Annotated in this window: 440 protein-coding genes, 15 tRNA genes, 1 other RNA gene, 3 pseudogenes and 2 riboswitches (1 of these 461 only partly in view); of the genes and pseudogenes, 199 read left to right on the top strand and 260 right to left on the bottom strand. The window is 46.0% G+C overall.

Annotated elements, in window-relative coordinates; translation table 11 throughout:
• Positions 1-43, top strand: partial view of a hypothetical protein gene (locus ICN16_RS02275; RefSeq protein ID WP_216133504.1) — the 3' portion only. The gene continues 143 nt to the left of window position 1, outside the view; only the last 43 of its 186 coding nucleotides appear in the window; its start codon lies beyond the left edge, outside the window; the stop codon is at positions 41-43.
• A 252-nt stretch (positions 44-295) separates the two neighbouring features.
• Here the strand turns inward: ICN16_RS02275 and ffs are convergent.
• An RNA gene (gene ffs / locus ICN16_RS02270) (signal recognition particle sRNA small type) lies at positions 296-393 on the bottom strand.
• 32 nt (positions 394-425) lie between these two features.
• Here ffs and dnaX point away from each other — a divergent pair.
• From dnaX to rlmD, 12 genes and pseudogenes are all read left to right on the top strand, one after another.
• The gene (gene dnaX / locus ICN16_RS02265) at positions 426-2,102 is read left to right on the top strand and encodes a DNA polymerase III subunit gamma/tau (protein ID WP_216133502.1); all 1,677 of its coding nucleotides are present in this window, start codon (positions 426-428) and stop codon (positions 2,100-2,102) included.
• A gap of 40 nt (positions 2,103-2,142) precedes the next feature.
• Positions 2,143-2,466 (top strand): YbaB/EbfC family nucleoid-associated protein, encoded by a 324-nt coding sequence (locus tag ICN16_RS02260; RefSeq protein WP_046330302.1) that lies wholly within the window; start codon positions 2,143-2,145, stop codon positions 2,464-2,466.
• A gap of 25 nt (positions 2,467-2,491) precedes the next feature.
• Entirely contained in the window at positions 2,492-3,115 is a 624-nt protein-coding gene (recR, locus tag ICN16_RS02255) for a recombination mediator RecR (protein ID WP_216133499.1), read from the top strand.
• Between the two features lie 178 nt (positions 3,116-3,293).
• Positions 3,294-4,712: a carbohydrate porin gene (locus ICN16_RS02250; RefSeq protein ID WP_216133488.1), complete on the top strand. Its 1,419-nt coding sequence runs from the start codon at positions 3,294-3,296 to the stop codon at positions 4,710-4,712.
• A gap of 104 nt (positions 4,713-4,816) precedes the next feature.
• Positions 4,817-6,403: a TolC family protein gene (locus ICN16_RS02245; RefSeq protein WP_255533562.1), complete on the top strand. Its 1,587-nt coding sequence runs from the start codon at positions 4,817-4,819 to the stop codon at positions 6,401-6,403.
• 21 nt (positions 6,404-6,424) lie between these two features.
• Positions 6,425-7,684: an efflux RND transporter periplasmic adaptor subunit gene (locus ICN16_RS02240; RefSeq protein WP_216133486.1), complete on the top strand. Its 1,260-nt coding sequence runs from the start codon at positions 6,425-6,427 to the stop codon at positions 7,682-7,684.
• A complete protein-coding gene (locus tag ICN16_RS02235) occupies positions 7,685-10,771 on the top strand; it encodes a CusA/CzcA family heavy metal efflux RND transporter (RefSeq protein WP_216133484.1) in 3,087 nt (1,028 codons plus the stop codon).
• A 27-nt stretch (positions 10,772-10,798) separates the two neighbouring features.
• Positions 10,799-11,593 (top strand): 5'/3'-nucleotidase SurE, encoded by a 795-nt coding sequence (gene surE / locus ICN16_RS02230; protein ID WP_216133482.1) that lies wholly within the window; start codon positions 10,799-10,801, stop codon positions 11,591-11,593.
• 29 nt (positions 11,594-11,622) lie between these two features.
• Positions 11,623-12,246, top strand: a pseudogene (locus ICN16_RS02225) (protein-L-isoaspartate(D-aspartate) O-methyltransferase); the annotation flags it as partial.
• 8 nt (positions 12,247-12,254) lie between these two features.
• A complete protein-coding gene (locus tag ICN16_RS02220) occupies positions 12,255-13,007 on the top strand; it encodes a peptidoglycan DD-metalloendopeptidase family protein (protein WP_255533561.1) in 753 nt (250 codons plus the stop codon).
• 31 nt (positions 13,008-13,038) lie between these two features.
• Positions 13,039-13,860 (top strand): 3'-5' exonuclease, encoded by an 822-nt coding sequence (locus tag ICN16_RS02215; RefSeq protein WP_216133470.1) that lies wholly within the window; start codon positions 13,039-13,041, stop codon positions 13,858-13,860.
• Positions 13,853-15,280 (top strand): 23S rRNA (uracil(1939)-C(5))-methyltransferase RlmD, encoded by a 1,428-nt coding sequence (gene rlmD / locus ICN16_RS02210; protein ID WP_216135604.1) that lies wholly within the window; start codon positions 13,853-13,855, stop codon positions 15,278-15,280. Before ICN16_RS02215 ends, rlmD begins: the two co-directional genes overlap by 8 nt.
• A 92-nt stretch (positions 15,281-15,372) precedes the next feature.
• Here rlmD and ICN16_RS02205 read toward each other — a convergent pair whose 3' ends face one another.
• Positions 15,373-16,074 (bottom strand): Bax inhibitor-1 family protein, encoded by a 702-nt coding sequence (locus ICN16_RS02205; RefSeq protein ID WP_216133468.1) that lies wholly within the window; start codon positions 16,072-16,074, stop codon positions 15,373-15,375.
• A 294-nt stretch (positions 16,075-16,368) separates the two neighbouring features.
• Between ICN16_RS02205 and ndk the strand changes: the two genes are divergently transcribed.
• The 15 genes from ndk (at position 16,369) to ICN16_RS02130 (ending at position 33,474) form a co-directional block, all read left to right on the top strand.
• Positions 16,369-16,794, top strand: a complete 426-nt coding sequence (gene ndk / locus ICN16_RS02200; protein WP_046330292.1) for a nucleoside-diphosphate kinase — start codon at positions 16,369-16,371, stop codon at positions 16,792-16,794.
• 91 nt (positions 16,795-16,885) lie between these two features.
• Positions 16,886-18,082 carry a 23S rRNA (adenine(2503)-C(2))-methyltransferase RlmN gene (gene rlmN, locus ICN16_RS02195; RefSeq protein WP_370625596.1) on the top strand — a complete coding sequence of 399 codons (1,197 nt, stop codon included), beginning with the start codon at positions 16,886-16,888 and terminating at the stop codon, positions 18,080-18,082.
• An 18-nt stretch (positions 18,083-18,100) separates the two neighbouring features.
• Positions 18,101-19,369, top strand: a complete 1,269-nt coding sequence (gene ispG, locus ICN16_RS02190) for a flavodoxin-dependent (E)-4-hydroxy-3-methylbut-2-enyl-diphosphate synthase (RefSeq protein ID WP_216133464.1) — start codon at positions 18,101-18,103, stop codon at positions 19,367-19,369.
• Positions 19,370-19,421: 52 nt separating this feature from the next.
• Positions 19,422-20,759 (top strand): histidine--tRNA ligase, encoded by a 1,338-nt coding sequence (gene hisS, locus ICN16_RS02185; RefSeq protein ID WP_216133461.1) that lies wholly within the window; start codon positions 19,422-19,424, stop codon positions 20,757-20,759.
• Positions 20,760-20,806: 47 nt separating this feature from the next.
• Complete coding sequence (locus tag ICN16_RS02180) at positions 20,807-21,466, top strand: tetratricopeptide repeat protein (RefSeq protein WP_216133459.1); 660 nt, start codon at positions 20,807-20,809, stop codon at positions 21,464-21,466.
• Complete coding sequence (gene bamB, locus ICN16_RS02175; protein WP_216133457.1) at positions 21,466-22,620, top strand: outer membrane protein assembly factor BamB; 1,155 nt, start codon at positions 21,466-21,468, stop codon at positions 22,618-22,620. Before ICN16_RS02180 ends, bamB begins: the two co-directional genes overlap by 1 nt.
• A complete protein-coding gene (der, locus tag ICN16_RS02170; RefSeq protein ID WP_216133455.1) occupies positions 22,617-23,981 on the top strand; it encodes a ribosome biogenesis GTPase Der in 1,365 nt (454 codons plus the stop codon). Before bamB ends, der begins: the two co-directional genes overlap by 4 nt.
• 171 nt (positions 23,982-24,152) lie before the next feature.
• A complete protein-coding gene (gene hfq / locus ICN16_RS02165; protein ID WP_114653200.1) occupies positions 24,153-24,395 on the top strand; it encodes an RNA chaperone Hfq in 243 nt (80 codons plus the stop codon).
• A gap of 70 nt (positions 24,396-24,465) precedes the next feature.
• A complete protein-coding gene (gene hflX / locus ICN16_RS02160) occupies positions 24,466-25,629 on the top strand; it encodes a GTPase HflX (RefSeq protein WP_370625611.1) in 1,164 nt (387 codons plus the stop codon).
• Entirely contained in the window at positions 25,622-27,148 is a 1,527-nt protein-coding gene (gene hflK, locus ICN16_RS02155) for an FtsH protease activity modulator HflK (protein ID WP_216133446.1), read from the top strand. Before hflX ends, hflK begins: the two co-directional genes overlap by 8 nt.
• The gene (gene hflC / locus ICN16_RS02150) at positions 27,148-28,020 is read left to right on the top strand and encodes a protease modulator HflC (RefSeq protein ID WP_216133444.1); all 873 of its coding nucleotides are present in this window, start codon (positions 27,148-27,150) and stop codon (positions 28,018-28,020) included. Before hflK ends, hflC begins: the two co-directional genes overlap by 1 nt.
• Positions 28,021-28,038: 18 nt before the next feature.
• Positions 28,039-29,202, top strand: a complete 1,164-nt coding sequence (locus ICN16_RS02145) for an ATP phosphoribosyltransferase regulatory subunit (RefSeq protein ID WP_216133442.1) — start codon at positions 28,039-28,041, stop codon at positions 29,200-29,202.
• Between the two features lie 50 nt (positions 29,203-29,252).
• A complete protein-coding gene (locus ICN16_RS02140) occupies positions 29,253-30,593 on the top strand; it encodes an adenylosuccinate synthase (protein ID WP_216133439.1) in 1,341 nt (446 codons plus the stop codon).
• Positions 30,594-30,651: 58 nt separating this feature from the next.
• Positions 30,652-32,865 (top strand): malate synthase G, encoded by a 2,214-nt coding sequence (locus tag ICN16_RS02135; protein WP_216133437.1) that lies wholly within the window; start codon positions 30,652-30,654, stop codon positions 32,863-32,865.
• Positions 32,866-32,961: 96 nt separating this feature from the next.
• Positions 32,962-33,474, top strand: coding sequence for a hypothetical protein (locus ICN16_RS02130; protein ID WP_216133435.1), 513 nt, complete (start codon positions 32,962-32,964; stop codon positions 33,472-33,474).
• Positions 33,475-33,557: 83 nt separating this feature from the next.
• Here ICN16_RS02130 and ICN16_RS02125 read toward each other — a convergent pair whose 3' ends face one another.
• Together ICN16_RS02125 and ICN16_RS02120 are read right to left on the bottom strand one after the other, a co-directional pair.
• Positions 33,558-33,713, bottom strand: coding sequence for a hypothetical protein (locus tag ICN16_RS02125; protein WP_216133433.1), 156 nt, complete (start codon positions 33,711-33,713; stop codon positions 33,558-33,560).
• A 72-nt stretch (positions 33,714-33,785) separates the two neighbouring features.
• A complete protein-coding gene (locus ICN16_RS02120) occupies positions 33,786-34,280 on the bottom strand; it encodes a hypothetical protein (protein ID WP_216133431.1) in 495 nt (164 codons plus the stop codon).
• A 79-nt stretch (positions 34,281-34,359) separates the two neighbouring features.
• On the opposite strand from ICN16_RS02120, the gene ICN16_RS02115 reads away from it, so the two are divergent.
• From ICN16_RS02115 to ICN16_RS02105, 3 genes are read left to right on the top strand one after another with little or no spacing between them, the layout of a single operon-like run.
• Positions 34,360-35,589 (top strand): MFS transporter, encoded by a 1,230-nt coding sequence (locus tag ICN16_RS02115; RefSeq protein WP_255533560.1) that lies wholly within the window; start codon positions 34,360-34,362, stop codon positions 35,587-35,589.
• 27 nt (positions 35,590-35,616) lie between these two features.
• A complete protein-coding gene (locus ICN16_RS02110) occupies positions 35,617-36,303 on the top strand; it encodes a dienelactone hydrolase family protein (protein ID WP_216133429.1) in 687 nt (228 codons plus the stop codon).
• Positions 36,304-36,357: 54 nt separating this feature from the next.
• The gene (locus tag ICN16_RS02105) at positions 36,358-36,855 is read left to right on the top strand and encodes a hypothetical protein (RefSeq protein WP_216133421.1); all 498 of its coding nucleotides are present in this window, start codon (positions 36,358-36,360) and stop codon (positions 36,853-36,855) included.
• 53 nt (positions 36,856-36,908) lie between these two features.
• On the opposite strand, the gene ICN16_RS02100 is transcribed toward ICN16_RS02105, so the two are convergent.
• Positions 36,909-36,995, bottom strand: a tRNA-Leu gene (locus ICN16_RS02100).
• Positions 36,996-37,138: 143 nt separating this feature from the next.
• Between ICN16_RS02100 and rnr the strand changes: the two genes are divergently transcribed.
• From rnr to ICN16_RS02085, 3 genes are read left to right on the top strand one after another with little or no spacing between them, the layout of a single operon-like run.
• Positions 37,139-39,550, top strand: a complete 2,412-nt coding sequence (rnr, locus tag ICN16_RS02095; RefSeq protein WP_216133419.1) for a ribonuclease R — start codon at positions 37,139-37,141, stop codon at positions 39,548-39,550.
• Positions 39,551-39,579: 29 nt separating this feature from the next.
• Positions 39,580-40,335, top strand: a complete 756-nt coding sequence (rlmB, locus tag ICN16_RS02090; RefSeq protein ID WP_216133404.1) for a 23S rRNA (guanosine(2251)-2'-O)-methyltransferase RlmB — start codon at positions 39,580-39,582, stop codon at positions 40,333-40,335.
• A gap of 32 nt (positions 40,336-40,367) precedes the next feature.
• A complete protein-coding gene (locus ICN16_RS02085) occupies positions 40,368-40,553 on the top strand; it encodes a DUF2892 domain-containing protein (RefSeq protein ID WP_215392435.1) in 186 nt (61 codons plus the stop codon).
• Positions 40,554-40,564: 11 nt separating this feature from the next.
• On the opposite strand, the gene trxC is transcribed toward ICN16_RS02085, so the two are convergent.
• Together trxC and tal are read right to left on the bottom strand one after the other, a co-directional pair.
• Entirely contained in the window at positions 40,565-40,987 is a 423-nt protein-coding gene (gene trxC, locus ICN16_RS02080) for a thioredoxin TrxC (protein WP_216861860.1), read from the bottom strand.
• Between the two features lie 33 nt (positions 40,988-41,020).
• The gene (tal, locus tag ICN16_RS02075; protein WP_216133402.1) at positions 41,021-41,989 is read right to left on the bottom strand and encodes a transaldolase; all 969 of its coding nucleotides are present in this window, start codon (positions 41,987-41,989) and stop codon (positions 41,021-41,023) included.
• Positions 41,990-42,098: 109 nt separating this feature from the next.
• On the opposite strand from tal, the gene rpiA reads away from it, so the two are divergent.
• Entirely contained in the window at positions 42,099-42,809 is a 711-nt protein-coding gene (gene rpiA / locus ICN16_RS02070; protein WP_216133400.1) for a ribose-5-phosphate isomerase RpiA, read from the top strand.
• A 222-nt stretch (positions 42,810-43,031) separates the two neighbouring features.
• Here rpiA and ICN16_RS02065 read toward each other — a convergent pair whose 3' ends face one another.
• Together ICN16_RS02065 and argA are read right to left on the bottom strand one after the other, a co-directional pair.
• Positions 43,032-43,304 (bottom strand): oxidative damage protection protein, encoded by a 273-nt coding sequence (locus ICN16_RS02065; protein ID WP_062308940.1) that lies wholly within the window; start codon positions 43,302-43,304, stop codon positions 43,032-43,034.
• Positions 43,305-43,363: 59 nt separating this feature from the next.
• Positions 43,364-44,728, bottom strand: coding sequence for an amino-acid N-acetyltransferase (gene argA / locus ICN16_RS02060; protein ID WP_216133398.1), 1,365 nt, complete (start codon positions 44,726-44,728; stop codon positions 43,364-43,366).
• 17 nt (positions 44,729-44,745) lie between these two features.
• Here argA and hrpA point away from each other — a divergent pair, with 17 nt between their 5' ends.
• From hrpA to xth, 10 genes are all read left to right on the top strand, one after another.
• On the top strand, positions 44,746-48,828 hold the full coding sequence (gene hrpA / locus ICN16_RS02055; protein ID WP_370625595.1) for an ATP-dependent RNA helicase HrpA: 4,083 nt from the start codon (positions 44,746-44,748) through the stop codon (positions 48,826-48,828).
• Between the two features lie 60 nt (positions 48,829-48,888).
• On the top strand, positions 48,889-49,917 hold the full coding sequence (locus tag ICN16_RS02050) for a cytochrome D1 domain-containing protein (RefSeq protein WP_255533559.1): 1,029 nt from the start codon (positions 48,889-48,891) through the stop codon (positions 49,915-49,917).
• A gap of 8 nt (positions 49,918-49,925) precedes the next feature.
• A complete protein-coding gene (locus ICN16_RS02045; RefSeq protein ID WP_216133396.1) occupies positions 49,926-50,696 on the top strand; it encodes a polysaccharide deacetylase family protein in 771 nt (256 codons plus the stop codon).
• Between the two features lie 15 nt (positions 50,697-50,711).
• Positions 50,712-51,689 carry a sterol desaturase family protein gene (locus ICN16_RS02040; protein ID WP_216133394.1) on the top strand — a complete coding sequence of 326 codons (978 nt, stop codon included), beginning with the start codon at positions 50,712-50,714 and terminating at the stop codon, positions 51,687-51,689.
• 30 nt (positions 51,690-51,719) lie between these two features.
• Positions 51,720-52,589, top strand: a complete 870-nt coding sequence (locus ICN16_RS02035) for an EI24 domain-containing protein (RefSeq protein ID WP_216133392.1) — start codon at positions 51,720-51,722, stop codon at positions 52,587-52,589.
• Positions 52,582-53,445: a molybdopterin-binding protein gene (locus tag ICN16_RS02030; protein WP_216133390.1), complete on the top strand. Its 864-nt coding sequence runs from the start codon at positions 52,582-52,584 to the stop codon at positions 53,443-53,445. The genes ICN16_RS02035 and ICN16_RS02030 overlap by 8 nt, the downstream gene beginning before the upstream one ends.
• Positions 53,446-53,642: 197 nt before the next feature.
• A complete protein-coding gene (gene glnA / locus ICN16_RS02025) occupies positions 53,643-55,058 on the top strand; it encodes a type I glutamate--ammonia ligase (RefSeq protein ID WP_216133388.1) in 1,416 nt (471 codons plus the stop codon).
• An 11-nt stretch (positions 55,059-55,069) separates the two neighbouring features.
• A complete protein-coding gene (gene glnL, locus ICN16_RS02020) occupies positions 55,070-56,206 on the top strand; it encodes a nitrogen regulation protein NR(II) (protein ID WP_216133386.1) in 1,137 nt (378 codons plus the stop codon).
• The gene (gene ntrC, locus ICN16_RS02015) at positions 56,203-57,654 is read left to right on the top strand and encodes a nitrogen regulation protein NR(I) (protein WP_216133384.1); all 1,452 of its coding nucleotides are present in this window, start codon (positions 56,203-56,205) and stop codon (positions 57,652-57,654) included. Before glnL ends, ntrC begins: the two co-directional genes overlap by 4 nt.
• Complete coding sequence (gene xth / locus ICN16_RS02010; RefSeq protein WP_216133381.1) at positions 57,647-58,492, top strand: exodeoxyribonuclease III; 846 nt, start codon at positions 57,647-57,649, stop codon at positions 58,490-58,492. The genes ntrC and xth overlap by 8 nt, the downstream gene beginning before the upstream one ends.
• Before the next feature lie 9 nt (positions 58,493-58,501).
• Here xth and ICN16_RS02005 read toward each other — a convergent pair whose 3' ends face one another.
• The 4 genes from ICN16_RS02005 to ICN16_RS01990 form a co-directional block, all read right to left on the bottom strand.
• Positions 58,502-60,634, bottom strand: a complete 2,133-nt coding sequence (locus ICN16_RS02005; RefSeq protein ID WP_216133379.1) for a M3 family metallopeptidase — start codon at positions 60,632-60,634, stop codon at positions 58,502-58,504.
• Between the two features lie 68 nt (positions 60,635-60,702).
• Positions 60,703-61,563: a bifunctional methylenetetrahydrofolate dehydrogenase/methenyltetrahydrofolate cyclohydrolase FolD gene (folD, locus tag ICN16_RS02000; protein WP_015421211.1), complete on the bottom strand. Its 861-nt coding sequence runs from the start codon at positions 61,561-61,563 to the stop codon at positions 60,703-60,705.
• A gap of 6 nt (positions 61,564-61,569) precedes the next feature.
• The gene (locus ICN16_RS01995; protein ID WP_216133377.1) at positions 61,570-62,217 is read right to left on the bottom strand and encodes a response regulator transcription factor; all 648 of its coding nucleotides are present in this window, start codon (positions 62,215-62,217) and stop codon (positions 61,570-61,572) included.
• 36 nt (positions 62,218-62,253) lie between these two features.
• Positions 62,254-64,764 (bottom strand): PAS domain-containing sensor histidine kinase, encoded by a 2,511-nt coding sequence (locus tag ICN16_RS01990; RefSeq protein WP_216133375.1) that lies wholly within the window; start codon positions 64,762-64,764, stop codon positions 62,254-62,256.
• Positions 64,765-64,967: 203 nt separating this feature from the next.
• Between ICN16_RS01990 and aceE the strand changes: the two genes are divergently transcribed.
• The 3 genes from aceE to lpdA (ICN16_RS01975) are packed head-to-tail and all read left to right on the top strand — an operon-like array spanning position 64,968 to position 70,791.
• A complete protein-coding gene (aceE, locus tag ICN16_RS01985) occupies positions 64,968-67,664 on the top strand; it encodes a pyruvate dehydrogenase (acetyl-transferring), homodimeric type (protein WP_216133367.1) in 2,697 nt (898 codons plus the stop codon).
• Between the two features lie 13 nt (positions 67,665-67,677).
• A complete protein-coding gene (gene aceF, locus ICN16_RS01980; protein ID WP_216133365.1) occupies positions 67,678-68,991 on the top strand; it encodes a dihydrolipoyllysine-residue acetyltransferase in 1,314 nt (437 codons plus the stop codon).
• Between the two features lie 9 nt (positions 68,992-69,000).
• Entirely contained in the window at positions 69,001-70,791 is a 1,791-nt protein-coding gene (gene lpdA / locus ICN16_RS01975) for a dihydrolipoyl dehydrogenase (RefSeq protein ID WP_216133363.1), read from the top strand.
• A 98-nt stretch (positions 70,792-70,889) separates the two neighbouring features.
• On the opposite strand, the gene phaP is transcribed toward lpdA (ICN16_RS01975), so the two are convergent.
• The gene (phaP, locus tag ICN16_RS01970; RefSeq protein WP_216133360.1) at positions 70,890-71,456 is read right to left on the bottom strand and encodes a phasin family protein; all 567 of its coding nucleotides are present in this window, start codon (positions 71,454-71,456) and stop codon (positions 70,890-70,892) included.
• 203 nt (positions 71,457-71,659) lie between these two features.
• On the opposite strand from phaP, the gene ICN16_RS01965 reads away from it, so the two are divergent.
• Both ICN16_RS01965 and ICN16_RS01960 read left to right on the top strand, forming a co-directional pair.
• Positions 71,660-72,547 (top strand): DMT family transporter, encoded by an 888-nt coding sequence (locus ICN16_RS01965; protein WP_216133359.1) that lies wholly within the window; start codon positions 71,660-71,662, stop codon positions 72,545-72,547.
• Between the two features lie 102 nt (positions 72,548-72,649).
• Positions 72,650-73,690 (top strand): serine hydrolase, encoded by a 1,041-nt coding sequence (locus ICN16_RS01960; RefSeq protein ID WP_216133358.1) that lies wholly within the window; start codon positions 72,650-72,652, stop codon positions 73,688-73,690.
• Positions 73,691-73,705: 15 nt separating this feature from the next.
• Here ICN16_RS01960 and ICN16_RS01955 read toward each other — a convergent pair whose 3' ends face one another.
• From ICN16_RS01955 to ICN16_RS01895, 13 genes are all read right to left on the bottom strand, one after another.
• Positions 73,706-74,524 (bottom strand): IclR family transcriptional regulator, encoded by an 819-nt coding sequence (locus ICN16_RS01955; RefSeq protein WP_216861859.1) that lies wholly within the window; start codon positions 74,522-74,524, stop codon positions 73,706-73,708.
• Between the two features lie 81 nt (positions 74,525-74,605).
• Positions 74,606-75,640, bottom strand: coding sequence for a quinone-dependent dihydroorotate dehydrogenase (locus ICN16_RS01950; protein WP_216133357.1), 1,035 nt, complete (start codon positions 75,638-75,640; stop codon positions 74,606-74,608).
• 9 nt (positions 75,641-75,649) lie between these two features.
• Positions 75,650-76,396 carry an arginyltransferase gene (locus ICN16_RS01945; protein WP_216133356.1) on the bottom strand — a complete coding sequence of 249 codons (747 nt, stop codon included), beginning with the start codon at positions 76,394-76,396 and terminating at the stop codon, positions 75,650-75,652.
• Positions 76,393-77,130: a leucyl/phenylalanyl-tRNA--protein transferase gene (gene aat / locus ICN16_RS01940; RefSeq protein ID WP_216135589.1), complete on the bottom strand. Its 738-nt coding sequence runs from the start codon at positions 77,128-77,130 to the stop codon at positions 76,393-76,395. Before aat ends, ICN16_RS01945 begins: the two co-directional genes overlap by 4 nt.
• A 13-nt stretch (positions 77,131-77,143) precedes the next feature.
• The gene (locus tag ICN16_RS01935; RefSeq protein ID WP_216133355.1) at positions 77,144-77,704 is read right to left on the bottom strand and encodes an NUDIX hydrolase; all 561 of its coding nucleotides are present in this window, start codon (positions 77,702-77,704) and stop codon (positions 77,144-77,146) included.
• Positions 77,705-77,713: 9 nt separating this feature from the next.
• Positions 77,714-79,540 carry a bifunctional chorismate-binding protein/class IV aminotransferase gene (locus ICN16_RS01930; RefSeq protein WP_216133354.1) on the bottom strand — a complete coding sequence of 609 codons (1,827 nt, stop codon included), beginning with the start codon at positions 79,538-79,540 and terminating at the stop codon, positions 77,714-77,716.
• A gap of 36 nt (positions 79,541-79,576) precedes the next feature.
• Positions 79,577-80,152, bottom strand: coding sequence for a peptidylprolyl isomerase (locus ICN16_RS01925; protein ID WP_216133353.1), 576 nt, complete (start codon positions 80,150-80,152; stop codon positions 79,577-79,579).
• A 52-nt stretch (positions 80,153-80,204) separates the two neighbouring features.
• Entirely contained in the window at positions 80,205-80,846 is a 642-nt protein-coding gene (locus ICN16_RS01920) for a 2-hydroxychromene-2-carboxylate isomerase (RefSeq protein WP_255533557.1), read from the bottom strand.
• Positions 80,843-82,156, bottom strand: coding sequence for a replication-associated recombination protein A (locus ICN16_RS01915; protein WP_216133352.1), 1,314 nt, complete (start codon positions 82,154-82,156; stop codon positions 80,843-80,845). The genes ICN16_RS01920 and ICN16_RS01915 overlap by 4 nt, the downstream gene beginning before the upstream one ends.
• Before the next feature lie 11 nt (positions 82,157-82,167).
• A complete protein-coding gene (locus ICN16_RS01910) occupies positions 82,168-82,647 on the bottom strand; it encodes a DUF3429 domain-containing protein (RefSeq protein WP_370625594.1) in 480 nt (159 codons plus the stop codon).
• Positions 82,648-82,689: 42 nt separating this feature from the next.
• Positions 82,690-83,544: a 3-hydroxybutyryl-CoA dehydrogenase gene (locus ICN16_RS01905; RefSeq protein WP_216133351.1), complete on the bottom strand. Its 855-nt coding sequence runs from the start codon at positions 83,542-83,544 to the stop codon at positions 82,690-82,692.
• Between the two features lies 1 nt (position 83,545).
• On the bottom strand, positions 83,546-84,253 hold the full coding sequence (locus ICN16_RS01900) for a glutathione binding-like protein (protein WP_216135583.1): 708 nt from the start codon (positions 84,251-84,253) through the stop codon (positions 83,546-83,548).
• Positions 84,254-84,291: 38 nt separating this feature from the next.
• Positions 84,292-85,494, bottom strand: a complete 1,203-nt coding sequence (locus ICN16_RS01895) for a methionine aminotransferase (protein ID WP_216133350.1) — start codon at positions 85,492-85,494, stop codon at positions 84,292-84,294.
• Between the two features lie 68 nt (positions 85,495-85,562).
• Here ICN16_RS01895 and yaaA point away from each other — a divergent pair, with 68 nt between their 5' ends.
• Both yaaA and ICN16_RS01885 read left to right on the top strand, forming a co-directional pair.
• Entirely contained in the window at positions 85,563-86,339 is a 777-nt protein-coding gene (gene yaaA / locus ICN16_RS01890; protein WP_216133349.1) for a peroxide stress protein YaaA, read from the top strand.
• Between the two features lie 11 nt (positions 86,340-86,350).
• Complete coding sequence (locus tag ICN16_RS01885) at positions 86,351-87,562, top strand: DUF2863 family protein (RefSeq protein WP_216133348.1); 1,212 nt, start codon at positions 86,351-86,353, stop codon at positions 87,560-87,562.
• An 82-nt stretch (positions 87,563-87,644) separates the two neighbouring features.
• Here the strand turns inward: ICN16_RS01885 and ICN16_RS01880 are convergent, their stop codons facing one another.
• Together ICN16_RS01880 and ICN16_RS01875 are read right to left on the bottom strand one after the other, a co-directional pair.
• Positions 87,645-88,019 (bottom strand): hypothetical protein, encoded by a 375-nt coding sequence (locus ICN16_RS01880; protein ID WP_216133347.1) that lies wholly within the window; start codon positions 88,017-88,019, stop codon positions 87,645-87,647.
• 12 nt (positions 88,020-88,031) lie between these two features.
• Positions 88,032-89,021, bottom strand: coding sequence for a malate dehydrogenase (locus ICN16_RS01875; protein ID WP_216133346.1), 990 nt, complete (start codon positions 89,019-89,021; stop codon positions 88,032-88,034).
• Positions 89,022-89,172: 151 nt separating this feature from the next.
• Here ICN16_RS01875 and ICN16_RS01870 point away from each other — a divergent pair, with 151 nt between their 5' ends.
• The 25 genes from ICN16_RS01870 to ICN16_RS01750 all read left to right on the top strand — a co-directional run bounded on the left by ICN16_RS01870 (position 89,173) and on the right by ICN16_RS01750 (position 112,466).
• The gene (locus tag ICN16_RS01870; protein ID WP_216133345.1) at positions 89,173-89,910 is read left to right on the top strand and encodes a GntR family transcriptional regulator; all 738 of its coding nucleotides are present in this window, start codon (positions 89,173-89,175) and stop codon (positions 89,908-89,910) included.
• 143 nt (positions 89,911-90,053) lie between these two features.
• Positions 90,054-90,473, top strand: coding sequence for a succinate dehydrogenase, cytochrome b556 subunit (sdhC, locus tag ICN16_RS01865; RefSeq protein ID WP_216133344.1), 420 nt, complete (start codon positions 90,054-90,056; stop codon positions 90,471-90,473).
• A 24-nt stretch (positions 90,474-90,497) separates the two neighbouring features.
• Positions 90,498-90,863: a succinate dehydrogenase, hydrophobic membrane anchor protein gene (gene sdhD / locus ICN16_RS01860; RefSeq protein ID WP_215374285.1), complete on the top strand. Its 366-nt coding sequence runs from the start codon at positions 90,498-90,500 to the stop codon at positions 90,861-90,863.
• 4 nt (positions 90,864-90,867) lie between these two features.
• Positions 90,868-92,646: a succinate dehydrogenase flavoprotein subunit gene (sdhA, locus tag ICN16_RS01855; protein WP_216133343.1), complete on the top strand. Its 1,779-nt coding sequence runs from the start codon at positions 90,868-90,870 to the stop codon at positions 92,644-92,646.
• 17 nt (positions 92,647-92,663) lie between these two features.
• Complete coding sequence (locus tag ICN16_RS01850; protein WP_216133342.1) at positions 92,664-93,368, top strand: succinate dehydrogenase iron-sulfur subunit; 705 nt, start codon at positions 92,664-92,666, stop codon at positions 93,366-93,368.
• Positions 93,365-93,634, top strand: a complete 270-nt coding sequence (locus tag ICN16_RS01845; protein WP_216133341.1) for a succinate dehydrogenase assembly factor 2 — start codon at positions 93,365-93,367, stop codon at positions 93,632-93,634. Before ICN16_RS01850 ends, ICN16_RS01845 begins: the two co-directional genes overlap by 4 nt.
• 83 nt (positions 93,635-93,717) lie before the next feature.
• Entirely contained in the window at positions 93,718-95,031 is a 1,314-nt protein-coding gene (gltA, locus tag ICN16_RS01840; RefSeq protein ID WP_216133340.1) for a citrate synthase, read from the top strand.
• 18 nt (positions 95,032-95,049) lie between these two features.
• The gene (gene leuC, locus ICN16_RS01835; RefSeq protein ID WP_216133339.1) at positions 95,050-96,459 is read left to right on the top strand and encodes a 3-isopropylmalate dehydratase large subunit; all 1,410 of its coding nucleotides are present in this window, start codon (positions 95,050-95,052) and stop codon (positions 96,457-96,459) included.
• A gap of 9 nt (positions 96,460-96,468) precedes the next feature.
• A complete protein-coding gene (locus ICN16_RS01830; protein ID WP_216133338.1) occupies positions 96,469-96,675 on the top strand; it encodes a hypothetical protein in 207 nt (68 codons plus the stop codon).
• Between the two features lie 27 nt (positions 96,676-96,702).
• The gene (gene leuD / locus ICN16_RS01825; RefSeq protein ID WP_216133337.1) at positions 96,703-97,350 is read left to right on the top strand and encodes a 3-isopropylmalate dehydratase small subunit; all 648 of its coding nucleotides are present in this window, start codon (positions 96,703-96,705) and stop codon (positions 97,348-97,350) included.
• 23 nt (positions 97,351-97,373) lie between these two features.
• On the top strand, positions 97,374-98,447 hold the full coding sequence (leuB, locus tag ICN16_RS01820) for a 3-isopropylmalate dehydrogenase (protein ID WP_216133336.1): 1,074 nt from the start codon (positions 97,374-97,376) through the stop codon (positions 98,445-98,447).
• A gap of 51 nt (positions 98,448-98,498) precedes the next feature.
• Positions 98,499-99,656 carry an aspartate-semialdehyde dehydrogenase gene (gene asd / locus ICN16_RS01815; RefSeq protein ID WP_216133335.1) on the top strand — a complete coding sequence of 386 codons (1,158 nt, stop codon included), beginning with the start codon at positions 98,499-98,501 and terminating at the stop codon, positions 99,654-99,656.
• The gene (locus ICN16_RS01810) at positions 99,656-101,041 is read left to right on the top strand and encodes a FimV/HubP family polar landmark protein (RefSeq protein WP_216133334.1); all 1,386 of its coding nucleotides are present in this window, start codon (positions 99,656-99,658) and stop codon (positions 101,039-101,041) included. Before asd ends, ICN16_RS01810 begins: the two co-directional genes overlap by 1 nt.
• Positions 101,042-101,049: 8 nt before the next feature.
• Positions 101,050-101,877: a tRNA pseudouridine(38-40) synthase TruA gene (gene truA, locus ICN16_RS01805; RefSeq protein ID WP_216133333.1), complete on the top strand. Its 828-nt coding sequence runs from the start codon at positions 101,050-101,052 to the stop codon at positions 101,875-101,877.
• 38 nt (positions 101,878-101,915) lie between these two features.
• The gene (locus ICN16_RS01800; RefSeq protein ID WP_216133332.1) at positions 101,916-102,590 is read left to right on the top strand and encodes a phosphoribosylanthranilate isomerase; all 675 of its coding nucleotides are present in this window, start codon (positions 101,916-101,918) and stop codon (positions 102,588-102,590) included.
• Between the two features lie 32 nt (positions 102,591-102,622).
• Positions 102,623-103,816, top strand: coding sequence for a tryptophan synthase subunit beta (trpB, locus tag ICN16_RS01795; protein ID WP_015421170.1), 1,194 nt, complete (start codon positions 102,623-102,625; stop codon positions 103,814-103,816).
• A gap of 48 nt (positions 103,817-103,864) precedes the next feature.
• Entirely contained in the window at positions 103,865-104,662 is a 798-nt protein-coding gene (gene trpA, locus ICN16_RS01790; RefSeq protein WP_216133331.1) for a tryptophan synthase subunit alpha, read from the top strand.
• Between the two features lie 21 nt (positions 104,663-104,683).
• Positions 104,684-105,571, top strand: a complete 888-nt coding sequence (accD, locus tag ICN16_RS01785) for an acetyl-CoA carboxylase, carboxyltransferase subunit beta (RefSeq protein ID WP_216133330.1) — start codon at positions 104,684-104,686, stop codon at positions 105,569-105,571.
• Positions 105,572-105,576: 5 nt separating this feature from the next.
• Positions 105,577-106,902: a bifunctional tetrahydrofolate synthase/dihydrofolate synthase gene (gene folC / locus ICN16_RS01780; RefSeq protein WP_216133329.1), complete on the top strand. Its 1,326-nt coding sequence runs from the start codon at positions 105,577-105,579 to the stop codon at positions 106,900-106,902.
• 3 nt (positions 106,903-106,905) lie between these two features.
• Entirely contained in the window at positions 106,906-107,712 is an 807-nt protein-coding gene (locus ICN16_RS01775) for an SPOR domain-containing protein (RefSeq protein ID WP_216133328.1), read from the top strand.
• Entirely contained in the window at positions 107,712-108,278 is a 567-nt protein-coding gene (locus ICN16_RS01770) for a CvpA family protein (RefSeq protein ID WP_216133327.1), read from the top strand. Before ICN16_RS01775 ends, ICN16_RS01770 begins: the two co-directional genes overlap by 1 nt.
• Positions 108,279-108,282: 4 nt before the next feature.
• The gene (gene purF / locus ICN16_RS01765) at positions 108,283-109,821 is read left to right on the top strand and encodes an amidophosphoribosyltransferase (protein ID WP_216133326.1); all 1,539 of its coding nucleotides are present in this window, start codon (positions 108,283-108,285) and stop codon (positions 109,819-109,821) included.
• Positions 109,822-109,890: 69 nt separating this feature from the next.
• The gene (locus ICN16_RS01760; protein ID WP_216133325.1) at positions 109,891-111,099 is read left to right on the top strand and encodes an O-succinylhomoserine sulfhydrylase; all 1,209 of its coding nucleotides are present in this window, start codon (positions 109,891-109,893) and stop codon (positions 111,097-111,099) included.
• Between the two features lie 30 nt (positions 111,100-111,129).
• Positions 111,130-111,753: a class I SAM-dependent methyltransferase gene (locus tag ICN16_RS01755; protein ID WP_216133324.1), complete on the top strand. Its 624-nt coding sequence runs from the start codon at positions 111,130-111,132 to the stop codon at positions 111,751-111,753.
• A complete protein-coding gene (locus tag ICN16_RS01750) occupies positions 111,750-112,466 on the top strand; it encodes a Crp/Fnr family transcriptional regulator (protein ID WP_216133323.1) in 717 nt (238 codons plus the stop codon). The genes ICN16_RS01755 and ICN16_RS01750 overlap by 4 nt, the downstream gene beginning before the upstream one ends.
• Positions 112,467-112,531: 65 nt before the next feature.
• On the opposite strand, the gene ICN16_RS01745 is transcribed toward ICN16_RS01750, so the two are convergent.
• Positions 112,532-112,840 (bottom strand): high-potential iron-sulfur protein, encoded by a 309-nt coding sequence (locus ICN16_RS01745; protein WP_216133322.1) that lies wholly within the window; start codon positions 112,838-112,840, stop codon positions 112,532-112,534.
• Between the two features lie 201 nt (positions 112,841-113,041).
• On the opposite strand from ICN16_RS01745, the gene ICN16_RS01740 reads away from it, so the two are divergent.
• The 7 genes from ICN16_RS01740 (at position 113,042) to ICN16_RS01710 (ending at position 116,997) form a co-directional block, all read left to right on the top strand.
• Entirely contained in the window at positions 113,042-113,626 is a 585-nt protein-coding gene (locus tag ICN16_RS01740; protein ID WP_216133321.1) for a rhodanese-like domain-containing protein, read from the top strand.
• 152 nt (positions 113,627-113,778) lie between these two features.
• Positions 113,779-114,303 (top strand): YeeE/YedE thiosulfate transporter family protein, encoded by a 525-nt coding sequence (locus ICN16_RS01735; RefSeq protein WP_216133320.1) that lies wholly within the window; start codon positions 113,779-113,781, stop codon positions 114,301-114,303.
• 1 nt (position 114,304) lies between these two features.
• Positions 114,305-114,874 carry a YeeE/YedE thiosulfate transporter family protein gene (locus ICN16_RS01730; RefSeq protein WP_216133319.1) on the top strand — a complete coding sequence of 190 codons (570 nt, stop codon included), beginning with the start codon at positions 114,305-114,307 and terminating at the stop codon, positions 114,872-114,874.
• Positions 114,875-114,893: 19 nt separating this feature from the next.
• Positions 114,894-115,127, top strand: coding sequence for a hypothetical protein (locus ICN16_RS01725; protein ID WP_216133318.1), 234 nt, complete (start codon positions 114,894-114,896; stop codon positions 115,125-115,127).
• Positions 115,128-115,160: 33 nt separating this feature from the next.
• Entirely contained in the window at positions 115,161-115,760 is a 600-nt protein-coding gene (locus ICN16_RS01720) for a hypothetical protein (protein WP_216133317.1), read from the top strand.
• Between the two features lie 13 nt (positions 115,761-115,773).
• Positions 115,774-116,751: a sulfurtransferase gene (locus ICN16_RS01715; protein WP_216133316.1), complete on the top strand. Its 978-nt coding sequence runs from the start codon at positions 115,774-115,776 to the stop codon at positions 116,749-116,751.
• A 30-nt stretch (positions 116,752-116,781) separates the two neighbouring features.
• Positions 116,782-116,997, top strand: coding sequence for a DUF2892 domain-containing protein (locus ICN16_RS01710; protein ID WP_216133315.1), 216 nt, complete (start codon positions 116,782-116,784; stop codon positions 116,995-116,997).
• 63 nt (positions 116,998-117,060) lie between these two features.
• On the opposite strand, the gene ICN16_RS01705 is transcribed toward ICN16_RS01710, so the two are convergent.
• The gene (locus ICN16_RS01705; RefSeq protein WP_216133314.1) at positions 117,061-118,170 is read right to left on the bottom strand and encodes an ABC transporter ATP-binding protein; all 1,110 of its coding nucleotides are present in this window, start codon (positions 118,168-118,170) and stop codon (positions 117,061-117,063) included.
• Positions 118,170-118,820, bottom strand: a complete 651-nt coding sequence (modB, locus tag ICN16_RS01700) for a molybdate ABC transporter permease subunit (protein ID WP_216133313.1) — start codon at positions 118,818-118,820, stop codon at positions 118,170-118,172. Before modB ends, ICN16_RS01705 begins: the two co-directional genes overlap by 1 nt.
• 102 nt (positions 118,821-118,922) lie before the next feature.
• On the opposite strand from modB, the gene ICN16_RS01695 reads away from it, so the two are divergent.
• From ICN16_RS01695 to mnmH, 17 genes are all read left to right on the top strand, one after another.
• The gene (locus ICN16_RS01695) at positions 118,923-119,264 is read left to right on the top strand and encodes a metalloregulator ArsR/SmtB family transcription factor (RefSeq protein WP_216133312.1); all 342 of its coding nucleotides are present in this window, start codon (positions 118,923-118,925) and stop codon (positions 119,262-119,264) included.
• Between the two features lie 80 nt (positions 119,265-119,344).
• Positions 119,345-120,700 carry a sulfite dehydrogenase gene (soxC, locus tag ICN16_RS01690; RefSeq protein WP_370625610.1) on the top strand — a complete coding sequence of 452 codons (1,356 nt, stop codon included), beginning with the start codon at positions 119,345-119,347 and terminating at the stop codon, positions 120,698-120,700.
• Positions 120,684-121,763 (top strand): c-type cytochrome, encoded by a 1,080-nt coding sequence (locus ICN16_RS01685; RefSeq protein WP_216133310.1) that lies wholly within the window; start codon positions 120,684-120,686, stop codon positions 121,761-121,763. Before soxC ends, ICN16_RS01685 begins: the two co-directional genes overlap by 17 nt.
• Before the next feature lie 86 nt (positions 121,764-121,849).
• Entirely contained in the window at positions 121,850-122,302 is a 453-nt protein-coding gene (soxY, locus tag ICN16_RS01680) for a thiosulfate oxidation carrier protein SoxY (protein WP_216133309.1), read from the top strand.
• A gap of 58 nt (positions 122,303-122,360) precedes the next feature.
• Entirely contained in the window at positions 122,361-122,669 is a 309-nt protein-coding gene (gene soxZ / locus ICN16_RS01675) for a thiosulfate oxidation carrier complex protein SoxZ (RefSeq protein ID WP_015421154.1), read from the top strand.
• Positions 122,670-122,724: 55 nt separating this feature from the next.
• Positions 122,725-123,540 (top strand): sulfur oxidation c-type cytochrome SoxA, encoded by an 816-nt coding sequence (gene soxA, locus ICN16_RS01670; protein ID WP_216133308.1) that lies wholly within the window; start codon positions 122,725-122,727, stop codon positions 123,538-123,540.
• 19 nt (positions 123,541-123,559) lie between these two features.
• Positions 123,560-124,198: a sulfur oxidation c-type cytochrome SoxX gene (soxX, locus tag ICN16_RS01665; RefSeq protein WP_216133307.1), complete on the top strand. Its 639-nt coding sequence runs from the start codon at positions 123,560-123,562 to the stop codon at positions 124,196-124,198.
• Between the two features lie 44 nt (positions 124,199-124,242).
• Positions 124,243-125,973 (top strand): thiosulfohydrolase SoxB, encoded by a 1,731-nt coding sequence (gene soxB / locus ICN16_RS01660; RefSeq protein ID WP_216133306.1) that lies wholly within the window; start codon positions 124,243-124,245, stop codon positions 125,971-125,973.
• Positions 125,974-125,996: 23 nt separating this feature from the next.
• Entirely contained in the window at positions 125,997-126,422 is a 426-nt protein-coding gene (locus ICN16_RS01655; RefSeq protein WP_216133305.1) for a DsrE family protein, read from the top strand.
• A gap of 24 nt (positions 126,423-126,446) precedes the next feature.
• Positions 126,447-127,379, top strand: a complete 933-nt coding sequence (locus tag ICN16_RS01650) for an MBL fold metallo-hydrolase (RefSeq protein WP_216133304.1) — start codon at positions 126,447-126,449, stop codon at positions 127,377-127,379.
• 60 nt (positions 127,380-127,439) lie between these two features.
• Positions 127,440-127,754, top strand: a complete 315-nt coding sequence (locus ICN16_RS01645) for a hypothetical protein (RefSeq protein WP_255533132.1) — start codon at positions 127,440-127,442, stop codon at positions 127,752-127,754.
• A 21-nt stretch (positions 127,755-127,775) separates the two neighbouring features.
• Positions 127,776-128,897: a YeeE/YedE family protein gene (locus ICN16_RS01640; RefSeq protein WP_216133303.1), complete on the top strand. Its 1,122-nt coding sequence runs from the start codon at positions 127,776-127,778 to the stop codon at positions 128,895-128,897.
• A gap of 24 nt (positions 128,898-128,921) precedes the next feature.
• The gene (locus ICN16_RS01635; protein WP_216133302.1) at positions 128,922-129,359 is read left to right on the top strand and encodes a YeeE/YedE family protein; all 438 of its coding nucleotides are present in this window, start codon (positions 128,922-128,924) and stop codon (positions 129,357-129,359) included.
• A gap of 3 nt (positions 129,360-129,362) precedes the next feature.
• Entirely contained in the window at positions 129,363-129,794 is a 432-nt protein-coding gene (locus ICN16_RS01630; RefSeq protein WP_216133301.1) for a DUF6691 family protein, read from the top strand.
• Positions 129,795-129,853: 59 nt separating this feature from the next.
• Complete coding sequence (locus tag ICN16_RS01625) at positions 129,854-130,198, top strand: TIGR01244 family sulfur transferase (protein ID WP_216133300.1); 345 nt, start codon at positions 129,854-129,856, stop codon at positions 130,196-130,198.
• Between the two features lie 17 nt (positions 130,199-130,215).
• Positions 130,216-130,635, top strand: a complete 420-nt coding sequence (locus ICN16_RS01620; protein WP_216133299.1) for a thioesterase family protein — start codon at positions 130,216-130,218, stop codon at positions 130,633-130,635.
• A gap of 8 nt (positions 130,636-130,643) precedes the next feature.
• A complete protein-coding gene (gene mnmH, locus ICN16_RS01615) occupies positions 130,644-131,717 on the top strand; it encodes a tRNA 2-selenouridine(34) synthase MnmH (RefSeq protein WP_216133298.1) in 1,074 nt (357 codons plus the stop codon).
• Here the strand turns inward: mnmH and ICN16_RS01610 are convergent.
• A complete protein-coding gene (locus ICN16_RS01610; protein WP_215374147.1) occupies positions 131,714-132,892 on the bottom strand; it encodes an acyl-CoA dehydrogenase in 1,179 nt (392 codons plus the stop codon). The two genes, mnmH and ICN16_RS01610, sit on opposite strands and share 4 nt — an antisense overlap.
• Positions 132,893-132,988: 96 nt before the next feature.
• Between ICN16_RS01610 and ICN16_RS01605 the strand changes: the two genes are divergently transcribed.
• Positions 132,989-133,699 carry a queuosine precursor transporter gene (locus ICN16_RS01605; RefSeq protein WP_216133297.1) on the top strand — a complete coding sequence of 237 codons (711 nt, stop codon included), beginning with the start codon at positions 132,989-132,991 and terminating at the stop codon, positions 133,697-133,699.
• Between the two features lie 101 nt (positions 133,700-133,800).
• Positions 133,801-135,408 (top strand): ABC-F family ATPase, encoded by a 1,608-nt coding sequence (locus tag ICN16_RS01600; RefSeq protein ID WP_216133296.1) that lies wholly within the window; start codon positions 133,801-133,803, stop codon positions 135,406-135,408.
• On the opposite strand, the gene ICN16_RS01595 is transcribed toward ICN16_RS01600, so the two are convergent.
• The 8 genes from ICN16_RS01595 to ICN16_RS01560 all read right to left on the bottom strand — a co-directional run bounded on the left by ICN16_RS01595 (position 135,405) and on the right by ICN16_RS01560 (position 140,914).
• Positions 135,405-135,659 (bottom strand): DUF1289 domain-containing protein, encoded by a 255-nt coding sequence (locus ICN16_RS01595; protein WP_216133295.1) that lies wholly within the window; start codon positions 135,657-135,659, stop codon positions 135,405-135,407. The genes ICN16_RS01600 and ICN16_RS01595 overlap by 4 nt on opposite strands.
• A complete protein-coding gene (locus ICN16_RS01590) occupies positions 135,656-136,828 on the bottom strand; it encodes a GNAT family N-acetyltransferase (RefSeq protein ID WP_216133294.1) in 1,173 nt (390 codons plus the stop codon). The genes ICN16_RS01595 and ICN16_RS01590 overlap by 4 nt, the downstream gene beginning before the upstream one ends.
• Before the next feature lie 14 nt (positions 136,829-136,842).
• Positions 136,843-137,229 (bottom strand): lactoylglutathione lyase, encoded by a 387-nt coding sequence (gene gloA, locus ICN16_RS01585; RefSeq protein ID WP_216133293.1) that lies wholly within the window; start codon positions 137,227-137,229, stop codon positions 136,843-136,845.
• A 90-nt stretch (positions 137,230-137,319) separates the two neighbouring features.
• Complete coding sequence (locus tag ICN16_RS01580; protein ID WP_216133292.1) at positions 137,320-138,111, bottom strand: peptidylprolyl isomerase; 792 nt, start codon at positions 138,109-138,111, stop codon at positions 137,320-137,322.
• A gap of 50 nt (positions 138,112-138,161) precedes the next feature.
• Positions 138,162-138,446: a BolA family transcriptional regulator gene (locus ICN16_RS01575; protein WP_216133291.1), complete on the bottom strand. Its 285-nt coding sequence runs from the start codon at positions 138,444-138,446 to the stop codon at positions 138,162-138,164.
• Entirely contained in the window at positions 138,443-138,991 is a 549-nt protein-coding gene (locus tag ICN16_RS01570) for a septation protein A (RefSeq protein ID WP_216133290.1), read from the bottom strand. The genes ICN16_RS01575 and ICN16_RS01570 overlap by 4 nt, the downstream gene beginning before the upstream one ends.
• A 27-nt stretch (positions 138,992-139,018) precedes the next feature.
• A complete protein-coding gene (gene msrB / locus ICN16_RS01565) occupies positions 139,019-139,429 on the bottom strand; it encodes a peptide-methionine (R)-S-oxide reductase MsrB (protein ID WP_216133289.1) in 411 nt (136 codons plus the stop codon).
• Positions 139,430-139,447: 18 nt separating this feature from the next.
• Positions 139,448-140,914 carry a YdiU family protein gene (locus ICN16_RS01560; protein ID WP_216133288.1) on the bottom strand — a complete coding sequence of 489 codons (1,467 nt, stop codon included), beginning with the start codon at positions 140,912-140,914 and terminating at the stop codon, positions 139,448-139,450.
• 55 nt (positions 140,915-140,969) lie between these two features.
• Here ICN16_RS01560 and ICN16_RS01555 point away from each other — a divergent pair, with 55 nt between their 5' ends.
• On the top strand, positions 140,970-141,452 hold the full coding sequence (locus ICN16_RS01555; RefSeq protein WP_216133287.1) for a PaaI family thioesterase: 483 nt from the start codon (positions 140,970-140,972) through the stop codon (positions 141,450-141,452).
• A gap of 22 nt (positions 141,453-141,474) precedes the next feature.
• On the opposite strand, the gene ICN16_RS01550 is transcribed toward ICN16_RS01555, so the two are convergent.
• Entirely contained in the window at positions 141,475-142,332 is an 858-nt protein-coding gene (locus ICN16_RS01550) for an NRDE family protein (RefSeq protein WP_216133286.1), read from the bottom strand.
• A gap of 27 nt (positions 142,333-142,359) precedes the next feature.
• Entirely contained in the window at positions 142,360-143,367 is a 1,008-nt protein-coding gene (locus ICN16_RS01545; RefSeq protein ID WP_216133285.1) for a folate-binding protein YgfZ, read from the bottom strand.
• Positions 143,368-143,386: 19 nt separating this feature from the next.
• On the opposite strand from ICN16_RS01545, the gene mltG reads away from it, so the two are divergent.
• The 6 genes from mltG (at position 143,387) to ICN16_RS01515 (ending at position 148,372) form a co-directional block, all read left to right on the top strand.
• Positions 143,387-144,463, top strand: coding sequence for an endolytic transglycosylase MltG (gene mltG, locus ICN16_RS01540; protein ID WP_216133284.1), 1,077 nt, complete (start codon positions 143,387-143,389; stop codon positions 144,461-144,463).
• 5 nt (positions 144,464-144,468) lie between these two features.
• A complete protein-coding gene (gene tmk, locus ICN16_RS01535; RefSeq protein WP_216133283.1) occupies positions 144,469-145,107 on the top strand; it encodes a dTMP kinase in 639 nt (212 codons plus the stop codon).
• On the top strand, positions 145,108-146,253 hold the full coding sequence (locus tag ICN16_RS01530) for a DNA polymerase III subunit delta' (RefSeq protein ID WP_255533556.1): 1,146 nt from the start codon (positions 145,108-145,110) through the stop codon (positions 146,251-146,253).
• A gap of 11 nt (positions 146,254-146,264) precedes the next feature.
• Positions 146,265-147,053 carry a TatD family hydrolase gene (locus tag ICN16_RS01525; protein ID WP_216133282.1) on the top strand — a complete coding sequence of 263 codons (789 nt, stop codon included), beginning with the start codon at positions 146,265-146,267 and terminating at the stop codon, positions 147,051-147,053.
• A complete protein-coding gene (locus ICN16_RS01520) occupies positions 147,050-147,751 on the top strand; it encodes an ankyrin repeat domain-containing protein (RefSeq protein ID WP_216133281.1) in 702 nt (233 codons plus the stop codon). Before ICN16_RS01525 ends, ICN16_RS01520 begins: the two co-directional genes overlap by 4 nt.
• An 81-nt stretch (positions 147,752-147,832) precedes the next feature.
• The gene (locus tag ICN16_RS01515) at positions 147,833-148,372 is read left to right on the top strand and encodes an ion channel (protein ID WP_216133280.1); all 540 of its coding nucleotides are present in this window, start codon (positions 147,833-147,835) and stop codon (positions 148,370-148,372) included.
• 22 nt (positions 148,373-148,394) lie between these two features.
• Here the strand turns inward: ICN16_RS01515 and ICN16_RS01510 are convergent, their stop codons facing one another.
• Genes ICN16_RS01510 through hyi form a run of 4 tightly spaced genes read right to left on the bottom strand, consistent with a single transcriptional unit; the run spans position 148,395 to position 151,685 of the window.
• Positions 148,395-149,390 carry a DUF3108 domain-containing protein gene (locus ICN16_RS01510; protein WP_255533555.1) on the bottom strand — a complete coding sequence of 332 codons (996 nt, stop codon included), beginning with the start codon at positions 149,388-149,390 and terminating at the stop codon, positions 148,395-148,397.
• A gap of 4 nt (positions 149,391-149,394) precedes the next feature.
• A complete protein-coding gene (locus ICN16_RS01505; protein WP_216133279.1) occupies positions 149,395-149,982 on the bottom strand; it encodes a YqiA/YcfP family alpha/beta fold hydrolase in 588 nt (195 codons plus the stop codon).
• A gap of 9 nt (positions 149,983-149,991) precedes the next feature.
• On the bottom strand, positions 149,992-150,888 hold the full coding sequence (locus ICN16_RS01500; RefSeq protein WP_216133278.1) for a 2-hydroxy-3-oxopropionate reductase: 897 nt from the start codon (positions 150,886-150,888) through the stop codon (positions 149,992-149,994).
• 14 nt (positions 150,889-150,902) lie between these two features.
• The gene (gene hyi, locus ICN16_RS01495) at positions 150,903-151,685 is read right to left on the bottom strand and encodes a hydroxypyruvate isomerase (RefSeq protein ID WP_216133277.1); all 783 of its coding nucleotides are present in this window, start codon (positions 151,683-151,685) and stop codon (positions 150,903-150,905) included.
• Between the two features lie 152 nt (positions 151,686-151,837).
• Here hyi and ICN16_RS01490 point away from each other — a divergent pair, with 152 nt between their 5' ends.
• Positions 151,838-152,437 (top strand): hypothetical protein, encoded by a 600-nt coding sequence (locus ICN16_RS01490; protein WP_216133276.1) that lies wholly within the window; start codon positions 151,838-151,840, stop codon positions 152,435-152,437.
• A gap of 37 nt (positions 152,438-152,474) precedes the next feature.
• Positions 152,475-153,302 (top strand): M48 family metallopeptidase, encoded by an 828-nt coding sequence (locus ICN16_RS01485; protein ID WP_255533554.1) that lies wholly within the window; start codon positions 152,475-152,477, stop codon positions 153,300-153,302.
• Positions 153,303-153,313: 11 nt separating this feature from the next.
• Here ICN16_RS01485 and ICN16_RS01480 read toward each other — a convergent pair whose 3' ends face one another.
• The 5 genes from ICN16_RS01480 to gltX all read right to left on the bottom strand — a co-directional run bounded on the left by ICN16_RS01480 (position 153,314) and on the right by gltX (position 156,592).
• Positions 153,314-154,678 (bottom strand): KUP/HAK/KT family potassium transporter, encoded by a 1,365-nt coding sequence (locus ICN16_RS01480; RefSeq protein WP_216133274.1) that lies wholly within the window; start codon positions 154,676-154,678, stop codon positions 153,314-153,316.
• Between the two features lie 104 nt (positions 154,679-154,782).
• Positions 154,783-154,859: transfer RNA gene (locus tag ICN16_RS01475), tRNA-Asp, on the bottom strand.
• Positions 154,860-154,914: 55 nt separating this feature from the next.
• A tRNA-Glu gene (locus tag ICN16_RS01470) sits at positions 154,915-154,990 on the bottom strand.
• A 41-nt stretch (positions 154,991-155,031) separates the two neighbouring features.
• Positions 155,032-155,107, bottom strand: a tRNA-Ala gene (locus ICN16_RS01465).
• A gap of 81 nt (positions 155,108-155,188) precedes the next feature.
• Positions 155,189-156,592 carry a glutamate--tRNA ligase gene (gene gltX, locus ICN16_RS01460; RefSeq protein ID WP_216133273.1) on the bottom strand — a complete coding sequence of 468 codons (1,404 nt, stop codon included), beginning with the start codon at positions 156,590-156,592 and terminating at the stop codon, positions 155,189-155,191.
• 68 nt (positions 156,593-156,660) lie between these two features.
• Here gltX and ICN16_RS01455 point away from each other — a divergent pair, with 68 nt between their 5' ends.
• Complete coding sequence (locus ICN16_RS01455; protein WP_216133272.1) at positions 156,661-157,626, top strand: Hsp33 family molecular chaperone HslO; 966 nt, start codon at positions 156,661-156,663, stop codon at positions 157,624-157,626.
• Positions 157,627-157,633: 7 nt separating this feature from the next.
• Here ICN16_RS01455 and ftsB read toward each other — a convergent pair whose 3' ends face one another.
• Genes ftsB through ICN16_RS01435 form a run of 4 tightly spaced genes read right to left on the bottom strand, consistent with a single transcriptional unit; the run spans position 157,634 to position 161,833 of the window.
• The gene (gene ftsB, locus ICN16_RS01450; protein ID WP_216133271.1) at positions 157,634-157,960 is read right to left on the bottom strand and encodes a cell division protein FtsB; all 327 of its coding nucleotides are present in this window, start codon (positions 157,958-157,960) and stop codon (positions 157,634-157,636) included.
• Positions 157,961-157,978: 18 nt separating this feature from the next.
• Positions 157,979-159,265: a phosphopyruvate hydratase gene (gene eno, locus ICN16_RS01445; RefSeq protein ID WP_216133270.1), complete on the bottom strand. Its 1,287-nt coding sequence runs from the start codon at positions 159,263-159,265 to the stop codon at positions 157,979-157,981.
• A 33-nt stretch (positions 159,266-159,298) separates the two neighbouring features.
• The gene (gene kdsA / locus ICN16_RS01440; protein WP_216133269.1) at positions 159,299-160,162 is read right to left on the bottom strand and encodes a 3-deoxy-8-phosphooctulonate synthase; all 864 of its coding nucleotides are present in this window, start codon (positions 160,160-160,162) and stop codon (positions 159,299-159,301) included.
• A 9-nt stretch (positions 160,163-160,171) separates the two neighbouring features.
• Positions 160,172-161,833: a CTP synthase gene (locus ICN16_RS01435; protein WP_216133268.1), complete on the bottom strand. Its 1,662-nt coding sequence runs from the start codon at positions 161,831-161,833 to the stop codon at positions 160,172-160,174.
• Between the two features lie 388 nt (positions 161,834-162,221).
• Here ICN16_RS01435 and ICN16_RS01430 point away from each other — a divergent pair, with 388 nt between their 5' ends.
• Entirely contained in the window at positions 162,222-164,807 is a 2,586-nt protein-coding gene (locus tag ICN16_RS01430; protein WP_216133267.1) for a bifunctional aconitate hydratase 2/2-methylisocitrate dehydratase, read from the top strand.
• Positions 164,808-164,881: 74 nt separating this feature from the next.
• Here the strand turns inward: ICN16_RS01430 and ICN16_RS01425 are convergent, their stop codons facing one another.
• The 3 genes from ICN16_RS01425 to ICN16_RS01415 are packed head-to-tail and all read right to left on the bottom strand — an operon-like array spanning position 164,882 to position 170,396.
• The gene (locus tag ICN16_RS01425) at positions 164,882-165,658 is read right to left on the bottom strand and encodes a spermidine synthase (RefSeq protein WP_255533553.1); all 777 of its coding nucleotides are present in this window, start codon (positions 165,656-165,658) and stop codon (positions 164,882-164,884) included.
• Between the two features lie 4 nt (positions 165,659-165,662).
• Positions 165,663-169,694: a phosphoribosylformylglycinamidine synthase gene (gene purL / locus ICN16_RS01420; RefSeq protein ID WP_216133266.1), complete on the bottom strand. Its 4,032-nt coding sequence runs from the start codon at positions 169,692-169,694 to the stop codon at positions 165,663-165,665.
• A gap of 21 nt (positions 169,695-169,715) precedes the next feature.
• Positions 169,716-170,396: an ABC transporter ATP-binding protein gene (locus tag ICN16_RS01415; RefSeq protein ID WP_216133265.1), complete on the bottom strand. Its 681-nt coding sequence runs from the start codon at positions 170,394-170,396 to the stop codon at positions 169,716-169,718.
• Between the two features lie 81 nt (positions 170,397-170,477).
• Between ICN16_RS01415 and ICN16_RS01410 the strand changes: the two genes are divergently transcribed.
• Positions 170,478-171,071, top strand: coding sequence for an arylesterase (locus ICN16_RS01410; RefSeq protein WP_255533552.1), 594 nt, complete (start codon positions 170,478-170,480; stop codon positions 171,069-171,071).
• A gap of 2 nt (positions 171,072-171,073) precedes the next feature.
• Here the strand turns inward: ICN16_RS01410 and ICN16_RS01405 are convergent, their stop codons facing one another.
• The 9 genes from ICN16_RS01405 to ispD form a co-directional block, all read right to left on the bottom strand.
• Positions 171,074-172,540, bottom strand: coding sequence for a peptidylprolyl isomerase (locus ICN16_RS01405; protein ID WP_216133263.1), 1,467 nt, complete (start codon positions 172,538-172,540; stop codon positions 171,074-171,076).
• A 105-nt stretch (positions 172,541-172,645) separates the two neighbouring features.
• Positions 172,646-172,721: transfer RNA gene (locus ICN16_RS01400), tRNA-Val, on the bottom strand.
• A gap of 117 nt (positions 172,722-172,838) precedes the next feature.
• The gene (gene lon, locus ICN16_RS01395; RefSeq protein WP_216133262.1) at positions 172,839-175,271 is read right to left on the bottom strand and encodes an endopeptidase La; all 2,433 of its coding nucleotides are present in this window, start codon (positions 175,269-175,271) and stop codon (positions 172,839-172,841) included.
• A 178-nt stretch (positions 175,272-175,449) separates the two neighbouring features.
• A complete protein-coding gene (gene clpX / locus ICN16_RS01390; protein WP_216133261.1) occupies positions 175,450-176,811 on the bottom strand; it encodes an ATP-dependent Clp protease ATP-binding subunit ClpX in 1,362 nt (453 codons plus the stop codon).
• Between the two features lie 27 nt (positions 176,812-176,838).
• Positions 176,839-177,468 (bottom strand): ATP-dependent Clp endopeptidase proteolytic subunit ClpP, encoded by a 630-nt coding sequence (clpP, locus tag ICN16_RS01385; protein ID WP_015421102.1) that lies wholly within the window; start codon positions 177,466-177,468, stop codon positions 176,839-176,841.
• 26 nt (positions 177,469-177,494) lie between these two features.
• Entirely contained in the window at positions 177,495-178,832 is a 1,338-nt protein-coding gene (gene tig / locus ICN16_RS01380; protein ID WP_216133260.1) for a trigger factor, read from the bottom strand.
• A gap of 56 nt (positions 178,833-178,888) precedes the next feature.
• A tRNA-Leu gene (locus ICN16_RS01375) sits at positions 178,889-178,975 on the bottom strand.
• Positions 178,976-179,056: 81 nt separating this feature from the next.
• The gene (ispF, locus tag ICN16_RS01370; RefSeq protein ID WP_216133259.1) at positions 179,057-179,560 is read right to left on the bottom strand and encodes a 2-C-methyl-D-erythritol 2,4-cyclodiphosphate synthase; all 504 of its coding nucleotides are present in this window, start codon (positions 179,558-179,560) and stop codon (positions 179,057-179,059) included.
• Between the two features lie 27 nt (positions 179,561-179,587).
• Complete coding sequence (gene ispD, locus ICN16_RS01365) at positions 179,588-180,337, bottom strand: 2-C-methyl-D-erythritol 4-phosphate cytidylyltransferase (RefSeq protein ID WP_216133258.1); 750 nt, start codon at positions 180,335-180,337, stop codon at positions 179,588-179,590.
• 23 nt (positions 180,338-180,360) lie between these two features.
• On the opposite strand from ispD, the gene mfd reads away from it, so the two are divergent.
• Together mfd and serB are read left to right on the top strand one after the other, a co-directional pair.
• Complete coding sequence (mfd, locus tag ICN16_RS01360) at positions 180,361-183,915, top strand: transcription-repair coupling factor (RefSeq protein WP_216133257.1); 3,555 nt, start codon at positions 180,361-180,363, stop codon at positions 183,913-183,915.
• Positions 183,916-183,935: 20 nt separating this feature from the next.
• Positions 183,936-184,826, top strand: a complete 891-nt coding sequence (serB, locus tag ICN16_RS01355) for a phosphoserine phosphatase SerB (RefSeq protein ID WP_216133256.1) — start codon at positions 183,936-183,938, stop codon at positions 184,824-184,826.
• 39 nt (positions 184,827-184,865) lie between these two features.
• Here the strand turns inward: serB and ICN16_RS01350 are convergent, their stop codons facing one another.
• The 7 genes from ICN16_RS01350 to ICN16_RS01320 all read right to left on the bottom strand — a co-directional run bounded on the left by ICN16_RS01350 (position 184,866) and on the right by ICN16_RS01320 (position 192,467).
• A complete protein-coding gene (locus ICN16_RS01350) occupies positions 184,866-186,050 on the bottom strand; it encodes an acetyl-CoA C-acyltransferase family protein (RefSeq protein WP_216133255.1) in 1,185 nt (394 codons plus the stop codon).
• A gap of 79 nt (positions 186,051-186,129) precedes the next feature.
• Positions 186,130-187,488: a 30S ribosomal protein S12 methylthiotransferase RimO gene (rimO, locus tag ICN16_RS01345; RefSeq protein WP_216133254.1), complete on the bottom strand. Its 1,359-nt coding sequence runs from the start codon at positions 187,486-187,488 to the stop codon at positions 186,130-186,132.
• 2 nt (positions 187,489-187,490) lie between these two features.
• On the bottom strand, positions 187,491-188,051 hold the full coding sequence (gene phaR, locus ICN16_RS01340) for a polyhydroxyalkanoate synthesis repressor PhaR (protein ID WP_216133253.1): 561 nt from the start codon (positions 188,049-188,051) through the stop codon (positions 187,491-187,493).
• Positions 188,052-188,165: 114 nt separating this feature from the next.
• Entirely contained in the window at positions 188,166-188,906 is a 741-nt protein-coding gene (locus tag ICN16_RS01335) for a 3-ketoacyl-ACP reductase (protein WP_216133252.1), read from the bottom strand.
• A 21-nt stretch (positions 188,907-188,927) separates the two neighbouring features.
• Positions 188,928-190,562, bottom strand: a complete 1,635-nt coding sequence (gene phaC / locus ICN16_RS01330) for a class I poly(R)-hydroxyalkanoic acid synthase (protein WP_216133251.1) — start codon at positions 190,560-190,562, stop codon at positions 188,928-188,930.
• Positions 190,563-190,663: 101 nt separating this feature from the next.
• Positions 190,664-191,443 (bottom strand): peptidoglycan editing factor PgeF, encoded by a 780-nt coding sequence (pgeF, locus tag ICN16_RS01325; RefSeq protein ID WP_216133250.1) that lies wholly within the window; start codon positions 191,441-191,443, stop codon positions 190,664-190,666.
• Positions 191,427-192,467 (bottom strand): RluA family pseudouridine synthase, encoded by a 1,041-nt coding sequence (locus ICN16_RS01320; RefSeq protein WP_216133249.1) that lies wholly within the window; start codon positions 192,465-192,467, stop codon positions 191,427-191,429. The genes pgeF and ICN16_RS01320 overlap by 17 nt, the downstream gene beginning before the upstream one ends.
• 65 nt (positions 192,468-192,532) lie before the next feature.
• Between ICN16_RS01320 and ICN16_RS01315 the strand changes: the two genes are divergently transcribed.
• A complete protein-coding gene (locus tag ICN16_RS01315; RefSeq protein WP_370625593.1) occupies positions 192,533-193,360 on the top strand; it encodes an outer membrane protein assembly factor BamD in 828 nt (275 codons plus the stop codon).
• Positions 193,361-193,389: 29 nt separating this feature from the next.
• Here the strand turns inward: ICN16_RS01315 and alr are convergent, their stop codons facing one another.
• Entirely contained in the window at positions 193,390-194,514 is a 1,125-nt protein-coding gene (gene alr / locus ICN16_RS01310; protein ID WP_216861857.1) for an alanine racemase, read from the bottom strand.
• 50 nt (positions 194,515-194,564) lie between these two features.
• On the opposite strand from alr, the gene lplT reads away from it, so the two are divergent.
• A complete protein-coding gene (lplT, locus tag ICN16_RS01305) occupies positions 194,565-195,884 on the top strand; it encodes a lysophospholipid transporter LplT (RefSeq protein ID WP_216133247.1) in 1,320 nt (439 codons plus the stop codon).
• Between the two features lie 9 nt (positions 195,885-195,893).
• Here lplT and ICN16_RS01300 read toward each other — a convergent pair whose 3' ends face one another.
• From ICN16_RS01300 to scpA, 8 genes are read right to left on the bottom strand one after another with little or no spacing between them, the layout of a single operon-like run.
• Positions 195,894-196,448, bottom strand: a complete 555-nt coding sequence (locus ICN16_RS01300) for a hypothetical protein (protein ID WP_216133246.1) — start codon at positions 196,446-196,448, stop codon at positions 195,894-195,896.
• Between the two features lie 2 nt (positions 196,449-196,450).
• A complete protein-coding gene (gene rimI / locus ICN16_RS01295; protein ID WP_216133245.1) occupies positions 196,451-196,996 on the bottom strand; it encodes a ribosomal protein S18-alanine N-acetyltransferase in 546 nt (181 codons plus the stop codon).
• On the bottom strand, positions 196,989-197,711 hold the full coding sequence (gene tsaB, locus ICN16_RS01290; protein WP_255533551.1) for a tRNA (adenosine(37)-N6)-threonylcarbamoyltransferase complex dimerization subunit type 1 TsaB: 723 nt from the start codon (positions 197,709-197,711) through the stop codon (positions 196,989-196,991). The genes rimI and tsaB overlap by 8 nt, the downstream gene beginning before the upstream one ends.
• A gap of 18 nt (positions 197,712-197,729) precedes the next feature.
• A complete protein-coding gene (locus tag ICN16_RS01285; protein WP_216133244.1) occupies positions 197,730-198,194 on the bottom strand; it encodes a VOC family protein in 465 nt (154 codons plus the stop codon).
• Between the two features lie 8 nt (positions 198,195-198,202).
• Positions 198,203-200,227: an acetyl-CoA carboxylase biotin carboxylase subunit gene (accC, locus tag ICN16_RS01280; protein ID WP_216133243.1), complete on the bottom strand. Its 2,025-nt coding sequence runs from the start codon at positions 200,225-200,227 to the stop codon at positions 198,203-198,205.
• Between the two features lie 26 nt (positions 200,228-200,253).
• Positions 200,254-201,786, bottom strand: a complete 1,533-nt coding sequence (locus tag ICN16_RS01275) for an acyl-CoA carboxylase subunit beta (RefSeq protein ID WP_216133242.1) — start codon at positions 201,784-201,786, stop codon at positions 200,254-200,256.
• A 9-nt stretch (positions 201,787-201,795) separates the two neighbouring features.
• A complete protein-coding gene (gene meaB, locus ICN16_RS01270; protein ID WP_216133241.1) occupies positions 201,796-202,821 on the bottom strand; it encodes a methylmalonyl Co-A mutase-associated GTPase MeaB in 1,026 nt (341 codons plus the stop codon).
• A 22-nt stretch (positions 202,822-202,843) separates the two neighbouring features.
• On the bottom strand, positions 202,844-205,039 hold the full coding sequence (scpA, locus tag ICN16_RS01265) for a methylmalonyl-CoA mutase (protein WP_216861856.1): 2,196 nt from the start codon (positions 205,037-205,039) through the stop codon (positions 202,844-202,846).
• Positions 205,040-205,135: 96 nt separating this feature from the next.
• Here scpA and ICN16_RS01260 point away from each other — a divergent pair, with 96 nt between their 5' ends.
• On the top strand, positions 205,136-205,774 hold the full coding sequence (locus tag ICN16_RS01260; protein WP_216133240.1) for a GntR family transcriptional regulator: 639 nt from the start codon (positions 205,136-205,138) through the stop codon (positions 205,772-205,774).
• 85 nt (positions 205,775-205,859) lie between these two features.
• Here the strand turns inward: ICN16_RS01260 and ICN16_RS01255 are convergent, their stop codons facing one another.
• The gene (locus ICN16_RS01255; RefSeq protein ID WP_216133239.1) at positions 205,860-206,204 is read right to left on the bottom strand and encodes a cytochrome c; all 345 of its coding nucleotides are present in this window, start codon (positions 206,202-206,204) and stop codon (positions 205,860-205,862) included.
• 17 nt (positions 206,205-206,221) lie between these two features.
• Positions 206,222-206,587 carry a cytochrome c gene (locus ICN16_RS01250; protein ID WP_216135560.1) on the bottom strand — a complete coding sequence of 122 codons (366 nt, stop codon included), beginning with the start codon at positions 206,585-206,587 and terminating at the stop codon, positions 206,222-206,224.
• A gap of 164 nt (positions 206,588-206,751) precedes the next feature.
• Here ICN16_RS01250 and ICN16_RS01245 point away from each other — a divergent pair, with 164 nt between their 5' ends.
• From ICN16_RS01245 to ICN16_RS01235, 3 genes are read left to right on the top strand one after another with little or no spacing between them, the layout of a single operon-like run.
• On the top strand, positions 206,752-207,609 hold the full coding sequence (locus ICN16_RS01245; RefSeq protein WP_216133238.1) for a MoxR family ATPase: 858 nt from the start codon (positions 206,752-206,754) through the stop codon (positions 207,607-207,609).
• Between the two features lie 25 nt (positions 207,610-207,634).
• Positions 207,635-208,810: a VWA domain-containing protein gene (locus ICN16_RS01240; RefSeq protein ID WP_216133237.1), complete on the top strand. Its 1,176-nt coding sequence runs from the start codon at positions 207,635-207,637 to the stop codon at positions 208,808-208,810.
• 56 nt (positions 208,811-208,866) lie between these two features.
• Positions 208,867-209,325, top strand: coding sequence for a RidA family protein (locus tag ICN16_RS01235; protein WP_216133236.1), 459 nt, complete (start codon positions 208,867-208,869; stop codon positions 209,323-209,325).
• A 91-nt stretch (positions 209,326-209,416) separates the two neighbouring features.
• Here the strand turns inward: ICN16_RS01235 and parC are convergent, their stop codons facing one another.
• Both parC and ICN16_RS01225 read right to left on the bottom strand, forming a co-directional pair.
• Positions 209,417-211,789, bottom strand: a complete 2,373-nt coding sequence (gene parC, locus ICN16_RS01230) for a DNA topoisomerase IV subunit A (protein WP_216861878.1) — start codon at positions 211,787-211,789, stop codon at positions 209,417-209,419.
• Between the two features lie 74 nt (positions 211,790-211,863).
• Positions 211,864-213,852 (bottom strand): DNA topoisomerase IV subunit B, encoded by a 1,989-nt coding sequence (locus tag ICN16_RS01225; RefSeq protein WP_216133235.1) that lies wholly within the window; start codon positions 213,850-213,852, stop codon positions 211,864-211,866.
• A 78-nt stretch (positions 213,853-213,930) separates the two neighbouring features.
• Here ICN16_RS01225 and ICN16_RS01220 point away from each other — a divergent pair, with 78 nt between their 5' ends.
• The 9 genes from ICN16_RS01220 to ICN16_RS01180 all read left to right on the top strand — a co-directional run bounded on the left by ICN16_RS01220 (position 213,931) and on the right by ICN16_RS01180 (position 223,028).
• Positions 213,931-215,151 (top strand): CaiB/BaiF CoA-transferase family protein, encoded by a 1,221-nt coding sequence (locus ICN16_RS01220; RefSeq protein ID WP_216133234.1) that lies wholly within the window; start codon positions 213,931-213,933, stop codon positions 215,149-215,151.
• A gap of 68 nt (positions 215,152-215,219) precedes the next feature.
• Positions 215,220-216,389: an MFS transporter gene (locus ICN16_RS01215; RefSeq protein ID WP_370625592.1), complete on the top strand. Its 1,170-nt coding sequence runs from the start codon at positions 215,220-215,222 to the stop codon at positions 216,387-216,389.
• 204 nt (positions 216,390-216,593) lie between these two features.
• Positions 216,594-216,668: transfer RNA gene (locus tag ICN16_RS01210), tRNA-Arg, on the top strand.
• Between the two features lie 211 nt (positions 216,669-216,879).
• Complete coding sequence (locus ICN16_RS01205; RefSeq protein WP_216133232.1) at positions 216,880-217,719, top strand: NUDIX hydrolase family protein; 840 nt, start codon at positions 216,880-216,882, stop codon at positions 217,717-217,719.
• Between the two features lie 85 nt (positions 217,720-217,804).
• Positions 217,805-217,911, top strand: a riboswitch (TPP riboswitch).
• Positions 217,912-217,951: 40 nt separating this feature from the next.
• Positions 217,952-219,889 carry a phosphomethylpyrimidine synthase ThiC gene (gene thiC / locus ICN16_RS01200; RefSeq protein ID WP_255533550.1) on the top strand — a complete coding sequence of 646 codons (1,938 nt, stop codon included), beginning with the start codon at positions 217,952-217,954 and terminating at the stop codon, positions 219,887-219,889.
• Positions 219,890-221,041: an FAD-dependent oxidoreductase gene (locus ICN16_RS01195; RefSeq protein ID WP_216133231.1), complete on the top strand. Its 1,152-nt coding sequence runs from the start codon at positions 219,890-219,892 to the stop codon at positions 221,039-221,041. It begins immediately after the preceding gene.
• The gene (gene thiS / locus ICN16_RS01190) at positions 221,032-221,229 is read left to right on the top strand and encodes a sulfur carrier protein ThiS (RefSeq protein WP_216133230.1); all 198 of its coding nucleotides are present in this window, start codon (positions 221,032-221,034) and stop codon (positions 221,227-221,229) included. Before ICN16_RS01195 ends, thiS begins: the two co-directional genes overlap by 10 nt.
• Positions 221,230-221,270: 41 nt before the next feature.
• Entirely contained in the window at positions 221,271-222,089 is an 819-nt protein-coding gene (locus ICN16_RS01185) for a thiazole synthase (RefSeq protein ID WP_216133229.1), read from the top strand.
• 12 nt (positions 222,090-222,101) lie between these two features.
• A complete protein-coding gene (locus tag ICN16_RS01180) occupies positions 222,102-223,028 on the top strand; it encodes a thiamine phosphate synthase (RefSeq protein WP_216133228.1) in 927 nt (308 codons plus the stop codon).
• 21 nt (positions 223,029-223,049) lie between these two features.
• Here ICN16_RS01180 and thiD read toward each other — a convergent pair whose 3' ends face one another.
• Positions 223,050-223,934 carry a bifunctional hydroxymethylpyrimidine kinase/phosphomethylpyrimidine kinase gene (thiD, locus tag ICN16_RS01175; protein WP_216133227.1) on the bottom strand — a complete coding sequence of 295 codons (885 nt, stop codon included), beginning with the start codon at positions 223,932-223,934 and terminating at the stop codon, positions 223,050-223,052.
• A 21-nt stretch (positions 223,935-223,955) separates the two neighbouring features.
• Between thiD and ICN16_RS01170 the strand changes: the two genes are divergently transcribed.
• Positions 223,956-224,031 (top strand) — tRNA-Asn (locus ICN16_RS01170).
• A gap of 121 nt (positions 224,032-224,152) precedes the next feature.
• Here ICN16_RS01170 and ICN16_RS01165 read toward each other — a convergent pair.
• Positions 224,153-224,860: an outer membrane protein gene (locus tag ICN16_RS01165; protein ID WP_216133226.1), complete on the bottom strand. Its 708-nt coding sequence runs from the start codon at positions 224,858-224,860 to the stop codon at positions 224,153-224,155.
• 169 nt (positions 224,861-225,029) lie between these two features.
• Positions 225,030-225,614, bottom strand: a complete 585-nt coding sequence (locus ICN16_RS01160) for a hypothetical protein (RefSeq protein WP_216133225.1) — start codon at positions 225,612-225,614, stop codon at positions 225,030-225,032.
• A 222-nt stretch (positions 225,615-225,836) separates the two neighbouring features.
• On the opposite strand from ICN16_RS01160, the gene ICN16_RS01155 reads away from it, so the two are divergent.
• Genes ICN16_RS01155 through ICN16_RS01145 form a run of 3 tightly spaced genes read left to right on the top strand, consistent with a single transcriptional unit; the run spans position 225,837 to position 228,630 of the window.
• The gene (locus tag ICN16_RS01155; protein ID WP_216133224.1) at positions 225,837-227,138 is read left to right on the top strand and encodes a U32 family peptidase; all 1,302 of its coding nucleotides are present in this window, start codon (positions 225,837-225,839) and stop codon (positions 227,136-227,138) included.
• Positions 227,139-227,160: 22 nt separating this feature from the next.
• The gene (locus ICN16_RS01150) at positions 227,161-227,700 is read left to right on the top strand and encodes a hypothetical protein (protein ID WP_216133223.1); all 540 of its coding nucleotides are present in this window, start codon (positions 227,161-227,163) and stop codon (positions 227,698-227,700) included.
• 21 nt (positions 227,701-227,721) lie between these two features.
• On the top strand, positions 227,722-228,630 hold the full coding sequence (locus tag ICN16_RS01145) for a transporter (protein ID WP_216133222.1): 909 nt from the start codon (positions 227,722-227,724) through the stop codon (positions 228,628-228,630).
• Positions 228,631-228,634: 4 nt separating this feature from the next.
• Here the strand turns inward: ICN16_RS01145 and ICN16_RS01140 are convergent, their stop codons facing one another.
• Positions 228,635-230,305, bottom strand: coding sequence for an AMP-binding protein (locus ICN16_RS01140; RefSeq protein WP_216133221.1), 1,671 nt, complete (start codon positions 230,303-230,305; stop codon positions 228,635-228,637).
• Positions 230,306-230,341: 36 nt separating this feature from the next.
• Positions 230,342-230,905: a 5'-methylthioadenosine nucleosidase gene (locus ICN16_RS01135; RefSeq protein WP_216133220.1), complete on the bottom strand. Its 564-nt coding sequence runs from the start codon at positions 230,903-230,905 to the stop codon at positions 230,342-230,344.
• A gap of 11 nt (positions 230,906-230,916) precedes the next feature.
• On the opposite strand from ICN16_RS01135, the gene ICN16_RS01130 reads away from it, so the two are divergent.
• Entirely contained in the window at positions 230,917-231,435 is a 519-nt protein-coding gene (locus ICN16_RS01130) for an adenine phosphoribosyltransferase (RefSeq protein ID WP_216133219.1), read from the top strand.
• Here ICN16_RS01130 and ICN16_RS01125 read toward each other — a convergent pair.
• The 11 genes and pseudogenes from ICN16_RS01125 to cysS all read right to left on the bottom strand — a co-directional run bounded on the left by ICN16_RS01125 (position 231,432) and on the right by cysS (position 239,560).
• Positions 231,432-231,713: a YqjK-like family protein gene (locus ICN16_RS01125; RefSeq protein WP_216133218.1), complete on the bottom strand. Its 282-nt coding sequence runs from the start codon at positions 231,711-231,713 to the stop codon at positions 231,432-231,434. The genes ICN16_RS01130 and ICN16_RS01125 overlap by 4 nt on opposite strands.
• The gene (locus ICN16_RS01120; protein WP_216133217.1) at positions 231,710-232,081 is read right to left on the bottom strand and encodes a phage holin family protein; all 372 of its coding nucleotides are present in this window, start codon (positions 232,079-232,081) and stop codon (positions 231,710-231,712) included. Before ICN16_RS01120 ends, ICN16_RS01125 begins: the two co-directional genes overlap by 4 nt.
• Positions 232,082-232,087: 6 nt before the next feature.
• Complete coding sequence (locus ICN16_RS01115) at positions 232,088-232,423, bottom strand: YqjD family protein (protein ID WP_216133216.1); 336 nt, start codon at positions 232,421-232,423, stop codon at positions 232,088-232,090.
• Positions 232,424-232,489: 66 nt separating this feature from the next.
• Positions 232,490-232,930 carry a Smr/MutS family protein gene (locus ICN16_RS01110; protein ID WP_216133215.1) on the bottom strand — a complete coding sequence of 147 codons (441 nt, stop codon included), beginning with the start codon at positions 232,928-232,930 and terminating at the stop codon, positions 232,490-232,492.
• Positions 232,931-232,976: 46 nt separating this feature from the next.
• The gene (locus ICN16_RS01105) at positions 232,977-233,273 is read right to left on the bottom strand and encodes a hypothetical protein (protein ID WP_216133214.1); all 297 of its coding nucleotides are present in this window, start codon (positions 233,271-233,273) and stop codon (positions 232,977-232,979) included.
• Between the two features lie 408 nt (positions 233,274-233,681).
• Positions 233,682-233,776 (bottom strand) — tRNA-Ser (locus ICN16_RS01100).
• Between the two features lie 90 nt (positions 233,777-233,866).
• A complete protein-coding gene (locus ICN16_RS01095; protein WP_216133213.1) occupies positions 233,867-235,117 on the bottom strand; it encodes an aspartate kinase in 1,251 nt (416 codons plus the stop codon).
• A gap of 79 nt (positions 235,118-235,196) precedes the next feature.
• Positions 235,197-236,519 carry a tRNA lysidine(34) synthetase TilS gene (gene tilS / locus ICN16_RS01090; RefSeq protein WP_216133212.1) on the bottom strand — a complete coding sequence of 441 codons (1,323 nt, stop codon included), beginning with the start codon at positions 236,517-236,519 and terminating at the stop codon, positions 235,197-235,199.
• Positions 236,485-237,456 (bottom strand): acetyl-CoA carboxylase carboxyltransferase subunit alpha, encoded by a 972-nt coding sequence (locus ICN16_RS01085; protein ID WP_216133211.1) that lies wholly within the window; start codon positions 237,454-237,456, stop codon positions 236,485-236,487. Before ICN16_RS01085 ends, tilS begins: the two co-directional genes overlap by 35 nt.
• Positions 237,457-237,465: 9 nt before the next feature.
• Positions 237,466-238,080: pseudogene (locus ICN16_RS01080) on the bottom strand (DNA-3-methyladenine glycosylase); the annotation flags it as partial.
• 58 nt (positions 238,081-238,138) lie between these two features.
• Positions 238,139-239,560, bottom strand: a complete 1,422-nt coding sequence (gene cysS, locus ICN16_RS01075) for a cysteine--tRNA ligase (RefSeq protein ID WP_216133210.1) — start codon at positions 239,558-239,560, stop codon at positions 238,139-238,141.
• Between the two features lie 87 nt (positions 239,561-239,647).
• Here cysS and ICN16_RS01070 point away from each other — a divergent pair, with 87 nt between their 5' ends.
• From ICN16_RS01070 to ICN16_RS01060, 3 genes are read left to right on the top strand one after another with little or no spacing between them, the layout of a single operon-like run.
• Positions 239,648-240,460, top strand: coding sequence for a tetratricopeptide repeat protein (locus tag ICN16_RS01070; protein WP_255533549.1), 813 nt, complete (start codon positions 239,648-239,650; stop codon positions 240,458-240,460).
• Positions 240,461-240,505: 45 nt separating this feature from the next.
• A complete protein-coding gene (locus tag ICN16_RS01065) occupies positions 240,506-241,009 on the top strand; it encodes a peptidylprolyl isomerase (RefSeq protein WP_216133208.1) in 504 nt (167 codons plus the stop codon).
• Positions 241,006-241,791, top strand: a complete 786-nt coding sequence (locus ICN16_RS01060; protein WP_216133207.1) for a UDP-2,3-diacylglucosamine diphosphatase — start codon at positions 241,006-241,008, stop codon at positions 241,789-241,791. Before ICN16_RS01065 ends, ICN16_RS01060 begins: the two co-directional genes overlap by 4 nt.
• Positions 241,792-241,812: 21 nt before the next feature.
• Here ICN16_RS01060 and ICN16_RS01055 read toward each other — a convergent pair whose 3' ends face one another.
• On the bottom strand, positions 241,813-242,601 hold the full coding sequence (locus ICN16_RS01055) for an inositol monophosphatase family protein (RefSeq protein WP_216133206.1): 789 nt from the start codon (positions 242,599-242,601) through the stop codon (positions 241,813-241,815).
• Positions 242,602-242,731: 130 nt separating this feature from the next.
• On the opposite strand from ICN16_RS01055, the gene ICN16_RS01050 reads away from it, so the two are divergent.
• Both ICN16_RS01050 and cysE read left to right on the top strand, forming a co-directional pair.
• The gene (locus tag ICN16_RS01050) at positions 242,732-243,481 is read left to right on the top strand and encodes an RNA methyltransferase (protein ID WP_216133205.1); all 750 of its coding nucleotides are present in this window, start codon (positions 242,732-242,734) and stop codon (positions 243,479-243,481) included.
• A gap of 29 nt (positions 243,482-243,510) precedes the next feature.
• A complete protein-coding gene (gene cysE, locus ICN16_RS01045; protein WP_216133204.1) occupies positions 243,511-244,278 on the top strand; it encodes a serine O-acetyltransferase in 768 nt (255 codons plus the stop codon).
• A gap of 8 nt (positions 244,279-244,286) precedes the next feature.
• Here the strand turns inward: cysE and ICN16_RS01040 are convergent, their stop codons facing one another.
• On the bottom strand, positions 244,287-244,877 hold the full coding sequence (locus tag ICN16_RS01040; RefSeq protein ID WP_216133203.1) for a peptidylprolyl isomerase: 591 nt from the start codon (positions 244,875-244,877) through the stop codon (positions 244,287-244,289).
• A 44-nt stretch (positions 244,878-244,921) separates the two neighbouring features.
• On the opposite strand from ICN16_RS01040, the gene ICN16_RS01035 reads away from it, so the two are divergent.
• Together ICN16_RS01035 and ICN16_RS01030 are read left to right on the top strand one after the other, a co-directional pair.
• Positions 244,922-246,148 carry a cupin domain-containing protein gene (locus ICN16_RS01035; RefSeq protein ID WP_216133202.1) on the top strand — a complete coding sequence of 409 codons (1,227 nt, stop codon included), beginning with the start codon at positions 244,922-244,924 and terminating at the stop codon, positions 246,146-246,148.
• 115 nt (positions 246,149-246,263) lie between these two features.
• The gene (locus ICN16_RS01030) at positions 246,264-246,443 is read left to right on the top strand and encodes a hypothetical protein (RefSeq protein WP_062308574.1); all 180 of its coding nucleotides are present in this window, start codon (positions 246,264-246,266) and stop codon (positions 246,441-246,443) included.
• Between the two features lie 70 nt (positions 246,444-246,513).
• On the opposite strand, the gene bamC is transcribed toward ICN16_RS01030, so the two are convergent.
• From bamC to ICN16_RS00985, 9 genes are all read right to left on the bottom strand, one after another.
• Positions 246,514-247,659, bottom strand: coding sequence for an outer membrane protein assembly factor BamC (gene bamC / locus ICN16_RS01025; protein WP_216135549.1), 1,146 nt, complete (start codon positions 247,657-247,659; stop codon positions 246,514-246,516).
• The gene (gene dapA, locus ICN16_RS01020) at positions 247,659-248,531 is read right to left on the bottom strand and encodes a 4-hydroxy-tetrahydrodipicolinate synthase (protein ID WP_216135546.1); all 873 of its coding nucleotides are present in this window, start codon (positions 248,529-248,531) and stop codon (positions 247,659-247,661) included. The genes bamC and dapA overlap by 1 nt, the downstream gene beginning before the upstream one ends.
• Positions 248,532-248,607: 76 nt before the next feature.
• Positions 248,608-249,171 (bottom strand): bifunctional 2-polyprenyl-6-hydroxyphenol methylase/3-demethylubiquinol 3-O-methyltransferase UbiG, encoded by a 564-nt coding sequence (locus ICN16_RS01015; protein WP_255533548.1) that lies wholly within the window; start codon positions 249,169-249,171, stop codon positions 248,608-248,610.
• 9 nt (positions 249,172-249,180) lie between these two features.
• Complete coding sequence (locus ICN16_RS01010; RefSeq protein WP_216133201.1) at positions 249,181-250,383, bottom strand: tryptophan--tRNA ligase; 1,203 nt, start codon at positions 250,381-250,383, stop codon at positions 249,181-249,183.
• A gap of 56 nt (positions 250,384-250,439) precedes the next feature.
• Positions 250,440-251,288 carry a 3',5'-nucleoside bisphosphate phosphatase gene (locus ICN16_RS01005; protein ID WP_216133200.1) on the bottom strand — a complete coding sequence of 283 codons (849 nt, stop codon included), beginning with the start codon at positions 251,286-251,288 and terminating at the stop codon, positions 250,440-250,442.
• A 9-nt stretch (positions 251,289-251,297) separates the two neighbouring features.
• The gene (gene zapE / locus ICN16_RS01000; RefSeq protein WP_216133199.1) at positions 251,298-252,401 is read right to left on the bottom strand and encodes a cell division protein ZapE; all 1,104 of its coding nucleotides are present in this window, start codon (positions 252,399-252,401) and stop codon (positions 251,298-251,300) included.
• Positions 252,402-253,838, bottom strand: a complete 1,437-nt coding sequence (lpdA, locus tag ICN16_RS00995) for a dihydrolipoyl dehydrogenase (RefSeq protein ID WP_216133198.1) — start codon at positions 253,836-253,838, stop codon at positions 252,402-252,404.
• An 11-nt stretch (positions 253,839-253,849) separates the two neighbouring features.
• A complete protein-coding gene (odhB, locus tag ICN16_RS00990; RefSeq protein ID WP_216133197.1) occupies positions 253,850-255,061 on the bottom strand; it encodes a 2-oxoglutarate dehydrogenase complex dihydrolipoyllysine-residue succinyltransferase in 1,212 nt (403 codons plus the stop codon).
• 43 nt (positions 255,062-255,104) lie between these two features.
• Positions 255,105-257,963: a 2-oxoglutarate dehydrogenase E1 component gene (locus tag ICN16_RS00985; RefSeq protein WP_216133196.1), complete on the bottom strand. Its 2,859-nt coding sequence runs from the start codon at positions 257,961-257,963 to the stop codon at positions 255,105-255,107.
• Positions 257,964-258,260: 297 nt separating this feature from the next.
• On the opposite strand from ICN16_RS00985, the gene ICN16_RS00980 reads away from it, so the two are divergent.
• Complete coding sequence (locus ICN16_RS00980; protein ID WP_216133195.1) at positions 258,261-258,962, top strand: excisionase family DNA-binding protein; 702 nt, start codon at positions 258,261-258,263, stop codon at positions 258,960-258,962.
• An 83-nt stretch (positions 258,963-259,045) separates the two neighbouring features.
• Here the strand turns inward: ICN16_RS00980 and ICN16_RS00975 are convergent, their stop codons facing one another.
• The 16 genes from ICN16_RS00975 to ICN16_RS00900 form a co-directional block, all read right to left on the bottom strand.
• The gene (locus ICN16_RS00975) at positions 259,046-259,330 is read right to left on the bottom strand and encodes an H-NS family nucleoid-associated regulatory protein (RefSeq protein WP_216133194.1); all 285 of its coding nucleotides are present in this window, start codon (positions 259,328-259,330) and stop codon (positions 259,046-259,048) included.
• 201 nt (positions 259,331-259,531) lie between these two features.
• A complete protein-coding gene (locus ICN16_RS00970) occupies positions 259,532-259,933 on the bottom strand; it encodes a PaaI family thioesterase (RefSeq protein WP_216133193.1) in 402 nt (133 codons plus the stop codon).
• 22 nt (positions 259,934-259,955) lie between these two features.
• A tRNA-Pro gene (locus tag ICN16_RS00965) sits at positions 259,956-260,032 on the bottom strand.
• 25 nt (positions 260,033-260,057) lie between these two features.
• Positions 260,058-260,408, bottom strand: coding sequence for a MerR family transcriptional regulator (locus ICN16_RS00960; RefSeq protein ID WP_015421015.1), 351 nt, complete (start codon positions 260,406-260,408; stop codon positions 260,058-260,060).
• Entirely contained in the window at positions 260,386-260,709 is a 324-nt protein-coding gene (locus tag ICN16_RS00955) for an integration host factor subunit alpha (protein ID WP_216133192.1), read from the bottom strand. Before ICN16_RS00955 ends, ICN16_RS00960 begins: the two co-directional genes overlap by 23 nt.
• Positions 260,710-260,750: 41 nt before the next feature.
• The gene (gene pheT, locus ICN16_RS00950; protein WP_216133191.1) at positions 260,751-263,207 is read right to left on the bottom strand and encodes a phenylalanine--tRNA ligase subunit beta; all 2,457 of its coding nucleotides are present in this window, start codon (positions 263,205-263,207) and stop codon (positions 260,751-260,753) included.
• A gap of 31 nt (positions 263,208-263,238) precedes the next feature.
• Positions 263,239-264,285: a phenylalanine--tRNA ligase subunit alpha gene (gene pheS, locus ICN16_RS00945; protein ID WP_216133190.1), complete on the bottom strand. Its 1,047-nt coding sequence runs from the start codon at positions 264,283-264,285 to the stop codon at positions 263,239-263,241.
• A 29-nt stretch (positions 264,286-264,314) separates the two neighbouring features.
• Complete coding sequence (rplT, locus tag ICN16_RS00940) at positions 264,315-264,680, bottom strand: 50S ribosomal protein L20 (protein WP_015421011.1); 366 nt, start codon at positions 264,678-264,680, stop codon at positions 264,315-264,317.
• Positions 264,681-264,705: 25 nt separating this feature from the next.
• Positions 264,706-264,903 carry a 50S ribosomal protein L35 gene (gene rpmI / locus ICN16_RS00935; protein WP_011902674.1) on the bottom strand — a complete coding sequence of 66 codons (198 nt, stop codon included), beginning with the start codon at positions 264,901-264,903 and terminating at the stop codon, positions 264,706-264,708.
• Between the two features lie 139 nt (positions 264,904-265,042).
• Complete coding sequence (gene infC, locus ICN16_RS00930) at positions 265,043-265,567, bottom strand: translation initiation factor IF-3 (protein WP_215387895.1); 525 nt, start codon at positions 265,565-265,567, stop codon at positions 265,043-265,045.
• 42 nt (positions 265,568-265,609) lie between these two features.
• Positions 265,610-267,532, bottom strand: coding sequence for a threonine--tRNA ligase (gene thrS / locus ICN16_RS00925; RefSeq protein ID WP_216133189.1), 1,923 nt, complete (start codon positions 267,530-267,532; stop codon positions 265,610-265,612).
• A gap of 113 nt (positions 267,533-267,645) precedes the next feature.
• A tRNA-Val gene (locus ICN16_RS00920) sits at positions 267,646-267,722 on the bottom strand.
• 18 nt (positions 267,723-267,740) lie between these two features.
• Positions 267,741-269,777, bottom strand: coding sequence for a bifunctional (p)ppGpp synthetase/guanosine-3',5'-bis(diphosphate) 3'-pyrophosphohydrolase (locus ICN16_RS00915; protein WP_216133188.1), 2,037 nt, complete (start codon positions 269,775-269,777; stop codon positions 267,741-267,743).
• A 15-nt stretch (positions 269,778-269,792) separates the two neighbouring features.
• On the bottom strand, positions 269,793-271,613 hold the full coding sequence (locus tag ICN16_RS09920) for an alpha/beta fold hydrolase (RefSeq protein WP_216133187.1): 1,821 nt from the start codon (positions 271,611-271,613) through the stop codon (positions 269,793-269,795).
• A 65-nt stretch (positions 271,614-271,678) separates the two neighbouring features.
• Positions 271,679-272,329, bottom strand: coding sequence for a CoA transferase subunit B (locus ICN16_RS00905; RefSeq protein WP_216133186.1), 651 nt, complete (start codon positions 272,327-272,329; stop codon positions 271,679-271,681).
• A gap of 49 nt (positions 272,330-272,378) precedes the next feature.
• Positions 272,379-273,077 carry a CoA transferase subunit A gene (locus ICN16_RS00900; protein ID WP_216133185.1) on the bottom strand — a complete coding sequence of 233 codons (699 nt, stop codon included), beginning with the start codon at positions 273,075-273,077 and terminating at the stop codon, positions 272,379-272,381.
• 206 nt (positions 273,078-273,283) lie between these two features.
• On the opposite strand from ICN16_RS00900, the gene ICN16_RS00895 reads away from it, so the two are divergent.
• Entirely contained in the window at positions 273,284-274,954 is a 1,671-nt protein-coding gene (locus ICN16_RS00895) for an electron transfer flavoprotein-ubiquinone oxidoreductase (protein ID WP_216133184.1), read from the top strand.
• A gap of 15 nt (positions 274,955-274,969) precedes the next feature.
• Here ICN16_RS00895 and ICN16_RS00890 read toward each other — a convergent pair whose 3' ends face one another.
• The 4 genes from ICN16_RS00890 to ICN16_RS00875 form a co-directional block, all read right to left on the bottom strand.
• On the bottom strand, positions 274,970-276,127 hold the full coding sequence (locus tag ICN16_RS00890) for an MFS transporter (RefSeq protein WP_216133183.1): 1,158 nt from the start codon (positions 276,125-276,127) through the stop codon (positions 274,970-274,972).
• Between the two features lie 15 nt (positions 276,128-276,142).
• Positions 276,143-277,258, bottom strand: coding sequence for a chorismate synthase (gene aroC / locus ICN16_RS00885; protein WP_216133182.1), 1,116 nt, complete (start codon positions 277,256-277,258; stop codon positions 276,143-276,145).
• Between the two features lie 42 nt (positions 277,259-277,300).
• A complete protein-coding gene (locus ICN16_RS00880; RefSeq protein WP_216133181.1) occupies positions 277,301-277,756 on the bottom strand; it encodes a CBS domain-containing protein in 456 nt (151 codons plus the stop codon).
• A 77-nt stretch (positions 277,757-277,833) separates the two neighbouring features.
• Positions 277,834-278,682 (bottom strand): YhjD/YihY/BrkB family envelope integrity protein, encoded by an 849-nt coding sequence (locus ICN16_RS00875; protein ID WP_216133180.1) that lies wholly within the window; start codon positions 278,680-278,682, stop codon positions 277,834-277,836.
• Between the two features lie 30 nt (positions 278,683-278,712).
• Between ICN16_RS00875 and wrbA the strand changes: the two genes are divergently transcribed.
• The 3 genes from wrbA (at position 278,713) to ICN16_RS00860 (ending at position 280,015) form a co-directional block, all read left to right on the top strand.
• A complete protein-coding gene (wrbA, locus tag ICN16_RS00870) occupies positions 278,713-279,309 on the top strand; it encodes an NAD(P)H:quinone oxidoreductase (protein WP_216133179.1) in 597 nt (198 codons plus the stop codon).
• A gap of 8 nt (positions 279,310-279,317) precedes the next feature.
• Positions 279,318-279,716, top strand: coding sequence for a DUF2069 domain-containing protein (locus ICN16_RS00865; protein WP_216133178.1), 399 nt, complete (start codon positions 279,318-279,320; stop codon positions 279,714-279,716).
• Between the two features lie 113 nt (positions 279,717-279,829).
• Positions 279,830-280,015 (top strand): hypothetical protein, encoded by a 186-nt coding sequence (locus ICN16_RS00860; RefSeq protein WP_216133177.1) that lies wholly within the window; start codon positions 279,830-279,832, stop codon positions 280,013-280,015.
• 25 nt (positions 280,016-280,040) lie between these two features.
• Here ICN16_RS00860 and ICN16_RS00855 read toward each other — a convergent pair whose 3' ends face one another.
• Positions 280,041-281,243, bottom strand: coding sequence for an MFS transporter (locus ICN16_RS00855; protein ID WP_216133176.1), 1,203 nt, complete (start codon positions 281,241-281,243; stop codon positions 280,041-280,043).
• A gap of 145 nt (positions 281,244-281,388) precedes the next feature.
• Here ICN16_RS00855 and ICN16_RS00850 point away from each other — a divergent pair, with 145 nt between their 5' ends.
• Complete coding sequence (locus ICN16_RS00850) at positions 281,389-281,679, top strand: serine/threonine protein kinase (protein ID WP_216133175.1); 291 nt, start codon at positions 281,389-281,391, stop codon at positions 281,677-281,679.
• Positions 281,680-281,706: 27 nt separating this feature from the next.
• Positions 281,707-282,480 carry a polyphosphate kinase 2 gene (ppk2, locus tag ICN16_RS00845; protein ID WP_370625591.1) on the top strand — a complete coding sequence of 258 codons (774 nt, stop codon included), beginning with the start codon at positions 281,707-281,709 and terminating at the stop codon, positions 282,478-282,480.
• 1 nt (position 282,481) lies between these two features.
• Here the strand turns inward: ppk2 (ICN16_RS00845) and ICN16_RS00840 are convergent, their stop codons facing one another.
• The 3 genes from ICN16_RS00840 to ICN16_RS00830 all read right to left on the bottom strand — a co-directional run bounded on the left by ICN16_RS00840 (position 282,482) and on the right by ICN16_RS00830 (position 283,905).
• Positions 282,482-282,745 carry a hypothetical protein gene (locus tag ICN16_RS00840; RefSeq protein WP_216133174.1) on the bottom strand — a complete coding sequence of 88 codons (264 nt, stop codon included), beginning with the start codon at positions 282,743-282,745 and terminating at the stop codon, positions 282,482-282,484.
• A gap of 9 nt (positions 282,746-282,754) precedes the next feature.
• Positions 282,755-283,441, bottom strand: coding sequence for a DUF3313 domain-containing protein (locus ICN16_RS00835; protein ID WP_216133173.1), 687 nt, complete (start codon positions 283,439-283,441; stop codon positions 282,755-282,757).
• Positions 283,442-283,533: 92 nt separating this feature from the next.
• A complete protein-coding gene (locus tag ICN16_RS00830; protein ID WP_216133172.1) occupies positions 283,534-283,905 on the bottom strand; it encodes a hypothetical protein in 372 nt (123 codons plus the stop codon).
• An 86-nt stretch (positions 283,906-283,991) separates the two neighbouring features.
• Here ICN16_RS00830 and pcaC point away from each other — a divergent pair, with 86 nt between their 5' ends.
• A complete protein-coding gene (gene pcaC, locus ICN16_RS00825) occupies positions 283,992-284,369 on the top strand; it encodes a 4-carboxymuconolactone decarboxylase (RefSeq protein ID WP_216133171.1) in 378 nt (125 codons plus the stop codon).
• Positions 284,370-284,547: 178 nt separating this feature from the next.
• Here the strand turns inward: pcaC and ICN16_RS00820 are convergent, their stop codons facing one another.
• The 4 genes from ICN16_RS00820 to ICN16_RS09830 form a co-directional block, all read right to left on the bottom strand.
• A complete protein-coding gene (locus ICN16_RS00820; protein WP_216133170.1) occupies positions 284,548-285,315 on the bottom strand; it encodes a sulfite exporter TauE/SafE family protein in 768 nt (255 codons plus the stop codon).
• Between the two features lie 89 nt (positions 285,316-285,404).
• Positions 285,405-285,481 (bottom strand) — tRNA-Arg (locus ICN16_RS00815).
• A gap of 38 nt (positions 285,482-285,519) precedes the next feature.
• A tRNA-Pro gene (locus ICN16_RS00810) sits at positions 285,520-285,596 on the bottom strand.
• A gap of 135 nt (positions 285,597-285,731) precedes the next feature.
• The gene (locus tag ICN16_RS09830) at positions 285,732-285,857 is read right to left on the bottom strand and encodes a hypothetical protein (protein WP_255533547.1); all 126 of its coding nucleotides are present in this window, start codon (positions 285,855-285,857) and stop codon (positions 285,732-285,734) included.
• A gap of 254 nt (positions 285,858-286,111) precedes the next feature.
• Here ICN16_RS09830 and ICN16_RS00805 point away from each other — a divergent pair, with 254 nt between their 5' ends.
• Positions 286,112-288,214 (top strand): TonB-dependent receptor, encoded by a 2,103-nt coding sequence (locus ICN16_RS00805; RefSeq protein WP_216133169.1) that lies wholly within the window; start codon positions 286,112-286,114, stop codon positions 288,212-288,214.
• A gap of 8 nt (positions 288,215-288,222) precedes the next feature.
• Here the strand turns inward: ICN16_RS00805 and ICN16_RS00800 are convergent, their stop codons facing one another.
• From ICN16_RS00800 to ICN16_RS00780, 5 genes are all read right to left on the bottom strand, one after another.
• On the bottom strand, positions 288,223-288,750 hold the full coding sequence (locus tag ICN16_RS00800; RefSeq protein ID WP_216133168.1) for a chromate transporter: 528 nt from the start codon (positions 288,748-288,750) through the stop codon (positions 288,223-288,225).
• Entirely contained in the window at positions 288,747-289,319 is a 573-nt protein-coding gene (locus ICN16_RS00795) for a chromate transporter (protein WP_216133167.1), read from the bottom strand. The genes ICN16_RS00800 and ICN16_RS00795 overlap by 4 nt, the downstream gene beginning before the upstream one ends.
• Positions 289,316-289,915: a hypothetical protein gene (locus ICN16_RS00790; RefSeq protein WP_216133166.1), complete on the bottom strand. Its 600-nt coding sequence runs from the start codon at positions 289,913-289,915 to the stop codon at positions 289,316-289,318. Before ICN16_RS00790 ends, ICN16_RS00795 begins: the two co-directional genes overlap by 4 nt.
• Before the next feature lie 278 nt (positions 289,916-290,193).
• Entirely contained in the window at positions 290,194-291,099 is a 906-nt protein-coding gene (ppk2, locus tag ICN16_RS00785; protein WP_216133165.1) for a polyphosphate kinase 2, read from the bottom strand.
• A 65-nt stretch (positions 291,100-291,164) separates the two neighbouring features.
• Positions 291,165-291,941, bottom strand: a complete 777-nt coding sequence (locus ICN16_RS00780) for a 1-acyl-sn-glycerol-3-phosphate acyltransferase (RefSeq protein ID WP_216133164.1) — start codon at positions 291,939-291,941, stop codon at positions 291,165-291,167.
• A gap of 85 nt (positions 291,942-292,026) precedes the next feature.
• Between ICN16_RS00780 and ICN16_RS00775 the strand changes: the two genes are divergently transcribed.
• Genes ICN16_RS00775 through ICN16_RS00760 form a run of 4 tightly spaced genes read left to right on the top strand, consistent with a single transcriptional unit; the run spans position 292,027 to position 295,255 of the window.
• Positions 292,027-292,836, top strand: a complete 810-nt coding sequence (locus ICN16_RS00775; protein ID WP_216133163.1) for a UDP-2,3-diacylglucosamine diphosphatase — start codon at positions 292,027-292,029, stop codon at positions 292,834-292,836.
• On the top strand, positions 292,833-293,861 hold the full coding sequence (locus ICN16_RS00770; RefSeq protein WP_216133162.1) for a glycosyltransferase family 1 protein: 1,029 nt from the start codon (positions 292,833-292,835) through the stop codon (positions 293,859-293,861). The genes ICN16_RS00775 and ICN16_RS00770 overlap by 4 nt, the downstream gene beginning before the upstream one ends.
• Before the next feature lie 9 nt (positions 293,862-293,870).
• Positions 293,871-294,275, top strand: a complete 405-nt coding sequence (locus tag ICN16_RS00765; RefSeq protein ID WP_216133161.1) for a diacylglycerol kinase — start codon at positions 293,871-293,873, stop codon at positions 294,273-294,275.
• 41 nt (positions 294,276-294,316) lie between these two features.
• The gene (locus ICN16_RS00760; RefSeq protein WP_255533546.1) at positions 294,317-295,255 is read left to right on the top strand and encodes a GNAT family N-acetyltransferase; all 939 of its coding nucleotides are present in this window, start codon (positions 294,317-294,319) and stop codon (positions 295,253-295,255) included.
• A gap of 3 nt (positions 295,256-295,258) precedes the next feature.
• Here ICN16_RS00760 and ppx read toward each other — a convergent pair whose 3' ends face one another.
• Together ppx and ICN16_RS09900 are read right to left on the bottom strand one after the other, a co-directional pair.
• Positions 295,259-296,770 carry an exopolyphosphatase gene (gene ppx / locus ICN16_RS00755; RefSeq protein WP_216135537.1) on the bottom strand — a complete coding sequence of 504 codons (1,512 nt, stop codon included), beginning with the start codon at positions 296,768-296,770 and terminating at the stop codon, positions 295,259-295,261.
• Positions 296,771-296,896: 126 nt separating this feature from the next.
• The gene (locus ICN16_RS09900) at positions 296,897-297,109 is read right to left on the bottom strand and encodes a GDCCVxC domain-containing (seleno)protein (protein ID WP_304608897.1); all 213 of its coding nucleotides are present in this window, start codon (positions 297,107-297,109) and stop codon (positions 296,897-296,899) included.
• Positions 297,110-297,258: 149 nt separating this feature from the next.
• Here ICN16_RS09900 and ICN16_RS00750 point away from each other — a divergent pair, with 149 nt between their 5' ends.
• Together ICN16_RS00750 and ICN16_RS00745 are read left to right on the top strand one after the other, a co-directional pair.
• On the top strand, positions 297,259-297,678 hold the full coding sequence (locus ICN16_RS00750) for a hypothetical protein (protein ID WP_216133160.1): 420 nt from the start codon (positions 297,259-297,261) through the stop codon (positions 297,676-297,678).
• Complete coding sequence (locus tag ICN16_RS00745) at positions 297,653-298,672, top strand: hypothetical protein (RefSeq protein WP_216133159.1); 1,020 nt, start codon at positions 297,653-297,655, stop codon at positions 298,670-298,672. The genes ICN16_RS00750 and ICN16_RS00745 overlap by 26 nt, the downstream gene beginning before the upstream one ends.
• On the opposite strand, the gene ICN16_RS00740 is transcribed toward ICN16_RS00745, so the two are convergent.
• The 4 genes from ICN16_RS00740 to ICN16_RS00725 all read right to left on the bottom strand — a co-directional run bounded on the left by ICN16_RS00740 (position 298,656) and on the right by ICN16_RS00725 (position 302,957).
• On the bottom strand, positions 298,656-299,660 hold the full coding sequence (locus ICN16_RS00740; protein ID WP_216133158.1) for an alpha/beta fold hydrolase: 1,005 nt from the start codon (positions 299,658-299,660) through the stop codon (positions 298,656-298,658). The two genes, ICN16_RS00745 and ICN16_RS00740, sit on opposite strands and share 17 nt — an antisense overlap.
• Before the next feature lie 194 nt (positions 299,661-299,854).
• On the bottom strand, positions 299,855-300,571 hold the full coding sequence (locus ICN16_RS00735) for an MgtC/SapB family protein (protein WP_216133157.1): 717 nt from the start codon (positions 300,569-300,571) through the stop codon (positions 299,855-299,857).
• Between the two features lie 14 nt (positions 300,572-300,585).
• A complete protein-coding gene (locus tag ICN16_RS00730; protein WP_216133156.1) occupies positions 300,586-302,337 on the bottom strand; it encodes an alkaline phosphatase in 1,752 nt (583 codons plus the stop codon).
• A 122-nt stretch (positions 302,338-302,459) separates the two neighbouring features.
• A complete protein-coding gene (locus ICN16_RS00725) occupies positions 302,460-302,957 on the bottom strand; it encodes an arsenate reductase ArsC (protein ID WP_216133155.1) in 498 nt (165 codons plus the stop codon).
• A gap of 349 nt (positions 302,958-303,306) precedes the next feature.
• Between ICN16_RS00725 and ICN16_RS00720 the strand changes: the two genes are divergently transcribed.
• The 3 genes from ICN16_RS00720 to ICN16_RS00710 all read left to right on the top strand — a co-directional run bounded on the left by ICN16_RS00720 (position 303,307) and on the right by ICN16_RS00710 (position 305,814).
• A complete protein-coding gene (locus ICN16_RS00720) occupies positions 303,307-304,137 on the top strand; it encodes a hypothetical protein (RefSeq protein ID WP_216133154.1) in 831 nt (276 codons plus the stop codon).
• A 208-nt stretch (positions 304,138-304,345) separates the two neighbouring features.
• Entirely contained in the window at positions 304,346-305,356 is a 1,011-nt protein-coding gene (locus ICN16_RS00715) for a CorA family divalent cation transporter (protein WP_216133153.1), read from the top strand.
• A gap of 233 nt (positions 305,357-305,589) precedes the next feature.
• A complete protein-coding gene (locus ICN16_RS00710) occupies positions 305,590-305,814 on the top strand; it encodes a hypothetical protein (RefSeq protein WP_216133152.1) in 225 nt (74 codons plus the stop codon).
• Between the two features lie 15 nt (positions 305,815-305,829).
• Here the strand turns inward: ICN16_RS00710 and phoR are convergent, their stop codons facing one another.
• The 11 genes from phoR to ICN16_RS00655 form a co-directional block, all read right to left on the bottom strand.
• Positions 305,830-307,128 (bottom strand): phosphate regulon sensor histidine kinase PhoR, encoded by a 1,299-nt coding sequence (gene phoR, locus ICN16_RS00705; protein ID WP_216133151.1) that lies wholly within the window; start codon positions 307,126-307,128, stop codon positions 305,830-305,832.
• Between the two features lie 62 nt (positions 307,129-307,190).
• Entirely contained in the window at positions 307,191-307,904 is a 714-nt protein-coding gene (phoB, locus tag ICN16_RS00700) for a phosphate regulon transcriptional regulator PhoB (RefSeq protein WP_216133150.1), read from the bottom strand.
• Between the two features lie 21 nt (positions 307,905-307,925).
• Complete coding sequence (phoU, locus tag ICN16_RS00695; RefSeq protein WP_216133149.1) at positions 307,926-308,633, bottom strand: phosphate signaling complex protein PhoU; 708 nt, start codon at positions 308,631-308,633, stop codon at positions 307,926-307,928.
• Positions 308,634-308,645: 12 nt separating this feature from the next.
• The gene (gene pstB / locus ICN16_RS00690; RefSeq protein ID WP_216133148.1) at positions 308,646-309,437 is read right to left on the bottom strand and encodes a phosphate ABC transporter ATP-binding protein PstB; all 792 of its coding nucleotides are present in this window, start codon (positions 309,435-309,437) and stop codon (positions 308,646-308,648) included.
• A 56-nt stretch (positions 309,438-309,493) separates the two neighbouring features.
• Positions 309,494-310,360, bottom strand: a complete 867-nt coding sequence (gene pstA, locus ICN16_RS00685) for a phosphate ABC transporter permease PstA (RefSeq protein WP_216133147.1) — start codon at positions 310,358-310,360, stop codon at positions 309,494-309,496.
• The gene (gene pstC / locus ICN16_RS00680; RefSeq protein WP_216133146.1) at positions 310,357-311,340 is read right to left on the bottom strand and encodes a phosphate ABC transporter permease subunit PstC; all 984 of its coding nucleotides are present in this window, start codon (positions 311,338-311,340) and stop codon (positions 310,357-310,359) included. The genes pstA and pstC overlap by 4 nt, the downstream gene beginning before the upstream one ends.
• Before the next feature lie 83 nt (positions 311,341-311,423).
• The gene (pstS, locus tag ICN16_RS00675; protein ID WP_216133145.1) at positions 311,424-312,446 is read right to left on the bottom strand and encodes a phosphate ABC transporter substrate-binding protein PstS; all 1,023 of its coding nucleotides are present in this window, start codon (positions 312,444-312,446) and stop codon (positions 311,424-311,426) included.
• Positions 312,447-312,561: 115 nt separating this feature from the next.
• On the bottom strand, positions 312,562-313,905 hold the full coding sequence (gene glmM / locus ICN16_RS00670) for a phosphoglucosamine mutase (RefSeq protein WP_216133144.1): 1,344 nt from the start codon (positions 313,903-313,905) through the stop codon (positions 312,562-312,564).
• Between the two features lie 52 nt (positions 313,906-313,957).
• Positions 313,958-314,830 (bottom strand): dihydropteroate synthase, encoded by an 873-nt coding sequence (gene folP / locus ICN16_RS00665; RefSeq protein WP_216133143.1) that lies wholly within the window; start codon positions 314,828-314,830, stop codon positions 313,958-313,960.
• A 10-nt stretch (positions 314,831-314,840) separates the two neighbouring features.
• Positions 314,841-316,718, bottom strand: a complete 1,878-nt coding sequence (ftsH, locus tag ICN16_RS00660) for an ATP-dependent zinc metalloprotease FtsH (protein ID WP_216133142.1) — start codon at positions 316,716-316,718, stop codon at positions 314,841-314,843.
• Positions 316,719-316,846: 128 nt separating this feature from the next.
• Entirely contained in the window at positions 316,847-317,521 is a 675-nt protein-coding gene (locus ICN16_RS00655; RefSeq protein WP_216133141.1) for an RlmE family RNA methyltransferase, read from the bottom strand.
• A gap of 138 nt (positions 317,522-317,659) precedes the next feature.
• Between ICN16_RS00655 and ICN16_RS00650 the strand changes: the two genes are divergently transcribed.
• A complete protein-coding gene (locus tag ICN16_RS00650; protein WP_216133140.1) occupies positions 317,660-318,286 on the top strand; it encodes a YhbY family RNA-binding protein in 627 nt (208 codons plus the stop codon).
• 83 nt (positions 318,287-318,369) lie between these two features.
• Here ICN16_RS00650 and ICN16_RS00645 read toward each other — a convergent pair whose 3' ends face one another.
• The 7 genes from ICN16_RS00645 to gloB all read right to left on the bottom strand — a co-directional run bounded on the left by ICN16_RS00645 (position 318,370) and on the right by gloB (position 328,205).
• On the bottom strand, positions 318,370-318,855 hold the full coding sequence (locus tag ICN16_RS00645) for a DUF4149 domain-containing protein (protein WP_216133139.1): 486 nt from the start codon (positions 318,853-318,855) through the stop codon (positions 318,370-318,372).
• 17 nt (positions 318,856-318,872) lie between these two features.
• Entirely contained in the window at positions 318,873-319,349 is a 477-nt protein-coding gene (gene greA, locus ICN16_RS00640; RefSeq protein ID WP_216133138.1) for a transcription elongation factor GreA, read from the bottom strand.
• 19 nt (positions 319,350-319,368) lie between these two features.
• Positions 319,369-322,632 carry a carbamoyl-phosphate synthase large subunit gene (gene carB, locus ICN16_RS00635; protein ID WP_216133137.1) on the bottom strand — a complete coding sequence of 1,088 codons (3,264 nt, stop codon included), beginning with the start codon at positions 322,630-322,632 and terminating at the stop codon, positions 319,369-319,371.
• Positions 322,632-323,825 carry a glutamine-hydrolyzing carbamoyl-phosphate synthase small subunit gene (carA, locus tag ICN16_RS00630; RefSeq protein WP_216133136.1) on the bottom strand — a complete coding sequence of 398 codons (1,194 nt, stop codon included), beginning with the start codon at positions 323,823-323,825 and terminating at the stop codon, positions 322,632-322,634. The genes carB and carA overlap by 1 nt, the downstream gene beginning before the upstream one ends.
• Positions 323,826-324,070: 245 nt before the next feature.
• On the bottom strand, positions 324,071-325,954 hold the full coding sequence (locus tag ICN16_RS00625) for a propionate--CoA ligase (RefSeq protein ID WP_216133135.1): 1,884 nt from the start codon (positions 325,952-325,954) through the stop codon (positions 324,071-324,073).
• Positions 325,955-325,989: 35 nt separating this feature from the next.
• Entirely contained in the window at positions 325,990-327,399 is a 1,410-nt protein-coding gene (locus tag ICN16_RS00620) for a transglycosylase SLT domain-containing protein (RefSeq protein ID WP_216133134.1), read from the bottom strand.
• A complete protein-coding gene (gene gloB, locus ICN16_RS00615) occupies positions 327,399-328,205 on the bottom strand; it encodes a hydroxyacylglutathione hydrolase (protein ID WP_216133133.1) in 807 nt (268 codons plus the stop codon). Before gloB ends, ICN16_RS00620 begins: the two co-directional genes overlap by 1 nt.
• A 6-nt stretch (positions 328,206-328,211) precedes the next feature.
• Between gloB and ICN16_RS00610 the strand changes: the two genes are divergently transcribed.
• From ICN16_RS00610 to dnaQ, 5 genes are all read left to right on the top strand, one after another.
• Complete coding sequence (locus ICN16_RS00610; protein ID WP_216133132.1) at positions 328,212-329,027, top strand: class I SAM-dependent methyltransferase; 816 nt, start codon at positions 328,212-328,214, stop codon at positions 329,025-329,027.
• A gap of 4 nt (positions 329,028-329,031) precedes the next feature.
• Complete coding sequence (rnhA, locus tag ICN16_RS00605) at positions 329,032-329,487, top strand: ribonuclease HI (RefSeq protein ID WP_216133131.1); 456 nt, start codon at positions 329,032-329,034, stop codon at positions 329,485-329,487.
• A 116-nt stretch (positions 329,488-329,603) separates the two neighbouring features.
• Positions 329,604-330,914, top strand: coding sequence for an efflux RND transporter periplasmic adaptor subunit (locus ICN16_RS00600; RefSeq protein ID WP_216133130.1), 1,311 nt, complete (start codon positions 329,604-329,606; stop codon positions 330,912-330,914).
• The gene (locus ICN16_RS00595; RefSeq protein WP_216133129.1) at positions 330,911-334,009 is read left to right on the top strand and encodes an efflux RND transporter permease subunit; all 3,099 of its coding nucleotides are present in this window, start codon (positions 330,911-330,913) and stop codon (positions 334,007-334,009) included. Before ICN16_RS00600 ends, ICN16_RS00595 begins: the two co-directional genes overlap by 4 nt.
• Entirely contained in the window at positions 334,009-334,719 is a 711-nt protein-coding gene (gene dnaQ, locus ICN16_RS00590) for a DNA polymerase III subunit epsilon (RefSeq protein WP_216133128.1), read from the top strand. The genes ICN16_RS00595 and dnaQ overlap by 1 nt, the downstream gene beginning before the upstream one ends.
• 20 nt (positions 334,720-334,739) lie before the next feature.
• On the opposite strand, the gene ICN16_RS00585 is transcribed toward dnaQ, so the two are convergent.
• Genes ICN16_RS00585 through ICN16_RS00575 form a run of 3 tightly spaced genes read right to left on the bottom strand, consistent with a single transcriptional unit; the run spans position 334,740 to position 337,695 of the window.
• Positions 334,740-335,807 carry a tartrate dehydrogenase gene (locus ICN16_RS00585; protein WP_370625609.1) on the bottom strand — a complete coding sequence of 356 codons (1,068 nt, stop codon included), beginning with the start codon at positions 335,805-335,807 and terminating at the stop codon, positions 334,740-334,742.
• Positions 335,808-335,859: 52 nt separating this feature from the next.
• The gene (locus ICN16_RS00580) at positions 335,860-336,519 is read right to left on the bottom strand and encodes a SprT family zinc-dependent metalloprotease (RefSeq protein WP_216133126.1); all 660 of its coding nucleotides are present in this window, start codon (positions 336,517-336,519) and stop codon (positions 335,860-335,862) included.
• A 54-nt stretch (positions 336,520-336,573) separates the two neighbouring features.
• Positions 336,574-337,695 carry an NADH:flavin oxidoreductase/NADH oxidase gene (locus ICN16_RS00575; RefSeq protein ID WP_216133125.1) on the bottom strand — a complete coding sequence of 374 codons (1,122 nt, stop codon included), beginning with the start codon at positions 337,693-337,695 and terminating at the stop codon, positions 336,574-336,576.
• Positions 337,696-337,844: 149 nt separating this feature from the next.
• Here ICN16_RS00575 and ICN16_RS00570 point away from each other — a divergent pair, with 149 nt between their 5' ends.
• Entirely contained in the window at positions 337,845-339,365 is a 1,521-nt protein-coding gene (locus tag ICN16_RS00570) for a CoA-acylating methylmalonate-semialdehyde dehydrogenase (RefSeq protein ID WP_216133124.1), read from the top strand.
• Between the two features lie 88 nt (positions 339,366-339,453).
• Here the strand turns inward: ICN16_RS00570 and ICN16_RS00565 are convergent, their stop codons facing one another.
• The 32 genes from ICN16_RS00565 to ICN16_RS00410 form a co-directional block, all read right to left on the bottom strand.
• Positions 339,454-340,119 (bottom strand): amino acid ABC transporter permease, encoded by a 666-nt coding sequence (locus ICN16_RS00565; RefSeq protein WP_216133123.1) that lies wholly within the window; start codon positions 340,117-340,119, stop codon positions 339,454-339,456.
• Positions 340,119-340,850 carry an amino acid ABC transporter ATP-binding protein gene (locus ICN16_RS00560; protein ID WP_216133122.1) on the bottom strand — a complete coding sequence of 244 codons (732 nt, stop codon included), beginning with the start codon at positions 340,848-340,850 and terminating at the stop codon, positions 340,119-340,121. Before ICN16_RS00560 ends, ICN16_RS00565 begins: the two co-directional genes overlap by 1 nt.
• A gap of 34 nt (positions 340,851-340,884) precedes the next feature.
• Positions 340,885-341,538, bottom strand: a complete 654-nt coding sequence (locus ICN16_RS00555; protein WP_216133121.1) for an amino acid ABC transporter permease — start codon at positions 341,536-341,538, stop codon at positions 340,885-340,887.
• Positions 341,539-341,582: 44 nt separating this feature from the next.
• Positions 341,583-342,335: a transporter substrate-binding domain-containing protein gene (locus ICN16_RS00550; RefSeq protein WP_216133119.1), complete on the bottom strand. Its 753-nt coding sequence runs from the start codon at positions 342,333-342,335 to the stop codon at positions 341,583-341,585.
• An 81-nt stretch (positions 342,336-342,416) separates the two neighbouring features.
• Positions 342,417-342,944 (bottom strand): DUF1178 family protein, encoded by a 528-nt coding sequence (locus ICN16_RS00545; protein WP_216133118.1) that lies wholly within the window; start codon positions 342,942-342,944, stop codon positions 342,417-342,419.
• Positions 342,945-343,005: 61 nt separating this feature from the next.
• Entirely contained in the window at positions 343,006-343,608 is a 603-nt protein-coding gene (locus ICN16_RS00540; RefSeq protein WP_216133117.1) for an NUDIX domain-containing protein, read from the bottom strand.
• Between the two features lie 104 nt (positions 343,609-343,712).
• Positions 343,713-345,218, bottom strand: a complete 1,506-nt coding sequence (gene nuoN / locus ICN16_RS00535) for an NADH-quinone oxidoreductase subunit NuoN (RefSeq protein ID WP_216133115.1) — start codon at positions 345,216-345,218, stop codon at positions 343,713-343,715.
• Positions 345,219-345,228: 10 nt separating this feature from the next.
• On the bottom strand, positions 345,229-346,695 hold the full coding sequence (locus ICN16_RS00530) for an NADH-quinone oxidoreductase subunit M (RefSeq protein ID WP_216133114.1): 1,467 nt from the start codon (positions 346,693-346,695) through the stop codon (positions 345,229-345,231).
• 24 nt (positions 346,696-346,719) lie between these two features.
• The gene (nuoL, locus tag ICN16_RS00525) at positions 346,720-348,780 is read right to left on the bottom strand and encodes an NADH-quinone oxidoreductase subunit L (RefSeq protein WP_216133112.1); all 2,061 of its coding nucleotides are present in this window, start codon (positions 348,778-348,780) and stop codon (positions 346,720-346,722) included.
• A 2-nt stretch (positions 348,781-348,782) separates the two neighbouring features.
• Entirely contained in the window at positions 348,783-349,091 is a 309-nt protein-coding gene (nuoK, locus tag ICN16_RS00520; protein WP_062308407.1) for an NADH-quinone oxidoreductase subunit NuoK, read from the bottom strand.
• Positions 349,088-349,735 (bottom strand): NADH-quinone oxidoreductase subunit J, encoded by a 648-nt coding sequence (locus ICN16_RS00515; RefSeq protein WP_216133111.1) that lies wholly within the window; start codon positions 349,733-349,735, stop codon positions 349,088-349,090. The genes nuoK and ICN16_RS00515 overlap by 4 nt, the downstream gene beginning before the upstream one ends.
• A gap of 21 nt (positions 349,736-349,756) precedes the next feature.
• On the bottom strand, positions 349,757-350,248 hold the full coding sequence (gene nuoI / locus ICN16_RS00510; protein ID WP_216133110.1) for an NADH-quinone oxidoreductase subunit NuoI: 492 nt from the start codon (positions 350,246-350,248) through the stop codon (positions 349,757-349,759).
• 11 nt (positions 350,249-350,259) lie between these two features.
• Entirely contained in the window at positions 350,260-351,333 is a 1,074-nt protein-coding gene (gene nuoH / locus ICN16_RS00505; protein WP_216133109.1) for an NADH-quinone oxidoreductase subunit NuoH, read from the bottom strand.
• An 8-nt stretch (positions 351,334-351,341) separates the two neighbouring features.
• The gene (gene nuoG / locus ICN16_RS00500; protein ID WP_216133107.1) at positions 351,342-353,657 is read right to left on the bottom strand and encodes an NADH-quinone oxidoreductase subunit NuoG; all 2,316 of its coding nucleotides are present in this window, start codon (positions 353,655-353,657) and stop codon (positions 351,342-351,344) included.
• A gap of 31 nt (positions 353,658-353,688) precedes the next feature.
• On the bottom strand, positions 353,689-354,987 hold the full coding sequence (gene nuoF / locus ICN16_RS00495; RefSeq protein ID WP_216133104.1) for an NADH-quinone oxidoreductase subunit NuoF: 1,299 nt from the start codon (positions 354,985-354,987) through the stop codon (positions 353,689-353,691).
• Complete coding sequence (gene nuoE, locus ICN16_RS00490; RefSeq protein ID WP_216133102.1) at positions 354,984-355,490, bottom strand: NADH-quinone oxidoreductase subunit NuoE; 507 nt, start codon at positions 355,488-355,490, stop codon at positions 354,984-354,986. Before nuoE ends, nuoF begins: the two co-directional genes overlap by 4 nt.
• 23 nt (positions 355,491-355,513) lie before the next feature.
• Positions 355,514-356,767, bottom strand: coding sequence for an NADH-quinone oxidoreductase subunit D (locus ICN16_RS00485; RefSeq protein WP_216133100.1), 1,254 nt, complete (start codon positions 356,765-356,767; stop codon positions 355,514-355,516).
• Positions 356,768-356,770: 3 nt separating this feature from the next.
• On the bottom strand, positions 356,771-357,370 hold the full coding sequence (locus tag ICN16_RS00480; RefSeq protein ID WP_216133098.1) for an NADH-quinone oxidoreductase subunit C: 600 nt from the start codon (positions 357,368-357,370) through the stop codon (positions 356,771-356,773).
• Positions 357,371-357,373: 3 nt separating this feature from the next.
• Complete coding sequence (locus tag ICN16_RS00475; RefSeq protein ID WP_011902891.1) at positions 357,374-357,856, bottom strand: NADH-quinone oxidoreductase subunit B family protein; 483 nt, start codon at positions 357,854-357,856, stop codon at positions 357,374-357,376.
• A 5-nt stretch (positions 357,857-357,861) separates the two neighbouring features.
• Positions 357,862-358,221 carry an NADH-quinone oxidoreductase subunit A gene (locus ICN16_RS00470; RefSeq protein ID WP_011902892.1) on the bottom strand — a complete coding sequence of 120 codons (360 nt, stop codon included), beginning with the start codon at positions 358,219-358,221 and terminating at the stop codon, positions 357,862-357,864.
• A 109-nt stretch (positions 358,222-358,330) separates the two neighbouring features.
• A tRNA-Leu gene (locus tag ICN16_RS00465) sits at positions 358,331-358,415 on the bottom strand.
• Between the two features lie 86 nt (positions 358,416-358,501).
• Complete coding sequence (gene secG, locus ICN16_RS00460) at positions 358,502-358,849, bottom strand: preprotein translocase subunit SecG (RefSeq protein ID WP_216133096.1); 348 nt, start codon at positions 358,847-358,849, stop codon at positions 358,502-358,504.
• A 22-nt stretch (positions 358,850-358,871) separates the two neighbouring features.
• Positions 358,872-359,630 carry a triose-phosphate isomerase gene (tpiA, locus tag ICN16_RS00455; RefSeq protein WP_216133094.1) on the bottom strand — a complete coding sequence of 253 codons (759 nt, stop codon included), beginning with the start codon at positions 359,628-359,630 and terminating at the stop codon, positions 358,872-358,874.
• A gap of 17 nt (positions 359,631-359,647) precedes the next feature.
• A complete protein-coding gene (locus ICN16_RS00450; protein WP_216133092.1) occupies positions 359,648-360,646 on the bottom strand; it encodes an NAD(P)H-quinone oxidoreductase in 999 nt (332 codons plus the stop codon).
• Between the two features lie 25 nt (positions 360,647-360,671).
• Positions 360,672-362,840 carry a polyribonucleotide nucleotidyltransferase gene (gene pnp, locus ICN16_RS00445; RefSeq protein ID WP_216133090.1) on the bottom strand — a complete coding sequence of 723 codons (2,169 nt, stop codon included), beginning with the start codon at positions 362,838-362,840 and terminating at the stop codon, positions 360,672-360,674.
• Between the two features lie 271 nt (positions 362,841-363,111).
• Positions 363,112-363,381: a 30S ribosomal protein S15 gene (rpsO, locus tag ICN16_RS00440; protein ID WP_015420915.1), complete on the bottom strand. Its 270-nt coding sequence runs from the start codon at positions 363,379-363,381 to the stop codon at positions 363,112-363,114.
• 213 nt (positions 363,382-363,594) lie between these two features.
• Complete coding sequence (locus ICN16_RS00435) at positions 363,595-365,142, bottom strand: 2-isopropylmalate synthase (protein ID WP_216133088.1); 1,548 nt, start codon at positions 365,140-365,142, stop codon at positions 363,595-363,597.
• Positions 365,143-365,369: 227 nt separating this feature from the next.
• Positions 365,370-366,233: a CDP-diacylglycerol--serine O-phosphatidyltransferase gene (gene pssA, locus ICN16_RS00430; RefSeq protein WP_216133086.1), complete on the bottom strand. Its 864-nt coding sequence runs from the start codon at positions 366,231-366,233 to the stop codon at positions 365,370-365,372.
• Positions 366,234-366,260: 27 nt separating this feature from the next.
• Complete coding sequence (locus ICN16_RS00425) at positions 366,261-366,908, bottom strand: phosphatidylserine decarboxylase (RefSeq protein ID WP_215387640.1); 648 nt, start codon at positions 366,906-366,908, stop codon at positions 366,261-366,263.
• Positions 366,909-366,971: 63 nt separating this feature from the next.
• A complete protein-coding gene (gene ilvC / locus ICN16_RS00420; protein ID WP_216133084.1) occupies positions 366,972-367,988 on the bottom strand; it encodes a ketol-acid reductoisomerase in 1,017 nt (338 codons plus the stop codon).
• A 51-nt stretch (positions 367,989-368,039) separates the two neighbouring features.
• Positions 368,040-368,531 carry an acetolactate synthase small subunit gene (gene ilvN / locus ICN16_RS00415; RefSeq protein ID WP_015420909.1) on the bottom strand — a complete coding sequence of 164 codons (492 nt, stop codon included), beginning with the start codon at positions 368,529-368,531 and terminating at the stop codon, positions 368,040-368,042.
• Complete coding sequence (locus tag ICN16_RS00410; RefSeq protein WP_216133083.1) at positions 368,531-370,318, bottom strand: acetolactate synthase 3 catalytic subunit; 1,788 nt, start codon at positions 370,316-370,318, stop codon at positions 368,531-368,533. The genes ilvN and ICN16_RS00410 overlap by 1 nt, the downstream gene beginning before the upstream one ends.
• Positions 370,319-370,511: 193 nt before the next feature.
• Between ICN16_RS00410 and ICN16_RS00405 the strand changes: the two genes are divergently transcribed.
• From ICN16_RS00405 to ICN16_RS00390, 4 genes are read left to right on the top strand one after another with little or no spacing between them, the layout of a single operon-like run.
• Positions 370,512-371,081, top strand: a complete 570-nt coding sequence (locus ICN16_RS00405) for an RNA polymerase sigma factor (RefSeq protein WP_215326823.1) — start codon at positions 370,512-370,514, stop codon at positions 371,079-371,081.
• The gene (locus tag ICN16_RS00400) at positions 371,078-371,542 is read left to right on the top strand and encodes a DUF3619 family protein (protein ID WP_216133082.1); all 465 of its coding nucleotides are present in this window, start codon (positions 371,078-371,080) and stop codon (positions 371,540-371,542) included. The genes ICN16_RS00405 and ICN16_RS00400 overlap by 4 nt, the downstream gene beginning before the upstream one ends.
• A 25-nt stretch (positions 371,543-371,567) precedes the next feature.
• Positions 371,568-372,197, top strand: a complete 630-nt coding sequence (locus ICN16_RS00395) for a DUF3106 domain-containing protein (RefSeq protein WP_216133081.1) — start codon at positions 371,568-371,570, stop codon at positions 372,195-372,197.
• Between the two features lie 13 nt (positions 372,198-372,210).
• Positions 372,211-372,750: an RDD family protein gene (locus ICN16_RS00390; protein WP_370625590.1), complete on the top strand. Its 540-nt coding sequence runs from the start codon at positions 372,211-372,213 to the stop codon at positions 372,748-372,750.
• A gap of 24 nt (positions 372,751-372,774) precedes the next feature.
• Here ICN16_RS00390 and ICN16_RS00385 read toward each other — a convergent pair whose 3' ends face one another.
• The 7 genes from ICN16_RS00385 to ICN16_RS00355 all read right to left on the bottom strand — a co-directional run bounded on the left by ICN16_RS00385 (position 372,775) and on the right by ICN16_RS00355 (position 379,763).
• Positions 372,775-375,246 carry an ABC transporter permease gene (locus ICN16_RS00385; protein WP_216133079.1) on the bottom strand — a complete coding sequence of 824 codons (2,472 nt, stop codon included), beginning with the start codon at positions 375,244-375,246 and terminating at the stop codon, positions 372,775-372,777.
• 11 nt (positions 375,247-375,257) lie between these two features.
• Positions 375,258-376,043 (bottom strand): SDR family oxidoreductase, encoded by a 786-nt coding sequence (locus ICN16_RS00380; RefSeq protein ID WP_216133078.1) that lies wholly within the window; start codon positions 376,041-376,043, stop codon positions 375,258-375,260.
• Between the two features lie 41 nt (positions 376,044-376,084).
• A complete protein-coding gene (locus ICN16_RS00375; RefSeq protein WP_255533544.1) occupies positions 376,085-376,750 on the bottom strand; it encodes an ABC-type transport auxiliary lipoprotein family protein in 666 nt (221 codons plus the stop codon).
• A complete protein-coding gene (locus ICN16_RS00370) occupies positions 376,747-377,661 on the bottom strand; it encodes an MlaD family protein (protein WP_216133076.1) in 915 nt (304 codons plus the stop codon). Before ICN16_RS00370 ends, ICN16_RS00375 begins: the two co-directional genes overlap by 4 nt.
• A complete protein-coding gene (locus ICN16_RS00365; protein WP_216133073.1) occupies positions 377,658-378,425 on the bottom strand; it encodes an ABC transporter ATP-binding protein in 768 nt (255 codons plus the stop codon). Before ICN16_RS00365 ends, ICN16_RS00370 begins: the two co-directional genes overlap by 4 nt.
• Positions 378,425-379,597 (bottom strand): ABC transporter permease, encoded by a 1,173-nt coding sequence (locus ICN16_RS00360; RefSeq protein WP_216133072.1) that lies wholly within the window; start codon positions 379,595-379,597, stop codon positions 378,425-378,427. The genes ICN16_RS00365 and ICN16_RS00360 overlap by 1 nt, the downstream gene beginning before the upstream one ends.
• Before the next feature lie 89 nt (positions 379,598-379,686).
• Positions 379,687-379,763: transfer RNA gene (locus tag ICN16_RS00355), tRNA-Arg, on the bottom strand.
• A gap of 18 nt (positions 379,764-379,781) precedes the next feature.
• Here ICN16_RS00355 and greB point away from each other — a divergent pair.
• The gene (greB, locus tag ICN16_RS00350; RefSeq protein WP_216133071.1) at positions 379,782-380,282 is read left to right on the top strand and encodes a transcription elongation factor GreB; all 501 of its coding nucleotides are present in this window, start codon (positions 379,782-379,784) and stop codon (positions 380,280-380,282) included.
• A gap of 16 nt (positions 380,283-380,298) precedes the next feature.
• Here the strand turns inward: greB and ICN16_RS00345 are convergent, their stop codons facing one another.
• The 4 genes from ICN16_RS00345 to ICN16_RS00330 are packed head-to-tail and all read right to left on the bottom strand — an operon-like array spanning position 380,299 to position 384,522.
• The gene (locus tag ICN16_RS00345; protein ID WP_370625589.1) at positions 380,299-382,644 is read right to left on the bottom strand and encodes a bifunctional (p)ppGpp synthetase/guanosine-3',5'-bis(diphosphate) 3'-pyrophosphohydrolase; all 2,346 of its coding nucleotides are present in this window, start codon (positions 382,642-382,644) and stop codon (positions 380,299-380,301) included.
• Positions 382,645-382,659: 15 nt separating this feature from the next.
• Complete coding sequence (gene rpoZ, locus ICN16_RS00340) at positions 382,660-382,863, bottom strand: DNA-directed RNA polymerase subunit omega (RefSeq protein WP_011902918.1); 204 nt, start codon at positions 382,861-382,863, stop codon at positions 382,660-382,662.
• A gap of 45 nt (positions 382,864-382,908) precedes the next feature.
• On the bottom strand, positions 382,909-383,559 hold the full coding sequence (gene gmk / locus ICN16_RS00335) for a guanylate kinase (RefSeq protein WP_216133070.1): 651 nt from the start codon (positions 383,557-383,559) through the stop codon (positions 382,909-382,911).
• A gap of 21 nt (positions 383,560-383,580) precedes the next feature.
• Positions 383,581-384,522 carry a YicC/YloC family endoribonuclease gene (locus ICN16_RS00330; RefSeq protein ID WP_216133069.1) on the bottom strand — a complete coding sequence of 314 codons (942 nt, stop codon included), beginning with the start codon at positions 384,520-384,522 and terminating at the stop codon, positions 383,581-383,583.
• Between the two features lie 32 nt (positions 384,523-384,554).
• Between ICN16_RS00330 and rph the strand changes: the two genes are divergently transcribed.
• Genes rph through hemW form a run of 3 tightly spaced genes read left to right on the top strand, consistent with a single transcriptional unit; the run spans position 384,555 to position 387,095 of the window.
• Positions 384,555-385,286: a ribonuclease PH gene (gene rph, locus ICN16_RS00325; protein WP_216133068.1), complete on the top strand. Its 732-nt coding sequence runs from the start codon at positions 384,555-384,557 to the stop codon at positions 385,284-385,286.
• A gap of 17 nt (positions 385,287-385,303) precedes the next feature.
• Positions 385,304-385,894: an RdgB/HAM1 family non-canonical purine NTP pyrophosphatase gene (rdgB, locus tag ICN16_RS00320; RefSeq protein ID WP_216135527.1), complete on the top strand. Its 591-nt coding sequence runs from the start codon at positions 385,304-385,306 to the stop codon at positions 385,892-385,894.
• Positions 385,887-387,095, top strand: a complete 1,209-nt coding sequence (hemW, locus tag ICN16_RS00315) for a radical SAM family heme chaperone HemW (RefSeq protein WP_370625588.1) — start codon at positions 385,887-385,889, stop codon at positions 387,093-387,095. Before rdgB ends, hemW begins: the two co-directional genes overlap by 8 nt.
• A 28-nt stretch (positions 387,096-387,123) precedes the next feature.
• Here the strand turns inward: hemW and ICN16_RS00310 are convergent, their stop codons facing one another.
• The gene (locus ICN16_RS00310; protein ID WP_216133067.1) at positions 387,124-387,927 is read right to left on the bottom strand and encodes an enoyl-CoA hydratase/isomerase family protein; all 804 of its coding nucleotides are present in this window, start codon (positions 387,925-387,927) and stop codon (positions 387,124-387,126) included.
• A 113-nt stretch (positions 387,928-388,040) separates the two neighbouring features.
• Here ICN16_RS00310 and ICN16_RS00305 point away from each other — a divergent pair, with 113 nt between their 5' ends.
• The gene (locus ICN16_RS00305) at positions 388,041-389,255 is read left to right on the top strand and encodes a CaiB/BaiF CoA-transferase family protein (protein WP_216133066.1); all 1,215 of its coding nucleotides are present in this window, start codon (positions 388,041-388,043) and stop codon (positions 389,253-389,255) included.
• 88 nt (positions 389,256-389,343) lie between these two features.
• On the opposite strand, the gene ICN16_RS00300 is transcribed toward ICN16_RS00305, so the two are convergent.
• The 5 genes from ICN16_RS00300 to ICN16_RS00280 all read right to left on the bottom strand — a co-directional run bounded on the left by ICN16_RS00300 (position 389,344) and on the right by ICN16_RS00280 (position 394,583).
• Positions 389,344-391,446: an alkyl/aryl-sulfatase gene (locus ICN16_RS00300; RefSeq protein WP_216133065.1), complete on the bottom strand. Its 2,103-nt coding sequence runs from the start codon at positions 391,444-391,446 to the stop codon at positions 389,344-389,346.
• A 95-nt stretch (positions 391,447-391,541) separates the two neighbouring features.
• Positions 391,542-392,984, bottom strand: a complete 1,443-nt coding sequence (locus tag ICN16_RS00295; RefSeq protein ID WP_216133064.1) for a sensor histidine kinase — start codon at positions 392,982-392,984, stop codon at positions 391,542-391,544.
• Between the two features lie 59 nt (positions 392,985-393,043).
• Entirely contained in the window at positions 393,044-393,718 is a 675-nt protein-coding gene (locus ICN16_RS00290; protein ID WP_216133063.1) for a cytochrome b/b6 domain-containing protein, read from the bottom strand.
• An 8-nt stretch (positions 393,719-393,726) separates the two neighbouring features.
• Complete coding sequence (locus ICN16_RS00285; RefSeq protein ID WP_255533543.1) at positions 393,727-394,188, bottom strand: diheme cytochrome c; 462 nt, start codon at positions 394,186-394,188, stop codon at positions 393,727-393,729.
• A gap of 11 nt (positions 394,189-394,199) precedes the next feature.
• Positions 394,200-394,583, bottom strand: a complete 384-nt coding sequence (locus tag ICN16_RS00280) for a DUF1924 domain-containing protein (RefSeq protein WP_216133062.1) — start codon at positions 394,581-394,583, stop codon at positions 394,200-394,202.
• 264 nt (positions 394,584-394,847) lie between these two features.
• Between ICN16_RS00280 and ICN16_RS00275 the strand changes: the two genes are divergently transcribed.
• Positions 394,848-395,429, top strand: a complete 582-nt coding sequence (locus tag ICN16_RS00275) for a hypothetical protein (RefSeq protein WP_216133061.1) — start codon at positions 394,848-394,850, stop codon at positions 395,427-395,429.
• Positions 395,430-395,670: 241 nt separating this feature from the next.
• Positions 395,671-396,960: a site-specific integrase gene (locus ICN16_RS00270; RefSeq protein ID WP_216133060.1), complete on the top strand. Its 1,290-nt coding sequence runs from the start codon at positions 395,671-395,673 to the stop codon at positions 396,958-396,960.
• Here ICN16_RS00270 and ICN16_RS00265 read toward each other — a convergent pair.
• The 5 genes from ICN16_RS00265 to ICN16_RS00245 all read right to left on the bottom strand — a co-directional run bounded on the left by ICN16_RS00265 (position 396,917) and on the right by ICN16_RS00245 (position 401,986).
• The gene (locus ICN16_RS00265; RefSeq protein ID WP_216133059.1) at positions 396,917-399,418 is read right to left on the bottom strand and encodes a DEAD/DEAH box helicase; all 2,502 of its coding nucleotides are present in this window, start codon (positions 399,416-399,418) and stop codon (positions 396,917-396,919) included. The genes ICN16_RS00270 and ICN16_RS00265 overlap by 44 nt on opposite strands.
• A 29-nt stretch (positions 399,419-399,447) precedes the next feature.
• The gene (locus tag ICN16_RS09915; RefSeq protein WP_216133058.1) at positions 399,448-399,795 is read right to left on the bottom strand and encodes a M15 family metallopeptidase; all 348 of its coding nucleotides are present in this window, start codon (positions 399,793-399,795) and stop codon (positions 399,448-399,450) included.
• 8 nt (positions 399,796-399,803) lie between these two features.
• Positions 399,804-400,340: a hypothetical protein gene (locus ICN16_RS00255; RefSeq protein ID WP_216133057.1), complete on the bottom strand. Its 537-nt coding sequence runs from the start codon at positions 400,338-400,340 to the stop codon at positions 399,804-399,806.
• A gap of 193 nt (positions 400,341-400,533) precedes the next feature.
• Positions 400,534-400,929 carry a hypothetical protein gene (locus ICN16_RS00250; RefSeq protein ID WP_216133056.1) on the bottom strand — a complete coding sequence of 132 codons (396 nt, stop codon included), beginning with the start codon at positions 400,927-400,929 and terminating at the stop codon, positions 400,534-400,536.
• Between the two features lie 10 nt (positions 400,930-400,939).
• Positions 400,940-401,986 (bottom strand): phage major capsid protein, encoded by a 1,047-nt coding sequence (locus ICN16_RS00245; RefSeq protein ID WP_216133055.1) that lies wholly within the window; start codon positions 401,984-401,986, stop codon positions 400,940-400,942.
• A gap of 476 nt (positions 401,987-402,462) precedes the next feature.
• Here ICN16_RS00245 and ICN16_RS00240 point away from each other — a divergent pair, with 476 nt between their 5' ends.
• Positions 402,463-402,873, top strand: a complete 411-nt coding sequence (locus ICN16_RS00240) for a DUF6088 family protein (RefSeq protein ID WP_173960798.1) — start codon at positions 402,463-402,465, stop codon at positions 402,871-402,873.
• Entirely contained in the window at positions 402,860-403,837 is a 978-nt protein-coding gene (locus ICN16_RS00235; protein WP_216133054.1) for a nucleotidyl transferase AbiEii/AbiGii toxin family protein, read from the top strand. Before ICN16_RS00240 ends, ICN16_RS00235 begins: the two co-directional genes overlap by 14 nt.
• Positions 403,838-403,841: 4 nt before the next feature.
• Here the strand turns inward: ICN16_RS00235 and ICN16_RS00230 are convergent, their stop codons facing one another.
• Together ICN16_RS00230 and ICN16_RS00225 are read right to left on the bottom strand one after the other, a co-directional pair.
• The gene (locus tag ICN16_RS00230) at positions 403,842-405,239 is read right to left on the bottom strand and encodes a hypothetical protein (RefSeq protein ID WP_216133053.1); all 1,398 of its coding nucleotides are present in this window, start codon (positions 405,237-405,239) and stop codon (positions 403,842-403,844) included.
• Positions 405,217-407,166 (bottom strand): hypothetical protein, encoded by a 1,950-nt coding sequence (locus tag ICN16_RS00225; protein ID WP_216133052.1) that lies wholly within the window; start codon positions 407,164-407,166, stop codon positions 405,217-405,219. Before ICN16_RS00225 ends, ICN16_RS00230 begins: the two co-directional genes overlap by 23 nt.
• 344 nt (positions 407,167-407,510) lie before the next feature.
• Positions 407,511-407,713, top strand: a riboswitch (cobalamin riboswitch).
• 130 nt (positions 407,714-407,843) lie between these two features.
• Between ICN16_RS00225 and ICN16_RS00220 the strand changes: the two genes are divergently transcribed.
• Together ICN16_RS00220 and ICN16_RS00215 are read left to right on the top strand one after the other, a co-directional pair.
• Positions 407,844-408,611, top strand: a complete 768-nt coding sequence (locus ICN16_RS00220) for an acyl-CoA thioesterase (RefSeq protein WP_255533542.1) — start codon at positions 407,844-407,846, stop codon at positions 408,609-408,611.
• Entirely contained in the window at positions 408,592-409,104 is a 513-nt protein-coding gene (locus ICN16_RS00215) for a GNAT family N-acetyltransferase (RefSeq protein ID WP_216133051.1), read from the top strand. Before ICN16_RS00220 ends, ICN16_RS00215 begins: the two co-directional genes overlap by 20 nt.
• On the opposite strand, the gene metE is transcribed toward ICN16_RS00215, so the two are convergent.
• On the bottom strand, positions 409,101-411,392 hold the full coding sequence (metE, locus tag ICN16_RS00210; protein ID WP_216133050.1) for a 5-methyltetrahydropteroyltriglutamate--homocysteine S-methyltransferase: 2,292 nt from the start codon (positions 411,390-411,392) through the stop codon (positions 409,101-409,103). The genes ICN16_RS00215 and metE overlap by 4 nt on opposite strands.
• 102 nt (positions 411,393-411,494) lie before the next feature.
• On the opposite strand from metE, the gene ICN16_RS00205 reads away from it, so the two are divergent.
• Complete coding sequence (locus tag ICN16_RS00205; protein WP_216133049.1) at positions 411,495-412,409, top strand: LysR family transcriptional regulator; 915 nt, start codon at positions 411,495-411,497, stop codon at positions 412,407-412,409.
• A gap of 251 nt (positions 412,410-412,660) precedes the next feature.
• On the opposite strand, the gene ICN16_RS00200 is transcribed toward ICN16_RS00205, so the two are convergent.
• The 3 genes from ICN16_RS00200 to ICN16_RS00190 form a co-directional block, all read right to left on the bottom strand.
• Positions 412,661-413,107, bottom strand: coding sequence for a cupin domain-containing protein (locus tag ICN16_RS00200; protein ID WP_216133048.1), 447 nt, complete (start codon positions 413,105-413,107; stop codon positions 412,661-412,663).
• Between the two features lie 136 nt (positions 413,108-413,243).
• Positions 413,244-413,741, bottom strand: a complete 498-nt coding sequence (locus ICN16_RS00195; protein ID WP_216133047.1) for a DUF2165 family protein — start codon at positions 413,739-413,741, stop codon at positions 413,244-413,246.
• Between the two features lie 111 nt (positions 413,742-413,852).
• On the bottom strand, positions 413,853-414,710 hold the full coding sequence (locus ICN16_RS00190; RefSeq protein ID WP_216133046.1) for an MFS transporter: 858 nt from the start codon (positions 414,708-414,710) through the stop codon (positions 413,853-413,855).
• A gap of 119 nt (positions 414,711-414,829) precedes the next feature.
• Between ICN16_RS00190 and sodC the strand changes: the two genes are divergently transcribed.
• Positions 414,830-415,447 carry a superoxide dismutase family protein gene (sodC, locus tag ICN16_RS00185; RefSeq protein WP_216133045.1) on the top strand — a complete coding sequence of 206 codons (618 nt, stop codon included), beginning with the start codon at positions 414,830-414,832 and terminating at the stop codon, positions 415,445-415,447.
• Between the two features lie 463 nt (positions 415,448-415,910).
• Here sodC and ICN16_RS00180 read toward each other — a convergent pair whose 3' ends face one another.
• Positions 415,911-416,438, bottom strand: a complete 528-nt coding sequence (locus ICN16_RS00180; protein ID WP_216133044.1) for a DUF6680 family protein — start codon at positions 416,436-416,438, stop codon at positions 415,911-415,913.
• A gap of 2,102 nt (positions 416,439-418,540) precedes the next feature.
• Between ICN16_RS00180 and ICN16_RS00175 the strand changes: the two genes are divergently transcribed.
• A complete protein-coding gene (locus ICN16_RS00175) occupies positions 418,541-418,744 on the top strand; it encodes a hypothetical protein (RefSeq protein ID WP_216133043.1) in 204 nt (67 codons plus the stop codon).
• Positions 418,745-418,908: 164 nt separating this feature from the next.
• Here the strand turns inward: ICN16_RS00175 and ICN16_RS00170 are convergent, their stop codons facing one another.
• From ICN16_RS00170 to ICN16_RS00140, 7 genes are all read right to left on the bottom strand, one after another.
• Positions 418,909-419,400, bottom strand: a complete 492-nt coding sequence (locus ICN16_RS00170) for a hypothetical protein (RefSeq protein WP_216133042.1) — start codon at positions 419,398-419,400, stop codon at positions 418,909-418,911.
• A 531-nt stretch (positions 419,401-419,931) separates the two neighbouring features.
• Entirely contained in the window at positions 419,932-421,290 is a 1,359-nt protein-coding gene (locus ICN16_RS00165; protein WP_216133041.1) for a TAXI family TRAP transporter solute-binding subunit, read from the bottom strand.
• Between the two features lie 381 nt (positions 421,291-421,671).
• Positions 421,672-422,385: a tripartite tricarboxylate transporter substrate binding protein gene (locus ICN16_RS00160; RefSeq protein ID WP_255533541.1), complete on the bottom strand. Its 714-nt coding sequence runs from the start codon at positions 422,383-422,385 to the stop codon at positions 421,672-421,674.
• Between the two features lie 47 nt (positions 422,386-422,432).
• Positions 422,433-422,765, bottom strand: coding sequence for a LacI family DNA-binding transcriptional regulator (locus ICN16_RS00155; RefSeq protein ID WP_370625587.1), 333 nt, complete (start codon positions 422,763-422,765; stop codon positions 422,433-422,435).
• Between the two features lie 201 nt (positions 422,766-422,966).
• Entirely contained in the window at positions 422,967-424,226 is a 1,260-nt protein-coding gene (locus tag ICN16_RS00150; RefSeq protein WP_216133039.1) for a metal ABC transporter permease, read from the bottom strand.
• On the bottom strand, positions 424,223-425,164 hold the full coding sequence (locus ICN16_RS00145; RefSeq protein WP_216133038.1) for a metal ABC transporter substrate-binding protein: 942 nt from the start codon (positions 425,162-425,164) through the stop codon (positions 424,223-424,225). The genes ICN16_RS00150 and ICN16_RS00145 overlap by 4 nt, the downstream gene beginning before the upstream one ends.
• Positions 425,161-426,453: an acetamidase/formamidase family protein gene (locus ICN16_RS00140; RefSeq protein ID WP_216133037.1), complete on the bottom strand. Its 1,293-nt coding sequence runs from the start codon at positions 426,451-426,453 to the stop codon at positions 425,161-425,163. Before ICN16_RS00140 ends, ICN16_RS00145 begins: the two co-directional genes overlap by 4 nt.
• Before the next feature lie 707 nt (positions 426,454-427,160).
• On the opposite strand from ICN16_RS00140, the gene ICN16_RS00135 reads away from it, so the two are divergent.
• From ICN16_RS00135 to ICN16_RS00125, 4 genes are read left to right on the top strand one after another with little or no spacing between them, the layout of a single operon-like run.
• On the top strand, positions 427,161-427,718 hold the full coding sequence (locus tag ICN16_RS00135; protein ID WP_216135523.1) for a sigma-70 family RNA polymerase sigma factor: 558 nt from the start codon (positions 427,161-427,163) through the stop codon (positions 427,716-427,718).
• Positions 427,682-427,918: a zf-HC2 domain-containing protein gene (locus ICN16_RS09910; RefSeq protein WP_370625586.1), complete on the top strand. Its 237-nt coding sequence runs from the start codon at positions 427,682-427,684 to the stop codon at positions 427,916-427,918. Before ICN16_RS00135 ends, ICN16_RS09910 begins: the two co-directional genes overlap by 37 nt.
• A gap of 60 nt (positions 427,919-427,978) precedes the next feature.
• Positions 427,979-428,359 carry a thioredoxin family protein gene (locus ICN16_RS00130; RefSeq protein ID WP_216133036.1) on the top strand — a complete coding sequence of 127 codons (381 nt, stop codon included), beginning with the start codon at positions 427,979-427,981 and terminating at the stop codon, positions 428,357-428,359.
• Complete coding sequence (locus ICN16_RS00125; protein ID WP_216133035.1) at positions 428,359-429,087, top strand: cytochrome c biogenesis CcdA family protein; 729 nt, start codon at positions 428,359-428,361, stop codon at positions 429,085-429,087. Before ICN16_RS00130 ends, ICN16_RS00125 begins: the two co-directional genes overlap by 1 nt.
• 85 nt (positions 429,088-429,172) lie before the next feature.
• Here ICN16_RS00125 and ICN16_RS00120 read toward each other — a convergent pair whose 3' ends face one another.
• The 6 genes from ICN16_RS00120 to ICN16_RS00095 form a co-directional block, all read right to left on the bottom strand.
• Positions 429,173-436,219 carry a YDG domain-containing protein gene (locus ICN16_RS00120; RefSeq protein WP_216133034.1) on the bottom strand — a complete coding sequence of 2,349 codons (7,047 nt, stop codon included), beginning with the start codon at positions 436,217-436,219 and terminating at the stop codon, positions 429,173-429,175.
• A gap of 156 nt (positions 436,220-436,375) precedes the next feature.
• Positions 436,376-438,112 (bottom strand): ShlB/FhaC/HecB family hemolysin secretion/activation protein, encoded by a 1,737-nt coding sequence (locus ICN16_RS00115; RefSeq protein ID WP_216133033.1) that lies wholly within the window; start codon positions 438,110-438,112, stop codon positions 436,376-436,378.
• Positions 438,113-438,120: 8 nt separating this feature from the next.
• Entirely contained in the window at positions 438,121-438,747 is a 627-nt protein-coding gene (locus tag ICN16_RS00110) for a response regulator transcription factor (RefSeq protein ID WP_216133032.1), read from the bottom strand.
• An 85-nt stretch (positions 438,748-438,832) separates the two neighbouring features.
• On the bottom strand, positions 438,833-440,305 hold the full coding sequence (locus tag ICN16_RS00105; protein WP_216133031.1) for a sensor histidine kinase: 1,473 nt from the start codon (positions 440,303-440,305) through the stop codon (positions 438,833-438,835).
• A 481-nt stretch (positions 440,306-440,786) separates the two neighbouring features.
• Positions 440,787-440,999, bottom strand: coding sequence for a tautomerase family protein (locus ICN16_RS00100; protein ID WP_216135521.1), 213 nt, complete (start codon positions 440,997-440,999; stop codon positions 440,787-440,789).
• Positions 441,000-441,400: 401 nt separating this feature from the next.
• Positions 441,401-442,258 (bottom strand): DUF535 family protein, encoded by an 858-nt coding sequence (locus tag ICN16_RS00095; RefSeq protein ID WP_216133030.1) that lies wholly within the window; start codon positions 442,256-442,258, stop codon positions 441,401-441,403.
• A gap of 233 nt (positions 442,259-442,491) precedes the next feature.
• Between ICN16_RS00095 and ICN16_RS00090 the strand changes: the two genes are divergently transcribed.
• From ICN16_RS00090 to ICN16_RS00070, 5 genes are all read left to right on the top strand, one after another.
• Complete coding sequence (locus ICN16_RS00090; protein ID WP_216133029.1) at positions 442,492-443,586, top strand: alkene reductase; 1,095 nt, start codon at positions 442,492-442,494, stop codon at positions 443,584-443,586.
• Positions 443,587-443,613: 27 nt separating this feature from the next.
• Positions 443,614-444,267, top strand: a complete 654-nt coding sequence (gene nfsB / locus ICN16_RS00085; RefSeq protein ID WP_216133028.1) for an oxygen-insensitive NAD(P)H nitroreductase — start codon at positions 443,614-443,616, stop codon at positions 444,265-444,267.
• 1,070 nt (positions 444,268-445,337) lie between these two features.
• On the top strand, positions 445,338-445,523 hold the full coding sequence (locus ICN16_RS00080) for a hypothetical protein (RefSeq protein ID WP_216133027.1): 186 nt from the start codon (positions 445,338-445,340) through the stop codon (positions 445,521-445,523).
• Positions 445,513-445,800, top strand: a complete 288-nt coding sequence (locus ICN16_RS00075; protein WP_216133026.1) for a hypothetical protein — start codon at positions 445,513-445,515, stop codon at positions 445,798-445,800. Before ICN16_RS00080 ends, ICN16_RS00075 begins: the two co-directional genes overlap by 11 nt.
• Positions 445,801-447,153: 1,353 nt before the next feature.
• Entirely contained in the window at positions 447,154-447,771 is a 618-nt protein-coding gene (locus ICN16_RS00070; protein ID WP_216133025.1) for a ClpP family protease, read from the top strand.
• A gap of 366 nt (positions 447,772-448,137) precedes the next feature.
• Here the strand turns inward: ICN16_RS00070 and ICN16_RS09820 are convergent, their stop codons facing one another.
• Positions 448,138-448,263, bottom strand: a complete 126-nt coding sequence (locus tag ICN16_RS09820; protein WP_255533540.1) for a hypothetical protein — start codon at positions 448,261-448,263, stop codon at positions 448,138-448,140.
• Positions 448,264-448,517: 254 nt separating this feature from the next.
• Between ICN16_RS09820 and ICN16_RS00065 the strand changes: the two genes are divergently transcribed.
• The gene (locus ICN16_RS00065; RefSeq protein WP_216133024.1) at positions 448,518-450,620 is read left to right on the top strand and encodes a TonB-dependent receptor; all 2,103 of its coding nucleotides are present in this window, start codon (positions 448,518-448,520) and stop codon (positions 450,618-450,620) included.
• A 438-nt stretch (positions 450,621-451,058) separates the two neighbouring features.
• Here ICN16_RS00065 and ICN16_RS00060 read toward each other — a convergent pair whose 3' ends face one another.
• The 9 genes from ICN16_RS00060 to ICN16_RS00020 form a co-directional block, all read right to left on the bottom strand.
• The gene (locus ICN16_RS00060) at positions 451,059-451,508 is read right to left on the bottom strand and encodes a bacterioferritin (RefSeq protein ID WP_216133023.1); all 450 of its coding nucleotides are present in this window, start codon (positions 451,506-451,508) and stop codon (positions 451,059-451,061) included.
• Between the two features lie 589 nt (positions 451,509-452,097).
• A complete protein-coding gene (locus ICN16_RS00055; protein WP_216133022.1) occupies positions 452,098-452,781 on the bottom strand; it encodes a Fe2+-dependent dioxygenase in 684 nt (227 codons plus the stop codon).
• Between the two features lie 17 nt (positions 452,782-452,798).
• Complete coding sequence (locus tag ICN16_RS00050; RefSeq protein ID WP_216133021.1) at positions 452,799-455,000, bottom strand: TonB-dependent siderophore receptor; 2,202 nt, start codon at positions 454,998-455,000, stop codon at positions 452,799-452,801.
• A 105-nt stretch (positions 455,001-455,105) separates the two neighbouring features.
• Positions 455,106-455,318, bottom strand: coding sequence for a hypothetical protein (locus ICN16_RS00045; protein ID WP_216133020.1), 213 nt, complete (start codon positions 455,316-455,318; stop codon positions 455,106-455,108).
• 7 nt (positions 455,319-455,325) lie between these two features.
• Positions 455,326-455,529 carry a hemin uptake protein HemP gene (hemP, locus tag ICN16_RS00040; protein WP_216133019.1) on the bottom strand — a complete coding sequence of 68 codons (204 nt, stop codon included), beginning with the start codon at positions 455,527-455,529 and terminating at the stop codon, positions 455,326-455,328.
• Positions 455,529-455,942, bottom strand: a complete 414-nt coding sequence (locus ICN16_RS00035) for a biopolymer transporter ExbD (protein ID WP_216133018.1) — start codon at positions 455,940-455,942, stop codon at positions 455,529-455,531. Before ICN16_RS00035 ends, hemP begins: the two co-directional genes overlap by 1 nt.
• A 15-nt stretch (positions 455,943-455,957) precedes the next feature.
• Positions 455,958-456,662: a MotA/TolQ/ExbB proton channel family protein gene (locus ICN16_RS00030; protein WP_216133017.1), complete on the bottom strand. Its 705-nt coding sequence runs from the start codon at positions 456,660-456,662 to the stop codon at positions 455,958-455,960.
• A gap of 4 nt (positions 456,663-456,666) precedes the next feature.
• The gene (locus ICN16_RS00025) at positions 456,667-457,242 is read right to left on the bottom strand and encodes an energy transducer TonB (RefSeq protein ID WP_216133016.1); all 576 of its coding nucleotides are present in this window, start codon (positions 457,240-457,242) and stop codon (positions 456,667-456,669) included.
• 8 nt (positions 457,243-457,250) lie between these two features.
• Complete coding sequence (locus tag ICN16_RS00020; RefSeq protein WP_216133015.1) at positions 457,251-458,297, bottom strand: extracellular solute-binding protein; 1,047 nt, start codon at positions 458,295-458,297, stop codon at positions 457,251-457,253.
• Between the two features lie 132 nt (positions 458,298-458,429).
• Here ICN16_RS00020 and ICN16_RS00015 point away from each other — a divergent pair, with 132 nt between their 5' ends.
• Positions 458,430-458,582: a hypothetical protein gene (locus tag ICN16_RS00015; RefSeq protein WP_216133014.1), complete on the top strand. Its 153-nt coding sequence runs from the start codon at positions 458,430-458,432 to the stop codon at positions 458,580-458,582.
• Between the two features lie 335 nt (positions 458,583-458,917).
• Here ICN16_RS00015 and ICN16_RS00010 read toward each other — a convergent pair whose 3' ends face one another.
• Positions 458,918-459,889 (bottom strand): tripartite tricarboxylate transporter substrate binding protein, encoded by a 972-nt coding sequence (locus tag ICN16_RS00010; RefSeq protein WP_216133013.1) that lies wholly within the window; start codon positions 459,887-459,889, stop codon positions 458,918-458,920.
• A 1,117-nt stretch (positions 459,890-461,006) separates the two neighbouring features.
• Here ICN16_RS00010 and ICN16_RS00005 point away from each other — a divergent pair.
• A pseudogene (locus ICN16_RS00005) lies at positions 461,007-461,373 on the top strand (catalase-peroxidase); the annotation flags it as partial.

Below are 461,373 nucleotides of genomic sequence, written 5' to 3'. Positions count from 1 at the left end.
TTTGGTCGCTAATATGTCCAATCAATACTTGCTGAGGCAATGACTCGTCCTATTCCTACACTGAAATCATCCCCAATCCCTGTCATTTGGCATTGCTAAGCTCTACGCTGAATCTTTCTGACTACCGGGGGATTGGGAATGCACCTAGCTATTGAATGTAGACATAAGCAACAACGATTGTTTAGATTGGTAATGGATTCCCGGGTAGTCCTGGTTTTGCTGATTATTTGGATGATTTGGGGAATCATTAGGGTCTTAAAGATCCTGTAATTGAGCTAAATCTAGCTTGGGGGAGGTGGACGAGCCCGACCCCCGGCACTGACAGAATTGGGTTTGGCTGCTTCGTTCCCGACCTGACCAGGTTATCCAAACCGCCATGCGGGGAGGCCCGTCCAATTCCATTTTAGCTTGTTAGAATGTAATACATGACAGCATTGGCTTTAGCCCGTTCGTGGCGCCCTAAAACTTTCTCCCAATTGGTAGGACAAGACCATGTGGTTAAGGCATTGACCCATGCCTTAGACCAGGGTCGACTACACCACGCTTGGCTATTTACAGGCACTCGTGGGGTCGGAAAGACCACAATTGCCCGAATTATGGCCAAAGCCCTCAATTGCACTGGGGAAGACGGTCAAGGTCGCATGACCTCAGAGCCCTGTGGAAAATGCCCCGCTTGCCTAGAAATTGATGCCGGTCGCTTTGTTGACTATATCGAGATGGATGCTGCGAGTAATCGCGGGGTAGACGATATTGCCGCTCTATTAGAGAAGGCAGCCTACGCTCCTAGTAATGCGCGTTACAAGGTCTACATGATTGACGAGGTGCACATGCTCACCAATCATGCCTTTAATGCCATGCTCAAGACTCTCGAAGAACCGCCTGAACATGTGAAGTTCATACTTGCAACTACTGATCCGCAAAAGATTCCAGTAACTATTCTGTCCCGCTGCTTGCAGTTCAATCTCAAGCAAATGCCGGTGCCGCTCATCGTTGAGCATTTAGAAAAAGTACTCGCTGCAGAAAACGTCGATTGCGAAACTAATGCACTCCGTGTTTTAGCAAAAGCAGCACAAGGCTCGATGCGTGATGCCTTATCACTGACCGATCAAGCCATTGCATATGCTGCTGGCAAAGTTTCGGAAGAAGCAGTACGTGGCATGCTCGGCACATTGGATGATGCTTATCTCATTCGCATTCTGGATGCCCTGATTGCAAAAGATGGAGCGACATTGCTAGCCATCTCTAATGAGATGGGCGAGCGCAGTATGTCTTTCTCATTAGCGCTTGCAGATTTATCCAGTCTCATTCAGAAAATCGCTGCTGCACAAATCGTTCCAGAATCTGTTTTGGAAGATTGGCCTGAAGCAGCAGAGATTCGTCGCTTAGCCAGCGCGTTGACAAAAGAAGAAGCGCAACTCTTTTATCAAATTAGCATTACGAGTCGTCCAGATTTATCGCTTGCTCCAGATGAACAAACTGGCTTTGCCATGACGCTTCTGCGTATGCTGGCCTTTCGTCCCGGAAATGAAACTCCAGGCAGAGCAGGGAACTCCGCACCACCAGTAGCAAGTGCTCCAAGACCAGCAGCCCCAGCAAATCAAACAGCCGCTCCAGTTAGATCTTCAGCGCATGCAGCATCTGCTCCAGCACCTATGGCAGCTAAGCCTGCCGCTTCTGCTCCTCCAGCTTCTGCACCAGCAGTCACTGCATCTGCGGCCAATCGCCCAGACTGGCATGCCTTGATGCGCCAATTGCCGGTTAAAGGTTTGGTGCAGCAGTTAGCATTTCAGACAGAGTTGCAAGATTGGGAAGACTCGCCAGCAGGCGTGCGCGCTACGGTTGTAACGCCGATGCCGCAGCTGGCTTCTGAAGCTTCTGTTGGTCGTCTGGCTGATGCATTAAGTGCACACTTCGGCAAGCCGATCAAAGTATTAATAGAGAAGGGTGAAGTTGAAGGCAAGACAGTAGCTAAAGTCGATGCTCAGATTCATCAAGAGAAAAGACAAAACGCAGAGCAGATGATTGCTCAAGATCCATTTATTCAGCAATTAGAAAAAGAGTTTGGAGCCAAAGTAGTTGGTGGTTCTGTTAAGCCTCTTTGATTGCCAGATTTAACAATATTAGATACAAGGAAATAAAGCGATGATGAAAGGTGGCCTTGCTGGTTTGATGAAACAAGCCCAGCAGATGCAAGAGAAGATGAAAGTAGCGCAAGAGCAATTAGCTGCGCTAGAAGTCACTGGCCAAGCAGCCGGTGGTTTGGTTAAAGTCACCATCTCTGGCAAACACGAAATGAAGCGTGTACAGATTGATCCAGGCGCAATGGATGATCGCGAAATGCTCGAAGACTTATTAGTCACTGCCTACACAGAAGCATTCAAACAAGTAGAAGCTGCTAGCTCACAAGTGATGTCTGGTGCTACTGCTGGCATGCCGATGCCTCCTGGCTTCAAGTTGCCTTTTTAATCATTAATAAAAAACTGTTTATTTAATGGCACGTCAAGAAGCTCCACAAGATGCCCTCGGTCGATTGATCGAGGCATTGCGTGTATTGCCTGGAGTAGGACCAAAGTCAGCGCAACGCATGGCTTTTTATCTACTGCAGCATGATCGCAATGGTGCAGCTGTACTTGCCCAATCATTAGGTGAAGCTGTAGAGACGGTAGGGCACTGCGCCCGTTGCAATACTTTCTCAGAAACCCAAATCTGCGCAACTTGTAATGATGATCGTCGTGATCCATCATTACTGTGCATTGTGGAAACACCTGCTGACCAAGTGATGGTCGAGCAGACATTGAGTTTCAAAGGTAATTACTTTGTATTGATGGGCCGCATCTCACCACTCGATGGCATGGGCCCAAATGAAATCCATTTCGATCGATTGCTTAATCGTATTGAATCTCCGGATACTGGAGTGCCAGTCAGAGAAGTAGTGCTGGCAACGAATTTCACGAGTGAAGGTGAGGCCACAGCCCACTACATTGGTGAAGTGCTTAAATCCAAAGGCATCAAAGTCACCAGAATCGCCAGAGGGATTCCGGTGGGGGGTGAGCTGGAGTATGTGGATGCAGGCACATTAGCCAGAGCGCTGATGGATCGCCGTACCGTTGGCTAAGTGTCACTAAATCGACATAAATTCTAGGTAAATTGCCTCTTTTTGGAGATAATTTGGCCTGCACCCCTGTTGAGCTTCAGTCTCACGCCGTGCCTATCCGAGTTGTCTTGTTTTTACCCCGGTAGATCTGGCCCTTAATTTTCATTGGCCATTGATGCTAAGCATTGTGAAATTGTGAATGACCCACAAATCCTATCTTCTCCTGCCTTGCTTGCTTGCTGCAATTTGCAGCATGAGTGTGCACGCCCAGAAGGCAGGATCCGGTTCGGATCAGATCGCCAGCTTTGCATCTCCAATTCAGGATGTGCCTACAGAAGGTGAGTTGTTTGGGTTACCTGTAAACATTCACGGTCAAACAACGTATATCAATCAGCGTTACAACAATTTCACATCCTCCTACTCTGGTCAGAATAGTTTGAATGCAGAGAAGTCGATGAGTTACACCTGGTCGGGAACTTTATTCTTTGGTGCGCGCATTGCGCCAAATACTGATGTCTACTTCAATCCAGAAGTAATCTCTGGAGTGCCGTTCTCTGATCTTTCTGGTTTAGGTGGTTTCACCAACGGAGAGGGTAGTAAAGCGACTGGGACTCAGGCCAAGTTTTACTCTGCTCGTGCGTTTGTGCGTCAAACCATTAATCAAGAGGGTGACAAAGTCGTTCTTGAGAATGAAGCTAATCAAATTACCCAAACGGTGAGTAGCAATCGTGTAGTTCTAACTGGCGGTCAGTTCTCCACACTCGATATTTTTGATGACAGTCGTTACGCCAAAGACCCCCGTATTCAGTTTATGAACTGGGGCAATATGACCTATCTAGCCTATGACTACGCAGCAGATGCGCGCGGATACAGCTGGGGCTTAGCAGGCGAGTGGTATCTGGATAACTGGGTGATGCGCGCCTCGCGGATGCTTGCTCCTAAGTCTCCCAATGGCCGTGACCTCAATTGGCAAATTTTTAATACCTATGGCGATCAGGTCGAGGTAGAGCGTCAGCACAATATTGCAGATCTTCCCGGCAAGGTGAGCGTCTTGGCTTATCGCAACAAAATGATGTTGGCTAGGTTCTCAGACGCTACTAATTACATTGATCAGGACCCGAGCGCTCGCCAAGGCACTCAAGCAATTAATAATGTCCGAAATAATATGCAGATCAAAACAGGTATTGGTATACATGGGGAGCAGGCCTTAACCAAGGACTTGGGTATCTATGGTCGTGCCTTTACGTCTGATGGTCATACTGAGACGATGTCATTTACTGAAGCAGACAATTCCATCTCCATTGGTATGGGTATGAATGGCAGTAGCTGGAGTCGTCCAAAGGACAGCATTGGTATCTCAGCCATGCAAAACGGTTTATCAAGTTATCGCCGTAGTTACTTGCAAGCAGGGGGCGTGTCTTATTTCATTGGTGACTACGCTAACCCAAGCCAGACAATTTCATATTCACCAGAGCGTATCGGTGAGGTGTACTACAACGCCACCGTGATCAAGAACGTTCTAGCTGGCCTTAACTTTCAGCACATCATCAATCCTGCCTATAACTCTGCCCGCGGACCGGTAAACATCCTCTCTTTTAGGGTTCATGCTGAATTCTAGGCGCTGCAAGCACCTCTGATTAATTATTGTCTTTAGAATCAATAAGATAAGAATTTGCATTTCATAGACATTTACCTCTAGCCCCCTATAATTGCTAAAACCACTTGGAATGTAGGGAAATCTACACTCAAGGCTATAAAAACAGTGTTAGTACCAATTTAGAGGCAGCCGATTTGATTTACGGCCACAAGATAACAGGCGATATTGCTGCACGAGCATTCAATCCTATCAATAGGATTGTTTTTGCCTTTGCCTCTGCTTTGCTGATTAGTTCTGCATCTGCGCAAATAAATTCGTCCAGTGTCACTGTGCAAACGAATGAATCAAAAGATTCTTTGTCGGCGCCACCATTAGTTAGTAACGAAGCCATAAATCCTGCTAACGCTGCATCATTATTCTCTCCAGTAACTCAAAGCAATACACCGAAGATCTATACCAAGGGTACGCCATCGGGACCTGCAGAGATGGATTTGCGTCAACTCTGGAACGAACTCAAATTAAACAACCCGCAATTGTCTTCATTACGTGAGTCTTACTTATCCGCAAAAGCAACCGTTCCGCAGATCAATGCTCCAGCGAATCCACAAGTAGGATTGGTATGGTCGGGGATGCCAGCAAATTCACCTTTGGGTTTGGGTGGAGCTAATGCACCATCTCCGCAGTACCCTAACGGCATTAGTAGTAATAACGCCATCTCTATTGCACAGCCGTTTCAGTTTCCTGGCAAGAAGAGTTTGGCATCCGATATTGCCAATACCAATGCCGAAGCACTCTTAGCGCAAAGTGAGTCCACTTACTTGCAGTTGGGTGCACAACTATCCACCTTGTATTACAGTGCGCTGGCATCGCAAAAGCAGTTGCAGGTTCTGAAAGAGTCTGTAATGCGTTTAGAGATGATTAAGAACGTCGCTAAAGCGCGCTACTCCAATAATGCCGCAGCGTATGTGGAATATCTGAACGCGCAAGTAGCCCAAAGTTCAGCACAAGCCGATCAATTTAATGTTGAGCGACAACTATCGGTTGCCTTAAATAACATCAATACTTTAGTGGGTCGTCACTCGAGAGAAAAGTTGGTCTTGCGCGGTGATGTACGTCGCGCCATGAGCAGTGTTCCAACCTTAGTTGAGCTCGAAGACTATGCAGAAACCAGTCATCCTTCTTTGAAGAGCTCGGCATTACAGCTAGAGGCTGCACGCAAGGGTGTTGATTTAGCAAAGAAGGCTTACTTGCCAGACTTTCAGGTGGTTGGTTCTTCATTTACGCCACGGGGTCCGTTCTCAGCTAACAACGGCACGATGTTCTATCAGCTTGAGTTGGATCTCATCATTCCGCTGTATTTCTTTACTAAGGAAAAGTATGGGGTAGAGCAGGCACAGCGCAGCCAGGCGGCGGCTGAAGCGGGCAATATTTCCAATCGCCAGCAAATTGTATTGGCGGTCAATAGTGCTTATGCCACATATGAGCAAGCCAAAAGTCAGGCGCAATTTTTAAAAGAGCGCCAAGTACCTCAAGCCGATGCTGCATATAAAGTTGGCTTAACTCAGTACTCCAATAATGGACAGGGGTTTAATGATTTACTGACAGCACAAACTCAGTTGCGTAGCCTCGAAGTTCAATTAGCGCTAGCTGAAAGTAATTTATTGCAAGCGCAAGCAGTATTGCTAGTGACATCTGGCAAAGAACCTTTTTAAGGAGCAGTGTTGAAAGACAAAATGCTTTCTTTTCTAAACAAGCTTGCTGTTAGGGCAAAACCTGTTGTTGATAAGGTCTTACATTTTGGCGGCCATCGACTGCAGGTTGCGCTTGCAAGCGTAGGTGCTTTGTATTGGAATCTCAGTCCACAAAATCGTTATCGGATGCGCTTGGCAGCATTTGCCTTTGCGATTCTATCGATGGGTATCGTTTTAGGCCGCATTACTAATGTCAATCGCAATGTAAAGATTGAAGCCTCTGATAAGGCTCTCAAAGTGGAGAAGAGCGGTGTCTTGGAGTTAAAACTTCCTGGGGTCCGGTTGAATCCAGATATTTATATCTTCCAAACGGCAGAAAAAGTGCAGGTACCAGTAGACATTAAGGTCCCCGGACGTTTAGCGTTTAATGCAGAGAAATCTAAAGTACTCGCTGCTCGTGCACCGGGAAGAGTGGAGCGTATCTATGCTTTTGATGGCGCTGAAGTCAATGTCGGCTCCCCAGTAGTAGAGCTCTATAGCCCAGAATTTCTGTCTGCTCAGCAAGAATATTTACTCTCCTCGAAAACGGCGAAGGTATTGGAGGGTAACAAAACGATGAGTGATTTGCTGGGTGATGCGCGTATTACTCAGCAGGCTGCTGCCAATCGCATCCGTAATTTGGGTGCTGGTGAGGGGGATATTAAGGCTCTCGAGACTACTGGAAAGACTCAGGCAAATCTGATCATGCGCTCTCCAATTAAAGGGGTTGTTGTTAAGCGCAATGTGGAGCCTGGTGCTGCCGTGAGTTCCGGCGATGTCATTGCTACCCTAGCTGATCCAAAACAATTGTGGTTTATGGGTAATGTCTTTGAGCAAGATTTACGGCTGATTAAGCAGGGCCAAAAAATGGTCTTACATGTCGAGGCATATCCAGATAAAGAGTTTGTTGCCTACGCCAATTACATTGCCCCCACTATTGATTCGCAAACGCGCGCATTGCTTATTCGTGCGGAGATTGAGAATAATGACGATCTTTTGCGACCAGATATGTATGCCTCAGCTAGATTAACTACGGGGATGGCTGATGCCATTGTTGTACCGCAAACAGCGGTGGTACGTATACGTGAGATGCGGTATGTCATCGTGAAGGTGGGTGACGAGGCTTATCGTCGTCTGCCCGTCAGGGGATATGACCTCAATAGCAAGACCTTTGCGATTACCGAAGGTGTAGAACCGGGTTCACGTATCTTGGCTGAGGGTGCTGTATTGCTCAACGATCGATTTGCTAAGCAGGAAGACTAAGTGAGCGCATTTACCTCCTTCATTCGAGGTGTTGTTGAGAAGCGGGTGCTTGTCATCATTGCTTCCATTGTGCTTTTGGGTTTGGGGATGTTTAGTCTCTCTAAATTACCTATTCAGCCATACCCAGGCGTAGCGCCCTTAACAATTCAGGCGATTTCCCAATGGCCGGGGAGAAGTACTACTGAGGTTGAGCAGCAAGTAACCATACCGGTAGAAAATGCCTTGGCTGGTATTCCAGGTCTGCAGGCTTTCCGCTCCGTTTCTTTATTTGGTTTGTCTGTTGTTACTCTGAAATTTAATGATGCTACTGATCCATTTCAAGCGCGCCAACGTTTTATTACAAGCTTGTCAAATGTTAGCCTCCCGCCAGGAGTGACATCAAGTATTAGCCCTGACTCTGATGCTACTGGCGAGATCATGCGTTATGAGGTGAAGTCTGACTATGCTTCTTCCAGTCACTTGAAGACCCTGCAAAACTATGAGATCTATAAAGAGCTCAAGCAAACCCCTGGAGTTGCTGATGTTTCTTCGTTTGGCGGCAAGGTACGTCAATATCAAGTGATTGTTAGCCCAGAAAGTCTCCAAGCTAAAGGTGTCACCGTTACTGAGCTCATTACCGCCTTGACTAATGCCAATAGCAATACCGGTGGAGGGCTGTTACCTAGTGGAGAGCAGCAATTTGTAGTACGCGGTGTAGGCCTACTTAAAAACATTGATGACATTAAGCGAGTGGTGGTTTCTATTCATAACGGCGTGCCAATTCGAATAGGGGATGTGGCGCGCGTAGAGATTGGTAATGCGCCACGTTTAGGCATGTTCCAGTTCAATGAGAACCCAGACTCAGTTGAAGGTATTGTTTATTTACGCCGCGGTGAGAATGCTACCGAGGTATTAGCGCGTGTGCGCAACACGGTTGAGAATATTAATAAGCAAGTGCTACCACCCGGTATTGAAGTGGTGCCATTTTATGATCGTCAAGTACTTCTAGACATTACCATTGGCACTGTGAAGCACACCTTATTTTTCGGTATTTCATTGGTGCTTGCAGTTCTGTTTTTCTTCTTGGGTAATTTGCGTGCCGCAGCAGTCGTAGCGGCAGTTATTCCTCTGGCCTTATGTGTATCGTTTATTCAGATGCATCTATGGAGTGTGCCGGCAAACCTGATCTCTCTTGGTGCGATCGACTTTGGCGTCATTGTCGACTCGGCGGTGATTCTGACTGAGAACGTTATGCGTCACTTGGAGGAGGGTGGTAAGCGCCTAAACCAAAGCATCATCTTGGCAACAAGCGAAGTGCAGCGCGCCATGATTTACTCCACCGGCATCATTATTGTTGCCTACTCCCCATTGTTCTTCATGGGTGGCGTAGAAGGAATTATCTTTAAGCCAATGGCATTCACCATGGGCTTTGCTTTGATTGCCGCCATGATTCTTAGTTTGACTTTCTTGCCGGCAATGATTTCTTTAGTCTTTGGTGAGAATCTGCATCACAAACCCCCTGGATTTATTACTAAGTTATTGAATGGCTATAAGCCTTTACTAAGAAGGTGGATGGATCGTCCGCTAACAGTCGTCTCTGTGGCGGTATTTGTATTGGGGTTGACCTTACTAAGTGTGACACGCTTAGGAACGGCATTCTTACCCACTTTAGAAGAAAATAATATTTGGTTGCGAGTTACCTTGCCCAATACGGTTGATCTAGACTATTCAGTGAAAGTCGCCAACCAGTTACGCGAGACTTTTTTAAAGCAACCAGAAATTGAAAAAGTTGCAGCCCAAATTGGTCGACCTGATGATGGCACGGATTCCACCGGCGTCTTTAACCAGGAGTACGGACTGTATTTAAAGAGTCCTGACAAGATGCCAGGTGGCTCGAATAAGAAAGCACTGATTGCTCATTTGGAGGAAGAGCTCAATAAGATCCCGGGCGTCACCTATAGCTTTTCTCAGTACATTCAGGATAACGTTAACGAGGCACTTTCTGGGGTGAAAGGTGAAAACTCCGTCAAGATCTACGGAACCGATCTTGAGGTTCTGGATCAAAAGGCCCATGAGGTAATCGATTTGCTGAAGAAGGTTCGTGGCGTTGCTGATGAAGGCATCTTAAAAGAGCTTGGACAACCAACGCTGAATATTCAGATTGATCGAGAGCGTGCAGCTCGCTATGGCATCAATGTGAATGATATTCAAACAGTCGTGGCCAATGCGATTGGTGGGGCTGCAGTCACCAATCTCCTAGAGGATGAAAAAACCTTTGGCATTGCTGTGCGCTTAAACGAAGGTAGTCGCAATGACATTGCCGATATTGGCCACCTCTTGGTAGATTCGTCTAACGGACCCTCCATTCCTTTGTCGATGGTGGCCACGGTTCAACTCTCGGATGGTCCTTTCTTCATCTATCGCGAAGCCGGTAAGCGCTATATTGCGATTAAGTTCAGTGTGCGTGGTCGTGACTTGGGTAGCGCGGTCGAGGATGCGCAATTCCTGGTTGAGAAAAATATTACCTTGCCCCCAAATTACTCGATTAGCTGGGATGGTCAGTTCAATCAAATGAAACAAGCGCAAAAGAAACTCATGTTGATCGTGCCATTAGCGCTCCTAGGAATTTTCTTATTGCTTGTTAGTGCTTTTGGTAATTTCCGGGATGCCGTGATTGTGATGATTAACGTGCCATTTGCAGCTATTGGCGGTGTTATTGCCTTGCATCTCGCAGGCGAGACTTTGAGCATTTCTGCTTTCTTTGGCTTCTTATCTCTCTTTGGTATTGCCATTCAGGATGGTGTGATTCTGATCTCCTTTATCAATAAGACCGCTGCTACCGAGCATGGGGAAATGAAAGACGTGATGGTAGAGGGCGCTTCCTTACGAGTCCGCCCGGTATTGATGACGGCAGCCTTGTCTGGTCTAGGCCTCTTACCGGCCGCCTTATCGCACTCTATTGGCTCTGAAGCCCAGCGCCCCTTGGCCCTTGTCATTGTTGGCGGCATGGTCACGACCACAATTTTGACCCTGTTGGTATTGCCAGTAATATATGGATGGTTTAGAGGTCGCAGCTTAAGTCAGGCCTCCAAAGCATCTGCAGCATAAAGAAGTGCTAATAAGGTATTTACATTCATGAGTGAAAACGCAAAACAGCCGCATATTCTGATTTCGAACGATGACGGATATTTGGCTCCTGGTCTCCTGGCTTTGGTTAATGCTATTCGTCCACTAGGGCGGGTAACAGTTATTGCCCCAGAGCAAAATCACAGTGGCGCCTCAAACTCTTTAACACTCTCACGACCACTATCGATTCATCGAGTGGCTGGCGGTGAGCGTGATGGTTTCTTATTTATCAACGGTACGCCAACCGATTGCGTACATATTGCGATGACAGGTTTTTTAGATGAAAAACCTGACCTGGTAGTTTCTGGAATTAATCAGGGCGAGAACATGGGTGAAGATACTCTTTACTCCGGTACTGTTGCTGCTGCGGTTGAAGGTGTGATGTTTGGTGTTCCTGGTATTGCCTTCTCACAAATTGATAAAGGCTGGAACCGTATTGAGGACGCCGCTAAAGCAGCCCACGATATCGTGGCACAGATGCTGGTATCTAAGTTGGCTCACACCGAAGGTGCGGCCACTTTACTAAACGTGAACATCCCCAATCGTCCTTATGCCGACCTCTATCGTTGGCGCGTCACTCGCTTGGGTAATCGCCACCATTCTCAGCCAGTGGTTGTGCAAAAAAGTCCGCGTGGTGACGATATCTATTGGATTGGTGCAGCAGGTCATGCGAAAGACAACTCTGAAGGTACAGACTTTCATGCAATTGATGGGGGATGTATCTCGATCACCCCAATGCAGTTGGATCTAACCCATCATGCTCGCTTAGCTGCGATGCGTGCAAGCGGATGGGATCGCGGTTGAAGTCTGCGGCAGAGCGTAACTCTGGTCACCGGCATGCTTTAGCGGCTAAAGTTTTAGCTGCTGGCGTAAAGCACGGTAAAACTTTGGAGGCAATCGCAACCGTTCCTCGCCATGCCTTCATGGATGCAGGAATGTATCCTCAGGCCTATGAAGATACTGCCTTGCCAATTGGCCATTCGCAAACGATTTCTAAGCCATCGGTGGTGGCTCGCATGATCGAGCTTTTGCATAAGCCCAAGCAGCCATTAGGAAAAGTATTAGAAATTGGTACTGGGTGCGGATATCAAGCAGCAGTACTCAGCTTGTTATCTGAAGAGGTTTATTCAATCGAGCGTATTCGTCCATTGCACGATATGGCTAGAGAGAAGCTGCGTCCATTTCGGATTAAAAACTTGCGCCTCATTTACGGGGATGGCATCTTGGGCCTGCCACAAGCGGCCCCATTTGATGGCATCATCCTTGCTGCTGCTGGTTTGGGCATTCCAGACGCCTTATTGGATCAGCTGGCTATTGGTGGCCGTCTAGTGGCTCCAGTTGCCAAGAATGAGAAAGAACAGCAATTGATCATGGTTGAGCGGATGAGCTCCCAGCGCTACCAAAGAACAGTTCTGGACGAGGTCTTTTTTGTCCCCTTACAATCAGGGGTAGTATGAGATACCCCATGAATTTAATGACTAAATACCTTCTGTTGCTGCTCGCTGCGGCCTCATTGATCCTTAATGCAGGTTGTTCGACAACCCCTCGTGCAAAACCCGCTAATGTGGTTGATCGCAGTGGTGGTGGCAATGAGCCAGCTCCCCCAGGCTACTACCGCGTAAAGCGCGGCGATACCTTAGCCCGTATTGCTTTAGATAATGGCCAATCCCCGCGGGATTTAGCGCAGTGGAATAATTTATCAAACCCAAACTTAATTGAAGTGGGTGATTTGGTGTTGGTGAGACCTCCCGCAGGTTCACGATCTGCAGTGAAACCAGTACCGAAGACCTCAGTCAACACAGATGTAACAAAAGTAGATACTCCGAAAGCGGAGCCTGCAAAAGAAATGGTTGCTGAGCCTGGAATTCGTTTGTCATGGCCAGCTAAAGGCAAGGTCAGTGAAGATTTCAGTGAAAAGACCAAGGGTATTGATATTGCCGGCAAGTTAGGTGAACCTGTGACAGCCGCCTCTGACGGTAAAGTTGTATACGCTGGCAATAGCTTGCGTGGCTATGGCAATCTCGTCATCATCAAGCATGACAATACCTACCTCACAGCCTATGCCCATAACCGCACACTCTTAGTAAAAGAGGGTGATACGGTGAAGAAGGGGCAAAAGATTGCTGAGATGGGTGATACCGATGCTACTTCGGTAAAGCTCCACTTCGAACTACGCGTGAATGGCAAGCCAGTAAATCCAACGCCATACTTGCAGTAATTGTTCTTGATCAATTGCTAGCGATTTAAGTATGGCAACGGTTCTCGTTTTCGATATTGAAACTATTCCAGATGTAGCTGGGCTGCGTCGTCTAAATGACTATCCCGATACGCTATCTGATAGTGAAGTTGCTGCCAAAGCTATGGCCGAGCGTGCCGAGAAGACGGGCAGTGAGTTTTTGCCGCTCTACCTGCAACGCATCTGCGCCATCTCCTGTGTTATTCGCAGAACAACCAAGGATGGCTCACCTCAAATAAAGGTAGGAACCTTAGGCACTGCGCAAGATGATGAGAAGGTATTGATTCAGACCTTCTTTGAACTCGTTGAGAAATATACCCCTCAGTTAGTGTCTTGGAATGGCAGTGGTTTTGACCTGCCAGTACTGCATTACCGCGCATTAGCAAACCATGTGCAAGCGCCGCGCTATTGGGAGATGGGTGAGAGCCAAGAAAACGATAGCCGTGAATTCAAATGGAATAACTACATCAGTCGATATCACATGCGCCATCTCGACTTGATGGATCTCTTAGCTAAATTTAATGGTCGCGCTAATGCACCACTAGACGGACTCGCCAAACTGTGTGGTTTCCCGGGCAAGATGGGTATGGATGGTAGCCAGGTATGGCCTGCTTATCAAGAAGGTAGGATCGATGAGATTCGTCGCTACTGTGAAACCGACGTCGTCAATACCTATCTGATGTACTGCCGCTTTCAACTGCTGCGTGGCGGCTTCTCATTAGACGAATACAAAGAAGAAATTACTTTTGTTAAAGCCTATTTAGAAAAAGAATCTAAAGAGCCGCATGGCGAGCAGTGGCAAGAATATCTCTTGGATTTTGCTCCCGATGCGTAGAGGAGAAAAGCCAGTCCATATCGTTGTGACTGAGCCAGTACGAGTTGACTCCCTTGACTTAGACGCTCAAGGAATTGCGCGCTTGGCACCCAATGAGGAAGAGGCTGCAGAGGGTCAAAGCGGCAAGGTCATTTTTATTCAGGGGGCACTGCCAACTGAGCTTGTTACTTATGTCATTACACGTGATAAAGCTCGCTTTAGCAAAGCCAAGGTCCTCGACATCCTTAAGCCTGCGGTGTTTAGAGCGGAACCCAAATGTAAAGCCTTTGGCATATGTGGTGGTTGCACTATGCAGCACTTGGATATTCGGGCGCAGGTTGCGATGAAGCAGCGCGTACTCGAGGATGATCTAAAGCATATTGCTAAAGTCGCTCCAGAAGAAATTCTTCGTCCAATGGGTGGCCCAGCTTGGGAGTATCGCCATCGCGCGCGCTTAAGCGCGGTAAATCGATCCATCAAAAAAGGTACAGTCCTAATTGGTTTTCATGAAGGGAAGAGCGGCTATGTCGCCGACATGACTGCCTGTGAGATTCTGCCTAGACACGTTTCTGATCTGCTGCCAGAAATGCGTAAATTGGTCATGGGCTTATCCATTGTCGATCGCATGCCCCAAATTGAAATTGCGGTTGGTGAGCCCGAAGATCCTAATTCAGATGACCCCAAAAAAGCAAAGCCAGTCACTGCATTGGTTTTTAGAAATCTTCTGCCTTTAACGCCAGCCGATGAACAGTTACTTAGAGACTTTGCGGATACTCATCAAGTGTGGATTTGGTTGCAACCCAAAGGTATTGAAACCGTTGCACCGTTCTATCCATTAACAGGCAAGCTTTGTTATCGCCTACCTGAGTTTGAAATCGAGATGCCATTTAAGCCGGCGGATTTCACGCAAGTGAACCACATGATGAACCGGGCTTTAGTTAGTAGGGCGATTCGCTTGCTGGAAGTTAAGCCAGGTGATCGTGTACTCGATTTGTTCTGTGGCATTGGTAATTTCACATTGCCGCTCGCAAGACGAGCGAGCCAGGTCTTGGGTATTGAAGGTTTAGAAAGCCTGACTACTCGAGCCAAAGCCAATGCAGAACACAATCAACTCGCCGATAGAGTTAGCTTCATGCAAAGCAATTTGTTTGAAGTGACAACAGAAACCATTGCCTCATGGGGTAGGGCTGAGCGCTGGCTAATGGATCCTCCCCGTGAAGGCGCTATGAAGATCTGCCAAGCCTTAGCTCAACTACATGAGCAGGGCAGCGATCTCCCGCCCCAACGCATTGTTTACGTCTCTTGCAATCCAAAGACTTTAGCTAGAGATACAGAGATTCTGTGTCATCAAGCTGGCTATGTTCTCAAAAGTGCGGGCATTGTCAATATGTTCCCTCACACATCGCATGTGGAGTCGATGGCGGTATTCGAAAGACCCTGACAGCGAACAGTTCAATTGAGCAGCAAATCAGAATATCGAGATAAAGAAAAAGGCACCCATGGGTGCCTTTTCTATTGAAGCTTTAGTAATGCTTAGTCTCTATTGCCGCCCACAATGCCCAAAAGTGCGAGCAAGTTGGTAAAGACGTTATAGACATCTAGGTAGATTGCTAAGGTAGCCATGATGTAGTTAGTCTCGCCACCGCTGATGATGCGCTGTACATCAACCAAGATGAAGGCAGAGAAAATGGCAATTGCCAACACCATCACAGTCAACATCAAAGCAGGCAACTGCAACCAGATGTTTGCCAATGAGGCTACGATCAAGAGCAGTACGCCAACCATCAACCATTTGCCCATGCCGGAGAAATCACTCTTACTCACGGTAGCGATGGTTGCCATCACAGCAAAAATCGATGCGGTGCCACCAAAGGCCAGCATGATCAAGGTAGCGCCATTGCTGTAGCTATTGAGTGTGAAGCCCACTAGGCCGGACATCATGATGCCCATAAAGAAGGTGAAGCCTAGCAACAGCAGAACACCGACTCCGGTGTCTTTGTTTTTCTCAATTGCCCAGAAAAAGCCAAAGGCGATTGCCATAAAGACGATGAAACCCATAAAAGGGTTGCTCGCCATAAAGTTGAACCCAAAAGCAACGCCAAGCCATGCGCCAATGACAGTAGGGACCATTGAGAGCGCCAAAAGGGCGTAGGTATTGCGTAGTACGCGGTTGCGTATCTGTGGGGTGCTAATCGAGCCTGTTTGCCCAAAGCCGTAAGAGTTCAGATCACTCATATTGACTCCTTTTTCATAGTTAATACACGAGCCCACCAGGGGCTGTTGACAGTAAGTATAGACAAAATAGGGTAATTTCAAGCCCCCCATGAAAAAGACTACAAATCGAAGGGTTATGCCCTGTAAATTCAATGGTTTAGCTATGCTTAGATCAGGGTAAATACGGTCAGCCGATGTATAATTCGGGGGTCGCTGAATTCCTGGCGCGTTGTAGGAAATAGGGTAGAAGTTCGCCCTGGGTCCAAATTGGCGCTAATTTCAGCAAAATCTTTGAAATCACTATTGGAGTTTTACATGGCTATCGAACGCACCCTTTCAATTATCAAACCTGATGCTGTTGCAAAAAACGTAATCGGCAAGATCTATGACCGTTTCGAATCTGCTGGTTTGAAGATTGTTGCGTCCAGAATGGCGCATTTGTCGCAAGCTGAAGCTGAGCAGTTCTACGCTGTGCACGCTGCACGTCCTTTCTTTAAAGATTTAGTGAGCTTCATGATTTCTGGTCCTGTAATGATTCAGGTATTAGAAGGCGAAGGCGCTATTGCTAAGAACCGTGACTTGATGGGTGCTACTGATCCTAAGAAGGCAGACAAAGGCACTATCCGTGCTGATTTTGCTGACAGCATTGATGCAAACGCTGTTCATGGCTCTGATGCTCCTGAAACTGCTGCTGTCGAAGTTGCATTCTTCTTCGCTGGCATGAACGTTTTCAATCGTTAATTCACGATTGCTTACGAACAACCTATTTAATACATAAGTAGGCGCATTGACCTCCCCGCGCGTAAATCTCTTAGATTTTGACGCTGACCAAATGGCAGCGTATGTCGCGGGGTTGAATGAAAAGCCCTTTAGGGCGAAGCAGCTCATGCAGTGGATACACCAACGCGGTGTTTCTGACATCAATGACATGAGTGACTTAGCAAAAAGCTTTAGAGCAACATTGCTCGATAAAGCAGAAGTCCTTTCTCTCCCGGTAATTAAAGATGAGCATGCAGCAGACGGCACTCGCAAGTGGTTGCTAGACGTTGGTGCTGGCAATGCTGTGGAGTCGGTATTTATTCCTGAGGATGATCGTGGCACTCTGTGCATCTCCTCTCAGGCTGGTTGCGCAGTCAATTGCCGTTTTTGCTCAACCGGACATCAAGGCTTCTCGCGCAATCTCACCGCTGGTGAAATCATTGGCCAGCTCTGGTTTGCAGAACATTTGCTCCGCACTGATCCGAATGCCGTTCGCCGTATTGAGAAATACCCAACACCAGGCTGGGAGCATACCGGTCGTGTGATTTCAAATGTAGTGCTGATGGGGATGGGTGAGCCGCTGCTCAACTATGACAATGTTGTCACCGCTTTACGTTTAATGCTTGATGACCGGGCCTATGGTTTATCGCGACGTCGTGTGACGGTATCTACGTCTGGTGTAGTGCCAATGATTGATCGCTTGGCTCAAGATTGCCCAGTGGCATTGGCGGTGTCATTGCATGCGCCGAATGACAAGCTGCGTGATCAACTTGTTCCGCTAAATCAAAAATATCCATTAAGAGAATTGCTTGCTGCGTGCGAACGGTATTTACCTTTTGCCCCGAGGGATTTCTTAACCTTTGAATACTGCATGCTCGATGGTGTGAATGATTCTGATATTCAGGCAAAAGAGTTGGTACGCTTATTGGCGAACATCAAGTGCAAGATCAATCTCATTCCATTTAATCCATTCCCTGAGTCTGGATTAAAGCGTTCATCAGCCCAGCGTGTCCATGCATTTGCTAGCATTTTGCTGGATGCAGGCATGGTAGCTACAGTTCGTAAAACTCGTGGTGATGATATTGCTGCGGCTTGTGGACAGTTAGCAGGTGATGTAGTCGATCGCACCCGAGTGCGTGAGCGCGCCGTGCATGACAAGCAGATTAATCTCGATCAAGATGATGATGTTGAAGGTCTGGATGATGAAGAAGACGAGCAAGAGTATCAGCCCGAGCACTCAGTGCAATGGCTCAAACGATTAGACGACTGATTTCACAATACAAGTCCAATGAGTAACTCATCCAACAATCTTCCAAAGCTTCCTTTAGGCCCGTCGCCTAAGAGGGCTACACGTCAAGCAACAGTCGCCTGGAAAACCAACATCATTACGGTTGGTGGTGATGCGCCGGTGCGCGTCCAGTCTATGACCAACACGGATACGGCCGATGCTGTCGCTACCGCTATTCAGGTAAAAGAGTTAGCTCGCGCTGGCTCAGAGATGGTACGTATTACTGTAGACACGCCAGCTGCTGCTGAAGCAGTGCCTTACATTCGCGAGCAGTTAGACAAGATGGATGTTTTGGTTCCATTGATTGGTGACTTCCACTACAACGGCCATACTTTATTGAATGACTATCCAGAGTGTGCCAAAGCGTTATCTAAGTACCGCATTAATCCCGGTAACGTAGGTAAGGGCGCAAAACGCGATCCGCAATTTGCACAAATGATCGAAGCCGCTTGTAAATATGACAAGCCGATTCGCATTGGCGTGAACTGGGGTAGTTTGGATCAAGACTTGCTTGCCAGCATCATGGATGCGAATGCGGCGCTGCCAATTCCAAAGACTGCACAAGAGGTGATGATTGAGGCATTGATTCAGTCCGCATTACAGTCTGCCGAAAAGGCTGTGGAGTTCGGCATGAACCCCAATCAAATTTTGCTGTCTTGCAAGGTGAGTAATGTGCAAGATTTAGTAGCTGTGTACCGTGATCTCTCTAGACGATCTGATTACCCATTGCATTTGGGCCTCACAGAAGCGGGCATGGGTAGCAAAGGCATTGTGTCTTCAACTGCTGCCATGGGTATCTTGTTGCAAGAGGGTATTGGTGACACCATTCGGGTTTCATTAACACCTGATCCAGGCGCGCCACGTGAGAATGAAATTATTGTGGCCCAAGAGATTTTGCAAACCATGGGATTGCGTAATTTCACACCGATGGTGATTGCTTGCCCTGGCTGCGGTAGAACAACCAGCACCACCTTCCAAGAGTTGGCTGCGAACATTCAGTCATACCTGCGTCAGCAAATGCCAGTGTGGAAAAAAACTCATCCCGGTGTTGAGGCAATGAACGTAGCCGTCATGGGTTGTATCGTCAATGGCCCCGGTGAAAGTAAACACGCTAATATCGGTATCTCATTGCCTGGCACCGGAGAAACCCCTGCGGCCCCCGTCTTTGTGGATGGTGTGAAAGTAAAAACTTTGCGTGGTGAGAACATTGCCCAAGAATTTCAGGCAATTGTGGATGAGTACGTGAATCAGAATTACGCACCCAAGTAAATTAAGTACAAAAAATAAATAAGAACAACAAAGAAGAACTGAAGCGCACACCATGACTGACCAGGCGAACCAAGCTAATCCAGCTAAAACACAAAAGATCCAAAAAATTAATGGCGTTCGCGGCATGAATGATCTCTTGCCTGCTGATGCTGCGCAGTGGACACATTTAGAGCATGTCTTACGTGATCTGACTCGTGCTTATGGTTACGAGTTCTTGCGAACTCCGATTGTGGAGGCGACTGCAGTATTTCAGCGTGGCATTGGTGAAGTAACCGATATCGTTGAAAAAGAGATGTATTCCTTTGAGGACCGTTTGAATGGTGAGCAACTCACATTGCGCCCAGAGGGTACTGCTGCCGTAGTTCGTGCCGTAGTTGAAAACAATTTGCTGTACGAAGGACCAAAGCGTCTTTGGTATACCGGCCCAATGTTCCGCCATGAGCGCCCACAACGGGGTCGCTATCGCCAATTCCATCAATTTGGTATTGAGGCGATGGGATTCGCTGGCCCTGATATTGATGCGGAAATCATTTTGATGGGGCAGCGTCTTTGGGATGAGCTGGGTCTCAAAGGTGTGCGTCTAGAGATTAATTCTTTAGGGCAGGCTCCAGAGCGTGCTGAGCATCGCGCTGCCTTGGTAACGTACTTCGAGAAAAATAAAGCGCAGTTGGATGAAGATTCGCAACGTCGTTTATTAACGAATCCATTGCGCATCTTAGATTCTAAGAATCCAGCAATGCAGGATTTGATTGAAGGCGCACCAAAATTACTCGATTTCTTGGGAGAGGAGTCGCTCAAGCATTTCGATGCAGTTCAGGCTCTATTGAAAGCGAACAACATCCCCTGCAAAATCAATCCCCGTTTAGTGCGTGGCTTGGATTACTACAACCTGACTGTCTTTGAGTGGATTACCGAAGAGTTAGGCGCTCAAGGCACGATTGCTGGCGGTGGTCGTTATGACCCCTTAATTGAGCGCATGGGCGGTAAAGCAGCTCCAGCCTGTGGTTGGGCAATGGGAATGGAACGCGTTTTGGAGCTGATGAAGGTTTCTGGCTCTTTGCCAGAGCCGCAAGCTCAATGTGATGCTTTTGTCATTCACCAGGGTGGCGAGACCTTGACTGCCGCCATGATTATTGCTGAACGTCTGCGTAATGCTGGCATCGATGTCATCCTGTTTTGCCCTCCAGATGGCCAAACCGCTAGCTTTAAGTCCCAAATGAAGAAGGCGGATGCCAGTGGGGCTGCTCATGCCGTCATTATCGGCCCGGATGAATTGGCTAAGAATGAGGCTCAACTCAAGGATTTACGGGGTACTGGTGAGCAGAAGGCAGTAGCTTTGGATAGTGTTGTGGAAGCCGTAATTGATGCCATAGTTGGCTCCACCGAATAGAATTAAGACATTAATTATTAATACCGCATTTATTAGCTTGGATTGACATGCCTTTAGACCTAGAAGAACAAGAACAATTAGATCAACTTAAAGCATTTTGGCAAAAGTATCGCAACCTCATTACTGGTGTAGTGACGGCGGCTTTATTTGTCTATGCAGCCTATAGCGGCTACCAATGGTGGCGTACTAGCCAAGCCGCCGCTGCTTCACAGTTGTATGAAACGATGGTCACTGCAATTAATAAGGGTGATAAAGATCAAACTTTACGCGCTGCTGATGATTTACAAAAACAGTTCTCAGGTACGCCTTACGCTGCGATGTCTAGTTTGGTAGCAGCGAAGATTGCTTCTGATGCAGGTGATTCAGCTAAGGCCATGGAGTATTTGCGCTGGGCTGCTAAGAATTCATCTGACAAGGGTTATCTGGCTATAGCTAAGTTACGCTTAACAGCTCAATTAATCGAGCTTGGTACTGAAAAGGATTTTGCTGAGGCAGATGCAATCCTTAAAGAAAAGCCTGTCGCAGGCTTTGAGGCTCTCTGGTTAGAGCGTCGCGGCGATTGGTATTTGGCTCAAAAGAATACCGCTGATGCGCGCAAAAGTTACGAAGCTGCATGGAAGCAGTTGAACGATGTAAAAGAATTCCCTGAAGAGGCGCGTCGTCTCTTGAAGGTTAAATTGGATGCCGTCGGAGGAGTAGCACAGTGATGATGGATTGCAAACGCGTAGCAAAACTAGCAAGCACAGTCTTAGTGCTGGGCTCGGTAGTAGTGGCCTTGACAGCATGCTCTGGTAACTCACGTGTTCGCAAGCCTGCTGAGTTAGTCCCAGTCACTAATCAATTTGATTTGGCTGCCGTATGGTCAACCAGTGTCGGTTCGTCCGAGTCATTCAACTTTCATCCTGCAGTAGCAGGGGATGCTGTTTATGCTGCATCTCATCGTGGCAACTTAGCCAAGATTGACTTGAGGACTGGTAATAAATTATGGGAAGCCTCCGTACCGGATCGCCTATCTATTGGCCCTGGGTCTGATGGGCGAACTACAGCTGTCGTAACTACTAAGGGCACTGTCTATGCTTATGACGATACTGGCAAGCCTATCTGGAATTTCAGTGTCGGCAGCGAAGTATTGTCTGAGCCAGTCGTAGCTGGTGGTGTGGTCATCATCCGCACATTAGATAGTCGATTTGTTGGTTTAGATGCGCAAACTGGCGTTCGCAAATGGACCTATCAACGCCAACAGGCTGCACTATCTTTGCGCGTAGGTTACGGCATGCTAGCTATTGGTAATGAGGTGATTGTGACTGGGTTTTCTGGTGGTCGCTTTGGCATGATTGCAATTGCAAACGGCGGCCTAGTTTGGGAGACTCCAGTTTCATTTCCAAAAGGTTTTTCAGAAATTGAGCGCCTGAATGATGTGACTGCTAAGCCAAGCATGGAGGGCGAAATTATTTGCGCCGTTTCCTATCAAGGTCGCGTAGGTTGTGCTCAAGCACGTACGGGTAGTTTGTTGTGGTTTAAGGATTACTCCAGTTTTACCGGCACAGCCCAAAGCCCTAGTTTGGTATTTTCTTCAAATGAAAAATCCTATGTCACTGCCTTTGCAGTGAAGGACGGCTCGCAAGTTTGGGAAAACACCAAACTGTTGTTTAGAGATGTGGGTGAGCCTACGGCAGTCGGCAAGGTATTACTCGTAGGTGATGCGCAAGGTTATGTGCATGCACTTTCACAAGAGAATGGTGAAATGCTGGCACGCATTCGTCATGATAGTAGTCCAATCACAGCCGCACCGATTGCGGTGAATGGCCTCATCTTGATTCAATCTCAAGGTGGCAAACTAGCGGCGTATAGTCCAAAATGAATCCAGTAATCACCATTGTCGGTCGTCCTAACGTCGGTAAATCGACACTCTTTAACCGCTTAACGCGTTCACGCGATGCTTTAGTTGCTGACTTCTCGGGTCTAACCCGTGACCGTCACTACGGTAAAGGCCGTATCGGCGAGCGTGCATTTATTTGCGTAGATACCGGAGGTTTCGAGCCGGTAGCCAAGACCGGCATCGTTGCCGAGATGGCCAAGCAAACCAAACAAGCCGTTGCCGAATCTGACATCATTATTTTCTTAGTGGATGGCCGTTTAGGTATGGCGCCGCAAGACCGCGTGATCGCCGATTTCTTGCGCAAAACCGGCAGACCAGTCATTCTGGCAGTGAATAAAACAGAAGGCATGCAAGCTGGCGTTGTCACTGCTGACTTCCATGAATTGGGTCTTGGCGAACCGTTCCCAATTTCATCTGCACACGGCGATGGTGTGCGCGGTTTGATCGATGATGCTTTGGATTCTTTAGGGATTCCAGAGCCAGAACCAGAAGAATTAGAAAACGATCCAAATCGACCAATGAAGATTGCGGTAGTGGGCCGTCCTAACGTTGGTAAGTCAACCTTGATCAATAAATTGATCGGTGAAGAACGTGTTATCGCATTTGATATGCCAGGTACAACACGGGATGCAATTGAAGTTCCATTTGAGCGCAACGGTAAGCCTTATATCTTGATTGATACTGCGGGTCTGCGTCGTCGTGGCAAAGTCTTTGAAGCAATTGAGAAGTTCTCAGTTGTTAAAACATTGCAAGCGATTGCCGATTGCAATGTGGTGATCTTGATGCTCGATGCCCAGCAGGATATTTCTGAGCAGGATGCACATATCGCTGGCTTTATTGTGGAAGCAGGGCGTGCATTGGTTGTGGCTGTGAACAAGTGGGATGGTTTGGATGCTTACGTTAAAGAGCGTGCGCGTTTAGAAATTGCGCAAAAACTGCGCTTCCTCGATTTTGCAAATGTACATCCGATTTCTGCGAAAAAAGGTACTGGCCTTAAAGAGCTATTTAAAGACGTTGATCTCGCTTATGCTGCAGCGATGGCAAAATTGCCGACGCCAAAATTGACCCGCATTCTGCAAGAGGCAATCGAGCATCAACAGCCTAAGCGTGTTGGTATGGGGCGTCCAAAATTACGCTATGCCCACCAAGGTGGTATGAACCCTCCAATTGTGGTGATTCATGGCACATCCTTGAGTGGCGTGACTGATAGCTATAAGCGTTATTTAGAAGGTCGTTTTAGAGAAGTCTTTAAATTACGCGGCACGCCATTGCGCATTCAGATGAATACAGCCAAAAACCCCTATGTTGATGCGGACAAAGGAAAAAAAGGCAAAAAGAAGTAAAAAGTTAAAAATAGCGGTACAGTTTTAGAAGTGTTTTAGTAAGGGGCTTGATTTTTGAATATCAGACCCCTTATGTTGGAGGTAGACAGTAGTAGTGCGCAGTAGAGAATTGAATAAAAAAAGCAAGACTCCCAAAATAGAAGCAGCTTATAAAAAACAATAAGGAGCAGTATGAACAACAGCAAAATCCAATTACTACAGGATCCTTTCCTCAATGCTTTGCGCAAAGAGCATGTTCCTGTCTCAATTTATCTTGTCAACGGCATCAAGCTGCAGGGCAATATTGAATCGTTTGATCAATATGTTGTGCTCTTGCGTAACACCGTGACGCAGATGGTTTATAAACACGCCATTTCCACGATCGTTCCTGCTCGTGCAGTGGAGTTCCGTACGGAAGAAGTTAGCTCTGTATAAAACAGGTGTAGATGCGGCACGTGCCGTTCTGGTTGGAGTTGATACCGGCCGCGAAGATTTTGCGGACAGCATGGCTGAGCTCAGCCTTTTGGCTGACAGTGCCGGCTCTATACCTATCGCTAGCGTAATTGCGCGTAAGGGCAAAACTGATCCAGCCTTATTTATTGGTTCGGGTAAAGCTAACGAAGTCAAAAAAGTGATGGAAGAGCAAGGTGCTGAATTAGTCATCTTTAACCATCCCTTATCCCCAACGCAGCAACGCAACCTTGAGCGCCATATTGGTTTTCATGTCATGGACCGAACGGGCCTGATTTTGGATATCTTTAGTCAGAGAGCGCAAAGCCATATCGGTAAGACTCAGGTTGAACTAGCTCAAGTGCGTTATCGCATGTCTCGTTTAGTGCGCGCTTGGAGTCACTTAGAACGTCAACGCGGTGGTATTGGTGTGCGAGGCGGCCCTGGCGAAACCCAGATGGAGCTTGACCGACGGATGCTAGCAACCAAAGCTAAGCGTTTGGAAACCGAGTTGGAGAAGCTCCAGCGCCAACAAAGAACCCAAAGAAGGGCCCGTAATCGCAAAGATGTCTTTTCTGTATCTTTGGTTGGATATACCAATGCGGGTAAATCTACGCTATTTAATGCCCTTACAAAAGCAGGGACATATGCAGCAGATCAGCTGTTTGCGACCCTTGATACCACTTCCCGCAAAGTACATTTAGAGGGAGTGGGGTCCATTGTGGTCTCCGATACGGTCGGTTTTATCCGTGAATTACCGCACCAACTGGTGGAGGCCTTTAGGGCCACTTTGGATGAAACCATCCATGCAGACCTGATTTTGCACGTCATTGATGCGTGTAGCCCCGTTGCCAGGGAGCAAAAGGCCGAAGTAGAGGCTGTTTTACGGGAAATTGGGGCTGACGACATCCCTCGAATCGAGGTAATGAATAAGATTGACCAGATGCCTCAGACCTTTACCGAGGGGGCAGCCTTGATTCGGGATTCTGAGGGAATTCCGAGCCAGATTTTCCTTTCCGCCAAGACGGGCCTGGGGCTAGATTTATTGCGTTCAGCCCTCGCCGAATGCTCTCAAATGACTGATAGAATAAGGGTCGAGCAGAATCGCGCCAAAGTCCAAATGGACCCAGATGAGTTTTTAGCTCCTTTACCCGAACGACCAGAGACTTCTGAATTTAACCCGATTCCTAACCGAAAATATTCACCAAACGATGCGTAAATTTCTCGAGCTGTTCTCGGTCAACGACCCAGGTTGGGGCAATAGCCACTCAGGCGCTGGATCTAAAGATGCCAAAAGTGGGCAGGGTAGTGAGCAATCCCCTCAAGCTGAACCTGGTAATTCCGAAACTGAAAAGCCAGTAGAGACTCAGCCAAGCACCCCAAGACCAACGAATCAACCCGCTAAACCAGATGGCCCTCCTGATTTGGATGAGCTTTGGCGTGATTTCAATGATCGCATCAGCGGTATTTTTGGCGGCAAGAAAAAGCCGGGTGGATCAGTAGGTAAGCCTGCAAATAAACCAAGCAGTACCGATATACCTCCGCCATCTCAGCGCGGAAATGGTGGTGGTAACAACGGTGGTAATGGTGGCGGCATGAGTGCGCCCAACTTTAACTTCACAAATCCTTTTGGTTCTAAAGCGACGGTGATCCTGGCCGCTGGTGGCGTAGCATTGGTTTGGATTCTGAGTGGTTTTTACATCATTCAAGAGGGTCAGTCAGGCGTAGTGACTACCTTTGGTAAATACTCTTATACGGCTGGTCCTGGTATTAACTGGCGTATGCCTTGGCCGGTGCAGGCTGAGCAAACCGTCAATGTATCGGGTGTACGTTCTGTAGAGGTTGGTCGCTCAATCTTGATTAAAGCAACCAATCAAAAAGATACTTCGATGTTGACCGAAGATGAAAACATTATTGATGTGCGCTTTGCCGTTCAGTACCGCTTAAAAGATCCAACGGATTATTTATTTAACAATCGTGATCCTGATACGACTGTTGTTCAGGCTGCAGAAACTGCAGTTCGTGAAATTGTGGCACGCAGCAAGATGGATACTGTTTTGTACGAAGGTCGTGAAAAGATTGCAATTGACTTGGCGGCTTCGATTCAGAAAATTCTAGATAGCTACAAAACGGGTATCTATGTTACGAGTGTGACTGTGCAAAACGTTCAGCCACCAGAGCAGGTGCAAGCGGCGTTTGATGATGCTGTAAAAGCGGGTCAAGACCAGGAGCGTTTGAAGAGTGAAGGTCAGGCATATGCTAATGACATCATTCCACGTGCAAAAGGTACGGCCGATCGACTGATTCAAGAGGCTGAAGGTTATAAAGCTAGAGTTGTTGCAACAGCAGAAGGTGATGCAAATCGCTTCAAGCAAGTTTTAACTGAGTATGCAAAAGCGCCTGGCGTGACTCGTGATCGTATGTACATTGATAGCATGCGTGAGATGTACAACAATGTGTCTAAGGTGTTGGTTGATACCACGAAGAGCAATAGCATGCTCTATTTGCCTTTAGATAAGATCATTGCTCAAGTAAGCGCAGAAAGTGCGCAAGTTGCCGCTAGTCAGACACAGACATCTACACCTACTGGATCTGTGACGGTAGGGGGTGCAACAGGTAACCCAGCCGCCCCATTTAGCAACAATGCAACAAGCCCCAGCCCGAGCAATACTCCTAGTGCTGGCGCTTCCGATAAACGCGACGGCTTGAGAAGCCGTGATAGAGGGGATGCAAGATAATGAACGCAAATCGTCTCTTAGCTGCCATCGCCGGTCTGATTGCTCTGGTCTATATCTTGGCCTCAAGTATTTTTGTAGTGGATCAGCGTAACTTTGCTGTGGTGTTTTCATTTGGGCAAATTGTGCGCGTGATTGAGCAACCTGGTTTGCAGGTGAAGTTACCGGCTCCTTTTGAAAACGTCCGCTTCTTTGATCGTCGTATTTTGACAATCGATACTCCTGAGGCAGAACGCTTTATTACATCCGAGAAGAAAAATCTCTTGGTTGATTCTTACGTTAAATGGCGCATTGTTGATCCTCGTAAGTTCTTTGTGAGCTTTAAGGGTGATGAGCGTTTAGCGCAAGACCGCCTTACTCAACTAGTTCGTTCAGCGCTGAATGAAGAATTTACTAAGCGCACAGTGAGAGAAATCATCTCCGATCAACGCGAACAGGTGATGCAAGGTATTCGTAAAAAGGTTGCAGATGATGCATCTGACATTGGCGTTGAAATTGTTGATGTTCGTCTAAAGCGCGTCGATCTCTTGGCTGAAATCAGTGACTCTGTGTATAGGCGTATGGAAGCAGAGCGTAAGCGGGTTGCTAATGAGTTGCGATCTACCGGCGCTGCAGAGTCCGACAAGATTCGAGCAAATGCTGAGCGTCAGCGTGACACGATCCTAGCTGAAGCTTATCGTGAAGCGCAAAAGATCAAAGGTTCTGGTGATGCAAGAGCTACAGCCTTATACGCTGAAGCATTTGGTCGCGATCCTCAGTTCGCGCAGTTTTACCAAAGTCTTCAGGCCTACCGTAGCTCCTTTAAAGATAAGAAGGATGTCATGGTGGTTGAGCCTAATGGCGAGTTCTTCAAGTTCTTGCACAAAAAAAATTGAGAGTGAATATTTCAGATCATGAATCGTTGGTTACTACCTGAAGATATTGCTGATGTTCTGCCAGCAGAGGCTCGCAAAGTAGAGACTCTGCGTCGGGCTATTCTGGATTTGTATCAATCCTATGGTTACGAGCTGGTGGCACCTCCGATTTTAGAATTCTTAGATTCATTGCTAACAGGTACTGGATCAGACCTCAATCTACAAACATTTAAGTTGGTCGATCAATTATCCGGTCGTACCTTAGGGCTGCGTGCGGACATGACTCCTCAGGTTGCTCGGATTGATGCGCATTTACTTAACCGCAAAGGCGTGACTCGTCTTTGTTATGCAGGCTCTATTGCGCATGCTCGCACTCCAGTTGGCAGCTCTGCGCGTGAGGAATTGCAGCTTGGCGCTGAAATTTATGGCTGCGCAAGCTGGGAGGCCGATTTTGAGGCGGTCTCTTTGCTGTTGCAGACTTTAAGTGTGGCTGGTCTCAATAAGGTTTACCTAGATTTTTCTCATGCAGGTGTGCTCGAAGGAATTCTTGATGGGCAAAGTCTTCAGAAGGGTGAGATTGAAACGCTGTACGGCTTATTACAAAGTAAGGATCGCCCACGTTTGGCAATCTGGGCTCAATCACTGCCCGCAAAATCAGCCGAAGCCTTAATGGCGCTGACAGAGTTGAATGGACCTTGTGCACAAGTATTGATTAGCGCTAAAAAATCTTTGCCAAAACACAAATTGATTGATGATGCCTTGGAGCAATTAGAAAAGCTTGCTTCTGCAACTGCTGCATTGCCTCATGATGTTGAGCTCAGTATTGATCTAGCAGATTTGCGTGGTTATCAATATCACAGCGGTGTGATGTTCGCGGCTTATGTTGATAAGTTGCCACAACCGATTGCTCGTGGTGGTAGATATGATCATGTGGGTCAAGCATTTGGACGTCCTCGTCCTGCTACCGGCTTTTCAATGGATTTATTGACCTTGGCTCATTTGGCCCCTGTAGTGCAAAGAAAGTCTGCCATCCTAGCGCCATGGATTATGGATGCGAGCTTGACCACCAAGATTGCTGAGTTACGCGGTGCTGGTGAAGTGGTTATTCAAGCGATGAGTGGTGATCTTGTAGAAGCCGCTGAATATATTTGTGATCGTGAGCTAGTGCAGCAGGGCAGCTCATGGGAAGTAAGAAAGAAGTAAAAGTCATATCAATAACGTACTAATTCTGTAATTACCTTTTGGATTTCATTATGTCTTCAAAGCAACAAGATCATGGTCGTAACGTCGTAGTCATTGGCACTCAGTGGGGTGACGAGGGCAAGGGCAAAGTAGTTGATTGGTTAACTGACCATGCTCAAGCAGTTGTGCGCTTTCAGGGTGGACACAATGCTGGCCATACTCTTATTATCGGCGACAAGAAGACGATTCTACGTTTGATCCCATCTGGGATCATGCATAAGAATGTGATTTGCTACATTGGTAATGGTGTCGTGCTTTCTCCAGAGGCGCTCTTTAAAGAAATCGGTGAGTTAGAATCCGCAGGATTAGATGTTCAGTCTCGTTTGAAGATTTCTGAAGCAACTACCCTAATTCTTCCGTACCACGTAGCAATCGACCATGCGCGTGAGAAGAAGCGTGGAAATGCCAAGATCGGCACTACTGGCCGCGGTATTGGACCGGCATATGAAGATAAGGTCGCACGTCGTGCCTTACGTGTACAAGATTTGTTTTATCCAGAAAAGTTTGCGGCGCAATTGCGCGAGAACTTGGAATATCACAACTTCATGCTCACAAATTACTATGGCGCTGAGCCAGTTGATTTCCAAAAGACATTAGAAGAAGCGATGTCTTATGCGGAGCGTATTAAGCCAATGGTAGTTGATGTCTCTAGCGCTTTATATGCAGCAGAGCAGGCCGGTCAAAATTTATTATTCGAAGGCGCACAAGGCACTTTGCTCGATATCGATCATGGTACCTATCCTTATGTCACTTCCAGCAACTGCGTAGCAGGTAATGCAGCCGCTGGATCTGGCGTTGGTCCGGATTCTTTGCAATACATCTTGGGTATTACTAAAGCCTATTGCACACGTGTTGGTGCAGGCCCATTCCCAAGCGAGTTATATGATTTTGATAATCCAGCCAAGCAAGATCCAGTTGGTATCCGTTTGGCTGAAGTGGGCAAAGAGTTTGGTTCCGTTACTGGTCGCCCACGTCGCACAGGTTGGCTTGATGCCGCAGCATTAAAGCGCTCTATTCAGATTAATGGCTTGTCAGGCCTTTGCATTACTAAGCTAGATGTCTTGGATGGCTTCGAGACAATTCGTCTTTGTGTCGGCTATAACCTTGACGGTCAAAAATTAGATGTATTACCACGTGGCGCTGAAGCTGTTGCGCGCTGTGAACCAATTTATGAGGATTTCCCAGGCTGGAAGGGAACTACTTTTGGTATTCGTGAATGGGACAAACTCCCAATAGAGGCACAGAAGTTCCTGCGTCGTATCGAAGAAGTTGCAGGAAAGCCGATCGCTATGGTCTCAACAGGACCTGAACGTGATGAAACGATTCTTCTGCAACATCCATTCAAGGGTTAATAGAATTTCTTATTAGCCTTTGTATATTTAATCTACATATTAGTTTTGGGGTTTTTAGATGACTGCACGTACACAATGTAATAGCCTACAAGTGGCTACACCGCTTTATCGCTTTATTGAAGAACAAGTTTTACCTGGAACAGGTATTAAAAGCGCTGACTTTTGGAAGGGTTTTGACGAGATCGTTAAGGATCTGAGTCCAAAAAATGAAGCATTGCTAGCAAAACGCGATCGCCTGCAATTGGATTTAGATAAGTGGCATCAAGCTAACCCTGGCCCAATCAAGGACATGCCTGCTTATCGTAAGCACCTTAAGGAAATTGGTTATTTAGATGAAGTCCCAGGGAAAGTTCTAGGCACTACCAAGAATGTTGATGATGAGCTGGCTCTCCAAGCTGGCCCTCAGTTGGTGGTTCCAGTTCTGAATGCACGCTATGCATTAAATGCTGCTAATGCACGTTGGGGTTCTTTGTACGATGCCCTCTATGGTACTGACGTTATCTCTGAAGAAGATGGCGCGACTAAAGCTGGTGGCTACAACCCAATTCGTGGCGCTAAGGTTGTTGCCTTTGCTCGCAAATTCTTGGATCAAGCTGCACCGCTGGCTAAAGGTTCGCACGCAGATGCTACCGCTTACACAGTGGACGGCAATAAGTTGCTTGTTAGTCTCAAGGATGGCAGTAAAACAGGTCTTGCTGATGAGAAGCAATTTGTAGGTTATCAAGGTAACGCTTCTGCACCTTCTTCAGTGCTGTTGCGCAACAACGGCGTTCATATTGATATCGAAATTGATAAGAGCAAAACGATTGGCGCTAGCGATGCTGCTGGTGTAAACGATGTTGTGCTCGAGGCTGCTCTTTCAACAATTTTAGATTTGGAAGATTCGATTGCGGCTGTTGATGGCGATGACAAAGTCGTTGCTTATGAAAACTGGCTAGGTATTTTGAAGGGCACCTTGGTTGAAGAGGTGAGCAAGGGTGGGAAAACCTTTACTCGTACATTAAATCCAGATCGTAAATACACTGCCGGTATTGGTGCTGTAGATGCTAAAGATGGTGTTGTGACTTTGCATGGCCGCTCTTTGTTGTTCCTCCGTAACGTTGGTCACTTGATGACTAATCCAGCGATCATCACTGGCGACGGTAAAGAAATTTACGAAGGTATTTTGGATGCAGTAGTGACTGTATTGATTGCTCTGTACGATATTAATCGTCCCGCAACTCAAGCAATTGGTAATACCCGTAAAGGCTCGGTCTATATCGTTAAGCCAAAAATGCACAGCCCTGAAGAAGTTGCCTTTGCTGGCGAGCTCTTTGGTCGTGTTGAGAAACTGCTAGGCTTGCCTGCTGACACTGTGAAGCTTGGCATCATGGATGAAGAACGTCGCATGAGTGCAAACATCAAAGCTGCTATTGCTGCTGCTGGTGCTCGTGTAGCCTTTATTAATACTGGCTTCCTTGACCGCACTGGCGATGAGATGCATACAGCAATGCACGCAGGTCCGATGATGCGTAAAGGCGATATGAAGACCAGCAAGTGGCTGTCTGCTTATGAACGTCGCAACGTTTTGGCTGGATTGGATTGCGGTCTGCGTGGCCGCGCTCAAATCGGCAAGGGAATGTGGGCAATGCCTGATTTGATGAAGGCTATGGTTGAGCAAAAGATTGTTCATCCTAAGGCAGGTGCTAATACTGCTTGGGTTCCATCGCCAACGGCTGCAACATTGCATGCCTTGCACTACCATCAAGTTAACGTAGCGCAACTTCAAAAAGAGATGGAGCAGTTAGATACTGCTGCTGAAGCTGAAGCCTTAATTAATGATTTGCTAACTATTCCGGTTGTTGAAAAAGCTAACTGGTCTAAAGAAGAAATTCAGCAAGAGTTGGATAACAATTGCCAAGGTATCTTAGGTTATGTGGTTCGCTGGATTGATCAAGGCGTTGGTTGCTCCAAGGTGCCGGATATTCATAACGTTGGCTTGATGGAAGACCGTGCAACATTGCGTATCTCTAGTCAGCATATTGCTAACTGGCTATTGCACGGTATCGTGACTGAGGCTCAAGTTAATGAGACCTTGCAGCGCATGGCTAAAGTGGTTGACGGCCAAAATGCTGGCGATCCTTTATACAAGCCAATGATGCCGAATTTCAAAGACTCTTTTGCTTATAAAGCAGCGAGTGATTTGATTTTTAAAGGTCTAGAGCAGCCAAACGGCTATACCGAGCCTTTGCTTCATGCATGGCGCTTGGAAGTGAAGAAGGCTCACGCTTAATCTTTCAACTCTTTGCGCTGAAGATGAAATGGATTTGTCGAAAGGCAAATCCATTTTTTCTTTTTCCCGCAACACACTTAAGCCATCAGTCATTCCATGTTTAGCTTTTTAAATCCCTTTGCCAAACTGGCTACCGCTCACGGGCAAGCACTCGGGTTTCAGCTCAATGATGGGGGCAGGGAGGCCGCCGGCTTTAAAGGCGGTGCTGGAGATTGTGTAGTTCGGGCAATCGCAATCGCGGCTGAGTTGCCATATATGCAGGTCTATGAAGATCTTCGTGCCGCAAATGCAGCCTATGCAGAACAGCGTAATGACAAGCTGGCTAGAAGGCTTAATGCGAAAGGCGCCTCACCACGTAACGGCAATCACCGCAATGTCTTTCATGACTACATACTTGGCCATGGTTTTGATTGGGTGCCCACCATGAAGATTGGCGCTGGTTGCCAAGTCCATTTGCTTGCTAATGAGCTCCCCTCAGGCAGGCTAATAGTGAAAGTTTCTAAGCACTTATCGGCGGTAATTAATGGGGTAATTCAAGATACGCACAACCCTGCTCGGGGTGGATCCCGCTGCGTCTATGGCTATTACATCAAACGCGAGAAGGTATAAAAGAAAAAGCCTCTAAAAAGTTAGAGGCTTATTTCTTAAAACTGACCAAAAATGGCCTAAAACAGGGCTAAATCAGCAATAAATTACCAATTTCCGCTAGTTTTACGTGATTTCTGTTCCATTACTTTAGCTTCGCTAAAAGCGGCTACTAGTAAAGCAAAGAAGTCTTTAATTGCAAATAAAGGCTTAAAGCTAAAGGCTGGTGCCTGGTGAAACTGTACTGAGTTTGAATGTGCCATGGTGAGCTCCTTAAGGGTTAACCCTAATGATACACCCAATCATCCCGTATTGCAGCAATTTAGTGAAATTGCCTAATAGACGCTGGTGTGGCGGTACTTTTCATCCCAGGCGTTTTTATAGGCGGTAGTCATGCCGATCATGATTGACGTGGTCCATGCTAGGGAGAAGAGGCCGCTAAATGAGATGAAAAAGGCGAAGGATTTCCAGCCAGTTAGCAGGGTATCAGACTCAAAACCCACGGTTGTATAGCAACTTCCAGCAAAAAGAATGGCGGCAACTGGGGTGCTCATAATGCCTAAGCCAATAATAAAGACGGCCCAGATGAGGATCTCAATCAAGTGAAACATAGCCAAAAATACGAAGGTGGCATAAAAATGAAAGAAGACGCGGTTGTATTGATGGATTGCTAGATTTTGGCGGGTGAGGCGCTCAAAGCGCATGTAGACATGGTTAATAGCGCTGCCATGAAATACCAAAATAATAATTAGGCAAATAATTCCCCAGGCGCTATCTCGTATCAGCGAAAGAAAAGGGAAGTCATAGAAAGCGGTAATGATGTTATTCATGGGGTGTGCAAGGAAGCTTGGGCATTGGATTCTAGGTGGGTTGATAATGGCACATCTCTAATTTCATGTAAAGAAACCCTTGACCGAGCATCACATGCCAGGCGGAAAGAGCAAAGAACGTTTTTTCTTATTCTCTCTGGCCGGAATTCAGTTCACACACATCCTGGACTTCATGATCATGATGCCCTTGGGTCCCGAATTTATTCGAGAGCTCAACATCAATACGCATGAGTTTGGCTTGCTACTCTCTTCCTATACTTTTGCCGCAGCCATTGCCGGTGTCTTTGCTACCTACTTTGTTGATCGCTTTGAGAGAAGGGTGCTTCTACTCAGTCTTTATGCCTGCTTCATTATTGCTACCTTAGTTTGTGGTTTAGCCCCCGATTACCATTCGCTATTTATTGCTCGCGCATTTGCAGGCGCATTTGGTGGCATCTTGGGTTCATTAGTTCAAACCATCATTGCAGATTCAATACCGTTCGAACGCAGAGGCAAGGCCTTGGGTACGGTAATGTCGGCATTCTCTGTATCGACAGTAGCCGGAGTTCCCTTAAGTTTATTTCTGGCCAATAACATTCCATCCTTAGGATGGCGTGCACCATTCATCTTTATCGCTTTGATATCAAGCCTCATCTTGTATTTAGGCTATCGCAATATCCCTAAGATTTCTGGGCACTTGGGACATACCCACGAGGGTAGTCGCCTCCGTCAAATCTGGAATATCTTTTTTGCTCATCAGCATCTGCGTGCATTTATCTTTATGGCGCTAATTATGTTGACCGGATTTTCCGTGATTCCCTATATCGCCCTCTATCTGACATCCAATGTGGGAATTGATAACTCCTATATTTCTTTAATCTATCTTTGCGGTGGTATAGCCACACTCATGAGTTCCCGCATCATTGGTCATATGGCCGATCGTTACGGCAAGGTCAAAGTATTTAGAGTGCTTGCGGTGATTAGTCTTGCTCCTTTACTGGTGACAACCAATCTGATGCCGGTGCCGCTTTGGGTGGTATTGATTAATTCCACCGCATTTTTTGTCTTGGTTTCTGGCCGCATGATTCCGGCGATGGCCATTGTGAGTCAAGTGGTAGAGGCCAAAATACGGGGAACCTTTATGAGTCTCGTAGGTTCTGTGCAGATGCTGGCATCCGGTCTGGCCTCTGTGATTGCTGGAGTGGTCGTGACTATTGGCAGTGATGGCAAGATGGAGCACTACAACCTGGTTGGCTATGGAGCGGCTTTATGTGGCTTGCTTACATTCTGGTTGGTGGGCTATATTCACACTGACAAACAAGCGAAGTAAACCCATTTTTTTTAAAGAAAGATTGTGATGATCACATTTCAAAGACCTGATGGTAAATCTAGCAGCGCGTATTTGGTTGAGCCGGTAGATGCAAAAAATGCTCCTGGCATAGTTGTGATTCAAGAATGGTGGGGCCTGGATGATGAGATTAAAAATGTTGCCAATCGTTTGGCGGATGCAGGCTATCGCGCCTTGGTTCCAGATCTTTATCGTGGCAAACTTGCTCTAGAGGCAAATGAAGCCGAACATCTAATGAATGATCTTAATTTTGCAGATGCTGCTAGCCAAGATATCCGAGGTGCTGTTCAGTATCTCAAGCAAACTCGTAGTAATAAGGTTGCTGTCACGGGTTTTTGTATGGGTGGTGCGCTTACGGTCTTATCTGCTGGACTTGTTCCTGAGTCTGATGGAACAGTGGTTTGGTATGGCTACCCTCCATTGGAGTATGTTGATGCTGCGGCCATTAAAAAACCAATGTTGGCCCATTGGGCTCTTCATGATGAATTTTTCTCTATCGCTGGTGTTGATCAACTTGAGGAAAAGCTCAAGGCAGCCGGCGTCTCATATGACTTCCAGCGCTATGATGCTAAGCATGCATTTGCTAATCCTAAGTCAGATTCGAGAGGCCTGCCTCCATTACAGTACAACCCAGCTGCCGCACAATTAGCCTGGGAACGTACTATGACTTTTCTAAAGAATGCACTCAGTAATTAAGGGCTACTAAATACTCTTACTGAATAATTTCCCCCACTTTTTTCATTGCTTATCATGCATCTCTTTGCCGAAAACCTAGCTGTTGAACTCTCTTCTTATTACCGTAATCTTGCTTTAGGGCATGGTGTGATTCCGAAGGTATTTACTTTGGTTAATGGGAGTGGTGATCAATACCTCTTTTTCATTGATGATCTGCGCATGGATAAGGATGAGGAAGATCAGTTCTTGGTCTATATCGTCCAGGAACATGAGGCGGTTTGCTACGCGCGAGGGACCTTGGTCATCCTTGAGAAATCCCAGCAGTTGATTGAGTTTGCAGTAATCGATCAAGATGACGCTGAGGCGATTGTGTGTTCAGCTCAATTAACTCGGGATATTGACGATAAGCCGATTGGACTTACTGAGTTTGAAAAGACCTTGGCGCCCAAAAAGACTATCTTCTTTAGCGGCCTCTTTGAGCCTATTAAGCTATCGGAGGATAGGGCGGAGGAGTTTGAAAGTCTCTGGGATGAAATGAAACCCAAGATCTTGCATCGAACGATGGGAATTTAAGCGTCTATTGAAAAGGGGCTATTTAGTCCCCATATAGGTTTTGTAGGTGTATTTGGTGCCCAGGAAGGGACTCGAACCCCCACAACCTTACGATCGCCAGCACCTGAAGCTGGTGCGTCTACCAATTTCGCCACCTGGGCATGCCGTTATTATAAAGGTATGCGCCTTTTGGCCCACTTTCTAACCTCTTTTGGCTTTTTCCCTTCAGACCGAGTGGTTTGATACAGTAGCCTAAGCAAGAATAATCATTGATATATAAGGCATGTATTGCCGAAGGAATTAAATGCGTAAAGCAAAAAACTTGGTGCCACGAGAGGCTGACCGCTTAGGGACAGTCCAAGGCCACCGAGATGGATTTGGATTTGTGATCCCGGATGACGGTGGTGAAGATATTTTTCTATCTGAAAGAGAAATGTCCCGCGTCATGCACGGAGATAGGGTCAATGTCAGAGTATTAGGAACAGATCGTCGTGGTCGACCAGAGGGTCAGATCGTTGACGTGATTTTGCACGCCAATAAAGTCGTTATTGGTCGCCTCTTAAATGAGAATGGTGTTTTGATTGTTGCGCCGGAAGACAAGCGTATCGGTCACGATATTTTGATTCCACCAAAAGGTCAGGGCAATGCCAAATTAGGTCAAGTGGTGAGTGTCGAGATCATCGACTATCCAGATAGCTATCGTCAGGCTGTAGGCCGTGTTGTTGAGGTCTTGGGTGAAATTGATGACCCCGGCATGGAAATTGAAATCGCCGTCCGTAAATATGGTGTTCCCCATGAGTTTTCAGCTGCAGTAAAAAAAGAGGCAGATGCATTGCCAGATACTGTTCAGCAATCCGATCTTGAAGGTCGCGTGGATTTGCGTGACGTTCCTTTGGTCACCATTGATGGTGCCGATGCTCGTGACTTTGATGATGCGGTGTACTGCGAGCCAGTCATGTACGGCAAGAGCAAAGCTTGGCGTCTGATTGTGGCGATTGCCGACGTATCTCATTATGTAAAGCCTGGCCAGCCTTTGGATGATGAGGGTCTTCTACGAGCAACTTCAGTGTATTTCCCAAGACGGGTGATACCAATGTTGCCAGAGAAGATCTCCAATGGTCTTTGCTCTTTAAACCCTGGAGTTGATCGTCTGTGTATGGTGTGTGACTCTGTTGTGGACAACAATGGAGTAGTGCTTGCGTATCAGTTCTATCCAGCAGTAATGCATTCTGCTCAACGTTTTACGTACGATACGGTATGGGAGATTCTTTCGAATAGCAAAGGTCCTGAAGCAACGCGTTTTGCTGAGTTCAGGCCATTGCTGACTAATCTCTACTCCTTATACAAAATTCTATTGGACGCACGCCAAAAACGTGGAGCTATCGAATTTGAAACTACTGAAACCCAAATTATCAGTAATGAGCTGGGTAAGATTCTGCGTATTGAGCCGCGCTTACGTAATGATGCACATCGCTTGATCGAAGAGTGCATGTTGACAGCCAACGTTTGTGCTGCCGACTTTATTGATAAGAACAAGCATCTCAGCTTGTATCGTGTCCACGCTGAACCCTCTGAAGAAAAATTAGTTACTTTGCGTCAAGTCTTACGCACCTCTGGCCTGTCCTTGGGTGGTGGTGAAAAGCCAAAACCAAAAGACTACGCCAAGCTCATGCGCGAAATCAAAGAGCGTCCTGATGCCAATATGCTTCAGTCCGTTGTTTTACGTTCTATGCAACAGGCGATGTATCAACCGGATAACGAAGGTCACTTTGGTCTTGCCTATCCTGCTTATTCGCATTTCACAAGCCCGATTCGACGCTATCCAGATCTGTTGACACACCGAGTGATTAAGGCGATTTTGGCTAAAAAGCCCTATACGCCTGTTCTGCCACCCAAAGTGCCACTGAATCTCACGCTGCCGCGTAAAGGTAAAGGTCGTGAGAATGCGGTAAATGCTAAAAAATCTCACAACGATGCCAAAGAGGCTGCAGCTAACGGTACACGTTTACCTAAACTGCCGAAGGGGGCAAATGCTTCCTTGCCAATTTGGGGTCAATTAGGGGTTCATTGTTCATCTAATGAGCGTCGTGCTGATGAAGCATCCCGTGATGTTGAAGCATGGCTCAAGTGCTACTACATGCGTGATCATTTAGGTCAGGAATATGCCGGCACAGTTACTGGTGTCGCGTCTTTCGGTTTATTTATTCAGCTAGAAAATCTCTTTGTTGAGGGTATGGTTCATGTCACCGAATTGGGTGGTGATTACTTCCAATATGACGAAGCTCGTCAAGAACTTCGTGGTGAGAGAACGGGCATTCGTTATCGCTTAGGTGATCGCGTGCATGTTCTAGTAAGCCGCGTTGATTTGGATGCTCGTAAGATTGAATTTAGTCTTGTCAAGTCCGTCGGCCTGGAGCCAGGTGGAACTACGAATCGCCGTCAAATTATTTTGGCTAGCGACACTGGTAGGCCTAATAAAAAGGCTGCCCCTAAAAAAGGTCGCCCTGGCAGCAAAGAGCCGCAGAAGCACTCTGGCATCAACGTCAATGCCGCTAAGTCTGCTGGTAATCTTGGTGCCAATCAGTCGAAGAATCAAGCTGGACGAACAGCAAGTAAAGTCGCTAAGTCTGGTAAGCCCGGAAAGCCTTCAAGGCCTACCGGCAAACCGGCTGGTACAAAGCCACCCGTTCGCAGTACTAAAGCGCGCCGTAAATAATTAGCAATACAGAATCGAGATAAGCAAAGATGAAGCAAATATTGGTTGGTTTTCATGCAGTACAAGCGCGCTTACGGGTGGATGCTGCGAGTTTAAAGGCGGTTTATTTTGATCCGAGTCGTCGTGATCGTCGAATGGGTGATTTTCTCAAGCAGGCCGAAGAGATCTTGGGCGAAAGATTGCATGCCGCTGATTCTGAGCGCCTCCATAAGCTAGCAGGACATGATCGCCATCAAGGTGTAGTTGCTCTGGCTGAGAAGATGACGATTGCACGCACCATTACCGAAGTGGTAGAGGATGCCGAAAGCAATCAAAGCAAAGTGATGTTCTTGGTATTGGATGGTGTAACTGATCCCCATAATTTCGGTGCATGCTTGCGTGTGGCTGACGGTGCTGGTGTTGATGCAGTAGTGATTCCTAAGGATCGTTCGGCTTCCATTAACGCTACTGTAAGCAAGGTATCGAGCGGCGCTTCTGAGGTCATGCCAGTAATTACAGTCACCAACTTGGTTCGCAGCATGAAAGAGATGCAAGAAGCTGGTGTTTGGCTCATTGGCACTGATGACGAAGCTGAAAAATCGATTTACGATCTCGATCTCACCGGTCCAATTGGTATTGTCATGGGTGCAGAGGGTGAGGGCATGCGCCGCTTAACCCGCGAAACTTGTGATGAGTTGGTGCGCATTCCAATGAAGGGTGTAGTCGAGAGTTTGAATGTTTCTGTGGCGAGTGGCGTATGCTTGTATGAAGCACTAAGACAGCGTTTTGCTAAAGAAGCTAAATAATACGTATTACTCTATCCATTCAAGAGGCTACTATGAAATGCAATATCGGACACACTGACCGCGTTCTACGAATGACTGTTGGCGTTACCTTGATGGGCCTTGCAGGTTTTGGAATTACTGGCCCTTGGGCTTGGATCGGCATCATCCCACTGCTTACTGGAATGATTGGCAATTGCCCAGCCTATAGCATTTTAGGTATCAATACTGCTAAGAAGTAAGCAGCAATACCTTAAGCAAATAGTTGCTGCACAAATTGCTCTAATTGAGCTGGCGGTAGTGCACCGCTAATACGGTGAACTTCTTTGCCATTCTTGAATCCCGCTAGCGTTGGTATTGAGCGGATATTCCACTGCGATCCCAGTTGTTGCTCTGCCTCGGTATTCACCTTTACAAATAGCACTTGATTGGCGTGAGCAATAGCGCTTGCCTCAAAGGTTGGCCCAAACATCTTGCATGGACCACACCATGGTGCCCAGAAATCCACTATCACCGGCATTACAGATTGAGTTACTAGCTCGCTGAAATTTGTAGCTGTTGCGTTGATGGGTAGAGATAGCAGCTCTTGCTTGCAAGCCCCGCAGATAGGAGTCTGATTTAGCTTTTTAGCAGGAACTCGATTGCCTTTGCTGCAATGCGGACAATGAATAATCATCTTTATACCTCGGTGTATTGATCCAAAAAAACCTTAAGAACCTAAAAGCGCCTCTAATTTTTCAGTATCGACGCAGAAATTACGTATTCCTTCGGCCAATTTTTCAGTGGCCATTGCATCATTATTTAACTGCAATCTAAAGTTGGATTCATCTAACTTGAGAGGGGTGATATTTTCAATGGCTAGTGCGCTCGCTGCATTGCTGGCATTGAGTTTTTTATCGACCGCTACCGTACTGTTTTGAAGATCGCCCAGCAACTCTGGGCTGATAGTCAGCAAGTCACACCCAGCCAGCTCTAGAATTTGGCTGGTATTACGGAAGCTGGCGCCCATGATTTCAGTAGCAATGCCGAAATGCTTGTAGTAGTGGAAGATGCGTTTGACTGATGTAACGCCAGGGTCATTTGCGCCACCATTATTGAGATCATTCCAGTTGCTACCGAGTTTGGCCTTGTACCAATCTGTAATACGACCCACAAATGGTGAAATCAATTTCGCATTGACTGCGCCACAGGCCGCAGCTTGCACTAAAGAGAAAAGCAATGTCATATTGCAATGAATACCTTCAGCCTCTAAAGCTTTTGCTGCCTGTATGCCTTCCCAAGTGCCGGCTAATTTAATCAAGACGCGTTTGCGATCAATGCCATGGGACTCATACAGGGCGATGAGGTGTTTTGCTTTGATAATGGTTGCCTGAGTATCAAAAGAAAGGCGTGCATCAACCTCGGTCGATACCCTTCCAGGAACAGTCTTCAAAATTTCCAGACCAAACGCTGCCAGGATGTAGTCAACTAAATCGACTGGTTTCATACCTGGATGAGCTGATTTAACTTGGTTTACCAATGCCTGATAGTTGGCTTGCTGGGCAGCCTTGAGGATCAGGGATGGGTTGGTTGTAGCATCCTGCGGTTGGTATTCCCGCATACGCTCAAAGTCGCCGGTATCGGCCACCACGGTAGTCAGTTGTTTGAGTTGGCTCAGTGCGGTAGCGTGGGAAGTCATCGGGACCTTGAATGCTCTTATTTAATTAATCAGTAAAACAGATTGAATATCATATGATAGATGCATAAATAAGACTGTTCCAGTTCAGATAAGGATATCGAGCAAGATCATGAATCAAGATCAATTAAAGCAATTGGTAGGAGAAGCGGCACGGGATGAGGTATTAAAGCTGCCTGCTGGCCAGATCCTAGGTATTGGAACGGGGTCTACAGCCAACTGCTTTATTGACGCCTTGGCCCCCCATAAGGCACATTTCTTGGGAACAGTATCCAGTTCTAATGCCACGACCGAGCGACTGCTAAAACATGGCTTTAAGGTCTTAGATCCCAATGAGGTAAATCAGTTACCGGCTTATGTTGACGGTGCCGATGAAATTGATCCTGCCGGTCACATGATTAAGGGTGGTGGTGGTGCCCTGACTCGGGAAAAGATTATTGCCTCGATGGCAAAGCAATTTATCTGTATTTGCGATTCCTCTAAGCAGGTGCCGATCTTGGGTAACTTCGCTTTGCCGGTGGAGATTATTCCTTTATCTAAAGGGGTTGTGACTCAAGAGCTGGCTAAGTTGGGCGGTACAGTAACCCTGAGAATGGCTAAAGAAACTCGTCCAGATTTAGGGCAGACACCAAGTCAGCCTTTTGTAACAGATAACGGCGGATGGATTCTGGATGTAGCCGGGTTGAAGATTACAGATCCAATTGCACTTGAGGTGAAAATCAATCAAATTGCTGGCGTAATTACTGTTGGCCTATTTGCAAAAGAGAAAGCCAATATCCTGTTAGTTAGCAATGCGTCTGGCGTGAGCAGAATTAATTTCTAAATTAAAAAACCCGACGGTGCAGAAAGCTGATCCATCGGGTTTGTTTGCCATGATTCTTCATGGCGCAGGCAAGGGGAAGAGATTTAGTTCCCAATGCCCATAAGCACATAGATATGCTTACGAGTAATGGCTTTCGCCAATGTGGCCAATCACAGGATCTGACTGACTACGATTCAATCCTATTCCTCTGGATTTAACTCGTCAAGCGATACTCAAAAATAATTATTCAGCTGGCGGTACATAGCCCTGAGCCATGTCTGCGCCGCCCTCAAAGAAGTACTTCTCAACCTGCTTGAGTAGGTACTGGCGAGCGCGAGGGTCAGCCATATTGAGGCGATTCTCATTAATCAACATCGTTTGCTGCTTCAACCAAGCTGCCCAAGCCTCTTTAGAAACTTGATTCCAAATCTTCTTGCCTAGCTCGCCTGGCAGTGGAGCAAAGTCCATGCCTTCTGCTTCTTTATTGAGTTTGATGCATTGAACCATGCGTGCCATTTGTAATGCCTTTCAAATACGGTGTACTAAATAAACAATGAAAAAATAACTATTGAAACTTAGAGGTCTTTGGTGAGAACCATGGATTTACGATCCCAGTTATAGATCTGCTTTCTTTCTTCAGGCAGATCATCTACAGAGGCACGCTTAAAGCCACGCTTTAAAAACCAATGCTCTGTCCTCGTTGTTAAAACGAAAAGCTTTTTAATGCCCTCACGTTTCGCACGCATTTCTACGCGCTTGAGTAAGCGCTCCCCGTCACCGGAGCCTTGAACATCAGGGTCAACCGCGAGGCAAGCAAGCTCGCCCACGCCATTGGGGAATGGGAATAGGGCAGCACAGCCGAAGAGAACGCGATCATGCTCAATAACAGAGAAACGCTGAATGTCACGCTCAATCACGTCTTGACCGCGGGCAGCCAAAATACCTTCTTCTTCAAGCGGGCTAGTCAACTGCAGAATGCCGCCGACATCATCTTGATTTGCTTCACGTAAATTTTCAATATCAGATGAAGCTAGCATCATGCCGATACCATCATGGGTAAAGAGCTCCTCCAAGAGGGCGCCATCTTGATTGCAAGGCAAGAAATGTACGCGGCTCACGCCAGCACGAATGGCTCTGCCAGAAATATTCAGCAAACTCTTCATTCCAAGATCGAGCTCAGGATGTTGGGCTACGTATTCTTGTAGTTGTGGCATTGATAGCTCGGTAATGTAATCGCCTTCTTCATCCTTCAGGCCAGCATATGGGCTTAAGAAAATCAACTTATCCGCTTTAAGCGCAGCAGCAGTGGATGCGGCCACATCTTCAAATGCCAGATTAAATGCTTGACCAGTAGGCGAGAAGCCTAAGGGTGAGAGCAACACAATCTTATTACTATCCAATGAGAGCTTGATAGAAGTCGAGTCTACTTTGCGTACCAAGCCGGTGTGAATGTAATCAATTCCCTCGACTACGCCCACAGGCATAGCGGTAATAAAGTTGCCCGAGATCACTGAGATGCGTGAGCCCGCCATCGGAGTATTCGGTAATCCACGGCTAAACGCTGCTTCGATATCGAGGCGCAATTCACCGGCAGCTTCTTTGACGCATTCCAGGGCTGCAGCATCAGTAATACGGTAGCTGTGCATGGAGCTCTTGCCGAACTGACTTTTAATATTGCGGAGCGTTAACTGTTCTTCGATCTGAGGGCGGATACCGTGAACCAAAACAATGCGCATACCCATGGCATGCAACATGGCAATATCTTCAATCAGATTCTCAAGGCCAATTTCTTGAGCCAACTCACCAGCAAAAGCGATAACAAAGGTCTTTTCGCGAAAGCTATGAATATAGGGCGCAACATCACGCAGCCATCCTACAAAAGGAAAGTTGGAGCTTGATTCTTCGGCGTTTGAGCCGGGGTTTGGTGCATTTGTTGGCATAGTGAGAAAATTATAGGGTGCAAGAGCCTATAAACCAACAAAAACCCAAAGCAAGCCCTGCGACTGTGCCTGCTTCCAACACCTCACGAAGGCTAGAAATTCGCTTTCCGGAGGAGTTGCCGGTTTCAGGCCAGCGCCAAATCATTAAAGATGCCTTGAGCTCACATCAGGTGGTGATCGTCTGTGGTGAGACCGGGTCAGGCAAAACAACCCAATTACCGAAGATCTGTTTGGACCTTGGCAGAGGCACCATCAACGGCGGCCGGCTGATTGGGCATACACAGCCTCGCCGAATCGCTGCAACGGCCACAGCGAAGCGCATAGCCCAGGAGCTGGGTACACCCATTGGCCAGGATGTGGGTTATCAAGTGCGCTTTGCCGATAAGACTAGTCAAGGCGCCTCTATCAAGTTAATGACTGATGGAATCCTGCTAGCCGAGACCCAGAGGGATCCTCAGCTTCGTGCCTATGACACCCTCATCATCGATGAGGCTCATGAGCGTAGTCTTAATATTGATTTTCTATTGGGTTATCTGCGCCAGTTGTTGCCTAAGCGCCCCGATCTCAAGCTAATCATCACCTCGGCAACTATCGACGCTAAGCGTTTCTCAGATCATTTCACCTTGAATGGTAAATCTGCACCCGTTATTGAGGTGAGTGGTCGACTTTTCCCGGTGGAGCAGCGTTATGAGCCACTAGAGCCCGATGCTAAGCCAGATGGAAAGAAAGAGTCCAAAGAAGCTAAAGAAATTCCGGATGCAGTGGCAGAGGCCATTGCCAATGTCTGGCGAGAGGGTGCTTCAGGCGCTGGCGATGTCTTGGTATTCCTACCGGGCGAGCGAGAGATCAGAGATTGTGCTGAAGCGTTACGCAAAGATCACGTCCTTCAGCAACGTTTTCATCCTGAGATATTAAGTCTGTTTGCTCGCCAATCTGTTGCAGAGCAAGAGCGTGTATTCAATCCCGGTAACGGTCGACGCATTATTTTGACTACCAACGTTGCGGAGACCTCATTAACCGTTCCTAATATTCGTTATGTAGTCGATAGTGGTTTAGCGCGCGTGAAACGCTATTCCTATCGCAATAAAGTAGAGCAACTTCAAATTGAGCCGATATCTCAGGCGGCAGCCAATCAAAGGGCGGGTCGTTGCGGTCGTGTATCGGATGGCATCTGTATTCGTCTTTATAGCGAGCAAGATTATTTAAATCGACCCAAATTTACTGATCCAGAAATTCTGCGTAGCTCGTTAGCGGCAGTATTACTTCGTATGAGTTCTTTGCGCTTACCCCGCATTCAAGAATTCCCGTTCATTGATAAACCTCTGGGCCGAGCAATTGCCGATGGTGTGCAATTGCTAGATGAGCTGGGTGCCATTGTTTATGACGAAGATTCTGCAGGCGATAGCAAAGATATCAATAGCAGCTTCAAGCTAACCCCTACGGGTAAGCAATTGGCGGATCTTCCGCTAGACCCCCGAATTGGACGCATGCTCTTGGCTGCCAAAGAGCAAAACGCGCTTCGTGAAGTCACCATTATTGCCTCTGCTTTAGCTACACAAGATCCGCGCGATCGACCCATGGATCAGGCTGCCGCCGCCGATCAAGCTCATTTGCAGTTTGCGGATGAGCGTTCTGAGTTCCTCAGTTTCGTCAAGCTCTGGGATTGGTATCAAGATGCCTTACAGCACAAGCACAGCAACCGCCAATTAGAAAATTTGTGCCGTAGTAAATTTTTATCTCCAAGACGTTTACGAGAATGGCGCGATGTTCATGGGCAGCTACATACGATGCTGGGCGAAAAGGGCTGGAAAGAAAACCCCTCGGCGGCTACTTATGAGCAAGTTCACCTCTCTTTACTGACCGGATTATTAGGTTATGTTGCCAAAAAAGAGGAGGATGAAAAATCCCAAGAGCGAGGAAGTAAGACGGGTGGCTATATTGGCGCTCGCGGAATTCGTCCATTTATTTGGCCTGGCTCAACCATTGGTAAGAAGGCTGGTGCTTGGATTTTGGCAGGCGAACTTCAAGAGACCAATCGCATGTATGCCCGTACGATTGCCAAGATTGAGCCACAGTGGGTTGAGAAGGTAGCAGCTCACCGACTCATTAAATCTCTGAGCGATCCTTTTTGGGATAGTCGTCAAGGCGAGGTGATGGCCTTTGAGCGCGGCACCTTGTATGGTTTGCCGATCTATCACGGCCGTCGAGTGCGTTATGAGGCTCATAACCCAGAAGAGGCTCGCGAGTTATTTATTCGGCAAGCCTTGGTTCAAGAAGAAATGTTTGGGCGCATGGATACCCCAGCATTAATGCGCGAGACCGAAGCCGATGCTAGAAAGAAATACCCGGGTAGTTTTGAATTTTTCTGGCATAACCACAGGCTGATTAAAGAGATCGAGGCTTTAGAGCATCGCTCACGTCGCCCAGATGTCTTAGTCGATGACGATCTATTGTTTGCCTTTTATGATTCGCGCATTCCAAAGGATGTTCTCAGTCGAGAGGGAATGCAAGCCTGGCTAAAAAAGACGGCCAAGAGTGATGTTACTGACGAAGAGGTTGCCGACAAGCTCTTGCGCTTAGCTAAAGCAGACTTAATGCGTCATGAAGCTGCCGGTATTACGGTTGATCGTTATCCCAAAAAGATGATTGTTGGGGGAACTGAGCTCAGTTTGACGTATCACTTTGAACCAGGCAGCCCTAAAGATGGAGTCACTCTTGTTGTTCCCTTGACGCTATTGAATCAGGTAGATGGCCGCCGTTGTGAGTGGCTGGTACCAGGCATGTGCGAAGAAAAAATACACCTGCTGCTTAAATCACTTCCACAGAAGTTACGTCGTCACTGTGTTCCGTTGCCTGAGTATGCAAAATCATTTCTGGAGCGCATGCTTGCAGAAAAGCAGTTTGGTGTAGGTGACTTCTTAGATAGCTTGATTACAGATATTCGTAAAGAGCGTGGTTTGGAAATTAAGCGTACGGATTTCAGACCAGAATCGCTGCCTTTACATTCCACTATGAATTTCCGCTTGGTGGATGAGCATGGACGCCAACTTGAGTTGGAGCGTAATTTATCTCGATTGCGTTCTGAATACGGAGAAACAGCTCGAACAGCATTTCAGGCGATTGCCCAGCAAGCGGTTAAAGAAGAGCTTGGTGCCGATGCATCAGTAAGCACTCAAAATACAAGCGCTAAAACAAGTCAGACTGCTAATACCTCTGCAATAAAAAATGTCGACCAGGGCGGTTACCGGAGCTGGGACTTTGGTGAGTTACCTGAAACGCTGGAGATTCAAAAGGGGAATCGCACCTTATTTGGTTACCCTGCATTGGTGGATCGAACTGAGTCATGTGATCTCAAGGTTTTTGATGATTTACTCGAGGCTAGGAAATATCACTGGCAAGGATTGCGAAGACTTTTCGCTTTATCGAATAAAGACACACTTAAAGCACTACAAAAACAACTCCCTGGAATTCGGGAGCTTGGTCTACTGTTTATTAACGTAGGTTCGGTAGATGGTTTGATTGAGCAAATCCTCAATCTTGCTTTGGAGCGAGCTTTTATGAACGATCCACTGCCCGTCAATGCGGAGCAATTTGCTGAGCGCTTGCAAGCCGGTAAGCCACGCTTGGCGCTGATTGCCCAGGAGATTTCAAAACATGCCTTGGCGGCTTTACAGGCCCATGCAGACCTTCAAAAGAAGTTGGCTCAGGCAAAGGCTGCCTCGGCCAATGCTTACACAGATATTCAGACGCAAGTTCAAGGCTTGATATTCGCTAAGTTTGTTTCGGATACCCCATACAGTCAGTTAGTGCATTTTCCGCGCTATCTCAAGGCTATTGCCATGAGAATTGATAAATTGCGCGCTAACCCCGCCCGAGATGCCCAGTGTCAAAAAGACTGGGAGTCCGTTGCGCGCCCATGGCAAAAGTTGGTTCAAGGCAGCCGGGGATCTGCGACTTACGCGATGGCGGATGATCAGGCGCTAGTGGATTTCCGTTGGCAGCTTGAAGAGTTGAGGGTGGCTTTATATGCCCAAGAACTGAAGACCCCAACCCCAATGTCTCTAAAGCGCCTAGAAAAGGTATTGGCCAGCTTGCGCTAGGTCAAATGCTGCAAACGTCAAGGGCTTGGCTTGAAGCATCAAATGCTTACAATGTCAGCTATGCATACCAATATTACTAAAGCCAAATTCGGCACTTTTTCAGCTTTAACTGTTTTTGTTGTTATGGGCCTTCAGACTATTGCCTGCGCCCAAACTTCAGCAGCTTCTGACCCCAAGGGTGAGCCTAAATTGGCTGTAGTGCTGAACTCTGGTGAAGCAACCGTTAGTTTGATCGATATGCCTACTCGGAAAGTGATTAAGACTGTCCCGGTTGGTAAGGAACCTCATCACTTGATGATGACTCCAGATCAGAAGACGCTCTTGATTGCAAATGCGGCCGGCAATGATGTTGTCTTGATGAACCCCACCACGGGTGAATTGACTGGAAAAATTCCTGACATTATTGATCCATACCAAATTGGCTATTCGCCCAATCACAAATGGTTTGTTGCAAATGGCAATCGATTGGACAGGGTGGATGTCTATCACGCTCAAGGTGCGGATCTGAAGTTGGCTAAGTCCATTAAGTTGGGTAAGACACCAAGTCACGTTGCTTTTACGGCGGACAGCAAAATCGCATTTATTACCTTGCAAGATTCTAATGAGTTAGCTGCAATTGATTTGGATACTCAGACTGTCATTTGGAAAATGACCACAGGCAAAGTTCCTGCTGGCGTCTGGATGACGCCTGGTGATCAATACCTGTTGATTGGCATTACTGGTGAAGATAATGTTCAAGTCATTGATTGGAAAAATCGCAAAGAGGTAAAGCGAATTATTACCGGAAAGGGCGCTCACAACTTCCGCCCCTTGGGTGATAAAAAGCATGTCTTTGTAAGCAATCGTATTGCGTCAACAATCAGCTTGATCAATATGCAGACCCTGGAAAAGGTGGGAGATATTACTGGCTTGCCTGCGGGCCCAGATGATATGGAAATTACCCCCGATGGAAAAACACTGTGGGTTACATTCCGCTTTTCTAAGAAGGCTGGGGTGATTGATATTCCATCAATGAAGCTGATGACTGTAATCCCGGTTGGAAAATCTCCACACGGTGTTTTCTTTACCCCACGCGCTGGTTGGGAATAATTTAGGTAATGGCACTGAAAGCTTCATTTACAAGGCTTACTATATTCCTGGCCTTAGCGATATCTTCATCGCTTGGCTTTGCGCAGGACTCCCATTGCAAAAAAACGGTTTACTTAACTTTTGATACCGGCAACATGTCGGTTGCACAGACTGTTGCGGATATTTTGAATCGTCAAAAAATCAAAGCTACCTTTTTCCTGGCCAATGAAAAGACCAGCCGAGGCGATTTCTCTTTGGACGATTCTTGGAAATCCTATTGGCAAGATCGTGTCCGAGAGGGCCATCATTTTGGTAGCCATACGTACGACCATTTGTACTTTGTCAAAGACGGTCCCAGCGGGGAAATATATGCCAAGCCACAGTTTGGTAGTAAGGCGGGTGTACTGAGCCTCTATACCGAAGCAAGTTACTGTCGCGAGATCAGGCGCGTAGATGAGCGTTTTAATGAGCTTACCGGAGTCAATATTCAAAAAATCTGGCGCGCTCCCGGTGGAAAAACTTCACCCCGTTCTATTAGGATGGGGACTCAATGCGGTTATCAGCATATCGGCTGGAGTCCTGCGGGATTTCTGGGGGATGAGCTGAGCTCGCGGACCCATCCCAATCAAATGCTTTTAGATAAAGCAAGCAGCCAACTTCAGGATGGCGACATCACCATGGCTCATTTGGGTATTTGGTCTCGCAAGGATCCCTGGGCACCAGCTGTTTTAGAGCAGTTGATTATTAATTTAAAGGGGCGTGGCTTTTGTTTTGCAACTCTGCCAAAACAAGATAAATAAGTCACAATTGAGGATATGGATTCCAGTCCTTTGACATCCGCCATCTCCGCAGCCTACGCTAGCACTCAAGAGTTCTTGTTTGCCCATGTGGCCGGCCCCATTCTCTATCAGTTTGATTTAATGGCTTTGGCTGAAGATGTCTTTGACGGTATTGATTGGTTCCTGTTTGGGTGCATTCAAATATTACTCATCGTGATTGTGCTGCGCACATGGGAAAGGTTAGCTCCTGCAGAACCTCAAGATCAGTTTGCGCAATCAAGCAAAGCCGATGTGTTTTACACACTTTTTCATCGCCTAGGCATTTTTCACGGCCTAATCTTTATTGCACTCTCCGGATTCTTTTTTGAGATTGATTCAGTTCTTCATGACTTTCGTTTCGCAAGAATGAATGTGGAATCTTGGTGGCCCCCAATTACGGCTATCCCATTGGTTAGCTTCTTTATCTACTTTGTCTTGCTGGATTTTGTGGAGTATTTATATCACCGCGCTTCACATACGATTCATTGGTGGTGGCAACTCCATGCTTTGCATCACAGTCAAACCGTAATGACGGCTTGGTCAGACGATCGCAATCATATTCTTGATGACATCATGCATGCTGTAGTTTTTGCTTTCTTCGCCTTATTGTTTGGCGTTTCGCCTAGCCAATTTATTTTGCTGGTCGTCTTTAGTCAATTAATACAGAGCTGGCAACATGCCAACATCAAAGTCAACCTAGGACCATTTAAGTATGTATTAGTCTCGCCGATGTATCACCGCATGCATCATGCAGTAGGCTATGGTCATGAAGCAAAAGGTAAGCCAGGGGTATTGGGCGGCTGCAATTTTGGTGTACTGTTTCCCTGGTGGGATATGTTATTCAATACAGCTATTTTCCCAAAAGATGTTTATCCAACTGGGGTGAGGGGCTTAACTGTTTCTCATAATGTATTTGTTCAGCAATGGCAAACCTTGAAGCACGCTCTTGTAGAGTTATTGCCCAAGTCCAAATGACTTTTTTTGCGGAATTATCAATAAGGATATATGGATAGCATCCAGCAGTTATTCAAGTCTTTTGGCTTGGCAATCGTTGGCACCATGCATCCCAAAATGTTGTGGCTTAGTCTTCGACCATTTTTAATTGTCTCGGTGCTATGGGGTTGCTTAATTTGGTTAACGTGGACTCCAGCGTTAGAGATGCTCAGTATTTTTCTGACAACATCCATCTTTACGAGCTGGATTCAGGATGGTTTGATTTGGGCTGGCTTTGAAAACGCGCGTGCGTGGATTGCGCCACTCTTTTTTGTAATGCTCCTGATCCCCTTAATCTCTATCAGTTTATTAGTGTTCATTGCTTTCACAACAGTGCCCGCGATTGTTCGCCGCGTATCCCGCCAGCGGGCCTATCAAAGTCTCGATAGGAAGAAGGGCGGCAGTGTTTTCGGTAGTGTCATCTATACGCTTTGGTCCGCTTTAATTTGTTTGGCGCTGGTCATGTTGACTTTGCCGGTCTGGTGGATTCCTCCGCTTGTGGCGGTGCTGCCACCTTTGATCTGGGGTTGGCTTACTATGCGCTTGATGTCTTATGATGTGTTGGCTCAGCATGCTAGTCCTGAAGAGCGAGATCTATTGCTACAACGGTATCGTTGGCCTTTGTTTGCCATGGGAATTGTTTCCGGAATGCTCGGTGCTGTTCCCACTTTCTTTTGGGCGACTTCTGCATTGGCTTTAGTTTTATTTCCGATTGTAAGTTTTGTTGCTCTTTGGATTTATTCTTTAATCTTTGTATTTGCTGCCTTGTGGTTTACCCATTTTCTTCTTGAGGCGCTCAAGGATTTGCGACAAACTGAATTGGATAAAACTTTGAACATAGAGGCGCGTGTAATTGATATGGAGCTCCCGTACCATGGTTGATGCATCAAAACAGGTTTGCATTGATGCGCCCGAAGTAAAGGCGCGTCGCTTTGGTTTAATTGTGATTGGCGATGAAATTTTGTCTGGACGTCGTCAAGATAAGCACATGAGTAAATTGATTGAGCTTCTCAATGAAAGAGGCTTGAGCTTATCTTGGGCTAAGTATGTAGCCGATGACCCTGAGCAGATTACAGCCACCCTAAAAGATAGCTTTGCCAGCGGTGATGTCGTTTTTAGTACCGGTGGAATTGGTGCCACTCCAGATGACCACACAAGGCAGTGTGCAGCTTTGGCATTGGGTACCAAAACGGAATTGCATCCAACAGCTCATGAATTGATTGCGGGGCGTATTCAGTCGATGGCGGAGGGTGATCCCATTAAAGCGGATCTCAACACCCCAGAGAATCAACATCGCTTCAAGATGGGGGAGTTCCCGCTTGGTAGTGACATTATTCCGAACCCCTATAACCAGATTCCTGGGTTTTCTATTCGTGAACACTATTTTGTTCCTGGCTTTCCGGTGATGGCCGCTCCCATGATGGCTTGGTGCCTCGATACCTATTATCAAAACCTATTTCATCGTGAAAACTGGGCTGAGCAGAGCTTTATCGTGCCCAAGGGTATCGAGTCGACCCTTACCCCCTTAATGGAGCGTATTGAGGCTTCTTTTCCTGGGGTAAAGGTTTTCAGTCTTCCTTCTGTTGGTGACTCATCTAAGGGTGGCGTTTACGCTGAGCGCCATATCGAATTGGGTATCAAAGGCAATGCAACCCTGCTGGAAAGTGCTTGGATTGCTTTGCGAGCTGGCACTCAGGCTCTGGGTTACGCGATTCACGATATTTCAATATCTAAATAAGCACTAATTTGGTGCAAATACACTATTTTTTCAGGTTTTAAGGCGTATTTGAGCACTTAATTAGTGCAATAATGATCGTTCCCGTTTGTTTGCTTCAGTAAATTAGATACATCCCAAGGGCATGTTTGATGCCTGGAATGAACAAGGGTGTACACCTTAAGTTTGTATTCCGAATTTAGTTAATAGAGGAGATTTGCATGACGAAGACCGTCGCTGATGTGATGAAGTTAGTTAAAGAGAAAGAATGTACTTTCGTTGATTTCCGCTTTGTAGACACAAAGGGTAAAGAGCAGCACACAACAGTACCTATTTCCCATTTTGACGAAGACAAATTTGAGAGCGGTCATGCATTTGACGGTTCATCTATTGCTGGTTGGAAAGGTATTGAAGCATCTGACATGTTATTGATGCCAGATCCAACAGCTTGCTATATCGACCCATTCTATGAAGAGCCAACATTGGTGATCACATGTGATGTGATCGAGCCTTCAGATGGTAAAGGCTACGACCGTGACCCACGTTCGATTGCAAAGCGTGCTGAGTCATATTTGAAAAGCACTGGCTTAGGTGATACAGCTTACTTTGGTCCAGAGCCAGAGTTCTTTATTTTTGACGGCGTCCGTTGGGGTGCTGATATGCAAGGTTGTTTCGTTAAGGTAGATTCTGAAGAGGCTCCATGGTCTTCAGCTGCTGAAATCGAAGGTGGTAACACTGGTCACCGTCCAGGCAAAAAAGGCGGCTACTTCCCAGTTGCTCCAGTAGACACATTCCAAGACATGCGTTCTGAAATGTGTTTAATTCTTGAATCTTTAGGCATTCCTGTCGAAGTTCATCACCATGAAGTTGCCGGTCAAGGCCAAAACGAATTGGGTACCAAGTTCAGCACATTAGTAGAGCGTGCTGACTGGACTATCTGGCAAAAGTATGTAATTCAAAACGTTGCACACGCCTACGGCAAAACAGCAACATTTATGCCTAAGCCTATCGTTGGTGACAACGGTTCTGGTATGCACGTTCACCAATCTATTTGGAAGAACGGCGAGAACTTGTTTGCTGGTAACGGCTATGCAGGTTTGTCAGAGTTCGCATTGTTCTACATCGGCGGCATCATTAAGCATGCTAAAGCATTGAATGCGATTACCAATCCAGGTACAAACTCATACAAGCGTTTGGTTCCAGGCTTTGAGGCTCCAGTGAAGTTGGCTTACTCTGCACGTAACCGTTCTGCTTCGATTCGTATTCCACACGTTTCCAGCCCTAAAGGTCGTCGTATTGAGACTCGCTTCCCTGATCCATTGGCTAACCCATACCTCTGCTTCTCAGCATTGATGATGGCAGGTTTAGATGGTGTTCAGAACAAGATTCATCCAGGTGAAGCTGCTGACAAGAACTTGTATGACTTGCCACCAGAAGAAGATGCAAAGATCCCAACCGTTTGTGCAAGCTTGGAAGAAGCATTAGAAGCTTTGAACAAAGACCGTGAGTTCTTGACTCGTGGTGGTGTCTTTACAGACTCTATGATCGACGCATATATCGCTTTGAAGATGGAAGATGTCACACGTTTCCGTATGACTACTCATCCTATCGAATTCGATATGTACTACTCCCTGTAAGCGAAGGAGAAATGTTGAGCGCAGGTCTGTTGCGCAATTCGTTCAAAGGGGCAGCTTCGGCTGCTCCTTTTTTTCCGACATTGCTTGATCAGATGCCAAATGCCATCGTGGTATTTGAGGCTGAGAACCAACAATTGGTTTACGTGAACCCCGCAGCAGAGTCTGCGCTAGATCTGTCGCGAAAATCGCTTGAGGGTCAGTCTGTGCACAACCTCTTTGGAGACAACGTCTCCATTAAGCGCATGATCGAAGAAGTTAAAGCGGGGCATGTATCCGCTCAACGCCAAGAGATGGTCTTGCACTCCTTGCCTGGTAGCATTCATCAGGAGTCGATTCCTGCCCACGTAGTCGTGGCTAGCCTTGAAGATCCGACTCTGATCATGATGGAATGGTTTCCAATTGATCAACAGTTACGAAGTGAGCGCGATGAACGCGTCACTCAGCAAGTGGAAGCAAATAAGCAGTTAATGCGGAACTTAGCGCATGAAATTAAGAATCCTTTGGGTGGCATTCGAGGTGCCGCTCAGTTGCTGGAGTTTGAACTTCCAGACAAAGGCTTGCGTGAATACACTCAAGTCATCATCAAAGAATCAGATCGTCTGCAGAACTTAGTTGATCGATTGTTGGCTCCACACCGCAAGGCACACGCCATGGAGTCGTTTAATGTCCACGAGGCATTAGAGCGCGTTCGTAGCCTAGTTTTGGCTGAGTTTCCAAAAGGATTGCGGATTATTCGTAATTACGACACCAGTCTTCCTGAGGTTCTAGGTGATCGTGAGCAGTTGATTCAGGCGGTATTGAATATTGCCCATAACGCTGCTCAAGCGCTTTCAGAAGAAATACAGCAGGGCATTGCCCAAATTGAATTAAAGACAAGGGTTGCCCGCTCGGTCACCATCTCTAAGCAGCGCTACAAAATGGCGATGGATCTGCACGTGATTGATAATGGCCCGGGCATTCCGGAAGACATCCGTGAGCGCATTTTCTTTCCATTAGTTTCTGGCAGAGATGGTGGTAGTGGCCTTGGCCTTACTTTGGCGCAAACATTTGTACAGCAACATCAAGGCTTTATTGCCTGTGACAGTCGTCCCGGACGGACTGACTTTCATATTCAAATTCCTTATCGTAGGCAGGAGAAAGCATTATGAAACCCGTTTGGATCGTGGACGATGATCAATCTATTCGTTGGGTGCTAGAAAAAGCCCTGACTCGCGAGAATATCCCGCATAAGAGCTTCTCTAATCCGAACGATGTGCTCGATGCACTGGAGAAAGAATCCCCTCAAGTATTAATCTCTGATATTCGTATGCCACGCGGTAATGGTTTGGATCTTCTGCAAAGCGTCAAAGAAAGTCACCCCATGTTGCCGGTCATCATCATGACTGCATACTCTGATTTAGATTCGGCGGTTTCGTCTTTTCAAGGTGGTGCATTTGAGTACCTCACCAAACCATTCGATATCGATAAGGCTGTTGAGTTGATTCGTCGTGCAATCGAACAGAGCGAGCGTAATCAATCTGGCAATAAAGAGATGAATGGTTGGAGACAGGATTCCACCGAGATTATTGGCCAGGCGCCAGCAATGCAGGAAGTTTTTAGAGCAATTGGAAGATTAGCTCAGTCTCATTCAACGGTCTTGATTACTGGTGAATCAGGAACCGGTAAAGAGCTGGTTGCGCAAGCCCTGCACAAGCATAGCCCCCGTGCTAAAGGCCCATTTATTGCCTTTAGCACTGCTGCAGTTCCGAAGGATTTATTGGAGTCTGAGTTATTCGGTCATGAGCGTGGTGCTTTCCCTGGAGCCTTGACTCTGCGTCGCGGCCGTTTTGAGCAGGCTGATGGTGGCACTTTATTCTTAGATGAGATTGGCGATATTCCTTTTGATCTGCAAACTCGTTTATTGCGCGCATTAACCGATGGGCACTTCTATCGAGTTGGTGGGCAGGACCCCATTAAGGCTAATGTACGAATCATTGCATCAACCCATCAGAATTTAGAAGCGCGGGTTGCAGCTGGGGCTTTCCGTGAAGATTTATTGCATCGTTTAAATGTTATTCGCTTAAGGATGCCAGCATTGCGCGAGCGGGCTGAAGATATTCCGGTGCTGGCGAGACATTTTATGATGTCATGCGCAAAGTCTTTGGGGGTTGAAGTAAAAAAACTATCTGACGAAGTTTTAAAGGATATTAGCGTGATGCCATTTCCTGGCAACGTACGCCAATTAGAAAATCTCTGCCACTGGTTAACTGTAATGACGCCTTCCAATGTTATTGGAGTAAGTGATTTACCTGCTGATATTTTGGCGGAAGCGGGTGAGCAGCCAGTCGTATTACAGGGTGAATCGAATCCTTCGGCGCAAGTTGCTGCTAGGGTTGGTTCTGCGGATTGGGAGGGTGGCTTAGGTCGTCTGGCAGTAAAAATGTTGCAGGATGGAGATTCAGAGGTATACGATGTACTGTGCTCTAAGTTTGAGAAGGCGGTACTCCAAGCTGCGTTAGAAGTTACACGTGGACGACGCGTTGAAGCAGCTCAGCGTCTTGGAATCGGTCGTAATACGATCACGCGTAAATTGCAGGAGCTTGGTATTGATGGCTGAGTCAGTCAGAATAGCTGCTTGGAACGTCAATTCACTGAAAGTGCGTTTACCTCAAGTATTGAAGTGGTTGCAGAATCAGGAGAAGGCGAAGAAGCCTATTGACGCACTATGTCTTCAGGAGCTTAAACTCACCGATGATAAGTATCCGCATCAAGAGCTTGAAGAGGCGGGATACCTCAGTATTGCTGCTGGTCAAAAAACGTATAACGGTGTTGCCATCATCGTTCGTAAAGCTGCCTTGGCATCGATCGCTACGGATTATGAAACTACCTTTCTAAAGCCTATTAGAAATATTCCCGGGAATGTGGATGAGCAACAGCGTATTTTGGCTGCTACAGTTTGTTTCAAAGGAATGCAACCCATTCGCCTGGTATCGGCCTATTTCCCCAATGGGCAATCGCCTGATAGCGATAAGTTTGTTTACAAATTAGCCTGGCTTAATGCTTTAGAAAATTGGCTAAGCGAAGAGCTAACCCAGAATAGTCGCTTGGCACTCTTAGGCGATTTCAATATTGCACCTACAGATGATGATGTCCATGATCCCTCTAAATGGATTGGTCAGAACCTCGTGTCTCCAGCCGAAAGAGAGGCATTTCAGCGACTATTGAACTTGGGCCTCACGGACTCATTCAGAATGTTTGAACACGCACCTAAATCATTTAGTTGGTGGGATTACCGCATGATGGGCTTTAGACGAAATGCTGGAATGCGCATAGATCACATTCTATTAAGCGAAGCCCTTAAGGATAAATGCACAGAAAGCATCATCGATAAAGAGCCTCGCACCTGGGAGCAGCCATCTGATCACGCCCCCGTCATTGCTGAAATTACAGTCTAGGCCTCTGCTTTATTGAGTGACTAGGCCGCCGTGGCGAAGTAGGGCGTCAATACTTGGCTCTCTACCTCTAAAGGCCTTAAAGGACTCGGCTGCCGGACGACTGCCGCCCACCTCTAAGATTTCTTCGCGATAACGAGCCCCAGTTTTTTCATCCAGCACACTTCCCGTCAGCTTTGCCGCTTCTTCAAATGCGGAGTAAACATCGGCAGAAAGTACTTCAGCCCATTTATAGCTGTAGTAACCTGCTGCGTAACCTCCTGCAAAGATATGACTAAAGGTATTGATCCATCGGGAGATGGCTGGTTGAGGAATGACATTGAATTGATCTGCAATACTTCTGGACAGATCCAGTACAGCCTGTCCTTTTGCTTTAGCCGCATCAAAATTAGCGTGCAGACGCCAATCGGTTAATGACATCACAACCTGACGTAGTGTCATGTAGCCATTTTGGAAATTCTTTGCAGCGAGCATTTTGTTAAATAACTCCTTCGGGAGAGGCTTGCCAGTTTCAGCGTGGGCGGTCATCTTTTCTAAAACCTCCCATTCCCAGCAGAAGTTTTCCATAAACTGGCTTGGCAATTCGACGGCATCCCATTCCACGCCATTGATGCCAGATACGCCTAAAGCGCTTACTTGCGTTAAGAGATGATGTAAGCCATGACCACTCTCGTGGAAGAGGGTAATGACATCATCATGCGTAATGGTTGGCTGCCGTAATACGCCATCAACTTTTACTGGTGGAGCAAAATTGCACACTAAATACGCCACCGGAATCTGAATCTCTCCATTGGGCAATTCTCGTCGGCCACGCGCATCATCCATCCAAGCGCCTCCGCGTTTACCAGGGCGAGCATATGGGTCGAGGTAGAAGTAGGCCACAATCTGGTTATTGGTATTTTTAACCGAAAAAGATTGAACGTCTGTATGCCATGTTGGCAAATCAGCTTGCTCAATCTTCACGCCAAATAGAGTTTGGATAACCTGAAAGAGGCCGCCCAGTACTTGAGGTAGTGGGAAGTATTGCTTGAGTTCATTCTCGGAGAATGAGTAGCGCTCTTGCTTTAGTCTTTCAGAAGCAAAGGCAATATCCCATGGCTCCAATCCATCATTAATGGCTAATTCAGTTTTGGCAAACTCAGAAAGTTCCCGCCAATCTTTCAGGGCAAAAGGTTTCGCCTTTTGAGCAAAATTAGTTAAGAAGAAGTCAACCTCCTCAACTTTGCTAGCCATTTTGGGAGCTAAGCTTAGAGCTGCATAGTTTTTAAAACCGAGCATTTGCGCTTCTTCATCACGCAGTTTGAGTTGCGCAAGCATATTTTCGGTGTTATCCCAATCTAATTTACCTTTAGAAAACTGGGGCGCTAATTCAGAAGCTCGTGTAACGTAAGCTTCATACATCAGCCGGCGCAGTGGTCGATTCTCGGAATACTGCATCACTGGGTAGTAAGAGGGGAAGTGTAAGGTAAAGGCCCAACCCTCAAGACCTTTCTGCTGAGCAGTATCTGCGGCTGCAGCAACGGCATCATCTGGTAGGCCAACTAACTCTGCCTTATCGGTAATGACATGAACAAAGCTATCGGTTGCATCTAAAACATGATCAGAGAAGGCTTTGCCTAACAAAGCTTGTTCATCCTGAATTTGAGCAAATCTAGGTTTGTCGCCATCACTCAGCTCTGCGCCACCAAGACGAAAATCCCTTAAAGAGTTTTCAATCACTTTTTTCTGTGCAGCGGAAAGTGCTTCATACCCAGGACTTTCTTTAAGTTCTTTGAACTTATCAAACAGTGCTAGATTTTGCCCCAAGCTTGAGAAGAATGCAGTTACCTTAGGCATCATTTCGCCATAAGCTGCTCTCAGCTCAGGAGTATCTGCAACGCTATTCAGGTGAGAGATAACCCCCCAAGATCTACTGAGAGATTCTGTTGCGTCCTCGAGTGGTTCAAGCAGTTCATTCCAACTTGCTGGAGTTCTTGGATCGACTGCACGAGTCACGGATTTCTCCGCGCGTGCTAGCAGAAAATCAATTGCAGGCGCAATGTCTGCAGGCTTCACTGCGGAATAGGAGCAAATGCCTCTTCCGAATGAAATTAATGGATTGTTTTGCAGCTCAGCAGATGGCTTTAAAGGTGTTGATGTAGTCATCCCTATAGCTTACTGGACGACGCCAACTTTTGCTATTGAGATATCAATAGCCGCCAAGTTGTAAAGGGCTAGTTAGACGGCTTTGCTGCTTTTTCTGCCGCCTCAAGTGTGTTCATGAGGAGCATAGTGATGGTCATAGGGCCTACGCCACCGGGAACGGGAGTTATCCAGCCGGCAACATATTGAGCGGCATCAAAATCGACATCACCGCAAAGCTTGCCATCAGGCATACGATTAATGCCTACATCGATCACAACAGCGCCATTCTTCACCATGTCGCCAGTAATCATTTTGGGTTTGCCGGTAGCAACCACCAAAATATCTGCATCTTTGGTATGGTGCGCTAAGTCGCGAGTCTTGCTGTTGCAAATAGTAACTGTGGCGCCTGCTTGCAGTAATAGCATTGCCATTGGCTTACCAACAATATTGGATGCGCCTACGATAACTGCGCGTGCGCCTCGGATGGGGTACTCAATACTCTCTAGGATCTTCATGCAGCCATAGGGCGTGCATGGCTTGAATTCTGGCTGACCAACCATGAGAGCGCCAGCATTGGCTACGTGAAAGCCATCAACATCCTTTTCTGGGGCGATTGCTTCTAATACACGTTCAGCCGCAATGTGCTCAGGCAAGGGGAGTTGCACCAAGATTCCATGAATGGCAGGGTCGGCGTTTAGGGTGGCAATGCGCGCAAGCAATTCCTCTTCACCTAACTCTGCTGAGTAGCGTTCGAGTACAGAGTGGAAGCCAACATCTTCGCAGGCTTTTACCTTATTTCTGACATAAACCTGGCTCGCGGGATTTTCACCAACAACAATTACCGCTAAACCGGGTCTAACACCTTTGGCGGTAACGATTGCACCGCGTGCAGCAATTTCAGTACGTAGTTTTTTGGATAGGGCAACGCCGTCGAGTAACTGTGCAGGCATAAGAAATTAATTGGGTTGTTGATCTGAGAGTGCTAGACGGAGTAAATCAGCAACAGTATTTACATTGAGCTTCTCCATAATATTGGCGCGGTGCGCTTCTACCGTTTTGATGGAGATGCTAAGGTCATCTGCAATCTGTTTGTTCAGTCGTCCTGCCACAATGCGCTCAAGAACTTGGCGCTCGCGACCAGTAAGTTTGCTCAGAAGGCTTTGGGTAATTTTGCGTTGACTTGCTTGAGAATAATCAATGCGCGCTTTTGCAAGCATGCGATCGACTAAACCGCAGAGATCATTTTCTTTAAAAGGCTTTTCAATGAAATCGACTGCTCCGCGTTTCATGGTTGACACTGCCATCGAGACATCGCCGTGACCAGTAATAAAGGCAACTGGCATTGGCAGGTTTTCACTAATCAAGCGCTCTTGTAATTCAAGACCAGACATCCCTGACATTCGGACATCTAAGATGGCGCAGGAGATGGTTGATTTATCGGTGCTTTGAAGTGACTGCAAGAATCGCTCAGCGCTGGCGTGACAGCGAACAACATAGCCATTACTTTCTAGTAGCCAAGTGAGTGAGTCGCGAACTGCTTCGTCGTCGTCTACAACATAAACTACTTCGGCTTGATTGGGTTTGGTGGCGGCACTGATGTTCATATTAGCTCTCGCAGATAAATCTAAAAAATGCATAAATTAACCATTGGCCATTGAGCTTGTAGGCTCTAGGGGTAATAGTATTGTAAAGGTGCAGCCCGATAGCTTGGTATGTTCTGCGTCCATCTGATTTTTAGCCCAAAGGCGGCCCTGATGGGATTCGATCACAGATCGGCAAATATTCAGCCCCATGCCCATACCATCGTTTTTGGTGCTAAAAAAGGGCTCAAACATGCGCTCAATGACAGTTTCTGCGATTCCGGCACCCGTATCTGTCACTTGGATGCGTAGCATTGCGGGAAAGATGCTTGTATCTAGATCGGCTGAAATGCGCACTGGAGGGGCAGACCAGCGTGAAGAAAGGGGGTAAACCTCTCTCATACTATCCAGGGAATTCTTGAGGAGGTTGACCAGGACCTGCAGAATCAAGACCGGATCAACATCGACTGTTGGTAGGTTGTCTGCAATTTCAGTAGAGATGCTTAACCGGTGTCGATGTGCTTCGATTTCCACTAAACCAACCGCATCATTAATAATTTCAGTGATGTCGCAAGATTTTCTTTGAGGCTCACTGCGCTTAACAAAACCTTTAATGCGTTGAATAATGGTGCCAGCTCTATGTGCTTGCTCGGAGGCTTTTTCTAATGCAGGCAGAATATCTTTCTGCATGACGGGGTCTAAGTGAGTTTGCAGGCGTTTTGCAACACCCATGCAGTAGTTGGAAATCGCTGCGAGCGGTTGGTTTAATTCGTGCGCCAACGAAGATGCCATTTCACCCATCGTAGTGAGTCGACTAGAAAATTGCATGCGTTCTTCTTGCTGGCGAGCTAAATCTTCCGCTTCAATACGAATCGTAATATCGGTGGCAATGAGTAGTTGCGCTAAATGACCATCTACCCAAGGCACAAAACGTCTGCGGACTTCGTACCATTTTGTGGTCCCGGTAGACTCATCAAGCAGTTGAATTTCTTCAGACTCTGTTTCCTGGTAAAGGGAGGAGGGTGGAGCTCCCTCAGCAAGAGCTTGGATCGTGTTTTGTTTGCTATCACTACCAGCTAAATCAAAATGGCCTTTAGCAGAACTGCCAAAGCGCTCTCGATAAAAGCGATTGGCAAACAGTAATTCGCTTGTTTCGTTGGAGACTACTGAAACTGCAGCATCCAAACCTTCTAGAACAGTAACGAAGCGTTCTTGTGAAGCGGCTAGCTCCTCGCGAATCTTTTTTGGTTCAGAGATATCAATTAAGGAGGTTACCCAACCTGTTTGCTTACCCTTTTCATTGATCAGGGGTGAAATAAAAGTTCGAGTCTGAATAATGGATCCATTGCGGTGCAGGATGGAACCCTCAACCCCAATCTTTTTATCTTGGTTCAGTGCGAGCTTGAGAGCCTGATTCATTTTCTCTGTGAGCTCGCCCTTTTGATCCTCAGGCCAAAAGGCAAATGGGGGGCTGAGCCCAATGAGCTCTTGGGCTGACCAGCCTGTCATTTCGCAGAAGGCAGGGTTAACGTAGGTAATCGTTTTATTCATATCGTGCGCACGTATGCCGACCGGAGTCGAGTTTTCCATTGCGCTACGAAAATTGGTCTCTGCTCGAAGATTCGCTTCGGCTTCTTGCCGAACTTGCATCTGCTTCAGTACCGACCATAGACTCCAAATAACGAATGCACTCAAACCTAGAACAACGCCAATGAGCATTCGGAAGGTTAAGTTGGTGGGCGGAGGATAGGTGTCGATACGCAGACTTAGATTCGGACTGAGCACTCCAATATCAAGACTGGTTTGATTGCTAAATGCGCGCTTTGGCGTATTTTTGTCTGAAGAAATTGCCAATACCTTATCGTCATCAGTGATTAATGTGAATCGATACTGACCTTTGAGTTCACCTGGGATCATTTCCAGTAAGCCCTGGGTTGTATAGAGTACAGCGACCATGCCTTTAATTTCAGTGCCAGAAATTTGAGGTACGGCCTGCCAAAACACATTGCGAATCTCTTTTGAGATCACCTCATCATTCGGTACTTCAAGTGAAATGAATTGGCTAAAGGCTGGTCTATTGGTTGCAGCGCTGAGCTCTAATGTTTTTCTCAGCGCTTGATTGATTGCGCCTGCATTATTAACTTTATTAAACCAATCCGTCTTTAGGTTATCCGGCGGAATTTTCCATTGCCGCTGGTATGTTTCATTGATCCATACGATTTGTGCAATTTCATGATTGCTTTGCAGAAGATTTTCAGCCTGAATAATGACATTCTCTTTTAACTTCGCAGAGTCTCCTGCACCGAGATAGTCTCGCCCAATGGATTGCAGTACATCGGTGTTATTTGCAAAACGCAATTGGATGCGTTGTTTTGCGAATGAGAGCTCTCTAAATAGAGCAGCTTCTTGTTGACTCTTTTCCTGCAGCTGCAGGGTGCCCATGATGACGCCCATCACTACAGTAAACAGCACGATTGCTATTAATGGTGTGTAGACAAGCTTAAATCCCCGTATTCGACGGAGCCACTGCACAGGCTTAAGTTGTCGGATGTAATGCGCGGTTTTTTTCATGTAATCAGGCTATTTTGCCTGATAGAAGGGTTTATCTAGGTGTTTTGACTGGTTGCTCGCTTTCGATTGCGATGCAACAAAATACCACATAGTGAGAAATACTATCATTATGTGGAAAATTGCTTGTTTACACCCATAGACCTTCCTAGAATATTGCCTATAGAGTGAATAAATAAGACCGATGTGACTAATGGAGGCAGTTTATGGCAGCAGTTCCAGATCAAATTTTGGGTAGCGCAGGTAAGCAGGATGCGGATCCGGGTGAAACCCAAGAGTGGTTGCAGGCGCTAGACGGCGTCATTCGGAATGAGGGTCCTGAGCGTGCCGCTTATCTTATTGACCAACAAATTTCACACGCGCGAGTCAATGGAGTCAATCAACCATTCCATGCTGAAACTCCCTATATCAATACGATTCCAGTAGAGCAGCAAGCGCGTCTACCTGGCGATCAAAACGTTGAACATCGAATTCGTTCATATACCCGTTGGAATGCTATGGCTATGGTCTTGCGGGCTAATAAAGATACCAACGTTGGTGGCCACATATCTTCGTTTCAATCTGCAGCTACTTTATATGATGTAGGCTTCAACCATTTTTGGCGTGCGCCATCCCCAGAGCATGGTGGTGATCTGATCTTTGTTCAGGGTCACTCAGCTCCAGGTGTCTACGCCCGTGCTTATATGCTTGGTCGCCTGTCCGAGGATCAGTTGAATAATTTCCGTCAAGAAGTTGGCGGCAAAGGAATCTCCAGCTACCCGCATCCATGGTTGATGCCAGATTTCTGGCAATTCCCAACGGTATCTATGGGCCTTGGCCCAATCATGGCTATTTATCAAGCTCGATTCATGCGCTACATGCAAGATCGCGGATTCATTAAGGCTGAAGGACGTAAAGTCTGGGCCTTCCTCGGCGACGGTGAAACTGATGAGCCAGAATCACTTGGCGCTATTGGCATGGCCGGCCGTGAAAAATTAGACAACCTGATTTTTGTAGTGAACTGTAACTTGCAGCGCCTTGATGGTCCTGTGCGCGGTAATGGCAAGATCATTCAGGAGCTCGAGAGTGAGTTCCGCGGTGCTGGTTGGAATGTTATTAAAGTTGTTTGGGGTGGTCATTGGGATGCTTTGTTTGCTCGCGATAAAAAAGGCATCTTGATGCAGCGTCTAGGCGAAATCGTGGATGGCGAGTACCAAACCATGAAAGCTAAGAATGGCGCTTACGTTCGCGAGATCGTATTCAATACCCCTGAATTAAAGTCGCTGGTAAGCGATTGGAGTGATGAAGAAATTTGGCAGCTCAATCGTGGCGGTCATGATCCCCATAAAGTGTTTGCAGCGTTTCATTCGGCGGTAAATCACAAGAATCAACCAACTGTTATTTTGGCCCACACTATTAAGGGTTACGGTATGGGTGGTTCAGGCGAGGCGATGAACATTGCCCACCAAGCCAAGAAAATGAATGCCGATGACGTGCGTCGCTTCCGCGATCGTTTCGAGATCCCAGTAAAAGATGAGCAACTGGATGAAATGCCTTTGGTGAAATTTGCCGATGGAAGCCCAGAGCTGGATTACATGAAAGCCCGTCGCCAAGAGCTGGGTGGTTACTTACCGCAGCGCCGAATGAAGGCTGAGAGTTTGCCTGTTCCTGCGCTGGATGTATTTGCACCATTATTGGAAGCAACTTCAGAGGGTCGTGAAATCTCTACCACCATGGCTTTTGTTCGTATGCTCAATACGATTGTGCGCGACAAAGTTTTGGGTAAGAGGGTAGTTCCGATTGTTCCTGATGAGTCCCGTACATTTGGTATGGAAGGCATGTTCCGCCAGCTCGGCATTTGGAATCAATTGGGTCAGCTCTACACCCCAGAAGATCATGATCAACTGATGTTCTATAAAGAGGATAAGACTGGTCAGATTTTGCAGGAAGGTATTAATGAAGCGGGCGGTATGTGCGATTGGATCGCTGCTGCAACTTCTTACTCTACTCATGGCGTACCGATGTTGCCTTTCTACATCTTCTATTCCATGTTTGGCTTCCAACGTATTGGTGACCTCTGTTGGGCAGCCGGCGATATGCGTAGCCGCGGTTTCTTATTGGGTGGCACTGCCGGTAGAACTACTCTGAACGGTGAAGGTCTGCAGCACGAAGATGGCCATAGTCAAGTGTGGAGTGCGGCTATTCCAAATTGCATCAGCTATGACCCTTCATTCTCATTTGAAGTGGCCGTAGTGATTCAGGATGGTATGCGTCGCATGCTAGCTGAACAGGAAGATGTCTATTACTACATCACTTTGATGAATGAGAACTACGCTCATCCAGCAATGCCAAAGGGTGCGGAACAAGACATCATCAAGGGTATGTATAAGTTGAAGTCGGTTGGCGATGCCAATGCGAAATTACGCGTACAGCTCTTAGGTTCAGGCACGATTTTCCGTGAAGTGATTGAAGCAGCTGAAATCTTGCATAAAGATTGGGGTATTGCTTCTGATCTGTGGGGTTGCCCAAGCTTTACTGAGTTAGGTCGAGATTGGAATGCGGTTCATCGTAATAACTTGCTTAACCCAACTGCGGCGCCAACCCTGTCTCATGTCGAAAAGTGTCTTAAAGATACATCAGGACCGGTGATTGCTGCTACTGACTATGTACGTTTGTTTGCCGAGCAAATTCGTCCAGCAATCCAGCATATGGGTCGTCGTTTTGAAGTATTGGGTACCGATGGTTTTGGTCGTTCTGATACTCGCGAAAAATTACGTGATTTCTTTGAGGTAGATCGTCGCTGGGTCGTGCTGACAGCTTTGCGTTCTCTGGTAGATGCTGGCCAGCTTGATCGTCAGAAGTTAGCAGAAGCGATTAAGAAATATGAAATCGATATCACTAAACCAAACCCAATGACGGTTTGATAAGAGACAGACTATGAGCCAACTAATTGATATTAAAGTCCCGGATATTGGGGATTACAAAGATGTACCTGTCATCGAGGTTTTGGTAAAAGCCGGTGATCGCGTTGAAAAAGAACAATCCATTGTTGTCCTGGAATCAGACAAGGCAACGATGGATGTTCCTTCATCACACTCAGGTGTGGTGAAAGAGGTCAAGGTTAAAGTAGGTGACTCTATCTCTGAGGGTGCGATTGTTTTGGTTCTTGAGGAGAGTGGTGAGGCGGCTGTTCCATCTGCTGCGCAAACTACCGCTGCCCCAGCAGCAGTTAAAACTGACCCCGCTGCAGCCCCAGCTCCAAAAGTAGAGCCGCCAATTGTGCGTGCCCCAGCACCGCCACCTATCAGCAATACTCCGGTAGAGATTGATCCAACAGCAAGTCATGCGAGTCCCTCCGTGCGTAAATTTGCACGTGAGCTTGGTGTTGCAGTTCATCAAGTTAAAGGCTCTGGTCCCAAAGGCAGAATTACTCAGGAAGATGTGCAGGCCTTTGTAAAGGCCGCTATGAGTGGTGGAGCTGGTAGTGGATCGAATGCTTCTGGCGGCAGCTTAGGCGGCCTGAACTTAATTCCTTGGCCAAAAGTAGATTTCTCTAAATTTGGTGAGACGGAACGTCAACCATTAAATCGTATTAAGAAGTTGACTGCTGCCAACCTAGGTCGTAACTGGGTGATGATTCCTGCTGTGACATATCACGAAGATGCAGACATTACTGATCTTGAGGCATTTAGAGTTCTCACAAATAAAGAAAATGAAAAGCAGGGCCTCAAAATTACGATGTTGGCTTTTTTAATGAAGGCTGCTGTTGCTGCGCTTAAGAAATTCCCTGAATTCAATAGCTCTATTGATGGCGACGACTTGGTATTGAAGAAATACTTCAATATTGCTTTTGCTGCTGATACACCAAATGGCTTGGTAGTTCCGGTGATTCGTGATGCAGATAAAAAAGGTATCTTTGAGCTTGCTCGCGAAACTTCAGAGTTAGCTGCATTAGCGCGTGATGGCAAGTTAAAGCCTGAGCAAATGCAGGGCGCTAGTTTTACGATCTCCTCTTTAGGTGGTATTGGCGGTACCTATTTCTCACCCATTGTGAATGCGCCGGAGGTGGCAATCTTGGGTGTAAGCAAGGCTGCGATGAAGCCTGTTTGGGATGGAAAGCAATTTGTCCCACGCTTAATTTGCCCATTGTCTTTAAGTGCCGACCATCGTGTCATTGATGGTGCTTTGGCAACTCGTTTCAATGTCTATATCGCTCAGCTGATGTCCGACTTCCGTCGCGCAGCGCTATAAGGAGAAGATATGGCTAAGCAAATTATTCTCGTACCAGATATTGGCGACTATTCAGATGTGCCAGTGATTGAGGTACTCATCAAGGTAGGCGATGTTATTGAAAAAGAGCAGCCCTTACTCGTTCTGGAATCTGACAAAGCAACCATGGAGGTTCCAGCTGATGCTGCTGGAACTATCCTGAGTATTTCCGTTAAAGCCGGAGATAAAGTCGGCAAGGGTAGTGTAGTTGCTGAAATTGAAACAGGGGCAGCTGCTGCATCTCAAGCATCAGCACCTACGGCAATACCATCTCCAGCGCCAGCCCCAGTGGCGCCGCCGGTAATGAATGCGCCGATTGCCGGCCAATACAGCGGCAAAGTTGATCACGATTGCGAAGTGCTCGTATTAGGCGCTGGTCCTGGAGGCTATAGTGCCGCATTCCGAAGTGCTGATCTCGGTATGAATACTATTTTGGTAGAGCGTTATTCGACATTAGGCGGAGTTTGTTTAAATGTCGGTTGCATTCCATCAAAGGCTTTGCTTCATACAACTTCAGTGATGGATGAGGTGAAGACAATGTCTAAACATGGCATTAGTTATGGCGCTCCAAAAATTGAAATTGATCAACTACGTGGTTACAAAGATTCTGTTATTGCCAAGTTGACAGGTGGATTGGCTGGCATGGCCAAGGCACGTAAAGTGACCGTGGTACGTGGACTGGGTCGTTTCTTAGATGCGAATCATGTTGAAGTTGAGATCACCAAAGGTGATGGCCAAGATCTAGCCGGTCAGAAGGAAGTAGTGCGTTTTCAGAAGGCAATCATTGCAGCCGGAAGTCAACCGGTCAAATTACCATTCTTGCCAGAAGATCCACGTATTGTGGACAGTACCGGGGCTTTATTACTCAAGAGCATTCCAAAGCGCATGTTAGTGATTGGCGGCGGCATTATTGGTCTTGAGATGGCTACCGTTTACAGCACCTTAGGCTCTCGTATTGATATTGCTGAAATGATGGATGGCCTCATGGCCGGGGCAGATCGTGATTTAGAAAAGGTTTGGGAGAAATTTAATGCTGGTCGTTTTGAAAAGATCATGCTTAAGACTCGCGCATCTAAAGCTGAAGTAAGAGCCGATGGCATCCAGGTTAGCTTTGAAGGTGAAAATGCGCCATCAGAGCCGCAGACTTATGACTTGGTATTGGTTGCAGTAGGGCGCACACCCAACGGCAAGAAGATTGATGCATCTGCTGCAGGGGTGATCGTCGATGAGCGTGGCTTTATCCCGGTCGACAATCAAATGCGCACCAATGTGAATAACATCTTTGCTATTGGCGATATCGTTGGTCAACCTATGCTTGCTCATAAGGCAGTGCATGAAGGTCACGTTGCAGCTGAAGTTGCCGCTGGTGAAAAATCTTACTTTGATGCTAAGCAGATTCCATCTGTCGCATACACCGATCCAGAGGTGGCATGGGCTGGCTTAACGGAAGAGCAGTGCAAGGCCAAAGGAATCGCCTATGAAAAGGGATTATTTCCTTGGGCTGCCAGCGGCAGGGCGATTGCTAACGGTCGTGACGAAGGCTTCACTAAACTTATTTTCGATGCCACAACAAAGCGCATTATTGGCGGCGGTATTGTAGGCACTCATGCTGGCGATTTAATTGGTGAAGTGTGTCTTGCGATTGAGATGGGTGCTGATGCCGTAGATATTGGTAAAACAATTCATCCACATCCAACCTTGGGTGAGTCAGTTGGCTTAGCTGCTGAGGCTGCCCATGGTCACTGTACTGATTTACCGCCGGTCAAAAAGAAGGCGCACTAAAAAGTAGCCTGTGAAATTGCTTGATAAGAAAAAGCCCCGAGAGATCGGGGCTTTTTATTTCTACTGTTACAAAAAAATAATAGACTGTCGAAAAGAGTTTACTTTTTCTTGCCAGTTTTACTTGCAGGCTTACTGCTTGATTTGATTGTTTTCTCAACTGAGCTAGTAGCGTTGTTCAAATTAGATTGAGCCACTTCAACAGCATGTTTGACCGCCTTTTGGCTAGTTTCAAACACGTTGGTTGCAGAAGCAATTGCCTGTTTCATTGCATTCACTGCAGCATCTGATCCAGCTGGAGCATTCTTTGTCCAATCCTCTACTAAGGAATTAATCTTCTTTTGTCCCGCCTGAAATTCTTTTTCAGCGGATTTGGTGAAGCTAGCTTGAGTTTCATGGGCCAACTCATAGAGATGACGGCTGTAAGCCATGATTTTTTCTGCCATTGGCTGAACAGCTTCAGCTTGATGGGCGAGTAGTTGCTGAATGTCTTTTACTTCTAAGGCTTTTTTTGCGCTGCTCATGCTTTCACCCAGGCTTTGCTTAGCGATATGCATGTTGAGTTCTACTAACTTCTCAATACTTTGCAGCGCCTGATTGGTTAGTCCACTCAGAGTTTCTAAATTGGCCTTTTGCGCTGCTGCAATTTGTTCTGGCGTTAAGTTCATTTCAATCCCTTTCTGATGGACCCGATGTCATTGCTCACTATGAGCTTTATCTTGTCGATGTCAATTTATTTAGGATCGATTTTACAGTATTTATGGTGCGGTGCAACATAAATACTGTTCATCTTCCCAATGGGGTGGAGCGGAATAAAAAAGGCCTAAAATCAAGAAGTAACAAAAAACTCCATATTTTCAATAAGTTATCCATGAGATTGAAGCTAGACAGCCTAATTGCACCGCTATTTGTATTGATCTGGAGTACGGGCTTTGTCATTGCACGTCTAGCCATGCCTTATGTCGAGCCTGCCACATTCTTGTTTTGGCGTTTTGCGGGGGTCTTGATGGCCATGGCATGTCTGAGTCTCATCTGGAAGATCAGCTGGCCAAGCTGGGCTCAAATGAAGCATATTGCTGTAGCGGGGATATTGCTCCAGTTTGGTTACTTACTGGGAGTTTGGTTTGCTGTTCGACTGGGAATGACTGCTGGCTTGGTCGCGATTATTGTAGGCCTGCAGCCAATTTTGACCGCCTGGTTTGCAGCATGGGTTTCTGAAAAGGTAACTGGTCGCCAATGGATTGGCTTGGGCTTTGGTTTTGCTGGTGTGGCATTGGTGGTGGCAGAGAAAATCGGCTTCGCACACATTCCGCTATTTAGCTATGTACTGGCTTTTGCAGCATTACTCTCCATTACATTTGGAACGCTCTATCAGAAGAAATTCTGCCCAGTGTTCGATCTTCGTGCAGGATCATCAATTCAGTTCGGTGTCTCCGCTGTCCTTTGTTTTATTTGCATGTATTACTTTGAGTCTGGAGTCATGGTGTGGAATGCCTCTGTTATCGGCGCCTTACTCTGGGCAATTTTTCCACTCTCGATTGGATCAATCAGCTTGCTCTTTATGATGATTCGTAAAGGGGCTGCAACTAAAGTAACGAGCCTTTTGTACCTAACCCCGCCAACTACTGCAGTGATGGCGTGGTTTTTATTTGATGAGCCTTTTACCTTGATGATGGCAGGGGGCTTATTACTAACAATGACTGGTGTGATACTGGTCAATCGGGGTCAGACAAGGGTTGTTGCTACGATTGCTGAATAAGGCATCACTATCGCTAGCTTGCTTGTGCGGACAATAATTGGCGCATAAGATCAAAAGTTATTTATCATTCGGTATGTTTACAGTTTTGGAAGGTATTTGGGGATGCATTTGAATCGATTTTGGCTTATTGTGCTAGTTGGCCTCATGTCAGTTGGCGTAGCCACTTCTGCTCAAGCAAGTTCAAGCAATAAAGACCCCAAAACTACGAAGTCATCTAAATCTTCGACTAAGACTGCTGCCAAGGTAGAGGTAAAGAAGGCGGCTAAATCTCCCAAGAAATCTAAAGCAGTGCGAACCACAGTCACCCGCACAAGCGAGCCTGTTGTAGCAGCAAGACCTTCATTCGCTACTGCGTTGGGATTGCGCGGCCAGCATGACGACCTTAGTTTGAAATCTAGCGTAGCCATGGTTGTGAATCAAGATACCAAAGAAGTATATTTTGAGAAAAACTCTTCAGTCAGTTTGCCGATTGCATCCATCACCAAGCTCATGACGGCGATGGTGGTGCTTGACTCTAAATTACCTCTTGATGAAACGATTGTTATTAATCCTGAAGACGTCAATATTTATAGGACCTCTCGCCTTGCAGGTGGAACGGTCTTAACGAGAGAAGAGGCTTTGTTATTGGCCTTAATGTCCTCAGAGAATCGTGCGGCGTATACCCTTGGACGAAATTATCCTGGCGGCATTCCAGCCTTTATCGATGCCATGAATCGCAAGGCAAAAGAGATTGGTATGACGCATTCTCACTTCGCTGACCCCACTGGTTTAAAGAGTGAAAATGTGGCTTCAGCTGAAGATCTTGCTCGCATGCTAAGTGCTGCTTATCAGTACAAAATGATTCGTGAATTTTCGACTTGGCCAGATTTAACGATGGTGATTGCAAAACGCCCTCAGAAATTTCTCAATACCAATCGCTTAGTCCGCGCCGGTGATATGAATATCGGCCTACAAAAAACAGGCTTTATCAATGCGGCTGGTAAGTGTTTGGTTATGCAGGCTAGAGTAAACAACACGCCTTTGTTGTTGGTTTTTCTTGACTCGGTAGGCACGCAATCGCGTTTCGCTGATGCGGTTAGGGTGCGAGATTGGTATGAGCGCATGCCCTCAGGCGAGCCTCATGCAATTCGTCGCTTAATGTAATTGCGGCTTCAGCCGCTAGGAATTATTTTCGCTAGCTTTGGGTTTGTAGCCCATTCCCTTGGAAATCTGTATGGCGGTATCTTGTAAGAGCTTCAACCAATCCGCTTGAATGCGGTCGGTTGGAGAGCTTAGTGAAAGTCCTGCAACTAGCTTTCCGCTGTCATCAAAAATCTCTGCAGCAACACAACTTACCCCTAGTTCTAATTCTTCATTGTCACGCGCGTGACCTAATTTGCGTACCTGACTGAGTTCTGAATCTAGTTTCCCTAGATCCGTAATACTATTTCTAGTGTGTCCAGCCAAACCAGTACGTGTGACATAAGCACGGACCTGACTGGGATCATCACTTGCTAAAAAAAGCTTACCCACTGATGTGAGGTGTAGGGGTGCACGTCCACCAATAGCACGAACCACTTGCATACCAGAGCGCTCGCTATAAGCCCGATCAATGTAGACAATCTCGTCACCTTGCCTAACGGATAAGTTGATTGTTTCACCTGTTAACTTATGTAGAGCGCGCATTGGTGCTTGGGCAGCCTCGCGCACTGATAGGCGAGCCTTGACTAAATTTCCAAGCTCAAGGAGCTTGAGGCCTAGTCTATAGGTGCCACCATCGCCACGTTCAACTAAGCGGCAGGCAACTAAATCATTGAGAATGCGGTGGGCTGTAGAGGGGTGTAAATCTGTCTCTTCAGCAAGATTTTTAAGGCTGGCAGACTCTTCGTGAGTGGCCAATGCGTCAAGTAAGTTCATCATGCGCTCAACCACCTGGATGGCGGTTTTGCCAGCCTCACCAGGTACTTTTGCCACTTTTTCAGGTTTACTTGTGCTCATGAGGTCAATTGTAGCGATTTTTGCCGAAATTGCACAATATGAAATACAGCTTCAATGCCAAAAGGTGCTGCTGAGGTCTAGTTAGCTAGCCTTTAGCGCACTCGCACACTCAGCGATCAATTTTGGGCCACGATAAATTAGACCGCTATACAGCTGGACAAGGCTTGCCCCAGCAGCGACTTTCTCCTGAGCGTCCAAGCCGGAAAGAATGCCGCCTACGCCAATAATCGGAATTGTGTCGCCTAAAAACTGTTTAAGACTCTTCACTACTTCAGTGGAAGTCATGCGAACAGGAGCGCCAGATAAGCCACCGGCTTCTTGTCCAAACTCGAGCCCTTGAACGGCGTCGCGAGCAATCGTTGTATTGGTTGCGATGATTGCATCAATCTTAAATTCAAGTAAGAGATCTGCAATGAGTTTGATATCGTTTTGATCCAGGTCGGGCGCTATTTTTAAAAAGAGGGGCTTACGAACACCGTACCGATCACTGAGTGCTTCACGGGCTAAATGTAGAGAGCCAAGCAAAGATCGCAGCATATCTTCGCCTTGAAGAGCGCGCAAATTCTGGGTATTCGGGGAGGAGATGTTTACGGTGATATATGAGGCCACCTCGTATACCGCTTCCATAGCCGCAACGTAGTCGCTAGCAGCATTTTCGATTGGGGTGCTCGCGTTCTTACCGATATTTAAACCAACAACGCCACCATTTTGCCAATAAGCGGAATTTCGAACGCGCTTGACGCATGCGTCGACGCCGTCGTTATTAAATCCCATGCGATTGATGATGGCCTGTGCTTGAGGTAAACGAAACATGCGGGGTTTTGGATTGCCGGGTTGAGGTTTCGGGGTGACAGTACCAATTTCTAAGAAACCAAAACCAAGCGCGCCTAGTGCATCAATATGTCGGCCATCTTTATCAAGGCCTGCAGCAAGACCAACAGGGTTTGGGAAAGTGATGCCGCATAAGTGTCGTGGATCAGCGGCTGGCTGCTCAACTAGGTGGCGTAATAAACCCCAGCGCTCAGCGCGATCTAGATTGCTCAGGGTGAGATTATGGGCTTGTTCTGGGTCTAAGGAAAACAACCAGGGGCGCAGAAGAGGGTAACTATCAATCATGGGTAGATATTATGGCCCAACGATGGGCTGCCAATGATCATCTATTAATCCTTCAATGGGCTGAAACTTGGCTTTATAGGCCATTTTTTCACTATCCTGAATGTAGTAGCCAAGATAGAGGAAGGGAAGATCCAGTTCCAGGGCCTGCTGAATTTGCCAGAGGATGCTAAAGCTACCGTAGCTTGCGGAGGCATTACTGGTATCAAAGAAGGTGTAAACAGAGGAGATGCCTTGTTCTAGGATGTCAATCATGCTCACCATCCGCAAGCGCCCAGGGTGAGTGTCATGCGGACCATCACGAAATTCAACGATTCTAGAGTTCACTCGACTTTGCAATAGAAACTGCATGTATTGGTCTTGGCCATCTTGATCCTTATCTCCACCAGCATGGCGCTCATTTTGGTAGTGTTGGTAAAGTTCGAAGTGTTCTTCTTGATAGCCAAGATTTAGTACGCGAGCTTCTAGGCCAGCATGTTTTTTCCAGGACCGTTTCTGACTACGATTTGGTGCAAAGTCTTTTACGGGAATGCGGGTAGCAGTACAGGCATTACATTCATTGCAATAAGGTCTATACGTATATAAACCGCTGCGACGAAAGCCTGCGTTGACTAATTCACCATATAGATCTGCATGAATGAGGTGTGAGGGCGTTGCTACCTGAGAGCGTGCGGTTCGGCCTGGTAAATAGCTGCAAGGATAAGGCGCTGTTGCGTAGAACTGAAGCTCAGTTATAGGAAGTTCTTTAAGTTGGGTCATAACCAGTGACGCAGAATTGCTTTATCAAATTTCCAAGGAATCTCTATATTAGTTTGCTTCAGCACAATTTGCAGACGTGCTAAAAATTCATCACGAGCAATTGGCGCCGCCCCCAAAGAATCCAGGTGTGCGGTCTCTTGTTGGCAGTCGATCATCTCTACTTGATGTTCATTGCACCAGGCAGCCAGTGCAGCTAAGGCAATCTTGGATGCATCGGATTGGTGGCTAAACATGGATTCTCCAAAAACCATCCCACCAAAAGCTACGCAGTAGAGGCCACCCACCAGGCGACCATTGTCGATTATTGCAATGCTGTGAGCATGACCTTGTTCATGTAGTTGTGTGTAAGCATCTACGATTTCATGCGTGATCCAAGTACCGTCCTGATCTTTCCGTCTAGCCGTTGCGCATGAGCGAACCACCGCTCCAAAATCAGCATCAACGCAGATGTATTTTTGTGGATCTGTTACAAATTGACGAATCGTTTTCTTGAGTGAGTCATGGCATTTAAAGTGAGTAGGCTTCAACACCATTCGGGGGTTGGGTGACCACCAAAGCACCGGTTGATTATCTGAGTACCATGGAAATATTCCCATCTGGTAGGCTCGTGCAAGTTGCCCTGGATAAATCCGTTCACTCACTGCAATTAAGCCCGGCACACTCGGATCAGGGTCTGGAGAATCTATTGGATTGGGAAATTCATCCTGTGAGCCAAGCCAGTTGATATTGCTCATGAACTTTTGACGACTAAATTTTTTCTGTGGGCAGAATATCTCTACTGCGGACACCAAACTCATGGCCAGAATCAAATATGCCTGCAGCGCGATCGGCAAAGAACCACTCTAGAGTTTGTTTAACCGTTGGAAAAGCTATCTCTTTCCATGGAATATCTTGCTCATTAAATAGTGCAACCTCTAGACTTTCTTCTCCAGCATGAAAGTCTGGTGAAGTCATCGTGGCAAGATAGAAAAGATGCACTTGCTCTGCATGAGGAACATTGAGTAGCGAATACAGTGGGCCAATTTGAACAATGGCACCCGCTTCCTCTTGAGTTTCACGAGCTGCTCCAGTACTGGTGCTCTCTCCAAGCTCCATAAATCCAGCCGGCAGAGTCCAATAACCATGTCTTGGTTCTATGGCGCGACGACACAATAAGACTTGGTCGCCAAAGACGGGAATACTGCCAACTACATTCCGTGGATTGAAATAATGAATAACTCCACAGGAGTCGCATACGTGGCGTTCCCGCGAATCATCCGCAGGAATCTTGATGCTAATAGGTGCAGCGCACTGCGAGCAAAACTTCATGCGGGCTTTCTAAAAATGGGCAGGGATGATGCCACGTAATGCATTGCTAAGCATAATCTCTTTCGCATTTTGAACATCATCAATAGTAATGTTAGTCTCATGGGCATTCCATTGCGGATCATTCAAGATAATAGATCGCATAACTCCCGGTAGCAGGCCGGCGGAAACGGGTGGCGTAAGCCAGCGATCCCCAGATTTAATAAAAATACTACTTCTTCCGCCCTCGGTAACATAGCCTTGCTCATTAATAAATAGGGCATCAAAACCACCGCGATCTTCTGCAAGTCTCCATGCCTGATCGTAGAGGTGTCGACTACTGACTTTATGTCTTAGTAATACATTTCCGGAGTAAAGAGTTGCCTTACTCGGATGCGGAAGAATGTCACTTGCCCAAAAAATCTGTACTGATGCAGGCAATGGATTAATTGGTGATGTTTGGTAGCTGGGATTACCTGAATGATCTACATCCAATCGCAAGCGGTAGTCGATATCGCTAGAGACATTTTCGCAAGCATTTTCAATAGCCTTGCTTATATCAATCATAGAGTGGGGGATGCCCAGTGCTAGAGCTGATTCGCCAATACGAGTTAAGTGGAGCTGTAGGTTTTGAGCTTTACCGTGCCGAACTAAAATCGTTTCAAATAATCCTACCTCGCTAGGCATCTTACTTAAGAAGGCCGCCTTGATTTCACATTCTTCCCACTCTTGACTGGCCTCAGAATCAATCGTAATTCCAGCACCGATTCCTAGTGTAAATGGGGTGGCATGGGTCTTCATGTTGCGATCAATTTCCAGGGTACGAATGGGAACACTAAACGCAAAATCTCCATTGGGATCCAACCATCCCAGCGCACCACAATAGTAGCCACGCTCTTGGGACTCTAATTCTTGGATGATCTCCATGCTGCGCTTCTTTGGGGCGCCAGTTACCGACCCGCAGGGAAAGACGGCATTAAGTACATCACGCAGGTCAATCCCAGGCCTGATCTTGGCCTGCACTGTGGATGTCATTTGCAGCACATCGCCATATTGAGCAACCTCAAAAAGTTGAGGGACTGTCACAGTTCCTGGTAATGCGAGTCGACTGAGATCGTTGCGCAATAAATCAACAATCATGACATTCTCAGCTTGATTCTTGGCATCTGCTGATAAGTGTTCTGCTGAATCAATTAATGCACTAGCAGTACCTTTCATCGGCATCGCTTTCAAAGTGCCGCCTTGTTTCTGAATAAATAATTCAGGTGATTGCGACAAGATACAACTTGAGTCTTCAGAAATGTATGCCCCAAATCGCCCTGGTTGTCTACTTCTTAATCTTGCGTAGAGTGAAAGTGGGTCGCCGTAGCTTTCGCCCGTAATCCTAAAGGTGTGATTAATTTGATATGTGTCGCCACTCCGAATGTACTCTTGGATGGTGTCAATATCAGAGGTGAACTGCTGTTTATTAATGGAAAGATGAAGGTTTGCAACTCCCGCAACTTTCGAATCAGAGTTTAGAGTGTTAATGCGATTCTGAATAAGAGCATCTACATCTTCTTTGCTTAGGCTCTCATACGATTTGAAAGACCAAGCCTGTATTAATGGATGAGATTTACTTTCAGGGCGTACATGCCGTTTAATTCGATGAATGTAGAGACCTAATTCATAAGCAAATGTAGCGACAACATATTCTCCGTTGGCGAGGGCCTCATTGATGCTGTGAAGGCATTGATCTACTTGAGCAATAGTCTCCAAATCGCTAGGCTGCGGGTAGGCGGCCCAACTCTGAAGCACTTTCTCATAGAGGCGGCTGCTGGGCTTAGCCTGAGTGCTTTGAGCATCATCTAACAAGATCATGCTATTGACCGTCAGAGTTTAAATAGGCTTTTGGGATTACTTGAGGACAGTAGCAGATTCAATCGTGACTGTCTTGCTAGGAACATCTGTCATGCGCCCCATTTTTGGTGCTGAAGCAACCATGGTGGGAATTTTTCGAATGGCATCAATCGTTTGAGTTCCAGAAATTACTTTACCGAATACCGTATATCCATTGCCCATGGCGTTAGGATAATTTAAGCCTTCATTGTCTTTAACGTTGATAAAGAACTGGGCTGTCGCTGAATCAGGATCTGAAGTACGTGCCATAGCAATCGTATAAGTTTGATTCTTCAGGCCATTTTGAGCTTCTGAAGCAACCGGTGCATTAGTGGGTTTTTGTACTAGGTCAGGAGTAAAGCCTCCACCCTGGATCATGAAACCGTCAATTACTCGGTGAAAAATGGTGCCATTATAAAAACCACTATTTACATAGTTTAAAAAGTTGGCAGTGGTTTTTGGTGCCTTGATGGAATCTAACTCCACAACAAAACTACCCATCGTGGTTTTAAATTCCACCTTAGGTCCGGCAAAGCTATTGGCGCTAGCAATCAAGCTAGTGATTAGGAATAGGGATGCAATGATTTTGCGCATGACGAGGGTCCTTAAAAAACTAGTAAAAGTAGGGGATATCTGATTGTATTGCTCAAAGGCCCGATGGCACTTGACCCGCATACTGATAGGCCGCCTCATGAAACATCTTTGGCCTATCTAGATAATCCAGAGCCCAATCTATCGTATCAAGCCCCCAAAATGCATGGGAATTAATCACTAGGGTGGGCACACCAAATGCACCGTCAGCTTTCGCCTTCTCTGTATTGCTGATGAGTCTTGCTTTGATCTCTGGACCATCCGGCTTTGGAGTATTTGCTGACAAGCCAAGGTATTGACAGAAGTCTGGCCAAGATAAGTTGGGGTCTTTACCTTCTACCCAGACATATTCAAAGGCTCGCTCAACCATTTCCCATTGGGCATCTTCCTGAACAAGCAGACGCTGCGCTGCCACCGTAAGAAAAGGGTGATGCTCTGGAAAGCGAAATGGCAGTCCTAACTTCTCAGCGAGCCATACACAGTATTGGTAGGTATGAGGGCGCTTAGCTTCAATCTCGCCAGGTCCACGGTTATCGGTTGCTCTAAATAGGCCGCCGAGCAAGATCGGAACCGGCTGTATATCAACGCGGCTATCAATTCGATGACGTTGCTTGATATAGAAATACGAGAACGGAGAAATGATGTCGTAATAGAGCGTACCTTTTATTGGCTTAGCGCTGATTTGATCCAACATCATTTTTTATTAGACTCCTCATCTAGTTTGCGTAAAAAGACCATTTTTTCTGCGATCTGGCTTTCTAGCCCGCGATCAACGGGCTCATACCAATGCGGCTCCGCCATTCCTTCTGGCAGGTAGGACTCTCCAGCGGCATAGCCATGAGGCTCATCGTGTGCATAGCGGTACTCTTTGCCGTGACCTAGTTCTTTCATTAGCTTGGTTGGAGCATTACGCAAATGATTGGGTACTGGCTTACTTTGGTCATTGGCAACATAGGCTCTTGCTGCGTTATATGCTTTGTAGCTTGCATTGCTTTTAGCTGCAATCGCCAAATAAACAACCGCTTGTCCAAGCGCCAATTCACCTTCGGGCGAACCTAGCCGCTCAAAAGTTTGTGCCGCATCATTTGCTAACTGCATGGCTCTTGGATCGGCAAGACCAACGTCTTCCCAGGCCATGCGGATGATCCTTCGAGCGAGATAGCGGGGGTCAGCACCACCATCAAGCATTCGGCAAAACCAATACAAGGCCGCATCTGGATTAGAGCCTCGTACAGATTTATGCAGTGCAGAAATTTGATCATAAAAATGATCGCCGCCTTTATCAAAGCGACGAGCCTGAACTGTCAAAGCATTCTCTATGAACTGCTGATCAACATTCTTCATGTTGGAGTTTGGGGTGGTAACCGCATTGCGTACTTGCTCTACCAAATTGAGCAGTCGTCTGGCATCGCCATCAGCATAGGAGATTAGGTTGTCAATAGCAGCTGCTTCAAACGTAACATCCGGCATTGCATATTCGCGCGCACGATCAAATAATTGCTTAAGCTCTATGACGCTTAATGATTTAAGTACATAGACTTGTGCACGTGAGAGTAGGGCGGAGTTCACCTCAAATGAGGGGTTTTCTGTTGTCGCGCCAATAAATGTAAATAATCCAGACTCAACATGTGGCAACAAGGCATCTTGTTGGCTTTTGTTGAAGCGGTGAATCTCATCTACAAACAAAATTGTTTGCCTGCCGTATTGAGACATACTCTGCTGAGCCCGCTCAATTGCCTCGCGAATTTCTTTAACACCTGCTAGAACAGCTGATATTGCAATGAACTCTCTATCAAAAGCCTTTGCTGAAAGTCTTGCCAGTGTGGTCTTACCAACGCCTGGTGGACCCCACAAAATCATTGAGTGCGGTTTACCAGAGGCAAAAGCAAGATTGAGTGGCTTGCCGCTAGTTAATAGATGCGTTTGCCCAATGACTTCTTCAATGGTCTTTGGGCGCAAGGCTTCGGCCAAGGGTGGCGGAGGCGCTTGATCAAATAGATTGCCCATATAAAGACTGATTAGTTTTGCACAAACAAGATGACTAGAGCTGCCCAAACCAAGCAGCCCGAAGAAACTAGCGTCAGTCGATTGCGTAAAGTGATGAATGCAGAACAAGCCTCTTCACTTGAAAAATAGTGCTGATAAGTTTCTTTATCGATATTGCGTTGGATAACCAAAGCGGAGGCCAAGATCACTAGGCCAACAGGAATATAAATATGTAGTGCAACCCAGGCCACCAATGCGGGTATTACACCCCAAATCCAGGCGTTCCGATCTTCCCAACGATCGCCCGGAGGTGATTTACCTAAGGTGTGCAAATTGGCGCCCCAATGGAGTGCGCCCATGAACGCAGTAATAACTGCGCCGTAACCAGCCAGCGACTCCGCGCTTAAATAATTCAAGGGTGTTGGTGCCAACTGCACCATTAAAGCAAGACCGACAAATGGAATTAAGCCAGCGTAGGCTAATTTACGAACTAGAGGGGGCAATGGGTTCACAAAAACTTCTTTATTTGGGTTAATTGATGGTGAGTTAAATGATTACTGATCGTAGGTATAGACGCCACGCCCAGTCTTACGACCAAGGTAGCCAGCAGCAACCATCTCGCGAAGCAGTGGGCAAGGGCGATATTTTGAATCGCTGAAGTTTTCAAAATAGACTTCCATCACTGCAAGGCAGGTATCCAAACCAATCAAGTCGGCTAAAGCAAGCGGTCCGATAGGTTGATTGCAACCTAATTTCATGCCGGCATCAATGTCCTCAGGGCTGGCTAAGCCTTCGTATAGAACGAAGAAGGCTTCGTTAATCATTGGCAACAAAATGCGGTTCACAACAAATCCAGGGGAGTTCTTAACGGTGATCGGCTCTTTGCCAATACGCTTGGCCATTTCGATAATGGCTGAGTGCGTTGCATCTGAAGTTTGCAATCCCCGAATGACTTCCACTAATGCCATCATCGGCGGCGGGTTAAAAAAGTGCATGCCAATGAAACGGCTTGGGTCGGAGTCTAAAGCTGCAAGCTTGGTGATAGAAAGTGAAGATGTATTTGTGGCAATAATAGTTTCTTTGCCGACGATCTCATCTACTTGCTTCAAAATTTTTTCTTTAATAGCCTGGTTTTCAGTTGCAGCTTCAATCACTAATTGCAGACCCTTAAAGTCAGCGTATGAAGTGCTGCCCTTGATGCGTTTTAATGCCGCATCTTTAGCTTCGGTTGTGAGGGTTTCTTTTTTAACCAAACGATCTAAGCTCTTGCTAATTTGACTCAAGCCACGTTCAACCGCAGCATCGCTAATATCAACCATCACGACATCGAGACCTGCAACTGCGCAGACTTGTGCAATTCCATTGCCCATAGTTCCTGCGCCAATGACTCCGACTGATTGAATCTTCATGCTATTTCCTTTTTTGATACTGTGATGAACCAAATAATTGCTCTCTTGCTTTGTCATCATGCAAGGGCTTACGTAATGCGGTTAACACTTCAATGCCACGCTTCACAGCTGGGCGCTCACCAATCATTTCAAACCAACGCTTGAAATGCGGATACTCATTGATATCAATCCCTTGGTTCTTCCAATTGCGTGTCCATGGAAATATGGCGATATCAGCGATGGAGTAAGTTTTTCCAGCAATATAGGGATTATCTTTCAGTTGATGATCTATTACCCCATATAGTCGCTTAGCCTCATTAGTGTAGCGAGTGATTGCATAGTCAATTTTTTCGGGTGCATAAATGCGAAAGTGGTGGTTTTGACCCAAAAGAGGGCCTAAGCCACCCATCTGGAACATAAGCCATTGCAGGACTTCATATTTGGCTCGGGTTGATTTGGGTAAAAACTTACCTGTTTTTGCGGCTAAGTAGAGCAAGATGGCGCCAGACTCAAAGAGGTGGATGGGTTTGCCATCCGGACCATTTGGATCTGTAATCGCAGGTATCTTGTTATTGGGACTCATTGCCAAGAAATCCGGCTTGAACTGATCGCCAGCCCCAATATCAATTGGATGGGCAATCCAGTCTTTGCCTAATTTGTAGCCGCACTCCTCGAGCATGATGTGGATCTTGTGGCCATTTGGAGTAGGCCAACTGTAAACATCAATGATGCCTTTATTGGATTTGCTTGTACTCATAATCAATACCTTTACAGGGTTTGTAAGCGCTCAAGTGCTGCAGAAAGCGTCTCTTCTTTTTTGGCAAAACAAAAACGAATGACGCCTGACTCAATCGGTTTGGCGTAGAAAGCGGAAACAGGAATTGCTGCTACACCAATCTTAGTCGTCAACCATGAGCAAAAATCAGCCTCATTCATCTTAGCTTGAGGGATATTGAGTTTGCTGTAATTGACACACTGAAAATAAGTTGCTGATGCAGGTAGCAAGTTAAAACCAGTTTTATTCAAGCCCCTTCTGAAGTAATCTCGCTTAGCTTGATAAAAATCTGATAGCCCTAAGTAATGATCTGCATTTTTGAGGTATTGCGCTAAGCCGTATTGCATAGGCGTGTTCACAGTAAATACGTTGAACTGGTGTACCTTTCGAAATTCTTTCATCATGGCTGCTGGTGCCGCTACATAGCCAACTTTCCAGCCTGTGACGTGAAAAGTTTTACCAAAGCTTGATATGAGAAAACTGCGTGCTGCTAATTCAGGGTGACTAGAAGCGCTGATATGACCTTGCCCCTCAAAAACCATATGCTCGTAGACCTCATCACTCAGGACTAGTGCATTGGTATTTCTTACCAAGTTAGCTAAGCGATCAAGATCAGACATTTGCCACACCATGCCAGTTGGGTTGTGCGGGGTGTTAATGATGACGAGTCGCGTTTTAGGATTAATTGCTCGGGTTAAATCATCCCAGGGAATTGAATAGGAAATGACGCTACCATGGTCATCGCGATTGGCGGTCAAAGATACGGCGACAGTTTTTCCACCAGCCAATTCAATTGATGGGCGATAGCTATCGTAGGCAGGTTCAATAATGACAACTTCATCGCCTGGACTGACGCAAGACAAGACTGCCGTCATGATCCCCTGTGTGCCGCCGGCAGTAATGGTGATCTCTGTGTCGGAGTCGTAGATGTAACCATACAAATTAGCAATTTTCTGAGCCACAATCTCCCGCAGCTCTGCAACCCCAGCCATTGGGGGATATTGATTGTGATTGGCAAGCATTGCCGTATTGACATCGGAGATGAGTTCTCGATCACAATTGAAATCCGGGAAGCCTTGACCCAGGTTAATGGCTTCATGCTTTGCAGCAAGGGCAGACATCACTGTAAAGACTGTTATCCCCGCATCGGGTAGGCGACTGGGAAAGGCGGGGGTCGGAGGTGGGTTTTGGTCCATGCAGTCGGTTTAGGGCAAATAAGGTAGGTAGTCGCTAGAATGGTAGAAATTCATATTCAAATTGTGCCATGTTGATCGTACTTTCACCCGCTAAATCCTTAGATTACAAAACGCCTGTCAAGGTTAAGACTGCGACTTTGCCGGAGTTCGCCTCGGAATCGGCAAAGCTTATTGCTGATCTGAAGCAGCTTTCCCCTCAGGAGGTTGCTAATCTGATGGGCTTGTCGGATCAATTGGCAGCCCTGAACGTCGGGCGCTATCGAGATTGGTCGAAGAAGTTTACGGAGGAAAATAGCAAGCCGGCGATTTATGCCTTTAATGGCGATGTCTACGATGGATTTGATGTTAAGACCCTAAAGGCCAAGTCTATTGATTTTGCACAGGACCATGTCCGTATTCTCTCTGGCTTATATGGTGCATTGCGCCCACTTGATTTAATGCAGCCCTACCGACTAGAGATGGGTACGTCTTTCAAAAATGTCCGAGGCAAAGATCTCTACGCATTCTGGGGTGAGCGTGTGACAGATTCTCTAAAGAAGGTGCTTGAGAAGCAAAAGAAGCCCTTCCTGCTTAATCTGGCCTCTGAAGAGTATTTCAAGGTATTGCAAGCAAAGAACCTGGATTGCCCAGTGATTTCTCCTGTATTCCAGGATGGCAAAGATGGGAAATACAAAATTATTTCTTTCTATGCCAAGCGGGCTAGGGGCTTAATGGCTCGCTATGTAGTAGAAAATCGTATCACTGATCCTGCTGATATAAAGAGCTTCAATTTAGATGGTTACAAATATGTAGCCTCTGAATCGAAACCAGAAAAACCATTATTTAGACGTCCAGAGAGAAAGTAGGAGGGTGCACTATGGCTGTTCATCGCACTAAATCCTCACAACGCGCTTCTCCAGATGTGGAGCGCTTAGTAGCTGACGCAATTTCTTTAGCCGCCTCTGGAAGTCAGATTGAAGATCGTTTTTGGGAAGAGCGTTTAAATGTTCGCCTCATGCGATTGCTTAAAAGTCAAAATCAGAATGTGATTGATGCGGCCCTGGATCAAACATTCCGAATCAATACCGTAGCCTTTGAAGTTCTGGCCGATTCCGCGGAGACGCTAGCTGAATCGCTCACTATGGAGCATGAGGGTCAAGCTTGGGATGTTCTTTTATTGGCTTTGCCAATTGTGGCCCACACCCGCTATCAGATTCCTTCCGGTTCGCTACCAGTCAATGTTATTGAATCTATTGCTACTGCATTGCATGGTTCAATTGCTTCCACGGATGCGCGCCTAGCTATTGTTCCCTGGCTCTACAGCATCGATCAAATGCCACATTCGCATTGCCAAACTCGCCTACTAACCGAGGCTTTGGCTACAGCAGCTATTAGCGCTAGCGAGGTGAAGTTAGAGCTACGAGAGATGTCAGAAACAATTGCGGTATTGGCTGATCCACGCTTCATCATTGCAGCTGTTGCTGCACCCTCTGGCTCGCCGCTATTCCGATGGCAAGCTGAAGCGCCAACACGTCAAGAGCGTGGCGTTAGTTTGATAGGCTGGCAAAACGCAATGCAAGAACCTATTGCCGCACTTTTACCGGGTTGTGAGTTTGAGCTCTTGCTACCAGAAGCCTACTTTACAAACTGCCGTTTGGCTGACAAACAAGTGCGCCCATTGAGTATTCGTGCTGGCGTGAATTTTCTTGAGAGCACGCTGGGAGTTTTACCAGCCGGATTGTCTTGTGTGGTGGGCGCATTTGGAGAGGAGCAGGCGGATGAATACCGCATTTCATTTAGCTTGAAGGGTTCATCGGAGGTAGTTTATGGCGTAATCTGGCCGCTCTATGATCGTGAGAGTGTTGCCAATGATGCTCTAAATGATTTATCTGACGATGAGAGTCCGATGAAGCGAATTGCAGATGCACTTCGTGATGCTGGGGTTGAAGATGTGTTCCGTCATGCAATGCTATTTGATCCTGAGCTTTGTGATGATTGCGGAGCACCGTTATTTCCAGATCGATCGGGTGATGCTGTGCATGCAGAATTGCCGGATGATGCGCCTACACAGCAGCCACTGTTTCATTAATCAAATATAAGTCTCTTAAAAAAGATAGCCACAAAAAAAGCCGAGAATTTCTCGGCTTTTTTATTTTTTGAAGAAATGACTTCTAGTTCTGTGTAAATGGCTCTGAGTTAGCAAACAAGTGCGGAAGCTTACCTGTTTTCATTTCTGCGGTTTGGCAGAAATCAGCAAGGCGTGTTCCAGACTTAATGTTAAATAACATGGCCTTATTACCTAACACGACAAGGTCGTGACCAGTATTGGTGTTTTTGTAACGCAAGCTTCCTGGAAGGGAGTTTTCGCGTTTCAAATCAAACGTTTTAGATTCCCAAGTCAGGCGAACCGTTTCCGTTGTTCCTGAAGTCTTGAATTGCTTACTTTCGCTGCAAGTCCAAGTGGATACTTCTTCGTTGGCGATCGCTGATGCTGAACCTAGGAGTCCGGCTGTTGCTAGGCTAACGATGAGAAGAGATTTCTTCATGTGTAGTAATCCTTATGAGAGCAGGTGCTTAACACCAGCTTGTTCTTCAAGTAACTCGTTGAGGGTGTGGTTCATGCGCTCACGTGAGAACTCATCGATTTCCAAGCCTTCAACCATTTTGTATTCGCCGTTTTCGCAAATTACTGGATAGCCGTAAATTACTTCAGCAGGAATACCATATTCACCTTTGGATGGAATGCCCATAGTCACCCACTTGCCATTTGTGCCGAGAACCCAGTCACGAATGTGATCGATTGCTGCGTTAGCTGCAGATGCGGCAGAAGATAAGCCACGTGCTTCAATAATCGCTGCCCCACGTTTGCCAACTGTAGGAATGAAAGTATCTTTATTCCATGCTGCATCGTTGATACTGTCTTTTACAGATTTGCCATCAATGGTTGCAAAGCGATAGTCTGGATACATTGTTGGGCTGTGGTTACCCCAAACAACCAATTTCTCAATATCAGCAACAGGCTTATTTAACTTGTTAGCCAATTGTGAAAGCGCGCGATTGTGATCCAAGCGCAACATTGCAGTGAAATTCTTCGCAGGAATATCTGGTGCGGACTTCATGGCGATGTAAGCATTGGTATTTGCTGGGTTACCAACAACCAATACCTTCACAGTTTTCTTAGCAACTGCATTCAATGCCTTACCTTGGGCAGTGAAAATCTGGGCATTAGCGGAGAGTAAATCTTTGCGTTCCATGCCAGGACCGCGTGGACGTGCGCCAACCAACAGAGCAACGTCGATATCTTTGAATGCTGTCATTGGGTCAGAATGCGCTGTCATACCAGCTAGCAATGGGAATGCGCAGTCCTCTAATTCCATCATCACGCCAGCAAGTGCTTTTTGAGCTTTTTCATCTGGAATTTCGAGCAACTGGAGGATTACTGGCTGATCTTTCCCTAACAAGTCGCCGTTGGCGATGCGAAAGAGGAGGGAATATCCGATTTGACCGGCTGCACCGGTGACTGCAACACGCATTGGGGCTTTTGCCATTACTAATAACTCCAGTTGAGGTTAATTAATTGAAATCTTTTCTATTATCCATTCAAGTGTAGGGACTTTCCATTTACACTGTCAATCATGTCTTATATAAGATATGAGATAAGCTTGAATTTTATCCAATAGAAGCTGCCCTGGAGTTAATTTGTCATCGATATCTGAACCCATAGCCTCATTTAGTCCGCTTTATGAGCAAATCAAAGCCATGATTTTGGCTAGTTTGCAGGCCTCAGAATGGTTGCCAGGCGATGCCATCCCCAGTGAAATGGAGCTTGCGGCGCGCTATGCCGTCAGCCAGGGGACTGTTCGTAAGGCAATAGATGAGTTGGCAGCCCAAAATTTACTAGTGCGCCGTCAAGGTAAGGGTACTTTTGTGGCCACTCATCAAGAAGAAGATTTTCAGTACCGTTTTTTACGTTTAGAGCCTGATTCTGGTGAGAAGTTGCACCTAAAAAACCAGTTTTTAGCCTGTGAAAACACTCAATCTGATGCATATATCGCTAAGTTGCTTAAATTAAAGGCAGGTGACCCTGTTATTCGGATAGATCGAGTCCAAAGCTCATCCGGTCGCCCAATCGTTTTTGAGGAGATTTGGCTGCCAGAGGGGCGCTTTAAGGGGCTTACTTTGGATGCGCTCAATGCCTGGCCTGGTCCAATGTACGCTTTTTATGAAAGTGAGTACGCCACACATATGGTGAGGGCGGAAGAAAAAATTAAGGCTGTTCTAGCAAATTCAGAGCTTTCCAGGTACTTGGAGGTTCCAGAAGGTTCCGCCTTGTTATCCGTTGAGCGCGTAGCTTTTACCTACGGGAATAAACCAGTAGAAATTCGTCGCGCTAGGTATGACACTTCTGATCAGCATTACGACAATAAATTGAACTAAGTAGTACACTCAAAAATCAGTAAAAACCACTATTTAACCCCTTTAAACGCTAAAAAGTCCCCACCACCCCCAAGGTTTCCAATAGAATATGTTGCAACACAACAAAACCACACTGAACCTCCACCGAAAGATTGAGATTGCCCATGGTTGATGCACAGCAAAACGCAAAAAAAGATAGACCGGTTTACCGAAATATTGGTCTTGCCCAGTTAATCAAGTACCGCCTTCCTTGGGCTGGAAAAGTTTCTATTCTTCATCGCATTAGTGGGGCGGCATTGTTTTTAATGTTGCCTTTCTTGCTCTATCTTTTTGATCAGAGCCTTGCTTCGGAGATGAGCTACCAAAAATTCCAGGCAATTACTGGCCACGTGCTGGTAAAAATTATTCTTCTGGGATTGATTTGGTCTTTCTTACACCATTTCTGCGCTGGTATCCGCTATCTGTTGTTGGATTTAGAGATTGGTGTTGAAAAGGCTGATGCCAACCGCTCAGCGATCTTTGTATTTTTCTTAGGTCTCGCTTTGACTGCGATTGTTGGTCTCAAACTATTCGGCTTGTACTAAGCACTTCTTCATTAAGGAAATCTAATGCCTATTTATCAAATCGGACCGAAGCGCTTAGTTGTGGGCGCGCACTACGGCCTTAAAGAATGGATCATTCAACGCGTGACTGCCATTGTGATGGTAGTTTTTACGATCGTATTGTTAGTTGACTATTGCATTACTGGTAGCGCAACTTATGAAGGTTGGGCTGGATTGTTTAGCAATCAGTTCATGAAGCTATTGACGCTTTTATTCTTCATCAGTTTGTTCTATCACGCTTGGATTGGTATCCGTGATATCTGGATGGATTACATCAAGCCTGTCAGCATTCGTTTAACACTGCAAGTGTTAACTGTTTTGTATCTCGTAGCCTGTGCGGCTTATGCCGTACAAATTTTGTGGAAAGTGTAATTCAATGACCGCGATTAAAAAAGCATTGCCACGCCGCCGTTTCGACGCGGTAATTATTGGTGCAGGTGGTTCAGGTATGCGCGCTTCTTTGCAATTAGCAGAAGCTGGCTTGAACGTAGCGGTGTTAACTAAAGTTTTCCCAACTCGCTCACACACTGTTGCTGCACAAGGTGGTATTGGTGCCTCACTGGGCAACATGAGTGAAGATAACTGGCACTATCACTTCTATGACACCATCAAAGGTTCTGATTGGTTAGGTGACCAAGACGTCATCGAGTTTATGTGTCGTGAGGCTCCTAAAGTCGTTTATGAGCTAGAGCATTTTGGTATGCCTTTTGACCGCAATCCAGATGGCACGATTTATCAGCGTCCATTTGGTGGACATACTGCTAATTACGGTGAGAAGGCTGTTCAGCGCGCTTGCGCAGCTGCTGACCGTACTGGTCACGCAATGTTGCACACTTTGTATCAGCGCAACGTGCGCGCAAAGACCAATTTCTTTGTTGAGTGGTTAGCCTTGGATTTGATTCGTGACGACGCAGGTGATGTTGTTGGTGTTACTGCGCTTGAAATGGAAACCGGCCAGGTTTACATCCTTGAAACTAAAGTGGTCATGATGGCTACTGGTGGTGCAGGTCGTATTTGGGATGCATCGACAAACGCATTTATTAATACCGGCGACGGTATGGGTCTGGCAGCACGCGCAGGCATTCCATTGGAAGACATGGAGTTCTGGCAATTCCACCCAACTGGCGTAGCTGGTGCAGGCGTATTGTTGACAGAAGGTTGCCGTGGTGAAGGCGGCATCTTGCGTAATAAAGATGGCGAGCGCTTTATGGAGCGTTACGCTCCAACCTATAAAGACTTAGCGCCACGCGATTTCGTTTCTCGCTGCATGGACCAGGAGATCAAAGAAGGGCGCGGTTGCGGTCCTAACGGTGATTATGTTGTTCTCGACTTAACCCACATCGGCGCCGAGACCATCATGAAGCGCTTGCCTTCTGTTTATGAAATCGGCATTAACTTTGCTAACGTTGACGTTACTAAAGAACCAATTCCAGTCGTACCAACAATTCACTATCAGATGGGTGGTATTCCTACCAACATTAACGGCCAAGTTGTTGTGCCAGCCAATGGCAAACATAACGAAATCGTTAATGGTCTCTATGCCATCGGTGAGTGTTCTTGCGTATCCGTTCACGGCGCAAACCGCTTAGGCACAAACTCATTACTCGACTTGCTCGTGTTTGGTCGCGCTGCTGGTAATCATATTGTTGCAATGGATCTCAAGAATCGTGAGTTCAAACCATTACCTGCAAATGCTGGCGAACAAACAATGGCTCGTATTGCCGTTCTTGATAATTCAACTTCTGGTGAATATGCGCAAGATGTTGCAAACGACATTCGTAAAACTATGCAGAAATATGCTGGCGTATTCCGTAATCAAGAATTGATGGATGAAGGTGTTCGTCAAATGGCCAAGCTCACTGAACGTGCTAAACATTTGTGGCTCAAAGACAAGTCTGAAATTTTCAATACCGCTCGTATCGAGGCTTTGGAAGTTGCCAACTTGATCGAAGCTGCAAATGCAACCATGATCTCAGCAGCTGCTCGTACTGAAAGTCGCGGTGCACACTCTCATGATGATCATCAAGAGCGTGATGATGACAACTGGATGAAGCACACGCTTTGGTATAGCGAAGGCAACCGTTTAGATTACAAGCCGGTTGTTCTGAAGCCATTGACAGTTGAGTCTTTCCCTCCTAAAGAACGTACTTTCTAAGCGAAGAGAATTTAAAAATGAGTGATATTCGTATATTTGAAATTTACCGCTACGATCCAGATGTCGACGCAGCTCCTCGCATGGAGCGTTATGAGCTTGAGTTAACTGGCGAGCGTATGTTGTTAGATGCCTTGATTTCTTTGAAGAAACAAGATGAATCAATTTCCTATCGTCGTTCATGTCGCGAAGGTGTTTGTGGCTCTGACGCAATGAACATCAACGGTAAGAACGGCTTGGCTTGCTTAACTAATATGTTGACCTTGCCTAAAGTAATTACATTGCGCCCATTGCCTGGTTTACCAGTTGTGCGCGATTTGATTGTGGATATGACCTTGTTCTTTAAGCAATACTTGTCCATTAAGCCTTACTTAGTTAACGACAATCCAGCTCCTGAAAAAGAGCGTCTCCAAAGCCCTGAAGAGCGTGAAGAATTAAATGGTTTGTATGAGTGCATCTTGTGCGCATCATGCTCAACCTCATGCCCATCTTTCTGGTGGAATCCTGATAAGTTCGTTGGACCAGCAGGTTTGTTGCAGGCCTATCGCTTTATCGCTGATAGTCGTGATGAAGATACTGCACAGCGTTTAGACAACCTGGAAGATCCATACCGTTTATTCCGCTGCCATACCATCATGAACTGCGTGGATGTATGTCCTAAGCATTTGAATCCAACCAAGGCAATTGGAAAGATCAAGGAATTAATGGTTCGCAGGGCAGTATGACCCTAAGTAATGCAGAGTTATATCGCTTAAAGAGTGATGCCCGCAGGGGTTTGCTTGAAAACGATTTAATTCTGCAGCGTTTTTTTGAGCGTTACGGCGCTCAACTCAATGCAGAAGATGGCAAAGTATTAACCCAGTTGTTAGCTTTAGAAGACAATGACTTGATGGATTTATTAATCGGTCGAAAAGATTCTGTTGCTGCGCTGGAAAATGAATCTCAAGAAGCTGCCTTTAAGGCGGTTTTACAAAAACTGAGACAGAAATAACTCAGCTTTTTGGATGCAGCAGCAGTACAGACGCATGATCAAATAGTGTATTAATCATCAATTTGAATGACTAAGGATTAGAAATGATTGAATCGGACATCAAGGCAAAATTATCGTTTTCGGACGGCACACCAGATATCGACTTGCCAATTTACAAAGGCACGATTGGTCCTGATGTAATTGATATTCGCAAACTTTACGGTCAAACCGGTAAGTTCACCTACGATTCAGGATTTCTGTCTACCGCTTCATGCAATAGCAAAATTACTTACATCGACGGCGATAAAGGTGAGCTGCTTTACCGTGGATACCCAATTGAAGATCTCGCACACAACTGCGACTTCTTGGAAGTTTGCTACCTGTTGTTGAATGGCGAGTTGCCAAACGCTAAACAGAAAAAAGATTTTGAAGAAATGGTTATGCACCACACAATGGTTCATGAACAAATGCAATTCTTCTTGCGCGGCTTCCGTCGTGATGCGCATCCAATGTCAGTTTTGACTGGTTTGGTTGGTGCAATGGCTGCCTTCTATCATGATGAGATTGATTACAGTCAGCCTAAGGCTCGTGAAGTTGCTCAAATTCGCTTGATTGCTAAGATGCCAACATTGGTTGCAATGGCTTACAAATATTCTGTAGGTCAACCATTCATCTATCCTGACAACTCCTTGTCTTACACTGCAAACTTCATGCGCATGATGTTTGCAACGCCCTGCGAAGAGTACAAAGTTAATCCAGTATTGGTTCGCGCCTTAGATCGCATCTTTACATTGCATGCTGATCATGAGCAAAATGCTTCTACATCAACAGTGCGTTTGTGTGGTTCTTCTGGCACTAATCCATTTGCTGCTATCTCTGCAGGTATTGCTTGCCTTTGGGGTCCTGCTCACGGTGGTGCCAACGAAGCCTGCTTACAGATGTTGAATGAGATTCAAGCTAATGGTGGCGTAGATACGATTGGTGACTTCATTGCGCAAGTTAAGGACAAGAACTCTAGCGTTCGTCTGATGGGTTTTGGCCATCGCGTTTATAAAAACTTCGATCCACGTGCTAAGTTAATGCGCGAAACATGCCATGAAGTGCTAAAGGAAATGGGTCTTGAGAATGATCCATTGTTCAAGTTAGCCATGACGCTTGAGAAGATTGCCTTGGAAGACGAATACTTCGTAAGTCGCAAGCTTTATCCAAACGTTGATTTTTACTCTGGAATTGTTCAGCGTGCACTAGGCGTCCCAACAGAAATGTTCACCTGTATTTTTGCCTTAGCAAGAACAGTAGGTTGGATTGCTCAGTGGGAAGAAATGATTACTGATCCTGAGTACAAGATTGGCCGTCCACGTCAGTTATATGTTGGGGAAACTTCACGTAAGGTTCCTAACATTACTGTGCGTAAATAAAAGCTTTAGAGGGTTTACATGTCACGTACGCTTTACGACAAATTGTGGGATGACCATGTCGTCTATTCCGAAGAGGACGGCACGGCCACAATTTATATAGATCGTCAGTTATTGCACGAGGTGACAAGTCCTCAAGCTTTTGAGGGGTTAAATCTTGCAGGCCGACCAGTGTGGCGCATCTCTGCCAATCTGGCGGTTTCAGATCACAATGTTCCAACGACAGATCGCTCCGAAGGAATCGCCGATCCGATTTCTAAGTTGCAAGTAGATACGTTGGATCAAAACTGTGATGCCTTTGGTATTACTCAATACAAAATGAACGATCTCCGTCAAGGAATTGTTCATGTCATTGGGCCAGAGCAGGGTGCCACATTGCCGGGTATGACTGTTGTCTGCGGTGATTCTCACACTAGTACTCATGGCGCTTTTGGCGCACTGGCATTTGGTATCGGTACCTCAGAGGTGGAACATGTATTGGCCACCCAAACCTTGCTCATGAAAAAGAGCAAGAATATGTTGGTTAAGGTGGATGGACGCCTACAACCAGGTTCCACTGCAAAAGATATCGTGCTTGCCGTGATTGGCAAGATTGGTACTGCGGGCGGCACTGGTTACACCATTGAGTTTGCAGGCGAAGCAATTCGTAATCTGTCTATGGAAGGTCGCATGACCCTCTGCAATATGGCAATTGAGGCCGGTGCTCGCGCTGGACTAGTGGCTGTAGATGAAACCACTATCGAATATATTCAAGGTAGACCTTACGCGCCTAAGGGTGAGGCTTTGCGCCACGCTTTGCAATACTGGCGCACTTTGCATTCAGATCCAGATGCACACTTTGATGCCGTGGTCGAGTTGCGAGCTGAAGAGATTGCACCACAAGTGACTTGGGGCACTTCACCGGAAATGGTTCTCGCTATCAGTGACCGCGTTCCAGATCCGGAGAAAGAGCGTGATCCTAATAAGCGTTCCGCGATGGAGCGTGCACTTGAGTACATGAATCTCGTTCCGAATACTCCTTTAAGTAACATCGCTATCGATAAGGTATTCATCGGATCTTGCACTAATAGCCGCATTGAAGATATTCGTGCTGCCGCGAAGGTGGTTGATCGCCTCGGCAAGAAAGTTGCAGCTAATGTCAAATTGGCTATGGTCGTTCCTGGATCTGGCTTGGTAAAAGCTCAGGCTGAACGTGAAGGTTTGGATCGCGTATTCAAGGCTGCTGGCTTTGAGTGGCGTGAACCTGGCTGTTCTATGTGTTTGGCAATGAATGCAGATCGCCTTGAACCTGGTGAGCGTTGCGCATCTACCTCAAATCGTAATTTTGAAGGTCGTCAAGGTAATGGTGGAAGAACGCATTTAGTTAGCCCAGCAATGGCTGCAGCAGCTGCTATTGAAGGTCATTTTGTTGATGTTCGTAAGATTTCCTAGGGAATACTGATGTCTAAATTATCTTCATTCACCATTATTAAAAAATTATCCATCGTTGCTGTTATCGGCATCATCCTCTCAGCCTGCGCCAATACTATGGAAGGTGTTGGAAAAGATCTTCAGACCATGGGTAATTCAATGGGTGGTAGCGGCAACACCAGTAACAACCAATCCCAAACTAAAGGGAAAGATGTTGTTGTTACTCCCGTTAAGTAAGCTCTAGGAATTCAGCAGAAGATCATTATGGAAAAATTTACGGTATACAAAGGTTTGGTTGCTCCGCTTAATCGCGAGAACGTAGATACCGATGCCATCATTCCAAAGCAATTCTTAAAATCCATTAAAAAAACTGGTTTTGGTCAGAATTTGTTCGATGAGTGGCGCTATTTAGATCATGGTGAGCCAGGTCAAGATTGCAGTACCCGACCAATTAACCCAGACTTTGTATTAAATCAGCCGCGTTATAAGGATGCGGGTATTTTGCTGGCGCGTAAGAACTTTGGCTGCGGTAGCTCTCGTGAGCATGCTCCATGGGCGCTAGATCAATATGGCTTTAGGGCTGTAATTGCCCCAAGTTTTGCTGATATTTTTTACAATAATTGCTTTAAAAATGGCCTCTTACCAATTGTTCTCTCTGAGCTGCAGGTAGACCATTTATTTAATGAAACCTTGGCTTTTAGCGGTTACCAGCTTACGGTGGACCTACAAGCTCAGCAAGTGATCACCCCCGATGGCACAGCCTATAGCTTCGATGTAGCACCATTTAGAAAGCACTGCCTGCTCAATGGCTTGGACGATATTGGCTTAACCCTGCAACATGCAGATAAAATCAAGGCTTACGAAGCTGAGCGCATCCTCAAGATGCCTTGGCTTGCGACACAACTGCCGTAGTTTTATAGAGTTAAAGGCCTTTCATGAAAATTGCAGTCCTACCGGGCGATGGTATCGGCCCGGAAATCGTTGCTGAAGCCGTTAAGGTATTAAACGCGCTCGGCCCTAAATTTGATCTTGAGACTGCCCCAGTTGGCGGTGCCGCCTATGATGTGGCAGGTCATCCATTACCACCTGCAACATTAGAGCTTGCTAAAAAAGCAGATGCCATTTTGTTCGGTGCTGTAGGTGACTGGAAATATGACACCTTAGCTCGTGAACTTCGCCCTGAGCAGGCCATCTTAGGTTTGCGTAAGCATTTGGAATTGTTTGCCAATTTTAGGCCTGCAATTTGTTATGACGAATTAACTGCTGCTTCTAGCCTGAAGCCAGAAATCGTTAGTGGTTTAGATATATTGATTATTCGCGAGCTCAACGGCGATATTTACTTTGGTCAACCACGTGGTATTCGAACTTCAGAACTCCCGTTATTTAAGGGTGCGCGTGAAGGCTACGACATGATGCATTACAGCGAGCCAGAAGTAGAGCGTATTGGTCGCGTTGCTTTTGAGGCGGCACGTAAGCGCGGCAAAAAAGTTTGTAGCGTTGATAAGGCAAATGTATTGGAGACCTCACAGCTCTGGCGTGATGTCATGATCCGCGTAGGTAAAGATTACCCAGACGTTGAGTTATCGCATATGTATGTTGATAACGCAGCAATGCAATTGGTGAAAGCACCAAAGGCGTTTGATGTAGTCGTGACCGGGAACTTGTTTGGTGATATTCTTTCTGATGAAGCCTCAATGTTGACTGGTTCTATTGGCATGCTGCCGTCAGCTTCATTGGATAAAAACAATAAAGGGCTCTATGAGCCAAGTCACGGTTCTGCTCCGGATATTGCTGGCAAGGGTATTGCCAATCCATTGGCAACTATTCTTTCGGCTGCCATGATGTTGCGTTACTCATTAGGCCTGCCTGCTGAAGCGGACCGCATTGAGGCAGCGGTTCAAAAGGTCTTGTCTCAGGGTCTGCGCACAGCTGATATCTATACAGAAGGCACGAAAAAAGTTTCCACTGTTGAGATGGGTGATGCTGTAGTAGCCGCTCTCTCAAACTAAGAGTCTTATATATTTAAATCATTCATCACACTCAATAGATAGTTGATCATCATGGCAAATACAAAAACACCATTAGTAGGCTTAGTCGGCTGGCGCGGTATGGTTGGTAGCGTTCTTATGGAGAGAATGCTGGCAGAAAAAGACTTTGATCTTATTGAGCCAGTATTTTTCAGCACTAGCCAAGCTGGCGGTGAAGTGCCACTCTTGAATGGTCAGAAGGTTACTAAGAGCGAAAATACTTTGCTTGATGCGAACGACATCAAAGCACTCTCTCGTTGCGACATTATTTTGACTTGTCAGGGCGGCGACTATACCAACGAGATTTTCCCTAAGCTACGCGCTGCTGGTTGGCAAGGTCATTGGATTGATGCAGCTAGTGCATTGCGCATGAAGGAAGACGCTGTTTTAGTTTTGGATCCAGTAAATCGTCCGGTGATTGATAAGGCATTGGCTGCCGGTGGAAAGAACTGGATTGGTAGCAACTGTACAGTTAGCTTAATGATGATGGCGATGGGCGGCTTAGTTAAGGCCGACATGGTTGAGTGGATCAGCGCCATGACATATCAGGCTGCTTCTGGGGCTGGCGCACAGAATATGCGCGAACTACTTTTGCAAATGGGTGCGTTGCGTGACAGCGTAGCTACAGAGTTGGCTGATCCATCCTCCTGGATTTTAGATATCGACCGTAAGATTACTGAAACTTTGCGCTCACCTGATTTTCCAAAGAAAAATTTCCGCAATACCCCATTAGCAGGTAGCTTAATTCCTTGGATTGATGTTCCTGTTGAGAATGGTCAAACTAAAGAAGAGTGGAAAGGCGGCGCAGAGTTTAATAAGATCTTGGGCCGTCCAGCATTTAGAACTCCTGGAAGCATTCCAATTGACGGCTTGTGCGTTCGCGTTGGCGCGATGCGTTGCCACTCACAAGGCCTCACAGTCAAACTCAAAAAAGATATTCCACTAAAGGAAATCGAAGCTATTTTGGCTAACGACAATCAGTGGGTTAAGGTCATTCCAAATGATCGCGAGACTACTGAGCGTGAGTTGTCCCCAGCTGCAATTAGTGGCACTTTGACAGTGCCTATTGGCCGCCTCCATAAGATGGCTATGGGTCCAGAATACCTCGGTGCCTTTACTGTTGGTGATCAACTCTTATGGGGTGCTGCGGAGCCATTACGTCGTATGCTTCGTATCTTGTTAGAGCACTAATGTTCAGATTTAGCCAGATTCAGTTTGCAAGAGCGCTTTGCTTAGTTTGGCTAAGTTGGTCCTGTGCAGCGGCGGCCATTTCTCTTGGCTCCCCAAAACTTTTTTCAAGACCCGGTGAACCACTAAAGGTAGAGTTACCAATTCGAGTTGGTGCTGATGAGCAATCTGCTCTTTCCAGCTTAAATGTCAGCATCGCCAATAAAACTGCCTACGATCGACTGGGGATTTCTCAAAGAATACTTGCTCTGAATCCTCAGGCAATGGTTTATCGCAATCAGCAAGAGCAGTTGATGGTCTTGTTAGAGACGGTTGAGTCAGTGCCAATGACAGAAGATCCATTCTTGGATGTTTTGCTGACACTGAATTGGTCTGCAGGTAGCCTTACTAAAACCTATACATTGCTATTGGGTGATGCCCAAAAAATTCAAGTCAAGCCTGGTCAAACCCTTTCTGAAATTGCTGCGCAATTAGCGCCTCAATTGCAGGGTGCGACCCTTGATCAAACTATGATGGCTTTATTTAAGGCCAATCCTGATGCATTTGCTAGCGGCAGTATTAACCGTCTTGAGGCTGGTGCCGAGCTGAATCAACCAAATCAAGCCTTATTGCGATCAATCAGTCCAGCAGAAGCTCAACAGTTTGTAGCCGAGTCATATGCCCAATGGTTATCTGAGCGTGATGCGAAGAGTGGATCACAAAGTACAGGCTCTATAAAAAATAATGCAGATACAGCACCAAAAGATCGACTCAAAATTGGATCAAGTGCTGAAGCTGGATCAGAAGAGCGCCGCTATACGGAAGACCTAGTAGCTCAAGAAAAAGCTCTTGAGCAAACACGGGTTCGCATTGCTGAACTTGAAAAGAATATTGCCGATTTGCAGCGTTTGCTTGATCAGGCTAAGGGTAAATCGTCAGACGCCACAAAGATTGACGGCACTTTTGGCCTCGGTGGTTTTGCTCCAGCAATTTTTGCCTTGGTGTTAATGGGGCTTACTGGTTTATTGCTTTGGTTATTGGCAAAAAATGCGCGTCGTTCGGAAGCTCGTAATTTTGCAGGCAGCGTTCCTAAAGAAGTCACGACACCCAAGGAGCATCATTCATCTCATGGGGTAATGCCTGATCGTGCCAAAGCTTTATTTGCAGGAATTGATTTGGATTTAACTCCAAACAAAAAATCTACTCCAACTTTAGTCGCCGATGTAAATCCTCTGGCAGATGCACTACGGGTAAAGTTGAATTTAGCTCGAGCCTACATCACTATTGAAGACTTTGCGGCAGCCAAGAAATCGCTTCAAGAAATTGTTCATATTGGTAGCTCAATTGACCCGGCAATTACAGTTGAGGCGCAAGGCTTGCTGACCGAGTTGTCGCAGAGAGATTCTTAAGTGTCACTATGCGCATCGCTCTAGGCCTTCAGTATGATGGCAGCCCCTATTCAGGATGGCAGTCCCAGGTAAATCAGAATACGATTCAAGACGAATTAGAGAAAGCGATTTCTGCATTCGTTGGAGTAGATGGAGTTAAATCTAATCCCATTCGAGTAATCACGGCGGGTAGAACTGATACCGGTGTTCATGCCTTAGGCCAGGTAGTTCATTTTGATGTCGAAGTTGAGAGAGATAACTGGTCTTGGGTTAGAGGAGTTAATACTTTTTTGCCTGAATCGATTGTGATTAACTGGGCTCAAGCTGTACCGGCAGAATTTAGTGCTCGATATTCTGCTCATGAGCGCACTTATATTTACGCGCTACATGCTGGACCATGCCGCTCTCCCATGGCCGCAGACCGTGCAGGTTATGTGATGCTTCCAGCAGATCGCTGGTTTGATGTTGATGCCATGAGAGAGGCTGCCAATTGTTTGATTGGTGAGCATGATTTCACCTCTTTTCGATCTTCAGAGTGTCAAAGTAAGACGCCAGTAAAGACAATGTATTCCATCGAGATTTTCTCGGATGAGCCTTGGTTGTATTTCAAGATCAAGGGGAATGCTTTCTTGCACCACATGGTACGCAATCTAGTTGGCAGTTTTATTCAAATCGGCGTTGGCAAGCAAAAAGCAGGATGGATGGCAGAGGTTCTGGCAGCTAAAGACCGCAGTATTGCAGCACCTACGTTTTCTCCGGCTGGTCTCTATTTGGCGCTAATTGCCTACCCAGATGAATTTCAGATCCCCAAGCCTTGGTTGGCTAATTCTTGGTTACCTAAGGCGGTTTACGCCTAAGCAGGTCTTTATTTGCTTAAGGCCTTATCATTTCCCATATGGGCTTACTTACCAACTCTCCTGGCCGAACTAGGGTCAAAATCTGCGGCCTGAAGACGCCTGCAGATGTTGATGCTGCTGTTGCCGCTGGTGTAGACGCGGTTGGTTTTGTTTTTTATCCCCCTAGTCCAAGAGCCGTAACCCCTAATATTGCTGCTGCATTGATTTCTAGGCTCCCAGCCGGGGTCGATGCCGTCGGCTTGGTTGTAAATGCCTCTGACGCTGAATTTGAGGCCATTAGGGCAGCTGCCCCGATCACTTTGTGGCAGTTTCATGGGGACGAATCCCCAGGGGGATGTGAACGCTTAGCGGCAGGGCAACCATGGATGAAGGCTGCACGCGTTGGACCCGGCTTCGCGTTTAATGATTTTTCCCTACAATATAGGCATGCAAACGCCTTTTTGCTAGATGCTCTTGTTGAGGGCTTCGGTGGAGGGGGCGTTCCTTTTGATTGGTCAGGAATTCCACAAGCATGGATAAGCGCAAACGCGCCTCAGGTCGTTTTGAGTGGTGGATTGAACGTTCACAACGTGGGCGAAGCTATTGCTCGTCTTCATCCTTGCGCGGTTGACGTCTCAAGCGGCGTAGAAATCAGCAAGGGTGTAAAAGATCACGCTTTGATGAAGCAGTTCATCGAGGCAGTGCGAGCGGCAGACGCAAGCACATCATCTTAATTATTTGCTGCAACTAATCAAAAGAGGTATTTATGTACGATAAGCCAGATGCACGAGGGCACTTCGGTCCTTATGGTGGCGTATTTGTTTCTGAAACACTCATGTTCGCTTTGGATGAACTCAAAGCAGCTTACGCAAAATACCAATACGATCCAGAATTCCTAGAAGAGTTTCATTACGAGCTCAAACATTTCGTAGGTCGTCCATCACCGGTTTATCATGCTAAGCGTTGGAGTGAGATGCTGGGTGGTGCGCAAATCTATCTCAAGCGCGAAGATTTAAATCACACAGGCGCACACAAAATTAATAACGTCATTGGTCAAGCGATGCTGGCCAAGCGCATGGGTAAGCCGCGCATTATTGCTGAAACTGGAGCAGGGCAGCATGGCGTAGCTACTGCAACAATTTGTGCACGCTTTGGTTTGGATTGCACTGTGTATCAAGGATCTGTCGACGTTGCGCGTCAAGCTCAAAACGTATTTCGTATGAAATTGCTTGGTGCAAAAGTAGTGCCTGTTGAATCCGGAACGAAAACCCTCAAAGATGCACTCAATGAGGCAATGCGTGATTGGGTTACCAACGTAGAAGACACTTTCTACATCATTGGTACTGTTGCAGGTCCTCACCCATATCCAATGATGGTCCGAGATTTTCAGAGTGTGATCGGTGAAGAGTGCAAAGTGCAGATGCCTGAAATGACTGGGCGTCAGCCTGACTATGTCATGGCCTGTGTTGGTGGTGGCTCTAATGCCATGGGTATTTTCTACCCCTATATTGATTACCCAGAAGTGAAATTGGTTGGTGTTGAAGCGGCAGGCCATGGCTTAAATAGCGGCCTTCACTCCGCAGCACTTTGCGTTGGTAAGCCCGGCGTGTTGCACGGAAACCGTACCTACTTATTGCAAGATGAGAATGGTCAGATTTCTGAAACCCACTCTGTTTCTGCTGGCATGGATTATCCGGGCGTTGGACCTGAGCATGCCTGGTTAAAAGATTCGGGTCGCGCTGACTATGTTGCGGTAACTGATGAAGAGGCCCTTAAGGCATTCCATGATTGCTGTCGCATCGAAGGCATCATTCCTGCTTTAGAGTCTTCACATGCAATTGCATACGCTTGCAAATTAGCGCCAACACTTTCTAAAGATAAGACGATCTTGGTGAACCTGTCTGGTCGCGGTGATAAAGATATGCATACCGTCGCACAAGCTACTGGCTCCGAAGGTTAAGTCGAAGTCGTTTACGAACTCACATAAAAATAATAATTTCGAATTGCCATGTCAAAAATTACTGCACTCTTTAATGAACTAAAAGCTTCAGGCAAGAAGGGGCTTATTCCTTTTATCACTGCGGGCGACCCAGATCCAACACTCACTGTTGAGTTAATGCATGCATTAGTTCGCGGTGGTGCGAATGTGATTGAACTTGGAGTTCCCTTTTCTGATCCGATGGCAGATGGTCCGGTGATTCAGCGATCATCTGAAAGAGCGCTCTCTCAGGGCGTTACTTTGCACGGCTGCTTGGATATGGTGAAAGAATTTCGTAAAACTGATGCGGATACGCCAGTTGTATTGATGGGCTATGCCAATCCTGTTGAGCAAATGGGGGCAGAGCGCTTTGCAACTGAAGCTAAAGCTGCCGGCGTTGATGGTGTGCTTGTCGTGGATTACCCGCCAGAGGAGTGTGAGGACTTTGCAGCTCGTATGAAGATTGCCGGAGTTGACCCAATTTTTCTATTGGCACCCACTTCATCACCAGAACGCATAAAGGATGCAGCCAAAATAGCTTCTGGTTATATCTATTACGTCTCTATGAGAGGGGTGACTGGCGCCTCTCACCTAAATACTCAGGATGTGGCTAGCATCATCCCCAAAATCCGTGAAGCCACCCCAATCCCGATTGCAGTGGGATTTGGGATTAATGATGCCGAAAGTGCCCGTGCAGTATCAAAAACAGCAGATGCAGTGGTAATTGGTAGTCGAATTATTCGACTTTTGGAGGATTCTGCCCCTGGCCAGGCGGTACAATCACTTGAAACCTTCATACGTGAAATTCGCGTCGCTTTAGATAGTTAATGCACTGGATAGTTAAAACTGATGAGCTGGATCGATAAATTACTACCCCCACAAATCCAACATACGGATCCTGCTAACCGCAAATCTGTACCTGAGGGACTGTGGGTTAAGTGCCCCAGCTGCGAAACTGTTCTTTACAGCACTGATATTGAAGCTAATTTATCGGTTTGTCCTAAATGCAGTCACCATATGCGCATCGGTGCGCGTTTGCGTTTGGACAGCTTGTTGGATGAAAAAGGTCGCTACGAGATCGGTGCTGACATCTATCCAACTGACCCACTGAAATTTAAAGATTCCAAGAAATACCCAGACCGCATTAAGGAGGCGAATGATGCCTCTGGTGAGTCTGAAGCCTTAATCGTTCTTGGTGGCAAGATTGAAAGTATCCCCGTAGTAGCTGCCTGTTTCGAGTTCCAATACATGGGCGGCTCCATGGGTTCCGTTGTTGGCGAGCGCTTTGCTCGAGGCGTTCAAGAGGCTATTGCCAAGAAGTGTGCTTTTATCTGTATCACCGCAACTGGTGGTGCGCGTATGCAAGAAAGTTTGCTCTCCTTATTTCAGATGGCTAAGACGAACTCCATGTTGACCTTGCTGTCTAAAAAAGGTTTGCCATACATCAGTGTCTTAACCGATCCAACGATGGGTGGAATTTCTGCCAGCTTCGCCTTTATGGGTGACGTGGTGATGGCTGAGCCCAAGGCTTTGATTGGTTTTGCTGGACCACGCGTTATCGAGCAAACCGTTCGTGAAAAATTGCCAGAAGGTTTTCAGCGCTCTGAGTTTTTGATGCAAAAGGGTGGCATTGACATGATTGTTGATCGTCGCCAGATGCGCGGTGAAATTGCCCGGCTGTTGGCATTACTCCAGCAGCTTCCTGAGCCTGCGATTGCGGGTAGCGCAGCTGTATAAAGCGCTTGAGCTCCGCACACCAAACCCCCATTCTTTTCTCTAGCCTAGCGGCTTGGCTTAGTCACCTCGAGACAGCTCACCCTGTCGGTATCGACATGGGTCTTGACCGTATCAATCGTGTCAAAGCAGCTTTAGGGCTTCATTTCGAATGTCCTGTCATTACAGTGGCTGGCACCAATGGCAAGGGCTCTACTTGCGCTTATCTCGAAAGTATTTTGTTAGCATCTGGCTATAAGGTGGGTTGCCATATGTCCCCACACTTGCTCAACTTTAACGAGCGCGCTCGCGTCAATGGTGAAGAGGTCAAAGATGATCTCTTACTAGAACATTTTGCTGTCGTTGAAAAGGCCCGAGTAAGCCTAGTAGATGCTCCGACCTTAACGTATTTTGAATTTACTACCTTGGCGATCATGCATTTATTTTCGAAAGCGAATTTAGATGCCGTTGTCCTTGAGGTTGGTATGGGCGGCCGCCTTGATGCCGTCAATATTGTGGATGCGGATTGCGCGATAGTAACCAGCATTGATATTGACCATGCTGATTTTCTGGGTGGTACTCGCGAAGCTATTGGACGGGAAAAGGCTGGCATTTTTCGTGCTGGGGCTATTGCGGTTTGCGGCGACCCTGTGCCGCCGCAATCTCTTATTGATTACGCTGAAAAGCTGGGCTGTGATTTATGGCTGCAAGGCCGTGACTACAACTTTCAGGGTGATAAGCAGCAGTGGGGTTGGGCAGGGCGACAAAAACGCTTTAGCGGCCTTGGTTATCCGGCTTTGCGAGGCGCCAACCAAATCCTGAATGCCTCTGCCGTGATTGCGGCTCTCATGGCATTGCATCAGCGCCTCCCAGTCAGCGCTCAAGATATTCGCAATGGATTCGCATTAGTAGAGTTGCCTGGCCGCTTTCAGGTGCTTCCTGGTCAACCTACCGTCGTTCTGGATGTCGCGCATAACCCCCATGCAGCTGCTACGCTAGGACAAGGTCTCGAGAAAATGGGTTACCACCCCTATACCTATGCCATTTTTGGTGCAATGGCGGATAAGGATATAGCCGGAGTTATTAAGCCATTATTGGATAGCGTTGATTTTTGGTTTTGTACGGATTTGCCAACACCTCGTGCTGCCAGTGCTGAAGTTTTAGCCGAGAAGCTGGTGGGGCTGGGGGTAAGCACTAAAAATGGTGAGGATGGCGGAATTGAATGTTTCCCAGACCCTGCTGCAGCCTATCAAAAAGCGCTTTCTAAGGCAGGTGAGGGTGATAGAATTGTCATCTTCGGATCCTTCTATACCGTTGCCGGCGTAATGGCATATCGAAACAACCAGGCCCATTGATCCATGATTCGTTTACCGAAGCTTTTTAAGCGAAACTCTGAGACTGAAGACCTTGACCGAGGTTCAGTCAGGGGTCGTCGTACCGTAAATAAATTAGCCCCTCGTAGCTTTCAGCGCGCTCAAGAAAGTGAAGAGCTTGCGCTTACCGAAGATCCAGAGCAACAACGTGCTCGACATCGCCTGATTGGCGCCGCTGTATTGGTTTTAATTGCAGTGGTCGGCTTGCCGCGCATTCTGGATAACAAGCCTAAATCCGTAAATAATGATATTGCTGTGAACATCGTTACCAGCCTGCCAGCGCCTAATGCTTCAATGCCTGCAAGTGATGAAAAGACTAAGCCTGCTGCTGTAGTTGAGACGCCTGCAAAAGAAAAAGAAGCCGCACAAATAAAAGAAGTTGTAGTTGCACCAACTCCTGAAGCGAAACCTGAAGTCAAGGCTGATGCCAAAACAGCTCCCGCGCCAAGTAAAGCAAACTCGATTGGTTTGGCTGCAGGTGAGGAAGTAATTGCCGCGCCAAATGCGCTCGCTAAATCCAAAACTGAAGAGCTTCCCAAAAAAGCTGGCCCTGGTAAGTACGTCATTCAGATTGGTGCCTTTGCTTCTGAAGATCGTGCAAAGGGTTGGATTGCTAAGATGAAGGATCAAAAGATCCCTAACTACGTAATTAATAAAACTGGTGCTGATGGCGTCAAGCTTTATGTATTGAGAGCAGGTCCATTTGCCGACAAGGATGCAGCCGAGGCAGCTGAGAAAAAAGTTAAGGCTATGGGCTTATCTCCAAGGCTGGTTGAGGTTGGAGCTCCCTAATGGAGTATTTATCCACCTTGAAGTTAACTACGGTGGATTACTTCACCCTGGTAGTACTATTGGTTTCAGCTTTGGTGGGAATTTCTCGGGGTCTATTCAAAGAAGTGCTGGCGCTGGCCTCTTGGTTTATTGCAGCCTGGATTGCATACCACTACACCAACTATCTTTCTGTTGAATGGTTGTCTACATTCCACATGGATGAGTTATTAAGTTTGGGCGTAAGTTTTCTGATTTTATTTATCTTGACTTTGATTGTTTGTGGTTTGATCGGCAATGTAATTCAAAAAATTATTCTATCTGCTGGCTTGAGTATGACGGATCGTTTTTTGGGTTTGGTTTTTGGCCTAGCTCGTGGCGGTTTAGTAGTGGTCGTGATGGCCACGTTAGCGGCTCTCACGCCAATACCTCAAAGTGCAGCATGGCAAAAAGCAATTACTCGTCCAGCAATTGATATGGCAACTGGCTTAATTAAAACTTGGTTGCCAGCAGATTGGGCAAAACAATTAGGTGATGCAATGCCTAAAATTACTCCTACCGTAACACCTTCATTAACCATAGGGATCTAGGCATATGTGCGGCGTCGTTGGAACAGTTTCCCACTCCCCAGTTAATCAACTGATATATGACGCTTTGTTGCTCTTGCAACATCGCGGGCAAGATGCTGCCGGTATGGCAACGATGAATGGCAACTCATTCACGATGCATAAGGCAAATGGTTTGGTGCGAGATGTATTTAGAACTCGCAATATGCGCAGTTTGATTGGCAATGCTGGTATTGGCCAAGTGCGTTATCCAACTGCAGGCTCAGCTAGTAGCGAAGAGGAGGCTCAGCCTTTTTATGTTAGCGCGCCATATGGAATTATTTTGGCGCACAACGGCAATCTTACTAATGCGGCTAGCCTGCGTGTTGAGATGGCTTATCGCGATCGTCGACATATCAACACCAGTTCGGATACTGAAGTTCTATTAAATGTATTGGCAGATGAGCTACAAAAAGAAACCAATAGTGCTGCATTAGACGAGAGTGCGATGTTTAAGGCGGTTACTGAGGTAACCAAGCGTGTTAAGGGTTCATATGCTGTCGTCTCTTTGATAGCTGGTTATGGTTTATTAGCGTTCCGTGATCCATTCGGCATTCGTCCTCTTTGTATTGGACGTATTGATACACCTAAGGGTCCAGAGTGGATGATTGCCTCTGAGTCTGTTGCGCTTGATGGTCTTGGCTTTACTTTTGTGCGTGATGTTAATCCTGGTGAGGCAATCTATATTGATTTGGATGGTAATTTCTCCTCGCGTCAATGTGTGGCTGATGCAGTTCTAACACCTTGTATTTTTGAGTACGTATATATGGCTCGTCCAGACTCAACAATTGATGGAGTAACGGTCTACAACGTACGTATGCGTATGGGTGATTACCTTGCAGAGAAGATTCGTAAAGAAACGATTCCGGGTGAGATTGATGTTGTGATGCCGATTCCGGATTCGAGTCGTCCGGCTGCGATGCAAGTCGCAAAGCGCCTGGGTGTTGATTACCGTGAAGGCTTCTTTAAGAATCGCTATATTGGTAGAACCTTCATCATGCCAGGGCAAGCAGTTCGCAAAAAATCAGTACGCCAGAAACTCAATGCCATGCGTATTGAATTCAAAGATAAGACTGTGTTGATTGTGGATGACTCCATTGTTCGCGGCACAACTTCATTTGAGATCGTGCAGATGGCACGTGAGTCCGGTGCTAAGAAAGTTATTTTTGCTTCTGCAGCTCCTCCAGTACGCTTCCCAAATGTCTACGGCATTGATATGCCAACTCGTAGCGAATTAGTGGCTTACGGTCGCACCGATGAAGAGATTAACAAGATGATTGGTGCTGATCAGCTGATTTATCAAAGCGTTGAAGATATGAAGCAGGCTGTGAAGGACATTAATCCCAATATCCAGCACTTTGAAGCCTCCTGTTTCGATGGTCATTACATTACTGGCGATATCAACGAATCCTACTTGGATGCTTTAGAAGCGGCTCGCAATACTTCTGAAGCCAAAGCTGATCGTCAACGGGATTCTAGTGACTTTGCCCGCTCACAATTGCACTTGCATCTAGCTACAGAAGACTAAAAACAACGATCGAGTTCCTCAGACCTGCGTGTCTGAGGCAATTCTTCATTTCGGTGTCAAAATAGCATCATGAAGAGTAAAACTACCCGTAAAAAACCAGACTTCTCCAAGCTTGCGCTCGAAACCTTAGCGGTTCGTGCTGGAACTCGTCGCACCGCTGAATATCAAGAGCATTCAGAGGCAATGTTCCTAACTTCCAGCTTTTGCTTTGATAGCGCTGAGTTAGCTGCCGATGGATTTGCTCATGCAGACCAAGGTTTTATTTATTCCCGTTTTACCAACCCAACAGTAAGCATGTTTCAAGATCGCCTTGCTGCACTAGAGGGTGGTGAGGCTTGCATTGCAACATCTTCCGGTATGGCTGCCATCTTGACAATGGCTATGTCTCATCTACAAGCGGGAGATCACGTAGTTTGCTCTCGCTCTGTATTTGGAGCAACCATCCAGTTGTTTAGCAATATTTTGGGACGCTTTGGTATCACAACAACATATGTTGATTTAGCTGATACCAAGGCTTGGCAGAATGCCGTCCAAGAAAATACCAAGTTGTTTTATTTGGAAACGCCTTCTAATCCATTAACTGAAATTGCAGACATCAAAGCTATTTCTAAGATTGCAAAAAAGGCAAAAGCTCTGTTTGCGGTCGATAACTGCTTCTGCACACCAGCTTTGCAAAGACCTTTAGCATTAGGGGCTGATGTAGTCATTCATTCGGCAACCAAGTATTTAGACGGTCAGGGCAGAGTGGTTGGCGGTGCTATTGTGGGCAGCAATGACTTCATCATGGGCAAAGTATTTCCCTACGTAAGAACAGCTGGACCAACACTTTCAGCGTTTAATGCTTGGGTATTCTTGAAAGGTTTGGAAACTCTCGAGTTGCGCATGAAGCAGCAGAGTCAGAACGCCTTAGAAATTGCTCAGTGGTTAGAAAAGCAGCCAGGGGTTGAGCGTGTCTATCATCCTAGTCTGAAGTCACATCCCCAGCATGCTCTGGCTAAGCGCCAACAAAAAGCTGGTGGTGCCATCTTGTCTTTCACTCTAAAAGGCGGCAAGAAGGCTGCATTCAAGCTCATCAATCAAACCAAGCTTTGCTCAATCACCGCAAATTTGGGCGACACCCGCACAACCATTACGCATCCTGCAACTACGACTCACTGCCGCGTTACTCCAGAAGCGCGTAAGGCTGCAGGCATCACTGATGGCCTCGTTCGCATTGCTGTTGGCTTGGAGAATGTCATTGATTTAAAGAATGACCTCATCGGTGGATTGAAGAAGTAAAGCTTTTATCTCTCTAAGATCAAATAATCCATGAGCTTTGCAGATTCCACCCAGTTCTGGAATGAACGTTTCAATAAAGAAGAGTTCATCTTTGGCAAGGAGCCAAATGAATATCTTGTTGAGCAAGCATCTCAATATCTAAAGCCTAATGCTTCCGTTCTTTGCATTGCAGATGGAGAAGGGCGTAATGGAGTCTGGCTTGCCAAGCAGGGAATGCATGTTACGGGCTTTGATGTTTCAGATATTGCTCTAGCTAAGGCCAATCAGTTTGCTCGTGAAAACCACGTCAATATCCAATATAGCCTCTGCGATACAGATGGTTTTGATTGGCGGGAGAATGCTTATGATGCGGTTATTGGCATCTTCATCCAATTTGCTGATCCTGAAATGCGCGCCAGGATTTTCAAGCAAGTACACCAGGCTTTGAAACCTGGTGGCATATTTATTCTTCAAGGCTACACCCCAAAGCAACTGGAATACAAAACAGGTGGCCCATCACTGTTAGAGCATCTTTATACGGAAGAAATGATTCGTGAGCTCAGCCAAGGATTTGAAATTCTTGATCTAGAGTGCTACGAAAAGATGCTGACAGAGGGTGCTAGACATACTGGCATGTCAGCCTTACTCGGTATGGTTGCTAAAAAAAGCGCATGAAGACCATCGAAATAAAAAGTGCTTGGCAAGGTAATAGCGATTGCAATGCTTGCTCGATACGAAGCTCGGTACTTTTTGCTGAGCTCAATGAAGAGGACTTTTCTAAGATCCATGAGCCGATTGATGATTTAAGATTTGAGGCTAACTCCGGAATTTATACCCAAGGCGATACGGCTGAATATGTTTATACCCTAAGGGATGGGTATATCAAATTGCTTCACATTAATTCCGATGGCTCTGGAAGAATTGTCCGTCTAGTCGTCCCTGGCGATCTATTTGGGATGGAAGCATTGTTGGGCGATTCATACACCCATTCAGCTGCAGCACTGTCTAATATTCATCTCTGCCGCATTCCCAAGAAAATTATTTCCTCTTTGGGTGAGGAGTCTCCCCGTCTGCATCGCCAGATTGTTAAAAAATGGGGTGAGGCGCTTGCTCAATCGGAATCTTGGTTTTCTGAAATCAATACAGGGCGAATTGAAGTCCGGCTTGCACGCTTCTTTTTAAGGGTGGCAAAAATTTCTGGTGATATGGCTGTTGCACCTTTATTTAAGCGTGAAGATATGGGTCTCATGATGGATGTGAAATTTGAGACTATTAGCAGGGCTTTAGCTTCTATGGCTGACCAGGGAATCATTTCAAATGTTTCACGCCTGAGCATTCAAATACCCAGTATTGAGAAGCTAAAAGCGTTCTCACAAGCTAGCGCATAAAGTGTTAGGCGATAAAAAAGCTGCCGAAGCAGCTTTTTTTATTCAATACCAAAGCTAATTTGGCATTAAGCCTTTTTAGCATAAGCAGAGCACCAGCCTTTGCCAGCAACTTTCTTAGTGCCAAACAAAGAGCAGCCGCCGGTCGCATCACCAACTTTGCCTTGGAACAAAGCGCAGTTATCGCACTCTTGACCAGCTGCGTATTTTGCATACTTTGCTTTATCAACTGATGTGGCAACAGCTTTGTAACCCAAAGCAGCGGCTTGTGGATCGGTTTCAGAAACCATTGCTTGAGCTTGAACTTTACCGTTCAAAGCCAATGTACAAGCACCAGCAGCAGACAAAATCATGAATTGGCGACGACTATTTTTCATTGAAACTCCATTATTTAAGGGATCTTGGGTAGCAATAATTGCTAACTTCCAGGCATGATAATACTGCTATAAAGGCCATCAATAGGGGTTTCTCTGTATTAAGTTATGCCAATTGAAGGGCGAAACTGGAACTCTATGCATTAATGCGTATATAAGCATTTAAAACGCTATTTTTGCCTCCAATCAATCAGATGAGGTTTTATGAAAAAGTTACTATTTTTTAGTCTAAGCTTGTTTTCGGCACTTATTTTTGCTCAATCAACCCCTCAATCAAACCCTGAATTGCTTCAAATTATTGATAAATCAACTAAGTTTGTAGTGAGCACACCCAAGGGTCCAGTTGAAATTACCCGCGTAATGACCTCGTGTGCCAAGAATAAGGGTTGGTTACAGCCATTAATTCCAATTAAGGGGGTTGTGCCGGTAGATGAGATTGATGTCTTGAATGCACTGAATGACAAGGGATCGATTGTTGTAGATATGCGCGTCATTGATGATCGCGTTAAAGGTACTATTCCAGGATCTGTCGGTATTCCTTATACCGAAGTTGCTATGCGCATGGATGAGCTGGGGTGCAAGAAGCCAGCTGCCGGATCCACAAAATGGGATTGTTCTAAAGCGATGAAGGTATATGCCTTCTGTAATGGCCCGGTTTGTCCACAAAGTCCAATGGCAATAGCTGCTATGGTTCGTGATGGCTTTCCCGCTACTAAGATTTACTACTACCGTGGCCGCATGCTCGATTGGGATGCTCTAGGCTTAACTACAGTCAAGGGTGAATTCTAGGATCCAGCTTTCTTATTAAAGATTTGGGGCTTATAGCCCCATTTTTTTGATCTACATCAAATATTCCGCTTTATCTATCTTGACTTGGAAATTGCTCAGTAATAATATATAATTAAATATATTATTAATACCTTAAATGAGGCTATTGGAAGATGAATCAAAAAGTTCAAAATTGTCCAGCTCCATACTGGAATCCGCTGATTGCTGGAATTCTGCTTGGTATTGTGCTTTTATCAACATTTGTTATTACCGGTCATGGCTTGGGTGCGACCGGATTCACGACACGCCTAACAGCATGGTTTGGAATGTATTTATTGCCAGCAGCCACAAATGCCAATGACTATTTGGGTGGCATGGTTGAAGAGGGTAGACCACTGGATGCATGGATTAGCTGGCAAGTTATAGGTGTTGCCCTGGGCGCATTACTTTCAGCATTTCTTGCGGGACGAATCGCGGTGAAGTTGGATGGTAAGCGTTTCTTAGGCGGATCCAAGCGCCCATTAACGGCTTTATTTGGTGGATTGTTGGCTGGCTTTGGTGCGCGTATTGCTGCGGGCTGCACCAGTGGCTTAGGCCTTTCAGGCGCAGCCGTGCTTAGCCTTGCTGGGTTCACATTTTTAGGTGCGTTCTTTGCAGTTGGTTTATTGGCTAGTCGCTTTATGAAAGAGGAGAAATAAGATGGAAGCTATTCTTTCGGGTTTATTACTTGGTGGAGCCTTTGGTTTTGTGCTCGAGCGTGCTGGTTTTGGCAACCCTAATAAATTAACAGGCCAATTTCGTTTGACAGATTGGTCTGTATTTAAAGTCATGTTTACTGCAATCGTATTTGCTGCAGTCGGACTTCTCATTTTAGAAAAAGCTGGATTTGTAGAGGGTGGTAGCCTTTTTGTTCCGCCATCATTTTTAGGGGCTGCTGCCTTAGGTGGTGCCTTTGTTGGAGCAGGCTTTGCTATCGGTGGTTATTGCCCTGGGACTTCAGTGGTTGGCCTCATGTCCGGTCGTATTGACGCCGGCATCTTCTTAATCGGATTACTGCTTGGGACAGTTATATTCGCTGGTATTTATCCAAGCATTGAATCGCTCACCACTCTTGGGGAAATTGCGAATGCCGATTCATTGCCAGAACTCTTGAGCGTTTCCACTTTATCTATTGATGTCGCCATGGTAGTTGCGGCGGTTGGTGTATTCGCTTTGGGTTCTTGGATGGAAAAGAAATCACGTGGCCCAGTTAGCTCACAAGAAATTTAATACTTCAAAAGGAAAAATAATGTCTAAAAAATCAACTGTAGTTGCATTAGCGTTAGCATTGGCAGGATTAGCATCAGCCCCAATGGCTAATGCAGCAGATGCTCCGACAACACCAGCTGGTGCCGAGCAAAAGAATCCTTGCGGCCCTAAAAAAGACTCAAACAACCCATGTGGTCCCGCTAAAAAGAAGGCGGCTAATCCTTGTGGCCCATCAAACCCATGCGGCCCTAAAAAGCGTAAATCAGCTGAATAATTCATTAACGTGTTGATCCAATCCACCCTCTGTTTGGCTGCTCAAGAAATTGCCAGTATCCAAACGCGCTACGCGAAGAAGGGTTTAACTCTTAGTGAGGTAGCGTTGTGTGGCTCCAAAGAGTTTATTGAGTGGAATCATTACCCAGCAAATGACTTGGTTGATGAAGTAAGCGGTTATGAATTTTATTACCACGCTCACTCGGCAGATGAGATGCTGGATGGAGAGCATGGTCATTTCCACTTATTTAAGAGATGTGGACATGATTTCCATCACCTCATTGGGATTGCGTTAAATCAGCAAGGTTTGCCAGTTCGCCTATTCACCACCAATCAATGGGTTACTGGTGAAAAGTTTGTATCAGCAAAATCGGTAGTCGCTGAGCTACGTAATTTTGATATGGCGACAAAGGGCAGAATGGGGCCGATTGCACGCTGGATCAGTGCATTAACAAAACTATATTTTATAGAAATGGAAATGTTAATCCTGGGCAGAGACCAAAAAATTGGTGAGCTCAAGATTGAGCTTGGCGATTTAAATATGGCTTTAGATTCGAAGAGTCATCACGTTTTAACAGAAAGCAAGATTGATTTATTAGATCGGCTTTCACAGCATTTATTACTTTCAAATTAACCTAGGAGTTCATATGAAAAAGATGCAATTAGGGCTGGCTATTGCCATCGCAAGCTTTATAGGAATTGTTCAGGCTGTGACATTGCCTGGTCCGGTGGTTAGCGCAGAGTGGTTGGCGGCTAACCAATCAGAAGTTCAGATACTTGAAGTTCGCGGCGATGTTGCTAGCTATACGCGTGCCCCTGAATTTGAAGTCGATAAAAAGACTGGCAAGAAATTTTTGGTTGAGGTAGGCGGGCATATTCAGGACTCAACGTTATTGGATTTCAAAAAAGTCAGAGCCGACAGAATGATTGACGGAAAAAAGATCAAATATCTTATCCCTGAAAAAGCAGACTTTGAAAAAATTATTCAGTCAGTAGGCATTAATTCTGATAAGCCAATTGTTCTGGTTCCGGTTGGCCTGGATATATCTGACATTGATGAGGCATTGCGTGCTTATTGGCAATTTAAAGTTTACGGCGAGGACAATATTGCCGTATTGGATGGCGGTATGGCAGGCTGGCTTTCTGAAGGCCGCGATTATTCTGTTGCGCCATCCGTTAAATCAAATGGAACTTGGCTCGGTAAAGCAGAGCGCAAAGAGTTGATTGCCAATTCAGAGCAAGTGGCATTGGCTTCAAAAACAGGTAAATCTACCCTGATTGATGCTCGTCAACCCGTTCAGTATTTTGGTCTTAGCAAGCGTGATTATGTGGGTGCTTATGGCCATATCGCTGGAGCGAAAGAATTGGCTCCTGAGCTGTTAGCAAAGCCAGCAAAAGGAGCCTTGTATTTCTGGGATAAGAATACCTATAACTCCTTATTTGCTGCTAACGGTATTAATCCCAAGGCACCTGCAATTAGCTATTGCAATAGCGGTCACTTGGCTGCTGGTGGTTGGTTTGTGATGTCTGAGTTGATTGGTAATAAATCTACCAAACTCTATGATGGGTCTTTATACCTTTGGACTTTAGAAGGTCGTCCATTGGTAGGTGTATCTCTGAACTAATCTGTACATAATTTTAAAAAGGATGTTGATATGAAATGCAATGTTGGCGGTATTGACCGCATGTTACGAATTGTCGTTGGACTAGTGCTAATTGGTTTGGCTATTACAGGAACGACTGGTGTTTGGGCTTGGATTGGCATTGTTCCTTTGGCAACAGGACTGTTTAGATTCTGCCCAGCCTATCCATTATTAGGAATCAATACTAGTGGTAGCGGTTCTTGTGGCGGCGGCGGTTGCTCTAAGTAATTCCGCCTATATTGATGCGCTTGCTTGGATGGGAATCTAGTAAGCGCATTTTGCATCTGATTTCTATTGATCAACAAAGCGACGTGGATCATTAATGGGTCGCAAAGGCATGATATGAATTTGATTTCCATCGAGCTCGAGATGCATTGGTGCTCCAGTCTGCATCTGTAATCTGTTGACTTCGGCTGCAGAGGCCTCCCATTCAACGGTATTTTCACTGTCTTGAATTCGCAACTGAATAACAGCTATCTGACCAAGCGCGCTCATCTTCTCAACAAGTGCAGGCACGCTGGTCTGAGTCGGTTTGTTATGGACACTTAAGCCACTCTGAGGAATAACCCAGGCAACACGTGCTTTGGGAGGAATCTTTCCTTTATCTGCAACACTAAAAACCGTGTTGCACCCATCCCAACTCAAGCTACCAGAGTCAAATACGCCCTGAAACATATTGCTAATGCCAACTAATTCTGCGACTCGGGAATTCCTCGGCCTTTCAAATAAAACTCTTGGCGCGGCAGTTTGCAAACTAATGCCCTGATCTATGACGGTAATCCGGTCAGCCAATAAATCAGCCTCACGTAAGTCATGCGTTACCAAGATCATGGGAATATTTAAGTCTGTTCGAAGCTGTGCCAAGGTCTTATAAAGGCCTTGACGTGTTGGAGCGTCAATTGCTGAAAATGGCTCATCCAATAGTAAGACTTTGGGTTGTCTGGCCAGGGCTCTAGCGAGGGCAACACGTTGCTGCTGTCCGCCAGACAGCTGGTGTGGCAACCTATCTGCAAGATCAGCTATACCCATGCGATCCAGTAGATCTAAGCTGACTTTCTTGCGTTCAAATGTATTGAGACCAGAATTTTGCAAAGGAATTGCCACATTACCTAATGCGTTGAGATGTGGAAAGAGTGCGTACTGCTGGAATAAGAATCCACATGAGCGTTCCGCAGGCGAAAGCTGCCGGACCTTGCCACCAAGATCATCCGTCTCAAACCAGACCTCTCCATTGCATTCAATTTTTCCTCTAGATGGTGCATTTAAGCCGGCAATAGTTCTAAGAGCCGTAGTTTTGCCGCTACCCGAGGGGCCGACTAAAGCATGTAGGTCGCCTGGCGCGCATTCCAGGCTGATCTGAAGTGGACTTGGGGTGTTTTGACTAATCTTTACCTTAAGCATTAGCTGATGCCTCTGCGACGGTTAGGGTTGCGCCCAAAGATTCCATAGGAGAGCGCAATGCACACAAGGGATGTGCCTAAGAGAACGAGTGCGATAGTTCCAGCACCCGAGGTATCAAAACTCTGCACCTTGTCATAAATGGCGATGGACGCCGTTTTTGTTTCACCTGGAATAGCGCCACCAACCATCAGGACAACACCGAACTCGCCAAGCGTATGTGCAAAGGTAAGGGCGGCTGCTCCAGTAATGCCTCGCCAAGAGAGTGGTAGCTCTATCAAGCGGAAGATTTGCCAATTGCTTAGACCGCTTACCTGGGCAGCCTCACGAATTTCAGGGTTGATAGCCTCAAACGCCCTTTGGATGGGTTGGATGGCAAATGGGATGTTCACAATCAACGAGGCGAGAAGGATGCCCGTAAATGAAAATACAAGGGGAAAACCGAAAATGCTGGCATTTCCAAATGAAACTAGAAAGTAGTAGCCCAAAACAGTGGGTGGGAGCACTAATGGAAGTGCTAGAGCAGCCTCAAACCAGGGTTTGCTTTTGTTGAGTTTAATTAGCTTGTGGGCAGACCATACCCCAAATGGCAGCATCAGAGCCATCGTCCAAAAAGCGAGCTTTAAGGACAGCAGAATTGCATCAATATCCATTTTTTTGATTGTATTGCCTTTAGGGGCTAGGGTATCCCACTATATAAGTGTTCGCAGCATCGGTGTCCAATATGCATATACACGCATATATAATTCAAACCTGTGAATATCAAAGCAAAAGTCAAAAAGGCTACCAATAAGCTTTCCCCGGAATCAATGGAGAAGGTTTTCTCTCGCGTTGCTGATTATTTCAGCGTTCTTTCAGAGCCATCACGTCTGCGCATCATGTATGCAGTATGTAGTGGTGAAAAGTCAGTCTCTGAAGTTGTTGAGTTGTGCGGCTCCAGTCAGGCAAACGTTTCTCGTCATCTTGCTGCGCTACATAAGGCGGGAATTTTGCTGAGGCGCAAAGAGGGTACGACTGTTTTTTACTCCATCGCGGATAACGCTACGGTGGAAATGTGCCAAACGGTGTGCGCAAAAATTGCCGAAGGTTTGCATTAATTTTTTAAGTATCTATTCATCAAAGTAGAGATCACATGACCAAAAAACAAATAGAGATTAGTGCGCAGGATATCGGCGCTATCGAAAAGCCAGCCAATCAGGCGCGCCTTGTTAAGGCGCCTGAGCATTTTATTTCTCAAGAGCTTATTGCCGACATCAATGCCAATGGTTTGGATGAGAATCGTAGAGGCTTCTTGCGTAAGGGCTTTATGTCTGCTCTAGGCGGTGCAGCGGCTGGCTTAACAGCCCCCCTAGCTATGGCTGCAGGCGAGGGCGATCCTGCGATCTTGGAAAAGCAAGAGTGGCAAACGACTCTTGGTAAGAATGTGGCGACTATGCCTTATGGAGTTCCATCCATTTATGAATCAAACCTGATTCGCCGCGAGTCTCCAGGCTTAACTCGAGTCTCTGCTGCCTCCGTTGCCTTTACCCCATTGCAGGGATTGTTTGGAACAATCACTCCAAATGGTTTGCATTTTGAGCGTCATCATCAAGGTTGGTACAACCTCAATCCTGAAACCCATCGCTTAATGGTGAATGGTTTAGTTAAAAACCCGCGTGTTTTCACAATGAATGATTTGATGCGCCTGCCGTCCGTTTCTCGCACACACTTTATTGAGTGTGGTGCAAACACTGGATTGGAGTGGGGCAACGTTGCTGTTCCAACGGTTCAGTACACTCACGGCATGCTTTCTTGCTGCGAGTTCACTGGTGTTCCTTTAAAAGTATTGTTGGAAGAGTGCGGTGCCGATCTCAAAAAAGGGAAGTTCATGCTTGCTGAGGGTGGTGACGGTTCAGGCATGACTCGTACCATCAATCTTGAGAGCTGCTTGAATGACACCATCGTGGCTTGGGCTATGAACGGTGAGATGTTGCGTCCTGAAAATGGGTTTCCGTTGCGCTTAGTTGTCCCTGGAGTGCAAGGTGTTAGCTGGGTTAAATGGTTGCGTCGCCTGGAAGTGGGCGATATGCCATGGAATGCAAAAGATGAGGCTGTTCACTATATTGAGCTTATGCCGGACGGAACACACCGTCAGTACGCATCGATTCAGGAATGTAAATCAGTTATCACCACTCCATCAGGTGGTCAGCAGTTGCTAGATAAAGGTTTCTATAACGTAAGCGGTATGGCTTGGTCAGGCCGCGGAAAAATTACACGTGTTGATGTTTCATTTGATGGCGGCAATAACTGGCGTACTGCACGTCTAGAGACTCCAGTCCTTACGAAGTCAATTACACGCTTCAATATTGATTGGGTTTGGGATGGTTCTCCCGCGATTCTGCAATCACGCGCAATGGATGACACTGGTTACATTCAACCCTCGATCAAGACTCTGCGCAATGTTCGCGGGACTCGATCGATTTATCACAACAATGCAATTCAATCATGGAAATTGGATTCAAACGGCGAGGTGAGCAATGTTCAAGTTGGATAAATTTAGTGTTGGTCTAGGGGTTGCGGCGCTCATCGCAATTACTGCGCAACAAGCACTAGCACAGTCGGGTTCAGCCAAATTTCCTGGTATTGGTAGAGTCGCTACCCCTGCAGAAGTTGCCGCTTGGGACATTGACGTTCGCCCTGACTTTAAGGGTTTGCCAAAAGGGTCTGGCTCTGTCGAAAAAGGTCAGGTCATTTGGGAGGCTAAGTGTGCGAGCTGTCATGGCACATTTGGAGAGTCCAATGAGATCTTTACTCCAATTGCTGGCGGCACCACTAAAGATGATGTCAAGACGGGTAAGGTGGCTTCATTAAAGGATATGAAGCAGCCGCAACGTACAACCCTCATGAAGGTGCCTACGGTATCTACATTGTGGGATTACATTTATCGTGCGATGCCATGGAATGCGCCAAGATCACTAACTCCTGACGATACTTATGCCGTTGTTGCATTTATTTTGAGTCTAGGCGAGATAGTTCCTGATGATTTTGTGCTGAGCGATAAAAATATCGCTGAGGTCAAAATGCCGAATCGTAATGGCATGACCACAAAGCATGGCTTCTGGAATGTGAAGGACAAGCCGGACGTTAATGGAAGTTCTTGCATGCATAACTGCGTACCATTTGTCCAAATTGGCTCAACATTGCCTGACTTTGCTCGAAATGCACATGACAATATTGCAGAGCAAAACCGCATGTATGGCCCATACCGTGGCGCAGATTCAACAAAGCCACCGTTAAAGGCATTGCCTGGCGCAGCGGGCGAGGGCTTAGCTCATGCTAAGGATACGCATTCAGCCGCTAAAAAAGGTCCAGCAGCTTTGTTCCAAAGCGAGAATTGCTCTGCTTGTCATGCGCCCAATGCAAAATTGGTTGGCCCGTCAATTACTGATATTGCCAAGAAATATGATGGTCAAAGCGGGGCGTTGGATAAGCTAATGGCAAAGGTGAAATCAGGAGGGGCTGGTGTATGGGGCTCCATTCCAATGCCACCACAAGCCCAGCTTTCGGATGAGGATCGCAAGACTTTAGTAACGTGGATGCTATCTGGTGGCAAATAAAAATAGCCAACTAAGTAGTAACCACCATGTTTTAATGCAAAATAGGTAATAAATTGATAGAAGTAAAGATTAATAAAGGAGTTTTTATGAATCAGCAGCGTCGTAGTTTATTGAAGTATTCAGCAGTATTTGGCTTGATGGCTTCAGCAGGTCTTATTAGCACTGCTCAAGCTCAAGAGTGGAATAAAGCCGCTTTTGAAGGTAAGGGTATTGATGATGTATTTAAGATCTTGGGCGCTGGTAGTCCAGATAAATCATCTGCAGTCACTTTGAACGCTCCAGATATCGCTGAAAACGGTGCGGTGGTTCCAGTTGGAATTACTTCTACAGTGAAGGCTGAGCAGATGGCCATCTTGGTTGAAAAGAACCCAAGTTCATTGGCAGCTCAATTCTTTATCCCAGCTGGTACAGATTCATTTGTAACAACCCGTATCAAAATGGGTCAAACATCCAATGTATACGGCTTGGTAAAAGCTGATGGCAAGTGGTTAATGACTGTTAAAGAAGTCAAGGTAACCCTTGGTGGTTGCGGCGGTTAATACCGAAGCAAGTAGATAAATACGATTCACTTATATATAGATTAAAAGAGGAACCAAAATGGCTGATCCAATGCGCGTAAGAGCTGCTGAAAACGGCGGTACTGTAGATGTAAAAATTTTGATGAAACATGATATGGAATCTGGCCAGCGTAAAGACGCTTCTGGCAAAACTATTCCAGCATGGTTTATCAGCACAATCAACGTAAAAGCCAATGGCAAAGATGTATTTAATGGTCAATTTGGTCCAGCAGTTTCCAAGGATCCATTCTTGAACTTTAAATACAAGGGTGCTAAAGGTGACAAGATTGTTGTAACTTGGAACGATAGCAAGGGTGACAAGCGCACGGACGAAGCAACCGCTTCTTAATTGCTTTTTGCTTTAATAAATCATCACCGCCTCCGTGGTTCTGAAAGGGTAGGAAATGCAGCGTAAATTGACCTTAGGGTTAGCTACTGGTTTAGTGGCAACTTTACTAACAATGACATCTTCGGTATCAGCACAAAAAAGTGCTACTGACGATATTGCTAAATATCGAGAGATGATTGCCGATGGAAATCCTTCAGAGCTTTACGAGGCGGCGGGCGAAGATTTATGGAAAAAGCCAGCTGGTCCCAAGAACGCTACGCTTGAAAAATGTAATCTAGGTTTAGGTCCTGGCGTAGTTAAAGGCGCTGCAGCACAACTACCGCGCTACTTTAAAGATACCAACAAGGTTCAGGATCTTGAATCCCGCTTGATGACCTGTATGCAAGTTTTACAAGGTCGCGATCCGCAAGAGATGATTGATGCACCATTCCAAAAGGGTCCAAAGAAGGACATGGAGGCAATTGTTGCTTACGTTGTAACCCAGTCTAAGGGTGACAAGATCAAGGTAAGCACTGCCCATCCAAAAGAAAAAGAAATGTATGACCTCGGCAAGCGTGCCTTTTTCTTCCAGGGCGGACCGATGGACTTCTCATGCGCATCTTGCCACTCCGAAAATGGAAAGCGTATTCGTTTGCAAGATTTACCAAATATCACGGAACAAAAGGGTGCTGCTTTAGGTTGGGGTTACTGGCCTGCATACCGTGTTTCTAGCGGTCAGTTTTGGACAATGCAGCAACGTTTAAATGATTGCTATCGTCAACAACGTTTCCCTTTCCCAATCTATGGCTCTGATGTCACCATGGCTTTGTCAATGTATATGGCAAAGAACGCTAATGGCGGCACAGTTGAAACACCTGGCTTGAAGCGTTAATAGATAAGAGACGACGAAAATGAAAATGACACACTTAAAACAACTCTTAGCTATTTCTGGATTTATTTTTGCTGCTGGCTTGGTGCAGACACCTGCTCTTGCTCAGCAAAAAAATGACCCTAAATTCAATAAGATGATGCAAGACAGCTTTAGGGCTCAAGGCATTGCCGGTTTGGATCGTATTGATCAAGATGCGACACAGAAATTCTGTTCAGATCCTCAATTTGCTAATAGCAAGCAGGGCGAGGCTATGCGTGAAAAAATTCAGAAAATGAATATGGACACGATTCAACAGCCGTCAGATGGCAAGTACATCGGCGACTGGAAGAATGGCGAAAAAATTGCCCAAAGCGGTCGCGGCGCAACCTGGTCTGATAAGGCTGATACTGTGATCGGTGGAGGCTGCTATAACTGTCACCAAATCGATCCAAAAGAAATCTCCTATGGAACGATTGGCCCTTCATTATCCGGTTACGGAAAAATGCGTGGCTACTCACCTGAGGTCATTACTTACACTTGGAACCGCATTAATAATGCAAAGGCTTACAACGCATGCAGCAATATGCCGCGTATCGCCCACTTCAAGCTCTTAAATGAGAAACAAATTCAGGATGTCATGGCTTTATTACTTGACCCAGAATCACCTGTAAACAAATAACAGATCTAAACAGGCCGAAAGGCCTGTTTTCTTAAGGAAATACTATGTCTTTAAATCGTCGTGAGTTTTTACAAGCGCTAGCTATCGCATCCGCTGGTGGCATGAGTTTGCAATCCAATTTTGCTAGCGCACAAACTACTGCGCAAAAATTTTATGACTTGCCGAAATTCGGTAATGTCCACTTTCTGCATTTCACGGATTGCCATGCGCAACTCCTGCCAATCTATTTCCGCGAACCTAACGTTAACTTGGGTATTGGCGCGCAAGAAGGTAAGACGCCGCACTTGGTTGGCGAGTACTTCCTCAAGGCTAACGGTATTGCTGCAGGCACACGTGATGCGCATGCATTCACTTATTTAGATTATGTGGCTGCAGCACAGAATTACGGCAAGATGGGCGGCTTCGCCCATATGGCAACCTTAATTAAGCAAATTAAATCCAGCCGTCCAGGCGCATTGCTATTAGATGGTGGTGATACTTGGCAGGGCTCCGGTACAGCGCTTTGGACTAATGGCCAGGACATGGTTGATGCAGCCTTGCTGTTGGGTGTTGATGTCATGACTCCTCACTGGGAGATGACTCTTGGTGAGAAGCGCGTAATGGAAATCGTCAATGGCGATTTTAAGGGCAAGGTTTCTTTTGTTGCCCAAAATATTAAGACCGCAGACTTTGGTGATTCTGTATTTAATCCCTACGTAATGAAAGTGCAAAACGGGATTCAAGTGGCCATCATTGGTCAAGCATTCCCGTACACGCCAATTGCCAACCCACGTTACTTCACTCCTGACTGGACATTTGGTATTCAGGAAGAGAATCTTCAAAAGACAATTAATGAAGTGAAGGCCAAGGGGGCAAAGGTTGTCGTATTGCTTTCGCATAACGGTATGGACGTTGATTTGAAGATGGCATCACGTGTAAGTGGTCTTGATGCAATCATGGGTGGACATACGCATGACGGCGTACCAATTCCAGTCAAGGTGAAGAATTCAGGTGGCATTACTTTGGTTACCAATGCAGGCTCAAATAGCAAGTTCTTGGGCGTGCTGGATTTTGATGTGAAGGGTGGCAAGCCAGTAGATTTCCGCTACAAACTCTTCCCAATCTTCTCCAATATGATTTCGGCTGATCCGGCTATGAATAAGTTGATCGCTAAAGTTCGCGCTCCATACGAGACAAAGTTGAATGAGAAGTTAGCTACTACAGATGGTCTTTTGTATCGTCGCGGCAACTTCAATGGCAGCTTCGACCAGTTAATTTTGGACGGACTGATGGCTCAAAAGAACGCAGAAATTGCATTCTCTCCAGGCTTCCGCTGGGGCACAAGCTTATTGCCAGGTCAGGCCATCACCCGTGAGAATCTATTGGATCAAACTGCAATTACCTATCCATACACAACAGTTACCAATATGACTGGTGAGACTATCAAGACCATTCTTGAGGACGTTGCTGATAACTTGTTTAACCCTGATCCGTATTACCAGCAGGGCGGCGATATGGTTCGTGTCGGTGGTATGCAATACACCATCGACCCTGCAGCCTCTGCAGGTAAACGCATTAGCGATATGCGTTTAAATGGTAAGGACATTGACCCAAGCAAGACTTATAAAGTTGCTGGTTGGGCGCCGGTTAGTGAAGAGGCTAGAAATGCTGGTGGTGAGCCGATCTGGGATGTAATCGAGCGTCATTTGCGCGATGTGAAGGTTGTAAAGGCTGTGAAGCTAAACGAGCCAATCATCAAAGGCGTAAAAAATAATCCTGGAATGGTTTCCCTCTAATACTTATTACTCGGAGATACGCAATGAAAAAATTACTTCAGTGCCTCGCAGCCTCTTTTGCATTTTTTGCTTTAGCTACTCATGCTGCCGGTCCCACTGAAGTGGTTTATCACATTGATGATGCAGAGACTCAGGGCATTAAAGGCCTGCGTAATATCCGCAATCATTTGGATGTATCTCCACAAACCAAGATCATTGTTGTTACCCATGCCAATGGGGTAGACATCATGATGGAAGGTGCAAAAGATAAGAAGAATGGAATTGAATATGCACCCCTAGTTGGCGCATTGAAGTCACGGGGAGTGCGTTTCGAGGTCTGCGAGATTACCTTAAAGAATCGCAATCTTAAGAAGGATCAATTTATTCTCGATACTGACTTCACACCGTCCGGGGTTGTTCGTGTTGCTGACCTTCAGTACCAAAATCATTTCGCTTATATAAAGCCTTAATTTTTTGCTTTGATAGCCATTCGGATGCGATCGTTTCTTCTTGCTGCTTTCTCGATTTTCTTATCTCTAACTACGGTTTATGCCTCAGATGATTTAATTCTTAAGCCTATCCAGGTGGCGCCACATACCTATTTTGTGCAAGGCCTTGCTGAAATGGGTAGCAGCAAGAATCAGAATTTCATTTCTAATGCAGGGTTTGTTATTACGCCTAAGGGTGTAGTAGTTGTTGACGCATTAGGTTCGCCGGTTCTCGCAAAGAAACTGATTGCTGAAATCAAAAAGATCACGCCTCAGAAAGTAGTCGCAGTCATTGTGACTCACTACCATGCTGATCATGTCTATGGTCTGCAAGAGTTCAGGAAAATTGGAGCAAAAATTTATGCTCAAGGCGAGGGTAGAAATTACATTTCCTCAGAAACCGCTAAGCAGCGACTAATTGCTTCCCGTGTTGATTTCGCCCCCTGGGTGAATGCCTCGACTAAGCTAATGGGGGCTGATGTATGGATAGATCAAAGCTATACGCTAACAGTCGGCGGAATTGAATTCAAGATTGGGAGGGTAGGCCCCGCCCATGCTCCGGAAGACTTGATTATTTACGTTCCATCAGAGAAGGTGCTTTTTGCTGGAGATTTAGTTTTCCGTGGCCGCATTCCTTTTGTGGGTAATGCAGATAGCAGGGGGTGGCTGCATGCTTTGGATGAAATTCAGGGGCTTAACCCCAGTACCGTGATTCCTGGTCATGGCGCTTATTCAAGCAATCCAACTGAAGATATCCGCTTTACAAGAGAATATTTGAAGTATTTACGTGAATCGATGACCAAATCGGCTATAAATATGGATCCTTTCGAGGAGGCCTATCAGCAGGCTGATTGGTCAGAATACGAAGGAATGCCCTTATTTAGGGCTGCAAACCGCATGAATGCCTATAACGTTTACCTCTCAATTCAGGCGGAATAGGGCAGATTTGTCGTCTGGGCTTTAAAATAGTCGTTTACTTCGCTAAATGACTGATTTCAAATGAAATTACCACTGATAAAGCTCGGCATTGCCATTTTTGCATCCCTTGGACTGCATTTATCTGCCTTCGCAACGCCAGATCTGGCAAATGGCAAAAAAATTGATCAGCAGAAATGCTACGCTTGCCATGCCAAGAAATCTGGTTTTGGTAATGGCGACATGATCTACACGCGTAGCGATAGCAAGGTTAAAAATCTCCAGAATTTAAAGTCGATGGTTGCAATGTGCAATACAGAGCTCCGTCTCGATCTTTTCCCTGAGGATGAGGCTGATGTGACAGCGTTTCTCAATAAACAGTTTTATAAATTTAAATAATTTCAGTAAAGACTTTTGATTATGGATGCGGTAGATATTTCCTCGCTTAGCAAATCCGTTTTGCTTGCTACCTTTGCAATTACTTTTTTGCTTGGTGCGGTTATGCAGAAAACTGGGTTTTGCAGCATGGGTGCAGTTTCAGATATTTTTATTATGTCTAGCTGGGGTCGCTTGAAGCAATGGTTCTTGGCCATTGGAGTTGCTATTGTTGGTTTTGCGCTGATGTCATATTTTGGTTTGATTGATCCATTAAAGAGCATGTATACCGGCAGCAAGTTCTTATGGCTATCTACTATTGTGGGTAGCACACTATTTGGTTTTGGTATGGTGCTAGCTTCGGGTTGCGGGAGCAAAACACTGGTTCGCATCGGCGGTGGAAATCTGAAGTCCATTGTTGTGTTTATGGTTCTCGGCCTATCCGCCTATATGACTATGAAGGGCTTTCTTGGCGTCATTCGCATCAATACATTGGATTCTGTTTTCGTAGCACTTAATACGCCACAAGATTTGCCAAGTATTTTGAGTCCAATCACTGGCATTGCTCGAGCTAACTTACATTTAGCTCTCGGGTTAATAATTGGTTTTGCTTTTATTGCATACGCTTTAGCAAGCAAGGCCTTTTGGACGGCAGAAAATTTGTTTGCAGGCATATTTGTTGGTCTCGCCATTTGTGCCGTATGGTGGGTATCCGGGAACCTGGGTTATGTTGCCGAGGATCCAAATACCCTAGCAGAGGTCTTCTTAGTCACCAACTCCGGTCGAATGGAGAGTCTTTCTTTCGTTGCGCCTTATGCCTACTCCTTGGATTGGCTAATGATGTACAGCGATACTTCCAAGGTCATCACCGTTGGTATTGCCGCAGTGATTGGGATGATTTTAGGTTCAGCATGTATTTCTATATTTACTAAGTCTTTTCGCTGGGAGAGCTTTCGTAATACAGAAGACACTGCCAATCACTTGATTGGAGCTACGCTGATGGGCTTTGGCGGCGTGACAGCACTCGGTTGCACCGTAGGCCAGGGCTTGAGTGGTATCTCTACGTTAGCGATCGGCTCAATACTTGCCTTACCAGGATTTATCTTTGGCGCATATTTGGCTCTACGTTATCTGGAGTCACGCAATGCTCCCAATCCCTGCAGTTAACCCTTTTATATTAAGAAAAATCAGATGCAGATAGATTGGTTGGCTTTTACACCTGGCCCCGCATTTCTCGGTGGAATGCTATTGGGTATTGCTGCGGCCTTATATGTGATTCTGCATGGTCGCATCCTTGGGATCAGCGGAATCGTTTCTGGTCTGCTTACGCCTAAAGAGGGCGATGTTAATTGGCGCTTAAGTCTTATATTAGGTTTACTAAGCGCACCGTTTTGGGCAAGCTTGTTGCTTGACCTGCACACCACAACAGTAATTGATGCGGATTGGGTGGCCATCATACTTGCCGGCCTTCTAGTCGGCTTTGGCGCCCACTATGGTTCTGGCTGCACTAGTGGGCATGGTGTTTGTGGTTTATCCCGTTTATCTCCAAGATCTTTGGTGGCCACCATTTCTTTCATGAGCGCTGGATTTTTCACGGTCTTCGTCGTTCGCCATGTGTTGGGTCTGTAAATCATGAGAAGACATTTCAATTTCTATAGTCAATATTTGATTGGCGTTTTATTTGGTATCGGCCTGATCATTTCCGGCATGAGCAATCCCCAAAAGATTCTCAATTTTCTTGATCTTGCTGGTAACTGGGATCCATCCTTAATGTTTGTGATGGCCGGCGCAATTCTGGTTGGTTTAGGCGGCTTTTATTTGGTCTCTAAGCGTACGGAGGCTTTTTTTGGTGGCGCTCTCCACATCCCCACCAGAAGAGATATTTCCAAGCCTCTCATCATTGGTAGTCTGATTTTTGGTGCAGGGTGGGGTATCGCTGGTTTTTGTCCTGGCCCCGCAATTGTTGCCTTGGGAGCTGGTCACATCAAGGCTCTAGTCTTCATATTGGCGATGCTGGCTGGCATGGCTATTTGCAACCGCTTCTTTACGGGCCATAAAAAGTAAGTCTGATTTAGAATCTAAGTTATTAGTTTTTAAATACTTTTTTACTTTTTGAGGTCTAAATGAGTCTTCCTATTGCTTGCCATACCGATCAATTCGGTACGCTCGGTCAAATCGACCCAAGCCACTTAGCTGAGATCGTTAAACAGGGTTACAAAAGCGTAATCAATAATCGCCCCGATTTTGAAGGCGGTCCAGATCAGCCTACTAATGCGCAAATTCAAGCGCAAGCAGAAGCACTAGGCTTGAACTACGCTTATTTGCCAGTTATTCCCGGTGCATTTACACAAGATCAAGTTGTTGAGATGGCGCGTTTGTTAAAAACAATGCCTGGTCCCATATTGGCCTTTTGCCGTTCAGGTGCCCGCTCTACTAATTTGTATCAAATGGCTCTACAAGTTCGCTAATCTTTCATTAAGAACTTATGCGCATTGAGATCCCAGAAGAGAAAAAGTTTGTTCATCAAATGAACATGCCAATTCGTTGGGGTGACATGGATGCATTTGGTCACGTCAACAATACGGTGTACTTTCGTTACATGGAGCAGGCCAGGGTGGAGTGGATCACTTCCCTTGGTTATAGCGTTGCCCCTGGCGATGAATCTATGTTGATGATGAATGGTTTTTGTAATTTTCATCAACAGCTTTCTTATCCTGGCGAGCTGATACTAAAGACGTATATCGGCAATATTGGACGCTCAAGCTTAGATGTGTTCACAACTATGGCTTTAACTACCGAGCCCGATTCGATGGCTGCGGTTGGTGGAGCTACTATGGTGTGGGTGGATCTGAAGTCAGGTAAATCGTCACCTTGGCCAGATCACGTGATCAATAAGCTGCGCTAGGACATTATTTGCAAGCTAGTAATCCCCATATTCTCGATATTGAAAAGCTGACTTCCTCGTTGACTGAGTTTGATGCCATTATTGACGTTCGCTCACCAGCTGAATTTGCCTTAGATCATATTCCTGGTGCTATTAATCTTCCGGTTTTGAGTAACGAAGAGCGGATCGAGATTGGCACACTATATAAGCAGGTATCGCCATTTGCTGCGAAGAAATTAGGCGCAGCTTATGTCTCTCGCAATATTGCTAACCACTTAGAGGACTCCCTGATCGATTTTCCAAGAGAGTGGCGCCCCTTGATTTACTGTTGGCGTGGTGGTGAGCGTAGCGGTGCCTTTACGCATATTCTCAATCGTATCGGCTGGAAAGCCATGCAGCTACAAAGTGGTTATCAAGGCTTTCGTCGTGTTGTGATTGATGGCCTCGATCAGGCCGCTAAAGATTTTTCTTTTCAAGTAATTGCCGGAATGACTGGCAGCGGCAAGACTCGTATTCTCCAGGAGATTGGTTCGCTTGGGCAGCAAATATTAGATCTCGAGGGTTTAGCTATTCACCGCGGCTCAGTCCTGGGTAATGAGCCAAATATTGAGCAGCCTTCACAAAAAGGTTTTGAAACCAAGCTGTGGAATGCGTTGAATAAATTAGACTCCAACAAGATTGTCTTTGTGGAGTCTGAAAGTAAAAAGGTAGGGGGCTTACATATTCCGGATCCATTAATGGAGCGAATTCGTGAAGGTCAATGCATAGAACTTCGTTCAAGTACCGCTACACGAGTTTCATGGCTTCTTCGTGAGTACCGACATTTTTTAGCTAATCCTGACAGCTTTAAGCAAAAGCTTGGCTTGTTAACATCGCGTTACGGCAAGGTTCAAATTGCCAAATGGCATGATGCAATTGATGCAGGGGATTTTGAGAGTTTGGTTGAAGAGTTATTGGTAATGCATTACGACCCATCGTACCAATCTTCAATCGTTCGTAATTTTCCGAGCTATCGCGAAGATCACTTCGTTCAACTGGATAATGATAGTGATGAAGCTTTTGCAAAAACGGCAAAAGACCTCATCACCAAGCTTGGACTTTAACTAAAAGCCTGAATTCCAGTTTGTGCACGGCCCAAGATGAGGGCGTGAATATCATGCGTACCTTCATAGGTATTGACGACCTCTAGATTGAGCATATGACGTACTACGCCATATTCGTCCGAGATGCCGTTTCCGCCATGCATGTCTCTTGCTAAGCGAGCTACATCTAAAGATTTTCCGCAAGAGTTTCGCTTCATCATGGAAGTAATTTCTGGGGCAGCAATTCCTTCATCTTTCATGCGACCTAAACGTAAGCAGCCCTGAAGAGCAAGCGTAATCTCAGTCTGCATATCAGCCAATTTCTTTTGAATAAGCTGATTGGCCGCGAGTGGACGGTCAAATTGCTTGCGATCCATGGTGTATTGGCGTGCAGCATACCAACACCACTCAGCAGCACCAAGCGTGCCCCAGGCAATACCGTAACGCGCTGAGTTTAAGCAGGTGAATGGACCTTTGAGGCCAGTAATTTCTGGGAATTCATTTTCAGCCGGAACAAATACATCATCCATCACGATTTCACCGGTAATGGAGGCGCGTAAACCCATTTTTCCGGTAATTTTCGGAGCTGATAAACCCTTCATGCCTTTTTCAAGGATGAAGCCCCTAATCAATCCCTCATCATTTTTTGCCCAGACAACAAAAACATCTGCAATGGGGGAGTTTGAAATCCACATTTTGGAGCCGGTTAGTGAGAAGCCGCCTGGTACCTTCTTAGCTCTAGTGATCATGCCTCCGGCATCAGAGCCAAAGTTTGGTTCAGTCAAGCCGAAGCAGCCAATCCATTCGCCAGTAGCCAACTTAGGTAGATATTTTTGCTTTTGCGCTTCACTGCCAAATTCATTAATAGGCACCATGACTAAAGAGGACTGCACGCTCATCATGGAGCGGTAGCCAGAATCAACGCGTTCAATTTCACGGGCGATGAGTCCATAAGAAACGTAATTGAGATTGGCGCCACCATATTCTTCGGGAATGGTGATACCTAAAAGGCCGAGTTCACCCATCTCACGGAAGATCGCTGGATCAGTAGTTTCATTACGATATGCGTCATGAATACGCGGCATCAAACGACCTTGGGCATATTCAGCGGCTGCATCGCGCACCATGCGCTCTTCTTCAGTTAATTGCGTATCGAGGAGGAGGGGGTCCGCCCAATTAAAACTAGCTTTGCTCATGGTTCTTAGTCGTCCTATCTTAGTTTTTAATCCGTATCCTGTGAAATTTTATGAATGCAGATATTCTCTCTCCATTATCCATTTTTTTCTTGTTTGATGGACGCACCCAGACGCCACCACCGCTACTACGATCTTATATTGACGGCCTTTGTCGTAGTTCTGCTGTGTTCCAACTTTATTGGCGCCGGTAAGGCTGCGACTTTGGATTTGCCCTTTTTTGGCAATGTGACCTTTGGGGCTGGAATCCTCTTTTTCCCGATTGCTTACTTTTTTGGCGATATCCTTACTGAGGTCTATGGCTATGCCTATGATCGCCGGGCGGTGTGGGCGGGTTTTGCGGCCTTGGCTTTTGCCGCAATCATGGCTCAAGCAGTCATTGCTTTGCCGGTGGCTTCTGGGTCCTATATGGCTAATTACCAGCAGGGCATGGAAACAGTATTTGGCAACTCGTGGAGAGTTGCTATGGCCTCTATGATTGCGTTTTGGTGCGGCAGTTTTGTAAACAGCTATACGCTAGCCAAAATGAAGATCTTGACCCAAGGGCGCTTTCTTTGGATGCGGACTATCGGATCAACAGCCAGCGGGGAATTAGTGGATTCATCCTTGTTCTATATGCTGGCGTTTTACGGCCTGTGGCCACTAAATGAGGTCTTGGCTGTAGCAGCCTCCCAATACGTCCTGAAGACCTCCTGGGAGGTTCTGGCAACCCCTTTAACGTATTGGGTGGTGGGCTTCCTGAAACGCAAGGAAGACCAAGATCACTACGATATTCACACTAATTTCACGCCATTTAAGCTCAAAGTCTAATTTACGGCTTTTTTGCGCGCAAGCCGTTAAAATAACGGTCTTTGATGCAAAACCTGCATCCGAACCCTAGTATTGACCTATCAGAAAGTAAGAACACATCCGTGCTGTCCGCATCTAATATCACTATGCAGTTTGGGGCAAAACCCCTGTTTGAAAACATCTCCGTTAAGTTTGGTGGCGGTAACCGCTACGGCCTGATCGGCGCCAACGGTTGCGGCAAATCTACCTTTATGAAGATTTTGGGTGGCGAGCTAGAGCCTACCAGTGGAAATGTGAGTTTGGATCCTGGTATTCGCTTGGGTAAATTACGCCAAGATCAGTTTGCGTATGAAGATGTGCGCGTACTTGACGTAGTGATGATGGGTCACGAAGAGATGTGGAAAGCTGCAGCTGAGCGTGATGCTATCTACGCCAACCCAGATGCTACTGATGAAGATTACATGAAGGCTGCTGAGCTAGAGGGTAAGTATGCTGAGTACGGTGGCTATACCGCAGAAGCTAAAGCAGGGGAGTTGTTGTTAGGCATTGGAATTCCAATCGAGCAACACAATGGCCCAATGAGTGCTGTGGCTCCAGGCTGGAAGTTACGCGTTCTGTTGGCCCAAGCTTTGTTCTCTGACCCAGATGTACTCCTCTTGGATGAGCCAACCAATAACTTGGATATTCACTCCATTCATTGGCTCGAAGATATTCTGAATCAAATTAAGAGCACGATTGTCATTATTTCTCATGATCGCCACTTTTTAAATGAGGTGTGCACTCATATGGCGGATATGGACTATGGAACACTCAAGGTATATCCAGGCAATTATGACTCGTACATGTTGGCATCCGTTCAGGCAAGATCGCAACAGCTGAGCAACAACGTTAAAGCTAAAGAAAAAATTGCTGAATTGGCTGCTTTCGTAGCGCGATTTTCTGCAAATGCATCTAAGGCACGTCAGGCTACTTCTCGTCAAAAGCAGTTAGAGAAAATTGAGATTGTTGAAGTCAAGCCATCTTCGCGTCAGAACCCATTTATTCGTTTTGATTCTGAGAAGAAGTTGCACAACATGGCTGTTGAATGCAATGCATTAACTAAAGCCTATGACCGCACCATCTTCAAAAACTTTAAGCTAGGTGTTCGTGCGGGTGAAAAGATTGCAATCATCGGGCAAAACGGCGCTGGTAAGACAACTCTGCTTAAAACAATCCTAAGTAAACGTTTCGATGGAATTGCCGCTGATAGTGGCGATGTTAAGTGGGCAGAAAATGCTTATGTGGGCGTGATGCCTCAGGACAATACCGAGATGTTCGCAAAAGACGAATTGCTCATGGATTGGATGAATAACTGGCGCAATACCGGCGACGATGATCAAGTGATTCGTGGCACATTGGGTCGCTTATTATTCTCCGGTGATGATATTGGCAAGTCCGTCAAAGTGTTATCTGGCGGTGAGAAGGGCAGAATGATTTGGGGCAAATTGATGCTTCAAAAATATAACGTCCTTGCAATGGACGAGCCAACTAATCACATGGATATGGAATCTATTGAGAGCTTGCAGATCGCTCTTGAGAAATATGAAGGCACTTTAATTTTCGTATCCCATGACCGCGAGTTCGTTTCAGCTTTGGCTAACCGCATCTTGGAAGTCAAGATGGATGGTACCGTAGTGGATTATTCCGGAACATACGAAGAGTATCTCCGTAGCCAAGCTTTAGCAGGCTAAGTATTTTCTTTTGCTTGACGTTGGAATCGCATTGCAGTGCCATCGGCACGGATGCGTTTCCAGACAGAATCTTTTTCTTCCTGACTAAAAAACACCCAGTTGCTGACCTCGCCTAGAGTGCGGCCACAGCCCTGACAGATTTCGTCATAAAGGGTAGTGCAAACGCCAATGCAGGGTGAGTCAGAAGCATCATCACCGACCGCTAAAGAATTAGCTCCGGCTTGCTCTAGTGGGTTGCTCGAAGAGTTCATGACAACACTTTAGACGATTTCAAGGGAATGTGTTGCTCGAGCTCATCAACATATGCCGCCATGCCTTCATGTTCGCGCTCTAAGAAGCGCTTCACTGCATTGGCAAAAACAGTATCCTGGATCCAATGTGCGGACTGTAGGGTGGTTGGTAAAAATCCCCTGGCCATCTTGTGCTCACCCTGGGCGCCACCTTCAAATATCTCAATACCTTCCTTGATGCAATATTCAATAGCTTGGTAGTAGGCCAATTCAAAGTGTAGGCAAGGAATATGCTCTATAGCGCCCCAGTAGCGTCCGTATGCCTTTTTAGCCTGCTGATCAACGACGAGTAAGGAGGAGGCAATCGGCTTTCCATCTTGTTCGGCAATAATTAGATGTAGATTCTCGGGCATAGTCACCCCAAGTAGCTGAATACATTCCTCGGTTAAGTACGGAGAAGAGCGATGTTCTATGTAGGTGTTTTCATAGCAGCGATAGAAGAAGGCCCAATCATCAGGTGTTGTAATCGATCCGAGAATATGACGATAGGTAATTTGATGATTTTCTACGGAAGCACGTTCTCGCCGAATATTCTTACGGCGCTTCATCGTTAAGTCAGCAAGAAATTGCTCAAAATTTTGGTAGCCGTTGTTATGCCAATGGAACTGTACAGAATCACGGAGCATGAATCCTTGCTTTTTGAGTTCATCTTGCTCATCCATCCCTGGGAAAAGGACATGTGCAGAGGAGAGTGCATTTTGTATTACTAGCGTTTTCAAGCCCGAGACTATGATCTTTTGAATGGCGCTTTTATCCGCATTTGACGACATAAGAATTCTTGGCCCGCGAACGGGTGTAAATGGGATTGCAGATAGTGCCTTAGGGTAATAAGCCATCCCGTTCTGTTCATAAGCCTGGGCCCATGCCCAATCAAAAACAAATTCACCATAGGAGTGTTGCTTGAGGTAGAGGGGCATTGCCCCGAGAAGTCTTGAGTTTGAGTCCTCGACTAAAAGGTGGGCTACCTGCCAGCCGGTATTGCCACCTACACAACCAGTTAGCTCTAAAGCATTTAGGAATGCATGCTTTAGGAATGGTCCTGCATCAGGCGGAAGTAGCGCATTCCAGTCGGCCTCAGTAATTTCTGAAAGGCTTTGAATTACCCGAAGTTGGATGGCATTTTGATTCAACGGAAGCGAAGAAATCAGTCCTGAATTATCTCAATCTTGTAACCATCTGGGTCAGTAACGAATGCGATGATGGTATCCCCACCCATTACTGGACCAGCTTCGCGAGTCACATTGCCGCCTGAGGCCTTGATCTTCTCGCAAGCAGCATAAGCATCAGGAACGCTGATTGCAATGTGACCATAAGCAGTGCCCAAATCATAGCTATCAACACCATGGTTATAGGTGAGCTCAATCTCAGATTGTCCATCGGCATTTCCTTTGCCAAAGCCTACAAATGCCAAAGAATATTTCTGCTCTGGACGCTCAGTAGTTCGCAGCAGGTTCATGCCTAAAACTTTGGTATAGAAATCAATCGAGCGAGTCATATTGCCGACTCTAAGCATGGTGTGTAGGATCATCATTCTTCAAATATAAAGGTAAACGTAGTTTCTCGTTGGATATGAAAAAACCCAGGGGGAAGCCTGGGTTTGTGGGCTTAAGGCAGTATTGGTTTACTGAATCTTTGCCTTAGCGCGAAGCTTTTGCATTAATTCAGAGAATTTGGCTTTTTGCCAATTTTGGTCTGCAGTGATCATCTGCTTTAGCTGGTCTTTGATTTCTTCCATGCTAGGCGCCTTCAAGTCGCGAACATCATCCAATTTAATAATATGCCAGCCATATTGAGTTTTGACTGGCTTGTCAGTAACTTGACCTTTTTTGAGCTGGACCATCGCCTTTGAAAATTCAGGCACGAGTGCTTTGTCGCTTACCCAGCCAAGATCGCCACCATTAGGAGCAGATCCTGGATCTTTGGATTTTTCTTTTGCGATTTGTTCAAAGTTACCGCCAGCCTTAATTTGGGCTGTGATGGCTTTAGCATCAGCTTCTTTTTCTACCAAGATATGCTCTACGTGATATTCCTTGCCAGTGTACTGACCTTTAACTTGTTCATAAGCAGCCTTCAAGTCAGCCTCAGCAACACCTTCCTTTTCTACATAATCTTCAAAAACTGCGGCAATCAAAATACCCATTTTGGATTGTTCAAGCTGCTCACGTACCGACTCTTTTTGCATTACGCCACGATTATTCGCTTCTTGCAGAATGAGTTCACGGGTAACGAGCATTTCTCTGGCTTGATCTCGCACTTGAGGGTTATCAGGTTGATTAGATTTTTGAACCAGCTTATCAAGCTGCGCCTTGGGAATTGCTTTGCCATTAACAATGGCAGCATTTTGCGCGTAAACAGCTGATGAAAGAAGTGCAGCACTAAAAGCGCTAATAGTCAGAATGTGGCGAGTGTTCATAAGCTATAAATATTAATAAGGGGAAAGGGGAATCTTAAAGCAATCTGCGTTTAATTAGTGCTTTCACTAGGGGTGAATGCAAGAATAGTGAGGGCGTGAATTGCTGCTGGAAAGTGCTTATTGAGGGCTGCATAAACAGCCCGATGACGGGCTACCTTGGATACCCCCTCGAATTCTGGAGTAACGATGGTCAGCTTAAAGTGGCCGCCACCGGTAGCTGCTCCAGCATGGCCTGCGTGTAGATGGCTTTCATCCTCAATCTGCAAGTGTGTAAGCTGGAATGTTGACCTTAGATCCCTCTCAAACAAAGCTATGCGCTCTTGATTGGCACTCATTCTGGGGGATGCTCCATATGACGACTTAGCCAGACCCCTTGAAGAATAACAAAGCAAACTAGCAAGCCTGTGCTGCCAAATAATTTGAAATTGACCCAGGCTTCTTCTGAGTACTCAAAGGCAATATACAGATTGAGGGCGCCCATAAAGAAAAAGAATAGCGCCCAGGCCATATTGACCTGGTGCCAAACGGATTTAGAGCTGTGCTCTTTAAGAGTAATCTGCTTGCCCATCAAGACCTGAATCCAATTCTTTTGGAAGAACTGCGCACTAATAAATAGGGCGCCAGCAAAAAGCCAGTAAAGAGCAGTTGGCTTCAATTGAATAAAGGTTTTGTCATGCAAGAAAATTGTCAGACTGCCAAATACAATAATCATGACAAGACTTACCCATTGCATAGCGTCGATTTTTCGGTGACGGTAGTACACCCACAAAATCTGGCCAATGGTAGCAACCATAGCAACGATAGTAGCAGTGTAAATATCGCCAAATTTAAAGGCGATAAAAAAGAGGATGATGGGGAAAAGGTCAAATAGAAATTTCATACACGGATTATCCAGCTATTTACAGGGTTATTCAGTTTTGCTGGGTGCAGCGTTTTCAGAGGGCTCAAACTTCAAGGAGGCTGAGTTGATGCAATAGCGTAGCCCAGTAGGCTGTGGGCCATCATCAAAGACATGACCCAGATGTGCATCACATTCAGTACAGCGCACTTCGGTGCGGATCATTCCATGAGAAACGTCTCGAATCTCGGTTATGGCTACATTATTTTCTGGTGCGTTGTAGCTAGGCCAACCACAACCAGCATCAAACTTAGTAGAGGATTGAAACAATGGCGTATTGCAACATATGCAGCGATATTGGCCATTAGCCCAGTGATCCCAAAATTCTCCAGAAAAAGGTCGTTCTGTCGCGGCCTCACGGGTTACGCGATATTGAATCTCGGTCAACGATTTTTTATATTCTTGATCTGTTTTCTTCATTATGGCAAATATGTTGGTTTATGAGGAGCAGCTAACTGAAATTCGCTCCATATCGTTGGGCGGTGGATTTGAGTATGCTTCAAATGTCTCCTGCTCATCGAATGGTTTGCTGAGTATCTGTTGCAATATCGAAATTTCAGAAAAATCATCTTGCTGAGCCTTTTCAATTGCGGCTTGAGCTAAATGATTTCTCAGAATGTATTTTGGATTGATCTGGTTCATTAATTCCCTGCGGGAATCATCACTACTGACTTCAGATTGAAGTCTCTTGAGATAATCGGCAAACCATTGATCGATATTATCCCGATCGATAAATAGATTTCTTTGGCTTACCTCTTCTGGATTGGAATCTTTGCTGACAGTGCTCAGGCTGCGAAAGAAGCTAGTGAAATCAACCCTAGATTGATGCATTGCTTGCAGGAGACGTTCAATCAATAAGGTATCGCCGTCTATCTGCGACTGGAGTCCCAGTTTGAGGCCAAATGCATGCTGCCATTCCTTGGCATAGATCTCAGGAAATTCCTCTAAAGCCGACCGCAATAGCTCTTGTGATGCTTCGGATGAATGCTTTAGTTCAAGCAAGGGGAGCATTGCGCTAGCCAGACAGGCCATATTCCAATGCATGATTTGTGGTTGGCGGTGATATGCATATCGGCCGCCATGATCGCTATGATTGCAGATGTGATCGATTTCAAAATGATCTAAAAATCCAAAAGGGCCGTAATCAATGGTTAAGCCTAGGGCGCTGATGTTGTCAGTATTGAGAACGCCATGACAGAAACCAACTGCCTGCCACTGTGCCACTAACTTGGCGTTGCGAGAACTTATCTCTTTGAAAAGTTCTAGATAGGGATCCTTTTTGTCTACGCATCCTGGATAAAACTCAGCAATGAGAAGGTCTGCTAATTCTTGCAGGCGGTCAATATATTGTAGTGATGCGAAGTGTTCAAGGTGGCCAACACGAATAAAGCTTGGCGCTAAGCGAGAACAGACTGCTGCAGTTTCCATGGTTTCTCGTCTAACCGCCTGTTTTGATCCAACCACTGAAAGAGCTCGGCTAGTTGGTATGCCAAGCGCATGCATTGCTTCGCTGCATAGAAACTCGCGGATAGATGATCTTAAAACTGCTCTGCCATCCCCCATTCTGGAATAGTGCGTCCTACCGGCACCCTTTAACTGGAGCTCTTGATGATTGATGTCGCCAAGCAGAATAGCGCGCCCATCACCGAGTTGTCCCGCCCATGATCCAAACTGATGTCCGCTATAAGCTGTTGCGATAGGGTTTGAAAACGTGAATTGACCAACATGCAATTCGTTTCCCGCCAATACTTCGAGCCACTGAGGGTCGCTTGGCAGGCCGTTGGCTCCGCGCTCAATATGTATTAGCTCACCAGCATCTGCAGAAAAAGCGACCCAATAGGGGTCATCTAGTGGGGTGGGTGGAGTAGGCTGACAAACATCATCGCCGCGCAGGGTAAAGGACATATTTTGTATTCTATGGGTAATTCACAAGCGTCGCAGAAGTCTCTAAAATGACCCTATGACAAATAAAGTACAACTGAATGCGGCAACTCAGCTTGCCAATCTGGGCGAGGAGCTCAATGTTCCTTTTTTGAAGCTTCTTGGAGTTCGACTGATCACCGCCGAAATGGGCAAAGGCGAGATCCTTCTAGCTCTAAGGCCTGAGCACACCAATACCTGGAATGTTGCCCATGGTGGAGTTTTGCTCACGCTCATGGATGTAGCCATGGCAGTGGCTGCTCGTTCTGGAGATCCCGGTGATCGTAGTGTAGTTACTGTGGAGATGAAAAATAATTTTATGCAAGCTGCAAATGGCATCTTGCGTGTAAAGGCTGACACGGTGCGACGTACTGCCACGATGGCGTTTTGTGAGGCTAAGCTTTACAACGATCAAGGTGAAGTCTGCTGCATGGCAACCGGGACATTTCAATTTCTAAAACGACTGGCTACCAAGGATGCGAATGGTGAGCGAGTAGTGAATGAAGACTCGCGTCAGAAATAAATTCTTTAAATTTCGCAGCTGACTAAACGGAGAGGTTGGATCCCGGAGCGGCACTAAGCTCTCCGGTAACGACATCATGGCCAACTGTACCGTTAGCATCAAATCGTCTTTCTACCATCTCAAACTGACCATCTTTGCGAACGCGCAGAATTGTGCTTGATCGAGTCCCATAAGATGGCGTTTTAATAAAAGCAGCAGATAAGGCTTTTTCCCACTGTGGATTAACTCCGGTATTAGGCAGCTCTTGTGGACTTGCTTCGTGTGTATCTGCTAATACACGCAAATAGTGATCTGCGTTTTTGAGTTGGCCACTATCCATTGCTAAGGTTTGAGCAAATGCAGCTACACGGTGATTTACTTTGGGCCACGGGGTATCTAGCATCGCATTGGATAGACCATAAACCCCGGGGCTGAGTGCTTGCTCTGGAAATATTTTTCTTGGGCGAATATTTTGGCCCATCATAAGGCGATTGCTAACCCAGTGCATCTCAGCATTCTCTGGATCGCTAAGATCTGCCATTAGTAAATTAAAGCCGTTATATTGCTCAAACCGCTTAGCATTTTCTTGGATGTAATCGTGCGGCTTATGATGACCCGTCAAATAGTGCAAGCTAAGTTCGCCACGTGTTCTGGCATCAGGCTTCTTTTCGCTCGGAGCTCTAACATTGGTCAGTGCAGCAAAACGACCGGTCTTGGTAAAGCCCAGCCAAGTTCCTGGGCTACCAAGCACATCCGCCCGATCTTTGCCTGCTAAAAGATGGGGGTGATCTGACCACCAGCCCATGGGATCTGTATCACGCTCGTAAAACTCATCTCGATTTGCTGCTACCACCAATGGGTAGTCTGGATGTGATTTCCAGGCAAAAAGAATTAGGCACATATTGAAATAATTAGGGTCGTCGTGAGATTAAATCTCTAATAATGGGTAGGGCAGTTGGTCTATTTTTAACACAGGCCCCTCGCTCATGCCTAGATGAATTGCACCTGACTCTAGTGCATCTAACTTGCATTCAATCTGAAGGTCAATACGATTTCCATCTTCTGAGTTAAGTGCTGCTAGCACCACCATTCCGCAGGGCTGGCTAGCATCACTATCGTGAAACAGCTCCACACCAGGTTTAGCGTAATTTAGGCTGGATACACTTGCATCTGTATGCGCCAATTGAAGTCGCCGCTTTACAGCGCCACGGTATTGACTACGAGCAACAATTTCTTGCCCTGGGTAACAACCCTTTTTAAAATCTACGCCCGCAACTGATTCAAAGTTAATCATCTGCGGAACAAACTGCTCCTGAGTTGCCAGCACAATGCGTGGAATTGCACTTAATACCTCCAGAGAATTCCACTGGTCGAGGGCGAGCTCATCAATTAACGATACATTGGCCTCTGATTTTCTTTGTGCAATGAGAGTACGCTGAAAGCATTGCTCGTGAATGACCACATCTGGTATGCGTAATGCGATAGATCCCTCAGTTAGAGGTTTAGGCTGTTCATCGTGATCGTTTTGATAGGAGCCATAAACATCCCAGTCGATTGAAGCGTCAATTACTTTGACTTTTGAGCGCAGAACGTACATCGATAGGCGCTTAGCAGTGCTGGCTGCAATATCTTTGGAAAGAAACAGGGCAAAACGATCATCGGAATCCTGGGATTCAGGAAATAAGCCAAGCCAAGCGCTTGCCAAAAGGCGACCCTTGGGATTGCAGTAGCCAACTAGGCGAATGGCCCCTGGACCCTGGGCTATTTCACCTGAAAGGGTGCGCTTGAGGCTTAAAACGGAGTTGCTCAATTGACTCTGAAGGAGGGTTGCTGCATCTGGACCTTCAACCAGAATCACCCCCCAATTGGTAAGAGTGGTAAATCCGCGATTCAGGCTAGTGGCTGGCATTGTGATGTTTTCTGGGTTCCGGGTCATGTGCTTTTATCATAGCTCGATGAGCAGAAAATTTCAGAGAAGAACTCTATTTATAAAGCATTCGAATGGCGGGGCATGGAAATCCTATGCCCTCTACCTATTAGCCTTTCTAATTCTTTTGTATGGAGCCATCTTTTTATGGCCTGTTGTACCAGCCCAATCAAATATCGCAGATGGTTCAGCCTATAAAGTGAAGATTGCCCCTCAGTCTGGGTTATCAGCCATATCAAGCCAACTATCAGAGCAGGGGATATCCTCAAATGTTGTTGCTTTCCAGATTGCGGCGAGAGTACTTTTTGTTGGTTCCAAGCTCAAGCCGGGCACTTACCTCGTAACGACTCGCGCTAGTCTAGGCAATGTTTTGCTTCAATTCGCGCGGGGAGATCGCGTTCGAGAGAGTGTGACCATCATTCCTGGCGTGACTATATGGCAACTCAGGAGCCTTATTGATAATCACCCAGCCCTGATTCATCAAACCAAGGGAATGAGCTCCAAAGAGCTGCTAAAAGCTTTAGACCTTTCTTATCCGAGCGATGAGGGGCTTTTCTATCCTGATACTTACATTTTCGATCCAGAGGATTCTGATATTTCAATTTATCGAAGAGCCTCAAAGGCAATGCAGAAGCATCTGACTGCGGCTTGGGATCAAAGAGATGCCACTTCCCCATTAAAAACCCCCTACGATCTCCTGATTTTAGGTTCAATAGTTGAAAAGGAGACAGGCCGCCCTAGTGACCGAGCGCTGGTGTCTGCAGTATTTGTAAATCGCCTTCGGATCAATATGCCTTTACAGACCGATCCAACTGTAATTTATGGCATTGGGCCTAAATTTGATGGGAATCTTCGAAAAGCAGATTTGCGGAAAGACAGTCCCTACAATACTTATATGCGTAAAGGTTTGCCACCAACCCCGATAGCCATGCCAAGCAAGGAGTCTCTCCAGGCTGTGATTCATCCAGCAATGAGTGATGCAATTTATTTTGTAGCGCGTGGTGATGGCAGCAGCCATTTTTCCAAAACATTAAAAGAGCATGAGAATGCCGTTGATCAATATCAACGTAAACGAAATGCAGCCACTAAACCGACTTCACAGTAAGAGCTATGACAACTCATTTACCAGGTTATTTCATTAGTTTTGAGGGCATCGATGGTGCTGGAAAGAGCACGCATATTGATGCCTTTGGACAACTTTTGAAAGATCGATATCCAGACCGTGATGTTGTCATGACTAGGGAACCGGGCGGCACTCCATTGGGCGAACAACTGCGCGCATTATTGCTTGATGCTCCGATGAACTTGGAGACTGAAGCGCTACTGATGTTTGCTGCTCGTCGAGAACATATTGCTCAGGTGATAGAGCCAGCATTAAGTGCCGGGAAGATTGTTATCTCCGATCGCTTTACAGATGCAAGCTTTGCTTATCAAGGTGGTGGACGTGGCTTAAGCCTTGAAAAATTAGATCATTTAGAGCGCTGGGTGCAAGGTCGTTCGGATGGCTCATTACTGAAACCCGACCTGACATTCTTGTTTGATTTGCCTGGATCCATTGCTGAAGCCAGAAGATCAAAGGTTAGGGCGCCAGACAAGTTCGAGCAAATGGATTTAAATTTTTTTGAGAAAGTCCGGCAAGAATATCTACGCAGGGCGAAGGCGGATCCTAGTCGCTTTTATTTAGTGGACGCCACTAGAACCCCTGAAGTAATTTGGGGTGATCTACAGTCCTTGGAGATTCAGCTGTAAATGAGTGAACTGATGTTTCCGCAAGCTTCAACCAAAAAAATAGCACCTTGGCTTGAGCCCATTTGGGATGGCCTGGACTTGGCGGCGCTTCCCAATGCTGTTTTGATTCATGGTCAATCAGGCATTGGTAAGTTTGAATTTTCTATCCAATTGGCTAAAGCACTTTTATGTGAGGCATCAGCAGCTGTAAAGCCTTGCAGTCATTGCGAAGCATGTAGGTGGTTTGACTCCGGCAATCACCCAGACTTCATAGCCCTCGTTCCCGAGACACATCGCAAGCTCTTGCCTCACGGTGATTTTGATTCTGACTCTGAATTACCCAAAAAATCTAAAGCCAGTCAGTCTGATGGCGATAGTGATGCACCGGAAAAAAAGGAAAAGAAAAGCATCTCGATTGAGGATGCGCGTACTGCAATTGAAGGTCTTTCGATTGGCTCGCACCGTGGCGGCAATCGTGTCATTTTGGTTTATCCATTAGAAATGCTGAGATCAGACTCTGCAAATACCTTGCTAAAGTCATTAGAAGAGCCGCCAAAAAATACAATATTCATCTTGCTTGCAGATCGACTTGATCGCGTTTTACCAACCATTCGTTCCCGTTGTCGTTTGCTATCCGCGCCAAGACCAGATCGCATAAGTGGGCTCAATTGGTTGCGCAATCAACTCAACACTATTCCTGATCTAAAAATAAGCGATACCGACATTGAATCAATATACGATGAGCAGGGCGGGGCGCCCTATGCGGTCTTAGATTCCTTAATTGCGCGTCATCACAAGGATGAAAAAGATGAGCTCACTATTGCTATTCAAGCATCCCGTTATTTATTACAGGCGATGTCACAGGGTGCTCGAATTAATTGGTTAGATGCTGCTGACAAGACGCAAAAAGCACGTTACTCGGTTTTGTTAGCCACGATGCAACGCTGGGTCTCAGACTTACAAAGTTGCGCTCAAATGGGTTCGCCTCGCTATTACCCGAAACATGAAGCGGCGATTAAGGCTCTTGCTCAACAAGCTCGCCTTCCCAAGCTACTTCGTTTCTGGAAGTCCTTAATACAAGCCCGCCGCCATGAAAATCACCCTCTGGCCACCCGCATTCAGCTCGAAGCCTTGCTTTCTCAATACCAACAGGTATTTGAAGACTAAAATGGCGAGTCATGTTTATAGACTCCCATTGCCACCTCGATTTCCCAGAATTTCAAACGCGCTTGCCTGAGGTTTTTGCCAATATGGCCGCCTGCAAGGTGAGCCATGCACTTTGCGTATCAGTTGATATTCCTGATTTTCCTAATGTAAAAAAGCTTGCTCAAGATCATGCTCATTTGTATGCCTCCGTTGGAGTCCATCCTGATTACGAAGATACGCCAGAGCCTAGCTTTGATTTCTTGGTTGAAGAGGCAAAGCATCCCAAAATCGTTGCCATTGGCGAAACCGGGCTTGATTACTATCGAATGGGTGATCGTAGCTATGAATCCATGGAATGGCAAAGAGAACGCTTCAGGACCCATATCAGGGCGGCTATTGCATCTAAAAAGCCCCTCATCATTCATACGCGCTCATCTTCAGCCGATACGCTCCGAATCCTAAAAGAAGAGGGTGCTGATCAAATTGGTGGTGTGATGCACTGCTTTACAGAATCTACCGAGGTTGCCAAGGCGGCCATGGAAATGGGCTTTTACATCTCTTTTTCAGGCATTGTGACGTTTAAAAGCGCTAAGGATCTTCAGGAAACCTGCAGGCAAGTACCTTTAGATCGCATGTTGATTGAGACGGATTCGCCGTATTTGGCGCCAATTCCTTATCGCGGCAAGACAAATGAGCCAGCCTGGGTGTCTAAAGTAGGTGAATTTGTTGCTGAATTAAAGGGCGTTTCTGTTGATTCGCTAGCGCAACAGACCTCTAATAACTTTTTTCAATGTTTTCAAATAGATAGAGAAATCTCATGAGAATTTCAATTAAATTATATTGCGCGCTACATGCTGCTTTATTGTGCTTTCCTAACTTTGCATTTTCTCAAACAGAGGATCAGGTTACTGATTTCACTAAAGCGGCTAAGTTTGACGATGTTTCAGAGGTTAAATCACTTTTAAAGGCTGGTGTTAGCCCGAATACCCTTGATCCCAAGGGTAACCCTATGCTGATCGTTGCGGTGCGCGAGAAGTCCCTTAAGGTCACAGACTTGCTTCTTTCTATTCCAGCTACTGATGTTAATTTAGCCAATAAAAGTGGTGAAAATCCGCTGATGATGGCAGCTTTTGATGGTGACTTTCCGACTGTCAAGGTTCTGGTGCTTGAGAAAAAGGCTTCTGTAAATAAACCAGGATGGGCCCCGATTCATTACGCCGCTACAAATGGCCACCTGCAGATTGTTGAGTTTCTGATGGCCAATGGAGCCAAGGTTAACGCCTTAAGTCCTAGTGAGACGACGCCATTAATGATGGCCATTGGATCTGGCAATGATCAGCTCATCAAATACTTGCTTGATAACGGCGCTGATTTAAGCATGCGAAATCACGAAGGTTATACAGCGATAGATGTCGCACAGCTTTTCGGTAAAGACGATATCCGTGATGGCTTAATGTCACGCTGGCTAAAGCTTTATAAACAGCCATATCCAGGTGGCCCAAAGAAGTCTCCTACATAATTGCCTTATCTGCTATTTGCGTATAATCATTATTATGTCAAATAAGAAATAGAGCCAATCCAGTAGATCTATAAATAAGTTATGTACATACTCGACCACATTATCAATCTCCCCGGCTTTCATAAATTACCGAGTTTCAGCACGCTTTTCTCTGAAATCAACACAGATATGGGTAATAGTGAAATCTGGTTTGTATTGGTATTGGCATGCTTAATGCTCACATTCCATGGCGTCGCTGTCTTAATGATTGCAGGAGCTTTTCACTGGATAGACCAAAAGCTAGAAAATAAGCGTGTCTACGGTGCCAATTTCTTGTCATATTTCATTGCCATTTTGTTAATTATTGCGAGTCATCTAGTTGAAATTGTCGCCTGGGCCTATATTTGCGTGGCATTACAAGTTTTCCCAACCAATCCCCAGACCTTTTATTTCGCCGGCGAAATGTATACAACGGTAGGATTTGGAACCTACACCTTGTCTGAGCAATGGAGAATCCTTCCAATCATCATTTCATTCTCTGGGATCTTTGCTGTCTCAATGTCGGGTGCGGCCTTGTATTCAATGATGGGCGCCTTGTTGAATAGAGGCAATCAAGATCCAAAATCAGGATCGGGATTCTAAAAAATTACCTAGTGCTCTGCCACTAATTAATCAGTTTTGATTTATCAATTGGTGCTTTTTGCTTAAAAACAAGCTCTAAAACGCGTCCATTGGCCTCCAGAGAACGCATTCTGCCCGGGAGCCAATCCAGATCCCTCGCTAGCCAAATATCAACCTGACGCTTGTATGGATCGTTTTCACGTTGCATGAGTGCGTAACGGCGATTCACTGATTTGCCCAAACTGGGTATATCTTCAGATTCGACCTCGCCATAACTTTTAAACTGCCACATTTCTAGCGTGTTGTAGTCAACAACAGGTAGAGCACGAATGGTCCCAGCATCATCAATTTTGTCGCTGCCGTTTAAAAGGGAGGCAAATTGAAACATGAGGCTAAAGCGATCTTGGGTTCCAGGAAGTAAATCCGGAGTGAACTCAGGCTTTTCTGAGAAGTACATCTTCCCTGCTCCATTCTGATCACGATCAAAGCGAGAATATCGAGGCGGTTTTGTGCCGCGCTGCGTCCAATAGATGGATGGAGCTATTCCATAAGCATCGACAGTGCCGCGAGATTCAAAAACAAAAGGGCCAACAACCGCATAAGGAATATTGATGTAGAGGCGGTAATTATTACCCTCCGTAATCCAGTCTAACTGTGCAGTTTGGTATAGCTGCCCATCGACATAAGCATCAAAATAATAGGTTCCTGAATCGGGAAGGCTAAATGCCTGTCCGGATTGATTGCCTGTGGCACCCTGACCTTTACCTTCTAAAGGATCGGCAGACACAGCATTGGCTTGCTTGGGTGAAGATTTTTTCTTTGGCGTGCTTGCCATCTGAATTTTTTTTGGGGGCTCTACGCGAAGATCTGTTTTGATAATCAGATCTTCAGATATTGGCGGAGCACTTCCGAGTGAAATAAATGGAAGGCCAAAAAATAAAATTAGATGCCCAAAGACCGAAACAAAAATTGCAGCAAGCAGAATCCATAATGATTTTCTGCGTACGGATTGCAATAAATTGCCGAATGAATCAGTCAAGACATTAATGCTCGATAAATTGGATCACTGCTGGCAGATGAGTGGCGTAGTCAGCAATTCCATGATCACTTCCTTCAAGAATAAGCTGTTTTGCACCTGGGTAAAAAGCAGCCATTTCTTTCCAATCGAGAAGTTCGTCACCTTTTGCAGCAATTAAGAAATAACGCTCTGGATTGGTAATTTTTTCGATCTGTAATGCGCGTAATTCATCGATGTACTCCGCCTTGAAATCAAATGGCTCCTCACTATCGTAAGAAGTCATCATGCCAACATGAGGTTCCAATTCTCTAGCTGCATACACAGCGGGATTAAGCGCAATGCCTTTGCACTGATATTTCTCGGCAAGGTAGTTTGTATAGAAGCCACCCAATGAAGATCCGATAATAACTATGCGATCCACTTTAGATTGGTCGATATGTTTAACCACCATATCGATACTTTCCTTTGGAGATGCTAACAATTGTGGGCAATACCATTCATAAACATGTGCGGCAGATGAAAGCGACCTCACCGCCTCACCAGTCATTACTGCCTTAGTTGAATTTGGTGATGAACGAAAGCCATGAAGATAAACAAGTAAGGTTGTTTTCATGATCGTGACTTAAGCTTTTTGACCAATTTCAAAGTTGGCCATCTTTTCAAGAGCCTTAACCATCGCCGAATGGTCCCAAGCTTTCCCACCATAGGCGGTGCATGAATTTAATAATTCCTGTGCATTTGCAGTGTTTGGTAAAGATACACCTAATGCTTTGGCACTACTTAGTGCAAGGTTCAAATCTTTTTGATGAAGTTCAATCCTAAAGCCGGGATCAAATGTACGCTTGATCATTCTCTCGCCGTGAACTTCTAATATTTTAGAGCTAGCAAAACCACCCATCAAAGCCTCACGAACTTTTGCAGGATCTGCGCCAGCCTTAGAGGCAAATAACAAGGCCTCAGCAACAGCTTCAATATTTAAGGCCACAATAATTTGATTGGCAACTTTTGTGATTTGACCTGCACCATTTTCTCCAACCAAGGTAATGTTCTTGCCCATCAATTCAAATACTGGCTTGACCTTTGAAAAGCATGCTGCACTGCCGCCGACCATAATAGTCAGCGTCGCACCTTTGGCGCCCAGCTGACCGCCAGAAACAGGTGCATCCAGATACTCGCAGCCAAGGGTGTTAATCTTTTGAGCAAACTCCTTTGTAGAGATTGGTGAGATCGAGCTCATATCTACAACAATCTTTCCCTTACTCAATCCAGAAGCAATACCGTTTTCTCCAAATAAAACTTTTTCGACATCCGGAGTATCTGGCACCATTGTGATGATGATGTCTGCCTTGCTGGCCACCTCGGCAGGAGTAGAGCAAGTAATCGCAGAGCTATTAGCCAATTCTTCCGGAATCTTGCTACGTGTATTGATGAATACTTCATGGCCTGCGGCAACTAAGTGACCTGCCATAGGGGCACCCATAATTCCAAGACCAACAAAACCTAGCTTTAATTTACTCATGATTGAATCCTTTTTTATTCTTGTTCGTATTGGCCCATCCACCCAAGACCAACTTCAGTGGTTTTGAGGGGTTTATATTCGCAGCCGATGTAGCCACTGTATCCAAGGCGATCCAGCAAATCAAAAAGGTATTCGTAATTAATTTCACCGGTACCTGGCTCATTGCGGCCCGGGTTATCGGCTATCTGAATATGTGCTATTCGGCTGAAATACTTTTGAATGGTGTTGGCTAGCTCACCCTCCATGCGTTGTGCATGGTAGATGTCGTATTGCAAGAAAGCATTATCAGCTCCCACTGCATCCAAGATTGCTATGCCCTGCTCCGTCTTGGAAAGATAAAAACCTGGTATATCAAATGTGTTGATTGGCTCAATCAGCAACTTTAACCCGACCTTCTTGAGTTCGCCTGCTGCATATTGAAGATTGGACACAAAAGTGTCGTGCAGTAATTTTGGATCAACCCCTGAAGGGACCTTGCCAGCAAGGCAATTTAATTGAGGAGCCCCAAGAGCGGTAGCGTACTCAATGGCCTTACCGACCCCAGAGCGAAACTCCGCCACCCTATCCGGCAGACAGGCAATCCCTCGCTCTCCTGCATTCCAATCGCCGGCTGGGAGATTGTGAAGTGATAACTTTAGGGCATTATTTTCTAGGGCGGACTTAATCGCATGAACATCAAACTCATAGGGGAAGAGAAATTCAACGGCTTTGAACCCGCCAGTTTTGGCAAGTGCAAAACGCTCTAAGAATGGCACTTCATTAAAAAGCATCGTAAGGTTGGCGGCAAAACGGGGCATCTCATTCCTTTTAATTTAGGAGCTGCAAAAGGATTGATGTTATCAAAGAAGCCCATAAATTTCCTTAAGGCCTGGAAGATGGTGTTTTAGGTTAAATTCGGCATAAAAATACGCTAATATCACAATAGAAGCACTTAATATTAAGGAAAATTATGAAAATTAAATTCGCACCAATTACCCTTGTAGCCGCAGCCCTACTTTCAGGCCCAGCACTTGTCATGGCTCAAACACCAACAGCCGCTAATGCAGTGGTAGTTGATGCTGCCGTTACTGACAATATTTTTCAGCTTTATGAAGGTACTGTTACTAAAATTGATAAGAAAACACGTACGATTTTCTTTAAAAACAATGAAGGTGAGTCTAAATTTGTTGCGGGTCCTGAGATCAAAAATTTTGACCAAATCAAAAAAGGCGATCGCCTCAGTGTGACGTATGAATTGGCTGTTGCAATCGAATTGATTAAGACTAAGAGTGATGGTATTCGCAGCAAAGTAGAAACTTCATCTGAAGTGGCTTCAAAGCCAGGAGAAAAGCCAACTCGTACCATTACAAACACGACAACCATTATTGCTGACATTGTTGCGGTTGATCGCCCTAAGAAGCTTGTTTCAGTTAAGGGGCCTAGCGGCAAAGTTACCGTAGTTACAGTAAAGAATCCACAACTGTTAGCCGATGTGAATGTGGGTGAGCAAGTAAAGGTAATTTACTTTGATGCAATGGCCGCTTCAATTACAACGCCTAAAAAGAAGTAAGTAGCTAAGTAATACGCTGTAAATGCAAGGATCTCATTTGAATATTCGCATCCTTTGGATCCTTGCAGTTGTAACCCTATTATCAGCTTGTGCCAACACTACAAAACCTGGTGCCGTTGGCGTAAGTCGCTCCCAGTTCATGATGGCCTCTTCCGAAGAGGTGAATCGTATTTCTGCAGCAAGCTATAACGAGCAGAATCAAAAAGCAAAAGAAAAAAATATATTGGTCACATCAGGGCCCACTTACGATCGCCTGAAGTTTATTGCGAACAGACTGATCCTCCAGACCGAGGCCTTTCGTGATGACACTAAACAGTGGGATTGGCATCTGACTCTGATAGACGCCCCCGTGCTGAATGCAACCTGCGCACCTGGAGGAAAGATTACTTTCTACACTGGAATTGTTGAGCAACTCAATCTCAATGATGATGAGATTGCAGCGATTATGGGTCATGAAATCGCCCATGCATTAAGAGAGCATGGCAGAGAGCGAGTTTCTCAAGCGGTAGCCCAAAACATATTGGTCAATATCGCTTCGGCATTAGCTGGCCCCTATGGGTCTGCAGTAAGTGCAGCTAATCAGGTGGCCCACTATGCAATTGTCTTGCCCAACTCCAGGGAGAATGAGTCCGAGGCGGATGCTATTGGATTAGAGCTTGCTGCAAGGGCCGGCTATAACCCTATGGGTGCAATTAGCGTTTGGCAAAAGATGGTGAAGGCAACTCAAGATAAAGGGCCTCCAGAATTCTTATCCACTCACCCTTCTGGTGAAACTCGTATTGAGCAATTAACTGCTCTCATGCCTGCAGTGGAGCCCCTTTACAAGGCGGCGCCCAAGCCCACAGCGACAAGAAAAAAGATTTGAGTCGAATAGACTTAAATCTCTTTAGTTTTGCTAGATTTCCAAAATACGATAGCCATCACCACAATCAGCACAATACTCATTCCGAGCGGAAACCATCCGCCATCCATAAATTTTAGGGAGTTGGAGCTGAAAAAAGCTAAGTCCATCAAAATAAAGAAGAGCCCACCAGCCATCGCTGCAATTGGGTGCCAACGCCAAACGACAATTGCTACAGAAATGCCAAGAAAATCCGTTAAAAGCATCGTGCCAGTTACGGCAATCCCATAAGCACCTGCTAGTGCAGTTGATGATTTGAATAGTAGGACGGCTACTACAACCATCACGAGCAACATCAGATTGATAGCTGGAACGTAAATCTGCCCGGCATCATGCTGAGAAGTTTGAATAATGCGCATCTTGGGAAGAAATCCTAGCTCTACGGCCTGCTTAGTGATTGAGAAAGCGCCAGATATAACAGCCTGGGAGGCGATGACAGTAGCAAAAGTAGCAAAAACTACAAAGGCAACATGAAATGATGCTGGAGCCATCAGGTAGAAAAGGTTATTCAGCGACTCCGGCGACTTTAATAGCAATGCGCCTTGACCAAAATAATTAAGTAACAAGGCGGGCAGCACAAACCCAATCCATGCAAGCTTAATTGGCCTAGGCCCAAAGTGCCCCATATCCGCATATAAAGCCTCTGCCCCAGTGACGCAGAGAACAACCGCACCAAGAGCAAAAAACGGAAGGAGTCCATTATTGGAAATAAATTCTTGCGCATAGATTGGCCTCATGGCGAGCAAGACATGTGGGTTTTCTGCAATGTTTAACAAACCAAGTAACGCCAATACGGCAAACCAAATCACCATTGCAGGTCCAAATAAAATGCCAATTTTTCCGGTGCCAAATCGTTGACCCCAAAATAATCCAACCAGAATAGTCAATGCGACTGGTATGACGTATGGCTGCAATGCAGGAGAAACTACTTCCATGCCTTCGACGGCAGAAAGGACTGAGATTGCTGGGGTAATCACACCGTCTCCGTAAAAGAAAGCCGCCCCAACCAAGCCAGAAAATATCAATAGGCCTCTAATAAATGGCTTGCCTTGTGATCTCTCAAGCAGTATCCGCATTAAAGCAATGATCCCACCCTCACCCGCATGATTTGCCCGCATCACAATAGCCACATACTTCACAGTAACCACCATTACAAGGCACCAAAAGAAGAGCGACAAGACCCCAAGAATGTTGGCTTCAGATGTTGGAACTGAATGAAAGCCGTTGTTGAATACTTGCTCAAATGCATAAAGAGGGCTTGTCCCTATGTCACCATAAACAATGCCTAATGCAGCTAACGCTAAGGAATAGATTTTTTGATTAGATAGTTGAGCATGCATATAAGGATTGATCTCGATATTGATCGATCTGGCTAGAGAACTTAAATATTAACGAAACTGAGGACTGCAAAAAAAAAGGGCCAAAGGCCCTTAATTAATGTAATTGGCGGAGCGGACGGGACTCGAACCCGCGACCCTCGGCGTGACAGGCCGATATTCTAACCAACTGAACTACCGCTCCAATACAGCGATTGCTACTTGTGTCACTTCTTACTACCCACAACTAGCCAAAAATTTGGCGTCCCCAGGGGGATTCGAACCCCCGTACTCACCGTGAAAGGGTGATGTCCTAGGCCTCTAGACGATGGGGACCTGGACTACTACTAAAAACCGGTATTGCTATTCTAAATGCTTGGTGGAGATAAGCGGGATCGAACCGCTGACCTCTTGCATGCCATGCAAGCGCTCTCCCAGCTGAGCTATACCCCCGTAATCTCGCTAAAAATCTACAAGACACTCAAAACAATCCAAGATTTTATCCTATTTTTGTAGGAGGACGCAAATTCTGCTCTAGACGACCTTGGAGAGCCTTTCTACAGCTTCATCCTTACCCAAAACAACCAAGACAGAATCAATGGCTGGAGTCTGTGTTGTGGCAAATAAGGCGTAACGGACAGGCATTGCTAATGCTGGCATTTTGATTTGATGCTTAGCCAAAACTTCTTTAAAAACTGCCCCATAGGCCGCTTTAGTATGCTCTGCAGACTTAACTGCCTCAATCAAATCCTTCAATGCTGGAATGATTTCAGCTGGGATATTGGCGGTAATTTGCTCGGCAGTATGAGATGGTGCCGGTAGGTAAAACAACTTGGCACCCTCTGCTATTTCAATCAGCGTATTTGCACGATCTTTTAGAAGCGCAACTACTTGCACAAAATCTGGGCCCTTTTCTGTATCAATACCCAACTCATGAGCAAATGGTTTGCTTGCTTCTGCTAAGACCGCCGGATCAGCATTCTGAATATATTGATGGTTTAACCATAGCAATTTTTCAGGGTTATGCTGCGCTGGCGATCTACCAAGGCTATCTAAGTCAAACCAGTTAACAAATTGCTCTTTAGTAAAAATCTCTGCGTCACCATGTGACCATCCCAGTCTTGCTAGGTAATTCAGAATGGCTTCAGGCAAGTACCCTGCTTTTTGATAATCACGCACACTCATAGCGCCATTACGCTTACTCATCTTTTCACCAGAGTCATTTAAGACCGTTGGTAAATGGGCATATACCGGCGGTGTACCTCCGAGCGCCTTCATGATATTGATTTGGCGAGGCGTGTTATTCACATGATCATCACCACGAATGACGTGGGTAATATTCATATCAAGGTCGTCCACCACAACACAAAAGTTATAGGTTGGAGTACCGTCAGGACGAGCAATCACTAAATCATCTAACTCATCATTGCTAATTTCAATCTTGCCTTTAACGGCATCGTCCCAAACGACAGATCCGCCAATAGGATTCTTAAAGCGAATCACAGGCAGAACACCTTCTGGAATTTCTGGCAGAGTTTTGCCAGCTTCAGGGCGCCATTGGCCGTTATAGCGCGGTTTCTCTTTGTTGGCCATCTGTTGATCACGCAGCTTGTTCAGCTCTTCCTCGCTCATATAGCACGGGTAAGCAAGCCCAGCATCCAACATCTGCTTAACGACTTCACGATAACGATCGATCCGCTGCATTTGGTAAATTGGACCTTCATCCAAATCCAGGCCTAACCAAGCCATGCCTTCAATGATGACGTCAACAGCCTCCTGGGTAGAGCGCTCTACATCGGTATCCTCGATGCGCAAAATAAAATCACCTTTGTTATGACGGGCAAAGGCCCATGGATACAAAGCGCTGCGAAGGTTGCCCAAGTGAATAAAGCCCGTTGGACTAGGGGCGAATCGTGTACGTATATGCATAAGTAACATTATCTCAGGTTGGCCTTGAATTTCACTATTTAGTACCCCCACCCACAAAAAAGTGGATACTTTCACCTATGAACGAATTACTTGTATTTATGTGCGATGGCGCCCCGGTCCGCGGGGAAATTGTTTCCATTAGCAGCGCTTGGCAGGCTGTTTTAGAGCGACGTAACGATCCTCCGGTAGTACGCCGCATACTCGGTGATTTTGTGGGTGCTGCAACCCTCTTGAGCGCTAGCCTCAAATTTGATGGAACTTTGATTATTCAAGCCCAAAGTAAAGGTCCTATCCAGCTTCTGGTGGTCGAGTGCAAATCTGACCTGACGATGAGGGCAACAGTAAAACTGTCTGTAAATGCTGACAGCATAGATCCCAATGCCACTTTAGGAGAATTGCTGGATGCGGACAATACTGGTCGCCTTGTAATCACTTTAGACCCATCCGACCGCCAGCCTGGCCAACCTCCTTATCAAGGTATTGTTGCTCTCCAAGAACACCGCGGTACTGTGATTAAACCTGTTACCAGCGCCGCTGAGGCTATTGCACTGTATATGCAAAATTCGGAGCAATTAGATACCCGCATTTGGCTGACATCTAACGATACTCATGTAGGTGGATTGCTTTTGCAACGCTTACCTGATTCAGGCGGACACGCCCATCTAGATCCACAACTAGCCGCTGAAGGCTGGACGAGAATTCAGACTCTTGGTGAAACGATTACCAATGAAGAGTTGCTAACCCTTCCACCAGAAACTATTCTGCGACGCCTCTTTTTGGAGGAGTCGACGGAGAGTGGTGTACGTAGCTTTCCGCCCCGCCCCGTTCGGTTCGGATGTCGCTGCTCCCGAGCTAAGGTAGCCGATGTCCTTAGAATGCTCGGCGAAGAAGAAGTAGAAAGCATTCTTGCCGAACAAGGCGCTGTAGAAACTGAGTGTGATTTCTGTGCGAAAGCTTATCGCTTTGATGCAGTTGATTGCAGACAGGTGTTTAAAACCGATTTATTGGCAGATGCTACGAGACCGCCTTCTAGCGGACATTAAACGACGGCTATTGTTTGGTAGTTGTTTGCTTTACGCCATCTGCAGCATTAGCGGCAGATTTTTCAGTTGGCAGAATTTGAATAAAGAACTCGCCTTCTTTAATCATGCCATGCTCAACGCGAGCTCTCTCTTCAATCGCTCGGGTGCCATCTTTTAAATCCTTAACATCACCGGTGAGTTTGGCATTACGCAAGCTGAGCAGGCTATTCTTAGCCTGCTGCAACTCGAGCTGCCTCTCCATTTCATAAACCTTTAGCCATCCACCCTTACCCAACCAAAGCGGGAACTGTATTGCAATCAGCAATAGCAGCATAGAGTAGATGACAATACGCATAAGTTAGAAACTAATGGCTTATCGTTTGAGGTTATAGAAAACGGATTTGCCTGGGTAGGTAGCTACATCGCCCAAGTCTTCCTCAATACGCAATAACTGGTTGTACTTAGCAATGCGATCAGAGCGCGACAAAGAACCAGTCTTAATCTGGCCAGCATTTGTGCCAACAGCAATATCCGCAATAGTACTGTCTTCCGTTTCACCAGAGCGGTGAGAAATCACTGCAGTGTAATTGGCACGCTTAGCCATTTCAATTGCAGCAAAGGTCTCCGTCAATGTGCCAATTTGGTTAATCTTGATCAGAATAGAGTTGGCGATACCCTTCTCGATACCTTCTTTAAGAATGCGCGTGTTGGTAACAAAGAGGTCATCCCCAACTAATTGGATTTTTTTACCTAATTTTTGAGTAATGTCAGCCCACCCATCCCAGTCGCTCTCATGCATACCATCCTCAATCGATACGATCGGGAATTGATCGGCTAAGTTGCCAAGGTAATCTGAGAATTCGCTAGAAGTCAGTTGCAAGCCTTCGCCTGATAAGTGGTACTTGCCATCTTTATAGAACTCACTAGCAGCACAGTCCAAGGCCAATAAGACGTCTTCACCAGCTTGGTATCCAGCACCTTCAATTGCCTTCATGATGGTCTGCAAGCACTCTTGATTACTCTTGAAGTTCGGGGCAAAGCCACCCTCATCCCCAACAGTAGTTGGCATACCTTGCGCACCTAAAATTTTCTTCAATTCGTGGAAGATTTCCGCGCCACATCGCAAGGCTTCACGGAAGCTTTGAGCGCCGACCGGCATCACCATAAATTCTTGAATATCCAAGCTGTTATTGGCGTGCGCGCCACCATTAACGATGTTCATCATTGGCACTGGCAATTGCATGCCGCCAGATCCGCCAAAATAGCGATACAAAGGCAAGCCAGCCTCTTCTGCAGCAGCACGCGCCACAGCCATAGAGACAGCTAAAGTAGCGTTAGCACCTAAGCGAGCTTTGTTATGAGTTCCATCTAATTCGATCAGAGTGTGATCAAGAAAAGCTTGCTCGCTAGCATCAAGACCCAAGATCGATTCAGCAATCTCGATATTGATATTTTGAACCGCCTTTAGAACGCCTTTACCTAGGTAACGCGATTTATCTCCATCACGGAGCTCAATAGCTTCGCGCGAACCAGTTGAAGCGCCTGATGGCACTGCAGCACGTCCCATAACGCCAGACTCAAGCAATACATCGCACTCAACCGTTGGGTTGCCGCGTGAATCTAAAACTTCTCTACCGATGATGTCAACAATGGCGCTCATGCACCTTCTCCTAAGTAAAAATGAATTTGGGTATTACTTAAAACTATCTTCTAAAAATGAACCGGGCTTCTTAACAACGGAATCAATCGCTACCAAAGACTCGAGCAGCTCCTTTATGCGGTTTAATGGCACTGCATTAGGACCATCAGAAAGTGCTTTAGCAGGGTCTGGATGCGTCTCCATAAATAAGCCACTAATACCTACTGCAACTGCAGCACGAGCCAATACAGGAACAAATTCTCGTTGCCCGCCACTCGCATTACCTTGACCGCCAGGAAGCTGAACTGAATGGGTCGCATCAAAAACAACAGGCGCTTTTGCTTCACGCAAAATTGCCAAGCTGCGCATATCTGAAACCAAATTGTTATAACCAAATGAGGCGCCACGCTCGCAAACCATAAATTGATCTGGAAGATTTGCTTCAGCGGCGGCTGCACGCGCTTTATCAATCACGTTTAACATTTCATGAGGGGATAAAAACTGCCCCTTCTTGAAGTTAACCGGCTTCCCACTTTGAGCACAAGCGCGAATGAAATCAGTCTGCCTGCACAAGAAGGCTGGAGTCTGAAGAACATCGACTACTTTTGATACTGGAGCAATTTCGCTGATGTCATGGATATCAGTCAAAACTGGTACGCCAATTTCACGCTTTACACGCGCTAAGATCTCGAGACCCTTCTCCATACCTAAACCACGGAAGGAGGTGCCGGATGAGCGATTGGCTTTATCAAAAGAAGACTTATAGATAAATGGAATGCCCAGCGAAGAAGTAATTTCCTTGAGCTCACCAGCGATATCTAAAGCAGATTGTTCGGACTCAATAACGCAAGGACCTGCAATGAGAAAAAAGCGATGATCCAAGCCTACATCGAAACCACATAACTTAAATGCACTCATGGTGATCTCCTAGGCTGCTTGCTTTTGGGAAGCGGCTTGATGAATCAATGACGCCTTAATAAAAGCAGAGAACAATGGATGGCCATCACGTGGAGTTGATGTGAACTCCGGGTGGAACTGCACACCAAAGAACCATGGGTGCATTCCGCTAGGCAATTCCATCATCTCAGGCAAGGACTCATTTGGAGTTCTGGCAGAAATAATCAAGCCAGACTTCTCAAGGCGGGGAACATAAACATTATTGACCTCATAGCGATGGCGGTGACGCTCATTCACTTCAGGGCCATAGATTTCATGGGCCAAAGTACCTGCTTTTACTGGGCAACGCTGTGAACCTAATCGCATGGTTCCACCAAGATCTGAATCGTTGGTGCGCTTCTCAACACGACCTTCACGATCGACCCACTCAGTAATCAAAGCAACCACTGGACTCTCTGTTTCAGGATCAAACTCAGTACTGTTTGCCTGAGCAATATTGGCAACATGACGCGCAAACTCAATCACGGCTAACTGCATACCTAAACAAATACCTAGGTAAGGAACATTGTTTTCACGGGCATAACGAATGGCGGCAATCTTACCTTCGGTGCCACGCTTACCAAAGCCACCGGGAACTAAGATCGCATCTAGATTCTGAAGACAGTCAACACCGTCTTTTTCAATCACTTCAGAATCAATGTAATTGATATTGACGCGAGTGTGATTATGAATACCTGCATGACGCAAAGCTTCGATCAATGACTTGTAGGATTCGGTTAACTCAACATACTTACCCACCATACCGATGGTGACTTCATGCTGCGGATTAGCCAATTCATAAACCAAGTTTGCCCAAACAGATAAATCTGCAGGCTTAGCCTCGATATCTAATTCACGACAAATCAAATCATCCATACCCTGAGCTTGAAGCATCTCAGGAATCTTGTAGATGGTGTCAACATCCCAAACTGAAATCACAGCCTCTTCACGTACGTTAGAGAACAGGGAAATCTTCGAGCGCTCATCTTCTGGAATTGGGCGATCTGCACGACACAAGAGTACGGTTGGCATGATGCCGATTTCGCGTAACTTTTGTACTGAGTGTTGAGTAGGCTTGGTTTTTAACTCGCCTGCACTTGCAATGTAAGGGACCAAAGTCAGATGCACAAAGGCACAGCTGTGTTTTGGTAGGCGAATACTCATTTGGCGAGCCGCCTCAAGGAATGGCAGGGATTCAATATCACCCACTGTTCCACCGATTTCACAAATAGCAATATCAGCCTTGCCGTCGTGACTTGCTTTCGCACCACGCTCTACAAATGCTTGAATCTCATTCGTAATATGGGGAATAACTTGAACTGTCTTACCCAGATATTCACCGCGTCGCTCTTTGCTGATGACGGATTCATAAATCTGACCAGTTGTGAAGTTATTGCTCTTACGCATTTTTGCAGAGACAAAGCGTTCATAGTGACCAAGATCAAGGTCAGTTTCTGCGCCGTCTTCAGTAACAAAGACTTCGCCATGTTGAAGCGGGCTCATTGTCCCAGGGTCAACGTTGATATAAGGGTCTAATTTTAGGAGGGTGACTTTCAGGCCGCGGGATTCAAGAATCGCGGCAAGCGAGGCAGCTGCGATTCCTTTCCCTAAAGAAGAAACCACACCACCAGTGACAAAAACGTATTTGGTCATCGCTTAAGCTCTGTTGGAAAAAGTAATTATAACGATAGCGAATCTGTAGGGATAAATTCTTAGGCCATCCAATAACTCTCGGCCTACCAGAGAGCTCAACATAAAAATTGCCTGTTTTATAGGCAATTTTTACAGCCTAGGATTCTTTCGCCAACTCCATATTCACCATCACCCTAGTTCTAATACCCCTTCTGCAATAGTGTTGAATTACTGAGAGATATTGATTTATCCCAATTAACCCCTATTTGACCCTTAATTGAGGCATTTTTTGAGAACTTTTAACAATTAAGTCTTATATAAGACATGAATTAGCAATTACAATAGACTAGATAGGGAATAAAGCCCTGCTGAGCCTTAAGTTGATAACTCTTACCCGATAGGAAATACGATGCTAGAAGCCTACAACGCCCAAGTTGCCGAACGCGCAGCCCTTGGAATTCCAGCCCTCCCCCTGACTAAAGATCAAACTGCCGAACTGGTTAGTTTGCTCAAAAATCCTCCAAAGGGTAAAGAAGCAGAGTTACTTGAACTCATCACAAACCGCGTACCCGCTGGTGTTGATGAAGCAGCTAAAGTTAAAGCGGAATTTTTGGATGCCGTTGCCAAAGGAGCTGAGAAGTCCCCTTTGATTTCACGCATTAAAGCTACTGAGCTTTTGGGCACTATGCTCGGGGGCTACAACATTAAGCCTTTGGTTGAATTACTCTCTGATTCAGAGTGCGCAGCTACTGCTGCTGCCGCTTTGAAAAAGACCTTGTTGATGTTTGACTATTTCCATGATGTACAAGAATTAGCTGAAAAAGGGAATGCAGAGGCCAAGGGTGTTCTGCAAAGCTGGGCTGATGCCGAGTGGTTTACAAGCCGCGCCGCTGTTCCAGAAAGCATGAAGCTCACAGTATTTAAAGTCACCGGTGAAACTAATACCGACGACCTGTCACCTGCTCCTGACGCATGGAGTCGCCCAGATATTCCATTGCACGCAACGATCATGCTGAAGAATCCACGTCCAGGCATTGAGCCAGATGAGGCTGGTGTTCGTGGCCCAATGAAGCAAATTGAAGCCCTCCAAAAGAAAGGCAATCAAATTGCCTACGTTGGTGACGTTGTTGGAACAGGATCTTCACGTAAATCTGCAACTAACTCTGTGTTGTGGTGGACTGGTCAAGATATTCCATTTGTTCCGAACAAGCGCTTTGGTGGTGTTTGCTTGGGCACAAAGATTGCCCCAATCTTCTTTAACACGATGGAAGATGCTGGCGCATTACCAATCGAGTTAGACGTTTCTGATATGAATATGGGCGACGAAATTGAACTGCGTCCATACGAAGGTAAGGCATTTAAGAACGGTAAAGAAATTGCCGCTTTCTCACTCAAGTCACCAGTAATTTTGGATGAAGTTCGTGCGGGCGGTCGTATTCCTTTGATCGTCGGTCGTGGCCTCACAGCTAAAGCACGTGCTGCACTTGGCTTGCCAGCTTCTACAGAATTCCGCATCCCTGTTAGCCCACCTGATAACAAAAAAGGTTTCAGCTTGGCGCAAAAGATGGTTGGCCGCGCTTGTGGATTGCCAGAAGGTCAAGGCGTACGCCCAGACACTTATTGCGAGCCACACATGACTACAGTCGGATCACAAGACACCACTGGTCCAATGACCCGTGATGAATTGAAAGACTTGGCTTGCTTAGGCTTCTCTGCAGATTTGGTAATGCAATCTTTCTGCCATACATCCGCATATCCAAAGCCAGTAGATATTCGTACTCACCATGAATTACCAGCGTTTATGACTAACCGTGGCGGCGTTGCATTGCGTCCAGGTGATGGTGTGATCCATAGCTGGTTGAACCGTTTGCTCTTGCCAGATACCTGCGGTACTGGTGGCGATAGTCATACCCGTTTCCCAATCGGCATCTCCTTCCCTGCGGGCTCTGGCTTAGTTGCCTTTGCTGCTGCCACTGGTGTAATGCCTTTGGATATGCCCGAGTCCGTATTAGTTCGCTTCAAAGGAAAAATGCAGCCTGGCATCACTTTGCGTGACTTGGTGAATGCAATTCCTTTGTACGCCATCAAGAAAGGCTTGTTGACTGTAGAAAAACAAAACAAGAAGAACGTATTCTCTGGTCGCATCTTAGAAATCGAAGGTTTGCCTGATCTCAAAGTTGAACAAGCATTTGAGTTGTCCGATGCTTCAGCAGAACGTTCAGCTGCAGGCTGTGCAATTGCCCTCAGCAAAGAGCCGATCATTGAATACATGCGCTCTAACATCACTTTGATGAAGTGGATGATTGCAAATGGCTATGAAGATAAGCGCACTTTAGGTCGTCGCATCAAAGCAATGGAAGCGTGGATTGCGAAACCTGATTTGCTCAAGGCTGATGCAAACGCAGACTACGCTGAAGTAATCGAAATCGATATGAGCGAGATTAAAGAACCAATCTTGGCTTGCCCTAATGATCCAGACGATGTGAAGTTCTTGTCTGAAGTTTCTGGCGAGAAAATCGATGAAGTATTTATCGGCTCTTGCATGACGAACATCGGACACTTCCGCGCAGCAGGTCAAGTTCTTCAGGGCAAGAAGGATATGCCAACTCGCTTATGGGTAGCCCCTCCAACCAAGATGGATCAGATGATTTTGACCGAAGAAGGCTATTACGGCATTCTGGGTGCTACAGGTGCCCGTATGGAAACTCCAGGTTGCTCACTCTGCATGGGTAACCAGGCTCAGATCCGTAAAGGCTCTACAGCAGTCTCCACATCAACACGTAACTTCCCAAATCGTTTAGGTATTGATACTCGTGTGTACCTCGCTTCTGCTGAGCTTTCAGCGGTTGCAGCTCTCTTAGGTCGCCTACCAACGCCGCAGGAATATTTCGAGCAAGTTGAGTCCTTGAATGCCAAATCTGGTGAAGTTTATAAGTACATGAACTTTGACAAGATTAAGTCATTCAGCGATGTTGCTGACACAGTAACAATTTAAGCATTAATAGCCCTGAATTTTGGGGCAACAAAAAAGGCGATCAGTTGATCGCCTTTTTTGTTATCTAAATTTGACTAGATGCTGAGTTTATTTTCTTGACGGGCATTTTCACGGTTTAAGCCTGATGCCCATGTATTTGTAGGTAAACCAGTTTTTTCCATGATCAATTTAGCGCGCTTCGATACTTCTTTCCACTCCACTTCCAACTGAGGGCCTTTGAACGCAATTGCTACCACGTTGCAGTCATGCGACTCCGGAAATAGTAGAACCCGGTTATCAAATGCTTCACAGATATTGTTTAAATTGATATCAAAGCTCTTATGGCGAGAAAACAAATTCACCGTTAGTACACCAGGTGACTTGAGAATATCGTAGCAACCTTTGTAGAACTCTAAAGAGCTCGCAGCTGGACCATCACAAATTGCGTCATACAAGTCAACTTGAACTGCATCGAAGTGATCACGATACTTTGCGGCCCCAACAAAAGCCTTGGCATCGGTTTGTAAGGTTTCTAGGCGACGATCATCATCTGGCGTGAAGAACATACTGCGAGCAGAAACAATCACAGCAGGATTGAGCTCAACAACCGTCGTTTTTACAGCTGGGCAATAACGATGAGCAAACTTGGTCAGAGCGCCAGTTCCTAAGCCAAGTTGAGCAATACGCATGCCCGGCTTAGTCTCCAAAAACAATAGCCAAGCCATCATTTGCTGGTTGTATTCCAGATAAATCTCATCTGGATCTCGAATGCGCATTGCCCCCTGAATTAACTCGCTCCCAAAGTGCAAATAGCGCACTCCACCACTTTCAGAAAACGTAACCGGCTCCATCGCCATTGATGAATCTGGCATTAGATTACTTTGCCCAGACTCTAGCGTTACGGAATAAGCGCATCCAAGGACTAGCACCATCGGGAGTATCTAACCATTCCTTTGGTGCCCAGCTCATCTGCACAGCCCTAAAGACGCGCTCAGGATGCGGCATCATGACTGTGAAGCGTCCGTCTGGAGTTGTAACACCAGTTAAGCCACCAGGCGAACCATTTGGGTTCATTGGGTAGGTTTCAGTTGGATTACCTTGGTGATCCACAAAACGTAGAGCAGCTAGCCCTTGTTTCTGAAGTGCCTCCAAATTGCCTTGTTGGCTAAAGTTAGCAAAGCCCTCGCCATGCGCAATAGCGATAGGTAGCTGACTTCCTGTCATACCCTGTGTGAAGATAGAAGGTGATGCCATCACTTCAGCCATCACTAATCGTGCCTCGTATTGCTCAGATTGATTGCGGGTAAATTTAGGCCAAGCTTCAGCGCCAGGAATGATTCCTGCTAGATTGCTCATCATTTGGCAACCATTACAGACGCCTAATGCAAAGCTATCTTGGCGATTAAAGAATGAGGAGAATTGATCACGTAATTGAGCATTAAACAGAATAGTTTTCGCCCAACCCTCACCCGCTCCCAATACGTCTCCATAGCTAAATCCACCGCAGGCAACCAGGCCACGGAAATCTTCTAACTTGGATTTACCAGAAAGCAGATCTGACATATGAACATCATAGCTATCAAAGCCAGCCCAATTCATGGCATAAGCCATCTCTACATGAGAGTTAACGCCCTGCTCGCGCAAAATGGCAACCTTAGGCCTAGCATTCTTGTTGATGAATGGTGCGGCAATATCGTCAGCAACATTAAATGTCAGCTTTGGTGACATTCCACTATCGGCAACGTTATCAAGAAGTGCAAACTCACTATCAGCGCAATCTGGGTTATCGCGCAAGCGAGCGATCTGATAACTCGTGTTAGCCCACATCTTTTGCAGGACTTCACGTGGCTCGGCAAAGATATTTTTCGCATCACGCCAAATTTCAATTCGGCCATTGGTATTTGGTTTTGCAATAACGTGACTGTAAGCGCTTAGGTTCAATTTACGCAACACAGCAAATACTGCGTCGCGATCTGCTTTACGAATCTGAATTACCGCACCAAGTTCTTCATTAAATAAAGCACGCATGGTTTGCTCATGACGTCGACCGGACACTTGTTGCGCCCAGTTTTTAGCATCACCCCAATCAGCCTCTTGGCCAATATCAACGGCAATCATGTCGACATTCATTGAAATGCCGGTATGCGATGCAAATGCCATCTCTGCAATACAGGCGAACAAGCCGCCGTCAGAACGGTCATGGTAAGCCAGCAACTGATCTGCTTTGCGCAGCTCAATGATGGCAGTAGCAAGTGCCTTCAGATCTTCTGGGTGATCTACATTCGGGGCTGATTTACCAGATTGATTGAGTACTTGAGCAAGAATGCTTCCCGCCATGCGGTTTTTACCGCGACCTAAATCAATCAAGATCAACTCAGTTTCTAATGCTGCGTCAGTTTCATCTTTGAGTTTAAGCAAAGGTGTTGTAGTTTTACGAACGTCCTGGACTGCAGCAAAAGCAGAAATAATTAAGGAGACTGGAGAAACCACTTTCTTGGCTTGATCGCCCTCTTGCCATGCAGTAGCCATCGATAAAGAATCTTTACCTACTGGAATAGAAATTCCAAGGGCTGGGCACAACTCCATACCGATCGCTTTAACTGAGTCATACAATTTGGCATCCTCACCGGGTGCACCGCAGGCAGCCATCCAGTTAGCTGACAACTTAACATCCTCTAGGCGACGAATATCCGCAGCCAATAGATTGGTAATGGCTTCACCAACTGCCATCTTGGCAGCGGCTGGTGCATCAATCACGGCCAATGGAGTACGCTCGCCCATGGTCATAACTTCACCACGGTAGCCCTTGTAATCCATCAAGGTAACTGCACAGTCCGCAACAGGAACTTGCCATGGCCCAACAAATGGATCACGAGCATTGAGACCACCAACGGTACGATCGCCAATAGTAATCAAGAAGGATTTGCTGGCAACTGTTGGTTGTTGCAGAACCCAAGCAATGCATTGGGCAAGATCAGCGTCAGTGACATTTAATTCATCAAACTGTTGAGCAACGCGCTTCACGTCACGATGCATACGTGGTGGCTTACCTAACAATACTTCCATTGGCATATCAATGGGCATTGCAGCATCAGTACCAGCAACTGCTTTGTTATCACCCAACTGGAGCTGTCGTTCGGTAGTTGCTTCGCCGACCACAGCAAATGGGCATCGCTCACGTTCACAGAGTGACTTAAACAGCTCTAGATCTTTAGCTTCGATAGCCAATACATAACGTTCTTGAGATTCATTACACCAAATCTCCGCGGGACTCATGCCACTTTCCTCTAGTGGAACATTGCGCAATTGAAATTGCGCACCTAGACCGGCGCCATCAGCAAGCTCTGGGAATGCATTGGAAATACCGCCTGCACCAACATCATGAATTGAAACGATTGGATTATTTTGACCCATGGCAATACAAGAGTTGATTACCTCTTGTGCACGGCGTTCCATTTCAGGGTTGCCGCGTTGGACTGAATCAAAATCTAAATCTGCAGTATTAGTTCCAGTTGCAACAGAACTTCCAGTTGCACCACCCATGCCGATTCGCATACCAGGGCCACCCAATTGAATAAACAAATGACCCGCTTTAATTTCTTTCTTAGCGGTGTGGATTGAATCAATACTTCCAATACCGCCGGCAATCATGATTGGCTTGTGATAACCGCGACGCACACCTTCTAAAGTTTGCTCAAATACACGGAAATAACCACCTAGAATCGGGCGACCAAATTCATTATTAAATGCTGCGCCACCTAATGGCCCTTCAATCATGATCTGAAGTGGTGTGGCGATTCTCTCTGGTTTGCCATACTTTTCAGACTCCCAAGGCAAATCAGTACCAGGGATATTAAGGTTTGAAACAGAGAAGCCAGTAAGACCTGCTTTAGGACGCCCACCAACACCAGTGGCACCTTCATCACGAATCTCGCCGCCAGCACCAGTAGAGGCTCCTGGGAATGGTGCGATCGCCGTCGGGTGATTGTGGGTCTCCACCTTCATTAGGGTGTGAATAAGACGGGTATCTTTTTCGTAACGACGACCCTCACCTTTAGAGGACCAAGTTTCGGACTCGGCTCCCACCATCACTGCTGAGTTATCAGAATAGGCAACGATCGTACCTTCTGGCTGCAGTTGATGCGTATTGCGAATCATCGCAAATAGAGATTTCTCTTGATCGTCACCATCGATCGTCCAGCTTGAATTGAAAATCTTATGGCGGCAATGTTCGCTATTCGCTTGCGCAAACATAATTAATTCAACATCACTTGGATTTCGCTCAAGGCGAATGAAATTCTCAACCAGATAAATCACTTCATCTTCCGATAAGGCAAGGCCAAGTTCTTGGTTTGCTTTATCCAAAGCAGCCCTACCCTCAGTTATTACCGGGATACGGACAAATGGGCGATCAGGCAGGGATTGATACAAAGCACTAGCTTCGTTGACATCTGAGATAACAGCCTCGGTCATCCGATCATGCAAAGCGCCTAACACTAACTGCTGTTGTTCTGTGCTGAGTGATTTTTTACTCTGCCATGCATACTGAACACCACGCTCAATACGCAGGACCTGAAGTCCACATTGGCGAGCAATATCAGTTGCCTTACTAGCCCATGGGGAAACAGTCCCAAAGCGAGGAATAGCAATCGCAGATTGTTTATCAGCGGCTTTAGTAAATAAGGAGCCACCCTTCAATTGAGGTACAAAAGGTTGGCCGTAAGTCAGAAGACTCTCGAGCACCTCTTTGTCTTTGGCATTGAGCTCTGGCTCAGACCAAACGAAATGAAGGTATTGAGCCTCTATGGACTCAAGAAGAATTCCTTGGGCTGCGAGCGAGGCTAAAAGTCGCTGTTGGCGGAAGGCTGAAAGGGCATTTGCCCCGGGCAAGCAACAGAATGATGACATGCGAAGATTATAAGGTTTTGCTTAAACCAGGCGGCCGCCCTGAAGACTTAATTGACGTCCGCACCGAGCAGCCAAGGCTGGATCATGGGTCACCAGAACCAAGGTTGAGGAATTCTCATGATTTAGCTCAAAAAGCAGCTCGATCACCCTATTTCCGCTAGCCTCATCCAGGCTCCCGGTTGGCTCATCTGCAAAGAGAATGGCAGGCTTATTAATGAAAGCTCGGGCCAGTGCCACGCGTTGCTGCTCGCCCCCGGAGAGGGTCTTTGGAAAGTGATTGGCGCGAGACCCTAAACCGACCTTTTCCAGACAATCAAGGGCTGCCTGTTTTGCATCCGACTGTGATACGCCAGCCATTTCTAATGGAAGCATGACGTTCTCTAAGGCCGTTAGGTGTGGCAATAGCTGAAATGATTGAAAAACAAAGCCAACATACTGGCCGCGCAATCTAGCCCTACCATCCTCATCGAGCAGATTAAGGGGTTGCCCCATTAGGTCAATCTGACCAGTACTTGGCAGATCTAAGCCAGCCAGTAGACTTAACAAGGTGCTCTTTCCAGAGCCAGAGGCTCCAACAATGGCCACGCTTTCACCCTGCGTAATTTGAAAGCTCAAATCTTGCAAAATACTGAGGTTGCCGTCAGCCGTATTTACCAGCTTGCCAACACGATCGGCAACAATGGAATTAGACTGTTTGTTCATGTAGAAATTTTCTAGAATGGAAAAATGCGGAATAAGCTTGTTAGTGCCAATAAATTGATTACAGGGCTATTTTGCCTCTTAATGAGCATTTCTTCCTGGGCTCAAGTTAGGCCAGTCATCCTGGTATTAGGAGATAGTCTTTCAGCTGAGTATGGCCTGCCACGAGGAACGGGCTGGGTTAGCCTGCTTGAAGAGCAATTATCCGTGGAGAAGAGCCCTTGGACGGTATTCAATGCCAGCATTAGTGGAGAGACAAGTTCAGGAGGTCTAAGTCGTCTTCCTACACTCCTAAATCAAAAGAAGCCGGGGATCGTTCTGATTGAGTTGGGGGCAAACGATGCTTTACGAGGATTGCCTGTAAATCAGACTGAAGCCAATCTTCGGAAGATGATTCAGATGAGCAAAAAATCAGGCACCAAGGTATTACTTTGCGGTATTCAGATTCCCTCTAATTATGGTCAAGCGTACACCACACAATTTAAGAAGCTCTACCCGCAGATTGCAAATCAAGAGCATGTCGAGTTGCTGCCATTCTTTTTAGAAGGTGTCGCCACAAGGCCTGAATTATTTCAGGCGGATCGCCTACATCCCAATGTAGCGGCTCAGAGCATTATCTTTAAAAACGTATGGGGCTCAATGGCCCCATACAGTAACTTGCTGAAAAAAATACCTTAGCCTTAGCTACCCGCACTACCCGAGCTAGCTTGTTTGAGTGGGTTAATAAGCTTAACGACAGCGCTATTGCGCCAATATCCCATAAAACCTGCAAATTCAGATTGCGCGGCCAATGATTGAATTTGCTGCGCCTGTGCTTTGTGTACTTTTGCATCTACTGAGGCCGGTTGTCGAACTTGATCAACGCGATAAATCGTGGTGCCCACACCTGGATTCGCAACCGAAACCACCGCTGGTAATTTATTTGCGTCAATGGACATCACCTCATCCATTGATGGGCCAACCAAACTGCCGGGCTTGTTACGTGAAATCCAGTTTGCGCTTCCAAAGCCGGCGGTATTCTTCGGATCTTTTTCCAGGGTAGCGAGTTTCTCGCTAGCGGCGGCAATAGCCAACTTCTCTGCAGCACGTTGGCTGACTTGGCGCTTCACTTCCGCTGCAACATCTTGGTAAGGCAAGATTTGAGCTGGATGCAAAGTCACTACTCGAGCAGATACGAATACGCCTGGGGCTGTCTGAACTGCTTCTGTATTGCGCTTGTTCTTCAGAGCCTCATCACCATAAAGTGACTGAATCACTTTAGGATTGGCTAAGGGGTGATCCTTAGATACGCCAGGTGCTCCAGCACGAGTTACACCCTTCTGGGATTGAATGTTGAGCTTTAATTTATCAGCAGCAGGCTTCAAGCTATCCGACTGATCGTAAGTCATATTTGCAAACTGATCGGCCTTTTCGTTAAATACTTTGGAATCTTCTTTTGGATCCGCCTTGAGAACAATATATTCAACATCAATATATTCAGGACGCTCAAATAATTTGGAATTCGCTTCATAAAAAGCTTTTAACTCATCAGCACTCGGATTTACTTTTGATAAATAATCTTTGGCGTTGAACTGTATGGTCTGAACTTGTCTTTCTGTCTCGTACAAAGATAAAACAATTTCGGATAGTTTTGGGCTAGCCAGTTCCGTACGGGCAACCGAGTTCAATAACTGTTGAATTTTTAAGTCAAAGCTTTGACCAGCATAAAACTGCTCTTCGTTCATGCCATTGCTTGCGAGCAACTGTTTGAAACGAACATCATCGAATGTGCCATCTTGACGATATAAAGCACGAATCTGAGGGATCTTCTGCAGACTGTTTACAAGCTCTTGTTTCCCCACTTGCAAGCGTAGGTCACTCACTGCAAATCCGAGGATGCGCTGTTGTAGCAACTCATTCAAAATAGCCTGACGAAATGGCAAGCTTTGTGCAATCTGAACATTTCCGCCAACACGCTCCGCTTGACGCTTTGCAGCCATGTCAACTTCTTGGGCGGTAATTGGCCTTCCATTTACCTTCACGATATCGGTTTCTTTGTCCATGAACTCGGAATAACTAGATATTCCGAATAAGGCAAAAGAAGGGACGATAAATAGCATCAATACAAACTGCAGAATTTTTTGGTGCTTACGTACGGAATCAAACATGAATTAATCGCTCGAAAATAAAGTCAATGATGCGAGTGTACTAGGCGGAAGGTCTAGAGGAACTAGAAAGCCTATAAGAGGACAAACAAATGCGATCTGGGAAACTGGTGGGCGCTGACGGGATCGAACCGCCGACATTCTGCGTGTAAGGCAGACGCTCTACCATCTGAGCTAAGCGCCCCAAATTAATACAGACGAGATTGTAACCCAGTGTGGAAACAAAAGAGAGATTCTTCATCAAAAAGCATCTAAATAAAGTGCACAATCTGACTCAAAATCCCTCAATCATCCCCAGCCATCAATGCTTTAAGGCCTCTCCAGAAGAAATCTTTTCATTGGCCTTACTTGCTTCAGCAGCCTTTTTAGCAAGCTCCTCAGGCGTTGGATCGGGCAAGGCAACGGGTTTGCGTTCCAAAGCCAATTCTAGGACCTTATCAATCCATCGGACAGGTACGATCTCAATCGCATTCTTGACGTTATCGGGAATATCGATCAGATCCTTGACGTTTTCCTCGGGAATTAAAGCCAGTTTGATACCACCGCGATGCGCTGCCAATAGCTTCTCTTTAAGACCGCCAATTGGCAATACTTCGCCACGCAAAGTAATCTCACCAGTCATCGCTACATCAGAGCGAATCGGGATACCCGTAAACACCGATACCAAGGCCGTTGTGATCGCAATACCGGCTGATGGACCATCTTTTGGCGTAGCACCATCTGGGAAGTGGATATGAATATCTTTCTTTTCAAATGCCTCATCCGCAATTCCAAGTGCTCTCGCCCTTGAACGGACCACAGTTTTGGCTGCCTCAACTGATTCCTTCATGACGTCTCCAATGGAGCCAGTACGGGTAATAACACCCTTACCAGGCATCACCGCCGCCTCAATGGTCAATAGATCACCGCCAACCTCGGTCCAAGCTAAACCAGTTACTTGGCCAACTTGATTCTCTTTTGCAGCAAGTCCAAAGTCATACATCTTCACAGACAGGAACTTCTCAAGATTGTCAGAATTTACAGTGACTGGTGCAGCCTCTTTCTTAAGGAGAAGCAGCTTCACCACCTTACGGCAGATCTTGCTGATTTCACGCTCTAAAGAACGAACACCAGCTTCACGTGTGTAATAACGAATCATGCTGCGAACTGCTGACTCTTCAATCTTTAATTCGTCTTTCTTGAGACCATTATTTTTAATCTGTTTAGGGATCAAATAATTGGTAGCAATACTGGTTTTCTCGTCTTCGGTATAGCCTGCAAGGCGGATGATTTCCAGTCGATCCAATAAAGGACCGGGAATGTTCAAGGAGTTTGATGTAGCAACAAACATCACATCAGATAGATCAAAATCAACCTCAACATAGTGATCCTGGAATGTGTGATTTTGCTCTGGATCTAAAACCTCAAGCAATGCGCTCGCAGGATCGCCACGGAAATCCATACCCATCTTGTCAACTTCGTCCAAGAGGAACAAGGGGTTGCGAACACCCACTTTAGTTAAGCTAGTAAGGATCTTTCCAGGCATGGAGCCGATATAAGTACGGCGATGGCCGCGGATCTCAGACTCATCACGCACGCCACCCAAAGCCATACGCACAAACTTACGATTAGTTGCGCGGGCAATCGATTGTCCTAGAGAAGTTTTACCAACGCCAGGAGGGCCAACTAAACAGAGGATCGGAGCCTTGACGCGGTCAACACGTTGTTGGACAGCGAGATACTCCAAGATGCGCTCTTTCACTTTATCCAATCCATAGTGATCCTCATCCAACACTTTTTCAGCGTTGGCTAAGTCATTATTAATCTTGGTCTTTTTCTTCCAGGGAAGATTAACCAGGGTATCAATGAAATTGCGTATCACCGTTGCTTCAGCAGACATTGGTGACATGAGTTTGAGTTTCTTCAACTCAGACTCTGCCTTCTTCAGCGCTTCCTTAGGCATACGAGCGGCTTTGATACGCTTCTCGAGTTCCTCGAGATCTGCGCCCTCTTCACCCTCACCCAATTCTTTTTGAATAGCTTTTACTTGTTCGTTCAGGTAATACTCGCGCTGGCTCTTTTCCATCTGACGCTTTACGCGTCCACGAATACGCTTCTCGACTTGCAAGATATCGATCTCACTTTCGAGATCAGCCAAGAGGCTTTCTAAGCGCTGCACCACATCGGTCATTTCCAACAAACGTTGCTTCTGTTCTAGCTTCACTGGTAAATGCGCGCAAATGGTATCCGCCAAACGGCTTGGATCATCGATGCCGCCTAATGAGGACAGAATTTCTTGAGGAACTTTTTTGTTTAGTTTTACGTACTGATCAAACTGGGCCATGATGGCACGACGCAATGCTTCAGTTTCATGCGCATCTAATGCTGTCATTGAAGTGGGCGTAGCTTCGCAACAGAAGTAACCTTGACTATCTTCAACTTGACTCACTTCAGCGCGCTGGACACCTTCAACTAATACTTTTACGGTACCGTCAGGCAGTTTGAGCATTTGCAGAATATTGGCGATACAGCCGACCTCATAGAGGTCCTCTACGCCAGGCTCGTCCTTAGCAGCTGTCTTTTGTGCCACTAAAAGCACATTTTTGCCAGTTTCCATGGCGGCTTCTAGTGCTTTGATTGATTTTGGGCGACCCACGAACAAGGGGATGACCATATGTGGAAACACCACAACATCCCTTAAAGGGAGAAGCGGTAGTTGAATAGGTTCAGAGGGTAGTAATAAGTGGCCAGGCATGGGGCAATTCCTCCAAAATAGTCATTCCGTAAAAATCTCTAAAAATGCCGCACCACTACATACGGACATAATTTAGGAATAGGATACTACCTATATGGGTGCCACCAAGCGAAAAACAAGGGGTAAATAGGTCAAAAGCGATCAAAAACCCTCGGAAAACAGCAAAAAAGACTAAAAATTAGGCTTTTTTACTCATTTCTGTAGATTCTTCACCTTGCTTGTAGACCAGAATGGGCTTTCCGCCCTCAGCAATGGTACTTTCATCGATTACTACCTTCTGAACATTCTTCAAAGAAGGCAAGTCGTACATCACATCCATGAGGGAGCCCTCAAGAATAGAACGGAGTCCGCGAGCACCAGTCTTGCGTGCAATCGCCTTCTTGGCAATGGCTGACAGCGCTGCTGGACGAACCTCAAGCTCAGAGCCTTCCATTGTTAATAGCGCCTGATATTGCTTTACCAAGGCATTCTTAGGCTCAGTCAGAATCTGAATTAAGGCGGTTTCATCTAACTGCGCCAAAGTTGCTACAACCGGCAAACGTCCAATTAACTCAGGAATGAGGCCAAACTTAATTAGATCTTCTGGCTCCACTTCGATTAAGAGATCACTAACACCACGATCATCTTTACCTGGAACCGTGGCATTAAATCCAATACCCGTCTTCGCAGTGCGCTGTTGAATGACCTTCTCAAGGCCATCAAATGCGCCGCCGCAGATAAATAGGATATTAGTTGTATCAACTTGCAAGAAATCTTGGTTCGGATGCTTGCGTCCACCTTGAGGTGGTACAGAAGCCATTGTGCCCTCGACGAGTTTTAGCAATGCTTGCTGAACGCCCTCACCTGATACATCACGAGTAATAGATGGGTTATCAGACTTACGGGAGATCTTGTCAATCTCATCAATGTAAACAATTCCACGCTGCGCTTTTTCTACGTTGTAATCGCAAGCTTGTAACAACTTTTGAATAATGTTTTCTACGTCTTCACCGACATAACCAGCTTCAGTCAATGTCGTTGCATCCGCCATCACAAATGGAACGTCCAACATGCGCGCTAAGGTTTGCGCTAGTAATGTTTTACCGGAGCCGGTCGGGCCAATCAACAAAATATTGCTCTTCGCCAATTCAACGCCATCTACCATTGCTTTAGCAGGAACTTTAGATTCTTTCTTATCAGCAACCTCAACAGGTTTGCCATCCTTATCTAACTTCTCTTTTTTAGGCTTAGGCAAATACTGCAAGCGCTTGTAATGGTTGTAGACAGCTACAGCTAAAGTCTTCTTCGCATGATCTTGACCAATCACGTACTGATCTAAATTCTCACGGATCTGGTGTGGCGTTGGTAAAGCATCATCGCCCTCAGTCTTAGGAAGCTTAGCGAGTTCTTCTTGAATGACGTCGGTGCATAGGTCAATACACTCATCGCAAATAAATACAGAAGGTCCGGCAATCAGTTTCTTTACTTCATGCTGACTCTTACCGCAGAAAGAGCAATACAGAACTTTATCTGCGCTATTGGTAGTATTTTTATCGCTCAAGGTGGATATCTAAAGAATAAATTGGTATTAAGGACGCTTATCGATTACTTTATCGATCAAGCCATACTCCTGAGCCTGATCAGCAGACATGAAGTTATCGCGATCAGTGTCCTTAGCAATCGTTTCAATTGATTGACCAGTGCGATCCGCCAAAATCTTGTTCAAGCGTTCACGTAAGTAAAGAATCTCACGAGCTTGGATTTCAATATCAGAAGCTTGGCCACGTGCACCACCTAATGGCTGATGAATCATCACGCGTGAATTAGGCAATGCATAACGCTTGCCCTTCTCACCAGCACACAACAAGAATGCACCCATACTCGCAGCCATACCCATACACAAAGTGCTGACGTGTGGCTTGATGAATTGCATGGTGTCGTAGATTGCTAAACCAGCAGAAACAGAGCCGCCAGGAGAGTTGATGTACAGAGAAATTTCTTTGTCTGGGTTTTCACTCTCCAGGAATAACAACTGGGCAATCACTAAGTTTGCGGTTTGATCATTTACTTCGCCAACCAAGAAAACAACACGCTCTCTCAATAAGCGGGAGTAAATGTCATAGGCTCTCTCACCTCGACCAGAGGTTTCAATCACCATTGGAACCAAACCCAAACCTTTGGGTTCTAAATTCTCAGACTGGAAATGATTCTGGTTCATGTGATCAGGCCTTTATTAATGAATACTTAGTTGAGCTTGCTGAGTTCTTCGAAAGTAACTGCTTTATCGATTACCTTAGCTTGCGAAGTGAAATACTTAATCACGTTGTCTTCCAGCACCAAGTTCTCAATATCCTTGAGGCGGCTTGGATTGCTATAGAACCAACGCACTACTTCTTTAGGATCTTCGTACGTAGCAGCTTGTTCATCAATTTCAGCTTTGATTTGATCTGCAGTTGCAGCCAAGTTTTGCTGCTTAACCAAATCGCTCAAAATTAAACCGAGGCGAACACGTTTGAGAGCTTGCTCAGCAAACATTTCCGCAGGGATTGGTGCATCTTTGGCATTAGGAATGCCACGCTGCATCAAGTCTTGACGTGCAGACTCAACTAAACGCTCTTGCTCTTGAGCAACCAAAGATTTTGGTGCGTCGAGTTCGCAAAGGCTATTGAGCTTCTCCATTACCTCACCCTTTAACAAGGAAGTAATGCGACGTTTTGTTTCACGATCTAAATTCTCTTTTACTTCTTCACGCATTTTGGCAACACCACCTTCAGTAACGCCTAAAGACAATGCAAATGCATCATCAATTGCTGGCAGGTGCGCCCAATTTACTGACTTAACAGTGATGGTGAAATCTGCAGTCTTACCAGCAACATCTTTACCGTGGTAATCCGCTGGGAAGCTCAATGGGAAAGTCTTGCTCTCGCCTGCTTTGAGGCCCAATGTAGCAGCTTCAAATTCAGGGAGCATGCGGCCTTCACCAAGAACGTATTCAAAGTTTTCAGCTTTACTGCCAGCAAATTCAACGCCATCGATCTTGCCAACAAAGTCAATGACAACTTGGTCGCCAGCTTGAGCCGCTGTGTTTGAGCCGCCATCACCATGCGCACCAGCTTCGCCGCGTGGATGGTAATGAACTTGCTGCTTACGCAATACATCCAATGCGCGATCAATCTCTGCGTCGGAAATATCCGTTGTGTATTTAGTTACTTCTGCTTTGCTGAAGTCGCCAATCTTTACTTCTGGCAAGACTTCAAAGTAAGCATCAAACACAATTTTGTCTGCGTCTAATTCTGATTTCGGATCGAGACGGGGCTGACCAGCTAATAGAATTTTTTCTTTTTGCGCTAAGTCATAGAAGAGCTCTTGAGCTTTATCGAACTGGAGTTCGAAGTCAACTTGCATGCCGTATTGCTTTTCAACCATGCTCTTAGGAACTTTGCCTGGACGGAAGCCTGGGGCCTTCATGGTTTTACCCAATTTAGCCAAACGGTCTTCTCTTGCCTTTGCCAAATCGGCACGAGCGAACTCTAAGGTCACTTTGCGGTCTAACTGACCTAAATTTTCTATCTGCACAGCCATTCTCGTCTCTTAATTGAAAATCGGATATGTGAAGCCCAAGCCAAGTAGCTATCTTGTGGTGCGAGGAGGGGGACTCGAACCCCCACACCATTGCTGGCGTCAGGACCTAAACCTGGTGCGTCTACCAATTTCGCCATCCTCGCGCGAATTCCGCAAACACTACCGAGCTGAAGCTTCACTCTAAAGACCGTAATTCTACAATGCTTAGCGGTTTTGGAGGATATTTAGGCCTTGTAGAGCAAAGCCACCGCATGGACTGCAATGCCCTCACCTCTGCCTAAGTGCCCAAGGGATTCATTGGTTTTGGCCTTCAGGTTGACATGGCTTGGCGTGACAGCCAAATCTGCTGCGATATTGCGAGCCATATCGGGCAAAAAAGTGGCTAATTTGGGCTTTTGGCAAATAATAGTAGCGTCGACGTTACCCACCTGAAACCCAGCAGCTTGAACCTTTTGAAGTGCAGCTCTGAGCAAAATTCGGCTATCCATATCCTTAAACTGGGGATCGGTATCTGGAAATAGCTGGCCAATATCATTCAATCCAGCGGCGCCTAGCAAGGCATCCGTCAAGGCATGCAATAAGGCATCTGCATCAGAATGGCCCAGTAAGCCCTTTTCATTGGGAATATGGACGCCACCCAATATCAACTTGCGATCTGCTACCAAAGCATGAACGTCATAACCTTGTCCGATACGAAATTGAGGGATGTGCGGAGCGCTTGAAGTCATTATTTTGTCGTTATGGGTACTAAGGTCTTATTTAGAGGTGGCCTGCAGAATAGTTTGCATCAAATCCCAATCTGCTGGATGGGTTACTTTGAAGTTACGAGTAGCGCCCTCTATCAATAAAGGGCTTGAGCCTGAAAGCTCCATTGCACTTGCCTCATCAGTAATATCAGCTTCTAGTCGTATACCCTCTTCAATTGCATCATGCAGGCGTTTTAAACCAAACATCTGAGGGGTTTGAGCCTGCCAAAGATGATCTCGAGAAATCGTCTTCATCGCCCTATTAGGATTGCCGGCAATTGCGGAGTTGGCATCAGCCATTTTTAAGGTATCTGCTAACGGCATTGCCAAGAGACCGCCCTCACCAGCCAGCGTGACTGCGCTAATGAGTTTTTGAATCAGCTCGGAAGAAATCCCAGGTCGGGCGGCATCATGAACTAAGACCCAGTCTGTTTCCGGAACGCCGGCCTTGAGCATAGCTGCCAGAGTATTTCTGACGGTTTCTTGGCGAGTTGGGCCACCGCTCGGAAGAAATTGAATAAAGGCAGATTTGGCGGAAAGTGAACTCAAGATCGGGTTGTCAATAAATCCGGGGCTAACACCAACCCAAATCGAAGCAATCTCTGGTGCCTTAGAAAATGCCTCTAATGCATAGGCCAGCATTGGCTTGCCCGCCAATTCCTGAAACTGCTTTGGTAAAGCTCCACCAAGCCTAGATCCCGTTCCAGCCGTAGGTAACAAGGCGTGACATTGGGGTGAAGATTGATTTGCTGGGTGCATACCTGATTCTATAATGAGCGGAGATGTCTGATGCATTAAAACTAGCACCCCCCATACCCGCACCCCGGGCTGGGCAGCGCTTTACCTTTTCAGGGCTAGTTGGCTCATCAGATGCCGCATTAATAGCCCAATCCGCACTGCGGTATCGATCTGAATTCTCAGTCATGGTTATTTTCTGTGCGCAGGCGCAGGAAGCCCAGCGTCTCCTGGAAGAAATTCCAGCATTTGCTCCACAACTCAAAACACGCCTACTGCCCGATTGGGAAATTCTGCCGTATGACCATTTCTCACCACATCAGGATTTGGTCTCAGAACGCTTAGCAACGCTCTATGAATTACTCAACGGCAGTTGCGACATTGTCTTGGTGCCTATCACCACGGCTTTACAGCGACTCGGGCCGCCAAACTTTTTATCTGGCCACACTTTCTTTTTTAGACAAGGTGACAAGCTCAATGAGGCGGCACTAAAACTTCAGTTGCAGCAAGCCGGTTATGACCCCGTCAGTTCAGTCATGCGTCCGGGTGAATACAGCATTCGTGGCGGCTTGATTGATTTATTTCCGATGGGCTCGAGTCTGCCTTATCGCCTCGATCTCTTTGGTGATGAGATTGAGCAAATTCGGGCTTTTGATCCCGATACACAGCGCAGCCTCTACCCAGTTAAAGGGGTTCGCCTTTTACCCGGACATGAATTTCCCTTTGATGATGCTTCACGTACCGCCTTCCGCGGCAGATGGCGAGAAGTATTTGAAGGCGATCCAACGCGTTGCTCAATTTATAAAGATGCCAACCTGGGAATCCCTAGCGCTGGTATCGAATCGTATTTACCCCTCTTCTTTGAAGAATCATCGACAGTCTTTGATTACTTCCCCCGCTCAGGCGATCCCGTCTGGCTAGTAAGCATCGGTGATGTTGAAGAATCTATTAAAGGCTTTTGGAAGGACACGCTTTCTAGATATGAATTCTTAAAGCATGATCTTGATCGCCCTATTCTTCCGCCGGCAGAGTTATTCCTAGATGTTGATCAATTCTTTACTGCAGCTAAACCCAATGCGCGTTTGGCATTGGATAAAGAGGTGGATAAAGAATCGAAAGCCGTCCCACAATTTTTAGCTGTTCCTGATTTAGCAGTCCATCGTCGTGATGCTGATCCGATGAATCGCTTGCGCGCTTTGGTCTCCCAAGAAAAAGTGCGCGTACTTATTTGTAGCGATAGTAATGGCCGTAAAGAATCGATTCGCCAACTCTTTGAAGAAAGCAATTCAGTTGCTGGTCAGAATGGCAAACCACTCTACCCATTAAAGCCAGAAGGCTTTGAAGGTGTTGCTGACTTTATTAAGAGTGATGCGCTATTTGGCTTGGTCACAGCGCAACTCTTTAACGGTTTTACTTGGCCAGCTGAAAACCTCATCGTCGTTACCGAGGCTGAGCTCTTTACCACCACTGCACGTCAACGTCGCAAGGGTAAAGAAAGTGAGAGCGCCGATCCGGATATGCTCTTTAAGGATTTATCCGAGCTTAAGATTGGTGACCCCGTTGTTCACTCAGATCATGGCATTGGTCGCTATCAAGGTTTAGTGCTACTCAATTTAGCGCCGCCCAAAGAAGAGCCTATTTTTGAAGAGTTCCTGCACTTGGTTTACGCCAAAGATGCGACTCTTTATGTACCAGTACAACAGTTACAAATGGTGACGCGTTACGCAGGCTCCGATCCTGACTCAGCACCGTTGCATCAATTGGGCTCTGGTCAGTGGGATAAGGCAAGACGTAAAGCTGCACAACAAATTCGCGATACCGCTGCTGAGCTATTAAGCCTCTATGCAGCAAGAGCGATTCGCAAAGGTCATGCCTTCGAATTTTCAGCTCATGACTATGCAGCATTTGCAGAAAGCTTTGGCTTTGAAGAAACACCAGACCAAGCAAATGCGATTGCCGCAGTTATTGGTGATATGACCAGCGGCACACCTATGGATCGACTTGTATGTGGCGATGTAGGTTTTGGTAAGACCGAGGTTGCATTGCGCGCTAGCTTTGTTGCAGTAATGGGTGGCAAGCAAGTAGCCATCTTGGCGCCAACCACCCTGCTCGCAGAACAACATGTTGCAACCTGGAAGGATCGATTTGCAGATTGGCCTGTGCGCATTGTTGAGCTCTCACGCTTTAAAACTACCAAAGAAATTAATGCCGCATTAGAAGCAATCGCTAAAGGTGAAGCTGACATCATTATTGGTACACATAAGCTACTGTCAAAAGAAACTCAGTTTGCTAACTTAGGCTTGGTGATCGTGGATGAGGAGCATCGCTTTGGTGTGCGCCAGAAAGATGCCCTCAAAGCATTACGTGCTGAAGTGGATATCCTGACCCTGACAGCAACGCCTATTCCGAGAACACTTGGCATGGCTATGGAGGGTTTACGTGAGTTCTCGATCATTGCGACGGCACCCCAAAAACGCTTGGCCATCAAAACATTTGTACGTCGTGAAGGTGATGGCGTTATTCGTGAGGCCGTGCTTCGGGAGATTAAGCGTGGTGGCCAGGTTTACTTCCTCCACAATGAAGTGGAAACCATTCAAAATCGCAAGCATGCCCTGCAAGAACTAATTCCAGAGGCGCGTATTAGTGTTGCCCACGGTCAAATGCATGAGCGTGAATTGGAATCAGTCATGCGTGAGTTTGTGACTCAACGTACGAATATCTTGTTATGTACCACCATTATTGAAACGGGTATTGACGTTCCGACTGCTAACACCATCATCATGCATCGCGCAGATAAGTTTGGTTTAGCCCAGTTACATCAATTACGTGGTCGCGTTGGACGCTCACATCACCAGGCGTATGCCTATTTACTAGTACCGGATCCCGAAGCCCTCAGTAAGCAAGCGCAGCTACGTTTAAATGCGATTCAAGCTATGGAAGAATTAGGGTCTGGTTTCTATTTGGCGATGCATGATTTAGAAATCCGAGGAGCGGGCGAAGTCTTGGGCGATAAGCAATCCGGTGAAATTCATGAAATTGGATTTCAGCTATATACCGAGATGCTCAATCGCGCAGTGAAATCCCTGCGCAGTGGCAAAGAGCCGGATTTGCTCTCACCACTTCAGGCGACTACCGATGTCAATCTCGGTGTACCCGCCCTCTTCCCAAATGACTATTGCCCCGATGTCCATGAGCGGCTTTCTATGTATAAGCGCTTCGCCGGCACCAATGACTTCTCTGAGCTTATGGGTTTGCGTGAAGAGCTGGTGGATCGTTATGGTGATTTGCCTGACCAAGCTAAATCACTTTATGAAACGCATCGCTTACGTTTGGAGATGAGTGGGTTTGGAATCAAAAAGATTGATGCCAGCCCGAGCTCGATTCAGATTCAGTTCATACCCAATCCTCCGATCGACCCAATGAAGATCATTCAGTTGATACAGTCTTCAAAGTACATCCAACTCAATGGGCAAGATAAATTAAAAATTCTTCCCCAAAAAGAGAAGGATTTTGAGAAACTAGAGCAACGACTAGACCATATCCGGAAAATTCTCAGAAGCCTCAATGAGTCCGCAATGCTCAATACCGTTAAAGCTAACTAATTTTTTATAACCCAAGATCTATGACAAGCCACCTCACTCTTGTAGCACTTGCCAACACTCCAATCCCTCAAGAGTTGAATTCAGCCTTGATTGAGCATGCAAAGGTCCTGGGGGTAAAGATCACTAAGCTTGATAAAGAAACTTCACATTCAAAATACTTCAGCGCTCGTTGGACTACTGGCCATGCTTTAGCACCTGAAGCAAGAGTTGCTATGCGTGATATCGCTGCTGCACACAACACCGATTTTGCCTTTCTTTCACCAGGATTTAAACCTGACGCAGTAAAGGTATTGGCCATGGATATGGACTCCACTCTGATTAATATTGAGTGCATTGATGAGATTGCAGATTTCACAGGCAAGAAGGCCGCTGTTTCAGAAATTACTGAGGCGACTATGCGCGGTGAAATTAAGGACTTTAAAGAAAGCTTGCGCAGACGCGTGACCCTTCTAGAAGGCGTATCTGCGGATGTATTGGATTCAGTCTATCGCGAACGCTTGCGACCTAATCCTGGTGCCGCTGAATTACTTTCTGGAGCAAATGCCCGAGGACTTTACACACTACTCGTCTCCGGTGGCTTTACCTTCTTCACAGAAAAACTTCAGCAAGAGTTGGGCTTCAAGCAAACCCAAGCAAATACCTTAGAAATCATAGACGGCAAGCTCACCGGTAAAGTCATTGGCGATATCGTTGATGGCGCAGCGAAGAATGCTTATCTTGAGCAAGCCTGCACTCTCATGAATTGCAAAAAGGGTAACTCCATCACCATGGGTGATGGCTCAAACGACCTACCAATGATGCATGGCTCTGGAATTAGTGTTGCCTACAAAGCAAAACCAATCGTCAAAGAAAAAGCCGACGCGGCTTTTGACCGAGTCGGCTTGGATGCAGCTTTACTGTTCATTGACTAGCTCAACAAGAGATAGCCATGGGTAGTAAATGAACGTTGATTACATACGCTCAAAAATAGTTGCGATACCCTGACCACCACCAATACACATTGTGACCAAAGCATATTTACCTTGAACGCGATGCAGTTCATGGATTGCTTTGGTAGCAATAGCAGCACCAGAGCAACCAATTGGGTGACCCAATGCAATCGCTCCACCGTTAACGTTAGTCTTGGCTGGATCAAGACCCAAGCCTTTAGTCACTGCCAAAGCTTGCGCAGCAAACGCCTCATTGGATTCGATCACATCGATTTGATCCAATTTCAGGCCAGCACGCTCAAGGGCAATCTTGGTTGCTGGAATTGGGCCTTCACCCATGATGTGATTCGGTACGCCAGCTACAGCATATGACACTAAGCGAGCGATTGGCTTATGACCAGCCTTCTTAGCCGCTTCAGCTTCAGCCAGAACAAAGAATGCTGCGCCATCATTGATACCAGATGCATTACCCGCAGTAACACTGCCACCCTCTTTTTTGAAGACTGCCTTCATCTTCGCCAAAGTTTCCATGGTGGTATCTGGCTTGCAATGTTCATCAGTATCAAACACCACATCACCTTTACGTGTTTTGATAGTGATCGGAACGATTTGTGATTTAAAGCGACCTTCTTTAATTGCATGCGCTGCACGACGATGTGACTCCACTGCGAGAGCATCTTGCTCTTCACGTGTCAGCTTCCATTTTTCAACGAGGTTCTCTGCAGTAACACCCATATGACCAACGCCAAATGGATCTGTCAATACAGAAACCATCAAGTCGATCATTTTGGTGTCACCCATGCGAGCACCGCTGCGCATTGCTGGTGAACCGTACATACCGCGTGACATCACTTCAACACCACCACCGATACCGTAATCGCAGTCACCCAACATAATTTGTTGGGCAGTCGTCACAATCGCTTGCAAACCTGAGCTGCATAAACGATTTAGGGCCATGGCAACCGATTCCATTGGCAGACCAGCTTGGATAGAAGCTACACGAGCTACATAGGCATAACGGTTATCTGTAGGAATAGTATTTCCAACAGTAATGTAATTAATTAAAGCTGGATCTACGCCAGAGCGGGCAACTGCCTCTTTCATCACGATGCCGCCGAGCTCACTTGGCTCCAGGCTGCTGAGTGATCCATTGAATGTACCAATAGCAGAACGTACAGCACTTAAAACGACGACATCACGACTCATATCAATCCCCTTAACGGTGCCTAATTAGGCAAAATATTGGCCTCAATAAAAGACCAAAACACTATTTTTATTCCAATAGTCAAGTTTCGGCTATTAGGTCATGCCCTTGGGAGCTAATAACCGTTACTTTGATGATTTCACCAGTGCGATAGCGTTTTGAAGGCTTGCTAGGGGGCAAAACCCGCACCAAACCATCAATTTCAGGGGCATCCCCGATGGTTCGACCGATTCCACCCGATTCGTCTACGCGATCAATAATGACCTGAATGCGCTTGCCTATTTTTTTAGCAAGGCGTTTTATGGAGATTTCTTCAGCCTTAGCCATAAAACGAGCGCGACGATCTTCCCGCAAAGAATCCGGAACTGGATTATCCAAGGCATTGGCAGTAGCACCATCAACGGGTGAGTAAGCAAAGCATCCAGCACGATCAATTTGAGCCTCATCCAAGAAATTCAGAAGATAGTCAAACTCCTCTTCTGTCTCGCCTGGAAAGCCAGCAATAAAGGTGCTGCGAATTACCAAATCGGGACATGCAGCACGCCACGCTTGTATACGCTCTAAATTCTTTTCTCCGCTCGCAGGCCGCTTCATGCGCTTCAGTACATCTGGATGGGCGTGCTGCAAAGGAATATCTAAATAAGGAAGTACGCCATAGCCATGATCAGAAAACTCGGCCATTAAAGGCAAAACATCATCAACATGAGGATAAGGGTAAACATAATGCAGGCGAACCCAGGCTTGATGTTCTCTTGCGATTTGATTTAAGGCGTTTACTAAATCAAACATCCGCGTCTTAACTGGCTTGCCATCCCAAAAGCCAGTGCGATATTGAATATCAACTCCATAGGCGCTCGTGTCTTGAGAAACCACCAACAGCTCTTTAACGCCTGACTCAAATAATTTTTTTGCCTCAAGCAATACTTCACCAATCGGACGTGAAACCAGATCGCCACGCAAACTTGGAATGATGCAAAAAGTACAGCGGTGATTACATCCCTCGGAAATTTTTAAATACGCATAATGCTTAGGAGTGAGCTTGACGCCAATCGGAGGCAGTAAATCGGTAAAAGGATCATGTGGCTTTGGAAGATGTAGGTGAATGGCCTGCATCACCTCTTGCGTGGCATGTGGGCCCGTTACTGCAAGGACCTTAGGATGAATGCTTTGAATAAGATCACTGCCATCAGCGTTTTTACGTGCACCTAAGCAGCCGGTCACAATCACTTTGCCATTTTCAGACAAGGCCTCACCAATGGCTGCGAGACTTTCCTCTACGGCAGAATCAATAAAGCCACAGGTATTCACGACAACGAGATCAGCGCCAGAATAATCCTTGGCCGTCTCATAACCCTCAGCACTTAATTGCGTGAGGATGAGTTCAGAATCAACCAGCGCCTTGGGGCACCCCAAGGAAACAAAACCTACTTTACCCGCCACAACTATTCTTTTTCTGTTGGGTTAGGCTGCCCCGGAAATGGGAAACCTTTAAATATTGTTGGGGAGTTTTGCATTTGCTCTTGCATCTTCACAAACAGATCTTTACTTTGCTCCATATAGTTACCCATGAGACCCTGCATCATCGGGTTTTGCAAATTCATCATCTTGGCCCAAGCTTCAGGCGTGCTGCCAGCACCTAAGCCCTGAGTTTGATCACCCAGTTTATTGTGAATATCCACAAATGATTGCATCGTCTTTTCAAGGTAGCTACCCATCAACCCTTGCATGGAGTTGCCATAGAAGCGGATGATTTGAGAAAGCATCTGCGTAGAAAAAACCGGCGCACCGCCTGCTTCTTCCTCCAAAATAATTTGCAGCAAAATATTGCGCGTTAAATCATCTTCTGTTTTCGCATCCACAACGCTAAAAGCATCGCCAGCCATCACTAAACTTTTGATATCAGCCAGCGTGACATAGGTGCTGGTTTGGGTGTCATATAAACGACGATTGGGGTACTTCTTGATCAAGCGGCTATCGCCGGCTTTTTTGGAACGTGTGGCCATGTGTTTTTCCTAACTCTCGATACTGCAATGCAACATCGGCATAGTTTATCTCTAGTTTGATCTAAAGGTAAATATGCCGATGAGCACACTACTAAAACTGCATTTTTGAGGGGTTTAACCTGTATGCAGGCCACCATTCAGAGAGAAGTCAGCGCCAGTCGCATAACCGCCATCATTAGAGGCAATCCAGCAGCAAATCGAAGCGATCTCTTCTGGGGTGCCCAAACGCTTAACAGGAACGCCGGCAACAATCTTCTCAAGGACATCTTCACGAATAGCTTTAACCATATCCGTACCGATGTACCCAGGAGAAACTGTATTTACGGTTACACCCTTTGAGGCCAACTCCTGTGACAAAGCCATCGTAAATCCATGCAAGCCTGCTTTTGCCGTGGAATAGTTAGATTGACCAAACTGACCCTTCTGACCATTTACGGAGGAAATATTGATAATTCGACCCCAACCGTTATCAGCCATGCCATCTACAACTTGCTTAGTTACATTAAACAAAGAATTGAGGTTGGTATCAATTACTGCCTTCCACTGATCCGGAGTCATTTTGCGGAATACGCTATCTTTAGTAATTCCAGCGTTATTTACCAGCACATCGACACGCCCTACTTCAGCCTTCACTTTATCGAAAGCAGCAACTGTACTATCCCAGTCGGAAACGTTGCCCTCTGAAGCGATGAAGTCATAACCTAAAGCTTTTTGTTCGCCAATCCAGCGATCCTTACGCGGGGAATTCGGGCCGCAACCAGCGATGACCTTGAAGCCATCTTTGGCGAGACGCTGACAAATAGCAGTGCCAATGCCGCCCATACCACCGGTTACGTATGCAATTTTTTGAGACATGTATTTCCCCTTTTGAAATTATTATTGAGCAGCTGCGGATACTTTTTCTTTCACGTACTTACCAGGCGCCGCTTCTAGTTTTTTGTACTGTGCATTACCAAACGACTTGCTAGCCTTAATTTTCTTGCCACCAAATTGTTCTAACCATTGAGCGTAGTTGGGCCACCAACTACCCTTGATATCTTTTGCTACAGCTAACCACTCATCTGCTGTCTTAGCTAACTTATTATTTTCAAAATAATGACGTTTATTTTTTGCTGGTGGATTAATTACCCCGGCAATATGGCCTGATGCGCCCAAGACAAATCGATTCTTGCCCTTCAGAATATGGGTAGATTCATAAGCCGATTTCCAGGGCACGATGTGATCATCATGTGATGCATAAATATAGGCTGGCACAGTGATTTTGCCTAAGTCGACCTTTTCACCGCAAACGGTGAGCTTGCCTGGTTTAATCAATTCGTTTTGTAGATAGGTATGACGTAGATACCAGCAATACATTGGACCAGGCAAATTGGTGGAGTCACCATTCCAATAGAGCAAATCAAATGGCGGCGGTGAATTACCTTTCAAATAATTCTCGACAACATAGTTCCACACCAAATCATTTGGGCGCAGAAAGGAGAATGTATTGCCGAGATCTAAACCAGACATCATCCCGAAATGACCACCCTCACCACCAATGGTGCTCTCGCGCAACTTCACCATACCTTCATCAATGAAGACATCGAGAATGCCGGTATCACTGAAGTCCAATAAGGTAGTCAGCAAGGTTAAGCTAGCAACATAATCTTTCTTACGCGCGGCCAAGACGGCTAAAGCGGTAGAAGTTAAAGTTCCGCCTACGCAAAAGCCAAGTACGTTAATTTGATCTGTACCACCGATATCCTTGACCACCTCAATAGCCTTAATCACGCCTTCACCAACGTAGTCATCCCACGTCACTTTCGACATCGAGGCATCGGGATTCTTCCAGGAAACCAAGAAAACAGTGTGGCCCTGCTCCACCATGTAACGCACTACAGAATTGTCTGGCTGCAAATCCAAAATGTAATACTTGTTAATGCAAGGCGGCACCATTAAGTATGGGCGCTCATAGACAGTATCAGTCAGTGGCTTGTATTGAATTAACTCAAATAGATCATTGCGAAATACCACCTGACCTTCAGTGGTTGCAATATTCTTACCAACCTCAAAGGCACTTTCATCCGTCAGTGAAACTTTGCCTTTTTTTAAATCACCCAGCAAGTTCACTATTCCATTCTGAATCGACTGACCTTGAGAGCTAATAATATTTTCAAGAACTTCGGGATTGGTTGCAATAAAGTTTGAGGGGGACAAAGCATCGATCATTTGTTCTGTTGTGAACAAAATTTTGGCCTTAGTCTTTTCATCCGCATCAACTGCTTTTGCAAGCGCTAATAAATGCTTGGAGTTCAGCAAGTAAGTTGCGGCAATCATCTTGCTCCAAGAAGAGTGCCAGGCTTTGCCAGAGAAGCGACGATCTTTTACTTCAATAGCTTCGGGATTAGTTGCAAGATGAGCGAACTCTGAGAAGTACTCTTTTTGAATTTCCGCCAAACTTTCCGGGGGAATTAATGCCATGTGGTGCGGAGCCAAGGATGGCGCAACACCCGTATTCATACCTGCAAACATAATGATCTCGTATAGTTATTGAGACCATTCTGCATCTATAAGGCATCTAGGGTTATACGCACTAACCCTAGCCCTAGGGCTAAGCTAGTAATAACCCCAATTTAGATATCACTAGAGATCCAAATCAAGGAGGCAAAGCGACCGGTTTCTTTATCCCTACGATAAGAAAAGAAATTTTTAGGATCATTAAAGGTACAAAAATCTCCACCAGAGATTTGCTCAATGCCGGCTAATTGCAATCTCTCCCTGGCAAGCAAATATAGATTTGCCAAATACTTTCCAGGTCTTTCGAGAATTGGCGTAAATGCTTTCGAGAGTGGGGACTGATCCTGACCGGAAAAAGCCTTCAGAACATCTTCACCAACTTCAAATGCTGTTGGACCAATCGCTGGACCCATCCACGCAACAATCTCTTTTGGGCTCAGGCCAGGAGACAAAGCGATCATCTCTTGAATAGTGCGTTCTAGAACTCCACCACTGAGGCCACGCCAGCCAGCATGAGCAGCACCAATTACAACGCCACTCTTACTGGCAAACAATACAGGCATGCAATCAGCCGTCAGAATTGCCAAAACCTCATTTGGGATATTGGTTACCGCAGCATCAGCTTCAAATGGCCCATCGACTTGAAGCCCTCTTGTCGCCGGAGTGCTAACAGCAATGCCATGAATCTGCTTAAGCCAAATTGGCTCATTTGGGAGATTTGATCTGAGGATGCTGCGATTTTGCAGAACAGTTTCTGAATCATCGCCTGCATTAAGCCCTAGATTGAGGCTGGCAAATGGAGTCTTACTAACTCCGCCTAACCTAGTGGTGCAGAAGGCCTGGATTTGTTCATGCACAACCCAGCTTGGTTTGATCTTATTAATTGCGCTGATCATTTTTGATTGAGGCCATCAAGGCCTCTTCTTTTGGCAAGTCTGCTTCACTCATCCCCACCAATGGCAATAATTCGATTAAATCTTGCGGAGGCAATCTAAACCAGGTCATTACTTCTTGTGTTCTTGGATGCTGCAAACTCAGAGCATAAGCATGCAGAGCTTGACGGGCAAAAGGCAAGGATTTAGCGGCTCCTGGAGTCCTTTTTCGGTAGACTGGATCCCCCAGAAGTGGAAAACCTAAGGATTCCAGATGAACACGAATCTGATGCGTACGGCCAGTCTCCAGACGGCACTCCAATAAGGCAAGAGCGCTTTCAGCAAAAGTACCTTTGGCCAAGCGTCGAAATAAGGTAGCTGCAGGCTTACCCTGAGCAGAACCAGCCGCCATTTTGAGGCGATCGCGCTGATCACGACCAACAGTTGCTAGCACCTTACCCTGCGATGGGGCATCGCCCCATACCCAGGAGAGATAGCGTCGACCTACAGTACGCTCCTGCAGTTGTCTGACTAAGGAAGTCTGAGCAATATCTGTACGGGCAACCACCATCAGCCCAGAAGTATCTTTATCCAAGCGATGGACAATGCCCGCTCTAGGTAAATGCTTTAACTCTGGAAAATGGTGCAAGAGTCCATTTAATAGGGTTCCGGTCCAATTACCAGCAGCCGGATGAACTACCAATCCCGCTGGTTTATTGACCACAATAATGGAGTCATCCTCATAAACTATGTCCAAGGGGATATCTTCTGGTGAAAATGCAAATTGTTCAGGCATTTCTTGTGGAAAGACCCTAATACTCTCGCCCCCACGGAGTAAATGACGAACTTTAGTGGCTTTTCCATCAACCGTAACCGCCCCAGCCTCAACCCAGGCCTGAAGGCGATTCCGGGAATAATCTGGCAAAGCGCCACCGAGGAACTTGTCCAAACGCTCCCCAGTTACCTCAAAGGGAACTTCTAGAGCTATGAAATCCTCATCATCGATATAATCAATGGGATTCGAATCGGGAGTATGCGGCAATGCCACGCTTAAAGAGCCTTTTAGTTATGTCGGACGTTATTACAGACGCCAGTTTAAGGCTTGCTGCCACTATGGGGTCATCTTCCAAAAAATCCCTTATTTCTTTATTCGTTGGAGCTAGCGCAGCCTGCCTCATCCTCAGTGGATGTGCTGGTAGCGATGGCCAAAAGGACGATACCGATATTTGGTCTGAGACGAAGCTCTATTCCGAAGCAACTGAGAAGCTAAAAGATGCTGATTACGCAAAGTGCGGCAAGTACTTTGAAAAGCTAGAAGGTCGATTCCCTTTTGGACCTTATTCACAGCAAGCGCAAATTAATGCAGCCTACTGCTACTGGAAGGCTCAAGAGCAAGCTCAAGCTCAAGTTGCGATTGATCGATTTATTAAGCTTCATCAAGGTAGCCCTAATTTAGATTACGGCTACTACCTCAAAGGCTTGATTAGCTTCAATGATGATTTGGGCTGGCTTGGTAAATTTACCGGGCAAGATTTAAGTGAGCGCGATCCAAAAGCATCCAAAGAGGCTTTTGAAGCTTTCAAGGTGGTAGTTGAACGTTTCCCTGATAGCAAATACGCTCCAGATTCCCTAGACCGCATGCGCTATATCGTGAACTCTTTGGCAGAAGCCGACGTTATTGTTGCTCGCTTCTACTATCAACGCGGTGCTTACCTAGCTTCCGCCAATAGAGCGCAACTCGTTATTCGAGATTACGATCGCGCACCTGCGGTTGAAGAGGCTCTCTATATCCTGACGAAGTCATACGAAAATCTCGGCATGACTGACTTGAGTAATGATTCACTACGTGTATTTAAACTCAATTTCCCCGATAGCCAAATGATGGTTACCGGCCAACGCGTTCAAAAAGAACGTCGCTGGTGGCAGATCTGGAATAAATAAAAAAATAGGTTTCATCAAGTGGCGCCACGCTACTTGATGACTACTGGCACTCTCTGCGCCAATGCGCAAATAAGCTCATAGCCAATGGTTCCGCTCATCTGAGCTACATCATCCACTGGTACCTCCTGACCCCATAGCTCAACCACACTGCCGATCTTGGCATTGGGCGCTTCACGCAAATCAATCGTCAGCATATCCATTGATACTCGCCCAACAATCGGACAAATCACGCCATCGCCACGGGGATCTGCAGCATCAACCCAAACAGGAGTGCCATCTTCCGCATGACGGGGATAGCCATCAGCATAGCCACAAGCAATTACACCAATACGCATATCTTCAGGAGCTTGATAGCGACCACCATATCCAACATGATCGCCTTTCTTTAATTCCTGAATGTCGATGATTTCACTTTGGAGCTGCATCACAGGCTGAAGATCGGATCGAACAATATCAGCATGCACGCCAGTTGGAGAAACCCCATACAGCATAATTCCAGGACGAACCCAATCGCCGAGGGCGTTACGGTGCCACAGAATAGCCGCTGAATTAGCTAAGGAGCTTGGAGCTTCCAAGCCCTCAATTGTCTGTTGAAAACAGTCCATTTGTTCACCTACCGATGGCGCTTGATCTACTTGATCGGCATTAGCAAAATGGGTCATGTGGTGGAGGCGATATCCGGCAGCATGCAAGCGGTGAAAAGCTGTTCGATACTGCCCTGATCTAAAACCAAGCCGGTTCATCCCAGAGTTCAGTTTTAAAAATATATTAGGCTGGTGGGCAGACTGATTTGCAACAGACTCAAGCCAGGCGACTTGCTTTTCGCTATGGACCACCAAGTCACACTGAAGTTTGAGAGCCAATTCCAATTCCTGGGGACTAAAAAGCCCTTCCAAGAGAAGGATTCGACCCTCCCAACCATGCTCTCTCAACCATTGTGCATCTGCAATATCTAGCAGAGCAAAACCGTCTGTAGACGAAAGACCTTTAAATGCCGCTTCTAGCGTATGGCCGTAGGCTTTGGCCTTTACAACCGACCAAATCTTCGACTCAGGAGCTAGCTCACGAATACGGCTCAAATTATGACGAAAGGCATCTGTGTGTATAGTTGCCAAAATTGGCCTATTAATCAAGCGATTAGCCGATGAGCCCATATCCACCCCTCCTTTCATGTTTTAATTACATTAATGACTAGATTGTACGAATGAACCGTAGTTTTTACATCATTATGGCGGCGCAATTTTTTTCGTCGCTTGCTGATAACGCATTGCTGATCGCAGCAATCGCCCTCTTGGTCCAGCTTAGCGCTCCGGCCTGGATGACTCCTTTACTCAAATTATTCTTCGTTCTCTCCTACGTCTTGCTGGCAGCCTTTGTGGGAGCCTTTGCAGACTCCCGCCCAAAAGGCAACGTCATGTTCATTACCAACACGATTAAATTTGTGGGATGCGTGGTGATGCTATTTGGAAGCCATCCTTTATTAGCCTATGCGATTGTTGGCCTTGGGGCAGCCGCCTACTCTCCAGCCAAATACGGCATCCTCACTGAATTACTTCCACCCGAGAAACTGGTTGCGGCCAATGGCTGGATTGAAGGTCTCACGGTTGGCTCCATCATTATGGGCACTGTTCTTGGAGGGGTTCTCATTAGTAAATCGGTCTCCCAGAGCCTCCTGTCTTTAGATATGCCATTGCTGGATACCAGTATTGATACTGCCGCTGAATCAGCCATCATGATCATCATGCTGATTTACATATTGGCCGCCCTCATTAATTTACGTATTCCGGATACTGGAGCACGCTATGAGTCCCAAAAAACTAACCCCATTGAATTAGTTAAAGATTTTTCTGTATGCTTTAAGACGCTTTGGGCTGATCGTCTTGGTCAAATATCCTTAGCGGTTACTACGCTATTTTGGGGTGCTGGTGCCACTCTGCAATTTATTGTGATTAAGTGGGCTCAAGTTGCTCTACACATGACCCTGTCTCAGGGGGCTATTCTTCAGGCGATCTCAGCAGTTGGCGTCGCTGGAGGTGCTGTTTGGGCTGCTTGGCGTGTACCGCTTCGTAGCTCCCTTAAAGTCCTGCCCTATGGCATTGCTATGGGCCTAGTGGTCTGCGTAATGGCAATTTACAACTCTGACATGCTTCCCAACACGACCATCTGGACTATTGGTAAGTTTGAGATCTCACTCAATTTACTGCCAGCTTATTTCTTATTAATCTTGGTTGGTTGGTTAGCGGGTTACTTTGTTGTTCCAATGAATGCGCTATTGCAACATCGTGGACATGTATTGATGTCTGCCGGCCACTCAATTGCAGTACAAAACTTTAATGAAAACATCTCTGTATTAATGATGCTTCTAATCTACTCTGGATTGATTTGGCTAGATGCGCCAATTCAGGCAGTCATTATTGGCTTTGGTGTCGCCGTAAGTGCAATTATGTGGCTTGTCATCAAGCGTCACCGAGCCAATCAGGCTGAGTATGACTCAATGCATTTGATTGGTGAGCACAAGCACTAAGCGCAAAGCTTAGATATTTTGCAATACCGATTTAGCAAGCAATAGATCCTGCCAAAATAGCGCTTTATCTTTTGGCTTCGCTAGCAAATGATTGAATTCAAAAGTAGCAATCAGCGGAAGATCCTCAGCACCATCAGCATTGATTGCCAAGACGGTTTCTCGAAGCTGTGGGAGTGCATCTCGCTCACCTGATAATTTTTGAGCGACTGGACCACCAAAGGCCATGGCAACTATAGGCGTTCCATCTTGTGGCAATAGTTCAGGATTTAACTTTTCCGCAGGATTTTTCCAGGACCACTCTTGGGGGCTTAAGCCAAGCACACGAATGATATTTTGAAATAGTACTTCTGCTTCACCTTGGGGTTTATTACCAAAAAACCACCACAATCCCGCAGAAACTCTCACCTGATCTTCTACAACAACTGGTGATGTAGTGACCATAGGATCAGCTTGATGAGATGATGCTTCAGCCGCAGCCACTGTTTGAGAACGCCCAGAAGCAGAATCTCGCGAAGTCCACTCAGTAATACCCATCTCTTTAAGAAAGGCAGAATTTGTACTCATATTCATGCCTCAAGCTTAATCGATTTAGCCAAAACCAGGGCATCTTCTCGCAATCCACTTGCCACATCAACTGGGTAATAGTTTTTACGTACGCCAATTTGCTCGTACCCTAGGCTTTGATAAAGTTTTAAGGCGGCTTCATTGCTGGGGCGAACCTCAAGAATAATTCGAGGCATATTTTGTTGTGCAGCAACGCCCTCGATTGCAGTCATCATTTTTACGCCAATGCCTAGGCGACGCAATTTAGGGGAAACGGTGATATTCAGTAGATGCAACTCATCTACTGCTGGAAACAAGATGCAGTATGCCCACAGAACCTCTGGGTCGAGATAGCTACCTTTTACTGCGTCTGATAATTGCGGCCTAACGCAATAGGCCCAATGACCAGCAGCGAGTGAATCAGAGAAGTTACCTTTTGTCCAAGGATGAATATGTGAGACAGATTCGATCGCCAAAACTGAATCCAAGTCTGCCACCGTCATAGGTAGAAACGAAAGCTCTGATACGCCCTCTGTTCGAGAGCCCAAAGATTCGATATTGTCAGCCATGTTGTTGACTGCGCTCCGCAGATGTTAAGGCTACCTTGTTGCGAATATAGAGCGGCTCTAGAAGATGTACGTCTTGTTGCAACCCCTTGCTCCACATATCCTGAGCGCAAGCTAAAACCCCTAACGCATCAACTCCTATTGCAGAATCTAGATGGGAGCTTGGCAATGAATTCGGGATGGAGGTAAACACACGATCACCAAACTCCGGAATCGCACTACCAGCCAGAAAATCAATATTTTTAAGTTCAATTTCCTCTGGAGTTGTTAGATGAATTTCGCCTTGACGTTCAGGCAATTGATTATCAGCCTTCTTATAGTTGGCCCAATACACCTCACCCATACGAGCATCAATAGCCACAACAAATGATTGGGCGCCTGACGAAATATATGCGGGTGTTAACACGAGCCGACTGGCAATCGCATCCAGACTTGCTACAGCTATCACAGGCAGCTTGGCTGCTATCGCCAAGCCCTGGACAACAGCCACACCTAAGCGAACCCCTGTAAAGGCTCCTGGACCATTACCAATTGCAATTGCGTCTAGGGATGAGAGCTTGATGGCTGCTTCAGATAACAACTCTTCAACCCAAGGTAGGATGAGCTGGCTAGCGCCAGCCGACACTTTTTGGTGGCGAACTAAAGGCACAGCATTAGGTAAAGACAAGGCCACCGAACACCAAGCCGAGGAGGTGTCGATGGCCAATATACGGGTCAATTTGGACTCTCTTACTTCTTATGAACTCAGACCCGCAATGATATCTGGTGGCGCCTGAACTAGTTCAATCAAGACGCCCTCACCGCAGAAGGGAAATTCTTCATTCCCTTTAGGGTGCACAAAGGTAATGTCATATCCAGCTGCACCCTTACGAATTCCGCCTGGGGCAAAGCGCAGGCCCTGTGCAGATAACCACTCAACGGCCTTGGGAAGATCATTAACCCACAAGCCAATGTGGTTTAAAGGGGTTTGATGGACTGCAGGCTTCTTTTCAATATCAAAGGGCTGCATGAGATCTACCTCAATTTCGTGAGCACCCTTGCCGATAGCACAAATATCTTCATCTACGTTTTCACGCTCAGAGACAAAAGTGCTCTTGTATTCAAAGCCTAACAACTCAACCCAAAGCTTGCGGAGGCGATCTTTATTCTCCCCGCCAATAGCGACTTGCTGAATCCCCAATATTTTGAATGGTTTAGTCATGGCAAGCCTTATTCAAAGCGAATGATCAATTGATCAACCGCCAAGCTTTCACCAACATTGGCACAGATTTCGGCAACCACGCCGTCTTGTGCAGCAACGAGTGTGTTTTCCATTTTCATTGCCTCGATAGCAGCCAATTTCTGGCCAGCCGTTACTGCCTCGCCAACTTTTACAGAAATATTGGTCAAAAGGCCAGGCATTGGTGACATCACCAATTTAGAAGTATCTGGTGGAACCTTAACCAGCATGCGACGCTGAAGTTCTGCACCTAATGGGCTCAAGACCATGCACTCGTAGTGGGCACCATCTAAGACTAGAGCGTATTTCACACCCTTACGCTCTACTTGAGCCGTGATCTTATGGGTACCATTGATAGTTGCGTGCAAGCAAAGCTCGCCTGGTCGCCAAGCGCTAACGATGTTGTAGCGACTAACATCGCCACCCTCCTCAATGTAGACAGAGTACACGCCTTCTTTTAGATCAACACGGACAGGGACTTCTTTCATCTCTTCGCTTGATCCAACACGTGATCCAGTAACGACAACAAACTTATTGGCAATTGTCATCTCATGACCGGCTAATTGACCATCGATCATTTGAATATGCTCAAGATAGCGATAGCGCATGAATGCCGCCAAGGCAGCTAAGCGCTTAGGATCAGCTGGCTGAACAGAATCCTTTTTAAAGCCATCCGGATACTCTTCAGCAATAAAGCCGGTGGTGAAGTCGCCGGATACAAAGCGCGGATGCTGCAAAAGCGCTGCCTGGAAAGGAATATTCGAATGAATGCCACGAATCACAAAATCATTCAATGCAGCGCGCATTTTTTCGATAGCTTCCGTACGATCCTTGCCATGTACGATTAACTTGGCAATCATGGAGTCGTAATACATCGGTATCTCGCCACCCTCATATACACCGGTATCTACACGTACACCATCCAACTCTTCTGGTGGACGGTATTTCACTAGACGACCAGTCGATGGCAAGAAGTTGCGGAATGGATCATCCGCATTGATGCGGCACTCCATTGACCAACCATCTAGCTTGATATCTTCTTGTTTAAATGCCAGCTTCTCACCAGCAGCAACGCGAATCATCTGTTCAACCAAATCAAGCCCAGTAATACCCTCGGTAACAGGATGCTCTACTTGCAAGCGGGTATTCATTTCGAGGAAGTAGAAAGATTTATCTTTACCAACTACAAACTCAACGGTACCCGCAGATTGATAGTTCACAGCTTTTGCCAAAGCAACAGCTTGCTCACCCATTGCCTTACGTGTAGCTGGATCAATGAATGGGGATGGAGCTTCTTCAATGACTTTTTGGTGGCGTCGCTGAATAGAGCAATCCCGCTCACCCAAGTAGACAACATTGCCGTGCGAATCACCTAGTACCTGAATCTCGATATGGCGCGGCCCTTCAACAAACTTCTCAATGAAGATACGATCATCACCAAAGCTATTCATCGCCTCTGTTTTACAAGCAGCAAAACCTTCGGCAGCCTCTTTATCATTAAATGCAACACGCAAGCCTTTGCCACCGCCGCCTGCAGACGCCTTAATCATCACCGGGTAACCGATACCTTGGGCAATCTTGACCGCTTCTTCAGTTGTATCAATCGCTTCGTTGTAGCCAGGAATAGTATTAACCTTAGCCTCAAGAGCCAGCTTTTTCGAGGCGATCTTGTCGCCCATAGCCGCAATAGACTGATGCTTTGGTCCAATAAATACAATGCCCTCTTCTTCACAGCGACGTGCAAATTGCTCGTTCTCCGACAAGAAGCCATAACCGGGGTGAACCGCTTCGGCGCCAGTGTCCTTGCAGGCCTGAATGATGCGATCCATTACTAAATAAGATTCGCGTGAAGGTGCTGGCCCGATGCAAATAGCCTCATCAGCCATTTGGACATGGCGCGCCTCTTTGTCCGCTTCTGAATAGACGGCAACTGTCTTGATGCCCATCTTCTTGGCAGTCTTCATCACGCGGCACGCAATCTCACCGCGGTTAGCAATTAAAATTTTCTTAAACATTTTCGTAGTCATAGTTGATCGGCGCCTTAAAGAGGAATATTGCCGTGTTTACGCGGTGGGTTTGTGAGCTCTTTGTCTTTGAGCATTGCCAAAGAACGTGAGATACGCTTGCGTGTCTCATGCGGCAAGATCACATCATCAATGTAGCCACGTCGACCCGCTACAAATGGATTTGCAAACTTCGCTTTGTATTCTGCTTCACGAGCAGCAATTTTTGCCGGGTCAGATTTTTCTTCACGGAAAATAATTTCAACAGCGCCCTTAGGCCCCATTACTGCAATTTCTGCAGAAGGCCAGGCAAAGTTCACATCGCCACGGAGATGTTTGGAAGCCATCACGTCATAGGCACCGCCGTAGGCCTTACGTGTAATCAAGGTTACTTTAGGAACAGTGCAATCCGCATAGGCGTACAACAACTTCGCGCCATGCTTAATAATGCCGCCATATTCTTGCGATGTACCAGGCATAAATCCAGGTACGTCAACCAAAGTCACAACTGGAATATTGAAGGCATCGCAGAAGCGAACAAAACGAGCCGCCTTAATAGATGCCTTGATATCTAAACAGCCTGCTAGCACCAAAGGCTGATTAGCTACGATACCGATGGAGCGACCTTCCATACGTGCAAAACCGATCAATATATTCTTTGCATAATCAGGCTGCAACTCAAAGAACTCACCATCATCAACAATCTTGCCGATCAACTCTTTCATATCGTAAGGTTGATTCGGATTGCTTGGCACCAATGTATCGAGAGAAAAATCAGGCTCTTCAGTGCGTTGCGCACCATTGATGGTTGGTGGCTTTTCGCGGTTTGATAAAGGGAGATAATTAAAGAAGCGACGGAGCATCATGATGGCATCAACATCATTATCAAAAGCCAAATCACATACGCCTGAAATAGTCGAGTGCGTTACTGCTCCACCCAACTCTTCTGCAGTGACATCCTCATGCGTCACCGTCTTAACCACTTCTGGCCCGGTAACAAACATGTAGGAGCTATCTTTCACCATGAAGATGAAATCCGTTAACGCTGGAGAGTAAACAGCACCACCAGCTGATGGCCCCATGATTAAGGATATTTGTGGGATAACGCCAGAGGCAGTGACATTACGCTGGAAAATTTCAGCATAGCCGCCTAATGAGGCAACACCCTCTTGAATACGAGCGCCGCCAGAGTCATTGAGACCAATCACTGGGGCGCCTACTTTAAGGGCTTGATCCATGATCTTGCAAATCTTCTCAGCGTGAGCCTCAGATAAAGAGCCACCCAAGACCGTAAAGTCTTGTGAGAATACAAAAACTAAACGGCCATTAATCATGCCGTAACCAGTAACAACGCCATCGCCTGGGACAGTTTGATCGGCCATGCCAAAGTCATAGCAACGATGCTCAACGAACATATCCCACTCTTCAAAAGTACCGGCATCTAGCAAGAGCTCAATACGCTCGCGAGCCGTTAACTTACCTTTGGAATGTTGAGCAGCAATACGCTTTTGCCCGCCACCTAATCTGGCAAGCTCACGCTTTGCTTCAAGCTGTTGAATGATTTCCTTCATAACTACTCCTTAGAAAAATTCGTGTCCCATTGCTTCGAGTAAACGTCTCGCAGCAACAGAAGCGGCCATGGTTCCTTCATTTACCTCGGCACTCAGGCCAGGCAAAAGTGCTTGTACTGCTGGGTGATTCTGAAATGCGTTCTTAAGGCCTGCATCAATTCGATCCCACATCCAGGAGCCCGCTTGTTGCTTGCGGCGAGACTGTAGCTGGCCATTTGCGTTTTGCAGTTTCTGAAAATGCAGAATTTTTTCCCATAACTCAGGTACGCCATTACCTTCTAGGGCACTTAAGGTCATCACTGTAGGATGCCAATACTCTTGATTGTGGGAAGCGTGATCAGGATTTCCCTGAAAGCCCAATAAACGCAAAGAGCTGGTAATAAATAATTGGGCTCGCATGGCTGTGTCTGGATCGATATCAACCTTGTTGATCACAATCAGATCGGCAATCTCCATGACGCCCTTTTTAATCGCCTGTAAATCATCGCCTGCATTCGGTAACTGCAATAGCAAAAACATATCAGTCATACCCGCAACAGCAATTTCGCTTTGACCTACACCGACGGTTTCGACAATCACAACGTCAAATCCTGCCGCTTCAGCAACCAACATTGCCTCACGTGTTTTTTCGGCTACACCACCTAATGTGCAAGATGAGGGACTTGGACGAATAAACGCGTTATCCAGAACGGATAACTTTTCCATACGCGTCTTATCCCCCAAAATAGATCCGCCAGATAGGCTTGAGGAAGGGTCAATGGCTAAAACAGCGACACGATGACCTTTTTCGATGAGATACAAACCCAGAGTCTCGATGAGGGTGGACTTACCAACGCCGGGTACGCCTGAGATGCCCAAACGGAATGACTTACCAGTCTTTGGCAGCAAGGTATTTAGAACCTCATCGGCTCGCTTACGATGATCCATACGAGTAGACTCAAGCAAGGTAATGATCTTGGCCAAGGCCCTACGCTGCGCCGATGAAGGTGCAGCAGTGAGATCATTCACTAAAGCTTGGTCAACTGCATTGAGCATGCTGATGTCTTCGATCTATGAATTAATCAGGCTTTACAGATTTACGAATCTGCTCAAGTACATCTTTCGCTGATGCTGGAATTGGAGTGCCTGGACCATAAATACCCTTCACACCAGCCTCATACAAGAAGTCGTAGTCTTGCCTTGGAATTACTCCTCCCACGAAAACAATGATGTCGTCAGCGCCCTGCTTTTTCAACTCAGCAATGATGGCTGGCACCAAAGTCTTATGCCCTGCAGCCAAAGTAGAGATTCCTAAAGCATGGACATCATTCTCAATCGCTTGACGAGCGCACTCCTCCGGAGTTTGGAACAAAGGTCCAATATCTACGTCAAAGCCCAAGTCAGCGAAGGCAGTTGCAACCACTTTAGCGCCGCGATCATGACCATCTTGACCAAGCTTGGCGATCATCACGCGTGGGCGGCGACCAAAGTCATTTGCAAAATCAGCAATCTCAACCTTCAATTTTTCCCAGCCTTCTGCTGAGTCATAAGCAGCTGCATACACACCGGTCACCTTTTGAGTATCGGCGCGATGGCGCCCGTAAACTTTTTCTAATGCATCAGAAACTTCGCCAACGGTAGCGCGCAAACGAATCGCCTGCACAGCCAACTCTAATAAGTTGCCGGTGTTTTCTTCTGCAGCCTTAGTTAATGCCACTAATGCGGCTTCGACTTTTTTGGAGTCGCGCTTCGCCTTAATATCTTTTAATCGCGCAACTTGGCTTTCACGAACCTTGTCGTTATCGATCATCAAGACATCAACCAAATCTTCCTTGCCGAGCTTGTATTTATTCACGCCAACAATGACATCGGAGCCGGAATCGATCTTGGCTTGTTTTTCAGCGGCTGCTGCTTCAATCTTCAGCTTAGCCCAACCACTTTCAACAGCCTTAGTCATGCCTCCCATAGCGTCAACTTCTTGAATAATCTCCCAGGCCTTATCAGCCATCTCTTGAGTGAGGTTCTCCATCATGTAAGAACCAGCCCATGGATCAATCACGCTAGTGATGTGGGTTTCTTCTTGCAAGATCAACTGGGTGTTGCGAGCGATACGACTAGAGAATTCGGATGGCAATGCAATCGCTTCATCAAATGAATTCGTATGCAAGGATTGTGTGCCGCCAAATACTGCAGCCATCGCCTCAACCGTTGTTCGCACCACGTTGTTATAGGGATCTTGCTCAGTTAAAGACCAACCCGATGTTTGGCAATGCGTACGCAACATGAGTGACTTTGGATTCTTTGGCTCAAAGGACTTCATGATGCGCCACCACAAAAGGCGTGCAGCACGTAACTTAGCCACTTCCAAATAGAAGTTCATACCAATAGCAAAGAAGAATGAAAGACGACCAGCAAAACCATCAACGTCCAAACCTTTAGCCAAGGCAGTTTTTACATACTCTTTACCATCGGCCAATGTGAAAGCGAGTTCGAGAACTTGGTTCGCGCCAGCCTCTTGCATGTGATAACCCGAGATGGAGATCGAGTTGAACTTCGGCATATGCTTAGCGGTGTATTCAATGATGTCACCGATGATGCGCATGGAAGGCTCTGGTGGATAGATATAAGTATTACGCACCATGAACTCTTTCAGAATGTCATTCTGAATCGTTCCAGATAACAATTCTTGCTTAACGCCCTGCTCTTCACCGGCAACAATGTAACCAGCTAATACTGGCAATACAGCACCGTTCATCGTCATCGAAACAGAAACCTTATCCAATGGAATTCCATCGAACAAAATTTTCATATCCTCAACAGAGTCAATGGCAACACCTGCTTTTCCAACATCACCAGTCACACGCGGATGATCGGAGTCATAGCCACGATGGGTTGCCAAGTCAAAGGCAACAGAAACACCTTGACCGCCTGCATCGAGAGCCTTGCGATAAAACGCATTGGATTCTTCTGCAGTTGAAAAGCCAGCGTATTGACGAATAGTCCATGGACGTACTGAGTACATCGTTGCTTGTGGTCCGCGTACGAAAGGTTCGAAGCCCGGCAAGGAATGGGTGTATTGAAGGCCTTCCGTATCTTCGGCTGTATATAAAGCCTTGAGATGGATTCCATCTGGCGTTTGCCAACCTAATTTATCAACATCACCGTTAGGCGCTGACTTTTGGGCTGATTTTTTCCAGGCATCTAAATTGCTATCCGGCACATTCGGCCATGAAGCAGATGAATTCGACGCTGACTTTTTTTCACTTGTACTCATAAAGCACTCCCGGTTGGCTTTATTACATTGTTACTAAATTTGTAGAGCTATTTTGCTTGACATTTTTTAATTTGTCTAGATACTGTATACATAATTATGAATACAAAACTAATTAATAGACCTTTATATGAAGATGTAGCTGAGCGCCTACGAGAGCAGATCTTCTCCCATGAATTGGCTCCAGGTAGCTGGCTGGACGAGCAAAGCCTTGCCCTAGCCTTTGGTATCTCACGCACACCGATGCGAGAAGCAATCAAGGTTTTAGCATCCGAAGGGCTCGTAACTACCAAGATGAATAAAGGCGCCTATGTGACCGAGGTGGATAGACGGGATTTAGAGCAAATCTTTACCGTCCTCTCCCTACTCGAGGGTCAAGCAGCCAAGGAGACAGCTCTAAAGGCATCGGAAGCCCAACTTACTCAGCTGGATAATCTGCATCACCGCCTAGAAAAGGCAGCTGCAGACCGCGACCTAGAGCAATTCTTTGAAATTAACGTCAAATTTCATGAATTGATACAAGAAATCGCGGGAAATAAATGGATGAATGGCGTGATTGAGGATCTACGTAAGGTGCTCAAGCTTCAAAGACGCGACTCTTTAAGTAGAAGCGGTCGCCTACTGAGTTCTCTTGTTGAGCATCGGGAGATACTCCAGGCCATCCTCAGGAGAGATCCATTGGCCGCAGAGCTGGCCATGCGCAAACATCTTGCCAGGGGCCTGGAAGCCACAAAATAAGCATTCAAGAAGTATCAAACCAAAATGAATAAAGGCTTAGGTGATTAACCTAAGCCTTTTTACTTGTGCCGCTAAATCCGCTGGATTACTTCTTAATGACGAAATTTCCAGGTAATTTAGAGATGTAAGCAGCCATATCTTGCAAATCCGCATCCGTAAATGACTGAACTTGGGAGCCCATCACGGCATTATTACGTCCGTATTGTGCATTGCCATTACCCACTTTGTACGCTTTTAAGGCGTAATAGAGGTAATCAGGGTATTGACCAGCTAGCTTTGGATAGGCTGGCAAAATCGGAGCATTAAGACCAGCACCATGACAAGAGGCGCAATTAGCTTTCTCAACAAGTGCCTGACCTTTATCAGCGTTAGCTGCTTGAGCAACGCCAATACTGGATAACAAAATGGCGGTAATTAGTGCGAATTTCATAAACGTGCCTCTAAATATCACTTCAATGGGTTATTTGGTGAGCTGGCAGTTTGCGCAGCATAGTATTCGCCAAGGTCGGCCATGTCTTGATCAGACAAGCTGGCAGCAATAGAACGCATCGTTGGATGCTTTCTTTCGCCTTTCTTGTAGGCAGCTAAAGCAGTTGAGATATAAGCGGCGTTTTGACCGCCTAGCATCGGCACTCTGTAAACCAAAGGATAGTCAGCACGGTAGTCAGGGATGGAATGGCAACCAACGCAAAGCCAAACCTTGCCTTGTCCAGCCTGAGCGGAACCTTTGACATCCTGAGCTTGGGCTGAAAATCCAGCAAAAGCCAAACCTGCGCAGAGGGTCAATTGGGAAAGAATGAGGTGTTTTTTCATAGAAATCATCATTAACGAGTTTGATTTAGATCAATTTGGAAAGAGTATAGCGGAGACAGACCGCTACACCCCGTTTCAGACCCTTAAATTAGTGAAAACACTGAAAATAAGCCCCCTTTTACCTATACTTGAACGCTATTTCAGACAAATTGAATGCCCCAACGATGACAAAGACCAAAACCCGCTTTGATGGCTCCCAAAGTTATGTAGCAACGGATGACTTGAAATTGGCTGTGAATGCAGCAATGCAACTTCAACGCCCTCTATTAATTAAAGGCGAGCCAGGAACGGGCAAGACCATGTTGGCCGAGGAAGTAGCTGCAGCCTTAAAGATGCCCCTCATGCAATGGCATATCAAATCAACGACCAAAGCACAACAAGGTCTATATGAATACGATGCCGTTAGCCGCCTGAGAGATTCTCAACTCGGCGATGAAAAAGTAAATGACATACGCAACTACATTGTCAAAGGCGTTCTTTGGCAAGCATTTGAAGCGGATGAACCTGTTGTTCTCTTGATCGATGAGATTGATAAAGCGGATATCGAGTTTCCGAATGATCTTCTGCGAGAAATTGATCGCATGGAATTCTACGTATACGAAACAAGAGAGCTCATTAAGGCTAAGCACCGCCCTCTTGTCATCATTACCTCAAATAATGAAAAAGAATTGCCGGATGCATTTTTACGGCGCTGCTTTTTTCATTACATCTCATTTCCGGATGCTGGAACCATGCAAAGCATTGTGGACGTACATCACCCCAATATCAAACAAGAGTTACTGGATGCAGCCCTTAAATCTTTTTATCAAATCAGATCCCTACCGGGTTTGAAAAAGAAACCCTCTACTTCTGAGTTAATTGATTGGTTAAAACTATTGCTGTCTGAAGATATTCCTGCTGAGGCGCTTTATAGCAATGAAGACAAGATTGCGATTCCACCGCTACATGGCGCACTTCTGAAGAATGAACAAGATATTCATTTATTTGAACGCTTAGTGATGATGAACCGAAATCACCGCTGATCTTTTATACGGCACCAGCTGAATCATGTTGATTCAATTTTTTCTCAAACTCAAAGAGGCTAAGGTGCCGGTTTCTGTTCGAGAATTTTTAACTCTATTGGAGGCTTTAAAGGCAGGCGTCATAGAGCCTTCGATTGATGAGTTTTATCAGTTAGCACGCATGACCTTGGTGAAGGATGAGCAACACTTTGATCGCTTTGATCAAGTCTTTGGCTCTTACTTCAATGGCGTAGAGCAAATCATGGCCTTAGCCCCAGACATTCCGCTGGACTGGCTTGAGAAAAAGTTACAGCGCTTATTAACTGAAGAAGAAAAAGCAGCACTCAAAAAATTGGGCGGGCCTGAAGCCTTACAAAAGCGCCTTCAAGAATTGATGAAGGAGCAAAAAGAATGGCATGGCGGTGGTAATAAATGGATTGGCGCTGGAGGCTCCTCTCCTTTTGGTCATAGCGGCTATCACCCCGAGGGTATTCGTATTGGTGGCGAGAGCGCAGGCAATCGAACCGCCATCAAAGTTTGGGAAGCGCGGGAGTTTAAGGACTACGACAGCGATCTCAGCCTGGGAACCCGAAATATTAAAATGGCACTGCGTCGCTTGCGTAGATTTGCTAGAGAAGGCTCCACTCTTGAATTAGATCTCGATAAGACCATTCATTCAACCGCCGCAAATGCTGGCATGCTCGACATTCAAATGCGACCCGAGCGCCATAACCAAGTCAAAGTATTGTTGTTAATGGATGTTGGGGGATCTATGGATGATCATATTCAACGCATCTCTGAATTATTTACTGCTGTCAAAACAGAATTCAAACACCTGGAGTATTACTATTTTCATAACTGCGTCTATGAGCATTTATGGCAAAGTAATCGCCGCAGACGCGATCAAGTTACCGCAACCCAAGACGTCATCAACAAATATGGTCCCGACTACAAACTCATTTTTATTGGCGATGCCACTATGTCTCCCTATGAAATTCTGAGCCCGAATGGATCGGTGGAATATAACAATCGAGAAACTGGTGCAGCGTGGATCAATCGTCTGATTGACCACTTCCCCCACTTTGCCTGGCTCAATCCAGAGCCTGAATCAGTCTGGCAGTATCGACAGTCGATCGACATTATGAAGGGCCTAATGAAGGATCGCATGTATCCCGTGACATTAAATGGCCTTGAGAATGCCATGCGTCAGTTATCAAAGTAATACACTTAACGTTATTTATTATCGTTACCACTTCATTTTTATTTGATTGAACTCATATGACAAATCACATTAGCGACCGCCTCAAAACTCTTGGTATCGATTTACCACCACCCGGACCCCCTGCCGCTGCTTATGTCATGGCAGCGACCACCGGTAATACTGTTTTTCTATCAGGCCATATTGCGAAGAAAGATGGCAAGCCATGGGTCGGCAAGCTAGGCTTAGATATGGATACAGATACTGGCAAAGCAGCTGCTAAGTCTATTGCGATTGATTTGATTTCTACCTTACAAAATCACTTGGGATCACTGGATAAAGTGAAGCGCATTGTGAAAGTAATGGGCTTGGTGAATTCCACCTCTGAATTTACTGAGCAACACTTGGTTGTTAATGGCTGCTCAGAACTGCTTTTTGAAGTGTTTGGTGATGCAGGTAAGCATGCTCGTAGTGCATTTGGTGTGGCGCAGATTCCTTTGGGTGCCTGCGTTGAAATCGAGTTAATTGCAGAAATCTAAGTTCAAAAAAATCCCGACTACCTCTAGTGTCGGGATTCTCCTATTAAGACTATAAGCTCTATAAGCTTTACAAGCTTTTAGGGCAAAGAAACTAGTTTGCCTTGAGTTTTCCGTCTTTTAGTCTTGGCTCTACAAAGTGGCCCTTACGAGCACGATTACCTGCAAAAGACTTCAAGGTTTTTGCATCAAGACTCAATTCCGTTGGCTTACCTGCGCGTCCAGCACCCGAATAGGTCGCGCCATCAGGTCCAACTGCAATTGCGGAAGCCAGCTTCTCTTTATCGTCTAAGCCCATCAGGATCACGCCTTTACCGCCTGTAGGTAAACGCTTGAGCTCATCTAGCGGGAATACCAATAACTTAGAGCTCTCAGATAAGCAGGCTACTTGCTTCATGCCTGCAGTGACCTTAGCCGCACCAAGAGGAGCATCACCACCCGGGAATTTGCTATCAATACCAACAAATGATTTACCAGCCTTATTCCGGGTAGTCATATCGGCTACGTTCGCAAGGAAGCCGTTACCCGATCTAGTAGAAATGAGTACTAAATCATCAGACTGGCCTGCATAGTAGGCAACCATCTGCGATCCAGCAGCCAAATTCACAAAGCTCGTTAATGGTGAGCCATCGCCACGAGCTCCTGGCAATTCACTCACAGGAACGGTGTAGACGCGACCATCACTACCGAAGCCTTGCATGACATCCACCGTGCGACACTCAAATGTGCCATAGAGGGCATCGCCTGCTTTAAAGCCAAACTGGGTTGCATCATGCTCATGACCTTGGCGTACACGCACCCAGCCTTTTTGAGACACGATGACTGTTACTGGCTCATCCAATACTTTGGTTTCGGCAACAGCGCGCTTATCTTCCTGAATCAAGGTACGACGATCATCACCAAAATCCTTCATATCGGATTCAATTTCTTTGATGATGCGCTTACGGAGAACGCTATCGCTCTGTAACAAACCTTCAAGGTCGTCGCGCTCAGACTTGAGCTCTTTTAACTCTTGCTCAATCTTGATGCCTTCGAGTCTAGCCAACTGGCGCAAACGGATATCCAAGATATCTTCTGCTTGACGATCGCTGAGCTTAAATTCTTTAATCAGGTCAGCCTTAGGCTCATCGCTATTGCGAATGATCTTAATGACCTTATCAATATTCAAAAGAACGATTAGACGCCCTTCCAAAATATGCATACGGTCGTTAACCTTACCCAAGCGGTGCTGAGTACGACGTGTAACAGTGCCGACTCGGAAAGAAATCCACTCAGCAATAATCTCTTTGAGACCTTTTTGACGCGGACGACCATCAGTGCCAATCATCACCAAGTTCATTGGTGCATTGGATTCCAAGGATGTATGGGCCAACAATAAGTTCGCAAACTCATTGACATCAATATTTTTGCTCTTTGGCTCAAATACCAAACGTACAGCCGCATCTTTGCTTGACTCATCTCGAACACCATCAAGTACATTCAAGATGGTGGATTTGAGATTGTTCTGCTCAGGGGTTAGGGTCTTCTTACCAACCTTAACCTTCGGATTAGTGATCTCTTCAATCTCTTGCAGTACGCGTTGTGATGAGGTGGATGGTGGCAACTCATTGACCACAATCTGCCACTGTCCGCGAGCCAATTCTTCGATAGACCAGCGGGCACGTACTTTAAGACTGCCGCGACCTGCTTCATAAATCTGCGCAATCTCTGCTGGAGAAGAAATAATTTGACCGCCACCTGGATAGTCAGGGCCGGGCATGATCTCTAACAACTCGGAAGTACTCATTTTTGGAGACTTCATCAAAGCAATAGCTGCGCTAGCTACTTCACGTAAGTTATGCGATGGAATCTCCGTCGCCATACCAACAGCAATACCAGAGGCGCCATTCAAGAGAACAAATGGCAAGCGTGCTGGCAATAACTTAGGCTCTTGGAAAGATCCGTCGTAGTTCGGCGCAAAATCAACCGTACCCTCATCAATCTCACTCAGTAATAGACCGGCAATTTTAGTTAAACGTGCTTCCGTGTAACGCATTGCCGCTGCGCCATCACCATCGCGTGAGCCAAAGTTACCTTGACCATCAATCAATGGGTAACGTAATGAGAAGCTCTGGGCAAGACGTACTAATGCGTCATAAGCAGATTGGTCGCCGTGCGGATGAAACTTACCCAATACGTCACCGACAACACGAGCACTCTTCACCGGCTTAGCATCAGCGCGTAAACCCATCTCGCTCATCGAGAAGAGGATACGGCGTTGAACCGGCTTTTGACCATCAGACACGTCGGGCAATGCACGACCTTTAACTACACTAATGGCGTAGTCAAGGTAAGCACGTTCTGCATAGACTGCCAGCGTTAGGCTGTCTTTGTCATCCTCATTGAGCTCAACAATTTTTGGATCATGCGGATCCTTAGGGCCACCTGCTTGAGCAGCAATAGGCTCATCCACTTCAACGATATTCATTTCAATTGGTTCACCAGCAAACAAGTCTGCTTGATCATCTGAGCCAGTACCGCCTGGGGTTTTTTTAGTTGCCATTAGATATCCGCCTCTACTTCGTTACCGCGCTCTTCTAGCCAATCACGACGCGCCCCGGATTCGGATTTACCCATCAACATATCCATTGTTTTAATCGTTTCATCTTCTGTCCATGTGCCCAAGGTCACCGGTAAAAGGCGACGGGTATCTGGATTCAAAGTGGTATCCCACAATTGCTCAGCGCTCATCTCGCCCAAACCTTTGAAGCGAGAAATCTGCCAAGCAGTTTCTTTAACGCCATCCTTGCGTAATTTGTCTTCAATGGCTTGCAGTTCATTTGCATCAAGTGCATAAATCTTTTGCGCTGGCTTTTTGCCACGTGCTGGTGCATCCACCCTAAATAAAGGTGGCCTAGAAATATGTACATGACCCAACTCAATCAGTTTCGGGAAATGTTTATAGAACAATGTGAGTAGCAGTACCTGAATATGTGCACCATCCACGTCCGCATCTGAGAGGATGCAAACCTTGCCATAACGTAGGTTTGATAAATCAGGGCTGTCATTAGCCCCGTGCGGATCAACCCCAATAGCAACTGCAATGTCATGCACTTCGTTGTTTGCAAACAAGCGATCGCGCTCCGCTTCCCAGGTGTTGAGAACCTTACCGCGCAAAGGCAGAATCGCTTGATATTCCTTATTGCGACCCATCTTGGCTGAACCACCTGCGGAGTCACCCTCAACGAGGAAGATTTCATTCAGGCCAATGTCTTGGCTCTCACAATCAGTGAGCTTTCCTGGAAGAACTGCTACGCCAGAAGATTTTTTCTTCTCCACCTTTTGACCAGCGCGGGTTCGCGCTTGAGCCTGTTTAATCACTAAGTCCGCTAATTTGCGACCGTAATCTACGTGCTCGTTAAGCCAAAGCTCCAGTGCAGATTTAGCGTAACCAGAAACTAAACGTACTGCATCTCTGGAGTTCAAACGTTCTTTAATTTGTCCCTGGAATTGCGGATCCAATACTTTGGCAGACAAAATAAATGAGGCACGTGCAAATACATCCTCAGGCATGAGCTTCACGCCTTTTGGTTGCAAAGCATGCATTTCGATAAAACCTTTGACAGCGTTAAAGAGGCCCTCACGCAAGCCGCTCTCATGGGTACCGCCTGCTGGAGTCGGAATTAAGTTGACGTAACTCTCACGTACTGGCGGGCCATCTTCGGTCCAGGTTACGACCCAGGCCGCGCCCTCACCTTCAGCAAAAGAATCATCATCACCATTACCAGTGGCATATTGCTCACCCTCAAATGGTGGAATCACTTCTGCGCCATGGCCTGCTTGAGCCATCGCTTCATTTAAATAGCCGCGTAATCCTTGGGCATATTGCCAAGTTTGACTCTCGCCAGACTTTTCTTGAATCAGAGTAACTTTGACTCCAGGAAGCAGAACCGCCTTAGAGCGCAATAAACGAATGAGTTCAGGCATCGGGATAGCGGCACTATCAAAGTACTTACCATCCGGCCATGCGCGTACACGGGTACCGTGCGATTTATCTTCTTTACCAGCAGCGCTAGTTTTTAACTTCTCAATTACCTTGCCATCTGCAAAGGTCAAGGTAGAAATTTGGCCTTCACGCCAGACAGTGACTTCAAGACGCTTAGATAAGGCATTGGTAACGGAAACACCGACACCGTGCAAACCACCAGAGAAAGCGTAGGCGCCACCAGTGCCTTTTTCAAACTTACCGCCAGCATGGAGTTGGGTAAAAACGATTTCTACTACCGGCAACTTCTCGGTGGGATGCATTCCAACCGGAATTCCACGACCGTCATCCTCAACGCTCACACTGCTATCGGTATGTAAAGTGACGATGATTTGCTTACCGAATCCACCCAAAGCCTCATCAGAAGCGTTATCGAGCACCTCTTGGATGATGTGCAAAGGATTGTCGGTGCGGGTGTACATTCCCGGCCGCTGACGGACGGGTTCGAGTCCTTTTAGGACCTGAATCGATGATTCGCTGTATTCGGATGTTTTACGGGTAGCCATGCGCGCAAATTGTAGTCATGTCTGAAGTAAAACCTCAATTTTCCTGAATTACCCCTATATTCATGCCAAAATTAGCGGATGGGAGCCTTAAGTCATATTCGCGTTTTAGACCTCAGCCGTGTTCTTGCCGGCCCGTGGTGCGCACAAAACCTCGCCGATCTCGGTGCAGACGTCATTAAAGTTGAGCGTCCAGGCGCTGGGGACGATACCCGGCATTGGGGTCCTCCCTTTGTGAAGGATGCGCAGGGTAATGACACAGCCGAAACTGCCTATTTCATCTGTATTAATCGCAATAAACGCTCCATTACGGTAGATATCAGCAAGCCTGAAGGGCAAGAAATCATTCGCCAGCTCGCAAAAGACTCTGACGTGGTCATTGAAAACTACAAGGTCGGGGATCTAGCTAAGTACGGTCTGGATTATGAAAGCCTTAAAAAGGTCAAATCTGATCTGATTTATTGCTCGATTACGGGATTTGGCCAAAATGGCCCCTATGCTCAACGTCCTGGATATGACTTCATCATCCAGGGAATGGGTGGTTTTATGAGTGTTACGGGAGAGGCAGATGACTTTCCAGGCGCTAGCCCACAAAAGGCTGGGGTAGCGATTGCCGATATTTTTACTGGTATGTACGCTAGCACTGCCATCTTGGCTGCCGTAGTCCACCGCGATCAGACAGGACAGGGTCAATACATCGATATGGCCCTGTTAGATACGCAAATTGCAGTCATGGCCAATGTCTCTAGCGCCTATTTATGCTCCGATAAGGTGCCACGTCGCTGGGGCAATGCCTCCCCCATCATCGTTCCCTATCAAACCTTCCCAACCTCAGACGGCTGGATGATTGTGGCCGTTGGCAATGATGGCCAATTCAAGCAATTTGTTACCGCTGGTGGCGAGGCCCATTTGGCAGAAAACCCTCTATATATCAATAACCCGCTCCGGGTTGAGAATCGTAAGTCATTGATTTCATTATTGGAAGTCATGACTCGCCGCAAAACCAAAGCCGAATGGATCAGCCTATTAGAGGCAGCAAAGGTGCCCTGCGGCCCTATTAATAACTTCGAAGAAGTATTTGATAACGAGCAGGTGAAGGCCCGTGGCGTCCAAATTAACGTTCCGCACCCCACTGCAGGCAATATGAAGCTCGTTGGCAGCCCTATGCGTCTGTCAGAGACACCTGTGGAAGTGCGCATGGCGCCTCCTACATTGGGTCAGCATACGGATGAGATTCTGCGAGAGCGCCTCAATCTGGGTCCCCAGGCGATTGCAGCCCTCCAAGACAAAGGCATTATCTAAATCCAATGTCATTAAGCCATTCAAACCAAAAGTTATCACTTGTACAAGTGCTGATTTTTGGCGGGTTGATGGTGACCTTTTCCATGGGCATACGCCATGGTTTTGGCTTATTCAACCTCCCCATTACTTCGGCTAATGGCTGGGGGCGTGAAACCTTCGCCCTCACTATTGCGCTACAGAATTTAATTTGGGGTGCAGTTCAGCCGATCACTGGCGCTTTAGCTGATCGTTACGGCGCATTCAAAATCATGATCGCTGGTGGCGCTCTTTATGCACTCGGTTTGGCCGGCATGGCGGTCTCCACAGATGCGCTGAACTTTTCATTGGCCGGTGGGTTGCTAATTGGACTTGCACAAACTGCAACAACCTATAGCGTGATCTATGGAATTTTGGGTCGCAACGTTCCTGCAGAAAAACGGGTGTGGGCAATGGGCATTGCTGCAGCAGCAGGATCATTTGGACAGTTCTTAATGATTCCGGTTGAGCAAGGTTTGCTGAGCAGCTTTGGCGCTAATGATGCGCTACTCATGCTGGCGCTCATGGCTAGTCTCATGATTCCAATTGCATTCATGTTGCGCGAACCTAATGCAAACAATTTGCAGCAAGCGAGCGATCAAACAATTAAACAGGCATTAAAAGAAGCAATCGGTAACCCCAGTTTTAAATTGCTCACTCTGGGCTATTTTGTGTGTGGATTTCAGGTGGTGTTTATCGCCGTTCATTTAGCGCCCTACCTCAAAGATTTATCCAAGATCTATCCCGATGTTGGTGCACCTGCAGTTGCAACAACTGCGCTAGCCTTAATTGGGCTATTTAATATCTTTGGCACCTACAGCGCCGGAATACTAGGTCAACGCTTTCCCAAACGTTACCTGTTATCAGGTATCTACATCCTCAGGTCTGTTGCCATCATGTCTTTTGTATGGCTACCCCTGAGCCCCGCCTCTACCTATATCTTTGCTGCCATCATGGGTTTCCTGTGGCTATCTACCATCCCCTTGACCAATGCCATCGTGGCACAGATCTTTGGTGTTAAATACCTCACCATGCTCTCCGGCCTGGTGTTCTTCTCACATCAACTGGGAAGCTTCTGCGGCGCGTATTTTGGGGGCTACTTGTTTGATCGCACCGGCTCCTATTTAATTGTCTGGAATATTGCGATTGCACTGGGTGTATTTGCATTCTTGGTCAACTTACCAGTAAAAGAGCGTGCGATTCATCGTGTTGCTACCGTATAAGTTTTACAGATGAAAATATCTTTCCCCCGCTTATTGACACTCTCCCTATCAGTAATAATCTTGGGGATAATTTTTTCCGCCTACTTTGCTCCTGACGTGATGGTGGCAATCACCAATTCGGTATGGGCGATGTGTGGCTGGTAATCAGTGGATAATGCTTCACGCCCCTAACATCTTTTTTCAAATTCGTTTTTTATTTTTAATCTCGCCGTAGCACAATGGATAGTGCACATGCCTCCTAAGCGTGGGATACAGGTTCGATTCCTGTCGGCGGGACCACTTCAAAATATAAAACTTATCCACAGGCTTTGTGGATAAATACCGAAAAGTTTTCGTAAGTCGTAGATTTGTATAGAGTGACCTAGCTTGCTTAAATTATGGGCATCCGTCTCCGACAAAAATATAAGTAAAGATTTGTTGACAATTCAAATTCATTTATAGATTTTTAGACTATTTTTTCGATATTTTTAATTTCTCTTACACTTAGTGCATGCATAAGCTCACTACCAGTACCATCGCCGCCCTTGAGGAGATGCTTCAAAACACAGCGAGATCTGCCCCACAAGATTTCCTACCGATCCACTTTTTAGGCGGCGCTTCATCTGGACAGGTGATTGGGCACCTCAACCCTGAATTCATCTCGTATTTACAAGAGTCTTTGGCTAAAAACCCAATCCCTTGCATAGAAATGGGTCATGATCGCCTCGCTATTCGTCATGCAAGACCTCTGGCGCTCTCTGAGAGTTTGGCGAAATTGGCTGATCGGATGCACCAAGGTGGATTTATTCCAGGCTGGAGACATGAAGATTTCGCTTGGATTGACCAAAATGGGCACGAATACTTTCGTTTAGAGCGCTCTGCCTTCCGCACTTTCGGCTTTCGCAGCATGGCAACGCACATTAATGGCTACACCAAGGCTGGCAATCTGTGGCTTGGGCGTCGGAGCGAAACCAAGCCTACTGACCCGGGTCGCCTCGACAACCTAGCTGCAGGTGGTATCGGCGCCGATGAAACCCCCTGGGTTAACGCCCGCAGGGAATTATGGGAAGAAGCTGGCGTTCCACCCCAGATTTCGGATCAAATTGAGCCAGTTGGCCGTATTCATATGCGCCGCCCCATTCCAGGGCGCGGTTTTCATGATGAGCAGCTCTATATTTATGACTTGGAGTTAGCGGATAACTTTGTACCCACAAACCACGATGGTGAAGTCAGTGGTTTTATAGAAATCTCCCTTTCAGAGGCTGCTGCCCGCATTCTGGCCGATGAATTTACTAGCGATGCCGCCTTTGTGACAGCAGATTTCATTTTGCGCAATACGAAAGCTGGCTAGATTCCTGACCCTCGATCTACCCACTGGTTCAATTCTTGATTTTGCTCACTCTGCTTCATGTGATTTCGTGGTTAAATTAGCTCTAAGGATGAAACAGGGGTGCCCTCTAGTGATTTTTACTACGAGGCGCTGAGAAAGACCCTATAACCCGATCCAGGTAATGCTGGCGTGGGGAGTTTTCCATCAGACCGTCACCCGGTTTCGTCCATCTAATTACAGTCAGGAGATGGACATGAGCGATACCAAAAATAAATCTAAACAAGAAATTCCTAGCCTTAAGAGCTTGGAGCGTGACTTTGGCCAAAAATTTGCCTATCCCGCTTCAACTAAAACCTATCTAGAAGGTTCGCGTCCAGATATCAAAGCTCCTATCCGCATGATTGAGCAACTATCAACGCGCGTAGGCGAAGAGATGGTTCCCAATCCACCTGTGCCGGTTTATGACACCTCAGGTCCTTATAGCGATCCCGACATTGTGATCAACCTTGAAAAAGGTTTGCCTTTATTGCGCAAGAACTGGATTGAAGAACGTGGCGATACAGTGCAATTGGCTGGACCGAGCTCTGAGTACGGCGTTGCCCGCTCACAAGATGCAGCTACCCAGAATTTGCGTTTTGCGCATATCAATCCTCCGCGTGTTGCTAAGCCTGGTCAGAATGTAAGTCAAATGTATTACGCCCGCAAAGGCATCGTGACCCCTGAAATGGAATACGTTGCCTTGCGTGAATCCATGGGCCTTGAGCAATTGCGCAAGAATCCGGAATACAAACAGCTGCTCAAGCAGCATCCTGGTAAGAGCTATGGTGCTAATTTGCCTGACATCGTCACGGGTGAATTTGTGCGCTCAGAAATTGCTGCTGGTCGCGCGATTATTCCAGCCAATATCAATCACCCTGAACTAGAGCCAATGATTATTGGTCGCAACTTCCGCGTGAAGATTAACGGTAACCTTGGTAACTCCGCCGTAACGTCCTCTATTAACGAAGAGGTTGAAAAAATGGTGTGGTCGATCCGTTGGGGCGCAGACACCATCATGGATCTCTCCACTGGTAAGCATATTCATGAAACTCGTGAGTGGATTATTCGTAACTCACCAGTTCCAATTGGTACTGTTCCAATCTACCAAGCGCTCGATAAGACCGGTGGTATTGCAGAAGACCTCACTTGGGAAATGTTCCGTGACACCTTAGTTGAGCAGGCCGAACAAGGTGTCGATTACTTCACCATTCATGCTGGCGTGTTGCTGCGCTACGTTCCATTAACAGCCGACCGCATCACCGGCATCGTATCTCGTGGTGGCTCCATCATGGCGAAATGGTGCTTAGCTCACCATAAAGAAAACTTCCTCTATACGAAGTTTGATGAGATTTGTGAAATCATGAAAGCCTATGACGTGTCATTTAGCTTAGGCGATGGTTTACGTCCAGGCTGTATTGCTGACTCCAATGATGCCGCTCAGTTTGGTGAGCTACATACCCTTGGCGAGTTGACTGCCAAAGCATGGAAGCATGATGTTCAAGTGATGATTGAAGGTCCTGGTCACGTTCCAATGCAGCGCATTGAAGAAAACATGACCGAGGAATTAAAGCACTGCTTAGAAGCACCCTTCTATACCCTTGGACCATTGATTACTGATATTGCCCCTGGATATGATCACATCACCAGCGGTATTGGTGCTGCGCAAATTGGTTGGTACGGTACAGCCATGCTTTGCTATGTCACACCGAAAGAGCATTTAGGCTTGCCGGATAAAGAAGATGTCCGAACCGGCATCATCACTTATAAGATTGCAGCTCACGGTGCTGACTTAGCAAAAGGTTTACCAGGCGCTCAAGTACGCGATAACGCTTTATCTAAAGCGCGTTTTGAGTTCCGCTGGGAAGATCAATTTAATCTCGGCTTAGATCCTGAGCGTGCCCGTGAGTATCACGACGCTACATTGCCTGCTGAAGGCGCCAAGATTGCGCACTTCTGCTCAATGTGTGGACCGAAGTTCTGCTCTATGAAGATCACACAAGAAGTACGTGATTACGCAGCTACATTGGATGCGGATGGCAATCCGAAAGCAAAAGTAATTCCGATTACTGCAGAGGCCTCAGCCGATCCACAAAAAGGGATGGAAGAGATGTCAGCAGAGTTTCGTAAGCGCGGTAGCGAGATTTATCAGTAAGTGACTAAGGCACTCTCAAGCGGCAAATATGCCATCGTTGGCGCCGGCCTTATAGGTCGGTTGCTAGCGGTCGCACTTGCTAAGCGCGGTGCTCGTGTTGAGCTGTTTGAGAAAGGCGGCTCAGATGCTGCTAATTCGGCCGCACGAGTTGCTGCTGCTATGTTGGCTCCACTAGCGGAATCTGCGATTACTGAAGATAACGTGGTGCGCATGGGTGTTCATAGCTTGCCTCGTTGGAAGCAAATTATTGATGAATTGGCTAAGCCAGTTTACTTTCAGCAAGATGGCACTTTGATCTTATGGCACCGTCAAGACGCCAGTGATGCAGAACGTTTTACCTCCCATCTTGAAAGAAATTGCGATCGTAATCAGGCGCTCTCTAAGCCAATTCAACTAGATAGCCAATCTCTCGCAGAAATCGAGCCGGGTGTTGCTGAACGATTTACTCAGGGACTTTATCTTCCCAATGAAGGTCAGCTAGATAACCGCCAGTTACTGGAGGCTTTATTGGTTGAGCTCACTCTAATGAAGGTGCCCTGTCATTGGAATCAATCCATTAATCCTGAGCAGCTCCGTAACAAAGAGCATGGTTTTGATTGGGTGATTGATTGTCGTGGCTTGGGTGCGAAGGATTCCTGGAAACAGATTGGTGACGATTCCAAAGATTTGCGTGGGGTGCGTGGTGAAGTCATTCGTTTACATGCACCTGAAGTGAAACTACGCCGCCCCACTCGACTAATCCATCCTCGTTATCCGATCTATATCGCCCCTAAGGAAGATGATGTTTATGTTGTTGGTGCTACAGAGATCGAATCTGAGGATTTATCTCCAATGAGTGTGCGCTCCGCCATGGAATTACTCAGTGCGGTGTATACCGTGCACAGTGGTTTTGCTGAAGCACGTATTTTAGAAATGGCAACTCAATGTCGCCCTACGCTCAAAGATAATTTACCGGAGATATCCGTTGATCACAAATCAGATCAAGCAGACCTCATGATGATTAATGGCCTCTATCGCCATGGCTTCATGATCTCGCCGGCTATTTTGGATTGCGCATTAGAGGTGCTGAACGCAGGATCTAGTTCTACCGCAATTGAATTGGGCTTAGAGGTATCAGGCTTAATCAATCAGGAGCTAAGCGCATGCGCATAATGGTGAACCAAGTTGCCAAAGAGGTTCCAGAGAACAGCACCATTGATGATGTGTTGTTACTAATTGATGCAAAGCCACCGTTTGCTGTTGCGATCAATTATGAATTTGTTCCCAAGACCAGGCATGCCGAAGAGACATTGCGTGAAGGTGATGAGATGGAAGTCATTGCACCTGTAACTGGCGGCTAATTCAGCTACGAATAAAAAATCTATATAAGCAATCTATTTACATGACAGCTCCATTACCAAACCCTCTCAATACTGCAGATCCACTGGTTCTGTATGGAGAGTCATTTGCTAGCCGTTTATTGCTAGGAACTTCGCGTTACCCTTCTCCGCAAGTTTTAGAGAATGCTGTGAAGCAATCTAATCCTGGAATGATCACTGTGAGCCTGCGCAGGCAAGGCACTGCAACTACAGAAGCTCACTCCGGTTTTTGGGATCTCTTAAAGAAAATGGCTGTACCGGTTTTGCCAAATACTGCAGGCTGTCACAGCCCAAAAGAGGTAATTGCTACCGCCCAGATGGCTCGTGAAGTATTTGAAACGAATTGGATTAAGTTAGAGCTCATCGGCGATGACTACACATTGCAGCCTGATACTTTGCGTTTAGTTTCTACAGCAGAAACTTTAATTAAGGATGGTTTCAAGGTTTTGCCATATTGCACGGAAGATCTCATCTTGTGCCAAGGTTTAGTTGATGTTGGATGCCAAGCGGTGATGCCTTGGGCTGCCCCAATTGGCACTGGTCAAGGACCTTTAAATCCTTACGCATTAAAACTCTTGCGTGACCGCTTGAAAGTGCCGCTTCTGGTGGATGCGGGTTTAGGCCTTCCGTCACATGCATGTAGTGTCATGGAATGGGGCTTTGATGGAGTGCTGCTGAATACTGCGGTTGCACTTGCTGATGATCCCGTGGCGATGGCTAAAGCGTTTGCAATGTCAGTCGATGCTGGTCGCACCGCTTATCTCTCCGGTGCCATGAAAGCCCAACAATCAGCGCAAGCCAGCACACCTCTAGTTGGCACGCCTTTTTGGCATCAAAGCTAAAGAGCAATACGGATGAGCTTAGTTCGCGACCTGGCAGATCAAATTGTTGCAGCCCACAGCAAAGCGGATTTATGTCTGCCCATTCCGGCATACAGCATGTCATCGCCTCCACCCAAAATTGATAATGAGCACGCTGCCGATCACTACGAGTTAGCAGGCATGCTAGCTGCTATTGAGATGGGGTTTATCGAATGTGATGCCAAGGTATTAGGCAAGGCCTGGTCCCGCATGGTTCATCAAGATGGTGGCTTTAATCCCTTTAAATGGCCGTCCAGACCAGAGCATTTTGATTTGCTTCCTTGGACGCGCAACATGAACCCCAAAGCTTTTGCAGAGTGTCCAAAGCGTTTAGGCTTATATGCCGTGATGCCCGACGCTGACTGGATTAAGCGAATGGTTGATGCTGAGGTACCAACAGTTCAGTTACGCCTTAAATCAGAAGACAAAAAGCTTATTAATAATCAAATTAAAGAATCAGTTGCAGCAGTTGAAGGCAGCAGGACTTTGCTTTTTATAAACGACTACTGGCAAGAGGCAATTGAGGCTGGTGCTTACGGTATTCACTTGGGGCAAGAAGATTTAGCAACTGCAGATTTGGATGTCATTCGGTCTGAAGGTCTACGACTGGGCTTAAGCACGCACGGCTATGCGGAGATGGTGTATGCCGATCGGTTCTGCCCAAGCTATATCGCAATGGGTGCAGTCTTTCCAACAAATTTGAAGAAGATGGAAACTGCTCCACAGGGTTTGGGGCGTTTATATAAGTACACTCAATTAATGAACCACTACCCATTAGTGGCGATTGGTGGCATTGATGAAAGCAGTATTCATGCGGTCGCACAAAGCGGCGTGGGATCAGTTGCTGTTGTCAGAGCCATTAATGGTGCGAGCGACCCTAAGGCTGCAGTAAAACGATTGCAAGAATTAATGAAAACCTAAAGCATTAGGCCTGGTCTTCATTCAATACTTACTCTCTTCTTCCGGCAATGCTGTTTTATAGAAATCATGCATATGCCACAGTGGACCAGGACCTTCGCCAATACTCAAGAAACGCCCTGCTTCTAGGCCAGCTTCAACATAAGAGATAGCTTTAGCAACTGCATGAGAGAGATCGTGACCATCTGCTAAATAGGTTGCAATAGCGGATGCCAAAGAGCAACCGGTGCCATGGGTATTGGCTGTATTGACGCGGTAGTGTTTGAATTCTTTTGACTGAACCACTTCAAGACCATCTTCCATAGTTCGCCACATCAGAAAATCCGTCAGTTGAGTATGGGTAGTATCGAGATGACCGCCCTTAATCAAGACTGCCTGAGGACCCATCTCGAGTAACTCTTCTGCTGCTAATTTAAAATCCACTGAACCAGTAAGCTCACGCCCTAGAAGAAGGCCAGCCTCCTCGAGATTGGGGGTAATTAATGTTGCCATTGGGAATAAATCCGCAATCATGGCTTGGGCGGTATCGTCACCACCAAGACTGGCACCTGATGTAGCTCTTAATACAGGGTCCAAGACGATTCTTTTGGCTCCGTGGCGCTTGAGGGCTGATGCCACGGTTCGGACAATTTCTGGGCTGGCCAACATGCCGATTTTGACGATATCTACGCCAATATCTATAAATACTGCATCGATCTGAGCCTCAACCACATCCAGGTCTATATCCTGAATCCGGCTCACCCCTAAAGTGTTCTGAGCAGTGATGGCGGTGATGACCGACATCCCATATCCACCAAGGGCTGTAATGACTTTAAGGTCCGCCTGGATGCCCGCGCCGCCGCCACTATCGGACCCGGCGATGGTCAATACTTTAGGGATCTGTAGAGAACTTGGAGTAGATGATTTCATCTTGCTATAATATCGGCTTATTCCTCGATAGCTCAGTTGGTAGAGCGCCGGACTGTTAATCCGTAGGTCCCTGGTTCGAGCCCAGGTCGAGGAGCCAAATTAGAACCCTGTATGCCCATAAAGCTACAGGGTTTTTTCATTGGTGTGTATTAGCCAGGATCTACCACGGGGATGTGAAAAAAGGGGGCAATTAAGCCCCCATCAAGATTCTAATCAGATTAGAACTTGTAGCCTATACCGACCAGAAAGTTATAGGTACTCAAACCTAGATTACTAGTGGTCGTTGTAGAAATGGATCCATAAGGGGATGTTGATGATGTATCTTTTGACTGGTATTTAGTGTAATTCCCCTCAACAAATCCATAGAGGTTGCCCACAATAAACTGCTTATAACCAGCTCCAACAATAAATCCATTCAGATTGTAAGAGTCAACCTGGCCAGGAGAGGTCGAACCCGCACCAGAATTAAGCTTGACTTGTGTAGCTGAGTAGCCAGCCTTTGCATAAATCATGCCCTGACTATTAATGGCATATCCAGGTGTTAGAAAAATATTGTAAGTATTTGTAGTCTTATAGGAGTTCTTGGCCGAACCTGGTCCCAAATCAGCATTTGAAAGCTCAAAGTTAGCGCTGCTGCTAGATATTGGATTGAAATCACCCCCAATACCCAATAAAAATTTATCTGTAACTTTAGCTGTATACCCAAGACCAAAATTTTGAGTGAATGTATTTATATTGGAGATTGAAGTTACTAATGGGTAGCTACGGGAAGGATTATTAGAGAAAGTCTCTGAAGTATTCTTAGAGCTACCCATAGCATTTTCATAACCAAGCGCAACCTGACCATAAAAGCCATCAAATGATTGCTGAGCCATTGCTACAGAACTCATAAAAAATGCAAGCGCAAAACCAGTCAGCTTTTTCATATTATTTACTTTCTAATTAAAGGTGATGGTTATTGTAATAAATATCAAATACGAGCCAATATATAAGCTTGATATACACCGATCTCAATATGATGCGACGCCCTTAATCACAAGAAAACCACCTTTTTAGATGGTTTTTTCTTTTTATGTTGTGATGAAGTGACCAGCTTTAGATCAATCCCTTTTTACGTAGATTGGCTAGACGGTTATTGAGGGTTTTGATGGTGAGTAGATTCAACTTATCCCCCTCTGACCAATTACTGCCCTTCCACTCAATTCCTTCGGCCGTCACATTGGCAAATGGCTCTTTACCTTCTTTTGCGTAGCCTTCCAATATAGCAATCAATGCTGGGCGATCATCAGACCCGCCCGCATCTTTAATAGCATCCAAGATTGGTTTAGTAATCGTATCGCTGTAAGTCATCTTGGAGTCTGGGTGCTTGGCAACTACCGGCTCATCAAAGATGTACTCATGAGGCCACTCAAATACATTTCTGGCGGAATTCTTTACTGACTCTGGACTTACTGCAGCACCTGCGGGATTTTTGGGATCAACTGGTAAATTGAGCTCAGTAATCCAGGCTTCGAATTCTGCAATACGGGCATAGCGTTTTTCTTCACTATCGCGCTTTTGTTCTTCTTGAGATAGCAATAAGGTAACCCAAGCCCAGGCGATGTCTTTTGGTAACGCAAACTCTTGCGCCAGAATGCCGCTGGCTTTTTTTAGGATCGGCTTGGATGTGAGTTTTGTCATTGCGTTCTTTCTGATTCTTTAATAAATGCCTTCAATTTCGAATGGACAGCTCAAGGGAAGGTGCCTTGTTCGTTTTTACAAGCTGGCCACAGACCCCGTAGGATACTCTTCATGCTGGGTTATTTACCTGGAAAGCCGTTATAAACCCATGGCTGGCGGCTTCCTGAGCTTGGTATTGCTGCAAATCGACCAAGAATGCCTGTATTCACTAAAATAGCTCCCATGACTAAGATTCCAGAACTTCTAGCCCCTGCCGGCAGCCTTTCCATGTTGCGCACTGCCTTTGACTTTGGTGCCGACGCTATTTATGCCGGACAGCCACGTTATTCCCTCCGAGTGCGCAATAACGACTTCGGAAAAATGGAAACGCTCAAAGAAGGTATTGATACCGCCCATGCTTTAGGCAAAAAGTTTTATCTCGTCTCTAACTTGCTGCCTCATGGCGGTAAGACGCGCACCTATATTAAGGACATGGATCCTGTAGTTGCATTAAAGCCCGATGCAATGATCATGTCAGATCCGGGCCTCATCATGATGGCTAGAGAAGCTTGGCCAGATATGCCCATTCATTTATCGGTTCAGGCCAATACAGTGAATGGCGCCTCTGCGAAATTCTGGCGCTCTGTTGGTATCAGTCGCGTCATTCTGTCACGCGAGCTTTCTTTTGATGAAATCGAAGAAGTTCGTCAAGACTGTCCAGAAATGGAATTAGAAGTATTTGTTCATGGCGCTTTATGCATTGCCTACTCTGGTCGTTGCTTACTATCGGGCTACATGTCACATCGCGACTCTAATCAAGGCGCCTGCACTAATGCCTGCCGCTGGGATTACAAGGTCAAACCAGGCCAACAAAATACTAGCGGAGATGTAGTCCTTCTTCAGGAGGCACGTCGTCCAGATGATTTAATGCCCATGGAAGAAGATGAGCATGGCACTTACATCATGAACTCCAAAGATTTGCGTGCAATTGAGCATATTGAGCGCTTGACCAAAATGGGTGTGGACTCATTCAAGATTGAGGGCCGCACGAAGTCACCCTATTATGTTTCTCGCACTTGCCAGGCTTACCGCACTGCGATTGATGATGCAGTAGCTGGTCGCCCCATGAATATGTCCCTCATTGGCAATCTTGAGGGTCTTGCAAATCGTGGCTATACCGATGGCTTTTATGAGCGTCATCACGATAAAGAATATCAGCTCTATATGCGCGGCCACTCCCTATCAGGCAGAAGCCTCTATGTTGGCGAAACACTAGAAATTGATGAAGCCTCTGGTCGTGTCAAGGTAGATGTAAAGAACCGCTTCTCCCTAGGCGATAAATTAGAGATCATTGAACCTGAAGGCAACCAAGACATGGTGCTTGATGCTATGTGGAATCTCAAAGGCGAACCTATTGATGTTGCCCCAGGATCAGGTCACTTTGTTTGGATCAAGTTGCCACTCAAGAGTAAGCACGCATTTATTGCTCGCTATACCAATGAACCCGCTCCTGTTGAAGTTGGCGGCTCTTGCAGTAACTGCTAATCCAATATCCTAGAAAGCTTTCATGAACGCAACTTCTCCAAACTCAGCACATGAGCACACCTTTAAACAAAAGGTGAAGGAAGAGTTTATTAAAGCATTTCAGCTGACTCTTTACTTTGGAACTTGGTTTTGTGCTCTGGCTTTTTTGGGGGCAACATCCCTAGATGAAAGACCCATTCCTTTATCCATTTTCGGTTTTGCACTATTTAAGGCAGCGATTTGCGCTAAGTTCATGCTAGTTGCTCAGGCCGCATTCCCGATCAAAGTGGACAGGAAGCATGGTGTCGTGAGCTCACTATTTTTAGAGTCCGTAGTTTATCTGCTGGTTGTTTTGGGCTTGAATTACCTAGAAGCTGGAGTTCATGGACTAATCCATGGAAAAGACTTCTTAATCTCTATGACTGAGTTTGGCCAATCCAATCCATTACACGTAGTGGCAATGTCAATTGTGTACTGGTTAATTGTATGGCCCTATTTACTGTTGACGGGCATGAGCATCATGCTTGGCAGCAATGCCACTCTAGAGATTTTGTTTGGCAAGAAACCGACATCAAGCCAATAAGACTGCAGTAATACAGCCTCAATGCTCAAGTCATCCTCATTAATACAGGGCAGGATTTTTGCGCTAGCTCTGTACTTGTTGCTGGGTATTGGCTCCTTATTTTCAAGTCTTTCATTTGCACAAGAAATCGAGGCGCGTACTTATTCCAACGCACCAGTAGGAATTAATTTCATCAGCGCCGGCATCGCACAAGCAAAGGCCGGTAATTACACATTGACCAGTGAAGTTATGGGCCTTACCCATATCTTTGATGCAGGCGGCCAATCCGGAAAAATCACGCTAGTCCTGCCTTATGGTCAACTCACTGGATCAAGCTCCATTGGCGGACGAACAGTCAACGCAAGCACTGAAGGTCTATCTGACCCACTCATCAAGGCAGCAATTAATCTCTACGGCGCGCCAGCCTTAAGCTTGGATGAATTTAAGAACTATCAACAAGATCTCATTGTTGGTGCGAGCCTTGCAGCATCGATACCCTGGGGTAAGTATGACGATAACCAACTGATTAATGTGGGGGCCAATCGTTGGTTTGTGCAGCCGGGTTTAGGTGTTTCTAAAGCCCTTGGTCCCTGGAGATTAGAGTTAGCTGGCGCAGGTATTTTTTACACCAGCAATACTGACTTCATGGGTGGCAACTCACTATCCCAGAACCCGGTCTATTCAACGCAGACACACGCAATTTATTACTTTCAGAATACCGCCTGGATCTCTGCAGATGCTACCTACTTCACTGGTGGGCAATCCTATCTGAATGGAAACCCAATTAGCGGAAATCAAGAGAACTGGCGTTTTGGGACAACGATGTCCTACCCAGTAAGCAAACATAATTCAGTTCGGCTATCTGCCAGCACTGGTGCCTACTCCAGGACTAACAATAGCTACGACCTGTATGGTATTTCTTGGCAATACCGTTTTGGTGGCGGCTTATAGGTTTTTATAAATCGCGCAGGTGACGGCGCAAGATTTTGCCAACGTTAGACTTTGGCATCTCATCAATAAATGCTATTTTTCTAGGGCGCTTATAGCTCGTCATTTGGTCTCTGCAATACTGAATAACGTCAGCCTCAGTTAACTCGGATTTATCTTTGACAATGTAGGCTTTGACGATCTCACCAAGCTTACGGTGCGGGAATCCAATCACAGCACACTCCCTGACGCCTGGCATTAGAGAAATCACTTCCTCGATTTCATTTGGGAACACCTTGAAGCCAGCAACCACAATCATGTCTTTCTTGCGGTCCACAATTTGTACGTAGCCCTCTGGACTCATGATGCCAATATCGCCAGACTTGAAATAACCCTCTGGGGTAATAAATTGCTCGGTCTCCTCAGGCCTATTCCAGTAGCCCGCCATCACTTGTGGCCCTTTGATGCAAATTTCACCAGGGCTACCAAATGGAACTTCCACCCCATCGTCATCCAAGATCAGGACATCTGTACTGGGTACCGGCATGCCAATGGAGCCTGTAAATTCTTTTACAAAGGGTGTGTTCACACAAACTACCGGTGAAGTCTCTGATAGACCATAACCTTGAGCAATTGGTACACCCATCAGCCTTTGCCAAAGATCAGCGGTTTTCTTGAGAACCGCCATACCACCACCAATAGTTACCAAGAGATTGGGTAACTTAACTTTCTTAAATTCAGGATGATGAATGAGTGCATGGAACAGCGTATTCACACCGGGAAAAATATTGATGTCAGGATTTTTCATCAAGAGTTTGATGAAGGCAGGTATATCCCGTGGATTGGCAACTAATAATAATTTAGCGCCCTTTCGCATGCCTAACAATCCGCAAGCAGTCAGCGCAAAAATATGCGTCATGGGTAGTGCGCATAAAAAGACGAGTTGCTGCTCATATCGGTTTTTTAAGGCCGGATCAAGCCATGACTCAATTTGCAGGATGTTCGCCAATATATTTCGATGCAATAAAACCGCACCCTTTGAAACGCCAGTCGTCCCGCCGGTGTATTGCAAGAAGGCGATATCCTCAGGGCTTAAGTCTGGCTTAGTAAAACCATGGCCTGCGCCAATTTTGAGCGCTTGATTTAATTTCACACAAGGAAAGCTCCAGTGTGGAATGAGCTTTTTGATATGTCGAGCGACTAGATTGATGATGACGCCTTTGGGGCCCAGAGTCTCTCCCAGACTACTCACAATCACCCTCTTTACAAGACCATGATCGGCAATCTCCTGATACACGTGCGCAAAGTTTTCAAGTATCACCAAAATGGATGCGCCACTGTCTTGTAATTGATGCTCGAGTTCTCGTGCTGTATACAGGGGATTAATGTTGACCACAACATGGCCGGCTCGGAGGGTGCCTAACATTGCAATACAGTATTGAGGCACATTGGGAAACATGATGCCGATTCGCGATCCCGGCTCTAGGCCTAAAGTTTGTAAATAGGCCGCAAAGTCTTTCGACAGAATATCAAGCTGACGGTAACTGATTACATGTCCCATCGACTCTATAGCAATACGTTCAGGGTACTTGCTAAAAGATTCCTCTAGCAACTCAATGATCGATGCATGACCTACTAAATCGATCTCGTGAGGAACGCCTTCAAGATAGTTCTTTAGCCAAGGCTTTTGAGCATTCATCTATGGACTATTTATTGGGTTGTACTTTAGTTCTGACTAAGCACTCATCAGCTCTTTGAGCTTTTCTAGATAGAGCTCTTGACCATGATTGACTCGATGCTTCCATTCATTGCCGGAGTCGGCATTAGCATCATCGCTCACATATTTAAATGATTGCCATGGAATATTAAATTGATAGGCAATATTGGCAATAGCAAATAACTCCATATCGACCACATCAATGCCCTCGGATATTAACCAAGGATCGTGAGCCGTGACGAAACTATCGCCAGTACCGCAAGTATGCTCGCCGCCAAGAGAGAGATATTGGGATGGTTTTGAGCAAAATGGGGTTTGACCTCGTGGAGCTAGAGGTACCGTCATCATGTCTCGCTGGATCACTTTTCCGATCTCCAGCAATCCCTCTAGGGCAGAGTTAATTTTTCCGACAGTTCCAAAGTTCACAATTCGCTTTGGCTCATATTCATGAATGGCCCGAAGGCTTGCAGCTGTTGCATTGATTTTGCCAACCCCTGAATACACAATGTCAACGCCCGTTGGTAAAGCGCTTTTATCCAACTCAGACTCTAGTGCGGTAATAATGAGTAATTGTGTTTTCATGTCAGCCAATAATGAATTTATTAGATTATCTACCCGGAGTCCCGGATTTTCCCAAGCCTGGAATTCTCTTTAGGGATATATCCCCCCTCTTGGCCCATCCAGCCGCACTGAAGAACGCTACGCTGCAGCTAGAGGCTTTTGCCCAGCAATTTGAGTACAGCCATATTCTAGGCATTGAATCCCGCGGTTTTATCTTCGGAGCTGCACTAGCGTATCAGGCCCATAAAGGCCTCGCGTTGGCCCGAAAACCTAACAAGCTACCCCTGGCTAGCCATCGAGAATCCTATGGCCTGGAGTACGGTTCTGACTCTTTAGAAATTCAGCAGTCCACCCTGCCAGCAGGTGCACGCGTTTTAATTGTGGATGATGTCCTCGCCACCGGGGGAACCATTATTGCAGCAAGTCAATTGCTAAAGAAGGCTGGCTTTGAGGTAGCAGGCGCCCTTACATTACTAGAAATTGCGGGTTTAAATGGCGGGGAAATTCTGAGTCAACAAGGAATTATCAATAAAACAGTACTGATAGCCTAAATAAGATTCTTGGCACCTTTGAGCAGCTTTACAGTGCCCCAACCCACGGCCAGAACTTTACTGGCCAGCTTAGGCTTGTAATGCGCTAGTACAGCAAATGCACTGGTCCAAAGTATCGGGGTGCTCTTTACAAAATGAAAGGCATCGATACCCTTGTCGGCCCAAGATAGCGGCTTTTCTATCGGTTCAAAATGCAAAGCAAAGTCTGCGCGTTCTTGCGCTGCGCGCTCCTGGAGGACTTTCTGCCTAGCCTCAAGCTCCGCCAATTTTCGACTCATCGCTTCGCAAGCTCCTGGCGGTCTTTGGATAATTCAGTAATAGTTGCCTCAAACAATCTAGGCATGGTCTTCAGAGAACGTAACACTAGCAAAGCCAAAATACAGCCTACCGCTAAGAACCCACTTGTCAATAAGCTCAGGGCCAAAACGCGATCAGTCTCCCAGCTATAAATCACAATCAGCAAGGCCAGCATTACTAAGCCAAAAAATAAGAAAAATAATGTAAAGATGATCATAACCAGCAAACTCAGAAACTGAGTACGAGCAATCTGAACATCCGTAGATATCAACTCCAAACGCGTTTGAGCTATAGAAGCACCAGTGGAGACGAGATTCTTAAGAGAAGATAAAAGATTTTCTTGGGACATAGATGCCTAGCGACGACGAATGAAAAGACCAATCAAGAGGCCTAGACCGGCGGCAACGCCTACCGCCTCCCAAGGATTGCGGTGCACGAACTCATCGGCACGCTCAGCTACAACTTTTGCCTTTTCAGTTACAGTGCCCTCGACAGATGAAAGACTTTCTTTTGCGCTGTTAAGGGTATCCAAAGCTTTTGAACGAATTGCACTCAGTGGGCCATCCTCGTGACTTGCAGTTGCCTTAATCAGATCTTCGGCGTCCGCCATCAAGGCCTTGAAGTCGCCAATCAAGTTTTCAGAATTAATCTGAGTCTCTTCATGTGTCGTAGTTGATTTTTTAGCAGTCATTGCCGCTCCTAGCTGATAGCAAATAAAAAGATTAATGAGACCATTCTAAGCAATTCTGAACAGAGATCACAGTATTAATACCGTCATACCTGCATTACCTTCCTTGAAGTGCTTAAGATAGGCCTTCAGACCTGGCCTTCTTCGCAATAGTGCATGATAGGCCTCGCTACCAAAGGCAGTTTGCTCACCAAAATGATATTCATCAACTCGGTCTGAGAAATAGTTATTTTCGAGGGCATCGTGCACGGCCCACTTAATTCTCCCGCCCTCACCGCTAGCTCCATACCCATGGATCAGGATCATGGCTTTAATTCCGACCTCTGATGCGCGGCGCAATGCAATAGTCAATCGATCCAAAGCCTCTTCAGCAGTTGGTCCATCAAACTTCAAATTCAATACCATCGTGTCGCTATGCGGAATAGGAAGCTCCTCACTTCCGCACTGACGACATTCCCCAAGCATTCCCCTGGGGTTGCCACATTCTGGGCACTCAAATGAATGGGTCATCAAAGGCCTTTAAAGATGATTGGGTAACAACCCATTCATTACAGCATTAAGAGCAATACTTTGCTTCCAAAGCAGATGCTGTATTTACCTGATCATCAACCATGCGGTTTAAGGTCATTTGCGCAGCATCTTTATTCTCTTGTACTTTGAGATTTAAATTAATCAACCCTGCTACATCCTTGCGTATGGAAGTATTCCCATAGCGCAAACCCTTCAATGTGGAAACTGCTTCAGCTGAAATCTTGCATTGCTGGCTTACCAATTCAGAAGAATCAGATGAGGTATTTGCATATGCAAATGCAGCTACGGAGATTGAGGCAACAGCTAATAGAGTTTTTTTCATCTTATTTCCTTAATTTGTGACCACACGTTGGACAACAACCTGAATCTTTTGCTTTTGTTTTTCTTAAGGCGGCGTAGACGCTAGATTCTGAAATTTCCATCTTTCTAGCGGCTTGAGCTGCGGTCATTCCCTTCCCTATCCAATCTAAAGCTTGATGTGTTTTTGGTATCGCTCTTCTCATTTCACCTCCTTTAGAAGTACTATACCACAGAAGTTGTGAAGTTGTGAACTTTAGTAATAAATATTTACATTTGCAAAGATTGCGTCCAAATGAATGAAAAGTGCGTGCTTCTAGGGAATGGTTATGAGTATTGCCATCAGGAATTGATGAGCGGGAAATAAAAAAGCCCCGGTGAAGGGGCTTAGTTATTTGTCGTGCCGGCTCAAGCAGTTAAATCACAAGGATTTTGGCGGAGACGAGAGGATTCGAACCTCCGATCAGAGTTTTAGCCCCGATGCTCCCTTAGCAGGGGAGTGCCTTCGACCAGCTCGGCCACGTCTCCCTGCTTGATGCCTTTACAACGACCCACAGTTTAACGGATTCCGTTAGCTGCGGGGTTTTACTGCGGTTTTAAAGCATTTACTGCTTGTTTTTACTTCTGATCCAGCTCGAAAGCCTTATGGAGGGCACGTACAGCCAGCTCCATGTATTTTTCATCAATGACTACTGAGATCTTGATTTCGCTGGTAGAGATCATCAAGATATTAATACCCTCTTCCGATAATGTGCGGAACATTTTGCTAGCAACACCCACATGGGAGCGCATGCCAACACCCACTACGGATACCTTAGAAACCTTTGGATCACCAGTGATTTCTTTAGCTTCGATGTGGGCTTGAACGTTGTTCTTGAGCAAGTCCAGAGCCTTTTGATAGTCGGCACGTGGAACTGTAAAAGTAAAGTCTGTCTTACCTTCAAACGATTGATTCTGAATAATGATGTCAACATCAATATTCGCATCCGCAATCGGACCTAAGATCTGATAAGCAATTCCTGGGCGATCGGGAACGCCAAGAACGGTAATTTTGGCTTCATCACGCGCGAAGGCGATGCCGGAAATAACTGCGGCTTCCATAGTGCTGTCCTCTTCAAATGTAATCAAGGTGCCCGACTTCATCTCTTGATCAAGGGGCATCAACGGATCTGTCAGCGATGACAGAACACGGGTTTTAACTTTGTACTTACCAGCAAACTCGACTGAGCGAATCTGCAATACCTTAGAGCCAAGACTTGCCATTTCAAGCATTTCTTCAAAGGTAATTTTGTCTAAGCGACGGGCATCTTCACAAACGCGGGGATCGGTCGTATACACGCCATCTACGTCGGTATAGATCAAGCACTCATCAGCCTTAAGGGCTGCAGCCATCGCAACAGCTGATGTATCAGAGCCGCCTCGACCCAATGTGGTGATGTTGCCATTCGGATCAACGCCCTGGAAACCAGTTACCACTACAGCGCGTCCTGCATTGAGATCAGCAAGAATTTTCTTGTCATCAATACTCTTAATACGCGCTTTAGTAAATGAAGAATCTGTGTGGACTGTCACTTGCCAACCAGCATAACTAACTGCATCAATGCCCTCGCGCAGCAATGCCAGGGCCAATAAGCCAGAGCTGACCTGCTCACCCGTAGAGGCGATTTGATCCAGTTCGCGTGGATTTGCATCTGGATTGATGTCTTTAGCCAAACCAAGCAAGCGATTGGTTTCGCCAGACATAGCTGAGGGCACCACAACTACCTGGTGACCGGCACGCATCCACTTAGCAACGCGTTTAGCAACATTCTGAATGCGCTCCACAGAGCCCATTGAGGTGCCACCATACTTATGAACGATAAGAGCCATAAAAACCGTCGTATTGTCTATTAACAGGGAATTACATTCCCTAGGGTCTAAAAGGGGCTTATTTTACAGGGTTTTATGGCTACTCAAGCCATACAGGGAGCACCCGCTTGCCGGCAGACACCAAATGAGGGTAACTCACCCCTACTCCCGCTACCGCTACCAGCTGGCCCTTGATATACAGCAGTGGGGTCTGCCGCTCCCATGGTGGCGTACCGGACTCCTGGAACAGGTTCTTCAGGCTTTTACGTGGCGTATTCGCCTTGATTTGGATCTTTTCTGCTCCTTGGCGCTGCCTCTCTTCAACAAAGCCTTGTGCTTGAACTTCAGCGATCCAGTCAGCAGGCAAGCCAAGCAACTTACTCCGCACAGGAATGGCCTGAAAGACCCACTGCCCAGTTTTGCGATTAGCAACCTGCAAGACGCCACGCCAAAGATAAATACTCACCCCGTCATGCTGCCACTCCAAGCTGGAATCCATTTTTACAGCCATGAGATCTTTCCACCATGACTCAAGGCGCTCTTGGGATGGCATTGCGAGACCATTTAACTTCAGCCAATAACGCAGTAAGTTATTTGCGGCTGATTTATCTGACTTAGCGAGAACCAATAGAGGCGCTAGCTTTAAATCGTTACCTAGCAGAATGTTTTTTCCATCTTGACCAGCTAAACGATCAAGCAGCACTTGGGATTGGGCTAATAAATCTGCACTGCGAGCTAAGTTGGCAACTGCTCCAGGCTGAATTTTCTCTAGCTTTGGAATAATTTCTTTGCGAATAGCATTGCGTCGATAGCGCGTATTTTGATTACTGGGATCTTCTACCCACTTGAGTTTGTGCTCTTTAGCGTAGGCCTCTAACTCTGCCCTACTTTGATTCAGTAGTGGGCGCCAGAGCGTAATCGACTGGTCTGCTTTCAACTTCGAACGATTCAGTGGCATGCCAGATAGGCCAGCTACACCTGAACCCCTTAAGAGTTGTAAGAGCACGGTTTCGGCTTGGTCATTTTGATGGTGGGCCAGCAGCAGATCTTCAATGCCATGCTCAACACATAAATCCGTGAGAGCATCGTAACGCTCTGCCCTTGCTAGAGCTTCAATATTGCCCTGTGATTGATCCGCAAAATGCAAAAGACGAAAATCAAAATGCACAGGGTATTTTTTGGCTAGCTTCTCGCAAAACTCTAGCCATTGGTCGGCCGGCTTTTGCAATCCATGATGAATGTGAAAGACCCAAAGCTCTGTAGACTCTTTGCTGGAGTTTGCTTGAACCGCTTTGCAAACGGTATCGAGCAGCACAACCGAATCAAGCCCGCCACTGAGGGCAAGACCAATACGCTTGGCTGCTTTTGTGGCTACTTGAGAGGCTGCCTTAGGACTTGGCTTCGATTTCCTTGAACTTGCCATAACTCATTAAGCGTTCATGGCGACGCTCAAGAAGCGCATCCACTTTCATGCCATCGAAGGTCTTAAGAGACTCAGTCAAAGCTTTGCGCATGTTGTTCATCATGGTGTCGTAATCACGATGTGCACCACCAGTCGGTTCGGCGACGATCTTATCAATCAAGCCAATTGCCTTTAAACGTTGTGCAGTCAAACCTAATTGCTCGGCAGCTTCAGGCGCTTTATCAGCAGTCTTCCAAAGAATAGACGCGCAGCCTTCAGGTGAAATCACAGAGTATGTAGAGTTCTGCAACATCAACACCACATCACCCATCGCAATTGCAAGCGCACCGCCAGAACCACCTTCACCAATAATGGTGGCGATGATGGGTACCTCTAATTCAGCTTGGACATAGAGGTTATGACCAATTGCCTCAGACTGATTACGCTCTTCCGCATCAATACCTGGGAAAGCCCCTGGTGTATCTACGAAAGTAAATACGGGTAACTTAAATTTTTCAGCCAAACGCATGACACGCTTCGCTTTACGATAACCCTCAGGGCGACTCATACCAAAGTTTCTTAAGGCGCGCTCTTTGGTATCACGGCCTTTTTGATGCCCAATCACTACGCAAGGCTGATTCTCAAAACGAGCTAAGCCAGTAATAATCGATTGATCATCCGCAAAATTACGATCGCCATGAAGCTCATGGAAATCCGTAAACAATGCACCGACATAATCTAAGGTGTAAGGACGCTGTGGATGACGCGCCACTTGCGAAACCTGCCAAGGGCTTAAGTTGGCATAGATGTCTTTAGTCAGCTGCTGACTTTTTTCGCTCAGCGTTTTAATCTCATCAGAGATGTCTACTGATGATTCATCTTGTACAAATTGCAGCTCTTCAATCTTTGACTCTAGTTCAGCGATTGACTGCTCAAAATCCAGGAAAGTCGTTTTCATAGCTTGATTTTAATATTCAACGGGGATGGGGTCGAGACTTCTCCACATATACCAGGTGGCTACAGTGCGCCAAGGGGCCCAATTTGCTGCCACTTCACGGGCCTCATGCCTGCTGACAGGCTCTCCGCTGAAGTAATTCAAGGAAATGGCCTTAATTAGGCCCGCATCATCTAAAGGGAGGATATTGGGTCTCACCATGTTGAAAATCAGGAACATTTCAGCGGTCCAGCGGCCAATACCCCGAATTTCACACAATTCTTTGATGATGACCTCATCTTCCATGCCTTTCCACTGATTCGCATGCAAACGGCCGGAATTGAAGTGTTCGGCTAAATCACGGATGTACTCCACCTTACGACCCGATAAACCAGCTCCGCGCAATTCATCAACACTTAAAGCGAGGATATTTTTAGGATTTACTTTGTTTTTGGCGCAGAGTAATACCCTATTCCAAACTGACTGTGCTGCCGCCACGGAAATTTGTTGGCCAACAATTGATCTGGCCAATGTTGTGAATGCATCTCCGCGCGTTCTCAAAAAAACTGAACCATGTTTTGGAATCAATTTTTTTAGAATGCGATCATGCTTCATCAACTCGGCACAAGCTTGCTCCCAATACTCAGGGGCAAGCTCTTCGACAACAGCTTGTTCTGCGGCTTTACTCAAAATAAATCATCTGCAATTAAGTTCTACGCCATTCTGTAAGACCACCAGGCTTGTCTTCCAAGACTACGCCCTGCTCTAATAAAGTTGTACGAATTAAATCTGCCTTAGCAAAATCTTTAGCTTGCTTTGCAGCCACTCGTGCGGCAATCTGCTCTTCAATATCAGCAGGAGATAAACCGACATCATTACCTCGAGATCCCGCTTGCAAAAATACTGTTGGGTCACGCTGTAAGAAGTTAAGAATTCCAGCCAATCCCTTGAGCGTGCTAGCTAACTCCACTTTCTCTTGGCTCTGAGCGCGATTCACTTCGCTTGCTAAATCAAATAATGCCGCAATAGCCTCAGGCGTATTAAAGTCATCATTCATGGCATCGGTAAAACGCTTAGCCCATGGAGACTGTGGGTCTACAGCATGATTGCTCAGTGGTGCCTGGGCCAATGCTGTGTAAAGACGAACCAAGCCTGAGCGCGCTTCCTCAAGCTGGGCATCGCTGTAATTGATCGGGCTGCGATAGTGAGCGCGCAACATAAAGAAACGCAGAACCTCAGGATCAAAATTGTTCAGCACATCACGGATTAAGAAAAAATTACCCAATGACTTGGACATCTTCTCTTCATTGACCCGAATATGCCCGTTATGCATCCAATAATTTACAAACGGTTGGTCGCTAGCTTTATGGTCTTGACCATATAGAGCGCCCTCGCTCTGCGCAATCTCATTCTCATGGTGAGGAAATTGCAGATCAGCGCCACCACCATGGATATCAAAATGTTCGCCCAACAAATCACAGGACATGGCAGAACATTCAATGTGCCATCCAGGGCGACCTTCACCCCAAGGAGATTTCCAACGCGTGTCAGATGGCTCTTCCGCCTTAGCACTCTTCCACAAAACGAAATCTAATGGGTCACGTTTACCACCACCAACGGCGACACGTTCACCGGCATTCAATTCATCTAAAGATTTACCGGAGAGACGGCCATACTCAGGGAACAAGCGAACCGCAAAATTGACATCGCCATCTTCACCTTGATAGGCCAACTCTTTTTCAATCAAGCGACCAATCATGCCCTGCATTTGCGCGATGTAATCTGTAGCGCGAGGTTCATGATCTGGATGCATTAGACCCAACTCGTCAGAGTCGGCATGCATCGCATCAATAAAACGCTGGGTCAATACCGAAATAGGTTCACCATTTTCAACCGCACGATTGATGATCTTGTCATCAATATCGGTGATATTGCGAACGTAAACTACCTCGTAGCCACTGGCTCGCAACCAGCGAACCACCATATCAAAGACAATCATCACCCTGGCATGCCCAATATGGCAAAAGTCATAGACCGTCATTCCGCAGACGTACATCTTCACCTTGCCTGGCTCGATGGGTTTAAAGGCCTGCTTAGAGCGACTGAGAGTGTTATAGATTTGCAGCATAGGGGCTATAAAGGTGGGCAAGTAGCGCCAATTTGTTAGACTGAGCGCTGAGTATATCGAATGAGCCCGTTTTTCACCCCACCCCCTATGCCAGCTAACCTTTTTTCACTCCGTCCAGCCTATATGGGTGGCTTGAGCACTATTTTTGCCATTTCACTGCTTGCGGGCTGTAGCACCCCTGGACAACAGCTGGCAGATGCCGAAATCAAGGCACTAAATAGCGCCCCCACTGCTTCTCAAGGCGTTCAAGCGCCCTACCTAGGATCTTATGGCCCCAATGATCCCCCGAGACTTGCCGGCAATGATGCTGGATATGACCAATTTAATGCCGAACTCTCAGACTCGGTAGCAGTTCCATTTCTTTCCTTTTTAATTATTGAACCGGATCCAGTGACTAAAAATGGGATTCCGTCAGATATCGAAAAGCTTGTGAAGGCCAAGAAATATCCTGAAGCCATCGATCAGATTAATCAGCAACTTAAGAAAACGCCGGGTAATGTCCAACTCCGCTACGTAAAAGCACGCATGCAGATCGAAATGCGTCAGTGGGAAGCGGCCAAAAAGACTTTAGTTGAGATTACCCAGCAATTTCCAGAGCTACCTGAGCCTTACAACAACCTAGCCGCACTAGCAGCTAATCAAGGTCACTGGATTGAAGCAAGAGACTATTTAGAGCTCGCTTTGAAATTGCGTCCTAGCTATACGATTGCCTCCGCCAACTTAGGTGAAGTCTACATTCGACTTGCAACTCAGTCCTATGACAATGCAGCCAAAGATGCCGCCTTGAATCAGCGTCAATACACCAATCGTGCAAAAGCACTAATGGAGATCCTAAAGCCAGTCAAAAAGGGGGTTGCACCAGTAGCGCCCGCGACCCCAGCAACACTAGACTCAAAATAATTTTTCTAGCATTTTTACCCACTAACCATCGAAAGTGAATTCATCATGGCTAAAGTTCTACTCAAAACAAATAAGGGCGACATCACCCTCACATTGGATGCTGCAAAAGCACCGAAGACCGTTGCCAATTTCTTGCAGTATGTGAAAAGCGGCCACTACGATGGCACCATCTTTCATCGCGTGATTGATAACTTCATGATTCAAGGTGGAGGTATGACCGCCGGCCTAAAAGAAAAATCTTCTGGCGCCCAAATTGAGAATGAAGCAAACAATGGTCTGAAGAACGAACGTGGCACGGTAGCTATGGCTCGCACTAGCGATCCACACTCTGCAACAGCACAATTTTTTATTAACGTGAATGACAATGATTTCTTAAACCATACCGCTCCAAATGCACAGGGATGGGGTTATGCTGTTTTTGGCAAAGTCACTGACGGACTTGATGTTGTCGATGTCATTCGCAAAGTAAAAACTGGTAATGCTGGATTTCATCAAGATGTTCCTGCAGAAGATGTTGTTATTGAAAAGGCGAGCGTTCTCGAGGAATGATTCCGCAATACGCGAGCGCGCTGCTCATTTCTGACTTGCATCTCACGCCGTCAATGCCGTTGACGGCGCAACGATTCTTTGATTTTTGTGAAAAGGACGCTCCCAAGGTTGAGGCCGTATTTATTTTGGGAGACTTATTTGAGTATTGGGTTGGAGATGATGCCGCCCTACACTCTCCATTTCACCAAGAAGTGAAACATGCGCTCGCAACACTCTCCACTAAAGTAAAAACCTATTACCTTCACGGTAATCGTGACTTTTTAGTTGGAAAACATTTCTTAAGTAAGACGGGCATGACTCTCATGCTCGATCCAAGCAAGATCAATATTGCTAGCTCAGAATATGTGCTTTGTCATGGCGACTCGCTTTGCACGGCAGATATTGGCTATCAAGTTTTTCGCGGTTGGGTGCGTAAACAATGGATCCAAAAACTCTTCTTGAGATTGCCGTTAAATTGGCGGCGCTCCATTGCAAACTCTCTGCGTAGCAATAGTGGCGTGCAATATCAACGTGCAATTCAAGCTTCTATTGCAGAGACGCAAGTCAAAACCAACGTCACCTTGGCAGCGTGCGCAGCTGTACTAAGGGATCAAGATAGCAATCGCTTGATTCATGGTCATACCCACCTTCCCAAGTACCATCAAGAACATCTGCAAGATCAAGAATGGCAACGCTGGGTCTTATCGGACTGGGATTTAGATCACCCAGAAAGTGGGCGACCACGCGCGAGTGCGCTACTCATTAATCAAGACGGCGTGCATTACGCCGATCTAATTAAGTAAGACTTAATTCACCTGCTAAATTTAGCAGGTAGAGTATTTAGATAGGCACTGCACCATCTGAGCAAAGATACGCGGGTTTGCACACATCACTTCACCACTTTGCAAGAAACCTTCTTCACCGCGGTAGTTGCCAATAAGTCCACCTGCTTCAGTGATCAACAAGGCGCCTGCAGCCATATCCCATGGCCTAAGATCGCTCTCAAAGAATCCATCGTAACGACCAGCGGCAACATAAGCCAAGTCCAAAGATGCAGCACCAGGGCGACGCAGACCAGCACAATTTCGTGACATGTCTGCAAAGATTTTTAAATACTTTTCTAGATCCTGATCTTCGCGATAAGGAAAACCGGTTCCGAGTAAAGAATTGGCTAAACGATCTTGAGTGGCAACACGCAAACGCCGGCGGTCTAAATAGGCACCCGCACCACGTGTGGCAGTAAAGAGTTCGTCGCGAGTTGGGTCATACACAACAGCTTGCTGAGTAATGCCATTAACTGACAATGCAATCGAAACTGCATATTGCGGAAAACCATGAATAAAGTTTGTTGTGCCATCCAAGGGATCAATAATCCATACGTTTTCAGCGTCGGTATTTTGAGCACCAGTCTCTTCAGCCAAAAATCCGTGCGTTGGATAAGCCTCGCTGAGCGTCTCAATAATGGCCGCTTCAGCCTGTCTGTCCACCTCGGTAACAAAATCATTATGTTGCTTGCGGTCAACCTGAAGCCGCTCTAAATTCAGAGAAGCTCTATTAATCACGGTTCCGGCACGACGGGCAGCCTTAACGGCCACATTTAACATGGGATGCATAGTTTTGATGGACAAATTAAATAAGAACAAGCTCACCAGATTGCAAACTGCATGACAATAAGGAGCTAACACCCTGATTCTAAACGATTGCCCATTTGAACTCCCAAGCCCCTAAAGAAACCTTTTCAATATGAATACCGCTCAGGCACAGTTATTACGCTGGGTTTTAGTTGAAACCAGTCACCCCGGAAATGTGGGTTCGGCTGCTCGTGCTCTCAAAACCATGGGGTTTAGTGATCTCCGCCTGATTTCACCAAAGATTTCAGGGGTTGCTCAGGCGCCTGAGGCCATTGCATTAGCTAGCGGTGCCAGCGATATCCTGGAATCCAGCCAGGAATCCACTTCCCTAGAGTCTGCCGTTCAAGACTGCGCTCTAGTCTTGGGCTTAACTAGTCGCGATCGTGAATTCGGGCCTCCGGCCATCAATTGGCAGGATGCCCGGCCTCTGATTCAAGCTGCCATTGCCGGTAATCAGCGGGTTGCGCTCTTGTTTGGCCCTGAGCGGACTGGCCTAGATAATCACCATTTGTCGCTATGTACGCATCGGGTATGGCTAGATGCAAATCCCGTGTATCCGTCCTTGAATCTCGCTCAAGCCATGATGGTTTGCGCCTTCACACTCAGAGAGACCTTAGCTGAAGATTTGGGATCTTCACCTTTAGACACGAGTGCCGAGCAGGTTGACTATGCAGATCCTGCTGCGGTTGCTGCCATGCTGGAGCACTGGCGTGAAGGTTTAGAGGCCATCGGCTACCTGGATCCAGCCAACCCCAAGAAACTCATGCCTCGCTTACAAGCCCTATTTGCGCGAACACGCCTTCACAAGGAAGAAATCGATCTTCTGCGTGGCATTGCTAAACAGATGCTCTTGAGAAAATAAATTCAGCCTTTACCCGTTAAAATCACCCTATGTTTAATTCGCTTTTCGACCAAGTCGACTCCATCATTGTTCGTGACCCTGCCGCTAGAAATCGCCTAGAGGTCATTACCTGCTATCCAGGTTTACATGCCGTATGGATTCATCGAGCATCTCATGGTCTATGGAACCTGGGTCTAAAGTGGATTGCACGACTCCTATCAATGCTGGCACGCTTTATTACTGGCATTGAAATTCACCCAGGAGCAAAAATTGGCCGCCGTGTTTTTTTAGATCATGGCTTGGGTATCGTTATCGGAGAAACTACTGAAATTGGCGATGACTGCACTATCTATCAAGGAGTTACTCTAGGTGGAACTTCTTTATACAAAGGCGTGAAGCGTCACCCCACTTTAGGTAAAGGCGTTGTCATTAGTGCTGGGGCTAAAGTTCTTGGAGGCTTTACCGTAGGTGATGGCGCACGCGTTGGATCTAATGCTGTGGTCCTCAAAGAAATTCCTGCTGGGGCAACTGCAGTAGGAATTCCTGCGCGCATCCTACATCCAGATCTACCTCAAGCGAGTGCGCCCGATAGCAAAGCCAAGGAATACTTCTCTGCGTATGGCGTAACGCCGAATGTAGATGATCCGGTGTCTATGGCATTGAAGGGTTTGATTGATGCCACGCTTGAGCAAGAAGCCAAAATTGCAGCTCTCGAAAAAGTCATCGCTAAATTGAGCAACACACCGGCAGCTAATGCCAGCGAATCAAGTGACACCAAGCGTGACCTTGGCGCACTGAAAGAATGGCTTAAAGAATAGTTTTAGTCTTAATGCAGAGTTGGTGTTGGGCCACTCGGATTGGCAATGCTAGCAGTGAACTCATCATCGCCGTCATCAGAATCGTCAGGCATTCCAAATGCAAAGGCTTCCCCACCTTCAGGATGGCGATTCTCAATCTCTTCATCGGTAGCAGCACGAATATCTTCCACCTGCACCCAGAAACGAAGAGCCATGCCAGCCAAAGGATGATTACCATCTAAGACCACTTGACTATCAGCAACATCGGTCACGGTATAAATCAGAGGCTCATCGTCTGCATCACCAGAATCACCCTCTTCTTCAGCATCAGGCACGCCCTCAAACTGCATACCAACTTCTAAAGGCTCTGGGAAACGTGCGCGGGGTTCAATCTTGAGCAACTCAGGATCGTACTCACCAAATGCCTCGCTCGGCTCAAGTTGAATGCTAGCCTCATAGCCAATATCTTGACCGTCCAATAAGGTTTCAATCTTAGGAAAAGTACCCTCATATCCCCCGTGCAGGTATACCATCGGAGAATCCGGTTCCTCGATAATATTGTTTTGCGCATCAGTTAATTTGTAGCGCAGGGATACAACGGTATTTTTTTCGATCTTCATGCGTAATTCATTCAACATTGTGTTTTAAATAGCTTTTTACTTATATGACTGCATTTTACTTGAGCAAGCCCTACGATCCTCCTCGGGCGCCCAAAAACCTTCCGCTAGATCAGCCATGGGCGCTTCTAGGGGGCAATAGCCCCCAAGAGTTCATGAAAGCCTACTGGCATAAAAAACCACTTTTAGTGCGTGGGGCTATCCCTGCATTTGAGCTTGCTAAGCAACTAGGTGAACCCTTGGGCAGTGCAATATCAGCTGAAGAGTTATTTAAAATTGCAGGCAATGACGTCGTTGAATCCAGATTAATTCAAGCTAAGCCCTGGTCCTTTGCGGACGGTCCATTCAAAAAGAAATCGATCCCTCCACTTGAGTCACCCGATTGGACGCTACTTCTTCAAGGTATGGAGGCACGCCATCCTGCCGCAGCAAAAATTCTTTCTTGGTTTCGCTTCATACCAGATGCACGTTTAGATGATCTGATGATTAGCATCGCCGGACCTGGCGGTGGCGTAGGTCCACACTTTGATTCATACGATGTGTTTTTAATACAGATGTCAGGCCGTAGACGTTGGCGCATATCTGAGCAGCGAGATTTGAGTTTAAATCCCAATCTGCCCTTGAAGATCCTAAAAAACTTTAAGGTCGAGCAGGAATGGGTTTTGGAGCCAGGCGATATGCTTTACCTTCCACCTCATGTAGCTCATGATGGCGTTGCCTTAGATGCAGGCTGCCAGACTTGGTCGGTTGGGTTTAGGGCTCAAAGTTATAAAGAAATCTTGCAAGAAGGCTTATGGCGCTTGGCCGAATCGCTTGAAGATATTCCCGAACTGGATCAGCGTTTTGCCGATCCACAGCAAAGAGCAACAGCCTGTGCAGAACAACTGCCAGACGAGATTATTCAGCAGGTGACACAAAAATTAAAAGGTTTAAAACTAGATCGCGTAGAAACATTTCTTCCCGGCATTGCTGCCTATCTAAGCGAACCAAAACCCCAGGCCTATTTTGATGGCGCATCAAATGATGTGTCACCGGAGGAATTCCAACAGCGTCTTCAGAAGGAATCCCTGAGACCACACCCGCAAACGCGATTGCTAGCCTTAGGTGACCGGATTTACTGTAACGGCGAAGAGGTGAGCAATAGTCAGGCCAGACCAATACAGCTGGCTTGGCGCTCACTTGCCGCAAAGAAGCAATTCAAGGGGAAAATAGGCAAAATTGGGTCAAATAATAGCCTTTTTGAGGCTTTTGAAGCTGGCTGGCTGGTTTTTTAGCCTCCAATGCAGAGATGGCTATAATGATTTCTGGAAAGTACCTAAGGGCTTACCCTGTACTTTTCAGGTATTAATAACCGGTTATTAATGATAATTTTTTAAGAGGAAATTACAAATGAAGAAGTCACTCGCACTTGTAGCAATGTTGGCAATCGCTTTGGCCGCTTGCGGTAAAAAAGAAGAAGCAAAACCTGTAGAAGCTGCTCCAGCTGCTCCTGCTGCTGCTCCTGCTGCTGACGCTCCTGCTGCTGCTCCAGCTGCTCCTGCTGCTCCAGCTGCTGACGCTAAGAAGTAATCTTCTCCTTGAAGAAAAAAAGCCGCTGAAAAGCGGCTTTTTTAATGTCCAGAATTTTCTAGCTCCGCACTTATCTAGCCATTTGCTCCGTAAGCAAAGTTAAGAGCTGTAAACCGGCTGCAGTATTTTCTGGCTTACCATCTGCATTTTGAACATAGATGTTCGCAGAATTATCTCCCGTTGATTTAACCACTACGAGGTATTTCTTAGCCTTCAGGCTGGAGTCATCCTTACTACTAAAGAGGTTTGAGAAGAATCCCTTGGTATCACCTAAGTCCTTAGGATTGACGTAGCGCACATAGTAGATGCCATTGGTACGGTTGCGATCTTCAACTGTAAAGTTAGAGCGATCTAAAGCAAGGCCAGTGTCACGCCAAGCGCGATCAAAGCCTGCAGACATTTCGATATAGGCAGTATTCACACCCTCTTGAACCAATTTCGCCTTCGGTGTTTTAGGACCCAATGGTGCGGCAACTTGGGCCTTAGCCATTTCCTGAGTCATACCCAAACGCTCCATCAGGCGCGCCAAGAATGCTGCTTCAAGTTCAGGATCACTTGGACGTGCAGTCCAAATAGTAGATATACAAGCACCAGATCCATCGGTTGTACATTTTTCGATGGCACCACGTTGTGTAATGTAAACCTCAGTTTCGCCAGGCTTGCTCACTTCAAGGCGAGTTTTGTACTTGTCACGCTCACCGGTGTCATACACAGAATCCAAAACGCCACCAACAAAGTTACGAATAAAGTCTTGTGAAATCTTGGCGCGATTCTCTGCCCAATCCGTTTCCATAATTCCAGTTGATGGCGAGTCGATCACCAACAAGAAACCATTCTCTTGCCAGAAATCTTTAATTTGTGGGTATAGCTCGGTGGCAGGCTTTTCTACAACCAACCAACGACGCTCGCCATCGCGAGCAATGCGCATACCAGGGATACCAGTCATGACATTCTTGCGAGTCTGTACTGATTTTTTCACTGCAGCATTGTATTCAGACATGGTCGCAGAACCATCCTGCACGATATAGCGACGATCAGCCTGTGCTGTGATGAGGTCTGGTGGATAGGACAAATTAGGTCCACGCACTGCGCCAGCAGACTTGTAATCAACTGTGTCACTTGTACCTACAGATTTACAGCCAAGCAAAGCAATGCTTGTTAAAGACAGGATTAAAAGAGTTGCGCAATGTTGGCGCAAGAGTTGCATCAAATTCATCATAGTAAGCCAGCCTGTTTCATAGCAGTCTTCAAAGGTTCACGCAAAGCAACACTTAAAGGGGTTAAAGGTAAACGAATTCCGGCGGTGACTTTACCCATTTCATGTAGGGCCCATTTCACAGGAATCGGATTTGCCTCAGTAAACATGGCCTTATGAACAGCCAGTAATTGATATTGAATTGCGCGCATCTTAACAACGTCATCCGACATTGCTGCCTGACACAACTCGTGCATCAAACGTGGTGCGATATTAGCGGTAACGGAAATATTGCCTTTACCACCCATGAGCATCAGCATTGCCGCGCTCAGATCATCACCAGAAAATACAGAAAAATCTTCATGTCCCGCACGCTTAAGATCAGCCAATAACAAAGTGCCGCGCTCAATGCTACCGGTCGCATCTTTAATACCAATAATTCCAGGGACTGCAGCAAGGCGAACTGTAGTTTCGCCAGCAAGGTCCGCAACCGTTCTACCTGGAACGTTATAAAGAATGACAGGCAGATCGACTGACTCTGCAATTTTCTTAAAGTGGGCGTACATGCCCTCTTGAGTTGGTTTGTTGTAATAAGGTACTACTTGGAGACTGGCATCAGCTCCAACAGATTTCGCAAACTGGGTTAGCTCAATTGCTTCCGTAGTTGAATTACCGCCTGTACCTGCGATAACTGGAATACGTCCAGCAATATGATCAACAGTGACTTTTATCAACTCGCAATGCTCTTCAACGGAAACCGTAGGAGATTCACCGCTCGTGCCAACAATGACAATGCCATCAGAACCTTCTGCAACATGCCAATCTAATAAGGAGCGTAAAGCCGGAAAGTCCAAACTTCCATCATCCAACATCGGCGTCACGATGGCGGGCATACTGCCAGCGATAGGCTTTTTACTGACTTTAGATTGTGTTGTATTAGTCACTGAATGCGTCTGAATTATCTGAATGTTAACTAGCAAATTGTAACGGAATGCACCCTTTTAAATGCCCTTTTACGGCACAAATCCGCTGAACTACAGCTGGTTTAGGGTGATCAAGGTAAATATCCTCATAGGCAATCACTTTCAGGCCAGAACGCGCTGCCAAAGCAAGCAATTCCCCTGGCTTTAGCAAGAAATTGGGGTTTGAGGGTTTGCCAAATTGGGCATTCCCATCAGCAAAGGTTTCGTAGATGAGCACTCCGCCCTCTCCTAGCATTTTGGGCAATTCATCCAAAAATGGGCGATATAGGTAATTAGTCACCACAATTCCAGAAAATTGCCTGCCTAGCAAAGGCCAATCAGAACCTTCGAGCTCCAACTCCTGGGCCTGAACCGTAGCACCTTGCAATGAATTCATTGCTGAAATATCGCGATCAACAGCCAATACAGTAAGACCAAGCGATTTCAGTAAGGCAGTGTGCCTGCCAGCACCACAGGCCAAATCCAAGACCATTCCATCTGGTGAAATAGCGGGTGCAAAACGCCTAACCCAAGGTGAGGCATCGGCAATCACATCATGACTTGCAATCAAGCTCAGGCCTCAGTCGTACGCCAAGCCCATAGACTCGCGGACCTCACGCATGGTTTCTTGAGCCACTTTACGGGCTTTATCAGAGCCGTCCGCAATGATGGAGCGCAATAAGCTGGGGTCGTCTAGATACTTTTGGGCCCGCTCGAACATTGGCTGCTGCTCTGCAAGAATAGCGTCGATCACAGGCTGCTTACACTCTAAGCAACCTATGCCTGCTGACTGACATTCTTTTTGAACCCAAGACTTGGTCTCTTCATTTGAATACACGGTATGTAACTGCCATACAGGACAACGCGCAGGATCACCTGGATCAGTTCTACGCACTCGCGCCGGATCCGTTGGCATCGTACGGATCGAACGAATCACTTCTTCAGGTTTTTCACGAATACTAATCGTATTGCCATAGGATTTAGACATCTTCTGACCATCAATACCAGGCATACGTGATGCAGTTGTCAGCAAAGCTTGTGGCTCTGGAAGAATAATTTTGCGAGCACCTTCTAGGAAACCAAACAATCTTTCGCGATCGGCCATTGAGAGGCTTTGCGCCTCTTGCAGCAAAGCCTTGGCTTCCTCTAGCGCCTCATCATCACCTCGCTCCTGAAAAGCTACACGCAATTCAGCGTACATCTTCGCGCGCTTACTACCTAATTTTTTAACCGCCTCAAGTGCTTTCTCTTCAAAGCCAGGTTCACGACCATAAAGGTAATTAAAGCGACGCGCTACTTCACGCGTCATCTCCACGTGAGGTACCTGATCTTCACCCACCGGAACAAATTGTGCGCGATACATCAATATATCGGCAGCCTGTAACAAGGGATAGCCCAAGAAACCGTAGGTCTGCAAATCTTTTTCTTTGAGTTTTTCGATCTGATCTTTATAGGTTGGAACACGCTCCAACCAACCTAAAGGTGTGCCCATGGATAGCAATAAGAAAAGCTCTGCATGCTCAGGCACCTTACTCTGAATAAATAAGGTGGCTTGGTTTGGATCAACACCACAAGCCAACCAGTCAATCACCATATCCCAGACGGACTGCTCAATAACATCCGGGGTTTCATAATGAGTCGTTAAAGCATGCCAGTCTGCTACAAAAAAGTAGCAGGGATACTCGGACTGCAAGCGAACCCAATTCTTTAAAACGCCATGGTAGTGGCCGAGGTGCAAGCTACCAGTTGGTCGCATGCCAGAGAGAACGCGTTCTGCAAACATCTTGATCTTTATTCTTTAAAGGTAAATAAAACTAGTTAAGCAAATAGGAGAAACGATTAGTGAAATAGTGACCATACGGGGGTTAAATGATCCGGCAAATGCGGCAACGTACCAAGATCAATGTAACTCTCTTCTGGATCATGAAAATCAGAACCTCTGGAGGCTAAAAATCCATAATGCTGGGCAATCTTGCCATAGGTTTGATATTGATTTGGGCTATGGCTGCCAGTAATCACCTCAATCGCCATGCCGCCGATTTCTTTGAAGTGCTTATAGAGCTCATCCATCTGCATGGCGCTGAGCTTGTAACGCCCCGGGTGTGCAATCACCGCGGCACCACCGGCACCCTTGATCCACGCAACCGCATCATCCAACGTTGCCCAGAGGTGAGGAACATAGCCCGGCTTATCTTCTACTAAATAGTTTTTAAAGACTTGATCGGTATCGCGACATACGCCCTGCTCAACCAGAAAGCGTGCGAAATGCGTGCGAGAAATAAGCTCTTGATTGCCGGCAAACTGCAGTGCGCCTTCATAAGCGCCTGGTATGCCCGCCTTTAATAACTGTTCGGCCATCTGCTTAGCGCGATTACCGCGACCCTCGCGAGTCAGTCGCAAGCCCTCCAAAATTCCTGCATGAGCAGCATCAATTCCTAAGCCAACAATATGAATGGTTTGACCCATCCAGGTTACTGAAATCTCAACGCCAGGAAGGTAGTCCATTCCAAGCGAACTTGCAGCAACTTGCGCCCTCTCCTGGCCACCCAATTCATCGTGATCAGTTAAAGCCCATAAACGAACGCCATTTGCATAGGCGCGTTCAGCCAACTGCTCAGGCGTTAAGGTTCCATCGGAAATAACGGAATGGCAATGTAAGTCTGCGTTTAGGCTGGAATTACTGGTCATGACCTTATTTTAGGTCAAGCTGGTGTCAATTACCCGGCGAGGCGCATCCAGGTAATCACGAGACTGCATTTCGATCAAGCGAGAAACGGTTCTAGAGAACTCGCTGGTAATTTGACCTTCTGTGTACAAATCGACTGCTGGGACCTCTGCAGAGATGATTAGCTTGATTTTATGGTCGTACAAGACATCAATTAACCAAATAAAGCGACGGGCTTCATTGGTCATTCTAGGCGGCATGTAAGGCACGCCAGACAAAATCACCGTATGAAACTGCTTGGCAATCTCCAAATAGTCGTTTTGCGACCTTGGGCCACAGCATAGCGTTTGGAAGTCAAACCACACCACCCCTTCGGCCATATGCAAAGGTCTCAACTCACGAGACTCAATACGTAATACAGGGCGAACTGTTTCCTTCTGATTGCCAATTAAGGTTTGAAACATTTGCATCAACACAGCATGAGTTTCTGCATTCACTGGCGTAAGGTACGCCTCAACTTGAGCCATCTGCACTCGGCGATAGTCATTACCAGCATCAACGTTCAAAACATCAAGCTGCTCTTCTAACAATTTGATTGCCGGCAATAAACGATCGCGATGCAAGCCATTAGGATAAAGCTGACTTGGCTGATAATTTGAAGTCATCACAAACTGGACACGATCTTCGAAGAGCGCGCTCAGCAAGCGATACAGAATCATCGCATCTGCAATGTCATTGATATGGAACTCATCAAAACAAATGAGTCGATACCGTTTGGCGATTCTTTTGGAAAGCTCATCCAGTGGATCGGCCATACCAGAGAGCTCATGAAGCTCGCGATGCACCTCTCGCATGAACTCATGAAAATGAATACGAATCTTTTTTTCTAGTGGCGATGCTGCAAAGAAACAGTCCATCAAAAAAGATTTGCCGCGACCTACCCCACCCCATAAATAAACACCACGGGGTAGCTTTGGTTTGAAAAGTTTCTTTTTTAAGCCATTACTGCGGATTTCTTTATAAGCAATCCACTCGTCTTCACAGCGCTGTAAGCGCTCAATGGCAGCAAGCTGCGCGGGATCACTTTGATACCCGCGCGCCTTTAACTCTTGATGGTAATACTCTAACGCTTTCAATTACATGTTTAATGCGCGTTTATCCGTCGCCAATGCTGCTTCGCGAACCACTTCCGATAGACTTGGATGTGGATGACAGATACGAGCAATATCTTCTGCTGCTGCTTTGAATTCCATTGCTACGGCTGCTTCAGCAATTAAGTCGGAAGCATTTGGCCCAATGATATGAACACCCAGGATTTCATCAGTTTTTTCATCGGCTAACACTTTGACAAATCCATCGGCACGATCCATACCTAGTGCGCGACCGTTAGCTGCAAATGGGAACTGACCAGCCTTATAAGCAATGCCAGCCTGCTTGAGCTGCTCTTCAGTTTTACCAACCCATGCAATTTCAGGATCGGTATAAATTACCCAAGGGATGCAGTTGTAGTCGATATGTGGTTTTTGACCAGCAATAGTTTCAGCAACTAGCACGCCTTCATCTTCCGCTTTATGGGCCAACATCGGTCCACGTACTACGTCACCCACGGCATAAACGCCAGGCGCAGCTGTTGCACAAGTGTGATCATCAATTGGAATGAAGCCACGCTCATCCACTTTGAGACCAATCTTATCAAGGCCTAATTTTTCAGTGTTCGGAACGCGACCAACAGAAACGATTAAACGGTCGCACTCTAATTTTTGAGCCTTACCTTCGCTATCGGTGTAATTAACAACAACACCTTTTTTGTCAGCCTTAACTTCACCAATCTTGACGCCCATATTGATTTTGAGGCCTTGCTTGGTGAAGATCTTGTGAGCTTCTTTTGCAATCCCTTGATCGCAAGCACCCAAGAAAGTTGGGAGCGCTTCAAGAATAGTCACATCAGAACCAACACGACGCCACACAGAACCCAGCTCTAAGCCAATTACACCAGCACCGATTACACCTAGCTTCTTAGGAATGGAGTCAAACTTCAGGCCACCTTCGTTATCGCTAATCAATACGTTATCGACAGGAATGCCCGGCAAGTGACGTGCTTTAGAGCCAGTAGCAATAATCACGTTTTTAGCAGTAACCACCTCTTTGTCTTTACCGTCGATCTTGACCTGGTAACCATCGGCGCCCTTGCCTTCAAATGACGCATGGCCTTTTAACAAAGTAATTTTATTTTTACGGAACAAGAACTGAATACCGGCAGTCATCTTCGTCACAATCGCATCTTTACGAGCGATCATCTTGCCGGAGTCTAACTTCACTGATCCTACGGTGATACCGTGGTCAGCAACGTGATGACTAATCTTCTCAAACTCTTCAGAAGAGGCAAGCAAAGCTTTGGAAGGAATACAACCGACGTTCAAGCAAGTCCCGCCTAAGCGTGGCTCACCTTTTGGATCGTCATAAGTGTTCGACTCAGCACAGGCAACTTTAAAACCCAACTGGGCTGCACGAATTGCGGCGATGTAGCCACCAGGGCCACCGCCGATTACTAATACGTCAAATGATTGGCTCATGTTCTTCCCTCTTACAAATCAAGGAGGAGACGTGAAGGATCTTCCAAGGCATCCTTCATGGCAACCAAGCCAAGAACTGCTTCACGACCGTCAATGATGCGATGGTCATAAGACAATGCTAAGTAGTTAATTGGACGAATCACGATTTGACCATTCTCAACCACTGCACGCTCTTTAGTTGCATGAATACCCAAGATTGCAGACTGTGGAGGATTAATAATTGGAGTAGAAAGCATAGAGCCAAATACGCCACCGTTAGAGATGGAGAATGTACCGCCAGTTAAGTCTTCTAAAGACAACTTACCTTCGCGCGCCTTAACACCAAACTCAGCAATCTTCTTCTCAATATCAGCCAAGTTCATTTGATCAACGTCACGCAGAATTGGAACTACCAAGCCGCGTGGTGAACTTACCGCAATACCAATATCAAAGTAGCCGTGGTACACGATGTCATTGCCATCAACGGATGCATTTAACAATGGGAATTTCTTCAAAGCATGAGTAGCAGCTTTAACAAAGAAAGACATGAAGCCTAATTTCACACCATGGACTTTTTCAAACTGATCTTTGTACTTATTACGCATCGCAATGACTGGAGCCATGTTGACTTCATTGAAAGTAGTCAAGATGGCATTGTTTGCTTGGGACTCAAGCAAACGCTCAGCAATACGAGCACGCAAGCGGCTCATTGGCACACGTTCTTCTGGACGATCTCCCATTGGGATCGGCGCGCTTGGCAAAGCAGCAGATTTTGCACCGCCGACAGAAGCATTTAATGCATCGCCTTTAGTAATACGGCCATCACGTCCAGAACCAGCAACTTGACCAGCATCGATATTTTTCTCTGCGAGGATTTTTGCAGCTGAAGGTGCAGCAGCAGCGCCAGATGATTTTGCTGCAGGAGCAGCTTTAGCTGGAGCGGCCACAGGAGCTGCTACGGGTGCCGGTGCAGCTGCAGCCGCAGGGGCAGCAGAAGCAACAGCAGTGCTATCAATCTTTGCAATCAACTGCTCAGCAACAACAGTGCCGCCGTCAGCAACTACGATCTCTGTAAGTACGCCAGCAGATGGGGCTGGCACTTCTAACACCACTTTGTCAGTTTCAATTTCAATCAATATCTCGTCTTGACCGACTGCATCGCCGACTTTCTTTTTCCATTGCAACAAAGTAGCTTCTGCTACTGACTCGGAGAGTTGGGGAACTTTAACTTCAAAAATAGCCATGATTAATCCTATTTAGTGTTTGTATATTGAGTGACGTCTACGATTACTTCGTAATGACATAACCCTTTAGTTTTGCGAATGCTGCTGTAAGGAGAGACTTCTGTTGTTCTTGATGGAGATGGGCATATCCACATGCTGGTGAAGCTGATGCTGGACGACCCGCATATCCCAACTTCATACCTTCAGACATGTTCTCCAAAATATTGTGCTGAACAAAGAACCAGGCTCCTTGGTTTTGCGGTTCATCCTGACACCACACAACCTCTTGCAGATTCGGATACTTCTTCAACTCAGCAGTCAATGCTTTATGTGGGAACGGATAGAGCTGCTCCAAGCGAATAATCGCCACATCTTCAAGTTTTTTCTCGGTACGTGTTTTGGCTAGGTCGTAATACACCTTACCGGAACACATAACTAAGCGAGTCACCTTCTTGCCATCGATACTGTCATCGCGCTCTGGAAGAATGGTTTGGAAACCACCCTTAGTGAACTCGGTCAATGGTGAAGCAGCCTCTTTATTACGCAACAATGATTTTGGTGTCATCAAGATCAGCGGTTTGCGGAACTGACGAATCATCTGGCGACGCAATACGTGGAAGATCTGTGCTGCAGTCGTTGGCTGAATCACTTGCATATTGGTGTCGGCACATAGTTGCATGAAGCGCTCTAAACGTGCAGATGAATGCTCTGGACCTTGACCTTCGTAACCATGAGGCAACATCATGACCAGGCCGTTTGCGCGACCCCACTTCACTTCGCCTGAAGCGATAAATTGGTCAATAACTACTTGTGCGCCATTGGCAAAGTCACCAAACTGAGCTTCCCAAATAGTCAAGGTGTTTGGCTCAGCTGCAGCATAGCCATACTCAAAACCAAGCACAGCCTCTTCTGACAAGATAGAGTCAATCACCAGGAATGGAGCTTGATCCTTCGCAACGTGCTGAAGCGCAATATAAGTACCGGTATCCCACTTTTCACGATTCTGGTTATGCAGTACAGCGTGACGATGGGTAAAGGTTCCACGACCGCTATCCTCACCAGACAGGCGAACTGGGTAACCACTTGCCACCAGGGATGCGAAAGCCATGTGCTCACCCATACCCCAGTCGATATTTGTCTCGCCACGACCCATAGCTGCACGGTCGTTATAAACCTTAGCCACCAATGGGTGCGCCTTGAAGTCTTCAGGGATAGTAGAAATTTTTTCAGCTAAACGCTTCCACTCGGTTAATGGAATAGCTGTATCCGCTTCGTCAGTCCACTTCTTATTTAAGAATGGTGACCAATCAACAGCGAACTTACCTTTGAAGTTGCTCAATACGGGATCAGAAGTTTGCTTGCCCGCGTCCATTGCAGCGCGATACTCTTTAACCATCAAATCACCAGTACCAGCAGGCAACACACCTTGAGCCTCTAACTTATCGGCATAATGTTTACGTGTACCAGGATGAGCGGCAATGATTTTGTACATCAATGGCTGGGTCATTGCAGGGGTATCTTGCTCGTTATGACCTAGTTTTCTGAAGCAAACAATATCAATTGCAACGTCTTTATGGAACTGACTGCGGAACTCAACCGCTAACTTGGTTGCCAACACTACAGCCTCAGGATCATCGCCGTTCACATGCAATACCGGCGCATCAATCACCTTCATGATGTCGGTGCAATACAAACTAGAACGCAAATCGCGTGGATCAGATGTAGTAAAACCAATTTGGTTATTGATCACAATGTGAATCGTGCCGCCAGTAGAGTAGCCACGAACTTCCGCCATCGCTAGGGTCTCTTGCATTACGCCTTGACCGGCAATCGCAGCATCACCGTGGACTAATACCGGCATTACCTGCTCACCCAGCAAATCGCCACGACGCTCCATACGGGCACGTGCAGAACCCTCTACAACTGGATTCACAATTTCTAAGTGAGATGGGTTAAACGCCAAAGAAAGATGCACTGGGCCAGCTGGAGTAGAAATATCGCTAGAGAAACCTTGGTGGTACTTCACGTCACCAGCAGGCAGCGTCTCTGGACCTTTGTGCTCAAACTCGGCAAATAAATCCGTAGGCATCTTGCCCAAAGTATTTACAAGCACGTTCAAACGACCACGGTGGGCCATACCGATAACGATTTCTTGAACGCCTTTAGCGCCCGCCTCACGGATCAACTCATCCATACAGGCGATGAAGCTTTCACCACCCTCCAGAGAGAAACGTTTTTGACCAACATACTTGGCCTGGAGGTAACGCTCCAAACCTTCGGCAGCTGTAACGCGATCGAGAATCTGGCGCTTTTGATCCACATTGAAATGCGGAGTTGAGCGGATGGATTCTAATTTCTCCTGCCACCATTTCTTAATCTTTTGGTCGGCAATAAACATGTACTCAGCACCTAAAGTGCCACAGTAAGTTTGACGCAAGGCCTGCAATAAATCACGCAAGGTCATTTCGTTCTTGCCGAAGAATGTATTGCTGGTGTTAAAGACGATATCCATATCGCCGTCACCAAAGCCATAGAAGGCTGGGTCTAATTCAGGAATATCCGGACGCTCTGTGCGCTTTAAGGGATCAATATCTGCCCAACGATTACCGACGTTACGGTACGCAGCAATTAACTGCTGAACAGCTACACGCTTACGACCCATGGCAGAGTCGGCTGAATCAGCGGACACTGTACGAATAGGACCTTGCTTCGCGCGCTCAGCAAAGGAAGCAACAATAGGTCCATGGGCAATATCAGTTCTAGATGAACCATCGACCGCTGGAATTTGCTTCACATTATCAAAATAATCTCGCCAGTGATCAGCTACAGAAGCTGGATCGTGCAAGTAGGATTCGTAGAGTTCCTCTACGTAGGGGGCGTTTCCGCCGAAGAGATAGGAGTTATCTCTTTGATCCTGCATCATGATGCTCACCTTTCATCGGGTTTCCCGAATAAAAACTGTGGTTAAAACCATTCGCTCTACGGCTTAACCGCTTTACGAATTGATCTGTGCGAATACTCTTACAACGATGCTAATTTAACACGTTTACCCATTGATTCATAAAGGGCTTTCCCTGATTTTGGGGCTTTTTGGGGTATTTGCCTATTTAAGCCCAGAATAAGAATTTTCCTACCCTCATTTAAATCAGGCCTGACAGATTCCCAGGGATTTGATTCGTATTCTCTAAATCTTCAAATGAATTAATGAGATTAAGGATATATGAAAGCTATTACCCCTGATTTGGAATATTTAAGCACCCGTCAAAGCGCCAAAGTATTGCAAGTATCGCTAGGCACCGTCCAGAAAATGGTTGAATTAGGTGAATTAATCGCATGGAAGACTCGCGGGGGCCACCGTCGCATCTTGGCAAGCTCTCTTGATCAGCAACTTGCACGCCGCAAAAGAGCGATGCGCCAAAAAACTACTCAAAACTGTATTGCCATGGGGATATTCAGGAGGGCTGAAAATAGCCATGAATTAATTGAATCGATTCAATGTTGGCAATTAAAGGTGGATATGGAGGTATCCGTAGATAGCCTGGAGGGTCTCATGAAGGCTGTTTCCATTTCTCCAGATCTAATATTTCTTGATGCCCTCATACCTCCAGTGGAACAGGTTCATTTGATCCATTATCTGAGTAAAAACAAGGACACACAGCGTATTCCTATCTTAGTAGATGAGGGATTTATACGCTTGCATCCTGGGGTTATGGGTCTAGCAGATGAAAACACCGTCAGCGTCAGATCACAATACCCAGAACTCCTCCAAGAGGAGCTTGAAAGGGGCTTAATTGACCAAAATCCCTTAATTATTGGCTATCCTGCCACCAATCCAGAGCTTGAAAATGCCCCCGGGGATAAGAATCGGCATGAACTCCTGGAGCCTATATTCATCCAAGCACTCAATAGAAAGTGCTCATAGCCCAGTATTCCAGGAAAGAAAAAAGGCTGCCCAGACAATGCTGAGCAGCCTTTTTTAAAATTAAATCTATTTAAATCAGCGTCTTAGATCAAAAAGTTACTACGATCTCTACCTTCAATCCATTTGGGAGCCTTGCCGCGACCGGTCCATGTATCACCAGTTGCTGGATTGCGGTACTTAGGAGCAACCTTGCCGCTAGAGCTGCGTGCCCCAGCTTTACGACTAAATAAGTCTGAAGCCGATAAATCGTACTGCTCAATAATGAGCTTAGCTTTGGCGATACCATCCGCTTTTTCGCGTAAAACTGCTTCTTTAATCTGTTTATCCAACAATTCGCGTTGGGCTAAGAGTTCTTTATAAGAAGACATGTATTAATTTCTCCGAATATTAGTTTTTTAGAATAACAAAGAATGAGTTATTCCTTAGGCACATTATATACAGATATTAATAAATCAGAATATATATTTAAATATTACCTAAAAGGCTGCATAAAAGGCATTTAAGATGCTTATAGCTTAATAACTAACATAATAATTATAAATACTATATTGATTATGGGTATTTAAAATCTATCTTCTCAGCATAAATGTACCGCTAGATTTAGCAGTAACTTCACCAGCCTCATTTAAAACTACTGCCTCACAATAATTAATCGTTTTTCCAGACTTGAGGACTCTGCCCTCCACTGCAATTTTGCCAATGCTAGGACGCAAAAAACTCACGCTCATATCAATTGTCATAGCGCCAAGGGGCTGATCAACCGTGCTGCGTGCCGCAGCCCCCATCGCAAAGTCGAGCAAAGTCATCACAACCCCACCATGAGCGATGTGAAAGCTATTCTCAAACTCCGGCTTAATGACCAGGCTAATGCGTGATTTACCACCTTCAGCATATTCGGGAACCACTCCCAAGTGAGCCAAAAAAGGAATAGTTAAACCAAAGTAAGTCGTATTGTTTGAGCTTGATGTCATGGCAGATTTGAAATTGAAGTGATGGTCGGGGCGAGAGGATTTGAACCTCCGACCACATGCACCCCATGCATGTACGCTACCAGGCTGCGCTACGCCCCGACGAGAAACAAAATTGTATCAGTAACTATTTAGAGAGAATTTGCAGTACAGCCTGCAATTCATCGCGTAAGCGAAGTTCACCGCGAGCCTCATCAAGGCGATTTCTGGCGCCACTGATTGTGAAGCCTTCCTCATATAAAAGCGCCCTAATCTTGCGGATTAAGACAACTTCATGATGCTGATAGTAGCGACGATTGCCTCGACGCTTTTGCGGGCTTAGTTGAGAGAACTCTTGTTCCCAATAACGCAGTACATGGGAGCGAACGCCGCACAGGTCAGATACCTCACCAATAGTGAAATAACGCTTAGCGGGAATTGGGGGGAGCTGCGAACTGAGCAGCACCGACCCAGCATCAAATGCTGTTTTCTCTAGCATGTGACTCAACTACATCCTTGAGTTTTTGACTTGCATGAAAAGTGACAACGCGACGTGCCGCAATTGGAATCATTTGGCCAGTTTTTGGATTGCGTCCAGGACGAGCAGATTTATTGCGCAATTGGAAGTTTCCGAATCCAGAAATCTTCACCTCAACACCAGTCTCTAGGGACTGTCCGATGCGATCAAAGAAAGCATCAATCATGTCTTTGGCCTCACGCTTATTCAGGCCAACTTGATCAAAGAGGGCTTCCGAGAGTTCATTCTTGGTAACGGTATCGTTGCTAACTAAATCATTCATGGGCGGAAGTCTCTTTGGAATGTCTTTTACTAATATTAAACCTAGCGCAGACGAGCCGCGCAATTTTTCTCAAGCGCTGACAATAAAGCTGTCATAACCGCTTCAATTTGCGCATCCTGCAGGGTTTCCTGTGGATTAAGCAAGGTGACACGGAAAGCCAAACTCTTCTCATCATCAGCCATACTGCTAGAGCCAGCCTTTGGCTTGAACTCATCGAAGAGCTCAATCGCTTTTACTAAAGTCTGCTTTTTGGCATTCATTGCATCAAGCAAAGTCTGCGCAGAAACGGCCTGCTTCACCACCACCGCTAAATCTCGTTGTACGGCTGGGAATTTACTCAACTCTTCTGGCTGCGGAATACCAAGATTACGAATGGCTTCTAAATCCATTTCAAATAGCACCGGAGCCTGAGGCAACTCATATGCCTGCTGCAATCCAGGATGCAATTCACCAATCCAGCCAATATTTTGCTTACCAGCTGGAGTTACAAGTTGAATTTGCGCACTACGACCAGGATGCAGCGCAGGATGAACTGCTGCCTCAGTTGTGAACTGTAATGGGTCAAGTACGCGCTCCAGATCACCTTTCACATCGAAGAAGTCAACTGCACGATCAGCGCTTGCCCACTGCTCAGGGACAAATGATCCATACGCTAAACCACCAAGTTGCTGTGGCTGATGAAAACCAGCTACTTTACCGGCCTCCTCTTGAACGCTCGCATCACGCTTGAAAACGCGACCGGTTTCAAATAAACGTACACGGCCAGCACCACGATTCAGGCTTGACTTGAGGTTGCCCAGTAAGCCGCCCCATAGATTGCTACGCATCACGCCATACTGACTAGCAATAGGATTGAGCACGGCAATGACATCTTTTTCAGTAGCGGCAGCTAAGCGTTGCTCGCTTTCAAGATCAGTAAATCCAAAATTCACCGCCTCTTGATATCCCTGCAGAGCTAAACGTTGGCGCAATAAATGCACTCCACGCTTTGCTTCAGCTTTAGCACTCATCTTCAATGAAGAAACAGGCGGCACATCAGGAATATTTTCAAAGCCGTACATGCGTGCGACTTCTTCAATTAAATCTTCTTCAATTTCAATATCGAAGCGATAGCTCGGAGGTGTAACAACAAACGCACCACCCTCTTGCTTGAATTCAAAACCAAGGCGCTTAAATACATCGGCAACTACTTCTTGAGTGAGGGGGATGCCAATCACCTTTTCCGCCCTAGCCAAACGCATTTTTACTGGCTTGCGCTCAGGGATAGCCAATACTTGATCATCAATTGGGCCAACTTGACCACCACAGACTTCAACAATCAGGGCAGTTAAATACTCTAAACAGTTAGCTGCATTTTGTGGATCAACACCACGCTCAAAGCGATGCGCTGCATCTGTACTGAAATTAAAACGACGCGCACGACCCTGAATTGCCGAAGGTTGCCAATAAGCAGCTTCAACATAGATATTTTTTGTGTCGTCCGTTACCGCACAATGATTCCCACCCATGATGCCGGCTAATGCTACTGGACCAGATTGATCCGCAACTACTCCAGCATCTTGCAACTTACCAGCAGAATCAGGGCCCTGCAAGGTCACCGTCTGTCCATTTAAAAGCTCAAGGGTTTCGCCTGGCTTTGCCCAACGTACAGAGATATCGCCAGTCAATTTATCAATATCAAATACATGGGTTGGCTGCCCCATTTCCAACATGACATAGTTAGACAAATCCACCAAAGGGGAAATGCTTCTTTGACCCGCATTGCAAAGTCGTTGAATGATCCAATCTGGTGTTTTAGCTTTTGGATTAACGCCACGAATCACGCGACCAGCAAAACGACCGCAAAGATCTGTGCTTTCAACGGTAACGTTGAGCTTGTCTTGTATAGAAACATTAACAGGGGTCCACTTGGGTGCGCACAATGCAGCGCCAGTAATAGCGGATACTTCACGCGCCATACCCATTAGAGACAAGCAATCTGCTTTATTAGGCGTTAACTTAATAACAAAAATCTGGTCATCCAGATTTAAATACTGACGAATATCCTCACCCACTGGTGCATCTGCAGGCAATTCCAAAATACCTTCGTGATCATCGCCCAAACCAAGCTCGCGACCAGAGCACAACATGCCCTGACTTTCTACACCGCGCAACTTACCTACTTTGATCATGAATGGCTTACCACCTGCTTCAGCTGGCGGCAATTCTGCGCCAACCATAGCGCAAGGAATTTTGATTCCAGCACGTGCATTCGGTGCACCACAAACAATTTGCAATTCTTGGCCAGTGCCAGCATCGACCTTACAAACACGCAAGCGGTCTGCATCAGGATGCTGCTCAGCAGATAGGATTTGCGCAACAACAATCTTTGTAAATGGGGGCGCTACTGAATGCTGCTCTTCCACCTCAAGGCCAGCCATAGTCATTGCATGACCTAAGGCATTGCTATCCAGCGAAGGATTTACATATTGGCGTAACCAAGATTCAGAAAATTGCATATGCGCTATCTACTATTAGAAGGTTGGCAAATTAAGCTGGAAATTGCGCTAAGAAACGGAGATCGTTCTCAAAGAAAAGACGTAAATCATCTACGCCGTAGCGCAACATCGTCAAGCGCTCTAATCCAGAGCCAAAAGCAAAACCGGTATAGCGCTCTGGATCAATGCCCATATTGCGCAATACATTTGGATGAACCTGCCCTGCTCCAGAAATCTCCAACCAACGGCCAGCTAACTTGCCGCTACCAAAGGCCATATCGATTTCAGCTGAAGGCTCAGTGAATGGGAAATACGATGGACGGAAACGAACTTGTAATTCATTCGTCTCAAAAAATGTTCTTAAGAAGTCGGTGTAAACACCCTTGAGATCAGCAAAGGAGACGCTCTCTGCAATCCACAAACCCTCAACCTGATGAAACATCGGTGAATGGGTGGCATCACTATCAACACGATATGTTCTGCCTGGGGCAATCACTTTAATTGGCGGCATTACATCAGCATGCGCATATTTCTTCACATGCTCACTTGCATAGCGAACCTGAATCGGGCTGGTATGGGTGCGCAATAACAAAGGCTTTCCGTTGGAATCTTTACCATCAATATAGAAGGTATCTTGCATTGAACGTGCAGGATGATTCTCGGGACTATTTAAGGCGGTGAAATTAAACCAATCAGTTTCAATTTCAGGGCCATCAGCTACATCAAAACCAATGGATCGGAAGATTTCTTCAACACGCTCCCAGGTGCGCATCACAGGATGCAAGCTACCTACTGCTTGACCACGGCCAGGCAAAGAGACGTCAATTGATTCCGCAGCAAGACGTTGTAGCAATAGGGCATCAGCCAATGCTTGGCGACGCTCTTGTAATGCAGCTTCAACTTGGGTTTTGATTTGATTAATTTGGGCGCCAGCACTCTTGCGTTCATCAGGCGACATTCCACCAAGCGCTTTTAAACGCTCAGTGAGAACACCTGACTTACCGAGATACTTGGCTTTCGCGTCCTCTAGAGCTGCCGCATCGGCAGCTCCGAGGAAATCACGTTTAGCATCCTCGACAATGTGGTCGAGAGAAACCATTGCAGCTTAGTTATTAAATAAACTAAGAATTAAGCTGCAGCGCTTACTACGGATTTGATCCGAGTAACCAAAGCAGCGAAAGCCGCTTTGTCAGCAATGGCCATATCGGAAAGCACTTTGCGGTCGAGTTCGATCGCAGCTTTCTTCATACCATTCATGAATACGCTATAGGTCATGTCATGCTGACGAACTGCCGCGTTGATACGAGCAATCCACAATGCGCGGAATACACGTTTCTTGTTGCGACGGTCACGGTATGCATATTGACCAGCACGCATAACTGCTTGCTTAGCAATACGGAATACATTTTTACGACGTCCACGATAGCCTGTTGCGGCATCGGTGATTTTCTTATGACGGGCTCTTGCTGTAACCCCACGTTTGACTCTTGGCATTTATTTCTCCTAATCTAGTCTGAGGTTAAGCGTATGGAAGCATGGAGCGAATTGACTTAACGTCTGCCTTCGCAACTTCTGTGGAACCACGCAAATGACGCTTGTTCTTTGTGGTCTTCTTGGTGAGGATGTGGCGTTTGAAAGCCTGACCTCGTTTGATCGTTCCGCCTGCGCGAACCGTGAAGCGCTTTTTAGCGCTACTCTTGCTCTTCATCTTGGGCATAAAGCACCCCTTCTTCTGCATGTGCAACTTAGGTGGTAACCGACGGTTACGCTTCCTGTACCTAGAAGCACTTCTAACTACCAGAGTCTTGCGACCCCTCCCTACTTAAACAACAAACCCAATCTTGCGATTTGGCTTATTACTTAGCCTTACGGATGGGAGCCAATACCATCACCATCTGGCGGCCTTCCATCTTTGGAAACTGTTCTACTTGACCGTACTCAATCAGGTCTGACTTCAAACGCTCCAACATTCTGACTCCGATTTCTTGGTGGGCCATTTCACGACCCCGAAACCGCAGCGTAATCTTTGTCTTATCGCCATCTTCCAAAAAGCGGATTAGATTGCGTAGCTTCACACCATAGTCACCATCATCTGTGCCGGGACGGAATTTAACTTCCTTCACCTGAATCACTTTTTGCTTGAGCTTAGCTTCATGCAAACGTTTGGCTTCTTGGTACTTGAATTTGCCGAAGTCCATGATGCGGACTACAGGTGGCACAGCTGTCGGAGCAATTTCAACCAAATCGGTCTCTTTCTCTTCTGCTAAAGCCAAGGCTTCACTCAACTTAACTACACCGATGGGTTCTCCATCTAGTCCAATCAGACGCACTTCAGGAGCAGTAATCTCCCGGTTTATGCGCTGCGATTTATCAGTAGCGATCTTCTTAATTCCTTTAAAAAAACAATAAAAACCATTCCACCCCTAGCTAGGCTCGGGTCCGACTTTCTGGGAAATATCCTGCTGGAGTCGGGCAACGAAGGCATCAAGAGGCATTACACCTAAATCCACTCCGCCACGGGCACGAACGGCCACCGAATTACTTTCTGCTTCTTTATCCCCTACAACTAACAAAAATGGGAGCTTCTGTAATGCGTGCTCGCGTATTTTATACGTAATTTTCTCATTCCGCAAATCCGATTCGACTCTAAACCCTTGTTTTTTCAGAGATTGCTGGACTTTTTGTGCGTATGCAGCGGAATTATCCGAGATATTGAGGACTACAGCCTGGGTTGGGGCAAGCCAAACCGGCATGTTTCCAGCGTGGTTTTCGATCAAAATGCCAATAAAACGCTCTAAAGAGCCCACGATTGCCCTATGGAGCATAACTGGCGCCTTGCGGGTGTTCTCTTCGGTGACGTATTCGGCGCCTAAACGGGCTGGCATCGAGAAATCGACCTGAATCGTGCCGCACTGCCAAGTACGTCCAATGGAGTCCTTGAGGTGGTACTCGATCTTCGGACCGTAAAAAGCGCCCTCGCCTGGCAATTCTTCCCATTCTTGGCCAGAAGCAGTCAAGGCGCCACGCAAGGCAGCCTCTGCTTTATCCCAAATAGCATCGTCACCAACGCGTTTAGCTGGACGCAAGGCCAGCTTGACGGCAACCTCAGTAAATCCAAAATCTTTGTAGACGTCGCGAACTGCCTTATCAAATGCGGCTACTTCTGACTGAATCTGATCTTCGGTACAGAAAATATGACCATCATCTTGGGTAAAGCCACGTACGCGCATCAAGCCATGTAATGCGCCTGACGGTTCATTGCGGTGACACTGACCGAACTCGCCATAACGCAATGGCAATTCACGATAGCTATGTAAGCCGGAGTTAAAAATCTGAACATGTCCTGGGCAGTTCATCGGCTTTAATGCATAAGCGCGATTCTCCGACTCCGTCGTAAACATGTTTTCTTTGTAGTTGTCCCAGTGACCAGACTTTTCCCAAAGACCACGATCGAGAATTTGTGGGGCCTTCACTTCTTGGTAGCCTTCGCGTTGATAAACGCGGCGCATGTACTGCTCAACCTCTTGCCAAATCGACCAGCCTTTTGGATGCCAGAAAATTAAACCAGGCGCTTCAGGTTGAAAGTGAAATAAGTCCAAGAACTTACCAAGGCGACGGTGGTCGCGCTTCTCAGCCTCTTCGAGCATATGCAAATGGGCATCTTGATCTTCTTTTTTCAACCAAGCTGTGCCGTAGATACGCTGCAACATCTCATTCTTACTATCACCACGCCAGTAAGCACCAGCAACGCTGAGAAGCTTGAACACCTTGAGCTTGCCGGTAGATGGCACGTGTGGTCCACGACATAAGTCAGTGAACTTACCTTCGGCATACAAAGAAACATCCTCGCCCTGCGGAATACTAGAAATAATTTCTGCTTTGTAGTTTTCGCCTTGGTCTTTAAAAAACTTTACCGCTTCATCGCGAGGCATCACTGTACGAATGACTGGCTCATCTTTTTTAGCCAACTCAGCCATTTTCTTTTCAATCGCTACCAAGTCCTCTGGCGTGAATGCGCGATGGAAAGAGAAATCGTAATAGAAACCGTTTTCGATTACAGGGCCAATAGTGACTTGTGCTTCTGGGAAGAGCTCTTTAACGGCATAGGCCAGCAAGTGCGCAGTGGAGTGACGAACAATCTCGAGAGCTTCTGGACTTTTATCGGTAATGATTGCCAGCCGACTATCTTTGTCGATAACAAAACTGGCATCAACCATCTTGCCGTCAACAATGCCACCAAGGGCAGCTTTGGCAAGACCGCTTCCAATGCTTTGAGCGACATCAAGCACACGAACGGGAGCATCAAACTCACGTTTAGATCCATCTGGCAGAGTAACTACAAGCATGACCACCCCATCTTATTAAGATTCAGTCCATTGACTGATGTACTGCATAACATCCACCAAAAAGAAAGCGCGGTAGCTTTTCGGCAACCGCGCACTTTTGGGTCTTTATTCGTTGGTAGGCTCGATTGGACTCGAACCAACGACCCCCACCATGTCAAGGTGGTGCTCTAACCAGCTGAGCTACGAGCCTATATAGCCATAGAGTTTATCACCGGCGGCGTACCTGGGTCACCCCTTTGACCTCTTCCAGACTGTTTTGAACCAAACGTAAGGCTTCTGAGTCTTTAATTTCCACAGTCAATAGGATTTGAGCGAGACCCCTCTTGGCTGATTTACGCAGGTCTATGACGTGGACGCCCTGTCTAGTCAGAATTTCAAACAACTCGCGCATAAGCTCAGGACGGTCTAGCCCAGTTACTGCTAAATCAGCAGGAAACACTCGCTTTGCATCATTTCCGGTCGTTGCTTCAGTCCCAGGCTCATTCCAAGCAGTCTGTATGACACGCTCGGGGGCGCGCTCCAATAGACCTCTAAAGGTTTTGCAAGATCGGCGATGAATCGATACGCCGCGGCCTTGAGTTACAAAACCTGCGATTGCATCCGGTGGAACCGGTCTGCAGCAACGCGCTAACTGGGTCAGCAATGAATCTACCCCAACAACCAACACATCACCCGCTTGACCATGTTTGCGGGTACTTTGCTTAAGAATAATTTCTGGAGCTGGTGCGATTGGCTTGGCCTCTGGCTTTTGCTCTGTTTTGATATCAGCAGGCTTAGCTCCTGCCTCTTCATCATCCAAGGCATTAAACCAAGTCCGCACACGCGTGCGGGCACGCTGTGAGCGCAAGTAATTGCGATTAGGACTTATCCAATCACGTGAGGGACCACCATGCTTCACGGCAATGATTTCAATTGTCTGGCCATTTTGCAGTGGCGTATCCAATGGCACCATCGCGCCATCAACCCGAGCACCACGGCAGCGGTGACCCAGATCGGTATGAACCGCATATGCAAAGTCGATTGGTGAAGAGCCCTTCTCCAATGAAATTACTTTTCCGAGCGGAGTTAGCACATAAATATGGTCATCAATTTCATGGTGCTTCAATTGCTCCCAGGCATCTTCTTTCCAGGAGATCAGCTGCCTTGCCCAAGCAATCTGACGCTCATAGGCTACTGCTGCACTATGTGTGCCAGTTTGATGATTTGGGTTTGGAGTGTTTGCGCTATTGGATGCGGATTTATTTTTTGGCGGTGTTGCCGCACCGACATAGGCGCCCTCTTTATAGCGCCAGTGCGCAGCCAATCCATACTCAGCCTGTTGATGCATTTCATTGGTGCGCACCTGAATCTCAAAGGCAGTGCCATGCTCATCCATCACTACGGTATGCAAAGATTGGTAGCCATTGGGTTTGGGCCTTGCAATATAGTCATCGAATTCACGTGGCACGGGCTGCCAGACGTTATGCACAATTCCTAAGATGGCGTAGCAGGATTTCACATCATCTACTAAAACTCTAAATGCTCTGACGTCATAGAGGTTAGCAAAATCGAGTGACTTGCCCTGCATCTTTTTCCAAATACTGTAGATGTGCTTTGGGCGACCCTGAACCTCACCATGAATATGCGCGGAATCTAATTCTTCTTTGAGTCTTCTGACAATCTGTTCAATAAAAGATTCACGTTCAATGCGCTTGCCATCCAACATCTTGGCAATGTCACGATAGATCCCCGGAGATAGAACTCGAAACGCCAAGTCCTCCATCTCCCATTTCATTTGCCAAATACCAAGACGATTAGCGAGTGATGCATCTATATTGAGGATCTCTTGCGCCCAGGCTTTTGGCATCTCCATCTTTTCTTGGGTAATCCAACGCAAGGTCTGCAAGCGAGAAGCAAGATAGATCAGAACAACGCGTAAATCATCACCAAAGGCGAGCAACATTTTTCTGAGCATTTCCTCTTGCCCAGAAATACTCAGACCACCATCATTGCGCACTAGTTTGGCTTGAGCCTGCCTTAGGCCGCGGTATCCAATCAGAAGCCTAGCTGACTCCTCTCCAATGAGTTTGATGAGGGCTTCTTTGCCATGGGTGCGCGCGATATTATTTGCGGCAGTTAGCGTAGCCTCATCAAGATGCAACTGCTTGAGAATACTTAGGACGCCAGCAGCATGCTTTTCAGAAGGCTCGCCATACCAGCCATCAATGATTTTGATGTTCTCAGAGACATTGCCAGCATTGGACATGGGTAACTAAAATCCTTAACTAAAGAATTCTTTTGCTAGAGCAACTTGTTCTGACTTCACAAAAGCAGGTGCATGCCCTACCCCTGGTATTTCAATACTCCGAATGTAAGGATTAACCTTACACATCTCCGCTACTGTTTTCGCTGAGAGTAAATCCGATTCACCACCTCGCACGATCAGCATGGGTATGTGAATTTGTTTGAAGGCATGCCACATCGCCAACTCTCCAGCCTTAGCCATAATTGGATTGACTGATGCAAACGGTACAGATATATCTGGGTCATAGTGCATTACCCACAGCCCATCTTTTTGCATAAGCATTGGACCGTTATAAATTTCCCACTCTTCTGGCGTATGACTACCAAATGATGCGCAGATTTCATTAAGGCGCTGCAAAGCATCTGAGCGATTAGCAAAGCTAAAGGGTTGGCCAACGTACGAACCTAAACGTTTAATTGCCTCAGGCTCAATCCGTGGACCCACATCATTAATCAGCATGCGGCGAATCGGATTATTTGGCATTGAGGCATAGACCATCCCAATCAGACCGCCCATCGATGTTCCAAACCAATCCACCTGTGAAACACCAAGCTGCTTAATTAAACTTGCCATATCTGCAACGTATTGAGGCACGGCATAGAGCATTGGGTTCTTCAAGCGATCAGAGTCACCTCTTCCGACTACATCAGGACAGACAACGTAGTAGTCGTTACTCATCGCCTCAGCAAGGGTTTTGAAATCACTACCTCTGCGAGTCAAGCCATGGACGCAAACTAATACCTTAGGATTATTCGGATTGCCCCAGGCGTGATAAGCCATACGATGTGGGCCGTCAGGACTGGTGCAAGTAACGTAGAAGGTATCACCATGATGAGTCACATTTGGCTTCTTAACCTCTTCATTGAGGTGTTCATCGTGAGTATGCTCATCCACCATCCCCGCCACCTCTGGCTGCAGAGTCACATGATCAATACCATGCTTATCTAGGAGCATCGTATTGATGCGCGCCATAATGTCTGGCCACTCCGCAATATTTTCAATTTCAATATGGCCAATCAAGGCTGGGAAGCTAGGTGTCATTTCCCAGACGTGTAAATCGTGAACAGCTAATACACCAGGAACTTTTTTAAGGTCGCTACCCACTTGTAGGTAATCAATATGCAAAGGCACTCCCTCCATCAAGAAGTGATAGGACTCACGCAAGATGGAAACGGTAGACTTCAAGATCAGAAGCGAAACCAAAATAGAGAGGATTGCATCAATCGGCATCCAGCCAGTTAACTGAATCACCACACCAGCAATTAAGGCGGCAATAGAGCCCAATAGATCACCCATCACATGAACCAATGCGGCACGAGTATTCACGCTCTTCTTGTCACGCGACAACACCCAAGCCACAACAATATTCATTACCAGACCAATGGCCGCAACCACAGTAACGGTTAAGCCATCGACCTTATGTGGATCATAGAAGCGACTAATAGCCTCCACCATGATCCAGACTACTAGGGCCAACATCGCAATGCTATTAACAAATGCTGCTAGGGCTTCAGCCCTACCGAACCCAAAAGAATGTTTAGGTGATGGAGGTCGACGAGAAATAATTTGCGCCAGTAATGCAAGACCAAGGGCTGCTGCATCGGTCACCATATGACCAGCATCAGAAATCAAAGCTAAGGAATTGGCAAAATAGGCTGCCGCACCTTCAACCCCAGAAAAACCTAAAGTCAGAACTAAAGCAATGAGAAGAAGGTTTTGATTGGATACCTGCTTGGCGTGGGAATGCTTAGCATCACCCTGCTTGTGTGCATGAAGCGAATGATCTACAGCACTCATAAAAGACTCTTTAGAAATAGAAATGGGGTCATTGACCCCATTATTTCACTATCTAGTCGAAAAGGTTAGAAACCCGTTGTATCTACCGGAGCGCCTGTTTTAGATAGCACTTCTTCTTTAGTCACACCAGGAGCCAACTCTACCAACTTTAAGCCCTTAGGCGTGATATCCAGCACGCAAAGGTCAGTAATGATGCGGCTAATAACACCCACACCAGTTAATGGCAATGTGCACTTAGGCAAGATCTTGATCTCTTCTGTGCCATCTTTTTTCTTGGCAACGTGCTCCATCAGAACAACCACATGCTTTACACCAGCGACCAAATCCATGGCGCCGCCCATACCCTTCACCATCTTGCCCGGGATCATCCAATTAGCCAAGTCGCCATGTTCACTCACCTGCATTGCGCCCAAAATGGCAATGTTAATTTTTCCACCACGAATCATTCCAAATGAATCCGCAGATGAAAAGATTGAAGAGCCTGGCAAAGTAGTAATGGTTTGCTTGCCCGCATTAATTAAATCGGCATCAATTGTTGCTTCGGTTGGGAACGGTCCAATACCCAATAAACCATTTTCAGACTGGAGCCACACTTCCATTCCTTCTGGAACGTGGTTAGCCACTAGGGTTGGCATGCCAATACCCAAATTGACGTAGTAACCATCCTTTAATTCTTTAGCGGCACGTGCCGCCATTTCATCTCTATTCCAAGGCATATCGATTTTCCTAAGTATTCTGTACTGTTTTTATATGGCGGGTATGGGATCAGGCTGCAGACAAAGTGCGTTGCTCAATACGCTTCTCGGGCGTAGTGTTGAGCACTAAGCGATGCACATAGATGCCTGGTGTGTGAATCTCATCTGGATCCAATTCACCGTTCTCTACAATCTCTTCCACTTCGGCAACGGTGATCTTGCCAGCCATTGCGACTACTGGATTGAAGTTACGTGCCGTATAGCGATAAACCAAGTTACCAGACTTATCAGCCTTCCACGCTTTCACGAGAGAGATGTCAGAAACAATTGAACGCTCCATGATGTAGCGCTCACCGTCGAATTCTTTTTCTTCTTTACCTTCGGCAACTAATGTACCTACACCTGTTTTGGTATAGAAAGCAGGAATGCCGCAACCACCTGCGCGCAACTTTTCTGCCAAGGTTCCTTGCGGAGTAAATTCCAACTCAAGTTCACCAGCCAAAAACTGACGCTCAAATTCTTTGTTCTCACCCACATAGGATGCAACCATCTTTTTTACTTGTCTTGAGTTCAGTAGCAAACCCAAACCAAAACCATCTACCCCGGCGTTATTAGCAATTGCCGTCAGATTCTGCGCACCAAGATCTTTCACCGCTTGAATCAAGGCCTCAGGAATGCCACATAAACCAAAACCGCCAACAGCAAGCTTCTGGCCATCCTTCAAGATATCCCGCAGGGCATCGACAGCTGATGGGTAAGTTTTATTCATAAATTCGTCCTAATATTGCCAAAAAGGGTAAAAAAGTAATCATAACGCTTTAACCTCCCAAGCCCATTAGCATTGAGCACCAAACTGGTTTTTATGGCTTAGAACTAAACTATAGGAGTGATTTAAGGCTACAGAAACAGTAGAAATACTAAAAATGCTGAAAATCCCTTGAGCACCCTATTGATAAGTACTGCCGGAGAAATGAAATGACTGCCCAGGAATTACTCGAACAGTTTGGACCAAGAGAGTCTATGGACTATGACCTAGTCATCGTCGGAGGTGGTCCAGCAGGTCTATCCGCAGCGATTAAAGCAAAACAGCTTGCAACTGAATCAGGCAAAGAAATCAGTGTCTGCGTTTTGGAAAAAGGATCGGAGATTGGCGCACATATCCTTTCTGGCGCAGTTATGGATCCTAAGGCTCTCACTGAGCTGTTCCCCAACTGGAAGGAGCTGGGTGCACCACTAGATACTGAAGTGACTCAAGACCAGTTTTTATTTTTAACAAAAGAGAATTCGTTTCAAGTTCCAAATTGGATGCTGCCCCATTGCTTTAAGAATGAGGGTAACTATATCGTCAGCCTAGCTAATGTGACTCGCTGGCTTGGTCAGCAAGCCGAGAATCTCGGCGTTGAAATATTTCCTGGATTTCCAGCTGCAGAAATTCTATATAACGACCAAGGCGCAGTTTGTGGCGTCATTACTGGCGCAATGGGTCTGGATAAAGATGGTCAACCTACCGATCAATTTCAACTCGGCATGGAGTTGCGTGCTAAGTACACCCTGTTCGCCGAGGGTTCACGCGGTCACTTAGGCAAACAACTGATTGCTAAGTTTTCTTTAGATAAAGATGTTGACCCACAAAGCTACGGTATTGGCATTAAAGAGTTATGGGAAGTAGAACCCTCCAAGAGCAAGCCTGGATTGGTAGTTCATACCGCAGGCTGGCCCTTAGAGAGCGATACCTATGGCGGCTCATTCTTGTACCACTTAGGCGATAACAAAGTTGCAGTAGGTCTGGTAGTAGGCCTTTCATATAAGAACCCCTACCTCTCTCCTTTTGAAGAATTTCAGCGCTATAAGTTGCATCCAAAGATTCGCGAAACCTTTGAAGGCGGCAAACGTCTTGCCTACGGCGCTCGAGCACTCACAGCTGGCGGCTTAAATAGCTTACCTAAGACTGTTTTCCCTGGCGGCGCATTGATTGGTTGTGATGCTGGTTTCCTAAATGCATCACGCATTAAAGGAAGTCATGCGGCCATTAAGACGGGCATGCTTGCCGCTGAAGCTGCGGTAGCTGCGCTTGCTGAGAATCGCTCTGCTGATGTATTGGCTGCCTATCCAAGCGCCTTTAAAAATAGCTGGCTACATACCGAGCTCAGTCAAGCACGCAACTTTAAGCCATGGATGTCTAAAGGACTGTATCTCGGAACCCTGATGGTTGGTTTAGAGCAAAAGCTTCTGGGCGGCAACATGCCTTGGACTATTCATTTAAAGCATGCTGATCATGAATGCTTAGAGCCGGCAGCACAGCATCAGCCGATTGACTACCCAAAGCCGGATGGCAAGATAACTTTTGATCGACTCTCATCCGTATTTATTTCCAATACGAATCATGCTGAGAATCAACCAATTCACCTCACTTTAAAAGATACATCAGTACCGGTGAACCTGAATCTCAAGACTTATGCAGGTCCAGAACAACGTTACTGCCCTGCTGGAGTTTATGAATACGTAGAAAAAGATGGGCAGCCTCAGTTGCAAATCAATTCGCAAAACTGTGTCCACTGCAAAACTTGTGACATCAAGGATCCAAGCCAAAACATTATTTGGATTACCCCAGAAGGTGGTGGTGGCCCTAACTACGGATCAATGTAAAGGCAATCGCGTTCATTATCTAGCTGGGTAGCGACGGGGACGTAGCTTCCCAATCGCCATACCCGCTAGACCGCAGGCTAAAGCAGCCATCACAAACACATTGCGCGGCTGGGAAGCCTCCCAGAGCCAGCCCGCAACCAAGCCACCTAGCGTTCCACCCAGGCCATAAGATACCGTTGCCATTAAGGCCTGCCCTCGCGCTTGCAATGGTCCAGTAAACCAGCGTTGCAATAGCTTGGTGGCTGCACTATGGTGGGCGCCAAATGTACCTGCATGCATGAGCTGAGCCAGAATCAGCACCCAAGTAACAGGGAAAAATGCAATTAAGATAAATCGAAATACGCCTATACCAAAAGCAATTTGCAAAACGACTTCAGGATCCAATCGACTTAGCACTTTACTTTGGTAATAAAAGAAGATCACTTCAGCCGCTACGCCTAGCGCCCAGAACAAACCAATCTGGAATTTGTCGTAGCCCAGATTGGCTAGGTAGAGTGAATAGAACACATACAAAGCCGCATGTGCAAAGATCATAAAAAATCCGGAGAGCAAGAACCAACGCACATCCGGATTAAACAAAACAATCAGGAGCTCCCCCTTGACCATCTTGCGACGTTCCATTTTGGGTTCATGCAAACGAAAGGTAACCAGCGCCAAGAAGGTCAGAATCACTGCGCCAACTATGGGATATAGCTCAATGCCTTTGCGCTGAAATAACTCCCCAGCAAATAAGACCATTGCGATAAAACCGATTGAGCCCCATAAACGTAAACGACCATAACGCTTATCAAAAGAATTATCTTTAAATAAGGCATGTACTGTGGCTGACTCACCCAAGGGCATCAAGCTACTAAGAATGGTGTGCAGTACAAACATCCAAATAAAGAATGCAATATAACTTTGGAGAAAAAAGATGCATAAGAAAGTAACTGCCGCTAAGCAAGCGCAGAAACGAATAATGCCAATGCGATCAGATAGGTAGTCAGATAACCAGCCCCATGAGAATGGTCCGACTATGCGTGTAATTTGTAGCATGGACATCAAGACTGCGATCTCGATAACGCTAAAACCTCGATCGAGAAAAAAGAGGCTTGCGTATGGTGAAACTAAGCCAACGTAAGCGAAATATAAAAAGAAAAAGGACCCGAAGGCCCAACGCACTGAAGGTGTCATTTTCTTTTTCTTAAATTAATCTGTTACTGAACCAGGACGCGCTGCAGGTATTGGCGGAATGGCATGCTTCACATCACCACACTGAGCACGATGACGCAAAGCATGATCAATCAACACTAAAGCTAGCAACGCTTCAGCTATAGGGGTTGCACGAATACCAACACAAGGGTCATGACGACCTTTGGTTTGCACTGTAATTGGTTTACCGTCTAAATCAACCGACTGTTTTGGACTCAGGATGCTTGAGGTTGGCTTGATAGCAATCGATACGCGCAAATCTTGACCGGTGCTAATACCGCCTAAGGTGCCGCCACTATGGTTGCTAGCAAAACCATCGGGATGAAGCTCATCACCATGCTCACTGCCACGTTGCGCCACTGATTTAAAGCCAGCACCAATCTCTACACCCTTGACCGCATTAATGCCCATCATGGCATGTGCAATATCCGCATCCAACTTATCAAATAAAGGTTCGCCCAATCCAATAGGAACATTGCGCGCCCGCACCTCAATCTTTGCACCACAAGAATCCCCTGCTTTGCGCAGCGCATCCATATAGGCCTCTAACTGGGGAACGATATCGGCATTGGCAGCAAAGAATGGGTTGCTCTCAATGAGCGCCGCATCTTGAAACGGAATTTCGATTTCACCGAGCTGGCTCATGTAGCCGTAAAACTCAGTCCCATATTGCTCTTTGAGCCACTTCTTGGCAATCGCCGCTGCAGCTACGACAGGCGCAGTCAATCTTGCTGAAGAACGGCCACCACCGCGAGGATCACGCAAACCATACTTGTAGTGATAAGCGTAGTCAGCATGGCCAGGTCTAAATGTTTGCAGGATGTTGCCGTAATCTTGGCTACGTTGGTCTGTATTGCGTATGAGTAGACCAATTGGCGCACCAGTTGTTTTGCCCTCGTAAACGCCAGACAGAATCTCAACCCGATCGGCTTCTTGACGCTGAGTCACATGACGCGAAGTTCCTGGCTTGCGGCGATCTAAATCAATCTGCAAATCTGCTTCGCAAAGAGACATACCCGGAGGGCAGCCGTCAACAACAGCGCCGATCGCGGGACCATGGGATTCACCAAAAGTGGTGACAGTAAAAAGGAGGCCTAATGTATTTCCTGACATATCGACATTATGTCATTTGTCAGGGCTATCAGGCTAGGCCGCTTAAGGGGGTGCCTTTTCAGCCTCTTCTGGCCAATCGCGGATATAAGCCTTGAGCATCGTGTTCTCAAAGTCCTGGGCCTCAACTACTGATTTGGCCACATCATAGAAAGAAATCACGCCCATCAACATTTTTTGATCAATCACTGGCAGATAGCGGGCATGTTCAACCAGCATCATCCGACGAACCTCATCAATCTCAGTTTCCATATTGCAAGTGAGCGGCTTGGCATTCATAACGCTTTGAACCTTAAGGTCATCTAATTTGCCATGGTGTTTAGCCAATGCAGCAATCACCTCGCGGAAAGTCAGAATACCTACGAGCTTGTCGTACTCCATTACTACTAAGGAGCCAATGTCATGCTCGCTCATCACCAAGACGGCAGTTTGCAAAGCAGTGTCCGGCGCCACTGTAAATAGTGTGCTGCCCTTTACGCGCAATATGTCACAAACCTTCATTTGGTCTCCAGCAATAAGTTCTTATAAGGACAATATATTCTCAAGCCCCAAGGGAATCAAGAGTCAATTAAGACATTTCAGTAACGAATAACCCTAACTACCCCACTCCGAATATCCGGCAGGTTCGCAACCAGGACGGCGCCAGCCAAGGTAATCCACCATGTGAGGTAGATCCAAATAAGCGCCAGAGGGAAAATAGCAAAGGCGCCATAAACGGTTTTATAAAAGGCTACGTTAGTCAAAAAGAGGCCGAAGCCAAACTTCATTAACTCAAAAGTTAATGCGGCAAAGAAGGCACCACTCAAAGCATCGCGCCACTGAATTTGGGCGTACGGAAGAATTTTGTAAGCCACCGAGAATACCGACATGGCCAACAGTACCGGTACCACTGTTGCAAACAAGCCTAAGCCAAAGCTCAAGGCCTCTGTCCAGCCTTCTGCCGCACTAAACAACAGACCACTCAAGTAAGTTCCAATACCCAGCAGAATGGGGCCCAGGATAGTTGCAGCAGAGTAGATCGCAACCTTCTTCAGAATAGGTCGACTTTGGGTAACGCGAAAGATCTGATTGAAGGCGCTCTCAATCACTGCCATGGTCATAATCGTAGTGATCACAAGACCAGCCAAACCAATCAAGGTTAGACCTTTAGCTTGGGTTGAAAATTGATCGAGGTAATTAAAGACCTGCTGATTTAATCCACCGGGCATATAGGTATCAAGCAGCCAAGCCTGGACGGCATACTTAATCCGCACCACGCTGGGTAGGTAACCAATCAAAATGGAGGCTACGGTCAACATCGGGACCAAGGCAAGCGTAGTCGTAAAGGCCAAACTAGCCGCTACTTGCTTGAGATTTTGACCGCGATTGCGCTCCCAGATCTCTTTTCCAAGAGAGAGCCATAATTGAGGATTCTGAATGAGGCGCATCGCCCATATCATAAGAGATAAGAGAAGAATATGAGCCAATCTGACATTTTAGTTTTGTACTACTCACGCTACGGCGCAACACGTGACTTAGCGCGCCTGATTGCCGAAGGTATTGAAAGCGTCTCTGGCGTTAACGCCAGACTACGAACCGTCCCTGCAATTTCCACTGTTTGTGAATCCACAGAGGCTGCAGTCCCAGCGGATGGCGCCCCCTATGTTGAGTATTCAGACTTAAAAGAATGTATAGGCCTTGCTCTAGGATCCCCTACTCGCTTTGGCAATATGGCCGCACCCATGAAATACTTTTGGGATGGCAGCTCCTCAGAGTGGATGAATGGCGCGCTCATTGGTAAACCGGCTTGCGTTTTTACCAGTACTGGCAGTTTGCATGGTGGCCAAGAAGCCACCCTCCTCACCATGATGATTCCCCTGATTCATCATGGCATGATGATTATGGGCATTCCGTATAGCGAACCTGATCTGATGAGCACTTCAACTGGCGGCAGCCCTTACGGCGTCACCCACCTCGCTCATGCAGATGGCCGAGCCCCCATTAGCGCGGAAGAGCAACGCCTGGCCATTGCCCAGGGCAAACGATTAGCACTAACAGCACTCAAACTTATTTAAGGTAACTCATGCTCAAAAGCTGGCTCTCCAAAAATCCCTATCAGCTGATTGCTACCGCAGCTTTTGTAGATCTATTTATTCTGTGTATTGCTTGGGAATGGTTTATCTCACCCCTCAGACCTGGGGGCTCTTGGCTTATTTTGAAAGCCATCCCTCTGTTATTTGCCATTCCAGGCCTATGGAGAGGAAATGTTTACACCATGCAATGGGCTTCCATGCTGGTCTTGCTCTATATCACCGAGGGATTGGTCCGCATTCTGGAAACGGGGGCCAATTTCTGGATGGCTGCCCTAGAAACCGCCCTAGGTACCGTTGCCTTTGTTTGCCTACTTATCTACCTCAAACCCATCAAAGCGCGGGCTAAAGCAGCTAAAAAGGAACTGGCTGAGCTTGAAAAACAAGCTTAAAAGCTAGAAAAGCATCGATTTAAGTATTTTTTGCTGTTTTCTTCAAAAATATTACATATTCCTGTCATCTCAGCCACTTTTCCATGCGTTGTATGGTCATGGAGGTGACAAATATGTCAACAAGACTCAAACGTTGGGCCCGTGCAATTCAACAGATCGACTTGTCCAAAAGGACGCCTGAAGACGCTATTGGCTATTTAGATAGCAAATACCGCGATATCGCCTGGCGTTACATTCGTATTTTGGGCTTTGAGCGCACCATCAGTTTTATGGCAAGTAATAACTTCCACCCGGAATAATTCCGCTAAGCCCATAGGCACCCAATCACCCCAGATGAGGTAACTGTCTGGGGTTTTGTGTTTCTGGGGATTTGAAAACCCAAAAAGCCAGCAATAAAAAGGCGAAGCCGGCACATGAGCCAGAGAACAAAAATGCATAACTGGGGTTAAATGATTCATAAAGCCAGCCAAATATCAGAGATGCTGGCAATAACATCAAACCAGAAATCAGATTGAACCAACCAAAAGCAGTGCCTGTCATGCCCCTGGGAGCAAGGTCGGCTACTAGCGCCTTCTCGACACCTTCAGTCGCAGCCTTAAATAATCCATAGATAGCAAATAGGCCAAAGAGCATCCACAAAGAGATTCCAGCAAAACTCATGGCGATGTAGAAAAAGGCAAAAGCACACCAAGCAATCAGGATAAAGTTCTTGCGACTAAATCTGTCTGATAGCGCTGATAGCGGCGTTCCAAAAACAGTAGTGATTAAGGAGATGGCAGCCCAAAGCAGAGGAATCTGCTCTTGAGGGACGCCCAGCTCTCTAGCCCTGAGTAATAGGAACATATCAGATGAATTGGCTAGAGCAAAAATTCCAGCAACCAAAATGTAGCGTTTAAATTGCGGCGACAAGCCTTCCAGCGACCATGAGAATGGCTGCACAATCACCCTTTCTCTAGGCGACTCCCTCAGACATAGAGCTAAGCCAACAGTGATGACACCAGGAATGGTGGCCCAAAGAAAAATATCTCGCAATGGAATGTGGATGGAAAGCAAAAAAGCTGCAATTAGTGGGCCTAATACCGCACCCGCATTATCCATCGATCGATGCAAGCCAAACGTTAGCCCACGTTGATTTGGTGGGACAGTATCAGCTAATAGGGCATCACGTGGGGAGGTCCTTAAACCCTTACCCAATCGATCGGCAAAACGAATACAGAGCACCCAAGTCCAAGAGCTGGCAATAGCAACTAAAGGTCTACCCAAACCAGCCAACAAATATCCAATCACAATCCAAGGCTTGGTTTTTTTAGTGCGGTCCACAATCACACCCGAAACCAATTTAAAGATGCTGGAGCTAGCCTCGGCGACCCCCTCAATCAGACCGAGCGCTTTTGGCCCTGCCATTAGCACAGTTGCAAGATATAGCGGCATCAAGGGATAAAGCATGTCACTTGCCGCATCATTCACAAAACTAATCAGGCCAATCAGCCATACAGTTCGCGGAAGAGAAAATAAAGTCTTGAACATACCGTCTCAATGTAGCACCAAATTAAATATGGCTTCGACTGTCACAATCGCTTGAAAGTGAACTCAATAGAACGTAGGATCGAGAGGTAGGCATCAGCCGATTACATGAATTAAACAACAAGCACTCTCTTTAAAGGAATACATCATGAGTCAGAAAAAAATAGTTAAGCAATTGTTGAAAAAACTAGACAAGCTCGAAGCTGAAAGAGAGAAGTTAATCGACAAGTTGGCAAAAGCATTGGATAAGCTAGAGAAAAAGACTCCAGCTAAAAAAGTACCCGCAAAAAAAGCTGCTGCGAAAAAAACTCCAGCTAAAAAAGTAGCAGCGAAGAAAGCACCGGCAAAGAAAGTTGTTGCTAAAAAGGCCCCTGCAAAAAAGGCGGCTGTAAAAAGAGCTCCGGCTAAAAAAGTTACTCCTGCAACAAATACTCAATAATCATTGAGTGATTCCTAAAGGCTGCCCGTGAGTAAATCACTGATTTCCGAAGATACTTACGAGGCAGACTTACGACTACTTCAGATTGAATTGGTCAAACTACAGCGCCACATTATTCAAAAAGGTAAACGTCTCTTAGTTATCTTTGAAGGGCGTGATGCTGCGGGCAAAGATGGAAGTATTAAAAGCGTTACTGAAAATTTAAGCCCTAGAGATACGAAAGTAGTTGCGCTAGCCGCCCCCTCCTCGCTTGAAGAGCGCGAGTGGTACTTTCAGCGCTATGTTGCGCAACTCCCATCAACTGGTGAAACTGTCCTTTTTAATCGCAGTTGGTACAACCGGGCCGGCGTTGAAAAAGTCATGGGCTTTTGCACTGATGATCAATACAAATTGTTCATGGCAACAGTAAATGACTTCGAGTCTCTACTTGTAAGATCCAATATTCAAATAATCAAGTACTACCTAGATATCTCCAAGGAAGAGCAAGCCAAAAGACTTAAAGAACGAGAAAAAGATCCTTTGAAGCAGTGGAAGATTAGTCCTATTGACCAGAAGGCGCAGAAGATGTGGAATGCGTACTCTAAGGCCAGAGATAAAATGCTTGAGCAAACTAGCTCATCAGATGCACCGTGGACTGTCATTAGCGCAAACGACAAAAAAATTGCGCATCTCAATCTAATTGCTGACCTATTGTCACGCGTCGATTATCCAAATAAGGATAAGAAAATCCTCAAGATCGACCCTAATATTGTCCTGGGGTGTCCTACGAATTCTAAAAAGCTACCGAAACTTTCCAAATAAATTAGCGATCTGCCATCTTTTCGATCTCAGCAACAGTGACATACCCCTTACCCTGTGCATCAATCCTGCTGAAATGATCATAGATCCGAGGCATGCAACCTTTAGCCTCATCGCGAGTTAGCTTGCCATCTCGATTGACATCGCATTTCGCAAAGCGTTCTTGAATTTCTTTATTGCGTGAGGCGTCATCAGCGCGCACGGGAGTTGCTGCAAGCATGAATGCTGCCGCGCCGATGAGGCCTAAACCAGAAATAAAAACTCTCATAAAGGATTCTTATTTAGCAGCAGTGGCTCTTGGGTCGGCAGAAGTTTCCATCGCTACCTTAACCACCTTCTTAGCCATAGCTACAAAAGATTCAACTGAGCCACCACCAGTGCGGAAAGATTCACCCTGAATTGTTACCAAGCCTTCACCAATCACTTCTTTAGTTTGGCTGTCAGTAATCTTACTCTCTACTAACATAGCAGGAGTTTTGGAGTTCACGCCACCAGCATAAGCAGCTGCATTCATTGCCAAACCAATCGGCGTGAAATTCCATGGCTGCAAGCTATCAGTAGAACTCTCTGCGCCAGTAATACCAACGGAGATACGAGCTACGCCAGGGCCTGGCTTACTAACAATCTTGATGCTACCGCGACTATTCACCGCATTGACCATTGAATCCTGCAACGCCACTTTAGCTTGGTTAATTACTTCCGGAGAAATTGTTTTAGTTGCATTTTGATTCAAATAAATTGGATCCAAAATTACCGCTGTGTATGTACCGGGATTTACACCTGCCTTACGATATCGCCAAATGCGAGTATCCGGGTCATTGGTAGCCATCGGGACCAGAACAGAGTAATCAGGCAAGAAGCCAGACTTTGGCATTGGCTGGCTTGCTAATTTAGGAGTATTGCTACAAGCAGCCAATAAAGTAGCTACAGAAATTGCTGCTACCAATGCGCCTAATTTATTCATTTTTAGATCCAGTGAGTGAATTGATTTGTGTTAGCTCTTGAGCTATTTTTATCAGATCATACGCTCATTGCAGAGTGCACTTCAATCCCAACCTATGGAGCTGGGCAAGGCATCAAGCTACCTGACTTTTGGTGAAGTTGTGGCTTGCACCCAACTGGTGCAACAGTAGTTTTTGGCGTTGGTATTGTGATTGGTGTTGGTGCCGACGTTGCCGTTACTGTAGCCAACTGCCCCTCTGTGACTGGACTCACTTTTGGTGAAGTTGTATTTAGAGCGGGGATAGATTTATAGAACTCCTTATCCGTGCCAGGACATGGCATCAAAGCTCCAGTTTTGGGATTCGTGACCGACTTGCATTGGGGGTCAGCCTGCAGTCTTGCCTCAAGCTTATCAACGGTACAGGCACTCATCAAGGACACGGCAGAAGATAGAGCTAGGACATTCAAGAGATGGTTCATTTTCATGCAAACTATTCTAGGCTAAACAGCAGAGCATGAATAGTGGCAATATATGGAATCCATCGAATACAACATCACCATAGGAGCTCAATATGAATCAGGAAGCATTTGAAAAAGGCTTAAAAACACGTCGAGAAGTACTGGGGGCTGAGTATGTTGATAACGCCATCAAAAATGCTGATGCATTCAATATGCCGATGCAGGAATTGGTAACCGAATATTGTTGGAATGGAATTTGGAACCGCCCTGGCCTAGACCGCAGAACCAGAAGCATCATCAACCTGTCCATGATCACCGCTTTAAATCGCCCACATGAACTCAAGCTTCATGTCCGAGGCGCCATCAACAATGGACTGAGCAAAGAAGATATTCAAGAGGTATTTTTGCAGGCTGCGATTTACTGCGGAGTGCCTGCGGCAATTGATAGCTTTCGTTGCGCCAAGGAAGTATTCAAAGAGATGGGAATTTGATCGAATTCATAGCTTGAGCATGTAAATGCTAATGAAAAAGTTATCGAACTCAAGTTGGATATAAATTGCTGGACCAAGAATTACCAATTGGCTGACTTGGTTTAGCTATTTACTCAAGGTCATCCGATGCTCTATGCCAAAAGGGCTAACTTCAATAAAAATAGAATTGGAGTTATACCTAAGAAATAAACTCGTGGTAATACTGGATGCCCAAGTGTATTAGCTCCAACAAGATAATTGCTACCAAGAAGCGGAACGTCCAAACCTTAGCCAAGGGATTCAATGATAGCTTCGCACCCAGGAATGCCCCCACGATACTGCCAAGCGCCATAACACCACCAACCTCCCAATTTACCTCACCCTTGATTGAAAATGAGACCAAAGCAATCATTGAGGTTATTAGGATTGCTAAATTCTTATAAGCATTTGCTTTTACTAAAGGGAGATGGATGAATGCAATTAAAGCCAACAACATATAAGTTGCACCATCCAGGACAATCAGACCCAACCAAAAACCTACTGCCATCAAAATAAAAAACTCAAAATACCTGAACCGCACACCCTCCTCAAACTCCTTTTCAATCACCCTCTTCAGACCAGAAAAAATTAACAGAAATGCGCATAGCACGGCGATAGTAATGAGGAGCTTTACATCATTTTCAGGCATATATTCAGCAAGCGCTGCGCCCGCAATACTACCAACAGCTGTTGGGGTAAGCACTTTCAATGCCAACTTCCAATCAATGATGCCGGCCCGCAAAAACGTGATTGATGCAATTAGCGCCCCAATCACAACTGGAACACGATTGGTTGCGTTTGCCATAGATGGGGCAAAACCCATAAAAATTAATAAAGGAAGAGTTACTGCTGAACCGCTTGAGGCCACTGTATTCAGGAAGCCACAAATTAACCCAGCACCGATGGCTAGGAAAAGCTCTATTGGCATTAAACGCCTAATCTATTTGATGAACCAGAGTCTACTCTTAACTAATGCGATGTGAGTGATTAATTGGAGTGGTCAGCACCTGAGTAAGGTGGCCTGCCCAGCACGATTCGAACGTGCGACCTACGCCTTAGAAGGGCGTTGCTCTATCCAGCTGAGCTATAGGCAGTGTGTACTGGGACTGAAATTCGTAAAACAAAGAGAAAGTGGTCGGAGTACAAGGATTCGAACCTTGGACCCCCTGCTCCCAAAGCAGGTGCGCTACCAGGCTGCGCTACACTCCGACGGAATCGATATTCTACACCGAGATGGCCTAGGAGGGCAAATACTGTAAGATTCGGGGCATGGAAGCCTTATTTTTAAGCAGATTGAACAAGCAATTCCGGGGATGGATCGCCCTGAGCTTTTTGCTTGCCAGCTTAATAGGTACACACTGGATTGGCTTTGCGCACAGCATTGCTCACTCCGGAATACACCACCAAAACATCGAACTGAGTTGCGTAGATCAAGCCCCTACCCTCGGTCATAGCAGCGCAAGCTGTCATCTACTAGACGCACTCACGCTTGCAGGTTTCGTTGCCTCAACACCTAACCTATTTATTGGCACCAACTTCTTTCATGAAGCACAACTGGTATCCAATGAATCTCCTCCAGCCCGAACGCATATTGGGCTGTATCAATCCAGAGCCCCACCTAGCTTCATTCTATAAATCGCCTAATACGCCAGACTAAATTGTTTGGCCTCTAGATATATTGCGCCAATAAACATATTGCGCGCATTTGGAATGAAGGAAATACTATGTATCAAATCGATAAGCCATTGGCTAAGCACAAGCTGATTTACGTTTTAGTCTTAGGATTCATTAGTACTACCGCTCTTGCGCAAACTCAGCCGTCTCTCGAAATTACGGCAACCGGATCACAAGAAGCAACGCAAAGCATTTTGACGCCGACCAAGATTTTGCAAGGTGATGAGCTATTAAACAAGCTAGGCACAACATTGGGTGCAACACTGGCTAATGAGCTAGGCGTATCCGCAACGGGTTATGGCGCAGGATCATCGCGTCCAGTAATTCGTGGTCTGGAAGGCTCACGTGTTCAGATTTTGCAGAATGGTTTATCTGTTGGTGATGTCTCCAACATCTCACAAGATCATGCGGTTGGTAACAATATGCAAAATACCCATCAAGTCGAGATCTTGCGCGGCGCAGCCGCCCTTCTATATGGGTCAGGCTCAAGCGGCGGACTCGTCAACGTGGTCAATGATCGCATCCTTACCAACTTGCCCGATAGACCCACAGGGGCTGTTAATACAAGCTATGAAACCGTCAATAACGGTAGAGCTGGAGCCCTAGAAGTAGATGGCGCTTTTGGCTCTGTTGCGGTTCACGTAGATACAGCGATTAATAATGCCAATGACTACACCATCCCAGGTAACTCTACGCAATCTCAAGGTGAGCCAGCTGGTGGCTGGACTGTGCCTCCTGGCGGTAATGGAGGCAATAACTACACCGGGAAGTTACCTAATACTTTTAGCAATCAAAATAATTTAGGTGTTGGTGTTTCTTATATTGGTCAGAACGGTTACACCGGCGTTTCTGTTGAGCGCTTAAATAATAATTACGGCATCCCAACGCCTGAAGGCGGATCCATTAATCAGTCGCAGAATCGCTATGACCTGCAACACCAAACTCGCGATCCATTTTCAGGCCTCTCTTCTTTTAAATTTAGTGCGGCGAATTCCAACTACAACCATACTGAATTTACCAACACCGGTGAAGCAGCATCTTTATGGAAGAACATAGCTAATGAGGCGCGCTTTGAGCTTGCCCACAACCCATTAGCTGGCTGGAAAGGTACTTTCGGAGCTCAAGTCTCCGCAGCTTCTCTCAATGCCACTGAAATTGGCACAGGTAGTTACGCAATTGTTCCGCCTACCAAAACCAATTCCAATGCCCTATTCTGGATTGAAGAAGGTAAGTGGAATTCTCTCCAAGGAAATCTGGGGCTACGTTACAACAATGTTGCGCAAAAACCCAATCTTGGCACACAGCTAGAAGGTCAAGAGATGGCGAACTCTGCTGGCGATATTGTTGGGCCCACACCCAGCATCACCTTGCAAGATCGAACATTTAATTTAGCGTCTTATTCTGCTGGTGGTTTGTGGAACTTCATGCAGGGTCATGGCGCAGGCATTGCGTATACGGTCTCGCAGCGCGCTCCAAGCGCTCAGGAACTCTACTCTTATGGCGCTCATGAATCCACCGCTACATTTGATATCGGCAACCCCAATCTGAATAAAGAAACTTCGCATAACCTCGAGTTCAATATTCAAAAGACGAGCGGCTTATTGCGTGGAAAAGCGAGTGTCTATGCGAACCGCTTTAATAACTATATCTATGGATATTACACGGGTGAATCCGTTCCCGATGCGGAAGACTTTTCAGTGGTAGTTGCACAACAAGCGGCAGCTACCATCAAGGGTGTTGAAGGTGAGCTTACCTATAACTGGAGGCAACATGGCGTTGGTGGGCGTGTATTTGGGGATGCCTCTCAGGGTACTTTTGATGCAGGCGGAAACTTACCGCTTCAACCGGCTCCACGCTTAGGCGCAGAACTTGCTCACCAACGAAATGGTTGGCTGACTAACGCAACTTATATTTATAGCTATCAACAAAATAAATTAGCGGCTTGGGAGCAAGGTCCAGCGCCAAGTTACAACCTCTTAAATGCAGGGATCTCTTACACAGAAAAAATTAAGGATGTGAATTGGACTGTGTATATGAATCTAAAGAACTTGCTCAACGAGCAAATTCGGTATGCAACTACTCCGATGGCAGTCAGGCTATATGCACCCCAACCAGGAAGAAGTTTGATGGTGGGCCTACGAGGAACCTTCTAAGTTTTTAGCTAGTTCAAATACTTCATCAGCAATGCTCCAAATCCTCCAGAACCGAGAATAATCCACACCGGATTAACCTTGGTTCTAAGGATGAGGAAAAAAGTAGCCAAGCTAAGAACCAGGGTTAGCGGACTAATGATCGACGCCTTACCCACAGCAAAAACTCCGGATGTCATTAAACCAATTGAAATTGGCTCCAATGCATTTTGAACAGTTCTGCGCCAAGGGCTTTCACCAAATTTATTCCACAATCGGCCAATGTAAAAACAGAGAATGCTCGACGGCAAAAAGAAGGAGAGCAAAACTACGCCAGCGCCAATCAGGCCAGCCAACTGATAGCCAATAACCAACACCATCAGCATATTTGGGCCAGGCGCTAGCTGGCCAAAGCTATAAATATGAACAAATTGAGTATGGTCTATGCCAAATTGGTGAGATAGCAAAGATTGCATCTCTGGTAACACAGCAGTTCCACCTCCCACAGCTAACAATGAGAGTAGCGCAAAACTTAGAGCAAGATGAATTAATAGACTCATGCGCCCTTACCTGGTCGATACAGATATATCGAAATTGGTGCCATGATGAGTAATACGATAGGCAGCGACAATTTTGCAATACTCATTAAAGCAAAAGTGGCGACAATAACTAACACTGACTTTAGATGTCGCCAATTGCCATCACCGATCCGGTAGGTTATTGCGGCCAAAAGTCCACTTGCAGCCGCGGCAATTCCCACTAAGACTAAATTTGCCATGGGATGATCAGCGGCATTGGCATAAAGAACCCCCATGGCTAATACGAATATGCTGCCTGGCAGGATCAAGCCAATAGTAGCAACAATAGCGCCTATAGCCCCACGAAGGTGATCACCTGCTAGGACCGCCAGATTGACTGAATTGAGCCCAGGCATGGTTTGACTAATAGCCAAGTAAGCCATGAACTCATCCGGGGATAACCATTTACGCTTCTCAACCAGCAAAATACGTTCATAGGCAATAATTCCACCGCCAAAGCTAACTGCCCCAATCACCAGAAATTGAACAAATAAATCGCTCAGCCTTGGAAACTGGGCTTTAGCAATAGCACTATCGGAGGCCAGACTCACTCCGGCTTTCCATAAATTAAAGCTGTTTTAGTGCTACCAATCTCCAGCCAATCAGCAAGTTCAATTTGCAGTTTTTTGAAAAACTTATCAGCGCGTTTGTGGGCTTTTGCTTGAGCACGATTCTCATCGTTTACCCGATAAGAAAAAGCAAGCTCCCCAACTATAGGATCCCCCACACTCTTCATCCAAATCGCAATGTCGCAATGAGCCTGCACTCCATCGCCAAAAACTAAATTGCCTAAAGGTAGGCAGGCCTCTAAGATTTTATTGGTGCTTCCTCCGACAATACGTAGCGGTAGCTTTTTATCGATTGGTAGAGTAATTAAGCCTGGGAAGAATTTCATGGCACTACTTAACGACCTGTCAAACAAGCTATCAATCGGAATAGCATCCAAAATTGCATTATTCGAATAAATTGATCTTTTCGTTCCAATACCATCTCCGCGCAAAATCTCCTCTTTTAATCGCAACCTAGATTTAATATTCTTTTTTGGTTTGGGGTCAAATTTTGATGATTCACTGAGGTCATGTGCGCGGCACTTGAGAGTCACTTCACAAAAATCATCAACCCAAACATTTTGACGGGATTCCCGCACTCGCAAAATAATGTTATTGCGACGAAAATCCTCTGAAGGCGTATCGTAGAAGTAAATATTGCGCAGGCCGGTGCTGGCATTGTCGAGGTGAAAAAACTCAACCTTACTCTTCTTGCAGAATTTCAGAATCTGATCGCTTAAAGCAGTAATTCGGCTACGACGATCTAAGCCCTTTGGCTTAATGAGGAGCTTAAACTCCCGATTTGTAATTAAAGCATCTGACTTCATATGGTTAACCTCTCAATGATTGAAAAGAGGTTAACACTTTCTAGCGCAAATCAGTAGATCTCTGGAACGTACATATCTTTGGGGACTGGGCCACGAAGGTAGTCTGGATTGTGGACACGTGCAGGAAGAGTAATTTCTGGATGCTCAATTTCTTGATAAGGGATTTGATTTAGCAAATGCGCGATGCAATTAAGTCGCGCTTTTTTCTTATCATTTGCCGCAACGATCCACCACGGCGCCTCAGGAATATTTGTGCGCTCCAGCATGGTCTCTTTTGCCTTGGTGTAGGCTTCCCAGTGACGGCGAGCATCCAAGTCCATTGGACTTAGCTTCCACTGCTTTAAGGGGTCATGAATACGCATCATGAATCTGTCATACTGCTCATCATCGGAAATAGAGAACCAGTACTTTATCAAGATGACTCCCGAGCGGATGATCATGCGCTCAAACTCGGGTACCGTACGAAGAAATTCCTCGTACTCATCATCAGTACAAAAGCCCATTACTTTTTCAACACCGGCGCGGTTGTACCAGCTGCGGTCAAATAAGACGATCTCGCCACCAGCAGGCAGGTTGGATACATAGCGCTGAAAGTACCACTGCGTTTTTTCACGCTCACTTGGGGCTGTCAGTGCGACCACTTTACAAACTCGTGGATTAAGACGTTGAGTGATTCGCTTAATAGCACCACCCTTACCAGCAGAATCTCGACCCTCAAACAAGACAGCTACCTTCAGCTTATTTTCAACTACCCAATCTTGGAGTTTTACCAATTCACCTTGAAGGCGAAATAATTCTTTAAAATAGACATTGCGAGGAATGATGGAGCCACTTCCACCGTCCGGGGATAGCCGGTCATCATCAAGCTCCATTTCGAGCTCTTCATCCATACTGTCTAAAATTTCTTCCTGAGCGCGCTTGTACCACTCAGCCATATCTTTGTGTTTTGAGGTCATATCTATTCCTGATGCATTGATTCCTTTGTATCCCAAGGATATGACACTTTTGTTACAAACCCCCTTTAAAGTCGTTTAGCAATCAAATCATGGCAATAGTTGGCCAATTGCTTACGATCAGGCGAGCTATTCGCAGATTGAGGATATGAAGACAGGATCTGGATTTTGGCTACCAGGGAGCCACTTTTAATGACATTGGACATAGACTCTAATAGGCCCATATCCCCAATGAAGGCAGGTGCCTCATTTCTAACCCCTGTTGATCTAGAAAGATATTGAAGGGCAAGCGGGAAAACTGGCACCCGGGCAACAATCGCCGACTCAAATAAATTGGGCTTGAAGGGTAAGACTTCAATGCCTAAGGTTGAAGTACCCTCAGGAAAGATGCAAATTGACTCCGTCTTAAGCACTGCTGCCATTTGGTCAACCACCTCTCTAGCATGGCGAGCACTATCCCTCCTGATAAACACGGTGCCTAATTGCTCTGCCATCCAACCAAAAATGGGCCAAGTTCTCACCTCAGACTTAGCTACGAAGCGAATAGGCTTGAATGCATTGATCACGTGAATATCTAGCCATGAGATGTGATTGGAGGCAATTAGATATGCGCCATTGGGGAGCAAGCCGGCACCCTCAACCACCAACTCGATATTAAATATCTTCAGGAGACGGCGAGACCATATCTGTATTTTTTGATCTTTACTATTGCGATCTAGAAAAGGGAAGATGAAAGATATCGTGCAGATACCGCAAATGACATGCACCCAAATCTGAGACCAGACCAAGATACGCATGAGCTTTGAGAGCTCCTTTACTTGAGGATTTGAGTATGCATCTTTCATAAGCAAGCTCAAATATAAATCAAGTCATCAAACTGTCGCAAAAGTGTCATGAGGCCTTCACAATCAGTCGGCTTAATGTTTACTCATGACGCATTACAGAGCGATTTGGATTTCAGATGTGCACCTGGGAACTTCAGGGTGTCAGGCTAACTACCTCCTCGATTTTCTAAAACATAATGAGGCTGATAAGTTCTACTTAGTTGGCGACATTATCGATGGCTGGAAGCTAAAAAGATCTTTCTACTGGCCACAATCCCATAACGATGTCGTGCAAAAGCTACTACGCAAGGCTCGCAAAGGTGCGGAAGTCATTTATATCCCAGGCAATCATGACGAAGCTGCTCGTCAGTACTTTGGCATGTCTTTTGGTGATATCCAAGTTCAAGAAGAGGTCATTCACACCACGCTTGACGGAAGAAAGCTTTGGGTAACCCACGGTGACCTATTTGATGGCGTAATGCAATACGCTAAGTGGCTGGCCTATGTTGGCGACTCAATGTACTCCTTCATTCTTTACATTAATCGTTACTTCAATATGTTGCGGGTCAAGATGGGTCTGCAATATTGGTCACTCTCACAGTATTTAAAGCATCAAGTCAAAAATGCAGTGAGTTATATCGCTGACTTTGAACACATTATGGCTAGAGAGGCGCGTTTACGTGACTGCGATGGCGTTGTATGCGGCCATATTCATAAAGCAGAAATTCGTGAGATCGACGGACTCCTCTATTGCAACGATGGCGATTGGGTTGAAAGCCTCTCTGCTCTGGTGGAGACGACTGAAGGCGAGCTCAAAATTATTTACTGGACGCACATCAAAGGCGATCCAGTTGTCGCAACAGAAATTACTCACCAACCAGCTGTTCAAGTTCTGATTAAAGAGGCTATCGCATGAAAATTATGATCATCACCGATGCATGGGACCCCCAAGTGAATGGCGTCGTGAGAACGCTTAAGCAAACGAGGGCTGAATTAATTGGCATGGGTCATGAGGTCGAAATGATTACCCCAAATGGCTTTAAATCCATTCCCTGCCCGACCTATCCAGATATTGCACTGTCATTATTCCCCGGGAAAGAAGTTGCCCGCAGAATCAAAGCATTTGCACCCGATGCAATGCACATTGCAACAGAGGGTCCATTAGGTCTATCCGCCCGCTCATATGCCGTTAAGAATGGCCTGCCCTTCTCCACTGCGTATCACACCCGCTTTCCGGAGTATGTCAAAGCACGTACCGGAATTCCACTTGCCATTACCTATGCCTTTATCCGCTGGTTCCACGGCCCATCAATGGCAGTCATGGCGCCTACGATTGTGGTTAAGGATGATTTGGAGAAATATGGCCTCAACAACGTAGTACTGTGGTCACGGGGCGTGGATTTGGATATCTTCAAAATGCAAGATTCCAAAGCACTCAATAGCGCTCATCCGATCTTTTTGTATGTTGGTAGAGTCGCGGTTGAAAAAAATATTAACGCCTTCTTGGAAATAGATCTTCCTGGATCCAAATGGGTAGTTGGTGATGGCCCAGCGATGGCTGGCATCAAAGAAAAATATCCCAACATTAACTATCTCGGCGTCCTGCAGCAACATGAATTAGCCAAAGTGTATGCGGCTGCCGATGTATTTGTGTTCCCAAGCAAAACAGATACATTTGGGCTGGTATTGCTAGAGGCAATGGCTTGTGGAACTCCTGTAGCCGCCTACCCAGTAACTGGACCAATTGATGTATTGGGTAATTCCCCGGCAGGCGCCATGAATGAGGATTTGCGCGTTGCTTGCCTACAGGCTCTCAAGATTCCACGTGAAGTAGCCAGGGCTCATGCAGAGAAATTCTCGTGGAGGGCAGCATCCGAGCAATTTGCGAACCACCTTAAGCCGGTGCCATCACCCGAAGTTCATGTCACTGCCCTTGCTTAAGACTGTACCGTGACCACTCCTTACAACATCAATCAAAACCCCCACAAGGGAAATCGGGGGCTAACTAGAGCTTGGCATGCAGCGAAGAACTCTTGGTGCGGGATCGTTTATGCCTTTCAAGAGGAAAGTGCCTTTAGACAGGAATTATTTTTACTTGTTGTACTGACCCCTGTTGGACTTTTTTTACCTATTAGCCCTCTTGAAAAATGTGCTCTCATTGCTTCACTCATCATGGTCTTAGTAGTTGAACTACTTAATTCCAGCGTGGAAGCAGCCATCGACCGGATTTCATTTGATCACCATGATCTCTCAAAGAGGGCTAAGGATTTTGGGTCAGCAGCTGTCATGCTTGCACTACTCATTTCAGCACTACTTTGGCTCACGATCTGCATACCAATTGTCACAAATTGGTAATAGAGCATCCCTACTATTGGAAGAATTAATAAAGGAAAACTATGTCTGATATTCCAAACCCATTAGGTGCATTTGATATCTTCAATTCACGATTTGATAGTAAGCCAAAGAAATTAAAGAAAAATAAAGCTGAAGCAATTAAAAAGCTGTTTTCTAAAAAATTAGCCAAGAAGCTATTTGGTAAAAAGTTTGCGTTACGAACACGTACTGAATTGATGGCAATTGAACCCGTTGTTATTGACAAGGCAATTGCAAAACCAAAGCGCCCTGCCTTCCAAATTACCTGGGCAAGCAATGCTAGTGAGATCAAAGAAGCGCAACGTCTTCGCTACAAGGTATTTGCAGAAGAAATGGGCGCCAATCTACCTAAAAATGCAGAAAACCTCGATATTGATGAATTTGATGCCTATTGTGATCACCTATTAATTCGGGACCAAGAGACTCTAAAGGTAGTGGGCACCTATCGCGTTCTACCTCCGCACAAGGCTAGCGAAATTGGTCGCCTTTACTCTGATTCTGAGTTTGATCTTTCACGCTTAAATCATTTACGCCCAAAAATGGTAGAGCTTGGTAGATCCTGTGTACACGCAGACTATCGCTCTGGTGCAGTCATCATGGCTTTATGGAGTGGATTGGCTCAGTACATGCAAAAGCATGAATATGAAATCATGCTCGGCTGTGCAAGCATCCCAATGGCTGATGGCGGTCACTTCGCGGCCAGCCTCTACAACTCTTTGAGTAATGATCAAATGGCTCCAGTCGAGAACCATGCTTTTCCTCGTCTGCCATTACCCCTAGATCGCCTTAATGGAGGCTTGGAGGTGGAACCGCCACCTTTAATTAAGGGCTATCTAAAATTAGGCGCGAAGATTTGTAGCGCACCAGCCTGGGATCCTGATTTCAATACCGCTGATGTACTAACGATGTTGCGTCTTTCAGAGATAAACCCACGCTACGCAAAGCACTTTTTGGGGCTGTAAGAATTACTTCAAGCTAATGCTGTAAGGTCGGCCGATACGCTCCCACTCGGCCGCTTCCTTTTGAAGACTAAATTCAGTTAACGGATGTTCTTTAGCCCATTCTTTGGAAAGGCTCACTAGATAATCTCCATTGTGCTCTGAGACCTTCACCTTGGGTAAATTGACATCACTACGCCCACGGCATAGCACTTGTGCTAGCCGCATACAAAAAAGCATGCGCCAATCAGTGAAGGAGGCGTTATTCGCTAACTTCCCCAGCTTCCCAGCGTGGCCAATGAGTAAAGCAGCTAATCTAGCTTGATCATTTTTTGAGAAACCGGGCATATCTGCATTACCGGCAATATAGGCCGAATGCTTGTGATAACCGTTATGAGAAATCGACAAGCCAATTTCATGAAGATTGGCAGCCCATTGTAATAAAGCAATATTATCCGCTCTACTTTCTCCATCTGGCTTGGGCAGTTGAGATAAGAACTCAGCTGCTAAATTACCAACCCGTTTAGCCTGCTCACGATCTACGGCATAACGTTGCATGAATTGCTCAACTGTAACGAAGCGCATATCCTCATGTTGAGAGCGGCCCAATAAGTCATAAAGGACGCCGATTCTCAAAGCGGCGTCTGTGACCTCCATGGACTCAATACCGAGTTCATCAAAAATAGCGATCATGATCGCAAGTCCACCGGGCCAGACGGCACGTCGATCATCCTTAAGACCTTGTAATTCAACCTTACTGATGTGATCATATTTAAGCAGATGCTTTTTCATGGCCCTTAAGCCATCGCGAGTAATCAAACCATCTGGGCCGTCCACTTGGCCATTGAAGTTATTTTCTGCAATGAGCTCCGCCAAAGCGCGAGCAGTCCCCGAAGAACCAATAACTTGCTTCCAGCCAGTCTTTAGATATGCCTCAGAAATAACCTGAATCTCGCGTCTTGCAGCCAACTCTGCCTCTTTAAACGCATGAGAATCTATATTTCCCTTAGGAAAAAATCTCAGGCTATGAGAGACGCACCCGATATAAAGACTTTCCATCAGCCTGGGTTCGTAACCTTTGCCAATAATCAGTTCGGTAGAGCCCCCACCAATATCAACTACCAGACGATTACCCTGTACCACCGGGACTTCATGAGCGGCACCAATATAGATCAAACGCGCTTCTTCTACACCTGCGATAACTTCAATGGGGAAACCTAGGGCCTCCTCGGCCTCTTTGATGAAGTGAGAGGCATTCTTAGCCACTCGAAGGGTGTTGGTGGCGACAGCGCGCACATTAGCAGGATCAAACCCTCGAATGCGCTCACCAAAGCGCCGAATTGAAGCAATCCCACGCTGATAGGCATCATTACCCAATAGTTTGTTGTCAGTTAATCCAGCAGCAAGGCGGACAGACTCACGCAGTGTATCAATCGGACGAAGCTGAGTCCCCGAAGGCGTCTTAACGACTTGGGCCACCAGCATACGAAAGCTATTAGAGCCAAGGTCGACTGCAGCGACGAGCTCAGTTGCATTCATTGCAGATTGATGTAGATTTAAGGGCACAGCATTTCCAATAGAAACGGGTTAACTTGAATATGTCTATTTTATTAAACTCTGATGACATATTCGTGAAACTAGACCTCAGTCTACTGGGGAAGTGGCTTAGGCAGCTAAATTTTGCTCAGCGCTGGAACAATCTTGGCTTCCGAAGCTGCAGAAGATGCAGCAATCCCCTGATCTAGGCCTCAAAATGGTGCTGCAACTTGGACAGCGATATAAGTGCTGAGAATAGCCTTGCGAAACCTCTAGGGTTTCTTGTCCACGGCAATTGGGACAGGTAATGGTTGTATGTAGTAGGTTCACAGCTTGGATCATGAGCTGTGACTATTACAAAATGAAGACAGACAAAGCCTCATACACCAAACACCACCTCATCTAAGCTTTGATCAAGTCCTCTTATCTTCACTGAACTGTCATACTTTAAGCGCATTATGCAAGCTTAAATTCACCTCAGGAGATATGGGATGCTTTATCAAATTATCCCTCTTGAAATGGGCTCCCTGGTCCAAAGATCTATCTTTAAAAAACAGAACAAAGAAATTAAATGTGGGACTGTTTGGAAACTGGGTTCCATCATCACTCCCACAAAGCCACGGTTCATGACGCGATATCAAGCTCAAGTGGGAATTTGTATTTCCGATATTCCGGGAGCGGAGATTAGCAAGACTTATAACGGGGAAAAGGTAATCTACTTTTCTGAGACTATTGATGAAGACGAGCAAGATGAGCTTGCAGACATTTTCTATGGCAAATCAAAAAAGTATTCCGGAGAATACGCACATGTCTTTCAAGATCTAGGCTGGAAGGGGATGGGAGAAAATACATACATCTTTGGCGAGTTAGAGATTAAAGAAATTCATGATGAACCGCAGCAATATAAATAGAGACTCAGGCGGATTATTCTCAATTAAATTTAAATTTAAAGCCATGCGCTTCATGGTATTTTTTCTCACTATCGCCACACTAGGCTTTTCTACAGGAGCTATAAGTCAGACCTTTAAGTTTGTCGCCCTAGGTGACATGCCTTACTCACCACCAAAGGATTTCCAGCGCTTTGAAACTTTGGTAACTGAAATCAATCAGCTAAAACCCAGTTTCAGTATTTTTGTTGGCGATACTAAGTCTGGCTCAAGTCTTTGTAGCGATGCGCACAATAAAACCATAAAACAATATTTCTCAAGTTTTAAAGACGCGCTAATCTATAGCCCTGGTGACAACGAATGGACTGATTGCCATGGACCCTTGGCAGGTGCATACGATCCTTTGGAGAGACTTGAGACCTTAAGAACGGAATTTTTTAACTCTAATCTCAGTTTAGGCGGCAAACCTATTTCCTTGCAAAGACAATCCGATATTGATCCAATCAATTTGAAATTTGTAGAAAACTCGTACTGGATAAAAAATAATTTCTTATTTGTCAGCCTACACATACCAGGGTCGAACAATAATAATGAAGGCGCTAAGTCAGCCATCGAAGAATATCAAGATAGAAATCGAGCCAACTTAGCATGGATCGATCAAGCATTTAATTTAGCAAGCCAAAAAAATATAAACGGCATCATCTTTGCCTATCAAGCTGATATGTTTTATAAGCCAAGTCAATTAACGAATAGCGATAGTGGCTACCGAGATACATTAGAAATCTTAATATCGAGGTCGGAGATTTTTAAGAAGCCCGTCTTATTGATTCATGGTGATAGTCATCGACTTAAAATTGATCAACCCCTGTTTAACAAGAATCATAAAAAGGTGCTGGAAAATGTCTTACGACTTCAAGTAATGGGAGCCGATCAAGTGCAAGCAGTTGAAGTTCAGGTAAATCCCGCCCAAGAGCAACCCTTTAGCTTCAGGCCGATTGTTATCAGAGAAAATTACTAGCAACAACCTGCTTGAGCTTCATTTGAAGTTGAATAAACTCACATACCTCATGCGTAAATGGCACGGGATGACCCGCACCCTTAACCTCAAATGTAATTAAAGCTGGTAAGGAGACCTTTGCAGAGCTTACCCGTTGTCTTGTACAAATCTTTGAATCAGAGCCGTAAATCAATGCTACACGCCCTCTATAGTCGTCCATTGCCTCATGAAAGTTCATGCCCCAAACATCTGCTTTATAACTTAGATCAAAATGGCCTGGTAACTGTACATCGGTTATTGCCTTTGCATCTACCCTTAAATCTTGCGCCAGATCCTTTATTTCTTTGAAGCCAATTTCATTCTTCATAGACTTGTATAAGGAATATAAGGCCGTCCAGTTGACTGTTAAAGCGATGTCGTTGAGGATAATTTCAGAAATTTTCTTACCAAAGGTTTGGGTTAAATACATAGCTAGAACGCCACCCATGCTTGTTCCCAAAACTGTAAAGGTACTAGTTGCTGGACTGTTGTCCAGGATTACCTTCATTAAGTACTTGATATCGGATAAATAAAGTGACATTTTATAGTTATCAGACTCGGCAATCGACTCAGAATCACCTCTTCCAGGCAAATCCACACTAATAACCTTGCAATCACTAAAATTTAAGAAATAGGTGTGCAGATTCAGAAATGATCCCCTAGTTTCGAGGAGCCCGGGGAGACAAAGCAAAACTTTTGTCGCCTGCAAATTTCCCGAAATGGTGTAGGCTAGTTTTCGATTGACAGCGCCATCTGTAATGTTGAGATACCGATTTTCAGGGGGCGTTACATTAGATCCGATATTTGATTGAGGCACCCCTTCTTGAGAATCAACATCAGAGATCGGGCCCATGACATCCAAAGAAATTTTCGATGAGTTGACATTTCCACTCTTTTCAAGAGCCGCAACAATTTTTTGATCAATACGATTAAAGCTTAATCGGCGGAATATATTAAATATTAAATTCATATATTGATTAAATACATTACCTTTACCTATAGAGTTTGACCCCCAATGAAATTGAAAGGCTGTTCGTACCGAACGAAAATATGCAAATGAGAAGGCACAATATTGATGGAGTGAAAGATATACAAAGAGAAATTATTGTTTAATCTATCATCACGCCAATATCGAATTTAGTAGTTTTAAGTTGCTAATGGGCATCAATCAGTAGTGCTCGGGCTCCAAAATGCTTGATGCACATAATCCAAACAAGACAGATCCGCAATCAAGGCATCCATCTTCTCCCCCTCAACTGCAGTTGCCGTGAGTACAGCCTGGATCTCTACGTCATCGTTACCAAACTGATGTACCTCTACATCCTGAGTTTGATATCCTGCCGCCTCCAATATCTGAATAAATTGCTTTAAAGCCCGTTTTTGATCAGTCTTTGAAATAATGATGCAGACTGAATTCGTAACCTCAACAAACTTGGTATCAAGTGGTTGCTGATTAATGATGCTGACGATTGGGCGCAATAAAGTATTGGCGGCAAGTACAAAGCACGCTGCAAGTCCTGCTTCAAGTATTAAATCAGCTCCAGCGAGCGCACCGACTGCTCCAGAACCCCATAAAGTAGCTGCGGTATTGATCCCTCGAACATTACCTTCTTCGCGCATGATTACGCCAGCACCCAAAAATCCAATTCCCGACACAACATAAGCAATCACGTGCACAGCACCATCATGACCACCCAAACGATTGGCTGCATCAACAAAAATAGCCGCTCCAAGGGCTACCAATACATTTGTTCTAAGACCTGCAGTTCTTTGCCGAAATTGACGCTCCAATCCAATAGCCCCACCAAAAATAAATGCTGCGGTAAGGCTGACTGCAGTATCTGCAAGGGATATGAGATTGATATTGTTTAAGGATTCCATAGATAGGTTAGCGGCTAAGGCTTGAGATGACCCAAACCTAGGGTTTGAACCATGACTTTGAAAACCTCTGTGTTATCCATGAATCCGAGGAATTTTTCTGAACCAGGGCCCATGGCATTTAGCACCGCATCATCAGCCGTATGAACACCCATTCCTTGATGTGAAGGTAAGTTGCCCGGCATATGAATAGCATCCTCTTGTAGCTCGATATATTTAGGATTGGTGACATATTTATCAGACCCATCTTTTATCGCTGGCTTAAATGTCCCGTCTAGTTTCGGATGAAGTGTTTCATAGTGATCAGGATAGTTCCCATAAAAGAATGCAAGGCGTTTACTCACATCAATTTGATTTGGGTATCCTGCCACGTTGGCTTTAGGATAGTTAGGGTAGCCAGCATCCGCATATACCCCCACTTTTTCCCTCAGGGGTCCAGGTTTAGCATCATTCACAACACCGCTAATTGAGCCGCTATGGGTATGATCAGGAGTAACGATGATTAAAGTATCAGGATTTTTCTGAGCAAAGTCTTTAGCAATTTGTACAGCATTACTCAGCATAATAGTGTCAAAAGCAGCCCGCTCCCAGTCTAGTGGGTGATTAAACTTATCAATCAAAGCGGCCTCGACCATCAAGAAAAAGCCGTTCGGGTTTTTAGATAGAACATTAATCGCTGCTTGTGTCATCTCCGTTAGATCAGGCTGATCAGGGTATTGCGCGACAGTATTTTTCTTTAAGAAAAACCGATCTAAAGATCCATCCATATTGTCTGGATGAAATACCCCAAATAGCTTTCGAGTCTCTTTGGCATTAGCTGCTGCCAGTAATTCCTGTTTGGTTAAGGCGATTGAATATCCCGAACCTTCAAATTGGGCTACAAGATTTTTATCATCCTTTCGTTTTGATACCTTAGTAGACTGGGGGTAAAAATAAGCAGAGCCCCCTCCTAAAATAACCTCTGCTCCACTAGCAAATAATTGATCGGCAATGTATGCCTTGTCAGCTCTTCTTCTGGTGTGGGCTACCATGGCGCCTGGAGTCGCATCCTGTAATTCTGCATCAGAGACAATCCCAACTGACATTTGGGTCTTGCGCTTAATTAACTCAGAGATGGTCTCTACTTTTGGATGAGAGAAGTTATCCGTAGAACGTGAAACATAAACCCCCATGGCATTCACCGCAGTCTTGTGACCGGTTGTGTAAGCACTCATTGAGTTTGCAGAATCGGTAATCAATGAATCAGATCCTGAGGTTCCAATTAAGGCCATATTGGGCATATCATCAAATGACAGCTTACCCTGATATTTACCTTCATCAATTCCTTTAGATAGAACGCGCGCAGATGTACGATTCGCAATCGTCATTCCATCACCAATAAAGAGGATGATATTTTTTACTTTCCGAGGGCCGCTCATGTAGACATCCCAGTTCACCTGGATGTTTTCCTGACCTGCCTTGGCAATGAGAGTGTATTGACCAGGCTTGGCAAGCTGAATGTCTCGATAAATTAGGGAGCTTCCTTTACCCACTTCATTTGAAATGAATACTGGCTGTGACTTGATTTGTGCTTTGATAGGTGCATTATTGAGCTGGACGTCCAAATCTTCCAACCTATACTCTTGATCCAGTTCAATTTTGATATCAAATTTTGAGCCGGCAAGAATAGAAGCCTTATTAATCGGATAAATAGACGCCGCCTCAACCCAAATTGCCTGAAGTAGAAGAGCAATAAATAAAACTGGATAAGCAATTCTGATAGCAAACATAAGCAATTTCTGATAGTGAAAATCAATCAAACATAATTACTTTTTTTGATGTCATTGTTATGACATCATCCATTTTTTAAAGCTCAAAACCTTGCCTTGAGAGCAATATAGGGTAATTTGAGTTAATTGTGATAATGAATACGATGAAGTTGATCTTGAATTTGTAATTTATTCAGGCTTTCAATCGGCAAATCAATGAGTAGCTCGATTCGATTACGTAGACCAAGCTCGACCTGCGTAAAGGTATGGCGTATTTTTTCATCATCACCAATATTGGAATTGGCTGGATCAGGGAATCCCCAGTGGGCTGTTGAGGGGTGTCCCGACCAATAGGGGCACTCTTCGGCTATGGCTGAGTCACATAATGTGATGATGAAGTCCATCCTTGGGGCTCCTTCACGACCAAATTCATCCCAGCTTTTACTTCTCAGAAGTTGAATAGGATACCCCATGGACTTAGCTATTTCCAAGGCAATTGGGTGAACTTCCCCACTGGGCTTAGCTCCTGCAGAATACCCCGTAAATCGCCCATGACTTAGTGTGGTGGTCAATGCCTCTGCAATAATTGATCGCGCAGAGTTTCCATTGCAAAGAAAGAGGATATTGTATTGATTGTCCATGAATCAATAGCTAGATAAGCTCATCTAGATTTAAAACATACCTCCGGTCAATTAGAAATGTGCTGGCACGGTGATCCGTCTTTTCATATTTTTGATTAACCAATTCCTGTTTGATATTTATGCCACCCTGTGAACGTGCATCAAGTTGACGTCGAAATAGAGTGGATAAATTGATATCACCTTGATTATTCATGATATTCCCCCGGCAAATAATTAAGACTTCATATTACGAAGGAAATATTTCAGATTCATTGCAATTACCGAGCGAATAAACCAGGCAATCGGATATTGGTGACATTGATTTGTAATATTCCGCAATTAAAGTTTAAGCTTTAGGCATTCAAGTTAGATGCGACCGATTGCCCTTCTTCTACTGCTGATTCCGTTGGCTTGTAAGGCATTTGAGCCGCTAAATACAGATGATGCAGGTACTGTACCTAAGGATTTAAATCAAATTGAGCAGTATTTTTTTACTACTGCTTCACATGGTGGCGGATCGGCTAGTACCGTGGACATCATTACACCTGGAGAAGAATATTTCGGCGGGCAAGGCGCCAAGGCTTTCCCATTCACCTACACTCGCGGAGTTGCAGACAATCTTGAGCTGTCTTTTGGCGCCACCTACTTTGCCTCCCCAAGGGGGAGCTTCTCACCCATATCCAATAAGGTAGTAGCTCTGAAATGGCGCTTTGCTGAGAATGATCAGTGGGGCTTCGCAATTAAACCCAGCATCACTCTGCCCGGATCTCCACAGCAACAAGTTGCTGGATTAGATCTCGCGCTACCAAATTATGGCGTCAATCTGATTGCTTCACATTACTGGGATTTGTTGGAAGTGCATTTAAATGCAACGTATAGCAAGTCTCTCTACAACACCAATTACCAGATTGGTACTGGTGTAACGGAGAATAGAACCAATATATGGTTCTTCTCAATGGCGCCTGTTTGGAGGGTAACCAATAAGCTGCGGCTGGCACTGGACATCGGTCTAACTACCAACCCTCCAATTACAGAACAATATCTAAGCAACTATGCACTGGTTGCGGCCATCATATCGGCAAGTGACAGTCTTGATATCGGCATCTCCTATATGAAAAGCGCTGCAAACATGGGAATCATTGCGAGCAATTCAGGTATCAATGCCTCCCGCTCTGAGATCGGATTCACATGGCGCTTTTAGCTACCCAGACGGTGTGCAATATTCCGATTGCGATAGGCCACCCTTGTGTCATGCCAAATAATCAGCACTTTCATAAAAAATTGCTTCATAAAAACCTCCATAGAGTTAACCAACATAATTGCTTTTTATCTTATCGCCTGAGTATTTCAGGCTAATGTCAAACACTTACTATTGATAAATATTTTTTAGCTAACTTAGGCGCCTCATTTTGACTTTAATTACTACCCTCCCCTTCCCTATTAATGGTGTTGTTTTTGCATGGGCGATGACAGCTGATGGAAAGAATTATGAAATCCCCTTATTTGATATTGCAGATGCCTTGAATAATTCAGATTTATCAGTTTGGTTACATCTCAACTTATCCAATTCTCAAGTTCAGCGCTGGCTTAAAAATACCTCCCTCATCCCAGATCGAGTTGTAGAGATGATCGATGAGGGGGTAACTCGAAGTCGCCTGGAAAGAATTGAAAAGCTAGATGATTGCCTATTGATGGTGATGAATGATTTTGAGCAAGAGTTTGGAGATGATCTTAGTAATGGTGACTTGGGTACTCTTTGGGCCATTCTTACTCCGAGACTCATGATCTCCTTAAGAAATATCCCACTACGAACGACTGATCGCCTGCGATCTGATTTGCGCTCCGGCTTACTCAGCCCCAGTTCCGCAATCGAACTCTTTCATGAGCTGATTGATTTACGCGCAGAATACTTGCGAACTCTCCTTATCAATTTATCCGAAACCATGGATGACTTAGAGGAGCTTCTCCTTAAAGGCAAAGAGCTTCCTGAACATGAGTTTTTAGGCAGGATTCGCATTCAATGCAGTCGCCTGAGACGTCAATTCTCACCCGAACTGATTGCCTTACATCGGCTACAAAAGCGTCTACCCTACTGGTTTTCTGAGGACGATAAGTTCCGCCTAAATGACGATTTAGAATTGCTCTCGTTCTTGGTCCAGGAAATTTCCAATCTATATGATCGTGCAAAAGTGTTGCAGGATGAGCAGGCTGCTCACGTTGCCGAATTCAATGCAAAAAATCTGCAGGTCTTGTCTGTTATGACGGTAATCTTCTTACCTATGACGCTCCTCACCGGCATCATGGGCATGAATATGGAGGATTTACCAGGCCTCAAAGAATCTTTTTACATCGTCATGGCGCTGATGGCTGCTGCCGGCGCTTCCGTATATATCGCTCTTAAAATCAGAAAAATCATTTAATAGTGGGCTGCAAGATTGCTTAAAAAGTAAGCAATTGGGACTCGTCCCCGAGTATCGAATGGGTGCCCAACGGAAACAAGCAGCTCTCATACAAGGGAGGGATTGCTGGGACTAAACATCACCCCGAAATCTCCCGCAATCTGAATTAAAAACCCTTTATGAGACAAAAAAGCGATTTTGTCATATTACTTTGCTAGCATTCTTTTGTTCTTATTACTTTTACCTGGATATCCATGAGCCAATATAAATATGAAGATGCCGTAAAACAGCTACAAGAGTCTGGTGCTATTGGCCTACAAGACTTTAAAAATTTATCCTATGAAGATTTAAATGAGCTACTTGAGGAAATCAAGGTGTGGTGCTTATATGCCAATGGCAAGTTAGATAAGCTGCCTAAAGAATCCAAGAAGAAAAAGGACAAGAAGGACAAGAAAGATAAAAAAGACAAGAAGGACTAAGCAGTTGAAGCGCCTCTAAGTTGAAATACGCTCCTTAGGAAAGCGAAGGGTAAAGGTACTTCCCTGCCCAGGCGTGCTATTGATAATCAATTGGGCTTGATGGCGATTCGCAATGTGCTTAACAATTGCCAACCCTAAACCAGTTCCCCCGGTATCTCTAGAGCGACTTCTATCTACGCGATAAAAGCGTTCAGTAAGCCGGGAGAGGTGCTCCGAAGCAATTCCAGGGCCTGTGTCCGCAACTGAAAACTCACCCTCACCATGCTCATTTACGGACCATGTCACATGAATTGAAGCGATATCTGGTGTGTATCTAATGGCATTGGAGACTAAGTTACCAAATGCAGAAAGAATCTCCCTCTCTTCACCCAATAGATAACTCTGGTTCAAAACCTCAAAACTAAACGCATGACGACCCTGAGAAAGCGCCTCCGCATCATTCTTTAATAGCGCCATCAGAGTGGCAATATTAATTTTTTCAAGAGAAGCAGGTAGGGTATTTGCTTCTAGGTTCGCTAGAGTCAATAAATCCTCCACCAGACTCTTCATTCTCTGAGCCTGAGACATCATCATTTCAAAATACTGACTTTGCTGAGACTTTTCAAGATCTAGCGACTGCATAGTCTCTAAAAATCCCATTAAGACCGTAATTGGCGTTCTCATTTCATGCGAAACGTTTGCTACGAAATCACGTCGCATTGCATCAGCCTTCTGCAGATCTGTTACATCCTGAACAAGCAAGAGATGCCTCTGGTCACCAAATGGGAAGATTTGCAACATCAAACTCAGATTAGAGCTTGGGCCCATCCTCTCCATCAATAAAGGATCCTCAAAGGCTCTCTTATACAAATACTGGATAAATTCTGGGCGTCGAATCAGAAAATTAATCCTCTGAAGCGCATCACGCTTAAAACTCAAGCCAAAGAACCGTTCAGCAATGGCATTGCACCACTCAATATGATCCTCACTATCCAACATCACAATGCCATTAGGCGAAGCCTGAAAAGCCTCAATAAAACGATTGTGCTGTTTTTCGATGGATAGTATTTGCTGCTTCAGATTGCGGACTAAGCGCTGTAGGCGAAAAAAAATCTCCTCCCAATAACCGCTCGGCAAAGGCATGGATTCGACTGAGTCGGATAAGGTAAATCTTCTTAAACGGGCTAAATTAATGTAGGAATAAATCAAGGGCACTGCAAGCACCGATATTGCTGCCGCAACCCCGTAGTAATGGCCCAAATTGGATGATGCTATATAGGCAGCAAGAAAGGCTAGGCAAATAAGCAGAATAAAACGGGAAATAACGGATAACATTAGGCAATCTTAGAGCATTTGCTCAATCGGATCCAAAACTCTGGTGTGAGGCCTGATTCTAATTAGGTCTGGGTTGGCGTCTTAGTAATACGATAACCACTGCCCCGAACCGTCTCAATATAGCGATCACAGTCCGTAGGAGACAGGGCTGCTCTTAACCTCTTGATATGGACGTCTACCGTCCGCTCCTCGATATAAACCTCGTTTCCCCAAACCTTATCAAGCAAATTTGCCCGAGAATGCACCCTTTCAGGATTGGCCATCAAGAACTGTAAAAGGCGATATTCGGTAGGCCCCAAGGGAACGGGTTGAGGCTCGATATTGGGCCAAACAGCCGTTACACGATGAGAGAGTGGATCCATTCTTAACGGACCTACAGATAGAGGTCCAGAGTCCTCTGTTGGCACTTGGCGACGTAAAAGTGCCTTTACACGTGCAACCAATTCCTTGGGTGAGAAAGGCTTAGTTACGTAGTCGTCTGCACCAGAATCGAGCCCTAAAACCTTATCTGACTCGTCACTTTTGGCTGTCAGCATCAGAATGGGTAGAGAGCGGGTACGCTCATTCAAGCGCAGCTCTTTAGCAAACTGAACGCCAGACTTACCAGGGAGCATCCAGTCCAAGATTAAAAGGGAGGGCAACTCATCTCGCATCAAATTCATAGCGAGATCAGTTTGAAGAGCCCTCTCCACTTCGTAGCCTGCATGAGTCAGGTTGATTGCAATGAGCTCAGCAATCGAAGGCTCATCCTCAACAATCAATATTCGGTGAGTCATCTGGGATTCCGCTTTGGCTAGTTACGGTTTATTTGCCTCGCGGACCAAATCCTCATGGGGGATATGACGCACATCGGAGCCTTTGGCAATATAAATCACGAATTCAGCAATATTCTTTGCGTGATCACCAATACGTTCAATTGCCTTAGCAATAGTCAACATATCCAGTCCCGTTGAAATAGTATGTGGATCTTCCATCATGTATGAAATCAGCTTACGAACAAAACCTCTAAATTCTTCATCAATCTGACGATCCTCCTGCACAACCTCAGCAGCAGCGACCGTGTCTAAACGAGCGAATGCATCCAAGCTGCGGCGCAGTGATGAAATAGCCATCTGACCTGACAAACGAATCTCTGCCACATTAATATTATGGGTTGCGCCCGACTCAATTAGGCGCTTGGTTCTTTTGGCTACGCGTTCCGCCTCATCGCCAGCACGCTCTAAATTAGTAATCGCTTTAGAAACAGCCATCACTAAGCGTAAATCACGGGCTGTAGGCTGGCGACGAGCGATCAACTCAGTGCATGCCGAGTCAATCTGAATTTCTAGATCGTTGACTAATTTCTCATTTGCAATAACGATATTACAAGTATCAATATCCATTTGCGTAAAGGCACGCATAGCTGAAGAAATTTGCGACTCAACTAAGCCGCCCATCTCTAACAAACGGCTAGAGAGAGAATTTAAATCTGCATCAAACTGTGATGAAAGGTGTTTATCTGGCATTTGTGTCTCCAATTAACCGAATCGACCGGTAATGTAATCTTCTGTTTCTTTACGTTTAGGCTTGATGAATATTTCATCTGTCTTGCCGTATTCGATAAGACTACCAAGGTACATATAAGCAGTGTAATCGGAGACGCGAGCAGCCTGTTGCATATTATGAGTAACGATAGCAATCGTATATTCATGCTTAAGTTCGTTAATCAACTCTTCAATCTTTCCGGTAGAAATTGGATCAAGGGCTGAAGTAGGTTCATCAAGCAAGATAACGGACGGCTTAACGGCCACACCCCGAGCAATACAGAGGCGTTGCTGCTGTCCACCAGAGAGGGATAAGCCGCTTTGATTTAGCTTATCTTTAGCCTCATTCCATAGGGCTGCTTTATTCAAAGCCCACTCAACACGCTCATCCATTTCGGAGCGTGAAAGTTTTTCGTAAAGACGAACGCCAAAAGCAATGTTCTCGTAGATAGACATTGGGAATGGGGTTGGTTTCTGGAAAACCATACCAATACGTGAGCGTAGTAGGTTTAAGTCCTGGCCTGACTCTAAAATATTTTGACCATAGAAATTAATTTCACCCTCTGCGCGCTGACCAGGATAAAGGTCATACATACGATTCAAGGTTCTTAATAAAGTGGATTTTCCACAGCCAGATGGTCCGATAAAGGCGGTAACCTTACCTTCTTCGATATCTAAATTGATATTCTTAAGTCCCTGGAAACTACCGTAGAAAAAGTTCAGATTGCGTACCTCAATAGCATTCTTAACTTCATTTGCAGTTTGGATTTGGGTGTTGTCGTTCATTCTAATTCCTTGACTATCGATTGTATTTAAGTCGAACAGTGTTTTCATGTCAGCCATTAGCTTTGCACTTTTTCACGGAAAACTACGCGGGCGAGGATGTTGAGCCCTAACACTGCAAAGGTAATTAATAAGGCTGCTGCCCACGCCAAATCAACCCAGTTATCATAAGGGCTCATTGCAAACTGGAAGATCACAACTGGCAGGTTCGCCATCGGGGCATTCATATTGGTTGAGAAAAATTGGTTATTCAGCGCTGTAAATAGTAGTGGAGCAGTTTCACCGCTAACACGCGCTAAGGCCAGTAAGATACCGGTAATCACACCGCTCTGAGCAGCGCGTAGGGTAATCATAAAAGCCACCTTCCATTTTGGAGTTCCCAAGGCATAAGCTGCCTCACGCAAACTACCAGGGACAAGGCGCAACATGTTCTCGGTTGTGCGAACCACTACTGGAATTGCAATCAAGGCCAAGGCAATAGTACCCGCCCAACCAGAAAAATGACGCACCTGGGCAACCACAATTGCATAGACGAATAAGCCAATCACAATCGATGGCGCCGACAGCATGATGTCAGTAACGAATCGAGTGATGGATGCCACCTTACTTCTATCGCCATACTCTGATAAATACAAGCCGGCCAGAACACCAATAGGAGTACTGATTAAAGTACAGCTCGCCACAATCATTAGGCTGCCAACAATAGCATTAGCTAAGCCCCCGCCCTCAGATCCAGGTGCTGGAGTGCTGTGGGTGAATACATCCAAGCTAATAGATGAGAATCCTTTTAAGAATAAGACGCTCAAGATCCAAAGCAGAAATAACATGCCTATGGCCATAGCTGAGGTTGATAAAGCTAAGCCAATTTTATTTGCACGCTTTCGCTTTGCAAATACATCCGGATTAATATTGGAGCTATTGTTCATGTCTTTAGTCCTTGCTTTTTCTCCATATTCATCAACATCCATTTAGCGATAGCTAAAACAATAAAGGTGATGAAAAATAGCGCAAGACCAAGCGCAAATAGAGATGAGTAATGCGGTCCAAGCTCTGCCTCACCAAACTCATTAGCCAATGTTGATGCAATCGAGTTTCCTGGAGCAAACAAAGAAGCGGACAGGCGATGTGCGTTGCCAATAACGAAGGTGACCGCCATGGTTTCACCCAGCGCCCTGCCCAATCCAAGCATGACACCACCAATTACACCGGCTTTGGTATACGGAAGGACAACATTCTTGACAACTTCCCAAGTGGTGCAACCAATCCCGTAGGCAGACTCTTTGAGCACTGGCGGAACAATTTCAAACACATCACGCATAACAGATGCGATGAACGGCAGAATCATCATTGCCAGAATCAGGCCAGCACAGAGGATGCCGATACCATTAAATGCACCTGAAAATAAGATTCCCAATCCAGGGATTTGTCCAAGGGTTCCAGCTAAAGCAGGCTGGATATATTCACCGAATAGTGGTGCAAAAATAAAGAGACCGAACATGCCGTAAATAATTGAAGGTACGGCCGCAAGTAACTCAACTGCCGTACCCAAGGGCCTACGCAGAGGACCCGGACATAGTTCAGTTAAAAATACTGCGATACCGAAACTCAATGGGACGGCAATGAGTAGCGCAATTAATGAGGTTACTACAGTGCCATAAATAGCAATTAAGCCGCCAAACTCACCATTAACAATATCCCACTCTTTAGTAAAGAAAAATCCAATACCGAATTTGTCCAAAGCGGGCCAAGCATTAATAATGAGGGAAATAATAATACCTATCAGAGCGATGAGCACTGACAAGGCAAAAAATTGTGTAACTGCATGAAATAAGAAATCTTGAATACGCTGCAACTTAGCGATACGCAACGCCTGAGGCGTCGGAGCTGAGTGTGATAATTCAATCATAGTAAGCTTAGTTAAATATTGAAACAGCCCCACACATTGCGGGGCTGCTCCAGTGTTGAGATTAAGTATTCAATCTAACAGTATTACTTGACAGCAACCTTAGGAAAAACATTCTTACGGATGTAATCAGTTGTTGCATCGGGCATTGGAACATAATCTAATGCAGCTGCCATTTGTTTGCCTTCTTTGAAAGCAAAGTCAAAAAACTTAATCACTTCAGCTGAGTTCGCTTTGTTTTCAGGGTTTTTGTATAACAAGATGAATGATGCGCCTGTAATTGGCCAAGATTTAGCACCAGGAGCATTGGTAATGAATGTACCCATGCCTGGAACCTTTGACCAATCAGTGCCAGCAGCAGCGGCAGCAAATGTCACATCATCAGGCGCAACGAATTCACCAGCAGCGTTTTTCACATTCATGTGAGTCATTTTATTTTTCTTGGCATAAGCATACTCAACATAACCGATTGAGTTCTTTACGCGAGAAACGTTCGCTGCAACACCTTCGTTACCCTTACCACCAACAGATGATGCTGCAGGCCATTTAACAGCAGCGCCAGAACCAACGGCATCCTTCCAAAGTGAGCTCACTTTAGCTAGGTAATCAGTAAAAATCGCTGTAGTACCAGATCCATCAGCACGATGAACAACAGTAATATCACCAGCTGGAATCTTCACGCCTGGATTCATGATAGCGATACGCTTGTCATTCCAATTTGTAATGTTGCCTTGAAAAATGTCAGCCAATGTTGGACCATCAATTTTGATTTGGCCGGGAGCAATACCGTCAACGTTGATAACCGGAACCACGCCACCAATAATTGCTGGGAACTGAACCCAACCTTCTTTTTCTAGATCATCGAACTTCACTGGATTATCAGAAGCGCCAAAATCCACTGTCTTGGCTTTCATTTGCTTGATACCGCCAGAAGAACCAATGGACTGGTAGTTCAAGTTTGAGCCTGTCTTAGCTTTGTAAGCTTCAGCCCATTTGGAGTATGCAGGGTATGGGAATGTTGCGCCAGCACCAGTCATATCAGCAGCATAGGCAACTGGAGCCAATGAAATAGCACCGATCACGAGCGCTTTTTTCAAAAAAGATTTCATGTGGAAAGATCCTCGTTAAGTTCACGCAAGATTGCGATGGATGAACGATACGGATTGTGTGTGACGGTATTGTGACAAACCCAAAACCCTCAAAAAAAGCCCAAAAATGGCGGTTTTAAGCGGTTGGGACTAGGTCAGCAATGCTCTTAGCCGAGCTCATGGCCACATTGCCGTCTTGAGCCTCCACCATAACCCTTAGGACAGGTTCTGTGCCTGAGGCGCGAATGAGTACCCTACCCGTGCCTTTGAGATCACTCTCGACCTGACTAATCTTCGATTTGAGGGTGTTATCAGACTTCCAGTCGTATCCAGCCTTAAATTTGATATTCAGAAGTACTTGGGGGAAGATTTTGACGGACTCCAGGAGTTGAACCAAGCTCTTCTTAGTCTGACTCATGGCCGCTAGCACCTGCAGTGCGGCAATAGTGCCATCACCGGTTGAATGCTGATCTAAGCAAAGCAAATGACCTGAACCTTCGCCGCCAATAATCCAGCCTTTTTGTTTGAGCAACTCAAGGACATAACGGTCGCCCACATTGGCACGCTCAAATCCAATGCCCAAATCTTTAATTGCATTTTCTACGGCAAGGTTCGTCATTAAAGTACCAACGACTCCACCCATTGCATGGCCACGCTCGATACGATCTTTTGCAAGCACGTAAAGAAGTTCATCGCCATTGAATAATCTGCCGGAGGCATCCACCATTTGTAAGCGATCAGCATCCCCATCCAAAGCAATGCCAAGATCCGCTTTGGTTTCTTTAACTTTGGCAATCAATGCTTCAGGAGATGTTGCACCAAAGCCATCATTGATGTTGCGGCCATCTGGTTGAACGCCAATAGAGATTACTTCTGCGCCAAGTTCATGAAATACGTGAGGAGCGGTATGGTACGCAGCACCATGGGCGCAATCCACCACCAACTTCATGCCCTTGAGATTGAGCTCGCCTGGAAAGGTGGATTTGCAGAATTCAATATAACGACCAGCAGCATCGTCCAAACGGAAAGCCTTGCCGAGCTCTTTTGAGCTGACACAACCCATTGGCTTCGCGAGCTCAGCTTCGATTGCTAATTCAAACTCATCGCTTAATTTTCCACCTTCGGCGGAGAAGAATTTAATACCGTTATCTTGATAAGCGTTGTGTGATGCTGAAATCACCACACCTGCAGATAAACGCAATGCTTTAGTGAGATACGCAACGCCTGGGGTAGGCATTGGCCCGCAGAGCATCACATCAACACCGGCGGCAGCAAAGCCAGCCTCTAACGCAGCTTCCAATAAATAACCAGAAACACGCGTATCTTTACCAATCAGAATCTTGCAGCGCTCACCAGGCTTTGCCTGGCTGCTTAGTACTTTTCCAGCAGCATATCCAAGGCGAGTAATGAACTCCGGAACAATCGGAAATTGCCCCACTTCACCGCGAATGCCATCAGTACCAAAGTATTGTTTTTTCATGGGTTTAATTATAAAACTTGCGGCCTTTTGCCAGGCACGGATTACCGCGTAATTAACCTTGAATGGCTTCCCAGAGCTTTAAGGAGTCGACTGTCTCCTGAACATCATGGACACGAATGATGCGAGCGCCCCGGTCGGCAGCCAGAATGGCGGCCGCAACACTAGGCGCCACCCGATCATTGGTATCACGACCGGTCAACTTACCCAACATAGATTTACGAGAAATTCCCGCCAATACCGGATAGCCCAATTGCGAGAATTGCTCAAAATCAGCCAGCATTTTGAGGTTGTGCTCAAGACTTTTACCAAACCCAAAGCCGGGATCAATAGCAATTCGATTTTTAGCCACACCTTGATTCTCTAGTAAGCTTGCGCGCTCTTGTAAAAATACTTTCACCTCAGCAATCACATCTTGATACTCGGGATCAAATTGCATCGTTTGTGGGTCACGTTGCATATGCATTAAAACAATGCCGCATTGCTTATCTGGATTATCTTTATCGCTCTCGATGACAGCCTCTACTGCACCCTCTTGCCGCAATGCCCACACATCGTTGACGCAATCCACTCCAGCATTAAGTGCTTGACGCATTGTCTCGGCTTTGTAGGTATCAATCGATAGAGCAACGCCGCAATCTTTTAAAGCATCAATGACTGGCAAGACACGATCCAACTCTTCTTGCAAGGAAACGGGTTCGGCACCAGGGCGAGTGGATTCCCCGCCGATATCAATCATGTCTACGCCATTGGCAATCATGCGCTCCGCTTGAGCAATCGCATCACTTGGTGTTCTGAACTTGCCGCCATCAGAAAATGAGTCTGGCGTGGCGTTCAGAATACCCATCACCAGCGGTGTCCTGCGTTTGGTGAAGTCAAAAAGAAAACGCCCGCAACGCCATGTTGCGGGCAGAGTTTGCTTAGTCATTTAGAACTAATTAGGCAGTTGCTGGAGCAGCTCCAGCCGCAGGGCCTGGCGTACCAGCGGAGTTACCAAACTGAGTTGCTGGTGGTGGCTTAGGTGCACGTGGTGGGCGACCTTCCATGATGTCGGTAATCTGCTCAGCATCAATGGTTTCCCATTCAAGCAAAGCAGCAACCATGGCTTCAACCTTGTCACGGTTTTGCTCAAGGATAGATCTTGCCAACGCATACTGGCTATCGACCAATGCACGAATCTCTGCATCCACCTTTTGCTGAGTGAGTTCAGAAACTGTCTTTGAACTAGTGCGACCGAACATGCTTTCAGATTCGGTATCGACATAAACCATCGTACCTAAGCTATCACTCATGCCGTAACGTGTCACCATATCGCGCGCCATTTTGGTAGCGCGCTCAAAGTCATTCGATGCACCAGTGCTCATGGAATGCAAGAACACTTCTTCGGCAGCACGGCCACCAAACAAAATCGCCAACTCTTCCATCATGCGATCTTTATACAAGTTCACACGATCAAACTCTGGCAACTGCCAAGTAACACCAAGAGCCATGCCGCGCGGCATGATGGTGACCTTATGAACTGGATCTGCCTTAGGCAATACTTTGGCAACCACTGCATGGCCTGACTCGTGATACGCCGTATTACGGCGTTCTTCTTCACGCATTACTGCAGACTTGCGCTCAGGGCCCATATAGATCTTGTCTTTAGCATCTTCAAAGTCCTTCATATCTACGGCACGCTTGTTACGACGTGCTGCAAACAATGCTGACTCATTTACCAAGTTTGCTAAATCTGCGCCCGAGAAACCAGGAGTACCACGCGCTAATACAGCTGCGTCTACATCTGGATCAATCGGAACTTTGCGCATATGCACTTGCAGAATTTGTTCGCGACCGCGAATGTCTGGCAAGCCAACGTGTACCTGACGGTCAAAACGACCAGGACGCAACAATGCACGATCCAATACGTCAGAACGGTTAGTTGCAGCAACCACGATGACACCGCTATTGCTCTCAAAGCCGTCCATCTCTACCAACATTTGGTTGAGAGTTTGTTCGCGCTCATCATTACCACCACCCATACCGGCACCACGATGGCGACCAACCGCATCGATCTCATCAATAAAGATGATGCAAGGAGAATTTTTCTTAGCGTTCTCGAACATATCACGCACGCGTGATGCACCAACACCAACAAACATCTCTACGAAGTCTGAACCAGAGATAGAAAAGAATGGTACTTTTGCTTCGCCCGCAATTGCACGTGCCAGCAGGGTCTTACCGGTACCCGGAGGGCCTACCAGCAATACACCATGCGGAATGCGACCGCCAAGCTTTTGAAACTTTTGTGGATCTTTTAAGAAGTCAACAATCTCAAAGACTTCTTCTTTAGCTTCATCGCAACCAGCAACATCAGCAAAAGTAACAGTATTGCTATTCTCGTCAATTAAGCGCGCTTTAGATTTGCCGAAAGAGAATGCCCCACCCTTACCGCCACCTTGCATCTGACGCATCATGAAGAACCAGAAACCAATAATCAATAAAGTAGGTCCAAGATAGTACAAGGCAGAGACCAACATATTTGGCTCATCATCCGCTTTACCAGTGACCTGAACACCAAATTTCATAAGGTCGCCAACCATCCAGATATCCCCTGGGGAAATAATGGAATATTTATTGCCGTCGTTTGGCGTCACTTGCAATGTGCGGCCTTGCACGTCAACTCGCTTCACTTTGCCAGCTTTGGCATCGTCCATGAATTGAGAATAGGTAACTTGTGTTTGATCTTTGGGCTTATCAAACTGTTTAAAAACAGTGAACAGCACCAGACCCACAATGAGCCACACGCCAATTTTTTGCAACATATTGCTATTCAAAAGGAGACCTTTGCCGGATTAATCCGGGAGTTAAAGCGGATTGCTATATCTAAGTATTTGATTCTACTACCAGGCTTTTTCAAGGGCTGAGAGCCAATTTATTTAATAAACCCCCTACTTTATGGGGGTTATTTAGGTGGTTTGAGGTCCCGGCCAAGCAAAAAGATTTCAGAGGACTTGGCTCTGGAGGCTTTTGGCTTTCTAGAGGCCACTGTTTTGAAGACTTTTTTAAAGGATTCCACGATTTGACTGTAGCCACTACCGTTAAAGCACTTAATGAGTAATGCGCCTTCTGGTTTGAGGTGCTGGACCGAGAAATCCAAGGCAATTTCCGCCAAAAAGGCCATTCGGGCTGCATCCGCTACCCCAACCCCAGATAGATTGGGAGCCATATCAGACATCACCAGGTCCACTTTTCCATCAGCATCGGCAGGTAAAAGCGCCTCAAGGGCCTTTAAACCCTCATCCTCACGAAAGTCCCCCTGAATAAAGGAAACATCCGCAATATCCTCCATCGGCAGAATATCAATCGCAATAATGGTTCCATCTGGCTTGCCAGATTCAATATTAGGATTGTTTTTACCCAGCTCAGTTAAGCGATTACGGGCGTACTGAGACCAGCTCCCAGGAGCACTCCCGAGATCCACAATGGTCATACCTGCTTTGATGAGTCGGTCTTGCTCGTCTATTTCACTCAGCTTATAAACGGCTCGTGCACGATAGCCCTCTTTTTGAGCCATCTTCACATACGGATCATTTAAGTGATCCTGCAACCAACTTTTATTAAATTTATTCTTTGCCACAACTTACCCACTTTCGGCGTCCATTTTCCTTGTTTATGCCCCACAAGGCAAAAGGAATCGACGTAAAACTTCTTGATATCAGCTTATATGGGGTCGAATGGCCTGTTTTACAAGCCCTAATGCTCTATCATCGAGCCCATGACTGCACTTACTATTACCCCAGCACAACGTAAATCTCTTAAAGCTGACGCTCATGGACTGAGTCCGGTCGTCATGATTGGTGGCGATGGCCTGACCCCTGCGGTCGTGAAAGAGGCTAAGTTGGCCATTTCTCATCACGGCTTGATTAAAGTTCGCGTCTTTGGCGATGACCGTGATGCGCGCATTGCCATCTATGAAGAGCTTTGCGACAAACTTGGCGCAGCGCCTGTTCAGCACATCGGAAAATTGCTCGTACTTTGGAAGCCGATTGATATTGTTGATGCGGCCCTTTCCAATCTGGGAAGATCCAGCAAGCAAACTAAGAAATCATTGCAAGCGCCTCGCACTAAGCGTCAACCGAATCGGGTTGTTGCAAAAGCCGGTGTTCGTACCAGCACCTCCGAGAGATCAGACCGACGCTCAGCTGCTAGCAAGTCGCCTTTTGAAAGAGTTGCCGCTGCAAAAAGCGCTGCTCCGAAAAAACGTGTTCTAAGAGCTGATGCTGCCGAGTCCAAAATTGGTTGGTCATCACCTGGCTACCGTAAGGCAGTTGCAGCGCCTGCACCTATTAAGAAACGCAAAGTGCGCATGAGTAGCACGAAGAAGAAATCATTGGGCTCATAACACACAGAGTACTGAAGATGCTTCCCAGAAAAACGCCGCTAGTCGGCGTTTTTTATTACTTACCTCTGGTATTGCTACTTATCTCACCTCTTCGTGAGGCGCCAAACCAAGAAGATTCCCAGAAGACTCTGCAGCATAAATAAGACGCTGGAGACACCATGCAGTCTTCCAAACAAAGTGGCTGAGGGAGAGAGCATGACTGGCATGCCTTGGGCTAAAGCGTTATCTCGGAGGGCATTCATCCAGGGAATAAAAACAAATGCCGCTGCGATAGAACACAACAGCATCCCTAATAAAACCCAACGAATCAGTCTAAATTGATTGAGACCACGGTTAACCAAAAGATTGGCTAGAACCATCAAGCCAATACACACGATCAAACTCAGGTAAGCCTCTAGCTTGAAGATGCTGCCAGCAACCATACCGGCTGCTTGACGATCGGTCATCGTGCTGAAAATAGCTGGAGCAACCAAGTAGCCCACAGTAAGCAGACTACCGACCCATAAACCCGCAATCACAATAAAGAGTCTTTGAGCCCCCAAGTGATGAGAAGCTTCCAAAGTCTGCATATTGATTATGGTTTGTATTAGATGTAACGAACCGCGAGAATTTCTACTTCGCGATTACCACCAGGAGCTTGAACCGCAACAACGTCGCCCTCTTCCTTGCTAATCAAAGCACGAGCAATCGGTGAGCTGATAGAGATCTTATTGACAGCAATATCAGCCTCATCGTCACCAACGATCTGATACGTGAACTTAGTGCCATCTTCCAAGTCTTCAAGATCCACGGTCGCACCAAATACTACGCGGCCATTAACATCCAAAGTAGCTGGATCAATGATTTGTGCTGCAGATAACTTGCCTTCAAGCTCCTGAATGCGCCCTTCAATAAAACCTTGCTTCTCTTTGGCGGCATCGTATTCCGCGTTCTCAGAGAGATCACCCTGCGCACGCGCTTCAGAGATAGCGTTGATCACCGATGGACGCTCCACATGCTTTAAGCGATGTAGCTCTTCTTTGAGCAGCTCTGCGCCACGCTTAGTAATGGGGATTGTGTTCATGCTTCTTACCTAACTTAATTTAATTGAGAGTCTTATGAAGATTCTGAAGTGAATACACCTCAAGAGACTCTTTGTTGCCGTTTTGTGAAGTCATCAAACCATCCATCACCGCACGTGCTGCACTAATCGTAGTGTAGTACGTGACGTTATTGGCTTGAGCGCTGGTGCGAATGGAACGTGAATCAGCAATTGCAGTGCGTGTCTCATCAACAGTGGTAAATACAAGAGAAATCTCACCATTCTTGATCAAGTCAACAATGTGCGGACGACCATCTTTTACTTTATTCACTACGCGTACCGGTAAGCCAGCTGCTTCAATTGCCGCCGCAGTACCCTTGGTAGCCACCATTGGGAAGCCGAGTTGATGCAAGAGCTTGGCCACTTCAATTGCCTTTGGCTTATCGCTATCTTTCACAGTTAAGACCACTGTTCCACTCTTCGGCAACTTAATGCCAGCACCCAACTGAGACTTAAACAAGGCTTCGCCGAAAGTTTTACCGACACCCATCACTTCACCAGTAGAACGCATCTCTGGTCCAAGGATTGGATCAATACCTGGGAACTTATTGAATGGGAATACCGCTTCTTTCACTGAGTAGTAAGCAGGCTTCACTTCAGCTTTGATACCTTGCTGATCTAAAGTCTGACCCACCATGCAGCGTGCAGCAATCTTGGCCAACTGCAAACCTGTTGCCTTCGATACAAATGGCACAGTACGTGAAGCACGTGGGTTTACTTCGAGAACATAAATGACATCCTTACCATCGACGTTCTGAATCGCAAACTGCACGTTCATCAAACCAACTACATTGAGGCCTTTGGCCATTGCAGCAGTTTGACGTTTAATTTCTGCGATCGTCTCATCGGATAAAGAGTATGGTGGCAATGAGCAAGCAGAGTCACCAGAGTGAACGCCAGCCTGCTCAATGTGCTCCATCACACCGCCGATGAATACGCGTTGACCATCACTAATACAGTCCACGTCACACTCAATCGCATCATTCAAGAAGCGATCTAGTAAAACTGGTGAGTCATGAGAAACCTTCACCGCTTCACGCATATAGCGCTCGAGATCACGGCCATCATGAACGATTTCCATTGCACGGCCACCCAACACATAGGAAGGACGCACTACTAAAGGATATCCAATCTCTTCGGCAAGCTTTAGAGCCTCATCTTCCGCACGCGCTGTTCGGTTAGGTGGCTGACGCAAGTTCAACTCATGCAATAACTTCTGGAAGCGCTCACGGTCTTCTGCTGCATCAATCATGTCAGGCGATGTTCCAATAATAGGAACGCCATTAGCCTCGAGATCCAAAGCCAGCTTCAATGGAGTCTGACCGCCGTACTGCACGATCACACCCTTCGGCTTTTCAATAGCCACGATCTCTAAAACGTCTTCCAAAGTCAGAGGCTCAAAATACAAGCGATCGGACGTGTCGTAGTCAGTAGAAACGGTTTCGGGGTTGCAGTTCACCATGATGGTTTCATAACCATCTTCGCGCATTGCTAAAGCTGCATGGACGCAGCAATAGTCAAACTCAATGCCCTGACCAATACGATTTGGGCCGCCACCAAGAACCATAATCTTGTCTTTGGTAGTTGGCTGGGACTCGCACTCGCCGTGCTCTGCTTCATAAGTTGAATACAAATACGCTGTGTTTGTTGAGAACTCAGCGGCACAGGTATCTACCCGCTTGTACACAGGCACTACTTTAAGACGATGGCGCGCGGCGCGAACTGAGGAAGCATCTACTCCCATCAATTTCGCTAAACGACGATCTGAGAAACCTTTTTGTTTGATAAAACGCAACTCAGGGGCTGACAAGCTATCAATCTTGCGCTGCTTAAGTTCAGTTTCCATGGTGATGAGCTCTTCGATCTGCTCCAAGAACCAAGGATCTACCTTGGTCTCGTTGTAAACCTCATCTAGACCCATACCCATACGGAAAGCATCTGCCAAATACCAAATACGATCTGGGCCTGGCTCGCCGATTTCTTGAATGATGTCATCTAGATCTGTAGATACTTCATCTAGACCATCTACGCCGACCTCTAGGCCACGCAGTGCTTTTTGGAATGACTCTTGGAAAGTGCGACCAATTGCCATCACTTCGCCAACCGACTTCATCTGCGTTGTTAGGCGAGAATCCGCTTGCGGGAACTTCTCAAATGCAAAGCGAGGAATCTTTGTAACCACATAATCGATTGATGGCTCAAAGGATGCCGGGGTAGCACCTCCGGTGATGTCGTTCTTCAGCTCATCTAAGGTATAGCCAACGGCCAACTTCGCCGCAATCTTCGCAATTGGGAATCCGGTTGCTTTAGAAGCCAATGCAGATGAACGTGAAACACGTGGGTTCATCTCAATCACAATCATGCGACCATCGACTGGGTTAATGGAGAACTGGACGTTTGATCCGCCAGTATCGACACCAATCTCACGCAACACTGCGATCGATGCATTACGCATCAATTGATATTCTCTATCCGTCAATGTTTGGGCAGGTGCAACAGTAATCGAGTCACCGGTGTGCACGCCCATTGGGTCTAAGTTTTCAATTGAGCAAACGATGATGCAGTTATCGGCACGGTCACGCACTACTTCCATCTCAAACTCTTTCCAACCCAAGAGAGACTCTTCAATCAAGAGCTCACGCGTTGGAGATAAATCTAGACCACGTTTGCAAATCTCTTCAAACTCTTCACGGTTGTAAGCAATACCGCCGCCAGATCCACCCATGGTGAAGGAAGGACGAATCACAACTGGGAAACCTAGACTGCCTGTTTCTTTCTGAATGCGTTGCTGCACTTCGTGCGCCTCATCCATTGAGTGCGCAATGCCAGACTTCGCAGAACCCAGACCAATCTTGGTCATCGCATCTTTAAACTTTTGACGGTCTTCTGCTTTATCGATCGCCTCTGGTGAAGCGCCAATCAATTCGCAACCGTATTTCTCAAGAACACCATGGCGATGTAAATCGAGTGCGCAATTCAAAGCAGTTTGACCGCCCATCGTTGGCAAAATTGCATCTGGTTTCTCGGTGGCAATAATTCGCTCTACTACTTCCCAAGTAATTGGCTCGATGTAAGTCACATCCGCCATCTCTGGGTCAGTCATGATGGTCGCAGGATTGCTGTTCACCAGAATGACTTTGTAACCTTCGTCACGCAGAGCTTTACAAGCTTGCGCACCAGAATAGTCAAACTCACAAGCCTGTCCAATCACAATTGGACCAGCACCAATAATCAGGATGCTCTTAATGTCGCTACGCTTAGGCATTATTTGCCTCCCTTATTACTAACAGCGGCAGCATTCATTAGCTCCACAAAACGATCAAATAAATAGGCAATGTCATGAGGACCAGGTGAGGCCTCAGGGTGACCTTGGAAACACAAAGCAGGTTTATCTTTCCAAGCCAAACCTTGTAGCGATCCATCAAATAAAGAAACATGCGTCACGCGAATGTTGTCAGGCAAGGTATTAGCGTCCACCGCAAAACCATGGTTCTGAGAGGTAATGGCTACGCGCCCAGTATCCAAATCTTTTACAGGATGGTTTGCACCGTGGTGACCAAACTTCATCTTCAAAGTTTTAGCACCGGCGGCCAAGCCCATGATCTGATGACCCAAACAAATACCGAATGTTGGGATACCCTTTTCAATAATTTCTTTTGCAGCAGCAATTGCGTAATCACAAGGACCGGGATCTCCAGGGCCATTTGAAAAGAATACGCCATCTGGGTTCATTGCCAAAACTTCAGCAGCGCTGGTTTGCGCCGGAACAATCGTTAATTCACAGCCACGCTCGGTGAGCATACGCAAGATATTGCGTTTCACGCCAAAGTCATAAGCAACCACTTTTTTGATTGGCTTGCTAGCATCTAAAGTTCTGTATGCAGGTTTACCGTCAGGACCATGCAGATCCCACTCGGCTTCACGCCATTGATAAGGAGTTTTAGTTGTAACTACTTTAGCCAGATCTAAACCGGCCATGCCTGGGAAGGCTTTTGCCAATTCCAAGGCTTTTTTACCAAGAGTCTCTACGTCATCACCCATCTTGCCAGCAACGATTGCGCCAGACTGAGCGCCTTTGTCACGCAGAATGCGGGTGAGCTTACGCGTATCGATACCAGAGATACCAACTACCCCTGCTTTGGTGAGGTAGCTATCGAGACTTTCTTCGGAGCGGAAATTCGAGACACGTTTGGAGAGGTCTTTTACAACCAAACCAGCTGCATGAATTTGATCCGACTCCGCATCTTGACCATTCACACCAACGTTGCCGATGTGGGGGTAAGTCAGGGTCACAATTTGGCGTGAGTAACTAGGATCAGTGATGATCTCTTGATAACCAGTAAGTGCGGTATTGAAAACAACTTCGCCGGTAGTTTCGCCAGGGGCGCCAATACTGAGACCGGGAAATATGGTGCCGTCGGCTAAAGCCAACACGGCGGGAGGAAAAGAAGGAAGCAAGGGTGACAAACCATCTCCAGTCCCTGCTCCATCCGACGCTCAACACCCCAAAAAGACCAACCCAGGACTGTTTGTGCGGGAGGTGAGTGTCTTTAAGCGCTAGGGTAATTTATTAAGTTTTGAACCTAGTAATGATACCAGTTTTACGTATAAACCCTTGAATTCCCAGCCAATTAGGCTTAGAAGGCAATAAGCCCCAAAGTCCTGAGACTAAGGGGCTTATTTTGGCCAGTTTTGGGCTTGGTTTAAGACCTTGCGCTTTCCTCGATGATGGTCTTAATTTGGGCTAAAACGGTTTGATCTTCCATGGTGCTGATATCACCTGGATCCCGCCCCTCAGCCACTGCCTGGAGCGCACGGCGGACGATCTTGCCAGAACGAGTCTTAGGCAAGGCTGTCACTACGTAAACACGACCAGGACGAGCGATTGCACCCAATGTCGAATCCACGGTCTTCATGCATTCCGCCTCTAAAGTAGCGGTATTAGAAGAATCCTTTGGAATCACAAAGGCAATAGCAGCCTGCCCCTTAAGTTTGTCCTCGATACCTACTACAGCTACTTCAGAAATATTCGGATGGCTTGAAATGCTTTCCTCGATCTCACGAGTGCCTAAACGGTGGCCGGCAACGTTGATGACGTCATCAGTACGGCCCAAGATGAAGAAGTAACCGTCTTCGTCTTTGATGCCCCAGTCAAAGGTGGAATAAATCGTCTTGCCTGGAATGGTTTCCCAATAGGTACTAATAAATCGCTTGTCATCACCCCAAACGGTTTGCATACAACCTGGGGGCAATGGACCTTCAATAGCAATAACACCCTTCTTGTCGGGACCCAACTCTTCAGAAGTCGCATCGTCCAAGAGCTTCATGTTGTAACCAAATGAAGGGACGCCAGGCGAACCAAACTTATGCGGCATTACCTCTACGCCACGCTGAATTGCCAACATTGGCCAGCCAGTTTCTGTCTGCCAGTAGTTATCCACAATTGGCTTCTTAATTGCATCATGAATCCAACTTGCTGTTGGCTCATCCAAGGGCTCACCCGCCAAGAACAAAGCACGTAGACTTGAAAGATCGTATTTAGTTAAGAATGCCGGATCTTGTTTCTTGAGAACACGAACCGCTGTTGGTGCTGAGAACATCACTGATACTTTGTACTTTTCTACCAACTGCCACCAGATGCCTGCATCAGGACGTAACGGCGTACCTTCATACATGATGGTTGCCATGCCATTCAGCAATGGGCCGTAAATGATGTAGCTGTGGCCAACAACCCAACCAATATCTGAGGTGGTGAACATAGTTTCACCAGGCTTACCGCAGAAGATGTGGTTCATAGTCGACATCAAGGCTACTGCGTATCCACCGGTATCTCGCTGAACTCCTTTAGGTTTACCAGTCGTACCAGAGGTATACAAAATATAGGAAGGATGAGTTGCATCAACCCATTCAATTGGAACAAGATCATTCAGATGTCTTTGACGTTCTGCAGCGTAATCTAAGTCACGGCCAGCAACGGTCGTGAACTCAGTCAGGCCGCGATTGACGATCAACACCTTCTCAGGTTTATAGCTAGCAAGGGTAATAGCCTCATCGAGCAAGGGCTTATAAGGAACAGCTTTACCACCGCGCGCACCTGCCTCGGAGGTCACAATCATTTTTGGTTTTGCATCATCAATACGTGACGCCAGACTGTGAGATGCAAAGCCGCCAAACACCACAGAATGAATAGCACCAATTCGTGCGCATGCCAGCATGGCAAAACAAGCTTCTGCAATCATCGGCATGTAGATCAATACACGGTCGCCCTTTTTAACGCCATTCGCTTTGTAAATGGCCGCCATACGATTGACTTCTTCGTAGAGCTCTTTAAACGTATAGGCTTTTTCTACATTGGTTTCTGTTGAAACGGCAACGAGGGCAAGTTGATCGGGGCGATCTTTGAGATGTCGATCGACTGCGTTGTAGCAAAGATTGGTTAAGCCGCCTTCAAACCATTTCGCAAACGGGGGGTTTGCGTAATCCAGAACTTTATTGAATGGCTTTTCCCAGTGAATGAGTTTTGCCTGCTCTCCCCAGAATCCATCTGGGTCTTTAATGGAGCGTTCGTGTTCTGATTTGTAGGACATGGTCAACCTAAATAAGTAAATTAAAGTGTCTGGACTTACTGAATCTTGCTAGCCCCTTTGCTATTGGAAACCTTAGCAGTTGAGCTAGATGCATTCGCAGATCCATTTTTCGCAGATTTTGCAAGCCCTGTCGATGCGGATTTATGCTGAGATGCAGCATTATTTGCAGAAGAATTACCCTTACCCGCCCCTTTTGTCGATTTCGCCACAGGGCATTTAGCCCCTTTTGCACATTTTTTAGGCGCCGGCGGAGCTGGTTTATCCAGGCTGAGGCTGCCATTTTCTGCCATCGCTAGAGAAATATCCCCTGAGCGTTGACTTGTTTTTGGAATCAACACAGTAGATCCAGCCCGAATTCGCATTCCCTTGGGTATGGCATTCACTTCCCTAAGAGCATCCACATCCACACCCAGAGTTTTTGCAGCCTTATCCACAGTTTCTGTTTTAGTCACCTGAACTGCGGTCCAAGAAGAAAGGGGTTTGTTGTACTTCTTGAGATTGGCTTGGAATATTTCTGCGTGACCGAATGGCAGCAAAATCTGCTGATTGGCATTACTCAGAATGACTGGCTTATTAAACGATGGGTTCAGGCTATGGAACTCATCTGGCGGTATTTCACTTAATTGAATTACCAGGGCTACATCAATATCAGACCCAACATCCACTGCCACAAAGTAAGGATGGTTTTCTAGTTCAGGTAACACAATGCCATAGGCTTTGGGGTCCAAAACAATTTGTCGATAGGCCATCAACTTAGGCACATAGTTGCGAGTCTCGTTAGGCATCTTGAGACTCAGATAATCGGTCGGGAGTCCTGCAAGTAAATTGCGTCTCTGTGCTTTAGCCACATTGCCCGCGCCCCAGTTATAAGCGGCTAATGCAAGCTCCCAGCTACCGAACTGCTTATGCAAACGTTGTAAGTAGTCTAGGGCAGCGTCAGTTGATTGCAATACATCTCTTCGCTCATCTCGAAAGACGTTTTGAGTTAAGCGAAAATCTTTGCCAGTTGCCGGCATAAATTGCCACAAGCCCATGGCCTTAGCACTGGATTTTGCATTCGTTACAAAGGCGCTTTCCACAAATGGGAGGAGCGCAATTTCAGTAGGCATATTGCGCGCATTGACCTCTTGCACAATATAGAAAAGGTAGCGTGATGAGCGCGCCATAGAGCGATGCACGTAGTCTGGGCGCGCGCTGAGCCAACGTACCTGCTCGATCTCTAATGGTGTATTCATAGGCTCCATCTCAAAGCCATCCCGAATACGAATCCAAAGATTGCTGGATGGCGCATATAGCTCACTCACAGATTGATTTTTAAGATTGACTCGTTTTGCTTTGGAGGCGCGGGGATCTTGCCGCGTCGGCGTGTCTGAGGACCAATCTCCAGTGCTAGCGCAACCTGAGAGTGCAGCAATCAGCACGATCGCCGCATAGCGCCAGAACATCAGAACCGATCCTTCCAAGCCCTAATGACTGCCAAGACATGAGCTGGAGTGGGCAAAGTCTTCTCACCCGATACTTCAAGGGTAGCGTCGATGACGGCCTGCTGGTCGCAACGCATGAACGGGTTTACTTGCAACTCCTGGCCGATAGTCGTGGGCAGGGTTGGCAGATGTTGATCACGCAGAGCTTTAGCGGTTTCCGCCCAAGTGATGAGGTTCGCATTGTTTGGCTCAACTGCTAATGCGAAACGAATATTGGATAAGGTGTATTCATGAGTGCAATACACCAGGGTATTTTTTGGCAAGGCTATGAACTTGGCGAGTGACTCACTCATCTGCGTTGGAGTGCCCTCAAATAAACGACCGCAGCCCGAGGCAAATAAGGTGTCCCCACAGAACAGCATGGGCTCAACTACATTGGCCTGCATATTTGCAAAGTAAGCGATATGGGTCAGGGTATGACCCGGCACTTCGTACACCTCAAAGCTAATGCGCGGTGCTGTCACTTCAATCTTGTCACCTTCCATCATGGCATTAGTTCGGCCTGGAATATCGATATTGCCGGGACCATAAACAGGCACCGTGCCCAAGGACTGCAATAGAGCAAGGATGCCGCCAGTATGGTCAGCATGATGGTGGGTAATTAAAATACCAGTCAGAGTCAGGTTTTTTTGCTCAAGATAATGCAATACCGGAGCAGCATCACCCGGATCTACGATCAAGGCAGATTGGCCATCATGTATGCACCAGATGTAATTGTCGTCAAAAGCCGGTATCGGCCAAACTTGCAATAAAGTATTCTTCACCATAGACCCATGATACCAACCCCACCCACCCCATCTCAGATGCCTGCACCACCATGGAGTTCATGGGAAAAGTGGCTGCAATCGCCTCCTGGACGCTATGTGCTTGCATGGGAGCAGAAATGCTTCAATCAAATTGTGGCCGATGTCTTTGGTTTTTATGCTGTACAAATCGGTTTGCCGCAAATCAATACTTTGGTAGAAAACCGCATGCCCTTGCATGCCCTGTTAATCCATTCCAATGATCGCCAAAAAGAGGCCAGTCAATTTAACTGGCATCAGATTGAGGGCAATGCCAATGAGCTACCGTTTGCCTCTGAAAGCATTGATTTATTAGTACTGCCTCATGTTTTGGAATTCGCTGCTGATCCCCATCAAATTCTGCGAGAGGCTGAGCGCGTACTTCGCCCTGAAGGCCGCTTGATTATTTCAGGCTTCAACCCAGCCAGTCTTTGGGGTATGCGCCAATATCTGAGCAGACTGATCGGCAGCCCCTATTTACCAAGAGATGGTCAATTTATTAGCCTACTCAGAATTAAAGACTGGTTGCAGCTATTGAACTTCTCATTAGATCGGGGTCATTTTGGCTGCTACAAACTCCCTTTAAGCGGTGAATCTGGCATGGCTAGAATGGACTTTATGGAGCCCGCTGGTAACCGCTGGTGGCCTATTTTTGGTGCTGTTTTCTTAGTTTCCGCCATCAAGCGCCAGCAAGGCATTCGCTTAATTGGACAAGTCCAAGGCTTACGCATACCGGCAATGGCTCAATTAAGTCCAGCAGCCGAAAGTCGGCAGAATTTGGTAAAAGGCCAAGACGAAGTAAATTAACGGTATGCCGCATACCAAATCCCTACCCCATATTGTCATTTACACCGATGGTGCCTGCAAAGGCAATCCTGGACCTGGCGGCTGGGGAGCAGTTCTTCGTTCAGGCGGACATGAGAAGCATTTGCATGGTGGCGCCGAACACACCACCAATAACCGCATGGAAATTAGCGCAGTTATCCATGCACTAAAAGCACTCAAGCAAACTAGCTCGGTTGAGCTGTGGACCGACTCCCAATATGTTCAAAAAGGTGTGACTGAGTGGCTAGAGGGTTGGAAAAAAAGAGGCTGGAAGACTGCCAGCAAGGATCCGGTCAAGAATGCCGATTTATGGCAAGAATTAGATGCCCTAATCCCCGACCACCAGATCTCTTGGCATTGGGTACGTGGCCACAATGGCCACCCCGGAAATGAGCTTGCCGACCTCCTGGCAAACAAAGGCGTAGAAGAATTCCTACCCTAGGCTGAATGGGTCTCCACAAGCCCGTTTTTAGCGGTCTTATGAGAGAATGAGCAGATTCAAAGCTGGTACTGAATTTGCCGCTAAACCCATATAGAACCAAGAAAAAAACCGAGACCGTGTCAAAAATTGAATCAGCACTCGATAAAGCGCTTGCCAAATTACCCGCACTCAAAAATTCGGTGAAGGCACGCCTCTGTAAGCTTTGGCAAAAACTCTCGCCTCACCTCGATAAAGTCAAAAAAATAGACTACGCAACAGCAAAAGAATTCGTCATTAAATACAAGTGGCGTATTTTGATTGTGTTGGTAGTTTTGTATGCTGGGTCAAAAGCATTTGATTACTTCTTCCCGGCAGCTGGCAAAGCAGGTGGGCCACAAACTATTACTAGTGTCGTTGTGGAGAAGAAAGATATCCCCTTAATTATTGAAGCGACTGGAACGATCATCTCTAGCAGCATCGTTGATATTCGCCCAATGACTACCAATACCGTGAAAGCGATTCACGTTAAAGATGGGCAAGAAGTTAAAGAAGGTGAACTCCTCTTCACTCTGGACGATCGCAATGATCGCGCCAACTATGAGAAATTAAAGGCATTGGCTGATGATGCACAGAAACAATACTTACGCGCCAAAGAATTGGTCGCCAAGAACTTTATTTCTAAGGCAGGCTTAGAGACATCACTAGCCAATGCAAAGTCAGCTCAAGCTGCTGCACGCTCAGCCGAAGTGCAACTCTCTTTTGATTCCATTCGCTCCCCTATTGCAGGTCGCGCAGGTATTGTGAATGTCTTTCCAGGATCCTTGGTTCAAGCAAGCAATATCGTCACAACTGCCACTAGCTCAACGGCAACATCTAGCGTGGGCTCTATGGTGACGATTACCCAACTCAATCCCATTAACGTCCAATTTGTAGTGCCTGAAAAAGATATTCCTTTGTTAATGGAAGGCAAGCAGGCTGACAAGCCATTAAAAGTCAAAGTCAGCGTTGGCAATGATGCCAAATCTGCCTATGAAGGTGAAGTCCTTGTGATTGACAACCAAGTAGACCCAAGCATTGCAGCGGTGCGTGTGCGCGCTCAAATTCCTAATGAGAAGATGACTTTATTGCCCGGTCAATTTGCCCGCGTCTCACTAAATGCCAATACCCTCAAGGACGCCATTGCAGTGCCATCTGAAGCAATCGTCATCAGCCCTAAGGGACGCTTGGTTTATGTTGTAGATAAGGATGACAAGGTTCAGCCTAAACCCATTAAAGTCGTTTATGAATATCAAGGCACTTCAGTAATTAATGGAATCGAAGCGGGCGACCGAATCGTTGTAGAGGGTAAGCAGAACTTACGCCCTGGCAGCAAGATTAGGGAAGCAAAAAAGCAAACTGCTGCACCCGCTCCAGCTAAAGCAGCGGCACCTGCCCCAGAGAAAAAATGACGCTTTCAGAGTTATGTATTAGACGGCCCGTCATGACGGTGCTGTTATCAATTGCAACGGTGATTGCAGGTACGGTTGCGTACTTCAAGATCCCCGTTGCAGCTCTTCCCAGCTTTAATACACCCATCATTTCGGTAAGCGCCAGTCTGCCTGGTGCTGCACCAGAAAACATGGCATCTTCTGTGGCGCTGCCATTAGAAAAAGAATTTTCCACAATTGATGGCATCAAAGTTATTAGCTCAACCAATACCCTGGGCTCGACTAATATCACCCTCGAATTTACGAACGATCGGGATATCGACAAAGCAGCGGTGGATGTTCAGGCGGCACTCTTGCGTGCCCAAAGAAGACTTCCTATTGAAATGACGGTTCCACCGTCCTACCGCAAAATCAACCCCGCAGATACAGCGGTCCTCGTGATTCGGATGAGTTCACCATCCATGAGTCTGTCTGAGATCAATGCCTACGCAGAAAATCTCTTAGCGCCCTCACTCTCTACGATTACGGGTGTATCGCAAGTCTTGGTCTACGGGGCTAAACGATATGCGGTTCGAGTCAGCGTTCGACCAGATGCTCTAGGCAACCGCAACATCACGATGGAAGAGTTGGCTCTGGCAATTAATAAAGCCAATACCAATAGCCCAGTCGGCACTTTGGATGGCCCTCGTCAGCTGATCACCATTTATGCCAATCCTCAACTAGTTAAAGCAGAAGAATTCGGCAACCTAGTTATTGCTCAGCGCAATGGCTTACCGGTATATCTTCGCGACGTGGCCGATGTGCAAGAAAGTTTTGAGGACGTAAAGACTTTTGCTACTTCCGGCGGCGAGCGCTCAATTGCGATCGGTATTATGCGTCAGCCAAATGCCAATACGGTTGATGTGGTTGCAGCGGTTAAAAAATTACTTCCCACATTTAAAGAGCAAATGCCAGCATCAATTCAGCTGACATTGATCAACGATAGATCTCTGTCAATTATTGAAGCAATTCATGACGTTAATGTGACGCTAATCCTGACCATTCTTTTGGTGGTCCTTGTCATCTTCTTATTCCTGAAACGACTATCTGCAACGCTCATCCCTTCAGTGAGTTTGCCAATCTCCCTGATTGGGGCATTCTTCTTACTCTACTTCTTGGGCTATAGCTTAGACAACATTTCTCTTCTGGGGATTACTCTTGCCGTCGGCCTGGTGGTGGACGATGCCATCGTTGTTCTAGAGAACATCATGCGCTACATTGAGCAGGGTATGGATCCCCTCAAGGCATCACTTAAAGGCAGCAAAGAAGTGGGATTCACGATTATCTCCATCTCCATTTCTTTGGTAGCTGTATTTATCCCTCTCTTCTTTATGGCCGGTCCAATTGGCCTACTCTTCAGAGAATTCGCAGTGGTGGTATCGCTTTCCATTTTGGTATCGGCGGTGGTTTCTCTCACGATCGTGCCTCTCCTCTGCAGTCGCTTCCTACCAAAGCCTGGCGACCATCCAAAAGAATATGCCATCACGAAAAAGTTTGATCGCATCTTTGACTACTCACTCAAAACCTACATTCACTATTTAGATCTAGCCTTAGCTAATCGTAAAAAAGTATTGTGGGGAGCAATTGCTTCTTTCTTCATCACGATTGCTCTATTCGTCTATAGTCCAAAAGGTTTTTTTCCAGAAGAAGATATTGGTCAAATTACAGCAACCACTGAGGCTTCAGAAGACACTTCCTTTAAGACCATGCTGGAGCTTCAAGATCGTGCAGCTGAGATCGTAAATAATGATCCCAATGTGGCTAATTCAATCTCTATTTTGGGTGGCGGTCAAAGCGCTGGACGCAATACCGGACGTTTTTTCATCATCCTGAAACCCAAGGGCGATCGCGAGAAGATGAGCAAGGTCATCGAGGGCTTGCGCAATAAATTTAAAGAAATCCCAGGGCTGCAGGTATACATGCGCCCCGTTCAAAACTTACAACTGGGTGGACGTAGCAGTAAGAGTCGCTATCAATTTACTTTGCAGAGTGTCGGCTTTGAAGGCGTTAACGATTGGGCAGATAAGCTCACCCAAAAAATGCGCGCTGACCCCATCTTCCGCGACGTCACCAGCGACTCTCAACTCAAGGGGCTTAACGTCAAGATTGAGATTAATCGTGAGCAGGCAGCTAGTGCTGGTGTAACTATTGCCGATATTCGTAATGCGCTCTACAACTCCTTTGGAGAGCGGCAGGTATCGACAATCTATACACCGGTCAATACCTACTATGTCATTCTAGAAACCGCTGAAAATGATCGTCAGTTTGAGACCGATCTGAATAAGGTCTATGTCAGAGGTCGCGCAACGGATAAGCTTATCCCCCTATCAAGCCTAGCGACCTTTGTTCGCAGCATTGGACCGACAGCAGTAAATCATCAAGGTCAAATTCCAGCGGTCACCATTTCATTTAACTTGGCACCAGATGTCTTTCTGGGCGATGCTACCAAAGCAATTGATGGCTTTGTCAAGGAAGTGGGTTTACCACCTTCGATCATTACGAGCTACGGTGGTGATGCTGCCGTATTTAAAGATAATCAATCCGGTCAAATCATCTTGATCCTGGCAGCACTGGGTGTGATTTACATTTTGCTGGGTGTGCTCTATGAGAGTTACATTCACCCCCTCACTATCTTGGCCGGACTACCCTCCGCTGCGATTGGCGCCATCTTGTCATTGCGCATCTTTGGATTTGAGTTAACCATTGTTGCTTCGATTGGTATTTTGCTGCTCATTGGTATTGTGAAAAAGAATGCGATCTTGATGATTGACTTTGCACTGGATGCACAACGTAATCAAGGCATGTCGCCTGAGAAGGCTATTCGTGAAGCTTGTATCTTGCGATTTAGACCCATCATGATGACAACGATCGCCGCGCTGATGGGTGCGCTTCCTATTGCCCTTGGATTGGGTGCTGGAGCGGAGTTGCGCCAACCTCTGGGTATCAGCGTAGCGGGAGGCTTAATCTTCTCGCAATTTGTAACCCTCATCATTACCCCCGTGATTTACCTCTATTTAGATAAATATGCAGGTAATGGGCCCATGGAAATCCCACCATCTGTGTTAGAAGGCACCTAATGCGTCAAGTTATTCTCGATACGGAAACTACCGGTCTTAATCCCGCTACAGGCGATCGCATTATTGAAATCGGTTGCGTTGAAATGATTGGCCGTCGATTAACCGATCGTACCTTTCACTACTACATTAACCCAGAACGTGACATCGATGCAGGCGCTTTTGCCGTTCACGGACTCTCACGTGAGTTCTTATCGGATAAGCCAGTTTTTGCCAATATCGTTGAAGAACTAATTGAGTTTGTGGATGGCGCTGAAGTAGTTATTCATAACGCGGCATTTGACTTGGGATTCTTGGATAACGAATTTGCTCTACTGAAGCGCCCTGCTTTTAGAGGTCTTGCCTCAAAAATTACCGACACCCTTTTAGATGCGCGTCAAATGTTTCCAGGGAAGCGCAATTCGCTGGATGCACTCTGTGAACGCTTCGCTATTAGCAACCAACATAGAACCTTGCACGGCGCTTTATTGGATGCCCAGCTATTGGCTGAAGTCTATGTAGCGATGACACGTGGTCAAGAAGATCTCTCAATTGACCTAATTGACTATACCGTCGGTACAGATGCATCGGGTCAAATGAAAGCATTACCAGCGAATCTGAAACTCATGGCCGCCAGTGATGAAGACTGCCAGCTACACGAAAAGATTTTGGGTGAGATTGCCAAAGCAAGCAAAAAGGACCCCGTATGGAGTCCTTCTGCAACAGCTAACTGACTACCAAATTCAATACGAATTTAGATTTCGGCTGCGATCGCTTTACCCAACTCATCCGTACGGGCCTTGCCACCCAAGTCAGGCGTGAGTGGCGAATTATCTGCAGCAAGAACCCGCTCAATGGCATTAAAGATGGCCTTGCCTGCCTCCGGATAACCTAGGTGATCCAACATCATTGATCCAGACCAGATCTGCCCAATTGGATTAGCAATCATTTTGCCGAAGATATCCGGTGCAGAACCATGAACTGGCTCAAACAAAGAGGGGAACTTCCCTTCTGGATTAATACTTCCTGATGGCGCTACAGCAATTGTCCCAGTACAAGCTGGCCCCAAATCCGACAAGATATCACCAAACAGATTGCTGGCCACTACAACATCAAATCGATCAGGGTTCATCACAAAGTGCGCAGCCAAGATATCGATATGATATTTATCCATTCTCACGTCGCCAAATTGCTTGGCCATTTCTTCAACCCGCTCATCCCAATACGGCATGGTGATAGCAATACCGTTGGACTTGGTGGCTGAAGTTAAATGCTTCTTTGGACGACTTTGAGCCAAGTCAAAAGCGTACTGAAGAATGCGGTCGACACCTTGCCTAGTAAAGATAGATTCTTGAATAACAAACTCACGATCAGTATCAGGGAACATTTTCCCGCCAACACTGGAATATTCACCCTCCGTATTTTCACGTACAACGTAAAAATCAATGTCGCCTGGTTTGCGATTCGCTAGTGGGCATGGAACGCCGGGGAGCAGTCGAACTGGTCGCAAATTGACGTACTGGTCAAAGCAGCGACGAAACTGAATGAGGCTTCCCCATAAAGAAACATGATCCGGAAGAATATTGGGCATACCTACAGCACCAAAAAATATCGCATCGTATTGCATCAGAGTATCGAACCAATCATCCGGCATCATCTTGCCATGCTCGAGATAGTAATCACAGCTAGCAAAATCAAAATGATCAAACTGCATGCCGATACCAAACTTTTTGCTAGCGGCTTCTAATGCGCGAACACCCTCAGGCATCACCTCTTTACCGATTCCATCGCCAGGAATAACGGCAATTTTTGGATTTTTAATTACTTTATTTTTCTTCATTGAATGTCTTATCCAATCTTCAATATGAATGGGGTTAACTAATCGCCCGACGAATCTCATCGGCCTTAGGCTTGGATCCAGTTACAGATTCTGTATCGTGCTCGGTCGTATTTTCAATAGTTTCGACCACTGCTTCCTGCATTCGAATATTGTCTTTTGGGCAAATTGGGGCGCCATAGGTAGCCCACTTCTTCAATAGCGTTACCTCGTATCCGCACTGAGCACATTTGGCTTTATTGCGACTCGCATTGCTAGGCCTTGGTGGCGGAAAGACGATTGCTTGATGGGGATATGGCCCAAGCTCTTGACTGATCATCATCAAACGCACCATTAGCTCTTCAGTAGCATGCGCCATTCTGGCAGGGCCCTCTAGACCTACAGTCTGAGCAATCCCCTTAAAGTCTTCTCCATGACCACTAAAACAGTCATCTACTGCATGACATAACTCATGCACTAGCGTGTCTAACAATTGAACTGGATCATCCAACTTCGGTGAAATGAAAATCTCATTGACACCGCCGCCAGAGCGCTCACGCGGCCAACATTGCCCCAGCGTCGTTCTCGGACTGCTAGAGGCTGGAAAACCACAAGACACTCTCACTGGCGGAATGGCATATCCTGCCTTTGAAAATACAGGTTCTAAATGTCTAACGGCGTCTTCTAGCCAAGATTCTCTTACGGAGTGATGCTTCATTAATAACTCGTTTATGTTTTTTAGTTCGGAGATTGAAAACTGGGTAAGCCGCTATTATCGCTGCCCTACTTTGACGTCACCAAAAATAGCTTGCGCTTCTCGCGGTAAACAGCGCCAATAACGCTCATTCGATGGCACGGTACCGCCTAATGCTGCAGCAGCTTCCCAGGCCCAGCGAGGCTTGTACAAAAATGCGCGGGCTAAAGCAATGAGATCCGCTTCACCGGCTTGCAAAATATCCTCGGCCTGCTGAGGCTCCGTAATTAAACCTACCGTCATCGTAGGCAAACCCGATTGGTCTTTTACGATCTTGGCAAATGGCACTTGATAGTTTGGCCCTATCGCAATTTTTTGTAGCGGTGAGATGCCACCTGATGAGATGTGAACAAAGTCACAGCCCAGCGGTTTGAGGAGTGATGCAAAGTCAGCAGTCTCTTGCGGAGTCCAACCACCCTCAATCCAGTCACTTGCTGAAATCCGAATACCCAATACGCCTTGATATGCCTTGCGCACCGCCGCAAATAACTCCAAAGGAAAGCGAATGCGATTTTCATAGGAGCCACCGTATTCATCAGTACGTTGATTGGCAATCGGCGATAGAAATTGATGTAAGAGATAGCCATGCGCCCCATGCAACTCGATGCCATCCACACCGACACGCTCAGCACGCTGCGCCGCAACAACAAAAGCACTAATCAGCTCTTCTAGCTCTGCTTTAGACAGCTCATGCGGCAAGCGCTCATCTTTTAACTGCGGGATGGCCGAGGGAGCAATCGTCTCCCAGCCACCCTGCTCTTTGGAGAGCAATTGACCCCCATCCCAAGGGGTAGCACTGGAAGCTTTACGGCCAGCATGTGCCAATTGAATGAAAACAGGCGTTTCTGGCGCAAGCTTACGCGCTCTAGTGAGCTTATCCTTGAGGGCTGCCTCAGTACGCTCATCCCACAAGCCGAGGCAAGCGGGGGTAATGCGCCCCTCTGGCGTTACCCCAGTGGCCTCAATAATGAAAAGGCCTGCCCCGCTATTAAGAAGGTTGGCCCAGTGCATTAAATGCCAGTCTTGAGCCTCACCATGAATAGCTGAATACTGGCACATAGGCGCTACTACGATGCGGTTAGGGAGCGTTAAATCGCCCTTAGGAGAGCTTAGCGTGTAACTGGAAAATAGAAGACTCATGAAAGGCCCTTGGATCCTGAAATGCGTATAAGTAATGAAAGCGATAAAATAGAAAGAGTAGGATAAACGAGACCTTAGACTTGTGCGATTCCTTCGCAATACAAGTTTATTGAACCTAAAACTAGTAAAAAATTATTAAGCAAAATACTATGAGCGCACCACAAGCCTTTGAATCAAAAGAAGATATTGGCCATTTTGTTGGCGGTAAAGTCGTCAACCCAAAAGATGGTCGTTTTGCCGATGTCTTCAATCCCTCCACTGGAGCAGTGGCAAGACGCGTTGCCTTAGCCAGCCGCCAAGAAATTGATGCCGCTGTGGCGGTTGCCCAAACTGCATTTCAGAGCTGGAGCCAGACCCCTCCTCTGCGCCGTGCACGCATCATGTTCAAGTATCTTGAATTACTCAACGCTCATAGCGATGAATTGGCTGCCATCATTACAGCAGAGCACGGCAAGGTATTTACCGATGCCCAGGGCGAAGTCACCCGCGGTATTGATATCGTGGAATTTGCTACTGGCATTCCCGAACTGCTGAAAGGCGATTACACCGAGCAAGTCTCTACCGACATCGACAACTGGGTAATGCGTCAACCATTAGGCGTAGTAGCAGGTATTACGCCGTTTAACTTCCCTGTCATGGTGCCAATGTGGATGTTCCCAATGGCGATTGCTTGTGGCAATACCTTCATCCTCAAGCCAAGCCCAACTGATCCATCCGCCTCTTTATTCATGGCAAAGCTTTTAAAAGAAGCTGGTTTGCCCGATGGCGTATTTAACGTTGTTCAAGGCGATAAAGAAGCGGTTGATGCCTTAATTGAAAACCCAGATGTGAAAGCTGTTAGCTTTGTTGGCTCCACTCCAATTGCCAACTACATCTATGAGCGTTGCGCACACTTTGGCAAACGCTCCCAAGCATTGGGTGGCGCTAAGAACCACATGGTAGTCATGCCCGATGCAGACATTGATAAGACAATCGATGCCTTGATTGGTGCAGCCTATGGTTCAGCTGGTGAGCGTTGCATGGCTATTTCAGTAGCTGTTTTGGTTGGTGATGTTGCAGAGAAGATCATGCCAAAACTCATTGAGCGCACTAAGACACTCAAAGTGAAGAACGGCATGGAACTCGATGCGGAAATGGGTCCAATCGTTACTAAGGCTGCTTTAGAGCGCATCACTGGTTACATCGAGAGCGGTGTTGCTTCAGGCGCTAAGTTACTCGTAGATGGTCGCGGCTTGAAAGTACCTGGCCATGACAATGGCTTCTTTATCGGCGGCACTCTCTTTGATAACGTGACTCCCGATATGAAGATCTACTTAGAAGAAATCTTCGGACCAGTGCTCTCTTGCTTGCGTGTAGCGAACTTTACTGAGGCTTTGAACTTGGTCAATGCTTGCGAATATGGTAACGGTGTTGCCTGCTTCACAAGCGACGGCAACATTGCTCGCGAATTTGCACGTCGCGTACAGGTCGGCATGGTAGGCATCAACGTACCTATTCCAGTTCCAATGGCTTGGCATGGTTTTGGCGGTTGGAAGAAATCCCTCTTCGGTGATATGCATGCCTATGGCAAAGAAGGTGTTCGCTTCTATACCAAGCAAAAGAGTGTGATGCAGCGCTGGCCTGAAAGTATCGCCAAGGGTGCAGAGTTTGTGATGCCAACTTCGAAGTAATTTGATTTAGTAGTAGGTATCCACCAATAAAAATAGCGGCCTTCGGGTCGCTATTTTTTTATCTTCAATTTCTATTAAAAATTGGATCTCAAGCAGGAATAAAGTAATGCCTCTCAATGGCGCGGGCAAATAGTACGATTACCGATACTAAGGCCAAATACACCAGGGCCGCCATGAGATAAGCTTTAAAGAATTGGAAGTTAGTTGCGGCCAATTCTTGTACGCGGGCAAAGAACTCTGTGTATTGAATCAAAAAGGCAACAGAGCTGTCTTTGAGATTCGCGATAACCTGATTGGTTAATGCTGGAATAGAAAGACGGATCACTTGCGGCAGAGTAATCAGTTGAAAAATCTGCAAGGGATTAAATCCCTGTGCACTCGCTGCCTCTAGCTGACTTTTATCCAAGCCATTAAAGGCTGTCTTTAAATATGCGGCGTTGTAAGCCGCCACATTAAACGTAAAACCAATGAAGGCAACCGTAAATGGGGAGAGTCTCACACCCCACTGTGGCAAGCCGTAATACATTAAGAACAATAAGACAATCAAAGGCATTCCTATGAAAAAGGAGATATAGGAATTGATAGCGCCGCTGATGTACTTGTTTTTGCTCAGAGTGAGATAAAACACCACAATCCCCAGAAGTAGCCCAGAGATGCTAATTAAGCCGGCCAATTGCAGTGTCTTTACCAAGCCAGCCAAAATCAGAGGCATCTGCTCCGTCAGATCGCGAAAAAAGAATGACCACCCTCCCATCAGGACTTTTCCTCGGAAGAAAAGAAAGATTGAATTACTGGATCACTATGCTTACTTAAGACATCAATTCGGTCATCAGCTCGAATCACACCACGATCTAAGAACATCACGGTATCAGCAATATTGCGCGCTAAGTTGAGATCATGAGTAACGCAGATCATGGTAATACCATCGCTATGTAAGCGATTGATGAGATCGGCAACATCTCTAGACATGACTGGATCCAGGGCAGAGGTTGGCTCATCCAGAACGAGTACAGCGGGATCCATGGCCAAAGCCCTGGCAATGGCAACCCGCTGCTTCTGCCCCCCAGAAAGCTGGGATGGATATTTATCTTGATGCGGGGTCATTTCAAAATGAGACAACTCAAGCAAGGCTTTTTCTTTAGCCTCAGCCTTACCCATCTGATGCAACTTGCGAAGACCCAATGAAACGTTATCTAAAACTGTTAAGTGACTATACAAAGCAAACTGCTGAAATACGAAGCCAATCTGCTTACGCAAAGCACGCACATCAACATCAGGACCCAATACCTCCTTACCTCTAAAGATAATTGATCCAGAGCTAGGCTCGACCAGGCGATTAAGGCAACGTAGTAAAGTCGATTTACCAGACCCTGAGGCACCCATCAGCACCCTCACGTCACCCTCGTTTAGATCAAGATTGATGTTCGACAAAACAGTTTGCCCATCAAACTCTTTAACCAAATCCCTCACTTGAATTAATGCCACAGAATTGCCTCTTTGAATATTGTCATATGGATGCTCATACAGGACTTATTCCTGGAATTTGGTAACGCCTGCTCAGTAATTGCACACCCAGCAGGCAAATTCGGTAAATCACAAAATACAAAATGCCTACTGCTAGGTAGACCTCTATACCGCGCAGCGTTGTTGAGGTCAAAGTCATGGCCTGTTTAGTAATTTCCGGGATGCCCACCGTATAAGCAAATGGCGAATACTTTAAAACGGAGGTGAATTCATTGACCATACCCGGAATGGAGAATCGCAACATCTGCGGTAATTCAATCAATTGCAACACCTGGATGCGGGTCATGCCCATTGCTTGAGCGGCAATCACCTCATTAGGATCTACGGAGTTAAATGCACCCCGAAATACTTCCGCCAAATACGCTGATGCAACAAGGCCCAGACTGAGCGCCATGGCCATCAAAGGGGGCACCTTAAAGCCAATGCCTGGTAAACCAAAGTACACCATGAACAGGAGAACGAGAACTGGCACACCTCTAAAGACATAGGTATAGCAGTCAATCAGGGGAATGAGCCAAGGTATATTGAGGCGACGCAAACTTGCTAAGAATAAGCCCACCACCAAGCCGGTTGCCGAGCAAACCAGGGTCACTATTACCGTATAAGAAACGCCCTGAGCTAACTGGGCAAGAATATCCAGAAAAGTCACAGGGCAGGCTTTCGACTACTTATTAGAGTTTTGATAAACAGTGCTTATTTCATCCACTTGTCTAGGATGGCTTTGATCTTTTCTGGACCAAGCTCATTGAGATACTTATCAAAGTCATCACGCAACTTGGAACCTTTTGCAAAAGCAAATCCTAGCTTATCAAAACCTTTAAATACATAACTGCTTTGAATCGGAAGCTTGAGTTTATTTTCATAATTGAGGAATACAGGCTCTTCAATAAAAGCTAGATCTAGATTGCCATTTTGCAGATCGGTAATCACTTCAGCGTATGAAGGGTACAGCTTTACCTTACTCAATGAATAGTAACCTTTAGGCTCCAGCTCATTCTTAATGAGATCGTCATATGCCATACCCCGTGGATAACCAATAGAGTATTTCTTGAGCTGATTCAAATCCGTGATCTGAATATTCTTATTCTTCATGCTGACCAAATGCCAAGCATTGTCATAGTAAGGCTGGGAAAAATCCATCACCTCTTTACGCTTATCGGTAATAGAAATACCTGAAAAGGCGACATCAGCTTGACCACTAGATACGGCACCGAGCATGCCAGCCCAGTCATATGGAGTTACTTTATAAGTGCAACCGCGAGATTGGCAGTAGCCCTGGAAAATATCCATATCCACACCAACAATCCGTCCTTTGTCATCAAATAACATCGGCGGAGATGCAGGCGAAACAGCGACCTTAATTTCTTTAGTATCTGAGGACTTGGAGCAAGCCACAATGGTGAGCGCTAGAACAGCAGCAAACAATGCTAGAAAAAAGCGTTTCATGAGTACTTCTCCTATCCTAATGAATGGTTATACCCATGCTATGGGTGCATGCCAAGTATAGGGGAATTGGGGGAAGGCTGGCTACTGCAGGGTGTTTTTAAAGGCTGGTAGCATTGGCATTGCCATGACTTCAATACCCTCTTCACGCAAAGCTTCAGCCTCATCAAGGGTAGTTTGACCACGAATACTCCGCTCAGGAGATTCCTTGTAGTGAATTTTGCGAGCTTCTTCAGCGAAAGAGTTTCCGACATCCTCGGAGCGCCCCATCAACTCACGCATGCCCTTTAAAAAGGCAGCCTGTACCTGCGCCTCTAATTGAGAATGATCGCTTCCAGTCAGGGCAACAACGTCGCCAGATAGCGCGCCGCCAACACTGCCGCCATCTGCTGTCCCGGGGCTGGCAACAGTCAATTCAGTTGAAGCTGGAATTTCCTTGCTCGAGCCAGATTTAGCGATATGTGGAGCTGATGGCATCCGGGTAATCTCGGTGCTATCGCAAATAGGGCACGCCAGCATCCCCTTGTCCTGCTGAGCAAGGCAATCCTCCTCAGAGGCAAACCATCCTTCAAAGCGATGGTCTAGGGGGCAAGCGAGGTTATAAACTTTCATAAGACCTATATAGGGGCAAAAATACCGAATTCAATAGCCCTATTTTAATAGGATTATGAAATTACCCCGGGATAGGCGTGGGACTCACTAGGCCACGGCGATATCGATCTAGCCAATAAGTCGCTATCGTCGTCTTCACATCTGTAATTTCGCCCTGCTCCACCCACTCCAATAGTTGGTCAAGAGGGGCAGCAAATACATCTAAAAATTCCTCATCATCCAGATGGCTTTTGCCGGAGACCAAATCTTCAGCAAGGTAGATATCAATAAATTCTGTTGAATAGGAAATCACTGGATGAATGCGGCGAATAAAGCTCCACTTGCCTGCAGAATAGCCCGTCTCTTCCTCTAGCTCTCGCTGGGCACAGAGTAATCGATCCTCACCAATTTCTAGCTTGCCCGCAGGTATTTCTATACATGCTTTTGCAATCGGATATCGATATTGGCGCTCCATCAGCACCCTGCCATCATCCAAGATTGCCAATATAGCGACTGCGCCAGGATGCGTCAGATATTCACGAACTGCTTGCTTTCCATCAGGCAGACTCACCTGATCGCGCTTCATATTCAAAAAGATGCCGCCGTAGATATCCTCCCCAGATAAACGCTCTTCCCTCAAATGGGCATCGCCAGCAGGAAGGTCATTAAAGGATTTTTCAGTCATTGCACTCTTTCGTTAAATGAATCTCCATCATACAAAACTCAAATGACAGAAAAGAAAAAGGCTCCTATTCGGAGCCTTCATCAGTAGCTAAAGAGCCTATTTACTTATGAGCCCAGTAGCGTGCGGCGCATTGCGTCTAGGCACACAGCCATCAGCCCAGCCGGGAAGATTCCCAAAGCCAGTACAAATAATGCATTCAAGCTTAAAAGACCACGAGCAAAGCCTGATCCAGTTATCTCAGCAGCATGCTCTTCTTTGGGTTCATCGAAGTACATCACTTTAACCACTCTGAGGTAGTAAAAGGCACCAATCAATGAAGCGATCACGGCAATAATGGCCAAGAATGTGTGCCCACCATCTACCAAAGCTTCAAGTACACCCAACTTAGCAGCAAAGCCTACTGTCGGCGGAATACCAGCTAAAGAGAACATCATCACCAGACCGATAAATGCGAACCAAGGGTGGCGCTTATTTAAGCCCTTGAGGTCATCAATAGTTTCGCAATCGTGACCCTTGCGTGACAACATCATCAAGAGTCCGAAGCTTCCCAAAGTGGTTAATACATAAGTGATGGCATAGAACATTGCTGCACTAAATGCATGGTCGTCAAATACAGATAACATGCCTAGCAATACAAAGCCCATCTGCGCAATCGCAGAGTAAGCCAACATGCGTTTCATATTGGTTTGAGCAATAGCTGTCACGTTACCCACCACTAAGGACAGGATGGCCAATAGGACAAGCATCGGCTGCCAATCGCCCAAGAGCGGCAATAAAGTATTTACGAGTAAGCGGAACAATAAAGCAAAGGCAGCAATCTTAGGGGCTGCGGCAATCATTAAGGTAACCGCTGTTGGCGCCCCTTGATACACATCCGGAACCCACATATGGAATGGCACAACACCGAGTTTGAAAGCCAAACCAGACACAATGAAGACTAATCCAAAGGCCATCACTAAATGATTAACACGTGGATCAGCAACCGTTCTAAAGATTTCAATTAAATCGAGTGAACCGGTTACTCCGTACAGCATCGACATGCCATAGAGCAAGAAACCAGATGCTAGAGCGCCAAGAATGAAGTACTTAATAGCCGCCTCTACACTCTTCTCGTTGCTGTGACGCATCGCTACCAAAGCATAGGTAGGCAAAGCCATCAACTCAAGACCCAAATAGAGGGTCAACAAATTGGCACCGGAGATCAATACGCACTGCCCCAACAAAGCCAGCAATACCAAGACAATGAAATCTGGACGGAACATCGCACGATCTGTGAGGTATTGCTTTGAATATACCAAGCTCACCAATACCGCACCGCAGGAGCAAGCTTTTAAGAGGTTTGAAATTGGATCAGACTGGAATAAACCGTTCATAGCAACAACGGAAACATCTCCAATGCGACCTACAAATGCAAAGATCAAATAGACCAACAAAATGATGGAGAAAAAGTAGACAAAACCTACGCCACGCGGCGTATGGAAAATATCTTGCTCTACACCAGGGGTTGCTGGCTGACGTTCAGGAACATAAACGCTTGCCACCAACAGGAGGCAAGCGGCTACAAGTAAAACGAGTTCCGGCAGTACGGCGTATAGGTCAAATGCTTGCATTAGCTTTTACTCAGAGTTTGCTAACAGCAACATGCTGCAGCAGATTAATCACGGCTGGATGAATGATGTCGGTAAACGGTTTTGGATAAACACCCATACCGATCACGCAAATAGACAGTACTGCCATCATGAAATACTCACGTGCATTGAGGTCTTTTAATTCCTCAACATGCTGATTAGTGATTGCGCCAAAGAAGACTCGCTTCACCATCCATAAAGAATAAGCGGCACCCAAAATCAAAGCAGTCGCTGCCAGGATACCAATCACAAAGTCGTAATCAACCGCAGCCAGGATCACCATGAACTCACCCACGAAACCGGAGGTAGCAGGCAAACCACAGTTAGCCATTGCCATCAAAACCGCAAAAGCAGTAAATGCAGGCATACGATGTACAACGCCACCGTAATCAGCAATTTGACGGGTATGCATGCGGTCATACAAAACGCCGATAGAGAGGAACATTGCCCCAGCAACGAAGCCATGGGAAATCATCTGGACAATACCGCCCTCAATACCCAGAGGGCTAAAGAGGAAGAAGCCAAGTGTTACAAAGCCCATATGCGCTACTGATGAGTAGGCTACCAACTTCTTCATATCTTTCTGGACCAAGGCTACTGCACCTACATAGATCACAGCCACCAGTGATAGGAAGATAACAAATGGACCAAGGAATTGACTTGCATCAGGTGCAATTGGTAGAGAGAAACGCAAGAAACCATAAGCACCAAGCTTCAACATGATTGCAGCCAACACGACAGAGCCACCAGTCGGCGCTTCTACGTGCACATCTGGCAACCAAGTATGTAATGGCCACATTGGTACTTTCACAGCGAAAGCCATGAAGAAAGCAAAGAAAAGGAGAATTTGCTCAACGATGTCGAGGCGAGCGTTATGCCATGACAAGATATCAAAGGTATTTGTCACGTTGTACAGGTACAGCATGGCAATCAAAGTGAGTAATGAGCCAAGCAATGTATACAAGAAGAACTTAAATGCTGCGTAGATACGGTTATGACCGCCCCACACACCAATGATGATGTACATCGGAATCAAAGTTGCTTCGAAGAATACGTAGAACAACAAAGCATCTAAAGCGGCGAATACACCAATCATTAAGCCAGAAAGGATTAAGAAAGAGGCCATGTACTGCGAGACCTTCTTATCAATTACTTCCCATGCAGCAATCACTACAAAAATATTGATAAATGCAGTTAAAACGATGAACCAAACAGAGATACCGTCGATACCTAAGTGATAGTTAATGTCGTAGCGAGGAATCCAGCTGATCTTTTCAACAAACTGCATGCCAGGGTTGGCGATATCAAAATGGATGATCAACGGCAGTGTTGCAATAAAGCCAAGCACCGACCCAAAGAGAGCTAACCAGCGAACACCGGCAGTCGGCCTCTCCGAACCGTAGAACAAAATAATGATGCCGAAGAAAATCGGGATCCAGATGGCGTAAGAAAGAATCATGATGGCTACTTAAGTAACAAAGGCCTAGCGAACAAAAGGCAGGTAAGCGTACAAAACCCAAGCTAGCAATACCGCTAAGCCCGCAATCATTGCGAAGGCATAGTGATAGAGATAACCGGATTGCAAATGGCGAATCACCGCAGAAAAGCGCCCTACTGCATGTGCGCTACCGTTAACCAAGAAGCCATCAATAGCTTGTTGATCGCCGCGATGCCACAAGACGCCACCGATCCACAGCAAGCCCTTAGAAAATACTGCTTGGTTTAAATCATCTAAATAGTATTTGTTATCCAAGAGCTTCTTGATTGGAGCGAATGCCTGCGCAACAACACCAGGCAACTTTGGTGCCCAGAGATAACCAATCGCAGCAGTTAATACACCCAGCACAACGAGAAGCAATACTGGTGAAGTCAAGGAATGCATTGCCATCGCAACTGGGCCATGGAACTCTTCAGCAAGTTCTTTCATAGCTGGATGCTTGCCGATATCCACAAAGATGGAATCGCCAAAATAAGTGCCAAACAACAAAGGTGTAATCGTGTAGTAACCAATGATGACGGAAGGAATCGCCAACAAGATCAAAGGTAAGGTCACAACAAATGGTGACTCATGTGGCTTTTGGCCAGGAGCCAAACCGTGGTGCGCGTGATCATCACCCTGCTCTGCATGATCGTGATGGTGATCGTGTGCGTGAGCATCTGCATGACCCCAGCGGGCTTTGCCGTGAAATACATAGAAGTACAGACGGAAAGAATACAAAGCCGTTACAAAGACGCTGGCCATCACTGCGAAGTAAGCAAAGCCAGAACCAGGAATATGGCTAGCAGCTACCGCCTCAATGATGGAGTCTTTAGAGTAGAAACCTGAGAAGAATGGTGTACCAATCAATGCTAAGTTACCCAACAACATCATTAGGCAAGTAATTGGCATGTACTTCCAGAGGCCGCCCATTTTGCGCATATCTTGCTCATGGTGCATTCCCAAGATCACGCTACCAGCCGCAAGGAACAAGAGCGCCTTAAAGAATGCATGCGTCATCAAATGGAAGATCGCCACCGGATAGGCGGATACACCCAAGGCAACAGTCATGTAACCCAACTGTGACAAGGTTGAATAAGCAACTACTCGCTTGATGTCGGTCTGGACTATGCCCAAGAAACCCATAAATAGCGCAGTGATAGAACCAATCACCAAGATGAAGCTCAAGGCTGCATCAGACAATTCAAATAGCGGCGACATACGTGACACCATGAAGATACCGGCAGTCACCATCGTTGCAGCATGAATCAATGCAGAAATTGGGGTTGGGCCTTCCATCGAATCAGGCAACCAAACATGCAATGGGAACTGTGCAGACTTACCCATTGCGCCAATAAAGAGGCAGATACAAGCTACGGTGACTAAATTCCAGCTAGTGCCAGGCAATGTTTGCGCAGCTAGTGCCGTGTTTTGAGCAAAGATCACGTCGTAGTTCATTGAACCAGTACTGGCCAACAACAAGCCAATACCTAGAATGAAACCAAAGTCACCAACACGGTTAACCAAGAAGGCCTTCATATTGGCAAATACGGCAGATTGGCGCTCATAGTAAAAGCCAATCAATAAATAAGAAACTACGCCCACCGCTTCCCAACCAAAGAAGAGTTGCAAGAGGTTATTGCTCATCACCAACATCAACATGGCGAAGGTAAAGAGCGAGATGTAAGAGAAGAAGCGGTTGTAGCCCTCTTCGCCCTGCATGTATCCAATCGTGTAGATATGGACCATCAAAGATACAAAGGTCACCACACACATCATGGTGGCTGTCAGCGGGTCAATTAAGAAACCAATATCCAGATTGAGTTCACCCAATTGCATCCAGCGATACACGGTGCCATTGAAATAGAACCCATCCATGACTTGTACCAGCACGAAGCATGACAAGACAAAGGCGATCATCACACCAAGAATGGTTACAAACTGGCAAGCGCCGTTACCGATGCGATTGCCACCTAATTTGGTGCCGAAGAAGCCCGCAATTGCGGAGCCAAACAATGGGGCCAGCGGAATTGCGCAGAGAACAGGGAGAGTAAGTGTCAATTGCATGACTAGCCTTTTAGGTGGTCAAGGTCTTCAGCATTGATGGTGTCCACCTTACGGAAGAGAACAACCAAGATTGCCAAACCGATCGCTGCCTCAGCAGCAGCCACAGTCAAAATAAAGAATACGAATACTTGACCAGCCATATCACCCAAATAATGGGAGAAGGCTACAAAGTTCATGTTCACCGATAGAAGCATCAACTCAATTGCCATTAAAAGCACAATGACGTTCTTGCGATTTAAGAAGATGCCAATCACGCTAGTCGCAAATAAAATTGCGCCAAGCACTAAGTAGTGAGCTAGGGTAATAGTCATTTCTTCTCCCCGCGAACATCTTGCTTTGCGGCCATATCAGAGCCCATCTTGACAATACGCATACGATCAGCAGAGTTCACATTGACCTGCTCATGAATATTTTGGGACTTGGAGTCTTTGCGATTACGCAAAGTCAAGGCAACAGCTGCAATGATCGCCACCAACAAAATCACACCAGCCACCTCGAAGGCATAAACATAATCCACGAAGATCAACATACCCAAAGCTTGTGTATTGCTAGTTGTCATTTCTTCGAGCATTGGTTGCACTGGCGCGCTAGTACCAATAAAGCTACGAATCAGGACGATAGACAATTCCAAAACGATCACCGCACCCATCAAAAACGCTACAGGCAGGAATTTCTTGAAATCACGGCGCAAATGCTCAAGATCAAGATCGAGCATCATCACTACGAACAGGAAGAGCACCATTACGGCGCCAACGTATACAAGAATCAGGGCAAGACTTAAGAACTCTGCCTTGAGGAGCATCCACAAACCAGAGGCGCAGAAGAAAGCGAGGACTAAAAACAATGCGGCATGCACTGGATTGCGTGCAGTAATCACGCGCAATGCTGAAAACACCAAAAGGCCAGCAAAGGCATAAAAGAAAACTGCAAAAAGTGTAGAAGTATCGAATGTCATATGTCGTTGTGCTCTATTCGATTAACGATAAGGCGCATCAGCTGCGCGGTTAGCGGCAATATCTTTTTCATACTTATCGCCTACGGCCAAAAGCATTTCTTTAGTGAAATACAAATCACCGCGCTTATCACCGAAATATTCAAAAATATTGGTTTCAACAATAGCGTCAACTGGACAAGCCTCTTCACAGAAGCCACAGAAAATACACTTTGTTAAGTCAATGTCATAACGGCTGGTGCGACGTGTACCGTCATCGCGCTCAGCAGTTTCAATTGTGATTGCATAAGCAGGACATACGGCTTCGCACAATTTACAACCAATACAACGCTCTTCCCCGTTTTCATAACGGCGTAAAGCATGTAAACCACGAAAGCGGGCAGACTGAGGTGTCTTCTCTTCAGGGTATTGAACAGTAATTTTTGGCTTGAAGAGATAGCGACCAGTAATCGACATACCAGTCAAAATATCTCTCAGCATCAAGCTATCGAGGAATTGGGAAATTTTCTTAAACATGATTGATCAACTTATTTCCAAATATTCAATGGGGATACAACCCATGCACCAACGACAACTACCCAGAATACAGAGATAGGAATAAAGATCTTCCAACCCAAACGCATAATTTGGTCATAGCGATAACGTGGCAATGTAGCGCGTAACCAGATAACGCAAGATAAGAGGAAGAAAGTTTTAGCAAATAGCCAGAAGAAGCCTGGGATATCGCGCAAAATTGGTAAATCCACAATAGGCAACCAGCCGCCTAAGAACATCGTTGCTGCTAATGCTGCGATCAAGATCATATTGGCGTATTCAGCCAAGAAGAACATGGCAAATGCCATACCGGAGTACTCAACCATATGGCCAGCAACAATCTCAGACTCACCCTCAACGACGTCGAATGGATGGCGATTCGTTTCAGCAACACCGGAGATAAAGTAAATCACAAACATCGGCAGCAATGGCAACCAATTCCAAGAAAGGAAGTTCAAGCCTACGCTGGCGAAATAGCCCTGCTCCTGTGAAGCCACAATCGTGCTCAAGTTCAAAGAGCCAGAAGTCAACAACACGGTAACCAATGCAAAGCCCATTGCAATTTCATAAGAAATCATTTGCGCCGAAGCACGCATAGCACCCAGGAATGGATACTTGGAGTTAGATGACCAACCCGCCAAGATCACACCATAAACACCAATGGATGAAATTGCCATTACATATAGCAGTCCAGCATTGACATCAGCTAAGACCATTTTTGCCTGGAAGGGGATCACTGCCCAAGCAGCAAAAGCCGGCATGATCACCATCACAGGTGCAATGAAATACAGTACTTTGCTGGCCTGAGTCGGAGAAATAATCTCCTTCATCAACAACTTCAAGGCATCAGCGATTGGCTGCAGCAAGCCTAGAGGACCAACACGATTTGGTCCAAGACGGATATGCATCCAGCCGATTAACTTACGCTCCCAAAGAGTCATATAAGCAACTGCGCCAAACATCGGTAATACGATTATTACGATACGTACCAATGCCCAGACAAGTGGCCATAATGAGCCGAAGATGGCCTCACCTTGGGTGGTAATGAGGTTCAAGAAATTATCCATCTCGTCCCTTATGCCTTGCTAACAGTTACAGGACCAAACATCGATCCCAATTTAGCGCTAGCCATAGTGCCCGCAGAAATTCTGATGGCACCTTTAGCTAAGTTCGCTTCCAATGTGACAGGCAAATCTACAGACTGATCACCTTGGGTCACTCGCACAGCATCACCCTCTTTCAAGCCCAACTCATTAAAGAGCGCTTGACCCAATCCAACTTGATTGCCACGCTTAGCATCACGAGTTAACTGCAATGCTGATGAACGACGTACGATTTGATCGCCGGCGTAAATGCCGACATCAGATATGCGCTCTAAACCTGTTGATGGAGCTACATTACTATTGCTTAAGCCAGTAGCTGTAGATTGATTTGACAACTTAGTGCAGTAATTTTCACCAAGCGCCTCACCCAATACCTCTTCAGGCATGTTGTAGAGGAAGCCATCCAAATTCAACAAACCACCAAGAACCCGGAGAACCTTCCATGCTGGACGTGAATCGCCCAAAGGTTTTACAGCTGGCTGAATCGTTTGTGCACGGCCTTCGGAATTAACAAAAGTAGACACTGTTTCCGTAAATGTAGAGATCGGCAGAATGACATCGGCCACCTCAAGGAGATCGGCGCTCTTATAAGCACTCAAGGCAATCACAGTATTAGCCTTTGCTAACGCAGCGCGTGCTTGTGAAGGATTTGGCAAATCTGCATCTGGTTCGATATTCATCAAGATCACTGCGCGGCGATCGCCAGAAAGAACTGATTCAATACCGGCGCCGTTCGCATTAACCAAGCTAGCACCAACAGCGTTACCGCCAACCGGCAAGAAACCTAAAGTTGCGCCAGTTTGCTCAGCAATGAATTGTGCCAAGACATGCAAATTAGATGCTTGCGGATGCGCGATTGCGGCAGAACCCAACAATACAGAAGTGGATGTACCAGAAAGCAAGCTATCCGCAATCTTTTGCGCGCTAGCAGACACTGGTAAGTTTGGCGTGCCGGCCGGAGCAGTAGCAGACTTCGCCTTAGCCACCGCCAAAGCAACTTCACTCAATGCATTGAGCCATGTACCTGGAGTAGCAGCAATACTAGTTGCAGGAATTAACCAATCATCGCCACCTGCATCGATGCGTGAAACCTGTAAACCGCGCTTTGCGCCTGCACGTAGACGAGTAGCGATCAACGGCTGCTCTTTACGCAAGAAGCTACCAATTACTAGAACGCGATCGAGCTCGCTAACTTTAGAAATCGGCATACCTAACCAAGGAGCGTTAGCTGCACCTTTCACATCAGTTTGACGTAAACGAGTCTCTACTTGATTGGATCCTAATCCGCGAATCATCTTTTGAAGGAGATACAACTCTTCAGTACTGGAGATTGGATGCGCCAAAGCAGCAACTGCCTCAGGGCCACTTTCGGAGGAAATCGTTTTGAGTGAATGAGCAACGTAATCCATTGCCGAATGCCAATCAGTCTCTAACCACTGACCGCCCTGCTTCACCATGGGTGTAGTTACGCGATCTGCACTATTAAGACCTTCGTAAGCAAAGCGATCACGGTCGCTAATCCAGCACTCATTTACTGCATCATTCTCTAAAGCAACAACACGCATTACTTTGTTAGCTTTTGTTTGAATAGTCGTGTTCGCGCCAAGACTGTCATGCGGACTGACTGAGCGTTTACGACCTAATTCCCAAGTACGCGCAGCATAGCGGAAAGGCTTGCTGGTTAACGCACCTACTGGGCACAAATCAATCATGTTTCCAGATAGCTCTGAATCAATGGTTTGACCTGCGAAAGTAGTGATTTCAGAATGTTCACCGCGATTGACCATACCCAATTCCATTACGCCGGCAACTTCTTGACCAAAGCGTACGCAACGAGTGCAGTGAATACAACGTGTCATCTCTTGCATGGAGATGAGTGGACCTACATTCTTGTGGAATACAACACGCTTTTCTTCTTCGTAGCGTGAATTCGATTTACCGTAACCAACTGCCAAATCTTGTAACTGACACTCGCCACCTTGATCGCAAATTGGGCAATCTAAAGGATGGTTAATCAACAGGAACTCCATGACAGAGCGCTGCGCCTCAACTGCTTTAGCGGAGTGCGTGAAGACCTTCATGCCTTGGGTCACGGGTGTCGCGCAGGCTGGCAATGGTTTTGGTGCCTTCTCTACTTCCACTAAGCACATACGGCAGTTAGCGGCGATAGAAAGTTTCTTGTGATAGCAGAAGTGTGGAATATAAGTGCCGAGCTTGTTCGCGGCGTGCATCACCATCGAACCTTGCGGAACTTCTACTGCCTTACCATCTAATTCGATTTCAACCATGCTCACTTTAAGATGTCCCGTGCTCAATGTCTTATAAAGGTTTCGCAGAATCTAAGCAGCGCTTATGTTCTACGTGATACGCAAATTCATCCATGTAATGCTTCAACATGCCACGAACTGGCATAGCAGCTGCATCACCTAGGGCACAAATCGTGCGACCCTGAATGTTTGCCGCTACATCATTTAATAAATCTAAATCCTCTGGGCGGCCTTCGCCATGCTCAATGCGGTGAACAATGCGCCACAACCAGCCAGTACCCTCACGACATGGGGTGCACTGACCACAAGATTCTTCGTGATAGAAGTAAGACAGACGCTCTAAGGCGCGAACCATGCAGCGTGTTTCATTCATCACGATCACTGCACCAGATCCCAACATCGAACCTGCTTTCGCAATGCTGTCGTAATCCATGGTGAGCGTCATCATCTCGGCACCAGGAATAACTGGTGAAGAAGATCCACCAGGAATTACCGCCTTTAATGGAATGCCATCACGCATGCCACCAGCAAGCTTCAATAGCTCAGCAAATGGTGTGCCCAATGGAATCTCATAATTACCTGGATAAGTAACGTCGCCGGAGATTGAGAAAATCTTTGTGCCGCCGTTATTTGGTTTGCCCAACTCTAAATACGCTGGGCCACCAATTGCCATGATGAATGGCACGGCAGCAAATGTTTCAGTGTTATTGATCGTAGTCGGCTTGCCATACAAACCAAAGCTAGCAGGGAATGGTGGCTTGAAGCGAGGCTGGCCTTTCTTACCTTCAAGCGACTCTAAGAGCGCCGTCTCTTCACCACAGATGTATGCACCCCATCCTGGAGCAGCGTGCAACTGGAAGTTGAAATCACTTCCCATGATTTTGTCGCCAAGATATCCGGCGGCACGAGCTTCTTCAAGCGCTTCTTCGAAACGAGAATAGACTTCCCAAATTTCGCCGTGGATATAGTTGTAACCCACCGTGATGCCCATGGTGTAGGCACCAATAATCATGCCCTCAATCAAGGCATGCGGGTTATAACGCATGATGTCGCGGTCTTTAAAAGTACCCGGCTCACCTTCGTCACTATTGCAAACTAAATACTTTTGGCCAGGGAATTGGCGTGGCATAAAGCTCCACTTCAATCCTGTTGGGAAGCCTGCGCCTCCACGACCACGTAATGATGAGGCTTTTAATTCAGCAATGATCGCATCCGGCGCGATTTTGTCATTGATGATGCGACGTAACTGCTGATATCCGCCACGGCTTTCGTAATCTTTTAAACGCCAGTTCTCACCATTTAATCCAGCAAGGATTAATGGCTTAATGTGTCTATCGTGCAAGCTGGTCATGCTGCTTTCCCTTCTGCACGTAGCTCATTTAATAGAGCATCAATCTTTTCTTTACTCATGAAGCTGCACATGCGCTTGTTGTTCACCAACATCACTGGTGAATCACCGCATGCACCCATGCACTCACCCTCTTTTAAGGTGAACGTTCCGCAAGGAGTTGTCTCGTTGTAGCCGATTCCCAATGTTTCTTTTAAATACGTTGCAGCAGTTTCACCATGGGTTAACTGGCAAGGCAAGTTTGTGCAAATTACCAACTTGTATTTACCAATAGGCTTGGTGTCATACATGTTGTAAAAAGTGGCTACTTCATCAACTGCAATCGTTGGCATTTCTAAAATTTGAGCAACAGTAGCAATCACCTCTGGTGAAACCCAACCCACTTCAGTTTGGGCAGCGATCAAAGAAGCCATCACTGCGGATTGCTTTTGCTCTGGAGGATATTTCGCGACATTGCGCGCAATGTCTGCGAGCGTTTTGTCTGAAAGTTGAAGAGTTGTTGTCATGAATTAATCCTTGGCGCGCTCTATTAGCGGTCAATCTCCCCGAACACGATATCTTGGGTACCAATAATGGTTACGGCATCAGCCAACATATGGCCACGAGACATTTCATCCATAGCTGATAAATGTACAAAGCCTGGCGCACGAATCTTCATGCGGTATGGCTTATTCGCGCCATCGGAAATTAAGTAAATACCAAACTCACCTTTTGGATGCTCAACAGCAGAGTAAGCCTCGCCATCAGGAACATGCATACCCTCAGTAAAGAGTTTGAAATGGTGAATCAACTCTTCCATATTGGTCTTCATGTCCACACGCTTCGGTGGAGCTACCTTATGGTTGTCGCTCATGACTGGACCATCATTTGCTTTGAGCCAAGCTACGCATTGCTTGATGATGCGATTGGATTGACGCATTTCTTCCATGCGCACTAAATAGCGATCGTAAGAATCACCATTCACACCAACTGGAATATCAAAGTCGAGCTTGTCGTAAGTTTCGTAAGGCTGCTTCTTGCGCAAGTCCCACTCAATACCAGAACCGCGAAGCATAGGGCCAGTGAAGCCGAGCTGCAATGCGCGCTCAGGTGAAACAACACCGATACCAACCAAACGTTGTTTCCAAATACGGTTATCCGTTAAGAGATTGCAATACTCATCTACGTTGGCATCAAAACCATTTGAGAACTGCTCGATGAAGTCAAGCAATGTACCGCTACGGTTTTCATTCAAACGCTTGATTGCAGAAGCGCTACGAATCTTTGACTTAGAGTACTGCGCCATTTCTGTTGGCAGATCGCGATAGACACCACCTGGACGGTAATAAGCAGCATGCATACGAGCGCCTGAAACAGCTTCGTACATATCAAAAATGTCTTCACGATCGCGGAAGGCATATAAAAACACAGCCATGGCGCCAACGTCTAAGCCATGACAGCCAATCCACAAGAGGTGATTAAGTAAACGGGTGAGCTCGTCGTACATCACGCGGATGTACTGTGCGCGCAAAGGCACATCTACCTGCAGCAATTTTTCAATCGCCATCACGTAAGCATGCTCGTTAGACATCATTGATACGTAATCCAGGCGATCCATATAAGGAACGTTCTGAATCCAAGTACGTGTCTCTGCTAATTTTTCTGTAGCGCGATGCAATAAACCAATATGCGGATCAGCGCGTTGAATCACTTCTCCATCAAGCTCGAGCACTAGACGTAATACGCCGTGCGCTGCAGGATGCTGAGGGCCAAAGTTGAGGGTGTAGTTCTTAATTTGTGCCATGACTTAAACCGGACCTCCATACTGCTCTTCGCGCACGATACGTGGCGTGATTTCACGCGCTTCAATCGTGACAGGCTGATACACAACACGCTTTAACTCTGGGTCGTAACGCATTTCTACATTGCCAGAGATTGGGAAATCTTTTCTAAATGGATGACCAATGAAACCGTAGTCAGTCAAGATACGACGTAAGTCTTCATGGCCATCGAACAAGATGCCATAAAGGTCAAATGCTTCGCGCTCAAACCAGTTAGCAGCAGCCCAAACTGGAGTCAGTGAGGCAACTACTGGATATGAATCCTCTGGCGCAAAGACGCGTACACGCAAGCGCCAGTTATGAGCCAAAGATAAAAGATGGGATACAACGCCAAAGCGTTGACCGCCCCACTGGCCCTCACGAAAATCTTGGTAATCCACGCCGCATAAATCAATCAGCTGCTCAAAAGCGAGTAATGGATCATCACGTAACAGCATGGCGGACTCAAAATACGTGTCTGCCTTAACCACTACAGTCACTTCACCCAAAGCAACTTCAATAGATTGAGCGCGTTTACCTAAAACTTTTTCTAGATTAGCGGCGAGTTGAACTAAACGATCTGACATGGTTTAAGCCTTCCGCGCAATCGTGCTGGTGCGAGCGATCTTGGATTGCAACTGAATAATTCCATAGATCAACGCTTCCGCAGTTGGAGGGCAGCCAGGAACATAAATATCCACTGGCACGATGCGGTCGCAACCGCGAACTACTGAATACGAGTTATGGTAATAACCACCACCATTGGCACAAGAACCCATTGAAATAACCCAACGTGGCTCAGGCATTTGGTCATAAACCTTACGGAGGGCTGGAGCCATCTTGTTACAAAGAGTACCGGCCACAATCATCAAATCTGATTGACGTGGAGATGGGCGGAAAACCACGCCAAATCGGTCCAAGTCGTAGCGGGATGCGCCTGCGTGCATCATTTCTACAGCACAACAAGCAAGGCCAAATGTCATTGGCCATAAAGAACCATTACGCGTCCAGTTGATCAACTGATCTGCAGTAGTGGTAACAAATCCTTCTTTGAGAACGCCTTCTAATGCCATATCGATCACTCCCAGTCGAGAGCGCCCTTTTTCCAGATATATACAAAGCCCACGATGAATTCCAATAAGAAAATCACCATAGAGGCGTAGCCGAACCAGCCAATATCACGCAAAGCTACACCCCATGGAAACAGGAATGCAGTTTCTAAGTCAAACAAGATAAATAGGATGGCGATGAGGTAGTAACGCACGTCGAATTTCATACGCGCATCTTCGAAAGCTTCAAAACCACACTCATATGGAGATAGTTTTTCCGCGTCTGGCTTCGAAGGAGCCAAGATCTTTCCTAGGAACATGGGGACTAATCCCACCCCAATACCTACGAGGATAAAAAGAAGAACAGGAAAGTAATTAGCGAGATTCAAAATGGTCCTGAGTCGTTCGTCTGATACATCTTAAGAGACAGCAAATTATCAATTATTCCACTACATAAAACCTTGATTTACAGCATAAACCCCTACAAATTCTACAATTTGGTGCCGACGGCGAGACTCGAACTCGCACAGCCTAAGCCACTACCCCCTCAAGATAGCGTGTCTACCAATTTCACCACGTCGGCATCTTGTAAAACCTGTCAATTCTACTGCATTGCACCACCCAACCAGCCCAAAAATAGGGGTAGAAAGTGCTTAAAAGCCTATTTTTTTACTTTGGAACTGCTGGCTTAGTTGGATCTTGTACGGGAGCAGCTGGGGCAGCAGCAGGAGCTGCGGCAGGAGCTACAGTTCCCGACAAAATACCAGGGCTAACTTCCTTCTTATTACCAATCCAAGTAATCCCCAAAGTACAAACAAAGAAGACTGCCGCAAAAATGGCGGTTGTGTGGGATAAGAAGTTGGCAGAGCCGCTAGCGCCAAAAAGGCTACCAGAAGATCCGGAACCAAAAGCAGCGCCCATATCGGCACCCTTACCCTGCTGAAGCAACACAAGCAAGATCACAGCCAAAGCTGAAATAACCTGCAAAACGATCAATAAAGTCTTAAACCATTCCATGGCTTATCTCCAAATAAAAAATCTAGGCCTGACAAATAGCAAGGAAATCCTGTGGGTTCAATGAAGCACCCCCAATCAATCCACCATCAATATCCGGCATTGCAAACAGTTCGACGGCATTGTCAGGTTTAACACTGCCGCCATACAAAATTCCCACATGGGAAGCTACGTCTTCATCAAACTCTGCCAACTGCAAGCGGATTGCCCGGTGTATGTCCTGGGCCATCTGAGCGCTTGCCACCTTACCAGTGCCAATAGCCCAAATAGGCTCATAGGCAATCAGGCAATCAGCCAGACGGTCTTGCAAAATAGCGACCTGCTTTGAAATCTGACCCCTAACCACCTCAACCTCGCGGCCAGAGTTACGCTCATCCGCAGACTCACCAACACAAATCACCGGAATCATGCCGTTATCCAACACTTGAAGGGCTTTCTCAGCAACCTGCTCATCAGTCTCCTGATGATATTGGCGACGCTCGGAATGGCCAACAATCACATAAGCGCAATCCAATTCCTTCAACATCGATGCAGCAACCTCGCCGGTATAGGCACCATCAGCATAAGCTGAAGCGTCTTGAGCGCCCAGACTTAAAAAAGCTAAAGAGCAATCACGGATTAAATCACCACACTGCGATAAATAAGGTGCCGGAACGCAAACTGCATACTTGCGCCCTGCTGGCATCCCCTGCTCCATGCCACGGCAAACGGTCTTGACCCAGCTTGCATTACTTGCAAGACTGCCGTTCATTTTCCAGTTGCCGATAACAGTGAGTGGACGCATGAAATTAAATTCAGTACTTAAACAGTTAAAACAATCTTGCCAACGTGCTCAGAAGATTCCATCAAACGATGGGCATCGGCCGCCTGGTCTAGGGTGAATGTTTTATAAATCACTGGCTTCAGCTTGCCTGCATCTAGCAACGGCCAGATACGTGCATGTAACTGCTGAGTAATTTGTTTCTTAAATGACACGGGACGTGGGCGCAAGGTAGAACCAGTAATGGTTAGACGACGACGCAAAATTTGTCCAGTGTTTACTTCAGCCTTTGATCCACCCATGATCGCAATAATCACAATGCGACCATCATCAGCTAAGCAATCAATTTCTTTTTGTACATAAGCACCGGTAACCATGTCGAGCACCACATTGACACCTTTACCATCTGTAGCTTTCTTCACTTCTTCTACAAAGTCTTGTGTCTTGTAATTGATGGCTAAGTCAGCGCCTAAAGCTACGCAAGCTGCGCACTTCTCATCGGTACCAGCAGTAACAAATACTTTATGACCCAAAGCCTTTGCAATCAAAATGGCAGTCACACCAATACCACTCGAACCACCTTGCACTAGCAAAGTTTCACCTTCAGATAACTCACCACGCATGAAGACGTTGCTCCACACAGTGTAAAAAGTTTCAGGCAATGAGGCCGCTTCTTGATCGGTAAATCCTTTTGGATAAGGCAAGCATTGCGCAATGGGAGCGGTACACAATTCTGCGTAACCACCACCCTGCACAAGCGCACAAACCTTATCACCAAGTTTGAGGCCAAATAGATTATCGGCATGAGCTAAGTCACCACCAACAATCTCACCAGCAACTTCAAGGCCAGGAATATCAGACGCGCCTGCTGGAACTGGGTAATGGCCTTTACGCTGCAAAACGTCTGGACGATTAATCCCAGCAGCAATTACCTTAATCAAAATCTCACCCGTACCAGCAGCCGGAGCTACTGGGTCAGGGCGAGTGGCAGATACCAGCATTTCTGGTGCGCCAAATTCTTTGATTTCCATTACGCGCATATGAACTCCCGCTCGCTTACTTTACTTAAGCAGTTTCGCCAGATGCAGGAGCAGCTTCAGCAGCAGCCTCAGTTGCACCAGCTAAAGGAGCAATCGTGCCACCCTCATCAGCCATTGCAGCCTTGAGAGATAAACGTAAACGACCACGCTCATCAGCAGCCAACAACTTCACGCGCACTACTTGGCCTTCTGCCAAATAGTCTTTAACTTCTTTTACACGCTCATTAGAGATTTCAGAGATGTGCAAGAGACCGTCTTTGCCTGGAAGAATGTTTACCAAAGCGCCGAATTCGAGCAACTTCACAACTGGGCCTTCGTAGATCTTGCCTACTTCAGCTTCAGCAGTGATGCCTTCGATACGTGCTTTCGCTTCAGCCATGCCTTCAGCAGAAGTAGAAGCGATTGTTACAGTACCGTCATCTTTAATGTCGATGCTGCAACCAGTTTCTTTAGTCAAGGCTTGAATTGTTGCGCCGCCCTTACCGATTACTTCACGAATCTTGTCTGGATGAATCTTGAAAGAAACCATACGCGGTGCATGTGCAGACAATTCAGTGCGAACTGAACCCATCGCTTCTTGCATCTTGCTCAAAATGTGCAAACGGCCTTCTTTAGCTTGAGCCAATGCAACTTGCATAATTTCTTTAGTAATACCTTGAACCTTAATGTCCATTTGCAAAGCAGTAATACCGTTAGCAGTACCAGCTACTTTGAAGTCCATATCGCCCAAGTGATCTTCGTCACCCAAGATGTCTGTCAATACAGCAAAACGATTGCCATCCAAAATCAAGCCCATGGCTACACCAGCAACGTGTGCTTTAACTGGAACACCAGCGTCCATCATTGCCAAACAGCCGCCGCAAACGGAAGCCATGGATGAAGAACCGTTGGACTCAGTAATTTCTGAAACCACACGAATGCTGTACGCAAAATCTTCTGCGCTTGGCAATACAGGGATCAATGCACGTTTCGCTAAACGACCGTGACCAATTTCACGACGCTTAGGGCTACCTACACGACCTGTTTCGCCAGTAGCGAACGGAGGCATGTTGTAGTGGAACATGAAGCGATCACGGTACTCACCTTCGAGCGCGTCAATGATCTGCTCATCACGTGCAGTACCTAAGGTAGCTACTACGAGAGCCTGTGTCTCACCACGGGTAAACAATGCTGAACCGTGTGTACGTGGCAATACGCCATTACGAATTTCGATCGGACGAACAGTGCGTGTATCACGACCATCAATACGTGGCTCGCCATTCAAAATCTGGCTACGAACAATCTTTGCTTCGATTTCAAACAAGATGTCATTAACGGCAACAGCATCAACATCACCCTCTTCAGATAACTTAGCCATTACTTCTTTAGTAATTTCTTTGAGCTTGTCTGAACGAGCGCCCTTTTGACGAATCTGATAAGCCTCGCGCAATGGCGCTTCAGCCAATGCAGTTACCTTAGCGATAAATGGCTCATCTTTAGGAGCAGCAGTCCAATCCCACTCTGGCTTACCAGCTTCAGCAACCAATTCATTAATTGCATTGATTGCAGTTTGCATTTGGTCGTGACCATACACAACCGCACCCAACATCACTTCTTCTGATAATTGATTGGCTTCTGACTCCACCATCAACACAGCAGCTTGAGTACCAGCAACAATTAAATCCATTTCGCTAGTAGCTTGCTCTGTGCGAGTTGGGTTCAAGAGGTATTGACCATTAGCGTAACCAACACGTGCCGCACCAACTGGGCCAGCAAATGGAATGCCTGAAACAGCCAAAGCTGCAGAAGCAGCGATCAATGCAGGGATATCAGCAGGAACGTCTGGGTTGATAGACAACACATGAACTACTACCTGAACTTCGTTCAAGAAGCCTTCTGGAAACAAAGGACGCAATGGACGATCGATCAAACGGGAGATCAATGTCTCGCCTTCTGATGGGCGACCTTCACGACGGAAGAAGCCACCAGGAATTTTTCCTGCGGCATAAGTTTTTTCGAGGTAATCAACAGTCAATGGGAAAAATGATTGGCCAGGCTTAGCTGATTTAGAGGCAACTACTGTGCCCATTACCACTGTGTCATCCACATTAACGATGACAGCACCACCAGATTGACGAGCGATCTCGCCTGTTTCCATTGTTACTTGGTGGTTACCCCATTGAAACGTCTTTACTGCTTTTTTAAACATAGTCATTCTGATCTTCTCCAAATTGTTCACGTCAAAGCCACATGGATTTAACGCTTGTCGTGGGATAAAGCAGTGTCACGACAACACTGGAGCGTTTGAAGATCACAAGGGATGCCATTCCAGGGAGGCACTGGATTTCACAATCCAGAAACTCATTGGAATGACACGATCCCCTACACAAATAATCTTGAAGCGCTCAAAAAACATGCCATCTGCTTAAGACTGATTCTGTTACGAAACAACCCTAAGAAAGATGGCATTGCAATACCGATAAGAATTACTTACGGAGACCTAATTTCTCGATCAATGCGCGATAGCGACCCAAATCCTTGCCCTTGAGGTAATCCAAAAGGCGGCGACGGCGTGAAACCATCTTCAACAAACCACGACGGCTGTGATGATCTTTAGCGTTAGCTTTGAAATGGGGGGTTAATTCATTGATGCGGGCTGTTAGCAATGAAACTTGAACTTCAGGGCTACCCGTATCGTTTGCGCTGCGCGCGTTTTCTTTGACGATTTCCGCCGTTTTAATATCAGCAACTGCCATTTTCATACTCCTTACTTGCGAACACCTGAGCTTTCACCCAAATCGTGTCGTGCATTTATTAATCAAATACAACAAAAAAGCTTTAAAAATCAAAGCCCTCGAATTGTAGCAGATTGCCTAAAAGGGGCTATTCACCCCATAGACTGACTGATTAACAGCAATCTAAGGGCTGAATAAAAATAAACCTATATAAATCAATAACTTATGTTTAATTTACGGGGTCATTTGGGCATTTAGCTTGGCCTGACTAGGGTCGTGGAGCTTATTAAGAGCCGATAAATAGGCTTTTGCTGATGCAGCGATGATGTCTGGATCGGTACCGACTCCATTGACGATGCGCCCGCCCTTGGCCAAACGGACCGTAACCTCACCTTGAGATTGAGTGCCAGAGGTGATTGCATTGACGGAATAGAGCAATTGCTCTGCCCCACTCTTCACAATCTCTTCAATCGCATTCAAGCTGGCATCAACTGGACCGTTACCTTCGGCCTCGGAGCTAGCCTCTTTATCGCCAACACGGAAAGTGACTTTAGATTTTGGACGCTCGCCGGTTTCGGAATGCTGACTTAAGGAAATGAATTTATAAAACTCACCCTCTTCCGCTGCGGCAGAGTCTGACATGATGGCAATAATATCTTCATCAAAGATTTCAGATTTTTGATCGGCCAATGCTTTGAAGCGCACAAAGGCTTCATTCAAATCGGCTTCAGCTTCAATTGCAATACCCAGCTCTTGTAAGCGCTGCTTAAATGCATTACGGCCAGACAACTTGCCCAACACAATCTTGTTGGTAGCCCAGCCCACATCTTCTGCGCGCATGATTTCATAGGTATCGCGATTCTTCAAGATGCCGTCTTGATGGATGCCGGAAGTGTGCGCAAAAGCATTAGCACCCACGACCGCCTTGTTTGGCTGAACTACAAAACCAGTAATTTGTGAGACCAACTTCGAAGCAGGGACAATTTGAGTGGCATCGATGCCACACACCATATTGAAGTAATCCTTACGTGTACGTAAGGCCATCACAATCTCTTCCAATGCCGTATTACCAGCGCGCTCGCCTAAGCCATTAATGGTGCACTCGATTTGACGTGCTCCACCAATCTTGACGCCAGCCAATGAATTGGCAACTGCCATGCCCAAGTCATTATGACAATGCACAGACCATACTGCCTTATCTGAGTTCGGGACTCGAGTACGCAAAGTTCTGATGAACTCTCCATACAACTCTGGCGTTGCGTAGCCTACAGTGTCAGGGATATTGATAGTAGTAGCGCCTTCATTGATAACGGCCTCAACTACCCTGCACAAGAAATCCATCTCTGAGCGATAACCATCTTCCGCTGAGAACTCAATATCTTCCGCTAAGTTTCTAGCAAAACGAATAGAGCGCTTGGCCTGCTCCAACACCTCTTCTGGAGACATGCGCAATTTCACCGCCATGTGTAATGGGCTAGTTGCCAAGAAGGCATGGATGCGTTTTGCATTGGCAGCCTTTAAAGCATCAGCAGCACGAGTGATGTCCTTATCGTTGGCGCGGGCAAGTGAACATACGATGGAATCCTTCACCGCAGCAGCCACTGCGGAGATAGCCTGAAAATCGCCCTCAGAGCTCGCAGCAAATCCAGCCTCGATCACATCAACCTTGAGTCGCTCTAACTGGCGAGCAATGCGCACCTTCTCGTCCTTGGTCATTGAAGCACCAGGCGATTGTTCGCCATCACGTAAGGTGGTATCGAAAATGATTACTTTGTCACTCATCACTACTCTCCGGTTCAATATTGCTTAATTTTTTATAACTTCATTGTCAATCTAAAAACAAAAACCCCAGCAATTTGCTGGGGCTGGTATGTCGTGGTTAATGAATTACTTTGATCTCATTAACTCAGGCCTTACCTGCCCCAAGCTGTAGGCTTAGTGCTAGTAGAAGCAAGTTAGAAAGTGAGAAATTCATCAACATGGATTAAATATAACCTAAATATTCCAAATTAGCTAAAACGGCGGCCACTCAGATGCTCCCAAGCCCAAATGACATAGCCCGAGATGGAATACACCACAAAGAGGCCGAATAGGGTTAAAGGCGGATTGGAAGAGATTAATACGAATGTGAGAATCATCAAGACCATGACGCCAAAAGGCACGCGATAGCGGACATCCAAAGCTTTACCGCTATAGAAACGGGCATTGGAGACCATCGTCAAACCAGCATACACAGCGATGAAGAAAGTAATCCAAGGGATGGCGGTATCACGGACTGGGATCTTGTTGTCATCAGCTAGCCAGATAAAGCCGGCCATCAAAGACCCAGCTGCTGGGCTTGGCAAACCTTGAAAAAACTTCTTATCAACCACGCCGGTATTAACGTTGAATCGTGCCAAGCGCAATGCAGCACCCGCACAATAAGTAAAGGCAGCTAACCAGCCCCATTTACCCAAATCTTTTAGAGCCCACTCATAAGCCACTAGGGCTGGAGCCACACCAAATGACACCATATCAGCCAGAGAGTCATACTGTTCTCCAAAAGCACTTTGGGTATTGGTCATTCGGGCGACACGACCATCCATGCCATCCAAAACTAAGGATGCAAAGATGGCAATAGCTGCCATCTCAAACTGGTGGTTCATTGCATTGACGATTGCAAAGAAACCGCAGAACAAAGCTGCTGTAGTAAATGCATTCGGAAGTAGATAGATACCTTTGCTGCGCTGGCGGGGTTTATCCGCGTGCAACTTTTCTACCTCGAAATCAATTTCATCGCCAAGATCTTCTGCCCACTCATCTTGAGTGCGGTCAGTTCGGGTGCGCGTTAAGCGACTACGATCAATGCGGCCACGACGACGAAATGTGCTCAAAGAATATTCCCTGTTAAAGCGACTTAATCAATCTAAGCCGGGTACGCGCGCTAATGCGGTGTTCGTAGCAAAAACTTTATCACCAACACTGACCAATGGTTCGGCCGTTAAGGGTAAATATACATCTACACGGGAGCCAAAGCGAATAAAGCCATAGCGCTCACCTGCTTTAAGTCTATCGCCAACATGGATATAGCAAAGAATACGGCGGGCAATCAGCCCTGCAACCTGAACCAGAGTCACAATTTGGCCGTTGGCATCAATCACCACAGCATTGCGCTCATTCTCGGTAGAGGCCTTATCTAAATCGGCATTCACGAACTTGCCTGGGAAATACTGAATCTCTTTAACCAGGCCATTGACTGCACTTCGATTGGAGTGAACGTTGAATACGTTCATGAAAACACTAATTTTTAAAGCTTCACGACCCGCATAAGGATCATTGGCTTTTTCCACCACAACGATACGACCATCGGCTGGAGATAAAACCAAGTCACGACCGATGGCAGCAATGCGCTGTGGATCGCGGAAGAACTGCAGAACAAAGATAAAGATGATCCACAAAGGCCATGACCATGCAATACCACCTAGGTAGTGGACTAGCAAAGTTACAGCCCCCACTAATGCCAAATACGGCCAACCTTCTTTCGCAATAATGGGGTGCGGATACATCATCTTTGTTCTGAGCCTTTTTAGTTACTACTATTAGTTTCTAACTGCTTGTTACTGAGTTCTTGCTTAGTTCTTAGTTTGGTCAACTAATTTGTTCTTCGCAATCCAAGGCATCATGGCGCGCAACTTAGCACCAACCACCTCGATGTCATGCTCAGCATTCAAGCGACGACGTGAAATCAAAGTAGGTGCACCTGCTTTATTTTCCAAGATGAAGCTCTTAGCGTACTCACCAGTCTGAATGTCTTTCAAGCACTGACGCATTGCATTCTTAGTATCTTCAGTTACAACACGTGGACCAGTCACATACTCACCGTACTCGGCATTGTTAGAGATAGAGTAGTTCATGTTGGCGATACCACCTTCGTAGATCAAGTCAACAATCAACTTGAGCTCATGCAAGCACTCGAAGTAAGCCATTTCAGGAGCGTAACCAGCCTCAACCAAAGTTTCAAAACCAGCTTTGATCAACTCCACTGCGCCACCACAAAGAACAGCTTGCTCACCGAACAAGTCAGTTTCAGTTTCTTCACGGAAGTTAGTTTCGATGATGCCAGCACGACCGCCGCCGTTTGCTGTTGCATAGGACAAAGCAACATCACGAGCAGAGCCAGATTTATCTTGGTACACAGCGATTAAATGGGGAACACCGCCGCCTTGAGCGTAAGTACCACGAACAGTGTGGCCAGGTGCCTTAGGGGCAATCATGATCACATCCAGGTCAGCGCGTGGCTGAACTTGACCGTAGTGAACGTTAAAGCCGTGAGCGAATGCCAATGCAGCGCCCTGCTTAATATTTGGATGAACTTCTTTGTTGTATACGTCAGCGATTTGCTCATCAGGCAAGAGCATCATCACTACATCAGCGTCTTTAACCGCTTCGCCAACTTCTTTTACTGTCAAGCCAGCATTTGCAGCTTTGCTCCAGGAAGCGCCATCTTTACGCAAACCCACAGTCACATTGCAGCCTGAGTCTTTGAGGTTCAATGCATGTGCATGACCTTGTGAACCATAACCAATGATGGTTACTTTTTTGCCTTTAATGAGTGACAAATCAGCGTCTTTATCGTAAAAAACTTTCATGCTCTTTCCTTGTTTTGAAAATGTAGTTAATTCAGTAATCAGTTAAAAAAATTAAACCTTGAGGATACGTTCACCGCGCCCAATACCAGAACCACCCGAACGGACAGTTTCCAGAATCGATGCACGATCAATCGAATCAATAAAGGCGTCTAATTTGGCACCATCACCAGTTAATTCAATGGTGTAACTCTTATCAGTCACATCGATGATGCGACCACGGAAGATATCCGTTGTACGTTTCAACTCTTCACGCTCTTTACCTACAGCGCGCACCTTAATCATCATGAGCTCACGCTCAATATGAGGGCCTTCAGTCAAATCAAACACCTTAACCACTTCAACCAAGCGATTTAAGTGTTTGGTAATTTGCTCAATCACATCCTCAGAACCAATCGTGACAATCGTCATGCGTGAAAGTGAAGGATCTTCAGTTGGCGCAACGCTGAGCGTTTCAATGTTGTAGCCACGAGCCGAGAATAAGCCAACCACACGAGACAATGCCCCTGGTTCGTTCTCTATCAATACAGAAATAATATGTCGCATTAGAGATCCTCGCTACCCAAAAGCATTTCAGTAATACCCTTACCCGCTTGAACCATTGGCCAAACGTTTTCTTCTGGGTCTGTCTGGAAATCCATAAATACAGTGCGATCTTTTAAACGAATCGCCTCTTTGAGAGCGCCCTCAACATCAGACTTCTTCTCAATACGCATACCAACGTGACCAAAGGCTTCAGCCAACTTAACAAAGTCTGGCAATGAATCCATGTAAGAACTGGAATAGCGCTTGTTATAAGTCAGCTCCTGCCATTGACGAACCATACCGAGGTAACGGTTGTTCAATGAAACAATCTTCACAGGAGTGTCGTACTGTTTACAAGTGGACAACTCTTGAATACACATCTGAATCGAGCCTTCACCAGTAATGGTGAATACATCTTTATCAGGGAATGCTTTTTTGATACCCATGGCGTAAGGCAAGCCCACGCCCATCGTACCTAGACCACCGGAGTTAATCCAACGACGTGGCTTATCGAATTTATAGAACTGAGCAGCCCACATTTGATGCTGACCAACGTCAGAGCAAATGAATGCATCACCACCAGTGAGTTCCCACAATTTCTGAACCACGTACTGAGGTTTTACGATTTGTGAAGCCTCATCGTATTTCAAGCAATCTTTTTTGCGCCATTCATTAATCTGCTCCCACCAAGCAGCAACCTTCTCGCCGTTCTTGCGTGGGCCAGCAGCTTTGAGCTGGGCAGTCATCTCTTGCAATACTTCTTTCAAATTACCAACGATAGGTACATCTACTTTCACCCGCTTTGAAATCACAGATGGATCGATATCAATATGAATGATCTTGCGTGGATGGCTTGCAAAGTGAGCGGTGTTACCGATCACGCGGTCATCAAAACGTGCGCCAATGGCAATCAACACATCGCTATGTTGCATGGCCATATTCGCTTCGTAAGTACCGTGCATACCGAGCATGCCAAGGAATTGCGGACTAGTGCCCGGGAATCCACCAAGACCCATCAAGGTATTGGTCACTGGATAACCTAGCAAATCAGCAAACTCTTTTAACTCAGGCGCAGCGTCGGCCAAGATGATGCCGCCACCGGTATAAATATATGGACGTTCCGCCTCTTGCAATAAAGAAACTGCTTTACGAATTTGCCCACTGTGCCCCTTAATTACAGGGTTGTATGAACGCATCTCCAGAGTTTCTGGATATACAAATGGCGCTTTAGCTGCTGATACATCCTTCGGGATATCAATCAACACTGGACCTGGGCGACCTGTCTGAGCAATGTGAAAAGCTTTCTTAATTACTAAAGGAAGATCTCTCACATCCTTTACTAAGAAGTTGTGCTTCACCACTGGACGGGTAATACCAACGGTATCCGCCTCTTGGAAAGCATCTTCACCAATTGCGTATGTCGGAACGTTACCGCTGATGATCACCATTGGGATCGAATCAGTGTAAGCAGTAGCAATTCCGGTAACCGCATTGGTTACGCCAGGACCTGAAGTGACTAAAGCAACGCCAACCTTACCGGTCGCACGTGCATAGCCATCCGCAGCATGCACTGCTGCCTGCTCATGGCGAACAAGAATATGTTCAAACTTGTCCTGCTTAAAAATTTCGTCGTAGATAAAGAGAACGGAACCACCTGGGTAACCCCAAACGTATTCAACACCCTCTTTGTGCAAAGCCTGCACCAACATCTCTGCACCAATCATTTCAGGTGCATTCGCTGCGGAATTTGGGTTTGCTGTGTCTTGGTTAGCTTTAGAAGCTAAAAATTCGGCGCTGCTTGTATTCATTTTCTTTCGTCCTTTGCAATTTTCGGCAAAAAATTGTTTGGTCTGTTCTGTCTCCTGCTTGTGGCCTGAGTTCGAACGGCGCTGCTACCGGAAAAAACCACTTCTTGAATGAGATTCTAGGTAGTAAGCCCTATATTCTATAGCAATCCCCTAAAATAGACCAATTCCATCTGATTCAGGTCTAATCCACTGAATGGCCTCACCCCAAGAACTTTCTGACTTTTTAAGCAGTGTTGAGCAGCGCGCTTTTAAGCAGGCGGTCTATGCCGTGCGTGATGATGATGCGGCCTTAGACATTGTTCAGGATGCCATGATCAAGTTGGCTGAAAAATATGGTGATCGCCCCGCTGCAGAGCTACCCCTGGTTTTCACCAGAATTCTGCAAAACCGCATACATGATTGGTTCCGACGTCAAAAGGTGCGCAATACCTGGGTCACCCTGTTCTCCAATATGGGCAAGAAATCAGATGAAAATGATGATTTTGACCCTCTAGAGTCACTTTCAGCCCCTGATGACAGCGAAATTCACCAAGATGGTGCCTTTAAGCTAGAACGTAGTCAGCTCTTGCAGTCCCTGGAGTCGGAAATATCAAAATTACCTGCCCGTCAACGAGAAGCCTTCCTGATGCGTTATTGGGATGAGCTGAGCATTACTGAAACTGCCCTTGCGATGAGTTGTAGCGAGGGAAGCGTCAAAACCCACTGCTCAAGAGCCACCCAGGCTCTAGCTAAAGCATTGAAATTAAAAGGAATTACGCTGTGAATCGCAATCAAGACATCCTAAGCCCAACAGAAGCAGACCAATTTGGTCTGACTGCTGCCGCCCTGCTACGCGAAGGATCCCAATCCCTGCCAGCAGGTATCAAAGATCGTCTATATGCCGCCCGCCTTAAGGCTATTTCTGCCAAAAAACCAGAAAAAGTGCGTATTGAGCAGCATGTTTTAGCGAATTCCACTGGAAGCTGGTCATCCGGTTCACGTTCCTTCTGGGATAACGTTGGCTGGGTCGCACCGCTGGTTGTCTTGGTATTTGGCCTGATCGGCATTGCTCAATGGCAATCAGACTCCCGGATCAACGATATTGCAGAATTGGATGTTGCCCTTCTAACTGACGATGTACCGCCAGATGCCTATGCAGATAGCGGCTTTATGGGATTCCTGAAAAATGGCCCCTTAGCCGATGCAGAGCAAGATGGCCTGGATACATCCAAATCACCCTCTTAAAGCCAAACCAGAGCCCAATTAGCGCATGCTAAAAAACTTACGCTCTATTTGTGCAGTCCTGACGATCGGCTCAGCCCTTGTGCTGGCTTTTAGCGCCCTAGGCTTGCCTAGCGCATTTGCCCAGACCGCTACAAACAGTCACGGTAAAAGTACCGGCATTCCCGAGAAAAAACCAGATGGCACATGGGAAAGTCTCAAGCCAGCGCAGCAGAAAATTCTCGCCCCTCTGGAAGAGGATTGGGATTACATGCTGCCCGACAGTCGTAAAAAATGGATTCAGGTTGCCAACCTTTATCCGAAGATGAGCGAGGCAGATCAGCAGCGACTGCAGTCTCGAATGACAAGCTGGTCTAAGCTCTCTCAAAAAGATCGCCGCATCGCGCGAGAAAATTACCTCACCAGCCTGAAGTTCCCTGCCGAGAAAAAAGCAGAGGCTTGGAGTGCATATCAAAAATTGAGTGATGACCAGAAAAAGAAGTTGGCTCAAGCAGAAGTGAATAAGAAAAAGCCAACGGCTGCGAGTGCACCTACATTGCAACAACATCCGATTACCCAAAAAACTAATCTAGCGCCTAGCTTGCCAGCAAGCAATGCCCCTGCTCAAGAAGCTCCGACTCCGAGCACCAGCTCGGATAGCAGCCCAAGCAATCCATAAGAATTTCTAAGTCGTGATTACTCCCGCTGAATTAAATGCACTTCCAGCTCCGCAGTTTTGGCGGCGCGTATCTTGTACGCTGTATGAGCAATTGGTTTTATTGGGCGTCATTGCCTTTACTTTCTTGCTACCGAATTTAGGTCTAGGCATTCTGTTCGGCGTCTCACTGCCAAGCTGGCTTACCTTTGTCTATCTCTATGTTGTGTTGGGCATTTACTTTGTTTGGTATTGGACAAAGTCCGGTCAAACACTTGCAATGCAAACATGGCGCGTTCGCATGATTGGTCCCGGTGGATTTAATCTGACTCGCAAACAAGCAATCTGGCGCTACGTCTATGGCTCTTTATGGCTTGTACCTTGCGTTGTTCTTCAGTGGCTTTTCGAGCTACAGAGATGGCAAATTATTGAGATGCTATTCTCGGTCGCTTTATTGCTCTGGCCACTCAGTATTTACCTGGATCGCGTTAGCCCCCTACTACGGCAAAGCCTGCCAGATCGTTTTGGCGGAACCCGTTTGGTAGAGCTACCAAAGAACTGGGTGACACTCTCTTAAGTTGGATTTAAGAATGCGTGGACTCTAAAGTTCTCGCAAACACTCCATAGCGGTAGCGGTTTGAATTTTTCTTTGAAAGCGAAAACCCGCCAAGAGACAAGCAATAACCCCAAAGCAAATCCCCATCGCCAAAGACTGTGCGAATGCATTGAATTCAATCTCAAGTACAAAATAACCGAGTGCCCACGCAGCTATTCCAGCAGCCAGTCCAGCCAAGGCTCCCGCTAGCACTCCAATAATCAAGAGTTCCGCCAAAGCAATCTTTCCAAGCAAGGCGCGCGATGCACCCACTGCCTTCAGCAAGGCTGCACTTCTAAAGCGCTCATCCTGCGTTGCTGCAATGGCAGCCACTAGAACCAAAATTGCCGCCGAAATAGTGAAAGCAAACAATAAGCCCAACACCGAAGATAGCCGCTCCAGTACATCTTGTATTTGTTGCAATGAAGTTGCCACATCTACGATGGTCAGATTGGGATAGCTCTGCGCAAGTTGGTAGTCAAGCCCTTCAATTTGAGGGCCTTGATAGTAAGAGGTAATCCACGATTGCGGCATTTCCGCAAGCATTGCAGGTGGCATGATGACAAAGAAGTTCACCTTCATTGAACTCCAATCCAATTTACGTAGAGAGGTGATTGGCGCGCTCACTCTTTCGCCGGCAAGTTCAAAAGTCATCTGATCGCCGAGCTTCAACTTCAAGGTCTTTGCAATTCCAGCTTCCAATGAAACCTGTGGCGCGCTTCCCCCAATCCATTTGCCCGCAGTAATGCGATTACCATCAGGCAATTGCTCGGTATAAGACAGATTGAATTCACGATCAACTAAGCGACGCGCATTTTCATCAACATAATCATTGGGTCCAATAGATTTCCCATTTACCTCAATCAAGCGTGCTCGCACCATGGGGCTAAAGCTAGGCTTTGCTACACCCGCATCAAGTAGCGACTGAGTAATGCTTAGCTTTTGATCTTCCTGAACATTAATCATGAAGCGATTCGGCGCATCAACTGGAATGTTGCCCTGCCACGTAGCCAATAAATCTTGTCTAAGTAAAAGAATGAGCAACAAAGACATCAAAGCAATGCCCAATGCGGTAATCTGCATTACCGCAAATCCAGATCGCCGCGCCTGTGCAGTAAGTGCAAAACGCAGCGCAAAACTCTTGGCGCTCCATTGAGAAAAAAGTAGATTCAGGATGCTTAGAACACCCCAAGATACAAGAGCAAAAAGTGCTACAGCCAAACCAAAGCTCAGGGCGACCCAAGAGGCCAATTTCAAATCCTGCGCTGCGATGGCTATTAAGGCAAGGCAAGTAATCAGACCAAAAAGCGCCACCCAAAGCACCTTGATATTCAAGGAACCCAATTCTTTCCGAATCAGCCGTACCGGTGAAATCATGACCAAACTAAACAGAGGTGGTCCGGCAAAACCAATTAACAGGCAAGAGGAAAATAAAATACTCCAAGCTAAAGGCCAGAGGGAGAGCGCGGGTAGATTAGAAAACACCAAATTACCCAAAATACGAATCAATATCTCTTGAACTCCGTAAGCAATCGCGGACCCCATAAAGGCAGCTAATAAACACAGAGTGCCCAATACTTTAATTTGCTTGATGAGAATCGTCTTTTGACTTGCCCCAAGGCATTTCATAACAGCACAAACATCGGCCTGCTTTAATACATAACGACGTGCCGATAAGGCAATAGCGACAGCAGCTACCATTGCGGTGAGTAGAGCCACTAAAGATAAGAAGCGCTCTGCCCGCTCCAGAGTTTTTCGCATCACCGGCTGCGCATTTTCTAAGGTCTCAATACGCACTCCCCTGAGGCCCTCAGATTCAATCCATTGGGCAGCCCACTGCTCATAAGCAGAGATGGCTTGATCGGTGCCTGACAGCAGCAGACGATAGGTAACGCGACTACCAAGACCAATCAGACCTGTCGACGGTAAATCGTCCAGGGCCATCATGACGCGTGGCGCGAAGTTCATAAAACCGGCACCTCGATCAAGCTCTCTCTGCAAGATCCCGCTAATCAAGAATGTCTTATCTCCCAATAGCATCTGATCACCGACATTAGCCTGCAGCACATTCAGCATCGCAGGATCTACCCAGACTGAACCAACTGGTGGAGTTGAGCTTGCTTGGGAAGGTGAGACCTCTAAGGAGCCACGCAAAGGATAGGTAGCGCTTACAGCCTTAAGAGAGGCCAGCTTACTTTGCTTACCCACTGTCGCCATGCTTGGAAAGACAATGGTTTGAGCTGAGCTCAGTTGGCGTGCTTTGACCTCTTGGATGAAGCGCTCGGTCAAAGGTTGATCAGAGACCAACAATAGATCCGAGGCAAGCAGCTGGCGGGCATCAAACTGAAAGGCCCGCTGCATCCGATCAGCCAAAAAACTGACGCTCGATAAGGCAGCCACTGAAAGCGTGAGTGCAACCAACAGGGCAAGCAGCTCGCTAGAACGAAGGTCCCGCCGAATGCCCCGCAGAAAACTCATTAACACTAGGATTAGATCGCCTGAATCTGGCCACCATCAACACGGATCACTGACCCAGTGATAAAGGAAGCGCTTTGACTTGCTAAAAAAGCGGCAGTATCACCATATTCTTGAGGATCACCGTAACGACCCATCGGAATCTGCTTCAAGCTGGCTTGCACAACAGAGTCATAGCTAACGTTCTCGCGTTGAGCACGTGCTTCATCCAATTGACGCAAGCGATCAGTTGCAACACGGCCCGGCATGATCACATTGACTGTAATCCCTTCAGCAGCCACTTCTGCTGCCAAGGTTTTAGACCAAGCTAACAGTGCAGCGCGTAAGGTATTGGAAATTGCCAAGTTTTTGATAGGGGCAATCGCACCTGAAGTGGTACTAGTGATAATGCGACCCCACTTACGTTGACGCATTCCCGGGAGAACGCGATCGGTAATGCTGATCAGCGACAGCACCATGTCATTAAAACTTTTTTGCCACAAGGCAGGATCTTGTCCGGCAGCTAGTGTTGGAGGAGGTCCGCCAGTGTTGTTTACCAAAATATCAATTGGTCCCAGCTCTTTTTCAACCTGACTCACTAAACCATCGATGACCGAAGGGTCAGATAAATCCCAACTTAAAGCCAAAGCTTTTCCACCGGCCGCTTCAATTAACTCTACCGATTTCTTAAGCCCTTCGGGATTGCGTCCAGTCACAGCTACCTTCACGCCTTCGCGCGCCAGAGAAACGGCCATCGCCTGACCCAAACCGCGGCTAGACGCCATTACCAATGCCACTTTTCCTTTAAGCCCTAAATCCATGTCTTCTCCACTTTTTTATGATTTTTGCAATTCTAGAATGACTATTGCCCTAAGGGTGGAGGCAGATTTCCGGCGTAACCATAAAGCGCTACCTCATACTCTTTCAAAATTTGCGCCAAGGCCTCTTGCTGACCCAAAATCAATGCTTGAGGCGTATTGTCTTTGAGTGCAATTCTCTTGGTATATCGATTTTTACCAATCATCGGATTGCGCTTTTGAGGATCTGTTGCACTCAGGAAGAACTCTACCGTGACAACGGCCTCTGGACGGACCCGGTAATCACCATAAAACTCTTCTACAGAGAGTTGTAGGTTGTAATAAGGAAAGAAGCTATTCCCCTGCCCCACAGTCATTGAAAAGATTTGAGCGTTATTAAGCCACTGGCGAGTGGCATTGCCCACCATCTCATTTGGCAGTGCGGAATAAATATTGTAGAAATCCTTTTCATAGCGCTGATCACCTAAACGGTAGACCAAAGACTTGCCATCAAAAGGAGGTGCCGTCGAAACAGATCCCATCTTGAGCCACAGGTCGCTACGCGGCTTATATGGGGCGCCTGTACGCTCTGGCGCAACCATCCAGCTACTCGTTTCCAATGCTGGTCTTTTTGGCAAAGAACAGGCACTCAATGCAGCCATGATGAATGCGCAAGCTGCAAACTTGATGAGGGGTGAGTTTTTCTTCATCTGAATTTTTATGAACATCATTTTTGAACTCCATTCATTGGAGGCGTAATGCGTGCAGGTGGCTCACCCCAAATCAAGGTAGATGGTGATTGACTTGCCACACGGGTAAATTCATTCAACTGTTCACTTGCCTGACGAATATTCTCTAAAGTTGCAGTGGTATCACCCTGAACACTCGTCACGGTTTGGCGTAAAGAAACCATGGTGGCAACCAATTCACGCATCAGAATATTGAGCTGGTCTTTATCGGTCACTTTAGCAATCCGATCCAACAACACATTCAGATCTTTAACCGAATTGAGGAGACCGGCATTGTCTTTTCCATCGCCAGCCATCAGCTTATTCAGATTGACCAATAGTGAATCAAACTTCTTCTGAGTTCCATCCACATCTAAACCGTTCAATGCACTAATTAACTTCTGAATACCAGAAATGATTTCATCAGCCTGATTTGGCATGGATGGGACCACTGGATAATCTGGCTGCCATGAATATTTAAGCGTGTAATTCTGATCAGACTTAGGATAAAAATCCAACTCTACGTAATTCACACCAGTAATGCCCATGGAACGAATACGCGCACGCAAATTGTCTTTGATAAAAGTTTCGAGATGGCTTCTCTCAATAGCATCTCCAAAAATCTGCATTCTCACCACAACATATTCATGCTTCTCGATCATGGGAACATCTTTTTCATACATGTCACCCGATAAACCGATAGAGGTCACCTGCCCAATCTTCACCCCTCTAAAGCGTACGGCTGCCCCGGCATCTAGACCTGTCACCGATTGCTTGACGTAGGTTTCTGTCATGAACGATTTTTTAAAGAGCTGCCCAGAACCAAAAATTAATATGATGGTGAGCAATGCGCCGATTGCCACCAAGACAAAAATACCCAGGCGGAAATAATTGGGGTTGGAGTTGTTACTCATGCTGCGTCCTTGCTCATAATGCGATTGAAGAATTGATGTACCCGAGGATCTTTGCTGGTGTCTCTTAATACTTTAGGATCACCCTCAGCAATAATGCCTTTGGCATCCTTGTCCAACATAATCACCTTGTCGGCGATGGAATAAATACTTGCCAGTTCGTGAGAAACGATCACAAAGGTAAATCCCAAGTTTTTTGAGAGATCCAGGATCGTACTATCAAGGTCAGCCGATGTAATTGGATCAAGGCCAGCAGAAGGCTCATCTAAGAACAAGATCTTGGGATCAAGAGCCATCGCACGCGCAATAGCTGCTCGCTTCTGCATGCCACCACTAATCTCGCTAGGCATATAGGTTTCGTATGGGAGTAAACCGACTAAATCTAGCTTGCAGCGCGCTAATAGATTCATTTGATCTCGGCTTAGCTTGGTGTACTCCTCCATAAAGAGGGTGACGTTATCCAGCAAATTCATAGAACCAAACAAGGCACCCTGCTGATACATCACCCCAAAGCTGGTCATAATTTTTTGACGCTCAGCTCCTTGAGCGGTGGTGATGTTTTGACCCTCAATCAACACATCCCCCGCAATCGGCTGGTATAGACCAAATAAATTCTTTAAGAGACTTGATTTACCACAGCCTGATCCACCCAAAATGACAAAAATCTCTCCATTAGCCACGGAAAAATTCAGGTTCTGCAACAGAATCTTAGAGCCATATCCCACAGTGAGATTTTGAACGTCAAGCGCGTTATCTAATGCATCCATCAGAAGCCCGTCCTGTAAGAGATGTAAGCAAAGATACCGTCCACCAAAACAATCATGACAATGCTGCTCACTACAGCCCTAGTTGCAGAGATACCCACTGCAGCTGCGCCAGTACCGGTTTGCATGCCCCGTAAACAACCCATCGCCGAGACAACAACGCCAAATAAGGTAGCCTTCACAAGACCCGACAGCACATCTTCAATATCAACCGCAGCCAACATACCGTTATAGAAATTAATAAAAGGGATGCCATAAATTTGCATCGTCAACATAGAAGAAAAAATACTGACGATATCGGCAAATAAGGTCAAGATTGGCGCCACCAGAATTCCGGCCAATACTCGCGGTACCACTAAGAATCGAATTGGGCTTAAACCACCAGTGACCAATGCATCGACTTCGCTATTGACAGTCATCGTACCGATCTCCGCAGCAAATGCAGCAGATGATCGACCAGCAAGCAAGATTGCGGTGATGAGCGGGCCCATCTCGCGAACAATACCCAAAGCAGCCAGTGGCCCTACAAATGAAACTGCGCCGAACTGCTTCATACCAATCGCAGCCTGAAAAGATAGGATGACTCCAATCAAAAAGGCTACTAGGCCAACAATGGGTAATGCAGAAATGCCAGCCTCTACTGCGGCATTTACAAAATCACCCCAACGTACTTGCCGGATATTGCGTATCGACCAAGCCAAGTCTGCAGACAAGTGACCGGTAAACGTAATCAGACCCCGAGCATCGTCCAAGAAATCTTGGGCTGCCATTCCAATGCTGACAACAAAATTGTTTTTTTGTTTTGCGGCTGGAACAGGGAATAAATTATTGATGGGATCAAATTCATGCAAGAGCGGTTGATACTTTGGATCTAAACCCTGAATATCAAATTGCCCACCTGCTTTTTGCTGAGCCTCTTGCACATCGATTAAGAATGCAAAGGCTGATCCATCTAAAGAGCTCACTTGTGAAGCATCAAAAACCAAGGAGCAGCTTTGGGCATTTCCCTGCCCTAGCCATAGATTTTGTTTTTGTCGAATATCAGTCCACACGCCTGCCAAGGAATACACATTGACCACACCACTCATGGTGACTTGAGCGTGCGTTGCGTTCGTTTGCGACCAGATGGCTACAGGAGCAGGTGCATTCGTGGAATTAGCGTCAGAAATAGCCATAGACAAACTATAAGGGATTTGAATAAACCGCTCTGAAATGCTTAAAAAAGAAAAAAGGGCCCAGTTCTTCAACTAGGCCCTGTATAGGTTGGTGCGGCTGGCAGGAATTGAACCCACGACCCCTTGGTTCGTAGCCAAGTACTCTATCCAGCTGAGCTACAGCCGCAACAGCCATAATTATGCCATGGAAGAGAAGAACTACATCACACCTGCTGGCCACGAACGCATCAAAAGTGAGCTTTTACAGCTCCTGAACCTTGATCGGCCTGAGGTTGTGAAGGTTGTTCACTGGGCCGCCTCCAATGGCGATCGCTCTGAAAATGGGGACTATATCTATGGAAAAAAGCGACTTCGGGAGATAGATCGCCGGATTCGCTTCCTAAACCAGCGCCTTGAATTTGCCGTAGTTGTCGACAATCAGGCCCGTAAATCAGGTGATGCGGATGCGGAACAGGTCTTTTTTGGGGCTACTGTGACCTATGCAAGCCTTGAAGGTGCTGATGTCGGAAAAGAGACCACTATTACGATCGTGGGGGTCGACGAGGTCGATCTGGACCTGGGGCATGTCAGCTGGGTCTCCCCAATTGCCAAAGCTCTGATCAAGGCTCGCCTTGGTGATTGCGTCAAAATCCAGACGCCCACTGGCCCCAGTGAAATTGAAATCCTAGACGTTCAGTACCGCTAATTGAGGGTGAAAGGGTTTAACTAACCCGTACCCGAGTGACTCGCATCACATCATGATTTGTACGCAAGCTACGCATCACCTTCGAGAGGTGTAAGCGGTCTGATACTTGGATCGTGAATCGAATGGTGACAGCATCTTCTTTATAACGGTCATCCATGGACACGTTCAGGATGTTCGAGTCGGCTGCGGTGACACTGCTTGCCACTCTAGCTAAAACACCCTTTCCTTGACGTGTATCGATCGCTAGGTCTACCTCAAACTCTCGGTTGACCTCTTTGCCCCACTCGACCTCTACCCACTTGTCACTGTCCTTAGAAAGCATTCTGAGAGCAACTGGGCAGTCGTTAGTATGAACCTGCAAGCCCTCACCTTTTCCAAGGTAGCCGATGATGTTGTCACCAGGAATCGGATGGCAACAAGTTTGAAAGCTAATGGAGTTTCCTTCGCGACCATCGACCAAAATAGCCTGACGCTGGTGATGGTGTGAAGCAATTTCTTGATGCGGTGAAACCCAGTCAGCCGCGCCCAAACGCATTTGCTCTGCACCGCCTTCATCATCAATCAGAATCTTTAAACGAATTGCCAGCTCTTGAGGGGATCTGCGACCCAGGGCAATATTGACGCATGCCTCTTCACGAGTTTTGTCACCAGTCCAATGCAATAACTTTTCCCAGATCTCCGGTGTAAGTAGTCCAGCATCAACCCCCTGCTGACGTAAAGCATTAGCCAGGAGACGCTCACCCAACTGCAGAGATTCAGCATAGTGCTTGGTCTTAAGAGAATGGCGAATGGAGGCGCGGGCTTTGCCCGTTCTTACGAATGCCAACCAACCTGGATTTGGCTGAGAATTAGCCGATGTCACTACTTCAACAATATCGCTATTCTTTAACTCGCTACGTAGAGGTAACTGCATGCCATTAATCTTGACGGCTACGCAGGTGTTACCCACATCACTATGAATCGAATAGGCAAAGTCTAAGGCGGTAGCACCACGAGGCAATGCCCTGATCTGCCCTTTAGGTGTAAAGACATAAACCGCATCTGGGAACAAATCAATTTTGACGTGCTCTAAGAATTCTTGTGAGTCCCCGCTGCTATCCTGAATATCAATTAATGATTGCAGCCATTGATGTGCGCGGTTTTGCACCTCGCTCATATCAGGGCCACCATCCTTATAGGCCCAATGTGCAGCAACGCCTGCCTCTGCAACAGCATGCATATCGCTCGTGCGTATCTGAAACTCTACCGGCACACCAGATGGGCCTAAGAGTGTTGTGTGCAAAGACTGGTAACCATTGAGTTTAGGAATCGCAATGTAATCTTTAAACTTGCCCGGCATGGGCTTGTAAAGAGAGTGCAAGATGCCCAAAGCGCGATAGCACTCATCAATCGAGTGCACAGTAACCCTGAAGGCGTAGACATCAAGCACCTGAGAAAAACTCAAATGCTTGTTACGCATTTTGTTGTAGATACTAAAGAGGGTTTTTTCTCGGCCCTGGAGATCTACCTCAAGATTGGCCTTTGCAAATGCCATCCGAGCATTTTGCAAAATCTTCTCCACCATTTCTTTACGGTTACCACGCGCCCGCTTCACTGCACCTTCGATCACCCTAAAGCGCATTGGCATGGAGTAACGGAAACTGAGATCTTGCAAGTCGCGGTAAATAACGTTCAGGCCGAGGCGATGGGCAATCGGAGCGTAGATCTCGATCGTTTCAGCGGCAACCCTGCGACGCTTTTCCATTGGCACAGCATCGAGTGTGCGCATATTGTGTGTGCGATCGGCCAGCTTCACCAGAATCACCCGAACATCGCGTGCCATCGCCATGAACATCTTGCGGAAGCTTTCTGCTTGCGCCTCTGCGTGACTCTGAAACTCGAGCTTATCCAGCTTGGTTAAGCCCTCTACAAGCTCTGCTACTTTGCTACCAAACTTGCCGACTAGGTCTGCTTGAGTGCAACCCGTATCTTCAATCACATCATGCAGTAAGGCTGCCATGATGGAGGATGCATCTAAGCGCCAGGTAGCGCAGAGCTCGGCAACTGCTACAGGATGAGTAATGTAAGGTTCACCACTATGGCGGTACTGACCAAGGTGGGCGGCATCAGCGAAATGAAATGCTTGCTTGATGAGATTAACTTCATCAGGCTTGAGATAGCTTAATTTAGAAATGAGGCCATCAATAGAAACAACTTGATGCTTTAAAGGTAATGTTGGCGCAGAGGTGGGGCCAAATAAATGTCGGCTCGACTGAGCCAACAAGGTGGCGATGATGGAAGTCTTATCGCTATTCGCGGTCTCTTTAGGCGAGACCTGACCTTTGGATTCCGATGTGTTTGGGTCGCCTAAGGGGAGCTCCACAACGGAACCCCTAAATTACAAAGGTACTTTGGTCAACATGTCACGGTCAGTTACACCAGCAGCAACTTCACGCAACGCAACTACAGTTGCTTTATCTCTGGACTCAACACGTGGGGAGTGACCTTGAACCAATTGACGTGCGCGATAAGTCGCGGCCAATACCAGCTCAAAACGATTTGGGATAGTTTTTAGACAATCTTCTACAGTAATACGGGCCATGCTGAACTCACTTAAATTTAGCTTCAATACCTATAGGATAACTGATTAGACCCCGAGGCGCCTTAAAAGCGCAGGGTTCCGAGCCATAATCGGCCCTGAGCGCAGGCGACTGGCCGCAACCACATGGCGCAAATCAATTAAAGCCCGCTCAAAATCGTCATTGATCACAATGAAATCTGCTTCATGGGCATGCTGGAGCTCTAAATGTGCCGCAGCCAACCTTCTCTGAATCGTTGCCTCATCGTCCTGCCCACGTTTACGCAAGCGCTCTTCCAAAGCCTCAAAGGAAGGTGGAAAAATAAAGATCCACTGCACTTCGGGAATGATTTGACGAATCTGCTGGGCGCCCTGCCAATCGATTTCCAGCATTACATCGCGCCCGGTTTTCATCTGGGTTTCAATCCAGGTCTTAGAGGTGCCATAAAAATTACCATGCACTTCAGCATGCTCTAAGAAATTACCTTCGTCGCGTTCAGCTATAAATTCATCTCTTTTAACAAAGCGATAGTCCTTACCATCCACCTCACCCGGCCTTGGCGCACGTGTTGTGGTTGAAAGAGAAAGCTTTAGTGCTGCATCCTCTTGCAATAAGGCATTCACTAGAGAGGATTTGCCAGCACCTGATGGAGCAACGATCATCAACATACTGCCTTGATAAGCAGGAGATAAGTTAGCTTTAGGTTTGGGGCTGGCCATAATAATTTGTATAAATAACAGTTACTCTAAATTTTGCACTTGTTCGCGCATCTGCTCAATCAAGAGCTTGAGCTCTAAAGCAGCTTGCGTACATTCTTCTGAAACGGATTTGGAGCTTAAGGTATTCGCTTCACGGTTCAACTCTTGCATCAGGAAATCCAAGCGCTTACCTACTGGCCCCTTACCGGCAAGCGCGGTATCCACGGCTTGAAGATGAGTCTTGAGGCGAGCAAACTCCTCTGCTACATCAATGCGAACCGCGTAGAGCACTACCTCTTGACGAATGCGCTCCATCAACTCGGTGCCAGAACCGCTGCTCACTTTTCCTTGTTCCTGCGCGGCCAATGCCTCAGCAAGGCGCTCGGTGAGTTTCTCTTGATACTGGGCAACGTAGACTGGAACCTTTGGCTCGATTACCTTAACAATCTCCCGCATCTTGGCAGTGATGTTAGTCAGTACCGTCACCAAAGCCTTACCTTCAGCATGACGACTCTCCATGAGTGCAGCTAAAGCGGCGCGACCAGCTTCAACGGTAGCGGCAAGCCAGCCCTCTTCTTCGCCCCGAGGTTCAGAAACAATTCCAGGCCATCGCAAAATATCAGCAATACGCAATGCTTCCGCATTCGGAAAGGCGACTTGAGCATGCTCCTGCAGGGTGTAGAGCGCATCTAAGCGATCCTTGTTTAGGGCGCCTAAGGCATGCGGGTTAGCTTTAGCAGCCCCAGCAGCGCCAGAATTAACGCGCCAGGCAGCCCGAAACTCGACCTTACCTCGGGAAAGGCTTTGAGTCGCCATTTCTCGTAAGGCAGGCTCAGCCGCGCGACACTCGTCCGGAAGACGAAAGCCCAAATCCAGAAAGCGGCTATTCACAGCCCGACATTCCACTTGCAGATCAGCTACTACGCCAGCTCCCAGGGAGACTTGGCGAGAAGCGCTGCCATAACCAGTCATGCTCGATATCATATGGACATTGTAGATCTTTAGGACCAAACCCCATGACGAAGCCCAACATCACCCGCCCTAGTGGCCGCACCCCTACCCAATTGCGCCCAGTGAGCATCAGCCGGGCTTTTACCAAGCACGCAGAAGGCTCGGTTCTGATTGCATTTGGTGACACTAAGGTGCTCTGCACCGCCAGCGTTCTAGAAAAGGTACCCCCTCATAAAAAGGGCTCAGGTGAAGGTTGGGTAACCGCTGAATACGGCATGCTCCCCCGCTCCACGCACACCCGTAGCGATCGTGAAGCTGCACGAGGCAAACAGTCTGGTCGTACACAAGAAATTCAGCGTTTGATCGGCCGTGCAATGCGTAGCGTCTTTGATCTGAAAGTCTTGGGCGAAAGAACCATCCACTTAGATTGCGATGTCTTGCAAGCCGATGGTGGAACCCGAACTGCATCGATTACAGGCGCTTATGTTGCAGCACGCGATGCGATTAACACTCTCCTGCAAAGTGGTGCACTCAAAGCCGATCCGATCATTGATAGTGTTGCTGCGATCTCCGTGGGCATCTATCAAGGCGTTCCTGTTCTTGACTTGGATTACCCAGAAGACTCTTCATGCGATACCGATATGAATGTCGTCATGACTGGTAAAGGCGGCATGATTGAAGTGCAAGGCACTGCTGAAGGCGCAGCGTTCTCCCGCACCGAATTAAATGCGCTCTTAGATTTAGCAGAGCAAGGTATTGCGGATTTAACGCAACTCCAAAAAGAAGCGTTTAAATAAAAGATCAAGGGTAGATGGTGCAAAAACTCGTTCTCGCCTCTAACAATCCCGGTAAGGTTCGAGAGTTCCAGGAACTCTTGGCACCGTTTCATTTTCAGGTTATCCCTCAGGGTGAGTTGGGCATTCCGGCAGCAGAAGAGCCGCATCAGACCTTTGTTGAGAATGCGTTGGCTAAAGCACGTCATGCCAGCGCAGCTAGTGGCCTACCTGCTCTTGCCGATGATTCCGGAATTTGTGCCCATGCATTAGATGGTGCGCCTGGAGTCTACTCAGCGCGTTATGCAGGTGTTGATGGGGATAGCGCCGCTAACAATCAAAAATTAATTGCAGCTCTGAAAGGGAAAGCAGATCGTGGAGCGCATTATGTTTGCGCTCTAGTGATGGTTAATAGTGCCAATGATCCAGAGCCGCTGATTGTGCAAACCCGTTGGTATGGGCAGATTATCGACGAAGCTAAAGGCAGCCATGGGTTTGGTTACGATCCTCACTTCCTTTTGCCTGAGCTTGGGAGTACTGCTGCAGAACTTGAGCCCTCAGAGAAGAATCTCATCAGCCACCGCGGCCAGGCATTGCGCGAATTGATTGCGCAATTACAAAGCCGTGCTTAATTCCCTGAAGCCTGCGTTGATAGGTCAGCCGCAACTCAAAGCGTTGCCACCCTTATCTTTATATATTCACTTCCCTTGGTGCGAAAAGAAGTGCCCCTACTGCGACTTTAATTCGCATCAGGTTAAAGATCGGAGTGAGAACTCTAAAAATGGGCAAGGCTTTGATGAGGCGCGCTATATCAATGCCTTAATTGCCGATTTAGAAACTGAATTACCTCGTACCTGGGGTCGCCAAGTTCATAGCATTTTTATTGGCGGCGGCACTCCGAGCCTGCTCTCTCCTGAAGGCATGGATTACTTACTCTCAGCCGTTCGTGCACGCGTTAACTTAGAGCCCAATTGTGAAATCACCATGGAAGCCAATCCCGGATCAGTGGAAGCAGAGAAGTTTGCCGCTTTTGCCAAATCCGGAATTAATCGCGTCTCTCTAGGCATCCAGAGTTTTCAGGATGCTCAATTGAAAGCTTTGGGTCGTATTCATAATGGCAATGAAGCCAAGCGCGCGATTGAGATTGCCTTGCAACACTTCAAGTCGGTCAATTTAGATTTGATGTATGGCTTACCAAATCAAAGCTTGGAAGCAGCGAAGGCTGATATTGAAACCGCCCTCTCCTTTAAAACTCCGCACCTGTCTTTTTACAACTTGACGCTTGAACCCAATACCTACTTTGCCAATTTCCCCCCTAAGCTACCGAACGAAGATGAGATTGATGCGATCTTTGAGCAGAACTTAGCCCTTCTGGAGGCAGCGGGTTATCGACGCTATGAGGTATCTGCTTATGCCAAGAAAGATCAAGAATGCAAACACAATCTCAATTACTGGCGCTTTGGTGATTACATCGGTATTGGCGCGGGAGCCCATGGTAAGGTTTCCTTACCAGATAAAATTACCCGGCAAGTGCGCGAGCGCCATCCCGAGACTTACATGCAGGCGATGGAGTCCAAAGGAAATGCCCTGATCGAATCCAAAGAGATTGATGCCAAAGATCTGCCTTTTGAATTTATGCTTAATGCATTGCGCCTGACTGATGGTGTAGACACTGTGACATTTGGAGAGCGCACTGGCTTGCCACTCAATGTGGTTGCAAAAGGATTGGATGAAGCAAGTAAAAAAGGTTTGTTGGATTCAAACCCCAATAAGCTTAAGGCTACTGAACAAGGTTTGCGCTATCTCAATAATTTACAAGAGATGTTTTTATAAGTCTGATGATTGAATTTTTGGACTGAGATTACTTGCCAGTCCAGACAGGCGGTTTCCCATCCAAGAATGCGGCAACCCCATTCTTAAAATCTTCACTGCCATAGCACTCCCGAATAAGATCATTGCAATCCGGCATATTATTTTTGATGAGTCTTGCTAGAGTTTGTTTGGTGGATTTCTGCGTAATGGGTGCTAGCCTCATTAAACGTTCAGCCAACTGATTTGCTTCATGCTCAAGATCTTCGGCAGGATATGTAGCCAATAGATAGCCTTGTTTGATGAGCTCTGGAGCAGAAACCAGTTCCGCCAAAAGCAGCATCCGTTTGACGATATTGATACCAAGATGTGCAGTAAGCCAAGCGACATTCCCGGCAGATAAGCAATTACCCAGTGTCTTGGCGATGGGGACGCCGAAGCGAGCATCCGGCGTGGAGATTCTGAAGTCACAGCAACTCGCGATAGCAAGTCCACCCCCAACTGCCATGCCATCGATAACGGCAATGGATGGCATGGGTAGCATGGCTAATGGAGCAAGATAGTCATCAATCCCCTCCTCATACCGAATACCATCCTCGCCATTTTGAAATGAAGCGAACTGAGCAATGTCACTGCCAGACACAAATGATTTACCGCCAGCGCCACGCAGAATCACTGCCCGCACTCCAGAGTTCTTAGTCAAATCTTGACAGATCGTTTTTAAGCTTTGATACATGCCTGCTGTCATTGCATTGCGCGCAGCAACATGATCAAAGGTAATGAACGCTATACCGTTACGAAGCTCTAAATGAACTTCGGCAAGTGACGGTGATTTGGAAGCTTCGGTATTAGCCATGGCATTGATCAATGAAGCCTATGATGCAGGCTCACAACAAGGTCTCTCTATTTGATTTATATTGACAGCTATTATTAGCACTTCATTCTAAACATAAAAATAATTGAGACAAAATGAACGCTTCAAATAGCAAACCGCTACCGCTAGCGGGCGTGAGAGTGCTTGACGTGAGTCAAGTCATGGCAGGTCCCTACTGCTGTATGTTGCTTGCCGACCTCGGTGCAGATGTCATCAAAATTGAGCCTCCAGGGACAGGTGACCAAACTCGTGGCGCCATGGGATTCAAGATGAAAGGTTCAGATAGCATGGGCTTTCTGAATATGAATCGCAACAAACGTAGCGTCACCCTCAATCTCAAAACCGATGCCGGCAAAAAAGTGTTCTTTGAATTAGTGAAGACTGCCGACATCTTGGTAGAAAACTATCGACCCGGGGTCATGAAAAAACTCGGTATCGATTATCAGTCACTTAAAGATCTAAACCCAGGCTTGGTCTACGCCAGCATTTCAGGATTTGGGCAAACAGGCCCATGGGCTGACCGCCCTGGGTTTGATTTGATGGCGCAAGCTATGTCTGGCGTCATGAGCGTTACCGGCTATCCAGATGGCCCCCCAGTAAAAGCAGGTGTTCCTGTTGCCGATATTGGCTGCGCACTCTTTGCGGTCTACGGAATTCTGTCTGCTTACATTGGCAAAACCAAATCCGGAGAAGGTCAATTTATTGACGCCTCCCTCTTTGATTCAGCGCTGGCATTCTCTATTTGGGATACAGCGCAATACTGGGGAACTGGGGTTGAGCCCTACAAGCTAGGTACCGCCAATCATATGAGTGCGCCCTACCAAGCCATGAAAGCCTCTGATGGTTACTTTGTCATGGGCGCTACCAATCAAAAGCTTTGGAAACTTCTCTGCGACAAAATTGGCCGTCCCGAGCTATTTGAAGACCCGCTATTCAGAACCAACCCACTGCGCTTAGCTAATCGTCTGATCCTGGCAACTGAACTTGAAAAGACCTTCACCACTAAAACAAGTGCGGAATGGGTCGACACTCTCTTAGCTGCCGGCATTCCCGCTGGACCGATCAATACCTACCCTCAAGCATTCGATAGCGAACATGGACAACATCGCAAGATGCGCATGGAAATTGATCATCCGATTGAAGGCAAAGTTCCTAATATTGGATTCGCAGTCAAGATGATGGGCACTCCTCAACAGGTATCTAGACATCCCCCGCTTCTTGGGGAGCACACCAATGAGATACTTAAGGAATTGGGTATTGCTGGAAGTGATCTGAAGGCACTGGAAGACGGCGGAGCTTTTGCGGCCTGAATAATTAATCTGCTGCAGACAAAAGAATGGGCTCCTAGGAGCCCATTCTTTATTACTCATCACCGACCTAATTCCAATTTAACTTTCCTTAAGCACCATCTGAATTGGCAATCGGAGGAGCTTCAAACGGGTCTTTGATTGGTTGAGCTGGCGGAGCTTTCTTAGCCTTCGTACCTGGCATCAACTCAAAGTCTGGAGCAAAGCTAGTCATCGTGCTGCGCAATTGATCAAACACTTTACGATCACCTTCAAACTTGGCTTTTCCTTCGGCTTGGAGTTTTTCAAAGGTAGTTTGACCACCCATGACTTTCTCTAAGTCACTGCGATTCACAGTAATAGTCAGGTTGGGATTTTTATCCTGATAACCCTTGATATTGGTCAGCGCAGAATTACTCATCTCCACAACAAACTTTTCGCCATTATCTGGGGTGTTCAAATTCATAGTGAACTTCATGCCAGCAGCCTTTTTGCTATCCATGCTGATTGCCAGGGCATTGAGCCATAACTCAGTAGTCATCGCTCTGATCATGTCAGGACCATTGGTCTTTGGTGATGCACCAGAAGGCATGCCGTGACGTAACTCATAGGCGGCGCCCAAGAAGCTATTGCGCACACTAGGGCTTTCTTTTTGATAACCAATTTGCTCAAAAATATCCGCTAGTAAGTCTTTGGCTGCCGTGTTGTTAGGTTCTGCATAAACCAACTTGTTCACGATCTCCATCGCTTCACGATACTTACCTTGCTTATAGAGCTGCTTACCCTTAGCCATGATCTTGGCAGAGCCACCCATCATCTCTACATACAGCGGTGCAGAGTCTTTTGGCGATAAAGGAATCAAGGTGGCAGGATTGGCATCCCAGTAACCTAGATAACGATTGATAACAGCGCGACTGTTGTGCTCTTCTGAGCCGTGATAGCTATGTGCTGCCCATTGAGACTTTAAGCTCTCAGGCTGCTTGTAAACGTTATGCACCTCATTAATTGTTACGCCATTATTGGCCAAATGGAGTACTTCATTGTTTAGGTGTGCGTAGCTATCACGCTGTGTTCGCATCACTTCTTGAACTCGATCATTGCCCCAACGCGGCCAAGAATGCGAAGCAAACATCACTTGAGCTTCATTGCCATAGCGATATAAAGCATTATTAATGTTCTTTGACCATGCCAAAGCATCACGTACTAGCGCACCGCGCAAGGTGTAAATATTATGAATAGTGCCAGTAATATTCTCAGCAGCCCAGAACGCTTTCATCTGCGGGAAGTAGGTATTCATCTCAGCAGGCGCTTCTGTACCCGGCGTGTTTTGGAATTCCATCTCCACGCCATCCACTGTCATTTTTTCAAATGGCTCATTAATCAAAATAGTTGGCTCAATTAAGCCCAGGTTTCCTGCAGCGGTATTTTTACCAATGGATTGGTCAACGTGGCCAAATGGGCTACGCGGCAATAAAACGCCATACTGGAAATACAAGCGGCGTGTCATAGCATTACCGGCGTAGACGTTCTCAGCTACAGCATGATCCATAAAGCCAGCTGGGGCAATGATCTTCACCTTGCCACTCTTCACATCCGCCTCATCCACTACACCACGCACACCACCAAAGTGGTCAGCATGCGAATGGGAGTACACCACTGCCACGACTGGGCGCTTGCCCAGCTTTTCATTTACCAACTCCAGAGCTGCTCTCGCGGTCTCTTTTGAAGTTAATGGATCAAAGACAATCCAACCGGTATTGGTTTTAACAAAACTAATATTGGATAAGTCAAAGCCACGAACTTGATATATCTTTCCTGGCACGACCTCATAGAGGCCATAGCCCATATTCAGAATTGCCTGGCGCTGTAAAGACGGATGAACGCTATCGAAGTCCTTGCCTTGTAATAAGAACTCATAACTACCCATATCCCAGGCAACGTTACCTGCATCAGCCATGATGGTTTTATAAGTAGGGGCAGCAATGAACCCTCTCTTGGATTCTTCAAAATCACTCTTATCTTCAAACGGTAGAGTTTTGCGCAAACCATTTTGCAGATCTACAGTAAATGTTGAAGGCGCCTTGCCTTTAGGATCAAAATGCTTGCCCTGCATTGCGCCAGGGTCAACCACCACCCCACCTCCGCCAGCAGCAATAGCAGCATTACCAGAAAGTAGTGCCATGGATATGGCAATTAGCGTGAGTTTGGTTTTCATAAAAGCCTTGAATTGAAGCGAAAATTGGTAGAAAAGGTACTCTAGGAATGTAAAGAGTGTGCTGGCTACAGGCAATTAGCCATAGAGCTAATGATCTATTCCTGAATAGCTGGCAAAAAGATGTTGAATTCAGCGCCACCGCCAGCGGCATCCTGATACAGAATGCGCCCTCCATGACGAGAAATAATATGCTGGCAAAGCCACAAGCCCAAGCCCATGCCGGAACGTTTATCGCTACTCGAGAGCAACTCAAATAGATGGCCCTGCACGGCAGTAGAGATGCCGCTGCCGTTATCCGCAACCCGCAGACTCACACCATCAACAACATCCCGACTCTCAAGGGTCAGGGTTCGAGAAGATCTATTAGATTCGCTGAGAGCTTGGATAGCGTTATTAATAAGATTTAGGAGTACTTGCTGGATCTCACCACGATTCACGTTGATTAAAGAATGCGAGTCAAGATCAAGCACCACTTGAATATTCTTCGCCTGAATTTCTGGCTTAGCAATCTTCAGAACGGATTCAATTAATTCGTCAAGCTCTACCTGCTCGACGCCAATCTTGCCATCAGAAAATATCGAGCGCAGCGATTGAATAATGTTTGAGGCGCGCTGATTGTCGGCTAGCAGCGCAATCAATACCTCTTTATTTTGTTCGGGAGTCAGGTGCCCTTCCGCCAACTTCTTCTGTAGAAACTGAATATTGAGCTGTGATGCGCCCAAGGGCTGATTGAGCTCATGGGCTATAGAGGCTGACAAAGCGCCTGTTGCGGCAGTTTTATTAGCTTTAAGTAAGTTGGAGATTAAGTTCTCGCGCTCGATTAATAAGGCTTTAATTTCATTATTTTCACTTTTGGATTTTGCGTTTGCCAGGGCGACCCTTTCCGCCCAATAACCCCCAAGTGCAATGTAAGAAAGCGTATTAATAACCAACTGAGCAACAGTCAGCAATACTAATAGTTGTGGAATTTGCTCCACCTTGCTAATAGTAAAACCGGTTGAAGCTAAAACCCCTAGGCGACCTAAGGAAAAACATAGCTCAACTGCAGTTGCGTATTGCATATACATTAACTGCTGTGAAGGCTCTAAACTTCTTTTGCGCCTGAGCATCATAATTTGCCAAGAGAAGAATATGATCCCTATCGCGCACATAAATGTAGTGCGCATCTCGTAGTTTCCATAAACACGAAGAAACTCGAAGGTTGGAATAAAAATCGCGACGGAAAACGCAAAGCCATACTGCAGACGCTTACTAATTGGAGCAAGCAGTGATTTGCAAAATAAGAGCTGAAAAACGGCGGCGATATAAAACAGCGAGTTCGCGATCGTGAAATTAAATTCTGGCTTTTCGATACTCTGAATTACCATGGTGCCGCCACCAAAGATCGCCAGGGCAAGAATATTTAATATTAATGAACCCATCCAGTACGGATTTGGTCTGAGTTCGCTTTGGGAGCGGTGATAGTGATAAATACCCAATAGCAGGCCCAACTGAATCGTGGCCAGAATAAAGAAATACAGGGCAATCAGGAGCTTCATACTGTGTATCGTACAACGAGGCAGACATCCCCGATCTCAATCTTCCAGCGGGGATACTTTTACTGAGTCAGGCTGGGCAAGCCACCGCTCAGGGTCAGATAGAAGAAGTACAGCGAACCAAGAAAAATGAGAGCGCCAATCAGATATTGCGGATACCGAATTCCTTGCTCTGGCATACCCTTCTTTTTACCCGTCACCATAGATCTCACGAGATTTTGTCTTTCAATCACACTCATGCCTACCGCAGCAATGATGTGGACGATGACTAGGCCGAGAACCAAGCTTGCAACTGCTTCGTGAGCCTCTGATACAAAGTTACCCAAAAACTCTTTCACCGACAGATAGCCAGTTAAGCCAATGACGAGGATGAGCAGCATCAGCGCAAACATCACTAGACCACCTGCCGGATTGTGACCAACATCGTGATGGGGGTGACCACGCAACATCGCCATAAAGTGCTCAAGCACCGCCTTTGGACTTCTCAGAAATTGACTAAATCTGGCATAGCGGGTGCCAATAAGACCCCATACCAAGCGAATGAGAACCAGTAAGCACGCGGTATATCCAAATGCATAGTGAATCATGGCCCATCGCTCGCTCTCCGAACTGAGCCAAGCTCCTGCGAAACAAATTACTAAGAGCCAATGAAATACCCTCACCGGCATATCCCACACCATGATGGCTTCTCTTACTTTGCCGGTGGCACCAACTGCATCATGGATTGACTCATTCATTTCGTGACTCATTTCGCTGGGATCTTGATGTTGCTCTCGCTGAAAATGCCTTTAGCAGCATCAATATGACAAGCACCGCAATTAGCGGGACTCTTAATGCTTGCTCGCTTCCATACGTCCACCCTCACCTCATCATGCTTACGAATAAACCAAGATGTTTTGGTGATGCGGTTTTCAGGGGCAGTCTCGCTGTACTTCTGGCGAGTGGCAGCATTCTTTATTAACCAGCTGGTAATTTCAGCTTGGGTCTTTGCGTCCACGCTGGCATCGGTGCCAAAGTGTTTTGACAGACTAGACATTACATTTTTCCAGCTTTGCTCGCTTAATAGCGCTGGCGGATAGGCCATATGGCAACTTGCGCACTCAGCCTCATATGAAGCTGGCGCATCTGCAGGCATTGCCATTTTGGCGGCAAACGTGGATGAAGATGCCAGCAGCAAGGAGGCAGCAATGAATATAGTTTTTTTCATATTGGTGAGATTCATTTCACAGTCATTAACCAAGAGAGAACATCTGCTTTTTCTTGCGCGGTGCAGTCTCTACCAAGCACATCATTGCAATTACGCTTAAACCATTTGTCCGACTTGGCCTCATCCGTAAAGCGTGCAGGATTAGCACTAGGGGCCAACGGTTTAATCACCTTCCCAGTAACAATGTGTTTAGTGTCGTGATTTGGGGGATTTTCATGGCAGGACGCACAGCTCCACTCTTTACCATGCTTGGCATTGAAGAACTGCTCGCCTCTAGCAGGTGATGCCTTGCCAGACTGAGCCTCATAAGACTTCAGCAAGTCTTGAGGCGTTGCCGCAATAGCGTTAAAACTCATTGCAAGCAAAATACCAACTACCGATCTTCTAGACAACATACCAATTTCCTTATTTACTTATTTACTTATTTACTTATTCACCTATTACCATCAGTATGCGCCCAAGATATGACAAGCCAATCCTGATAGATAAGCAGAATAGTCAAGTATTTCAAGAATATTGGGTCAATTGAGCACAGCAACCTTTCTGATTACTGATATGAGTAATACAATTGACAGAATCGCTATTTATTAGCTTTTGCCTATTACCGCATCACTCCTGAAAGGGTGTTGCACATGATTAATATTAAGGACTAAATCATTATGAAAAAAATCATCATTGCTATCGTCATCGCTGCTATCGCAGTTGGCGCATACCTTTTCCTCACCAAGCCAAAAGCACCTATCGCTGGTGTAGCCGCTCAAGAAGCTGCCCTCATCTATGACGGTGAAGTAATCAAGATTGATGCTGCAACTCGCACTGTTACTTTGAAAAATAAAGACGGTGAATCTACTGTTGTTGCTGGCCCTGAAGTAAAGAACTTTGCTGAAATTAAAGTTGGCGACCGTTTTGACGTTGTTTACGAACTCGCTGTAGCGATTGAATTGGTTAAGGTGAAAAACCCAGGTACCACTAGTGAGCAAGTTACTACTAGCACCACTACTGCCCCACAAGGCGACAAGCCAGGCATGATCACTACTAATACCGTTACTGCTACTGCTAGCGTTGAAGCAATTGATACAGCTAAAAATACTGTGTCTTTAAAAGGCCCACAAGGAAATATCTTCAAAGTTAAAGTTCAGAATCCTGACTTGATGAAAGATATTACTGTAAACGACCAAGTTAAAGTGGTTTACACAGAAGCAATTGCTGCAGTAGTTACTGCACCAGCTGCTAAGAAGTAATGCAATAAATCTTTTCTAGTTACTAGAAAGACAAAACCCCAGCAAGTGATTGCTGGGGTTTTTTATTTGGCGGAAGAGGTGTCTAGATTTTGCCCCTCCAAAACACTCTACTCTTGCCCATAAACCCGTTAAATATATGGCTTTAAAGGCTGACCCTACTCCTGAGTAGCCCACTCTACCCCATTAAAATCTATGCATTGCTGGTGGGTAGAGTGGTGGGTACAAAACATGGGGAGAGGCGTTGCAAGAGGGTAGAAAAATCAGTTTTACAGCGCGAGGTCTTGGCTCAATAGTAACCCCTGGATACCATGCAGATCCGGAATCCAAGGGCCTGTATATCCAAGTCTTTAAGGGTGTCAGCGACTACAAGCGTAGCTGGATCTTTCGTTACACCAGCCCGACTCTACTTAAACGCCGTGAAATGGGCCTAGGCTCACTAGATTCCCGATCTTTAGCTGAAGCACGGAAAGTAAGTCTTGATCTCAGAAAAATGGTCTTAGAAGGAATGGACCCTGCCGAAGAGCGATCTAAGGCTCGCAGCAAGGCTACAAATGCAATTAATGACGGCATTACCTTTGCAAAGGCTGCTGAGTTATGCATCAAAGGCAAGAGGCCAGAATGGAAGAACGCGAAGCATGCCGATCAATGGGAAAACACCATAGCAACCTTCGTAACCCCAGAGATTGGGAGAATGAGAGTTGATCAGATTAATACTGGCCATATTGCTAAGCTACTTGAGCAAGAGATTAAAAAGAAGTCTGGTGAAGTTGAGGGGCCCTTCTGGAATGTCCGCACTGAAACGGCGACGAGAGTGCGACAGCGAATTGAGGTGATCTTTGACTGGTGCAAGGCCCATGAATATATTAAGGGCGATAATCCGGCTCGCCTTAAAGGAGCTCTAGCTCACCTTCTACCCAAAGCCAACAAGATCCAAAAGAAAAGTCACCACCCTGCTCTGCCATTTCAGAAAATCGGCGAGTTCATGAGAGAGCTCAGAACAAAGAGTGGCTTTTCGGTACTTGCCCTTGAGTTTTTGATTCTTACGGCAACTCGCACAAGCGAAGTTCTTAATGCCAAATGGGATGAATTTGATATAGAGAATAAAGTATGGACAATCCCGGCCGCAAGGATGAAGGCTGGTAAAGCGCATCGTGTGCCATTAAATACTAGAGCAGTCGAGATATATGAATACCTCTCGAAGCATCGGTCAAATGACTCTTTGTTCCCGAGCAAGCATCACAATAAAGACAACATATCGAACATGTCTTTAATTGCCATCATGCGGAGAATGCCGGCATATTCACAGTATGTCCCTCATGGGTTTAGATCAACATTCAGGGATTGGGCAGCAGAGACTACTGATTACCCAAATGAGACTGTGGAGCTTGCGTTGGCTCACACTATTAAAAATAAGTCTGAAGCTGCCTATCGAAGGCAGGATCAATTAGAAAAGCGGGTTGGGCTGATGGAGCTATGGTTAAAAACAATTAAGAACCAAGCTTCCTCATGTGAGCCAATATCTCTCGGCTAGTTAAGCCCTCCGATTGCAACCCGGAGCTAAGCTTGGAAATATCCATAAACAATGGCCCGTCAAAATGAATGCCATTTATAAACCCAATCAATGCATCAATCATCTTCATCAGCAAATGCTCATTTAAAACTAAGGGGCCAAAAGATACATCTTCAGAACGATCGTACTTATTTACGTTTGTAGCAAAAATTGTTGCAATTGACTCCTCATCCAACTTGGCCGTCTCAACACACCACGAACGACTCATTAGCAACTGTTCCGCATCTGATTTAGATATTGGAGAGGTTTTTTCACTTTTAGCCTCAATGCAAAAGGTTGAGTTATCAAAAACCCAGAGTACGTCAGGTCCCCTGCCAGTTTCCTTTTCAGGCCTACTTGAGGAGGCACCCAAAAAATCACCGAGCTCCTGCAAGCCCTGCTCAACTAATTCCGCACTACCAGAATAAGCCAGCTTTGCCTTGATCTCCAATACTCTTGAAATAGCAGCATTAGGATTTATAAAAGCTTGCAGCACATCTCGAAAGGCAATCGCCTGCTCACTTGCCTTCAAATACTTTCTATCAGGCATTTGAGGTGGCCTTGGTAACAAGCTATTTAAGTTGAATGCAGCTCTATAAACCAAAGCAGCCTTTGATTTTTCAAAGTGAGATAAAGAGCTTGCCATTTTTTGCATCAAATCAGCTTTCTGGGAATCATGCAACTGGAGCGAGTCGATAGCATTCTGTAGGATGCTTGATGAAGCATGATGGTTTCTTGCCTTGCTACTTATCCATGCCTTTCTTTCGGCGATTGCAACCTTTTCTGCCTCAGTTAGTTGATTTGAAACTCTTTTATACTGAACTACAGACGACATGCGCTCTCTATAGGCCTCTTTCCACTCTTCGTTTCTATCTAGCAATGCACTAATTGCCTCACTAATTGCATCGGTTGATTTTTTGCTTACGGCTTTAACCTGGTCAGCAAGAGCTTTCCCTAAGTCAATTTGCTCCCTAGTATGAGATTCAAGAAGCTCATTGACATCCTTCCGTCCAATGAATGACCCTAAATCACTTCCAACCAAAAGAACTGCCGAATAATCTGCGCTCGATCGCACTGATCTACCCAGAGCCTGCTCCAGTCGATTTACAATTCTCATATTGCTTCCATAGGAATTTTTTTGCCGCTCAATATCAATTTGATCGCAGATTCTATCGCCTGTTGGTATACCATCAACAACTAGGATCCTACACGCATCATCTGGTAAATCTACACCATCAAAACGCTGAGTAAATACAAAAAAATTGTTGGATGATGAGTTGGTCAGGCGCTCTACAGCCTCATCAATCTCAGATCCAGCCTTAATTTCAGCACCAAACTCACTCCAAACCTCAGCCTGAGCAAATGAACTAGTTAAGACCACTACATTGGTAAGACTGGAGAGCTGGGAACACAGTCTACCTACATCACTTTTCCGAAGACTTGGATCAATTAATGAGACTGGAAGAATCATCCTCTCGCCAGCACCTCTATCGCTAGCAGGCTCTATTATTCTGTGTAAAGCAGCCTCTCCACATCCTAAATCTTTGATTAAAAATGCCCCATCCTTAATGCTTGCCGACATGAACAAGCGATGCTTTGCAGAATGAAAGGCCATGTTCTCCTCAGTGGCGGGAACGGCCATCGATAATTCAGCTCCTACCCCGGATATACACAATCTAGCCTGCTCTAAATATCTTGAGATGTTTGAAAAAGAAAATAAAATTTCGTTTTCTTCACGAAAGTTATCTATTATTTTCTCAACAGTTGGTATTTGAGGAACCCACAGCCAATAAGGAACCTCAAAACGAGCTGTTGGATCATTATTTTGAATATCGCGCCAAACAGGTGGATCGCAGCTCTCGCATATTTCTCGAAAGATCTCTCTTATTTGCAAATAGGCATCATCTGGTATTGAAACGGTATATTTTTGCCTTATTCGATCAACCCCTGAATGGATATCATCAAGAATAATTCCAGACGGAATTAACCCCCTGCTATCGAAAATATTACGTGCGTTGAATAGTTTCTCGTAAGTGCATACTAAAATTGACTTGCCCTCAAAACCCTGATGTGCATGCTGTCCAGATTTAAAAGATTCTGCAGTGATCCCTATCTTTCCAGCGGTTGATAAGACCTGCTCCACCAATTGATTTGTTGGACATAGATATAGAACTGGTTCCCCCGGGTACCTTCTTCTTATCATCTCTCCATAAACCAAGCCGACCAAAGTCTTTCCGGATCCCGTACTTACCTTAAGAATAATATCGCGATCATCACATTGCTGATCTAGACCTACAAGCGCTTCCGCCTGAACTGGCCTCAGTATTTGATGGGTGGCTTTTCGATCTAATTGCTCAAATAGCTCTACTAAAGTGCTTGGCGCAGAAGCTATTTTAGATTTGCCAAGTTTTCCAAAATTAATCACCAAGTAAGCCCTCATGTATTTATAAATTACATAATAACTTGATATCAATCCACAGAAACTCGCTCAAAATGCGGCACATCTACAAATCCTTTGAAATTCCCACCCCATCTGTTCTTAGAATTTAGACTTTCCCAGTATTCGCCTACTGTCCGAATCAGCTCTTTATCCCAGACGAGCTTTCCTTTCCAGAAGAAGTTCAGATCTATAGCGCAGCGTCTTAAGTGATTACTATTCATGGTTTTAGATCTGCCAGCCCTAAGGTAGATCTCTTGCTGCTCTGGTGAACGCCAGAGCTCTCCCCCTGTAATGACCCATCCTTCTGCAGTAGCAAACTGAATCAGCCTGCTGACGTCAATTAGAAAGGCTGCTTGTTCCGCTACTAAACTGCTCACTTTTAAATTCACTTAGACTCTTCTCTTTTATTTAAGCCATTCATACGCATCTCAAAGATCTTCTCTATAGACCTTCCCCCAAAGTAAGCCAACATGACTAACTGGCCCCATTCTCCTAGGAGCTTTACATAAGCTTCATTGATATCAATGCCCATGGCCGAGAGCAATGCAAATAAGAGGTAGGCCGTGAGGATGTAAACCAGCGTTCCTGGTCTGATGTTCTTCGATAACCTGGAGTCACTGCCCATATCGGATTGCCAGCGATTGGTGGCATTGTCTTGTGAGGCCCGATGCATCTCCGCTAGAAGCTTGGATTCCTCTATCTCGAGCTCTTTCTGTTTGAGCGTATATTGCAGCAGCAACTGCTCTTGCTCAATCTCTAGCTGCTTGAGCTTAATGAGATCTTCCTGACTGGGGTTGTCTGGAATGCGCGCACCAATCTTGCTTTCAATGAATTCCTTACCTTTAGCCTGGACCGCGCCCGCAAGCAGACCAAGGCCATTAACGGCCAAGGTTTGTACTAGAGAGGTGATGATTGGAAGCATGTGATGGTTCTTTTCTTGATGCTCGAAGGTATAAATAAGTATGGAAGTCCACCGCCCCACTACCGCCTAGACTGTTCTTTGGTGTTGGCAGTGGGGCGCAGTTACGCGCGCCCACACACCATGGTTACTTCAACACCCGCAGCCGCATCCAAACACCTGCTGCTAGTGGTCATGGCGATGTCCTTCCCTCCTGCTAGCGTTTCTTGGCTCCTTTGGTTTCTGATGGCTCTTGCTCAAGAGTTCCTTCTAATACATTTTCTTGCGCTGGAAGCTGACCTTCTTTCATTAAGCCTTCCACGATCCCCATTAGTCGATCACCATCATCCTCACCAAAGACTTTGGCTACGACCTCATGGCCATACTTAGCGCATAGGCGGTCGTACTCCTGCTCTGGAGTAATAGTGGTCTTTGTTGGGCGCTCGAACACCGTGACGTTCTCACGCCCAAAAAGGTTACGCAATATGTTTGTCTCATATGGCGGTACATACACATGGATGGTTGTGAATGCATCTCTGCGCACTACCGCTTCCACCTCTTTAATTTGGAAGTCGCTATGAATGAGTTCTTTGTGGTTCATGGTGTTGTTCATTTCTTCCTCCTTATTGAATAGCCAATACCGCATGGGCATTTGCACGTGAGATGGATAGGGCACAGCGTAAGTTCACCATGGCGTACATGGCGAGTGTGTCGTGTGGACGGATTGGAGCAACGATATCTAAGTCGTCATCCCGCAGCTTCATAAAGCGGGTATTGAGGAAGTAACAACGCTTACTCCACTCGACCGAACGATTAGCCATGGCATCGAGTTCATCAAACTGGGGATCCCAGATGATCTCTACACCCTTGAAGGCTAGCCCAGTGTTTACACCCGCACCTACGCCAGCATCGATGTACTTGGCTTCACCTGATCCAGCAATATGGGTCACTGTGACTTGTTTTCGATAGGTATCAATGAACTTACCACCCGCAATGATGAAATCAGGACTGCCACCATGCTTAATACATTGACGCCATGCGGTCTCCATCTCACCCACCAAGTTACCTGGCGTAGTTGAAGCGATGTCTTTAACTGCGTAGTTACGCCAGTAGCTTGCTTTGGCTCGATCGATACCACCTACCGTGCCGGCATCAGGAGCTAGACTAACAAGGCTATCTAGTCCCACCACTGCATCTGCGCCGTGTGAGCCGTCGCGGTGCAGCTCAAGATCTAGCTTATTAAGGAATCCTTCTCGCAGGACTTCTAACTGCTCATCTAGGAGGTTGATCAGTTGTACGCGCTCGTTGTATTCCAACTGGAAACCACGCGCCCCACCCTCCCGCACCTTGATGCCATTGCTAAAAAGCCGGTCATAGTCGATATACAGACCGTCAACTGCCCTGCGCCATGGGAAAGAGGCTTGCTCAGTCGTATTGCGTTTATTGAACTTGACCGTCTCTTCGCCAAAGGCCCAGCTAAAGTTACTGCCATGCTCTTTGCGGATGTTTTCGACTACGTTCTGTTTTGCGCCTAATAGGCTCTTTCGCCCTTCCATGAGTTTTTTAAGGAAAGGTCTCTCTACCGCGATTTGATCGACTGGTAGATTGCGCAAGTACTCACCTAAGGAAACCTTAGCTAACTCTTGCAAGTCTGTATTTGAAATTGGCATATGCCACCCCTATCAATGTATTTATCTATTCGTGAATTGGTTGGCTTCATTCCAATTGATAGAGCGTGAACCTATCCATTGCTACACTGCTAGTCGCGACCCTAGCTTTAACGCGATGGTGTGAAGCGCTGAGATCAATTATTGGGGTAGTAGATGTGGACTTGGGATATTTGTGGGGTTTTTATTCCTGTCGCTTTGAGTCTTTATGCCCAATGTGCCTTTCTGCCACCTTGGGCATAAAAGAGCGTTTCTTTGGTCGTGGCCGTCAAGGGTGCGCAAGCCACCCCTTTGGGGTGCCCTTGACGGAATACCTCCTCGTTTATTAACCATGGATACCTAATGGTATTTTTACCCACTAAAATGGATTAAAACTCATGTTTTATATGGATTTAAGTCAGAATCCACTTATACAAAAATAGGACATCAATGTCATATTTTTGTATATAATTAAGGCTTAATCAGGAAAGGAGGCCAAGATGGCTAAAGCAACAACCAAAGACCGCATTTTGGCTAGCCTACGCAATTCCAAAGGCAAGGTCTTCTTGCGTGATGACTTCAATCGATTTGGCACCTACCGCCAGGTATGCCGTGTAGTAAAAGAACTCTCAGATGAGGGCAAGTTAATGCGCCTTGGTTATGGCACTTACGTTAAGGCGCGCCCATCCTCTATCTCTGGCAAACCTGTCGCAGATGAAAGCCTGATCAACATCGGTCTTGAGACCATGAAAAAACTGGGCATCAAAGCTGATGTAGGCAAAGATATGCGCGCCCTGATTCAAGGTGATAGCACTCAGGTGCCCATGCTTCCCGTCCTCAATATTGGCAACGCTAGAGTATGTCGCAAACTCTCAGTAGGCAGTCGTAGCCTAGTCTATGAAAAGAATTAACGACAACCAAAGGCTCCAAGTTTTAGATGTCATCAATGAATTAGAGCTTGGCATTTCCGAATTCGCCCTTGAAAAAGATTTCATGGTTACTGATGCCTTGGCCGCTATTGCCAACATCAATAACCCAGACTTTGATTTAATCTTCTGCGGGGGTACTTGTTTATCCAAGGCCTACGGGCTATTGGAGCGAGTCTCTGAAGATGTGGATATCAAGGCATCACCAAAGGCTTCAGGGGCACTTACTAAGAGCAAAATTCGCTCTAGCATGAGTAAGCTCAAGGATGATCTTGAGCCAGCGCTCAATGGCGCCGGCTTTAAGTCCGAGTTCATCTCAAGGAATGCTCAAGACAACAATAACTTTATTGAATTTGATATCCAGTACTCCACCTACTTTGAAGTAAGCCCTGGGATGCGTGCGAACCTCAAGCTAGAAGTGAGCTATAGTCCATTGCGCGCGCCCAAACAAGATAAAGCAATTACCCTCTTGTTTGATTCATTGGCAGGTATGAATACTGGTCCTAGCTTTATGGTGCCATGCGTAGATTTAAGTGAAGCGTTAGCGGAAAAGCTCATTACCCTCCCAAGGCGCTTAGCTCTATCGATGGCAAAAGATAATGAGAGGCTTGATACCGCATTGGTACGTCACCTTTATGACGTTTATCAGATCATCCAAAAGAATCCATCCATCCTGAACGATCAACAAGGCAATCTGTCAAATCTAGTAAATCAAGTCATTCGGAAGGATGCGGAAGATTTTGCGAATCAACATAGCGCCTTTGTAACCGACCCGCTTGGTGAAATTCATAAGGCGATGGAGTACGCCAAGTCTGATGCGAAGACCAAAGATACTTATGATCAATTCATTAGGGTGATGGTCTATGACAAGAACGCACCCTCATTTGAAGATGCGTTCTCTGGGTTCTATCAAACTCTTAAGTTAGCCCTACCAAATCTCTCTCACTAGAAGATTAAATCCCCATATTGCTTAGGTGCTGGGCAATACGATCCATCGGTTGCTCAGAGCTAGCTACTGGAGCGCCTAGAGTTGCTGTTCGCGCCCGTATAGGTTGAGGCCGATGTTCAGGCTTCTCTTTATATTGCGTAATCTTGACCTTAGACCAATCCGGTGGAGGCATCTCTATGGAGTTGTAAATGGAGTCAATAGTTGCCCACCACCGAGAGATCTCATTGTTCTGAACAAACATATTCATATAGAACGGATCTTGTATGTATTTCACAAACAATGCAGATTTAAAGCTGTGATCAACTTCATCCTCCCTAGTGGATAGGTAATTGAGTATTTCTTGCTTAGCTTCATTCACAACATTAAACAGGTCGGGTTTGAGATGTCGTTCTAGCAAATTCTTCGCCGGAGGCTGTCGCTTAGCGCGCTCTTGTGTGTCGAGGATGCTACCCACCAGCTCACCTTCAACCTGATAGCCGCGCACTTCATCCAATAGCTTCTCGACTTTAGCTTTAAGAGTTTGGTTTTCTTTTGCAAGATCACGGTTGGTATTGATGATCTTCTGAAATCGGTTCTCACTACGAGCTGTTTGTGGAATTTGCAGCTCATCTTCAGGCGCTTGTTCAGCACCCGTTAGGATGCGGTCAATAAGCTCTTTGCCACTTTCTACCTGCACTTCTGGCTGTGGAGTAGCCTCTATCGTGAGAACGGCAGGTGCGGGCATCAATGCGCTCATGTCATAAGCTGCTGGCAACTCTGTCTTAGTATCTACACCTACATCCATAGCGGGCATTGATGCTGGTACATGAACCGCGCCCTTCACTATTTGCAATACCAGCTCCTCAGGCTCCAACTCCTCCAGCCCTTCTGGATCCTCAAGCTCTTTAGTCACCACTACCGGCTTTGAAGCTTCTGTTTTGGTTGCGTCTGAGGCTTTGCTTAGATCATCCAATAGCGCTGCAGTCTGGGCCTGCTTTTGGTTTTGACGATCAAGCTCTTGCTGCTTTGCTAGTAGCGTGGCAACTTCAGCGGCAGCTTGTTTGGCGGCTTCCTTCTCCTTGTTTTCTGCAAGCCTTCTTTCTAGATCTTGTTGTTTCACTAAGCGAGCGGCCTCCTTAGCTGCAACGACCTTTAGCCTTTCCTCTTCATCACGGGCTGATTTTTCCGCGGCCTTGCGCTGCTTTTCTTCTTCGGCAGCTTGTCTTGCTTTAGATTGCTCAGCTAATTCAATGGCGCGATCTTCCCTGGCTTTATTGCGTCTTGCAGCTGATTCCGCAGCATGCTTTTCATATGCCTCTTTTTCTAGGCGCTCACGCTCTCGCTTGGCTTCACGGTCTTGCACCCGCTGAATAGCACCGCCATTAGTCATCACTCCGGAACTAAAGTTTTTCACTTCTTGCATCTGCTGTCTCCTCTTTTGATTGTTGTTCTGTACTGCGCTTGTCTCCACCCATTTGCCACATCCGATTCATCGAAAGATCGCTGTTGACATCTACGTATTCCTCAGCTTGTTTTTCTACATTCGGTATAAATAGATTTGAATCGATACGATCGTCATATCGCAAGAGAGTCTCCTGTAGGAGATTACGGATATGTTCGTAATCCATTCCTCTGGCTTGTAGGTTTTGCATCTGAATTGATAGATTCGTAATCATGGGTAAAACCTTGAGCCAGCTTTCTTTGTCTTCTATGCCATCTGGTGCGCCGGTAGTGCCTGCGCGAATGCGCAAATCCACCATGTCAAAAATTCGGTCTTTGGTGAGTTCTGGCCAGTCATAGGCTTTCTCCATAGTCATGAATAGTTCGCCATTGACCATGGTGGTCTTATTGCTTGGTGGCCCCATATAGCGCTCCACTTGCTCTTTGGTCAGTTCTTGCAAAAGTACCTGGGCGCTGTATTGGGCGATCTCTTGTAGCCAATCTTCTATCTGGTCTTTGAATTCAAATACGCGCCCAGATAAGGCTCTTTGCAAGATGTTGGCTTCGGTGGCTGTCTTGGGTCTGACTACTGTTGAGCGCGCAGCATCTTGCAAGCCAGTGACTTGCTCCCAGTCATAACGAACTGCGCTGGTGTCATAGACGATCGGGTCAATCTTGGGATGCCCCCTGGGGATGATGACTTGATTTAAAGGCTTGCCTTCGGTATCGACAATCGTGATCTCACCGAAGCGTGAGTCTGAGTGTTTCTTAATGGTCTTTTCATTGATATCGGCTGATGCTACCCACCCCGGAATACATAGGTCTCGATGTTGATTGAATCGATCCCTTGCTTCGTTGTGCTCGTCTTGTAGACGCTCGGTTAGATCTACCAAACTTGGACCAACAAACTGGCCATCTATTACCTGATATGGCAATAGAAAGAATGGATACCAGCGTTCTCCTACTCTTGGAGGTGAGTAGGATTCACGTAGCCATTCAGTCGCGCCCTCCACCATGGTGTAAACACGCTGGGTAGCTCTGTCCCAGATCTCTAGCACTGCTATTTGCTGATCATCGGTCACCGGGCCTGAAGCAGCATTCATCTGCATTGAGGCTAGGCGTTTGGCTTTCTTATGGGATGGTTCGCCTTGGCCTGGTTGGTAAATCTTGGCACTGGCTAGATTCTTCTTATAGAGCGCTTCTGCTTGGCCACGCTTCATCGGGATGATTTGGCAGATCCAGTCAGCATCGGTGTAATCCCAGAACTCACATATTGAGGGGTCGATGAGGAGATTCTCAGTAAGGACCCTATCAATCACAAGACCTTCGGCAGATTGAACCTCTGACTGCTCTTGTAGTGACTTGATGAGCTCTTCTAGCTCCGCTCTTTTAGCATCATGATGATGACGCTGGCCATCCTCTTGAAGGTCTCGCGCTAGCTCCTCTATAGCTAGGAGGTTTTCTTGAGCATCGTTAATACGGCTTTGGATATATCCATCCTTGCTTGGGTCTCGCTGATACATCACCTTCAGGATTCCGAAGCTACAGGTCAGTGCCGCCCTTACTGTCGACTTGACTCTATTCTTAAGCTGAGCGTGCTCAAGCGCTCTATTGGTGACCCTCTCTAGTGTTTTACAGAAGAGTTTGATATCAGCGCCCGAGTGGGTTGGTGCTGCTGAGATCTCTGGGTTGCGTGCATAGACGTTAGGTAGAACTGCAGAGATCGTGCCATGTATAAGGTTAGCTCTCAGACTATAGAAGTCTTTGCCAGTAGGATCAGCATTCCAATTAAAGCCAGCTACGGTATTGCGGTTATGTCTTACGCGTTTATGGAATGTTGCCCAGTGAGCGCGCGCATGCGTGATACGGGCAGTCCATTTTTGTTGGAGGGCTTTGGGGTCTTGGGGCATATCCCATTTATAGATCGCTTGCCCTTGGCTCAAGAATTTATTTAGGATAAATTCATCAGTCCGTCAGTTATGAGGTGAAGGGGGGTATCTCCATGTTAAAACCCCACAGGCAGAGATCAGCCCATAGGAGGTCTTAGCCTAGCGTTAATCAATAACGCTTAGAATTTTTGCCAAATTATCGCAATAGAAAAGAAAACACCTCCACACTACATTGCACGCTTTCAAGCGCCAATACCAAGCCTTTAAATTAATTATCGAAATTATTGGTGATATCCAATACCATCCCAAGATATATATTTCCTGCTAATAAGCCCACATTACGCAACCTAACAAAGGTTTATGCTAAAGTGATCAGGCCATAAGGTTTCTTGCCATAAACAAGGATTAATAGGGAACAACAGAAGAGTTTTTAACTTAATCTGTGGCTGCCCCCGCAACTGTGATCGGCGAGTTTGATGCTCACTATGCCACTGGTCTTTGGACTGGGAAGGCAACATCAAATGATGACTCGAGAGCCAGGAGACCTGCCTTACGGTAATTGACCTAATTATGGGCGGGGTGTCCTTGTGTTGGTGTCGTTTGCTCGTCAGGATAGGCTCCCCTATTGTGACGTGTGCCGTCCTACGCAAACGATATTCGCCATTGATCCGCCTTTGTATTGTTAAAGGAGAAACGGATTGAGTAGCGTAACTACCCTAGAAATACCCTCTAAATCGATGTGTGTCGTGGATATGGTTTTACCAGACCAATCCAATCACCATGGCACTTTATTTGGTGGCGCCGCCTTATCGGCACTAGATCGCCTTGCATTCATCATGGGCTCTAAAGTCCTTCATGGAACAATTGTTACGGCCGCTGTTAGCAAACTGGACTTTGCAGCTCCAGTCCCCACTGGTAGCTCGATTGAATGCACCGCTGACGTCATTGAACAAGGCAATAGATCAATCACCATCAGAACCCATTTGTTTGGGGAGGAATTAATTTCTGGGGAGCGAGTTCTTTGCCTATCCGGTGACTTTGTCATGGTCAGAAAAGATGATTTGGGGTCCGTACAGCGAGCTATTCCAACAACTGTCGATATTCCAGCTCAAACAACCTTAACATCCACTCACCCGATTATCAGAGTCGCTGAAATCGTATTTCCGGGGCAGGCTAATCATCGCGGAATCTTGCATGGAGGTCCAGCGATGGGTTGGATTGCAAAGGCTGGCTTTGTTGCAGCCACCCGAAGATTACGAAAAACCATAGTGATGGCCAGCAGTGAAAAGATGGACTTCATTGCGCCTGCTTACGTAGGAGACATTGTAGAAGTTTTGGCGCAAGTATCTAAAGTCGGAAATCGCTCAGTTACTGTCAGCGCAGAAGTTTGGGCTGAATCTACATCAACAGGCCTTCGCCGTTTATGCACCTCTTCGAGCTTGGTATATGTTGCCATTAATCACTAAATTTAGCCCCATACTTCCCCAGCATTATGAAATATTGCGCTCACATATGATGTGCTTGAATGGTGACGATCGCTATCAACGATTTGGATCAGCAATTAGTAATGATGCTATAGACAAGTGGATTAAAACGTTAAGTTGGGATGAGTTTCAATTATTTGGAGCTTGGCGACTTGATTATTTTGCAAGGCCAGTTGAACTGATCGGCGTTTTGCAACTCGCCCCAATGAATACTTTTGGGTCTTATGAGTTGGCCATGACAGTACTTCAAGCCTATAGAAGGCGTGGCATCGCAACTGCCATGGTTTCCACCGCCATCAAAATAGAGTCGCTTCAACGCATTAAGAAAATCATTTGTCAAAACGGGCATCCAGTCATGCGCTCTATTGTCAGAACATTAGAACTAGATGCCCATTACCAAAATGTACCGCCAAAAATGCATATTCTCTGCGAAAGGCCCAAACAGAACAAACTACACATGGTGGCATATGATTAAGCCAGTGCTCGTAACTTTTCTGCCGCCAAGACCATGTTCTTGAGTGCAGGATTAACCTCTGACCATTGCCTTGTCTTTAGCCCACAATCAGGATTGACCCAGAGGCGCTCGGCAGGAATCCTTTTGGCCGCTTTAGTCATAAGCTCAATCATCTGCTGCTCAGATGGAATATTGGGCGAATGAATATCATACACACCGGGTCCAATCTCATTTGGGTAATTAAAGGTATCAAAGACGTCCAATAATTCCATATCCGAACGTGATGTTTCAATCGTAATAACATCCGCATCCATTTGAGCTATCGCCTCAATGATGTCATTGAACTCTGAATAGCACATATGCGTATGAACTTGAGTCTCATCCCGAACTCCGTTAGCAGCAATACGAAATGATTCCACTGCCCAATCTAAGTACGATTTCCATTGTGATTTGCGTAGCGGCAAGCCTTCACGCAAGGCAGCTTCATCAATTTGAATTACCTTTACCCCAGATTTTTCTAAATCCAATACTTCCTCTCGAATAGCCAGGGCTAGCTGAAGGCACGATACTGAGCGGGGCTGATCATCGCGCACAAACGACCAATTTAATATGGTTACTGGTCCAGTCAACATTCCCTTCATTGGCTTCTTCGTCAGGGTTTGCGCAAAGGAAATCCACTCTACTGTCATCGGTTTGGGGCGGCTAATATCCCCAAACAGAATCGGCGGTTTGACGCAACGAGATCCGTAGGACTGCACCCAGCCAAATTGGCTAAATGCATATCCTTTGAGCTGTTCGCCAAAGTACTCCACCATGTCATTGCGCTCAGCCTCGCCATGAACCAATACATCTAGCCCCAGACTTTCTTGTTCGCGCACACATCTTGCAATCTCGGCCTCCATGGCATCAACGTAATTTAATCTTGATAACACGCCAGACTTATATTGACTGCGAGCCAATCTGATTTCAGGGGTTTGTGGAAATGATCCAATTGTTGTAGTTGGAAACTTAGGCAAATTTAATATTGCCCCTTGCTTTTGGATTCGCAGCTCATATGCACTCTGTCGTTGCCCTAGTTCCGGAGTGATTTTGGAGATAGCGTCCTTTACCGCTGGATCATTGACTATTGGTGAATTTCTACGCGACTCCAGTGCAGCATGATTACTAGCCAATTGACCAACAACCTCTGCCCGCCCTTTATTTAAAGCGGTAGCTAAAACAGATAACTCTTCGAGCTTTTGAATTGCAAAAGATAGCCAACTTTTAATTTGGGGGTCTAACTTTTCCTCACTATTAAGATCCACTGGAATATGAAGCAAGGAACAAGATGGTGCTATCCATAAGCGATCACCCAGCTTTTTCGCTAGGGGCTCCAGCCAATCTAAGGCTGCATTCAGATCAGTTTTCCAGATATTGCGTCCATTGATAACTCCCAGGGAGAGTATTTTTTGGACAGGAAGAATATTTAGGATCAGGGGCACCTCTTCTTTTGCATTTATGGCATCAATATGAAGACCGGCAACAGGAAGGTTGCATGCCAAATATCGATTGCCATCAAGGGATCCAAAGTAGGTGGCGACTAAGACTTTCACTTTGCTCGTTTTAAGGTGGTGGTAAGCCAAATTAAGTGCATGTTGCCAATCTTCATCTAATTCAGTAACTAGGCATGGCTCATCAATTTGCACCCAGTCAACACCCTGTGCTGCTAGCTCATCCAATAACTTGCTATACAAAGGCAAGATCTTATTAAGCAGGTCCAGCTTATTGGTTGCGTCTTTTGCCTTACCAAGCCACAAGTAAGTTACAGGTCCGATCAGGACTGGCTTAGCTTTAACATCTTGGGCTTTCGCCTCCTCCAATTGCCGCAATAATCGCGAGGCATCTAATTTAAATTTAGTATGAGATGTAAATTCAGGAACGATGTAGTGATAATTGGTATCAAACCACTTAGTCATTTCCCCTGCAGCGATATCGCTACAACAACCAATATGCTCTTCCGAACTAGCCACCGACCGGCCGCGAGCAACCCTAAAGTAGTTATCCAACGAATTGCCATGTAAATTTTGGGCACGCTCAGGTAAGTTGCCCAATAGAAAACTCATATCAAGCACTTGGTCATAAAAAGAAAAATCGCCGACTGGACTTAAATCCAACCTCGATTGCACTCTCCAGTTGCGCTGGCGCAACCCCTCACCCTTAGCCAATAAATCATCGCGGGTAATTTCACCCCTCCAGTAGGACTCCAATGCAAACTTGAGTTCGCGCTTAGGACCAATACGGGGAAATCCAAGATTATGTGTGGTGACCATCTTTTCTACCTTCAATATCAATTAAGTTGGAAGGATCGTAAATAGAATGATCTATGAAGTAAAATGGTATTAATTCAATAATCCATTACTTTTATTCATAATATGATTGAGCGCAGCCATTTAAAAATTATTCGTGAAGTTAACCGAATGGGCTCTTTAACGGCAGCAGCTGAAGTGCTCTGCCTGACACAATCAGCACTAAGCCACACCATCAAAAAACTAGAGCAGGCCATCGGCACTGCCATTTGGTTGCGCGAAGGACGACACCTTAGGCTCACACAAGCTGGAAACCATTTATTACAACTTGCCAATCGACTATTGCCACAATTGGAAAGATCGGAAGAGCAACTAAAAGAGCATGCAAATGGTGAGCGTGGATCTTTGCGCATTGGAATGGAGTGCCACCCTTGCTATCAATGGCTACTAAAAGTAGTTTCACCTTATCTAGAAAAATGGCCTAACGTAGATGTTGATGTAAAACAAAAATTTCAATTTGGTGGCATTGGCGCATTATTTGCTCATGAAATTGACATGCTAGTAACACCCGACCCCCTATATAAATCAGGGCTGCACTTTGAGCCGGTTTTTGATTACGAGCAAGTTCTTGTTGTGGGAAAAAGTCATGCTCTAGCGGCCAAAAAAAATGTCATACCAGAAGATCTAATCAACGAGACGCTCATTACTTACCCAGTAGAAATTGACCGATTGGATATTTATAGCCAGTTTCTACAGCCGGCTGGTATTGCACCAAAAAAACATAAGACTATCGAAACTACAGACATCATGCTGCAGATGGTTGAAAGCGGTAGAGGGGTTGGAGCTCTTCCGCGTTGGCTGGTAGAAGAGTATGCGAATAAGCTCGATATTCTCCCAATTCGTCTAGGTAAAAATGGGGTTTCAAAGCAGATATTTTTGGGGATGCGTGAAGGTGAAGATAGTATTGATTACATCAAGTCATTCATCGAAATTGCTCGATTTTCCGGCACACCACAAAAATTGAAGAAGCTAAATCAGTGAAAAACTAATTAGGCTAATTATCGTTTTAAACGACATTGATCTACACAGGGATGTCTAATTAATTATGCCCTTTAAAAGGATCTTACATGAAAAGGGCACCCCTTCAATCTCGGTTGGTTTGAGGATAGTCACACAGGATTAAACATCCTAATGTTTAGATTAGAGGCTCTAAAAAACAATATGCGACGCTAAAACCAAGATGGGTTGACCGATTACTTAATTTAGACATAAATAGCTAGGGCAAAGAATGCTTAATCATTTTCTTTAATCACCAATGGCACCCCAACCTCTCCTACATAAAACATAATGAGTTTTACAGGAACAGTGTCTTGATTAACACCATAGTGCCATTTATCCACCAACTCAACAATGGAGTCTCCAGAATTAAGATTTAGCTGTTTTCCATCTCTAGTAATGACCGTTAGCTTTCCCTGCAACACAACTCCAGCATTGATGACTGGGTGTTTATGCATTGGTAATCGCGTGCCTGGTGGTATCTCATAGCCAAGAATAGTAATTTCTGGATTTTTTGAAGGATAGGGAGGCAGCGGGCTTCCATCCCACTGTTTAGAGGTTTTAAGTATTTGCGTCACCTTTATTTCGCCTAGATTTAGATTTTTGCTCACATCACCATCTTTTGATTGAGCAAATGTAGATATCGAGATGCAAACCAATAACAACGAAATTAAATGCCTCATGATTGACTCCAATTTTGACCTGAATCTAAAGAGTTCGGACTGTGCCAACCAAATAAAAAACCATTTGCAGGTGGTTTTGGTGTTTCTTGGTGGCCCAGGGCGGAATCGAACCGCCAATACAAGAGTTTCTTCTCCATTAATTATCACTTTCAGATTCGGGCATTGCAGTAAATAACAGTACAAGCATGAGTAGAACAACAAAACGAGAGGCTGACTCTACGCCATTCCACTTCTCAGATTGCCACATGCAAAACCATTCGCCACCAACAACAATAAAACCCAAAAACCAGAGCAAAAAACCAGCCAAGCACCCAAGATAAACCCAGTTCTTAGCCCTATTAAATGCCAAGGGAGAATGAATATTTTTGAATAGACCAATAGCGCCCATGAGCAAAAGGGTGCCCATTAAAAATTCGACAAGGATGATCAAGCCATAAGCAAGCTTCCATGCGAAGGGATCAAGAATTGCGCGGTACTTCAAGGTATTTTCTGCAAAAACCGTATCCATAGAAAGAGTGTGACGAACAAAAGCATAATTAGATTCATAGTCCGCTACGTTATTGAAACAGACCAAAAGAGTAAAAGTAGCAAGCGAGAAACAAAAAATAGACTTACTTACCCTCAGAATATTCATTTAATTAAATTCTATAAAAGATTACAAAAACCCAATCCTATAATTCAACCCTTTTAAAAGATAAAACCGCCCAAAGGTAGTTTTAGCATTTCTTGGCGGTCTGTAGCAAAATCAACCAGGGCTACGATACCAAAGCTGAATCGAATTAATGCGGCTTAATCCAAAATTTGCACTAAGGCTTTCCGTCTTGCGAAGTAATTTCAAACGCTGAAAGCAACAGGCTTGCGCTCTTGCCAACAGATTTAGCAATATCCAACCCAAGTCAGCGCGTGCAAAGCCTGCAACTTGTTCAGCCACAGGTGCGATGTAGCCATAAAAAGTCATGAAGCCCGTCCAACCCAAAGTGGTGATCAGCAAACTGGCGAGCAACTGTGGGTTACGAAAGACCGCCAATTGCTTGCCCAAGCTGCGCTTGGACTCAGCGGCTTGCTGAGGAATCGTCAGCGCTATCGCCACGGTAGCCACCAAGCCTAATGCAGCCACCACCCAAAACGTCGCGTTCCAACCAAAAACGTTGCCGATCCAAGCGCCAGCTGGTACGCCGAGTATATTGGCCAGCGTCAAACCCGCAAACATCTGGCCCACAGCTTGCCCGCCGAGTTTTTCTGATACCAGCCGCGTCGCGACTACTGCGCCGATACCGTAGAACGGGCCTTGCGTGAGGCCGGCTAGCACGCAGCTTGCCAGTAGTACGCTATAGCCACTGGTGTTCGCGGCCACTAAATTTCCCATAATGAAAAGTCCCATTAGGCCGAGCAACACATTGCGCTTGTCGAAACGCGTCAGCCATAGTGTCAGCAGAGGGCCGCCGATCACGATGGTCAATGCATAGACGGTAATAAGGTGACCGGCCTGCCCGGTGCTTACTTGCAGGCTTTCAGCAACTTGCGTAAGCGGGCCCGCAATGCCGAACTCAGCTGTTCCAATAGCAAAGGCTGAAAGGATTAATACCCATATTTGAAGAGGCATTCTTGAAGTCATAGCATGTTCTTATTTTTTGAAAATTGAGCATAACAAAAGGGGGTAGATACAGGCATCCCTTAACTGTGGGATTAATCAAACGCATTGGTTTGCATTAGTCTGCAAAAATGATAAAAATAAAGCCGCATTACATCCTGATAGCAAATCTACTTTTGGCAAGTCTTAGCGCACATGCGGAGGTGAGAATTTCAATATCAAAGATTTCGGCCAATGGGGTTGGCGAGTATATAGGGACGATCAGCGCGATAGATACTCCCAAGGGTCTTTTGTTAACCCCCAACTTAAAAGATTTGCCCGCTGGAGATCATGGTTTTCACATCCACCAAAATCCAAGCTGTGAATCTCTAAAAAAAGATGGAATCTCCATTGCGGGCTTGGCAGCAGGCGGGCACTTTGACCCCGGGAATACTGGCAAACATGAGGGTTATATGGGGCATGGACATAAAGGGGATATGCCTGTTCTTACTGTTAATCCTAACGGCACAGCTGATAAGGCGCTAATTGTTCCGCACTTAAAAGAGGTAGACATTCTTGGGAGATCCATCATGATTCATGCGGGAGGAGATAATTACTCCGATACGCCATTACCTTTAGGCGGCGGTGGCGCACGCATCGCCTGTGGAGTAATCAAACAAGTCGAGGTAAGCGAAGGAGGCCAGGGCTCTGCTGATAACGAAGTCGGCACCCTCCTCACGGTATTTCAAAATTTAGCCAATAGCTTTTAGGCCCAAGAGATTAGAACCTGTTTAAGCACTCAATACCTCACCCTCAACCTCTCACAACGGTATTTTTTCAGCCACTGGCCATCCAAAGCGACAAATTTACCGCCCCTAACCCACCTCTATGCACGAATTTGAGGGGGTTAGGTTGGAGCACTCTAGGCAGCTGTGGCGATCATCTAACAGGTAGTAAAAATGCTCTTCAAAAAGAGATTGCCTAAACCACCCAAGACCATCCTCGATGACCTATTGCAATCGGGCGCAGTTAGGACTGGCAAGCAAGCGGTTGAGGATAAAAGTTAAAAGGGAAGCAAGCGGCAGAGTTTGCCAAATCAGCCAAGGATGAATTAAGACATCAACGTAAGAAGTAAAGCGCTTGTATCTATATCCCTACTCTCACTACCATTACTCATCATGCGAATTTAATCATGTTGTCGTGATGAATCGCCTTATCTGCAAAGCCAACTTATTAGGGCGTCTTATTGATAACCAATAATGCCCTTTCACCCTTAAAAACCTTTACAGCGCTTTCCAGCAAAGCCTTCTGATTGCGGTCCTGTTCCTCGAATCCAATCGGCATATAGGAGCCTTTTTTAAGCTGAACCCTATCAAACTTAAACCCTCTCTCGGACGCAATTGCTGAAAGTAAATTTGTTATCAATTCTTCTCTATGCGCTTGAACAACCTTAATCTTAGCGTCATCCTGCGGAAATGGCTCGTACAGGTGATCGAGATACTCCCTCCACGCATCTAACACGTTTTGCTCCATTTTTGTGCGTCTTGCAGCGCTTTTTCCATAGAACGTCAAATCAATCATATTGAGCGCGCGGACATGCTCAGGCGAAAGTCTTGCGCCCCTGGTTGCCATAAGAGATTTAAATATCAAGTCCTTGGCCTCTGAAGTTTTCCGAAGCGCCTCAATCCATTTTTGGGCTTGAACTGCCAATACGGGGCCCATTAAAGTTGCAAATACTATTGCCCAATCTCCACCAGTCATAATTCGCCCTTATAAAAACCCCCGCGTTTTTAGGGCGGGGGAAGTACATACACCACGTGAAAAAAGTTACGCCATGAAGACGTTTATTAAATTTAATGGCATTAGGCAGTTTGAGATACCCCATAAATGTGGGATTAGCCTCTAGGGGCATGTGCTCTAGAGTAAGAAATTATGAAAATTCTCGCCCTTTGGCTAATCTCACTATTCCCATTATTTGTTCTTGGCCTATCGGGGGCTTATTCGTGGATAGCTATGACAATAATTGCGGTTGCTACTCTTGGCTCCATTGGATTTACAATCAAAAACCCTTATCGCAGAAAGTAACCAATACCTTATATGCTTAAGAGCATTTTAAAATGCCCAGATTGCGGGACCAATAAATCCATATATACAAAAGTATGCAAGGCGCTTGATAATGTCATAAGACCTTTGCAAACCAATAGATTAAAACGCATGTTTTGCTTCAATAATTTACGTCTGCTAAAGAAAATAATTTTGTATTTTTGGTAAAAATTAATATTTTGATAAAATTTTCTAACTACTCACTATCGGCAAAAATCTTTAAAAATAACCCAATTACTCAGGGCGCAGTTATTGGAGCTGTTGGTGCCGTCCTAAATAGGCTTGGGGTAATGGTTGGCAATAGGATGTCATGGAGTTCTTTTCAAATTACGTTGCTAATTGAGCTTGTAATTCCCTTTATTTGCACTTTTATTATTTGCGCAATGCTTAAGCAAAAAATATCGAACTGTTTTTATATGGGTATATTTGCCAGCACAGTAGGAGTAATAACAACTGCGCTGACAGTCAACTGGGATTAAATTAATAATTCGTTGCCGGAACCGCCAATAGGCGTGAGTGGGATCTATTGTCATCCGCTTGCGGTATAACTCCTAAAGAGTGGGAATGCCTAAAACACAATCCAATGAAAGATGTTAAACGCCCAAGCTCAGGCAAGACTAGGGCAAGGTGAATTAGCTAAAAAGTAATTGATCTGTTGATGCGCTCTTGCGGGTGGGATGCCGAGCCCAAAAAAGTTACGACACCTGCTTTAGTGACTATGAATTTCTGCTTTGCAATAGAGATTAGAATGCGTGCCAGCCAAATATTAAGTCTTGCTGGGGCAAATATTGATCTCAAGAAGCGAGCGCCTTACCCACCCGAGACCAAGAATGACCGCTCAAGAACAGCACCTCTATCCAAGGAAGCTGTCAGATTATTGACCCTTAGTGAGACTAAAAGGGTATGGTTTTTGAGATTTCAAGCTCTGGCTTGGATGCCATTTTTAGAAAGTATCGGGATAAGGCGACATTGGAAGATTTGCACTTTCAGGATACTAGGCGTGAAGCACTCAGCAGTATCAGCAAGAAACTTGACCCATTTCAGCTTGTCAAAATATCAGGTCACGAGGACATAAGGATATATCTAAATCTTTATTACCAAGAGGATGTTAGCGTTACTGCCAAGTTGCTAGGCTATACATAACTAGTGCGTTACTTTATCAACCAAGCTACAGCGGCACAGAATCAACGTGTAAAAATAAATAACGCAATTCCAATAGATGCAACAAGCGCAACGATAAAGGCCTGAAAATGTAAATTAAATTCACCCCGATCATTACCGTAGACGATACAACACCTCATATCACTTAACATATGAGCCTTATATTTTTTTACATTCTTTTTGTTTCTTTTAACATAACTTATCGCATTGCAATAGAAAATTTAATAATGGTTTTCAATATCCCACATTTAAGGGATTTACCAATCCACGCTCACCCATTAAATTTATATTGCGTTGTTATGACGCTCCTTCTGGATGTGCAAACCATCCCCCGCCAGAAATGGTGGGGGATTTTATTTGATGATGTATGCGCATTTAAAGCAGGCTAAGCCAACTATAACCTTGAGAAAGTAAAGCATAGAAAGAAATGGAATGGGCGATATAAAAGCGGGCGATTTTGTGTATATGAGGCCTGATAGTCTGGCCATCACAGCTTCATCAATAGAGAATAGTGGTGCTAATTGCTCTTAGTTTGACTTTAACGGAGTTTAAAAAAGCAATTACTTTTTGCTTGTAGCCCTATAGAAAATTCATGCCGCATGAAAAATATCTTGATACATCACAATGGTGGTGACCCAGTCTATGTAGCACTCTCAGATGAGATGACTTTTGAGGTTGTCTACAAAGGCAAGTTAATAAGCTCACATAATTCAATCGGAATGGCCATTGAGTATGCATGCAATGAATGTATAAAGTCGGGCACAAAAGGCATTATTGACTGGGAAGTGGCTGAGAAATTGTAGGGTGTTAATGCCTCACCGTGTTCTCCCTAAAACGCTTATCTGGTGGGCCGAAGGGAATCAAACTGAGTACATAAGCGATTGATTCGTAATCACTACAGCACTAGCACTCTAAAAAGTTACTCACACTTTGTAAAAGTACCCCCCCCCCCCCCCCCCCCATGAAACTACTCACTCCCAATGGGCGCACTAATACCAATGGATACACCTCTTGGATTATTGTTTGGCGTATTAAACGTTCCCATGTAACCTTGATTAATAATGCCTATTTTGCTTGGATCTTGACCCATTACGCCTCCCTGCAATCCAAAATTTTGTAGCGGTCGATCACTAAGCCAAGCTCCGCTACTTGCCGACCTATCAATATTCTCCTTGAAAATCACCATTGAACTGTCGCTAGCTTCCACATGATTTGTGCCCGCTTTACCATGGTCGGAATTACCAGACGTATTGATGCCTCCAAGACTCTCTAGCGCGCCACCGTGTTGTAAAGAGGATTGGGCAAAGCATCCGCTTACCATGACAACCCAATAAAGAAAAAAGGGCATTAAAAATAGTTTATTAAAAAATAATCTCATTGAGATGACTTCCCAGCCTGAGCCTCTTCGAGTTTCGTGGAGTCCATTTGACTTGAGCAAGCCAATGCAAGTGATTTTCATGATTTAACTTTTTTCAGTTGATAAAATCAATGATGCCATCTATCTCTTTGATGCGGGCATCTTTTTACTTTTAACCGTCATTAATCAATCAGGGCCCTACCAATAGGAGAACTAAAGACTTACCCCGCCCACTGCTTGCCCGCTAACCCAGGATCAATGGTTCCATCGGGAAGCATGTGATTTTTCAAGCTTTCCCAGCCTTAGAAACTGCTGGCTGAGTAATGCCTCTGTGCCTTGCATAACCAGTAATGCTTAATCCCATAACCTTATTTCAAAATTTTAAAAACTGGTTATGGCTTTAACCCCATGCATTAATTAGATTTCTAATGGTTATAAGCTGAGCCACAACCTTAATTTTTGGTCCATCACTAGCCAATTCGTGCGCTAGTGATCCCCGCATAGGTTATTTGCCGAAGAGTACCTTGGACTAGATCAATCCCAATGCGGACGATCTGATGATAAATCTCCCGCCATCAAGAAGGATCTGTAATCTTCACCCAAATTCTGCTGAGCGATCACCACAATCCAGTATTACTTTTTAGACTGGCGAAGTTGCTCATCAATCCTAGACTGTAATGAAGCAATAAGAGATGCTTTAACGGCCATTTCAAATTCAGCACCAACAGGAACGGGGTGCCGCGCCATTAATGCGTTTACCTCATCAAGAATTTTCTTTAAATCGTAAATCTGCCCGATAGATAGCTGCTCAACGCCATATAAAGCAGCCCGTATTTCAAATAGTCGTTTATATATAATCCTATTTTCAGCGTGATAGCGAGTAATACGGTGGCCTATGTTTAGTCGACTTAGTGGATAGAGAATAAAGAGGATGGCTGTCAACAATAACCATATTTTATCCACAATCCCGGCAACCCTATAAGGAAAATGCTTCAACCCAAAAGCAAGCCCGTTTTCATAAAAGTATTTTGCGGGCTCGCTTAATGAATATGTGGGGTCAATATATGAGGGCATCTCGCCACGCTTGGAGAAAAATAGAACCTTAGATTCCATAAAAATCTTTTTTAGAGTCGATAAAATTAAAATCTGCGTATCTGGATGAAGTGATTTTTTTACCACTAGTGATGTTGTAGTTGCAATAAGTGTGATGTCCCTTGGTGGAATTAACAAATCAAAATCCAACGATGCTATTGGAATTTTTACCGTCTGCAGAAAAGGGAACCGCTTCTCATATGCCTCTGAATATTTAAAATCAAATATGTCATATTCCTTGCTCTTTAATAGATCTCTAACTGAAATGGACAGGATTGGCGAGACAATTATAATTGCATCCAAAGTCCCATTTTTGAGATCACGAGCATTATTCTCATAGCTATCAAATTTAAAATTTTTCTTATTATCTATCTCAATGTTGTGCGCTAAAAATATTTTTCTCGCAATTGCCTGTGTACCACCCTCAACAGGCCCCACCCCAACTAGCAGGCTTGCAAAATCCTTCAGCTGCTTGGGTTTTTGTGCCAAGTTATTTCTATAGAAGATCCATACAGGTTCATAACCAACGCTTCCCAAAGATACAATTTCATCCAAATCCTCTTCCTTGGGATCAAGGCCACCCTGAATTAACGCAGCATCAACACCCTCACCTAGGTTGCGCAGCAATGCAATATTCTCAAGTGAACCCGAAGTAAATCTGAGCTCAATATCAATCCCAGATTTCTTAAATTCCCCTTGCGTTAATTTAACTAACCGCGAGTATCCCGAATTTTCACCCGCAGTTGCAACCAATAACTTCCCAGGCGGAATAAGACCGACCCAATAAACCACCCCAACAATACTGAAAATTAAAGAGGTTACAAGAAATATATTTTCATAAATACTAACCAGCATGGAATTGATCTCATCCCTTGCAATCAGCCATATGTAATGAATCATTTAAAAATCTAAGGTGTGCGGACTAAAATTGAATAACAGCTTTTTATTATCTGAAGATCGTTATGAAATGCTAAACATTCTGCGATTTTGGCCATATATATGCCGAACTAATAATAATTATTCTAGGGATTTTTGTCGCTAGTGGTTTGCCGCCTCCCCTATTTAAGGGATTGAATCTCATGAAGTTGTTAGATGACGCTACCCGGTAGAAGTCCTTGAACTTATTTAACCAATCAATGTTAATTAAAGAAAATCTCTTAAAGGGTGTGTTGTGTTGATCTAACACTAGAGCTTATGAGAGTGAAAGCCCTAAATTGAACTCCAGAATATGCGCCCTGCGGGGGCAGAAGTGTTGCGCAAGAGTCCATATTTTGCCGTTATTTAATCCAACTGAATGTTGTTATCTTTAATCACCTTGCCCCTAGCGATTACTTCACCCTGTAGCCACTTACTAAATTTTGCAGGAGTCATGGGGTATGCTTCAGCACCTGCAGCCTTCAAAGCCTCTTGCACCTCTGGCAATTTAATTGCATTAAGAATTTCTGCATTTAATTTGTCCACGATTGGCTGTGGCGTTCCATCTGGAGCAAGCACTCCCTGCCTGCTCCCAGTTAAAAATCCAGGAATGGTTTCAGCAACAGTGGGAGCGTTTGGTGTGACTGGATTACGTTTAGAACTAGAAACTGCCAATAACTTAATAATTCCACCCTTAACATGCGGGTAGATGCCAGTCACCCCATTAAAAGTAACGTCAACTTGCCCAGCCCCAAGATCGGTGATTGCTTGCGCACTGCCTTTGTAGGGAATATAGGCCCAATCGATACCGACCTTCTTTGCAAATACAATGCCAGCTAAATGATTCGCACTGCCACTACCGGCTGCCGCAGCAAAATTTAACTTTCCGGGATTCTTTTTTGCGTAAGAAATTAATTCAGCTGTAGTATTGAATGGCATTTTATTGCTGGCCACCAGTAAATGCGGCGAGTAAGCCACCATCGCAATTGGCGCAAAATCTTTATTAACGTTAAATGTTAGGCTTGGATACAAAGTTTGACTGATCAGTGGAATGCATGACACCAGCGAGAAAGATGCCATCGGGTTCGGCCAATAATGGCAGAGATGAGCGTCTCATGCCCCTCATCTTATCCAGTCTGCCCAATCATCAATTGATAACCAGCGGCCGCCAAAGATTCAGTTAACGATTGGATAGTTTCTAGAAATACAGGTCCGCTGATTGTTGGTACAACAGCAGCAATCAAGCGGCTCTTCGCAGATGCAAGACCCCCAGCTAACAAATTCGGCACATAACCAGTCTTATCGATGGCTTTCTGGACTGCAAGTCGGGTTTCTTCAGCAACAATGTCAGGGGTATTTGAAACGCGAGAGACAGTAATCGTTGAAACGCCAGCGAGTTTAGCTACCTCAGCAAGAGTTACTTGACCGGTACCCTTTCTGGAGCGTTTAATATCTGGCATGCATGAAGTGTATACAAAACCGATGAATGAAATCAAAATTGTCGGTTAACCCGACAAACCACCCGCAGCTACTTGTAGAACTACTGTTAGGCCAATAGAACCTCTTTGCACCCGTTGGACGCGAGTTCGAATCCGCCCAACCCACCAGTTATACAAAACCCACTTTCAGATGGCTTTTTCTTTCACGCTATTTCTTGCCCATCATTTCCTAGGTCGCAGACCTTTTTGAATGAGTGCGCCGCATGACAACCCAAGGACCAGAGAAAAAATAATCGCCGGCCACCTAAGGCGCTCACGCGCTCTAGACCTGACTTCTCGCATGACAAAGGTTTCTCCTTTAATCATTTCGTTGTAGGACTGTTGGAAAGAGGAAATTTTCTGGACTAAGAAATCATCTGTTTCGGTATTCTCATAGCGATTACGCACCTCCATCTCGCCCAAGCGATTTAACTCGGCCGTATAGCGCGCAACATATTTTTTAGCGTCCTGGTACATTACTTCTTCATCTTTGGTGAAATAGGCACTTCGTAAAACCGGAACATATCTCTCGGCTGAATCAAAAAGGGGTTGATCAGCCCTCGGATTGGCAGCCAACCAAGCAAGGGAAATGGCTATGGCTAGCAACATGCCAATTAATGTCATCTTTAATAGTTTTCCGGTGCTGACACTACTTTTGCGGAACAGATACCCCAGCAAAAAGAGCGCTAAGAGCAAACCAAAAGCACAAACAATCGTTGCGCCCGTTGATGCGTCTAACCAATATGATGCCAATAGGCCAAGTAAAGCAGCAATACAGCCCAGCACCACGCCATAGATCCACTGGGTAATCGCTTTTTGAGCGAGCAGCAGTCCAATTAATGCCGGAATAATTAGAAATGAGAACACCAGCAGCACGCCAGCTATAGCCACCGAGCTTGTCACCACCAGACCGAATGCAGAATAAAAGCAAAGGTCTGCTATCCAACCCTTTGTGCCACCTACCTGCATCCATTGCTTAGTCGTAGCCAACGCCAATATAGTACCAATGACCATGTAGAGCGCCACTACACCATAAAGATCGGAAATATCTACCGTGAGAACGCTGCCCGTCAATATTTGTTTTAAATGTTCCGCTCCTTGTGGCGCTCGCTCTATCAATAGAATTGCTGCGGCTGCCGACACAATATAGAGCACGCCAACGAGCGCCTCTGCAGGAATTTTTGCTGGGGCAAAACGCACCAACGAGAGCATTAAGGCTGCTGAGAGGGCAAAGCCAAGTGACCAGCTATAAGCGCCAACTGATTGAGGAAGATGTCCTTGCATAAATGCCACTGTGGCCCCCAGCGAAGCACATTGCGCTAGTGCCAAATCGACAAAGACGACATTTTTCTTCAGAACATGTAGGCCAAATTGACAGTGAACGCCAATCAATACGACGCATACAAAAAAAGGTACTGCTAATAATTCAGTCAATTCAGTCATTTCAAATTTTTATTAAATGCCGCAAGTAAATTCTGAATATTGCCATCCATCATCTGGATGTAATCTTTTGAGCCATTATCCCCTACGGATGTGCTTAAGACGGCTACCTGCGCACCCGATTTTTTAGCCAGAAAATCTACCTCGCGATTAGGCTCTTGAGGGCGCTTTACGATCACTCGAATTTTTTCAGCTTCCATTTTTCCAAGGAGTCGCGATAGTTCGGCGGCACTAGGAGATACGCCAGGCTTAGACTCAACTGTACCCGCAAAATTTAATCTAAAGCGTCTTGCAAAATAAGGCCAATTGTTGTGATATGTAAGCATTGGCATACCCCTAAGAGACTCAAGCTTCCCTTGCCATTCTTTGGTCTTACGATCTAAGTTCACCAGAAAATCAACCCGCTGCTTCTCGTAATATTTTGCATTGGATGGATCAATCCTCGCTAATGCTTCAACAACATTGCCAGTAATGACAGCGGCATTTTTGGGATCAAGCCAGTAATGCGGGTTGCCTACTCCGTGAGCATGGCCACCACCTCCAATACCACCTCCCTTTACCTCTAAAAGAACAATGGCATTGGAAGTGTCGACATACGCTGCACCACCCTTGTATAACTCGGTCCTTCCAGTTTGGCGCAACATGCGATCAAGCCATAGGTCGTAATCTAAACCGACTCGAACAACGAGATTTGCTGACTTTAGCCTGTCTAAATCTTGGGGTTTAGGTGCGTACTCTTCAGCCTCCGCTCCAGGCGACACCATTGAAATCACTTGAACCTTGTCGCCACCAACATATTCAACAAAACTCTTTAAGTCTGTGGTGGTAGTCACCACCTTAATTACAGCAAATGCCACGCTACTCATGCAGGCAGCACTTACCAAAATCCCAATAAAAAAGGCGCGAAAGATCGCTCTCTCGCGCCCACACTGAAAAATCATTTCTTAACGCTTACCCATACACTCTTAGGCAATACACAGTGAATCGACTTTTGAGGACCATTCATTTCACCAACGCGGCAGTCCATTGCTACGGAAGCTAAACCGTACGCATCAAGACGATTCATACCTTTTTTCTGTTGCAACAACTCAATCATTGCCATTGAGGCTGCATCCATCGCCTTATTTGCATCTGCATCAGTTCCAACCGTAACAAACTCTGTCACAGTTTCTGCCATTGGACGAGGAGGAATACCTCTAGCCTTCTGATCCTTCGGCGTCATGCAGTGAATACCTTTTTTGACATTTACCACTTGCGATACGCGGCAATCAGAAATCGCAGGCATCAACTTAGCAGCAGCATCAGCACTGACACCTCTTTGCTCAACAATAAATTTAACGGTCTGAGCCTTAGCGCCGTCAAGAGCAAGATTTAGATCTTTATCGAATCCAACAGTGATCCAAGTTTTGTCGGTTTCAATGCGCGGCATATCCATCTTCTTATTCTTGATGACCTCCACGGAAACATTCAACTCTTTGTAGGCGGTCTCAATAGCAGTTAAGTTAACCTCACCGTTACCTTGCGCAGCATGAGAGTCACCTGACCAAAATAAGGCCCCTTTAACCCAAACTGGCAGATATAAGGTTGTGCCTTCGGTCATATCGCGAATGTCCATATTCCCGCCGAATTCGCCCGGGAGAACACTGGTGTATTGACCAGGTTCAGCTCTTGCTACGCCGATGGTTCCAGGAAAAGGCTTCAAAGGAATTTCAATGCCCGGCGCAAATTCAGCAACCTTACGATTCATATCAAGGTAGAGATATTTAACCTGTCCGTCCTGGAAGTCTTTTGGAAACTGACCAAACATTCCCGGAATATTAAAGTTAGTGCCATATGCGCGAGGCACAATTCGATTTAACTTCACCTTTAATACATCTCCAGGCTCTGCGCCCTCAACATAGATTGGGCCAGTCAATGTGTGTGGGCCACGGCCCGGGTGATCGGTGCGAAGCTTTTTTAACTCTTCAATAGTCACCCCGGGAATGACCTGGTTATGGGCATGCATCATAGTTTCCATAACAACCGTATCACCAGACTTCACTTTTAGAACTGGTGGCTGCGCATTATTAAACCAGCCCCATTGAGTAGTTTCTAGGGTGGCGGGAAGTAAATAAGTGGCTCCTGGGAACTGGCTAGCATCTGTTTTTGATTGTGCGGACAATATGCCAGACACTGTTGCGCCTGCAATAGCCAGCGCAGCTACAGAGGATAAATGAGCAATCTTCTTCAAACGAATCTCCTTAAGGTTTATGCAACTTCTTGTTATCACCAAAAACTTTGCGTTACACCCCACTCCTGACTTCATTTCTTTATGTGGAGCCTACAACTTCTTTTTAACATCTCCAAGAAAGCCATTTAAAAGACACTAGCACCAAATTTGTGCTTTAGAAACAAGAGGCATCAATAAATAAGATTCTTACACACTAAAATAGTGCAAACACCTATATAAAGCAAGCTTAACCTTGGTAGAACTAGGCGACACACCGATAAACGGATTTCTTAAGACTAGGATGAGCACCGTTAATGAAATCAAACCAATAGCCAATAGCACAGTCATTTTTTAACCCTTTAGGCCATTGATTTGTATGGTATCTTAAATACCAAAAACTTCTTTTATTCCCCTGGTCGCAAGCTAAAATCTCGCCCGACCCACCAGTTATACAAAGAGATTGCAGCAATGCAACCCTTTTTCCTTTTGTTATATGGAATGTAGTGGTGACCGCTGGTGACAATAGATTTCCCCAGTTATAGAATGGTTTAGAGGGATCGCCCATTGGGAATTTAAGGGCGCCGACCTTTGTGATCCAAAGAGAGCCTATCTTGGGGAGTCGATGGTCCGCCTTCGGCCTATAGGGGCCATTTGCAGTAGGGCGATTTTTTAAAAATCTGCCTTACATTCTGACGCAAAATAGCTTTGTTATTTTTTGGATTGAGTTGATGAATATCGAGATAATCTTGCCAACACTAATTCCCATCCTCAGAAAATTTGCACTTTTGCAATTGCGGAATGAGGCAATGGCAAATGATGCTGTACAAGAAGTTTGTCTGGCCGCCATTCAGAATGGGCAGACCTTTAGAGGTGAGTCTGAATTAAAGACTTGGCTCATCGCCATCTTAAAAAATAAGATCATTGATCATTTGCGTGTTGAGTCACGCAAAGTGACCTCTTCCCCCAATGATTTTGATGGGGATGATTTCTCAGGTTTATTTAATAAGCGCGGCCATTGGAACGAGGAAGATCGACCTGCTAACTGGGGCAATCCTGATGAAGTCTTGGAGAAGAAGCGTTTTTGGGAGATCTTCGAGGTTTGCATGACCACCCTACCTGAGAAACTGGCTCGGATTTTCTCCATGGCGGAATTTCTAGGGATGGAATCAAAAGAAATTTGTAAGGAATTAGAGATTACTTCGTCTAATTACTGGGTCATAATGCACCGCGCAAGAATGCATTTGAGGATATGCCTCGAAAAGCGTGGATTGGGCATAGGGAAATAGGGATCAAAATGTTGTCGTGCCAAACAGCAACCGAGTTAATGAGTATGCGGGTGGAGCAACCTCTCTCTACTAGGCAAAACCTCGCCCTTGGACTTCATTTGACGATGTGTAGAGGTTGTCGAAGTTTCCAAAAGCAGATGCAGACCATTCATGAGGCATGCAAAATTTTCCCCGATCATTTATTTAAAGATTCTTTGTAAGGTTTTGCCTTCTCAAACGACTAATGGTTAGTTCGTGCAAATAACCCCAAGGAGTTGTTTATGAAGTCTTTTATCAAGGTATTGTTAGTTTTTGCTTCATTTCAGGCCGTTTCTGTATTTGCAGCGGGCCAAGAATTCACCCAGGCCAATTTTGATACTCTACAAGCTGCTGGTAAGCCTGCGATTGTTCATGTGCATGCGGATTGGTGCCCAACTTGCAAATCACAGGACGCCATCTTAAATCCTCTAATGAAGTCTCCTGAATTTAAGGGGGTTTCCTTCTTACAAGTCAGCTTTGACGATCAAAAAGATGTTCTTAAGAAATTTAACGTAGCAAATCAAAGTACGATTATTGTCTTTAAAGGCGGTAAAGAGGTTGGCCGTTCAGTTGGAGACACAAAAGCTGCCTCTATTGATGCATTAGCGAAAAAATCTCTCTGATGGAGTTTGGTTTAGCTTCGTATTTACTAGCATTTGGGGCGGGCATCTTATCAACGCTCTCCCCATGTGTTATCCCTATACTTCCGATTATTCTGACCACGGCATTCAATCAACATCGATTCGGCGCCTTAGCTCTTGCCTTTGGTCTAGCCCTATCCTTTGCCATTATTGGTACTACCCTAGCAAGCATCGGTGCAAGCGTTGGCATTACTCAAGGTGGCTTCCGATTTGTTGCGGCGATCATTATGGGGGTCTTGGGTGTTGTTCTTTTATCAAAAAGACTCCAAGATTATTTTACTCAATCGATCTCAAGCGTCGGTGGCTTTGGCAACTCCTTGCTATCGAAAATAACAATTAACGGATTAACGGGCCAATTTGTCATTGGCCTCTTACTCGGCTTAATTTGGAGCCCCTGTGTCGGCCCGACTTTGGGTGCCGCGATCGCTCTAGCAAGTCAAGGGGCCCATATCAGTAGCATCTTGTTAATGATGGGAGTTTTTGGATTTGGTGCTGGCTTGCCTTTAGCAATATTAGGCTTTGTCTCAAGAAGTGTTCTCAATAAGGCAAGAGGTCGTCTAGCAAATGCCGGCTCCATCGGCAAGAAAATATTAGGCATGTTCCTCCTAATAATCAGCATTTTGATACTTGCTGGATGGGATAAAAGCATGGAAGCATTCTTAGTGGAGATCTCACCCGCTTGGCTGACTGAGTTAACAACATCCCTATAAATCTTACTAACCCGCAGAGCTTACTGGCAAGTTTCCTGGGACTCTTTTAAAACCCCGGAGTGAGATTCAAATTTAGGAATATCACTTAATTGATTTCAACAATAATTTTTTTGTCGCCATTTGTCACTTCAATTTTAAGGTTTAACTCACCGGGTGGTGGAGTGCCGATAAAACGCAGATTTTCAGCATCAAAGCGAATCCATTTTGGTAGCGCTGAACCATTCAATTGGGTTGCAGTTGGCGCGGCGTTAGTTGCATCACTCCTTCCTGAAAACGCTTCAGGTAGATCAAAAGCAAAGCTTTTAGCTCTAGATTTTGGAATGCTTACCTTCATCACATTATCAAACCTAGGCCTACCAGCATTTTTCCGGGTAAGATCCCTAGGGACACCTGTCTCCTGTTTAACAGCCCTAGCACCATCTGTATATCCAACCTCCGGCGCACTTGATTGCACTCCCGAAATATCGGGCAAGGTGTTAGTACCAGATTGCGGAATAGAGCGTAACTCAAAATTGCCTCTCAGGGTCATGTAAGTGCTCGCCATAACCCCTGCATTTATTGCATTAACTCCATCTGGAGCTTTAGTCACGGCCTCCGACAAAGAGCCGCGTGGATTAGAAGTATTATCAGCAATAGTTGGGTATTGGTCTGCCTGGAGAATTGCATAGTTTCCAGCCACCCGGTTAATAACATAGTTTGCTGCACTTAATAAATCAACTTCCAATACGCCCATGTATCTTCCGAGCTCATTAACTCCTCTGTTTGAGCGTTTAATAAGGGGTCTTTGGCTTAATACCTTCGCCGCCGTTTCACCATTCACAAAGCCAGAGTAACTTACCCCGTTGTAACCAACAGCATCAGGTCGACCATAGCGCTTGGAATCATCATTTGCAGTTATGGTGAGAACGGCTTTTGCAATCGCGCCAGAACCATTCGTCCAGGCCAAAGTATAGTTAGCCGCATTTATCCCCGCAAGCGCCACTGACCCCAGCAAAATAGAGCGCGATCCCGCATCAGCAGAATCATAAATTGGCCTACCTTTGATAAAGACATTGTCTATGCCATAGATCCTTCCAGTCAGTGAGCCATAGCCCGCGCTGCTTGCAGGCAAATTGACTGTTCCATCATAGACTTTATTAACTCCATTTAAACCAGACAAACTCAAAGTAGCTGGCGTAATGTTGGCAGTCAGTACCGCATCGGTAATGGTGTAGTTACCCGCGAGCGCGCCATCGCTATACGCGTAAGCGCTCGTGTAGGTCACACCCTTGTTGTTGCCCGCATTAGCATCTGCAAACAAGGCAGCACTTGGTGTTAAGGCAATCTTTTGTCCGCTAATGAGACCGTTAAAGACTGCGCCGCCGGCATTCACTGTGGCATCGCGCGTACCGTCATAGGCTCTATTGTTGGCCACTACCCCAGAGACCGTGATCGCTTTAGGCGTAATGTTGGCAGTCAGTACCGCATCGGTAATGGTGTAGTTACCCGCGAGCGCGCCATCGCTATACGCGTAAGCGCTCGTGTAGGTCACACCCTTGTTGTTGCCCGCATTAGCATCTGCAAACAAGGCAGCACTTGGTGTTAAGGCAATCTTTTGTCCGCTAATGAGACCGTTAAAGACTGCGCCGCCGGCATTCACTGTGGCATCGCGCGTACCGTCATAGGCTCTATTGTTGGCCACTACCCCAGAGACCGTGATCGCTTTAGGCGTAATGTTGGCAGTCAGTACCGCATCGGTAATGGTGTAGTTACCCGCGAGCGCGCCATCGCTATACGCGTAAGCGCTCGTGTAGGTCACACCCTTGTTGTTGCCCGCATTAGCATCTGCAAACAAGGCAGCACTTGGTGTTAAGGCAATCTTTTGTCCGCTAATGAGACCGTTAAAGACTGCGCCGCCGGCATTCACTGTGGCATCGCGCGTACCGTCATAGGCTCTATTGTTGGCCACTACCCCAGAGACCGTGATCGCTTTAGGCGTAATGTTGGCTTCACCAGTTAAGGTGCCAGCTACTGCTGGAATAGTGCCACTGCTATCTGCAATTACATATCCATAAACTGGCTTATCGTTACTAGACAGGCCAGATGCATAAGTGATACCGCTTACGGCAATCGTTTTAGCCCCTAAAACATTGGCATCGTTATAGGTACCGCTAGTTGCTATATTAATTACAAGTGACTTATCACCATCAACCCCCATTGCGCTATAAGAGTAATGGTCTCTAACTAAGGTTGGGCTAGTAGTATTGCCGTCATAGACCTTAGTGATCGCATTTGCCGAAGTTCCAAGTCTGACATTGATAGTTGGTGCGAAGCTATAAAGCAAGCCATTTCCATCATGGGGGCCGGTAGGAGAGTTGCCAGCCCAATTGGCTGATGTCACGTTATATTGCTTGTAGTCAAATGCAAGGCCGCCAACAACATCACTCACTGACCCAGAAAAAGGATTAGTGTTGGTGCTCAACACGGTCCAGTTTGTGTTGGCCGATAGGCCAGTGGCACCCTGATTATTCACAAACCGAGATGTTGTGATTGCTATACCACCAGTAGTGCTAATAATCGATTTATTTGTAGGTATCGTAAATGAGCCAGCCGTCTTGAGAACAACGTTACCAACAGATGTAATGCCCTCATATGTAACGCCATTAATAGTGATCGACCCGAGCGCCATATTTGACTTGCTGACAAGAATGATGCTGCCCACACCTCTATCAGACAAGCTAGTTGAAGCAATGTTATATGCGGCAATAGTGGCGATTTCATTGTCAGCATTAGCAAAGGAGTAATTACCGGCACCAATCAATCCAATTTGGTTATTGCCAGCCAAAACCTTACCACTGATAGTAATGCTACCACCAATAAATATATCGCCAACGATAGTAACAACGCCAGAAACAGACCCCGTACTAGATGAGCTCATTAAAGCGCCGATTGGTAATGGTCTTGGTACTGCCAAAGTTGCTGCAGGCGTGAACCCAATCCCTTGGACATCTACAGCATTATCAATGCTTCCACCATTAAGATCTAAGGTTGCACCACTACTGACTATAATTTTGGAGCCTGCACCAGAGAATGGGTCTGATACGCCCAACTTGAGGATACCGGCTGAAATTGTTGTTATCCCGGTGTAGGCGTTGATGGCCGATAGGGTTAAGATCCCACTTCCAGACTTGGTGAAATTACCTGCACCCGTGAGCACCCCGCTATATGTGACATCAGAATTATTCACAAGCGTAAGCGTCCGATTCGCGTCAATGCTAATGTTGCCACTTATAGATGAAACAGAAATGTTCGCACCTACCCTAAATATGCCAGTGCCAGTTTGAACAATAGACGACGTGTTCGCGAGCGATCCAGTAACAAAGAGTGTGCCGCTAGAAACTTCGGTAATCGAGTTGGTATTGTTTCCAGAAAGCGTGGTTACACCCCCGCCCAAATATGTGCTCGTCACGATTAACCGATAATTCCCGCTTATATTGCCCGAAATAGTACCCGTCGAAGGACCATGAACATTAACGTTAGTATCGCCACCCAAAGTAATTGCTCCGGAAAGGGTGCTGCCCCCCTCTAGTCTGATGGCGCCAAGATTGCCGCTCCATTCAGTCCAGCCCGCGCTATTGACTGTCACTGGGTTGGCTACTGTCCCCGAGGATACATAGAGTTGACTATTGCTGCCCACATTTATGCGTGGAAGTATAGATCCGGAACCAACTGTCTGAGAGAGCACAAGGCGTACACCCTCAGTCGAAATATTGCCTGTAAAGCCAGTCGACACACCAGTGTATGCGTAATAGCTACAAGCTACACATGAGGGCTTATTTGAACCAGAGATCACCAAAGAGCCTGCGCCTGTGAGTGCATGTGAAACTATGACAGTTGCCGCAGACGATGAGGTGTAGTATTTCAGGGTCGCGTTTTCAGCAATCTCCGCACTAGAAGTATTAATGGAGCCCGTTATCATCAAGGTGCCACCTGAAACTAATGTGGTACCCGAATAGGTATTTGCGCGCGATAGGGTAAGTGTTCCTAGACCCCTCTTCACAAAAGCAACTTCACCAGAAATCACACCTGAGTACGTGGTGTTGCCTGCTTGCTCAATGGTAAGGGTGCCGCGTGTCATAGAAATATTTCCAGAACCCTGAACGCCACCGGCAGCAATTAACGTAAGATTGCCGCCAGCGCCGGTCACAGTCCCGTTGATATTAATGTTACCGACTGTTCCAGATGAGCTGCAGCCAGAGATACCACTTGGGCAGCTTGAATTACCTACTGTGTCGATCGTGACATTAGTTGTGCCGAACGAAAATGAGTTCAACGTGTAGTCGTATGGATCGAGTAACCAATTACCAGCTCTTCCACGTGGCGCCTCCGCGCTCACAAAACCACCATCAACTATTAAGTGATAGCCCGAAGTTTCAATCTGACCACCATTACCGCCATCGGTTCCGCCGTTAGATTTAATCGAGCCCTTGACCGTAGTGTAGGAGCTCGAATTCCTAATATCCGACCAAAGCACTACTTTGCCGCCATTACCATTTTGGGTTGCGCTAGCATCAATGCTGACGCCAGAGAACATGCTTACTTTGGTTGCCTGATAAACACCATTGCTATTTTGCCAGTCACCACCGACTAAAATTGTGCCGCCGCCGTTGGTGCCCGTTGCTTGGATTTGAGTGGTTCCAGTGAGAACAATGGCGTCGCCAAGGATGTGAACTGTACCGCCGTATTGAGGGCTACTGCTAGCCTGAGGGGCTGCCGAAGAGGCATTTGCTGAAGCAGAGATTCGGGTGGAATCGAGGTTGACTGCTAAGGATATTACGGTAAAGCCATTTGAAAACACTTGATTAAAAGAAGTGATGAATGCTGGGGAGGCAGTCGATGGAGGCGCCATTGCAGGAGGCGTCAATATGGAGCCTCTGCCATTTGCATTGGTCAAACCAATAGAAACTAAGCCACCTCGAGTTAAGCCATCAGCGCTAATTAATGCGCCAATAAGGTCGGTATGGGTTTTACCTGAAACAATAATTTTGCCACCTATTCCGCCATTACCCTTACCTACCGCATCAATAATACCGTTTACATTAACGGCGCCCTCACGTGAAGCAATGGTGATATTTCCACCATTAATACCATTGGCGACAATTGCAGAGTTAGAACCAATAGCAATATTTCCAGTAGCAAATATCCAAATATTGCCACCATTAGTTTCATAAGTATTTGCATCAGAATTTAATCCGCCATTAATACCATTATTACGACGAGCGGTTACTAAATTAGCATCAAGTGATTTATTAGCATTTCCAGAATTATTACTACGGCCATTAGATCTAATTGATCCCAAAATGTTAATCGCAGCGCCCACTAAATATATTTGTGAATTCTCACCGCCATTAGTATTAATTGAACCATTCATATTAATTGCTTGGGCCACCATATATACATTACCAGCAGTAATATTATTATTTACATTAATAATGCCATCATTAGCAATAATAGAAAGGCTAGTTAATGCATTGGCCGAATAAATATCAGCACCTAATAAGAAGGTTAACTGCCCTTGGGTGCTATTGGTGCAAGATCCATATCCAGGGCAAGCTGCCCCTGTGACATCTAATGTGACGTTAGTTGTCGACAGCGCATTGCTAATAACATTTGCTCCTACGCTATCAATGGTGAGTGATATAGGATCTAATAACCAGCGCCCTGCTTTTCCGCTGGCCGCAGAAGCATTGATCTTAAGAGAGGAATCGAGCACCACTTGCCCAACTGAGCTCGTTTCAATAAAGCCGCCATTGCCAGAAATAGCCCCGCCTAAGCTATTTAGCACTCCACCAACTGTGGTTTTAAGCAATGACCAAATGCTGATCATGCCACCATTGCCTGTTTTTTGGGCGGAAACATCAATTAAAGCGCCTGCAGCGATGTTTACGATGCTTGCCATTGAGGCGCTTTGAGCATCCTTGGCGGCCAATTTCTGACCATTACTAACCGATTCTGCCTTAGCGCCAATAACCACTTGCCCACCACCTGCTACCCCGATAGCCGTAGTTTGTGATTGACCGCCTAAATTAATGACATTACCAACTAGGTTAACCTGCCCACCAACTGGAGTCGATGTTGTTTTTGGGGCTGCCGAGGCGTTAACTGCGGAGCCAGCAGCTACATTGGCCGCTGCTAAAGGGGCGCTTTGTACCCCATCAGCAGCAATAATGCTACTTTGATTAATCGTACCGCCAGTTAACACCACTTTGCCGCCGGACTTATCCATCCCAGTAGCGCTAATCGTACCCGTATTATTAATGATGGATGCTCTCAAATCAGATGCTGAATTAGCGGCAATAATAATTTGACCGCCATCCGTTTTGATTAAACGCTTATTATCGATCAATGATTTAACTGCAGAAGCATCTACGTTGACATTAATTAACTGGCTTCCGGAGAAAGTTAGCGTCACTTTTTCGCCGGAAACTAATGCGATTGCATTATTGCCACTCATCGTAGCGATTAATACACCCTCATTTTTTACTTCAGGCGCCATTAAGGCAATATAACCATCAACAGAATTAATAGTAATGCGACCTTTATTAATCACTCTACCAGTACCATTACCAGAATAATTACCTTTACCATCCATATAATCTCTATCAGAGATATTCATTGTGGTTGCAGTAATACCACCAGTATTAATTTCCGCGCCTTTTCCGAAAATAACACCATTCGGATTAACAAATATCACATGACCATTGGCATTTACTGCGCCATTAATCATTGATTGGGTGGCGCTATTAACGCGATTTAATGTAGAAGCATTACTATTAGGCTGATTAAAGTTTACTGTCGCATCCTTGCCGACATTAAAGCTTTGCCAATTAATCACAGCACGTTGAGTGCTTTGATTAATATTCATCGTATTACCGACTTGATTTATCGTTGCAGCTCCTGCCGCAACCTGTCCGCCCGTTGGCAATGCATTGCTTGCCAACGGCTCAGCGAGTAAATTAGTTGCTACGCACAGTGATGAACTAGAGAGAAGTGCGAAGAAGATTTTTTTCAAGCGCAGATCTGCGGCCTTCCCCTTTGGGAAAGCCGCAGAAGATACATCACAAACCGGCGGATTGAAATATGGCTTAATCACTATCACTTTTTGTTATTGCGTAAGACAAGTGACAGTCTAATTTTTGAATGAGCGTATTCCACTAGTCCCTAGGGACTATCTGCGCAAATTTAATGGTGAAAAAAAGCCTAAATCAAGGACTTAGGCTTTTTATTTTCCGGAGATGCTTTTCAAACCCTAAAACGCCCAACCTCCCCGAATCCAACCTTGCACAGATTTGTAGGAATTATCAGCATTAAGCTGTTGTCCGGAATTGGTATATAGCGGGTTATTTCCTATGCGATATGCCGCCACTGCGGTAATAAAAAAGGTGTCATACGCATACTTCACTGTCAGCCCCGCATCGCCAAGCTGATAGTTGTTATTTGCATTTGTTTGTCCCTGCCAATCGGGGTACAAATTAACGTACTGCTGAACAATACCTAGATCAGCAAACACTCCTGCCTGCCAATTTTGATTGATGCGGTGATTAAGTTCAGAACTAAAAATCGCACCTTGAGATCCCCCACCCTGAGCAACTGGATATGCTCGAACACCATAGGGGCCACCCATATAGAGTTGCTCAGAACTATTGAGATTTTTATTTGCGATTTGCCCGTAAACCGAGTTGAGCCAGCTCGTATTGGGCAGAAATTCTAAATCTTGGTTATGTGATAAGTTAAAGCTCAATTTTTGATAAGAACCGGCAGTGCCTGGACCTGTTGTGTCTTGTCCGGCTTGAGTCAAATTACTGATGCCCAGATGACCTGAGGTCAATGTTGCGCCATAGTTCACAACACTGGAATTCGAGTACGCCCAATTACCATTGAGTCCAATAGTAACGGCATTGATTAAATAGTCGCTAATCGTGACTGCGCCCTGCGTATTATTGTAGTAGCGATTTTCAACTGCAAAGCGAAGGTTGGCATTGGCAGTTTGACTGCGTTGCAGTGCATAGCTCGTATTGGCATTAAAGGTGTTGGCATAACCCTGGCTTTGAATGGAATTCCAACTGGGAAGTGTTTTGTACTGCAAATAAGAAGCCTGCACCCCCGCCTTCCAACCATCAGAGCCCACAGGGATATTGTAAGCCCCCTGAACATAGCCTGAGCCCAAGGTCTGCACGACGTCTAAGGCCACTTGATCACCCAGGCCGGAAAGGTTATTAAAACTTAGGCTGGCAATGGCTTGTGCAGTCCCCGTGCTAGGGGAGCCATAGTTAGATGCAGCTAACTGACCGGTAAAAAAAGGGGTTTCTGCAATTTGAGCAACGTAATCGCTTGTTCCTGAATCGCTTCCGGCCTCAAAACCACCTGAGGTACGAATTCCGGAAGCCTCATTGAGAAGCAACGTGCCACGCTCAAGCGCCTTGGTATCAATGAACTGTCCGCCATTATTACCCTTGCTTAAAAAGAGCTTGGCACGCTCCACTGAAAATCGTGCCGGCTTGTCAGGGTTGAGTTGAATAACACTGACCTTACCCATCTTGCCTTCAGTAATCCTGAGCTCAACAATGCCATCTTTTACCTCCTGCGGTGGCACGCTTACTTGAGCTATGCGACCCTTGGTGAAGTAATAATTCTGAATGGCGGCAGTCACGTCATTTAACACGCTAAAGGGGATGGCTTTTCCTACCCAAGGCTTTACCACCGCTTGGAGCTGGTCATCACTTAATAAGGTATTACCCATGAAGCGAAAGCCTTTAATATCAAGTGTTTGCTCATCCGGCTTTGCTTTACGTGGCACAGGCGACTTCTTAGGTTGGGCCTGGGGTGCAGGCTGTGAGCGCTCTAACTGGAGCTCCAATTCGCGCTGCAAAGCTCCAGCATTCGGGGTTTCCTGGCCAAATGTTGAGCCGGCCATCAATGCAAGGGTTGCACTCAGAATCATATTTACCGACAAACGGCGGGGATTAGCGAGTTTTAATCTCTTCATAAAAATACCTACTTACTACATTGATCTAATTGATTTTTTACATAAAGCGTTGCAAGCTCCTGAACTGATGATACCCCCATCTTCTTCATCATCTTTGCTTTTTGAATCTTCACTGTGCGAGGTGCAACGCCCAGTTTTTGCGCAACATCCTTGCTTTGCAGCCCCTTAACCAGCCAATCGCATACCTCACGCTCTCGCGGTGTGAGCGATTTAAAACTGTTAATCGCTTGTGTACCACTTGCCAGCCTTTGGGTTAGGCTGTCATCCAGCTTGATTGCGCGATTAATTGATTCAAGCAATTGTTTTAAGCCAAAAGGCTTTAATAGGAAGTCGATAGCACCATTTTTCAAGCCATCGACAATTTGCTGTGGATGGCTTTGGCCGCTAATAAAGACAATCGGCGTGAAGCGCTCCATTGTAATTAAGCGCTCCTGCAGCTCTACCCCCGTCATATCAGGCATTTGCATATCCAATAAAATAGCAGCAGGAGACATTGGGGTCGAGCGATTCAGAAAATCATGGGCGCTACCAAAATCTTGCACCATGTAACCATTCTCCCTCAACATATGAGAGAGTGAATTACGCATTGAATGATCATCGTCAATCAAATACAAATTACCACTTACAGGCTGCATAAATAGATCCCAAGCAGTTTACCAACGCAGGTAAAAATAATAGTATCACCAGTTTGGAGATAACCCCATGATTTATAATAAGAAATTAAGGGTTTGGGAAGCGTAGTTTAAAAATAGCTCCCGCCTCGCCTGGATTAACAACGGTAATATTGCCCCCATGAAGCTCCATGATAGAGCGGCTTAACCATAAACCCACTCCCATGCCAGACTCCTTGGTGGTATTAAAGAGCTCAAATAGTTGCACTACGTTTGCCACCCCCGGGCCATTATCAATCACCTCGACCTCGGTCGACTGAGATAAGCGACTCAGTCTGATATGAACGATTTTTTCGCCAGAATTGGCTCGCAGGGCCTCCATGGCGTTATTAAGCAAATTGAGAATCACCATTTGCAACTGACTGGGGTCGCCATTAACCATAGCGTCTTTGGGAACATCGGCAATCAGAGAGACTTTACGGGAATTAGCCTCGGGTGAGGCGATTGCTACGACATCCTTAATCAAAACACTCAAATTAAACAACTCAAACTCGCCGCTACCAGAGTAAAAAAAATGGCGCAACTTAGTAATGGTATTGGCTGCCCGCTCACCATCATGTTGAATGCGACTCAAGATATCCTGATAACGCACAAGATCACCGTTTTTCATAAGACGCTGCTCCAAGAAATCGGTATTGAGGCGAATAGCGCCAAGTGGTTGATTAATTTCATGGGCCAATGAGCTCACCATGGTGCCCATATTGCTGAGCTTCTCAGACATTGTTAACTTTTTGACAAATTGGTTCTTTTCAGCGAGGAGCACCTCTAGAGCGCTATTTAACTCCTCCATCTCTTCTTTTTCTTGTTGGGCGGACTTTAGATCACGCGTCTTTTGCAGTATCTCATTGAGAGAATTAGAGGCGGACTTCCAGAGCTTTTGAAATAGAAGACTACTTACCATGACATAACAAAGCAAGTTCGCACTCATGTTCGCAATAAACATAAACGCAATTGAAGATTTTTGCTGCAAAATATTTGCAACTGAATCATCATGATTAAACCATGTCACAGACATTCTTAAAAATGCGAGCACAGCTTGCAAAAACACCGAAACAATTAAGATCCTCAGCGTAAAAGACTTATCACTTCTGAGCTGCCTTACAAGTTCATATATTTGCCAAGATTCCAAAAGGATAATCGGGATAGTCACTAACATCACGCGTTGAGCAAAGCTATCCGGCTGTAATCGCAAAAAATGAAACGCAACCATCACAAAAATCCAGCATAGCATCAAGAACACCAACAGCCGAGCATTGATCTTGGCATTCCAAGAGCGAAATAAGAGGCAAAGAGTAACGCTCGAGGCAAGGTATGCGCCATTGGCAACATCGAGCAAAAATTCTCCAAAAATAGGCAATGCTGCCCAAGTAAATAAGGAGCTAGCCCGCAACAACAAAGAGCTGGACCAATAGCCACCAGCTATCAATGGGCTAGAAGCGTTATCTTGCCCTAGGGTGCTAGTCAAAATCCCCAAAAGCACCAATGCATAGACAATAAAAATCAGCTGATTGATTTGTTCCATTTAATATTCGCCTTCATCAAATCGATTAAATAGCAGTCCTTTTTAGTCATTTATTAAGGCAACAGAAGAGAATGCTTACTAGCCAAACAAGACCTTAAGGCATTTAGCTCGGTCACATTATCGTACTGGTTGGCAAATTACTGCTTTTTATTGGTGACTCATAACTCAATTCAGATAAAGCAAATCCAATACCGACCCGTTTGATTGTATAGAAGATTGGCAAGCAAAAAATCCAATGACAGCTGTGAATTCCAAAGGAAATTTCTCATGAAAAGATGGTTGCCTACATTTTTACAGCGTTATTTTCAAATTATTACAAAGGTAATTTGTAATCGGGTCAGAAATAACAGGGGTATTTTTGAGCACATTCATTTTGCATCCAGCGAAAATAAGGCTTAATTTATTGCCTTTTCATGGGCTGCAAGCAGCCTCAATAAGAATAGTCGTTGAGCCACCTAAACGATAACCCCATAACCCAGAGTCAACCCATCACCACATCATCCCAAACCCCATGATTATATTTTTGGGTTTCGAAGATGACGATTTCAACATCTTGCAGGGCTATGCCAACTTCTTGCTCCATACATTGAAATAGTAATTTAATAAGCAGCCTCTTGAATCCAACAGATCTGCCTTCAAAAATTGAAATTTCGATGATGGCGCAGCGTGATCTTCGATAAAAAAGGGAGGAGATAAAATCAAATTACTCTTAACCAATAAAGCGATGAAATTTCCTATCAACTGGATAAGTCAAGATCTCTACTGCCGCCCAATGAATTACAGAAGATAGGTGGGTTTGATATCTTTTTAGAACCCCTTTAAGTCCGTAAATCTTAATTTTAGACATCATTTAATTGCTACATTCTTGGAAATAATTTCCGACACACCCTTATTCGACGATTCAACTTTCCCAACCCCATTCTTAGCAACCTCCAAAAAACTTTTAGAATGGATGGAATTAAGCCAATCTCTTAGCAGTCGCAATTAAATAATTTCATAATTCAGGCGAGAAATCATCCTGATGCTGCGTTGCAAACCAAGGGTGTGAAGACCTGTTTGATGTATCAGGATTCAACTGAATTAGCTTGGAAAAGGTCAAATTAACAATGGCATCTTAAGCTGACGCTTCTTTCGCACTCTACTTCTGTGACGTTGTGAGATCTTCGAAATATCTTTGTCTATATATGGAGTCGGTAGCCGGTAAAAAGCACCAGAGACTTTTGTGGCTTGGAGCGCTTGCCAAAAATTATCATACGTATTGTTAAATCTATCAAATCGGCTTGGTATATAGTAAGACTGAAATTTTGCTCTGACCCCAAAAATAGATTGAAATCCCATGTAAGCCGATAAGCCCCTCATCGCAGCAAAAAGCAAGTGATTTACACCAACATCCGCAATGTCATTTTTGATAGATTTCAAAAAATCTAAATAGCCAGTCGAACCTTGAACCCTTGTAATTAATACACCACTATCGCTTCCTGCGTGCAAAACATTCTTTGGGACTAAAGTGAACCCCATGCAATAGATCACTTTAGATGCATGCTTAAACTGCAACTCTATTTCACCATCTCTAAATTCTTTATGCCCTTGTTTTAAGTAAATCGCCAATTCAGGGTTGGCATAAGACCGCCAAAGAACCGCACCTTCATGGCAAATTAAATCTACAAAGCCCTTATTAAATATTTTGGACAAGATGGTGTAATGAAAGCTATAAATTTTCTCCCTCAAGTTCATCGAGCCATTTATAAAATTGATATTCCTTTTAGTAATTCTTAAATAATGAAATTTGTAGTTATTTTTTATTGACTGAAGAGATTCTGCTTGCAAGCATCTTCTTGCTCTCATTACCAAATGGGGCTTAGCTAAAATTTTGAGGGCAGTTCTTTGTGAGGCTCGAAAGGGCATATTAACTGGTATGGGCATTGAATGCCCAAGAAAAATCGACTTATCCATCTTTTATTAAGTGGCATAAACACCAATTAATGGGCTTCAATAAATTAATAATTAAGTAAGTTTGCGTTACACATAAATGAATCACCTGATTTTGATATTTCATCATTAAACCCGCCGACTAGATTCACAGCTATCCCTAAAATACGGGATATCGAAAACCACTATTTGATACTTTGCTCTGATGTGCAACACTAACCGGAATCAGAATCAAAATTAAAAACAGAGTTAGCAAAATGCCATCCAACAATCTATTTGAATCTATCTCGCTAGGATTAATGCGTCTACCAAATCGAGTTGTTATGGCCCCGATGACAAGGGCACGCACCGCTCAACCAGGCGACATCCCAAGCATTGAGATGGCCACCTACTATGCACAAAGGGCAAGTGCCGGCCTAATCATTACCGAGGCCACGCAAATTTCCCAGCAGGGCCAAGGCTATAGCTTTACGCCCGGCATTTATAGTGAAGCTCAGGTTCAAGGCTGGCGCAGAGTTACGCAAGAAGTACACGATGCGGGCGGGCGAATTGTGTTGCAGCTTTGGCATGTGGGCCGCATGTCTCATCCTAGCTTTCATACCGATGGCATGCCCGTTGCACCCTCAGCTCTCGCACCCAATGCTCAGGTTTGGGTGGTAGGCTCTGACGGCATTGGTCGTATGCTTGAATGCCCAGTACCACGTGCCCTGAGCGCAATAGATATTCAGAATGTAATCGCCGACTTTCGTCATGGCGCAGCAAATGCCATGCGCGCAGGTTTTGATGGCGTTGAAATTCATGGTGGGAATGGCTATTTAATTGATCAGTTTTTGCGTACTACCTCCAACCATCGGACAGATGAGTACGGCGGAACTTTAGAAAATCGCATTCGCTTTGCCTGTGATGTAGCATCCGCAGTTGTAACTGAGATTGGTGCGGCGCGAACCGGTATTCGGATAGCCCCCTTCATTACGCAGCGAAACATGAATTGTCCCGACATTATTACTGCCACTCTTGCATTGGCGGAGCGACTAGAAGCTATGCAGGTAGCATATATTCATTTAGCCGAGGCTGATTGGGATGATGCGCCGCAAATTGACGACGGGTTCAGGCAAAAATTACGTCAAACTTATCAGGGAAAAATCATGGTGGCAGGCAACTATTCTGCCGCTCGAGCAGAGGCTATATTGGCTGGTGGCTTAGTAGATCTAGTGGCTTTTGGGCGGCCATTTATCGCCAACCCTGACCTGCCCAAACGCTTTATGCTCAATGCCCCCTTAGCCGAATTTGACCCCAGCACACTATTTGGAGGCAATGCACAAGGTTATATCGACTACCCTTCCCTAAGTTAATTTTATTTATTTCAAAAAAAGGTTACGATGAAAATTACAGACGTTGCAAAAGCACGCTACACCACCAAATCTTTTGATAGCACCCTTAAAATTGCGCCAGAACTTATTGAGCAACTACGAGAGCTTTTGCGTTATGCACCATCATCGGTTAACTCACAACCTTGGCACTTTATTATTGCCAACGATGATGCTGGTAAAGCTCGGATTGCCAAAGCTACATCAGGCTCCTTCTCCTTCAATGAAGCCAAGGTGAAAAACGCTTCACATATTCTAGTTTTTTGCGCGCGTAAGAATATTGATGAAGATTACCTTGAAACACTGCTTGCTCAAGAGCAGCAAGATGGACGTTTTCCAAACGATCAGACGCGCCAAGGACAAGATAATGGGCGTCGCTTTTTTGTTGGTCTAAACCGCCAATCCGATGCTGGCATCTCTGCCTGGATTGAGAAACAGGTATATCTAGCACTTGGGACCTTGTTACTAGGTGCGGGCACGCTCGGTATTGATGCGTGCCCAATGGAGGGTTTTGATGCGGCTATTTTGGATGGTGAGCTCAACTTGTCAAGCAAAAATTTGTGTAGCGTGGTGGTGGTTGCCTTAGGCTATCGCGCAAGTGAAGATTTTAATGCTAAAACACCCAAATCTCGCTTACCTGAAAACGCGATATTTTCAGAGATTTAAGTAAGGATTAGATAGGGTGACTTATAAATAACTACAAAGCAGAGTCACCTAAGACTAGAAACAGCACTGCTCGTGACCGGTGAGAGGCCATGACTAGGGAAAACAATATTTACCTTCAGGGTGCCAGAGAAGCCACTTTTCCCACCCAGACATCTAAGTTTTCAAATGGCACCGCTATCAGTTAGTAGCGCATAGGTAGATGCAAGGCACTTTCATTGGTCCGCAACCCGCCTTTATAGCCAATGCGGTCACAATATTTTATTAAAGAAAAAACTATTTACGTGCTGATGTTTAAAGATTAATTTTTATACAAGATTCATCTCCCATGAAATAACTGGATTACCATCCCTTTTTATATAAGTTGCTACCGGCAACCGATAGCAGAAATAGTCTTTACATAGATAGCCTCCAATGGGCTTTAGAAATCCCTGCATGCAAAATCAACACCGCTTTCGATATTTATCTAAGAATGGAGTATTCCCGATATGGTGTCTACAAGGACTTTGTCTATACCGTAAATTTTTCAGACGAAATTCTATAAAGACCGACAAATAGCGATTTTGTTTCTTTTATTTAATCCCCTCACCATTTCTGATGGGAGAATCGCATACACCAAGACCAAAAAGAATCGCCATTAAAATCTAGTTCAATTTAGCGTGACTTCTGTGCTTAGCAAGCCCCGCAAATAGGGGGTGTAAGTGCGAATAGTTTGTTGTTACGATTGGTCAATCTTAATACCCAATTACACATAGCAAGTGATTAAACCTCTCAAACATAATGCGGTTTTCAAGCCTTTTTATAATGTCCCATCGGATGATTTGTGCTTTCATGCCCCGCATGGCGATGTCTCAGCGGCTACGGGGAATTCAATTGGCAGGGCCATTAAAGCAATATCCAACAAACACCTCTACGGGGCCTCGAATAACTCAATGGATTTGAGGCGGCCAACTCCGATAGCCGTCAAAACCAACTCATATGCTTGAGAAAATGCTTGATATAGCTGTTGATTTGATGCCGGCGCTTTGTTCTCTGGCAGTTTTTTTACCCCGCTCCAGTTTGGCGGTGATCCAATGAACTCAATAAAACGAATCGCCCGCAAGAACTGTGGTGCTCATATTCTGGGTGATAGGCCACTTTGTAGTGTTTGTCTGGCACCCAAGCCTAAAGAGCCTTTAAATGCCAAAAGACTATCTTTTTCATTTGTTGCCCTAAAGGCATCTGCCATTGCTTATTGGCTATCTACCCATGACGACTGACTCCAAAGACTTTGCAGCCATAAAGGCAACGATCAACTCTAAAAAGGTGGGGGATATCGCCATTGATGCCCTGCAAGAAATTCTGCCCCATGTTCGTGGCGCCAGCACCGCCGAAATCATGATGGCATATGCCGTAATAATTAAATCTACTTTAATAGGCATGGAGCTATCTGAGGCTGAAAAAGATGATGCGAAAGTGCTTTTTGATCAGTTTTGGCCAGAAGTTTTGGTTGATAGACTTCTAGCAACCAACTCAACCAGCACATCGATTCATTAGCAATTGTTGTTAATAAAGCCTCTCAGAACCCAAGCGGTAAACCGGCTGATTTATATAAAATTACGTACCAATTACCAAATAAGTGAAAAATTACTCAACTTACAACGCTTGTAATAATGCTATTACAAAATATAGTTCCAATTAAGCTTAAGCCAATTAGGCGATTCACATTGGTATTGCTTAGTCCTTCATGCAGCCGGCAAACAATACAATCACAAGCGCTTCCACCTTTTGCGGTGGGTGCCGAACAAAGATGGCATCTGATATCTTCCAATGTTCATCCTCTAGTTTTTTTATATGGGGCAGTGTGATTTAATGGACTTAATTAGCCCACCCCTCATTTGTACCGTATTGTCTGCATTGTCCAAAGCGAAGGAAAACCCGTTGGAAGCGAGAGCTTTCTCATGTCAACGTCATAGATAGCTTTATCTTTGGCGCAGGCCACCCTAAATTGCTTTGCCCAAGCAAGATCACTAAATAAAGGCCGAGAACCCCATATGACTCAATCGCGTCATATTAAATTGATAAAGATTTCTCTTGGCTTCACTCGCCCACCTGCAAACACGACTCTGGTGATACGCGTAAATTGTTCAAACTCAGTTAATTAACAATATGTCTTCGAAAAAAAATAAACCCCAATTAAGGGGTTTATTTGCTTTTAAGATCATATTTCTATATCCCACACTTAAGGGATATTCCAACTACATACTTTCCAATCTAATTGACACTTTATACAAATAAAGTGGAATTACAAATGATTATTTTTGCGGCCATTGTTGTTGCTGGGTTTATTTGGCCTACGGTAGCGATTTATACCTTCACCTGAGTGGATTTAAATTTCATCGAAGAGTAAATCTTTGAAGGCCTCTATTTGGAATTTAAAGTGCTCGAATTAGGAATCCTAACCTTCAAGCGTTGGGTAATAGATTTCGCATATGTAACCAAGCGCCCTGATAGACGATTAAATTTGCCCCCCCCCCTAAAGGTGCAGCTTCAGGAGGGTTTTCAGAATCATTAGGTCAAATAAATAGTCATTACTTGCATCCTCAATTGACTCAAGTCTGGCATCAATTTCTTTAAGCCTTATATCCTCACCCGTAAAATTCCCTAATCATTTTATTGATTTGATTGCCACATAAATATCCCCCACCTTTTGAGTGGGGGATATTTTCACACATCATGGAGGTGCGTCGTCACAACGCAAGATAAGATTAATGGTGCGATAAATATTAAGCAATCCCTCAAATAAGGGAGGTGGAAAACCATTAGGGACTTTATTGGCTTGTATGCATATGATTGGCCAATATAAAAATTGGACTTTGTCGACTCCGCAAGATTATTTAGGAAAAAGCAATGCTGACAAACTTAACGCAGAATAAGAAACCAAGCAACCCCTCCTGGATTAGGTTTATGGCGCCGGTAACGGCTCAAACTACTGATTCACTATTCAAGTCTATTGATCAGGTAATGCTGCGGGGGCATGATCACATTCATTTGATGATTTCATCGCCGGGTGGATCGGTGCTTCACGGCCTCTCCGCTCACAACTATCTTAGAGGTATAGGCCTGCCGGTTACAACTTATAACTTTGGATCGGTTGATTCAATCGGTGTTGTTATATTTTGCGCGGGAGAGGAGCGGATTTGCGTACCACACGCTCGCTTTCTTATTCACGGGGTTTCCCTGCAACTCCAGGGTAACTTAAAGCTCGATGAAAAAAGTATTGATGAACATCTGAAAAGCGTCAAAATTGATGCCCACAATATTGCCAGAGTGATTGCAGATACAGCAGAAAAAAAACTTGAAGAAGTGGAGAAATCAATGCTAGAAAGAACAACACTAAACCCCAGTCAAGCTAAAGAATATGGACTAGTAACAGGGATTAGAAGAGAGTTATATGAAGGTGGTCAACTCCATACCATTCATGAGCAAGGACAAATACTTCAAAGTAGCCAGGCGCGCAGCAATTAAATCATTCAAGAGGCTTGAACTTGATTTATTACTCCAGACTATTACCGCTCATTAATGCTATGGCAATGTCTCTTGCTCGGCCAAAGCCGCCCCAAGTCAAATTACCAACCGAGTACTTTCGACCCCAAGCAGTCATTTATAGAAAAAAATTTTAGATCTGGTGCAAGTTTGAACAACAAATGTAATTACGCCGCTTATTTTCTAAAGCACATCAGGATTTCACCCCAGCCCGATAGCATCGATTTTCCTCTCCAAAATAGCTCGTAGCAGAAAATTCTATGAAATCTAGGGCATGAAAGCAGTATGTTAAGTAAATTCAGAAAACAATTCCGGGGCTGGATCGCCCTGAGCTTTTTGCTTGCCAGCTTAATAGGCACACACTGGATTGGCTTTGCGCACAGCATTGCTCACTCCGGAATACACCACCAAAATATCGAACTGAGTTGCGTAGATCAAGCCCCTACCCTCGGTCATAGCAGCGCAAGTTGTCATCTTCTAGACGCACTCACGCTTGCAGGCTTCGTTGCCTCAACACCCAACCTATTTATTGGCGCCAACTTCCTTCATGAAGCGCAACTGGTATCCAATGAATCTCCTCCAGCCCGAATGCATATTGGGCTGTATCAATCCAGAGCCCCACCTAGCTTCATTCTATAAATCGCCCAACACGCCAGACCTAATCGTTTGGCCTCTAGATTTATTGTGCCAATAAACATATTGCGTGCATTTGGAATGAAGGAAATACTATGTATCAAATCGATAAGCCATTGGCTAAGCACAGGCTGATCTACGTTTTAGTCTTAGGATTCATTAGTACTACCGCTCTTGCGCAAACTCAGCCGTCTCTCGAAATTACGGCAACCGGATCACAAGAAGCAACACAAAGCATTTTGACTCCGACCAAGATTTTGCAAGGTGATGAACTCCTAAATAAATTAGGAACAACGCTCGGCGCCACTCTGGCGAATGAGTTAGGCGTTTCAGCAACGGGTTATGGCGCAGGATCATCACGTCCAGTAATTCGTGGTCTGGAAGGCGCTCGTGTTCAGATTTTGCAGAACGGCTTATCAGTGGGAGATGTCTCCAATATTTCTCAAGACCATGCCGTTGGTAACAACATGCAAAATGCTCATCAAGTCGAGATCTTGCGTGGCGCAGCCGCCCTCCTCTATGGATCAGGCTCTAGCGGCGGACTCGTCAACGTGGTCAATGATCGAATCCTCACCAACTTGCCTGATAGACCCACAGGGGCTGTTAATACAAGCTATGAAACTGTCAATAATGGCAGAGCTGGGGCTCTAGAAGTAGATGGTGCTTTTGGCTCTGTTGCGGTTCACGTAGATACAGCGATTAATAATGCCAATGACTACACCATCCCAGGTAACTCTACGCAATCTCAAGGTGAGCCAGCTGGTGGCTGGACTGTGCCCCCTGGCGGTAACGGAGGCAATAACTACACCGGGAAGTTACCCAATACTTTTAGCAATCAAAATAATTTAGGTGTTGGTGTTTCTTATATTGGTCAGAACGGTTATACCGGTGTTTCTGTTGAGCGCTTAAATAATAATTACGGCATTCCAACGCCTGAAGGCGGATCGATCAATCAGTCGCAGAATCGCTATGACTTGCAACACCAAACTCGCGATCCATTTGCAGGCTTCTCTTCTTTTAAATTTAGTGCAGCTAGCTCCAATTACAACCATACTGAATTTACCAACACCGGTGAAGCAGCATCTTTATGGAAGAACATGGCTAATGAGGCGCGCTTTGAACTTGCCCACAACCCATTAGCTGGCTGGAAAGGTACTTTCGGAGCTCAGGTCTCAGCAGCCTCTCTCAATGCCACTGAAATTGGCACAGGTAGTTACGCAATTGTTCCTCCCACCAAAACCAATTCCAATGCCCTATTCTGGATTGAAGAAGGTAAGTGGAATTCTCTCCAGGGAAATCTGGGGCTGCGTTACAACAATGTTGCGCAAAAACCCAATCTTGGCACACAGCTAGAAGGTCAAGAGATGGCGAACTCTGCTGGCGATATTGTTGGGCCCACACCTAGTATCACTCTACAAAATCGGACATTTAATTTAATGTCTTACTCGGCTGGCGGTTTGTGGAACTTTATGCAAGGTCATGGAGCAGGTATTGCCTATACGGTCTCGCAGCGCGCTCCAAGCGCTCAAGAACTCTACTCTTATGGCGCTCATGAATCCACCGCTACATTTGATATCGGCAACCCCAATCTCAATAAAGAAACTTCGCATAACCTGGAGTTCAATATACAAAAGACGAGTGGCTTATTGCGTGGAAAAGCGAGCGTCTATGCAAACCGCTTTAATAACTATATCTATGGCTATTACACGGGTGAATCCGTTCCCGATGCGGAAGACTTCTCAGTAGTGGTTGCTCAACAAGCGGCAGCTACCATCAAGGGCGTTGAAGGTGAGCTTACCTACAACTGGAGACAACATGGTGTTGGTGGACGTTTATTTGGGGATGCCTCTCAAGGTACTTTTGATTCAGGCGGAAACTTACCGCTTCAACCAGCTCCACGCTTGGGCGCAGAAATTGCTCATCAACAGAATGGCTGGCTTACCAACGCTACTTACATTTATAGCTATCAGCAAAATAAATTAGCGGCTTGGGAACAAGGTCCAGCGCCAAGCTACAACCTCTTAAATGCGGGGATCTCTTACACAGAAAAAATTAAGGACGTGAATTGGACTGTGTATATGAATCTAAAGAACTTGCTCAACGAGCAAATTCGGTATGCAACTACTCCGATGGCAGTCAGGCTATATGCACCCCAACCAGGAAGAAGTTTGATGGTGGGCCTACGAGGAACCTTCTGATCCATAAGCTTCTGAGATGCGGATTTATAGAATAACTAGTGCGAGTAAATAATCAAAATTATGACCGCAGACTGTTAATCTGTAGGTCCCCGGTTCGAGCCCAGGCCGGGTAGCCAAATAGGTAGGAGCCTTCAGAGTTAATAACTCTGAAGGCTTTTTTACTTTCTAGTCCATAGACAACATATGGACAACATTCACCACATTACGACAACTATTTAATCGCCACCTCATTGATTAAGTGCAACAACTACATGTGATTTATTCATCAGACATTAAGACATGGGGGGGGTGAGGTAAAGCCTCTCAATTGATATAACTGAACCCACCAAGATTCATAAATGAGATTTTTTGATGAAAGGCGGCTAACGACCCAAAGCAGACTCTCAAAGAAAAACCGCCCGAAGGCGGTCTTACTTTATGCGCTATTTGGCAAGATAGTTATTGTGCAAACGGCTCCAGATCACCAGGCTTACGCAACATCTTATTCACTTCATCTAAATGTAGCTCTTCTTGAACAATCATCTCTCTAGCGTACTCCTCTAGCAATACCGAATGGATTTCCTCAGCCACTTTAATTAGGTCGTAATACGCAGTTAAAGCTACTTTTTCGTGCGCAAGACTCTCGCGTAATATATCGCCGATATCGTGCTGCTCCGTCTCTAATAAAGGGCCAATTTTTAGAGAGGGGTGGCCACCTAGCAAAGTAACTAGCTCCCCGGCTTTGTGGGCATGAGCTAGACTCTCATCAGCATTTCCTTTTAACCAAGAAACAATCGGAATGCGGTTATAGCCGTAAACCATTAGAGAGTAATGGGTATATTTCACGACCCCAGCCAATTCTAATTCCATGATTTTGTTTAAAGCCTTAATTGCTATTTCATTACTCATAACTGATCCTTTTCATAATAATTTTTACACTCTAATTTGCATAACTTATTAAGATTAGATTGCCCAAGCGCTAAAGGCAATGAAAATATTGATGTCTCCACCTCCAACCACCGTACCCCATCGGCATACCACCCATCTCAACTGAGGTGGCAACGTTGTTAATCGCCTGGGCCTTTCGTCTTCTAGCCAATACATCCTCTCTTTGATTTGCTGCTTCAAAATCCTTTTGAAGATCTGTGCATCGGTAGGTCTTCTAATCAAAATTTGGTAATTTCCATCAAGCCCCCTGAATAAAGGGGTTACTGGAGACGACGCAACAGCCCCACTCGCCCAATGCGCCGTAAATGGGGGGGCGCACCATAACAGCCATCCTTCGCCAGCGGAAGGGTTTTACTTATGTCCGGGTTAAATGAATCACGTATGGTGAAACACCTAAGGTTTGCCTATCGCTACTAATTAAAGCGCCTTCTGGAGTCGAATGGACAACGATTGTGCTGTGCATGCCCCTAGTAGAGTTATAGCTGCAATGTTGAGTGCGAGGGTTTTTAGCATTTGATTTCCTAATGGGTTGAAATAACTTCTTAAAGCTCTATACATCTGACCACATGCGCATGAGGTTGTGATACACCCCGGTCAAGCGAATGACCTCTGGAGTGCCGTCCTTTACTTTGCGCAATTGATAAATGGCGTTATCAAGATCATAAAGAACTCGGCGCTGATCATCTCCGCGAATCATGCTCTCGGTCCAGAAAAAACAAGAAATCCGGGTGCCCTTAGTTACTGGCTCTACCCTATGAACAGATGATCCTGGATACATCACCATGTCACCAGCTGCAAACTTAATTCTTTGCTCTCCAAAAGTATCCTCAACCACTAACTCGCCGCCCTCATATTCGCTTGGATCTGTCAGAAATAAGGTGCAGGAAATGTCTGTTCGAACGTGCTTTCCACTCGCAGCATGAGTTCTCACCGCATTATCAATATGATTGCCAAATTGATTATTTGAACCTTCATACTTATTGAACAATGGAGGGTAAATCTTCTTAGGAAGAGCGCCGGTAAGATACTCTGCGTTTCCTGATAGGGCCTCTAAAACAATAGCGCGAGCCTTTTGAGACTCAATGCCATCTTCAGGTAACTGGAAATTCTTCTTAGCTTTAGCTGACTGCGTACCCGCAGTAATTGATCCATCAGCCCAATTGGCGCTATCAATAATTTTGCGAACTTCAGATAGCTGGGACTTAGATAACACCTTAGGCACATGCAGCAACATATTCTCTCCGAGATAAATTAAAAACGAACAACTGCCTGTAGCTGATACGACCTTAAGGTGCCAGGAATTGCAAAGCCGCCATTAACATATACAGACTCATAGTTGGTCGTATTTAATAAGTTCATCACATTTAGCTTTAAAGAGTATTCTTTGATGTCGTACTGCAACATAGCATCTACACGAGCATAAGCAGGAACTTGATTAGCTGTAATGGGCCCCGTACCGGTGCTTAAACCATAAACCTGTCTTTGGCCAACCCCAAATACTCCGCCCCCAACCTTCCAATTTTGAGCAACCTTATAGGTTGTCCAAACGTTGTATGTATAGGCAGGAGCATTACGCGATCTCATGCCAACTAAGTTAGGATTTTGGCGAGTAGTCCCACTATAGCCTTGATCATCAATAATAGAGCTCATTAATGCTCCACCACTAAAAATATCCCACTTATCGGTAATACTCCCAGTAAGCTCAAGCTCAAACCCATTGGTATGTCTTTTTACTGAATCGATTGAGCTAGTACTGTTAATGTCGGTATTACGCTCCCATTTTTTCACCGCCTGATAAAGAGCTGCTCTTAATGCCAGACCATCATCCGTTACGTTCCACTTAGCACCCAACTCGCTTACTGCACTTCGCTCGGCCGGGTAGCCGGTTCCAGCCGAAAGTTGATATAAGTCAGCTGTTGGATTAAATGAGTCACTCCATGTGAGGTAGTAATTGGAATTTAAAGTAGGTTGATACAAGAGTCCCGCTCTATAACTTTTCTCAGCAAAATTTAAATTTGCCTGGCGCGAAGGGCCAAATGTAGTTGCATTGCCTGGGGCCTGGTAATTAGCCCTCAAGGAGTCATACCGAATGCCGCCCATTACTTTCCAGCCGGTATAAACCTCGACCATATCTTGAGCATAAATAGAAGCGGTATTACCCTTGTAATTTACTTGACTTGATGGTGTTTTAACCTGATTACCATAACCATATTTACAGGTATCACGAACAATGACATTATTGCGAATCACGTCAGCAGTACAACCAGTAGTATCGTAGGAATATCGCTCGGCATTCTCGTTGTATACCTCAACGCCAGTCAATAACTCATGTCCGATCGACCCAGTTGAGAACCGCTTATTAAAGTCTGACTGGAAAGCAAACGTTGATTCCTCCCCGCCGCGCGGATTGGCTAGGGCAAGAGCTGTTACTGGAAGAACTGAGCGACCCTTATTAGACCAAAGCGAGCGGTCATAATGAGAGTAACGAATCTTGGTATTCAGGGAGGTATCTTTATCAAAAGTATATTGCTGGGACAAAGTAGTCAACTGGGTTGTGTTTTTCTCGTAATCTTGATTCGTGCCACTAAAACCTGTAGCGGTATTTAAGGGCTTCCCATTGACAAATCCAACACCAAAGTCTGGAGTATTGTTGGTATCGAGATAGTAGTAACTTAGGGAAACCTGATTATCAGTGCCAATACCGTACGTAACTGTTGGAGCAAAACCGAGTGTTTTGTTTTGAACTACATCCCGCGAACTCTTGGCATCTTGAGCAACTGCATTTAATCGAAATGCAGTACTACTTTCTTGATTCAGCACAACGTTCATATCAGCAGTCCCGCGATAGTAGTCATAACTACCAGCTGTCACTGCGGCATTACTCTTATTCATCAGAAATGGTGTTTTAGTCACCTCATTGATAACCCCACCAGCTTGACCGCGACCGAACAACATGGAGGCCGCACCCCTGAGCACATCAACCTGAGTGACGTTGAAGAGGTCACGGTTGTATTGGGCTGTGTCTCTAATTCCATCAACATATAAGTCTCCAAAGCTATAAAAACCACGGATATTCATGTTGTCACCAATACGGCCGCCCTCACCCGCATTGAAAGTTAATCCCGGTACGTTTCGTAAGCCATCTTTTAAGGTAGTTGCATTTTGATCTTCCAGCAATCCTTCTGGAATAACGGTAATGGCCTGTGGAATATCAGATATTTCCTGAGTAATCTTTCCAATGTTGCTGTAATTTCGGTTGTAGCGATTTGACTCTTCATCGTATTTTGCCTTTACTTCAACCTGCCCCATGGACTTGGTTTCTGGAATGACCGTTTGCGCAAAAGCTACTTGACTTGAGCTCACCATAATCATTGCTACCGCAGCGCCTAGAGTTGCCCGAGATGATTGTGGCTCATTTAAGCGTTGATTTCTTTTGACGTTCTTTTTTCTCACAACAAATCCAATCTAATAAACATTAGTTAATTTCAATTGGCTTGCTGCATCGCGTGGGAATTACCCCATGTACGGCTGGCTACTATTTTTTAATACAAAATTCTTTTAACGACTCATCCCAGGAATATTTCTATAAACTTCGCTAGGAGTTACTGCATTTTGCTCATTCATCAAGTTCTGATTTACTACGGTACTTGCATTAATGCTAATTTCATCCCCAGTTAAATTACCTCCCGATCCTACCTGTTTAGAGGAGGTGCATCCGCCAAGACCCCACATAAGCGTTAAAACGCGGGAATAGATTCCGACCTTGCTCATTTCCTGTTTATTTGGTAATTAAGAGCTTGCCAAATTTCGTTGCACGCAAGCAGTAAGTTGTGCCCTCATGCTCTATTAGCAAACTTTGAGAATCGCCAAACAACTCTTTGCTATTTACCTTCCGGGTAGCCACTTCTGGATCTTGTCTATCTAGCCGAATAATTCTTGGTGCCAGACTAGATGGGAGATTATTTTTTGTAATGCTAGCCATTATTTACCTGGGCTGGTTACAAAGCCCACTTTCTCAATACCAGCACCATTGGCAAGGCTCATTGCTTTAGCAACATAGTCGTACTCCACCTTCTTATCAGCATAAATATGCAAGACTGGTTGGGGGCTGGCCTTAGATGCTTGCTGCAACTGTTCGTTAAGCTCTTTTTCAGTTAGCTTTTTCTTATCCAGGATATAACCTCCAGATTGATCAATATTTAAACTTAAAATCTCTGGCTTATTCACTTGAGGCTTACTGGACGCTTGAGGTAAATTCACCTCAACAGCATGTTTTAAAACTGGTGCAGTAATCATGAAAATAATGAGGAGAACCAGCATGACATCCACAAATGGCGTCATATTGATCTCACTCATAAAGTGCTCTTCTTGGCTATCAAAGGATCCAAAGCTCATTTCAATTCTCCAAAATTACTCTGTAAAGGCTTTTTCAGAATTTGAGCGCTGAAATCCAGCAACGTAAAACGCCCGTAAGTCATACGCGAATCTATTTAATCTATTTAAAATAAATTGATTGCCGCGAAGCAGTGCGTTGTAACCCAGCACCGCTGGAATAGCTACTGCTAAACCGAAGGCAGTCATTACAAGTGCCTCACCTACTGGGCCAGCCACCTTATCAATACTAGACATACCGCTATCGCTAATTGTGATCAGCGCTTGGTAAATTCCCCATACCGTTCCAAATAAACCAACAAAAGGTGCCGTAGATCCAATAGAGGCCAACACGATTAATCCAGAACCAAAGCGCTCCTTTACATCATCAATCGCATTTCGCAGACTACTGGTAATCCAATCGTTTAAATCCAAAGAGTCATGCAAATGCTTCTCGGTATTCCGATGGTGGCGCATGGCATTTTGCCCCTCCAGAGCAAGAGACTTAAGGGGATTGGCATCCTGGTCACTAGACTCGAGGGCCTCAAGAGCATTATTGAGATTGGGGCTATGCCAAAAATCATGTAATTGCTTAAACTGCTGTTTTGCTTTGTAAATCATCATTGCTTTTACGATCATCACCGTCCAAGAGGCAATCGACATCCCCAGCAAAATGATTGCCGTTAACTGAATGACGAATCCGCCCTCAACCCATAAATTAACCAAACTCAAACCTGAATTCATATCACTACTCCAAAATAAATTTAACTGGTAACTCGTAGCACATCGGTATTGGGGTGCCACCCTTTTTTGCTGGAATAAATTTCCATTGCTTTACTGTCTGTAGTGCAACTTGGTCAAGCCGCGAGAAACCTGATCCTTGTTTCAAATCGAGGCTATCTAAAGATCCATTGGCACCAATACAAGCCTTTAAAAGAACTAAACCCTGTTCCCGCAGTTTTTTGCTAATTGCTGGGTAAGGTGGCTTCGGGTTATTTAATTCAGAGGCGTCAGAGTTGGGCATGGAAACCGGTGCAGATGCTAATGCCCCTTCTGATTTCGCTTCGCTTGTTTTTTCTTTTACAAGATCACCATCCTTGGTTGTTTTTTCCTTATCCAATTTTTTATCTTTGGGCTTTACATGAGCCGATGGGGTAATGGCCATTGATTCTCGGTCAATTATTTGCGCCATCATTAAAATAGGCTCTGCTTTTCTCGAGTAATTGAATGTCAACATAATTAGCGCCAGTGGAATAACGGCGTGCATCACCGCCACCCCAATCCCGGCCTTCTTATAGGTAATTTCGCCTAAAGATATAAACATGACGTTGATTACTTGTAACCAACCTGGTCCAAGAGTTTCTGAGCAGCAATTTGATTCTTACCAATTGCTGATACAGAAACCTTCTCCGACTGAAAAGTGCCTAGGGCTTTGAGCGCTGAATTGTCCACCTTGACTGATTGGACTGCTGGCCACTCGTTATTACTATTAGCTAAGTACTCTTGAGCCGAGTCACTCGCTAAATATTCCAGAAATTGAATCGCCTCTTTTGGGTGTGGGGCATTACGAGCCATGCCGCCGCCAGAGATATTGATATGTACCCCGCCAGCCCCCTGGTTTGGCCAAACAAAGCCCACCCTAGAGATGGCGGTCATGTCATCAGGCTTATCGGATTGCATCATGCGAGCAAAGTAGTATGAGTTTGTCAAAGCAACGCCACACTCTCCTGAGGCTACTGCTTTAATTTGATCTGTATCGCCACCCCTTGGAGACCGAGCCATATTGGCTACCATGCCTTTTGCCCAAGTCTCGGTTCCTGCCAGGCCATCTCTTTCAATTAATGCACCCACAAGTGAAAGCATATATGGATGAGCACCAGATCGAGTGCAGACCTTCCCTTTGTTATTCGGGTCTGCTAGCTTTTCGTAAGTATCTACATCAGTCTTTTTGACGGTGGACTTGTTGTAAACAATAACGCGGGCACGAGTAGAGAATCCATACCAAGGTGTTCCACTCACCTCGGTATTGGCCCTCAAGTTGAGGGGGATCCGCTCATCAAGGTACTTTGACTTAGTTGGCGCAAACATGTTGTGCATTTGAGCCCTCCACAAGCGAGCAGCATCAACGAGCAATATGACATCAGCCTGACTTTTATCGCCCTCACTTTTTAGGCGCTCCAAAATACCGTTGTCATCCGCTTCGATACGATTAATCTTGATCCCCGTCTTTTTGGTGAAGTCGGTATACAAAGCTTCGTCAGTTTGGTAATGACGAGCTGAATATAGATTTAATTCTTTGATAGGCTCTGCGGCATACACATTCGCACCAAAGACACCTAGTATCAACAAGCCACCTACCAATAGTTTTCTTGAGTTCATTTTTTTGGCCTTTTTTAATATAAATCATCATTTTTGTTGAATTTTAAGAATTCTATATCATAATGAGAATCATTATCAACTAATGATGGAGATCCCAATGAAATCGAGTCAAATACTTCAGGAGCCCTAGCAATGGTCTTGAATTACCAGAAAACAGGCTGCGAAATGGCGGCAAAGCAAGCGATTATTGCCCTCAATGCCCTTATCGATTCCAAGGAAATTCCCGTTGAACTAATTAAACAAGCGCTAGTGACTATTGAAGATTTGGAAAGAGCACACTGTTAGAGTTAGAAAATTTTGACTGTCTACAAAGCAAAACTAGACTTTAATTTGGTGATGTAGTGCATTTATAACAAGCGAGGGCGGCAAGAACTATTAACAAAGTAGAACTTAGAAAGAGGTGAAATGGGCGATATAAAAGTGGGTGATGTTATACGCTTCAAATCCGGAGTTATTAACTTGACAGCTTCATCAATCGATGGCGATGACGCCAGTTGCCATTGCCTTGACCCCACCGGAGTTCTCAATTAATTTACAGCGCTTTGGGCACAACACAAACCAAGCCATGATTGCAGCAGCACCATTTAGGATGCTCGCTACCCAAAAGGCAGATTCCCAACCTAACCCTCTGGAATATTCTTTTCTTTAATAATCTTGCCCCAAGTGGCGGATTCCCTCACCATGAACTTGGCGAGCTCATCCCTACTCATTGGTACAGGGCTAAAGTTATGCTCGCCCAAGGCGGCAATCACTTCCTTATCCCTCAGTGTTTTTACCAGAGCCTTATTCCAGGCTTCCAAAATAGGAATTGGGGTTTTACCTGGAGCCATAAAGGAATACCAGTTGGCGGAATCAAATCCTAGGTAACCAGATTCAGAAATCGTTGGAACTTTAGGATAAAAAGGTGAACGCTTTGCACTCGTTACTGCAAGCGGAATTAATTTACCTTCTTTAATAAATGGTCCTGCCGTAGAAGGTGAGGCGTAAAAGGAAGATACCCTACCCGCCAATAGATCAATCATTGCTGGGTTACCGCCCCTATACGGGACGTGAACAACATCAATGCCAGCAACGCTATTAAATAACTCACCCTGTAGATGTGATGCAGCCCCATTGCCAGTGGAGGCAAAGGTTAATTTACCTGACTCTTTTTTAGCAAGGGACACATACTCTTTTAGACTCTTAACGCCCAAGGAAGTTGGTACCACCAGGATATTAGGGAACATTAAACCCATGGTGAGTGGCGCTAAATCCTTAAATGGATCATAGGAAACCTTCATCATGTGAGGCGCAATCGTTAGCGGGCCAATTGAGCCCAACAAAATCATGGAGCCATCAAGAGGTCCATTAGCTACAGCGGCATGGGCAATGTTGCCGCCAGCGCCTGGCTTGTTATCCACTACGACAGTTTGCCCAATATTTTCACCGAGCTTTTTGGCAATGACGCGTGCAGCGGTATCAGCCGATCCGCCCGCCGCAAAACCCACAATCATGGTTACTGGTTTTTTAGGCGGGAATTCCTGGGCACTTAGCAATCCTGGACTCGCCAGCAGGATTAAGGCGGTTTTAAGGAGTTTATTTAGGCTAAACATTATTCTTTCTGGGAAAAATTACCAAGGGAATGCAGGCAAGGCAGTTTTTAATCCTGCCTTCTAAATGATTGGTACGGCTTTTGGTGATGCCAATAATGAGAAAAAGTTTATGGACTCTACTCAATTATCCGCAGGCAAAATATCCCGCATTTAAGGGGTTTACCAATCCGCGCTCGTCTATTAAATTGATCTTGCGTTGTGACAACTCACCTCCATGATGTGCGATCAGTCCCCCGCTAGAAATGGTGGGGGATTTTTACCACAACCAGTACGCATTGAATCTAAAGCCCAAACCCATGTGGATCAATTTTCTTCAGCAGCATTACGACCCAATCTCAATCATCTTTCAGCAATAGACACAAAATCATGAAAAAATATCTGTATTTTAATGGGCATGTAAGCACAATTAATGCGGAGCATAACCTTACTTGCCATGAAATAGTGCCATTAGACTCCTTCGCATTTAGACATTGGGCAAATGAATTTACTAATGTTAGTGAGTTAATTCACCATAAACATATCGCCCCCAAGCGACCCTTCACGCCACACTTAAAGCATTGAACAATAAAAAATTCCTAGCAACAAAATCGTCGAAAGATGATGGTAGAGTAAAAAGGGTTAACCCTCCTATACCAGCCGTTGAGTGCCATAACAATTTGGCTTTTGTCGCAGCAACGCTGCCAAAAGATTTACTGGCTATGCACGATACGGCAGCCATACAAGAGCCCCTCTAGCGTGGCTTTTACTGAATTGGCTTAGCCAACTAATTATCTATTTATTAGATTAACAACTTCATATTAATTCATTAGACAGATCACTTCATTAAGAACAAGATGAATCCATCGCAACACACAATGAAAGGAGTTAAAAATGAAAATCTAAAATAGATTGGCCACGATTGCAGAAGGCTTGTACTTCCTCAACCATCAATATGAAAAGGACTTGCTTGCAATTTTGCAGTCAGAGTCCGCCAAGAGGAGTTCTCTATGAATGTTCTTATCGCATTTATGGCGGGCGAATAAAAACCGTCAAACACACAGACTATTAAAGCTTTATCAGTTAGTCTGAACAGGTCGGCTTAACCAAGCAAAAATGATTTACCTATTAGGAGATCTAAATGACATCACAAGGAATGTGCCCAGTTGCTCACGGGGCCAATACTGAATCCAGCAACACCCCAATGGCATGGTGGCCAAAGTCACTGAACCTAGACATTCTTCATCAACAAGATACAAAGACAAACCCAATGGGTCCGTCATTTAACTATCGAGATGAATTAAAAAAGCTCGATGTAGGCGCACTCAAGAAAGACATGAAAGAGTTGCTGCTCAACAGTCAAGCCTGGTGGCCAGCAGATTGGGGTCACTACGGCGGCCTGATGATTCGTATGGCCTGGCACTCTGCGGGTAGCTATCGCATTGCCGATGGTCGCGGTGGAGCTGGGACAGGCAATCAACGCTTTGCTCCATTGAACTCATGGCCAG

This window comes from Polynucleobacter sp. es-MAR-4 (assembly GCF_018882055.1).
Taxonomy (GTDB): Bacteria; Pseudomonadota; Gammaproteobacteria; order Burkholderiales; family Burkholderiaceae; genus Polynucleobacter.
This window is presented reverse-complemented; position numbering and strand designations above follow the sequence as displayed.

Excerpts from the sequence above, each read along its gene's own strand:
- dnaX (WP_216133502.1), top strand. The coding sequence starts at position 426 with ATGACAGCATTGGCTTTAGCCCGTTCGTGGCGCCCTAAAACTTTCTCC.
- ICN16_RS02260 (WP_046330302.1), top strand. The coding sequence starts at position 2,143 with ATGATGAAAGGTGGCCTTGCTGGTTTGATGAAACAAGCCCAGCAGATG.
- recR (WP_216133499.1), top strand. The coding sequence starts at position 2,492 with ATGGCACGTCAAGAAGCTCCACAAGATGCCCTCGGTCGATTGATCGAG.
- ICN16_RS02250 (WP_216133488.1), top strand. The coding sequence starts at position 3,294 with ATGACCCACAAATCCTATCTTCTCCTGCCTTGCTTGCTTGCTGCAATT.
- ICN16_RS02240 (WP_216133486.1), top strand. The coding sequence starts at position 6,425 with ATGCTTTCTTTTCTAAACAAGCTTGCTGTTAGGGCAAAACCTGTTGTT.
- surE (WP_216133482.1), top strand. The coding sequence starts at position 10,799 with ATGAGTGAAAACGCAAAACAGCCGCATATTCTGATTTCGAACGATGAC.
- ICN16_RS02220 (WP_255533561.1), top strand. The coding sequence starts at position 12,255 with ATGAATTTAATGACTAAATACCTTCTGTTGCTGCTCGCTGCGGCCTCA.
- ICN16_RS02215 (WP_216133470.1), top strand. The coding sequence starts at position 13,039 with ATGGCAACGGTTCTCGTTTTCGATATTGAAACTATTCCAGATGTAGCT.
- rlmD (WP_216135604.1), top strand. The coding sequence starts at position 13,853 with ATGCGTAGAGGAGAAAAGCCAGTCCATATCGTTGTGACTGAGCCAGTA.
- ICN16_RS02205 (WP_216133468.1), bottom strand. The coding sequence starts at position 16,074 with ATGAGTGATCTGAACTCTTACGGCTTTGGGCAAACAGGCTCGATTAGC.
- ndk (WP_046330292.1), top strand. The coding sequence starts at position 16,369 with ATGGCTATCGAACGCACCCTTTCAATTATCAAACCTGATGCTGTTGCA.
- rlmN (WP_370625596.1), top strand. The coding sequence starts at position 16,886 with ATGGCAGCGTATGTCGCGGGGTTGAATGAAAAGCCCTTTAGGGCGAAG.
- ispG (WP_216133464.1), top strand. The coding sequence starts at position 18,101 with ATGAGTAACTCATCCAACAATCTTCCAAAGCTTCCTTTAGGCCCGTCG.
- hisS (WP_216133461.1), top strand. The coding sequence starts at position 19,422 with ATGACTGACCAGGCGAACCAAGCTAATCCAGCTAAAACACAAAAGATC.
- ICN16_RS02180 (WP_216133459.1), top strand. The coding sequence starts at position 20,807 with ATGCCTTTAGACCTAGAAGAACAAGAACAATTAGATCAACTTAAAGCA.
- bamB (WP_216133457.1), top strand. The coding sequence starts at position 21,466 with ATGATGGATTGCAAACGCGTAGCAAAACTAGCAAGCACAGTCTTAGTG.
- der (WP_216133455.1), top strand. The coding sequence starts at position 22,617 with ATGAATCCAGTAATCACCATTGTCGGTCGTCCTAACGTCGGTAAATCG.
- hfq (WP_114653200.1), top strand. The coding sequence starts at position 24,153 with ATGAACAACAGCAAAATCCAATTACTACAGGATCCTTTCCTCAATGCT.
- hflX (WP_370625611.1), top strand. The coding sequence starts at position 24,466 with ATGGCTGAGCTCAGCCTTTTGGCTGACAGTGCCGGCTCTATACCTATC.
- hflK (WP_216133446.1), top strand. The coding sequence starts at position 25,622 with ATGCGTAAATTTCTCGAGCTGTTCTCGGTCAACGACCCAGGTTGGGGC.
- hflC (WP_216133444.1), top strand. The coding sequence starts at position 27,148 with ATGAACGCAAATCGTCTCTTAGCTGCCATCGCCGGTCTGATTGCTCTG.
- ICN16_RS02145 (WP_216133442.1), top strand. The coding sequence starts at position 28,039 with ATGAATCGTTGGTTACTACCTGAAGATATTGCTGATGTTCTGCCAGCA.
- ICN16_RS02140 (WP_216133439.1), top strand. The coding sequence starts at position 29,253 with ATGTCTTCAAAGCAACAAGATCATGGTCGTAACGTCGTAGTCATTGGC.
- ICN16_RS02135 (WP_216133437.1), top strand. The coding sequence starts at position 30,652 with ATGACTGCACGTACACAATGTAATAGCCTACAAGTGGCTACACCGCTT.
- ICN16_RS02130 (WP_216133435.1), top strand. The coding sequence starts at position 32,962 with ATGTTTAGCTTTTTAAATCCCTTTGCCAAACTGGCTACCGCTCACGGG.
- ICN16_RS02125 (WP_216133433.1), bottom strand. The coding sequence starts at position 33,713 with ATGGCACATTCAAACTCAGTACAGTTTCACCAGGCACCAGCCTTTAGC.
- ICN16_RS02120 (WP_216133431.1), bottom strand. The coding sequence starts at position 34,280 with ATGAATAACATCATTACCGCTTTCTATGACTTCCCTTTTCTTTCGCTG.
- ICN16_RS02110 (WP_216133429.1), top strand. The coding sequence starts at position 35,617 with ATGATCACATTTCAAAGACCTGATGGTAAATCTAGCAGCGCGTATTTG.
- ICN16_RS02105 (WP_216133421.1), top strand. The coding sequence starts at position 36,358 with ATGCATCTCTTTGCCGAAAACCTAGCTGTTGAACTCTCTTCTTATTAC.
- rnr (WP_216133419.1), top strand. The coding sequence starts at position 37,139 with ATGCGTAAAGCAAAAAACTTGGTGCCACGAGAGGCTGACCGCTTAGGG.
- rlmB (WP_216133404.1), top strand. The coding sequence starts at position 39,580 with ATGAAGCAAATATTGGTTGGTTTTCATGCAGTACAAGCGCGCTTACGG.
- ICN16_RS02085 (WP_215392435.1), top strand. The coding sequence starts at position 40,368 with ATGAAATGCAATATCGGACACACTGACCGCGTTCTACGAATGACTGTT.
- trxC (WP_216861860.1), bottom strand. The coding sequence starts at position 40,987 with ATGATTATTCATTGTCCGCATTGCAGCAAAGGCAATCGAGTTCCTGCT.
- tal (WP_216133402.1), bottom strand. The coding sequence starts at position 41,989 with ATGACTTCCCACGCTACCGCACTGAGCCAACTCAAACAACTGACTACC.
- rpiA (WP_216133400.1), top strand. The coding sequence starts at position 42,099 with ATGAATCAAGATCAATTAAAGCAATTGGTAGGAGAAGCGGCACGGGAT.
- ICN16_RS02065 (WP_062308940.1), bottom strand. The coding sequence starts at position 43,304 with ATGGCACGCATGGTTCAATGCATCAAACTCAATAAAGAAGCAGAAGGC.
- argA (WP_216133398.1), bottom strand. The coding sequence starts at position 44,728 with ATGCCAACAAATGCACCAAACCCCGGCTCAAACGCCGAAGAATCAAGC.
- ICN16_RS02050 (WP_255533559.1), top strand. The coding sequence starts at position 48,889 with ATGCATACCAATATTACTAAAGCCAAATTCGGCACTTTTTCAGCTTTA.
- ICN16_RS02045 (WP_216133396.1), top strand. The coding sequence starts at position 49,926 with ATGGCACTGAAAGCTTCATTTACAAGGCTTACTATATTCCTGGCCTTA.
- ICN16_RS02040 (WP_216133394.1), top strand. The coding sequence starts at position 50,712 with ATGGATTCCAGTCCTTTGACATCCGCCATCTCCGCAGCCTACGCTAGC.
- ICN16_RS02035 (WP_216133392.1), top strand. The coding sequence starts at position 51,720 with ATGGATAGCATCCAGCAGTTATTCAAGTCTTTTGGCTTGGCAATCGTT.
- ICN16_RS02030 (WP_216133390.1), top strand. The coding sequence starts at position 52,582 with ATGGTTGATGCATCAAAACAGGTTTGCATTGATGCGCCCGAAGTAAAG.
- glnA (WP_216133388.1), top strand. The coding sequence starts at position 53,643 with ATGACGAAGACCGTCGCTGATGTGATGAAGTTAGTTAAAGAGAAAGAA.
- glnL (WP_216133386.1), top strand. The coding sequence starts at position 55,070 with ATGTTGAGCGCAGGTCTGTTGCGCAATTCGTTCAAAGGGGCAGCTTCG.
- ntrC (WP_216133384.1), top strand. The coding sequence starts at position 56,203 with ATGAAACCCGTTTGGATCGTGGACGATGATCAATCTATTCGTTGGGTG.
- xth (WP_216133381.1), top strand. The coding sequence starts at position 57,647 with ATGGCTGAGTCAGTCAGAATAGCTGCTTGGAACGTCAATTCACTGAAA.
- ICN16_RS02005 (WP_216133379.1), bottom strand. The coding sequence starts at position 60,634 with ATGACTACATCAACACCTTTAAAGCCATCTGCTGAGCTGCAAAACAAT.
- folD (WP_015421211.1), bottom strand. The coding sequence starts at position 61,563 with ATGCCTGCACAGTTACTCGACGGCGTTGCCCTATCCAAAAAACTACGT.
- ICN16_RS01995 (WP_216133377.1), bottom strand. The coding sequence starts at position 62,217 with ATGAACATCAGTGCCGCCACCAAACCCAATCAAGCCGAAGTAGTTTAT.
- ICN16_RS01990 (WP_216133375.1), bottom strand. The coding sequence starts at position 64,764 with ATGAAAAAAACCGCGCATTACATCCGACAACTTAAGCCTGTGCAGTGG.
- aceE (WP_216133367.1), top strand. The coding sequence starts at position 64,968 with ATGGCAGCAGTTCCAGATCAAATTTTGGGTAGCGCAGGTAAGCAGGAT.
- aceF (WP_216133365.1), top strand. The coding sequence starts at position 67,678 with ATGAGCCAACTAATTGATATTAAAGTCCCGGATATTGGGGATTACAAA.
- lpdA (WP_216133363.1), top strand. The coding sequence starts at position 69,001 with ATGGCTAAGCAAATTATTCTCGTACCAGATATTGGCGACTATTCAGAT.
- phaP (WP_216133360.1), bottom strand. The coding sequence starts at position 71,456 with ATGAACTTAACGCCAGAACAAATTGCAGCAGCGCAAAAGGCCAATTTA.
- ICN16_RS01965 (WP_216133359.1), top strand. The coding sequence starts at position 71,660 with ATGAGATTGAAGCTAGACAGCCTAATTGCACCGCTATTTGTATTGATC.
- ICN16_RS01960 (WP_216133358.1), top strand. The coding sequence starts at position 72,650 with ATGCATTTGAATCGATTTTGGCTTATTGTGCTAGTTGGCCTCATGTCA.
- ICN16_RS01955 (WP_216861859.1), bottom strand. The coding sequence starts at position 74,524 with ATGAGCACAAGTAAACCTGAAAAAGTGGCAAAAGTACCTGGTGAGGCT.
- ICN16_RS01950 (WP_216133357.1), bottom strand. The coding sequence starts at position 75,640 with ATGATTGATAGTTACCCTCTTCTGCGCCCCTGGTTGTTTTCCTTAGAC.
- ICN16_RS01945 (WP_216133356.1), bottom strand. The coding sequence starts at position 76,396 with ATGACCCAACTTAAAGAACTTCCTATAACTGAGCTTCAGTTCTACGCA.
- aat (WP_216135589.1), bottom strand. The coding sequence starts at position 77,130 with ATGAGCAATATCAACTGGCTTGGCTCACAGGATGAATTTCCCAATCCA.
- ICN16_RS01935 (WP_216133355.1), bottom strand. The coding sequence starts at position 77,704 with ATGAAGTTTTGCTCGCAGTGCGCTGCACCTATTAGCATCAAGATTCCT.
- ICN16_RS01930 (WP_216133354.1), bottom strand. The coding sequence starts at position 79,540 with ATGATCTTGTTAGATGATGCTCAAAGCACTCAGGCTAAGCCCAGCAGC.
- ICN16_RS01925 (WP_216133353.1), bottom strand. The coding sequence starts at position 80,152 with ATGCGCAAAATCATTGCATCCCTATTCCTAATCACTAGCTTGATTGCT.
- ICN16_RS01920 (WP_255533557.1), bottom strand. The coding sequence starts at position 80,846 with ATGATGTTGGATCAAATCAGCGCTAAGCCAATAAAAGGTACGCTCTAT.
- ICN16_RS01915 (WP_216133352.1), bottom strand. The coding sequence starts at position 82,156 with ATGGGCAATCTATTTGATCAAGCGCCTCCGCCACCCTTGGCCGAAGCC.
- ICN16_RS01905 (WP_216133351.1), bottom strand. The coding sequence starts at position 83,544 with ATGAAGATTCAATCAGTCGGAGTCATTGGCGCAGGAACTATGGGCAAT.
- ICN16_RS01895 (WP_216133350.1), bottom strand. The coding sequence starts at position 85,494 with ATGGACCAAAACCCACCTCCGACCCCCGCCTTTCCCAGTCGCCTACCC.
- yaaA (WP_216133349.1), top strand. The coding sequence starts at position 85,563 with ATGTTGATCGTACTTTCACCCGCTAAATCCTTAGATTACAAAACGCCT.
- ICN16_RS01885 (WP_216133348.1), top strand. The coding sequence starts at position 86,351 with ATGGCTGTTCATCGCACTAAATCCTCACAACGCGCTTCTCCAGATGTG.
- ICN16_RS01880 (WP_216133347.1), bottom strand. The coding sequence starts at position 88,019 with ATGAAGAAATCTCTTCTCATCGTTAGCCTAGCAACAGCCGGACTCCTA.
- ICN16_RS01875 (WP_216133346.1), bottom strand. The coding sequence starts at position 89,021 with ATGGCAAAAGCCCCAATGCGTGTTGCAGTCACCGGTGCAGCCGGTCAA.
- sdhC (WP_216133344.1), top strand. The coding sequence starts at position 90,054 with ATGGTTGATGCACAGCAAAACGCAAAAAAAGATAGACCGGTTTACCGA.
- sdhD (WP_215374285.1), top strand. The coding sequence starts at position 90,498 with ATGCCTATTTATCAAATCGGACCGAAGCGCTTAGTTGTGGGCGCGCAC.
- sdhA (WP_216133343.1), top strand. The coding sequence starts at position 90,868 with ATGACCGCGATTAAAAAAGCATTGCCACGCCGCCGTTTCGACGCGGTA.
- ICN16_RS01850 (WP_216133342.1), top strand. The coding sequence starts at position 92,664 with ATGAGTGATATTCGTATATTTGAAATTTACCGCTACGATCCAGATGTC.
- ICN16_RS01845 (WP_216133341.1), top strand. The coding sequence starts at position 93,365 with ATGACCCTAAGTAATGCAGAGTTATATCGCTTAAAGAGTGATGCCCGC.
- gltA (WP_216133340.1), top strand. The coding sequence starts at position 93,718 with ATGATTGAATCGGACATCAAGGCAAAATTATCGTTTTCGGACGGCACA.
- leuC (WP_216133339.1), top strand. The coding sequence starts at position 95,050 with ATGTCACGTACGCTTTACGACAAATTGTGGGATGACCATGTCGTCTAT.
- ICN16_RS01830 (WP_216133338.1), top strand. The coding sequence starts at position 96,469 with ATGTCTAAATTATCTTCATTCACCATTATTAAAAAATTATCCATCGTT.
- leuD (WP_216133337.1), top strand. The coding sequence starts at position 96,703 with ATGGAAAAATTTACGGTATACAAAGGTTTGGTTGCTCCGCTTAATCGC.
- leuB (WP_216133336.1), top strand. The coding sequence starts at position 97,374 with ATGAAAATTGCAGTCCTACCGGGCGATGGTATCGGCCCGGAAATCGTT.
- asd (WP_216133335.1), top strand. The coding sequence starts at position 98,499 with ATGGCAAATACAAAAACACCATTAGTAGGCTTAGTCGGCTGGCGCGGT.
- ICN16_RS01810 (WP_216133334.1), top strand. The coding sequence starts at position 99,656 with ATGTTCAGATTTAGCCAGATTCAGTTTGCAAGAGCGCTTTGCTTAGTT.
- truA (WP_216133333.1), top strand. The coding sequence starts at position 101,050 with ATGCGCATCGCTCTAGGCCTTCAGTATGATGGCAGCCCCTATTCAGGA.
- ICN16_RS01800 (WP_216133332.1), top strand. The coding sequence starts at position 101,916 with ATGGGCTTACTTACCAACTCTCCTGGCCGAACTAGGGTCAAAATCTGC.
- trpB (WP_015421170.1), top strand. The coding sequence starts at position 102,623 with ATGTACGATAAGCCAGATGCACGAGGGCACTTCGGTCCTTATGGTGGC.
- trpA (WP_216133331.1), top strand. The coding sequence starts at position 103,865 with ATGTCAAAAATTACTGCACTCTTTAATGAACTAAAAGCTTCAGGCAAG.
- accD (WP_216133330.1), top strand. The coding sequence starts at position 104,684 with ATGAGCTGGATCGATAAATTACTACCCCCACAAATCCAACATACGGAT.
- ICN16_RS01775 (WP_216133328.1), top strand. The coding sequence starts at position 106,906 with ATGATTCGTTTACCGAAGCTTTTTAAGCGAAACTCTGAGACTGAAGAC.
- ICN16_RS01770 (WP_216133327.1), top strand. The coding sequence starts at position 107,712 with ATGGAGTATTTATCCACCTTGAAGTTAACTACGGTGGATTACTTCACC.
- purF (WP_216133326.1), top strand. The coding sequence starts at position 108,283 with ATGTGCGGCGTCGTTGGAACAGTTTCCCACTCCCCAGTTAATCAACTG.
- ICN16_RS01760 (WP_216133325.1), top strand. The coding sequence starts at position 109,891 with ATGAAGAGTAAAACTACCCGTAAAAAACCAGACTTCTCCAAGCTTGCG.
- ICN16_RS01755 (WP_216133324.1), top strand. The coding sequence starts at position 111,130 with ATGAGCTTTGCAGATTCCACCCAGTTCTGGAATGAACGTTTCAATAAA.
- ICN16_RS01750 (WP_216133323.1), top strand. The coding sequence starts at position 111,750 with ATGAAGACCATCGAAATAAAAAGTGCTTGGCAAGGTAATAGCGATTGC.
- ICN16_RS01745 (WP_216133322.1), bottom strand. The coding sequence starts at position 112,840 with ATGAAAAATAGTCGTCGCCAATTCATGATTTTGTCTGCTGCTGGTGCT.
- ICN16_RS01740 (WP_216133321.1), top strand. The coding sequence starts at position 113,042 with ATGAAAAAGTTACTATTTTTTAGTCTAAGCTTGTTTTCGGCACTTATT.
- ICN16_RS01735 (WP_216133320.1), top strand. The coding sequence starts at position 113,779 with ATGAATCAAAAAGTTCAAAATTGTCCAGCTCCATACTGGAATCCGCTG.
- ICN16_RS01730 (WP_216133319.1), top strand. The coding sequence starts at position 114,305 with ATGGAAGCTATTCTTTCGGGTTTATTACTTGGTGGAGCCTTTGGTTTT.
- ICN16_RS01725 (WP_216133318.1), top strand. The coding sequence starts at position 114,894 with ATGTCTAAAAAATCAACTGTAGTTGCATTAGCGTTAGCATTGGCAGGA.
- ICN16_RS01715 (WP_216133316.1), top strand. The coding sequence starts at position 115,774 with ATGAAAAAGATGCAATTAGGGCTGGCTATTGCCATCGCAAGCTTTATA.
- ICN16_RS01710 (WP_216133315.1), top strand. The coding sequence starts at position 116,782 with ATGAAATGCAATGTTGGCGGTATTGACCGCATGTTACGAATTGTCGTT.
- ICN16_RS01705 (WP_216133314.1), bottom strand. The coding sequence starts at position 118,170 with ATGCTTAAGGTAAAGATTAGTCAAAACACCCCAAGTCCACTTCAGATC.
- modB (WP_216133313.1), bottom strand. The coding sequence starts at position 118,820 with ATGGATATTGATGCAATTCTGCTGTCCTTAAAGCTCGCTTTTTGGACG.
- ICN16_RS01685 (WP_216133310.1), top strand. The coding sequence starts at position 120,684 with ATGTTCAAGTTGGATAAATTTAGTGTTGGTCTAGGGGTTGCGGCGCTC.
- soxY (WP_216133309.1), top strand. The coding sequence starts at position 121,850 with ATGAATCAGCAGCGTCGTAGTTTATTGAAGTATTCAGCAGTATTTGGC.
- soxZ (WP_015421154.1), top strand. The coding sequence starts at position 122,361 with ATGGCTGATCCAATGCGCGTAAGAGCTGCTGAAAACGGCGGTACTGTA.
- soxA (WP_216133308.1), top strand. The coding sequence starts at position 122,725 with ATGCAGCGTAAATTGACCTTAGGGTTAGCTACTGGTTTAGTGGCAACT.
- soxX (WP_216133307.1), top strand. The coding sequence starts at position 123,560 with ATGAAAATGACACACTTAAAACAACTCTTAGCTATTTCTGGATTTATT.
- soxB (WP_216133306.1), top strand. The coding sequence starts at position 124,243 with ATGTCTTTAAATCGTCGTGAGTTTTTACAAGCGCTAGCTATCGCATCC.
- ICN16_RS01655 (WP_216133305.1), top strand. The coding sequence starts at position 125,997 with ATGAAAAAATTACTTCAGTGCCTCGCAGCCTCTTTTGCATTTTTTGCT.
- ICN16_RS01650 (WP_216133304.1), top strand. The coding sequence starts at position 126,447 with ATGCGATCGTTTCTTCTTGCTGCTTTCTCGATTTTCTTATCTCTAACT.
- ICN16_RS01645 (WP_255533132.1), top strand. The coding sequence starts at position 127,440 with ATGAAATTACCACTGATAAAGCTCGGCATTGCCATTTTTGCATCCCTT.
- ICN16_RS01640 (WP_216133303.1), top strand. The coding sequence starts at position 127,776 with ATGGATGCGGTAGATATTTCCTCGCTTAGCAAATCCGTTTTGCTTGCT.
- ICN16_RS01635 (WP_216133302.1), top strand. The coding sequence starts at position 128,922 with ATGCAGATAGATTGGTTGGCTTTTACACCTGGCCCCGCATTTCTCGGT.
- ICN16_RS01630 (WP_216133301.1), top strand. The coding sequence starts at position 129,363 with ATGAGAAGACATTTCAATTTCTATAGTCAATATTTGATTGGCGTTTTA.
- ICN16_RS01625 (WP_216133300.1), top strand. The coding sequence starts at position 129,854 with ATGAGTCTTCCTATTGCTTGCCATACCGATCAATTCGGTACGCTCGGT.
- ICN16_RS01620 (WP_216133299.1), top strand. The coding sequence starts at position 130,216 with ATGCGCATTGAGATCCCAGAAGAGAAAAAGTTTGTTCATCAAATGAAC.
- ICN16_RS01610 (WP_215374147.1), bottom strand. The coding sequence starts at position 132,892 with ATGAGCAAAGCTAGTTTTAATTGGGCGGACCCCCTCCTCCTCGATACG.
- ICN16_RS01605 (WP_216133297.1), top strand. The coding sequence starts at position 132,989 with ATGGACGCACCCAGACGCCACCACCGCTACTACGATCTTATATTGACG.
- ICN16_RS01595 (WP_216133295.1), bottom strand. The coding sequence starts at position 135,659 with ATGAACTCTTCGAGCAACCCACTAGAGCAAGCCGGAGCTAATTCTTTA.
- gloA (WP_216133293.1), bottom strand. The coding sequence starts at position 137,229 with ATGATGATCCTACACACCATGCTTAGAGTCGGCAATATGACTCGCTCG.
- ICN16_RS01580 (WP_216133292.1), bottom strand. The coding sequence starts at position 138,111 with ATGAACACTCGCCACATTCTGACTATTAGCGCTTTTAGTGCTGCACTT.
- ICN16_RS01575 (WP_216133291.1), bottom strand. The coding sequence starts at position 138,446 with ATGAGTGCCAATCAAGAGCGCATAGCTTTGTTTGAGAGGGATCTAAGG.
- ICN16_RS01570 (WP_216133290.1), bottom strand. The coding sequence starts at position 138,991 with ATGAAATTTCTATTTGACCTTTTCCCCATCATCCTCTTTTTTATCGCC.
- msrB (WP_216133289.1), bottom strand. The coding sequence starts at position 139,429 with ATGAAGAAAACAGATCAAGAATATAAAAAATCGTTGACCGAGATTCAA.
- ICN16_RS01560 (WP_216133288.1), bottom strand. The coding sequence starts at position 140,914 with ATGTCCTTTACCCTGCGCGGCGATGATGTTTGTCAGCCTACTCCACCC.
- ICN16_RS01555 (WP_216133287.1), top strand. The coding sequence starts at position 140,970 with ATGACAAATAAAGTACAACTGAATGCGGCAACTCAGCTTGCCAATCTG.
- ICN16_RS01550 (WP_216133286.1), bottom strand. The coding sequence starts at position 142,332 with ATGTGCCTAATTCTTTTTGCCTGGAAATCACATCCAGACTACCCATTG.
- ICN16_RS01545 (WP_216133285.1), bottom strand. The coding sequence starts at position 143,367 with ATGACCCGGAACCCAGAAAACATCACAATGCCAGCCACTAGCCTGAAT.
- mltG (WP_216133284.1), top strand. The coding sequence starts at position 143,387 with ATGAGCAGAAAATTTCAGAGAAGAACTCTATTTATAAAGCATTCGAAT.
- tmk (WP_216133283.1), top strand. The coding sequence starts at position 144,469 with ATGACAACTCATTTACCAGGTTATTTCATTAGTTTTGAGGGCATCGAT.
- ICN16_RS01530 (WP_255533556.1), top strand. The coding sequence starts at position 145,108 with ATGAGTGAACTGATGTTTCCGCAAGCTTCAACCAAAAAAATAGCACCT.
- ICN16_RS01525 (WP_216133282.1), top strand. The coding sequence starts at position 146,265 with ATGTTTATAGACTCCCATTGCCACCTCGATTTCCCAGAATTTCAAACG.
- ICN16_RS01520 (WP_216133281.1), top strand. The coding sequence starts at position 147,050 with ATGAGAATTTCAATTAAATTATATTGCGCGCTACATGCTGCTTTATTG.
- ICN16_RS01515 (WP_216133280.1), top strand. The coding sequence starts at position 147,833 with ATGTACATACTCGACCACATTATCAATCTCCCCGGCTTTCATAAATTA.
- ICN16_RS01505 (WP_216133279.1), bottom strand. The coding sequence starts at position 149,982 with ATGAAAACAACCTTACTTGTTTATCTTCATGGCTTTCGTTCATCACCA.
- ICN16_RS01500 (WP_216133278.1), bottom strand. The coding sequence starts at position 150,888 with ATGAGTAAATTAAAGCTAGGTTTTGTTGGTCTTGGAATTATGGGTGCC.
- hyi (WP_216133277.1), bottom strand. The coding sequence starts at position 151,685 with ATGCCCCGTTTTGCCGCCAACCTTACGATGCTTTTTAATGAAGTGCCA.
- ICN16_RS01490 (WP_216133276.1), top strand. The coding sequence starts at position 151,838 with ATGAAAATTAAATTCGCACCAATTACCCTTGTAGCCGCAGCCCTACTT.
- ICN16_RS01480 (WP_216133274.1), bottom strand. The coding sequence starts at position 154,678 with ATGCATGCTCAACTATCTAATCAAAAAATCTATTCCTTAGCGTTAGCT.
- gltX (WP_216133273.1), bottom strand. The coding sequence starts at position 156,592 with ATGTTACTTATGCATATACGTACACGATTCGCCCCTAGTCCAACGGGC.
- ICN16_RS01455 (WP_216133272.1), top strand. The coding sequence starts at position 156,661 with ATGAACGAATTACTTGTATTTATGTGCGATGGCGCCCCGGTCCGCGGG.
- ftsB (WP_216133271.1), bottom strand. The coding sequence starts at position 157,960 with ATGCGTATTGTCATCTACTCTATGCTGCTATTGCTGATTGCAATACAG.
- eno (WP_216133270.1), bottom strand. The coding sequence starts at position 159,265 with ATGAGCGCCATTGTTGACATCATCGGTAGAGAAGTTTTAGATTCACGC.
- kdsA (WP_216133269.1), bottom strand. The coding sequence starts at position 160,162 with ATGAGTGCATTTAAGTTATGTGGTTTCGATGTAGGCTTGGATCATCGC.
- ICN16_RS01435 (WP_216133268.1), bottom strand. The coding sequence starts at position 161,833 with ATGACCAAATACGTTTTTGTCACTGGTGGTGTGGTTTCTTCTTTAGGG.
- ICN16_RS01430 (WP_216133267.1), top strand. The coding sequence starts at position 162,222 with ATGCTAGAAGCCTACAACGCCCAAGTTGCCGAACGCGCAGCCCTTGGA.
- ICN16_RS01425 (WP_255533553.1), bottom strand. The coding sequence starts at position 165,658 with ATGCCAGATTCATCAATGGCGATGGAGCCGGTTACGTTTTCTGAAAGT.
- purL (WP_216133266.1), bottom strand. The coding sequence starts at position 169,694 with ATGTCATCATTCTGTTGCTTGCCCGGGGCAAATGCCCTTTCAGCCTTC.
- ICN16_RS01415 (WP_216133265.1), bottom strand. The coding sequence starts at position 170,396 with ATGAACAAACAGTCTAATTCCATTGTTGCCGATCGTGTTGGCAAGCTG.
- ICN16_RS01410 (WP_255533552.1), top strand. The coding sequence starts at position 170,478 with ATGAGCATTTCTTCCTGGGCTCAAGTTAGGCCAGTCATCCTGGTATTA.
- ICN16_RS01405 (WP_216133263.1), bottom strand. The coding sequence starts at position 172,540 with ATGTTTGATTCCGTACGTAAGCACCAAAAAATTCTGCAGTTTGTATTG.
- lon (WP_216133262.1), bottom strand. The coding sequence starts at position 175,271 with ATGCCTGGCCACTTATTACTACCCTCTGAACCTATTCAACTACCGCTT.
- clpP (WP_015421102.1), bottom strand. The coding sequence starts at position 177,468 with ATGAACCAGAATCATTTCCAGTCTGAGAATTTAGAACCCAAAGGTTTG.
- tig (WP_216133260.1), bottom strand. The coding sequence starts at position 178,832 with ATGGCTGTGCAGATAGAAAATTTAGGTCAGTTAGACCGCAAAGTGACC.
- ispF (WP_216133259.1), bottom strand. The coding sequence starts at position 179,560 with ATGACTTCAAGCGCTCCGCACATCCCTCAATTTCGTATCGGACAAGGT.
- ispD (WP_216133258.1), bottom strand. The coding sequence starts at position 180,337 with ATGCACCCAGCAAATCAATCTTCACCCCAATGTCACGCCTTGTTACCT.
- mfd (WP_216133257.1), top strand. The coding sequence starts at position 180,361 with ATGTCTGATGCATTAAAACTAGCACCCCCCATACCCGCACCCCGGGCT.
- serB (WP_216133256.1), top strand. The coding sequence starts at position 183,936 with ATGACAAGCCACCTCACTCTTGTAGCACTTGCCAACACTCCAATCCCT.
- ICN16_RS01350 (WP_216133255.1), bottom strand. The coding sequence starts at position 186,050 with ATGAGTCGTGATGTCGTCGTTTTAAGTGCTGTACGTTCTGCTATTGGT.
- phaR (WP_216133253.1), bottom strand. The coding sequence starts at position 188,051 with ATGGCCACACGTTCCAAAAAAGCCGGCGATAGCCGCTTGATCAAGAAG.
- ICN16_RS01335 (WP_216133252.1), bottom strand. The coding sequence starts at position 188,906 with ATGTCTCAAAAAATTGCATACGTAACCGGTGGTATGGGCGGCATTGGC.
- phaC (WP_216133251.1), bottom strand. The coding sequence starts at position 190,562 with ATGTTTGCAGGTATGAATACGGGTGTTGCGCCATCCTTGGCTCCGCAC.
- pgeF (WP_216133250.1), bottom strand. The coding sequence starts at position 191,443 with ATGATCAGCGCAATTAATAAGATCAAACCAAGCTGGGTTGTGCATGAA.
- ICN16_RS01315 (WP_370625593.1), top strand. The coding sequence starts at position 192,533 with ATGGGGTCATCTTCCAAAAAATCCCTTATTTCTTTATTCGTTGGAGCT.
- alr (WP_216861857.1), bottom strand. The coding sequence starts at position 194,514 with ATGGGCTCATCGGCTAATCGCTTGATTAATAGGCCAATTTTGGCAACT.
- lplT (WP_216133247.1), top strand. The coding sequence starts at position 194,565 with ATGAACCGTAGTTTTTACATCATTATGGCGGCGCAATTTTTTTCGTCG.
- ICN16_RS01300 (WP_216133246.1), bottom strand. The coding sequence starts at position 196,448 with ATGAGTACAAATTCTGCCTTTCTTAAAGAGATGGGTATTACTGAGTGG.
- rimI (WP_216133245.1), bottom strand. The coding sequence starts at position 196,996 with ATGGCTGACAATATCGAATCTTTGGGCTCTCGAACAGAGGGCGTATCA.
- ICN16_RS01285 (WP_216133244.1), bottom strand. The coding sequence starts at position 198,194 with ATGACTAAACCATTCAAAATATTGGGGATTCAGCAAGTCGCTATTGGC.
- accC (WP_216133243.1), bottom strand. The coding sequence starts at position 200,227 with ATGTTTAAGAAAATTTTAATTGCTAACCGCGGTGAGATTGCGTGCCGC.
- ICN16_RS01275 (WP_216133242.1), bottom strand. The coding sequence starts at position 201,786 with ATGAAGGAAATCATTCAACAGCTTGAAGCAAAGCGTGAGCTTGCCAGA.
- meaB (WP_216133241.1), bottom strand. The coding sequence starts at position 202,821 with ATGCTCAATGCAGTTGACCAAGCTTTAGTGAATGATCTCACTGCTGCA.
- scpA (WP_216861856.1), bottom strand. The coding sequence starts at position 205,039 with ATGAGTACAAGTGAAAAAAAGTCAGCGTCGAATTCATCTGCTTCATGG.
- ICN16_RS01260 (WP_216133240.1), top strand. The coding sequence starts at position 205,136 with ATGAATACAAAACTAATTAATAGACCTTTATATGAAGATGTAGCTGAG.
- ICN16_RS01255 (WP_216133239.1), bottom strand. The coding sequence starts at position 206,204 with ATGAAATTCGCACTAATTACCGCCATTTTGTTATCCAGTATTGGCGTT.
- ICN16_RS01250 (WP_216135560.1), bottom strand. The coding sequence starts at position 206,587 with ATGAAAAAACACCTCATTCTTTCCCAATTGACCCTCTGCGCAGGTTTG.
- ICN16_RS01245 (WP_216133238.1), top strand. The coding sequence starts at position 206,752 with ATGACAAAGACCAAAACCCGCTTTGATGGCTCCCAAAGTTATGTAGCA.
- ICN16_RS01240 (WP_216133237.1), top strand. The coding sequence starts at position 207,635 with ATGTTGATTCAATTTTTTCTCAAACTCAAAGAGGCTAAGGTGCCGGTT.
- ICN16_RS01235 (WP_216133236.1), top strand. The coding sequence starts at position 208,867 with ATGACAAATCACATTAGCGACCGCCTCAAAACTCTTGGTATCGATTTA.
- parC (WP_216861878.1), bottom strand. The coding sequence starts at position 211,789 with ATGAATATCGTTGAAGTGGATGAGCCTATTGCTGCTCAAGCAGGTGGC.
- ICN16_RS01225 (WP_216133235.1), bottom strand. The coding sequence starts at position 213,852 with ATGGCTACCCGTAAAACATCCGAATACAGCGAATCATCGATTCAGGTC.
- ICN16_RS01220 (WP_216133234.1), top strand. The coding sequence starts at position 213,931 with ATGGGAGCCTTAAGTCATATTCGCGTTTTAGACCTCAGCCGTGTTCTT.
- ICN16_RS01215 (WP_370625592.1), top strand. The coding sequence starts at position 215,220 with ATGGTGACCTTTTCCATGGGCATACGCCATGGTTTTGGCTTATTCAAC.
- ICN16_RS01205 (WP_216133232.1), top strand. The coding sequence starts at position 216,880 with ATGCATAAGCTCACTACCAGTACCATCGCCGCCCTTGAGGAGATGCTT.
- thiC (WP_255533550.1), top strand. The coding sequence starts at position 217,952 with ATGAGCGATACCAAAAATAAATCTAAACAAGAAATTCCTAGCCTTAAG.
- thiS (WP_216133230.1), top strand. The coding sequence starts at position 221,032 with ATGCGCATAATGGTGAACCAAGTTGCCAAAGAGGTTCCAGAGAACAGC.
- ICN16_RS01185 (WP_216133229.1), top strand. The coding sequence starts at position 221,271 with ATGACAGCTCCATTACCAAACCCTCTCAATACTGCAGATCCACTGGTT.
- ICN16_RS01180 (WP_216133228.1), top strand. The coding sequence starts at position 222,102 with ATGAGCTTAGTTCGCGACCTGGCAGATCAAATTGTTGCAGCCCACAGC.
- thiD (WP_216133227.1), bottom strand. The coding sequence starts at position 223,934 with ATGAAATCATCTACTCCAAGTTCTCTACAGATCCCTAAAGTATTGACC.
- ICN16_RS01165 (WP_216133226.1), bottom strand. The coding sequence starts at position 224,860 with ATGAAAAAGCTGACTGGTTTTGCGCTTGCATTTTTTATGAGTTCTGTA.
- ICN16_RS01160 (WP_216133225.1), bottom strand. The coding sequence starts at position 225,614 with ATGACAAAACTCACATCCAAGCCGATCCTAAAAAAAGCCAGCGGCATT.
- ICN16_RS01155 (WP_216133224.1), top strand. The coding sequence starts at position 225,837 with ATGACTAAGATTCCAGAACTTCTAGCCCCTGCCGGCAGCCTTTCCATG.
- ICN16_RS01150 (WP_216133223.1), top strand. The coding sequence starts at position 227,161 with ATGAACGCAACTTCTCCAAACTCAGCACATGAGCACACCTTTAAACAA.
- ICN16_RS01145 (WP_216133222.1), top strand. The coding sequence starts at position 227,722 with ATGCTCAAGTCATCCTCATTAATACAGGGCAGGATTTTTGCGCTAGCT.
- ICN16_RS01140 (WP_216133221.1), bottom strand. The coding sequence starts at position 230,305 with ATGAATGCTCAAAAGCCTTGGCTAAAGAACTATCTTGAAGGCGTTCCT.
- ICN16_RS01135 (WP_216133220.1), bottom strand. The coding sequence starts at position 230,905 with ATGAAAACACAATTACTCATTATTACCGCACTAGAGTCTGAGTTGGAT.
- ICN16_RS01130 (WP_216133219.1), top strand. The coding sequence starts at position 230,917 with ATGAATTTATTAGATTATCTACCCGGAGTCCCGGATTTTCCCAAGCCT.
- ICN16_RS01125 (WP_216133218.1), bottom strand. The coding sequence starts at position 231,713 with ATGAGTCGAAAATTGGCGGAGCTTGAGGCTAGGCAGAAAGTCCTCCAG.
- ICN16_RS01120 (WP_216133217.1), bottom strand. The coding sequence starts at position 232,081 with ATGTCCCAAGAAAATCTTTTATCTTCTCTTAAGAATCTCGTCTCCACT.
- ICN16_RS01115 (WP_216133216.1), bottom strand. The coding sequence starts at position 232,423 with ATGACTGCTAAAAAATCAACTACGACACATGAAGAGACTCAGATTAAT.
- ICN16_RS01110 (WP_216133215.1), bottom strand. The coding sequence starts at position 232,930 with ATGACCCATTCATTTGAGTGCCCAGAATGTGGCAACCCCAGGGGAATG.
- ICN16_RS01105 (WP_216133214.1), bottom strand. The coding sequence starts at position 233,273 with ATGAAAAAAACTCTATTAGCTGTTGCCTCAATCTCCGTAGCTGCATTT.
- ICN16_RS01095 (WP_216133213.1), bottom strand. The coding sequence starts at position 235,117 with ATGGCTCTTATCGTTCATAAGTATGGTGGCACCTCAATGGGCTCTGTG.
- tilS (WP_216133212.1), bottom strand. The coding sequence starts at position 236,519 with ATGGCAAGTTCAAGGAAATCGAAGCCAAGTCCTAAGGCAGCCTCTCAA.
- ICN16_RS01085 (WP_216133211.1), bottom strand. The coding sequence starts at position 237,456 with ATGAAAACGACTTTCCTGGATTTTGAGCAGTCAATCGCTGAACTAGAG.
- cysS (WP_216133210.1), bottom strand. The coding sequence starts at position 239,560 with ATGCTGCAAATCTATAACACTCTCAGTCGCTCTAAGCAGGCCTTTAAA.
- ICN16_RS01070 (WP_255533549.1), top strand. The coding sequence starts at position 239,648 with ATGCCAGCTAACCTTTTTTCACTCCGTCCAGCCTATATGGGTGGCTTG.
- ICN16_RS01065 (WP_216133208.1), top strand. The coding sequence starts at position 240,506 with ATGGCTAAAGTTCTACTCAAAACAAATAAGGGCGACATCACCCTCACA.
- ICN16_RS01060 (WP_216133207.1), top strand. The coding sequence starts at position 241,006 with ATGATTCCGCAATACGCGAGCGCGCTGCTCATTTCTGACTTGCATCTC.
- ICN16_RS01055 (WP_216133206.1), bottom strand. The coding sequence starts at position 242,601 with ATGCATCCCATGTTAAATGTGGCCGTTAAGGCTGCCCGTCGTGCCGGA.
- ICN16_RS01050 (WP_216133205.1), top strand. The coding sequence starts at position 242,732 with ATGAATACCGCTCAGGCACAGTTATTACGCTGGGTTTTAGTTGAAACC.
- cysE (WP_216133204.1), top strand. The coding sequence starts at position 243,511 with ATGTTTAATTCGCTTTTCGACCAAGTCGACTCCATCATTGTTCGTGAC.
- ICN16_RS01040 (WP_216133203.1), bottom strand. The coding sequence starts at position 244,877 with ATGAAGATCGAAAAAAATACCGTTGTATCCCTGCGCTACAAATTAACT.
- ICN16_RS01035 (WP_216133202.1), top strand. The coding sequence starts at position 244,922 with ATGACTGCATTTTACTTGAGCAAGCCCTACGATCCTCCTCGGGCGCCC.
- ICN16_RS01030 (WP_062308574.1), top strand. The coding sequence starts at position 246,264 with ATGAAGAAGTCACTCGCACTTGTAGCAATGTTGGCAATCGCTTTGGCC.
- bamC (WP_216135549.1), bottom strand. The coding sequence starts at position 247,659 with ATGAATTTGATGCAACTCTTGCGCCAACATTGCGCAACTCTTTTAATC.
- dapA (WP_216135546.1), bottom strand. The coding sequence starts at position 248,531 with ATGCCCGCCATCGTGACGCCGATGTTGGATGATGGAAGTTTGGACTTT.
- ICN16_RS01010 (WP_216133201.1), bottom strand. The coding sequence starts at position 250,383 with ATGTTTGCAGAACGCGTTCTCTCTGGCATGCGACCAACTGGTAGCTTG.
- ICN16_RS01005 (WP_216133200.1), bottom strand. The coding sequence starts at position 251,288 with ATGACCAGTAATTCCAGCCTAAACGCAGACTTACATTGCCATTCCGTT.
- lpdA (WP_216133198.1), bottom strand. The coding sequence starts at position 253,838 with ATGAGCCAATCATTTGACGTATTAGTAATCGGCGGTGGCCCTGGTGGC.
- odhB (WP_216133197.1), bottom strand. The coding sequence starts at position 255,061 with ATGGCTATTTTTGAAGTTAAAGTTCCCCAACTCTCCGAGTCAGTAGCA.
- ICN16_RS00985 (WP_216133196.1), bottom strand. The coding sequence starts at position 257,963 with ATGATGCAGGATCAAAGAGATAACTCCTATCTCTTCGGCGGAAACGCC.
- ICN16_RS00980 (WP_216133195.1), top strand. The coding sequence starts at position 258,261 with ATGAAAGCTATTACCCCTGATTTGGAATATTTAAGCACCCGTCAAAGC.
- ICN16_RS00975 (WP_216133194.1), bottom strand. The coding sequence starts at position 259,330 with ATGTCTTCTTATAAAGAACTCTTAGCCCAACGCGAATTGTTGGATAAA.
- ICN16_RS00970 (WP_216133193.1), bottom strand. The coding sequence starts at position 259,933 with ATGACATCAAGCTCAAACAATACGACTTACTTTGGTTTAACTATTCCT.
- ICN16_RS00960 (WP_015421015.1), bottom strand. The coding sequence starts at position 260,408 with ATGCTAGAGAAAACAGCATTTGATGCTGGGTCGGTGCTGCTCAGTTCG.
- ICN16_RS00955 (WP_216133192.1), bottom strand. The coding sequence starts at position 260,709 with ATGAATGATTTAGTTAGCAACGATACCGTTACCAAGAATGAACTCTCG.
- pheT (WP_216133191.1), bottom strand. The coding sequence starts at position 263,207 with ATGCAATTTTCTGAATCTTGGTTACGCCAATATGTAAATCCTTCGCTG.
- pheS (WP_216133190.1), bottom strand. The coding sequence starts at position 264,285 with ATGGTTTCTCTCGACCACATTGTCGAGGATGCTAAACGTGATTTCCTC.
- rplT (WP_015421011.1), bottom strand. The coding sequence starts at position 264,680 with ATGCCAAGAGTCAAACGTGGGGTTACAGCAAGAGCCCGTCATAAGAAA.
- rpmI (WP_011902674.1), bottom strand. The coding sequence starts at position 264,903 with ATGCCCAAGATGAAGAGCAAGAGTAGCGCTAAAAAGCGCTTCACGGTT.
- thrS (WP_216133189.1), bottom strand. The coding sequence starts at position 267,532 with ATGCTTGTAGTTACTCTGCCAGATGGATCTAAACGTGAGTTTGATGCT.
- ICN16_RS00915 (WP_216133188.1), bottom strand. The coding sequence starts at position 269,777 with ATGTCCAATGCTGGCAATGTCTCTGAGAACATCAAAATCATTGATGGC.
- ICN16_RS09920 (WP_216133187.1), bottom strand. The coding sequence starts at position 271,613 with ATGAGTGCTGTAGATCATTCGCTTCATGCACACAAGCAGGGTGATGCT.
- ICN16_RS00905 (WP_216133186.1), bottom strand. The coding sequence starts at position 272,329 with ATGCCTTGGAATAGAGATGAAATGGCGGCACGTGCCGCTAAAGAATTA.
- ICN16_RS00900 (WP_216133185.1), bottom strand. The coding sequence starts at position 273,077 with ATGAATAAAACTTACCCATCAGCTGTCGATGCCCTGCGGGATATCTTG.
- ICN16_RS00895 (WP_216133184.1), top strand. The coding sequence starts at position 273,284 with ATGACTGCCCAGGAATTACTCGAACAGTTTGGACCAAGAGAGTCTATG.
- ICN16_RS00890 (WP_216133183.1), bottom strand. The coding sequence starts at position 276,127 with ATGACACCTTCAGTGCGTTGGGCCTTCGGGTCCTTTTTCTTTTTATAT.
- aroC (WP_216133182.1), bottom strand. The coding sequence starts at position 277,258 with ATGTCAGGAAATACATTAGGCCTCCTTTTTACTGTCACCACTTTTGGT.
- ICN16_RS00880 (WP_216133181.1), bottom strand. The coding sequence starts at position 277,756 with ATGAAGGTTTGTGACATATTGCGCGTAAAGGGCAGCACACTATTTACA.
- ICN16_RS00875 (WP_216133180.1), bottom strand. The coding sequence starts at position 278,682 with ATGCGCCTCATTCAGAATCCTCAATTATGGCTCTCTCTTGGAAAAGAG.
- wrbA (WP_216133179.1), top strand. The coding sequence starts at position 278,713 with ATGAGCCAATCTGACATTTTAGTTTTGTACTACTCACGCTACGGCGCA.
- ICN16_RS00865 (WP_216133178.1), top strand. The coding sequence starts at position 279,318 with ATGCTCAAAAGCTGGCTCTCCAAAAATCCCTATCAGCTGATTGCTACC.
- ICN16_RS00860 (WP_216133177.1), top strand. The coding sequence starts at position 279,830 with ATGTCAACAAGACTCAAACGTTGGGCCCGTGCAATTCAACAGATCGAC.
- ICN16_RS00855 (WP_216133176.1), bottom strand. The coding sequence starts at position 281,243 with ATGTTCAAGACTTTATTTTCTCTTCCGCGAACTGTATGGCTGATTGGC.
- ICN16_RS00850 (WP_216133175.1), top strand. The coding sequence starts at position 281,389 with ATGAGTCAGAAAAAAATAGTTAAGCAATTGTTGAAAAAACTAGACAAG.
- ICN16_RS00840 (WP_216133174.1), bottom strand. The coding sequence starts at position 282,745 with ATGAGAGTTTTTATTTCTGGTTTAGGCCTCATCGGCGCGGCAGCATTC.
- ICN16_RS00835 (WP_216133173.1), bottom strand. The coding sequence starts at position 283,441 with ATGAATAAATTAGGCGCATTGGTAGCAGCAATTTCTGTAGCTACTTTA.
- ICN16_RS00830 (WP_216133172.1), bottom strand. The coding sequence starts at position 283,905 with ATGAAAATGAACCATCTCTTGAATGTCCTAGCTCTATCTTCTGCCGTG.
- pcaC (WP_216133171.1), top strand. The coding sequence starts at position 283,992 with ATGAATCAGGAAGCATTTGAAAAAGGCTTAAAAACACGTCGAGAAGTA.
- ICN16_RS00820 (WP_216133170.1), bottom strand. The coding sequence starts at position 285,315 with ATGCCAATAGAGCTTTTCCTAGCCATCGGTGCTGGGTTAATTTGTGGC.
- ICN16_RS09830 (WP_255533547.1), bottom strand. The coding sequence starts at position 285,857 with ATGACAGCTTGCGCTGCTATGACCGAGGGTAGGGGCTTGATCTACGCA.
- ICN16_RS00805 (WP_216133169.1), top strand. The coding sequence starts at position 286,112 with ATGTATCAAATCGATAAGCCATTGGCTAAGCACAAGCTGATTTACGTT.
- ICN16_RS00800 (WP_216133168.1), bottom strand. The coding sequence starts at position 288,750 with ATGAGTCTATTAATTCATCTTGCTCTAAGTTTTGCGCTACTCTCATTG.
- ppk2 (WP_216133165.1), bottom strand. The coding sequence starts at position 291,099 with ATGACCTCAAAACACAAAGATATGGCTGAGTGGTACAAGCGCGCTCAG.
- ICN16_RS00780 (WP_216133164.1), bottom strand. The coding sequence starts at position 291,941 with ATGAAAGATGCATACTCAAATCCTCAAGTAAAGGAGCTCTCAAAGCTC.
- ICN16_RS00775 (WP_216133163.1), top strand. The coding sequence starts at position 292,027 with ATGACGCATTACAGAGCGATTTGGATTTCAGATGTGCACCTGGGAACT.
- ICN16_RS00770 (WP_216133162.1), top strand. The coding sequence starts at position 292,833 with ATGAAAATTATGATCATCACCGATGCATGGGACCCCCAAGTGAATGGC.
- ICN16_RS00760 (WP_255533546.1), top strand. The coding sequence starts at position 294,317 with ATGTCTGATATTCCAAACCCATTAGGTGCATTTGATATCTTCAATTCA.
- ppx (WP_216135537.1), bottom strand. The coding sequence starts at position 296,770 with ATGAATGCAACTGAGCTCGTCGCTGCAGTCGACCTTGGCTCTAATAGC.
- ICN16_RS09900 (WP_304608897.1), bottom strand. The coding sequence starts at position 297,109 with ATGATCCAAGCTGTGAACCTACTACATACAACCATTACCTGTCCCAAT.
- ICN16_RS00750 (WP_216133160.1), top strand. The coding sequence starts at position 297,259 with ATGCTTTATCAAATTATCCCTCTTGAAATGGGCTCCCTGGTCCAAAGA.
- ICN16_RS00745 (WP_216133159.1), top strand. The coding sequence starts at position 297,653 with ATGATGAACCGCAGCAATATAAATAGAGACTCAGGCGGATTATTCTCA.
- ICN16_RS00740 (WP_216133158.1), bottom strand. The coding sequence starts at position 299,660 with ATGAATTTAATATTTAATATATTCCGCCGATTAAGCTTTAATCGTATT.
- ICN16_RS00735 (WP_216133157.1), bottom strand. The coding sequence starts at position 300,571 with ATGGAATCCTTAAACAATATCAATCTCATATCCCTTGCAGATACTGCA.
- ICN16_RS00730 (WP_216133156.1), bottom strand. The coding sequence starts at position 302,337 with ATGTTTGCTATCAGAATTGCTTATCCAGTTTTATTTATTGCTCTTCTA.
- ICN16_RS00725 (WP_216133155.1), bottom strand. The coding sequence starts at position 302,957 with ATGGACAATCAATACAATATCCTCTTTCTTTGCAATGGAAACTCTGCG.
- ICN16_RS00720 (WP_216133154.1), top strand. The coding sequence starts at position 303,307 with ATGCGACCGATTGCCCTTCTTCTACTGCTGATTCCGTTGGCTTGTAAG.
- ICN16_RS00710 (WP_216133152.1), top strand. The coding sequence starts at position 305,590 with ATGAGCCAATATAAATATGAAGATGCCGTAAAACAGCTACAAGAGTCT.
- phoR (WP_216133151.1), bottom strand. The coding sequence starts at position 307,128 with ATGTTATCCGTTATTTCCCGTTTTATTCTGCTTATTTGCCTAGCCTTT.
- phoB (WP_216133150.1), bottom strand. The coding sequence starts at position 307,904 with ATGACTCACCGAATATTGATTGTTGAGGATGAGCCTTCGATTGCTGAG.
- phoU (WP_216133149.1), bottom strand. The coding sequence starts at position 308,633 with ATGCCAGATAAACACCTTTCATCACAGTTTGATGCAGATTTAAATTCT.
- pstB (WP_216133148.1), bottom strand. The coding sequence starts at position 309,437 with ATGAACGACAACACCCAAATCCAAACTGCAAATGAAGTTAAGAATGCT.
- pstA (WP_216133147.1), bottom strand. The coding sequence starts at position 310,360 with ATGAACAATAGCTCCAATATTAATCCGGATGTATTTGCAAAGCGAAAG.
- pstC (WP_216133146.1), bottom strand. The coding sequence starts at position 311,340 with ATGATTGAATTATCACACTCAGCTCCGACGCCTCAGGCGTTGCGTATC.
- pstS (WP_216133145.1), bottom strand. The coding sequence starts at position 312,446 with ATGAAATCTTTTTTGAAAAAAGCGCTCGTGATCGGTGCTATTTCATTG.
- glmM (WP_216133144.1), bottom strand. The coding sequence starts at position 313,905 with ATGAAAAAACAATACTTTGGTACTGATGGCATTCGCGGTGAAGTGGGG.
- folP (WP_216133143.1), bottom strand. The coding sequence starts at position 314,830 with ATGACTAAGCAAACTCTGCCCGCAACATGGCGTTGCGGGCGTTTTCTT.
- ICN16_RS00650 (WP_216133140.1), top strand. The coding sequence starts at position 317,660 with ATGACTGCACTTACTATTACCCCAGCACAACGTAAATCTCTTAAAGCT.
- ICN16_RS00645 (WP_216133139.1), bottom strand. The coding sequence starts at position 318,855 with ATGCAGACTTTGGAAGCTTCTCATCACTTGGGGGCTCAAAGACTCTTT.
- greA (WP_216133138.1), bottom strand. The coding sequence starts at position 319,349 with ATGAACACAATCCCCATTACTAAGCGTGGCGCAGAGCTGCTCAAAGAA.
- carB (WP_216133137.1), bottom strand. The coding sequence starts at position 322,632 with ATGCCTAAGCGTAGCGACATTAAGAGCATCCTGATTATTGGTGCTGGT.
- ICN16_RS00625 (WP_216133135.1), bottom strand. The coding sequence starts at position 325,954 with ATGTCCTACAAATCAGAACACGAACGCTCCATTAAAGACCCAGATGGA.
- ICN16_RS00620 (WP_216133134.1), bottom strand. The coding sequence starts at position 327,399 with ATGTTCTGGCGCTATGCGGCGATCGTGCTGATTGCTGCACTCTCAGGT.
- gloB (WP_216133133.1), bottom strand. The coding sequence starts at position 328,205 with ATGGTGAAGAATACTTTATTGCAAGTTTGGCCGATACCGGCTTTTGAC.
- ICN16_RS00610 (WP_216133132.1), top strand. The coding sequence starts at position 328,212 with ATGATACCAACCCCACCCACCCCATCTCAGATGCCTGCACCACCATGG.
- rnhA (WP_216133131.1), top strand. The coding sequence starts at position 329,032 with ATGCCGCATACCAAATCCCTACCCCATATTGTCATTTACACCGATGGT.
- ICN16_RS00595 (WP_216133129.1), top strand. The coding sequence starts at position 330,911 with ATGACGCTTTCAGAGTTATGTATTAGACGGCCCGTCATGACGGTGCTG.
- dnaQ (WP_216133128.1), top strand. The coding sequence starts at position 334,009 with ATGCGTCAAGTTATTCTCGATACGGAAACTACCGGTCTTAATCCCGCT.
- ICN16_RS00580 (WP_216133126.1), bottom strand. The coding sequence starts at position 336,519 with ATGAAGCATCACTCCGTAAGAGAATCTTGGCTAGAAGACGCCGTTAGA.
- ICN16_RS00575 (WP_216133125.1), bottom strand. The coding sequence starts at position 337,695 with ATGAGTCTTCTATTTTCCAGTTACACGCTAAGCTCTCCTAAGGGCGAT.
- ICN16_RS00570 (WP_216133124.1), top strand. The coding sequence starts at position 337,845 with ATGAGCGCACCACAAGCCTTTGAATCAAAAGAAGATATTGGCCATTTT.
- ICN16_RS00565 (WP_216133123.1), bottom strand. The coding sequence starts at position 340,119 with ATGGGAGGGTGGTCATTCTTTTTTCGCGATCTGACGGAGCAGATGCCT.
- ICN16_RS00550 (WP_216133119.1), bottom strand. The coding sequence starts at position 342,335 with ATGAAACGCTTTTTTCTAGCATTGTTTGCTGCTGTTCTAGCGCTCACC.
- ICN16_RS00545 (WP_216133118.1), bottom strand. The coding sequence starts at position 342,944 with ATGAAAGTTTATAACCTCGCTTGCCCCCTAGACCATCGCTTTGAAGGA.
- ICN16_RS00540 (WP_216133117.1), bottom strand. The coding sequence starts at position 343,608 with ATGACTGAAAAATCCTTTAATGACCTTCCTGCTGGCGATGCCCATTTG.
- nuoN (WP_216133115.1), bottom strand. The coding sequence starts at position 345,218 with ATGCAAGCATTTGACCTATACGCCGTACTGCCGGAACTCGTTTTACTT.
- ICN16_RS00530 (WP_216133114.1), bottom strand. The coding sequence starts at position 346,695 with ATGATTCTTTCTTACGCCATCTGGATCCCGATTTTCTTCGGCATCATT.
- nuoL (WP_216133112.1), bottom strand. The coding sequence starts at position 348,780 with ATGCAATTGACACTTACTCTCCCTGTTCTCTGCGCAATTCCGCTGGCC.
- nuoK (WP_062308407.1), bottom strand. The coding sequence starts at position 349,091 with ATGACTATTACCCTAGCTCACTACTTAGTGCTTGGCGCAATTTTATTT.
- ICN16_RS00515 (WP_216133111.1), bottom strand. The coding sequence starts at position 349,735 with ATGACATTCGATACTTCTACACTTTTTGCAGTTTTCTTTTATGCCTTT.
- nuoI (WP_216133110.1), bottom strand. The coding sequence starts at position 350,248 with ATGTTTAAGAAAATTTCCCAATTCCTCGATAGCTTGATGCTGAGAGAT.
- nuoH (WP_216133109.1), bottom strand. The coding sequence starts at position 351,333 with ATGGATAATTTCTTGAACCTCATTACCACCCAAGGTGAGGCCATCTTC.
- nuoG (WP_216133107.1), bottom strand. The coding sequence starts at position 353,657 with ATGGTTGAAATCGAATTAGATGGTAAGGCAGTAGAAGTTCCGCAAGGT.
- nuoF (WP_216133104.1), bottom strand. The coding sequence starts at position 354,987 with ATGACCAGCTTGCACGATAGACACATTAAGCCATTAATCCTTGCTGGA.
- nuoE (WP_216133102.1), bottom strand. The coding sequence starts at position 355,490 with ATGACAACAACTCTTCAACTTTCAGACAAAACGCTCGCAGACATTGCG.
- ICN16_RS00485 (WP_216133100.1), bottom strand. The coding sequence starts at position 356,767 with ATGGCACAAATTAAGAACTACACCCTCAACTTTGGCCCTCAGCATCCT.
- ICN16_RS00480 (WP_216133098.1), bottom strand. The coding sequence starts at position 357,370 with ATGTCAGATCGTTTAGTTCAACTCGCCGCTAATCTAGAAAAAGTTTTA.
- ICN16_RS00475 (WP_011902891.1), bottom strand. The coding sequence starts at position 357,856 with ATGGCATTAGAAGGCGTTCTCAAAGAAGGATTTGTTACCACTACTGCA.
- secG (WP_216133096.1), bottom strand. The coding sequence starts at position 358,849 with ATGGAATGGTTTAAGACTTTATTGATCGTTTTGCAGGTTATTTCAGCT.
- tpiA (WP_216133094.1), bottom strand. The coding sequence starts at position 359,630 with ATGCGTCCACTCACTGTTATCGGCAACTGGAAAATGAACGGCAGTCTT.
- ICN16_RS00450 (WP_216133092.1), bottom strand. The coding sequence starts at position 360,646 with ATGCGCGTAATGGAAATCAAAGAATTTGGCGCACCAGAAATGCTGGTA.
- pnp (WP_216133090.1), bottom strand. The coding sequence starts at position 362,840 with ATGACTATGTTTAAAAAAGCAGTAAAGACGTTTCAATGGGGTAACCAC.
- rpsO (WP_015420915.1), bottom strand. The coding sequence starts at position 363,381 with ATGGCAGTTGCTGATATTAAAACGGCGGAAATCGTCAAAGAAAACGCG.
- ICN16_RS00435 (WP_216133088.1), bottom strand. The coding sequence starts at position 365,142 with ATGAGTGACAAAGTAATCATTTTCGATACCACCTTACGTGATGGCGAA.
- ICN16_RS00425 (WP_215387640.1), bottom strand. The coding sequence starts at position 366,908 with ATGATGTATCCGCACCCCATTATTGCGAAAGAAGGTTGGCCGTATTTG.
- ilvC (WP_216133084.1), bottom strand. The coding sequence starts at position 367,988 with ATGAAAGTTTTTTACGATAAAGACGCTGATTTGTCACTCATTAAAGGC.
- ilvN (WP_015420909.1), bottom strand. The coding sequence starts at position 368,531 with ATGCGACATATTATTTCTGTATTGATAGAGAACGAACCAGGGGCATTG.
- ICN16_RS00410 (WP_216133083.1), bottom strand. The coding sequence starts at position 370,318 with ATGAATACAAGCAGCGCCGAATTTTTAGCTTCTAAAGCTAACCAAGAC.
- ICN16_RS00405 (WP_215326823.1), top strand. The coding sequence starts at position 370,512 with ATGGCCTCACCCCAAGAACTTTCTGACTTTTTAAGCAGTGTTGAGCAG.
- ICN16_RS00395 (WP_216133081.1), top strand. The coding sequence starts at position 371,568 with ATGCTAAAAAACTTACGCTCTATTTGTGCAGTCCTGACGATCGGCTCA.
- ICN16_RS00385 (WP_216133079.1), bottom strand. The coding sequence starts at position 375,246 with ATGAGTTTTCTGCGGGGCATTCGGCGGGACCTTCGTTCTAGCGAGCTG.
- ICN16_RS00380 (WP_216133078.1), bottom strand. The coding sequence starts at position 376,043 with ATGGATTTAGGGCTTAAAGGAAAAGTGGCATTGGTAATGGCGTCTAGC.
- ICN16_RS00375 (WP_255533544.1), bottom strand. The coding sequence starts at position 376,750 with ATGATGTTCATAAAAATTCAGATGAAGAAAAACTCACCCCTCATCAAG.
- ICN16_RS00370 (WP_216133076.1), bottom strand. The coding sequence starts at position 377,661 with ATGAGTAACAACTCCAACCCCAATTATTTCCGCCTGGGTATTTTTGTC.
- ICN16_RS00365 (WP_216133073.1), bottom strand. The coding sequence starts at position 378,425 with ATGGATGCATTAGATAACGCGCTTGACGTTCAAAATCTCACTGTGGGA.
- ICN16_RS00360 (WP_216133072.1), bottom strand. The coding sequence starts at position 379,597 with ATGGCTATTTCTGACGCTAATTCCACGAATGCACCTGCTCCTGTAGCC.
- greB (WP_216133071.1), top strand. The coding sequence starts at position 379,782 with ATGGAAGAGAAGAACTACATCACACCTGCTGGCCACGAACGCATCAAA.
- rpoZ (WP_011902918.1), bottom strand. The coding sequence starts at position 382,863 with ATGGCCCGTATTACTGTAGAAGATTGTCTAAAAACTATCCCAAATCGT.
- gmk (WP_216133070.1), bottom strand. The coding sequence starts at position 383,559 with ATGGCCAGCCCCAAACCTAAAGCTAACTTATCTCCTGCTTATCAAGGC.
- ICN16_RS00330 (WP_216133069.1), bottom strand. The coding sequence starts at position 384,522 with ATGATATCGAGCATGACTGGTTATGGCAGCGCTTCTCGCCAAGTCTCC.
- rph (WP_216133068.1), top strand. The coding sequence starts at position 384,555 with ATGACGAAGCCCAACATCACCCGCCCTAGTGGCCGCACCCCTACCCAA.
- ICN16_RS00310 (WP_216133067.1), bottom strand. The coding sequence starts at position 387,927 with ATGGCTAATACCGAAGCTTCCAAATCACCGTCACTTGCCGAAGTTCAT.
- ICN16_RS00305 (WP_216133066.1), top strand. The coding sequence starts at position 388,041 with ATGAACGCTTCAAATAGCAAACCGCTACCGCTAGCGGGCGTGAGAGTG.
- ICN16_RS00300 (WP_216133065.1), bottom strand. The coding sequence starts at position 391,446 with ATGAAAACCAAACTCACGCTAATTGCCATATCCATGGCACTACTTTCT.
- ICN16_RS00295 (WP_216133064.1), bottom strand. The coding sequence starts at position 392,984 with ATGAAGCTCCTGATTGCCCTGTATTTCTTTATTCTGGCCACGATTCAG.
- ICN16_RS00290 (WP_216133063.1), bottom strand. The coding sequence starts at position 393,718 with ATGAATGAGTCAATCCATGATGCAGTTGGTGCCACCGGCAAAGTAAGA.
- ICN16_RS00285 (WP_255533543.1), bottom strand. The coding sequence starts at position 394,188 with ATGAAAAAAACTATATTCATTGCTGCCTCCTTGCTGCTGGCATCTTCA.
- ICN16_RS00280 (WP_216133062.1), bottom strand. The coding sequence starts at position 394,583 with ATGTTGTCTAGAAGATCGGTAGTTGGTATTTTGCTTGCAATGAGTTTT.
- ICN16_RS00275 (WP_216133061.1), top strand. The coding sequence starts at position 394,848 with ATGAAAAAAATCATCATTGCTATCGTCATCGCTGCTATCGCAGTTGGC.
- ICN16_RS00265 (WP_216133059.1), bottom strand. The coding sequence starts at position 399,418 with ATGAGGGCTTACTTGGTGATTAATTTTGGAAAACTTGGCAAATCTAAA.
- ICN16_RS00255 (WP_216133057.1), bottom strand. The coding sequence starts at position 400,340 with ATGCTTCCAATCATCACCTCTCTAGTACAAACCTTGGCCGTTAATGGC.
- ICN16_RS00250 (WP_216133056.1), bottom strand. The coding sequence starts at position 400,929 with ATGAACAACACCATGAACCACAAAGAACTCATTCATAGCGACTTCCAA.
- ICN16_RS00245 (WP_216133055.1), bottom strand. The coding sequence starts at position 401,986 with ATGCCAATTTCAAATACAGACTTGCAAGAGTTAGCTAAGGTTTCCTTA.
- ICN16_RS00240 (WP_173960798.1), top strand. The coding sequence starts at position 402,463 with ATGGCTAAAGCAACAACCAAAGACCGCATTTTGGCTAGCCTACGCAAT.
- ICN16_RS00235 (WP_216133054.1), top strand. The coding sequence starts at position 402,860 with ATGAAAAGAATTAACGACAACCAAAGGCTCCAAGTTTTAGATGTCATC.
- ICN16_RS00230 (WP_216133053.1), bottom strand. The coding sequence starts at position 405,239 with ATGCAAGAAGTGAAAAACTTTAGTTCCGGAGTGATGACTAATGGCGGT.
- ICN16_RS00225 (WP_216133052.1), bottom strand. The coding sequence starts at position 407,166 with ATGCCCCAAGACCCCAAAGCCCTCCAACAAAAATGGACTGCCCGTATC.
- ICN16_RS00215 (WP_216133051.1), top strand. The coding sequence starts at position 408,592 with ATGTTGCCATTAATCACTAAATTTAGCCCCATACTTCCCCAGCATTAT.
- metE (WP_216133050.1), bottom strand. The coding sequence starts at position 411,392 with ATGGTCACCACACATAATCTTGGATTTCCCCGTATTGGTCCTAAGCGC.
- ICN16_RS00205 (WP_216133049.1), top strand. The coding sequence starts at position 411,495 with ATGATTGAGCGCAGCCATTTAAAAATTATTCGTGAAGTTAACCGAATG.
- ICN16_RS00200 (WP_216133048.1), bottom strand. The coding sequence starts at position 413,107 with ATGAGGCATTTAATTTCGTTGTTATTGGTTTGCATCTCGATATCTACA.
- ICN16_RS00195 (WP_216133047.1), bottom strand. The coding sequence starts at position 413,741 with ATGAATATTCTGAGGGTAAGTAAGTCTATTTTTTGTTTCTCGCTTGCT.
- ICN16_RS00190 (WP_216133046.1), bottom strand. The coding sequence starts at position 414,710 with ATGCCTCTTCAAATATGGGTATTAATCCTTTCAGCCTTTGCTATTGGA.
- sodC (WP_216133045.1), top strand. The coding sequence starts at position 414,830 with ATGATAAAAATAAAGCCGCATTACATCCTGATAGCAAATCTACTTTTG.
- ICN16_RS00180 (WP_216133044.1), bottom strand. The coding sequence starts at position 416,438 with ATGACTGGTGGAGATTGGGCAATAGTATTTGCAACTTTAATGGGCCCC.
- ICN16_RS00175 (WP_216133043.1), top strand. The coding sequence starts at position 418,541 with ATGAAAAATATCTTGATACATCACAATGGTGGTGACCCAGTCTATGTA.
- ICN16_RS00170 (WP_216133042.1), bottom strand. The coding sequence starts at position 419,400 with ATGAAAATCACTTGCATTGGCTTGCTCAAGTCAAATGGACTCCACGAA.
- ICN16_RS00165 (WP_216133041.1), bottom strand. The coding sequence starts at position 421,290 with ATGATTCATTACATATGGCTGATTGCAAGGGATGAGATCAATTCCATG.
- ICN16_RS00160 (WP_255533541.1), bottom strand. The coding sequence starts at position 422,385 with ATGGCATCTTTCTCGCTGGTGTCATGCATTCCACTGATCAGTCAAACT.
- ICN16_RS00155 (WP_370625587.1), bottom strand. The coding sequence starts at position 422,765 with ATGCCAGATATTAAACGCTCCAGAAAGGGTACCGGTCAAGTAACTCTT.
- ICN16_RS00150 (WP_216133039.1), bottom strand. The coding sequence starts at position 424,226 with ATGACTGAATTGACTGAATTATTAGCAGTACCTTTTTTTGTATGCGTC.
- ICN16_RS00145 (WP_216133038.1), bottom strand. The coding sequence starts at position 425,164 with ATGATTTTTCAGTGTGGGCGCGAGAGAGCGATCTTTCGCGCCTTTTTT.
- ICN16_RS00135 (WP_216135523.1), top strand. The coding sequence starts at position 427,161 with ATGAATATCGAGATAATCTTGCCAACACTAATTCCCATCCTCAGAAAA.
- ICN16_RS09910 (WP_370625586.1), top strand. The coding sequence starts at position 427,682 with ATGCCTCGAAAAGCGTGGATTGGGCATAGGGAAATAGGGATCAAAATG.
- ICN16_RS00130 (WP_216133036.1), top strand. The coding sequence starts at position 427,979 with ATGAAGTCTTTTATCAAGGTATTGTTAGTTTTTGCTTCATTTCAGGCC.
- ICN16_RS00125 (WP_216133035.1), top strand. The coding sequence starts at position 428,359 with ATGGAGTTTGGTTTAGCTTCGTATTTACTAGCATTTGGGGCGGGCATC.
- ICN16_RS00115 (WP_216133033.1), bottom strand. The coding sequence starts at position 438,112 with ATGAAGAGATTAAAACTCGCTAATCCCCGCCGTTTGTCGGTAAATATG.
- ICN16_RS00110 (WP_216133032.1), bottom strand. The coding sequence starts at position 438,747 with ATGCAGCCTGTAAGTGGTAATTTGTATTTGATTGACGATGATCATTCA.
- ICN16_RS00105 (WP_216133031.1), bottom strand. The coding sequence starts at position 440,305 with ATGGAACAAATCAATCAGCTGATTTTTATTGTCTATGCATTGGTGCTT.
- ICN16_RS00095 (WP_216133030.1), bottom strand. The coding sequence starts at position 442,258 with ATGGATAAGTCGATTTTTCTTGGGCATTCAATGCCCATACCAGTTAAT.
- ICN16_RS00090 (WP_216133029.1), top strand. The coding sequence starts at position 442,492 with ATGCCATCCAACAATCTATTTGAATCTATCTCGCTAGGATTAATGCGT.
- nfsB (WP_216133028.1), top strand. The coding sequence starts at position 443,614 with ATGAAAATTACAGACGTTGCAAAAGCACGCTACACCACCAAATCTTTT.
- ICN16_RS00080 (WP_216133027.1), top strand. The coding sequence starts at position 445,338 with ATGAACTCAATAAAACGAATCGCCCGCAAGAACTGTGGTGCTCATATT.
- ICN16_RS00075 (WP_216133026.1), top strand. The coding sequence starts at position 445,513 with ATGACGACTGACTCCAAAGACTTTGCAGCCATAAAGGCAACGATCAAC.
- ICN16_RS00070 (WP_216133025.1), top strand. The coding sequence starts at position 447,154 with ATGCTGACAAACTTAACGCAGAATAAGAAACCAAGCAACCCCTCCTGG.
- ICN16_RS09820 (WP_255533540.1), bottom strand. The coding sequence starts at position 448,263 with ATGACAACTTGCGCTGCTATGACCGAGGGTAGGGGCTTGATCTACGCA.
- ICN16_RS00065 (WP_216133024.1), top strand. The coding sequence starts at position 448,518 with ATGTATCAAATCGATAAGCCATTGGCTAAGCACAGGCTGATCTACGTT.
- ICN16_RS00060 (WP_216133023.1), bottom strand. The coding sequence starts at position 451,508 with ATGAGTAATGAAATAGCAATTAAGGCTTTAAACAAAATCATGGAATTA.
- ICN16_RS00055 (WP_216133022.1), bottom strand. The coding sequence starts at position 452,781 with ATGTTGCTGCATGTGCCTAAGGTGTTATCTAAGTCCCAGCTATCTGAA.
- ICN16_RS00045 (WP_216133020.1), bottom strand. The coding sequence starts at position 455,318 with ATGAGCAAGGTCGGAATCTATTCCCGCGTTTTAACGCTTATGTGGGGT.
- hemP (WP_216133019.1), bottom strand. The coding sequence starts at position 455,529 with ATGGCTAGCATTACAAAAAATAATCTCCCATCTAGTCTGGCACCAAGA.
- ICN16_RS00035 (WP_216133018.1), bottom strand. The coding sequence starts at position 455,942 with ATGAGCTTTGGATCCTTTGATAGCCAAGAAGAGCACTTTATGAGTGAG.
- ICN16_RS00030 (WP_216133017.1), bottom strand. The coding sequence starts at position 456,662 with ATGAATTCAGGTTTGAGTTTGGTTAATTTATGGGTTGAGGGCGGATTC.
- ICN16_RS00025 (WP_216133016.1), bottom strand. The coding sequence starts at position 457,242 with ATGTTTATATCTTTAGGCGAAATTACCTATAAGAAGGCCGGGATTGGG.
- ICN16_RS00020 (WP_216133015.1), bottom strand. The coding sequence starts at position 458,297 with ATGAACTCAAGAAAACTATTGGTAGGTGGCTTGTTGATACTAGGTGTC.
- ICN16_RS00015 (WP_216133014.1), top strand. The coding sequence starts at position 458,430 with ATGGTCTTGAATTACCAGAAAACAGGCTGCGAAATGGCGGCAAAGCAA.
- ICN16_RS00010 (WP_216133013.1), bottom strand. The coding sequence starts at position 459,889 with ATGTTTAGCCTAAATAAACTCCTTAAAACCGCCTTAATCCTGCTGGCG.